General features: G+C 72.0%; 439 protein-coding genes and 4 pseudogenes (2 of these 443 only partly in view). 239 read left to right on the top strand and 204 right to left on the bottom strand.

The genetic code is table 11. The features are described from left to right. Window positions 1-428 carry the 5' portion of an FAD binding domain-containing protein gene (locus AC0VYL_RS14385; RefSeq protein WP_475480433.1) on the bottom strand. 442 nt of this gene lie to the left of the window's left edge, so only the first 428 of its 870 coding nucleotides appear in the window; the start codon lies at window positions 426-428; its stop codon lies beyond the left edge, outside the window. Window positions 429-721: 293 nt separating this feature from the next. Here AC0VYL_RS14385 and AC0VYL_RS14380 point away from each other — a divergent pair, with 293 nt between their 5' ends. Further along, window positions 722-2305: a PucR family transcriptional regulator gene (locus AC0VYL_RS14380; protein WP_475453223.1), complete on the top strand. Its 1584-nt coding sequence runs from the start codon at window positions 722-724 to the stop codon at window positions 2303-2305. 202 nt (window positions 2306-2507) lie between these two features. Then, entirely contained in the window at window positions 2508-3212 is a 705-nt protein-coding gene (locus tag AC0VYL_RS14375; protein WP_475453221.1) for a pentapeptide repeat-containing protein, read from the top strand. Between the two features lie 85 nt (window positions 3213-3297). Here the strand turns inward: AC0VYL_RS14375 and AC0VYL_RS14370 are convergent, their stop codons facing one another. After that, window positions 3298-4158, bottom strand: a complete 861-nt coding sequence (locus AC0VYL_RS14370; RefSeq protein WP_475480432.1) for an NAD(P)H-binding protein — start codon at window positions 4156-4158, stop codon at window positions 3298-3300. Next, on the bottom strand, window positions 4143-5006 hold the full coding sequence (locus tag AC0VYL_RS14365; protein WP_475480431.1) for an NAD(P)H-binding protein: 864 nt from the start codon (window positions 5004-5006) through the stop codon (window positions 4143-4145). The genes AC0VYL_RS14370 and AC0VYL_RS14365 overlap by 16 nt, the downstream gene beginning before the upstream one ends. 82 nt (window positions 5007-5088) lie before the next feature. Here AC0VYL_RS14365 and AC0VYL_RS14360 point away from each other — a divergent pair, with 82 nt between their 5' ends. Continuing rightward, window positions 5089-6096, top strand: a complete 1008-nt coding sequence (locus AC0VYL_RS14360) for an AraC family transcriptional regulator (protein WP_475480430.1) — start codon at window positions 5089-5091, stop codon at window positions 6094-6096. A 50-nt stretch (window positions 6097-6146) separates the two neighbouring features. Here AC0VYL_RS14360 and AC0VYL_RS14355 read toward each other — a convergent pair whose 3' ends face one another. From AC0VYL_RS14355 to AC0VYL_RS14345, 3 genes are all read right to left on the bottom strand, one after another. Further along, on the bottom strand, window positions 6147-7073 hold the full coding sequence (locus AC0VYL_RS14355) for an aminoglycoside phosphotransferase family protein (RefSeq protein WP_475480429.1): 927 nt from the start codon (window positions 7071-7073) through the stop codon (window positions 6147-6149). A gap of 95 nt (window positions 7074-7168) precedes the next feature. Beyond that, window positions 7169-8209, bottom strand: coding sequence for an endo-1,4-beta-xylanase (locus tag AC0VYL_RS14350; protein WP_475480428.1), 1041 nt, complete (start codon window positions 8207-8209; stop codon window positions 7169-7171). A gap of 90 nt (window positions 8210-8299) precedes the next feature. Continuing rightward, a complete protein-coding gene (locus AC0VYL_RS14345; protein ID WP_475480427.1) occupies window positions 8300-9553 on the bottom strand; it encodes a cytochrome P450 in 1254 nt (417 codons plus the stop codon). A 308-nt stretch (window positions 9554-9861) separates the two neighbouring features. Here AC0VYL_RS14345 and AC0VYL_RS14340 point away from each other — a divergent pair, with 308 nt between their 5' ends. After that, on the top strand, window positions 9862-11676 hold the full coding sequence (locus AC0VYL_RS14340) for a serine/threonine protein kinase (RefSeq protein WP_475453209.1): 1815 nt from the start codon (window positions 9862-9864) through the stop codon (window positions 11674-11676). Between the two features lie 69 nt (window positions 11677-11745). Here AC0VYL_RS14340 and AC0VYL_RS14335 read toward each other — a convergent pair whose 3' ends face one another. Genes AC0VYL_RS14335 through AC0VYL_RS14315 form a run of 5 tightly spaced genes read right to left on the bottom strand, consistent with a single transcriptional unit; the run spans window position 11746 to window position 18709 of the window. Next, the gene (locus tag AC0VYL_RS14335) at window positions 11746-13074 is read right to left on the bottom strand and encodes a transporter (protein WP_475480426.1); all 1329 of its coding nucleotides are present in this window, start codon (window positions 13072-13074) and stop codon (window positions 11746-11748) included. Then, window positions 13071-13766 (bottom strand): hypothetical protein, encoded by a 696-nt coding sequence (locus AC0VYL_RS14330; RefSeq protein ID WP_475480425.1) that lies wholly within the window; start codon window positions 13764-13766, stop codon window positions 13071-13073. The genes AC0VYL_RS14335 and AC0VYL_RS14330 overlap by 4 nt, the downstream gene beginning before the upstream one ends. Continuing rightward, complete coding sequence (locus AC0VYL_RS14325; protein WP_475480424.1) at window positions 13763-15943, bottom strand: hydantoinase/oxoprolinase family protein; 2181 nt, start codon at window positions 15941-15943, stop codon at window positions 13763-13765. The genes AC0VYL_RS14330 and AC0VYL_RS14325 overlap by 4 nt, the downstream gene beginning before the upstream one ends. Before the next feature lie 53 nt (window positions 15944-15996). Continuing rightward, window positions 15997-17619, bottom strand: a complete 1623-nt coding sequence (locus AC0VYL_RS14320) for an FAD-dependent oxidoreductase (RefSeq protein WP_475480423.1) — start codon at window positions 17617-17619, stop codon at window positions 15997-15999. 1 nt (window position 17620) lies between these two features. Then, on the bottom strand, window positions 17621-18709 hold the full coding sequence (locus AC0VYL_RS14315; protein ID WP_475480422.1) for a LacI family DNA-binding transcriptional regulator: 1089 nt from the start codon (window positions 18707-18709) through the stop codon (window positions 17621-17623). 210 nt (window positions 18710-18919) lie between these two features. Between AC0VYL_RS14315 and AC0VYL_RS14310 the strand changes: the two genes are divergently transcribed. Further along, entirely contained in the window at window positions 18920-19969 is a 1050-nt protein-coding gene (locus AC0VYL_RS14310) for a hypothetical protein (protein WP_475480421.1), read from the top strand. A 78-nt stretch (window positions 19970-20047) separates the two neighbouring features. Here AC0VYL_RS14310 and AC0VYL_RS14305 read toward each other — a convergent pair whose 3' ends face one another. After that, window positions 20048-20989 carry a sucrase ferredoxin gene (locus AC0VYL_RS14305; RefSeq protein WP_475480420.1) on the bottom strand — a complete coding sequence of 314 codons (942 nt, stop codon included), beginning with the start codon at window positions 20987-20989 and terminating at the stop codon, window positions 20048-20050. A gap of 430 nt (window positions 20990-21419) precedes the next feature. Here AC0VYL_RS14305 and AC0VYL_RS14300 point away from each other — a divergent pair, with 430 nt between their 5' ends. Genes AC0VYL_RS14300 through AC0VYL_RS14280 form a run of 5 tightly spaced genes read left to right on the top strand, consistent with a single transcriptional unit; the run spans window position 21420 to window position 26370 of the window. After that, window positions 21420-22367: an ABC transporter substrate-binding protein gene (locus tag AC0VYL_RS14300; RefSeq protein ID WP_475480419.1), complete on the top strand. Its 948-nt coding sequence runs from the start codon at window positions 21420-21422 to the stop codon at window positions 22365-22367. Further along, on the top strand, window positions 22364-23182 hold the full coding sequence (locus AC0VYL_RS14295; protein ID WP_475453191.1) for an ABC transporter permease: 819 nt from the start codon (window positions 22364-22366) through the stop codon (window positions 23180-23182). The genes AC0VYL_RS14300 and AC0VYL_RS14295 overlap by 4 nt, the downstream gene beginning before the upstream one ends. Continuing rightward, complete coding sequence (locus AC0VYL_RS14290) at window positions 23179-24057, top strand: ABC transporter permease (RefSeq protein ID WP_475480418.1); 879 nt, start codon at window positions 23179-23181, stop codon at window positions 24055-24057. Before AC0VYL_RS14295 ends, AC0VYL_RS14290 begins: the two co-directional genes overlap by 4 nt. Before the next feature lie 42 nt (window positions 24058-24099). Beyond that, window positions 24100-24885, top strand: a complete 786-nt coding sequence (locus AC0VYL_RS14285; RefSeq protein ID WP_475483513.1) for an ABC transporter ATP-binding protein — start codon at window positions 24100-24102, stop codon at window positions 24883-24885. A 24-nt stretch (window positions 24886-24909) separates the two neighbouring features. Beyond that, window positions 24910-26370, top strand: coding sequence for an aldehyde dehydrogenase family protein (locus tag AC0VYL_RS14280; protein WP_475480417.1), 1461 nt, complete (start codon window positions 24910-24912; stop codon window positions 26368-26370). Here the strand turns inward: AC0VYL_RS14280 and AC0VYL_RS14275 are convergent. Further along, the gene (locus AC0VYL_RS14275) at window positions 26367-27152 is read right to left on the bottom strand and encodes an SDR family oxidoreductase (RefSeq protein ID WP_475480416.1); all 786 of its coding nucleotides are present in this window, start codon (window positions 27150-27152) and stop codon (window positions 26367-26369) included. The genes AC0VYL_RS14280 and AC0VYL_RS14275 overlap by 4 nt on opposite strands. Before the next feature lie 71 nt (window positions 27153-27223). Further along, window positions 27224-28354, bottom strand: a complete 1131-nt coding sequence (locus AC0VYL_RS14270) for a WD40 repeat domain-containing protein (RefSeq protein WP_475480415.1) — start codon at window positions 28352-28354, stop codon at window positions 27224-27226. A gap of 138 nt (window positions 28355-28492) precedes the next feature. On the opposite strand from AC0VYL_RS14270, the gene AC0VYL_RS14265 reads away from it, so the two are divergent. Continuing rightward, complete coding sequence (locus AC0VYL_RS14265) at window positions 28493-29635, top strand: hypothetical protein (protein WP_475480414.1); 1143 nt, start codon at window positions 28493-28495, stop codon at window positions 29633-29635. Between the two features lie 16 nt (window positions 29636-29651). Here AC0VYL_RS14265 and AC0VYL_RS14260 read toward each other — a convergent pair whose 3' ends face one another. Continuing rightward, entirely contained in the window at window positions 29652-30584 is a 933-nt protein-coding gene (locus AC0VYL_RS14260; RefSeq protein ID WP_475453179.1) for a LysR family transcriptional regulator, read from the bottom strand. 69 nt (window positions 30585-30653) lie between these two features. Here AC0VYL_RS14260 and AC0VYL_RS14255 point away from each other — a divergent pair, with 69 nt between their 5' ends. Further along, complete coding sequence (locus AC0VYL_RS14255; RefSeq protein ID WP_475480413.1) at window positions 30654-31886, top strand: MFS transporter; 1233 nt, start codon at window positions 30654-30656, stop codon at window positions 31884-31886. A gap of 11 nt (window positions 31887-31897) precedes the next feature. Here AC0VYL_RS14255 and AC0VYL_RS14250 read toward each other — a convergent pair whose 3' ends face one another. Then, window positions 31898-32674 carry a thioesterase family protein gene (locus AC0VYL_RS14250; RefSeq protein ID WP_475453175.1) on the bottom strand — a complete coding sequence of 259 codons (777 nt, stop codon included), beginning with the start codon at window positions 32672-32674 and terminating at the stop codon, window positions 31898-31900. 202 nt (window positions 32675-32876) lie between these two features. Here AC0VYL_RS14250 and AC0VYL_RS14245 point away from each other — a divergent pair, with 202 nt between their 5' ends. Next, window positions 32877-33374 (top strand): hypothetical protein, encoded by a 498-nt coding sequence (locus AC0VYL_RS14245; protein WP_475480412.1) that lies wholly within the window; start codon window positions 32877-32879, stop codon window positions 33372-33374. Window positions 33375-33503: 129 nt separating this feature from the next. Here the strand turns inward: AC0VYL_RS14245 and AC0VYL_RS14240 are convergent, their stop codons facing one another. Next, window positions 33504-33707 carry a hypothetical protein gene (locus AC0VYL_RS14240; protein WP_475453171.1) on the bottom strand — a complete coding sequence of 68 codons (204 nt, stop codon included), beginning with the start codon at window positions 33705-33707 and terminating at the stop codon, window positions 33504-33506. Between the two features lie 296 nt (window positions 33708-34003). Here AC0VYL_RS14240 and AC0VYL_RS14235 point away from each other — a divergent pair, with 296 nt between their 5' ends. From AC0VYL_RS14235 to AC0VYL_RS14220, 4 genes are all read left to right on the top strand, one after another. Then, on the top strand, window positions 34004-34954 hold the full coding sequence (locus tag AC0VYL_RS14235; RefSeq protein ID WP_475453169.1) for a ring-cleaving dioxygenase: 951 nt from the start codon (window positions 34004-34006) through the stop codon (window positions 34952-34954). Then, complete coding sequence (locus tag AC0VYL_RS14230) at window positions 34951-35589, top strand: alpha/beta hydrolase (protein ID WP_475453167.1); 639 nt, start codon at window positions 34951-34953, stop codon at window positions 35587-35589. The genes AC0VYL_RS14235 and AC0VYL_RS14230 overlap by 4 nt, the downstream gene beginning before the upstream one ends. Before the next feature lie 241 nt (window positions 35590-35830). Then, window positions 35831-36598, top strand: a complete 768-nt coding sequence (locus AC0VYL_RS14225) for a sulfite exporter TauE/SafE family protein (RefSeq protein WP_475480411.1) — start codon at window positions 35831-35833, stop codon at window positions 36596-36598. Window positions 36599-36804: 206 nt separating this feature from the next. Further along, the gene (locus AC0VYL_RS14220) at window positions 36805-37866 is read left to right on the top strand and encodes a DUF6924 domain-containing protein (protein WP_475480410.1); all 1062 of its coding nucleotides are present in this window, start codon (window positions 36805-36807) and stop codon (window positions 37864-37866) included. Between the two features lie 21 nt (window positions 37867-37887). Here the strand turns inward: AC0VYL_RS14220 and AC0VYL_RS14215 are convergent, their stop codons facing one another. Beyond that, the gene (locus AC0VYL_RS14215) at window positions 37888-38892 is read right to left on the bottom strand and encodes an ABC transporter substrate-binding protein (protein ID WP_475453161.1); all 1005 of its coding nucleotides are present in this window, start codon (window positions 38890-38892) and stop codon (window positions 37888-37890) included. Window positions 38893-39052: 160 nt separating this feature from the next. On the opposite strand from AC0VYL_RS14215, the gene AC0VYL_RS14210 reads away from it, so the two are divergent. From AC0VYL_RS14210 to AC0VYL_RS14200, 3 genes are all read left to right on the top strand, one after another. Then, window positions 39053-40087 carry a FecCD family ABC transporter permease gene (locus AC0VYL_RS14210; RefSeq protein ID WP_475480409.1) on the top strand — a complete coding sequence of 345 codons (1035 nt, stop codon included), beginning with the start codon at window positions 39053-39055 and terminating at the stop codon, window positions 40085-40087. Next, window positions 40084-41175 (top strand): FecCD family ABC transporter permease, encoded by a 1092-nt coding sequence (locus tag AC0VYL_RS14205; RefSeq protein ID WP_475453157.1) that lies wholly within the window; start codon window positions 40084-40086, stop codon window positions 41173-41175. The genes AC0VYL_RS14210 and AC0VYL_RS14205 overlap by 4 nt, the downstream gene beginning before the upstream one ends. Before the next feature lie 61 nt (window positions 41176-41236). Continuing rightward, window positions 41237-42055, top strand: a complete 819-nt coding sequence (locus AC0VYL_RS14200; RefSeq protein ID WP_475480408.1) for an ABC transporter ATP-binding protein — start codon at window positions 41237-41239, stop codon at window positions 42053-42055. Window positions 42056-42128: 73 nt separating this feature from the next. On the opposite strand, the gene AC0VYL_RS14195 is transcribed toward AC0VYL_RS14200, so the two are convergent. Then, window positions 42129-43007, bottom strand: a complete 879-nt coding sequence (locus AC0VYL_RS14195; RefSeq protein WP_475480407.1) for an alpha/beta fold hydrolase — start codon at window positions 43005-43007, stop codon at window positions 42129-42131. A 163-nt stretch (window positions 43008-43170) separates the two neighbouring features. On the opposite strand from AC0VYL_RS14195, the gene AC0VYL_RS14190 reads away from it, so the two are divergent. Further along, window positions 43171-45162, top strand: coding sequence for a BTAD domain-containing putative transcriptional regulator (locus AC0VYL_RS14190; protein WP_475480406.1), 1992 nt, complete (start codon window positions 43171-43173; stop codon window positions 45160-45162). A 149-nt stretch (window positions 45163-45311) separates the two neighbouring features. Here AC0VYL_RS14190 and AC0VYL_RS14185 read toward each other — a convergent pair whose 3' ends face one another. From AC0VYL_RS14185 to AC0VYL_RS14170, 4 genes are read right to left on the bottom strand one after another with little or no spacing between them, the layout of a single operon-like run. Then, window positions 45312-45893: a GTP-binding protein gene (locus AC0VYL_RS14185; protein WP_475463067.1), complete on the bottom strand. Its 582-nt coding sequence runs from the start codon at window positions 45891-45893 to the stop codon at window positions 45312-45314. A gap of 7 nt (window positions 45894-45900) precedes the next feature. After that, entirely contained in the window at window positions 45901-46269 is a 369-nt protein-coding gene (locus AC0VYL_RS14180; RefSeq protein ID WP_475480405.1) for a DUF742 domain-containing protein, read from the bottom strand. Next, window positions 46266-46718, bottom strand: coding sequence for a roadblock/LC7 domain-containing protein (locus AC0VYL_RS14175; RefSeq protein WP_475453147.1), 453 nt, complete (start codon window positions 46716-46718; stop codon window positions 46266-46268). The genes AC0VYL_RS14180 and AC0VYL_RS14175 overlap by 4 nt, the downstream gene beginning before the upstream one ends. Beyond that, complete coding sequence (locus AC0VYL_RS14170) at window positions 46718-49117, bottom strand: sensor histidine kinase (protein ID WP_475480404.1); 2400 nt, start codon at window positions 49115-49117, stop codon at window positions 46718-46720. The genes AC0VYL_RS14175 and AC0VYL_RS14170 overlap by 1 nt, the downstream gene beginning before the upstream one ends. Before the next feature lie 633 nt (window positions 49118-49750). On the opposite strand from AC0VYL_RS14170, the gene AC0VYL_RS14165 reads away from it, so the two are divergent. Next, entirely contained in the window at window positions 49751-50059 is a 309-nt protein-coding gene (locus tag AC0VYL_RS14165; protein WP_475480403.1) for a 4a-hydroxytetrahydrobiopterin dehydratase, read from the top strand. A gap of 158 nt (window positions 50060-50217) precedes the next feature. Here the strand turns inward: AC0VYL_RS14165 and AC0VYL_RS14160 are convergent, their stop codons facing one another. Beyond that, window positions 50218-51834, bottom strand: coding sequence for an AMP-binding protein (locus AC0VYL_RS14160; protein ID WP_475480402.1), 1617 nt, complete (start codon window positions 51832-51834; stop codon window positions 50218-50220). Window positions 51835-52026: 192 nt separating this feature from the next. On the opposite strand from AC0VYL_RS14160, the gene AC0VYL_RS14155 reads away from it, so the two are divergent. Then, window positions 52027-53037: an acyltransferase domain-containing protein gene (locus AC0VYL_RS14155; RefSeq protein WP_475480401.1), complete on the top strand. Its 1011-nt coding sequence runs from the start codon at window positions 52027-52029 to the stop codon at window positions 53035-53037. 395 nt (window positions 53038-53432) lie between these two features. Here AC0VYL_RS14155 and AC0VYL_RS14150 read toward each other — a convergent pair whose 3' ends face one another. After that, window positions 53433-53966: a hypothetical protein gene (locus tag AC0VYL_RS14150; RefSeq protein WP_475453137.1), complete on the bottom strand. Its 534-nt coding sequence runs from the start codon at window positions 53964-53966 to the stop codon at window positions 53433-53435. 170 nt (window positions 53967-54136) lie between these two features. Here AC0VYL_RS14150 and AC0VYL_RS14145 point away from each other — a divergent pair, with 170 nt between their 5' ends. Beyond that, window positions 54137-55186: a hypothetical protein gene (locus AC0VYL_RS14145; protein WP_475480400.1), complete on the top strand. Its 1050-nt coding sequence runs from the start codon at window positions 54137-54139 to the stop codon at window positions 55184-55186. Window positions 55187-57086: 1900 nt separating this feature from the next. On the opposite strand, the gene AC0VYL_RS14140 is transcribed toward AC0VYL_RS14145, so the two are convergent. After that, window positions 57087-57905: a sugar nucleotide-binding protein gene (locus AC0VYL_RS14140; RefSeq protein ID WP_475480399.1), complete on the bottom strand. Its 819-nt coding sequence runs from the start codon at window positions 57903-57905 to the stop codon at window positions 57087-57089. 105 nt (window positions 57906-58010) lie between these two features. On the opposite strand from AC0VYL_RS14140, the gene AC0VYL_RS14135 reads away from it, so the two are divergent. From AC0VYL_RS14135 to AC0VYL_RS14125, 3 genes are read left to right on the top strand one after another with little or no spacing between them, the layout of a single operon-like run. After that, window positions 58011-59009 carry a tyrosine-type recombinase/integrase gene (locus AC0VYL_RS14135; protein ID WP_475480398.1) on the top strand — a complete coding sequence of 333 codons (999 nt, stop codon included), beginning with the start codon at window positions 58011-58013 and terminating at the stop codon, window positions 59007-59009. Window positions 59010-59049: 40 nt separating this feature from the next. Next, complete coding sequence (locus AC0VYL_RS14130; RefSeq protein WP_475480397.1) at window positions 59050-59871, top strand: exodeoxyribonuclease III; 822 nt, start codon at window positions 59050-59052, stop codon at window positions 59869-59871. Window positions 59872-59879: 8 nt separating this feature from the next. Continuing rightward, window positions 59880-60671: an alpha/beta fold hydrolase gene (locus AC0VYL_RS14125; protein ID WP_475453127.1), complete on the top strand. Its 792-nt coding sequence runs from the start codon at window positions 59880-59882 to the stop codon at window positions 60669-60671. 69 nt (window positions 60672-60740) lie between these two features. Here the strand turns inward: AC0VYL_RS14125 and AC0VYL_RS14120 are convergent, their stop codons facing one another. From AC0VYL_RS14120 to AC0VYL_RS14110, 3 genes are all read right to left on the bottom strand, one after another. Then, window positions 60741-61535 carry a class I SAM-dependent methyltransferase gene (locus AC0VYL_RS14120; RefSeq protein WP_475453125.1) on the bottom strand — a complete coding sequence of 265 codons (795 nt, stop codon included), beginning with the start codon at window positions 61533-61535 and terminating at the stop codon, window positions 60741-60743. Window positions 61536-61613: 78 nt separating this feature from the next. Beyond that, window positions 61614-62297 (bottom strand): response regulator, encoded by a 684-nt coding sequence (locus tag AC0VYL_RS14115; RefSeq protein WP_475480396.1) that lies wholly within the window; start codon window positions 62295-62297, stop codon window positions 61614-61616. After that, complete coding sequence (locus tag AC0VYL_RS14110) at window positions 62294-63547, bottom strand: sensor histidine kinase (RefSeq protein ID WP_475480395.1); 1254 nt, start codon at window positions 63545-63547, stop codon at window positions 62294-62296. Before AC0VYL_RS14110 ends, AC0VYL_RS14115 begins: the two co-directional genes overlap by 4 nt. 282 nt (window positions 63548-63829) lie before the next feature. Between AC0VYL_RS14110 and AC0VYL_RS14105 the strand changes: the two genes are divergently transcribed. Further along, entirely contained in the window at window positions 63830-65308 is a 1479-nt protein-coding gene (locus AC0VYL_RS14105) for an amino acid permease (RefSeq protein ID WP_475480394.1), read from the top strand. A 220-nt stretch (window positions 65309-65528) separates the two neighbouring features. Next, a complete protein-coding gene (locus AC0VYL_RS14100; RefSeq protein ID WP_475480393.1) occupies window positions 65529-66068 on the top strand; it encodes a hypothetical protein in 540 nt (179 codons plus the stop codon). Window positions 66069-66164: 96 nt separating this feature from the next. On the opposite strand, the gene AC0VYL_RS14095 is transcribed toward AC0VYL_RS14100, so the two are convergent. From AC0VYL_RS14095 to AC0VYL_RS14065, 7 genes are all read right to left on the bottom strand, one after another. Continuing rightward, entirely contained in the window at window positions 66165-67838 is a 1674-nt protein-coding gene (locus tag AC0VYL_RS14095; RefSeq protein WP_475480392.1) for a hypothetical protein, read from the bottom strand. Window positions 67839-67990: 152 nt separating this feature from the next. After that, complete coding sequence (locus tag AC0VYL_RS14090) at window positions 67991-69238, bottom strand: tyrosine-type recombinase/integrase (protein ID WP_475480391.1); 1248 nt, start codon at window positions 69236-69238, stop codon at window positions 67991-67993. A 58-nt stretch (window positions 69239-69296) separates the two neighbouring features. Further along, a complete protein-coding gene (locus AC0VYL_RS14085) occupies window positions 69297-69827 on the bottom strand; it encodes a hypothetical protein (RefSeq protein ID WP_475453111.1) in 531 nt (176 codons plus the stop codon). A gap of 10 nt (window positions 69828-69837) precedes the next feature. Further along, window positions 69838-70161 carry a hypothetical protein gene (locus AC0VYL_RS14080; RefSeq protein WP_475453109.1) on the bottom strand — a complete coding sequence of 108 codons (324 nt, stop codon included), beginning with the start codon at window positions 70159-70161 and terminating at the stop codon, window positions 69838-69840. Between the two features lie 328 nt (window positions 70162-70489). Beyond that, window positions 70490-74077 (bottom strand): TM0106 family RecB-like putative nuclease, encoded by a 3588-nt coding sequence (locus tag AC0VYL_RS14075; RefSeq protein WP_475483437.1) that lies wholly within the window; start codon window positions 74075-74077, stop codon window positions 70490-70492. A 476-nt stretch (window positions 74078-74553) separates the two neighbouring features. Next, complete coding sequence (locus AC0VYL_RS14070) at window positions 74554-75294, bottom strand: septal ring lytic transglycosylase RlpA family protein (RefSeq protein WP_475483436.1); 741 nt, start codon at window positions 75292-75294, stop codon at window positions 74554-74556. Between the two features lie 218 nt (window positions 75295-75512). Beyond that, entirely contained in the window at window positions 75513-76694 is a 1182-nt protein-coding gene (locus AC0VYL_RS14065) for a dual specificity protein phosphatase family protein (RefSeq protein ID WP_475483435.1), read from the bottom strand. Between the two features lie 181 nt (window positions 76695-76875). On the opposite strand from AC0VYL_RS14065, the gene AC0VYL_RS14060 reads away from it, so the two are divergent. Beyond that, a complete protein-coding gene (locus tag AC0VYL_RS14060) occupies window positions 76876-77769 on the top strand; it encodes an ADP-ribosylglycohydrolase family protein (protein ID WP_475453101.1) in 894 nt (297 codons plus the stop codon). 9 nt (window positions 77770-77778) lie between these two features. Here the strand turns inward: AC0VYL_RS14060 and AC0VYL_RS14055 are convergent, their stop codons facing one another. Further along, a complete protein-coding gene (locus AC0VYL_RS14055; RefSeq protein WP_475483434.1) occupies window positions 77779-78405 on the bottom strand; it encodes a hypothetical protein in 627 nt (208 codons plus the stop codon). 63 nt (window positions 78406-78468) lie between these two features. Here AC0VYL_RS14055 and AC0VYL_RS14050 point away from each other — a divergent pair, with 63 nt between their 5' ends. Together AC0VYL_RS14050 and AC0VYL_RS14045 are read left to right on the top strand one after the other, a co-directional pair. Beyond that, entirely contained in the window at window positions 78469-78609 is a 141-nt protein-coding gene (locus AC0VYL_RS14050; RefSeq protein ID WP_475453097.1) for a hypothetical protein, read from the top strand. Window positions 78610-78733: 124 nt separating this feature from the next. Beyond that, complete coding sequence (locus AC0VYL_RS14045; RefSeq protein WP_475483433.1) at window positions 78734-79210, top strand: DUF6194 family protein; 477 nt, start codon at window positions 78734-78736, stop codon at window positions 79208-79210. A gap of 33 nt (window positions 79211-79243) precedes the next feature. On the opposite strand, the gene AC0VYL_RS14040 is transcribed toward AC0VYL_RS14045, so the two are convergent. After that, window positions 79244-79639 (bottom strand): winged helix-turn-helix transcriptional regulator, encoded by a 396-nt coding sequence (locus AC0VYL_RS14040; protein ID WP_475453093.1) that lies wholly within the window; start codon window positions 79637-79639, stop codon window positions 79244-79246. Between the two features lie 88 nt (window positions 79640-79727). Here AC0VYL_RS14040 and AC0VYL_RS14035 point away from each other — a divergent pair, with 88 nt between their 5' ends. The 3 genes from AC0VYL_RS14035 (at window position 79728) to AC0VYL_RS14025 (ending at window position 81775) form a co-directional block, all read left to right on the top strand. Next, window positions 79728-79874, top strand: a complete 147-nt coding sequence (locus AC0VYL_RS14035; protein ID WP_475453091.1) for a hypothetical protein — start codon at window positions 79728-79730, stop codon at window positions 79872-79874. A gap of 11 nt (window positions 79875-79885) precedes the next feature. Then, window positions 79886-80524 carry a DsbA family oxidoreductase gene (locus AC0VYL_RS14030; protein WP_475453089.1) on the top strand — a complete coding sequence of 213 codons (639 nt, stop codon included), beginning with the start codon at window positions 79886-79888 and terminating at the stop codon, window positions 80522-80524. A 123-nt stretch (window positions 80525-80647) separates the two neighbouring features. After that, window positions 80648-81775 carry a hypothetical protein gene (locus AC0VYL_RS14025; RefSeq protein WP_475453087.1) on the top strand — a complete coding sequence of 376 codons (1128 nt, stop codon included), beginning with the start codon at window positions 80648-80650 and terminating at the stop codon, window positions 81773-81775. 64 nt (window positions 81776-81839) lie between these two features. On the opposite strand, the gene AC0VYL_RS14020 is transcribed toward AC0VYL_RS14025, so the two are convergent. The 3 genes from AC0VYL_RS14020 to AC0VYL_RS14010 all read right to left on the bottom strand — a co-directional run bounded on the left by AC0VYL_RS14020 (window position 81840) and on the right by AC0VYL_RS14010 (window position 88440). Beyond that, window positions 81840-83471 carry an OmpA family protein gene (locus AC0VYL_RS14020; RefSeq protein ID WP_475483432.1) on the bottom strand — a complete coding sequence of 544 codons (1632 nt, stop codon included), beginning with the start codon at window positions 83469-83471 and terminating at the stop codon, window positions 81840-81842. 185 nt (window positions 83472-83656) lie between these two features. Then, window positions 83657-85420 carry a S8 family serine peptidase gene (locus tag AC0VYL_RS14015; RefSeq protein ID WP_475453083.1) on the bottom strand — a complete coding sequence of 588 codons (1764 nt, stop codon included), beginning with the start codon at window positions 85418-85420 and terminating at the stop codon, window positions 83657-83659. 95 nt (window positions 85421-85515) lie between these two features. Further along, window positions 85516-88440 (bottom strand): ATP-binding protein, encoded by a 2925-nt coding sequence (locus tag AC0VYL_RS14010; RefSeq protein ID WP_475483431.1) that lies wholly within the window; start codon window positions 88438-88440, stop codon window positions 85516-85518. Between the two features lie 174 nt (window positions 88441-88614). On the opposite strand from AC0VYL_RS14010, the gene AC0VYL_RS14005 reads away from it, so the two are divergent. Both AC0VYL_RS14005 and AC0VYL_RS14000 read left to right on the top strand, forming a co-directional pair. Beyond that, window positions 88615-89103 (top strand): anthrone oxygenase family protein, encoded by a 489-nt coding sequence (locus AC0VYL_RS14005; protein WP_475453079.1) that lies wholly within the window; start codon window positions 88615-88617, stop codon window positions 89101-89103. 64 nt (window positions 89104-89167) lie between these two features. Next, window positions 89168-90157 (top strand): GNAT family N-acetyltransferase, encoded by a 990-nt coding sequence (locus AC0VYL_RS14000; protein WP_475483430.1) that lies wholly within the window; start codon window positions 89168-89170, stop codon window positions 90155-90157. A 13-nt stretch (window positions 90158-90170) separates the two neighbouring features. On the opposite strand, the gene AC0VYL_RS13995 is transcribed toward AC0VYL_RS14000, so the two are convergent. Next, window positions 90171-90626: an Lrp/AsnC family transcriptional regulator gene (locus AC0VYL_RS13995; protein WP_475483429.1), complete on the bottom strand. Its 456-nt coding sequence runs from the start codon at window positions 90624-90626 to the stop codon at window positions 90171-90173. A 110-nt stretch (window positions 90627-90736) separates the two neighbouring features. On the opposite strand from AC0VYL_RS13995, the gene AC0VYL_RS13990 reads away from it, so the two are divergent. Beyond that, the gene (locus AC0VYL_RS13990; protein ID WP_475483512.1) at window positions 90737-91147 is read left to right on the top strand and encodes a DUF2000 domain-containing protein; all 411 of its coding nucleotides are present in this window, start codon (window positions 90737-90739) and stop codon (window positions 91145-91147) included. A 52-nt stretch (window positions 91148-91199) separates the two neighbouring features. On the opposite strand, the gene AC0VYL_RS13985 is transcribed toward AC0VYL_RS13990, so the two are convergent. After that, window positions 91200-91721: a GNAT family N-acetyltransferase gene (locus AC0VYL_RS13985; RefSeq protein ID WP_475483428.1), complete on the bottom strand. Its 522-nt coding sequence runs from the start codon at window positions 91719-91721 to the stop codon at window positions 91200-91202. Between the two features lie 340 nt (window positions 91722-92061). On the opposite strand from AC0VYL_RS13985, the gene AC0VYL_RS13980 reads away from it, so the two are divergent. Both AC0VYL_RS13980 and AC0VYL_RS13975 read left to right on the top strand, forming a co-directional pair. Beyond that, window positions 92062-92547, top strand: a complete 486-nt coding sequence (locus tag AC0VYL_RS13980; RefSeq protein ID WP_475483427.1) for a hypothetical protein — start codon at window positions 92062-92064, stop codon at window positions 92545-92547. Between the two features lie 13 nt (window positions 92548-92560). Then, a complete protein-coding gene (locus AC0VYL_RS13975; protein WP_475483426.1) occupies window positions 92561-94837 on the top strand; it encodes a tetratricopeptide repeat protein in 2277 nt (758 codons plus the stop codon). Here the strand turns inward: AC0VYL_RS13975 and AC0VYL_RS13970 are convergent. Together AC0VYL_RS13970 and AC0VYL_RS13965 are read right to left on the bottom strand one after the other, a co-directional pair. Further along, window positions 94797-95495, bottom strand: a complete 699-nt coding sequence (locus AC0VYL_RS13970; RefSeq protein ID WP_475483425.1) for a GNAT family N-acetyltransferase — start codon at window positions 95493-95495, stop codon at window positions 94797-94799. The genes AC0VYL_RS13975 and AC0VYL_RS13970 overlap by 41 nt on opposite strands. A 47-nt stretch (window positions 95496-95542) precedes the next feature. After that, complete coding sequence (locus AC0VYL_RS13965; protein WP_475483424.1) at window positions 95543-96853, bottom strand: DUF2716 domain-containing protein; 1311 nt, start codon at window positions 96851-96853, stop codon at window positions 95543-95545. A 421-nt stretch (window positions 96854-97274) separates the two neighbouring features. Between AC0VYL_RS13965 and AC0VYL_RS13960 the strand changes: the two genes are divergently transcribed. Beyond that, the gene (locus AC0VYL_RS13960; protein ID WP_475483423.1) at window positions 97275-98084 is read left to right on the top strand and encodes a thioesterase family protein; all 810 of its coding nucleotides are present in this window, start codon (window positions 97275-97277) and stop codon (window positions 98082-98084) included. 218 nt (window positions 98085-98302) lie between these two features. Here the strand turns inward: AC0VYL_RS13960 and AC0VYL_RS13955 are convergent, their stop codons facing one another. The 4 genes from AC0VYL_RS13955 to AC0VYL_RS13940 form a co-directional block, all read right to left on the bottom strand. After that, window positions 98303-98725 carry a DNA-binding protein gene (locus AC0VYL_RS13955; RefSeq protein WP_475453061.1) on the bottom strand — a complete coding sequence of 141 codons (423 nt, stop codon included), beginning with the start codon at window positions 98723-98725 and terminating at the stop codon, window positions 98303-98305. A gap of 65 nt (window positions 98726-98790) precedes the next feature. Next, window positions 98791-99687: a metal ABC transporter permease gene (locus AC0VYL_RS13950; RefSeq protein ID WP_475483422.1), complete on the bottom strand. Its 897-nt coding sequence runs from the start codon at window positions 99685-99687 to the stop codon at window positions 98791-98793. Next, a complete protein-coding gene (locus AC0VYL_RS13945) occupies window positions 99675-100421 on the bottom strand; it encodes a metal ABC transporter ATP-binding protein (protein WP_475453057.1) in 747 nt (248 codons plus the stop codon). Before AC0VYL_RS13945 ends, AC0VYL_RS13950 begins: the two co-directional genes overlap by 13 nt. Window positions 100422-100434: 13 nt before the next feature. Continuing rightward, on the bottom strand, window positions 100435-101370 hold the full coding sequence (locus AC0VYL_RS13940; protein ID WP_475483421.1) for a metal ABC transporter substrate-binding protein: 936 nt from the start codon (window positions 101368-101370) through the stop codon (window positions 100435-100437). A 393-nt stretch (window positions 101371-101763) separates the two neighbouring features. Here AC0VYL_RS13940 and AC0VYL_RS13935 point away from each other — a divergent pair, with 393 nt between their 5' ends. The 5 genes and pseudogenes from AC0VYL_RS13935 to AC0VYL_RS13915 all read left to right on the top strand — a co-directional run bounded on the left by AC0VYL_RS13935 (window position 101764) and on the right by AC0VYL_RS13915 (window position 107336). Further along, entirely contained in the window at window positions 101764-102237 is a 474-nt protein-coding gene (locus tag AC0VYL_RS13935) for a GbsR/MarR family transcriptional regulator (protein WP_475483420.1), read from the top strand. Beyond that, window positions 102234-103100, top strand: coding sequence for an alpha/beta fold hydrolase (locus AC0VYL_RS13930; protein WP_475483419.1), 867 nt, complete (start codon window positions 102234-102236; stop codon window positions 103098-103100). The genes AC0VYL_RS13935 and AC0VYL_RS13930 overlap by 4 nt, the downstream gene beginning before the upstream one ends. A 130-nt stretch (window positions 103101-103230) precedes the next feature. Then, on the top strand, window positions 103231-104826 hold the full coding sequence (locus AC0VYL_RS13925) for a serine/threonine-protein kinase (protein ID WP_475483418.1): 1596 nt from the start codon (window positions 103231-103233) through the stop codon (window positions 104824-104826). A gap of 67 nt (window positions 104827-104893) precedes the next feature. Next, window positions 104894-105857: pseudogene (locus AC0VYL_RS13920) on the top strand (exonuclease domain-containing protein). Window positions 105858-106055: 198 nt separating this feature from the next. After that, window positions 106056-107336: an aspartate aminotransferase type Ic gene (locus AC0VYL_RS13915; RefSeq protein WP_475453044.1), complete on the top strand. Its 1281-nt coding sequence runs from the start codon at window positions 106056-106058 to the stop codon at window positions 107334-107336. Window positions 107337-107408: 72 nt separating this feature from the next. On the opposite strand, the gene AC0VYL_RS13910 is transcribed toward AC0VYL_RS13915, so the two are convergent. The 5 genes from AC0VYL_RS13910 to AC0VYL_RS13890 all read right to left on the bottom strand — a co-directional run bounded on the left by AC0VYL_RS13910 (window position 107409) and on the right by AC0VYL_RS13890 (window position 112151). Then, entirely contained in the window at window positions 107409-108461 is a 1053-nt protein-coding gene (locus tag AC0VYL_RS13910) for a right-handed parallel beta-helix repeat-containing protein (RefSeq protein ID WP_475483417.1), read from the bottom strand. A 113-nt stretch (window positions 108462-108574) separates the two neighbouring features. After that, window positions 108575-109219, bottom strand: coding sequence for a response regulator (locus AC0VYL_RS13905; RefSeq protein WP_475453040.1), 645 nt, complete (start codon window positions 109217-109219; stop codon window positions 108575-108577). Beyond that, the gene (locus AC0VYL_RS13900) at window positions 109207-110439 is read right to left on the bottom strand and encodes a sensor histidine kinase (protein ID WP_475483416.1); all 1233 of its coding nucleotides are present in this window, start codon (window positions 110437-110439) and stop codon (window positions 109207-109209) included. Before AC0VYL_RS13900 ends, AC0VYL_RS13905 begins: the two co-directional genes overlap by 13 nt. A gap of 9 nt (window positions 110440-110448) precedes the next feature. Next, window positions 110449-111237, bottom strand: a complete 789-nt coding sequence (locus AC0VYL_RS13895) for an ABC transporter permease (protein ID WP_475453036.1) — start codon at window positions 111235-111237, stop codon at window positions 110449-110451. After that, entirely contained in the window at window positions 111234-112151 is a 918-nt protein-coding gene (locus tag AC0VYL_RS13890; RefSeq protein WP_475483415.1) for an ATP-binding cassette domain-containing protein, read from the bottom strand. Before AC0VYL_RS13890 ends, AC0VYL_RS13895 begins: the two co-directional genes overlap by 4 nt. A 150-nt stretch (window positions 112152-112301) precedes the next feature. Here AC0VYL_RS13890 and AC0VYL_RS13885 point away from each other — a divergent pair, with 150 nt between their 5' ends. Next, entirely contained in the window at window positions 112302-112661 is a 360-nt protein-coding gene (locus AC0VYL_RS13885) for a VOC family protein (protein ID WP_475453032.1), read from the top strand. Window positions 112662-112719: 58 nt separating this feature from the next. Here the strand turns inward: AC0VYL_RS13885 and AC0VYL_RS13880 are convergent, their stop codons facing one another. Together AC0VYL_RS13880 and AC0VYL_RS13875 are read right to left on the bottom strand one after the other, a co-directional pair. Beyond that, window positions 112720-113883, bottom strand: coding sequence for a baeRF2 domain-containing protein (locus AC0VYL_RS13880; protein ID WP_475453030.1), 1164 nt, complete (start codon window positions 113881-113883; stop codon window positions 112720-112722). 166 nt (window positions 113884-114049) lie between these two features. After that, window positions 114050-115375 carry an MFS transporter gene (locus AC0VYL_RS13875; protein WP_475483414.1) on the bottom strand — a complete coding sequence of 442 codons (1326 nt, stop codon included), beginning with the start codon at window positions 115373-115375 and terminating at the stop codon, window positions 114050-114052. A 184-nt stretch (window positions 115376-115559) separates the two neighbouring features. Here AC0VYL_RS13875 and AC0VYL_RS13870 point away from each other — a divergent pair, with 184 nt between their 5' ends. After that, window positions 115560-116429, top strand: coding sequence for an AraC family transcriptional regulator (locus AC0VYL_RS13870; RefSeq protein ID WP_475483413.1), 870 nt, complete (start codon window positions 115560-115562; stop codon window positions 116427-116429). 24 nt (window positions 116430-116453) lie between these two features. Here the strand turns inward: AC0VYL_RS13870 and AC0VYL_RS13865 are convergent, their stop codons facing one another. From AC0VYL_RS13865 to AC0VYL_RS13855, 3 genes are all read right to left on the bottom strand, one after another. Continuing rightward, window positions 116454-117308 (bottom strand): alpha/beta fold hydrolase, encoded by an 855-nt coding sequence (locus AC0VYL_RS13865; protein ID WP_475453024.1) that lies wholly within the window; start codon window positions 117306-117308, stop codon window positions 116454-116456. A 266-nt stretch (window positions 117309-117574) separates the two neighbouring features. Beyond that, window positions 117575-118813, bottom strand: coding sequence for an MFS transporter (locus AC0VYL_RS13860; RefSeq protein ID WP_475483412.1), 1239 nt, complete (start codon window positions 118811-118813; stop codon window positions 117575-117577). 148 nt (window positions 118814-118961) lie between these two features. After that, window positions 118962-119600, bottom strand: a complete 639-nt coding sequence (locus AC0VYL_RS13855; protein WP_475483411.1) for a TetR/AcrR family transcriptional regulator — start codon at window positions 119598-119600, stop codon at window positions 118962-118964. Window positions 119601-119719: 119 nt separating this feature from the next. Between AC0VYL_RS13855 and AC0VYL_RS13850 the strand changes: the two genes are divergently transcribed. Together AC0VYL_RS13850 and AC0VYL_RS13845 are read left to right on the top strand one after the other, a co-directional pair. After that, window positions 119720-120670, top strand: a complete 951-nt coding sequence (locus tag AC0VYL_RS13850; protein WP_475483511.1) for an NAD(P)-dependent alcohol dehydrogenase — start codon at window positions 119720-119722, stop codon at window positions 120668-120670. Window positions 120671-121059: 389 nt separating this feature from the next. Beyond that, window positions 121060-122652: an alkaline phosphatase D family protein gene (locus AC0VYL_RS13845; RefSeq protein ID WP_475483410.1), complete on the top strand. Its 1593-nt coding sequence runs from the start codon at window positions 121060-121062 to the stop codon at window positions 122650-122652. 48 nt (window positions 122653-122700) lie between these two features. On the opposite strand, the gene AC0VYL_RS13840 is transcribed toward AC0VYL_RS13845, so the two are convergent. Together AC0VYL_RS13840 and AC0VYL_RS13835 are read right to left on the bottom strand one after the other, a co-directional pair. After that, complete coding sequence (locus AC0VYL_RS13840) at window positions 122701-123396, bottom strand: metal-dependent transcriptional regulator (RefSeq protein ID WP_475483409.1); 696 nt, start codon at window positions 123394-123396, stop codon at window positions 122701-122703. A 97-nt stretch (window positions 123397-123493) separates the two neighbouring features. Further along, on the bottom strand, window positions 123494-123700 hold the full coding sequence (locus AC0VYL_RS13835; protein WP_475453014.1) for a hypothetical protein: 207 nt from the start codon (window positions 123698-123700) through the stop codon (window positions 123494-123496). A 105-nt stretch (window positions 123701-123805) separates the two neighbouring features. Here AC0VYL_RS13835 and AC0VYL_RS13830 point away from each other — a divergent pair, with 105 nt between their 5' ends. The 3 genes from AC0VYL_RS13830 (at window position 123806) to AC0VYL_RS13820 (ending at window position 126737) form a co-directional block, all read left to right on the top strand. Further along, window positions 123806-124717 (top strand): LysR family transcriptional regulator, encoded by a 912-nt coding sequence (locus tag AC0VYL_RS13830; protein WP_475483408.1) that lies wholly within the window; start codon window positions 123806-123808, stop codon window positions 124715-124717. A 76-nt stretch (window positions 124718-124793) separates the two neighbouring features. Next, complete coding sequence (locus AC0VYL_RS13825) at window positions 124794-125549, top strand: class I SAM-dependent methyltransferase (RefSeq protein ID WP_475483407.1); 756 nt, start codon at window positions 124794-124796, stop codon at window positions 125547-125549. Between the two features lie 225 nt (window positions 125550-125774). Further along, window positions 125775-126737, top strand: a complete 963-nt coding sequence (locus AC0VYL_RS13820; RefSeq protein WP_475453008.1) for a bacteriocin fulvocin C-related protein — start codon at window positions 125775-125777, stop codon at window positions 126735-126737. A 16-nt stretch (window positions 126738-126753) separates the two neighbouring features. On the opposite strand, the gene AC0VYL_RS13815 is transcribed toward AC0VYL_RS13820, so the two are convergent. The 3 genes from AC0VYL_RS13815 to pabB form a co-directional block, all read right to left on the bottom strand. Next, complete coding sequence (locus tag AC0VYL_RS13815; RefSeq protein ID WP_475483406.1) at window positions 126754-127389, bottom strand: DUF4291 domain-containing protein; 636 nt, start codon at window positions 127387-127389, stop codon at window positions 126754-126756. Between the two features lie 67 nt (window positions 127390-127456). After that, window positions 127457-128152: a type 1 glutamine amidotransferase domain-containing protein gene (locus tag AC0VYL_RS13810; RefSeq protein ID WP_475483405.1), complete on the bottom strand. Its 696-nt coding sequence runs from the start codon at window positions 128150-128152 to the stop codon at window positions 127457-127459. Window positions 128153-128509: 357 nt separating this feature from the next. Then, a complete protein-coding gene (gene pabB, locus AC0VYL_RS13805) occupies window positions 128510-130513 on the bottom strand; it encodes an aminodeoxychorismate synthase component I (protein ID WP_475483404.1) in 2004 nt (667 codons plus the stop codon). Between the two features lie 148 nt (window positions 130514-130661). On the opposite strand from pabB, the gene AC0VYL_RS13800 reads away from it, so the two are divergent. Further along, window positions 130662-130889, top strand: a complete 228-nt coding sequence (locus AC0VYL_RS13800; protein ID WP_475453000.1) for an SHOCT domain-containing protein — start codon at window positions 130662-130664, stop codon at window positions 130887-130889. A gap of 275 nt (window positions 130890-131164) precedes the next feature. After that, window positions 131165-132832 carry an ABC-F family ATP-binding cassette domain-containing protein gene (locus AC0VYL_RS13795; protein WP_475483403.1) on the top strand — a complete coding sequence of 556 codons (1668 nt, stop codon included), beginning with the start codon at window positions 131165-131167 and terminating at the stop codon, window positions 132830-132832. 25 nt (window positions 132833-132857) lie between these two features. On the opposite strand, the gene AC0VYL_RS13790 is transcribed toward AC0VYL_RS13795, so the two are convergent. The 6 genes from AC0VYL_RS13790 to AC0VYL_RS13765 form a co-directional block, all read right to left on the bottom strand. Further along, window positions 132858-133256 carry a VOC family protein gene (locus AC0VYL_RS13790; protein ID WP_475483402.1) on the bottom strand — a complete coding sequence of 133 codons (399 nt, stop codon included), beginning with the start codon at window positions 133254-133256 and terminating at the stop codon, window positions 132858-132860. Beyond that, complete coding sequence (locus AC0VYL_RS13785; protein ID WP_475483401.1) at window positions 133249-134136, bottom strand: AraC family transcriptional regulator; 888 nt, start codon at window positions 134134-134136, stop codon at window positions 133249-133251. The genes AC0VYL_RS13790 and AC0VYL_RS13785 overlap by 8 nt, the downstream gene beginning before the upstream one ends. A gap of 9 nt (window positions 134137-134145) precedes the next feature. After that, a complete protein-coding gene (locus AC0VYL_RS13780) occupies window positions 134146-135504 on the bottom strand; it encodes a sugar porter family MFS transporter (protein WP_475463063.1) in 1359 nt (452 codons plus the stop codon). A gap of 777 nt (window positions 135505-136281) precedes the next feature. Further along, entirely contained in the window at window positions 136282-137760 is a 1479-nt protein-coding gene (locus AC0VYL_RS13775) for a VTT domain-containing protein (RefSeq protein WP_475483400.1), read from the bottom strand. Between the two features lie 76 nt (window positions 137761-137836). Further along, window positions 137837-140104, bottom strand: a complete 2268-nt coding sequence (locus AC0VYL_RS13770) for an APC family permease (protein WP_475483399.1) — start codon at window positions 140102-140104, stop codon at window positions 137837-137839. Between the two features lie 327 nt (window positions 140105-140431). Next, window positions 140432-140980 carry a M23 family metallopeptidase gene (locus AC0VYL_RS13765; RefSeq protein WP_475452988.1) on the bottom strand — a complete coding sequence of 183 codons (549 nt, stop codon included), beginning with the start codon at window positions 140978-140980 and terminating at the stop codon, window positions 140432-140434. A gap of 420 nt (window positions 140981-141400) precedes the next feature. Between AC0VYL_RS13765 and AC0VYL_RS13760 the strand changes: the two genes are divergently transcribed. Together AC0VYL_RS13760 and bioB are read left to right on the top strand one after the other, a co-directional pair. Continuing rightward, a complete protein-coding gene (locus tag AC0VYL_RS13760) occupies window positions 141401-141766 on the top strand; it encodes a GNAT family N-acetyltransferase (RefSeq protein ID WP_475483398.1) in 366 nt (121 codons plus the stop codon). 94 nt (window positions 141767-141860) lie between these two features. Then, window positions 141861-142934 (top strand): biotin synthase BioB, encoded by a 1074-nt coding sequence (gene bioB / locus AC0VYL_RS13755; RefSeq protein ID WP_475452984.1) that lies wholly within the window; start codon window positions 141861-141863, stop codon window positions 142932-142934. 60 nt (window positions 142935-142994) lie between these two features. Here bioB and AC0VYL_RS13750 read toward each other — a convergent pair whose 3' ends face one another. Continuing rightward, on the bottom strand, window positions 142995-144119 hold the full coding sequence (locus AC0VYL_RS13750) for an NAD(P)/FAD-dependent oxidoreductase (protein ID WP_475483397.1): 1125 nt from the start codon (window positions 144117-144119) through the stop codon (window positions 142995-142997). A 140-nt stretch (window positions 144120-144259) separates the two neighbouring features. Between AC0VYL_RS13750 and ddaH the strand changes: the two genes are divergently transcribed. Then, entirely contained in the window at window positions 144260-145045 is a 786-nt protein-coding gene (ddaH, locus tag AC0VYL_RS13745) for a dimethylargininase (RefSeq protein WP_475452980.1), read from the top strand. 37 nt (window positions 145046-145082) lie between these two features. On the opposite strand, the gene AC0VYL_RS13740 is transcribed toward ddaH, so the two are convergent. Further along, window positions 145083-146048 (bottom strand): helix-turn-helix domain-containing protein, encoded by a 966-nt coding sequence (locus tag AC0VYL_RS13740; protein WP_475483396.1) that lies wholly within the window; start codon window positions 146046-146048, stop codon window positions 145083-145085. Between the two features lie 70 nt (window positions 146049-146118). Between AC0VYL_RS13740 and AC0VYL_RS13735 the strand changes: the two genes are divergently transcribed. From AC0VYL_RS13735 to AC0VYL_RS13720, 4 genes are all read left to right on the top strand, one after another. Further along, window positions 146119-147171, top strand: coding sequence for a saccharopine dehydrogenase family protein (locus AC0VYL_RS13735; RefSeq protein WP_475483395.1), 1053 nt, complete (start codon window positions 146119-146121; stop codon window positions 147169-147171). A gap of 122 nt (window positions 147172-147293) precedes the next feature. After that, window positions 147294-148271, top strand: a complete 978-nt coding sequence (locus AC0VYL_RS13730; RefSeq protein ID WP_475483394.1) for a helix-turn-helix transcriptional regulator — start codon at window positions 147294-147296, stop codon at window positions 148269-148271. Window positions 148272-148342: 71 nt separating this feature from the next. After that, window positions 148343-148726 (top strand): DUF2784 domain-containing protein, encoded by a 384-nt coding sequence (locus tag AC0VYL_RS13725; RefSeq protein WP_475483393.1) that lies wholly within the window; start codon window positions 148343-148345, stop codon window positions 148724-148726. A gap of 103 nt (window positions 148727-148829) precedes the next feature. Further along, window positions 148830-149756 carry a GNAT family N-acetyltransferase gene (locus tag AC0VYL_RS13720; RefSeq protein WP_475483392.1) on the top strand — a complete coding sequence of 309 codons (927 nt, stop codon included), beginning with the start codon at window positions 148830-148832 and terminating at the stop codon, window positions 149754-149756. Here AC0VYL_RS13720 and AC0VYL_RS13715 read toward each other — a convergent pair. Then, window positions 149734-150750 (bottom strand): Gfo/Idh/MocA family protein, encoded by a 1017-nt coding sequence (locus tag AC0VYL_RS13715; RefSeq protein WP_475452971.1) that lies wholly within the window; start codon window positions 150748-150750, stop codon window positions 149734-149736. The genes AC0VYL_RS13720 and AC0VYL_RS13715 overlap by 23 nt on opposite strands. Window positions 150751-150875: 125 nt before the next feature. On the opposite strand from AC0VYL_RS13715, the gene AC0VYL_RS13710 reads away from it, so the two are divergent. Continuing rightward, on the top strand, window positions 150876-151265 hold the full coding sequence (locus tag AC0VYL_RS13710; RefSeq protein ID WP_475452969.1) for a hypothetical protein: 390 nt from the start codon (window positions 150876-150878) through the stop codon (window positions 151263-151265). On the opposite strand, the gene AC0VYL_RS13705 is transcribed toward AC0VYL_RS13710, so the two are convergent. The 3 genes from AC0VYL_RS13705 to AC0VYL_RS13695 form a co-directional block, all read right to left on the bottom strand. Further along, window positions 151262-152233 carry a DUF4097 family beta strand repeat-containing protein gene (locus AC0VYL_RS13705; RefSeq protein WP_475452967.1) on the bottom strand — a complete coding sequence of 324 codons (972 nt, stop codon included), beginning with the start codon at window positions 152231-152233 and terminating at the stop codon, window positions 151262-151264. The genes AC0VYL_RS13710 and AC0VYL_RS13705 overlap by 4 nt on opposite strands. 61 nt (window positions 152234-152294) lie before the next feature. Then, window positions 152295-153002, bottom strand: coding sequence for a response regulator (locus tag AC0VYL_RS13700; RefSeq protein ID WP_475452965.1), 708 nt, complete (start codon window positions 153000-153002; stop codon window positions 152295-152297). Continuing rightward, window positions 152990-154399: a sensor histidine kinase gene (locus tag AC0VYL_RS13695; RefSeq protein WP_475452963.1), complete on the bottom strand. Its 1410-nt coding sequence runs from the start codon at window positions 154397-154399 to the stop codon at window positions 152990-152992. The genes AC0VYL_RS13700 and AC0VYL_RS13695 overlap by 13 nt, the downstream gene beginning before the upstream one ends. 104 nt (window positions 154400-154503) lie before the next feature. Between AC0VYL_RS13695 and AC0VYL_RS13690 the strand changes: the two genes are divergently transcribed. Beyond that, window positions 154504-155262 (top strand): (2Fe-2S)-binding protein, encoded by a 759-nt coding sequence (locus tag AC0VYL_RS13690; RefSeq protein WP_475483391.1) that lies wholly within the window; start codon window positions 154504-154506, stop codon window positions 155260-155262. A gap of 48 nt (window positions 155263-155310) precedes the next feature. On the opposite strand, the gene AC0VYL_RS13685 is transcribed toward AC0VYL_RS13690, so the two are convergent. Continuing rightward, window positions 155311-155910, bottom strand: a complete 600-nt coding sequence (locus AC0VYL_RS13685; RefSeq protein ID WP_475483390.1) for a TetR/AcrR family transcriptional regulator — start codon at window positions 155908-155910, stop codon at window positions 155311-155313. Window positions 155911-156067: 157 nt separating this feature from the next. On the opposite strand from AC0VYL_RS13685, the gene AC0VYL_RS13680 reads away from it, so the two are divergent. Further along, window positions 156068-156925, top strand: a complete 858-nt coding sequence (locus AC0VYL_RS13680) for an NmrA family NAD(P)-binding protein (protein ID WP_475452957.1) — start codon at window positions 156068-156070, stop codon at window positions 156923-156925. Between the two features lie 98 nt (window positions 156926-157023). Here AC0VYL_RS13680 and AC0VYL_RS13675 read toward each other — a convergent pair whose 3' ends face one another. Continuing rightward, window positions 157024-157800, bottom strand: a complete 777-nt coding sequence (locus AC0VYL_RS13675; protein ID WP_475483389.1) for an SDR family oxidoreductase — start codon at window positions 157798-157800, stop codon at window positions 157024-157026. Window positions 157801-158000: 200 nt separating this feature from the next. On the opposite strand from AC0VYL_RS13675, the gene AC0VYL_RS13670 reads away from it, so the two are divergent. Continuing rightward, a complete protein-coding gene (locus AC0VYL_RS13670; RefSeq protein ID WP_475483388.1) occupies window positions 158001-158870 on the top strand; it encodes a helix-turn-helix transcriptional regulator in 870 nt (289 codons plus the stop codon). 215 nt (window positions 158871-159085) lie between these two features. On the opposite strand, the gene AC0VYL_RS13665 is transcribed toward AC0VYL_RS13670, so the two are convergent. Further along, window positions 159086-159568 (bottom strand): VOC family protein, encoded by a 483-nt coding sequence (locus AC0VYL_RS13665; RefSeq protein WP_475483387.1) that lies wholly within the window; start codon window positions 159566-159568, stop codon window positions 159086-159088. A gap of 150 nt (window positions 159569-159718) precedes the next feature. On the opposite strand from AC0VYL_RS13665, the gene AC0VYL_RS13660 reads away from it, so the two are divergent. From AC0VYL_RS13660 to AC0VYL_RS13645, 4 genes are all read left to right on the top strand, one after another. Next, window positions 159719-160150, top strand: a complete 432-nt coding sequence (locus AC0VYL_RS13660) for a helix-turn-helix domain-containing protein (protein WP_475452949.1) — start codon at window positions 159719-159721, stop codon at window positions 160148-160150. Further along, the gene (locus AC0VYL_RS13655; RefSeq protein ID WP_475483386.1) at window positions 160147-160542 is read left to right on the top strand and encodes a DUF4180 domain-containing protein; all 396 of its coding nucleotides are present in this window, start codon (window positions 160147-160149) and stop codon (window positions 160540-160542) included. Before AC0VYL_RS13660 ends, AC0VYL_RS13655 begins: the two co-directional genes overlap by 4 nt. A gap of 97 nt (window positions 160543-160639) precedes the next feature. Continuing rightward, window positions 160640-161443 (top strand): class I SAM-dependent methyltransferase, encoded by an 804-nt coding sequence (locus tag AC0VYL_RS13650; protein WP_475483385.1) that lies wholly within the window; start codon window positions 160640-160642, stop codon window positions 161441-161443. A gap of 249 nt (window positions 161444-161692) precedes the next feature. Next, window positions 161693-162100: a MarR family winged helix-turn-helix transcriptional regulator gene (locus tag AC0VYL_RS13645; RefSeq protein WP_475452943.1), complete on the top strand. Its 408-nt coding sequence runs from the start codon at window positions 161693-161695 to the stop codon at window positions 162098-162100. Window positions 162101-162104: 4 nt separating this feature from the next. On the opposite strand, the gene AC0VYL_RS13640 is transcribed toward AC0VYL_RS13645, so the two are convergent. Together AC0VYL_RS13640 and AC0VYL_RS13635 are read right to left on the bottom strand one after the other, a co-directional pair. Beyond that, on the bottom strand, window positions 162105-162668 hold the full coding sequence (locus tag AC0VYL_RS13640) for a GNAT family N-acetyltransferase (RefSeq protein ID WP_475463061.1): 564 nt from the start codon (window positions 162666-162668) through the stop codon (window positions 162105-162107). Window positions 162669-162805: 137 nt separating this feature from the next. After that, window positions 162806-163423 carry a TetR/AcrR family transcriptional regulator gene (locus tag AC0VYL_RS13635; protein ID WP_475452940.1) on the bottom strand — a complete coding sequence of 206 codons (618 nt, stop codon included), beginning with the start codon at window positions 163421-163423 and terminating at the stop codon, window positions 162806-162808. 69 nt (window positions 163424-163492) lie between these two features. On the opposite strand from AC0VYL_RS13635, the gene AC0VYL_RS13630 reads away from it, so the two are divergent. Further along, the gene (locus tag AC0VYL_RS13630; protein ID WP_475483384.1) at window positions 163493-164173 is read left to right on the top strand and encodes a GAP family protein; all 681 of its coding nucleotides are present in this window, start codon (window positions 163493-163495) and stop codon (window positions 164171-164173) included. Window positions 164174-164284: 111 nt separating this feature from the next. On the opposite strand, the gene AC0VYL_RS13625 is transcribed toward AC0VYL_RS13630, so the two are convergent. Beyond that, window positions 164285-165142, bottom strand: a complete 858-nt coding sequence (locus tag AC0VYL_RS13625; RefSeq protein WP_475452938.1) for a LysR family transcriptional regulator — start codon at window positions 165140-165142, stop codon at window positions 164285-164287. Window positions 165143-165210: 68 nt separating this feature from the next. On the opposite strand from AC0VYL_RS13625, the gene AC0VYL_RS13620 reads away from it, so the two are divergent. Further along, window positions 165211-166119: an EamA family transporter gene (locus AC0VYL_RS13620; protein WP_475483383.1), complete on the top strand. Its 909-nt coding sequence runs from the start codon at window positions 165211-165213 to the stop codon at window positions 166117-166119. On the opposite strand, the gene AC0VYL_RS13615 is transcribed toward AC0VYL_RS13620, so the two are convergent. Next, entirely contained in the window at window positions 166046-166915 is an 870-nt protein-coding gene (locus tag AC0VYL_RS13615) for an alpha/beta fold hydrolase (protein WP_475483382.1), read from the bottom strand. The two genes, AC0VYL_RS13620 and AC0VYL_RS13615, sit on opposite strands and share 74 nt — an antisense overlap. A 157-nt stretch (window positions 166916-167072) precedes the next feature. On the opposite strand from AC0VYL_RS13615, the gene AC0VYL_RS13610 reads away from it, so the two are divergent. Then, window positions 167073-168959: an ABC transporter ATP-binding protein gene (locus tag AC0VYL_RS13610; RefSeq protein WP_475483381.1), complete on the top strand. Its 1887-nt coding sequence runs from the start codon at window positions 167073-167075 to the stop codon at window positions 168957-168959. A gap of 286 nt (window positions 168960-169245) precedes the next feature. Here AC0VYL_RS13610 and AC0VYL_RS13605 read toward each other — a convergent pair whose 3' ends face one another. Beyond that, entirely contained in the window at window positions 169246-169587 is a 342-nt protein-coding gene (locus tag AC0VYL_RS13605; RefSeq protein WP_475483380.1) for an MmcQ/YjbR family DNA-binding protein, read from the bottom strand. Between the two features lie 29 nt (window positions 169588-169616). After that, window positions 169617-170150 carry a sugar O-acetyltransferase gene (locus AC0VYL_RS13600; RefSeq protein ID WP_475463059.1) on the bottom strand — a complete coding sequence of 178 codons (534 nt, stop codon included), beginning with the start codon at window positions 170148-170150 and terminating at the stop codon, window positions 169617-169619. 307 nt (window positions 170151-170457) lie between these two features. Here AC0VYL_RS13600 and AC0VYL_RS13595 point away from each other — a divergent pair, with 307 nt between their 5' ends. The 5 genes from AC0VYL_RS13595 to AC0VYL_RS13575 all read left to right on the top strand — a co-directional run bounded on the left by AC0VYL_RS13595 (window position 170458) and on the right by AC0VYL_RS13575 (window position 173511). Then, window positions 170458-170883 carry a fluoride efflux transporter FluC gene (locus AC0VYL_RS13595; RefSeq protein ID WP_475452928.1) on the top strand — a complete coding sequence of 142 codons (426 nt, stop codon included), beginning with the start codon at window positions 170458-170460 and terminating at the stop codon, window positions 170881-170883. Continuing rightward, entirely contained in the window at window positions 170880-171242 is a 363-nt protein-coding gene (gene crcB, locus AC0VYL_RS13590; RefSeq protein ID WP_475452926.1) for a fluoride efflux transporter CrcB, read from the top strand. Before AC0VYL_RS13595 ends, crcB begins: the two co-directional genes overlap by 4 nt. A 22-nt stretch (window positions 171243-171264) precedes the next feature. Further along, window positions 171265-171924 (top strand): class I SAM-dependent methyltransferase, encoded by a 660-nt coding sequence (locus AC0VYL_RS13585; RefSeq protein WP_475483379.1) that lies wholly within the window; start codon window positions 171265-171267, stop codon window positions 171922-171924. 108 nt (window positions 171925-172032) lie between these two features. Then, window positions 172033-172632, top strand: a complete 600-nt coding sequence (locus AC0VYL_RS13580; protein ID WP_475483378.1) for a class I SAM-dependent methyltransferase — start codon at window positions 172033-172035, stop codon at window positions 172630-172632. Between the two features lie 207 nt (window positions 172633-172839). Beyond that, window positions 172840-173511: an SRPBCC domain-containing protein gene (locus AC0VYL_RS13575; RefSeq protein ID WP_475483377.1), complete on the top strand. Its 672-nt coding sequence runs from the start codon at window positions 172840-172842 to the stop codon at window positions 173509-173511. Here the strand turns inward: AC0VYL_RS13575 and AC0VYL_RS13570 are convergent. After that, window positions 173508-174047, bottom strand: a complete 540-nt coding sequence (locus AC0VYL_RS13570; RefSeq protein ID WP_475483376.1) for an NUDIX hydrolase — start codon at window positions 174045-174047, stop codon at window positions 173508-173510. The genes AC0VYL_RS13575 and AC0VYL_RS13570 overlap by 4 nt on opposite strands. Before the next feature lie 274 nt (window positions 174048-174321). Here AC0VYL_RS13570 and AC0VYL_RS13565 point away from each other — a divergent pair, with 274 nt between their 5' ends. After that, window positions 174322-175308: a hypothetical protein gene (locus AC0VYL_RS13565; RefSeq protein ID WP_475483375.1), complete on the top strand. Its 987-nt coding sequence runs from the start codon at window positions 174322-174324 to the stop codon at window positions 175306-175308. 16 nt (window positions 175309-175324) lie between these two features. After that, a complete protein-coding gene (locus AC0VYL_RS13560; RefSeq protein WP_475452914.1) occupies window positions 175325-175579 on the top strand; it encodes a hypothetical protein in 255 nt (84 codons plus the stop codon). Between the two features lie 64 nt (window positions 175580-175643). Here the strand turns inward: AC0VYL_RS13560 and AC0VYL_RS13555 are convergent, their stop codons facing one another. Beyond that, window positions 175644-176054 carry a RidA family protein gene (locus AC0VYL_RS13555; protein ID WP_475452912.1) on the bottom strand — a complete coding sequence of 137 codons (411 nt, stop codon included), beginning with the start codon at window positions 176052-176054 and terminating at the stop codon, window positions 175644-175646. 81 nt (window positions 176055-176135) lie between these two features. Here AC0VYL_RS13555 and AC0VYL_RS13550 point away from each other — a divergent pair, with 81 nt between their 5' ends. Further along, window positions 176136-176507 carry a winged helix-turn-helix transcriptional regulator gene (locus AC0VYL_RS13550; RefSeq protein WP_475452910.1) on the top strand — a complete coding sequence of 124 codons (372 nt, stop codon included), beginning with the start codon at window positions 176136-176138 and terminating at the stop codon, window positions 176505-176507. Window positions 176508-176539: 32 nt separating this feature from the next. Here the strand turns inward: AC0VYL_RS13550 and AC0VYL_RS13545 are convergent, their stop codons facing one another. After that, on the bottom strand, window positions 176540-177202 hold the full coding sequence (locus AC0VYL_RS13545) for a helix-turn-helix domain-containing protein (RefSeq protein WP_475483374.1): 663 nt from the start codon (window positions 177200-177202) through the stop codon (window positions 176540-176542). 111 nt (window positions 177203-177313) lie between these two features. On the opposite strand from AC0VYL_RS13545, the gene AC0VYL_RS13540 reads away from it, so the two are divergent. Genes AC0VYL_RS13540 through AC0VYL_RS13530 form a run of 3 tightly spaced genes read left to right on the top strand, consistent with a single transcriptional unit; the run spans window position 177314 to window position 181107 of the window. Then, on the top strand, window positions 177314-178060 hold the full coding sequence (locus AC0VYL_RS13540; RefSeq protein WP_475483373.1) for an aspartate/glutamate racemase family protein: 747 nt from the start codon (window positions 177314-177316) through the stop codon (window positions 178058-178060). A gap of 25 nt (window positions 178061-178085) precedes the next feature. Continuing rightward, window positions 178086-179588: an NCS1 family transporter gene (locus tag AC0VYL_RS13535; protein ID WP_475483372.1), complete on the top strand. Its 1503-nt coding sequence runs from the start codon at window positions 178086-178088 to the stop codon at window positions 179586-179588. 22 nt (window positions 179589-179610) lie between these two features. Continuing rightward, on the top strand, window positions 179611-181107 hold the full coding sequence (locus AC0VYL_RS13530) for an NCS1 family nucleobase:cation symporter-1 (RefSeq protein WP_475452901.1): 1497 nt from the start codon (window positions 179611-179613) through the stop codon (window positions 181105-181107). A gap of 76 nt (window positions 181108-181183) precedes the next feature. On the opposite strand, the gene AC0VYL_RS13525 is transcribed toward AC0VYL_RS13530, so the two are convergent. Then, a complete protein-coding gene (locus tag AC0VYL_RS13525) occupies window positions 181184-183463 on the bottom strand; it encodes an ATP-binding cassette domain-containing protein (RefSeq protein WP_475483371.1) in 2280 nt (759 codons plus the stop codon). Between the two features lie 82 nt (window positions 183464-183545). Here AC0VYL_RS13525 and AC0VYL_RS13520 point away from each other — a divergent pair, with 82 nt between their 5' ends. Both AC0VYL_RS13520 and AC0VYL_RS13515 read left to right on the top strand, forming a co-directional pair. After that, entirely contained in the window at window positions 183546-184391 is an 846-nt protein-coding gene (locus AC0VYL_RS13520) for a TetR/AcrR family transcriptional regulator (protein ID WP_475452897.1), read from the top strand. Beyond that, complete coding sequence (locus AC0VYL_RS13515; RefSeq protein ID WP_475483370.1) at window positions 184388-185011, top strand: nucleotidyltransferase domain-containing protein; 624 nt, start codon at window positions 184388-184390, stop codon at window positions 185009-185011. The genes AC0VYL_RS13520 and AC0VYL_RS13515 overlap by 4 nt, the downstream gene beginning before the upstream one ends. Before the next feature lie 13 nt (window positions 185012-185024). On the opposite strand, the gene AC0VYL_RS13510 is transcribed toward AC0VYL_RS13515, so the two are convergent. Together AC0VYL_RS13510 and AC0VYL_RS13505 are read right to left on the bottom strand one after the other, a co-directional pair. Beyond that, on the bottom strand, window positions 185025-185153 hold the full coding sequence (locus tag AC0VYL_RS13510; RefSeq protein WP_475483369.1) for a hypothetical protein: 129 nt from the start codon (window positions 185151-185153) through the stop codon (window positions 185025-185027). Between the two features lie 103 nt (window positions 185154-185256). Beyond that, entirely contained in the window at window positions 185257-186021 is a 765-nt protein-coding gene (locus tag AC0VYL_RS13505; protein WP_475483368.1) for a class I SAM-dependent methyltransferase, read from the bottom strand. A 78-nt stretch (window positions 186022-186099) separates the two neighbouring features. On the opposite strand from AC0VYL_RS13505, the gene AC0VYL_RS13500 reads away from it, so the two are divergent. Both AC0VYL_RS13500 and AC0VYL_RS13495 read left to right on the top strand, forming a co-directional pair. Continuing rightward, window positions 186100-187059 (top strand): phosphotransferase, encoded by a 960-nt coding sequence (locus AC0VYL_RS13500; RefSeq protein WP_475483367.1) that lies wholly within the window; start codon window positions 186100-186102, stop codon window positions 187057-187059. A gap of 49 nt (window positions 187060-187108) precedes the next feature. Then, window positions 187109-187897 carry a phosphodiesterase gene (locus AC0VYL_RS13495; RefSeq protein ID WP_475483366.1) on the top strand — a complete coding sequence of 263 codons (789 nt, stop codon included), beginning with the start codon at window positions 187109-187111 and terminating at the stop codon, window positions 187895-187897. A 10-nt stretch (window positions 187898-187907) separates the two neighbouring features. On the opposite strand, the gene AC0VYL_RS13490 is transcribed toward AC0VYL_RS13495, so the two are convergent. Then, the gene (locus tag AC0VYL_RS13490) at window positions 187908-188102 is read right to left on the bottom strand and encodes a hypothetical protein (RefSeq protein WP_475452885.1); all 195 of its coding nucleotides are present in this window, start codon (window positions 188100-188102) and stop codon (window positions 187908-187910) included. 128 nt (window positions 188103-188230) lie between these two features. On the opposite strand from AC0VYL_RS13490, the gene AC0VYL_RS13485 reads away from it, so the two are divergent. Then, a complete protein-coding gene (locus AC0VYL_RS13485; protein WP_475483365.1) occupies window positions 188231-188674 on the top strand; it encodes a pyridoxamine 5'-phosphate oxidase family protein in 444 nt (147 codons plus the stop codon). A 45-nt stretch (window positions 188675-188719) separates the two neighbouring features. Further along, window positions 188720-189376: a CatB-related O-acetyltransferase gene (locus AC0VYL_RS13480; RefSeq protein ID WP_475483364.1), complete on the top strand. Its 657-nt coding sequence runs from the start codon at window positions 188720-188722 to the stop codon at window positions 189374-189376. 3 nt (window positions 189377-189379) lie between these two features. On the opposite strand, the gene AC0VYL_RS13475 is transcribed toward AC0VYL_RS13480, so the two are convergent. After that, on the bottom strand, window positions 189380-189886 hold the full coding sequence (locus AC0VYL_RS13475) for a DinB family protein (RefSeq protein WP_475483363.1): 507 nt from the start codon (window positions 189884-189886) through the stop codon (window positions 189380-189382). 274 nt (window positions 189887-190160) lie between these two features. Further along, on the bottom strand, window positions 190161-191372 hold the full coding sequence (locus AC0VYL_RS13470) for an FAD-dependent monooxygenase (RefSeq protein WP_475483362.1): 1212 nt from the start codon (window positions 191370-191372) through the stop codon (window positions 190161-190163). A gap of 92 nt (window positions 191373-191464) precedes the next feature. On the opposite strand from AC0VYL_RS13470, the gene AC0VYL_RS13465 reads away from it, so the two are divergent. Both AC0VYL_RS13465 and AC0VYL_RS13460 read left to right on the top strand, forming a co-directional pair. Next, window positions 191465-192058, top strand: coding sequence for a TetR/AcrR family transcriptional regulator (locus AC0VYL_RS13465; protein WP_475483361.1), 594 nt, complete (start codon window positions 191465-191467; stop codon window positions 192056-192058). 116 nt (window positions 192059-192174) lie between these two features. Then, window positions 192175-193149, top strand: coding sequence for an aldo/keto reductase (locus tag AC0VYL_RS13460; RefSeq protein WP_475452872.1), 975 nt, complete (start codon window positions 192175-192177; stop codon window positions 193147-193149). Window positions 193150-193220: 71 nt separating this feature from the next. Here the strand turns inward: AC0VYL_RS13460 and AC0VYL_RS13455 are convergent, their stop codons facing one another. Further along, a complete protein-coding gene (locus AC0VYL_RS13455) occupies window positions 193221-193829 on the bottom strand; it encodes a TetR/AcrR family transcriptional regulator (RefSeq protein WP_475452870.1) in 609 nt (202 codons plus the stop codon). Between the two features lie 112 nt (window positions 193830-193941). Between AC0VYL_RS13455 and AC0VYL_RS13450 the strand changes: the two genes are divergently transcribed. Further along, entirely contained in the window at window positions 193942-194592 is a 651-nt protein-coding gene (locus AC0VYL_RS13450; RefSeq protein ID WP_475452868.1) for a hypothetical protein, read from the top strand. 23 nt (window positions 194593-194615) lie between these two features. Next, window positions 194616-195848, top strand: a complete 1233-nt coding sequence (locus AC0VYL_RS13445) for a DUF418 domain-containing protein (RefSeq protein ID WP_475483360.1) — start codon at window positions 194616-194618, stop codon at window positions 195846-195848. A 67-nt stretch (window positions 195849-195915) separates the two neighbouring features. On the opposite strand, the gene gdhA is transcribed toward AC0VYL_RS13445, so the two are convergent. Both gdhA and AC0VYL_RS13435 read right to left on the bottom strand, forming a co-directional pair. Beyond that, window positions 195916-197286, bottom strand: a complete 1371-nt coding sequence (gdhA, locus tag AC0VYL_RS13440) for an NADP-specific glutamate dehydrogenase (RefSeq protein ID WP_475452864.1) — start codon at window positions 197284-197286, stop codon at window positions 195916-195918. Window positions 197287-197445: 159 nt separating this feature from the next. After that, window positions 197446-198141 carry a GNAT family N-acetyltransferase gene (locus AC0VYL_RS13435; RefSeq protein WP_475483359.1) on the bottom strand — a complete coding sequence of 232 codons (696 nt, stop codon included), beginning with the start codon at window positions 198139-198141 and terminating at the stop codon, window positions 197446-197448. A gap of 65 nt (window positions 198142-198206) precedes the next feature. Between AC0VYL_RS13435 and AC0VYL_RS13430 the strand changes: the two genes are divergently transcribed. Beyond that, on the top strand, window positions 198207-199286 hold the full coding sequence (locus tag AC0VYL_RS13430; protein WP_475483358.1) for a Gfo/Idh/MocA family protein: 1080 nt from the start codon (window positions 198207-198209) through the stop codon (window positions 199284-199286). Window positions 199287-199300: 14 nt separating this feature from the next. Here AC0VYL_RS13430 and AC0VYL_RS13425 read toward each other — a convergent pair whose 3' ends face one another. Next, entirely contained in the window at window positions 199301-199702 is a 402-nt protein-coding gene (locus tag AC0VYL_RS13425; RefSeq protein WP_475483357.1) for a hypothetical protein, read from the bottom strand. 122 nt (window positions 199703-199824) lie between these two features. On the opposite strand from AC0VYL_RS13425, the gene AC0VYL_RS13420 reads away from it, so the two are divergent. Beyond that, window positions 199825-200661: an aminoglycoside phosphotransferase family protein gene (locus AC0VYL_RS13420; protein ID WP_475483356.1), complete on the top strand. Its 837-nt coding sequence runs from the start codon at window positions 199825-199827 to the stop codon at window positions 200659-200661. A 4-nt stretch (window positions 200662-200665) separates the two neighbouring features. On the opposite strand, the gene AC0VYL_RS13415 is transcribed toward AC0VYL_RS13420, so the two are convergent. Continuing rightward, window positions 200666-201226, bottom strand: coding sequence for a helix-turn-helix domain-containing protein (locus AC0VYL_RS13415; RefSeq protein ID WP_475483355.1), 561 nt, complete (start codon window positions 201224-201226; stop codon window positions 200666-200668). Between the two features lie 41 nt (window positions 201227-201267). Between AC0VYL_RS13415 and AC0VYL_RS13410 the strand changes: the two genes are divergently transcribed. Then, window positions 201268-201780, top strand: a complete 513-nt coding sequence (locus tag AC0VYL_RS13410) for an N-acetyltransferase family protein (protein ID WP_475452852.1) — start codon at window positions 201268-201270, stop codon at window positions 201778-201780. 71 nt (window positions 201781-201851) lie between these two features. Continuing rightward, window positions 201852-202823 (top strand): EamA family transporter, encoded by a 972-nt coding sequence (locus tag AC0VYL_RS13405; protein ID WP_475483354.1) that lies wholly within the window; start codon window positions 201852-201854, stop codon window positions 202821-202823. A 74-nt stretch (window positions 202824-202897) separates the two neighbouring features. Here AC0VYL_RS13405 and AC0VYL_RS13400 read toward each other — a convergent pair whose 3' ends face one another. Together AC0VYL_RS13400 and AC0VYL_RS13395 are read right to left on the bottom strand one after the other, a co-directional pair. Next, entirely contained in the window at window positions 202898-203827 is a 930-nt protein-coding gene (locus tag AC0VYL_RS13400; RefSeq protein WP_475483353.1) for a ribonuclease Z, read from the bottom strand. 38 nt (window positions 203828-203865) lie between these two features. Further along, window positions 203866-204627 (bottom strand): MBL fold metallo-hydrolase, encoded by a 762-nt coding sequence (locus AC0VYL_RS13395; RefSeq protein WP_475452846.1) that lies wholly within the window; start codon window positions 204625-204627, stop codon window positions 203866-203868. Between the two features lie 158 nt (window positions 204628-204785). On the opposite strand from AC0VYL_RS13395, the gene AC0VYL_RS13390 reads away from it, so the two are divergent. From AC0VYL_RS13390 to AC0VYL_RS13380, 3 genes are all read left to right on the top strand, one after another. Further along, window positions 204786-205790, top strand: coding sequence for a pirin family protein (locus tag AC0VYL_RS13390; protein ID WP_475483352.1), 1005 nt, complete (start codon window positions 204786-204788; stop codon window positions 205788-205790). 212 nt (window positions 205791-206002) lie between these two features. Further along, window positions 206003-207625, top strand: a complete 1623-nt coding sequence (locus AC0VYL_RS13385; protein ID WP_475452842.1) for a sodium-dependent transporter — start codon at window positions 206003-206005, stop codon at window positions 207623-207625. After that, window positions 207625-207738, top strand: coding sequence for a methionine/alanine import family NSS transporter small subunit (locus AC0VYL_RS13380; protein WP_475483351.1), 114 nt, complete (start codon window positions 207625-207627; stop codon window positions 207736-207738). Before AC0VYL_RS13385 ends, AC0VYL_RS13380 begins: the two co-directional genes overlap by 1 nt. A gap of 90 nt (window positions 207739-207828) precedes the next feature. Here the strand turns inward: AC0VYL_RS13380 and AC0VYL_RS13375 are convergent, their stop codons facing one another. After that, window positions 207829-208371 (bottom strand): type 1 glutamine amidotransferase domain-containing protein, encoded by a 543-nt coding sequence (locus tag AC0VYL_RS13375; protein ID WP_475483350.1) that lies wholly within the window; start codon window positions 208369-208371, stop codon window positions 207829-207831. A gap of 235 nt (window positions 208372-208606) precedes the next feature. On the opposite strand from AC0VYL_RS13375, the gene AC0VYL_RS13370 reads away from it, so the two are divergent. After that, entirely contained in the window at window positions 208607-209218 is a 612-nt protein-coding gene (locus tag AC0VYL_RS13370) for a histidine phosphatase family protein (protein WP_475483349.1), read from the top strand. A 2-nt stretch (window positions 209219-209220) separates the two neighbouring features. On the opposite strand, the gene AC0VYL_RS13365 is transcribed toward AC0VYL_RS13370, so the two are convergent. Continuing rightward, window positions 209221-209904, bottom strand: coding sequence for a hypothetical protein (locus tag AC0VYL_RS13365; protein WP_475452835.1), 684 nt, complete (start codon window positions 209902-209904; stop codon window positions 209221-209223). Between the two features lie 47 nt (window positions 209905-209951). Further along, window positions 209952-210581 (bottom strand): helix-turn-helix domain-containing protein, encoded by a 630-nt coding sequence (locus AC0VYL_RS13360; RefSeq protein WP_475463057.1) that lies wholly within the window; start codon window positions 210579-210581, stop codon window positions 209952-209954. A 230-nt stretch (window positions 210582-210811) separates the two neighbouring features. Here AC0VYL_RS13360 and AC0VYL_RS13355 point away from each other — a divergent pair, with 230 nt between their 5' ends. The 3 genes from AC0VYL_RS13355 to AC0VYL_RS13345 all read left to right on the top strand — a co-directional run bounded on the left by AC0VYL_RS13355 (window position 210812) and on the right by AC0VYL_RS13345 (window position 213541). After that, the gene (locus AC0VYL_RS13355) at window positions 210812-212047 is read left to right on the top strand and encodes a sensor histidine kinase (protein WP_475483348.1); all 1236 of its coding nucleotides are present in this window, start codon (window positions 210812-210814) and stop codon (window positions 212045-212047) included. After that, entirely contained in the window at window positions 212044-212709 is a 666-nt protein-coding gene (locus AC0VYL_RS13350) for a response regulator (protein WP_475483347.1), read from the top strand. Before AC0VYL_RS13355 ends, AC0VYL_RS13350 begins: the two co-directional genes overlap by 4 nt. 118 nt (window positions 212710-212827) lie before the next feature. Continuing rightward, window positions 212828-213541, top strand: coding sequence for a MerR family transcriptional regulator (locus AC0VYL_RS13345; RefSeq protein ID WP_475483346.1), 714 nt, complete (start codon window positions 212828-212830; stop codon window positions 213539-213541). A gap of 91 nt (window positions 213542-213632) precedes the next feature. Here AC0VYL_RS13345 and AC0VYL_RS13340 read toward each other — a convergent pair whose 3' ends face one another. Beyond that, a complete protein-coding gene (locus tag AC0VYL_RS13340; protein WP_475483345.1) occupies window positions 213633-215024 on the bottom strand; it encodes an FAD-binding oxidoreductase in 1392 nt (463 codons plus the stop codon). 239 nt (window positions 215025-215263) lie between these two features. Between AC0VYL_RS13340 and AC0VYL_RS13335 the strand changes: the two genes are divergently transcribed. Further along, entirely contained in the window at window positions 215264-216007 is a 744-nt protein-coding gene (locus AC0VYL_RS13335; RefSeq protein ID WP_475483344.1) for an SDR family oxidoreductase, read from the top strand. 66 nt (window positions 216008-216073) lie between these two features. On the opposite strand, the gene AC0VYL_RS13330 is transcribed toward AC0VYL_RS13335, so the two are convergent. Beyond that, window positions 216074-217309: an erythromycin esterase family protein gene (locus tag AC0VYL_RS13330; protein WP_475483343.1), complete on the bottom strand. Its 1236-nt coding sequence runs from the start codon at window positions 217307-217309 to the stop codon at window positions 216074-216076. Between the two features lie 58 nt (window positions 217310-217367). On the opposite strand from AC0VYL_RS13330, the gene AC0VYL_RS13325 reads away from it, so the two are divergent. Continuing rightward, window positions 217368-218132: a TioE family transcriptional regulator gene (locus AC0VYL_RS13325; protein ID WP_475483342.1), complete on the top strand. Its 765-nt coding sequence runs from the start codon at window positions 217368-217370 to the stop codon at window positions 218130-218132. A 204-nt stretch (window positions 218133-218336) separates the two neighbouring features. Here the strand turns inward: AC0VYL_RS13325 and AC0VYL_RS13320 are convergent, their stop codons facing one another. Genes AC0VYL_RS13320 through AC0VYL_RS13310 form a run of 3 tightly spaced genes read right to left on the bottom strand, consistent with a single transcriptional unit; the run spans window position 218337 to window position 221028 of the window. Further along, window positions 218337-219212, bottom strand: a complete 876-nt coding sequence (locus AC0VYL_RS13320; protein WP_475452820.1) for an ABC transporter permease — start codon at window positions 219210-219212, stop codon at window positions 218337-218339. After that, window positions 219212-220204 carry an ATP-binding cassette domain-containing protein gene (locus AC0VYL_RS13315; RefSeq protein WP_475483341.1) on the bottom strand — a complete coding sequence of 331 codons (993 nt, stop codon included), beginning with the start codon at window positions 220202-220204 and terminating at the stop codon, window positions 219212-219214. The genes AC0VYL_RS13320 and AC0VYL_RS13315 overlap by 1 nt, the downstream gene beginning before the upstream one ends. Then, window positions 220201-221028 (bottom strand): alpha/beta hydrolase, encoded by an 828-nt coding sequence (locus AC0VYL_RS13310; protein ID WP_475483340.1) that lies wholly within the window; start codon window positions 221026-221028, stop codon window positions 220201-220203. The genes AC0VYL_RS13315 and AC0VYL_RS13310 overlap by 4 nt, the downstream gene beginning before the upstream one ends. Before the next feature lie 212 nt (window positions 221029-221240). On the opposite strand from AC0VYL_RS13310, the gene AC0VYL_RS13305 reads away from it, so the two are divergent. Next, window positions 221241-221981: a hypothetical protein gene (locus AC0VYL_RS13305; protein ID WP_475452814.1), complete on the top strand. Its 741-nt coding sequence runs from the start codon at window positions 221241-221243 to the stop codon at window positions 221979-221981. Window positions 221982-221996: 15 nt separating this feature from the next. Further along, a complete protein-coding gene (locus AC0VYL_RS13300) occupies window positions 221997-222821 on the top strand; it encodes a nucleotidyltransferase family protein (RefSeq protein WP_475483339.1) in 825 nt (274 codons plus the stop codon). A gap of 192 nt (window positions 222822-223013) precedes the next feature. On the opposite strand, the gene AC0VYL_RS13295 is transcribed toward AC0VYL_RS13300, so the two are convergent. Beyond that, a complete protein-coding gene (locus AC0VYL_RS13295) occupies window positions 223014-223862 on the bottom strand; it encodes a helix-turn-helix domain-containing protein (protein ID WP_475452810.1) in 849 nt (282 codons plus the stop codon). Between the two features lie 101 nt (window positions 223863-223963). Between AC0VYL_RS13295 and AC0VYL_RS13290 the strand changes: the two genes are divergently transcribed. Next, window positions 223964-224977 (top strand): aldo/keto reductase, encoded by a 1014-nt coding sequence (locus AC0VYL_RS13290; RefSeq protein ID WP_475452808.1) that lies wholly within the window; start codon window positions 223964-223966, stop codon window positions 224975-224977. A gap of 137 nt (window positions 224978-225114) precedes the next feature. Here AC0VYL_RS13290 and AC0VYL_RS13285 read toward each other — a convergent pair whose 3' ends face one another. The 3 genes from AC0VYL_RS13285 to AC0VYL_RS13275 all read right to left on the bottom strand — a co-directional run bounded on the left by AC0VYL_RS13285 (window position 225115) and on the right by AC0VYL_RS13275 (window position 227675). Beyond that, on the bottom strand, window positions 225115-226323 hold the full coding sequence (locus tag AC0VYL_RS13285; protein ID WP_475483338.1) for an FAD-dependent oxidoreductase: 1209 nt from the start codon (window positions 226321-226323) through the stop codon (window positions 225115-225117). Then, the gene (locus AC0VYL_RS13280) at window positions 226320-226898 is read right to left on the bottom strand and encodes a TetR/AcrR family transcriptional regulator (RefSeq protein WP_475483337.1); all 579 of its coding nucleotides are present in this window, start codon (window positions 226896-226898) and stop codon (window positions 226320-226322) included. Before AC0VYL_RS13280 ends, AC0VYL_RS13285 begins: the two co-directional genes overlap by 4 nt. Window positions 226899-227126: 228 nt before the next feature. Further along, complete coding sequence (locus AC0VYL_RS13275) at window positions 227127-227675, bottom strand: DUF1062 domain-containing protein (RefSeq protein ID WP_475483336.1); 549 nt, start codon at window positions 227673-227675, stop codon at window positions 227127-227129. Between the two features lie 208 nt (window positions 227676-227883). Here AC0VYL_RS13275 and AC0VYL_RS13270 point away from each other — a divergent pair, with 208 nt between their 5' ends. From AC0VYL_RS13270 to AC0VYL_RS13260, 3 genes and pseudogenes are all read left to right on the top strand, one after another. Then, window positions 227884-228747 (top strand): helix-turn-helix transcriptional regulator, encoded by an 864-nt coding sequence (locus tag AC0VYL_RS13270; protein ID WP_475483335.1) that lies wholly within the window; start codon window positions 227884-227886, stop codon window positions 228745-228747. A 126-nt stretch (window positions 228748-228873) separates the two neighbouring features. Continuing rightward, window positions 228874-229278 (top strand): annotated as a pseudogene (locus AC0VYL_RS13265) (dioxygenase family protein); the annotation flags it as partial. 100 nt (window positions 229279-229378) lie between these two features. Beyond that, entirely contained in the window at window positions 229379-229522 is a 144-nt protein-coding gene (locus tag AC0VYL_RS13260; protein WP_475483596.1) for a hypothetical protein, read from the top strand. A gap of 47 nt (window positions 229523-229569) precedes the next feature. Here AC0VYL_RS13260 and AC0VYL_RS13255 read toward each other — a convergent pair whose 3' ends face one another. From AC0VYL_RS13255 to AC0VYL_RS13245, 3 genes are read right to left on the bottom strand one after another with little or no spacing between them, the layout of a single operon-like run. Then, window positions 229570-230811 (bottom strand): RNA polymerase sigma factor, encoded by a 1242-nt coding sequence (locus AC0VYL_RS13255; RefSeq protein ID WP_475483334.1) that lies wholly within the window; start codon window positions 230809-230811, stop codon window positions 229570-229572. A gap of 25 nt (window positions 230812-230836) precedes the next feature. Beyond that, a complete protein-coding gene (locus AC0VYL_RS13250; protein ID WP_475483333.1) occupies window positions 230837-231208 on the bottom strand; it encodes a YciI family protein in 372 nt (123 codons plus the stop codon). A 38-nt stretch (window positions 231209-231246) separates the two neighbouring features. After that, on the bottom strand, window positions 231247-231876 hold the full coding sequence (locus tag AC0VYL_RS13245; protein ID WP_475483332.1) for a DUF998 domain-containing protein: 630 nt from the start codon (window positions 231874-231876) through the stop codon (window positions 231247-231249). Between the two features lie 159 nt (window positions 231877-232035). Between AC0VYL_RS13245 and AC0VYL_RS13240 the strand changes: the two genes are divergently transcribed. Further along, window positions 232036-232470, top strand: coding sequence for a hypothetical protein (locus AC0VYL_RS13240; protein WP_475483331.1), 435 nt, complete (start codon window positions 232036-232038; stop codon window positions 232468-232470). Window positions 232471-232511: 41 nt separating this feature from the next. Here AC0VYL_RS13240 and AC0VYL_RS13235 read toward each other — a convergent pair whose 3' ends face one another. After that, a complete protein-coding gene (locus tag AC0VYL_RS13235) occupies window positions 232512-233768 on the bottom strand; it encodes an FAD-dependent oxidoreductase (protein WP_475483330.1) in 1257 nt (418 codons plus the stop codon). 93 nt (window positions 233769-233861) lie between these two features. On the opposite strand from AC0VYL_RS13235, the gene AC0VYL_RS13230 reads away from it, so the two are divergent. Next, entirely contained in the window at window positions 233862-234857 is a 996-nt protein-coding gene (locus AC0VYL_RS13230) for a helix-turn-helix transcriptional regulator (protein ID WP_475483329.1), read from the top strand. A 129-nt stretch (window positions 234858-234986) separates the two neighbouring features. Here the strand turns inward: AC0VYL_RS13230 and AC0VYL_RS13225 are convergent, their stop codons facing one another. Further along, complete coding sequence (locus tag AC0VYL_RS13225) at window positions 234987-235619, bottom strand: TetR/AcrR family transcriptional regulator (protein WP_475483328.1); 633 nt, start codon at window positions 235617-235619, stop codon at window positions 234987-234989. 165 nt (window positions 235620-235784) lie between these two features. Here AC0VYL_RS13225 and AC0VYL_RS13220 point away from each other — a divergent pair, with 165 nt between their 5' ends. Then, complete coding sequence (locus tag AC0VYL_RS13220) at window positions 235785-236741, top strand: saccharopine dehydrogenase family protein (protein WP_475483327.1); 957 nt, start codon at window positions 235785-235787, stop codon at window positions 236739-236741. A 250-nt stretch (window positions 236742-236991) separates the two neighbouring features. Here AC0VYL_RS13220 and AC0VYL_RS13215 read toward each other — a convergent pair whose 3' ends face one another. Continuing rightward, window positions 236992-237936 (bottom strand): LysR family transcriptional regulator, encoded by a 945-nt coding sequence (locus tag AC0VYL_RS13215; RefSeq protein ID WP_475483326.1) that lies wholly within the window; start codon window positions 237934-237936, stop codon window positions 236992-236994. A gap of 102 nt (window positions 237937-238038) precedes the next feature. Between AC0VYL_RS13215 and AC0VYL_RS13210 the strand changes: the two genes are divergently transcribed. After that, a complete protein-coding gene (locus tag AC0VYL_RS13210; RefSeq protein WP_475483325.1) occupies window positions 238039-238497 on the top strand; it encodes a PACE efflux transporter in 459 nt (152 codons plus the stop codon). Here the strand turns inward: AC0VYL_RS13210 and AC0VYL_RS13205 are convergent. Further along, window positions 238407-238706 (bottom strand): nSTAND1 domain-containing NTPase, encoded by a 300-nt coding sequence (locus AC0VYL_RS13205; RefSeq protein WP_475452776.1) that lies wholly within the window; start codon window positions 238704-238706, stop codon window positions 238407-238409. The genes AC0VYL_RS13210 and AC0VYL_RS13205 overlap by 91 nt on opposite strands. 660 nt (window positions 238707-239366) lie before the next feature. Between AC0VYL_RS13205 and AC0VYL_RS13200 the strand changes: the two genes are divergently transcribed. Continuing rightward, window positions 239367-239960, top strand: a complete 594-nt coding sequence (locus tag AC0VYL_RS13200) for a hypothetical protein (protein ID WP_475483324.1) — start codon at window positions 239367-239369, stop codon at window positions 239958-239960. A 109-nt stretch (window positions 239961-240069) separates the two neighbouring features. Then, a complete protein-coding gene (locus AC0VYL_RS13195) occupies window positions 240070-241101 on the top strand; it encodes a PrsW family glutamic-type intramembrane protease (RefSeq protein ID WP_475483323.1) in 1032 nt (343 codons plus the stop codon). A gap of 510 nt (window positions 241102-241611) precedes the next feature. Here AC0VYL_RS13195 and AC0VYL_RS13190 read toward each other — a convergent pair. After that, complete coding sequence (locus AC0VYL_RS13190) at window positions 241612-242562, bottom strand: NADP-dependent oxidoreductase (RefSeq protein WP_475452770.1); 951 nt, start codon at window positions 242560-242562, stop codon at window positions 241612-241614. A gap of 127 nt (window positions 242563-242689) precedes the next feature. Here AC0VYL_RS13190 and AC0VYL_RS13185 point away from each other — a divergent pair, with 127 nt between their 5' ends. Continuing rightward, window positions 242690-243286: a TetR/AcrR family transcriptional regulator gene (locus AC0VYL_RS13185; protein WP_475483322.1), complete on the top strand. Its 597-nt coding sequence runs from the start codon at window positions 242690-242692 to the stop codon at window positions 243284-243286. 485 nt (window positions 243287-243771) lie between these two features. On the opposite strand, the gene AC0VYL_RS13180 is transcribed toward AC0VYL_RS13185, so the two are convergent. From AC0VYL_RS13180 to AC0VYL_RS13170, 3 genes are all read right to left on the bottom strand, one after another. Next, window positions 243772-244074, bottom strand: a complete 303-nt coding sequence (locus tag AC0VYL_RS13180; RefSeq protein ID WP_475452766.1) for a winged helix-turn-helix domain-containing protein — start codon at window positions 244072-244074, stop codon at window positions 243772-243774. Then, the gene (locus tag AC0VYL_RS13175; protein WP_475483321.1) at window positions 244071-244562 is read right to left on the bottom strand and encodes a hypothetical protein; all 492 of its coding nucleotides are present in this window, start codon (window positions 244560-244562) and stop codon (window positions 244071-244073) included. The genes AC0VYL_RS13180 and AC0VYL_RS13175 overlap by 4 nt, the downstream gene beginning before the upstream one ends. A 582-nt stretch (window positions 244563-245144) precedes the next feature. After that, window positions 245145-245927 carry an SDR family NAD(P)-dependent oxidoreductase gene (locus AC0VYL_RS13170; RefSeq protein ID WP_475483320.1) on the bottom strand — a complete coding sequence of 261 codons (783 nt, stop codon included), beginning with the start codon at window positions 245925-245927 and terminating at the stop codon, window positions 245145-245147. Between the two features lie 422 nt (window positions 245928-246349). On the opposite strand from AC0VYL_RS13170, the gene AC0VYL_RS13165 reads away from it, so the two are divergent. Then, window positions 246350-247135, top strand: coding sequence for a putative protein N(5)-glutamine methyltransferase (locus tag AC0VYL_RS13165; protein WP_475483319.1), 786 nt, complete (start codon window positions 246350-246352; stop codon window positions 247133-247135). 19 nt (window positions 247136-247154) lie between these two features. Here AC0VYL_RS13165 and AC0VYL_RS13160 read toward each other — a convergent pair whose 3' ends face one another. After that, on the bottom strand, window positions 247155-248117 hold the full coding sequence (locus tag AC0VYL_RS13160) for a phosphotransferase family protein (RefSeq protein WP_475483318.1): 963 nt from the start codon (window positions 248115-248117) through the stop codon (window positions 247155-247157). Between the two features lie 165 nt (window positions 248118-248282). On the opposite strand from AC0VYL_RS13160, the gene AC0VYL_RS13155 reads away from it, so the two are divergent. After that, entirely contained in the window at window positions 248283-249584 is a 1302-nt protein-coding gene (locus AC0VYL_RS13155; protein ID WP_475483317.1) for a purple acid phosphatase family protein, read from the top strand. 73 nt (window positions 249585-249657) lie between these two features. Here AC0VYL_RS13155 and AC0VYL_RS13150 read toward each other — a convergent pair whose 3' ends face one another. Further along, window positions 249658-250614: an NAD(P)/FAD-dependent oxidoreductase gene (locus tag AC0VYL_RS13150; RefSeq protein WP_475483316.1), complete on the bottom strand. Its 957-nt coding sequence runs from the start codon at window positions 250612-250614 to the stop codon at window positions 249658-249660. A gap of 136 nt (window positions 250615-250750) precedes the next feature. Between AC0VYL_RS13150 and AC0VYL_RS13145 the strand changes: the two genes are divergently transcribed. After that, window positions 250751-251773, top strand: coding sequence for an aminotransferase class V-fold PLP-dependent enzyme (locus AC0VYL_RS13145; RefSeq protein ID WP_475483315.1), 1023 nt, complete (start codon window positions 250751-250753; stop codon window positions 251771-251773). Window positions 251774-251853: 80 nt separating this feature from the next. Here the strand turns inward: AC0VYL_RS13145 and AC0VYL_RS13140 are convergent, their stop codons facing one another. Beyond that, window positions 251854-252264 (bottom strand): pyridoxamine 5'-phosphate oxidase family protein, encoded by a 411-nt coding sequence (locus tag AC0VYL_RS13140; RefSeq protein ID WP_475452750.1) that lies wholly within the window; start codon window positions 252262-252264, stop codon window positions 251854-251856. A 127-nt stretch (window positions 252265-252391) separates the two neighbouring features. Here AC0VYL_RS13140 and pip point away from each other — a divergent pair, with 127 nt between their 5' ends. Beyond that, window positions 252392-253345 (top strand): prolyl aminopeptidase, encoded by a 954-nt coding sequence (gene pip / locus AC0VYL_RS13135; RefSeq protein ID WP_475483314.1) that lies wholly within the window; start codon window positions 252392-252394, stop codon window positions 253343-253345. A 53-nt stretch (window positions 253346-253398) separates the two neighbouring features. On the opposite strand, the gene AC0VYL_RS13130 is transcribed toward pip, so the two are convergent. Further along, entirely contained in the window at window positions 253399-254514 is a 1116-nt protein-coding gene (locus AC0VYL_RS13130) for an aminotransferase class V-fold PLP-dependent enzyme (protein WP_475483313.1), read from the bottom strand. A gap of 235 nt (window positions 254515-254749) precedes the next feature. On the opposite strand from AC0VYL_RS13130, the gene AC0VYL_RS13125 reads away from it, so the two are divergent. Beyond that, the gene (locus tag AC0VYL_RS13125) at window positions 254750-255733 is read left to right on the top strand and encodes an adenosine deaminase (RefSeq protein WP_475483312.1); all 984 of its coding nucleotides are present in this window, start codon (window positions 254750-254752) and stop codon (window positions 255731-255733) included. A 64-nt stretch (window positions 255734-255797) separates the two neighbouring features. Here AC0VYL_RS13125 and AC0VYL_RS13120 read toward each other — a convergent pair whose 3' ends face one another. Next, complete coding sequence (locus AC0VYL_RS13120) at window positions 255798-256787, bottom strand: DUF2332 domain-containing protein (protein ID WP_475483311.1); 990 nt, start codon at window positions 256785-256787, stop codon at window positions 255798-255800. A gap of 291 nt (window positions 256788-257078) precedes the next feature. Here AC0VYL_RS13120 and AC0VYL_RS13115 point away from each other — a divergent pair, with 291 nt between their 5' ends. Next, window positions 257079-257756, top strand: a complete 678-nt coding sequence (locus AC0VYL_RS13115) for an ABC transporter ATP-binding protein (protein ID WP_475483310.1) — start codon at window positions 257079-257081, stop codon at window positions 257754-257756. 9 nt (window positions 257757-257765) lie between these two features. Then, a complete protein-coding gene (gene soxR, locus AC0VYL_RS13110) occupies window positions 257766-258230 on the top strand; it encodes a redox-sensitive transcriptional activator SoxR (protein ID WP_475452740.1) in 465 nt (154 codons plus the stop codon). Window positions 258231-258299: 69 nt separating this feature from the next. On the opposite strand, the gene rnhA is transcribed toward soxR, so the two are convergent. Beyond that, on the bottom strand, window positions 258300-258773 hold the full coding sequence (gene rnhA / locus AC0VYL_RS13105) for a ribonuclease HI (protein ID WP_475452738.1): 474 nt from the start codon (window positions 258771-258773) through the stop codon (window positions 258300-258302). Between the two features lie 397 nt (window positions 258774-259170). Continuing rightward, window positions 259171-259530: a MerR family transcriptional regulator gene (locus AC0VYL_RS13100; RefSeq protein WP_475483309.1), complete on the bottom strand. Its 360-nt coding sequence runs from the start codon at window positions 259528-259530 to the stop codon at window positions 259171-259173. A 33-nt stretch (window positions 259531-259563) separates the two neighbouring features. Here AC0VYL_RS13100 and AC0VYL_RS13095 point away from each other — a divergent pair. Beyond that, window positions 259564-259824, top strand: a pseudogene (locus AC0VYL_RS13095) (nitroreductase family protein); the annotation flags it as partial. 230 nt (window positions 259825-260054) lie between these two features. After that, complete coding sequence (locus tag AC0VYL_RS13090; protein ID WP_475483308.1) at window positions 260055-260369, top strand: nitroreductase family protein; 315 nt, start codon at window positions 260055-260057, stop codon at window positions 260367-260369. A gap of 115 nt (window positions 260370-260484) precedes the next feature. Here AC0VYL_RS13090 and AC0VYL_RS13085 read toward each other — a convergent pair whose 3' ends face one another. Then, a complete protein-coding gene (locus tag AC0VYL_RS13085; protein ID WP_475483510.1) occupies window positions 260485-261237 on the bottom strand; it encodes an NADPH-dependent F420 reductase in 753 nt (250 codons plus the stop codon). A 54-nt stretch (window positions 261238-261291) separates the two neighbouring features. After that, window positions 261292-261540, bottom strand: a complete 249-nt coding sequence (locus AC0VYL_RS13080; RefSeq protein ID WP_475483307.1) for a hypothetical protein — start codon at window positions 261538-261540, stop codon at window positions 261292-261294. Window positions 261541-261589: 49 nt separating this feature from the next. Here AC0VYL_RS13080 and AC0VYL_RS13075 point away from each other — a divergent pair, with 49 nt between their 5' ends. From AC0VYL_RS13075 to AC0VYL_RS13065, 3 genes are all read left to right on the top strand, one after another. After that, a complete protein-coding gene (locus AC0VYL_RS13075; protein ID WP_475483306.1) occupies window positions 261590-262771 on the top strand; it encodes a sensor histidine kinase in 1182 nt (393 codons plus the stop codon). Between the two features lie 46 nt (window positions 262772-262817). Beyond that, window positions 262818-263507, top strand: a complete 690-nt coding sequence (locus AC0VYL_RS13070) for a response regulator (RefSeq protein ID WP_475483509.1) — start codon at window positions 262818-262820, stop codon at window positions 263505-263507. Between the two features lie 576 nt (window positions 263508-264083). Next, the gene (locus tag AC0VYL_RS13065) at window positions 264084-264272 is read left to right on the top strand and encodes a hypothetical protein (protein ID WP_475483305.1); all 189 of its coding nucleotides are present in this window, start codon (window positions 264084-264086) and stop codon (window positions 264270-264272) included. Between the two features lie 183 nt (window positions 264273-264455). On the opposite strand, the gene AC0VYL_RS13060 is transcribed toward AC0VYL_RS13065, so the two are convergent. The 5 genes from AC0VYL_RS13060 to AC0VYL_RS13040 all read right to left on the bottom strand — a co-directional run bounded on the left by AC0VYL_RS13060 (window position 264456) and on the right by AC0VYL_RS13040 (window position 268499). Then, the gene (locus AC0VYL_RS13060; RefSeq protein WP_475483304.1) at window positions 264456-265205 is read right to left on the bottom strand and encodes an ABC transporter permease; all 750 of its coding nucleotides are present in this window, start codon (window positions 265203-265205) and stop codon (window positions 264456-264458) included. A 2-nt stretch (window positions 265206-265207) separates the two neighbouring features. Beyond that, on the bottom strand, window positions 265208-265951 hold the full coding sequence (locus tag AC0VYL_RS13055) for an ABC transporter permease (protein WP_475483303.1): 744 nt from the start codon (window positions 265949-265951) through the stop codon (window positions 265208-265210). Window positions 265952-265962: 11 nt separating this feature from the next. Continuing rightward, entirely contained in the window at window positions 265963-266865 is a 903-nt protein-coding gene (locus AC0VYL_RS13050) for an ABC transporter ATP-binding protein (protein WP_475483302.1), read from the bottom strand. A gap of 422 nt (window positions 266866-267287) precedes the next feature. Then, on the bottom strand, window positions 267288-267953 hold the full coding sequence (gene def / locus AC0VYL_RS13045) for a peptide deformylase (protein ID WP_475452734.1): 666 nt from the start codon (window positions 267951-267953) through the stop codon (window positions 267288-267290). 102 nt (window positions 267954-268055) lie between these two features. Beyond that, window positions 268056-268499, bottom strand: a complete 444-nt coding sequence (locus tag AC0VYL_RS13040; protein ID WP_049579761.1) for an SMI1/KNR4 family protein — start codon at window positions 268497-268499, stop codon at window positions 268056-268058. Window positions 268500-268748: 249 nt separating this feature from the next. Between AC0VYL_RS13040 and AC0VYL_RS13035 the strand changes: the two genes are divergently transcribed. The 3 genes from AC0VYL_RS13035 (at window position 268749) to AC0VYL_RS13025 (ending at window position 271726) form a co-directional block, all read left to right on the top strand. Then, complete coding sequence (locus tag AC0VYL_RS13035) at window positions 268749-269711, top strand: hypothetical protein (RefSeq protein WP_475483301.1); 963 nt, start codon at window positions 268749-268751, stop codon at window positions 269709-269711. A gap of 147 nt (window positions 269712-269858) precedes the next feature. Beyond that, window positions 269859-271127 carry a sensor histidine kinase gene (locus AC0VYL_RS13030; protein ID WP_475452730.1) on the top strand — a complete coding sequence of 423 codons (1269 nt, stop codon included), beginning with the start codon at window positions 269859-269861 and terminating at the stop codon, window positions 271125-271127. Then, window positions 271079-271726 carry a LuxR C-terminal-related transcriptional regulator gene (locus AC0VYL_RS13025; RefSeq protein ID WP_475452728.1) on the top strand — a complete coding sequence of 216 codons (648 nt, stop codon included), beginning with the start codon at window positions 271079-271081 and terminating at the stop codon, window positions 271724-271726. The genes AC0VYL_RS13030 and AC0VYL_RS13025 overlap by 49 nt, the downstream gene beginning before the upstream one ends. 50 nt (window positions 271727-271776) lie before the next feature. Here AC0VYL_RS13025 and AC0VYL_RS13020 read toward each other — a convergent pair whose 3' ends face one another. From AC0VYL_RS13020 to AC0VYL_RS13000, 5 genes are all read right to left on the bottom strand, one after another. Further along, the gene (locus AC0VYL_RS13020; protein ID WP_475483300.1) at window positions 271777-273789 is read right to left on the bottom strand and encodes an AMP-binding protein; all 2013 of its coding nucleotides are present in this window, start codon (window positions 273787-273789) and stop codon (window positions 271777-271779) included. A 142-nt stretch (window positions 273790-273931) separates the two neighbouring features. Further along, a complete protein-coding gene (locus tag AC0VYL_RS13015) occupies window positions 273932-275188 on the bottom strand; it encodes a multidrug effflux MFS transporter (protein WP_475452724.1) in 1257 nt (418 codons plus the stop codon). 206 nt (window positions 275189-275394) lie between these two features. Beyond that, window positions 275395-275823, bottom strand: a complete 429-nt coding sequence (locus AC0VYL_RS13010) for a DUF3037 domain-containing protein (protein WP_352387824.1) — start codon at window positions 275821-275823, stop codon at window positions 275395-275397. After that, window positions 275820-276587: a HipA family kinase gene (locus AC0VYL_RS13005; RefSeq protein ID WP_475452722.1), complete on the bottom strand. Its 768-nt coding sequence runs from the start codon at window positions 276585-276587 to the stop codon at window positions 275820-275822. The genes AC0VYL_RS13010 and AC0VYL_RS13005 overlap by 4 nt, the downstream gene beginning before the upstream one ends. Window positions 276588-277046: 459 nt before the next feature. After that, window positions 277047-277763 (bottom strand): hypothetical protein, encoded by a 717-nt coding sequence (locus AC0VYL_RS13000; protein ID WP_475483299.1) that lies wholly within the window; start codon window positions 277761-277763, stop codon window positions 277047-277049. A 184-nt stretch (window positions 277764-277947) separates the two neighbouring features. Between AC0VYL_RS13000 and AC0VYL_RS12995 the strand changes: the two genes are divergently transcribed. From AC0VYL_RS12995 to AC0VYL_RS12975, 5 genes are all read left to right on the top strand, one after another. Then, on the top strand, window positions 277948-279015 hold the full coding sequence (locus AC0VYL_RS12995) for an AAA family ATPase (protein WP_475452718.1): 1068 nt from the start codon (window positions 277948-277950) through the stop codon (window positions 279013-279015). A 21-nt stretch (window positions 279016-279036) separates the two neighbouring features. After that, window positions 279037-280005, top strand: coding sequence for a DUF58 domain-containing protein (locus AC0VYL_RS12990; RefSeq protein WP_475452716.1), 969 nt, complete (start codon window positions 279037-279039; stop codon window positions 280003-280005). Between the two features lie 88 nt (window positions 280006-280093). Further along, entirely contained in the window at window positions 280094-281041 is a 948-nt protein-coding gene (locus AC0VYL_RS12985; protein WP_475452714.1) for a VWA domain-containing protein, read from the top strand. Window positions 281042-281170: 129 nt separating this feature from the next. Continuing rightward, on the top strand, window positions 281171-281905 hold the full coding sequence (locus AC0VYL_RS12980) for an HAD family hydrolase (protein WP_475452712.1): 735 nt from the start codon (window positions 281171-281173) through the stop codon (window positions 281903-281905). After that, window positions 281902-282681 (top strand): NUDIX hydrolase, encoded by a 780-nt coding sequence (locus AC0VYL_RS12975; RefSeq protein WP_475452709.1) that lies wholly within the window; start codon window positions 281902-281904, stop codon window positions 282679-282681. The genes AC0VYL_RS12980 and AC0VYL_RS12975 overlap by 4 nt, the downstream gene beginning before the upstream one ends. Window positions 282682-282762: 81 nt before the next feature. On the opposite strand, the gene AC0VYL_RS12970 is transcribed toward AC0VYL_RS12975, so the two are convergent. Both AC0VYL_RS12970 and AC0VYL_RS12965 read right to left on the bottom strand, forming a co-directional pair. After that, the gene (locus AC0VYL_RS12970; protein WP_475483298.1) at window positions 282763-284025 is read right to left on the bottom strand and encodes an APC family permease; all 1263 of its coding nucleotides are present in this window, start codon (window positions 284023-284025) and stop codon (window positions 282763-282765) included. Between the two features lie 290 nt (window positions 284026-284315). Continuing rightward, a complete protein-coding gene (locus tag AC0VYL_RS12965; protein ID WP_475452705.1) occupies window positions 284316-284822 on the bottom strand; it encodes a dsRBD fold-containing protein in 507 nt (168 codons plus the stop codon). A 138-nt stretch (window positions 284823-284960) separates the two neighbouring features. Between AC0VYL_RS12965 and AC0VYL_RS12960 the strand changes: the two genes are divergently transcribed. The 4 genes from AC0VYL_RS12960 (at window position 284961) to AC0VYL_RS12945 (ending at window position 288983) form a co-directional block, all read left to right on the top strand. Next, on the top strand, window positions 284961-285608 hold the full coding sequence (locus tag AC0VYL_RS12960) for a class I SAM-dependent methyltransferase (RefSeq protein WP_475483297.1): 648 nt from the start codon (window positions 284961-284963) through the stop codon (window positions 285606-285608). 194 nt (window positions 285609-285802) lie between these two features. Further along, the gene (locus AC0VYL_RS12955) at window positions 285803-286363 is read left to right on the top strand and encodes a TrmH family RNA methyltransferase (RefSeq protein WP_475452701.1); all 561 of its coding nucleotides are present in this window, start codon (window positions 285803-285805) and stop codon (window positions 286361-286363) included. 230 nt (window positions 286364-286593) lie between these two features. Then, window positions 286594-287976 carry a hemolysin family protein gene (locus AC0VYL_RS12950; protein WP_475452699.1) on the top strand — a complete coding sequence of 461 codons (1383 nt, stop codon included), beginning with the start codon at window positions 286594-286596 and terminating at the stop codon, window positions 287974-287976. After that, window positions 287973-288983 carry a hemolysin family protein gene (locus AC0VYL_RS12945; protein WP_475452697.1) on the top strand — a complete coding sequence of 337 codons (1011 nt, stop codon included), beginning with the start codon at window positions 287973-287975 and terminating at the stop codon, window positions 288981-288983. Before AC0VYL_RS12950 ends, AC0VYL_RS12945 begins: the two co-directional genes overlap by 4 nt. A gap of 85 nt (window positions 288984-289068) precedes the next feature. Here the strand turns inward: AC0VYL_RS12945 and AC0VYL_RS12940 are convergent, their stop codons facing one another. The 3 genes from AC0VYL_RS12940 to amaB all read right to left on the bottom strand — a co-directional run bounded on the left by AC0VYL_RS12940 (window position 289069) and on the right by amaB (window position 291754). Continuing rightward, window positions 289069-289497 carry an organic hydroperoxide resistance protein gene (locus AC0VYL_RS12940; protein ID WP_475483296.1) on the bottom strand — a complete coding sequence of 143 codons (429 nt, stop codon included), beginning with the start codon at window positions 289495-289497 and terminating at the stop codon, window positions 289069-289071. Window positions 289498-289567: 70 nt separating this feature from the next. After that, window positions 289568-290053, bottom strand: coding sequence for a MarR family winged helix-turn-helix transcriptional regulator (locus tag AC0VYL_RS12935; RefSeq protein WP_475483295.1), 486 nt, complete (start codon window positions 290051-290053; stop codon window positions 289568-289570). Between the two features lie 153 nt (window positions 290054-290206). Next, the gene (gene amaB / locus AC0VYL_RS12930; RefSeq protein WP_475452691.1) at window positions 290207-291754 is read right to left on the bottom strand and encodes an L-piperidine-6-carboxylate dehydrogenase; all 1548 of its coding nucleotides are present in this window, start codon (window positions 291752-291754) and stop codon (window positions 290207-290209) included. Window positions 291755-291977: 223 nt separating this feature from the next. Here amaB and AC0VYL_RS12925 point away from each other — a divergent pair, with 223 nt between their 5' ends. From AC0VYL_RS12925 to AC0VYL_RS12915, 3 genes are all read left to right on the top strand, one after another. Continuing rightward, complete coding sequence (locus AC0VYL_RS12925) at window positions 291978-293090, top strand: pyroglutamyl peptidase (RefSeq protein ID WP_475483294.1); 1113 nt, start codon at window positions 291978-291980, stop codon at window positions 293088-293090. Window positions 293091-293268: 178 nt separating this feature from the next. Continuing rightward, window positions 293269-294882 (top strand): polysaccharide deacetylase family protein, encoded by a 1614-nt coding sequence (locus AC0VYL_RS12920; protein WP_475483293.1) that lies wholly within the window; start codon window positions 293269-293271, stop codon window positions 294880-294882. A gap of 140 nt (window positions 294883-295022) precedes the next feature. Further along, window positions 295023-295751, top strand: a complete 729-nt coding sequence (locus AC0VYL_RS12915) for a polysaccharide deacetylase family protein (RefSeq protein ID WP_475483292.1) — start codon at window positions 295023-295025, stop codon at window positions 295749-295751. 5 nt (window positions 295752-295756) lie between these two features. On the opposite strand, the gene AC0VYL_RS12910 is transcribed toward AC0VYL_RS12915, so the two are convergent. Beyond that, window positions 295757-297166 carry an aldehyde dehydrogenase family protein gene (locus tag AC0VYL_RS12910; protein WP_475483291.1) on the bottom strand — a complete coding sequence of 470 codons (1410 nt, stop codon included), beginning with the start codon at window positions 297164-297166 and terminating at the stop codon, window positions 295757-295759. A gap of 59 nt (window positions 297167-297225) precedes the next feature. Between AC0VYL_RS12910 and AC0VYL_RS12905 the strand changes: the two genes are divergently transcribed. After that, entirely contained in the window at window positions 297226-297867 is a 642-nt protein-coding gene (locus AC0VYL_RS12905) for a TetR/AcrR family transcriptional regulator (protein WP_475483290.1), read from the top strand. Here AC0VYL_RS12905 and AC0VYL_RS12900 read toward each other — a convergent pair. Beyond that, entirely contained in the window at window positions 297839-298339 is a 501-nt protein-coding gene (locus AC0VYL_RS12900; protein ID WP_475483289.1) for a DUF1801 domain-containing protein, read from the bottom strand. The genes AC0VYL_RS12905 and AC0VYL_RS12900 overlap by 29 nt on opposite strands. 200 nt (window positions 298340-298539) lie before the next feature. On the opposite strand from AC0VYL_RS12900, the gene AC0VYL_RS12895 reads away from it, so the two are divergent. From AC0VYL_RS12895 to AC0VYL_RS12885, 3 genes are all read left to right on the top strand, one after another. Further along, a complete protein-coding gene (locus AC0VYL_RS12895) occupies window positions 298540-299313 on the top strand; it encodes a VOC family protein (RefSeq protein ID WP_475483288.1) in 774 nt (257 codons plus the stop codon). 335 nt (window positions 299314-299648) lie between these two features. Next, on the top strand, window positions 299649-300920 hold the full coding sequence (glsA, locus tag AC0VYL_RS12890; RefSeq protein ID WP_475483287.1) for a glutaminase A: 1272 nt from the start codon (window positions 299649-299651) through the stop codon (window positions 300918-300920). A gap of 78 nt (window positions 300921-300998) precedes the next feature. Then, the gene (locus AC0VYL_RS12885; protein WP_475483286.1) at window positions 300999-302069 is read left to right on the top strand and encodes an Rv2578c family radical SAM protein; all 1071 of its coding nucleotides are present in this window, start codon (window positions 300999-301001) and stop codon (window positions 302067-302069) included. Window positions 302070-302108: 39 nt separating this feature from the next. Here the strand turns inward: AC0VYL_RS12885 and AC0VYL_RS12880 are convergent, their stop codons facing one another. Further along, window positions 302109-303347: an MFS transporter gene (locus AC0VYL_RS12880; protein ID WP_475483285.1), complete on the bottom strand. Its 1239-nt coding sequence runs from the start codon at window positions 303345-303347 to the stop codon at window positions 302109-302111. Window positions 303348-303471: 124 nt separating this feature from the next. On the opposite strand from AC0VYL_RS12880, the gene AC0VYL_RS12875 reads away from it, so the two are divergent. Continuing rightward, window positions 303472-304017, top strand: a complete 546-nt coding sequence (locus AC0VYL_RS12875) for a CGNR zinc finger domain-containing protein (RefSeq protein WP_475483284.1) — start codon at window positions 303472-303474, stop codon at window positions 304015-304017. 103 nt (window positions 304018-304120) lie between these two features. Here AC0VYL_RS12875 and AC0VYL_RS12870 read toward each other — a convergent pair whose 3' ends face one another. After that, on the bottom strand, window positions 304121-304777 hold the full coding sequence (locus AC0VYL_RS12870; RefSeq protein WP_475483508.1) for a DNA alkylation repair protein: 657 nt from the start codon (window positions 304775-304777) through the stop codon (window positions 304121-304123). Between the two features lie 275 nt (window positions 304778-305052). Here AC0VYL_RS12870 and AC0VYL_RS12865 point away from each other — a divergent pair, with 275 nt between their 5' ends. Together AC0VYL_RS12865 and AC0VYL_RS12860 are read left to right on the top strand one after the other, a co-directional pair. Next, window positions 305053-305877, top strand: a complete 825-nt coding sequence (locus tag AC0VYL_RS12865) for an SDR family oxidoreductase (protein WP_475483283.1) — start codon at window positions 305053-305055, stop codon at window positions 305875-305877. Window positions 305878-306070: 193 nt separating this feature from the next. Beyond that, window positions 306071-306874, top strand: a complete 804-nt coding sequence (locus AC0VYL_RS12860) for an alpha/beta fold hydrolase (RefSeq protein WP_475483282.1) — start codon at window positions 306071-306073, stop codon at window positions 306872-306874. A gap of 153 nt (window positions 306875-307027) precedes the next feature. Here the strand turns inward: AC0VYL_RS12860 and AC0VYL_RS12855 are convergent, their stop codons facing one another. Beyond that, the gene (locus tag AC0VYL_RS12855) at window positions 307028-307705 is read right to left on the bottom strand and encodes a GntR family transcriptional regulator (protein WP_475483281.1); all 678 of its coding nucleotides are present in this window, start codon (window positions 307703-307705) and stop codon (window positions 307028-307030) included. Window positions 307706-307824: 119 nt separating this feature from the next. Between AC0VYL_RS12855 and AC0VYL_RS12850 the strand changes: the two genes are divergently transcribed. The 4 genes from AC0VYL_RS12850 (at window position 307825) to madM (ending at window position 311979) form a co-directional block, all read left to right on the top strand. Beyond that, entirely contained in the window at window positions 307825-309177 is a 1353-nt protein-coding gene (locus AC0VYL_RS12850; protein ID WP_475483280.1) for a malonyl-CoA decarboxylase domain-containing protein, read from the top strand. Window positions 309178-309218: 41 nt separating this feature from the next. After that, a complete protein-coding gene (locus tag AC0VYL_RS12845; protein WP_475483279.1) occupies window positions 309219-310739 on the top strand; it encodes a malonate--CoA ligase in 1521 nt (506 codons plus the stop codon). 75 nt (window positions 310740-310814) lie between these two features. Further along, on the top strand, window positions 310815-311213 hold the full coding sequence (gene madL, locus AC0VYL_RS12840) for a malonate transporter subunit MadL (RefSeq protein WP_475452657.1): 399 nt from the start codon (window positions 310815-310817) through the stop codon (window positions 311211-311213). 1 nt (window position 311214) lies between these two features. Further along, window positions 311215-311979, top strand: a complete 765-nt coding sequence (madM, locus tag AC0VYL_RS12835) for a malonate transporter subunit MadM (RefSeq protein WP_475452655.1) — start codon at window positions 311215-311217, stop codon at window positions 311977-311979. 35 nt (window positions 311980-312014) lie between these two features. Here the strand turns inward: madM and AC0VYL_RS12830 are convergent, their stop codons facing one another. The 6 genes from AC0VYL_RS12830 to AC0VYL_RS12805 form a co-directional block, all read right to left on the bottom strand. Continuing rightward, complete coding sequence (locus tag AC0VYL_RS12830) at window positions 312015-313559, bottom strand: trypsin-like serine protease (RefSeq protein ID WP_475483278.1); 1545 nt, start codon at window positions 313557-313559, stop codon at window positions 312015-312017. 409 nt (window positions 313560-313968) lie between these two features. Further along, window positions 313969-315183: a fumarylacetoacetase gene (gene fahA, locus AC0VYL_RS12825; RefSeq protein ID WP_475483277.1), complete on the bottom strand. Its 1215-nt coding sequence runs from the start codon at window positions 315181-315183 to the stop codon at window positions 313969-313971. Between the two features lie 27 nt (window positions 315184-315210). Then, window positions 315211-316053, bottom strand: a complete 843-nt coding sequence (locus AC0VYL_RS12820) for a hypothetical protein (protein ID WP_475483276.1) — start codon at window positions 316051-316053, stop codon at window positions 315211-315213. Then, on the bottom strand, window positions 316050-317267 hold the full coding sequence (locus tag AC0VYL_RS12815; RefSeq protein ID WP_475483275.1) for a cupin domain-containing protein: 1218 nt from the start codon (window positions 317265-317267) through the stop codon (window positions 316050-316052). The genes AC0VYL_RS12820 and AC0VYL_RS12815 overlap by 4 nt, the downstream gene beginning before the upstream one ends. A gap of 41 nt (window positions 317268-317308) precedes the next feature. Beyond that, window positions 317309-318949: an FAD-dependent monooxygenase gene (locus tag AC0VYL_RS12810; RefSeq protein WP_475483274.1), complete on the bottom strand. Its 1641-nt coding sequence runs from the start codon at window positions 318947-318949 to the stop codon at window positions 317309-317311. A gap of 58 nt (window positions 318950-319007) precedes the next feature. Next, the gene (locus AC0VYL_RS12805) at window positions 319008-319970 is read right to left on the bottom strand and encodes an MBL fold metallo-hydrolase (RefSeq protein ID WP_475452643.1); all 963 of its coding nucleotides are present in this window, start codon (window positions 319968-319970) and stop codon (window positions 319008-319010) included. A 207-nt stretch (window positions 319971-320177) separates the two neighbouring features. Here AC0VYL_RS12805 and AC0VYL_RS12800 point away from each other — a divergent pair, with 207 nt between their 5' ends. From AC0VYL_RS12800 to AC0VYL_RS12790, 3 genes are read left to right on the top strand one after another with little or no spacing between them, the layout of a single operon-like run. After that, window positions 320178-320717, top strand: a complete 540-nt coding sequence (locus tag AC0VYL_RS12800) for a MarR family winged helix-turn-helix transcriptional regulator (protein WP_475452641.1) — start codon at window positions 320178-320180, stop codon at window positions 320715-320717. Window positions 320718-320727: 10 nt separating this feature from the next. After that, window positions 320728-321561, top strand: a complete 834-nt coding sequence (locus AC0VYL_RS12795; protein ID WP_475483273.1) for a phosphotransferase enzyme family protein — start codon at window positions 320728-320730, stop codon at window positions 321559-321561. Between the two features lie 23 nt (window positions 321562-321584). After that, window positions 321585-322625, top strand: coding sequence for an aminotransferase class V-fold PLP-dependent enzyme (locus tag AC0VYL_RS12790; RefSeq protein ID WP_475483272.1), 1041 nt, complete (start codon window positions 321585-321587; stop codon window positions 322623-322625). A gap of 30 nt (window positions 322626-322655) precedes the next feature. Here the strand turns inward: AC0VYL_RS12790 and AC0VYL_RS12785 are convergent, their stop codons facing one another. Together AC0VYL_RS12785 and AC0VYL_RS12780 are read right to left on the bottom strand one after the other, a co-directional pair. Then, a complete protein-coding gene (locus tag AC0VYL_RS12785; RefSeq protein ID WP_475452635.1) occupies window positions 322656-323111 on the bottom strand; it encodes a nitroreductase family deazaflavin-dependent oxidoreductase in 456 nt (151 codons plus the stop codon). A gap of 194 nt (window positions 323112-323305) precedes the next feature. Further along, window positions 323306-323932, bottom strand: coding sequence for a TetR/AcrR family transcriptional regulator (locus AC0VYL_RS12780; RefSeq protein ID WP_475483271.1), 627 nt, complete (start codon window positions 323930-323932; stop codon window positions 323306-323308). A 70-nt stretch (window positions 323933-324002) separates the two neighbouring features. Here AC0VYL_RS12780 and AC0VYL_RS12775 point away from each other — a divergent pair, with 70 nt between their 5' ends. After that, entirely contained in the window at window positions 324003-324875 is an 873-nt protein-coding gene (locus AC0VYL_RS12775; RefSeq protein WP_475483270.1) for a ketopantoate reductase family protein, read from the top strand. Window positions 324876-324966: 91 nt separating this feature from the next. Here the strand turns inward: AC0VYL_RS12775 and AC0VYL_RS12770 are convergent, their stop codons facing one another. Together AC0VYL_RS12770 and AC0VYL_RS12765 are read right to left on the bottom strand one after the other, a co-directional pair. Next, window positions 324967-325713: a metal-dependent hydrolase gene (locus AC0VYL_RS12770; protein ID WP_475483269.1), complete on the bottom strand. Its 747-nt coding sequence runs from the start codon at window positions 325711-325713 to the stop codon at window positions 324967-324969. A 91-nt stretch (window positions 325714-325804) separates the two neighbouring features. Then, window positions 325805-327088 (bottom strand): GNAT family N-acetyltransferase, encoded by a 1284-nt coding sequence (locus AC0VYL_RS12765; RefSeq protein ID WP_475452627.1) that lies wholly within the window; start codon window positions 327086-327088, stop codon window positions 325805-325807. Window positions 327089-327252: 164 nt separating this feature from the next. Here AC0VYL_RS12765 and AC0VYL_RS12760 point away from each other — a divergent pair, with 164 nt between their 5' ends. Together AC0VYL_RS12760 and AC0VYL_RS12755 are read left to right on the top strand one after the other, a co-directional pair. After that, entirely contained in the window at window positions 327253-328230 is a 978-nt protein-coding gene (locus AC0VYL_RS12760; protein ID WP_475483507.1) for an N-acetylglucosamine kinase, read from the top strand. A 72-nt stretch (window positions 328231-328302) separates the two neighbouring features. Further along, window positions 328303-329145: a siderophore-interacting protein gene (locus AC0VYL_RS12755; protein ID WP_475483268.1), complete on the top strand. Its 843-nt coding sequence runs from the start codon at window positions 328303-328305 to the stop codon at window positions 329143-329145. Between the two features lies 1 nt (window position 329146). Here the strand turns inward: AC0VYL_RS12755 and AC0VYL_RS12750 are convergent, their stop codons facing one another. Then, window positions 329147-330505 (bottom strand): dihydrolipoyl dehydrogenase family protein, encoded by a 1359-nt coding sequence (locus AC0VYL_RS12750; RefSeq protein ID WP_475483267.1) that lies wholly within the window; start codon window positions 330503-330505, stop codon window positions 329147-329149. Between the two features lie 342 nt (window positions 330506-330847). On the opposite strand from AC0VYL_RS12750, the gene AC0VYL_RS12745 reads away from it, so the two are divergent. After that, the gene (locus AC0VYL_RS12745; RefSeq protein ID WP_475483266.1) at window positions 330848-331480 is read left to right on the top strand and encodes a trimeric intracellular cation channel family protein; all 633 of its coding nucleotides are present in this window, start codon (window positions 330848-330850) and stop codon (window positions 331478-331480) included. Between the two features lie 9 nt (window positions 331481-331489). On the opposite strand, the gene AC0VYL_RS12740 is transcribed toward AC0VYL_RS12745, so the two are convergent. Both AC0VYL_RS12740 and AC0VYL_RS12735 read right to left on the bottom strand, forming a co-directional pair. Then, window positions 331490-331894 carry a VOC family protein gene (locus AC0VYL_RS12740; RefSeq protein ID WP_475483265.1) on the bottom strand — a complete coding sequence of 135 codons (405 nt, stop codon included), beginning with the start codon at window positions 331892-331894 and terminating at the stop codon, window positions 331490-331492. 117 nt (window positions 331895-332011) lie between these two features. Further along, window positions 332012-332917, bottom strand: a complete 906-nt coding sequence (locus tag AC0VYL_RS12735) for a LysR family transcriptional regulator (RefSeq protein WP_475483264.1) — start codon at window positions 332915-332917, stop codon at window positions 332012-332014. Window positions 332918-333037: 120 nt separating this feature from the next. Between AC0VYL_RS12735 and AC0VYL_RS12730 the strand changes: the two genes are divergently transcribed. Together AC0VYL_RS12730 and AC0VYL_RS12725 are read left to right on the top strand one after the other, a co-directional pair. Beyond that, a complete protein-coding gene (locus AC0VYL_RS12730; protein ID WP_475483263.1) occupies window positions 333038-333961 on the top strand; it encodes a serine/threonine dehydratase in 924 nt (307 codons plus the stop codon). 140 nt (window positions 333962-334101) lie between these two features. Beyond that, window positions 334102-334773: a lysophospholipid acyltransferase family protein gene (locus AC0VYL_RS12725; RefSeq protein ID WP_475483262.1), complete on the top strand. Its 672-nt coding sequence runs from the start codon at window positions 334102-334104 to the stop codon at window positions 334771-334773. Window positions 334774-334832: 59 nt separating this feature from the next. Here AC0VYL_RS12725 and AC0VYL_RS12720 read toward each other — a convergent pair whose 3' ends face one another. Then, window positions 334833-336089, bottom strand: coding sequence for an MFS transporter (locus tag AC0VYL_RS12720; protein ID WP_475483261.1), 1257 nt, complete (start codon window positions 336087-336089; stop codon window positions 334833-334835). Between the two features lie 75 nt (window positions 336090-336164). Between AC0VYL_RS12720 and AC0VYL_RS12715 the strand changes: the two genes are divergently transcribed. The 3 genes from AC0VYL_RS12715 (at window position 336165) to AC0VYL_RS12705 (ending at window position 337860) form a co-directional block, all read left to right on the top strand. Further along, window positions 336165-337094 (top strand): LysR family transcriptional regulator, encoded by a 930-nt coding sequence (locus tag AC0VYL_RS12715; RefSeq protein ID WP_475452609.1) that lies wholly within the window; start codon window positions 336165-336167, stop codon window positions 337092-337094. A 77-nt stretch (window positions 337095-337171) separates the two neighbouring features. Further along, a complete protein-coding gene (locus AC0VYL_RS12710; protein ID WP_475452607.1) occupies window positions 337172-337465 on the top strand; it encodes an ArsR/SmtB family transcription factor in 294 nt (97 codons plus the stop codon). After that, entirely contained in the window at window positions 337462-337860 is a 399-nt protein-coding gene (locus AC0VYL_RS12705) for a VOC family protein (RefSeq protein ID WP_475483260.1), read from the top strand. The genes AC0VYL_RS12710 and AC0VYL_RS12705 overlap by 4 nt, the downstream gene beginning before the upstream one ends. A 15-nt stretch (window positions 337861-337875) precedes the next feature. On the opposite strand, the gene AC0VYL_RS12700 is transcribed toward AC0VYL_RS12705, so the two are convergent. The 5 genes from AC0VYL_RS12700 to AC0VYL_RS12680 all read right to left on the bottom strand — a co-directional run bounded on the left by AC0VYL_RS12700 (window position 337876) and on the right by AC0VYL_RS12680 (window position 341631). Further along, window positions 337876-338406: a copper chaperone PCu(A)C gene (locus tag AC0VYL_RS12700; protein ID WP_475483259.1), complete on the bottom strand. Its 531-nt coding sequence runs from the start codon at window positions 338404-338406 to the stop codon at window positions 337876-337878. Window positions 338407-338435: 29 nt separating this feature from the next. Next, on the bottom strand, window positions 338436-339668 hold the full coding sequence (locus AC0VYL_RS12695; protein WP_475483258.1) for a Dyp-type peroxidase: 1233 nt from the start codon (window positions 339666-339668) through the stop codon (window positions 338436-338438). After that, the gene (locus AC0VYL_RS12690; RefSeq protein WP_475452599.1) at window positions 339665-340270 is read right to left on the bottom strand and encodes an SCO family protein; all 606 of its coding nucleotides are present in this window, start codon (window positions 340268-340270) and stop codon (window positions 339665-339667) included. The genes AC0VYL_RS12695 and AC0VYL_RS12690 overlap by 4 nt, the downstream gene beginning before the upstream one ends. A 62-nt stretch (window positions 340271-340332) precedes the next feature. After that, window positions 340333-340899: an RNA polymerase sigma factor gene (locus tag AC0VYL_RS12685; RefSeq protein WP_475483257.1), complete on the bottom strand. Its 567-nt coding sequence runs from the start codon at window positions 340897-340899 to the stop codon at window positions 340333-340335. A 165-nt stretch (window positions 340900-341064) separates the two neighbouring features. Beyond that, window positions 341065-341631, bottom strand: coding sequence for a hypothetical protein (locus AC0VYL_RS12680; protein WP_475452595.1), 567 nt, complete (start codon window positions 341629-341631; stop codon window positions 341065-341067). 115 nt (window positions 341632-341746) lie between these two features. Here AC0VYL_RS12680 and AC0VYL_RS12675 point away from each other — a divergent pair, with 115 nt between their 5' ends. Together AC0VYL_RS12675 and AC0VYL_RS12670 are read left to right on the top strand one after the other, a co-directional pair. Further along, window positions 341747-343114, top strand: a complete 1368-nt coding sequence (locus tag AC0VYL_RS12675) for a hypothetical protein (RefSeq protein WP_475483256.1) — start codon at window positions 341747-341749, stop codon at window positions 343112-343114. A gap of 186 nt (window positions 343115-343300) precedes the next feature. After that, window positions 343301-344266, top strand: a complete 966-nt coding sequence (locus AC0VYL_RS12670; protein WP_475483255.1) for an SDR family oxidoreductase — start codon at window positions 343301-343303, stop codon at window positions 344264-344266. Between the two features lie 13 nt (window positions 344267-344279). Here AC0VYL_RS12670 and AC0VYL_RS12665 read toward each other — a convergent pair whose 3' ends face one another. After that, complete coding sequence (locus tag AC0VYL_RS12665; RefSeq protein ID WP_475483506.1) at window positions 344280-344567, bottom strand: hypothetical protein; 288 nt, start codon at window positions 344565-344567, stop codon at window positions 344280-344282. 57 nt (window positions 344568-344624) lie between these two features. On the opposite strand from AC0VYL_RS12665, the gene AC0VYL_RS12660 reads away from it, so the two are divergent. From AC0VYL_RS12660 to AC0VYL_RS12615, 10 genes and pseudogenes are all read left to right on the top strand, one after another. Then, on the top strand, window positions 344625-345242 hold the full coding sequence (locus tag AC0VYL_RS12660) for a hypothetical protein (RefSeq protein WP_475483505.1): 618 nt from the start codon (window positions 344625-344627) through the stop codon (window positions 345240-345242). A 72-nt stretch (window positions 345243-345314) separates the two neighbouring features. Beyond that, on the top strand, window positions 345315-345956 hold the full coding sequence (locus AC0VYL_RS12655; RefSeq protein WP_475483254.1) for a GTP cyclohydrolase II: 642 nt from the start codon (window positions 345315-345317) through the stop codon (window positions 345954-345956). Beyond that, entirely contained in the window at window positions 345949-346596 is a 648-nt protein-coding gene (locus AC0VYL_RS12650; RefSeq protein ID WP_475483253.1) for a CDP-alcohol phosphatidyltransferase family protein, read from the top strand. Before AC0VYL_RS12655 ends, AC0VYL_RS12650 begins: the two co-directional genes overlap by 8 nt. 3 nt (window positions 346597-346599) lie before the next feature. Beyond that, entirely contained in the window at window positions 346600-347577 is a 978-nt protein-coding gene (locus AC0VYL_RS12645) for a zinc-dependent alcohol dehydrogenase (RefSeq protein WP_475483252.1), read from the top strand. Between the two features lie 35 nt (window positions 347578-347612). Then, window positions 347613-348011 (top strand): 6-pyruvoyl trahydropterin synthase family protein, encoded by a 399-nt coding sequence (locus AC0VYL_RS12640; protein ID WP_475452583.1) that lies wholly within the window; start codon window positions 347613-347615, stop codon window positions 348009-348011. Beyond that, the gene (locus tag AC0VYL_RS12635) at window positions 348008-349105 is read left to right on the top strand and encodes a glycosyltransferase family 4 protein (protein ID WP_475483251.1); all 1098 of its coding nucleotides are present in this window, start codon (window positions 348008-348010) and stop codon (window positions 349103-349105) included. The genes AC0VYL_RS12640 and AC0VYL_RS12635 overlap by 4 nt, the downstream gene beginning before the upstream one ends. 222 nt (window positions 349106-349327) lie before the next feature. Next, entirely contained in the window at window positions 349328-350866 is a 1539-nt protein-coding gene (locus tag AC0VYL_RS12630; RefSeq protein ID WP_475483504.1) for an MFS transporter, read from the top strand. Window positions 350867-350980: 114 nt separating this feature from the next. Further along, complete coding sequence (locus AC0VYL_RS12625) at window positions 350981-351781, top strand: SAM-dependent methyltransferase (RefSeq protein WP_475483250.1); 801 nt, start codon at window positions 350981-350983, stop codon at window positions 351779-351781. 152 nt (window positions 351782-351933) lie between these two features. Continuing rightward, window positions 351934-352797 (top strand): class I SAM-dependent methyltransferase, encoded by an 864-nt coding sequence (locus tag AC0VYL_RS12620; protein WP_475483503.1) that lies wholly within the window; start codon window positions 351934-351936, stop codon window positions 352795-352797. After that, window positions 352794-353621 (top strand): annotated as a pseudogene (locus tag AC0VYL_RS12615) (lysylphosphatidylglycerol synthase domain-containing protein); the annotation flags it as partial. The gene AC0VYL_RS12620 and the pseudogene AC0VYL_RS12615, both read left to right, overlap by 4 nt. An 18-nt stretch (window positions 353622-353639) precedes the next feature. Here the strand turns inward: AC0VYL_RS12615 and AC0VYL_RS12610 are convergent. Then, window positions 353640-354419 (bottom strand): creatininase family protein, encoded by a 780-nt coding sequence (locus AC0VYL_RS12610; protein WP_475483249.1) that lies wholly within the window; start codon window positions 354417-354419, stop codon window positions 353640-353642. A gap of 119 nt (window positions 354420-354538) precedes the next feature. Continuing rightward, window positions 354539-355411 (bottom strand): MurR/RpiR family transcriptional regulator, encoded by an 873-nt coding sequence (locus AC0VYL_RS12605; RefSeq protein ID WP_475483248.1) that lies wholly within the window; start codon window positions 355409-355411, stop codon window positions 354539-354541. Window positions 355412-355522: 111 nt separating this feature from the next. On the opposite strand from AC0VYL_RS12605, the gene AC0VYL_RS12600 reads away from it, so the two are divergent. Genes AC0VYL_RS12600 through AC0VYL_RS12575 form a run of 6 tightly spaced genes read left to right on the top strand, consistent with a single transcriptional unit; the run spans window position 355523 to window position 362027 of the window. Next, entirely contained in the window at window positions 355523-356701 is a 1179-nt protein-coding gene (locus AC0VYL_RS12600) for a C45 family autoproteolytic acyltransferase/hydolase (protein ID WP_475483247.1), read from the top strand. Window positions 356702-356740: 39 nt separating this feature from the next. Further along, window positions 356741-358375 carry an ABC transporter substrate-binding protein gene (locus AC0VYL_RS12595; protein WP_475452571.1) on the top strand — a complete coding sequence of 545 codons (1635 nt, stop codon included), beginning with the start codon at window positions 356741-356743 and terminating at the stop codon, window positions 358373-358375. Then, window positions 358372-359325, top strand: a complete 954-nt coding sequence (locus tag AC0VYL_RS12590) for an ABC transporter permease (protein ID WP_475452569.1) — start codon at window positions 358372-358374, stop codon at window positions 359323-359325. The genes AC0VYL_RS12595 and AC0VYL_RS12590 overlap by 4 nt, the downstream gene beginning before the upstream one ends. After that, complete coding sequence (locus AC0VYL_RS12585) at window positions 359322-360188, top strand: ABC transporter permease (RefSeq protein WP_475483246.1); 867 nt, start codon at window positions 359322-359324, stop codon at window positions 360186-360188. The genes AC0VYL_RS12590 and AC0VYL_RS12585 overlap by 4 nt, the downstream gene beginning before the upstream one ends. Window positions 360189-360192: 4 nt before the next feature. Beyond that, window positions 360193-361188, top strand: coding sequence for an ABC transporter ATP-binding protein (locus tag AC0VYL_RS12580; RefSeq protein WP_475483245.1), 996 nt, complete (start codon window positions 360193-360195; stop codon window positions 361186-361188). Further along, the gene (locus tag AC0VYL_RS12575) at window positions 361185-362027 is read left to right on the top strand and encodes an ABC transporter ATP-binding protein (protein WP_475483244.1); all 843 of its coding nucleotides are present in this window, start codon (window positions 361185-361187) and stop codon (window positions 362025-362027) included. The genes AC0VYL_RS12580 and AC0VYL_RS12575 overlap by 4 nt, the downstream gene beginning before the upstream one ends. Before the next feature lie 79 nt (window positions 362028-362106). Here the strand turns inward: AC0VYL_RS12575 and AC0VYL_RS12570 are convergent, their stop codons facing one another. Further along, on the bottom strand, window positions 362107-363492 hold the full coding sequence (locus AC0VYL_RS12570) for a flavin monoamine oxidase family protein (RefSeq protein ID WP_475483243.1): 1386 nt from the start codon (window positions 363490-363492) through the stop codon (window positions 362107-362109). Window positions 363493-363656: 164 nt separating this feature from the next. Between AC0VYL_RS12570 and AC0VYL_RS12565 the strand changes: the two genes are divergently transcribed. Continuing rightward, entirely contained in the window at window positions 363657-364313 is a 657-nt protein-coding gene (locus AC0VYL_RS12565; RefSeq protein ID WP_475452559.1) for a TetR/AcrR family transcriptional regulator, read from the top strand. A 13-nt stretch (window positions 364314-364326) separates the two neighbouring features. On the opposite strand, the gene AC0VYL_RS12560 is transcribed toward AC0VYL_RS12565, so the two are convergent. Further along, on the bottom strand, window positions 364327-365757 hold the full coding sequence (locus tag AC0VYL_RS12560; protein ID WP_475483242.1) for a gamma-aminobutyraldehyde dehydrogenase: 1431 nt from the start codon (window positions 365755-365757) through the stop codon (window positions 364327-364329). Between the two features lie 192 nt (window positions 365758-365949). On the opposite strand from AC0VYL_RS12560, the gene AC0VYL_RS12555 reads away from it, so the two are divergent. After that, window positions 365950-366600, top strand: coding sequence for a maleylpyruvate isomerase family mycothiol-dependent enzyme (locus tag AC0VYL_RS12555; RefSeq protein ID WP_475483241.1), 651 nt, complete (start codon window positions 365950-365952; stop codon window positions 366598-366600). 23 nt (window positions 366601-366623) lie between these two features. Here the strand turns inward: AC0VYL_RS12555 and AC0VYL_RS12550 are convergent, their stop codons facing one another. Then, the gene (locus AC0VYL_RS12550) at window positions 366624-367628 is read right to left on the bottom strand and encodes an alpha/beta hydrolase (RefSeq protein WP_475483240.1); all 1005 of its coding nucleotides are present in this window, start codon (window positions 367626-367628) and stop codon (window positions 366624-366626) included. Between the two features lie 92 nt (window positions 367629-367720). Between AC0VYL_RS12550 and AC0VYL_RS12545 the strand changes: the two genes are divergently transcribed. From AC0VYL_RS12545 to AC0VYL_RS12530, 4 genes are all read left to right on the top strand, one after another. Then, the gene (locus tag AC0VYL_RS12545; protein ID WP_475483239.1) at window positions 367721-368287 is read left to right on the top strand and encodes a TetR/AcrR family transcriptional regulator; all 567 of its coding nucleotides are present in this window, start codon (window positions 367721-367723) and stop codon (window positions 368285-368287) included. A 50-nt stretch (window positions 368288-368337) separates the two neighbouring features. Further along, complete coding sequence (locus tag AC0VYL_RS12540) at window positions 368338-369279, top strand: SDR family NAD(P)-dependent oxidoreductase (protein WP_475483238.1); 942 nt, start codon at window positions 368338-368340, stop codon at window positions 369277-369279. A gap of 234 nt (window positions 369280-369513) precedes the next feature. After that, on the top strand, window positions 369514-370980 hold the full coding sequence (locus tag AC0VYL_RS12535) for an MDR family MFS transporter (RefSeq protein ID WP_475452547.1): 1467 nt from the start codon (window positions 369514-369516) through the stop codon (window positions 370978-370980). A gap of 35 nt (window positions 370981-371015) precedes the next feature. Next, window positions 371016-371891 (top strand): aminoglycoside phosphotransferase family protein, encoded by an 876-nt coding sequence (locus AC0VYL_RS12530; protein ID WP_475483237.1) that lies wholly within the window; start codon window positions 371016-371018, stop codon window positions 371889-371891. Between the two features lie 557 nt (window positions 371892-372448). On the opposite strand, the gene AC0VYL_RS12525 is transcribed toward AC0VYL_RS12530, so the two are convergent. The 3 genes from AC0VYL_RS12525 to AC0VYL_RS12515 form a co-directional block, all read right to left on the bottom strand. After that, entirely contained in the window at window positions 372449-373741 is a 1293-nt protein-coding gene (locus AC0VYL_RS12525) for an HNH endonuclease signature motif containing protein (protein ID WP_475483236.1), read from the bottom strand. Window positions 373742-374159: 418 nt separating this feature from the next. Continuing rightward, window positions 374160-374552 carry a GNAT family N-acetyltransferase gene (locus AC0VYL_RS12520; protein WP_475452540.1) on the bottom strand — a complete coding sequence of 131 codons (393 nt, stop codon included), beginning with the start codon at window positions 374550-374552 and terminating at the stop codon, window positions 374160-374162. Between the two features lie 7 nt (window positions 374553-374559). Beyond that, window positions 374560-375363: a siderophore-interacting protein gene (locus AC0VYL_RS12515; RefSeq protein ID WP_475452538.1), complete on the bottom strand. Its 804-nt coding sequence runs from the start codon at window positions 375361-375363 to the stop codon at window positions 374560-374562. A 338-nt stretch (window positions 375364-375701) separates the two neighbouring features. Here AC0VYL_RS12515 and AC0VYL_RS12510 point away from each other — a divergent pair, with 338 nt between their 5' ends. From AC0VYL_RS12510 to AC0VYL_RS12500, 3 genes are all read left to right on the top strand, one after another. Then, window positions 375702-376070 carry a DUF3817 domain-containing protein gene (locus AC0VYL_RS12510; RefSeq protein ID WP_475483235.1) on the top strand — a complete coding sequence of 123 codons (369 nt, stop codon included), beginning with the start codon at window positions 375702-375704 and terminating at the stop codon, window positions 376068-376070. A gap of 208 nt (window positions 376071-376278) precedes the next feature. Beyond that, on the top strand, window positions 376279-377085 hold the full coding sequence (locus AC0VYL_RS12505; protein WP_475483234.1) for a peptidoglycan recognition protein family protein: 807 nt from the start codon (window positions 376279-376281) through the stop codon (window positions 377083-377085). 187 nt (window positions 377086-377272) lie between these two features. Then, window positions 377273-378094 carry an alpha/beta fold hydrolase gene (locus AC0VYL_RS12500; RefSeq protein WP_475483233.1) on the top strand — a complete coding sequence of 274 codons (822 nt, stop codon included), beginning with the start codon at window positions 377273-377275 and terminating at the stop codon, window positions 378092-378094. 10 nt (window positions 378095-378104) lie between these two features. On the opposite strand, the gene AC0VYL_RS12495 is transcribed toward AC0VYL_RS12500, so the two are convergent. Then, a complete protein-coding gene (locus tag AC0VYL_RS12495) occupies window positions 378105-379160 on the bottom strand; it encodes a medium chain dehydrogenase/reductase family protein (protein WP_475452530.1) in 1056 nt (351 codons plus the stop codon). A 266-nt stretch (window positions 379161-379426) separates the two neighbouring features. On the opposite strand from AC0VYL_RS12495, the gene AC0VYL_RS12490 reads away from it, so the two are divergent. Together AC0VYL_RS12490 and AC0VYL_RS12485 are read left to right on the top strand one after the other, a co-directional pair. Continuing rightward, complete coding sequence (locus AC0VYL_RS12490; protein ID WP_475483232.1) at window positions 379427-380512, top strand: S-(hydroxymethyl)mycothiol dehydrogenase; 1086 nt, start codon at window positions 379427-379429, stop codon at window positions 380510-380512. After that, window positions 380509-381141 (top strand): MBL fold metallo-hydrolase, encoded by a 633-nt coding sequence (locus AC0VYL_RS12485; protein WP_475483231.1) that lies wholly within the window; start codon window positions 380509-380511, stop codon window positions 381139-381141. Before AC0VYL_RS12490 ends, AC0VYL_RS12485 begins: the two co-directional genes overlap by 4 nt. A 186-nt stretch (window positions 381142-381327) precedes the next feature. Here the strand turns inward: AC0VYL_RS12485 and AC0VYL_RS12480 are convergent, their stop codons facing one another. After that, window positions 381328-381804 carry a GNAT family N-acetyltransferase gene (locus tag AC0VYL_RS12480; protein ID WP_475483230.1) on the bottom strand — a complete coding sequence of 159 codons (477 nt, stop codon included), beginning with the start codon at window positions 381802-381804 and terminating at the stop codon, window positions 381328-381330. A gap of 134 nt (window positions 381805-381938) precedes the next feature. Between AC0VYL_RS12480 and AC0VYL_RS12475 the strand changes: the two genes are divergently transcribed. Then, on the top strand, window positions 381939-382148 hold the full coding sequence (locus AC0VYL_RS12475; protein ID WP_475483229.1) for a hypothetical protein: 210 nt from the start codon (window positions 381939-381941) through the stop codon (window positions 382146-382148). Between the two features lie 141 nt (window positions 382149-382289). Here the strand turns inward: AC0VYL_RS12475 and AC0VYL_RS12470 are convergent, their stop codons facing one another. After that, complete coding sequence (locus AC0VYL_RS12470) at window positions 382290-384611, bottom strand: FdhF/YdeP family oxidoreductase (RefSeq protein WP_475483228.1); 2322 nt, start codon at window positions 384609-384611, stop codon at window positions 382290-382292. Window positions 384612-384952: 341 nt separating this feature from the next. On the opposite strand from AC0VYL_RS12470, the gene AC0VYL_RS12465 reads away from it, so the two are divergent. Beyond that, window positions 384953-385888 carry a Dyp-type peroxidase gene (locus tag AC0VYL_RS12465; RefSeq protein ID WP_475483227.1) on the top strand — a complete coding sequence of 312 codons (936 nt, stop codon included), beginning with the start codon at window positions 384953-384955 and terminating at the stop codon, window positions 385886-385888. A gap of 185 nt (window positions 385889-386073) precedes the next feature. Beyond that, window positions 386074-387330: an AI-2E family transporter gene (locus tag AC0VYL_RS12460; RefSeq protein ID WP_475452512.1), complete on the top strand. Its 1257-nt coding sequence runs from the start codon at window positions 386074-386076 to the stop codon at window positions 387328-387330. A 13-nt stretch (window positions 387331-387343) separates the two neighbouring features. Here the strand turns inward: AC0VYL_RS12460 and AC0VYL_RS12455 are convergent, their stop codons facing one another. Beyond that, a complete protein-coding gene (locus AC0VYL_RS12455) occupies window positions 387344-388570 on the bottom strand; it encodes an aromatic amino acid transaminase (RefSeq protein ID WP_475483226.1) in 1227 nt (408 codons plus the stop codon). Beyond that, window positions 388564-389526, bottom strand: a complete 963-nt coding sequence (locus AC0VYL_RS12450; protein ID WP_475452508.1) for a DMT family transporter — start codon at window positions 389524-389526, stop codon at window positions 388564-388566. Before AC0VYL_RS12450 ends, AC0VYL_RS12455 begins: the two co-directional genes overlap by 7 nt. An 82-nt stretch (window positions 389527-389608) precedes the next feature. Between AC0VYL_RS12450 and AC0VYL_RS12445 the strand changes: the two genes are divergently transcribed. From AC0VYL_RS12445 to AC0VYL_RS12415, 7 genes are all read left to right on the top strand, one after another. Further along, window positions 389609-390073, top strand: coding sequence for an Lrp/AsnC family transcriptional regulator (locus tag AC0VYL_RS12445; RefSeq protein ID WP_475452506.1), 465 nt, complete (start codon window positions 389609-389611; stop codon window positions 390071-390073). Between the two features lie 764 nt (window positions 390074-390837). Then, window positions 390838-391656: a phytanoyl-CoA dioxygenase family protein gene (locus tag AC0VYL_RS12440; RefSeq protein ID WP_475483225.1), complete on the top strand. Its 819-nt coding sequence runs from the start codon at window positions 390838-390840 to the stop codon at window positions 391654-391656. Next, window positions 391653-392189: a DUF6309 family protein gene (locus tag AC0VYL_RS12435; protein ID WP_475483224.1), complete on the top strand. Its 537-nt coding sequence runs from the start codon at window positions 391653-391655 to the stop codon at window positions 392187-392189. Before AC0VYL_RS12440 ends, AC0VYL_RS12435 begins: the two co-directional genes overlap by 4 nt. A gap of 82 nt (window positions 392190-392271) precedes the next feature. Then, on the top strand, window positions 392272-396558 hold the full coding sequence (locus AC0VYL_RS12430; protein ID WP_475483223.1) for an AMP-binding protein: 4287 nt from the start codon (window positions 392272-392274) through the stop codon (window positions 396556-396558). Window positions 396559-396587: 29 nt separating this feature from the next. Next, window positions 396588-397448 (top strand): TauD/TfdA family dioxygenase, encoded by an 861-nt coding sequence (locus AC0VYL_RS12425; protein WP_475452498.1) that lies wholly within the window; start codon window positions 396588-396590, stop codon window positions 397446-397448. After that, window positions 397445-398209 (top strand): SDR family oxidoreductase, encoded by a 765-nt coding sequence (locus AC0VYL_RS12420; RefSeq protein WP_475483222.1) that lies wholly within the window; start codon window positions 397445-397447, stop codon window positions 398207-398209. Before AC0VYL_RS12425 ends, AC0VYL_RS12420 begins: the two co-directional genes overlap by 4 nt. A gap of 4 nt (window positions 398210-398213) precedes the next feature. Then, window positions 398214-398951, top strand: a complete 738-nt coding sequence (locus AC0VYL_RS12415; RefSeq protein WP_475483221.1) for a methyltransferase domain-containing protein — start codon at window positions 398214-398216, stop codon at window positions 398949-398951. A gap of 61 nt (window positions 398952-399012) precedes the next feature. On the opposite strand, the gene AC0VYL_RS12410 is transcribed toward AC0VYL_RS12415, so the two are convergent. Beyond that, a complete protein-coding gene (locus tag AC0VYL_RS12410) occupies window positions 399013-399834 on the bottom strand; it encodes an SAM-dependent methyltransferase (protein WP_475452492.1) in 822 nt (273 codons plus the stop codon). Window positions 399835-400591: 757 nt separating this feature from the next. On the opposite strand from AC0VYL_RS12410, the gene AC0VYL_RS12405 reads away from it, so the two are divergent. The 7 genes from AC0VYL_RS12405 to AC0VYL_RS12375 all read left to right on the top strand — a co-directional run bounded on the left by AC0VYL_RS12405 (window position 400592) and on the right by AC0VYL_RS12375 (window position 408612). Then, window positions 400592-401599 (top strand): class I SAM-dependent methyltransferase, encoded by a 1008-nt coding sequence (locus AC0VYL_RS12405; RefSeq protein WP_475483220.1) that lies wholly within the window; start codon window positions 400592-400594, stop codon window positions 401597-401599. A 42-nt stretch (window positions 401600-401641) separates the two neighbouring features. Further along, window positions 401642-402574: an alpha/beta hydrolase gene (locus AC0VYL_RS12400; protein ID WP_475483219.1), complete on the top strand. Its 933-nt coding sequence runs from the start codon at window positions 401642-401644 to the stop codon at window positions 402572-402574. Between the two features lie 22 nt (window positions 402575-402596). After that, window positions 402597-403385: a class I SAM-dependent methyltransferase gene (locus tag AC0VYL_RS12395; protein WP_475483218.1), complete on the top strand. Its 789-nt coding sequence runs from the start codon at window positions 402597-402599 to the stop codon at window positions 403383-403385. Between the two features lie 41 nt (window positions 403386-403426). Continuing rightward, window positions 403427-404200, top strand: a complete 774-nt coding sequence (locus tag AC0VYL_RS12390; protein ID WP_475483217.1) for a class I SAM-dependent DNA methyltransferase — start codon at window positions 403427-403429, stop codon at window positions 404198-404200. 4 nt (window positions 404201-404204) lie between these two features. Continuing rightward, on the top strand, window positions 404205-405875 hold the full coding sequence (locus tag AC0VYL_RS12385; RefSeq protein ID WP_475483216.1) for a carbamoyltransferase N-terminal domain-containing protein: 1671 nt from the start codon (window positions 404205-404207) through the stop codon (window positions 405873-405875). 143 nt (window positions 405876-406018) lie between these two features. Then, entirely contained in the window at window positions 406019-407191 is a 1173-nt protein-coding gene (locus AC0VYL_RS12380) for a hypothetical protein (protein ID WP_475483215.1), read from the top strand. After that, a complete protein-coding gene (locus AC0VYL_RS12375; RefSeq protein WP_475483214.1) occupies window positions 407188-408612 on the top strand; it encodes a pyridoxal-dependent decarboxylase in 1425 nt (474 codons plus the stop codon). The genes AC0VYL_RS12380 and AC0VYL_RS12375 overlap by 4 nt, the downstream gene beginning before the upstream one ends. Before the next feature lie 354 nt (window positions 408613-408966). Here the strand turns inward: AC0VYL_RS12375 and AC0VYL_RS12370 are convergent, their stop codons facing one another. Both AC0VYL_RS12370 and AC0VYL_RS12365 read right to left on the bottom strand, forming a co-directional pair. After that, window positions 408967-410037, bottom strand: coding sequence for a pentapeptide repeat-containing protein (locus tag AC0VYL_RS12370; protein WP_475483213.1), 1071 nt, complete (start codon window positions 410035-410037; stop codon window positions 408967-408969). A 99-nt stretch (window positions 410038-410136) separates the two neighbouring features. Next, window positions 410137-411684 (bottom strand): fatty acyl-CoA synthetase, encoded by a 1548-nt coding sequence (locus AC0VYL_RS12365; protein ID WP_475483212.1) that lies wholly within the window; start codon window positions 411682-411684, stop codon window positions 410137-410139. 263 nt (window positions 411685-411947) lie between these two features. On the opposite strand from AC0VYL_RS12365, the gene AC0VYL_RS12360 reads away from it, so the two are divergent. From AC0VYL_RS12360 to AC0VYL_RS12330, 7 genes are all read left to right on the top strand, one after another. Then, window positions 411948-412559: a M15 family metallopeptidase gene (locus tag AC0VYL_RS12360; RefSeq protein ID WP_475483211.1), complete on the top strand. Its 612-nt coding sequence runs from the start codon at window positions 411948-411950 to the stop codon at window positions 412557-412559. Beyond that, window positions 412556-413698 (top strand): alanine racemase, encoded by a 1143-nt coding sequence (alr, locus tag AC0VYL_RS12355; protein ID WP_475483210.1) that lies wholly within the window; start codon window positions 412556-412558, stop codon window positions 413696-413698. Before AC0VYL_RS12360 ends, alr begins: the two co-directional genes overlap by 4 nt. Then, window positions 413695-414702 carry a D-alanine--D-alanine ligase family protein gene (locus AC0VYL_RS12350; protein WP_475483209.1) on the top strand — a complete coding sequence of 336 codons (1008 nt, stop codon included), beginning with the start codon at window positions 413695-413697 and terminating at the stop codon, window positions 414700-414702. The genes alr and AC0VYL_RS12350 overlap by 4 nt, the downstream gene beginning before the upstream one ends. 56 nt (window positions 414703-414758) lie before the next feature. Continuing rightward, window positions 414759-416066, top strand: a complete 1308-nt coding sequence (locus AC0VYL_RS12345) for a sensor histidine kinase (protein ID WP_475483208.1) — start codon at window positions 414759-414761, stop codon at window positions 416064-416066. Further along, window positions 416063-416737 (top strand): response regulator, encoded by a 675-nt coding sequence (locus AC0VYL_RS12340; protein ID WP_475483207.1) that lies wholly within the window; start codon window positions 416063-416065, stop codon window positions 416735-416737. The genes AC0VYL_RS12345 and AC0VYL_RS12340 overlap by 4 nt, the downstream gene beginning before the upstream one ends. 307 nt (window positions 416738-417044) lie before the next feature. Further along, on the top strand, window positions 417045-418040 hold the full coding sequence (locus tag AC0VYL_RS12335; RefSeq protein WP_475483206.1) for an NADP-dependent oxidoreductase: 996 nt from the start codon (window positions 417045-417047) through the stop codon (window positions 418038-418040). Between the two features lie 66 nt (window positions 418041-418106). Next, complete coding sequence (locus AC0VYL_RS12330; protein ID WP_475483205.1) at window positions 418107-418967, top strand: alpha/beta fold hydrolase; 861 nt, start codon at window positions 418107-418109, stop codon at window positions 418965-418967. Window positions 418968-419015: 48 nt separating this feature from the next. On the opposite strand, the gene AC0VYL_RS12325 is transcribed toward AC0VYL_RS12330, so the two are convergent. After that, window positions 419016-419729 carry an SDR family oxidoreductase gene (locus tag AC0VYL_RS12325; RefSeq protein WP_475483204.1) on the bottom strand — a complete coding sequence of 238 codons (714 nt, stop codon included), beginning with the start codon at window positions 419727-419729 and terminating at the stop codon, window positions 419016-419018. A gap of 298 nt (window positions 419730-420027) precedes the next feature. Here AC0VYL_RS12325 and AC0VYL_RS12320 point away from each other — a divergent pair, with 298 nt between their 5' ends. Together AC0VYL_RS12320 and AC0VYL_RS12315 are read left to right on the top strand one after the other, a co-directional pair. After that, a complete protein-coding gene (locus AC0VYL_RS12320; protein ID WP_475483203.1) occupies window positions 420028-420648 on the top strand; it encodes a TetR/AcrR family transcriptional regulator in 621 nt (206 codons plus the stop codon). A gap of 52 nt (window positions 420649-420700) precedes the next feature. After that, window positions 420701-421108 carry a hypothetical protein gene (locus AC0VYL_RS12315; RefSeq protein ID WP_475483202.1) on the top strand — a complete coding sequence of 136 codons (408 nt, stop codon included), beginning with the start codon at window positions 420701-420703 and terminating at the stop codon, window positions 421106-421108. A gap of 118 nt (window positions 421109-421226) precedes the next feature. Here AC0VYL_RS12315 and AC0VYL_RS12310 read toward each other — a convergent pair whose 3' ends face one another. The 4 genes from AC0VYL_RS12310 to AC0VYL_RS12295 form a co-directional block, all read right to left on the bottom strand. Next, the gene (locus AC0VYL_RS12310) at window positions 421227-422393 is read right to left on the bottom strand and encodes a calcium:cation antiporter (RefSeq protein ID WP_475483201.1); all 1167 of its coding nucleotides are present in this window, start codon (window positions 422391-422393) and stop codon (window positions 421227-421229) included. A 209-nt stretch (window positions 422394-422602) separates the two neighbouring features. Next, window positions 422603-422731, bottom strand: a complete 129-nt coding sequence (locus AC0VYL_RS12305; RefSeq protein ID WP_475462875.1) for a hypothetical protein — start codon at window positions 422729-422731, stop codon at window positions 422603-422605. Window positions 422732-422793: 62 nt separating this feature from the next. Continuing rightward, window positions 422794-423660, bottom strand: coding sequence for an LptM family lipoprotein (locus AC0VYL_RS12300; protein WP_475483200.1), 867 nt, complete (start codon window positions 423658-423660; stop codon window positions 422794-422796). 57 nt (window positions 423661-423717) lie between these two features. Beyond that, the gene (locus tag AC0VYL_RS12295) at window positions 423718-424119 is read right to left on the bottom strand and encodes a peptidase inhibitor family I36 protein (RefSeq protein ID WP_475462873.1); all 402 of its coding nucleotides are present in this window, start codon (window positions 424117-424119) and stop codon (window positions 423718-423720) included. Between the two features lie 260 nt (window positions 424120-424379). Here AC0VYL_RS12295 and AC0VYL_RS12290 point away from each other — a divergent pair, with 260 nt between their 5' ends. Further along, a complete protein-coding gene (locus tag AC0VYL_RS12290; protein WP_475483199.1) occupies window positions 424380-424592 on the top strand; it encodes an MmyB family transcriptional regulator in 213 nt (70 codons plus the stop codon). Window positions 424593-424730: 138 nt separating this feature from the next. Then, complete coding sequence (locus AC0VYL_RS12285) at window positions 424731-425606, top strand: aldo/keto reductase (protein ID WP_475483198.1); 876 nt, start codon at window positions 424731-424733, stop codon at window positions 425604-425606. A 6-nt stretch (window positions 425607-425612) separates the two neighbouring features. On the opposite strand, the gene AC0VYL_RS12280 is transcribed toward AC0VYL_RS12285, so the two are convergent. Further along, on the bottom strand, window positions 425613-426023 hold the full coding sequence (locus AC0VYL_RS12280; protein ID WP_475483197.1) for a (R)-mandelonitrile lyase: 411 nt from the start codon (window positions 426021-426023) through the stop codon (window positions 425613-425615). 118 nt (window positions 426024-426141) lie between these two features. Continuing rightward, a complete protein-coding gene (locus AC0VYL_RS12275) occupies window positions 426142-427023 on the bottom strand; it encodes a helix-turn-helix transcriptional regulator (RefSeq protein WP_475483196.1) in 882 nt (293 codons plus the stop codon). Window positions 427024-427495: 472 nt separating this feature from the next. Here AC0VYL_RS12275 and AC0VYL_RS12270 point away from each other — a divergent pair, with 472 nt between their 5' ends. Beyond that, complete coding sequence (locus AC0VYL_RS12270; protein WP_475483195.1) at window positions 427496-428416, top strand: ketopantoate reductase family protein; 921 nt, start codon at window positions 427496-427498, stop codon at window positions 428414-428416. A 40-nt stretch (window positions 428417-428456) separates the two neighbouring features. Here AC0VYL_RS12270 and AC0VYL_RS12265 read toward each other — a convergent pair whose 3' ends face one another. Genes AC0VYL_RS12265 through AC0VYL_RS12255 form a run of 3 tightly spaced genes read right to left on the bottom strand, consistent with a single transcriptional unit; the run spans window position 428457 to window position 431580 of the window. After that, window positions 428457-429326 (bottom strand): carbohydrate ABC transporter permease, encoded by an 870-nt coding sequence (locus AC0VYL_RS12265; protein WP_475483194.1) that lies wholly within the window; start codon window positions 429324-429326, stop codon window positions 428457-428459. Continuing rightward, entirely contained in the window at window positions 429323-430321 is a 999-nt protein-coding gene (locus tag AC0VYL_RS12260) for a carbohydrate ABC transporter permease (protein WP_475462866.1), read from the bottom strand. The genes AC0VYL_RS12265 and AC0VYL_RS12260 overlap by 4 nt, the downstream gene beginning before the upstream one ends. Then, window positions 430318-431580: an ABC transporter substrate-binding protein gene (locus AC0VYL_RS12255; RefSeq protein ID WP_475462865.1), complete on the bottom strand. Its 1263-nt coding sequence runs from the start codon at window positions 431578-431580 to the stop codon at window positions 430318-430320. Before AC0VYL_RS12255 ends, AC0VYL_RS12260 begins: the two co-directional genes overlap by 4 nt. Before the next feature lie 287 nt (window positions 431581-431867). On the opposite strand from AC0VYL_RS12255, the gene AC0VYL_RS12250 reads away from it, so the two are divergent. After that, entirely contained in the window at window positions 431868-432389 is a 522-nt protein-coding gene (locus tag AC0VYL_RS12250) for a hypothetical protein (RefSeq protein WP_475462864.1), read from the top strand. 4 nt (window positions 432390-432393) lie between these two features. On the opposite strand, the gene AC0VYL_RS12245 is transcribed toward AC0VYL_RS12250, so the two are convergent. The 4 genes from AC0VYL_RS12245 to AC0VYL_RS12230 all read right to left on the bottom strand — a co-directional run bounded on the left by AC0VYL_RS12245 (window position 432394) and on the right by AC0VYL_RS12230 (window position 438116). Continuing rightward, window positions 432394-433647 (bottom strand): MFS transporter, encoded by a 1254-nt coding sequence (locus AC0VYL_RS12245; protein ID WP_475483193.1) that lies wholly within the window; start codon window positions 433645-433647, stop codon window positions 432394-432396. A 62-nt stretch (window positions 433648-433709) separates the two neighbouring features. Continuing rightward, the gene (locus AC0VYL_RS12240) at window positions 433710-434393 is read right to left on the bottom strand and encodes a GntR family transcriptional regulator (RefSeq protein WP_475483192.1); all 684 of its coding nucleotides are present in this window, start codon (window positions 434391-434393) and stop codon (window positions 433710-433712) included. A gap of 169 nt (window positions 434394-434562) precedes the next feature. After that, window positions 434563-436371: an ABC transporter ATP-binding protein gene (locus tag AC0VYL_RS12235; RefSeq protein WP_475483191.1), complete on the bottom strand. Its 1809-nt coding sequence runs from the start codon at window positions 436369-436371 to the stop codon at window positions 434563-434565. Beyond that, window positions 436368-438116 (bottom strand): ABC transporter ATP-binding protein, encoded by a 1749-nt coding sequence (locus AC0VYL_RS12230; RefSeq protein ID WP_475483190.1) that lies wholly within the window; start codon window positions 438114-438116, stop codon window positions 436368-436370. The genes AC0VYL_RS12235 and AC0VYL_RS12230 overlap by 4 nt, the downstream gene beginning before the upstream one ends. A 230-nt stretch (window positions 438117-438346) precedes the next feature. On the opposite strand from AC0VYL_RS12230, the gene AC0VYL_RS12225 reads away from it, so the two are divergent. From AC0VYL_RS12225 to AC0VYL_RS12185, 9 genes are all read left to right on the top strand, one after another. Beyond that, window positions 438347-439114 carry a siderophore-interacting protein gene (locus AC0VYL_RS12225; protein ID WP_475483502.1) on the top strand — a complete coding sequence of 256 codons (768 nt, stop codon included), beginning with the start codon at window positions 438347-438349 and terminating at the stop codon, window positions 439112-439114. 130 nt (window positions 439115-439244) lie between these two features. Continuing rightward, window positions 439245-440246, top strand: coding sequence for an ABC transporter substrate-binding protein (locus tag AC0VYL_RS12220; protein WP_475483189.1), 1002 nt, complete (start codon window positions 439245-439247; stop codon window positions 440244-440246). A gap of 78 nt (window positions 440247-440324) precedes the next feature. Next, window positions 440325-441071 carry a class I SAM-dependent methyltransferase gene (locus AC0VYL_RS12215; RefSeq protein WP_475483188.1) on the top strand — a complete coding sequence of 249 codons (747 nt, stop codon included), beginning with the start codon at window positions 440325-440327 and terminating at the stop codon, window positions 441069-441071. A gap of 82 nt (window positions 441072-441153) precedes the next feature. After that, on the top strand, window positions 441154-441735 hold the full coding sequence (locus AC0VYL_RS12210) for a TetR/AcrR family transcriptional regulator (protein ID WP_475483187.1): 582 nt from the start codon (window positions 441154-441156) through the stop codon (window positions 441733-441735). Window positions 441736-441744: 9 nt separating this feature from the next. Then, on the top strand, window positions 441745-442929 hold the full coding sequence (locus AC0VYL_RS12205; RefSeq protein ID WP_475483186.1) for a GDSL-type esterase/lipase family protein: 1185 nt from the start codon (window positions 441745-441747) through the stop codon (window positions 442927-442929). A gap of 141 nt (window positions 442930-443070) precedes the next feature. Then, a complete protein-coding gene (locus tag AC0VYL_RS12200) occupies window positions 443071-443763 on the top strand; it encodes a haloacid dehalogenase type II (RefSeq protein WP_475483185.1) in 693 nt (230 codons plus the stop codon). A 171-nt stretch (window positions 443764-443934) separates the two neighbouring features. Next, the gene (locus tag AC0VYL_RS12195; protein WP_475483184.1) at window positions 443935-445053 is read left to right on the top strand and encodes a FecCD family ABC transporter permease; all 1119 of its coding nucleotides are present in this window, start codon (window positions 443935-443937) and stop codon (window positions 445051-445053) included. Next, window positions 445053-445838, top strand: a complete 786-nt coding sequence (locus tag AC0VYL_RS12190) for an ABC transporter ATP-binding protein (RefSeq protein WP_475483183.1) — start codon at window positions 445053-445055, stop codon at window positions 445836-445838. Before AC0VYL_RS12195 ends, AC0VYL_RS12190 begins: the two co-directional genes overlap by 1 nt. Further along, window positions 445835-446833, top strand: a complete 999-nt coding sequence (locus AC0VYL_RS12185; RefSeq protein WP_475462851.1) for an ABC transporter substrate-binding protein — start codon at window positions 445835-445837, stop codon at window positions 446831-446833. Before AC0VYL_RS12190 ends, AC0VYL_RS12185 begins: the two co-directional genes overlap by 4 nt. A gap of 89 nt (window positions 446834-446922) precedes the next feature. On the opposite strand, the gene AC0VYL_RS12180 is transcribed toward AC0VYL_RS12185, so the two are convergent. After that, window positions 446923-447297: a hypothetical protein gene (locus AC0VYL_RS12180; RefSeq protein ID WP_475483182.1), complete on the bottom strand. Its 375-nt coding sequence runs from the start codon at window positions 447295-447297 to the stop codon at window positions 446923-446925. Window positions 447298-447511: 214 nt separating this feature from the next. Between AC0VYL_RS12180 and AC0VYL_RS12175 the strand changes: the two genes are divergently transcribed. Beyond that, on the top strand, window positions 447512-447624 hold the 5' portion of the coding sequence (locus tag AC0VYL_RS12175) for a helix-turn-helix domain-containing protein (protein ID WP_475483181.1). The gene runs 736 nt beyond the window's last position; 113 of the gene's 849 nt are visible here — the first part of the coding sequence; the start codon lies at window positions 447512-447514; its stop codon lies off the right edge, out of view.

Below are 447624 nucleotides of genomic sequence, written 5' to 3'. Positions count from 1 at the left end.
TCGCGGGCCCGGACCCGGCGCGTGCCCCGCACCGAGGCGAGCTCGATCTCGGCGTCGGTGGCCAGCAGCGGCGGGTGCGCCTCCCCGGCGGGGGAGGCCCCGCCCAGGTTGCCGCCGACCGTGCCCCGGTTGCGGATCTGGGGGGAGGCCACCGACCGCGAGGCCTTGGCCAGCGCGGGCGCCCGGCCCGACAGGTGCTCGATGATCCGGGTGTAGGGAACCCCGGCGCCCAGACGCGTGCGGCCCCCGTCCACCCCCCACTCGGTCAGCTCGGGGACCCGGGTCAGGTCGATCAGCGCCGAGGGGCGGCGCTTGTCGAAGTTCAGCTCCACCATCACGTCGGTGCCGCCCATGATGGGCACGCCGTCGGGGTGGGCGCTCCTGGCCTCTAGGGCCTCCACCAGCGTGGATGGCCTCAGGAATTCCATGCTCGTCCTCGTCCTGCGCAGTGCGGTCCGGTCGCGTCGATTCTGCCGCGACCCCTCGTTAGTGGGCGATGCTGTGAAGTAGAGCACTCTGTTCGGACGCCCGACCAGCCGTCGATGACATGAAGAGTCCGCGGAACGAACCACCGGCGTTGGGCGTTTCCTACAAGCGGTGCCGGAGCCACGCCCCGGAACCGCCGGGGATGTCGTCGAACGCCCCGGTTCGGGGGCACACTGTCCTGATACAGGCCGCCACCCGGGGGAAGCCGCCCCACCCGACCAACAGAGGGAAGTCCATGCAGATCAGTGAGCTGCTCGCCGTCAAGCGACTGCACCTGCGGTTCCTGGCGGGCGCCGAGCACGCCCACCGCGACATCCGGTGGGCCTACACCACTGACCTGCTCGAACCCGCCCGCTACCTGCGCGGAGGGGAGTTCGTCCTCACCGGGATGATGTGGCGGACGCGCCCGGAGGACTCCGAGACCTTCGTGTCCTCCGTGGTCGGCGCCGGGGCCCTGGCCGTGGGGGCGGGCACCGCCCTGGGCGAGGTCCCCGACGACCTGGTCGCCGCCTGCACGGCCCATGACATCCCCCTCGTCGAGATCCCCCCGGAGACCTCCTTCGGCGTGGTCACCGAGGAGGTGCTGCGCTCCCTCACCCAGCGTCGCTTCACGACGATCGCGGAGACCCGGGACCGCCAGCGCCGCCTGATGGCCGAGGTGGCCTCGGGCGCGGACTTCCCCGACGCCTTCGCCTCCGCCGCACGACAGGCCGGGATCACCGCGTGGGTGGTCTCCGCCAGTGGCCGCCACGTCGCGTCCTCCGGCGAGCCGCTGACGTCCGAGGAACGCGAGGACCTCGCGGCCAGGGCCCTGACCTGGTCGGCCTTCCCGTACACCACCCGGGGCTCCGCCGGAGGGCAGGGGCGCGCGCTGACGGTCGTCCCCATCCGGACCAAGGAGTCGCACCCGCTCTCCAACTGGCTGCTCGTGTGTACCGGTGACCACGAGTCCTGGAGCGAGGAGGAGCACGAGGCGGTGGCCGAACTCGTCTCCGTCAGCGTCCTGGCGCGGAGTCGCGACGAGGAGCGTTCGCTGACGACCGCGCGCCACCTGGAGGGGTTGCCCCGGCTCCTGGCGGCCCAGCGCTTCGACGAGGTCACCGCGCTGATGCGCGGCACCGGAGAGGAGCGGGCCCCCGAGCCCGACGACCGCGTGAACGTCGTGGTCAGTGCCATGATGCTCCCTGAGCCGCGCGTGCCGGACCTGGCGCGCCGCGTGGTCGCGGAACTCGTCGCCGACCACCCGGGGGCCGTGGTCACCGGCGACAACGACGCCCTGGCCGTGATCCCCGTGGAGGGCCCCGAGGACCAGGCCCGGTCCAGGACCGAGGGCATCCGCGCCGAACTGGTCCACCGCGCCCGCGTCCTGGACGGCGGGCTGCTCGACTACCGGCTGGCGGTGGGGCTGAGCTCGGCGTCCCGGGGCGTGGCGGAGCTGCGCGGCGCCGCCGTGGAGGCCCGCCACGCGCGCCGCCTCGCGGAACTGCGCGGCGGACGCTCCCGGGTGATCGCCGGGGCCGAGATCGACTCGCACGAACTCCTGCTGGCCTCGGTGCCCGAGGAGGTGCAGACGTCCTACCGTGAACGTCTGCTGGGGCCGCTCCTGGAGTACGACCGCGACCACCGCTCCGAGCTGGTCGACACACTGGAGCAGTTCCTGGCCCACTCGGGCTCGTGGCAGCGCTGCGCCGCCGCCATGCACGTGCACGTCAACACCCTGCGCTACCGGATCGGCCGGGTCGAGGAGCTCACCGGCCGCGACCTGAGCAGCCTGGAGCACCGGGTCGACCTGTTCCTGGCGCTCAAACTGCGCGACTGATCCCCGACTGTCGGTGGTGGGCGCCAGGGCGTGTTCGGTGGATGCTGCCTGTCGCGAGCGGTGCATCCAGTGGTGCTGGCGCAAGGCCGAAGAAGGAGTCAGCCCGGGTTTGGCTGTCGACTGATGAGAACGCCGTGCGAGTGCCGCTGGGGCGACGCGCAGCAGGGTGTGTGTCCGCCGAACATGCTCTAAGGTCCGGAGCGTGAGCACCGACCTTCTCGCCAAGCCCGAGACCACCGACGCCGACCTGTCCGAGCACGACCTGCGCGAGGCCCTGGCCCAGGACCCGGGAGCCCCGCGCGTCCTGACCCGCTGCGACCTCAGCGGCGCCGACCTGCGCGACGCCCACCTGGTGGACGCCCGGTTCGTCGACTGCCGTCTGGACGGGGCCCGCCTGGACCGCGCGGTCCTGGAGGGGGCGGTGTTCACCGGGGGAGGGGCCCCGGGGGCCTCCTTCGCGCACACCGAGTGCACGGACACCCGGTTCGAGCGCACGGACCTGGCCAACACCCGCTGGCAGGGCGCGCTGCTCACCGACACGGTCTTCACCGGGTGCAGGATGACCGGCGCCGGGCTCAACTCGCTGCGGGGGATCGGCTACTCCTTCTCCCAGTGCAACCTGATGCTGGCCCGGTGCAAGGGACTGGTCCTGCGCGGCCAGACCCTGGAGGGGCTGCGCCTGGACGAGGCGGACCTGGCCTCGGCCGACCTGCGCGAGACGGTGTGGGTGGAGTCGCGGCTGCGCGGGGCCAACCTGGTCAACGCCCGGTTCACCGGGGCGGACCTGCGCGGGGTGGACCTGGGGGAGCTGGAGCTCCAGCAGGCCGGTTTCCTGCGCGGTGCCACCATCGGCCCCGTCCAGGCCGGGATGATCCTGGGGTCGCTGGGCATCACCGTCAGCGAGTAGGGCACGCGGGCGCGCCCCGCGCAGCCGTTGCTGTGCGGGGCGCGGGGCCGTGTATGAATCTACGACGTAAAGGTGCGGCTTCGTCTCACTGCTCCCACGCCCCGGAGTCCACCGCGTCCGCCACGAACTCCGTGAAGGTGCGCGGATCACGCCCGAGCGCCTCACGGACACCCGTCGAGACGTGGGCGTCCTTGCCCCGGAGGATGGGGGAGAGGGCCGAGGCCACACCGCGCGCCTCCTCCTCCGACCACCCCTGGGCCACGTGTTCGGACACGAACTCCTCGACCGTCACGGGCGCGTGGGTGACCTCGCGGCCCAGACCGCGCGAGATCTCCCGCGCCACCTCGGCCAGGTCCAGAGCCCGTGCCCCGGAGAGCTCGTAGGTGCGCCCGTGGTGCCCCTCCCCGGTGAGCGCGGCCACCGCCACGGCGGCGATGTCCTCGGCGTCGATCCAGGTGGCCGCCCCGTCCCCGGTGGGCAGCCGCATCCGGCCCGACCGCACCACCCGGCTCAGGAACCCCTCGCTGAGGTTCTGGGAGAACCACCCGGGCCGCAGGATCGTCCACCCCAGACCGCTGGCCCTGACGGCCTCCTCGCCGAGCACGTGGGTGGTGACGAGGTCCGGGTCCGTCTCGTAGACCTGGGGGAAGTAGTCCCGGTCGTCGACCCCGCGGCCGGACAGGAGCACGATCCTCTCCAGGCCGTGCGCCACCGCGCGCTCCACGAAGGGCGGGGTGAGCGGTTCGGGGTCGAACGGCGACAGGTACACCGCGCGCACCCCGTCCAGCGCCCGGTCCCAGGTCGAGCGGTCCCGCCAGTCGAAGGTCCACTCCGAGGAGCGCGAGGCCGCCCGCACCTGTACGCCCTGCTCGCGCAGGCGTCGCGCCACACGCGATCCGGTCATCCCGGTCGCGCCGAGTACCAGTACCGTCACGGCTGTCCCCATCCCTCGTGGAAGGTCCTGTTCACGTAGTCGGAGAAGTCGCGCGGCTCACGTCCCAGCGCCTCCCGGACACCGGCGGACCGCGTGGACTCCAGGCCGCGCCGGATGGCCGAGAGCGCCACGACCATCTCCCCGGCCTCCGCCTCGGACCAGCCCGCCGCCGTGAGGCCGCTCGCGTACTCCTCCTCGGACACCGGCTCGTAGCGGATGGTGCGGCCCAGCGCCTTCGCGATCTCGGCGGCCGCCTCGCCCACGGTCAGGGCCCGGGGCCCACCCAGCTCGTAGGTGCGTCCGTGGTGGCCCGGCTCGGTGAGGCCCGCCACCGCCACGGCGGCGATGTCCTCCGTGTCGACCCAGGTGGTCGCTCCGTCGGCGGTGGGGAGCCGCAGCACCCCGGCACGCACTCCGTCCACCAGCAGTCCCTCGCTGAAGTTCTGGGAGAACCACCCGGGCCGCAGGATCGTCCACTCCAGGCCGCTGGCCTTCACCGCCCGCTCTCCCAGCAGGTGCGCCGGGGCGTCGTCCCCGTGCTCGAAGTAGGCCGGTCCGTCGACGCCGCGCGCCGACAGCTGGACGATCCGCTCCACCCCGAGTGCGACCGCGCGCTCCACGAACTCCGGAGTGCGGGGGTCCAGGTCGTTCTGCACCAGATAGACCGCGCCGGCGCCGTCCAGCACCCGGTCCCAGGTGGCCGGGTCGCTCCAGTCGAAGGCCCACGCGGAGGAGCGGGAGGCCGCCCGCGCCTCCACGCCCTTCTCCCGCAGCCGGGCCAGGACTCGCCTGCCGGTCATTCCGGTCGCGCCGGTCACCAGGACCGGACGTGTCGTCGTGGTGTTCGTGTTCTCTGTCATGACCCTGATTCAACCCCACCAGTATGAGACGATCCATGGCCCAGAAGCTCAACCGGATATCCCATCGTCTACGCTTGTCGGCATGGACGCACTTTCGGACCTCCTGGACGGGGTCCGCGCCCGAGGGGCGCTCTTCAGCAGGTCGGTCATGAACCCGCCGTGGGCGGTGCGGTTCGACCACAACTCACCGTTGACCCTGGTCACCATGGTGCGCGGACACGCCTGGATCGTCCCCGAGGACGGTGAGCCCCTCACACTGGCGGCCGGGGACACCGCCATCCTGCGCGCCCCCGGGCCGCACACCGTCGCCCACCCCGCCGACGCACCCGTCACCTGCACGGTCCTGGACCGGAACACCTGTCTCGGCCCCGACGGCGGAGTCCTGACCGAGGAGGCCAGCCAGGGGCTGCGCACCTACGGGGAGTCCTCGGACTCCCCGGACCTCCTGCTGAGCGGCTACTACGACGTCTCCGGCGATCTCAGCCAGCGCCTGGTCTCGGCCCTGCCGCCCGTCCTGGTCGTCCCGGGCGACGAGTGCCAGGACTGGCTCCGCGACCTGATCACCGCGGAGATCGACTGCCCCTCCCCGGGCCAGCAACTGGTCCTGGACCGCCTCCTGGACCTGGCCCTGATCACCGTGCTGCGCGCCTGGTTCGACCGCCCCGGGGCCCGTCCACCCGCCTGGTACACCGCGATGGACGACCCGGTGGTGGGCCAGGCGCTCCGCCTGATGCACAACCGTCCGGCCGACCCCTGGACCGTGGCCGTGCTGGCCGAACGCTGCGGGGTCTCCCGCGCCACCCTGGCCCGTGACTTCCGCGCGCTGGTGGGGGTCCCGCCCATGACCTACCTGGCCGACTGGCGGGTGGGCCGGGCCGCCGACCTGCTCCGCGAGTCCGACACCACCGTGGACGCGGTCGCGCGCAGGGTCGGCTACTCCAACGCCTTCGCCCTGAGCGCCGCCTTCAAGCGGCTGCGCGGCACCACACCCACCGAACACCGCCGGGGCGCGCCGGACGCGCCCGTACGGCGGGCCGCGCCGAGGGGCGGGGAGGCCCTGGTGGGGGCCGCTCCGGGCCCGGGCGGCTGAGACGCCGCAGGGGCGGCCGCCGCGTCTCCGCGACGGCCGCCCCGAACAGGTCAGGCCTCCAGGGCGCGGGCCACGGCGCCCGCGACCCCGGCGGCGGGGTCCTCCCCGTCCTCGATCTCCCAGAGGGTGTTCTCCAGGACCCGCACCAGGGTCCAGGCGCGGGCCCGGTCCCGGTCGAGCCCCGCCGCCTCGGTGAGCAGGTCGAAGCGGCGCCGGACCTCCCGGAGCGGGTCGCCGGTGGCCTCGGCCTCCTCCCACCGGTTGCGTAGCGCGGGCAGCAGCTCGAAGCCCGTGTCGCCCACCAGCGGCTTGGGGTCGATCGCCAGCCACGGCCCCCGCTCCGTGCCGGGCGGCGGCGCCAGCACGTTCTCGTAGTGCAGGTCCCAGTGGAGCAGCCGGTCACCCGGGTCGTCCGCCATCTCACGGGCCAGGCCCGCCCACCGGTCCAGGCACTCCCGGGTCCGGTCCCGTACCCGTTCCGAGGCCACCAGCTCCCCGGCGTTCGCGGCCATGCCCAGGGCCATGCCCCCGAGGTCGCGCATCCCGGGCGGCCCGGGACGGGAGCCCAACCGGGTCAACAGGGACGCGATCACCTCCAACGCCTCGTCGAGGGGGACGGTGTCCAGCCGCCGGGTGGGGTCCAGCCTCTCCAGCAGCATCGACCCGGTGTCGGGGTCGTGCTCCAGCAGGTGTACGGCGCCGTCGCCGTCCCAGGCGCGCAGGGCCACGGGTTCGCCCTCGGTCTCCTGGTCCACGGGCTGCACCTTGAGCACGGCGGGGGAGCCGTCCGCGCGCTCCACCGGCACCACCAGTGCCACGAAGCCGTGCATCGGCGTCCCGGTGGGGCGCAGCGCCCACCGGTCGCACTGGCGGGAGGCCAGTCCGGGCAGGGACGCGGGCCATCCGGGGCCCAGGATCGTGGTCAGGTGCTCGGTGAACGCGGGCGGCACGGGGATCGGGGGAGTGGGTTCGGTCATGGTCTCGGTCTCCTTCGTCGTCGCTTCAGGGCGTGATGAAGGAGTGGGGGAGGGGCGCGTGCCTAACGCATACCGAACACCTCCTCCGTGCCGTCCTACCGTTGGGCGCGGCGGCCTCGGCTGAGCGCCTCGACCATACCGCCCAGTGCGGGCTTGGGCGCGTAGTCGTCGTCGAAGGGCAGCGCGGCCGTGTACCCGGGGAACCAGTCGGGGATCCAGGAGTGGGCGTCGGCCACGCCCCAGACGGTCACCCCCACGCAGCGGGACACCGCCAGGCAGGACTCCAGGACGTGCCGGTACTCGTCGGCCTGGGCCTCCAGGTCCTCGGTGGTGGCCGGTTCGGGGACGCGCACGTCCAGTTCGCTGATCTCCACGTCCAGGCCCAGCTCCGCGAAGCGCCGCATGTTCCCGGCCAGGTCGTCGGGCACGTCGCCGTGCACGAAGTGTCCCTGGAACCCGATCCCGTGCAGCGGCACCTCCTGGTCCAACAGGTCCGAGGCGAGCTCGTACAGGGCGTCGGCCTTCTCCCCGCTGCCCTCCACCCCGAACTCGTTGATGTACAGCCGAGCCTCGGGGTCGGCCTCGTGCGCCGTCCGCAGCGCCTCGGCGACGTAGTCCTCTCCCAGGGTCCGGTACCAGAGGTTCTCGCGCAGTCGGGGGGAGTCGTCCTCGAAGGGTTCGTTGACCACGTCCCAGGAGGTCACCCGACCCTCGTAGCGGCCCATCAGCGCGCCGAAGTGCTCACGCATGACCGACCGCAGCTCCTCGGCGTCGAAGGACCCCCGCGCCAGCCAGTCCGGCAGCTGGTTGTGCCACAGCAGTGTGTGGCCCCGCACCGACAGCCCGTGGTCCTCGGCGTGGCCCACCACCGCGTCGGGGCCGCTCCAGTCGAACGTGCCGCGCTCGGGCTGGACGTACTGCCACTTCATGGTGTTCTCCGCCGTCACCGACGTGTAGTGGTCGGTGACCAGGTCCCGGTACCGGGAGTCGTGGGTCAGGGGGTTCACCGCCACGGCCACGCCCAGCTCGATCCCGTGTGAGCGGGCCAGGGCCGGGAGTTCGCTCGACGGTTCCTCACCCGGGCCTGGAAGGACCAGCGCCAGTACCGCCACCACCAGGGACACGACCACGCACACCGCCCCCGCGGTGAGAAGGACACCCTTCCCGCGCGTGGCCGCCAGCCAGCCGTCCCGGGCGGCCCCCCGAACCCCGTCGGCCCCCACCTTCTACCGGGCCCCGGCGGACACCGGGAACGCGGACAGGGACCGCACCGTCAGCGTGCCCCGTCGGGTGGGCGCGCCGGTGGGCCGCAGCCCCGGTGCCCGCTCCGCGAGCACGCGCAGCGCGATCTCGCCCTCCAACCGGGCCAGCGGGGCGCCCAGGCAGTAGTGGGCCCCTCCGGAGAAGGACAGGTGCTCACCGGCGTCGGGCCGGGTGATGTCGAACCGGTCGGGGTCGGTGAAGTGGCCCGGGTCCCGGTTGGCCGATCCGATCAGGCACATGAGCTGCTGACCGGCCCGGACCGGGACCCCCTGGACCTGCGTGTCCGCCTGGGCCCAGCGTCCGGTGAGCTGTACCGGGGAGTCGAAGCGCAGGACCTCCTCCACGGCGCCGGTGGCCAGGGCGGGGTCGGCGGTCAGCCGTTCCCACTGTTCGCGGTGGCGCAGCAGGGCCATCACTCCGTTCCCGATCAGGTTCACCGTGGTCTCGAACCCGGCGACCAGCAGCAGGCGGCACATCGCGGTCAGTTCGGTGGCGGTCAGTTCCCCGTCGTCGGACTGCCGGACCAGGGTGGAGACCACGTCCTCTCGCGGTTCGGCGCGGCGTTCGTCCATCAGACGGGCGAACAACCGGTCCAATTCTGCCGTGGCGTCGCGGATCTCCTTCAGGTGACGCGCCGAGTTGGCGCCGTCGAGCGCGGCGCCGATCACGAAGCCGATCCGCACGAAGTCGGCGTCGTCGCGCTCGGGGACGCCCAGCAGGCGGCTGATCACGGCGATGGGCAGGGGCTGGGCGAAGTCGCGCATGAGGTCGAAGTCGTCGCGGGCCAGGGCCGCGTCCAGGAGTTCGGCGGTGATCTTCTCGATCTCCGCGCGGTACTCGGTCATGCGGCGCGGGCTGAACGCGGGACGGGCGAGTCTGCGCAGCCGGGTGTGGTCGGGCGGGTCCAGTTGGAGGAAGGACAGGTCCACGACGCGGTACTGCTCGGGGATCGCGATTCCCTCGGGCGGTTCGACTCCGAAGTCGCGTGAGCGCAGGACCTCGTCGACGGCGGCGCGGGTGGTGGCGGCCTGGAAGGGGAGCCGGCTGGAGACCACCGGCCCCTGTTCGCGCATCCTGCGGTAGGTCGGGTAGGGGTTCTGCCGCCAGGGCCAGTGCAGGAGGCGGCTGGGGTGGTCTCCGCGCTGCGCGGTGAACCACGACACGCCGTGGGCCAGGCGGAGCTGGGCGTCGGTACGGAGGGTGTCGAGTGTCCGCATGCTGGGTGGCTCCTCTCAGGGACGCCTTCGAGCCTAGGCGTCCGGGCCCTCGCACCCGGGTGGAACGCCGGAGTTGGCCGTCAGTGGCCAGGTGGGAACCGAGTCCGGGGGCCGCTCGTTCGGACCGGTTGCCCTTCCCTCCTGCCCGCTCGCGCACGGGGGTCTCCGGCCCCCTCCTGCGGGTTCGTGCGAACCCCGGGACACCGGGGCGGATCACACGTCGTGTGGGTGGTCCGGGGGGCGCGGCCAACGCCTAGACTGGGGCCCCGTTCGGTAGGAAGACGCCGCAGAGCCGGAGGTTGAGGACGTTGGGGCCGCTAGAGAACTCTGATCCGGAGCGGGTCGGTCGGTACCGGCTGATCGGGCGCCTGGGCGCCGGTGGCATGGGTCAGGTGTTCTTCGGGCGCTCGGCCGGTGGCCGCGCGGTCGCGATCAAGCGCATTCACCCGCACCTGGCCACGGATCCCTCCTTCAGGCAGAGGTTCGCCCGGGAGGTCACCGCGGCGCGCCAGGTCAGCGGGGCGTTCACCGCTCCGGTCATCGACGCGGGGCCCGACGACGAGGTGCCCTGGCTGGTCACCTCCTACGTGCCCTCGCTGCCCCTGGACGAGGCGGTGCAGGCCCACGGTCCGCTGCCCGAGGCGAGTGTGCGGGTCCTGGCGGCGGGTCTGGCCGAGGCGCTGGCCGAGATCCACCGGGTCGGTCTGATCCACCGCGACCTCAAGCCGGGCAACGTGCTCCTGGCGGAGGACGGGCCCCGGGTGATCGACTTCGGTATCGCGCGGGCCACCGACGGCACCGCCGCGACGCAGTCGGTGATCGGCACGCCGGGCTTCATGAGCCCCGAGCAGGTGCAGGGCTCCGAGCTCACGCCCGCCAGCGACCTGTTCGCCTATGGCGCGGTGCTGGCCTTCGCGGCTGCGGGGACGGGGCCGTTCGGCGAGGGCAACATGCCCACGATGGTCATGCGCATCATCAGCCGGGAACCGGACCTGTCCGCCGTCCCCGAGTCGCTGCGCCACCTCATCGCGGCCTGTCTGTCCAAGGACGTGCGGGGACGGCCGGCCCCGGGCGAGATCCTGGACTACCTGGGGGACGTGCACGCCGGGTCCTCCTGGCTCCCCCCGGCGGTGATGATGGGCGTGCAGGAGCAGGTGGCCAAGGTCAACAAGGCCCTGGCGACCTCGGCGGGCGACCCCGGTGCGACCGGCGGCCACCAGCGGACCGAGTTCCTGGGCGCGGGTGGCGCGGCGGCGCTGGGTGGTGCCGCCGGGGCGGTGGCCGGAGCCGCGGCCGCGGGCGCCTTCGGGGACGACCAGTCCACGCAGGTGGCGCCCTCGGGCGGGTACGGGACGCAGGACCCCTCGGCGGGGGCCACCTCGGTGCTGGGCGACCAGCAGGGGTCCTCCCACCAGCCCACGGCGGCCTTCCCGGGCACCCAGGCGCCGGGCCAGCCCGGCCAGGTCCCGCCCACGGCCCAGTACCAGCCGTCCCAGCACCAGTCCACGCAGCAGTACGGTCAGGGCGGCCCCGGTGCGGAGGACCCCTACGCGGACCTCTACGGCGGCCGCCGCGACCAGCGCGCCGCCCCCCGCCAGGAGCAGGAGGGCCAGTACCGCCGGGCGGAGGAACAGCGCCAGCGGCAGATGGAACAGCAGCGTCAGCAGCGCCGCGCCCAGGAACAGCAGGAGGAGCAGCGCCGTCGGCAGGAGGCCGAGCGCGCCCACCGTGACCGGCTGCGCGCCGAGCAGGACGCGGCCCGTCGGGCCCAGGCCGAGGCGCGCCGTGCCGACCAGCCGGGGCTGTGGGGCTTCGTCAAGCTGCTGCCGCTGATGATCATCCCGCTGATCCAGATCCCCCTGGGGTACGGGGCGGCGTTGGCGTGGGCGTGGTTCACGGCCGAGGCCGACATGTGGACCGGGTCGGTCTTCCAGTTCGAGCCGTGGAGCGTGGACGGGTTCGTGCACGCGATGATGCTGGGCTACTTCCTGCTCAACAACATGGTGTCCCTGGAGTACCTGGTGCGTTCGCTGCGGACGTCGTTCGTGGTGGGCGTGGTGCTGGCGCTGGCCGCCATGGCCGCCACCAACTTCCTGTTGTTCAGCTTCGGTTTCTGGGGCTGACCCGGGGTCTTCGGGTGAGGGGGTGGTGGGACCGCGCGGTCCCACCACCCCCTCACCCGTTCCGCGGGTTCAGAGCAGGTAGAGGAAGACCACCAGGACCAGTCCCGCCACGGCGATCACCCACGTGTAGGGCAGGGTGGAGAGCATGGACCGTTCGGGCCGCACCCCCGCGTACTGCGAGGCCCACACCGTCTGCGTGCTGGTGGGGTCGGAGACCCCCAGCACCTGGCCGTAGGAGGCCATGAGGCCCAGCACGGCGGGCGCGGGGTAGACGTTCCCGGTGATGAGGACCCCGGCGACCCCGGCGCCCAGGCCGAAGATGTTCATCGGTCCCCGGTACAGGCTGAGCGGCACCAGGAGGGCGAAGACGAGGACGAACAGCCAGGGGTCGCTCGGGCTGATCACGGTGACCACGGGGCTCAGCGCGGTGACGGCGCCGGGGAGCCCCACGGCGGCCAGCAGCATGCCGATGGCGATGAACAGCACGATGGGTGGCGCCGCCACGTCGAAGGCCCGGTAGAGGGTGCGCAGCGCCGCCGCGGACGCCTCCCGCCAGGGGACCGCCGTGGCGAGGGCGAAGACCACACCGGTCAGCAGCGACGGGATGATGGGCACCTCGAAGCCCAGTGCCAGCACGATCGGGACCAACGGGGTGACCAGCGCGTACCAGGGCGCGTCGCCGCGTCGGCGCCGCCGCTCGGCCGCCCTCTCCCTGCGGCTGGGCGGACGGTCGGGACCGCCGCCCGCCGGGGCGGGGACCCGCACCGACCAGGTGTGCCGGGCGCCCTTGCGGCGCATCTCCACGAGGATGTACGCCAGTCCGCCGACCAGCGCGATCGGGAACAGTCGCAGCTGGAAGTGCTGGACGGTGGAGACGGGCACGCCGATGGCGTCGGACAGGAACTGCCAGTTGATCAGTTCCAGGGGCACCCCGGCGGCGATGCCCACCAGGACGGTCCCGGCCGCGACGGTGGGGGTCACCCCGACCGCGATCATGGCGGGGATGCCGACGACGCCGGCGAGCATCGCCGCCGGTGCGGAGCCGGTGATGCTGCCGCACAGGATCGCGACGAGGAAGACCCCGACGGCCACGACGGAGGGGCGCTCTCCGCCGAACTCCACGATCTTGCGGACCAGGGTCGAGGCGATGCCGGTCTCGGACATCAGGGTGCCCAGCCAGCTGCCCAGCAGGATGGCGATCATCGTGGCCGACAGGCGCGGCGCCCCCTCCTGGAGGACGGTCCCGACCACGCTGCCCTCCTCCCCGGTGAGCGGGGCCCCGGCGATCAGCGCGATGGCCACGGAGAGCAGGACGAGGGCGAAGGCGGTGGGCAGGCGGCGGGTGAGCATGAGGCTGACGCCCACCGCCATGGCGAACAGGATGCCGAAGGCGGTCACGGGTGGTCTCCGGGAGGGGTGTCGGGTCCCGACCGGTGCGGGCCCGGGTGGGAGAGGGAGGCGGCGATGGCGGCGGTGAGCGCGATCGGGCTGCGGTTCAGGGAACAGCGGTGGTGGGCGTAGGCGTGCGCGGCGATCTCGTCGGCGCCGACCACGTGTCCGCGCAGGCGCAGCGGCCCGATCCGCAGCGCGGTGTGGTCGATCCTCCGGCGCAGGGCCCGGCTGTGCCCGCCGTGCAGCAGGCGGTGGGCCTCCTCGTGGGCGAGGGCGGCCCGGCGCACGGCGGCACGCGGGTAGTCGGCGCCCCAACCGGCGGCGCGGGCCACGCGCCGGGCGTAGTCGAGGGCGTCGTCGTAGACGACCACCAGGGACCCCGAGGAGCGGTGCAGGTACTCCGCGAGCAGGATCTGGTCGGGGCGGACCCCGCCCCGGGCCCGCTCGGCCACCCGGACCTCCGGCACGTCGCGGGGGCCGTCGCGGGAGTCGGCCATCTCCCGGCCGAAGGCCAGGGCGTGCCCGGCCCAGGTGAGCAGGTCCGCCCGCTCCCGGCCCTCGTGCGTGGGGGTGAGCGCGAGCAGGTCGGCGGCGAGTTCCGCCTCGGGGGTGCGCGCGATGCGCGCGTACCGCTCACGCAGGCCGGTTCCGGGGCGCGGCTCCGGGCCCTCGCCGGGGCCGCGGGCCGGGGCGGTCACCGGCGCCGCTCCGTCAGGACCACGACCGGTTCGTCGGGGCCGCGCCGGGCGATCTCCGTTCCGGCCAGCGCCAGCAGGTGCCCGGCGTCCATGACCCCGGACAGGTCCGCGAGCTTGGGGCCGAGCAGGAGCCACACGGCGGGCGGCACGGCGCCGCCGTCCCCGTAGACGGTGCGTTCGGTGACCAGGTCCCGTAGCGCGCCCTCGGCCTGATCGGCGACGAGGGTGTCCACCTCGGCGTCGGCGCTGTGCAGCCGTACGACCCCCTCGGCGTCGACGACGCGTACGTGGGTGCGCGGACGGGCGAAGCGGCCGAGGGGGCCGCCGGGCCGCCGGACCAGGCCCAGGACCCGGTACTGGCCGTTGGCGGCGTACTCGGTGAGTTCGTCCGGGCGGGCGTCCAGGCTGGCGGCGGCAGCGGCGCGCGCCGTCGACTCGTCCGTGGCGGCGGCGCGGTCCTTGGCGCGCAGCGCTGTGGCGCCGGTGGCCACGGCGGTGACCAGGTTGCGCCGGGGGTCGACGGTGACGTCCACCTCGACGGCGGCCGGATCGGCGCCCTGGGCGAGGACGGCGCGCTCCGCCTCGGCCCGCACGGTGAGGACGTCGGTGTGGGTGGCGTCGGGGATGATGCGCTCCACGGTCTCGCGGACCAGGGCCAGGGCCACGCCCAGGGGGCTGATCACCTCGCTGTGGGCGGCGATGCGCGCGGCCATGCCCGTGCGCTCACCCAGGTAGGGGGTGACGGTGGCGGCGCCCCCGCCGCCCCCGACCAGTGAGCACACGTCGCGGTCCAGGCGGTAGTCGTCCACGAGGGCGTCCACCACCTCGGAGACGCGGTCGGTGGCGGTGCGCAGCACTCGGCGGGCGGCGGTCACCACGTCCGTGCCCAGGGCCTGGGCCAGTGGTTCCAGGGCCAGGCGGGCCGTGGTGGCCTCAGCGCGCGCGTGGTCTCCCTCGGGGACGAGCCCGGCGGCGTTGGCCGCGCAGGTGACGGTGAGGGCGAAGCGCCGTCCACCGGCCGCCAGGACGGCGTGGTCGGCCGGGTCGTCCGCCAGCGGGCTCACCAGGGCGAGGCGGGCGCCCCGCAGTTCCTCGGGGGCGGCGAAGCAGGCGTAGGGGAGCCCGGCGATGTGGGCGCTGCGCGGGCCGACACCGGTCAGGGCCGCCCCGCCGGGGGCGGTGCCGCTGACCCGGACCAGTGACCCGCCGCCGACGCCGACCGTGCGCACGTCCAGGGCGGACAGGTACGTCTCCCGGCCGCCCAGCCGGGTGTGGCGGATCTGTACGCGGCCGCGCCGGACGACGCTGATGTCGGTGGAGGTACCGCCGGTCTCCAGGAAGACGCCCTCGCTGACCCTCTCGCCCATCAGCGCCCCGGCGACCCCGGCGGCGGGGCCGGACAACACCGTGAGCAGGGGACGGGAGCGCATCTCGGGCAGGGACATCACGCCGCCGTCGCAGCGCATCACCATCAGCGGAGCACGCACCCCCGCCCGTTGGATGCTGCGTTCGACCAGGTCGGCGGTCTGGAGCATGCGGGGCATCACCCCGGCGTTGAGGGCGGCCGTGCGGGCGCGCTTGCCCAGGCCGTAGAGCCGGGTGATCTCGTGGGTGGCGGTGGCGGGCACTCCGCGCGTGGCGGCGGCGGCCAGTACCGACCGCTCGCCGTCGGGGTCGTCCACGCTGAACGGTTCGACCGCCACGACCACCTCCGCGCCCTCGGCCAGGACGGCGTCCACGCTGGCCAGCGCGGCCGCACCGTTCTCGGGGGCGCGCAGGGCGGCGTAGCGGACCGGGAGGGTCCGGCCGGAGTCGAGCCGCAGTCTGCCGAGGGAGCGCAGGCGCCGGGTGGCGAGGGCGTCGAAGCCGCTGCCCACCCCCACGATCCCGATGGTGGCGACGTCGCCCTCCAGCAGGGCGTTGGTGGCCTGGGTGGTGCCGTGCGCGAGGAAGCCGACGTCGTCGGCGCTCGCCCCGATGTCGTCGAGCAGCCGTTCCAGCGCGGTCATGATGCCGTGGGCGACGCCGTCGGCGTGGTCGTGGCTGGTGGGGACCTTGACCTGGCCCAGGAGGGCGTAGGTGGTGGCGCTGACGGCGACGGCGTCGGTGAAGGTACCGCCGACGTCGATACCGACGCGTACGGGGTCGCGGGCCGGGGGCGGGGTCGGGTCGCTCATGGGGGGCCTGTCTGTGCGGTGGTGCCTGGGGCGGGGCCGTCCGGCCGTGGGCGTCAGTAGCCGCGGACGTTGGGCCAGCGGCGTTCGACGCCGGTGCGGTCCAGCAGCGCGGTGAAGTCCCGGAGGAGGTCGGCCTTCTCGCGCACGGCGTGCGGCGTGGTGCCGTGTTCCAGGGCGAAGGCGGCCAGACGCCCGGCGGCCTCACCGACGTTCCACTCCACGGGGTGCAACCGGAAGCAGCCGTTGGTGATGTGGGTGGTGCCGATGTTCTTCGCGGCGGGCAGGAGGTTGGTCGCCCGCTCGGGCAGGAGCGCTCCCAGGGGGATCTCGAAGGGCACGCTGGCGATGTCGACGTAGTTGTCGCCGCCCGTGGAGGGGTGCAGGTCGATGCGGTAGCTGCCCACCCCCACCGAGTCGTGGCGGTGCGCGATTCCGTGCGGGCCGCGCAGGTCCAGGGAGACGTCGTGCTCGGTGACCGTGGTGACCGCCCGGATCCGCCGGGACTCCCGCACGTAGGCCGCCTTGGCCAGTCCGTACGGGGCGCCCGTGACGTCGGGGCGCGGCCTGAGGCCGGGGAAGCCGGTGCCCCCGTCCGCTCGGGGCGCCTCGGTCTGGAGCCAGTACAGGACCGACAGCGAGAGCTGGCGGGCCTCCTCGTGGGCCCGGCGTACGGTGGCGGCGTCCACCAGCCCCTCGATCTCCAGGGCGGGAGCGAGCCAGTAGTCGTTCAGCGGCCAGTTGGCCAGGGTGATGTCGGAGTCGAAGGCGCCGGGCGTGTGCAGCCCCCGGGCCAGGATCCGGCGGAACCCCCACAGTTCCTTGTCCCCGGCGTCGGCGCTCTGGTCGGCGGCGACGGCGAGCGGATCCGTCGCGGGGTTGGGTACGAAGGTCCGCGCGACCGGTTCCAGGGTGCGCGGGTCGGGCGCGGAGAAGCCCACCAGCGGCCCGGGCCAGAAGTCCGGCCGGTAGGAGCGCCAGAAGTCGTACATGGCCGGGCGCTCGATGGTGTGGTCCTCGCCCTCGTGATGGGACACGGCGAAGCAGTAGGTGATGCCCTGAAGGTTGGCGGGGTCGGCGGTCTCGGGCGCGTGCGGTTCGTCGTGCTCGGAGCGGGCCTCGGCCCCGGTGACGTGGGCGATCCCGGCCATGGGCAGCAGGTCGCCGTCCTCGGTGGCGTCCAGGACGTAGTCGGCCGAGACGGTGTGGCGCCCGCCCGCGTGGTCCTCCAGGACCACCGCCCGCACGTGGTCGCCCTCGCTGCGGACCGCCACCGGGCGGTGCCGGGTCAGGACGGTGACGCGTCCCGCCGAGCGGTGCGGAGCCAGCATCTCCTCCAGAACGGCCAGGGCCACGCGCGGCTCGTGGCAGAGCTTGCTCACCCGGCCCGCGCCGGGGTTGAGTTCGCGTCCGGCCGCGGCCTCGGCGCGCAGGGGGTACACCCGCCGGTAGTGGTCGCGGATCCCCTCGCGCAGACGCCGGTAGGAGGCGGTGCATCCGAAGCGTTCGATCCACGGGTGCTCGTCGGGTGGCACGGCCTGCGATGTGAGCTGGCCGCCGATCCAGTCGGTGGGCTCGGTGAGCACCACGCGGCGGCCGGAGTCGGCGGCCGCCAGGGCGGCGGCGACCCCGCCCAGCCCGGCGCCGACGACGAGGATCTCGGTACTGCTCTGGGGCATGTCAGTCCTTTCGGGGGTGGTGCGTCGGGGACGGCACGGGGGCGAGGGTGCCGCCCTCGACCGGTTCGCAGGGCAGGAGCCTCCGGGTGGGTTCGGAGCGGTCGCCCTCGATCAGGCGCAGGAGCAGCCGGACCGCGTCGCGGCCCATCGCGCGCATCGGCACGACGAAACCGCCGAAGTCCGCGCCGCCGCCCGGGGCGGTTCCCCGGGTGCCGGTGGGGGCTCCCAGCAGGGCCAGGGACAGGTCCTCGGGACAGCGCAGCGCCGCCCTGTCGACGGCGGCGGCCAACCCGTCCAGGGCCGCCCCGGTGTCGGTCTGTTCGACCACGACCCCGGTGACGCCCGCCTCGCGCCACTCCCGCATCCGGGCGTCCAGGTCGCGGCCGTCGGTGCGCACCACCAGGTCGGCGGTGTCCAGACCGGCCTCCCGGGCGCCCGTCAGGACCCCCTCCTCGCGGTCCGACGACGCCGGGGCCTGGTCGTGTTCGCGCAGGTAGCGCAGTGTGCGATGGCCCAGCGCGGCGAGCCTGGCCACCACCTCCGCCGAGGCCGAGACGTAGTCCGCGCCGACGTAGGGGACGCCGGGTTCGTCCCGGCGGCCGATGTAGACGAAGGGGAAGCCGTCCTCGGCCAGCCGCCGGACGGGCTCCTCCGGAACGTGCCGCCCGAAGAACAGGCAGCCGTCGGCCACCCGGACCCGACGGACGGCGGCCGGGTCGTCGGCGCGCCCGGCGGCGCGGGCGGACCCGGTGAACAGGATCAGGTCCTGCCCCTGGGCGGCCGCCTCCTCCTCCACTCCGACCAGGATCGGGTAGTAGGAGTGCGCGACGTCCGTGGGGAAGGTGGCGCTGAAGGTGTACAGGCCGAGCATGGCGTTGGTGGCCGAGGCCAGCCGGGTGGCGACCGGGTCGGGTACGTAACCGAGTTCCTCGGCCGCGTCCATGACGCTCTGCCGGGTCCGCTTGGCCAGCGCCATCCCGGCGGGGGTGCCGCGCAGGACCAGGGAGACGGTGGCCTGGGAGACCCCCGCCAGCCGGGCGATGTCGGACTGGCGGGGTCTGCGCCGTCCGGTCGGCCTGGGATGGTTCACCTGTCACTCCTCCGAGGGGGCGGGCTAATGCGCATTAGTCCATGACTGTGAGCTGGGTCATGCCCGGTGTCAAGGGGAGGAGCGCGGATTTCCCGGTGAAGGGCGGAGTGTTTCGCTAATACGTATTAGACCCTTGACCAGCCCATCGTGGCCGGTGAGACTCGGTGCCCTGGAGTGCGTCCCCCGACCCCGCTCCGGAAGGGATCCGCCATGCCCGACGCCCGCGCGAACCCGGAGAACCAGCCCCCACCGCACCCGTCGCCCGCCGACGGCGGCGTCGACCGCCGCGCGGCGCTGCTCGGCACCGGCGCCGCCGCCCTCCTCGCCGCGGGGGCCGTCCCGGCCGCCGCCCGCGCCGCGACCGCCACCACAACGGCCGACGTGCTCCCCGCCTTCACCTACCTGCGCGAGGCGCTGGACACCTCGTCGCTGTCCTACAACCCGACCGGGGAGCTGATCTTCCCCTGCATCCGGGGGACCGGAGGGCGGCTGCCCGACGCCCCCGGCCGGTTCCTGCTCTACTACGCCCCGCACGAGGACCCCGGCGGCCTCTGCCTGGCCTACGGCGACGATCTGGAGGGCCCCTTCACCGAGCACCCGGGCAACCCGGTCGTCGCCAACGTGTGGGAGCCGCACTACCGGGTCAGCCACGTGTCCTCACCGCACGCGCTCTGGAACGCCGAACACCGGGAGATGTGGCTGTACTTCCACGGGGAGAACCACACCACCCGCCTGGCCCGTTCGCGCGACGGCGTGAACTTCACCTACGAGGGCGAGGTCCTGACCACGAGCATGGTCCCGGGCACCACCGAGGCCTCCTACGCGCGCGTCTTCGAACACCCCCTGCCCGACCGGGGCGCCCGCTACGTCATGGTGTTCATGCGCAACGGCCCCGGGGACAACCGGTCCATCGGCTGGGGGTGGTCGGCGGACGGCATCACCTTCGACTTCGACCCCGAACCGCTGGTCGACCACGCCGACGTCGGGCTGGCCAACCTGTCCGGCCCGCACCTAGTCATCAGGGGCGGCAGCACCTACGTCGTCTACCACACCGACCGGGGCGACATCCGGATGACGGAGGTGGGCCGGGACTTCGGGACGCGCCGCCACATGGGCGTGGTGCACACCCCGCTGTCCGGTCCACCGGACTCGGGGCGCTCGGCCGCGCCCTCCTACGCGGTCGACGGAGGCCGGGAGTACATGTTCTACGAGGCGGGGCACCGCCTCGGGGCGACCATCGCCATCGCGCGCTCGGGGTGAGCACCCCGGCGTGACGGGGACCGGCCCCGCGCCACGGGGCCGGCCCCCGGCTCGCGTCCCCGGCTCCCGTGTCCCGGATCAGACCGGGGCGCCGCTGCGCTCCCCGCTGATGGCGCGCACACGGTGGAAGACCGGACGCGTGGGGGAGAGCGCCGAGCACGTGCTGGGGCACTCCGTGCCCTCCTCGGTCTCCACCTCGACCGCGTACAGGCCGCCGTCGTGGCCCAGGGTGATCCGGGCCCCCGTCTCGGTCTCCTCCTCGGTGAGGTGGGTGAGCGCGTCGACGCCCACCGGCACGCCGAGCCGGGTGCGCAGCGCGGCCTCGGCGGCCTGCGCGGGGGAGGAGTCGGTGCAGCGGCCCCGGTAGTTCTCGGGCAGGACGAGCCCGCGCTCGAAGGCCGCGACCGTGTCCTGGGCCCCCTCCGGGGTCAGCCGACCGAAGTAGACACCCTGGGGCAGGGCCACGAGGTTGGCGGCGAAGCGGTCACCGCCCACGTGGGTGGTCTCCCACACCTCGGCCTCCCCACCGGCCAGGGCCGCGGCGACCGGGCGGCCCAGCATCGCGCAGCAGGGGTCCTTCTTGGCGTGGGTGCACACCAGGTAGAGGGTGTGGTCCACGGGGCGGCCGAACGAGGGCGGTTCGGGGCGTTCGGCGGCGGTGACGTCGATGTCCAGGAGCTCCGCGAGGTCGTGGAAGTCCACCCTGCGAACCCAGGGGCGGGTGCGGCTGGTGTGGACGAGGTAGGCGCGCAGGGGGCGGCCGGTACGGGCGCGGTCCCGGGCGCCGGGGCGTTTGATGAGCTGGGGGCGGACGTCGCGCCCGGCGATGCGCCGCGACAGCTCGGCGACGACCGCCCTGTCCAGGCCCTCGCTGGAGAGGGCCGGGTGGCGCCAGGGCCCGTCGTGCTCGATCAGCAGCCATCCGCCGGTACGGCCGGCGGTGCCCGCGATCTGCTCGTCTGTGTAGCGGGCCAGGGCCGAACAGCCTCGTCGGCCGTCCGGGGCGGTGGGTAGCCGCACGGGTCCACGTCCAATCGGATGGTGCTCACTGCCGCGCGCACACGGGGGCGTCGACAGGGGAGGACGCCACACCCGAGTGGCTGTTTGGTTAGGCTACCCTATCCCGCCCGGTAGGCGCGGGTCGGAGCGGGTGTCGGTGTCCGCGCGTCGGTCGGTTCGGCCTTCCCCCGGGGGTGCGCCTCCCCTTTCCCGCGCGTCCGCGCGCTCCCGGTCGAGGGCTCGCGGGGTCCGCCCGGCTCCGGGGCGGGGGCTCCTCAAGGGTCCTGACCAGGCCCGGTCGCCCGGTCCCGTGCCGTTCGTGTGTCCCAAATGTGGCCCGGGCACACCTTGACCCCGTGACGCGGATCACTTAAGTTCACTTTCAGAACACGTGTTCGCTAGGCGTACAGCCTTGGTCGGCCGCGCCCCCACCCCCCACACTGGAGTTGCGATGCGTCCCACCCTGGTCGCCCTCACCACGGGAGCGGCGCTGCTGGCCGCGACGGCCTGCGGCACACCCACCGACGACACCGACGGGACGACCACCGTCACCGCCGGGGTGATCCCCATCGTCGACGTGGCCCCCGTCCACCTCGGAGTGGAACAGGGCTTCTTCTCCGACCGGGGCATCGACCTCCAGCTGGAGTCCGGCTCCGGCGGGGCCGCCATCGTCCCCGGAGTGATCAGCGGGGAGTTCGACTTCGCCTTCAGCAACATCGTCTCGCTCATCGTCGCCCGTGAACAGGGACTGCCCCTGACCGCGCTCTCCAACGGGGTCACCAGCGCGGGGGAGCAGGGTGCCGACTTCGGCGGCGTGTTCGTGCTCTCCGACAGCGACGTCACCGGCGCCGCCGACCTGGAGGGCCGCACCGTGGCCGCCAACAACCTCAACAACATCGGTGACACCACCGTGCGCCAGTCCGTGCGCGCGGCGGGCGGCGACCCCGCCGAGGTGGACTTCGTCGAACTGCCCTTCCCGGACATGCCCGCGGCCCTGGAGACCGGACAGATCGACGCGGTCTGGGCGGTCGAACCCTTCGCCTCCACGATTCGCGAGGCGGGCCACCGCGAGATCGCCTCCAACTTCGTCGACACGCATCCGGACCTGTCCGTGGCCGCCTACTTCACCTCCGAGAACCGGATCGCCGAGGACCCCGAGCTCTTCGAGGACATCACCGCCGCGCTCCACGAGTCCCTGGCCTACGCCGAGGCCAACCCCGACGAGGTCCGCCGCATCCTGGCCGAGTACACCGAGATCGACCCCGAACTCATCGAGCGGATGGCCCTGCCCCGCTTCCCCGAGGAGATCAACGAGGAGTCCGTGCGCACCCTCGCGGACCTCATGGTCACCGACGGCCTGGTGGACGACGCCCCGGACCTGGACCCACTGATCCGATGACGACCACGCGCACGGCCCCACCCCGGGGCGGCGGCCGCCGCGCCGCGCCCCACCGGCCCCTCCTGGGGGCTCTGGGCATCGCCGGACTCCTGGCCCTGTGGGAGCTCGCGCCCCGCCTCGGCGCGGTGCCCGAACGCCACTTCCCCCCGGTCTCGGAGGTCCTGGCCACCCTGGCCCAGCGCGCCACCACCGCCCCCTTCTGGGCGGCGGTGGGCCACACCCTCCACGGGTGGGCGCTCGGCCTGGCCATCGCCCTGGCCGCCGCCGTCCTGCTCGGCCTCGCCCTGGGCTCCACCCCCCGACTGCGCGCCTTCACCACCTCCACGGTGGACTTCCTGCGCCCGATCCCCTCGGTGGCGCTCATCCCGCTGGCCGTGCTCATGTACGGCACCGACATCCGCTCCACCCTGCTCCTGGTGGTCTACGCCTGCTTCTGGCTGATCTACGTCCAGGTGCTCTACGGGGTGGCCGACGTGGACCCGGTGGCCGAACAGACCGCGCGCTCCTACGGCCTGGGGCGGCTTGCCCGCATCCGCCACGTGGTCTGGCCCACCACCCTGCCCTACCTGATGACCGGGCTGCGGCTGGCCGCCGCCGTCGGCCTCATCCTGTCCATCACCGCGCAGCTGGTCATCGGCTCCCCGGGCATCGGAGACCAGATCACCAACGCCCAACAGGGCGGCGCCGTCGCCCTCGTCTACGCCTGGATCGTCGCGACCGGCCTCCTCGGCGTGGCCATCAACACCGGCGTGCGCGCCCTGGAACGCCGCGTCCTGCGCTGGCACACGTCCGTCCGCGGGGAGGCCGCAGCATGAGCCAGCCCACCACCGCACCCGGCACCAACGGCGCGGGACACCGGCCCGACCGGCCCTCCCCGGCCCCCACCCGCCGTGCGCGCCGCCGCCACGGAGCCCCCGGTCCGGGACTGCGCCTGCTGCACGTGCTGGCGCTGCCCACCGTCATCGTGGGCGTGTACTGGGCGGTCACCGCCCAACCCGGGGCGAGCTTCTACACGCCCACCCCGCCCGCCATCGCCTCGGCCTTCGTCGAACTGTGGTTCTCCGAACGCTTCTTCGCGGACGTCCTGCCCAGCCTGGGCCGTCTCCTCGTCGGGTTCGCGCTCGCCGCGGTGCTCGGTGTGGGACTGGGGGTCCTCCTCGGCCTGGACGCGCGCGTACGCGCCACGGTCGAACCGGTCCTGGAGTTCCTGCGCGCCATCCCGCCGCCCGTCCTCGTCCCACTCATGATCATGCTCGCCGGGATCGACGACTCCATGAAGGTCACGGTGATCGTCTTCGGCTGCGTGTGGCCCGTCCTGCTCAACACCGTCGAGGGCGTGCGCGCGGTGGACCCGGTCCTGTCCGACACCGCCCGCTGCTACGGCCTCTCCGGTCCCACCCGGCTGCGCGTCCTGGTCCTGCGCTCGGCCAGTCCGCAGATCATGGCCGGTCTGCGGCTGGCGCTGGCCCTGGCCATCATCCTCATGGTGATCAGCGAGATGTTCGCCAGCTCCAGCGGCCTGGGGTTCGCCATCGTGCAGTTCCAGCGCACCTTCGCCATCCCCGAGATGTGGGCCGGGATGGTCCTGCTCGGCGTGATCGGCTTCCTGCTCTCGTCCCTGTTCGAACTCGTCGAGGGGCGCGTCCTGGGCTGGTACCGCGGCCTGCGCGCCGCCAGCCGGGGGGAGTGAGCCACCATGCACCACAGCGACCACCAGGGGGAACGACCCGCCATGCTCAAGGTCACCGGCCTACAGAAGACCTACGACGGGGGCTCCTCGGCGGTGGAGGCCGTCCGCGACCTGACCTTCGAACTCACCGAGGGCGAACTGGTCTGTCTCGTGGGCCCCTCCGGCTGCGGCAAGACCACGCTGCTCAAGTGCATCGCCGGACTCATGGCCCCCACCAGCGGCACCGTGGAACTGGCCGACCAGCCCGTGCTGGCCCCGCCGCCCGGCATGGCCGTCGTCTTCCAGGAGTACGGCCGCAGCCTGTTCGCGTGGATGAGCGTGCGCGCCAACGTCGAACTCCCCCTCAAGGAGAAGAAGCTGCCCAGGGGCCGGCGGGCCGCACTCGTCGCGGAGTCACTGGAGGCGGTCGGCCTGACCGCGTTCGCCGACGCCTACCCCTGGCAGCTCTCCGGCGGCATGCAGCAGCGCGTGGCCATCGCCCGGGCCATCGCCTACGAACCCCAGGTGCTGCTCATGGACGAGCCCTTCGCGGCCGTGGACGCCCAGACCCGTGCCGACCTGGAGGACCTGGTCCGCGACCTCTGGCGGCGCCTCGGCGTGACCGTCCTGTTCGTCACCCACGACATCGACGAGGCCGTCTACCTCGGAGAACGCGTGCTGGTGCTGTCTAACTCACCCACCGTGGTCCAGGACGACATCACCGTGGACCTGCCAGTCGAACGCGACCAGCTCACCACCCGCCAGGACGAACGCTTCACCGAACTGCGCGCCCGCGTCTACGCGCGGATCCAGCGCGCGAAACGCGGCACCGACCGGACCGCCGCCTGATCCGACACGCGTAAGGAGTCCACCGTGAGCCTGCTCGCCGCCGAGGACCACGCGTCCGCCGTCTTCACCGGGGTGTGGACCCCGGCCAGGGGCGGGGACGCCGAGGTCGTCTCACCCTCCTCCGGCACCGTCCTGGGCCGCGTCGGCATCGCCGCCGCCGAGGACGTCCGCGACGCCGCCACCCGCGCCGCCAGGGCCCAGACCGCCTGGGCCGCCACCTCCCACGAGCGTCGCGCCGCGGTGCTGCGCCGTGCCGGGGACCTCCTGGAGGAGCACGAGGAGGAGATCATCGGCTGGCTGCGCCGGGAGGGCGGGGCCGCCGCCGGAATGGCCGGGTTCCAGGTGCACGTCGCCTCCGGTGAGTGCTTCGAGGCCGCCGCCCTGGCCTCGCAGCCGCACGGCGAGATCCTGCGCACCGCCCAACCCCGACTCAGCTTCTCCCGTCAGGTCCCGGCGGGGGTGGTCGGCGTCATCGCGCCCTTCAACGTCCCGCTCATCCTGGGCATCCGCTCGGTCGCTCCGGCGCTGGCTCTGGGCAACGCCGTCATCCTCAAGCCCGACCCGCGCACCGCCGTGTGCGGCGGCGCGGTCCTGGCGGAGGTCCTCCGTCGCGCGGGTGTCCCCGAGGGTGTGTTCCAGGTCCTGCCCGGCGGGGTCGAGGCCGGGGAGGCACTGGTCGCGGACCCCCACGTGCGCGTCATCTCCTTCACCGGCTCCACCCCGGCCGGACGGAAGGTGGGCGAGGCGGCGGCCCGCCACCTCAAACGCGCCCACCTGGAGCTGGGCGGAAACTCCCCCCTGGTCGTCCTGGACGACGCCGCCGTGGAGCAGGCCGCGTCCATCGGCGCCTGGGGGTCCTTCCTGCACCAGGGCCAGATCTGCATGACCACCGGACGCCACCTGGTGCACGAGTCGATCGCGGACGCCTACGTGGAACGCCTCGCCGCCAAGGCCGACGCCCTGGTCGTGGGCAGCACCGAGGAGGACGGCGCGGCACTCGGACCGATCATCGACGCCGCCCAGCGGGACAAGATCCACCACCTGGTCACCAGCAGCGTCGAGGCCGGGGCCCGGCTGCGCGCGGGCGGCACCTACCAGGACCTGTACTACCGGCCCACCGTCCTGGACCGGGTGCGCCCGGACACCCCCGCCTACGCGGAGGAGGTGTTCGGTCCGGTCGCCCCGGTGGTGCGCTTCTCCACGGTGGACGAACTGGTGGAGCTGGCCAACTCCACCGAGTACGGCCTGTCCCTGGGGGTGGTCACCACCAACCCGATGCGCGGTATGGAGATCGCCGACCGTATCCCCAGCGGGATCGTGCACATCAACGACCAGACCGTCGACGACGAGGCCGTGGCACCCTTCGGCGGGGTCGGGTTCTCCGGCACGGGCTCACGCTTCGGGGGCACCCGCGCCAACCTGGAGGCCTTCACCGAGACCCAGTGGATCACCATGCGGGCCGATCCCGCCCGCTACCCCTTCTAGGCGGAGATCCCGCCGTCGCTGTTCAGGAGTTGGCCGTTGATCCAGCCGCCCTGCGGTGAACACAGGAAGTCGACCAGGTGCGCGGTGTCGCGCGGGGTGCCCAGGCGCCCCAGCGGGGTCTGCGCGGTGCAGTCCCCGCGCACCTCGTCGGGCATCCACCCGGTGTCCACGGGGCCCGGGTTGATCACGTTCGCGGTCACTCCCAGGTGCGCGAGTTCGCGTGCCGAGGCCAGCACGATCCGGTCCAGCGCGCCCTTGCTCGCCCCGTAGGGGAGGTTGTGCACCACGTGGTCGCTGGTCAGGGCGATGATCCGGCCGCTGCCGTGCTCACCGTGGAAGCGTCGACCGTACTCGCGTACCAGCAGCCAGGAGGCGCGGGTGTTCACCGCGAAGTGCCGGTCGAAGCTCTCCACGGTGGTGTCCAGCAGGCCCGAGTCCACCGACTCGCAGTGGCACATCACCAGGGCGCGCACGGGCCCGAGGCGCCCCTCGACCTCGTCGAAGACGCGCGTGGGCGCCCCGGGGTCGGACAGGTCGGCCTCGACCGCGACCGTGGCCGCGCCGAGCCCGGCCAGTTCGGCGCCCACCGTGTCCGTGGCGCCGTCCTCAACGCCCCAGGGCATGCGGTCGTCGTAGGGGGTCCACTGGGTGCGGGCCACGTCCCAGCCGGAGGCGGCCAACCGCCGGGCGATCCCCGCGCCGATGCCGACGGTGCGGCCCACACCGGTGACGAGGGCGACGGGGCGGGCGGGGGCCTCGGAGGGGCCCTGGTGAGCGTTCATGGTGCCCCATCCTGCTCCCCGGGCTCGGGCCCCACAAAGGGTTTTCGTCCCCGGGCCGGTGGGCGCCGTCGTCAGGAGACGGGAGTGGCGAGCCACAGCCGCACGTCGAAGGACGTGGCGTCCTCCGGGGTTCGCTCGGGGTCCTCCACGAGCCCGAAGAGGAAGGACCGGCTGCCCGGGACGGCTCGGACCGTCCACACCACGTACCCCGGGACGGTGTGCTCCCAGAGGGTGCGACCGCTCTCCACGTCCCAGACCTCCAACCCGTCGAGGGCGGTCACGGCCCTTTCCCCGTCTCCGAGGACGGTGAAGGACTCCAGGACGCCGTCGGGGTTGGTCTGTCTGTCCACGAGTGTCCGGCCCGTCGCGAGGTCGATCAGGACGGCGCGCCCGTCCTCGGTGGCGACGTTGACGAGGGCGCCCTCCGGGTCGAACACCGCTCGGTAGCAGGCGCACGTGATCGGCTCGGCGCGGTTCCCGGTCTCCAGGTCCCAGGTCTCGACGAGGCCGGTGGAGACCGCGCGGACCAGCCCGCCGCGGGTGATGACCCAGTCCTGGAAACCCGACTGGCCTCCGTCTCCCGGGGGCGGCCTGCGCAGGAGCGCGGTCTCCCCGGTCTCCACGTCCAGCACGGTGAGGTCGAAGTCGCCGGAGACGAAGTGTCGGCCGTCGGGTGACAGGGCACCCTCCCGGGCCTCGGTGGCGAAGTCGGCGGTGGAGCCGTCCGCGAGGTTCACCACCCACAGGGTGTTCTCCGTCACGCGCTCCCCGTAGCTCACGACGGCCGCCGTCCCGCCGTCCGCCGAGACCGTCACGCTGTGCGCGGACCCCGGAACCGTGGCCAGCAGCTCGTGAGTGGCCGGTTCGTCGGCCAGGTCCACGGAGTAGACGTGGGATCGGGCGTCGGCGAAGGCCGCGAACCCGTGCTCGGTCACGGCTCCCGGTGCCACACCCTCGGTGGGGGCCAGGACGACGCGTGCGTCGTCGACACCCGCGCCGACCATGGTCGTGGAACCGTCGGGGAGCAGCACCTGGGTGAGGGTGAAGTCGAGGTCACGGGGGACGGGCGCGCTCGGAGCGTCAGAGGTCGCTTCGGGGGAGGGGGAGCGGTCCGAGGACCAGTGCGCCAGACCGACGCCGACGACCATCGCGACGGCGCAGACGACGCAGAGGACCACCAGCGGGAGGCCGCGTACACGCATGCCGCCATTGTGCGGGTTGCCCCCCCGTCCACCGCGGCCGGAGGCCGATACCGGCCAACGGCCGCCGCGTCTCCGGCTCCGGAACTACCTTTGCCTCACCCGTGCCCCGTACACGACGACGTGAGGAGGACCCCGCCCATGAGTCAGCGTGAGGAGAGGGAGCACCCGGACGGCGACCGGACCGCGCCCGGCCCTCCCTCCCGGCTGTCGCCGAGACGACTGTTACCCGCGGCCCTCCGGCGGACCCGGGCCCTGCGGACGCGCCTGAGGCGGCGGGCCCGAGCACGGCCGCGGACCGACGGGCCCTCGGTCTCCGGCATCCTCCGGGAGCGCTACTTCCCCGAGGGCGGGGGAGCCCCGTGGCACGTGCGCGTGCGGGCCTGGGCGGTCTACGTCGCGCTGACCCTCCTCGCGGGCCTGGCCGGGTTCGCGGGCACCTACGCCTACGACCTGTGGTCCACGGAGGCGCGGCTCCGCGAGCAGAGGGAGGCGGAGCGGGCCCTCGACCGGGACGACGCGCCCTTCACCAGCGCCGTCACCTACGACACCACGTCGTTCGAGTCGTTCAGCGTCGTCCTGGACCGCCCGCTGACAGCCGAGGAGGGCCGCACGCTCCAGGCCACACCCGCCTCGGAGGTCTGGGACTTCCTCCGTCCCCTCGGCGGGCGGATGATCCCCATCCCCACGGGGTCCGGGTCCGCTCCCGACCGGGAGGGCTGGACGGGCGGAACGGGAGGGTACGGCACGGCGGTGTTCACGATGAACCTCATGTCCGCGCGCACCTCCCAGCTCAGCATCGTGGACATGAGCCCCGTGAACGTGTCCTGCTCGGACCCCACCGCCGTCACCGTCGTCCACCAACCACCGGCCGGGGCCGAGTCCTACCCGGGCGTGGTCGTGGACCTGAACCACCACGACCCGATGCTGTACATCACCGACGAGGGGCCGGACCAGGGCGAGCCCTTCTTCAACCGCAGGAGGATCGACCTCGGGGGCGGACTGGAACCGGGCGGACTCCGGGTGGAGGCACAGGTGACGGGAAAGTCCTGCGAGTGGGAGATCGAGGCGCGCTACCTCGACGCCCGGCAGAACGGTGGCGAGGTCATCCTCCGCGACGGCGACCGCCCTTTCCTCGTCGACGTCCCGCCGAGCCGACCGGTGCAGTACTGGCTGGCGGGCTACGCCTTCCCCGACGCGGGGGGCCGGACCTTCGTGCCGTGCCACGAGACACCGGAGGAGTTCGGCTGCGCGACCGGCCTGGGGGTCGAGGCGGCGGACTGACCGAACCGGGGCACCCTCACCCCGTGAGGTCGGGGATGACCCTCGGACCCACCCGGCGCACGTAGTCGCGGAACAACGCCACCGCCGGGGGTTCGTAACCACCGCCCGACCCCGCCTCGGGCCAGACCACCCCCACCGGACGCTCCGCCCGCCCGTCCCGGATCTCCAACTCCACCGTCCCCACCAGTGCCCCCTTGGGCCGGGCGGGCAGGACCGACACCCCCAGACCCGCCGCCACCAGGCCCCTGGCCGTCGCGATGTCGTCGGCCTCGAACGCCACCCGTGGCGTGAACCCCGCCTGGTCGCTGAGCCGGTCCGTCAGGTGCCGCACCCCGCGCCCCGGCTTGAGCAGGATGAACTCGTCGCGGACCGCGGCCAGGGACACGGCGCCCCCGCCCGCCAGCGCATGGTGCTCGGGCACCACCAACCGCAGGTACTGCGTGTGCAGCACCGCCGAGACCAGCCCCGGCCCCGACGGCAGCGGAGAGGTCAGCGCCAGGTCCGCGCCGCCCGAGGCCACCCGGCGCAACGACTCCGCCCACGCCTCCTGGGTCAGGGTGAACCGCACCCCCGGATGCTCGGCGCGGAACCCCCGCAACAGCACCGGCACCACCTCCACCCCCAACGTGGGCAGGAAGGTCAGCGCCACCCGGCCCTCCTCCGCGCCCGTGAGTTCGGCCACTCCCTGCCGAAGGTCGTCCAGGGCGCGCTCCACGTGCGGCAGGAGCAACCGGCCGGCCCGCGTCAACCGGACGCCCCGCCCCGTGCGCTCCACCAGCGCCATCCCCAGCTCCTCCTGCAAACGGGACAAGGCCCTGCTCAGCGTGGGTTGGGGCATGTCCAACGCCTCGGCCGCGTGGGTGATGTGCTCGGTCCGGGCGACCGCCGAGATCATCCGCAACCGGGGTACCAGGGTCCGGGTCAACGCCTCCACATCCGGATCATTCATACGCATCAGTATGCAACAACGTGAAACCATGCATTGGACGTATGAAAGCGGTCTTCCTAGCGTTGAAGCATGACCGTGACCAGCAGTTCCCCCACGAACCTCGACCCGCGCCCCCGCGCGGGCACGGCCGCCTACCGGCGCACGGTCATCGCCCTGGTGGCGGCCGCCGTGGCCACCTTCGCCCAGCTGTGGTCCGTCCAACCGATCCTGCCCGCCATCGCGGACGGCTTCGACACCTCCGCAGGGCAGGCCGCCCTCGCCGTCTCCCTGTCCACGGGCGGCCTGGCCGGGTTCACCCTGATCTGGAGCGGTGCCGCCGACCGCGTCGGCCGCGCCCGCGTCATCGCGCTCTCCCTGCTACTGGCCACCCTCCTGGGCGCCGCCGTGCCCTTCTCCACCGACCTCTGGACGCTCCTGCTCCTGCGCACCCTCCAGGGCGCCGCCCTCGGTGGAGTCTCGGCCGCGGCCGTGGCCTACCTGGCGGAGGAGATCCACCCCCGCGACGCACCCAAGGCCACCGGCCTGTACATCGCCGGGAACCCGCTCGGCGGTATGGGCGGCCGCCTCCTCGCCGGGTTCGCCGCCGACCTCGGCGGATGGCAGTGGGGGGTCGCCGCCAACACCCTCCTGGGCCTGCTCGCCCTCCTGGTGTTCGTCCTGGTGCTGCCCCGCCAGCAGTCCGGAGTGCGCACCCGGCCCAGCGCGACCGGTGACCGGATGGGGGCACGCCTCAAGGCGGCCATGACCACACGGGGACTCATCCCCATGTACGCCCAGGCCCTCCTGCTCATGGGCGCGTTCATGGCCGTGTACAACGTCCTCGGGTTCCGCCTCACCGACCAGCCCTTCGGCCTGTCGCAGGCGGTCGCGTCCCTGCTCTTCCTGTCCTACACGGCGGGGATGCTCGGCTCGGGCCTGGCGGGCTCGGCCACCCAGCGCTGGGGCCGGTACGGGGTCCTCACCACCGCCACACTGCTCCTGCTCGTCGGCCTGGGCGGGCTGTTCACCACCTCGGTGCTCCTGCTCCTGCTGGCCCTGCTCGTGCTGACCTTCGCCTTCTTCTGCGCCCACGCCACCGCCTCGGCCTGGGTGGGCTCCCACGCGCACCGGGGCCGCGCGCAGGCGGCTGCCGTCTACACGCTCGCCTACTACCTGGGCGCCAGCCTCTTCGGCTGGCTCGGCGGCGTCGTCTACGACGCGGTCGGCTGGAACGGCACCGTGGCCCTCGCGCTCACCCTCACCGCACTGGCGGGCCTGATCGCCCTGCGCCTGCGCCGCCTCCCCGCCCCCGACCACGCCTGAGCGGCACCGCGTCAGCCCAGGGGGCGCACCGTGAGGCACTGCTCAGCGGTCCCGACCTCACCGAGCCGGTCGTGCAGCACCGTGCTGGTCAGCCCCAGACCGGTGGGCCCGAACACCACCCGGGTGTCCAGGCCCACCCAGGGGCCCCGCGGCTGGCGGTGCAGGTGCACGGTGAGGTCCACGTTCGGGAACATCCACTCCGTGGGCGCCTGCCGCACGGCGACGCCGTTCGCGGTGTCCACCAGGGCCACGTAGGAGGCCACGGGACCGGCGTCCTCACCCTCGACGAGCTCCACCTCGGTCGTGAGCCAGGCCGTCCCACGGCCGCGCTCGGGCTCCCCGACCGGCCGGACGTCCAACGAGGCGATGTAGCCGCCCGGCCAGAGCGAGCTCATGTGCCGCCGTTCGAGGCCCTCCGGGTCCGGCAGCGGCGCGGCGGCCCCGCCCGCGACCTCCCGGGTGTCCCCCGGGGCGAGGAGCCAGGCCCGGGCCCGCACCAGCGTGCGGTCCCCGGCGTGGAGGCGGGCCTCCACCAGTTCGATGGTGCGCCCCGGCCGCAGGGTCTCCACCTCCACGCGGCACTCGACCATCGGGAGCCTGCCCAGGATGTCGAAGGAGATCCGCGAGAGCAGCAGCCCCCTCCCCGCCGAGTGCGCCTCGATCACGTGCGTGATCAGCCCGCCCAGGGGGCTGAAGTGCTGTTCTGTGGTGTTCCAGGCGCCACTGACGTGTTCGGTGGGCAGGTACCGGTCCGTGTCCACCCGAACGAAGTACGCGTTCTGGCCCAAGGTGCTCTCCTGTACGACGGGTTCGTGCCACCAGCATCATCCACCACCGCCCGGCCGCGCCCCTCCACGGAGGTGGGTTCCGGGCCATCCGAGGTGTCGGACCGTGGCCTCTGCCAAGGTGAGAACTTGGGCAAGCGCCTGCGAGCTGGGGCGTGAGTGGTTACTGTGGCCCCACTCGTCCCTGCGATCGTGAGGTAGCCCGATGGTTCACGAGTCGTTGTTCGGTCTTCCCGAACTCTCCCCGGTGCCGGTGGTGATGAGCCTCGACACCCAGGGGTACGAGCGGATGTGGAGCGGCAGAAGGACCCATGAGTTCCGGCGCCGGTTCCCCACCGGTGCGCCCGCCCAGTGGTTCGTGTACGTCACCGGGCCCGAGGCCCGGCTGTGCGCGGTGATCGACCTGGGAACCGCGATCGAGGGGTCCCCTCGGGAGATCGCGCGGATCGCGGAGCGGACGAGTCCGGGGGAGGGCGCCCTCGTGGAGGAGTACCTGGCCGGGGGCGGCCGCGAGGTGGGGTACGCGATGCCCGTCCTCCGGGTGCGGGAGTTCCCGGGCTTCACCGACGCGGACCTGGACCGGATGCTCGACGGCTTCCGGCCGCCGGAGGAGCACGTGCTGGTCGAGGGGCACGTCGGCTGGCGGGCCGTGTGCGACAAACTGCTGTCCGGCGCCGTGGTGCGCGAGACCACCGCGTACTGACGCCCTCCGGTGGGGTAGATCCTCCTGGAAACGAGGAGGATCAATGCCGACGTGCGATCACGACTGGACTCCGGGGCCGAACGACGGGACCGAGCAGTGCTCGAACTGCGGAGCCATCCGGTCCCGGAACTACTGAGTTCCCACCGCCTGGACGGCGACGCGCTCGCAGTCCGTGCAGTCGTTCCGGCACGGGGCGCCGAAGTTGTTCATGCTCATGGACTTGCAACGGGCGCACACCAGACGTCTGCCTCCCGGCGGGTCGTGGCGCCACTCGTGATGTCCGCGGCGGCAGATCCCTGAGGGGAGGATACGGGTGGGGTCGCTCGTGCTCATGAGGACACCGTAACCGTGGAGCACACGGACCGGAAGGGCAGCTCCGGAACGTCACGGAATGCGCCGCATTCGAGGGTTGGGGAGATGTGCCCCACCGGCGGTCGCGGGACGGGACCGGAGTCCGGAACCCGTCCGCGCTGGTCGGAGCGGTTCCGCGGCGGGCGTGTCCGCACGTTCCTTTGCCCCGTGATGGCGACGACCCGCCCCTTGGAGGGAAAGGGTAGGAGAGACAGCCGAGTGCAAGTAGTTTAAGATTCAACTTGTTGTGGCCAGCCGGACGAGAAAGGGTGAAGGACATGGACGTGCGCCCCTCGGGGATTCACCACGTGACCGCGATCGCGAGCGACCCCCAGGCCAACGCCGACTTCTACCTGAACGCGCTGGGCATGCGCATGGTCAAGAGGACGGTCAACTTCGACGCCCCCGAGACCTACCACTTCTACTACGGTGACCGCGCGGGCAACCCGGGCACCATCATGACCTTCTTCCCCTGGCCCGACGCGCCCAAGGGCAGGATCGGCGCGGGCCAGGCCACCACCACGACCTTCTCCGTGCCCGAGGGCTCCCTGGGCTGGTGGGCCGACCACCTGGCCGCGTTGAACGTCCCCACCTCCCGCCCCGCCGAACGCGGCGAGGAGGACGTCCTCACCCTGCGCGACCCCGACGGCCTCCTCATCGAACTGGCGGCCAGCGCCGACCACCACGACACCGACCCCTGGGACGGGGGAGCGGTCCCCGTCGACCACGCCATCCGGGGCATCCGCGCCGTCACCCTGACCGAACACGACGCCGACGCCACGGCCCTGATGCTCGGTGACCAGCTCGGCTTCCACCTGGACGGCGAGGACGGCAACCGGATGCGGTTCCGGACCAACGACACCGGCGAGGGCGTCGGCACGATCGTGGACGTCCTGGCCGACCCGAAGGCCGAGCGCGGCATGGTCGCCGCCGGAACCGTCCACCACGTGGCCTACCGCGCCCCGGACACCCCCGTGCAGGAGTCCTGGCGCCAGCGCCTGGAGGACGACGGCGTGGGGGTCACCGAGATCCGCGACCGCACGTACTTCACCTCGATCTACTTCCGAGAGCCCGGCGGCGTGCTGCTGGAGATCGCCACCGACGGTCCCGGGTTCGACTACGACGAACCGCTCCTGGAACTGGGCCGCTCGCTGAAGCTGCCGCCGTGGCTGGAGCCCAGCCACGAGCAGATCGCCGCCCGCCTGCCGCGCGTGGAGGTCGACCAGTGACCCCGACCTCGGTCGACGACTTCGTCCACGTCTTCGAGCCGGCCACCGCTCCGGACGGGCCGACCCTGTTGCTCCTGCACGGGACCGGCGCCGACGAACACGACCTGCTGCCCCTGGGCCGCGCCCTGGCGCCCGGAGCCGCGCTGCTCTCCCCGCGTGGCAAGGTCGACGAGAACGGCATGAACCGCTGGTTCCGGCGGCTGCGGGAGGGCGTCTTCGACGTCGACGACCTCATCGAGCGCACCGCCGAGCTGGCGGGGTTCGTCGAGGCCGCCACCGCCGCCTACGACCTCGACCCCGAGCGGATCGTGGTGAGCGGCTTCTCGAACGGGGCCAACACCGGTGCGGGCCTGCTGCTGCTCAACCCCGGGTTGTTCGTGGGCGCGGCGCTGTTCGCGGGCGGTGCCCCGCTCCAGGGTCGTGAACCCGGGCCGGTGGACCTGTCGGGAACGCGCGTGTTCCTGGGCAACGGCGTGGCCGACCCCATCACCACCGTCGACCAGTCCCGGCTGCTCGCCTCCCAGCTGGGGGAGCGGGGCGCCGAGGTCCTGGTCCGCGAGCACCCCGGGGGGCACCAGCTGACCCCGGAGGTGCTGGCCGAAGCCGGGGACTGGTTCGCCCGCGCGGGGTTCTGAGCCCGGGGGCCCTCGGGTCCCCGTATCGCAGCGGTGGCGCTCCCTGAACCCGGGCGTCACCGCTTCTCTTCGCCCCGGGGTGAATCCACGTCGTCAGGCTGCTGCGGCGTTTCCATGTAAGGGGACCAACGCGCCGGGTCCGTACCAAAACGGTACACACCGGTGGCTAGATTGGCTCGCGCCCCGTTCCCCGTCATGGAAGACCGCTGATGAGCCACTCCCACACTGCGCAGATCCGGTGATGGACCCCGAAATCCTCGGACTGCTGTTGCTCGCCGCCGTCGCCGCGGGCTGGATCGACGCCGTCGTCGGAGGAGGGGGCCTGCTGCTGCTCCCCGCCCTCATGGTCGCCGCCCCCAACACGCCCCTGGCCACGCTGTTGGGCACCAACAAGCTCGGCGCCGTCTTCGGCACGACCTCCGCCGCCATCGCCTACGCCCGCAAGGTGCGGATCGACCGCCGGGTCGTGGTCCCCACCGCCGGGCTCGCCCTGCTGGGTTCCGGGCTGGGCGCCGCACTGGCCACCGCGCTCACCGCCGACGTGCTCAAGCCGATCATCATGGTCGTCCTGGCCGGGGTGGCCCTGATGGTGGTCTTCCGACCCGCCATGGGCACCTCACCCGACCCGGCCCTGCGCACCCGCAACCGGATCCTGGCCGTCCTGGCCCTGGCGGGGCTCGGTGTGAGCTTCTACGACGGCATCATCGGCCCCGGCACGGGCGTGTTCCTGATCGTCGCCTTCACCGCCGTGCTCGGCCTGGACTTCCTCCAGGCCTCGGCCTCGGCCAAGATCGTCAACGTGTGCACGAACATCGGCGCCCTGGTGGTCTTCGGGCTCGGTGGCCACGTGGACTGGCTGCTCGGCCTGGGATTGGCGGTCTGCACGATCCTGGGCGCCCAGGTCGGCGCCCGCATGGCCCTGCAACGGGGGTCGGGGTTCGTCCGCGCGGTGCTGCTCGTCGTGGTGCTCGCCCTGCTCGCCCGCATGGCCTGGGACGTCTTCTCCTGAGTTCCCGCCCGGACACGCCCCGGGGCCGTTCGGCCACGGCCGCCCGGATCCTGTTCCGGGCGGCCGCCGCCATGTGGGGGTCCCCGACCCGGCGGAGCGGGAGCGGGTCCTCCTCGCCTCCCCGCGTAGCCGGGGCGGCGCCGGTGTGTCGGTGACGCCCTGTACAACGGAACGGACCGCACGCCGTGACCGTGAAGAGGCCCCCCGTGAACTTCCCCGCCCCGCCCCCGCCGCCCCACGACGAGACCGGGCGTGTGCCCGGCGCGCTGCTGATCCGTGGCGACTGCGACGACCAGGCCTGGAACGACGTGCTCGTCCGTATGGGCGAACTGCCCGGCATGGTCGCCCATGTCCCCGGGCAGCCCCTGCCCCCGGCCCAGGGGCCCATCCCCCGGCGCCTGCTCGTGGCCCAGGACCCCGCCTGGCGGGGCGTCGTCCCCGCGGAGGTGTTTCAGGCCCTGAACGGTGAGGGCGCCTGGCTTCCCGACCTGGTCCTGATCGCCGACGGCGGCACCACCCGCGATCCCGGCCTGCGCCCGCTCACGGCCTTTCTCCCCAGTGACGACGACCTCCACCGTTTCCGCGTCACGCCCCGCCAGGCGGCCATGACCTACCTGGTCACGCACCGCCCCAGCATCGAGGACACCCTGGATCACCACAGGGACCGCGGCGCCGCCGAGGCCGACCTCGAACCCGGCGAGTCCTACGAGGACTGGTCGGACGGCTCACCCCACCTGATGGGTGATGTCCTGGAGACGTCGGCCCGTCCACCCCACTACCGGCCGCCCGCCGCACCCCTGCCCGTGATCACCCAGAACAACTCGGGGCTGCTCGTGCGCACCGACTTCAGCGACGACCGCGCCTGGGCCGCGCTCGCGGCGGACGCGGACCGCCCCGACCCCCGGGTCGAGACCCCCGAGGACCACGTCCCCCACGTGCAGATCGTGGACGACCCGGCCTTCGCGGGGGCCACACCGGAACAGGTGATGGCGACCGTCCGCCAGAACGAGGACGACGAGGAGCCGGGCGAGGAGGTGGTGGTGATCGCCGACCGGGCCTCCATGGGCGGTTCCGAGCGCACCGTCCTGGTCGTCCCCCTGGAGGACAACGTCGGGTGGTCCTTCCGCCTGCCTCCGGAGGAGGTGCGGAGCATGGTCGCGAACCTCTTCGTCGGCAACAACGACCTCTCGGACTGGATGAACCAGGGCTCGCCGGACGGGCCGGCGGTCATGACGGAGAGGGAGAGGCGGTCCTGGCGGGGTTGGTGACCGAACCACCTCGTTCCCGGACTACACCGCCGGGTCCGTCCCACCGGTCAGGGCCGTGGTGACGTCCTCGATGATCCGGTGGGCGCCGTGGTAGTTGGCCGAGCCCCAGAAGTCGTGGTCCACCCGGTACAGCCGTTCTTCCTCGACCGCGTCCAGGTTGGCCCACAGGCCGTCGGAGAAGGTTCTGGGGGCGTCCGGGTACCCGGAACCGGCCATGACGAACACCGCGTCCCCGTCGGCCTGGTCGAGGTTCTCGTAGCTGTGCGGGACGAAGTCGGTGTCGCCCTCGCCCTCCAGCTGGGTGTCGGGGCGGGCGAAGCCCAGGTCCGCCACGATCTGCCCCGGGAACGACTCCGGTGTCTCCAGGCGGATCTCCGTGTCGCTCTGCAACCGCACCAGGGACAGCTCGGTACCGGCCGGGTCCACACCGGCCCCGGCCAGGTCGGCGCGGGCCCGTTCGATCGCGGTGTCGTAGGCGGCCACCGCCTCCTCGGACTCCGCCTCGGCGTCCAGGATCCGGGCGACCTGCTCCAGGTGGCCGCGCCAGGAACCGGTGCCCTCCCACTCCAGCAGTACCGTGGGCGCGATCGCCTCCAGGTTGTCCAGCATCCCGGCCTGGGTGCCGTTGGGCGTGCTCACCCCGATGATGAGGTCGGGCGCCGCCGTGGCCAGCTCCTCGATGTTGACGTCGTCCTCGACCGGTGAACTCGTGACCAGGGTCAGTTCGGCGCCGTCCACGTCATCGGGTAGGAAGGGAGCGAGTCCCTGGTCGGCCTCTCCGGGGGTGCCCATGGTGCCGACCGCGTCGTGGCCCAGCAGGGTGAGGGCCGCGAGGGTGGGGCGCCAGAGCACGGCGATCCGCTCGGGGGAGTCGGGGATCTCCACGGTGCCGTTGGCTCCCTCGACCGTCCGGGTGTCCCCGCCCCCGCCGGGGCTACCGCCGTCGGTGCCGCAGGCGGTCAGGGCCAGGGTCCCGACGAGGGCGAACACGCTCAAGGGACGTAGCGGGCGTGTGAGTTCGGGCATCTGAGGGGACCCTTCCGTGCGAACGTGAGGTAGGTAAGGCTAACCTGTCCGGGTGGGTTTTGGCCGATTCCGACCAGGACCTCCGCGACGCTCCGCCGGTTCCACCACGGGCGAGCCTCATCACCACCCACCAGCACCCAGTAAGACGAACGGGGAACCCGTGGCCCTGCGCGCGACCGCACCAACGCGCCCCACCCTCACCAGACGCGTCATTCGCCCCATCGGCCTCCTGGTCGCCCTGGGCGTCCTCGCCCTGTGCGCGCTCCTCAGCGTCACCGTCGGGGCCAAACCCATCCCCGCCGCCGACGTGTGGGCCGCCCTGACCTCCTACGACGGCTCCTACGACCACGACGTGATCCGCACCCTGCGGGTTCCCCGGACGATCATCGGGATCTTCGTCGGCGCCGCCCTCGGCCTCGCCGGGGCCCTGATGCAGGCCCTGACCCGCAACCCCCTGGCCGAACCCGGCATCCTCGGCATCAACTCCGGTGCCGCCGCGGCCGTGGTCGTGGCCGTCTTCGTGTTCGGCGCCAGCGGCTCCGCCCTGGTCTGGCCCGCCTTCCTCGGCGCGGCCCTGGCGGCGATCGCCGTCTACGCCCTGGGGTCACGCGGTCGCGCCAGCGCCACCCCCGTGCGCCTGGCCCTGGCCGGGACGGCGCTGGCCGCCGTCCTCCAGGGCATCATCTACGGCGTCATCGTCCTCAACGACTTCGTGTTCGACCGCATCCGGTTCTGGCAGGTCGGATCGCTGACCGGACGCGACCTCGACCTCTTCCTCCAGGTCGCCCCCTTCCTGGTCGTCGGCATCCTGGTCACCCTGGCCCTGGGCCCCTCGCTGAACGCCATGGCCCTGGGAGACGACCTGGCCGCCACCCTGGGTGCCAAGATCCCCCTGATCCGGGCCGGCACCGCCGTGGGCGTCATCCTGCTGTGCGGCGCCGCCACCGCCGCCGCCGGACCCATCTGGTTCGTGGGCCTGATCATCCCCCACGCCGCCCGTGTGATCACCGGCCCCGACCAGCGCTGGCTCCTGCCCTACGCGGCGGTCCTGGGCGCCATCCTGCTCACCGCCGCCGACACCGTGGGACGCGTCATCCTGCCCAGCTCCGAACTCGAGGTCGGCATCATCACCGCACTCGTCGGGGCGCCCCTGTTCATCGCCCTGGTCCGCAGCAGAAAGATGGCCCAGCTGTGAGTGACACCCTGACATCCCGACCGCAGACCGCGTCCGCGCGCCTCACCCCGCGCGGGACCCGCGCCTGGCGCTCGCGCGGCGGCCGGATCTCCCTCCTGGTGCGCCCGCGCACCCTCGTGATCAGCCTGGCGCTGATCGCCGTCACCCTGGCGACCCTGGTGGTGTCGGTCGCGGTCGGTGACTACGAGATCCCGCTCTCGGCGGTGCCCGGCGCCCTCCTGGGGTACGGTGAGCGCCTGGACGTGTTCTTCGTGCAGGGTGTGCGCCTGCCCCGGGCCCTGACCGCGATCGGTGTGGGCGCCGCCCTGGGCATCGCCGGAGCCGTCTTCCAGAGCCTGTCCCGCAACGCGCTGGGCAGCCCCGACATCATCGGGTTCACCTCCGGAGCCGCCACCGGTGCCGTGGCCGCCATCCTCATCCTGGGCGCCGGTCGGCTGGTGGTCTCCCTGGGGGCGATCGCGGGCGGGCTGATCACCGCCGGGGTGGTCTACCTGCTGGCCATGAAGAACGGGGTCCAGGGGTACCGGCTGGTCCTGGTTGGCATCGGCATCAGCGCCATGCTCGCCTCGGTGCGCGACTACCTCATGACCCGCGCCGACCTCACCGACGCCCTGGGCGCGCAGATCTGGATGATCGGCAGCCTCAACGGCCGGGGGTGGAGCGAGACGGCGGCGGTGTGGATCGGCCTGGTCGTGCTCGCCCCGATCATCTTCGCCGTCGGACAGCGCCTACGCTTCCTGGAACTGGGCGAGGACACCGCCCGGGGACTGGGCGTGAACGCGCAGTCCACCCAGATCATCGCCCTGGCCGCCGCCAGCGCCCTGACCGGCGCGGCCATCGCCGTCGCCGGACCCATCGGGTTCGTGGCCCTGGCCGCGCCCCAGCTGGCCCGGCGCCTGACCCGTACCGGCGGCACCACCCTGGTCGGGGCCGCCCTGATGGGCGCCGCGCTGCTGGTCCTGGCTGACCTCGTCGCCATGCGCCTGATGGCCCCCACCCAGTTGCCCGTGGGTGTCGTCACCGCCGTCATCGGCGGCAGCTACCTCATCTGGCTGCTCTACACCGAATGGCGCGGCGGCCGGGCCTGACCGGCCGCGCACCGCATCCTGTTCCGAGCAGCCACCGCCCAGCCCCACCCGAAAGAGAACGATGACCGACGACGCCAGCAACCGCCTCTCGGGCCAGGACCTCACCCTGTCCTACGACCAGCGCGTCATCTCCCGCGACCTGGCCGTGCGCATCCCCGACAACTCCTTCACGGTCATCGTCGGACCCAACGCGTGCGGCAAGTCCACGCTGCTGCGGGCCCTGTCGCGCACGCTCAGGCCCGCGCAGGGCAACGTGCTCCTGGACGGGCAGGTGATCAGCTCCTACCCGGCCAAGGAGGTCGCGCGCCGTCTGGGCCTGCTGCCGCAGTCGTCCATCGCCCCGGACGGTATCGGTGTGGCCGACCTCGTGGCCCGGGGCCGCTTCCCGCACCAGAGCTTCCTGCGTCAGTGGTCGGCGCAGGACGAGGCCGTGGTCACCGAGGCGATGGCCGCCACCGGGGTCGGCGCGCTGGCCGACCGGTCCGTGGACGAACTCTCCGGCGGTCAGCGCCAGCGGGTGTGGCTGGCCATGGTCCTGGCCCAGCAGACGCCGTTGCTGCTGCTGGACGAACCCACCACGTACCTGGACATCGCCCACCAGATGGACATGCTCGACCTGTGCGCCGACCTGCACGCCGAGCAGGGGCACACCCTGGTCGCGGTCCTGCACGACCTCAACCACGCCTGCCGCTACGCCACGCACCTGATCGTGATGAAGGACGGTGAGATCGTGGCCGAGGGGGATCCCGCGACGGTGGTCACCGCCGACCTGGTGGAGAAGGTGTTCGGGCTGCCGGTGCGGATCATCCCCGACCCCGAGACCCACACGCCGATGATCGTCCCGGTCGACCGCCGGGGGAAGGCCCGCGACCACCACTGAGCGGGCAGCCCGGGGGCCCTCCGCCGCCGGGTGAGGGGCCGGGACCCCTCACCCGCCCCGGGACCGCGTCCGTTCAGCGCTTCAGCAGGCTCCGCAGCTCAGCCACCACCCCGGCCGGGTCCTGTTCGGCCATGAAGTGCCCGCTGTCCACCGTCGTGTGCCGCAGGTCGTCGGCCCACGCCCCCCACAGCGCGGCGGCGTCGTACCCCAGGGCCGCGCCCCAGTCCTGCTGGAGCACCGTCACCGGCATCTCCAGGCGCCGCCCGGCGGCCCGGTCGGCCTCGTCGTGCTCGACGTCGATCCCGGCTGAGGCGCGGTAGTCGGCCACGATCGAGTCCACCGCCCCCGCGCTGGCGTCCAGGTAGGCGCGGCGCACCTCCTCGGGGACGGCCCCCGGCTCGGTGGCCCACGCGTCCAGGAAGTACCCGAAGAACTCCTCCGCGCTGGCGGCGATCATCCGCTCGGGCAGCCCCGGCGGCTGGGCCATCAGGTACAGGTGGAAGCCGACCGCGCCGCGCACCCCGTGCAGCGCCTCCCACATGTCCAGGGTCGGCAGCACGTCCAGGCTGGCCAGGTGCGTGACCGTCCCGGGGTGGTCCAGGCCCGTGCGTACGGCCACCAGCGCCCCGCGGTCGTGCCCGGCCAGCGCGAACCGCTCGTGCCCCAGGGCCCGGGCCAGCTCGACCACGTCCGCGCCCATGGTCCGCTTGGAGTACACCTCGGGCCCGGTCGCCTCGGGCTTGTCGCTGTCGCCGTAGCCGCGCAGGTCGGGGCAGATCACCGTGTGGTCGGCCGCCAGGTCGGCGGCCACGTGCCGCCACATCAGGTGGGTCTGCGGGAACCCGTGCAGCAGCACCAGGGGCGGCCCCGACCCCCCGACCGCCGCGTTCAACGACACCTCGGGGGCCACCCGCACCCGCTCGTACTCGAATCCCTCGATGACCGGAGCCATGGGTCAACCTCTCACTCGTTTTCGGGAACCCACCCAGCCTGTCGCCCACCGATGAGTAACGGATGAGTGAACGCCCCGGGCTCCGGACGGCACGGGGCCGCCGCATCGGTGACCAGGCGGTACGTTGACCTCGGACCACACGACCGACGGGGGAGGCACACCGGTGCGGGTCAGCTTCGGGGTACTCGGCCCCGTCACCGCCTGGGACGGGGCCGGAGACGAGCTCGCCCTGCGCGGACCACGTCATCGCGCGGTCCTGGCCCGGCTGATCGTCGCCCGACGACGCGTCGTACCCGTCGAACTCCTCGTCGACGACCTGTGGGAGGGCGCCCCGCCCGCCGGTGCCACCAGCGCCGTGCGCACCTTCGTCGCCGCGCTCCGCCGCTCCCTGGAACCCGACCGCCCACCACGCGCCCCCGCCGCCCTGCTGACCACCCGGGGTCCCGGCTACGCCTTGGACGCCGCCCCGGACACCGTCGACGCCTGGCTGTTCGAGGACCGCCTCCGCCGCGCCGCCACCCTCCCGCCCGAACCGGCCCTGACACTCCTCCAGCAGGCCCTGGAGCCCTGGCGCGGGCCCGCCTACGCCGACTTCCCCGAAGCCCCCTGGGCCCGCACCGAACGCGCCCGCCTGGCCGAACTGCGGCTGGGCGCCCTCGAACACCTCGCCCGGGTCCGGCTCGACCTCGGCCGGGCGGCCCAGGCCGTCCCCGACCTGGACGCCCACGTGGCCGAACACCCCTGGCGGGAGGACGCCTGGCGTCTGCTCGCCCTGGCCCTGTACCGCACCGGACGCCAGGGGGACGCCCTCGCCGTGCTCCGCCGGGCCCGCACCCTGCTGGTGGAGACTCTGGGCGTGGACCCCGGCCCCGCCCTGCGCCGTCTGGAACAGGACATCCTGCGCCAGGACGCCGTCCTCGAACCCGATCCCCCCGGAGGGCCGCACCCCGACGCGGGCTCCGCCCCCGGCGACCAGCTGTGGAACCGGGCGGCCGACGCCTACCAGCGCGTCACCCCCGGCGTGCGGGGTCGGCTCGAATCCACCGTCAACCTGCTGCGGGACCTCGCCGTCACCGGCCCCGAAGGACTCCAGAGCGCCCGAGCGCAGCGCCTGGCCGCCGTCACCGCCGCCGAGGAGCTCGGAGACCCCCTCCTGACCGCGAGGGTGATCGGCGCCTACGACGTCCCCGCCAACTGGACGCGGGTGGACGACCCCGAACAGTCCGCCCGGGTGGTCGCCGCCGCCGAACGCACCCTGGCGGCGCTGCCCGACACCGGACACGACGGCGCCCGCGCCCGACTGTCGGCCACCGTCGCGCTGGAGTCACGCGGCACCCGTGGTTCCCGCGGGCCCGAGGCGGCCGCCGAGGCCGAGCGGCTCGCCCGGGACCTGGGCGAGCCCACCCTGTTGGCCTTCGCCCTGAACGCCCGCTACATGCAGACCTTCCACCGGACCGGACTGGCACTCGAGCGCGACGCCCTGGGCGCCGAGCTCGTCACCCTGGCCACCCGGCACGACCTGGTCACCTTCCGGATCCTGGGCCACCTGATCCGGGTGCAGTCCCTCGCCGCGCTGTCCGACTGGACGGGGGCGGACCACCACGCCCACACCGCGTGGGAGCTGGGGGAGCGGCACGAACGCCCGCTGACCGGGGTCTTCGTGCGCTGGTACCGGGCGTTGCGCGCCGCCGCCGACCCCGATGTCCCCTTCGAGAGCGCGTCCGGTGCCCTGCGTGACGCCGCGTCCGCGCTGCGGGGTTCGGGCATGCCGGGCCTCGAACACGGGTGGGAACCGCTGGCTCGGTTGTGTCTGCGTCTGCGGCACGGTCTGCCCGCCCCCACGGACGCGGGTGTCGACTACGGACCCCACGCACCCTGGGTGCGCCCTCACGTGCTGCTCGCCCGTCACCGGTACGACGAGGCCGCCGCCGCGCTCGCGCGCCTGCCGGAGTCGCCGCGCGACCTCCTGCTGGAGGCCAGGTGGGCGCTGGTGGCCCGGGCCGCGGTCGCACTGGGGGACCGGCCCGCCATGCGGAGGGCCCTGAGGGCGCTCACCCCGGCCGTCGCGGAGGGGGCGGGGGCCCAGACCGGCATGCTCACCCTGGGCCCGGTCGCGGAGCACCTGGACGACCTCCGGCGCGCCCTGAACACCTGATGCGGATATTCGGTGCATTTGGGACTTCTTGGCTCCATCCCCGGGGGCTGAACACCAAAACCCTCAACCCCTGACTTGAAGATCCAAGTCGAAGGACACCGCGCGGGAGCACCACCCGGGTGGCGGGGGCCGAAGCCCCCGCCACCCGGCTAGGCCCCCGACAACTCCAGACGCAACACCAACGACACCAGCTCCACCACGACCTCCTTGACCGACTCCCGGTCACGGGCGTCACACAGCAGCACCGGAACACCGTCGGCCACGTCCAACGCCACCCGCACGTCCTCCGCGCGGTGCGTGCGCTGACCGTCGAAACAGTTCACCGCCACCACGAACGGCACCCCACGCGACTCGAAGAAGTCGATCGCGTCGAAGGAGTCGGCCAACCGGCGCGTGTCCGTCAGCACCACCGCACCCAACGCCCCCTGCGCCAACTCCTCCCACATGAACGAGAACCGCCGCTGACCCGGCGTCCCGAACAGGTACACCACCGTCGACCCGTCCAACGTGATCCGACCGAAGTCCAACGCCACCGTCGTCGTGGTCTTGCCCTCCACACCGTCCAGATCGTCCACACCCACGCTCTCGGAGGTCATCACCTCCTCGGTGTGCAACGACTCCACCTCACTCAACGCCGAGACCAGCGTCGTCTTGCCCGCCCCGAAACCACCCGCGACCACGATCTTCAACGTGTCCGGAACGGGACCACCCTGGGCCACCGAGCCCTCCATCAACACCTCACAACTCCCGGATGCGTTCCAGCACGGAACGCAACGTCCGCGCGTCCGGCCGCTGCCTCTCCCAGTCCGAGGTGTGCACCACCACCAGACCCTGATCCAACAGATCCGCCAACAGAACCCGCAACACCCCCAACGCGAACCCCGAACGCGAAGCCACCTCCGCCACCGACACCGGCCGCGCACACAGCGACAGGATCAGCTCCAACTCCGGGTCCACCTCCCGCCGCTCCACCGACGGAACCGCCACCACCTGCGAAGTCATCGAGAAGTCCGACCGCGAGGGACGCGTGCGACCCCCCGTCAACGAGTACGGGCGAATCAGACTCGACTCGGCCGACCACCCCTCCTCCGCAGGCCCCGGACTCATCCCTCACCTCCCCGCCTCCGGGGCAACGCCGACAGGTACGGCCCCACCTGCCGCACCAGACGGTTCACCTCGAAGGCCGCCTGCCCCATGTCGCACGAGGCGTCGGCCACCAACGCCAGCTGAGCCCCCTGCCCGGCGGGCAGCACGAAGAAGAACACGTTGTCCATCTCCACCACGCACTGGCGCACCTCGGCCGCGCCCACCTGCGCACGCGCGCCCCGCGCCAGGCTCGCGAACCCCGACGCGATCGCCGCCAGCCGCTCACCCTCCTCACGCCCCACACCCGCCGAACACGACAACGGCAACCCGTCCGCCGACAACAGCAGCGCCTGCCGCGCCCCCGCCACCCGCTCCACCAGGTCGCCCATCAACCAGTCCAGCCTCTGCCCCGCGGACGCCCCGTCCACGCCGTTCCGACCCTCAGCCGTGGTCCCAGCCGACACCGACATCACCCTTCCGCACTCTCACCGTGGCGCGTCCCCTGCTCGGGCGCACCCTCCGCCAACCCAGCACCGGAGGACTCCGCGCGACCGCGTTCCGTACCGGCCTGGAAGGAGCTCATCATCGACCTGATCTCCGACAGCGACCGCTGCCCCCCGGTGACCTCGGGAGCCCCGGAACCGGCCTCGTCGCCGCTCCCGACCTCGGCCACACCCGGGGCCGGGGGAGGGGCCGCCCGTCGGCGCTGACGCACGGGCAACCCCATGTAGGTCCCACCCGCGGTGGAGGAGGGGACCGGCCCACCCGCTCCCTCCCGCCCGTCCTCACCGCCGAGGCCGCCGTCGTTCCCGGGGCGCACCCGCCGGTCCAGCGCCGGAGCGCCGACGTTCGGCACCACGGAGACCGGTCCGGGGGAGGGAGGTTCCCCGTCCGCCACGGCGTCCCCACCGCTCCTCGGACCCACCAGATCCGCGCGGCGCAGGGGCCCCGTCGGGCCCTCGCGCGCCACCAGCACCCGCTCCGGGAGACGAACCTGCGCCCGCGTGCCCTGGTACGGCGAGGCCCGCAGCTCGACCACGAACCCGTGCCGCGACGCGATGGTCGCCACCACGAACAACCCCAGCTGGGAGTCCTCCCGCATCCGCGCCAGATCGAACCGGGGCGGCTCGGCCAGCAACGCGTTGGCGGACTCCAGCTGGCCGACGGTCATGCCCAACCCCTCGTCCTCGACCTCGACCAGACAGTCGCCGCCCTCCAGCGTCCGACCGCTCACGGACACCTCCGTCCCCGGGGGCGAGAACGACGCCGCGTTCTCCAACAGCTCCGCGACCAACCGCACCAGATCCGACCCCGCCTCACCGGGCAACGACACCCGGGGCAGCGCCAGCACCCGCACCCGGGCGTAGTCCTCGATCTCACCGGCCGCGGCCCGCACCGCCTCGTGCAACCCCACCGACCCGCCCCCAGGACGGGAGGGCCGGTCACCGCTGAGCAGCATCAGGTTCTCGGCGTTGCGGCGCATCTGCGTGCTGAAGTGGTCGATCCGGAACAGGGACTCCAACACCTTGGGGTCGGTCTCGGTCCGCTCCAACCGGTCCAACAGCGACAGCTGACGGTGCACCAACGACTGCGTCCGCCGCGTGATGTTCCGGAACACGTTGCGCACCCCCGCCCGGACCTGCGCCTCCTCCACCGCCGCCACCACCGCGGCCCGTTGCGCGTCGTCGAACGCCTCGGCCACCTGCCCGAGCTCGTCACGGCGCCCACCCTTCAGGCGGGGCGCCTCCGCGTCCACGTCCACGCTCTCGCCCGCGCGCAGCCGCGCGGTCACCTGTGGCAGCCGGAACCGGGCGTGGTGCAGGGTGTGCGTGCGCAGGTCCTGGAGCCTGCGCCCCAGGCGCTGCGAACCGGTCACCGCCACCACGACCGAGGCCAGGGCCACCGCCAGGGCGAGGACACTCATGAGCAGCACGCTCAGGAGCAGGTCACGGGAGTGGGCGTGGCCCGTCTCGACGATCTGCGCCATCCGTGTGCGCTCGACCGCGCGCAGGCGCTCCTCCAGGTCTCCGGCGGCGTCGCTCCAGCTATGGGGGTCGACCGGTACGCGGGCGTCGGGTCCGCCGGGGTTGCCGATGACGATGTCCTGGAGGCTGTACACGGAACGCTTCTGGGAGGAGCCGTTGAGCTCGGTGTAGTCCTGGCTGCGCTGGCTGCCGGTGGCGGGCTCCACCTGGGTCCAGGTGTGGCGCTGGGCGCCCGCGGCGGACGCGAACCGGGTGTGGGCCTGGGCGGTGAAGGAGCCGGTGGCGACGGAGTGGGTCAGGACGGCGTCCTGCTGGCTGAGGTACTCGCGTGAGCGCAGCAGGGACGTGAGGGAGCGCAGGTGGGGGGAGAGGGCGACGTCGGTCCGGTCGACCTGGGCGTCCCAGATCTCCAGTCCCGACTCGATCATGCGGTGGTAGGGCTGGGCGGCCACCTCCAGGGCGTCCACCTCGGGTTCCAGGTCGTCGACCACCTCGGTGCGGTGGCGTTCCAGGAGGTTGAGCTGGCCCTGGAGGGCGAGGACCTCGCGGGGCAGGTCACCGCGGCCGTACCGGCTCAGGGCCCGGTCGAGGTCGCGGGCGCTCCGGTCGGTGGCGTCCCGGGCGGCGTCGAGCTGGTCCAGGGCGCCGCGCGTGGGCCGGTGGGTGGTGGCCATGGTGGCGCGCCGCTCCCACTGGAGGTGGGTGACCACGTCCACGACGGGCTGGCCGACCTCGTCGATGAAGGCCGTGGTGGCGTTCAGGTCCCGGATGTCGGTGGCCAGGACGGTGCTGAGGACCGCCCACAGGGCCAGCAGGGCGGTGCTGGGGATGAGCACCAGGCTGACCATGCGGGCGCGAAGCGAGGAGCGCTTCTCGATGGGCATGGGCTCGCTTCCGGGGGGAGGGGCGCGCGTGGCTGCGGGGGTCAGCCTGTGGGGGAGAGGGGGTGGGGTTTCCCAGAGCTAACCGCTCTGAGGGGGGATTTGCAAGGTTTGCGGGGTGGCCGGATACGGATGTGACGGTAAGGACCCAGGTCATCTCGCGGGGCTACCAGAGGCGTGTCGTCACGATCTCTATAAATCTACGTCGTAAAGGTGCCGCGTCCTTTCAGGGAAAAGCAACACCAACACCACAAAGGAGCGGCTCACGCCGCACCGAACAACCCGGGGTTCGCCGTGTCCGGCGCGTCCCGGGGGAGGCCGCTCGGCGTAGGGGGCGTCCCCCGTTGGTGACGCGCGGGGGAGCGGCCGGTTCCGGCCACTCACCGATTGGCACCGAAACCGGCACCCTCGGTCAGGGATCACCCACGGAGGGGAACGGGCCGTCCGTGAACCGTGCTCGGCGCTCGAACCGCCAACGGTGAACCCGGATCGAGCCCCACGGCTCACCCGGCCCGGTCACCCGGCCCGGAACTGCCCCCTGCGCCCGTTCTGGGCGGGGCCTTCTCGTGTTGTGGGTGGGGGCAGTGTGGGTAAGGGGGCGGGGACGGAGTTCGCAGTGAGTGAGTTGGGGAAGCGATGGCTGTTCTGAGTGAGGAAGAGATCCGTGACGGGTTGGAGCGGTTGGCGGGTTGGGAGTGGGACTCCGAGGGGGCGGTGATCTGTCGTTCGGTGCGGTTGGTGGGTTTCCTGGAGGCGGTGGCGTTGGTGAACGAGGTGGCGCAGGCGGCCGAGCAGGCGGGGCACCATCCGGACATCGACGTCCGTTACGACACGGTGCGGTTGGCGTTGAGTACGCACGACGAGGGCGGTGTGACGGAGAAGGACATGGCTTTGGCGGCCCGGGTGGACGAGTTGGTGGAGGGTACGGCGTGGGTGGCCGAGTGAGGCGCGCCTCGCGCTGTCGGGCTCACCCTGGTTGACCGCGGTCGCGGGGACGCGTGTGGCCGTGTGGCCGGTGTCCTGGCCCACGGTCTCCTGCGGTGCGCCGTCGGGGAGCCCCCGGCCGTGCGGTCCCTGGGGGTCCGGGCGGGGGCGCCGGGCGTTCAGCGTAGGCGGGCTCTGCGCATCTTGCCGGAGGCGGTGCGGGGGAGCTCGTCGATGAAGTCCACGGTGTGGGGTGCGGCGTGGGGGGCGAAGCGGGCGCGGACCCATTCGCGGAGTTCCTCGGCGAGCTCGGGTGTGCCGGTGTGTCCTGGGGCGAGGACGACGCGGGCGCCGACGAGGTGCCCGGCGAGATCGTCCGGGATGGCGTAGACGCCGCTTTCGTCGACGGCGGGGTGGGTGTTGAGGACGGCTTCGACCTCGGTGGGGCCGATGCGGTAGCTGCGGGTGATGATGGCGCCGTTGTCGCGGGTGGAGAAGTGCAGGTTGCCCTGGCGGTCCATGATGCCGGTGTCGCCGGTGAGGTGGTAGGTGCGTTCGGGTGAGAAGCGAATGTCGGCGGTGTTCTCGTAGCCGAGGTAGCCGTCGAACCAGTCGAGGGGGCTGTGGGCGCGGTCGATGGCGATGCGGCCGTAGGCGCCCAGGGGGGCGGGTTCGTCGGTGATGGCTTCGAGGACCCGGATGTCCCAGCCGGGGAGGGCGGGGCCGATGGCTCCGGGGGGTGCGGTGGTGGCGGGGTCGGGGAGGTCGCCGTTGGGGAGTCCGGCGCACCAGCCGAGTTCGGTCTGGCCGTAGTGGTCGCGGACGGGGATGCCGAAGAGGTCGGTGGCCCAGTCGATGACGTCGGGGGAGAGGGGTTCTCCGGCGCTGGCGAGGCGTTGGACGACGATCTCGGGCGGGAGGGTCTTGGTGGCGGCGCGGAGGGTGCGGTAGGTGGTGGGGTCGGAGGCGAAGTTGGTGACCTGGTGGAGGCCGAGGACGTCGAGGGTGAGTTCGGGGTCGAAGAATCCGGCGCGGAGGGCGAGGGAGTTGTGTCCGGCGAGGAGGGGGGAGATGAGGCCGTGGTAGAGGCCGTAGGCGGAGCCGGGGTCGGCGGTGTTCCAGTAGACGTCGTCGTCGTGTACGCCGAGGCCGAAGTGGTGGTAGGCGTGCATGGCGGACAGGGCGCGGGCGGGGACGCGGACGCCTCGGGGTGGGCCGATGAGGTTGGAGACGTAGACGGTGGCGATGTCGCCGTTGCCGGTGGTGGTGTGGGGTGTGGTGTGTGGTGGGTGTTGGCTGAGGGTGGTGAGGGTGTGGTCGCCGTCGCGGAGTGGTTGGGGTCCGGTGGTGGCGATGGTCCAGGTGGGGTGGGTGGGTGTGTGGGGGGTGGGGTCGAGTTTGGTGCGGTATTCGTCGGCGCAGATGACGAGGCGGGTGCGGGAGTCGGTGAGGCGTTGGGTGATGGCTGAGGGGGCGAAGGAGGAGAGGAGGGGGACGAGGACCGCGCCGAGGCGCCAGGTGGCGAGGGCGGTGATGGTGAGGTCGATGCCCTTGGGGATGAGGGTGGCGATGCGGTCGCCGGGTTGGATGCCGTGGTGGGCGAGTCCGGTGGCGAGGGTTTGGGAGCGTTCGCGGAGTTGGCCGTAGGTGAGGGTGGTGGGTTCGAGGGTGGGGCCGATTTCGGTGGTGGCGATGGTGTGGGGGTCGTGGCGGTCGCAGAGGAGGTGGGCCACCGACGTGGTGGGGGTGTCGTAGGTGGCGATCCAGTCGCGCAGGAGTTGCGCTGGGTCGGACATCGGTGGTGTTCCTCGTTTTCGGTGGGTGTGGTGTTGCTTGGTGGGTTACCACAACACTATGCGCACGCGGTGGCGTGTTGTGGGTCTGGTCTCATCGGGGGTGGGTGAACCGGGGTCGGTTCGGTGGTTTTGGGGTGTTTGGGGTTGGTGTGCTTCTTCCCTTGGGGTGGGTGGGGGCGACAGGATGTGCGCATGGACAGTGCGCGTGTGGTGGAACGGTTCGGGCTCGACGTTGGTGTGCGGGAGTGGTTGGAGGCCTGCGAGGCGTTGCCGGAGCCGGAGGTGGGGTTGAGGGTTCCCTCGGGGGTTGAGGCCGCCGAGGTGTTGGACATGTTCGTCCTGGCCGACGACGACCGTGCGGAGTTGGAGGCGTCGTGGCCGGGCGAGGGGTGGCCCGAGGAGCTGTGGTATCTGGTCGGGTGCATGTACCGGCGGTTGTGGGCGGACGCGGACCTGCCGGTGGGGGTGTGGCGGCCCTGGCCGACGTTGGTGGGTGCCGAGGACGCGCGGGTGCGGGTGGCGTCGTTGTGGGCGTTCGCGGCGATGGTTCCGGAGCAGCTGCGGCGGCACGCCTCGCGGGGGATCGACCGGTCGGTGACGGTGGCGTCCCTGGCTGACGTGGGTGTGCAGGTGCGGCGGTCGCGGTGGTTGTTCGGCCGGTTGAGTCTGGAGACGGCGGCGTGGGTGGCGGCGCAGTTCCGTGGGCGGTTGTTCTGGGTGGGGGGTCTCCAGCTGGAGCCGGCGCTGTTGGGGGACCAGGGGCCGGTGCGTTGGTACTCCGAGGAGGAGGCCGCCGCGCTGGGCGCGGGGTTGGCGCCGGGTGACCCTGTGCTGCGGCTGCACATCCCCTCGGGTGGGTTGGACCCGGACGCGGTGAGTGAGGCGTTGGCGCTGGCGGGGCCGTTCGCGCGGGAGCAGTTGGGGTTGGATCCGTTGGTGGCCACGTGTACGTCGTGGTTGTTGGACCCGTGGTGGGGGCGGGTGTTGGGGGAGGAATCCAACATCGTGCGGTTCCAGCGCAGGTTCACGTTGGTCGACGAGGGTTCGCCGGGGGAGGGTGACGTGTTCCGGTTCGTGTTCGGGATGCCTCGGGTGGAGGTGGAGCGGGCGCCGCGTCGGACCCGGTTGGAGCGTGCGGCGTTGGAGCGGTTGGAGTCGGGTGCGGGGTTGAGGGTGTGCACGGGGTGGTTGCGGCTGCCGTGATCGCGTGAGTGTGGGGCCTGCCCTGTGGGGTGGGCCCCTTTTCGTGTTGGTGGAGGTGTGGATCCGTCCTGCGCGGTGTCTGGGGTGGGGGACGTCAGCACCGTTCGTGTGGATGCCGCCGGTGTCCCCTGTCGTGTCGGGCGGGCGGGGTGGTTCGTCCGCGGGTGTGCGGGATGGTGCTGCGGCTGCGGGGGGCGGTGCCCACGGGCTTCGCTGGCTCTCCGCTGACGAGGACCTCTGAGGGGGCTGAGATGCGGGAGTGGCCGATGGGGGGCGCGTGCGGTGACGCGGAGCAGGCCCGGCGGGTGGTCGACAGGGGCTGGTCCTCACCGCGACGCGGACTGTTCCGGAGGGACGACCGGGTCGGGTACGGGGGGTCGGCTGCCCCTCGGGTTTCAGTCCGGGGTGTCCCAGTCGGAACGGGCCCGCTCGAGGTCGATGTCGCGGCCCAGGGCGGGCAGGGCCCGGTAGGTGCTCACGAGGGCGGCGGTGGTGAGCAGCGCCCACAGGGTGAGGGTGTTGCTCCACGGTGGCAGGGGCGACAGGAGTGGGATGACGCAGGCCAGGAAGGTCAGGGCGGTGGGGGGAGCCCAGTCGTGGCCGGTCGGGGTTCCCTGGGCGGCTCGGGTGGTGGAGACCAGGAAGGGTGTCATGGCGATGGTGCCGGCGAGGAAGGCCGGGGCGGCGGCCAGGGGCGCGGTGAGGGCCAGGGCCCACCAGGGCAGCCAGGGGACCAGGGGCCACAGGGTGGTGGTCGTGGCGGCCAGGGCGATGGCGATGCCCAGCACGAGCAGGCGCAGTGGCAGGCCCCGGGGTGTGTCGGCGGTGTCGTGCGTGAGGGAACGCGCGGCCGTGAGGGTGCGGCGCAGTGAGAGCGTGGCGAGGTACCGGTGACCGGGTGAGGGGTGGGGGTGGTGGCTGTCGTCCATGACCTGCCAAAGCTCGTGGTGGTGCCCCGGGGGCGGGTGGGGCACGCGGGTTCTGGGGTGCGTCTTCGAGTGTAGGCGTGCGGACGCGGGCGGGGGAGTCGTCCGTGAACCTTGGGCCCGGGTGGGGCATCGGACCCAGGGACGTCCCCCAGTCGTGAGGAGAACCGCTGTTGAGTACCGATCCCGGAGACCAGGGCAACGTGCCGGACCCGGACCCCGTCGGACCCGGTGCGGTGGGTGAGGAGGCGGTGCCCGGTGAGGGCGCGCCGGAGTTGGTGGGTTTGGGGTGGGTGCTGTGGTTGGCCCCGCTGCTGTCGCTGGTGGTGCCGTTCACGGTACTGCTGGGTGCGTTCGGTGACAGCGACGACGGGCTGACCGCGTTTCTGTTCCTGGTGGGTCTGGTGTTGTCGATGGGATCGGTGTACGGGTTCGGGGCGTGGATGTGGCGCCGGGGGTCGGTGCGGCCGTGGGAGCTTCCACTGGTGGTGTGCGTGGCTGTGGTGGGAGTGCTGTGGGTGGGGTACCTGCGGTTGGAGTGGGTGGTGGCGGAGCGGTTCTCCCTGGTGGGGGTGGTGTTGGGAAGCCTGGTGTCGGCGTTGGCGGGCGCGGCGGTGGTGTGGTCGTTGCGGCCTGGGCGTGCACGGTCGGTGCTCGCTGTGGGTGTGGTGATGGCGTTGTGTTCCGTCGTGTTGGGGGTGTCCTGGGGTCAGAAGCGTGTCGAGGACGTACGTCAGAACCAGGAGCTCTCTGGTGAGGTGGCCGCGCTGGGGCATCCGGTCGCGGTGTTGGAGGCTCCGGGGTGGGAGCCGGTGTCGGTCTATGTACGGGACGACGACGAGGTTCCGGTGGAGATCGCCTACGTACCCGCGCGCGGGGTGGTGGGTGAGAAGGGGTTTCAGTTGAAGGTGCAAACCCTCGTGGAGGACGCGGGGGAGTCGGGAGTTCCGGCGCGGATGGGCTGCGCGGACGGAGAGGGGGACTCGTGTGAGCGGCACGGGTCGGTGACGGTGTACGACGGATCCGACCGCCCGGTGCCGCGGATGAGCGCGTGGGTGGAGGTCGAGGAAGGGCTCGTGGCGTACCTGGTGGCGAATGTGCCCACCGAGAAGGACGGGACTCCGAGGATGGAGATGCCCGACCTGGACATGGTGGGGTTGGCCGAGCAGGTGCGGGCGGTGGAGGGCGAGGATGCGCAGGTGTTGGTGAGGGATGTGCTGTGAGCGGTGTGGGGTGCCTCGTGGATGGGCGCGGCCGGTGTGTTGGTGTGGGGGAGTCCGGGTTCGGCCGTGCCGGGGGCTGAGGGCCGGGGCCCGGTGATGGTCGGCTGGGCGCGGGCGCTTCGTGAGGTGGTGTGTGCGGTGGGTGATGGGGCGTGGGGGTGGCTGTGCGTGGTCGGGGTGCGGTGTGGATGGGGTCGTCGTGTGCCCGGGGTGACGGTGCGTGATGTTGGTGGTGGGGTGGGAAGCGGGCGTTGGTGGCCCGTGGCGGTGTGATGGGCGGGGGCTTGGTTGGGGGCCTCGGGCGGGGTGTGGGGCGGGGTGTGGGGCGGGGTGTGGGGCGCCTGGGCGGATCTGCCCGTTTCTTAGGTGGGACGGGGGGTGTTGGTGGTTGCGGGGAGCCCTCCGAGCACTCTACTTGACATAATGTGCATTATCGGCGGTGTGGGAATGCCTGTGGGGAAGGGGTTCTCGCGCCCTGAGCGGGTTCTGGGGGTCCTGGAAGGCGCCTCCGGGCCCTGGCTGGCCGCCGGGAACCGGTGCCGAGGGTGGATCGGGCAGCCGGGAGCCTTCGGGTGCCTGGGTGCGGAGATCGCGAAGGCTCGTTGGCGGGTGCTGGGCTGTGCGGCGTCGCTGCGGCGGGACGTGTTGTCCACAGGAGGCTCGTGTGCACTGGCGGGCGTGGGCGTTCTCGGGTTAGCGTCGATTCGGGGGCGCTGTGAGCGTCCGCTGGCGGAGCCCGAAGCCCCCGAATTCGAGCGTGCTCCTCACGGGCCCGCTCTGGCAACTCCTGGGGCTGTCGCCTGTGGACAACGTCGCTCTTCGGTGCGTGGAGCGAACGTCTCGGACCGCTTCAGGTTCCTGATGTGCGTGTTCGCCCTCATGGGCGGCCGTCCGGCAGGTCGGCACGTGGGTGCGTCCGGTCGGCGTCCTCGGTGCGGCTCCGGCGAGTTCGAGCTTGCCTGGGCTGTCGCCGAGAATCCCCAGGCCAATGGTCCTGTTGCCGTGGGTGTGGTCTGCGAATCCGATCGGATCTGCTGTCCTGGCTCCTGGCAGCCCCTCATGTGCCGGTCCGAGTACGATCCCCTGCACGTGTCCGTCCAAGGGGTCGTCTGCATGACTGGGGGTGCTCACGGGTCCGTCCGCTGCCTCAGGGGTGTGCGTCTCTGACCTGCGGTTTTTGCAGGTGGGCATGGTCCGGTTTCAGGGCCCCTTCTGGGTGGCGACCTCTCCATGTTTCATGCATAAACGGTGTTATGCATCCTTTTGCGGTTGTTTGGCGACACATGACCGAAATGACTTGCGGTATGCTCCGTGTCGGTTTCTGCACCCCGCTCCCTCCGGTGGGCATCACCCTCGGCGGGGCGGACTCTCCATCGAACACCTGTTCCCCTGGTGGGGTGCGTCAGTCGACCCTTGAACGCCCGTACACATCCGCCACCACTCCCCTGTTCTGCGTCCCGGGCCTGCACCCTCCAGCGCCAAGGGCATTCCGAAGGCTGGAATCTTCGCAGGTCAGCTAGGGACAACGGGGTGCCACTCCCCCGACGTCGACGCTCTCACCCTCGTGCGGTGCGCACGTCAGGTCGTTTGGACGTACGTACACATCAGCAGAAGTGGACACCCTCCCCACCTCCGCGTGGGCGTTGGCCGCCGCCACCCACCCCGTACGCGGCCCGGCGACGACGTCCCGCCACCGGTCCTCCCCGCCCTCCCCCGCCCACCGGCCCGGCCGACGGTGTCCCACAGACGATCTCCCACGGTGGTGCGGAGGCTCCAGTCCAGGACGCCGGTGGGGCGCCCGTCGTCGGTGGCCGGGACGTTGGGCGGGCACCCGGTCCTCGTGGACGATCGCCGGGGTCGGTACAGGCACAGGCGCTGGTCCTGGAGGGTGCGGAGCCGGTCAGGTGAGGAAGTCGCGGGCGCCGCGCAGGGTGGTGGTGATGCGCCGTTGGGTGCGGGTGGAGTCCAGGCGGAGTTCGAGCGGTCCGGGTGGTCCGACCTCGGCGCGGCGTGCGCGCGGCAGGGCGGTGGGCAGGCCCCGGTGGCGTGCGATGAGGACCCCCAGTTCGTGGCGGCTCAGGGCGTCGGGGCCGGCCAGGTGGTGGATGCCGGTGTGGGTGGGGGCGGTGAGCTCCAGTAGGGCGGCGGCGAGGTCGTGGACGTGGACGGGGCAGCGGAGGTCGTCGGTGAACAGGGCGCCCGTGGCGGCGCCGGTGGCCAGGTCGCGGACGCGGTGTTCGTGGGGTGAGTCGTCGCCGAGGATCAGGGAGGTGCGGGCGATGGCGGCGGTGGGGTGCAGGGCGGTGACGGCGGTTTCGGCCGCGGCCTTGGCGGCTCCGTAGGGGGTGAGGGGGTCGGGGTGGGCGGTTTCGTCGTAGCTGGGGGCGCGGCCGGAGAAGACGGCGTCGCTGGAGACGTGGACGAGGTGGGCGCCGGTGGTGGCGGCGGCTCGGGCGAGGTGGGCGGGGCCCTGGGCCGTGGTGGGCCAGTCCTGTTGTCGGGAGGCGGTGTTGATGATGGCGGTGGGTTCGAGGGTGGTGACGAGGGTGTGGACCTGGTGGTGGGAGCGCAGGTCCAGGGGTGTCCAGTGGACGTGGGGGTGGTGGTTGGTCGGTGGGCGCCGGTGGTGGGTGGCGGTGACGGTGTGGCCGGTGCGGGTGGCCTGGGTGAGGAGTTGGGAGCCCAGGTGGCCGGTGGCGCCGACGATGAGGAGGGTCATGGGCGTACGTTACTGCGGCGTCCCCTCCCCCGCGGGGTGGTGGGCTTCGGTGGCCGGGGTGGGTCTGGGGGCGCGGTGGGGGCCGGGATCGGGAATGCTGGGGGCATGAGTGGTGATGCGGTGTCGGTGGAGCGGGCGATCGAGCGGTATCTGGTGGCGCGGCGGGCCGCCAAGCCCTCGCCGCACACGGTGGCGGCCTACCGGCGTGACCTGGTGGGGGTGCTGGGGTGTGTGGGGCGGGCGTTGGGGCGTGATCCGGGCGGGGTGGGGTTGGCCGAGTTGGAGGCGGGGGTGTTGCGGGAGGCGTTCGCGGACTTCGCTGAGGAGCGGGCGGCCTCCAGTGTGTTGCGGGCGTGGTCGACGTGGAACGGGTTCTTCGCGTTCTGGGTGTCGGAGCGGGTGGTGGCGGGGAATCCGATGTCGGCGGTCCCCCGGCCTCGGGTGAGGCCTTCGGGGCCCAAGCCGTTGATGGGTGAGGACACTCCGGAGCGGTTGTTGGAGGCGTTGGCGCGGGGGGCACGGCGTGCGCGTGATCCGTGGCCGGAGCGGGATCTGGCGGTGTTGGCGTTGGCGTTGCTGACGGGGATGCGGTCGGCGGAGATGTTGTCGTTGCGGGTGGAGTCGTTGGGTGGTCGGCCGGGTGAGCGGCGGATCCGGGTGGTGGGCAAGGGCGGTGGTGAGCGTGTGCTGCCCATCGAGGTGCCGTTGGAGGCGTTGTTGGAGGCCTACCTGGAGTCGCGTCGGGTGCGGTTCGACGCTCCGGTGCGGGGGGCTGATCCGTTGTTGGTGGACAACCGGGGTGAGGGGTTGCGTCGGGGCGGGTTGCAGTACCTGGTGAAGCAGTGTTATCGGCACGCGGGGGTGAACGATCGGGTGGCGCGGGGGACGTTGGTGCACGCGTTGCGGCACACGTTCGCGACGCGGTTGGCGGAGGACGGTGCGTCGGTCACCGAGATCATGCATCTGTTGGGGCATGCGTCGGTGACGTCGTCGCAGGCCTACATCGAGGTGACGGCGCGGGCGCAGCGTGAGGCGGCGGGGTCGAACCGGACGTATGGGGTGTTGCGGCGGTTGGCGCGGGAGGAGGTGGGTGACGCGGGTTGAGGGGCCGGTGTGGGGGGTGGGGGTGGCTACGCTGTGGGGCGTGAACCAGTCGAGTTTTGTTGTGTCCAGCGTCAACGTCAACGGGTTGCGGGCGGCCGCGAAGAAGGATCCGGGGTTCGGGTCGTGGTTGTCCGCCACGGAGGCGGACGTGGTGTGTTTGCAGGAGACCCGGGCGGAGGCCGATCAGCTTCCGGAGGGGGTGGTGGCTCCGCGGGGGTGGCATGTGGTGTTGTGCCCGGCGCAGGCCAAGGGGCGTGCGGGGGTGGCGCTGTACTCGCGTGTGGAGCCGGATGAGGTGCGGGTCGGGTTCGGGGTGGAGGAGTTCGCGGAGTCGGGTCGTTATGTGGAGGCGGACTTCGGTGCGGTGAGTGTGGCGAGTCTGTATCTGCCTTCGGGTGAGGTGGACACGCCGCGTCAGGCGGAGAAGGAGCGCTTCATGGAGGCGTTCCTGCCCTACCTGGTGGAGCGGCGTGCGCGTGTGGAGGAGCAGGGGCGCGGGTTGGTGGTGTGCGGTGACTGGAACATCGCGCACACCGAGGCGGATCTGAAGAACTGGCGGGGGAACCGGAAGAACTCGGGGTTCCTGCCGGAGGAGCGTGCGTGGATGTCGCGGGTGTTCGGGGAGGCGGGGTACGTGGACGTGGTGCGTGCCCTGTATCCGGACCAGGAGGGGCCGTACTCGTGGTGGTCCTATCGTGGTCGTGCCTTCGACAACGACACGGGGTGGCGGATCGACTACCAGGTGGCGACGCCGGGGTTGGCGGCTCGGGCACTGTCGGGGCGGGTGGAGCGTTATCCCAGCCGTGAGGAGCGGTGGTCGGACCATGCTCCGGTGACGGTGTCCTACGGGGCCGGGAAGTAGGTGCGGTGATGGGTGTTCCGATCGTGTTGGCGCACGGTTTGCGTTCGTCGTCGAGTATGTGGCGGCCTCAGGTGGAGTTCCTGCAGGCGCAGGGGCGCACGGTGGTGGCTCCTGATCTTCCGGCTCACGGGTCCCGTCGGGGTGAGGACTTCTCGGTGGGGCGTGCGGTGGACACGTTGTTGGAGGCCATCGACTCGGTGGGTGGTCGGGCCCTGTTGGTGGGGCTGAGTATGGGCGGGATGGTGTCGATCGCTGCCGCGGGGGCGGCGCCGGGGCGGATCGCGGGGTTGGTGGCGGCGAGTTGTACGGCGCAGCCGGATCAGTCGTTGGCGCAGGTGTACCGGATTCCGGCGGTGTTGATGGAGCGGTTGCCGGACAAGGGTGCGGCGGTGAACGAGCGGTTCCATCGGTTGACGTTGCGTGATGGTGCGGCTGACGCGGTGGTGGACGGTGGTCTGGCGGTGGAGTCGGCCACGGCGGTGATCGACGAGTTGGCGAAGATCGACGCGTTGTCGGCGTTGTCGGCGTATCAGGGTCCGGTGTGGTTGGTGAACGGGGCCCGGGACCATTTCCGGATTCATGAGAAGGCGTTCTTCGACGCGTGCGCGGAGGGGCGTTTGGTGAATGTTCCGCGTGCGGGGCACATGGTGAGTCTGGATCAGCCGGTGATCTTCTCGCGGATGGTGTCGGACGCCGCTGATGTGGTGTCGGTGCGGGAGGCGCGGGCCGGGGTGGACTCGGGTGCGCGTGAGGGTGTGGTGGACGCGCCGCCGTCGGAGTTGGAGGCGGACGGGACCTGAGGGTCGTGTGTGAAGGGGGCGGTGGGCCGTGGTGGCCCGCCGCCCCCTTTGTGGTGGGTGGGGTGGTGTTCAGCTGTGGGTGGGGTCATGGGTGGGGTCGTCGTTGTGGGTGCGGGGGCGGGGTGGGCTGGGGATGGCCTGGCCGGGGCGGGGGCGTTCGGGCAGGCGGAAGAAGATCATGGGGTTGTGGGGTGAGTCGCGGACGGGGGTGTCGAGGCCGAGTTCGGTTTTGAGGTCGTTGATGGCCTGGTGGTGGTGGGGTGCGCGGGCGGCGGAGGCGGTGAAGTAGTCGGTGGTGTTGTTGGCGAGCCATTTGAGGACGACGGCGCCTTCGGTGAAGGGCAGTGCGTAGCGCTGGTGGAAGACGTCGTGGACGCTGACGGGGATGTGGGCGGGCAGAGTGGGCAGGAGGTGGTGGATGTACCAGCGGGCGAACCATCCGTTGTGGGCGGCGTCGATGAAGAGGTAGTCGGTGCTGGAGGGGATGTGGGTGATCTTGGCGCGGACGTCGCCTTTGGTGAAGGTCCAGCGGTCGTCGGCGAGTGAGGGTGGGACGTGGGCGGTGGCGTGGTCGACGATGTCGAAGGAGTGGAGGTGGCCGGTGCCGTTGTCGCGGAGGGCGGAGAGGATCCAGGAGGTGGACCAGCCGTAGTAGGTGCCGATCTCGACGACGTTGGCGGGGCGGTGGTGGCGGAGGAGGAGGTAGGTGATCTCGGCTTCGAGGTCGTCGAGTTGGGGGGTCATGGCGGGTTCGGCGTTGGCGTAGTGCTGGCGTTGTTGGTCGCGTACGCGGGCGAGGTCGTCGCGGTGGGTGGTGTAGAGGGTGGTGATGAGGTCGAGGTCGATGGTTGGCGCGGTGGACATGGGTGTGCTCCCCCGGTGTGGTGTGTGTTGTGTCGGACCACCTTTGATTGCCGAAAGTAACAGTGTTGTTGCTGTGTGTTAGTGGTTTCGTGGGTGTGTCGTGGGTTTGGGCGGCGGGCCGCCGGGGCGGATGAGGCCGGAGTCGTAGGCGGCGATGACGGCCTGGGTGCGGTCGCGGACGCCGAGTTTGGTCAGGGTGTGGGATACGTGGGTCTTCACGGTCTGGATTCCCAGGTGGAGGTGGGTGGCGATCTCCGCGTTGGTGAGTCCTTGGGCGATGAGGGTGAGGGTCTGGGCCTCGCGTTGGGTGAGGGTGGCGACGGCTCGGGCGGCGGGTGTGGGATGGGCGGGTTGGGTGGCGGCCAGGGCGCGCAGGGCGGTGGGGAAGAGCAGGGTGTCGCCCCGGTGGGCCAGGCGGACGGCGGCGAGGATCTCCTCGGGCGGGGTGCGTTTGAGGAGGAAGCCGTGGGCTCCGGCGCGTAGGGCTCCCCACACGTAGTCGTCGTTGTCGAAGGTGGTGACGACGATGACGCGGGGCGGGTGGGGGCTGCGTTGGAGGGTGCGGGTGGCCTGGATGCCGTCGAGGCCGGGCATGCGCACGTCCATGAGGATGAGGTCGGGGCGGGTGCGGCGGACGAGGTCGGGGACGTCGGCGCCGTCGGCGGCCTCTCCGGTGACCTCCATGTCGGGTTCGGCGTTGATGAGGGCGGCCAGGCCGGCGCGGATGAGGGGTTCGTCGTCGACGAGGTTGACAGTGATCACGGGTGTTGGTTCCAGTTCAGGTGCAGGGCGAGGTGGAAGTGGGTGGTGGTGGGGGCGGCGGTGAGGGTGCCGCCGATGAGGTGGGCGCGTTCGCGCATGCCCTGGATGCCGTGGCCGGAGTTGCGGCGGCGGGGCAGGCGCGGGGTGGTGGGCGGCAGGGGGTTGGTGATGGTGAGGGTGAGGTCGCCGGGGGTGGTGTCCAGGGTGAGGGTGAGGGGTTGGCGGGGCGCGTGGCGTAGGGCGTTGGTGAGGGCTTCCTGGGCGATGCGGTAGGTCTCGCGGGAGAGCAGGGCGGGGACGTGGGTGGTGTCGCCGTTGATGTGGCAGGTCAGGTCGGTGCCGGTGTGGTGGGTGGCCTGGGTGAGGTGGGTGAGGTCGCCCAGGTCGGGCGGGGGTGTGCGGGGGGTGGCGGTGTCCTCGCGCAGCAGCCCCAGGGCGTGGTCGAGGTCGGCGGTGGCGGTGCGGGCGGTGTCCGCGATGTGGGTGAGGGCCTGGCGGGCGAAGCCGGGGTTGGTGTCGATGAGGCGGGCGGCGGTGGCGGCCTGGAGGGTGACCACGGACAGGGCGTGGCCGAGGGAGTCGTGGAGTTCTCGGGCCAGGCGGTTGCGTTCGGCGAGGCGGTGGGCGTGGGCGTGGGCGGCGTGGAGGCGGTCGGTGGGGGTGGGTCCGAGGAGGTGGGGTGCGGCTTTGGCGAGGAGGTGGCCGGTGAGGGCGAGGGTGTAGATCAGGGCGAGGACCCAGGCCAGGGCGAGGAGGGGTCCCCAGGCGGGGTGGGTGAGGGGGCCGTCGCTGTGGAGGGTGAGGGGGCTCTGGGAGATGGGGTGGGGTGTGGGGTTCAGGGGTGCGGCGGCCAGGAGGGCGGCTTCGGTGAGCAGGGTCATGGTGGCCAGGCTGGCGGCCATGCCGACGACGAGGTGCAGGTGGAGCCAGAGGGCGGTGCGCCAGCGGCCGGTGGTGGGGGTGTCGGGCAGTGGGGTGAGCAGGGCGCGGGCGAGGTGGAGTTGGCCGGTGCGTGTGGCGGGTACGAGGGCGGTGGCGGTGATGAGGGTGGTGCCGATAAGGAGGGTGAGGGCGAGGGTGGTGGGGGTGGGTGCGTTGGTGCGGGTGATGAGGGTGCTCAGGACCAGGGAGGCCATGAGGTAGGGCATCAGGAGTGCGCCGCCGATGACGAGGTAGGCCCAGCGTTGGTGGGTGCGGGCGCTGACCAGGGGGTGGAGTGCCCGGGTCAGGGTGGTGGTGAGGTGGCGCATGGGTGGATGGTGGCACGTCGGGGTGGGTGTGCGCTTCCCTCTGTGGTGGGAGTGTGGGGAGGATGTGAAGGGGGTGGTGGGTGGCGCGGGTGTGGGATCGGGGATGTGTGGGGTGGTCTGCCTCACATTTGTCGGTTCATGGGTTGTTTGGTGGGGTCAGTGAGAAATGTGATGAACCTTGCGTCCTAGGGTGGGGCCGTGACAGGCAGTGAGACGTCGCCCCCGGAGGCGACACAAACAGACGACGGGTCGGGACTGGCGCATTCGCTGCGCCGCCGACACATGACACTGATCGCGATCGGCGGATCGGTGGGTGCGGGGCTCTTCATCGGTTCCGGCGCGGTGATCCAGACCGCGGGTCCGGCGGCGGTGGTGTCCTACGCGCTGGCCGGGGCGCTGGTGTTCCTGACCCTGCGGGCGCTGGGCGAGATGGTCGTGTCGGTGCCGGCCGGGGGGTCGTTCTCCGACTACGCCCGGTTGGCCTTCGGTCCCCGTGCGGGGTTCGCGATCGGCTGGCTGTACTGGTGGATGTACGCGGTCCTGGTGGCCGCGGAGTCGGTGGCGGGGGCCGCGATCCTGAGCCAGTGGGTCGAGGGCGTGCCGCCCTGGGCGCTGGCCCTGATCGTGCTGCTCACCATGACGGTGGCCAACCTGATCTCGGTGCGGGTCTTCGCCGAGACCGAGTCCCTGTTCTCCCTGGTCAAGGTCGCCACGATCGTGGTGTTCCTGCTGGTGGGCGGGTTGTACGCGTTGGGGTTGTGGAGTGGTGCGCAGGGGGCGACCGTCTCCCACCTGTGGGACCTGGGCGGGTTCGCGCCCAACGGCTGGGTGGCGGTGCTCGGTGCCACGGTGGTGGTGCTGTTCGCCTTCGGCGGCGTGGAGATCATCACGATCGCCGCCGGTGAGAGCGCCGAGCCGGAGCGGGGTGTGGCCTCGGCCATCACCAACGTGCTGTGGCGTATCGGCCTGTTCTACGTGGCCTCCATCCTGGTGGTGGTGATGGTCGTGCCGTGGAACTCCACGGACCTGGACCGCAGTCCCTTCGTGGTGGTCATGGAGACGGTGGGCATCCCCGGTGCGGCGCTGATCATGGAGATCGTGGTGCTGATCGCGGTGCTGAGCGTGCTCAACGCCGCCATGTACACCTCCTCGCGGATGCTGTTCATGCTGACCCGTCAGGGGGACGCGCCCCGGGTGCTCCGGGGCACGAGCCGCCGTGGGGTGCCGGTGCGGGCGATCCTGTTGGGCACCGTGGTGGGGTACGCGGCCGTGGTCGCGGACTACCTGTTCCCGGGGCGGGTGTTCGCGTTCCTGGTGGCCTCCATCGGCGCGATCCTGCTGGTGCTGTTCCTGACCATCTGTGCCTCCCAGCTGGTGGTGGGGGCGCGGGTGCGGCGTAACGCGCCCGAGCGGATCACGTTGCGGATGTGGGGTTTCCCCTACCTGACGTGGGTGACGTTGCTGGGGTTGGTGGCGATCTTCGTGGCCATGGCGACCCTGCCCGAGCACCGTCAGGCGCTGTGGGCGACGGTGGCGGCCGTGGTGGTGACGGTGCTGGCCTACGAGGCGCGCCGCGTGTTCGGTGCCTCCCCGCCCAGCCGTCGGGTGCTGGGCGTGGACGGGCGGGCCACGCCCGAGGAGTTGGACCGGGTGGCCGGAACCGGCGCGGCGGCGGCCGCCGCTGGCGGGTCCGAGGACCGGGAGGGTGCCGGTGGCGGGGACTCCGGGCCTGAGGGTGAGGACCGCTCCCCCGGGCAGTGAGCGGACCGGTTCCGTGCCTGGTCGTCGTGGCGTCGTTCCCCGTGTGGGGGCGGCGCCGCGGCGCGTTCGGGGGTGTGGGAGGGGCGCGGTGGCGTGGGGTCGGGCGGCGGGGAACGGGACGGTGACCACTGCGTGTCCGGGTTGCCGCTCTTGGTGGTTATGGTGCTGAACTTCGTTTTTGTCGCTATGGTGCTGCGCAACCCCTGAGAGGAGCACCCCCGTGCGACATTTCGTCGGCTTCCTGTCCGGCCTGATCCTGGGCCCGGTCCTACTCCTGGTGACTGGATGGGCGTTCGCTCACCTGCGGGGCCTGAACGCGGTCCAGGCCGACGCGCTGCAGGGCACCGGTCCCGTGGCGCTGGCCGGACTGGTGGGCGTGGGCCTGCTGGTGGCCCTGGTCGCGGTCCCGCCGCGCCTGACCCCGATGCTGCCCTTCTCCGCAGCCCTGGTCCTGGGCGGTGCGACCGCCACCGCCCTGCTGCGCATGCACCTGCTGGAGCGGCTGCCGGTCCTGCCCGGTGTGGAGGGCGCCCTGACTCTGCTGCCCCTGGGCGTGTTCGTGCCCCTGACGTTGGTGTTGGCCGCTCCGGTGTTCGTGGGCGCCCGCTGGGTCCGCGACGACGAGGACGGCCCCACCAAGGAGGAGTACTTCGACGGCCTCTACGACGAGGACGACGACGACCGGCCGCGCTCCAGCGCCACCCGCTCCGAGCCGGTCCCGGCCCACCACCAGCCCCGGCACCGCCTGGAGGACGCCTGAGGGCTGAGGCCGCCCCGAACACGGTGGGGCCCGGGAGAGCGTGCTCTCCCGGGCCCCACGGCGTCGGTGTGCGGGTACGCGGTCCCGTCGGGGCCCTCAGCGCCAGGCCGGACCCCAGCCCGAGCTCTGGGAGACCCCGCGCGGCATCCGGGGCAGCCCCGTGGGGGTGGTCGCGGGGCGCGCGGGCGCGGGTTCCCGCTCCCCCGGCCCGGCCGTGTTCGGGGCCGACGGGGCCGACGGGGCGGGCTGGGCCTGCTCGTCGGGCAGGTCGGCCGTGCCCTGCCCCGCGGGGTCGGCGGCGTGCGCGTCCGGTGCCGGGACGGTGTCCCCACGCGGGTCCGGGGTGGCGCTCCCCCGCTGTTCGGGGTGGTGCGCGCCGTCCTCGTCCTCGTACGCCGGGGCGGGATCCCAGGCGGCGGAGGGCGCGGACCGGTCGGGCGGGGCGTCGACGAGGCCGGTGTCCGGGGTGGTGTCCTCGTGCCCGGTGGCGGGCAGGCCGGTCCGTGGGCCCGCGGTGTCGGTGAGTCCGGTGACGGCCTGCGGGGTGGCCGGGGTGGTCGCGGGCCCGGGGTCGGCTGCGGAGGGCTGCGCCTCCGGGTCCTCGTCCTCGGTGGTGAGCTGGGGGACGAACCCGCGTACGCGTTGGGCCTCGGAGGCGGGGGTGTGCAGGACCACGGGTTCGGGCAGGGGTGTGTGGTCCTGGGCGTCGGGGTCGGGGATGGCGGGTTCGGCCGGTGCCACCCGCTTCCACCACAGGGTGGCCTCCTCGGCGTCGAGTTCGGAGTCGACCTCGAGCCAGGCGCGTACGTGCGGGAGGCGGCGTCCGGCGTTCCAGGAGCGCGGGTAGGGCTGGTCGTCCAGGACCAGGACGTGTTCGCCGTCGATGGTGGGGATCTCGGCGGGCACGCCCTCGTTCCAGACCCAGGCGCCGTCGTGGGCGACCAGGTTCCACCAGCCCCAGACGGTCTGGGCGGCCGGATCGACGGGGCCGTCGCGGAAGGAGGCGGTCCAGCGCGGGTCGGGGGCGTCGCCGGGCAGTCCCTGGCCGTGGGGGCCGATCAGGGCGTCCGCGAGCAGGGTGTGGAGTTGGAAGTTGTCGCTGATGCCGTCGAAGCGGACGCGGAAGGCGCGGCCGGAGGCGCGGTCCATGACCAGGGCGGAGGAGGTCTCGGCCATGCGGAGCAGGGCGCGTACCTCGTCGAACTCGTCGAGCTGGTCGCTGAGCTGGTTGGCGATGGCGACGAGTTCGGCGTGTGTGGAGGGGCCGCGTCGGATGTGGGCGCGGACGCCGGGTTCGCCCAGCATGGTGCGGGCGGCCAGGCCGTGGCGGCGGATGGTCCACCAGCACATGGTGGCGGCGGGGGCGTCGGGGCCCAGGTCGGCGGCCACGCGTGCCTCGGCGTCGGCGGTGACGGCGTCGGGGTCGGGCGGGGGTCCGCCGCCGGTGCGTTCCCAGGCGCGGACGAAGACGATGGCGCCCTTGCCCATGGTGCGCAGGCGGTGGAGGATCTCGACGCCGGCGGGGCCGGGGTCGGTGCCCATCTCGACCAGGGCTCCGGCGACGACGGACAGGTCCGCGATGATGCCGGGGGCCGCGTGGTCTCCGGAGAGGAGCGGGGTGAGGGCCTCCAGGGCCAGTTCCCGTTCCGAGGCGGGGATCTGGGAGGCCAGGAGGTAGACCTTGTGGACGGCGGGTGGGAACTGTTGGGGGTCGGTGGCGACGGAGGCGTCGATCAGTTCTTGGAATGCCGCGCGAAACTCGTCGACCATGGGTCCGTCCCCTTTCTCACGCAACCAACCTAATGTCTCATCAGGGAAGGATCGCACTTTAACGGGTTGTATCAGGCGTTGCTGGTGGGTTTGTTGGTGATTCGAGATGAGCGAGTGTCCGTTGAGTCGCAGCTCACACGCCCTGGGAGGGCTCACAGGCCCAGTCGGGTGACCGCGTTGTCCTCCAGTGGGTTGGCGGTGCGGATGTAGTCGTGGACGGTCTGGGCGTTGGTCCACCGTCCCTGCCGCATGATCTCGCGGTCGTTGGCCCCGCCCAGCGCCGCCTGGGTGGCGAACCCGGCTCTGAGGGAGTGCCCGCCGAAGTCGTCGGGGTCCAGACCGGCCCGTTCCGCGTAGCGCTTGACCAGGTTGCCGACGGCCTTGGGGGTCATCGCCTTCTCCGCCAGGCGCCCGTGCCGGTCCACGGCGGGCAGCAGCGGCCGCCCGGTTCCGTCGGCCAGTTCCAGACGGGTCAGCTCCTGGCAGGAGTGGGCGGGGGCGGCCTCGGGGACCCGGGGGCGTTCGAGCCAGGTACGCACCGCCTCCGCTCCCCCGTCGCGGTGCACCACCACCAGCGCCGACCAGTCGGCCACCGCGCACACCGGGCAGGTCAGGCGGTGGCGCCCCCGGGGCAGCGCCACCCGTTGGTGGGCCCTGCCCTCCTGGTCGGTCTTGGTCGCCCACAGCGACGCCACCAGGGTGGGCGCCCCCGAGGCGGCGTCGGTGCGCAGCTCCAGGTCGTCGAAGCTCAGCCCGGCCAGCTCCGAGCGGCGCAGCGCCCCCGCGAAGCCGGTGAGCAGCAGCACCGCGTCGCGCCTGCGGGCCACGCCCCCGGGGTGTCCCTCGGGCGGGCGCACCGCCAGCATCGACTCCAGGGTGCTCAGCACCACGGGGGCCTTGCGGCGCGGACGGGCCCTGCGGGTGCGGCGGATACCGCGCAGGGTCATGCGCACCACCTCCGCGCGGGTGGGCGAGTCCAGGCCGTGGGCGCCGTGGACGGCGGCGATGGCCGCCGAGCGGCGCTCCAGGGTGGAGGGGGAGAACGCCCAGGTGGTGCCGTCCTCACCGCGCTGTTCGGCGCAGGCGGCCAGGTAGACGGCCACGTCCACGGGATCGGCGGGCAGGGAGGTGCGCTGTTCGGCCAGGCACCAGGCGCCGAAGGAGGTCCAGTCGGCGCGGTAGGCGCGCAGGGTGGCCGGGGACTGCGCGTTGGCCAGGAACCGGCCCAGGGTGTGCGCCTGCTCGGTGTCGAAGCGCTCACGGACCCGTTCCAGGGCGCGGGTGTCCACCAGGACGCCGTGGTCCAGGTGTTCCAGGCGGGCGCGCACGGTGGTGGGCAGGGCGATCTCGGCCCGGGGCTCGGGTGTCTGGGAGGGGTCGGTGGTGTCCACGGGTTCCATTGTGACCCGGGTGGGGGCCCGGAGGTGGCAGGCGGGGCGGGCGTGCGGAGGGCGGGGGTCAGCCGAGCAGGTGGGTGGTGAGCGCTCCCCACAACTCGACCGGGGAGACGGTGAGCAGGAGCAGCCCCACCGACAGGGCCAGCGCGACGGTGAAGGCGATCGCCGCCATCCTACGGCGCAGCACGGCGGCGGTGACGGCTCCCACGGCCGGGACGACCCAGGCCATGACCAGGAACCAGATCAGCGCGGTACCGATGGCGCGCACCGCCTGGGCCTCCTGTTCGGCGAGCAGGCCCGGGTCGGGCACCGCGCCCGGGTCGATCGGGTCGGCGGTCATGTCGAAGGCGTTGAGTCCGGCCAGGAGCAGGGCGAGCAGGGCCAGGGGGCTGCCCAGGGCCCACAACGACCACAGGACGACCCACAGGGCCGTCACCCTGCGGTCGGGCGGGTCGGCGACCGTGACCGGGGTGCGGCTGACGGAGCGCTTCTCCGGGGTGTGCCCGGGTTCGACGCGGCCCGTCTCGGTGGTCGGGTTCGGCTCGGACGGCCCCTGGAGGGGCTTGCGGCGGTTGCGTTTCTTGGGTGACACCTGCGGGAGCCTACCCGGCCAGCCCGGCCAGGTGGATGACCACCACGAACACCACGGGCCAGATCAGCAGCGCCATCGACCACAGGGCGGCCCTGCGGTCGCCCGCCACGGTGGCCACGGCCGCGGCGAGGAAGGGCAGCCCCACGGCCGCGCCGAAGGCCAGGGTGAACCACTCGGCGGCCGAACCGGCGTGGGAGTCGGCGTCGACGCCCATCAGGTAGCCGAAGGGGCCCAGGGCCAACGCGAGCAGGGCCAGGACGATGACGACGACGCGGATGCCGGTGGGGTGGCGGGTGTTGCGGCCACCGCCGGAGGAGGAGGGACGTTCAGACACGGGGGCCGTGGTGCCTTTCGAGAACGGTGGCGGGCCAGGGCGGCGTGGCCCACCGACGGGTGTGGGGGTGGGCTGGGTCGTGTTCACCGGTGCGGGGGCGAGGCCGGGCTGGCCGTGGCCGTGCCGCGCGACCCGGTGGGCGCGGGCTCGGAGGAGCCTGGCAAAGCATCCGCGGAACACTCCCTCGTGGCGCACGCCGTGGCCCGCGCTCGCGAGGCGACGGGCGCTCGCGGGTCGGGCGTGGTGTGCTCCCTAAAACGTACTCCACCTGGTGGGTGTCCGAAACCCTGGGGCGTCGGCGTGTGGGGTGGTTCTCATGGTGCGGGAGTCACGTGTGGGGCCAGGGTCGGGAGCTGCCGACCAGCCCGGTGAAGGCGGCCAGGAGGCGGAGTTCGTCGATGGTGCGCGGGGCGGTGGTGAGCAGGTCGGGTGAGTGCACCACCAGGGCCAGCACCTGGGCTCGGGACAGGGCGACGTTGAGCCGGTTGCGGTCCAGGACGAAGGAGGGGCCGCGGCTGGTCTCCGCGGCGTCGGAGGTGGTCATGGAGCACAGGACGGCGGCGGCCTCCTGGCCCTGGAACTTGTCGACCGTGCCCACCCGGACCCCTTCGAGCGCGGGGGTGTCCTCCTGGGCGTGGGTCAGGGCCTGGCGCAGGGTGCGCACCTGGAGGTTGTAGGGGGCCACGACGAGGATGTCGTGGCCGGTGAGGGGGCGGGGGCCCTGGTCGGGGTCGGTGGTGACCCGTTCGGTGACCAGGTGGCGGGCGGCGGCCACCACCGCCTCGACCTCCTCGGGGCTGTGGGTGGTGCGGCCGGTGTGGTGGACGGGCAGGGCGTACACGCCCGGGGTGAGTCGGCTGGGGGCGGCGGGGGTGCCCAGCGTGCGGTGGGCGGTGGAGGGGTGGGACTGCAGGCGGCCCTGGTAGGACAGGTCGGAGACGGGCGCGCACACGTGGGGGTGCATGCGGCGGGTCTGGTCGAGGAAGTAGCCCAGGGCGGGGTCGATGATGGCGTCCTCGCCCATGAGGTGTTGCAGGGCGGAGGCGTCGGCGCCCTCGGTGTGCACCCCCTGGACGACCTGGGGTAGTTGCTGGGGGTCTCCGAGCAGGACGAGGTTGTGGGCCGAGGCGGAGACCGCCAGGGTGTCGGCCAGGGCGAACTGTCCGGCCTCGTCGATGATGAGCACGTCGAGCGGGTCCGCGATGGTGTCGGCTCCGGACATGCCCCAGGCGGTGCCGCCGATGAGGACGGGCTGTCCCTGGGCGGCGCGTTTGGCGCGCCAGTTGGCCAGGACCTTCTGGCTGGAGGGCTGTTCCCAGGGGGCGTCGGGGTCCTTCTTGCCGCCGCGCGGGCGTTTGGCTGCCGCCACCTCCAGGCCCTGCTGGTCGGCGGCGCGCAGGGCGGCGGCCATGACGTTCTCCACGGCCTTGTGGCCGGTGGAGCAGACCCCGACGCTGCGGCCCTCCTTGATCAGGTGGGTGATGAGCTGGGCGGCCAGGTAGGTCTTGCCGGCGCCGGGCGGTCCCTGGACGGCCAGGTAGGAGTGGTCCAGGCGGTCCACGGCGGTGATGGCGGCGCTGATGAGGTCGCCCTGTTCGGGTGCGGGCAGCGGGCCCGGGGGGTTCAGTCGCGGGGGCAGGCGGCGCAGGACGTCCAGGCCGGGGTGGTGGGGCCACTCGGGCAGGCCCGCCACGGCGGTGTGGGCGACGCTCTCCAGGGCGCCGTCCTTGGGTTTGGGGTCCACCGGGGAGCCGGGCAGGGCCGCGACGGGGGCGCGGGAGACGGTCTCGTCGGGGTGGGCGGTCTCCACCAGGGTCAGGGAGTCGGGTTCGGCGCGGGTGACGGTGGCGGGGTGGGTGGTGGCTGCCTGGCCGGGGGCGCCGGGGTGGAGCAGGTGGACGCTCTCGCCGGTGGTGAAGGGGTTGGGGTGGGCGCGGTCCAGGCGCATGGACACCTCGCGGCGGGCCTTGGTGCGCCTGCCGGTGGGCTCCTCCCACTCCCCCACGTGCACCCGCCAGGGCACGGCGCAGTTGCTGTCGGTCTCCAGGTCCTGCAGGGGTGCGCTCTGGCGTTGGAAGTGTTCGCGCCAGGGCGGGGTGTTCTCGCGCTGGTAGTAGCCCACCAGGGCGGCCAGGGAGGCGCGGGGCTGGTCCTGGGGGGTGCGCTCCTCGGGGTCGGAGGGCACGTGTTCGAGGAGGGGTTCGGTCAGGGCGGCGTGGCGGGCGGCCTTCTCGGCGCGTTTGCGGGCGCGCTCGGCCTCCTCCTCGGTGAGTTCGAACTGGATGAGGGGCCGGTCGGTGATGCCCTGTTCGGTGCGGTGGCCCTCCAGCCAGTCGCGTAGGCGGGCGGTGGAGTGGCAGTCGTCGCGGTTGTAGGCGGCGATGTCGGCCAGGACCCTGTCCGCCTCGGCGGTGTCCCCGGCCTCCCGGGCGGCCAGGTAGGCGGCGTAGGCGTCGATGCTGGAGGCGGCCGTGGTCACGCCGCCGTCGCGGGCGGAGCCCAGGTAGAGGGGTTCGAGGTACTTGATGGAGTAGGAGCGCTGGGACACGCGCAGGCTCTTGCGGACCACGGTGAACAGGTCCACGAGCCGGTTCTCGCGCAGGAGCCGGTTGACCTCCTCCTCGCGGGTGTCGAACTCCGCGCTCAGGTGTTTGAGCCGGTCCACCTCGTAGGAGGCGTAGTGGTAGACGTGCGCGTTCTCGTCGGCGTCCACGCGGGCGGTGGCGAAGTCGACGAAGTCCTCCAGGGCCCGCTTCTCCTGGGCGCGGTCGTGGGCCCAGAAGGCGTGGAAGGTCTCGTGCCCGTCGGTGTCCTCGGTGGTGGCGCCGAACAGGTACTCCAGGCCGCGTTCGCCCTGGCGGGAGTGGTAGGGGTAGCCCTCCATGTCGAAGAAGACGTCGCCGGGGCTGGGGGCGGGCAGGGTGGCCAGGCCCTCGGGTGAGAACACCTCGGCGGTGACGGTGCCCTGGGGGTTGGCGGGGGTGCGGGTGGTGTCCTGGCGGACCTGGAGGGCGGCCTGGGCGCGCAGTTGGTCGAAGGAGCGGCGCGGCAGGGTGGTGGGGCGGGCGTCGTCGGAGGCGTGGGCCAGGGCGTCGATGGTGTCCAGGCCCGCGTCGCTGAGTTTGGTGGCCTGGTCGGTGCGCAGCCCGGCGACCAGGGACAGGTGGCGGGCGGCGGTGCGGCCCTGGGAGCACCAGGTGGTGTAGCCGCAGCCCTCGCAGGCGGGGCGGGGCTGGCCCCAGGTGGGGGCGGGCAGGGCGGGTTCGGTGGCCAGGTGGGCCAGGAGGCGTTCGGTGATGGTGGTGAGGATGGGGGTGAACTCGGCGGTGGGCAGGGTGTGGGTGTGCTGGTCGCCGGTGAGCAGGTGCATGTGCTGGGGGGTGTGTCCGTGCAGGACGGACACGGCCTGGGCGTAGGCGGCGAGCTGGACCACGGCGGCGGGCCCGGGGCGGCGGGCGAGTTTGGTGTCCCAGGGTTCGTAGGTGTGGGGGGTGGGGGCGTCGGGGCGGGGCTGTCCGGTGGTGGGGTCCAGGTCGGAGCGGATGAGGAAGTCGGCGCGTCCGTGGAAGGCGACGGTGTCGGTGAGGGGGTGGTGGAAGGACGCCTGGTAGATGACGGGGGCTCCGGCGGCCATGGCCTCGGCGGTGGCGCGGGCGGCCCGGGCCAGGGAGTGGTCGTCGGCGGTGGGGGGTTCCACGCGTACGAGGTCGTCGCCGAACAGGGTGGTGAGGCGGTCGAGTTCGGCCTTCTCGTGGAGGTCGCCGTGGTGGGCGACCAGGGCGTCGACCTCTTCGGGGCGGGGTGCGCCGGGCACGTGGGCGGCCAGCGCGCTCTTGAGGGCGCTGCGGTGGTCGCACTCCAGTGTGTCGACGAGGTCGGTGGGCGAGACGACCCAGCCGGTGGTGGTGCGGAACAACGCCCGACTCCCCTTGGTGTTGTGGTGCCTGCGGTGGTGGGGATTGTGCCATGCCGTGGCGACGTGCGGGACCCGTGTGCGCTGGTGGGCGGTGTGGGGTGGGGGTGTGGGGTGGGGGTGTGGGGTGGCCCCGGTGGTGGGAGTCTACGCGGGGTCGGGGGCGTGCGGGGGTTGATCGGGCCAGGTCAGCGGGGTGCGGAGGAGTGGAGACGGCGACGCGCCCCGCACCGGTGGGGTGCGGGGCGCGTCGGGTGTGCCGTGGGGGTGTGGGGCTAGGTCGTGTTTTTTGGATCATTCCGCGCTCGCGACCACCAGGCTGCCTCTCACTGCGCCGATGAAGCTCGGACAGCCAAACCCGGGCGGGCCCCCGCTGTGCGACACTGCGGAGCTTGCGTAGCAGCGCACAGTAGGGGCGACGGCCGCTCGCATCGATGGCGGCTCCGCCGCCACCAGCGAAAGCATCCAAAAAACACTCCCTAGCCCACGACCTCCCAGGCGACGGTGCCCACACCGGAGCCGGTGCCGATGATCTCGTCGAAGGCGGCCGTGGACAGGTCCAGGCAGCGTCCGGCGATGAAGGGTCCGCGGTCGTTGATGCGGACCGTGACCGACTTGCCGTTGTTGGGGTTGGTCACCTTCACCATGGTGTTGAACGGCAGCGTCTTGTGCGCGGCCGTCATGCCGTAGGTGTCGAAGGTCTCGCCGTTGGCGGTGGTGGCGCCGTGGAAGCCGTCTCCGTAGAAGGAGGCCTCGCAGGTGCCGCCTTCGCCGGTGCTCTCGCCGCCGCCGGAACCGGAGCCGCCGGAGTCACCGGAGGGCGCCTCGGGTTCGGTGGTCTCCTCCTCTTCGGGCTCCTCGCGGATGTCGGAGCCCGAGGCGGTCAGGGCCTGGGGCGCCGCGGCCTGGGTGCGGTCCTGGTCGTCCTCGGCCTGCGCGGTCTCCTCTGCGGTCTCCTCCACGACCAGCGTCTGGGGCTGGGCCCGCGGGATGCCCGCGGCGTTGGTGGCGGAGTCCGGGTCGGCGCCGGAGGTGAGGACGGCCGCCGCGGCGGTACCTCCCACGACCAGGGTCAGGCCGGCGGCCGAGGCCACGACCAGGGCGCGCTTGCGGCGCGAGCGTGAGCGCGCGGCGGCCTGGCGGGGTCCGACGACGGGTGCGGCCTCGGTGGCCGCCTCATGGTCGTCGGCGGGTGGGATCTGGGGCTCGTTTGTGCCCACAACACAGTCCTTCGAACGGGAACAGGGGCGTGGCGGTGACCTCCCGGCACGGCGGCCGTGGGAGGCGCGGTGCGCCAGGTGGTGCGGGCCCCGGAAGCGGGTGGAGCCGAGCACGGGAGACAGCGGGGACCGCCGGTGGCTTGGCACGGGGTCCGGGCGCAGAGCCTAGGGGTAACGCGAGAGTAACGGCACCGGAAAGGGCCGGTTTGTGGAACTTATCACCCACTGATATGGGATGTCCGCAGTTCCGGTCGACGCGGAGGCAGCCCTCCCGGAAAGAGGCTGGTCAGGGGGTTGGGGAGGTCCAGGCCGCTGAGCTCGGCCACCGCCTGGGACAGGGTGGGGTTGTCCAGATGGCCGCCCACGGTGGGGATGAGGGCGGCCATGGCCTCCAGGGGCGAGGCGCCCAGGGTGGCGACCGCGTAGCGGGCGGCCACCGCCGGGGTGCGCGAGGCGCCCGCCCAGCAGTGCAGCAGCACCCGTTTGCCCTCGGCGCGCAGCGCGGCCACGGCGGAGGCGGCCTCGTCCAGGGTGAAGTGCAGGTTCGGGTTGCGGCCCGGGGTGTCGTGCAGCCACACCCGCACCCAGTCCGGACCGGCCAGGTGGGGAGCGTCCTCGGGGTGGGTGCGGCACAGCGAGACGGCCGCGTCCACCTCCTCGGGGCGGGTGCGCAGGAAGTCCAGGTTGCCGAGCAGGACCTGGGGGTCCAGGGGGTGGGGCACGGCGAAGGGCGGCAGGCGCAGCCCGGGCCGGTCCCGGATGGGCAGCTGGGGCCAGCGGTCGGGGTGGGAGCCGTTGAGGGACACCAGGGCGGCGACGGTCAGCGCGTGCGGGTCGGTGTGTTCGCTGAGCCTGCGCACGGCCTGCAGGGGCAGGGCCGAGGTCCCCCACCGGGCCCCGGCCAGCGCGCCGGTGTACATCGCGGCCAGGTCGCCGTGCGCGTGGTAGGCCGCCCACACCGCGTCCACCAGGTGGGCGCAGGAGAACGCGCCCAGGGCGGGGCCGTCCACCGGGTGGGGGGTGCGGGTCAGGGCCCGCCAGGACGCCCCGAGGGGGTCGTCGTTGGTGGTGTGCTCCAACGAGGGTTCACCGGCGGGCGCCGCGCCGGTGAGGACCAGCGAGCGCAGCGCCCGCGTCCACGCGGTGGACACCGGGTCCCCTCCCGGGGACGACGGGGCCGAGCGCAGGGCGGCGTGGACGAGGTGGGCCAGCCCTTCGGCGCCGGTTCCGGTCGGGTCGGTCGGGTCGGCCGGAGAGGTGGCGGCGGTGGCGAAGCGCTGTGAGAGGGCCATGGGCGTGCCGACCAGGGCCGCCGCGGCCACGGCTCCCAGGAGGGAGCCGACGGCGCGGTCGTGTGAGGGTTCCTCGACGGGGCGTGCGTGGGTGGGTGCAGGCGACACGGCTGTCCTGTCCGGGGTGGGGTCGGTGGGCAGCGCCGGACCTCGGTGAGGGCGGTGCTCACCGGGGGTCTTCCCTGGAGAGGTCGCCCCCGCACACGCCTTGCCGGTTGTGGCCATGCCGGTACCCCGGCCCGGACGGGCGTGGACAGGGGGCGCTCGGATGGTCAGGATGGGAGGTGTTATGCACACCATCGACGTCGCGCGCCCGGTGCGCGCCCTGGCCTCCCTGACCGCCCTTGCCGTGGGCGACGCCTTCGGCTCCCAGTTCTTCGTCCGCGACAACCGGCCCCACCTGGTCGACCGGGAGCTGCCGCCCGGTCCGTGGCAGTGGACCGACGACACCGAGATGGCGGCGTCGGTCTACGCCGAGGTGCGGCGCGGTGGGGGGCTGGACGCCGACCGGTTGGCGTCCTCCTTCGCCCACCACCACGACTTCGACCGGGGGTACGGTCCGGCCACGGGGCGGATGCTGCGCCTGGTGCGGGAGGGCGGCGACTGGCGGTCGCTGGCCTCGGAGCTCTTCGAGGGGGCGGGGTCCTTCGGGAACGGGGCCGCGATGCGGGTGGCGCCGCTGGGCGCCTGGTACGCCGAGGACCTGGACGAGGTGGCCGCCCAGGCCGAGGTGAGCGCGCGGGTGACCCACACCCATCCCGAGGCGGTGGACGGGGCCGTGGCGGTGGCGTTGGCGGCGGCCCTGACGGCGCGGCGTGAGCCGTTGGGCGCGGGCCCCTACCTGGATCGGGTGGTGGAGCGCCTGCCCCAGGGGCGGGTGCGTGAGGCGGTGCGGGACGCCCGTGCGCTGCTGATCACCACCGACCCGATCGGGGTGGCCCGGGAGTTGGGCAACGGGTCGCGGGTCAGCGCGCTGGACACGGTGCCGTTCGCGCTGTGGGTGACGGCCCGGCACCGGTCGGGGTTGGCGTCGGCGCTGTGGGCGACGGTGGCGCCGGGCGGTGACATGGACACCACGTGCGCGATCGTGGCGGGTGTGCTCGGTGCGGGGCTGCCCGTGGGCGCTCTGCCCCGGGAGTGGGTGGAGCGCACCGAGGCGCTGCCCGCCTGGGCGTTGGGCTGAGTCCTCGGGTCAGGGCCCCTGGGTGGGCGGGTGGAGGAGTCGTTGGAGGTGGCGTGCGCGGCGCACGGCGGTGAGGACGACCAGCGCCAGCCCGCCCGAGACGCCCAGGGCGGGGAGGAGGAGCAGCGATCCCAGCGCTCCGAAGAGTCCGGTCACGAGGGTTCCGGTGCTCCGCGCTCCGGGGGCGATCCCGAAGCGGACGTCGTCGGCGGCCCGGCAGGTGAGGGTGTACTCCCCCGGTTCGGTCAGGGTGACCATGCCGATCATCGCCCAGGACCCGTCCTCGTCCTCCACCTGGTGGTTGAAGGTGGGGTAGGTGAAGGCGGGCCGGTGGCCGTCCGGGGCGGTCAGGGCGCAGGCGGTGTGGTCCACGCCCCGGGGTGAGCCGTAGAGCAGCCAGCCCTGTTCGGTGTGGTCGGGGTCCTCGACGGTGAAGGTGGCGCTCTGGGAGCCGTGGGTGCTGGCGGCGAACTCGGGCAGGGCCACGGCGCGCACGAACAGCAGGGCGAACAGGACCGCCCCCGCGACCAGGGACAGCGGGACGAGTGCTCCGCCCACCCAGTACCAGGCGCGGGAGGGGCGCAGGTCCCGGGGGTCCACGCGGGGCCGTCCGGGGCGCGGGTTCGGTGCGGCCATGCGGTGAGTGTCGCATGGCCGACTCGCGTTTCCCCAGGTGTTTGGCGGGTTCTTGGATATGTGGTGCCCGATTCGTGGGTCCAGGCGGCGGGTGCGTCCTCGGCCGAGGGGCGGTGCCTGGAGGTGGCGTGCGCCGTGGTGGCCCTGGTCTTCCTGAGGTCGGTGGGCGGCCCGGACCCGGACGGCGGTTCACCCGGGATTTGAGGGATGGGGGCCATGTCATCCCTCTGTACTCCGGTCTTCTGGGAGAAAGTCTCACAAAGCAGTTGAATGACACACTTGAAGGCGGGTGGTCGGAGGGACTGCCCGGAATCCTTGAGGGGGCGTGATGGACCACGACGAGGTCATCCGGTACGCGGCCGGGTTGGGCGAGGTGCACGTGGAGACCGCGAGCAGGGAGAGCGGGGCGCCCGAGATCGCCTGGGGCGACTCGTTCCTCCTCTACGACCCGGACGGCCGGGCCCGCGATCGCGACGGCTTCACCCCGTTCGCGACCGTGGTGACCAAGGACTACCCGGGTTTCGACACCGACTCCGACCTGGACCGGCCCGGGGTGTTCCGGGTCAACGTCGCGGTGGGGCGGGCGCTGTTCGAGGAGGTGGTGGGCCACTCCCCCGCCGCGCACGCCGAGCACCGGAGCGGGTTCGACTTCACCGAGCTGGACCGGCTCCTGCCCCATCCGGCCTACGCCGCCCAGGGGTGGGTGTCGGTACTCAACCCGGGGCCCCGCACCGGGGAGCGCACACGTGGGCTGGTGGCCCTGGCCAGGGAACGCGCCGCCGCCCGGTACCGCCCCCGGGGCTGAGGTCCGAACCCCGTCGGCCGCGGCGGGGCGGGGTCAGCCGTTCTCGCGGTCGTGGCGCTCGCGCGCGGCGCGGACGTCCTCGCGGTGTTCGTGGGCCCAGCGGTCCAGTGCGGTGATCGGTTCGAGCAGGGTGTGCCCGAGGCCGGTCAGCGCGTAGTCCACGCGCGGGGGGACACTGGCGTGCGCCGTGCGTTCCACCAGGCCGTCGCGGACCAGGGCGCGCAGGGTGAGGGTGAGCATACGCTGGCTGATCCCGTCGACGGCGCGGTGCAGCTCGCCGTAGCGGTGCGTGCGCTGGCCGAGCAGGACGATGACGAGCACGCTCCACTTGTCCCCGACCCGGTCCAGGACCTCGCGGACCGGGCAGTCCTCGGGGTTCTCGGCGAGAGCGCGCTCGGTCAGGGGCACAGGGGTGTTCGTAGCGGACATGAAAGTTCCTTCTTGAGTCCGGTCTGTCCTACCTGCATACTCACTGATCAGTAGGTTACGCACAAGAAGTATGTGAGGGGTGGTGGGTGTGAGCGAGTCGCGGAGCACGCCCGAGTCGGTGCCGGTGCCGGTGCCCGAACCGGACGCGGAGCAGGGTCCCCTGCCCGTGGTCGGTGGCCTGGTGACGTTGGGTTCCGAGGACGCGCCCGCGTGCTCGGACGGAATCTGCCTCTGAGAGGGACGTTCGTGCAGATCGAAGTGTGGTCCGACATCGTGTGCCCGTGGTGCTACATCGGCAAGCGGCGCCTGGAGCGGGCCCTGGAGGAGTTCGGGTACGCCGACGAGGTCGAGGTCGTCTGGCGCAGCTTCCAGCTCGACCCCGGCTTTCCGCGCGGGGTCAGTGAGCCGGTCCTGGACTCCCTGGCCACGAAGACGAACGCCACCCCCGACCAGGTCAGGGCGATGACCGGGCAGGTGAAGGAGGTCGCCGCCCGGGAGGGGCTGCACTACGAGTTCGACGGCGCGGTCATGGTCAACACCTTCGACGCCCACCGGCTCACCCACCTGGCGAAGGAGCGGGGTCTGGGCGGTCAGGCGCACGAGCGGCTGATGCGCGCCCAGCTGGTGGAGGCCCGCGACCTGGGCGAGGTGGACACCCTGGTGGAGCTGGCGGTGGAGATCGGCCTGGACGCCGGTGCGGCCCGCACGGTCCTGACCGGCGACGCCTACACGGCCGAGGTCGAGGACGACATCCGTACCGCGCGGGCCCTGGGCGCCACCGGGGTGCCGTTCTTCGTGCTGGACCGGGCCTTCGGGATCTCGGGGGCGCAGCCGCTGGAGGTCTTCGCCTCGGCATTGGAGAAGGCCCGCGCCCAGAGGGCCTGAGCCGGTAGGGGGCGCCTCTCCCTCCATCGGGGGAGGGTGTCTCACCCCCGTTGGGGAGGTGCTGACGGGGGTGCGGGAGGAGTGTGGTGGTGAAGGTTCGCCCCACCCCCGAAGGAGCCGGTCATGTCCGTCCCACCCACCCGTACCCACACGCATCCGCCCGGCGCGCCCTACCGGGCCGCGCTGGCCTGGTCGGCCGCCGCCCTGGGCCTGGCACTGGGCTGGCTGGCCGGTGTGGTGCCGCACGGGCTGTCCGAGGCCGGTGCGTTCGGAACACTCTTCACCACCGACAACGCCGGGGTGGCCACCGTCATGACCTGTGTGGTCGGTGCCGTGGGAGTGGCCCTGGCCCTGCTCCTGCCGCGCGGGGCCGCACCGCGCCTGGTGGAGCCGCTGACCTGGGCCCTGGTCGCCGTCCTGCTGCTGTTCTACGTCGAGTCCTCCCTGCTCGTGTGGCTGGGCTACAGCATGATCATGCCGGTGGCGGTGTGGGTGGAACCGGCCCTGGGGTCGGCGTACGTCACCTACACCCTCTCCCCCGAGCTGCTGCACGTGCTGTTCTTCGCGCTGGGCACGGGGATCTGGGTGTGGGCGGCGCTGACCCACCGCCGGGGGCGGCGGGAGGGGTGCACGAGGTGCGGCCGCGCCCCGGCGTGGACCCCGGAGATCGAACGCTCCCTGCGGGTGCGGGCCCTGCGTGTGGGCAGGATCGCGGTGGCCTGCGCGTTCGTGCTGGCCCTGCTCTACCCGGCCCTGCGCCTGCCGTGGCTGTTCGGGTACTCGATGGGGATGGACGCGGACCAGTTCGCGTCCATCTCGGCGGACCCCGGCACGGTCATGATCGGTGTGGGGCTGGGGTCGGCCGGTGTGGCGGGCGCCGTCCTCATGCTGGGCCTGGTCCAGGGGTGGGGGGTGCGCTTCCCCCGTTGGACGGTGTGGTTGTCCGGGCGACGTGTCCCGGTCTCCCTGGCCGTGGTCCCGGCGGGCCTGGTGGCGATGGCGCTGGTCGGGATGGGTCGCGGCATCCTGGTGCGGACCTGGCAGCTGGGCGGGATCGCCCCCGGGTCGGAGACGCACACGTTCGTCTTCGGGACCATGCCCCTGTGGGCCGCCGCCCTGGCGGTGGCCACCGCCGCCTACGCGGTGCGTCGACGCGCCGCGTGCGGGGTGTGCGGGCGGGGTCTGCCGGAGGCCTGGCCCGTGCCGGTCGAGGAGAGGTCGGAGTCCGACTCCGGGACGCCGGTCGGCTGAGACCCGGACGAGGCGCCGCCCCGCCCCCTTCCCGGGAGCGGGGCGGCCGCGGTGCCGGGTCGGGCTACTGGACGGGGACGCCGGGGATCTCCCCGAAGGCGCCCGCGTACAGGGTCATCTCCCGCACGTCCGGGCCCGGGGCGGGGAAGACCGCCAGGGCCAGGTACTCCTCGCCCGGGGAGAGCGTGAGGATCTCGTCGGCGAAGTCCTCGTACTCGCCCTCACCGGCGCGGATGCGGATCACGTAGCGGATCACTCCGGTGCCGGGCTCCTCCAGGCGGAAGCCGCCCATGGTGCCCTCGGTGTACTGCTGGGGGCTGCCGGGCAGGGACGCCTCGTCGCCCTCCAGGTCGGCCTCCAGGTCGGTCAGGGTGGAGTTCTGGAAGCCCACCATCTGGAACAGGTAGGCGCCGTCGCGCACCATCGGGTACACGTTCAGGTCCAGTTCCCCGTGGGCGACGGTGGTGAACGGGTCCAGTTCCTCGAAGTAGGGCGCCGGGGGGCCGACGTGGCGTTTGGCCGTGTCCAGGCCGCCGCCCTCCTCGGCGCCGTTGTCGGCCATGGGGACCTCGTAGGAGAACTCGACGCGCCGGTTGCGGGCGCGGGCCTCCTCGTCGTCGTCCCCGCCCTCCTCGGCGAGCAGCTCCTCGCTGCCCCGGCCCTCGGTGGTCAGGGTGAAGTCCGAACCCAGTTCCTCCTCCAGCAGGGTGCGCACGGCCTCGGCGCGTTCCTCGGACAGCGTCTGGTTGTAGCCGTCCGCGCCCTTGCCGTCGGTGTGGCCGACGACGGTGATCTCCACGTCCTCACCGAGGTTCTCGCGCAGGGACTGCGCGGCCTCCCTGATGGTGTCCACGGCGTCGTCGGTGGGGTCGGACTCGTCGAACTCGAACATGTTGTCCGCGTGCAGGGCGATGACCTCCCGGTCGCCCGCGCGGGTGGTGGAGGCGGTGGAGCCGTCCACGAAGCTCTCCATGGACTGGACGAACTCCGTGGTGTCCAGGCCCGGTTCCGGCGCGGTCTCCGGGTAGACGATCTCGTCCTCGGGCAGGTCTCCCTCGATCACCCAGGTCTCGGGGTCGATGTAGTCGTGGACGTCGGGTTCGGGCAGCGCGGTGAACTCGTCCACGTAGCTGACGGGGACGCCGGGCACGTGTCCGGCGGTCAGCCCGGTCAGGGTCAGGAACTCCACGTCCTCGCTGGGTGCGGGGAAGTACCGGCGGATGGGCGAGGGCAGTTGTTCGTGGATGGGGACGAGGTCGCTGCCCTCGATGAAGTAGCTGCCGTAGGGTTCGCCGTGCTCCTCGTCGGTGATGGGCAGCAGGACCTCGCCGGAGACCGGGTCGACCAGGCGCAGGGGCGCGCCCGCGTAGGAGACCTCGTCGTTGTTGATGACCTCCAGGATGTTGCGGCTGAAGTCGATCATCAGGTACTCGCCGTCGTGCTCCAGGGCCTCGACGGTGATCTCCACGGCGACGTCGTTGCCGCCCTCGACGAACATGCGCCCCTGGCGTACGAAGGGCAGTTCGACGTCCGCGGCGGTGACCTGTTCGGTCTCCTCCGTGGCGGCGGGTTCCTCGCCCTCGTCGGAGGTCAGGTCGCGGACCAGGCCGCAGGAGGTGAGGGCCAGGCTCAGGGCGATGACCGCGCCGGTCACGCCCAGGGCTCGTGGGGACGTGCCTGGGGATCGTTGGGACATGGTCGGGGGACTCCCTCGCGGTGGTGCCGTGCTCCGGCCGGGGTGCCGGGCGCGTTGGTCAGCCGGTCAGACGCGCGGCGGAGCCGTCTGGTTGCGGGAGGCCGCTGACCGGTGGGGCACGGACGGGGTGCGGTCCCGCGCCGAGGGGTGGGGCGCGGGACCGCTGGGGGTGGGGTGGTGGGTGGTTAGAGGGTGATCGTCCTGGTGAGGGAACCGGTGGCGCCGGTGGCGTCGGTGACGGTCAGGGTGACGGTGTAGGTGCCCGGGTTGGGGTAGAAGTGCCAGGCCCTGGCCCCGCTGGCGGTGCCGCCGTCGCCGAAGTCCCAGCGGTAGCTGGCGATGGGGGCGTCTCCGGCGCTGGAGCCGGTGGCGTTCATCTCGCAGAGGTGGAAGAAGGCCAGGCAGGAGCTGGTGAAGGCGGCGGTGGGCGCGACGTGGTCGGGGGCGCCGACGGACACGCTGGTGTCGGTGGAGTGCGTGCGGCCCTGGTCGTCGGTGACGGTCAGGGTGACGGTGTAGTCGCCCTCAGCGGCGTAGGTGTGCTCGGTGGAGGCGCCGGTGTCGGTGGTGCCGTCACCGAACTCCCAGGACCAGCCGGTGACCTCGCCTGCGCTGCCGGATCCGTCGAAGGTGCAGGTCAGGGTGGTGTCGTCGCAGGAGTGCGCGACGGAGGCGACCGGTCCCTCGGGCGGGGTGGCGCCGCCGTCGGCGGGGAAGACGGCGGGGTCGCCGACGTCCAGCAGGGGCTCGTGGACGCCGTCGCCGGAGGTGTCGTTCCAGTCGAGGTTGCCAGCGCCGGTGAGGGTGTCGTAGAGGGCCAGGACTCCGGCGCGGTCGGTGGGCTTGGCGTCGCCCACGGCGAGCAGGGCCAGGCCGCCCGCGGCGTGCGGGGAGGCCATGGAGGTGCCGCTCATGGTGCCGTAGCCGCCGCCGGGCATGGTGGAGGTGACGCAGGAGCCGGGTGCGGCGATGTCCACGGTGGCGCCGAAGTTGGAGAACGTGGACAGGGTGTCGTCCTGGTCGGGGCGGCAGGTGAGGGTGCCGCCGTTGCCGCCGGGCGCGCCGTCGGAGTCGGCCATGGAGGAGACGGTGAGCACGTCGGGGTGGTTGGCGGGGAAGAAGTTGGCGGCGTCGCGGGCGCTGTTGCCCGCCGCGACGGCGTAGGCCACCCCGGAGGCGACCGAGTTGGTCAGGGCCTGGCTCAGGGCCTGGTCCGCGCAGCCCTCACAGCCCAGGCTCATGTTGGCCACGCCGATCTGGGCGGCGTTGGCGGTCACGTAGTCCACCCCGGCGGCGATCCCGGAGAGGGTGCCGCTGCCTCCGGAGTTGAGGACCTGTACGTTCCACACGTCGGCGCCGGGGGCCACACCCACCACGCCGAGGTCGTTGTCGATCGCGGCGGTGCTGCCCGCCACGTGGGTGCCGTGGCCGTTGCCGTCGGTGGCGGTGTTGGCCACGCAGGTGCCGCTGGTGCAGTTGACCGAGTCGACGACGTTCAGGTCCGGGTGGGATCCGTCGACGCCGGTGTCCAGGACGGCGACGGCCACGTCGGGGACGTAGTTGGCCTGTCCGTCGATCCGGAGGTTGGGGTTGTCGGGGGCGAAGACCCGGGCGACGCCGTTGGGCACGTCCTGCTCGAAGGCCTCGACGACCTGGTCCTCCTGGAGGTAGGCGACGTCGGAGTCCTGGAGGAGTTCGGCGGCCTCGGCGGCGGTCATCTGCGCCGCGTAGCCGGTCAGGGCGTGTTCGTAGACGCCCAGGGGGTCGTCCCCGTGGCGTTCGGCGACCTCTGCGGGGTCGGCGCTCTCGTCCAGGACGACGATGTAGGTGCGTTCGACGGGGTCGCTGGTGTCGAGGAAGGAGGGCAGGTCGGGTTCTGCCGCGGCGGGCGAGACCGCGAGGATCGGCAGTAAGGCCGCGGCTGCGAGCACGGCACCGAGCTTGCGCATGTGTGCGGGGACCCTTCTGTGGCGGGGGATCGGGGAAGGGTGGCCACCCGAGAGTCATGATCCGTCGCCCGGCCGGGAGCGACCATACGTAGTGGCTACGTAGTTCTCCGGGTGCGCGGGGAGCACGTAGGGGACGACGCGGGGTCGGTGGGGTTCAGGTCGCGGCGCGAGTGCAGACCGAGCTTGGCCAGGGCGTTGGCCATGTGTGTCTCCACGGTGCGCGGTGACAGGTGCAGCAGCGCGGCGATCTCGCGGTTGGTGTGACCCCGGGCGGCGAGGGCGGTGATCTCGTTCTCCCGGGGTGAGAGGCGGCCGTCTCCCGAGCCGCCTCCCCTGGCGGGCGGCGTACTGACGCCGTGTTCGCGCAGCAGGCGGCGGACGCGGCCGGCGTCCCAGGCCGCCCCGAGTTCGGTGTAGGTGCCCAGGGCCGCCTGGAGGGAGGCGATCCCCAGGTCGGGTCCCCGGCCGTTGGCGGCGGCCAGGTGGGTGCGGGCGGAGGCCTCGCGGGCCAGCGCGGCGTCGTAGGGACGGGGCATGTCCCGGTAGGCCTCCTCCGCCTCGGTGTACAGGTGCAGGGCGCGGTCGTGGAGCCCTTGGTGGTGGGCCAGGGCTGCCTCGAAGCGGACGAGGGCGGCCCGGGCCGCCGGGGCGCTGGTGCCGCGCAGCCCGGCCCGGAACCGGGTGCCCAGTTCCCGGGCCACGGCGCCGCGTCCGCTGGCCAGCAGGGCCTCCATACCCGGGACCAGGTCGGCGGCCCACACCCAGATGCCCTTGCTGGCGACGAGGGAGACCAGGTCCTCCACCCCCTTCCATGCGGCGGCGGGGTCGCCCTGGGCCAGGGCGAGCCGGGCCAGCAGACCGGCGGCGAGGGCGCGCACGGGTACGGCGTGGTCGGGGGCGGTGAGGTCCGGTACGGGATGGTCGGGCGCGACGGAGGGCGGCCGGGGTTCGGGGCCCAGGACGCGGTCCAGGTGGGTGCGGGTGGTGGCGGGGTCCCCGTGGGCCAGGGCCAGGGCGGCGCGGACCGCGGTGAGTTCGGCGGTGACCGAGTGCAGGTGGACCAGGCGGCCCGAGCCGAGGTCGAGTTCGGCGCGTTCGGCCAGGTCGGACCAGTGCCCCCGGTTCCAGTCCAGGATCAGGCGCAGCGCCGCCGCGCTCTCGCGTACGTAGGGGTCGCAGGTGCCCGCGGTGTCGGCCAGGTGGCGGTCGGCCCGGTCGTAGTGGCCCAGGATGACGGCGGCGTCGGCCAGGTTGAGTGAGGCGCGGACGAACTCGCGGCGCCGGGCCAGCGTCCGGGGGCCGGTGCGCGGCCAGGGGTCGTCGGGGCGCGGTGGGGCCACGTCCCAGGCGGTGGGGTCCCCGATCTGGGCGAGCAGGGTGGCCTGGTTGACGCGCACGGTCTCGTCCACGGCCGGGTCCTGGCTGCGCTGGGCGGCCCGTACGGCCCGTTCCATCCACCGCCGGTGGGTGGCCACGGAGTCGGGGGTGGAGCGGGGCACGGCCAGGGCGCACATGGCGCGGGCCGCCAGGGCGGGACGGGTGGAGAGTTCGGCTGCGGCGCGGACGAGTTCGTCGCGGGCGGACCGGTTCTGGGAGGCCTGGTTGAGCAGGAGCAGCCCGAGTTCCATGCGTAACTCGCCGCGTTCGGCGGCGGACAGCCCGGGGGTGTCCAGGACGTCGCGCAGCAGGCCGATGGTGTGTTCGGCGGAGATGCCGGTCAGGGCGGCCCGGCCGAGTTTGAGGGCGAGGTCGCAGCGGCGCCGGGGCGGCAGGGTGGCGCGGGTGAGGGCGTCGCGCAGCAGGGCGACGGCGGTGGTGTCCTCCCCCTGGGACAGGGCCGTGTCGGCGGCGCGTTCGGCGTTCTCGGTCCAGGCGTCCGGGAGCCCGGCCTCGCGGGCGTGGTGGGCCATGCGGGCGTGCGGTGGTTCGGTCTGTTCACCCAGGACGCGGAGGCTGGCGCGGTGGAGGCGGCGGCGTTTGTCGCGGGGCAGCGCGGTGTAGGCGACCTGGCGCAGCAGTGGGGTGTGCGGGGTGAGGGTGGTCGGCCCCAGGGAGCGCAGCAGTCCGCGTTGGAGGGCCCTGGCCAGGGCCTTCTCGGCGCGGGCGGTGGGCAGCGCGGCCACGCGGGTGAGTTGGGTGTCGGTGGCGGGCTGGTCCAGGACGCAGGCGGCGCGGACCAGGCGCCGGGTGTCGCGGTCCACCGAGCGCAACCGGTCCAGGACCCAGTCGCGCAGGGGCGCGGGTACCGCAGGTGTGGCGGGCACCGCTGGCTGGTCCTCCGCTCCGGGCTGGTGTGCCAGGTGGTGCAGGGTCTCGGCCACGGCCAGGGGCAGTCCGCCGGTCCAGGTGTGCAGGCGGAGGGCGTCGGCGTCGGTGACCTCGGAGCGGTGGGGGTCGAGCAGGCGTGCGGCCAGGGTGCGCACGTGCTCCGGGGACAGGGGCCCCAGGGCGAGTTCGCGGTGGCGGGTGCCGGGCGGGGTGCGGGCGGCCAGTGCCGCTACGGGGAAGGAGCGCGGGAGTTCCTCGGGGCGGTGGGTCAGGACCAGGGTGAGGGTGGCGGGCAGCCGGGGAGCCAGGTAGGTGAGCAGGTCACGGGTGGCGGGGTCGATCCACTGCACGTCCTCCAGGACCAGGACGGTCGGGCCGAGGGCGCCCAGGAGCTCGGTGAGGGCGCGGTAGGTGCGGTGGTGTCCGGCGGCCGCGTCCACCGGGGGCGGTGGCGGAGGGAGCCGGTCGCCGTGCTCGGGCATGAGGGGGGTCAGGGCGCCGCACAGCGGGCTGAGTCCGGCGGGGATCGCGGCGGGGCGCAGGGCCTCGATGACGGGGGCGTAGGGGAAGGGGTCGGCGCGGGGCGGGCAGTACCCGGTCAGCACGGTGCCGCTGGTGTCGTGCAGTTCCTGGACCAGGCGGGTCTTGCCCGTTCCGGCCGCCCCGGACAACAGGACGACGCTTCCGGGAACCGCGGCCTCACGCAGCTGCCGTCGTTCCGTGTCGCGCCCGACGAGTGGGGGGAAGCACACGCGGTCACCGTATAGCGACGGAGGGCTTCGCGAAAGGGGGGCTGTGCCGGTGCGGTCCCCGTCCCAGCGACGGGGGCGGCCCCGTACTCCGTGGCGCCGAACACGCGGCGGTGCTTGGATGGGGGTGTCACGTGGCCCGTGGGTGGCCCGGACGAGGAAGGGCGGGCGCGTCCCATGCTGGAGATGGTGTTCGGGGTCGTTCCGGTGCTGGCCGCCGTGCTGACCGGACTGTTCGCGGGTCTGTTCCTGTCCTTCTCGATGGCGGTCATGCCAGGATTGGCCCGTGCCGGGGACCGGGCGATGGTCGAGGCGATGCAGGGCATCAACACGGCCATCCTCAACCCCCTGTTCGCGCTGGTCTTCGTGGGCGCGCCGGTGGCGGCGGCGGGGACGGCCGCGCTGTACGCCTCCGCCGGTTCGGTGGGCCCCCTGGTCTGGTCGGGCGCGGGAGCGGCCCTGCTCCTGGTGGCGGTGGTGGTCACGTTCGCGGTGAACGTGCCGCGCAACAACTCCCTGGACCAGGCCGGAGCGGCCGAACACCTCCAGGACCCGAAGGCGGTGCGGGCCGCGTTCGAGCCGGTGTGGGTGCGGTGGAACCACGTGCGCTCCCTGGTCTCGGTGGCGGCGCTGGTCTGCTCGGTGACGGCCCTGCTCCCGGCCTGACCCGGGCCCTCGGGTCGGCGCGTTCGCCGTCCGCACCCGCCCCCGTGTGTGAAACGGTGGTGGGGTGAGCCCGCACATTGAGTCCTTCGACCCGGCCGCGACCGAGATGACCGACCTCGCGGCCTGGAGTTCGGTGTACACCGACGGGCAGGCCGCCCTCTCGGGCGGTGCGGCACCGGCGGAGGAGCTGGCCACCCGGCTGCGCTCGGGGCGCGCGGGACACGCCTGGCGCTGGTCGGCCCGGATCACCCCCGGTGACCCCGTCCACGGGGTGGCCGAGCTGCGCCGCCAGCACCATGACGCGCGCATCGGGTTCCTGCGGCTGTTCGTGGCCGAGCACGCGCGGCGCCGGGGTATGGGCGGGCGACTCCGCGAGGCCGTGGTCGAGCGGGCCCGTGCCCAGGGCATGGACCGGCTCCAGAGCACCGTCCTGGCCGGGGAGCCCGGCGAGCACTTCGCTCGGGCCAGCCCCTACCTGCGCACCCTGCTGCGGCTGGAGCTCCAGAAGCAGTACCTGGACGAGCCCACGCTGCGGCGCTGCTGGAGTCTGGCCGCCACCCCGGCGCGCGGGTACCGGCTCACCCACTGGCAGGGGCCCGCGCCCGAACACCTGGCCGCCTCCTTCGGCCGGGTCATGGCCCACCTGCTGGACGCTCCCGGCGCGGCCCTCCAGGTGGAGGCGCGCGCCTGGGACGTGCCCCAGGTCCGTGCGTGGGAGCGCGCGATGACCGAGGACGGCTCGCGGCTCGTGGTGGGTGCCGCCCTGGACCGCACCTCCGACCAGGTGGTCGCGGCCACCGTGAGCACGGTGACCAGCGGCGCCGTCGCCGACCAGCACGACACGGCGGTGTTGCCCGCCCACCGGCGCAAGGGGCTGGCCAGCCGGGTCAAGGCGACCCAGGCGCTGCGTGTGCACGACCTGTTCCCGCACGTGGAGGCGGTGGCGGTGACCATCAACCAGGAGAACCAGGCGATGCTCGCGGTGAACCGTTCCCTGGGCTACCAGCGGGTCCACGAGCGGTTGCTGGTCGAGGAGGGCCTGGACGCGCACTGACCGCACCCCCGGGTCAGGCCAACGGGTCGCTCACGTGCTTGCGGGCGCTGTCGTAGATGATCTGGCTGCGGAAGGAGGCGACCTCGCGGCGTTCGGTGAGCCGGTCGATGAGGAAGCTGTGCAGGGAGTCCAGGTCGGGCACGGACACGTGCACCAGGAAGTCCTGCTCCCCCGCCACCACGTACACCGCGAGCACCTCGGGCAGGGCGAACATCGCCGTCTTGAACCCCTCGATCGCCCGGCGGCTGGGCGGGCGCAGCTCCACGGACACGAACGCCTCCACGCGGCGGTTGAGCGCCGCCGGGTCGACGTCCGCGTGGTAGCCGCGGATCACCCCGCGCCGGTGCAGCAGCCGCACGCGTTCCAGGCAGGTGGAGGGCGCCACACCGAGCTTGTGGGCCAGGGCGCGGTTGGTCTGCCGTGCGTCCTGCTGGAGTTCCCGCACGATCGCCGAATCAAGTTCGTCCATGACGGGAAGTCTAGGTCTGCTGCCGAATAGAGTTCGGCAAATCCCCCAAGGCCTTGTCTCTGTGGCTAGCTTCTGCGTTGTCGACACGACAGATGAACGGGGAGCAGTACATGAACATGTCCACCAAACTGGTCGTCGTCCTGCGCTCGGACCTGGAGTTCGCGGTGGCGGCCAACGCCAGCGCCGTGCTCGGGCTGGCGATGGGGGCGCGGCTGGAGAACTCGCTGGGGGCCGACGGCAAGGACGCGGGCGGCAACGTGCACGCCGGGATCAACACGCACCCGGTACCGACCCTGGCCGCCACCGGCCAGGACCTGCGCCGTATCAAGGCCCTGGCCGACGAGCGCGACCTGACGGTGGTGGGCTTCAACGAGGTGGCCCGCCGCTCACGCGCCTACACGGACTACCTGGACCGGTTGGCGGAGACCGACCCGACGGACATGGAGTACGTGGGGCTGGCGGTGTTCGGGCCCAGGAAGGACGTGAACAAGCTGACCGGGCGGCTGCCGCTGGCCACCTGAACGCACCGGCGCCCCCGCCACGGAACTCCGTGGCGGGGGCGCCGTACGCGGATCAGACGCCGAAGGCGTCCGGGTAGCGGATGGTGCCGCGCGGGGTCTCGCGCGAGGGGTCCAGTGACAGGGCCATCATGGCCTCGTCCGGGACCTCGAACGGGGCGCGCACGCCGAACCCGGAGGCCGGGGTGAACCCGAACCTGGGGTAGTAGTCGGCGTGGCCCAGGACCAGGACGAGGTTCTCGCCCAGGGCACGGGCCGACTCCAGTCCGGCGCGGATGGCTGCCGAACCGGCGCCGGTGCGCTGGAACCCGGGCAGCACCGCGCACGGGGCCAGCGCCAGGGCCGGGTGACCGTCGACGTGGCACCGGGTGAGCAGGGCGTGCCCGACCAGGGTGCCGTCAGCGGACTCGGTGACGATCGACAGACCGTCGATCCAGACGGCGGGGTCGGCGCGCAGGGCGTCGACCAGGTCGGCCTCGGCCGGGGTCTCGAACGCGGCGCTGACGATCGCGTGGATCGCGGTGGCGTCGGCGCCGGTCTCGGGTCGGGTGGACCAGGAGTGGGTGGTGTGGGACAACGTCGAGGACCTTCGTGTTCGGGGGTCCCGTCGTGTGGTCAGGCCGGGACCCGCTGGTTGGAGATGCTGAGTGCGTCGCTGCTGGCGTCGCTGGTCACGGCAGTCATCAATTCACCTCGGTGGGGTCCGCACGGCCGACTCTCGGCGTCGCGGGGACCAACGCTAGCAGGGCGCGCGGTGTTCCCCGTGGTGAGACCGCTCACGGGCCGTCGAGAGCGCGGGGAGGCCGTCCCGGACGCCGGAGCGGAACCGTCCGAGTGGCTAGGGTGTCGTATCCACAGGGCCTTGCGGTGTTGCGCCGGGCCCCGAGACCCAGACGGCGGACGGTGGGAGACGCACGGTGGAGCTGTTCGAAGAAGGCGCCAAGGTCCTGACCCAGGAGATGGTCAGGGGCGGGTGGACCGTGGTCCAGGGCTGGATCACCCGGGTGTTCGGTGGCGACGAGACCAAACGGAACCGGGCCCTGGAGGAGTTGGCGGAGACTCGCCGGGAGCTGGAGGCCGGGGACGGGGACGCGGTGTCGGCGGAGGAGGTTGAGCAGTCCTGGCGGACCCAGCTGCGCCGCCTGCTGCGTGCGGACCCGGCGGCCGCCGCGGAGCTGCGCGGGCTTCTGGACGAGGTGGCGCCGTCCGGTTCGGGGAACGTCACCAACACCGCCCACGGCGTGTACGGCGGGGTGCTCATCCAGGCGGGCACCATTCACGGCGGTGTGCACCGGAACGAGACCCGCCACGACGGCGACCACGTCGAGATGCGCGGGAACACGGCCGGGCGCGACGTGATCGGCACACAGAACAACCACGGAACCCACCGCCGCGAGGGCTAGGAGCGGGGCCCGAGTGAACAGACACGACTCCCCCGGCGGCGAGCCCGCCAACCGTGCGACCGTCCAGGGATCATGGTCCGCGCGGGACACCGTCGCCGTCCAGAACAACTACGGTGTCGCCCCCGCCCGGGGCGCCGCCCAGACGCTCCTGACCCTGCCCTCGGTGGACGCGGGGTTCACCAGTCGGAGCGGGGAGCTGGAGCGGGTCCTCGCGGTGATCGACCCCGGGGCCGAGGGCGTTCCCGGGGTGGTGGTCTCCCAGGGCATGGGCGGGGTCGGCAAGACCCAGTTGGCCCTGGCCGCCGGACACGAGGCGATCCGTCGGGGGTGGTTCGCCGGGGCGCTCTTCGTCGACCTGCACGGATACACCACCCCGGTCGACGGCGACCGGGCGGTCGAGTCCTTCCTTCACAGCCTGGAGGTGCCCACGGAACGGTGGCCCGCCGACGCGGACGCCCGGCGCGGGTTGTACCGGTCCGCGCTGGAGGAGCGGGCCCTGGAACTGGGCGGGCCGATCCTGGTGGTGGCCGACAACGCCTCCGGGGCGGGGCAGGTCGCGCCCCTGGTGCCCGGTCGGACCCGGCACCGCCTGCTCGCCACCTCGCGCGACCGGCTCACCTCGCACGGCTGGCGGCGCATCCCCATCGACCACCTCCCCGCCGACCGCGCCGTGCGGGTGCTGGTGGGGGCGCTCCGGGTGGGTGATCCGGATGATCCGCGCGTCGTGGAGGAGGAGGGCCTGGCCCGGGTGGCGAAGGCCTGCGCCGGGTTGCCGTTGGCGCTGCGCGTCTGCGCCGCCGTCCTGGGAGCGGCCCCGGACATGACCGCCGACGAGCTGGCGGACACCCTGGAGGCGTCCGAGACCCGGTTGCTCAGGCTGGGGGACGACTCCCGGAGCCTGTACACGGTCTTCGAGCAGTCCCGTGCCCGGTTGGTGCCGGAGGCAGCCGAACTGCTGGCCCTGCTGGGGTTGGCACCCGGGCCGGACATCTCGACGGCGTCAGCGGCGGTCCTGGCGGGGGTCGAGGAGGCCGAGGTCCTGGGGCGCCTGCGCGCCCTGTCGGCCGCGCACCTGGTGTCGGGGAGGGCGGGCCGGTGGCGGATGCACGACCTGACCGCCGGCTACGCGGCCTCCCTGAGTTCCGGGGACGACGCCCCGGACCGGTTCGTCCGCGCCCGGCGGCGGCTGTTCGAGCACTACTCGTCCATGGCCAACGACGCCCGCTTCAACCTGGTGGCGTTGCCGGGCCAGCGGACGCCGGACACGTTCGCGGACCGTGCCGCGGCCACACGGTGGCTGGACGCGGAACGCGCGGTCCTGATCGACACCGTGCACGTGGCCCGCAGGCTGGGTGAGACACGGACCGAGACCGACCTCCCCCGGCACATCAACACCTATCTCAAATGGCGCCGGGACCTCACCGACCTGGAGGACCTGCAGCGGATCGCGTTGAGCGCCGCCCGGCGGAGCGAGGACGAGAACCGGGAGGCCGCCACATGGAACCGCCTGGGGGCGGCGCTGCGCGTGACACGCAGGTTCGAGGAGGCCGTCGACGCCCACGGGCGTGCCCGACACCTCTACGTCAAGCTGCGGGACACCCACGGGGAGGCCGTGTCGCGCAGTGGTCTGGGGGCGGCGTTGAGCGGAGGTCGGCGGTTCGAGGAGGCCATCGACGCCCTCCGGGGGTCACAGGCCGTGTTCGCCCGGATGGACGACGTCCTTCGCGAGGCCAACGCGTGGAATCACCTGGGTGAGGCCCTGCGCGAGGTGGGCCGAACCGCGGAGGCCGTCGACGCCCATCAGCGGGCCCAGGGCTTCTTCCACCAGTTGGGAGACACCCACCGCGAGGCCAGGGTGTGGGACAACCTGGGTGCGGTGCTGAGACGGGAGGAGCGATTCGCGGAGGCGATGGAGGCCTATGAACGGGCCCGGAGCATGTTCCTGGGGTTGGGAGACACCCGTGAGGCGGTGAAGGCGGACATGGGCGTGGCCATCTGCCTTCGGGGCCTTCGACGAACGGAGGAGGCTCTGGCCGAACTCGGTGAGGTGGTCGGGTTCTTCACCGAAGAGCGGGACCTGCACCACGAGGGTCTGTCCCGGCACGAACTCGGCCTGACCTGGGCGGCCGCGGGTCAACCAGCGAAGGCGATCCCTCACCTGGAACGCGCGGTCAGGCTCCTCGGAGAGAACAACGACCCGTTCCAGAGGGACCGGGCCGCCGAAGCGCTGGCCTCGGCCCGGGAGTCCCTCAACCCAGCCGGAGACTCAGCTGGGCCCCCGTCTCCCTGAACCCCAGGCCAGCGGCCACTCCACGCGAGGCCGCTGAGCGGGCCCGCCACTGGGGCAGACGGCCCTGGGCGAAGGCGTGGCTGACGGCGGCGGACGCGACCGTCCCGGCCAACCCCCTCCCCCGGTGTTCCCGGTCAGTGAGCACGCACAGGTGGGCCACGTCCCCGGCCAGCACCCGGAAACCGGCCGCGGCCACGACCTCGGCACGCACCGCCAGGGTGAACAGGGGCGTCTCCACCTCGGAGATCCCGCTCTCCCCCGCCTCCTCCGGTCCGGTCCGCTCCAGCAGGGCCAGGACGGCGGGGTCCTCTGTGGCCCGGCGGGTCACCCCGAGCGTGGGGCGCGGACGGAGGTTCTCCCTGGTCAGGTAGGCCAGTGCGGCGGGTCCGAGGGTTTCGGTGACGGGCAGGACGGCACCCAGGGCACCCGGATCGACGTGCTCGGCGGGGTCGAGCCGGGACAGGGCCGCGCGAAGGGTGTCAGCGTCCGCTCCGGTGGGGGCGGTCGCCAGGGTGGTCCCGCCCAGGCGGACCACTCCGCACCAGGCCGGAGGACACAGGTCGGAGTCGGGGGCGGCGGCGACGGTCAGCGGACCGGTGGCACGTGTGCGCGCGAGGTGTTCCCACGCGGCCAGGGCGCGGGCGGCGGTTTCGGTCACGCACCGACCCTGGCAGGTCCCGCCGTCCGGGGCCACCCCCGGCCGGGTCAGCGGATCCGTCGGCCGTCCCTGCGTAGAGGTGCGCCCAGCAGCCGGTCGAGGTCCGTCTCCACCTCGGCCAGCAGTTCGCGGCCGAACACGCACAGGGTCCCCTGGTCGTGTTCCCAGGGGTGCCCGAAGGTCCCCAGACGCAGGTCCCCGGCGAGGTTGATGTGGTAGTCGCCGTCGGGGAACGTGTGTGCGGGGTGGCGGGGCTGTTCGTCTCCGCCGACTCTGCGGGGGTCGTACCGGCGCCCGGTGTGCTGCCACCCCAGGGAGTAGAGGTGTTCGCCCTCCGGGACGCTGGCGGCGAGTGCGCGCCGTACCACCCGGTTCAGTTCGGAGAGGTGGTCGGGGTTCCCGGCCACGGCGTGGGCGGACCAGGTCACGGAGGGGGTGGGCTCGACGATGCCGGGGAAGACCGTGGTGCTGGGGGTGAAGAAGAAGCGTTCGGTGAACCGGTCCCACAGGTCGTCGTGTTCGGGGTCGTCGTGGAGCTCGGTGACCGGCCGGGTCGGGGCGGGTGCGCCGGGCGGGACCCAGGTGTGGGTGCGTACGGTGGCGACCTCCCGGAATCCCGAGGTCAGGAGTAGTTCGTGCAGGTCGGGTTGGGCCTGGGGGTCGGCCTCGGCGGCCATGAGGCGGGCCTCGGCCTGGGTCCACACCCACCACAGGGGCAGGACGCGGCCGGAGCTCGCGTGCCGGGCCCACTCCCCCAGGAACTCGGCGCGGGGCGCCGTCATCCCCTCCAGGACCACGAAGGGGGTCCCGGTGTGCAGGGTGGCCCAGCTGGCGGCGCGTACGTGGGCCTCGTGCACCAGGGTGAGGGTCCGTTTCTCGAAGGCGCTGCCGTCCGCCTCGTGTTCGGTCAGGGAGCGCCGGTGCGGTCCGGAGGCGGCGGCCAGGCGTCGGACGGCCTGGGCGGACACCCGGTCGTTCTCCCGGAGCCGTTCCTCCTGCGGGGGCGGCGCGGAGGGGAGGTCGGTGAGCGCCGCGACCAGGACGGATCTCTCGGGGCCCGGAACGAACCCGGCCGCGTCCAGGGCACGGGTCAGGGCGGGCGGGTCGTGGGCGTGCACGGGCCAGTGGGCGGGTTCAGTGTGCGCCTCGAACCGGTTCCGCTGGCGGGCGACCAGCGCGGGCAGATCGGTTCCGCTCGGCAGGGGGCCGTGGTCGACGACGCCGTGGGTGCCGTAGTGGGTGCGGACGAGGCGTCCGCCGTCCACGTGCCGGTCCCACAGGTGCACCGCACCGGCCTGGGACGGGGAGGGCAGGTGGCCGCGCAGATGGGTGTCGTAGGCATGGCGGAGCTCGTGCAAGGTTGACAGCCAGGAGGGGTGAGGGAGCGGAGGGGGCGGCCCATTCTGCCAGTCTCGGGGTGGGGTGACCCACCGCGCGCGGCTCTGAGGTGGCCGGAAGCCGGGGCGTCGGTGTCCGTTTGTCGGAGCGGGTCCGTAACCTCGCCGGTCGTTCCCGGGCCCGGTCAGTCCCGGTCGGATCCAGCCCCCGTGTCGGGCTGTGTTGGCGGCGAACACTCGCGCGGTACCGGCTCAGGGCTCTTGCCATAGGCGTCGATGCTGGAGGCGGAGCGCCGTCCGGGAGACCTCTTCCCTGGACCGAGGGGGCGTGACGAAGGTGGGGCCCGACGTTGCGTCAGGGGCATCGAGGATCCCGGGACGGAACAGAATCCCGTTCGGTTCTACTGTGGCCTCGAGTTCTACCCACCGGTAACATTGTCGTATGAGCCTTGACCACCCCGCCGAGGATTACGAGTTCGACCAGGACACCCGGGTCGAGAAGCGTGCCGACGGCGAGTTCACAGCCACCCTCACCGACGACTGGACCACGTTCACCTCACACCCCAACGGCGGCTACGTCCTGGGGACGGCCCTCAACGCCCTGGGCCAGACCCTCACCCAACCCGACCCCCTCGTGGTCTCCGCCTTCTTCCTGCGCCCCGCCGCCCCCGGCCCGGCGGTGCTGCGCACCGAGACCGTCCGCGAGGGGCGCCGCACGGCCACCGGCGCGGTCGTCGCGGAACAGGGCGGCAAGGAGATCCTGCGCGCCACCGCCACCTACGGCGACCTCACCGCCGAGGGCCGGGAGCTGCACCTGGAGGGCCCGCCGGACCTGCCCGCCCCGGAGGACTGCTACCTGCCCCCGGAGTTCTCGGGCGCGCACGAGGGCCTGACGATCGCCCAGCGCGTCGACTACCGCTACCCCGAGCGCCCCGGGTGGCTCGACGGGAAGAAGGACGGCCGGCCCCGCACCGACTTCTGGATGCGGTTCGCCGACGGCCGCGACGCCGACGTGCACTCGCTGCCCGCCATGGTCGACTTCGCCGTCCCGGCGGTCCTGGAGATCGGTGAGTTCAGCACGATCACCGTGGAACTGACCACCCACGTGCGCGCCAGGCCCGCCCCCGGCTGGCTGGCCTGCCGGGTCTCCACCAGGCACGTCGCCAACAGCCTCCACGAGGAGGACATGGAGATCTGGGACAGCCGGGGCATCCTGGTCGCCCAGGCCCGCCAGCTCGCCATGCTCCTGTGACCTCCCGCCCCGCGACCGGCCCGGGGCCGTCGCGGGGCCGTCGCGGGGCGTGGAACCGCCGTTGGGTCACGAGCGCCCCGTCCGGCGGGAGTGGCCCGATGCCCTCCGTCGTCCAGGCCCGCAGGTCCGCTGCGCCCTCGCCCGCGCGGTGATCGTGGGCCTGAGGGTGACGTCCCTGACCACCCCGGGACGGCCGCGCGCGGCGCCCGGTCAGCCGCCTAGTCCTCCTCGGTGCGCCGGGTCAGGCGTTCCTGGCGCTGCCGGGCGGCCTGCGCCGTGCCCAGCCCCAGGCCGAAGGCGATCTCCTGCCAGGTCATGCCGCGCCCCTTGGCCATGGTGAGCAGCCCCGACTCCAGCTGGTCGAACTCGGCCCGGGCCCAGGGGACCAGGGTCAGCGCGGCGGTGAGGTCGTCCTGGTCCACGGCCGGGGCGCCCTCGTCGGGGAGGGCGCTGCCCGCGGCCAGGTCGCTGACGCGGCGGATGGCCTCGTGGGGGGACATCGGCATGTGCGACCGGGTCCAGCGGGCGCGGTCCTCTCCGGTGGAGTGCCGTTCGGTGATGCGGAAGAGGGCCTCGTGGACGCGTTTGCGCCGGGCCTGTTCCGGGTCGGGTCGGGTGAAGGCGTCGTGTGTGTTCTCCATGGGTCCACTATGTGTTGCCAACATTTGGTTGTCAACAAAGTGTTTTGAACGGATTGTTCATCGGCTCAGTCGAGGACGCGGGTCCCCCTGCCTCGCGCCCGCAGCGCACGGGCGGCACGGCCCTTCCAGACCAGCCCCTGCCGGGGGGAGAACAGGTAGGCGAGGGTGAACGCGATCGCCTGGGAGAGCACGATGCAGCCACCCGTGGACACGTTCAGGTGGAAGCTGGTGAACACCCCCGCCACGGCGGCGACGACGGCGATCCCCGCCGAGATCAGCAGCATCCGCTCGAAGCGGTCGGTGAGCAGGTAGGCGGTGGCGCCGGGGATGATCACCATGGCCACGACCAGGATGATCCCCACCGCCTGGAGCGCCACCACCACCGTCACCGACAGCAGACCCAGCAGCAGGGTCTCCAGCAGGCGCGGGTTGACGCCGATGGCGTGCGCGTGGACCGGGTCGAAGGCGTACATCGTCAGGTCGCGGTGCTTGTACCAGACCACGGCCAGCACCACGGCGGCCAGGATCAGCACCTGGAGGATGTCGGCGTCGGAGACCCCCAGCACGTTGCCGAACAGGATGTGGCTGAGGTCGGTCTGGCTGGGCACCCGCGAGATCATCACCAGCCCCAGGGCGAACATGGCGGTGAAGACCACGCCGATCACCGCGTCCTCCTTGACCCGGGAGGTGCGGTTGACCACGCCGATCAGCGCCACCGAACCCCCGCCGAAGACCAGGGCGCCCAGCGCGAAGGGCATCCCGAACATGTAGGAGAGCACCACGCCGGGCAGCACCGCGTGCGAGACCGCGTCGCCCATCAGCGACCAGCCCACCAGGGTCATCCAGCAGGAGAGCACCGCGCAGACCACGCCCGCGACCACGCTCACCAGCAGTGCGCGCTGCACGAACTCGAACCGCATCGGCACCGCGAACCATTCCACGACCGCCATCAGGACGTCCACGAGCGTCGCTCCTCACTGGGGTGGATGCCGAACGCCTCCAGGAGCACGTCCGGTCGCAGGACCTCCTCGGGCGGACCGTGGGCGATCACGCGCTGTTGGAGCAGGACGGCCTCGTCGCACAGCACCGGTACCTGGGCGAGGTCGTGGGTGGACACCAGCAGGGTGTGCCCGGTCTGGCGCAGTTGCAGGAGCAGGTCGGTGATGGTGGCCTCCGAGCGCCTGTCCACGCCCGCGAAGGGTTCGTCCAGGAGCAGCACGTCGGCCTCCTGGGCGATGGCGCGCGCGACGAAGGCGCGTTTGCGCTGGCCCCCGGAGAGCGCCCCGATCTGGCGGTCCGCCAGATCGGTGAGGTCCGTGCGCGCCAGGGCGTGGTCCACGGCCTCGCGGTCGGCGGGCCGGGCGCGGCGTCTGCGGCCCATGTGCCCGTAGCGGCCCATCATGACCACGTCGCGCACCCGCACGGGGAAGGCCCAGTCCACCTGTTCGGACTGGGGGACGTAGCCGACCAGGCCCTTGCGGCGGGCGGCGGTGCTGCCCATGCCCAGCAGGCGGACCCGGCCCTGGTCGACGGGGACCAGGCCGAGGACGGTCTTGAACAGGGTGGACTTGCCCGAGCCGTTCATGCCCAGCAGTCCGCACACCCGGCCGGGCTCCACGGACAGGTGGACGTCGTCCAGGGCGAGGACGTCGCCGTAGCGCACGGTGGCCCCGGTGACCTCGATGGCGGCGGTCACGGCGTCTCCTTCCTCACGGGCCGGTCAGTCCGGCGACGATGGCCTCCGCGTCGTGGCGGAGCAGGTCGAGGTAGGTGGGGACGGGGCCGTCGGCCTCGGAGAGCGAGTCGACGTAGAGGGTCTGCCCCATGGCGGCCCCGGTCTCGCGGATCACGGAGCGCTGGGCGCTGTCGTTGACGGTGCTCTCGCAGAACACGGTGGGCACGTCGTTGTCCCGGACGAACTCGGAGACGGCGGCGATCTGCTGGGGGGTGCCCTCGCGTTCGGCGTTGACCGGCCACAGGTAGCGCTCGGTCAGTCCGGCGTCGCGGGCCAGGTAGGAGAAGGCGCCCTCGCAGGTGACCAGGGCTCGGGAGGACTCGGGGACCTCGGAGAGCTCGGTGTCCAGGTAGGTGCCGACCTCGGAGATCTCCTCCTTGTAGGCCTCGGCGGCCTCGGCGTAGGCCGCCTCGCCCCCGGGGTCGAGTTCGGTGAGGGCGTCGCGGATGTTGTCGACGTAGACGAGGGCGTTGTCGGGGGACATCCAGGCGTGCGGGTTGGGTTCTCCCTCGTAGCCGCCAGAGGAGACGGGGATGGTGTCGATGCCCTCGCTCAGCACGGCGGTGGGGGCGTCCACGCGGTCGGTGAACTGCTGGAACCAGGCCTCCAGGCCCAGGCCGTTCTCCAGGATGAGGTCGGCGTCCTGGCCGCGCACGAGGTCGTCGGGGGTGGGTTCGTAACCGTGGATCTCCGCGCCGGGCCGGGTGAGGGAGGCGACCTCGACCCGACCGGCGGCGACGTTCTCGGCCATGTCCGCGATGACGGTGAAGGTGGTCAGGACGAGGAGGCGGCCGTCGTCGCGGTCGGTACCGGCGGTGGTGGAGCAGGCGCTGAGGGCCAGGGTGAGGGCAACCCCGGGGATCATGGTCGACCAGGCGTTTGAAGAGAACCCATCTCTAAAGTTCGGCACGCCTAACTTTTACCACAAGCGGGCCAAACCTCGCATCCGGGCGCCGAGGCCGACCTGCTGGGGGCGGGGGCGTCCGATGCACGTGGCCGTAGCCGGACGCCCCTCCCCCGCCCGTCGCGCGAAGCGTCCCGTCCGCCGCCACGGGGCCCCAGGTGACCGCCGCGACCTCCCCGGCGCACTCGCGGCCTCGGGCGGCGACACCGTGCCCGGCTGCGAGGTGTGGCGGATGCCCGGCTGCGGGACGGTCGCGCCGCACCTCGGCCGTCGCCGTGACGTTCGCGTTCTTCAGATGGACATCCTCGGCGGGAACCGGCTGGCAGCGCCCGTTCGGAGTGGACCACGCCTCCATTACAGTCATTGCAGTCATGACTGCAATGACTGTAATCTGCTCGTATGAGTGAACCTACCGAGGAGGAACTGGCCTTCGTCGACGACGTCGCCGTGTTCTTCGAAGACGAGGGCCTGCCGCTGATCTCCGGCCGGGTCATCGGCTGGCTGCTGATCAGCGATCCGCCCGAACAGAGCGCCGCGCGCCTGGCCGAGGTGCTCCAGGTCAGCCGCAGCTCCATCAGCACCGCCACCCGCATGCTCACCCCCAGCGGACTGGTCGAGGGGGTACGCAAGCGCGGCGAGCGGCAGGAGTACTTCCGGATCGCCGCCGACGGCTGGAGCCGCATGCTGGAGCGCCGCTACGCCCTGGCCACCAGCTTCCGCCGGGTCACCGAACGCGGACTGGAGACCCTGCGGGACGCCCCGCCCGAACGCCGCGAGCGCCTGGCCAACGTCCACGAGCTCTACGGGTTCCTGGAGACCGAACTCCCCGCCATGCTCCAGCGCTGGCGGGACCGACGGGAGGACCACGGATGAGCGCACCCGACTTCCACCGCGAGCACGTACGGCTGCCCGAGGGGCGCCTGAGCGTCGTCGTGGAGGGCCCCGAACACGCGCCGCCCGTGCTGCTGCTGAGCGGCGCGGGCGTGGACAGCGCCACGATGAGCTGGCGACACCTCATCCCCGACCTCGCCCGGGACCACCGCGTCATCGCCCCGGACTGGCCCAAACAGGGCCTGAGCACCCCGTGGAACGGCCGGGCCGACCACGGCGCCCTCCAACGCTGCGTGACCGCGACCCTGGACCGCTTCGGTGTCGACCGCGCCGCCGTCGTCGGCCTGTCCCAGGGCGGGGCGATGACCCTGGCCACCGCCATCGACCACCCCGACCGCGTGGAACGCCTCGTCGCCATGGCGCCCGCGGGCATCCTGTCCTTCCCGCCCGTCTACCACCAGCTCCTGTGGCTCGTCTCCCGGAGCCGCCTGCTCAACACCACCCTGCCCGGGATGATGGTCGGTGACCGGAGGAGGGTCGAGGCCTTCGTCCGCGCAGGGCTGTTCGCCGGGCCCGCCCCCGACCAGGACCAGGTCGTCGACGAGGTGATGGCCGAGATGGCGGCCCACGGCGCGGGCTCCTCCGACTGGCAGAACGCCTCCATCGGCCCGTGGCGGATGAACGTGGACCTGCGACCCCGCCTGGGCGAGATCCGCTGCCCGGCGCTCTTCGTCCAGGGGGACCAGGACCGGGGCGTGCGGCCCGCCACCACCGTCGCCGCCGCCCACGCGGTGCCCGGGGCCCGCCTGGAACTCCTCGCGGGTCAGGGGCACTGGGTCAACCGACAGTCGCCCCAGGTGGTGAACCGACTGGTCAGGGACTTCCTGGCGGAGGGCGAGGCCTGACCCGACGACCGAAGTGCGCCCCGGGGTCCGTTCCTTCCTACAATGGGCGCCCTGACGTGTGAACTCCCGCCCCGCCCCCGCGGCCAGCACGTCCCCCTCACGTTCGGCCCCGTCCCCACAGGAGTCCCTGGTGGTCCTTCCCCACCGCACACTGCGCGAGCGCTACGAACTGCACTCCGAGGTCGGGCGGGGAGGCATGGGCCGCGTGTGGCGAGCACACGACAACGGGCTCAACCGCCCCGTGGCGGTGAAGGAGATCCTCCTGGGGCCGGGCCTGGACGAGGAGGAGCGGGCCCGGGTGACCGCCCGCGCGCGCCGCGAGGCCCAGGCCACCGCCATGGGCCAGCACCCCAACATCGTGACCGTGTTCGACATCGTCGAGGACGACGGCCGACCGTGGATCGTCATGGAGCTCCTGGACGGCGACTCCCTGCTGCGCCTGGTGCGCGAGCGGGGCCCGGTCCCCCCGGAGCGGGCTGCCGCCTGGGCGCTGGGCCTGCTCGACGCGTTGGAGACCGCCCACGGTCAGGGCATCACCCACCGCGACGTCAAACCCGAGAACGTCATGGTCACCGCCTCCGGCCGGGTGGTGCTCACCGACTTCGGGATCGCCACCATCGTGGACACCGCCTCCGTCACCCAGACCTCCGGGGTGATGGGCTCCGCCGCCTACGTGGCCCCCGAACGGCTCGACTCCCAGCCCGCCACCCCCGCCAGCGACCTGTGGTCACTCGGAGCCACCCTGTACCACGCGGTCACGGGGGTGTCGCCGTTCCTGCGCGAGGGCGTCCCGGCGACCCTGCACGCCGTCCTCACCTCGGACCCGGCCGAGTCCCTGCCCGGACCGCTGGGCGAGGCGATCCGGGGGTTGCTGGTCAAGGACCCCGCCCACCGTCTGGACGGTCCCGGCTGCCGGGCGCTGCTGAGCGCCGCCGCCCGGGGCGAGAGCGGCACCTCGACCCTGACCGTGGCCCACCTTCCCCCGCCCGCCCCCGGCATGAACGAGGCCTCCGGCCCGCTGGGAGCGACCGGCCTCGTGGGCGGGACCGCTGCCCTCGCGCCGACCACCCCCGCACCAGCACCAGCACCAGCGGACCCCGCGCCCCGGAGCGCCCGGCGCCTGACCTGGCCCGTGGTGGTGCTCACCCTGGGCCTGGCCGCCCTGCTGATCGCCGCCTCCCTGGTGGTGGTCGACCGCTGGGCCGGGAGTGGCCGGGCGGACGCCGACCCCCGGGTACCCGGGGCCAGCGCCACGGTGGAGGAGCCGGGTTCGCACCCCTCCGCCGAGGGCATGACCTGGACCGAGGACCCCGACGGGTTCGCCCTGCTGGTCCCCGACGGCTGGGTGCGGCGCGCGAACGGCGCCAGCGTGTACTACGACTCCACCACCTCCAACGCCTACCTCCAGATCGACCGCACCCCCCACTCGGTCGACGACGAGTACGAGCACGTGCTGGAGCAGGAGGCCGACTCCGTCGCGGAGAACCGGCTGCCCGGTTACGAGCGGATCAGGGTGGAGGACGTCACCTCCGAGACCTCCTTCGTCTCGGCCGCCGACTGGGAGTTCAGCTGGGACCGGGGCGAGGGCGCCTGGCGCCTGCTGGCCCGCAACATCAACGCCGCCGAGGGCGAGTACTACACGTTGGCCTGGACCTCCGGCGAGGCCTTCTGGGACGAGGACGCGCCACTGCGCGAGCAGGCGATCTCCTCCTTCGACCCGTTCTGACTCCGGTGGTGCACCGGCCCCGGTACGCTCGACCCGTTCCGACGCGAGTACAAGGGAGGTAGCGGGGGTGTCCCACACCTGGACCGCGATCGACTTCGAGACCGCCAACCAGGACCGCGGCAGCGTGTGCGCCGTGGGCCTGGTCCGGGTGAGTGAGGGGCGGGTGGTCGACCGGTTCACCAGCCTCATCCGGCCGCCGGAACCGGTGTCGTTCTTCTCCCGGCACAACACCGCGGTCCACGGCATCACCGCCGCCGACGTCGCCCACGCCCCCACCTGGGAGAAGGTGCGCGACCAGGTGGTCGAGTTCGCCCAGGGCGGCGCGCTGGTGGCGCACAACGCCCCCTTCGACATGGGGGCGCTGCGCCAGGCCTGCGCCCACACCGGGCTGGCGCTGCCCGCCTTCGACTACGCCTGCACCCTGGCGCTGTCCCGGCGCACCTGGGACCTGCCCGACCACCGCCTGCCCACGGTGTCCGCGCACGTGGGCCACACCATCACCCGGCACCACCGGGCCGACGCCGACGCCGAGGCGGCCGCGCACATCATGATCGCGGCCATGCGGCGCCACGGCACCGGCACGCTGTCCGAGCTCAGCCGGGTCAGCGGGCTGCGTCTGGGCCGTCTGGAGGCCTTCGCGGCGGCACCGGTCCCGATGGCGGTCCCCACCGTGGTGGACGCGCCCGCCCGCGAGGACCGGTTCGGTCGGTGGCAGCGGGCCGCGCAGACCCCGCTCCCCGAACCCTCCCCCGACGCCGACCCGGCCGGTCCCCTCCACGGCCGCACGGTGTGCGTCTCCGGGGACCTGCGCTCCATGGACAAGCCCGAGGTGTGGAAGCGCCGCGGAGGCCGGGGGCCAGCCCGCCAAGAACGTGACCAAGAAGACCGACGTCCTGGTGGTGGCCGACAGCGACCACGGCGGCAAGACGTCCAAGCACAGGCAGGCCGAGGCCTACATCGCCAAGGGCCAGAGCATCGACATCATCACCGAGCCCGAACTCATGGTCCGCCTCGGGGTCACCGCCCCGTGAACCCTCCGGAGGGCTCCTCGCGGTCGAAGGAGACGAACCGGACCCGACCTGGCGGCCCCGCGCGCCCGCCGGACACGGGGATGACGACCTGACCGGGACGTCGCGCCCGCGATCTGGGACAATTCCTGTGCGAATCCCCGTGCGCCCCGTTCCACGACGTGCGGCGCACCGGGGGCGTCCCATTGGAAGGAACATCCCGTGACCACCGCAAGCAGCCCCACACCGCCCTCCGAGCTCCTGGAGTCGGCCCGGCGCGACCACGCCGCCCTGGTCGAGCGTGGACTCTCCCTGAACCTGACCCGGGGCAAGCCGTCCGCCCGCCAGCTGGACCTGTCCGCGGAACTGCTCGAACTGCCCCGCGGCCGTTACACCGCCGCCGACGGTACCGACTGCCGCAACTACGCGGGCGCGCCCCAGGGCCTCCTCGAACTGCGGGAGATCTTCGCGGACCTCCTCCAGGTCCCGGTCGAGCAGCTGATCGCGGGGGGCAACGCCAGCCTGGAGCTCATGCACGACAGCCTGGCCAACGCCTTCCTGGGCACGGTGCCCGGCGGGACCGGTCGCTGGGCGGACGCCGAGCGGATCGCGTTCCTGTGCCCGGTCCCCGGCTACGACCGGCACTTCGCCCTGTGCGAGCGCTTCGGCATCGAGATGATCCCCGTCCCGATGACCGACCAGGGACCCGACATGGACGTGGTCGAGCGCCTGGTGAGCGCCGACGCCGACATCAAGGGCATCTGGTGTGTGCCCAAGTACAGCAACCCCGACGGTGTCTCCTACTCCGACGAGGTCGTGCGGCGTCTGGCCGCCATGCCCACCGCCGCCCCGGACTTCCGGATCTTCTGGGACAACGCCTACGCGGTGCACCACCTCACCGACGAGGAGGTGGAGATCGCCGACGTCCTCGCCGCCTGCGCCGAGAGCGGCAACCCCGACCGCGTCCTGGTCTTCGGGTCCACCTCCAAGGTCACCTTCGCCGGTGCCGGGGTCGCGTTCCTGGGTTCCTCCCCCGCCAACGTGAGCTGGTTCCAGGGGCTCGCCGGCAAGCGGACCATCGGCCCGGACAAGGTCAACCAGCTCCGGCATGCCATGTTCCTGGGCGACGCCGACGGCGTGCGCGCCCACATGCGCCGCCACCGCGAGCTGCTGGAGCCCAAGTTCGAGACGGTGGAGCGCGTCCTCACCAAGAGCCTCGGCGGCACCGGTCTGGCGACCTGGTCCACCCCCAAGGGCGGTTACTTCGTGCGCCTGGACGTCCTGGACGGCTGCGCGCGCGAGGTCGTGCGCCGGGCGGCCGAGGCCGGGATCGCGCTCACCCCCGCCGGGGCCACCCACCCCTACGGTGACGACCCGCAGGACCGCACCATCCGCATCGCGCCCTCCTTCCCGGAGCTGGACGCGCTGGAGGAGGCCATCGAGGGTCTGGCCGTGTGCGTGCGCCTGGTCGGCGCCGAGAAGCTGGTCGCTGAGCAGGGCTGATCCCGCGGCGGTCACGGAGACCGCGAGGCGCCCCCGTCCGGGTTCGGTCGGGGGCGCCTCGCGTGCGAGGGGTCAGGGGGTGACGTCGACGTTGGTCAGCCCCCGGGTCGCGTTCGTGACGGTGTTGGAGGCGTGCACCACGTTGGGCTCGTCCGCGCAGTCGGACTGGCTCCACAGGGCGATCGCGAAGCCGCCGACCCCGCCCAGGTCGGAGTGGTTGTCACGGAACACGTTGCCGCAGCCCGCACCGTCGACCTGCTGCGTGCTGGTGTAGCCGTGCGCGAACACTCCGGGCCGCTCGAAGGTGCCGGTGTTGTGCTCGAACAGGTAGCCGTTGCCCTTGACGTCCACCCAGCTGTCCGCGAAGTTCTGGCCGGAGAGGCCGCGACCGTCGAAGGTGTTCCCGGAGACCAGGCCGTCGCGGGTGCCCTCCTTGACGTCGAGGTGCTCGCCCCGGACGTCGGGGCCGAAGTGGTTGCCGGTGACCTCGGTGCGGTCGCTGCGGTCGACCCCGTCGTCTCCCCCGTGGCAGCCCCAGTTGCTGTGGGCCGAACCCAGGTAGACCCCCTCACCGAAGCCCGGCTGGACCCGGCCGGTGTCGGAGACGCGGGAGTCGCGGACGGACCCATCCGAGCTGGAACCACGGAAGTGCACGCCCTCGTCGTCGATGCCCCGCACCTCCAGGTCGCTCAGGTGGACGTGGTCGGAGCGGTCGATCACGATCCCCTTCTTGGAGTCGGTGACGGTGATGCCCCGGACGTTCCAGTGGTCGGCCTCGTAGAGCCACAGGCCGTAGCCGCTGCTGTGGGTGTCGGGGGCGGGGCAGCCGCTGCCGGAGACGGGTTCGTCGTTGACCAGGACGGCGTCGGAGGGGCCGGTCAGGGTGATGGGGGCACCGCTGGTCCCGGAGATGGTGGCGACGAAGGAGCCGACGTACTCTCCGCTGTCCAGGGTGATGGTCTGGCCCGGCTGGGCGCCGGCGAGGGCCTCCTCCAAGGCGGGTCCGTCCGAGACCCGGACGTCGGCCGGGGCGGGACCGGCGTACGCGGGGAGCGCCGGGGCCGTCAGGGCGACCGCTCCGGCGGCGGCCAGGCAGAGGGACAGGCGGGTGCGGGGGGTGGGCACGGGGCAGACCTCCGTGTCGAGGGGCGGGGGACCTCACCGTGGGTGAGGGTGTGACCACCGACCCTAGGGCGGGTCCGTTGAGCCTTCAAGGGGGGCGCCGCCGCCCCGCGCCCTCAGGAACCGAGGAACCGCAGGACCGCCAGGACCCGGCGGCTGTACTCGGGGGTGTGCGCCAGCTCCAGCTTGTCGAAGATGGAGTTGATGTGCTTCTCCACCGCGCTCAGCGACACGAACAGCCGCTGCGCGACGGCGGTGTTGCTCAGCCCCTGCGCCATGTTCTCCAGGACGTCGCGTTCCCTCGGGGTCAGCCGGGCGAGCGGGTCGGTCCGCGTGGTCCGGGCCAGCAGCTGGCGGACCACCTCCGGGTCGAACGCGGCTCCCCCGGCGGCCACCCGGTCCAGGGCGTCCAGGAACTCGCCCACCTGCGCCACCCGGTCCTTGAGCAGGTATCCGACGCGTTCGGGGACCCCGGTGAGCAGCTCGGCGGCGTAGCGCTGCTCCACGTACTGCGAGAGCACCAGGACCGCCGTCCCGGGGTGCTCCGCGCGGATGCGCAGCGCCGCCCGAAGCCCCTCGTCGGTGTGGGTGGGCGGCATGCGCACGTCCACCACCGCGGCGTCCGGGCGGTGTTCGGAGACGGCCTCCAGCAGTCCCTCGCCGTCCTCGGCCGCCGCCAGGACCTCGTGTCCCTCCTCCTCCAACAGCCGGATCAGGCCCTCCCGGAGCAGGACCGAGTCGTCGGCGATCACCAGGCGCATGAGGGCTCCGTGTCCGTGGAAAGGGAAGAAGGAGGTCGGTCCAGCGGCAGCGCCGCGCGCACGGTCGTGGGGCCGCCCGGCGGGCTGTGCACCTCCAGTGTGCCGTCCAGTGCCCGGACCCGACGGGCCAGCCCGGTCAGACCGTCGCCCCCGGGGTCGGCGCCGCCCCGGCCGTCGTCGGACACGGTCAGCCACACCCGGGAGTCGCGTACGCCGAGGTCGACGATCACCCCGTCGGCCCGCGCGTGCTTGGCGGCGTTGGTCATGGCCTCGCGGGCCACGAAGTACACGGCGGTGGCCAGTTCCTGCGGGAGGGGCGCGGGCAGGTCGCAGCGGACCGTCACCGGGAGCGGGCCGCGCTCGGCCGCCTCGGTCAGGGCCGCCTCCAGCCCCAGGGTGTCCAGGGCCGTCGGGTAGATCCGCCAGGCGACCTCGCGCAGCTCGTCCAGCAGCACCCGTGACTCGGTGTGGGCCTGCCGCACCAGGTCGGCGGCGTGCGCGGGATCGCTGCGGCGCTGGGCCCGGCCCAACAGCATGGCCAGGGCGACCACCCGCTGCTGGACACCGTCGTGCAGGTCGCGTTCGATCCGGCGCCTCTCCTGGTCCACCGCCCGCACGATCCCGGACCGGGTCCGGGTGAGCTCCTCGATACGCCGCCGCATCAGGTCCTCCTCGGTGGGCCCGAGCAGCGTGCGTGCCAGCCAGCGGTCGACCTCGGCCAGGACGGGGACCAGCCACCATGTGACCACCAGGACCGCGAGGGCGGCGGTCAGTCCGAGGGAGATGCTGGAGACGTCCACCCCCACACCGGGCCAGTCCGCGTTCACGTGGGTCGCGGTGCCCGTGACGGCCTGGATCACCACACCGACGACCAGGATCGGGACCAGCGCGGCGACGGAGAGCAGCAGGTACAGGGAGGCCAGGTGCACGGGCAGGCGCAACAGCAGGTGGACCGCCCGGGTGGGGCCGCCCGCCCGCAGCGTGACGGTGGTACCCATCCAGCGGGAGAGCCGTGCCAGGTCCAGCTCGCACAGCCGCGTCGCCCACTCCTCGATCCGCCTCCCCGCGGCTGGCCGCACCGGGACGGCCAGCAGGACCCCCGCCGAGGCCAGCATCCACACCAGGGTCAGCGCACTCACCCGGACGCCCGCCACCAGCCCCACGAACTCACGCCCGCGTCTGCCCGCGCGCGCGGACACCCGCCGCAGTCCCACTCCCACGTCCCCTCCTCAGGCGTCCCGCCGCTGGAGGACCAGCGCCCCGACGGCCAACGCGGCCGCGACCCAGAACATGAGTACCACCAGTCCACCGGTCCAGGAGAGCGAGCGTTCCAGCCCGATGACGTGCGCGTTGTCGAGGAGGGCGATCCCTGCGGTCAGGGGAAGCCGCAGGGAGAGCTCCGATACCCACGGGTTCGGTGAGAAGAGCGTGATGACCGGCAGGCCCAGGACCAGCAGGAACATCGCCGTCAGTGCGGCCGCCGCCGAACGCAGGGCCGTGCCCGCGCCCAGCCCCATCAGTGAGAGGAGCGTCAGGAAGACCGCGCAGCGGAGCACGTCCGCGACGGCCTCCGAGGGGACCAGGGTCCCGTGCCCTCCCATCAGGGGGTGCGCCATCACCAGGTGGGCGGTGAGCGTCCCCACGACCGCGAGTCCCAGGGAGGCCGTGAAGGTCGCCACCGCCACGACGATCGCCTTAGCGGTGAACCACCGCCACCGGGAGGGCACGGCCTGGAGTGAGAGCCGGACCGATCCGTGGGCGTACTCGGACGTGACGAAGGTCAGCGCGGTGCCGACCAGCACGAACTGGACCGCCCAGACGGCGCCGTACAGCGCCATCTCCGACGCGGGCACGCTCCCCCGATCCATACCGGAGGTCGTGTTGACCGCCCCGGCGGCCGACACCAGCACCATCAGGACCAAGGCGGCGGCCAGCCCCCACCAGGTGGAGCGCACCGAACGGAACCGGACCCACTCGGCGGCGACCGCACCCGCCAACGGTCGCGCGCGACGGGTCACGTGCGGCTCCCGTCGAGGGAGCGGTACTGGACGCTGTCCGCGGTGAGCTCGCGGTAGGCCTGCTCCAGCGTGGCGTCACGGTTGCTGAGCTCGTGCAGGGCCACCCCCGACCGGTGGGCCAGCTCGCCCACCCGCTCGATCCGGGCCCCGGTGATCACGAGCTCGTTGGCGGAGGGCCGTTCGACCCGGGCTCCGTCGGTCTCCAACACGCTGACCAGGTCCTCGGGGTGCGGTGCGCGCACCCTCACCGCGGTCCAGGCGCTGTTGCCCAGAACCTCCGCCAAGGGGGCGTCGGTGATCAGCCGTCCGCGCCCGATCACCACGAGGTGGTCGGCGGTCAGCTGCATCTCGCTCATCAGGTGGCTGGAGACGAACACGGTGCGCCCCTCGTCGGCCAGTGAACGCGTGAGGTCGCGGATCCACCGCACCCCGTCGGGGTCCAGGCCGTTCACCGGCTCGTCCAGGAGGAGCAGTTCGGGATCACCGAGCAGCGCGGCGGCGATCCCCAGGCGCTGGCTCATCCCCAGGGAGAACCCTCCCGCGCGGCGGCGGGCCGCCTCGGCCAGCCCCACGGTGTCGAGCACCTCGTCCACCCGTCGCTTCGGGATGCCGTGGCTCCGGGCGAGGGCCAGCAGGTGCGCGCGGGCGCCACGGCCCGGGTGGACCGCCGCGGCGTCCAGGACCGCGCCCACGGTGTGCAGGGGCCACCGCAGTTCCCGGTAGGGGCGCCCGTTGACCAGCGCCTCCCCCGAGGTGGGACGGTCCAGGCCCAGGACCATCCTCAGGGTGGTGCTCTTGCCCGCGCCGTTCGGCCCGAGAAAGCCGGTGACGCGGCCGGGACGCACCGTGAGGTCCAGGCCGTCGACGGCCAGGGTCCCCCCGTAGCGTTTGGTCAGTCCCCGCAGGGCGATCATGGCGGTCCCGTCGTGTGGTCGGAGGTGTCGGCTCCACGCTAGGAACCGCAGCCCCGGCCGGACCATGGGGCGGACCGCCGAGACGGGGTGCGGTTGACCGCAGGGTGGTGTTCCACGGTTCTGTCGGTCCCGTCGAGGACAATGCGGGGTATGAGTGAACAGCGGCACCACGCCATCGACTACGTGGAACTCCCGGTCACCGATCTGGGGGAGGCCAAGCGGTTCTACACCGAGGCCTTCGGGTGGCGGTTCAACGACTACGGGGGCGCCTACGCGGGTATCCGCTCGCCCGACGGCACCTCCGAGGTGGGCGGGCTCAACCCGGGCGGCGAGGTACGCGGCGGCGGACCCCTCGTCCTGCTCTACTCCGAGGACCTGGACCGCACGGTGGAGGCCGTGGAACGCGCGGGCGGCCGCGTCCTCCAGGGCCCCTACGCGTTCCCCGGTGGGCGGCGCTTCCACTTCGCCGACCCCAGCGGGAACGAGCTGGGGGTGTTCGCGGACTCCTGACCGGGCACGGGTGTGCCCCGCCCCCGCGTGCGCGGGAACGGGGCACACCGACGGGACGCTACTGCTTGGGGAAACGCAGCGTGGCTCCGGCGTCCGAGTCCGGGGTCTCGCGGTCGGTGCGGGTGTCGACGCTCTGTGCGGGCACGGGTAGCTCGGTGAAACCGGCGTCGGACATCACCGCCGCGCGCAGCATGAGCGCGCTGGCCGGTGCCCGGAACCCGGCGTTCGGGTCGTCCAGGCCCTTCGGTGAGGTGTCCACCAGGACCGGCGAGTGGTACGACCCCCACAGCTGGGGCTCGTTCTCCCGGTCGGCGCCCAGCAGAAGCGTCTCCACCCGGGCCTCCGACAGCATCGGCAGGATGGAGGTCGTGCCCTTGACCGCCTGGTCGTGGGCGAGCTTGCGCTGGTAGTCGGAGTAGACCCGGGTCCGCTCCTCGTGGATGAGTTCGCGCAGGCACTCCTCCGCGTTCTCGTGCAGGCGCTCCTCGGCGTCGGTGCCGCCGCGCCCGCCCGGGACCACCTTGATCGGGATGGTGAGCTGACGGGGGCCCAGGTTGTCGCGCAGGTAGGCGATGGCCTCGTCGTCGCCACCGGCGATGATCACGGCCGCGTCCACCTTGCGTACGGCCTCGCGGACGAGGTCCGCCACCTGGGCCGCGTTGCCCCGCCACCGGTCCTGAGCGGTGCCGGTGTCGGCGCGGCGCCCCCCGGCGTCACCGCGTTGACCGGGGAAGATGCGGCTCGCCCCGTCGATGTTCTGCATGTTCTCACCCTCGTTGGCGAGCTCCATGACGGGGCCGCGCGTGGGGTGGCTGGGGTAGGCGAACACCTTGGCGTTGACCCGGTCCAGGGCCACGAGGACGTAGGGGAGGCGGCGACCGCGGTCGATCGCCAGGGGGAGCGCGTCGGGGACGGGCAGGAACGAGGCCCGGTCCTGCGAGGGCGGCACGGCGAGGGTGTGCGCCCCCAGAAGCCTGCCCTCGGAGGCGTAGAGCGCCTGTCCGTGGTCACCGAAGGCGCGGGAGTTGCCCTCCCCCACGGCCTCCTCCAGAACGTCGAGGGTGGCCGCGTCGGTGCCGAGCGCCTCCAGTTCCTCGCGCAGGTGCCGCCAGCGCAGTTCGATCTTCTTGTCGGCGTCCGTGGTGTCACGGCTGGTGTCCAGGTGCACCGAGGCCACCGGGCCGTCGCTTTCGTACAGAGGTCGCAGAAAACCAAGGTCCATAGAGTCTGCGGGGCGTGTGTACCCCGCCCCGCCCACCTCCTTCTCGGGGTCGGCCTGCGGGCCATCATGTGGGGCCATGGTGCGGGTTGGAAGGGCGCCGCGTCGATCCAGACACGGATGTTGCCCGAAGATTTCCAGGTTTTTCCCGATCCTCCCGTTCCGGGGGTCAGACTTTCCGGAAGCCGGACCCGGGCTCGCCCTGCGGTTCGGCGTCGGCCAGGGCGCGGTCGACCCTCCCCGGGGGCAGGACCACGACGGAGACCAGGGAAAGGGCCAGACCGATCAGCCCCGCCGTGACGAAGGGGGCCGCCAGCGCCCACTCACGACCCCAGGGACCCTCCAGCAAGGAGACCAGGGCCCCGCCCAGGCCCATGCCCACGGACAGCAGGCCCCAGGAGACGGTGCGGTGGGCGCTGAAGACCCGGGACCGCATGCCGTCGGGTGTCAGCCTCTGGATGAGGGAGATCAGGGTGATGTTCCACCAGGTGATGACGAACCCGGTGAGGAAGTAGCAGACCACGAAGGCCGACACGTCGCGGAGCAGCCCCACCGCCAGCGCGGTCGCGCCCAGGACCGCCAGGACCACGGCGATGGAGACGGAGGGGTGGATCCGACCCGAGAAGGAGGGGATGACGAGCGCGCCCGTGACCGCCCCGGCGGCGGTGACGGTCATCAGCAGACCGTAGCCCTGTGGGCCCACGCCCAGCACGTCCTGGGCGAAGAGCACCAGCACGGCCCCGTTCATCGCCGCCGCCAGGTTGGACGCCCCCGAGACCAGGGCGAGCGGCCGCAGGACCGGGTGCCGCCACAGCCACACCAGACCCTCGCGCAGCATCGCTCCGATCGAGGGCCGCTCATGCGGGGTCTCCCCCGCCGGGCGGAAGTCACCGCGCAGGCCGACCAGGCAGACCACCGCGAGCAGGACCAGAACGGCCTGGACGCCGAAGGCCCAGGCGGTGGACACCGCCAGCAGCGCCCCCGCCAGCGGCGCGCCCAGGAACTTGTTGAGCACGTGTTCCACGGCCTGGAGGAGCCCGTTGGCCCGCTCCAGCTGGGGGCGTGTCACCACCGAGGGCACCACCGACTGCGCGGTGTTGTCGAAGAACACCTCGCACGCGCCCACCAACAGCGCGATCAGGACCAACACGGGAATCGACCCGACTCCCAGGGCCACGACGGCGGTCAGGAGCACCAGCAGGACCGCCTTGACGGCCCCCGCGCCCACCATGAGGCGGCGCCGGTCCATCCGGTCCCCCACCACCCCGGCGACCAGGGCCAGGAACAGCCACGGCAGGCGGGTGGCCGCGCCCACCAACGCGACCAGGAAGGCGTCGTCGGTGAGCGTGGTGGCGTACCAGGGCAGCGCCACCACCGCGATCCCGTCGCCCATGTTGCCCAACCCCACCGCCCCCAGGAGTCGGTGGAACCGTCCGCCCAACGGTGCGCGGCGGCCGTCTTCGTCCGGAGGTGTGTGCTGGACGTTCTGGGACATGCGACCTTCCGAAGGGGGTGGGGGTCTCGGACTGGCACCGTAGAGGGTGGCAGGCGGTGGTGACAGACGGTTCTCCCGCCAGCAGAGGGACGCCTCGCCCGCACCTGACCGGAGGTGAACGGGAACGGTCGGGTCCGGGCGGGGCCCGCGTCCCTAACGTCGGTGGTGAAAGAGGGAGGCACACGTGCTGGACCGGTTGAACGAGGCGCTCGAACGGGTCGAGAGGGACCCCGGCGAACCCGTGGACGTGGCCGCCATGGCGCGGACCGCGCTCACTTCCGAGCACCACTTCCGGCGGATGTTCTCGGCGCTGTCCGGGATGCCGCTGTCGGAGTACGTGCGTCGGCGCCGCCTCACCCTGGCCGGAGCGGAGGTGATCGAGGGCCGGGACACCCTGCTCGACATCGCGGTCCGCTACGGCTACGGGTCCGCCGAGGCCTTCGGGCGGGCGTTCCGCGCGATGCACGGGATCGGCCCGGGCGAGGCCCGCCGCACGGGCGCGGCGCTCAACTCCCAGTCACGGCTGGCCTTCCACCTCACCATCGAAGGGAACACCACCATGCGCTACCGCATCGTCGACAAGGGCGCCTTCCGCCTGGTCGGCCCCGGAACCCGGTTTCCGCTCGTCCACGAGGGCGCCAACCAGCCCATGACCGACTTCGTCCTGGGTCTCGGGGACGACGTGTACGAGCGGTTGGCGGAGCTGTCCGACCAGGAACCGCGCGGCGGCGTCTCGGTCACCCTCACCCACGACCCCGACCGGCGTGAGGGCAGCGACGTCGACTACTACGTGGCCGCCGCGACCTCGGCGGCCGGAACCCCGGAGGGGATGCGGGCCCTGGACGTGCCCGAGGGCACCTGGGTCGTCCTCCTCTTCGAGGGGCTCGCCTTCCCGGAGGCGATCCAGCGCCTGTGGGTGTACGCCGCCGCCGAGTGGTTCCCGTCCAACCCCGCCTACCGTTACCGGCACGGCCCCGAACTGCTGAGCGTGGAGTACGACGGTGACCTCGCCTCGGGCGAACTGTGGCTCCCCGTCGAGCGGACCTCCGTGTGAACCGGGGCCCGCTCGACGGCGCGGTCAGCGGTCGCGGGGACGGGTCCGCGCCTGCTCCAGGAAGCGGCGCAGGACCTCGTTGAACCGCCTCGGGCGTTCCAGGTTCGGCAGGTGGCCGGCGCCCTCGATGATCTCCACGACCGAGTCCGCGATGCGGACGTGCATGAGCTCGGCGCCCCCGGGCGGGGTGAAGCCGTCGTGCTGGCCCACCATCAGCAGGGTGGGCGCCGAGATGTGCCGGAGAAGGAGGGTGTGGTCGGGGCGTTCGGCGCGGCCCAGCTGCGCGGCGGCCGCGCCCTCGGGCGGGGCGGCGTACATCATGGCGCGCACGTGGTCAGCGACCGCGGGCTGGTCCCGCACGTTCTCGGCGGTCATCATGCCGACCAGCATCTCGTCGGCGTAGCCGCGCATGCCCTCCTCACGCAGGCGGGCCGCCATCGCCCTGCGCTTGGCCTTGCCCGTCTCGGTCTCGGGCAGCGGGTTGGTCGCGGCCAGGGCCAACGCGTCCACGCGGTCGGGGAAGAGCCGGTACAGCTCCAGGGCGACCTGCCCGCCCATGGACAGCCCGACGACGTTGACCACGTCCAGTCCCAGGTGGTCCAGGAGGGCCGCGAGGTCGCGGGCGAGGGTGTCCAACGAGGTCACCCCGGGCACCACGGTGCTGCGTCCGTAACCGCGCAGGTCGGGGACGATCGTCCGGTATCCGCGCCCGGCCAGCGCTCTGACCTGGGGTTCCCACATGGTCTTGTCGAAGGGGTGACCGTGGACGAACAGGACGGGGCATCCTGCGCCGCGGTCGTCGTAACTGACGCTGATCCCGCGCACGGACGCGAGACGCGGGCCTTCGCTGTTCGCGGTGTCCGTCGTCTGGTGTGTCACAACAAACGATGCTATTCACGGACGCAAGGGGATGAACAGGGGGCGTGGGAAAAGCGGTCGGGCCGCAGGTGGTCCCTCGTCACCTACGGCCCGAACACCGTGACCCGCCGTCCTCGGGCACGGTGCGACGCGGCGGAACGGGTTCCGCCGCACCTGTGCCGGAGCCTCGGGGGCTCCGGCACAGGTGGAGACGCGCTTCCGAGCGGTGGGGTTCGCTCGGACCGCCGGACGGGGCGGGCGGATCTCCCGGGGGCCGCCCGCCGGGGTCAGACGGAGGCGTCGGCGGGTCGAATCCGCCCGCCGCGCGCGGTCACCACCGCCGCGAACAGGTAGGGGACGGCGAACAACGCGAAGGTCAGAGCGTGCCCCGCCACCAGGAACACCCCGGCGTACAGCAGGTAGGACGCCCCGGTCACCGTCTCCGTCCCGGCCTGGGCCAGGGAGGTGACCGTGGCCCGGCTGGTGCCGGTGATGCTGTCCTGGAGTCGGGCGTCGGCCACCACGTTCGCCATCTGGCACACGCCGAATCCGCAGCCGAGCAGGATCCACCCCGGGGTGCTCCCCAGCAGGGCGCCGGTGGCGATGGCCACGGCCGCCAGGGCCAGGAGCACGCCGACCACGCGCGGTGACAGGCGCGACGCCGGGCCCGCGAGCAGGCCGCCGCCGGTGACGCAGATCCAGACGACGAGGACCACCAGGGGCACGTCCTCGGTGGCGACCCCGGCGGAGGAGGCCAGCAGGGGCAGGTACTCGTCGAGCATCCCCCAGAACGCGGTGACGATCACGACCAGGAGGATCGCGGTGCGCACGGAGCGGCTGCCCCTGGCCTCCGCCAGACCGAGCCGCATGGTCTCCAGGTAGCCGAGCTCGGGTTCGGTCTGGCCCGAAGCCTCGTCCTCGGCCCTCCTTGACCGAGGGGGACGACTCTCGGGCAGGGCCAGGCCGGTCAGCGCGCACAGCGCGCAGGCAGCCAGACTGGCCGTTCCGATCATCGCGTAGCCGCCGTGCGCCATGACCGGCACGGCCAGCAGGGTCGCGGTTCCCACCGCCGCGACGCCCAGGGCCCGGGTCACGCCCATGACCGGCGCGTACCGGTCGGCGGCGCCCCGGTGGCCGAGCTCGGTGTGGACCAGCGCCTCCAAAGCGCCGGAGGCCAGTGCGCTGGCCGCGCCCCACAGGACGAAACCCAGCGCGAAGGACGCGTAGGACGGCAGGAGCAGCCAGCAGGCGAACCCGGCACCGGTCAGCAGTGGTGCCAGGGCGAGCAGGTGGTGGCGGGGCACGAGGTCCGCCCAGGCGCCGGTGGGGATCGCCAGGAGCACGCTGGTCAGGGACCACAGGACGAAGAGCGAACTGACCTGGACGACGGACAGCCCGGTCTCGGTGAAGAGCAGGGTGTAGAGGGGGTAGAGGAGGACGAACTCCTCAAGGAAGGCGTACGTGTAGAGCGGCCAGGTCAGCCTGGACAGACGCGTGTCGGGCACACGCGTGGACCGGTTGGTCATGGAGGTCTTTCGGTCGAACGGACTCGGGCACCGGGGGTGGTGATCCACCGGTGGTGCCCGGGGTCTCGTCTCGGACCGGCCTCGGCCGCGGCCTGGGAACTAGTGTCGTCGCTTCACGCCCCCCAGTGTAGGAGACCGCCCCTCGGCGTCAGCGCGGTTCCCGCAGCGCCGGGTGCGGGCCCAGCCTCGGCACGGGTGGCAGGGCCCGGCGGTCGGGTGCGGCCTCGAACGCCTGGATCAGGTAGGCGGCGAGCCTCTGGGAGGCGGCCACGGCGTCCTCTTCGGAGTCGGCGCTGAGGCCGCTGTTGGCCATGATCACCAGGGTGAGGTCGTCGCGGACGAAGTCGGGGCGCAGCTTCCCCGCGGCCTTGGCGCGGCGCGCGAGTTCGGCGAAGGTGTTCTCCGCCCTGATCCGTTCCTCGTCGAAGATCTCCCCGCCGACGAAGGCCGCGCGGAAGACCGCGTTGAAGCCCCGGTCGATGACCTGCATGGCGCACAGGTCCTCGACGAACGCGCGGAACCCGCGCCAGGGGTCGGGGTCGGCTGCGGCCTCGTCCAGGCGCTCCAGACAGGTGTCGAGCTTTCCCCGGAACACCTCGTTGACCAGGCTGTCCCTGTCGGGGAAGTGCCGGTAGAGCGTGGCGATGCCGAGCCCGGCACGGCGCGCGATCCGGGTCATCGACACCTCGATCCCGCTCTCCAGGAAAGCCGCCTGGGCGGCGTCGAGGATGCGGCGGCGGTTGTGCAGCGCGTCCGACCGCGGCTTCCGAGAGGGTTCGTTCGGCATGCCTCTCACTTTAGCCTCAAACGGAGTGACCCCTCCGTTTTGGTGGTTGCCTGGGGCGAGGGCGGGGCGTTCGGTCCCCTGCCCCTGGAACGCGACGGACGGAGAAGACCGTGGTGGAGATGCGTGCGGCCCGGTACGACGGGTACGGAGCCCCCGATGTGCTCTATGAGGGCCGCGTCCCCCGCCCCGTGGCGGGCCCCGACGAGATCCTGGTGCGGGTACACGCCAGCAGCGTGAACGGTGGGGAACTGATGGTGCGCTCCGGGAGGCTGGCCCTGCTGACCGGGAGGCGGTTCCCCAGGGGCATCGGCACCGACTTCGCGGGGGAGGTCGTGGAGGCGGGGGCGCGGGTGAGGGAGCCCGCCGTGGGCGACCGGGTGTGGGGGTTCCAGGGCCGAGCCGGAGGCAGCGCCACCTCCGAGTACGTGGCCGTGCGCCCCAGTCAGGTCTCCCTCGGTCCCCTCGGGCTCGACGCGGTCGAGGCGGTCTCGCTGCTGGCGGGCGGCACCACCGGGATCACCGCGCTGCGGGACAGGGCAGGGGTCGGACCGGGTGAACGCGTCCTCGTGCGCGGCGCCAGCGGTGGGGTGGGCAGCGTGGTCGTCCAGCTCGCCAGGGCCATGGGGGCGCACGTCACCGCGCTGGCCGGGGGGCGCAACCTCGACTTCGTTCGCGGCCTCGGGGCGCACGAGGCGTACGACTACGCCACCACCGGCCCCGCCGAACTGTCCCTGTTGGAGGGCTTCGACGTGATCATCGACATCGTCGCCACCGACCTGCCCGCCTACCACCGACTCCTGACCCCGGCGGGGCGCCTGGTGGCCGTGTCCGTCGGGTCGGTCTCCTCGGCGCTGCGCCTGGCGGGCGCGGCACTGCTGCGCTCCCGCAGGACCGTGTTCTTCAGCGGCAACCCGAGAACGGCGCTGTTCCGGGACCTGGCCGGGTACGTGGAACGCGGAGAGGTGCGCCCGGTCGTCGACACGGTGCACGAACTGGCTGACATCTCCGAGGCCCACCGCGCCCTGGAGACCGGCGGGGTGCGGGGCAAACACGTCATCAGTCTGGGCTGAACCGGGGTGGGGGGTGCGGCTCGGCGCGTGCGGGGTGCCGTCACGGAAGGTGATATCGAGGGCGCCGTGGCCACCCCCGGCGGGGGTACGTGTTCGAAGCCCCGCGTGGAATCGGAGGCGCTCAGCGGCGCCGACCCGCGTTCCGGATCCGCAACGCGGCTCACCGCCGTGCTTAAGGGGGGTGGGAAGGGGACAGTGGCGAACGTAGCATCCCAGAGCCGACGAAACACCCTGGTGGCGACCCTCAGTAACCTTGCCGTCACCGAAACGGAGGTAATGTTCACCGCGTAGGGGTTGGGTCGTACCTCTTTCCATGGCCGGATGGACCACGGTTGCTCCCGTCCCGGGTACTCCGGGGCGGTCCGCCGCTCGAACCCAGGAGACCGTAGATGCCAGGTACACCCACATCCCCCACATCCCCCTCCCCCACGCTCGCCGCGACACGGCGGCAGGCGTTGGTCGGCGGGGCCGTCACACTGGGCGCCGCCGCACTCGGCACCTCTCTCGGCTCCCCCTCAGCGCTCGCGGCCACCGCGGCCCCACGGAACCCGACCATCTCCGACCCCTTCACCCTGGGCGTCGCCTCCGGTGACCCCCTGCACAACGGGGTCGTGCTGTGGACCCGGCTCGCCCCCGACCCCCTGGCAGAGGACGGTCTGGGCGGGATGCCGAACAGCGCGGTCGAGGTGGAGTGGCAGGTCTCGCACGACGAGAACTTCGGGACCCTCGCCGCCTCCGGAAGCGTCGAGACCCGCCCCGAGCAGGCCCACTCGGTTCACGTGGAACTGGAGCGCCTGCGGCCCAAGGCCGACTACTTCTACCGCTTCCGGGTCGGCAACGAGATCAGCCCCGTCGGCCGCACCCGCACTGCGCCGGTCCCGGGTACCCGCCTGAACCAGTTCAACTTCGCGTTCGCCAGCTGCCAGAGCTACACCCACGGCCACTTCACCGCCCAGTCGCACCTGGCGGAGGAGGACCTGGACCTGGTCGCCTTCCTCGGCGACTACATCTACGAGACCCCCGACCAGGGCAGTATCGGCCGCGGCCACTTCCCCGAGGTGGAGGTCCGCTCCCTGGCCGAGTACCGGCTGCGGCACGCCCAGTACAAGACCGACAGCGGCCTTCAGGCCGCCCACGCCGCGTTCCCGTGGGCGGTGGTCTTCGACGACCACGAGCTGGAGAACAACTGGGCCGACGACACCTCCTACGAGGAGGACATCCCGCCGGAGGAGTTCCTGCTCCGGCGCGAACACGCGCTCAAGGCCTACTACGAGCACATGCCGCTGCGCGCCGCCCAGCGCCCGGCCGGGCCCGACCTGCACCTGTACCGCAGGCTGACCTTCGGCAACCTCGTCGACCTGCACCTGCTCGACACCCGCCAGTACCGCGACGTGCAGGTGGCGGACTCCGAGCGCGACGACCCCGACCGCACCCTGCTCGGCGCCGACCAGCGCCGGTGGCTGTCCCGGGGGCTGTCGTCCTCCAAGACCAGGTGGAACGTGCTGGCGCAGCAGGTGTTCTTCTCCCAGCGGGACTTCACCGAGGGCGATGCGAGCACCTTCAGTGACGACGCCTGGGACAACTACCAGGTCGAGCGGGACAGCGTCCGGGACGAGATCGCCGGGGTGTCCAACCCGGTCGTGCTCACCGGTGACGTGCACGCCAACTACGTCGTGGACGTCAAGGCCGACTTCGACGACCCGAGATCGAGGACGGTGGCCACCGAACTGGTGGGGACGTCCTTCACGAGCGGCCGGGACGGCGCGGAACAGAACCCGGGCGACGCGGTCCAGCTGGCCGAGAACCCGCACATCAAGTTCATCAACCGCCACCGGGGCTACGTACGCAACACGGTCACGCCCACGGAGTGGACCGCCGACTACCGGGTGGTGGACTACGTGAGCAGGCCGGGCTCGCCCATCCGCGACCGGGCGCGGTTCGTCATCCAGAACGGCCGTCCCGGGGCCCGGCCGCTGGCCTAGACGAGGTGGACCCCCGCCTGGCATCCGCGCCCGTGCGGTGCCGGGCGGCTACTCCTCGGGGCTGAGCCAGAGGGCCTCGGCGGCGACCAGCCCCAGGGCCTGTTCCCGCACCTCGTCGCCCTTCTCCGGGCAGACGGAGAGCTGGATGGAACCGGCGAAGGGCAGCCGCTCCACGACCTCCACGCGCATGCCGATGCCGATGTCGATGTCGGCCAGGTAGCGCAGGAGTTCGGGATCGGTGTCGTTGACCCGGACGATCACACCGGTCGTACCGGCCTCGGCCTCGGAGAGCAGCACGGACTCGCGCTCGACGATGGTGCCCTCGCGGGTGGGGATGGGGTCGCCGTGCGGGTCCACCACCGGGTTGCCCAGGTGGGCGGCGATGCGGTCGACGAACTTGTCCGAGACCACGTGTTCGAGGATCTCGGCCTCGTCGTGCACCTCGTCCCACGAGTAGCCCAGCTCGGCCACCAGGTAGGTCTCCAGCAGCCGGTGGCGGCGCAGGACCGCCAGCGCCGCCTTGGTGCCGGTCTCGGTGAGGCTGACGTTGCCGTACCGCTGGTGCTCCACGAAGCCCAGTTCGTTGAGCTTGCGGAGCATTCCGGACACCGACGAGTTGGACACCGACAGCCGCTCGGCCATCCCGGAGATCGTCACCGGCCCGGTTCCGCGCTCCTGGAGGTCGTAGATGACCTTCACGTAGTCCTCGGCCGAAGTAGACGGTCGCGCCGGTGTGTTCCCCATGCCCGTAACCGTATCGCGGACCTCCCCCTGACCACGATTTCCGCACCGTTCCTGTGGACGAACCCCCGTCACAGTTCCGGCGGTGCCGCGGGGTCGCTCAGGCGTTGCAGCCGGGGGTGCGCGGGGCACCGGTGGGGCGGCCGCGGGAGACGATCCGCGTGCCCGCGAGCCCGATCTCGCGGACCTGGGTCGAGCCGCACACGCAGCGCGACCACACGGTCATCCCCGCGCCGGTCCGATGCTGGGAGAGCACCGCGAAGGGCTGGTCGTCCGGCCATCCGCAGTGGGGGCAGACACTGGTCATCGAGCACCTCTTGTTCGGTGTGGTCTTCCTGCGATCCAGCATCACGCCCCAGAACCCTCGCGGTCCAGGTTGAGTTTCTGGATGGCACTGTGAAGAATTGCCTACATGATTGATCTTCGTCGGCTACGGATCCTCCGGGCCGTGGCCCACCACGGAACGGTGACCGCCGCCGCCGAGGCGCTGCACTTCACGCCTTCGGCGGCCTCACAGCAGATCCGCCAGCTCGCCAAGGAGCTGGAGGTGCCGCTGTTGGAACCCCTGGGCCGCGGTGTGCGGCTGACACCGGCCGCACGGAGTCTGTTGGAGCACGCGGACGCGATCCAGGCCCGCTGGGAGCGGGCGGAGATCGAGATGCGCGGGTTGGAGGCGGAACCGGCCGGGCCGCTGCGGGTGGCGGGTTTCCCCGTCGTGTTGACCCGCCTGCTGGCGCCCATGGCCGCCGCTCTGCGCACAGCGTACCCGCGCCTGGACGTACGGATCCTGGAATCGGAGCCAGGTGACAGTCTCGACCTTCTCTTCCGGGGTGACATCGACCTCTCCGTCGTGGAGGCCGCCCCCGGCACACCCGGGCTGGACGACACCCGCTTCGACCAGGCGTTCCTGTTCGAGGACCCCTTCGACCTCCTGGTCGCCAGCGGACACCGCCTCGCCGGACGGGCGAGCGTGCCGCTGATCGAGACCGCCCGGGAGGCGTGGGTGCTGCCGAGGCCGGGCACGACCTGCCACGCGCACGCCGTCACCGCCTGCGGGGCGGTCGGGTTCACCCCGCAGGGCCGTCACGAGGCGTTGGAGTGGAGTTCCGTGGCGGCGCTGGTCGCCCACGACCTGGGGGTGGCGCTCATCCCGAGGTCGGCGGAGCTGTCCCCCGAGTTGCCGGTCACCCGCCTGCGCCTGGAGGGTTCTCCGGCCCCGGCCCGTTCACTGCTCACCTTCACCCGTGCCGGAGCCCGGGAGCGCCCCTCGGTCGCCGCCGCCGTCACCGAACTGGAGCGCCTGGTCCCCCACATGATGGCCTGACACCTGCGACGCGGGCGTGCCCGGTGGTGGCAGGTTCGCCACGCTCCCCACCGGCTGCCCGCGTAGGGTGCCCACCATGAGCCGCCTCCCCACGCCCTCCCCCTACGACGAGGAGGGGATGTCCGAGCGCTACACCGCCCACCGGCACGCGGGTGCGTCGAGCCCCAACACGGTGATGGAGGAACCCGCCCTCCTGTCCGCGCTGGGCGGCGTGTCCGGTCGGGAGGTGCTCGACCTGGGCTGCGGCGACGCCGACCTGGGGCGGATCCTCCTGGGCGCCGAGTGCCGGAGCTACCTCGGGGTGGACTCCTCCGAGGCAATGACCGCACGCGCCCGGTCCACACTGGAAGGCACCACCGGTCGCGTCGTGCGCGCCGACGTCGCGGACTTCGCCGCCCGTCTGCGCTCCGTGGACCTGGTCGTGTCCCGGATGGCCCTGCACCACCTCGTCGCACTCCCCCAGGTTCTCTCCCGCGCGCGTACCTGGCTGCGCACTGGCGGACGCATCGTGTTCACCGTCCCCCACCCGGTGCTGACCTGCCACGACGCCTCCCATGGCTCGCCCGGTCCGCGCGGGGACCGGGTCGTGGACCGCTACTTCGAGCCCGGTCCGCGCGAGCGTGCCTGGATGGGTACCCGTGTGGTCTGGCAGCACCGCACCGTGGAGGACTACGTCACCGCCCTGATCGGGGCGGGGTTCGGGCTGACGGCGCTGCGCGAGTGCGCGCCGGACCGGGAACGGTTCGGCGGTGACGTGGACGAGTACAGGCGCCGCCTCCGGGTCCCGCTGTTCCTGCTCCTCTCCGGCGTTCCGTCCGGGGAACCCTCCTGACCTCGAAGAACCGCGCGTCGTCCCGCGTTCCCCGGCCAGGCCGATACGTGTCCCAAGTGACCACCAAAAAAGGGCCCTGACCAGCGGCGCGAGCACGGATACATCCGTGTTCGGTCCGGTATTGCCCCCGTGGACCGTGGATTGGACGTACCAACTTCCGAAAAGCCGACCCATGGCGAAGGACTCCCCTTGACACTGGGACGCGGCGGTGCGGGAAGGGAGATCATGAGGGACATTCGGGTTCGGTACGTGTTGGCCTTCGACTCCTCGTGTGACAGGTGCGCGGACATTTCCACCACGGTGGAGTCCGTGTCGGGCGGCAGGTTGGAGACGCTCCCGCTCACCCACCCCGAGGTGCGCGAGTGGCGGGTCCGGCAGTGGGGCCCCAACGCCCCCTGGGTCCCGACCCTGGTCCGGCACCGGGGCGCCGAGGTCCGGTGCTGGAGCGGGGTCTCCATGGTGCGGCCGCTCCTGCGGGGTCTGGGCGCGCAGGCCGCCCTGCGCGTGGTCGAGGCACTGGGCGAGCTCAGCCGCCAACGCCGCCGGGCCCCCTGGGAACGGCCCCGGGTCCCCTCCTCCGGAACCTCGGTACGGCCGCGACTCCAGAGGCTGCACGCCGGGTGGGTCGTCGTCATGACCCTGGCCCTGGCGGGCCGTACCCCCGCCCTTGCCCGCTCCGACCACGGTCTGGCACGCGAGTGGGTGGAGGCCAACCGCGACCGCCTGCCCAGGGACTACGACGAGTTCACCGCGCACCCCCTCATCCGCCGCCGCCTCGTCTTCGCCGAACTCCCTCCCCGCGCCCGCCGCGACCTGTGGCTGGAGCACCTGCGGCGCTACGAGCGCTCCCACCCCCACCTCAGCCCGGCGCAACGGGAGGTGGTGCACCTGGCCCGCCGCACCCTGTCCGACGCGCTGGTGTTCCGGGACGGCCTCGACGCGGTCCGGGAACGCGAGCTGCGCGGGCTGGCCGTCTCCGCGTTCGGCACGGAGGAGGCCCACGCGCTGCTGGCGACCCTGGGCCCCGACGAACCGGACCCGCACGGAGGGACCACCAGGAAGAAGGAGCGCTGCGGCGCCTGGGTGCCCTGTCTGTCCAAGGGCTGCGCAGAGGTCCCCTTCACCTGCGGCACCGCCTGGATGTACACGCGCGACGGTATGCGCGCCCGGGCCGAACCGGCCGGTTAGCGGCGGTGCTCAGGCCTCAGCGGCCAGGTGGCGCGACGGGCACGGCCTCACCGACCTGAACCGGGCGCAGATGGTCGATGACCCGGTCCGCGATCGGGTACGGGCGCTCCTGTGGCAACAGCGCGGCGGCCGTGTCCAGCTCGCCCCGGCTCACCAGAGCGTGCACCTCGTGGGCCAGCGGTGTGACGTCGGTGATCGAGACCGTCCACTCGTCCGCGTAGCGACGGGAGGCCTCGCCGGACAGGCCCAGCTGGAGGGAACGGTGCCCGAGCGGGTTCAGGCGCAGATCCCGCTCGGGGTCCCACTGCACACGGGCAGGGGCCGCGCGCAGCTCCCTCTTCCAGGCGTCCCGGTCAGCGTGTACGCCCGACTTGAAGTGCGACAGGGCAGAGCGGCACAGCGCCCACTCGAACCCCTCGCGGGCGATCTCCACCGCCAGCACCGTCTCCTGGTTCGCCTTCCGCCCCCACCCGCACCGGTACATCATCCAGAGGAACGACGGTTTGACCCAGGTCATCCGGTCGCGCTTCCACGACGCCGGGAAGCGGCCCTCGCGCGCGGCGGGGACCCCGATCGCGGGGGCGTAGGCCTGGTAGACGGTGACCGTCGTGTCGGTGTACCTGGCCCTGATCTGGAACGAGGGAATGCTCATGGGAGACCAGGGTGGCGCTGACCAGCGGGCGGAGCAACCGGTTTTCCGCTGGCCAGCGCGGTGGGCCTCATCCGAGCAGCTTGAGCATCTCCTGGGCCAGCGGGGCGGAGGACGCGGGGTTCTGTCCGGTGACCAGGGTGCGGTCCACCACGACCTTGGGGGCCCAGGGGTCGCCCTCCTGGAAGTCCACCCCCGCCTCCACCAGGCGGTCCTGGAGCAGCCACGCCGCGCGGTCGGCCAGCCCGGCCTGTTCCTCCTCGGCATTGGTGAACGCGCTGACCTGGTACCCGGCGAACGGATTCGTGCCATCCGGCCGCTCGGCGGCCAGCAGGGCGGCGGGGGCGTGGCAGACCACGCCGAGGAGCTTGCCCGTGTCGAGCGCGGTGGTGAGGAGGTCGCCGGAGACGGTGTCCACCGCCAGGTCCTCCATGGGCCCGTGACCGCCGGGGAGGTACACGGCGTCGTAGTCGCCGAGGTCGACCTCCTCCAGGCTGAGCGGAGAGTGGAGTTCGGTGAAGGAGTCCAGGACGGCGGAGATCCGGTCGGCGTTCTCCTGACCGCCGTTGACGTCCGCCTCCAGGCTGCCCCGGTCCACGGGCGGCACGACCCCGCCGGGGGTGGCGACGACGATCTCGTGTCCAGCGTCCCTGAACGCCTCGTAGGGGGCGACGGCCTCCTCAGCCCAGAAGCCGGTGGGGTGCCGTGTGCCGTCCGCCAGGGTCCAGTGGTCGGCGCCGGTCATCAGGAACAGGATCGTGGACATGCTGGATCACTCCGCAGGTGACTTCCGTGGGCCTGGATGTGCCGCTGACATTAGTTGCCTGGACAACCATGTTCCAACGGAACACCCTGTGTTCCCCCGTTTCCGAGTCGCATCGCCAGCAGGATCGTCCTCGCCTTGGGCCATGATGATTGGAAGCACTTACGCGTGCCCAGTTAGTCCTTTCGAAAGCGTGGTGTCGGAATTGTCGGCCTTCCGAGAAGTTGGAAAAAGGGCCCCTTGTCATTGGTAAGTTCGCAGGTGAAAAAGTATGCTCCCCGCGCACGCAGGGATGGTCCCGTGGCCACGTGCTCCACCGAGCCGACCCGATGATGCTCCCCGCGTTCGCGGGGATGAGGGCTACCGGCCTCGGGCGGGAACCTGGGCCTTGAGGAGCATCTCCTCGTACTCGTCCTCGGGGTCGGAGTCCAGCACGATCGCTCCTCCAGCGCCCACGGTGACCTCACCGTCTGCCTGGACGGCCGTGCGGATGACGATGCTGAGGTCCGCCTCGCCGGTGTGCGAGATGTAGCCCAGGGCCCCGGAGTACACGCCCCGGGCGGAGGACTCCAGCTGGTCGATGAGTTCCATCGTGCGCAGCTTCGGCGCCCCGGTCATCGAGCCGCCGGGGAAGCAGGCGCGGACCGCCTCCACGGTGGACACCTCCGGGCGCAGCCGTCCACGGACGGTGGACACCAGCTGGTGCACGGTCGCGTACGACTCGGTGTACATGAAGGCGGGCACCTCCACGCTGCCGACCTCGCAGACACGGCCGAGGTCGTTGCGGAGCAGGTCCACGATCATGAGGTTCTCGGCGCGGGTCTTGGCACCGGTACGCAGTTCGGAGGCGATGCGGGCGTCCGTCGCCGGGTCGGGGTGGCGGGGCGCGGTCCCCTTGATGGGGCGGCTCTCCGCGACCCCTTCGGAGTCCACGCGCAGGAAGCGTTCGGGTGAGGCGCTGAGCACCGACACCCCTCCCACGCGGAGGAAGGCGGCGTACGGGGCGGGGCTGGCGGCGCGGAGACGCCGGTAGAAGTCCAGGTCGCCGCCGTCTCCGAGGTCGGGCAGCCGGACCCGGTTGGTCAGGCAGATCTCGTAGCTCTCACCGTCGGTGAGGTGGCCCAGGCACGTCTTGACGTCGTTCACGTAGGCGTCGCGGGGCCGTTCGAGCAGTGCGGCCAGGTCGACCGGCGCCCGGGAGGCAGTGGGTTCGGGCAGTGGGGGAAGGCCGCGCAGGGCGGTGAGTGTGTCGCCGATCCAGGCGGGGTCACCGTCGGCGCAGACCACGTAGGTGCGGTCGTCATGGTGGTCGACGGCGACGAAGCGGTCGCAGCGCATCCACACGGCGTCCGGGGTGGCGGCCGTGTGTGCTCGGGCGGCACCGCAGTCGGCCTTGAGCTCGTAGCCGAAGTAGCCCACGTGGCCGCCGGTGAAGTCGAAGGGCAACCCGGTCGGGCGGTGTGTGTGGCGGGTGCGGCACTCCAGCGCCTCGAACACGTCTCCGGGTTCCAGGTGGGTTCCGTGGGCGGTGCGGACGCGCACGGCCGGGTCGCCCACGTCGTAGGTGAGGACCTCGGAGGCGTCTCCGAGGAAGGAGAACCGGGCGGGTCCCTCGGGGCGGGAGCTGTCCAGCCAGAACGCGTGGTCGGCGTGGTCGTACAGGTGGGCGAAGGCGCGTTCGGTGTCCACCGCGTAGGGCAGTGTCGCGAAGCGGATCGCGGGGCCGTCGCCCGGGGTGGCCCGTGCGTGGTGCGGAATCCTGTCCTGGTGGTGGGGCTCCCCGATGTGCTCGCGGGCCAGGGCGAGGAAGTTGGCGACGAGGTCGGCTCCGTGCTCACTGGCGACGGACTCGGGGTGGAACTGCACGCCCCAGCGCGGGAGGTCGCGGTGGCGCAACCCCATGACCACGCCGTCCTCGGCCCACGCGGTGGCCACCAGGGGCCCGGGCAGGGGTTCGGAGACGGCGAGGGAGTGGTAGCGCACGGCGGTGAAGCCCTGTGGCACCCCGGAGAAGAGCCCTGTGCCGTCGTGCCGGACGCGGCTCAGGTGCCCGTGGCGGGGCTGGGGTGCGGCGTTCACCTCGGCCCCGGCCAGATGGGCGATGGCCTGGTGACCCAGGCACACCCCCAGGACGGGGAGGTCCGTGCGGGCGAGGAGTTCGGGGACGCGTCCCAGGTCGCGGGGGTTCTGCGGCCGCCCGGGGCCGGGGGACACGACGACGGCGTCGACGGCGGCCGGGTCGAGGTCGGACCATCGCGGGTCGTCGTTGGTCAGGACCAGGGGTTCCGCGCCGAGCACGCCGGCGAGGAGCTGGAACAGGTTGTACGTGTAGGAGTCGTGGTTGTCCACGAGGAGAACGCGCATCCCGCCCTTTCCAGCCCGGCCATCGGGTCGCGATGTCCCAGGTTACGGCGTTCTGGGCGGTTCGCGAATATCCGGGTCCCTGGTGGTGGAGCCGACCAGGCGATAGACAGGGAGGGCCGCTCCGCTCACTGTCGAAGGTAGGGACGCCGTGAACGTCTTCATCGCGGGGGTCGTGATCGTGGTCGTGCTGGGCCTGGCCTTCTTCTTCGTGCTCACCGTCACCGAGGTCGGCCAGCTGCTCAGGAGGCGTCACACCGGGCCGGCGATCGAACCGGCGCGGGACGCGGCCACGCAGGAACTGCGCCTGCGCTACGCCCGAGGGGAGATCAGCCGCGAGGAGTACCTCCAGCGCAAGATCGACCTGGAGGAGTTCTGAGAGCCACCTCACAGGAGAAAGGCGATTGACGTCCGGGGCTCGGTGGGTAAAGTACTCCTCGTCCTGTTGTCTACGATCGAGGTGGACGTTGCGCATCTGAGGTTCGCGATCATCACGCGGTACGGAGCCGGTATCCGGCCTGTCCGACGCGTGCATGGAACCTCGGTGTAGGAGCCGTCCCTGTCGACCAGGACTCCCCACCCCTCCCGGCGCAACGCCGCGTGGTGCTCGCACACGAAGCCCTTTCCACACCGCTTCTGACTGCGAGAACACCCATGTCAAAGACCAGCACCACCACGAGTGCCGCCGTCGCCTGCTCCGACCTGGCCTTCCAGTGGAAGGACGGCACCGTCGTGTTCGACGGTCTGTCCCTCACCCTCGGCCGGGGACGCACCGGACTGGTCGGCACCAACGGCGCTGGCAAGTCCACCCTGCTCCGGCTCCTGGCCGGTCAGCTGCGCCCCGGACGGGGTTCGGTGACCGTCGGCGGAAGCCTCGCCTACCTGCCGCAGAACGTCACACTCGACACCGGCATGCGGGTCGACCAGGCGATGGGGATCGACACCAAGCGGGCCGCCCTGCACGCCATCGAGGCCGGGGACGCCTCCGAACGGCACTTCGAGACGGTCGGTGACGACTGGGACATCGAGGAGCGCACCCTGGCGACCCTGGGCTCACTCGGCCTGGACGGGATCGGCCTGGACCGCAGCGTCGGCCAGCTCTCCGGGGGCGAGACCGTCCTGCTGCGCCTGGCCACGGTCCTGTTGGAGCGCCCCGACGTGCTCCTGCTCGACGAACCCACCAACAACCTGGACCTCTTCGCCCGGCGCAGGCTCTACGAGACCGTGGAGACCTGGCGGTCCGGTTCCCTGGTGGTGGTCAGCCACGACCTGGAGCTCCTGGAACGGGTGGACCGGATCGCTGAGCTGCGCACCGGCTCGGTGACCGTCTACGGCGGCGGCTGGACCGCTTATCAGGAGGCACTGGCCGTACAGCAGGAGGCGGCCGAACGGACCCTGCGCGCGGCCGACGCCGACGTGCGCCGACAGAAACGGGAACTGGAGGAGACCCAGATCAAACTGGCCCGACGCCAGCGCACCGCCAAGAAGGCGGCCATCGACGGAGGGATCCCGAAGATCGTCCAGGGCGCGCTCAAGCGGGCCGCCCAGGAGTCCGCGGGCAAGCTCCGGGGTACCCACGAGGACCGCCTCGACGAGGCCCGCGAACGCCGTGAGGAGGCGGCCGACGCGGTGCGGGACGACGCCGAGATCCGGGTGGACCTGCCCCACACGGAGGTGCCCAACGGCCGTGACGTGCTGAGCCTGAGCGGGGTGCGCCCCCGGTTCGGCCGTCTGGTCTCGGGTGATCTGCTGGTGCGCGGTCCGGAGCGGATCGCGCTGGTGGGCCGCAACGGCGCGGGCAAGACCACGCTGCTGCGCGCCGTCGCCGGGCTGGACACCCCGCTGGAGGGTGAGATCGAGCTGTCCGTGCCCGTGCGGTTCCTGCCGCAGCGGTTGGACGTGCTGGACGAGTCCCTGAGCGTCGCGGAGAACGTCTCCGACGCGGCTCCGGGGGTCAGTGCGCAGCACATCCGCGCCCAGCTGGCGCGGTTCCTGTTCAAGGGGAACCGGGCCGCGCAGGTCGCGGGGACGCTGTCCGGGGGCGAGCGCTTCCGGGCGGCCCTGGCGGCGACCATGCTGGCCTCCCCGGCTCCGCAGCTGCTGATGCTGGACGAGCCCACCAACAACCTGGACCTGTCCAGTGTCCGGCAGTTGACCGGCGCCCTGGAGGCCTACCAGGGGGCGTTGCTGGTCGCCAGCCACGACCTGCGCTTCCTGGAGTCCGTCGGGATCACCCGGTGGCTGCTGCTCGACGAGGAGCTGCGGGAGACCACCGCCGAGGAGGTGCGTGAGCTGTTCACCGGCGCACCTGGGGAGCGGTGATCCCCGCCGTCCGCGCGCCCGTTCCTCAGGGAGCGGGCGCGCCCGGGTAGGTGCCGAACGACCAGAGGTTGCCCTCCGGGTCGCGTACCCCGAACTCGCGGGAACCGTAGTCGGTGTCGGAGAGCGGACGCGTGATGTCCGCGCCCCGGGCGGTCACCCGCTCGTACAGGGCGTCCGGGTCGGCGGTGACCACGTAGGTCCCCGCCGTCCCGGGCTCGCGCGACCACTCCCCTCCCGGCTTGTGGGTGCCGAGCATGAGACCGCCGCTGCCCTCGGGCCACAGCAGCTCGGCGTGGGCGACGGTGTCGCCGTCGTCGTGGCGCGCCGTGAGCACGAATCCGAAGGTCTCGACGTAGTAGTCGATCAGTCTGGGTGCGTCCACGGCCTGGAGCGTGCTCCAGACGGTGGGAGTCGTGTTACTCATGGTGTCCATTCTTCGCGGGGGTGTGCGCCGCGTCTTGGATGTTTCGGAACTCCTCGGCCACCCAGGCCCCTGGGGAGAGTCCGGTGAAGTGGACGAACTCCCTGTTCAGGTGCGCCTGGTCGCTGTATCCGGCCTCAAGGGCCACCTCCGCGAACCGGGCCGGGCCACGACGCCGGAGGTTCTCCGTGATCAGGGCGCGTGCGTGCCCGAAGCGCATGAGGGTCGCCACGGTCTTGGGCGACCGCCCGACCTCGCGGTGGAAGAGGGTGCCCAGGTGGCGCGCGCTCAGCCCGACCTCGCGTGCGAGCTCCCCCACAGGGAAGCGCCCGTGGGTGCGCGCCAGCAGCTCCCACGCGAGTGCGACCTCGCTCCTCGCGGACCCACGGTCGTGCTCCCGGTGCAGCCCCTCAAGGTAGCGGCTGACCAGTGCGAACGCCGTCTCCCAGTCGGGTGCTCCGGTCAGGCGCTCGCGCACCTCGGTGGCCGAGCGGCCCAACAGGGCGGAGCCGTCGAAGCCGTCCGAGGCGGCGACCGCCAGTTCCGATCCCGGGACGCCGAACAGGGCACGTGCGGCGAGCGGGTGCACCGAGACCTGGACCCCGGTCTGTCCCGGTTTCTGGAGTACGTGCGTCGCGCGGGTGTGGAGCCCGCCCAGGAGCACCGGGTTGGGGCGGGCGTCGGTCAACCGGTCGGGGGTGTCGGCCGCCTCGACCCCGTCGTCCAGGCTGAGGATGAGGGTCAGGGACGCCGACGGCAGGCCGAGGTGGACGGACTCGGGCACGTCGCGGTTCCGGTAGCCGACCATCGCGGTCACCCCGGGGGCGCTGTCGGGGGCCGCCACCGCGAAGTCCCAGGTGCGGCCCCGTTCCCTGCCGTCCACCTCTCCAGCCTAACCCCGCATCTCCTCCAGGGTCTTGCCCTTGGTCTCCTGCACGAACTTGAGCACGAAGAAGAAGGACAGCAGGGCGAAGCCCGCGTAGATCGAGTAGGAGCCGGGCAGGCTCCAGTCCCGCAGGCTCGGAAAGCTCACGGTGATCAGCCAGTTGGCCAGCCACTGGGTGGCGGTGGCCACGCCCATGGCGGCGGCGCGGATCCGCAGCGGGAACATCTCCCCCAGCAGCACCCAGACGACGGCACCCCAGGACAGGGCGAAGAACAGCACGAAGGAGCTGGCCGAGACCAGGGCCACCACGCCCCACATGAAGGGCAGCGTGACCTCCTCGCCGGAGCCGGTGGCGTGGCTGAACGCGAAGGCGGCCAGGCCCAACGCGACGGTCATGCCCGCGGATCCGGCCAGCAGCAGGGGCTTGCGGCCCACCCGGTCCACCAGCATGATCGCGATCACCGTGCCCACGATGTTCACCAGGGAGGTGAACAGGCTCAGCAGCAGCGAGTCGGTCTCGGCCACACCCACCGACTGCCACAGGGAGCTGGAGTAGTAGAAGATGACGTTGATGCCGACCAGCTGCTGGAAGGCGGAGACCGCCATACCGATCCAGACGATGGGCAGCAGGCCGTACCTCCCGGTCAGGTCACGCAGCCGGGGCCGCACCTCCGAGCCCAGGGCCTCCTTGATCTCCCCGATCCGCCGGTCGATCCGGGCCGCCCCGCCGCCCTCGACGTCGCTCAGGATGGTCCGGGCCCGGTCCACGCGTCCGACCCGCACCAGGTACCGGGGCGACTCCGGGATGACCAGGCTCAATCCCAGGTAGACCAGCGCGGGCAGGGCCTCCACGGCCAGCATCCACTGCCACGCCTGCACCGGCCCGAGCATGTTGTGCGCGCTGCCGTCCGCCTCCTGCGCGATCGCGTAGTTCACCAGCTGGGAACAGGCGATCCCCAGCACGATGGCGAGCTGTTGCAGGGAGGCCAGGCGGCCCCGGTAGGCGGCGGGCGAGACCTCCGCGATGTAGGTCGGCGCGATCACCGAGGCCATACCGATCGCCACGCCGCCGATGACGCGCCAGAAGGTGAGGTCCCAGATCGAGAACGGCAGGGCCGAGCCGATCGCGCTCACCGCGAACAGCACACCGGCGATCTGCATGGCCCTGATGCGGCCGAGCCGGTCCGCGAGGTTGCCCGCCGTGGCAGCGCCCACCACGCAGCCCAGCAGGGCGGAGGCGACGGTGAACCCCAGGAGTCCGGCGCCCACGTCGAACTTCTGCTGGATGGCGTCGACCGCGCCGTTGATCACCGCGCTGTCGTAGCCGAACAAGAAGCCACCCATCGCGGCCGCCGCCGCGATCATGGTCACGTGGGCCAGGTGGGCTTCTCCCGACCCCGACGACGATGCTCCGGTATCGCTCACATCTGCCTCTTCCCAGGTCACTGGCGTACATGGGTAGTGCGCCAGTGCTCCACAGTGACAGATCGGGGCGCTTCGGTCCCGGAGCGCAACGCGATCCGGGACCGCGTCGGGCCGCGCCTGATCCGCGTCAGGTGGCACCTCGCCAGGCACCGCCTCCGGAACTCTCCCATCCGATCCCGAGCCGCAGACATCCCCCGGGTGCTCTCGGAGACCAGAGCTCCTCTGGCCTGCTCATCCAACGCGAACGGAGTCGGTGTCCGGCCCAACTCGGCCGCTCCGCTCCGGCGCCGCACGACACGGGGTGGTTACTGTGAGTATCGACAAGGGTGTCGAAAGTGGTGACGCTGGCGTCCCAAGCGGGATTCCGGCAGGTCACGGAGGGGATGAGTCATGCAGGAGGACATCACTCGCGGTCAGGTTCCGCCCCGGCGTGTGGGCCGGGTACTCCTCGGAACCCTGGCGGCGACAGCGGTCGCCGTCCTCGCTACGGGATGCCCGGGATCGGGTTCGGACGGCGGTGGCGGTGGCGGGTACGGGTCAGCCAACGGGGAGGCCCACTCCGAACGGTCCGCTCCGACCGATCAGCGATGAAGGGCCCCGTCAGCTCCTGGTGAATCGTCACTCCGGCGTACGTGATCCGCACACTCGTGGGGCCGGGTCCGACATGTCGTCCGGGCGTGAGCGCACCTGGGGAGCCTCCCCTCCGGGAGAACGCGTTCAGCTCGTGGAAGCGGAGTGGGGCAGGCGTTCCCACCGGGTGGTGGAGGTGACCAGGGCCGCGGACCACAACGCTCCCAGGGCCCAGCCACCCAGGACGTCGGTGGTCCACGCCGTACCGAGGTAGGCGGCGACGGCTCCGGCCGTGCCTGCCCAGAGAACGGCCACGGTCCAGTACGTCACCGCGCGAACCCAGCTGCGCGCCCGCCCGCTCGCAAGACAGGCCAGGACACTGGCCACGGCGGTCGTGGTCGCGACCTCGAACGCGGGGAAGGAACCGCTGGTGGGCGCGGTGGCGAGGGCGTAGGCCGGTGGTGGCCCGGAACGTCCGACCAACGCGGCCACCACCAGAGCGCTGCCCGCAGCGCCGCTCCAGGCCGCCAGGGCCAGGACCAGGTTGCGGGGGCGCCCCGGCAACAGGAGTGCTCCCGCGACAGCGACGACCAGGGAGCCCCAGGCGCTCGTGAGGCTGTGAACCGGGACGACGATCGAGGTCAGGGCGTCGTCCCGGTGTGTGGCCAACCAGTGCAGGATCGGTCGGTCGCCCCGGACGGCCTCCTCACCGACGATGACGTCCTGGAGCACCGCGCCGAAGAACCATCCTCCGATCACGATGAACGCCACCCCAGCGGTCAGTTGCAGGCCCAGGACCGTGTGCGGTTGGAATCTGCGGCCCAGCCACCGGACCTGCCGGTCGTGGCGTGTGAGAACCGTTCGCACGCTGGGCCGCTCCACCTGGCGTTCGACCCAGTGACGAACGCGTTCGGGGTGTCGGGCGATCCACCGGGCGAGGAGCACCGAGAACAGGACCACCGCTCCGGCGAGCAGTACCAGGATCACGGCCGCGCCGAAGATCCGCTCCACATGCTGCCAGGAGTGGCCCGCGAGGTACCCGAGCAGGGTCACGGACGTCGCCCACACCGCACCGCCCAACGCGTTCCAGACGAGGAAACGCCTGTATCCCAGACCGCCGGCGCCCGCCAGCGCTGGCACGAGGGCACGCGCGAACCCCACCCATCGGCCGAGGAACACCGCGTGGCCGCCGTGGCGCCGCACGAACCCCTCAGCCCGTTCCCAGCGGGCGGTACCGATCATGCGGCCGAGCCTGCCGGTGGTCAGTCGCGGCCCCAGGCGACGACCGATGAGGAAACCGACGGTGTCCCCGGCCACGGCTCCGACGATTCCACAGGCAGCCACCACGAAGGGATCCGCGTGGCCCAGGCCCGCCACCGCTCCGGCGACCAGCAGCGCGGTCTCTCCGGGAACCACCAGTCCGACGAAGACCGCCGACTCGATGAACGGCAACAGGAGGGCGACCGAGTAGATCACGCCGACCGGCACGGTCAGCAGCCACTGTTCCCAGTCCCCCACCCCGCCCCCACCTTCCTCCACGACGGGCACCGGCCGCCGCCGGGCGCGGGCCCGCGACCCGGTGCCCGTGTCCGCGACCCACCGGCGTCCGGTGCGTGGCCCGATCACGCAGGACCATGTTCGTCCGCTCCCCGACCGCCTCGTCCGAGCGACACACAGCGGTCTCAGCGCGCGGAACCCGGTCTCAGACGTGGAACGGCACGGTGGTGACGACGATCTTGGGACGTTCCCGCAGGGCGTGCCTGAGCCGAAACGCCATCCGGTCGTGGAGGACCCGGTGCCACCAGCGCCGGGGCACCACCTCGGGCAGGATCACCGTGATCGTCAGGTCCGACCGCTGTTCGCGCAGCGCCTCGATGTAGTTCACCAACGGCGCGATGATCGTCCGATAGGGGCAGACCACCACTTCCAGGGGCAGATGGTCCCCCCAGTGCAGCCAGTACCCCCGCATCCTCTCCGCCTCTTCCTCGGAGGGGCTGAGGTGGACGGCGAGAACGGGTTGGCGGAGTGACGCCGCGTAGGCCAGGGCGCGGATGTTGGCCAGGTCCAGGGTCTCGACGGGAACGACCGACAGGTGGTGGATCTCCTCGGGGGTCTCCTCCGCCTCCTGGTCCCTCGGCCCCTCCGTGCGGCTCGCCTCCACTCTCGTCTCGAGGCCCGCCTCGCCCGCTGTCGTCTCCGCGCCCGGCCGGGTCGCGGGAGCGCGCGCATCGGCCGGACGACAGATCACGCTGATCGGGCCGCCCGGGGACGAGGCCGCGTGGGGTCGCAACCGAAGCGCGCGCCCGACGGTGTCGTAGTGGACGCGGATACGCAGGGCCAGGATGACGAACACGGCCACGGCCAGCAGCGCCACCCACGCTCCCGCGCTGAACTTGACGATCGCGGCGGTGACGAACACCGCCCCGCACATCAGGGCTCCGGTGGCGTTGAACGCGAGGCTCTTGCGCCAGTGCCGGGCGCGTGAGCGCCACCAGTGCACCACCATGCCTGCCTGCGAGAGCGTGAACGCCAGGAACACCCCGACCGCGTACAGCGGGATCAGGGAGGTGGTGTCGCCGCCGAAGGAGACGAAGATCAGGGCGGCCGCGACCGACAGCAGGAGGATGCCGTTGCTGTAGGCCAGGCGGTCACCCATGCGCATGAACCCGCGGGGGGCGTGGTGGTCGCGTGCCAACAGTGACAGGACCCGTGGAAAGTCGTTGTAGGCGGTGTTGGCCGCCAGGAGGAGGATGGCCGCCGTACTCGCCTGGACGAGCACGTACACGGCGCCGGTCCCGAAGGAGTGCCGGGCCAGCTGCGAGAGCACGGTCTCTCCCGGGGTCGGCACCGTACCGGTGACCAGGATGAGGGCCATCAGACCGCCGAACAGTGCCAACAGTGTGCCGATCATCCAGGTCAGCGCGGTGCGGGCGTTGCGCCACTCGACGGGCCTGAACGCGGGGACGGCGTTGGTGATGGCCTCGATGCCGGTCAGGGCGGTGGCCCCCGACGTGAAGGCCCGCAGGATGAGGAACAGAGTGACACCCGTGGTGGCGTTGACCTGGGGTGTGGGAGCCGGGGGGAAGCCACGGAGGGCCGCGTCGGCGAGACCGACGACGATCACGGCCCCGACGGAGAGGACGAAGACGTAGGTGGGGGCGGCGAAGAGGATGCCCGCCTGGCGCACGCCGCGCAGGTTTCCGGCCAGGAGCAGGGCGATGACACCCAGGCCGATGGGCACGGTCGCTCCGCTGAGCGCGGGCAGCGCGGAGGTGATCGCGGCGATGCCCGCGGCGATCGACACCGCGACGGTGAGGACGTAGTCGACGATGAGGCCGCCCGCCGCCAGGAGCCCCGGTCCCCGCCCGAGGTTGTGGCTGGCCACGATGTAGGAACCGCCGCCGTTGGGGTAGGCGCGGATGGTCTGTCGGTAGGAGAGCCCCACCGCCAGCATCATCAGCATGATCATGAGGGCGATCGGGAGGGACAGGGACAGGCCCGCCAGACCTCCGATGACGAGGATGGTGAGCATCGCCTCGGGGCCGTAGGCGACGGAGGACAGGGCGTCGGAGGACAGCACCGGGAGGGCGACGAGTTTGCGCATGCGCTCGCGGACCAGGGCGGTGCTCTTCAGCGCTGGCCCGAGGACCACACGGCGCAGCCGGTAGCCTGCGCGACCCGCGGGCGTGGACGCTTCGCCAGCGGCTTCTGAGGCCAGCGTCGTTCGTGGATCTCCGCCGAGTTCGGAGACGGTGACGAAGCGTTCGTAGCGCGGCTGACGGACCTGGTGGCGTGCCGGGTAGCTCCCCACGTTCGGCTCCACGGGGAGCGCGCGGCGCCATTCCCTCGGCTCCCCGGCCACCCGGCCCCACTCGCGTCCGATCTGGTGGAGCGCACGGAGTTGCCCGGAGGTGAGATCGGGCAGAAGATCACTCGGGGCAGGTGGTCGAGTGGAGCGGTCCTCCGTCATGCGATCCAGTGTTGTTCATCGAGGCCCCGGGGCCTCGCATTTGTGCGACGTGGTGGAGCTGATGTCTCCTGACCTGACCTGACGTGGTGTGACCCTCCACCCGTCAGCGCGGCGGTGGCCCCTTGGGGGTCTGACCGGCGAGAGCGGTACCAGCGTGTTCACAGTGACAGATCAGTACCCCGGAGCGTGCGGTCAGGCCGGGTCCGGGGCCCGCTCGATCGCGCGGCGGGCCCGGCCCGCCGCCTCGTTGTGTGGCTGGACCCGGCCACGTGAACTGACGGCGGCGCGGGCCCCGGAGGACCCGCGCCGCGCGTGAACCGGGAGGTGTCAGCAGCCCGTGCTGCTGGTGATGGTGGTGTTGCCGTAGTAGCGGATCGACACACCGTTGAGCACCGCGCGGACCACGGTGCCGTTGACGCGCTGCTCGTAGTGCAGGTGGGGGCCGGTCGAACCACCGGTGCTGCCGACCTTGCCGATGACGGTGCCGGTGCTCACCCGGGTGCCCACGGAGACCGACTGCGAGTTGAGGTGCGCGTAGAGGGTGGTGACGCCGCTGCCGTGGTCGATGACGATGTACTTGCCATAGCTGGTGTTGCCCCGGTCCGCGACCGTGGTCACGGTTCCCGCGGCGCTGGAGCGCACGTTCTGGTTCAGTGCGTTGGAACGCTGGAAGTCGACCGAGAGCTGCGGGTTGTGGTTGGTCCGGGTGTTGGCGTTCCAGACCTGGCCGCAGTCGAAGGGGGTGCGCAGATTGACCGCGGCGACGGCCTGCTCGGCCGAAACGGCGCTCACCGGAACGAGCACGGCGGTGACCAGGGCCGTGGCCAGAAGGATGCTCAGACGCCTGAACAGCGCGCCGAAACGGGGGATCTTCATGGGGGTCCTTTCCTCGCGGGAACGGGGGTGCGAGAACTACGGAGGCTCGATACCCATATGGGCGGCGGGGATCACGAAAACAGGCCACATTTCTGTCTTCCTCCGGGCTTGCCCGCTCTCCCTCTCGAAAGGTTCGCCCTTCCTTCGACGCGCGGTCATTGACGGGACCGGGTGCCCGACTTCCCGGCTCAGGAACACACGGAACACCCGGCGATCGGAATGGGGTGCGGGCCGTGAAAGGCGACTCGGGTAGCGCGCCGGGGAATTCACGGCACGGAACGCGGAACCCCTTCCATTACTCTGGGTTAATGATCGTCCGGAACGCCACCGGCCGCGACGGGCCCGCGATCAGCGACCTCATGATCCGCGCCGCGCCGCATTTCGACACGAAGATACCCGGAGCGACTCCTGCCTCCCGGGATGGTGGTCCTCGTCGCGGAGGAGGACGGCCGGGTGGTCGGCTGGCTGGAGGCCGTGCTCGACTGGGCCCACACCGGCCCCGGAGCGCCCGCTCCCCCGCCCCACGGGTACGTGCTCGCGGTCGTCGTGGACCCCGCGTGGCGCAGGCGCGGGATCGGGTGCGCCCTGCTGGACCGGTTCGTGGAGGAGGCGCGCGAGGCCGGGGTCCGGTGGGTGTTCCTCCTGCCCGAGGGCGGCGAGGGGGTCGCGGGGAGGCTGGCTTTCTTCCGCGCCGCCGGGTTCACCCCGCTCGCGGTCGCGGACGATCCCCTGCCGCCCATGGGCCGGTGGACCGGTGCCGGAGCGGTCCACGAGGCACGCCCCTGACCGGCCGTCCCGCGACGGCACACAAGACTTCGGCCGGTTTCTTGGTGGGTTCCGGCACTGTGCGGACGCGCCCCCAGCCCCCAGGATCGTGCCCGTGACGACTTTCCACGCTTGCCTCCACGCACTGTCCGAGAAGGCCCTGCGCCGTGAGACCCCCACCCGTGACGAACTCCTTGCCGTGCTGACCAGCTCCGACGACGACCTGATGGACCTGGTCGCCGCGGCCTCCCGGGTCCGCCGTCGCTACTTCGACCGCCGGGTCAAGCTCAACTACCTCGTGAACATGAAGAGCGGTCTGTGCCCGGAGGACTGCTTCTACTGTTCCCAGCGCCTGGGGTCGCGGGCCGAGATCGTCAAGTACACCTGGCTCAAGCCGGACCAGACCCGTGAGGCGGTCGCACACGGGGTGAAGGCCGGGGCCAGCCGCGTGTGCCTGGTGGCGAGCGGGCGCGGCCCCACCGACCGCGACGTGGACCGCCTCGCCCCGGCGGTCGCCGGGATCAAGGAGGAGCACCCCGGAGTGGAGGTGTGCGCCTGCCTCGGGCTGCTCTCCGAAGGCCAGGCCGACCGGCTCCGCGAGGCCGGGGTCGACGCCTACAACCACAACCTCAACACCTCGGAGGAGCGCTACTCCGACATCTGCACCACGCACGAGTTCGCTGACCGGGTCGACACGGTCGAACGGGCCAAGCACGCCGGGCTGTCCCCCTGCTCGGGGCTGATCGCGGGCATGCGGGAGAGCGACGACGACCTCGTCGACGCCCTGTTCGCCCTGCGTGACCTGGGCCCGGACTCGGTGCCGGTCAACTTCCTCATGCCGTTCGAGGGCACGCCCCTGGAGGGCACCTGGGAGCTGACCCCGCAGCGCTGCCTGCGCGTCCTGGCCGCCACCCGGTTCGTCTTCCCCGACGTGGAGGTGCGGTTGGCCGGAGGGCGCGAGATCCACCTGCGCTCACTTCAGCCCCTCGCGCTGCACATCGCCAACTCCCTCTTCCTCGGTGACTACCTCACCAGTGAGGGCCAGGCGGGAAGGGACGACCTGGAGATGATCGCGGACGCGGGTTTCGTGGTGCAGGGCGCGGGTGAGCCGACACTCCCGGGTGAGCGCCACGACCTGCTGCGGACCCGTCAGCGGGGCGCGGGGACCGACCTGCCGCCCAACGCCTGACCCGGGCCCGGTGGGGCGCCGCGGGAGGAACCCCCGGTTCCCGTGCGGTGCCCCACCGCCTCAGACCACGGTCGGGGTCTGGTCGCGGTCGGGGACGAACGCGGACAGGTCCACCCCGGGGTCCTCCCCCATCGCCAACCGGGCGGCGACCACGCCCTGGTAGGGGCCGAAGGTGAGCCCCTGCGACCCCAGCCCCGTGGCGACCAGCACGCCGGGCAGCCGTTCGACGGGGCCGAGCAGCTGTCGGCCGTCGTGGGTGACCGGCCGGAACCCCACTCGGGTCTCGACCACGCTGGCCTCGGCCAGTTCCGGAAGCAGCTCCAGGGCCGTGGACAGGTTGTGCGACAGCCCGCCGGCCGTGACCCTGTGGTCGAACCCCGCCTCCGGCTCGGTGGTGCCGCCGGTGACCACCCGGTTGGGAGCGAAGGCGCTCACGTAGTAGTCGCGCTCACCGAACCGCACCACGGGCCAGGCCCGGGTGTCCTGGCCCGGGAGCGCGAAGTGGGTCATCTGGCCCCGCACGGGGTGCACCCCCAGCTCCACCCCGGCCACCGACAGCAGCCCCGCCGACCACGCCCCGGCCGCCACGACGACCGTCGGGGCCTCCAGGTCCTCCGAGCCCACCCGCACTCCGGTGACGCGGTGGCCGTTCCACAGCAGCCGGGAGTCGCCCTTGTAGTAGCGCAGACCGCGTTCCCCGGCCGCGTTGAAGAGGGCGGACCGGACCCGTCGGCCGTCGATCCGGGCCATCCCCTCGATGTGCACGCCCGCGTAGGGTTCGGGCAGCAGAGGGAAGCGGCGCCGCGGCTCCCCCTCGGCCAGCCGCTCCACCCGCCCCATGGTGGCGAACTCGGGGCGCTCGGAGAGCGTGCGCAGGAGCTCGAAGCCCGCGTCACCGCCCTCGCGGTCCACCGACATCCCGCCGACCACCTCGTACCCGGTGACCTGCCCGTCCTCGGCCAGCTCGGCCATGAGCTCCGGGTAGTGCCCCGCGGCGCGGGCCTTGAAGTCCCACACCGGTGGTTCGTCCCACGGGAACGGCCACGGGAACACGATCCCCGATCCGGCCGCCGAGGCCTGCCCCAGGTGGGAGGCGTCCACCAACGCCGTGGACACGCCCTTCTTCGTCAGGTGGAAGGCCGCACTGGCCCCCACGATCCCGCCGCCGACAACGATCACGTCCATACGTCCAGCCTGCCCCCACCCGCGCCCGCGGACAAGCCGTTCGCCCCGCGTGCCGGTCCGCGAAACGGGGTAGGGAGTCGCGATACGCTGCGGCTTCGCTCGTCGGAGCCCGGCCCTTCCCCTTTCTCCCTGGAGGTCGTATGGACGGCTACACGTACTACGGGGTCGCCCTGATGCGCCGACCCAGCCCCCGGCTGGACGACGGCATCGTCACCCACATCGAGCGGACCCCGGTCGACCCGGTGCTGGCCGCCCGGCAGTACACCATCTACCAGGAGACGGTGGCCTCGGCCGGGTGGCGGGTGCACGAGGTGGACCCCGCCCCGGAGCACCCCGACTCGGTGTTCGTGGAGGACCCGGTGGTGGTGTGCGAGTACCTGGCGGTGCTGACCCGTTCGGGGGCGGCCGAGCGGCGGGGCGAGGTCACGGGGGTGGAGGCCACGGTCCGCGCCCTCGGGTTGGAGGTGGCGCGGATCGAGGACCCCGGGACCCTGGACGGCGGCGACGTCCTCCAGGTCGGGGGGACGGTGTACGTGGGGATCGGTGGGCGGACCAACGAGGACGGCGCCGAACAGCTGGAACGACACCTGGCACCGCTGGGCCGCAAGGTCCACCGGGTACCGCTGGGGCGGGCCCTGCACCTGAAGTCGGCCGTGACCGCGCTGCCGGACGGCACGCTGGTCGGTCTGCCCGACCTGGTCGACACCACCGGCCTGCCGCCGATCCGCCGCGCCGTGGAGGAGCCGGGCGCGCACGTGCTGCCTCTCGGCGGCCGTGACGTGCTGGTCAGCGCCGCCGCGCACGAGACCATCCACCAGCTGACCGCGGACCGCTGGCGGGTGCTGCCGGTGGACATCTCCGAGTTCGAGAAGCTGGAGGCCTGCGTGACCTGCCTGAGCGTGCTGGTTCCCGACCGTCAGGCGTAGCCGTCCGCCTGACCGGCGCGGGAGGGCTGTCCGTGATTCAGGCTCCCGGTGGACGGTCGGGGCGGGTCGCGCGGAAGGTGCGCCGGTAGGCGTCCGGCGGCACTCCGAGGGTGCGGTGGAAGTGCCTGCGCAGGGTGGCTGCGGTGCCCGTCCCGGTACGGGCGGCGATGGTCTCGACCGAGTCGTCGGTGGTCTCCAGGAGTTCCTGCGCGCGACGCACACGCTGGTCGTTCAGCCAGCGCAGCGGGGTCACGCCCGTGACCGCGACGAAACGGCGGGTGAGGTTGCGGGGGCTCGTGCTGGAACGCCGCGCGAGGTCCGCGACGGTCATTGGCTGGTCCAGCCGGGCGGCCGCCCAGTGGAGCAGTTCGGTGAGCGCGTGGCCCGGATGTCCGGCGGTCGGTGTCGCGACGAACTGGGCCTGGCCGCCCTCCCGGTGCGGTGGCACCACCAGGCGGCGTGCGAGGGAGTTGGCCACCCCCGCGCCGTGGTCGGTACGGACGATGTGCAGGCACAGGTCCATTCCGGCCGCCTTGCCGGCCGAGGTCAGTACGGTGCCCTCGTCGGTGTAGAGGACGTCCGGATCCACCCGGACCCCGGGATACCGCTTGGCCAGGGCCTCGGTGTGCATCCAGTGTGTGGTCGCGCGACGCCCGTCCAGGACTCCGGCGGCCGCCAGCACGAACGCCCCGGTGCAGAGAGACACGACCCTGGCCCCTCTGCCGTGGGCGGCTCGCACGGCGTCGACGAGGTCGGCGGGCGGATCGGCCCCGACGTCGTCGAAGGCCGGGACGATCACGGTGTCGGCGTCGGCCAGGGTGTCGTACCCGTCTGCGGCGTCGGCGCGTAACCAGGCGCCGAGACGCGTCGGGCGGGGGCAGCAGACACCGAAGTCGTACCAGGGGTCCGCCAGGTCGCGGTCGACCCCGAACACCTCCAGGGCGGCCGCGGCCTCGAACGGCATCGCGCCGTCGTAGAGCGCCAGCCTCACCGTCGAAGTCATGTCCGAAAGTGTACGCATGCAGTCGTTTCCGCCACTCGTGTTCCGCCTCGGAGACCTCGAACATAGACCCATGAACCTCCCTCACCGAGCGGTCGCCGTCTTCGGTGCCTACGGGCACACCGCCGCGTTCGTCCTCTCCGAGCTCCGTCGACGGGGGCTCCTGCCCGTCCTCGTGGGCCGTGACCCCGACCGCCTGCGAGCCCTGTCCGCCGACCACCCCGACTCCCCGGTCCGTGTGGCCTCGGTCGACGACCCGGTCTCCCTGGACCGAGCCTTGGTCGGGACCGTCGCGGTGGTCAACTGCGCCGGTCCCTTCGCCGACACCGCGTCCGTCGTGCTCGACGCCGCACTGCGGGCCCGCGTTCCCTACCTGGACGTGGGTGCGGAACAGGCCGTGACCCTGGAGGTCTTCCAGGACCGGCAGGAGTCCGCCCGCGCGGCGGAGGTGACGGTCGTCCCGTCCGTGGCCTTCTTCGGCGGGCTCGGCGACCTCTTGGTCACCACGGCGATGGGCGAAGGGTCCGAAGCCGACGCGATCGAGATCGCCTACGGCCTTGACGGTTGGGAACCAACCTCGGGAACCCGGCTGACCGGGAAGCGCAACGCCGGGCGCCACATGGTGTACTCCGGTGGTCGGTTCCACCCGCCCGCGAAGCGGCCCGAAGTGACCACCTGGGACTTCCCCGAGCCGTTGGGGGTCACGGAGGTCACCGAGTTCTCCACCGCCGACCAGGTCACCGTCTCCCGGCACGCGCGCACGCCGGAGGTGCGCTCGTACATGAACCTGGCGCCACTGCGGGACGTTGGGAACCCGGCCACGCCAGCTCCCGAGGCGGCCGACGCCAGCGGGCGCTCGGCGCAGACCTTCGTCGTGGAGGCCGTCGTGCGCAGAGGCGGGGAGCGGAGGAGGGCGAGGGCCTTCGGCCGTGACATCTACGCGGTCACCGCTCCCCTGGTCGCGGAGGCAACCATACGGGTGCTCGACGGACGGGTCCTCGCCGGGGCCGGAGTGCACGCCCCCGGAGCCCTGTTCGACGCGGGGGACCTGCTGCGGTCCCTGTCACCGGACCACCTGGGTCTGGAACTGACAGAGCCGTGGGACGCCGGGGTCGTCGGGGTCTGAACGCGTGCCGCCGTGGTCCTCGTGGCCGTGTGCCCGGCGCCAGACGCGACGGTGCCGGTCCGGACCTCCGGACCGGCAAGTGGAGGACGGAAACCGACCTCCACTCCTGGCACACTCATGGCATGAAGTCGACATCGGCCCGGCTGCTCCAGCTCCTGTCCCTCCTCCAGACCCGCAAGGACTGGCCGGGGGGCGAGCTGGCGGAGCGCCTCGAGGTCAGTCCGCGCACCGTCCGGCGCGACGTGGACCGACTCCGCGACCTGGGCTATCCCATCCAGGCGACCATGGGCACCGGCGGCGGCTACCAGCTGGGGGCGGGCGCCGCCCTGCCGCCGCTGCTCCTGGACGACGACGAGGCGGTGGCGGTCGCGGTGGGGCTGCGCACCGCCGCGCAGGGCGGGGTCTCGGGGATCGAGGAGACCTCGGTGCGGGCCCTGGCCAAGCTCCTCCAGGTACTCCCCTCCCGGCTGCGCCGCCGCGTGGACGCGCTGGGCACCTTCACCGTCCCGATGCCGGGTGAGGGTCCCACCGTCGACTCCGCGACCCTCACCCTGGTGGCGTCCGCCTGCCGCGACAGCGAACTGCTGCGTTTCGAGTACGAACGCCTCGACGGCTCCACGGGCCGCCGAACCGTGGAGCCGTACCGGCTGGTCTCCCGGGGGCGCCGCTGGTACCTGGTGGCCTGGGACCCCGCCCGGGACGACTGGCGCACCTTCCGGGTGGACCGGATGCGCCCGCTCACCCCCACCGGCCCGCGCGTGCCCCCGCGCGAGCCGCCCGAGCGGGGGGTGACCGGGTACCTGGCCGACCGGATGAACCTGCACATGTGGCCGATCAAGGCGCGTGTGCGCCTGGGCGTCTCCGCCGAGACGGCCCTCGCGGGTCCCGCCGCGCACCACGGCGTCATCGAGGCCGTGGACGAGCACTCCTGCCTGCTGCTGTGCGCCAGCGACGACCTGGTCGGCATGGCCTGCTACCTGGCCATGCTCGACATGGACATGGAGGTGGAGGAGCCCGTGGAGCTGCGCGCGGAGATGGCGCGGTTGGGAGGACGGCTCTCCCGCATGGGCGACGCCTCGGCGGCCGACCGGCGCGCATGAGTACGGGTACTCACCGCGGGTGGGTACGAACGCCGATGCCCGGGAGCCCGCTCCCGGCCTAGGTTCGCGGTATGCCCCTCCTCATCGGCCACACCGCGATGGTCCTCCACTACCTGTTCTTCGCCTACGTCGTCCTCGGCGGCTTCCTCTCCTGGAAGTGGCCGAGGATGTTCTGGCCGCACCTGGCGGTGGCCGTCTACGCGCTGGGGATCGTCGTCATCGGGTGGTCGTGCTTCCTCACCGACATCGAGAACTGGTCGCGTCTGCACACCGGTCGCGAGGTGATGGAGAACGGGTTCATCGACTTCCACATCACCGGTGTCCTCTACCCGGAGGAGCACCTGATGACCTCGCGGTTCGTCATCGCGGGCATCGTCGTCTGCGCCTACGCCGGCGTCGCGTGGAAGCGGTACCGGCGGCGGGCGTTGACCTCCCCGGAACCGGTGTCCGGGTAGTCCCGGGAACCTCCAGTTGGGTCAAGTCCGCGCGGGAACGCCACAAACCAGCTACGTTAAGGAGTCGTTTACTTTCGTAGAGTAATGAAAGTGGGGCTTCCGCGTGCCCGACCAGACCCGACACCACCCCCTGGACCTGCGCGAACTCAGTGTTCCCCCGACAGTCCGCCCGCTCCGGCCCGGCTACCGTGTCGCCCGCTGGGACGACCCCACCTCCCTGGAACCCGAGTGCCGGGAACGCCTCCACCTGACCCTGCGTGACCTGGCGGCCCGCGCCTTCGGCGCCGACCACTCCGGCTACTGGCACGCCCGGATGTCCTCCGGGTTCTTCGACCAGATCTCCTCGCTCGCGCTGATCCTGGGTCCGGACGGCGTCCCGGTCGGCTGGGGCGGCTACCACCGACGCCGCTTCGCCGCCCGCCACGCCCTCTACCTGGACGCGGCCGGGGTGGTCCCGGCCCACCGGCGCTCCGGGCTCTCCGCCGCCCTGATGCTGCACTTCCTCAACCGCGAGGTCCTGGCCCACCCCCTGTCCAGCACCTACGTCGTGCTGCGCACCCGCCACCCGGCCGTCTACGCGGGATGGCGCAAGGGGCTGGGCCGGGCGCGGGTCTTCCCGCGCCAGGACCGCCCCGTGCCCGGCCTGGTCCGCCGGATCGCCTCCGACGCCGCCGACTGGCTCGGTGACGGTCCCGGCCTGGACCCCGACTCCCTGATGGTCCGCGACGCCTACCGGATGTTCGACGGCGAGATCTACGGGGTGGCCCCCCGCAGCGGCGACCCCGAACTGGACGCCCACTTCGCCCGCGAGGTCGGCCCCAAGGACGCGGTCCTGGTCGTGGCCCGCATGGGCGCGCTGCCCCTGGCCAGGCTCGCGCTGGGCCGCGCCCTGAGCCCGCGGTCGCGCCGCTCCGCGCCCACCACCCGGGGCCGGGCCGTCCCCCGGGTGTCGGCCCGCGACGACTTCACCGTGCGCGCCACCCCCACCGGAGCGGGGGCGGGCGGGCTCATCCCCGGGGGACGCTTCTGACGTCGGACGGGCCGCTCACCAGCGCGCCCACGTCCCGGATCTGGTCCGTGACCCCGGCCAGCCGCAGGCTCTCCGCCCAGGTCATGTCGGGGCTCTGGCGTTCACCGGCCGCCAGACACCGCCCGACCTCCTCGATCTCGTACTCGTAGCCGTTGGCCCGGAAGGGCCGGTGGAACCGCTCGGGCGCACGCCCCTCCCTGTGCAGGACGACTTCGGTGGCCGCCCAGAAGCGGGGGATCTCCAGCCAACCGTCCGTCCCGGCCAGCACCGCGCGGTTGGGCAGGACGTTGCGGGAGGCACAGGTCAGGGTGGCGCTCACCCCGTTCTCCCCGTGCACCAGCACCGAGGTCTGGGTGTCCACCATCCGGTCCGGTGACAGCTGCCGGGTGGCCCCCACCACGGTGAGCCCGCCCAGGTACTGCGAGGCGAGCGCCAGCGGGTACACGCCCAGGTCCATGAAGGCACCGCCGCCGAGGTCGACGTTGAAGAGCCGGTGTTCGGGGTCGTAGGGGACGTTGATCCCGAAGTCGGCGGCGACCGTGCACAGTTCCCCGATCGCCCCGTCCGCCACCAGGTCGCGGGCGAGTCGGGAGGCGGGCAGGAAGCGCGTCCACACGGCCTCCATCAGGAAGCGGTCGTTGGCCCGGGCCGCCGCCACCATCTGCGACACCTGGAGCGCGTTCATCGCCATGGGCTTCTCCACGAGCACGTGCTTGCCCGCGTCGAGCATCTGGAGGGTGTTCGGATGGTGCCAGGGGTGCGGGGTGGCCACGTACACCACGTCCACGTCCGGGTCGGCGGCGAGCTCCGCGTAGCTGCCGTGGCGGCGGGGGACGTCCCACTCCCGGCCGAACGCCTCCGCCCGGTCCCGGGTGCGCGAGCCCACCGCCGTGACCCGGGCCGAGGGGACGGCCCGCAGCCCCTCCATGAAGGATCGCGCGATCCCGCCGGTCCCCACCACGCCCCAGCGCGGCCCACCGTTCTCTTGTGTCATGTGGGCATCCTAAAAAGACGGTCATCTCCGGGTCGAGGCGGGGAAGGTCCTCGGTTTCGGCGCACGGGAACCGTACGGTGGCCGAGGAGAGGCCGCGAACGGCGCGACACGTGAACGGAGGAGGAATGTCGGAGACACTCGCCCGGAGGTTGGGGATCGAACCCGGGGACCGGCTGCTCGTCCTCAACGCCCCAGAACGCTACCTGCGGCTGTTGGACCCCCCGCTCGACATCCACATCGACCTCGGCCCGATCGAGGGCGCCGAGTACGACGACGTGCACCTGTTCGCCCTGGACCGGGGCACCGTCGAACGGGAGGGGCCGCGCGTCCTGGAGCTCACCGGCCCGGCCACCCGCCTGTGGGTGTGCTTCCCCCAGCGGGGCGGCACGATCATCACGGACCTGGCGGCGGACAAGGGCTGGGACACCCTCGTGGACGCGGGGTGGCACAGCACCGCCCAGGTGCCGATCGACTCGGACTGGGCGGCGCTGCGCTTCGAACGCCGGAGCTCCTAGGTCCCGACCCGGACGGAGCCACTGGTGGTGTTGACGTCGATCCGACCGTCGGCGCCGTTCCCGGTGTCCACGTCGAACTCACGCTGGCCGGACACCGACGCGCCGGTGACCTCGTACTCCCCGTCCGGGACCGTGGCGACGACACCGCCGCTCACGGTCTCGACCGACAGCAGGTCGAAGGGGTCGGCGGTCCGCAGCCGGACATCGCCGGAGGTCGTGGCGGCCTCCAGCGTGGTGAACCCGCCGCCGAGCTCCAGCGAACCGCTCACCGACTCGGCCCGGACCTCGTCGGCGCTGAAGTCCTCGGTGAGGATCTCGCCCGAGGTGCTGGAGGCGTCCAGCAGGGCGCCCTCACCGGAGGCCGTGATCCGGCCGCTGACGGTGTGCGCCTCCACGGAGCCCGCGACGCCGTCGAGCACGACCTCGCCCGAGACGGTCTCCACCTCGACGGCACCGGCCTGCTCGGTCACGTCCACGGAGCCGCTGGTGGTCTCCACGCTCAGGTCGCCTTCCAGGTTCTCCACGGAGACCCGACCGCTGATGGTCTGCAACGTCACCCGGGTCCCGGCGGGGACGGTGACCTCGTAGTCCACCGAGCAGGAGCTGAAGAACGGCAGCCCCGAACACTCGGTGTCGATCTCCAGCGTGTCGCCCTCGGCCTCGATGTCCTCGTCCGGCTCCGACAGCGGGCTCCCCCGCAGCTTGCGGTCCACCGTGATCCCGTCGCCGGTTCCGCCCCGGAGCAGGACCTCGCCGCCGGTGGAGTTGTCGATCTCCAGCGCGCCCACCCCGTCGAAGGAGTCCGCGCGGTCCGACTGGTTCACGGTCATGTTCCCCAGTACGGAGAGCGCGGTGAGGACCACCAGGGCCAGCACGAGCACCCCGCCCAGGAACATCCACGGTCCCCTGCGGAAGCCCCCGCGTTCCTTGCTTGAGGAGGCGTACAGGCCTCGTGCCCTGAAAGTCATGTTCTTCCCTTCCTGGAAGGCTCGGCGCCCTCCCTCTGGTGTGTCCTGGCGTGGTCGCCGGTCAGTCCCGGTCGTTGCCGCGCAGGTAGCGCAGCACCGCCTGGACCCTGCGGTGGTCGTGGTCGTCCTGGCCGAGGTCGAGCTTGGTGAAGATCGACCTGATGTGCTTCTCCACGGCGCGGTCGGTGATGGTGAGCCGGTCGGCGATCCCGGCGTTGTTCAGGCCCTGGGCCATCACCTCCAGGACCTCGCCCTCGCGCGGAGTGAGGCTCTCCAGGGCCCGGTCCCGGTGTCTGCTCAGCAGCTGGGAGACCACCTCGGGGTCGATCGCCGCGCCGCCCCCGGCCACCCGGCGCAGCACGCTGAGGAACTCCTCGATGTCGGCCACACGGTCCTTGAGCAGGTAGCCGACCTTCTCGGCCCCGCCGCCGAGGAGGTCGGCGGCGTAGCGGCTGACCACGTGCTGTGAGAGCAGCAGCACCGCCACGTCGGGGTGGGTCCGCCGGATCCGCACGGCCGCCTGGATGCCCTCCTCGGAGTAGGTGGGCGGCATCCGGATGTCGATCAGGCACAGGTCGACGTCGGGGTGCTCGACGACGGCGGCGTTCAGCGCCTCGGCGTCGCCCACCGCCGCGACGACCTCCACCCCGGAGTCCTCCAACAGCCGGACCATGCCGCTGCGCAGCAGCACGGAGTCCTCCGCGATGATGACGCGCGGCCCCGGCCGTACGTCCTGTCTGTGGGCCGTGCTCACGGTCACGCCTTCCATGGGATGTTCGCGGTGAGGACGGTGCCCCCACCGGTCGGGCTGTGGACTGTCAGCACCCCGTCGACGGCGTCCACCCGGTCCCACAGCCCGTAGAGACCGGTGCCCGCCTCGGGGTCGGCTCCCCCGACCCCGTCGTCGGTCACGGTGACGCACAGCAGTTCGCCCCCGCGCCCCGAGGACGCGACGCGCTCGACGGACACCGCGACCTGCTCGGCGTCGGCGTGCTTGGCGATGTTGGTCAGCGCCTCGCAGACCACGTAGTAGGCCACGCCCTCGGCCCGGGCCGAGGGGCGCCCGTCCAGCTCCACGTCGAGCCGGACCGGGACCGGGGAGCGGCCCACAGCCACCGGCAGGGCCGCGCCGAGCCCGTGGTCGGTCAGGACCCTGGGGTGCAGGCCGCGCGCGACCTGGCGGAGGTCGGTCATGACCTCCCGGGACTCCGCCTGCGCCTCGGCGATCAGCTCGCGGGCGCCCTCGGGATCGTGGGCGAGCCGGGCGCGCGCCCGGGTGAGGGTCATGGTGAGCGCGAGCAGCCGCTGCTGCGCGCCGTCGTGCAGGTCGCGTTCGATCCTGCGGCGTTCGGCCTCGGCCTCGTCCACCATGCGGAGCCGACTGTCCTGGACGTGCAGGAGGCGGCGCCGCATCCGGACCTCGGGGGCCTCGAAGAGCAGCAGGCGGTGCAGGAGGACCTCGGTGGAGATCATGTGCGGGGCCAGGCGCAGTCCGACCACGGCGGCCAGCGGCCCCACCACGACCAGCACCAGCGGGGCCAGCAGGTCTCCCGGAGAGCCCTGGGCCACGATGTAGGTGACGCCGAGGAACGCGCCGATCGCTGCGGCCCCGCCGCACACCACGAAGACCACGACCAGTCCGGCGGCGAACAGGCCGTGCAGTCCGGCGGCGGTGCTGTAGACCACCATGGTCCACGCCTCGCGGCCGAAGACGAACCGCCAGGCCCGGGTCCAGGGAAGGTCGTCGGCCATGGGATCGGGCGGGTCGGTCTCCACGATCCCGAACACGTTGGCGAGCCGGTCGCGCTGGACCCGGCAGGCCAGCCGGGCCAGCAGGGTGGCGGCGACGGGCAGTGCCACGACGAACGCCGCGGAGTCCAGGGCGATCCGGGTGACGGGCAGGTCCGCGGCGGCCTCGGTCCAGGGCAGGTACAGGCCCATGCCGATCCAGGTGGCCACCGTCACCAGCAGGGACACGGGGATGAGGTAGAACAGGGCCAGGGTCAGGGAGGTCATCAGGTGCAGGACCTGGACCAGGAGCAGCCGCCATCCGGTGCCGTGCGGACCGGAGACGAAGGGAACACCGGCCAGGGCGGTCAGTCGGGCCCCGGCCCGTCCGCCGCTCCGCTCCGCGCTCCGCGCCCGTTGTTCTCGTGTGCCGCTCACAGGACCAATCTAGGATTCCCGGGGACCCGAGCACGAGGTCAGCAGCACGAGGAACGCGGGTGGTGCCAGCACTACCCGGCGGGTCGGGGCGGACGGAGGGTCGGATGACGCGGGGCGGGAGCACGGTGCTGGAACGGGTGCTGGAGGACGTCGGGGGCGTCAACACGTTCTTCGGGGTGGGGGGCGCTCCGCATGCCGGGGGCTGGGAGCAGGTCACCGCGTTGGCCGGGCGGGACCGGGCTTCCGCCGAGGTCGACCGGGTACGGGCCCAGCTCGGGGCGGTCGCGGGAGACGGCCCCGGGGAGGTGGAGTGGCGGGTGGGCGCCTCGCTCTTCCATCAGGGTCTGGCCTCCCGGCTGATCTCGCCCGTGCTGGCGGCGGGGCTGTGTCACGGGGTGGGTCTGCGCCCCGACCTGCTGCTCTTCGACCCGGGGCGCCCCGGGTCGATGGAACTGCGCACGACGCAGGCGGGGCCCGAGCCGCTGTCCCGGGAACCCCTGGAGGTCGCCGCGTGGGTGGAGGAGACCGTGGTGGAGGGCGTGCTGCTCCGCGTGGAGGAGACGCTGACCGGGATCGGCCGGATCTCCCCGGGGCTGCTGCGGGGCAACACCGGCGCGGCGCTGGCGGGGGCGGCGCGTGCCCTGGGCGGAGCCCGGCGCGGGCATCGCGCGGGCGCCGAGGAGGTGGTCCGCGTACTGACGGGGCGCCGTACCCTCGCGGGCACCGGTTCCCACACCGGGGTGGACCGCGCCGGGCTGGCCGTCTTCCGCAGGACCACCTGCTGCCTGTACTACCGGCTTCCCGGGGGCGGTCTGTGCGGCGACTGCGCACTGCGCCGTCCGTCGGGTACCCGTTCCGGTTGATCCGTGGCCCCGGGGCTCGCCGTCGACCGATGAGCGGGGCCAGGCTGGTCAGGCGCGGGACGGTCCCTGCGGACCGCGAATGCCGCTGAGGAGGAAGGCGGTGCGGCGGTCATAGGCGTCCCGGGGCGGCAGTGCGCCGTGTTTGAGGGCGAGAGCGTTGTCGACGATGAGCGCGTGCAGGTCGTCCGCCGTGAACTCGGGCCGCAGGGCCGCCGAGGCGTGCCCGGCCTCGACGAGTTCCTCGTAGATCTCGCCCGCGGCGCGGCAGATGTCCATGAGCTGCCGCGAATGGGGATAGTCCTGCAGCAGGACGTCATTGGTGGTGGGTTGGCGGTACTGGAGGTCGCGGATCGCGGTGAGGTAGTGGTCCACCCGTTCCCCGGCGTCGTCGAGGGACCGGTTGTGGTCGATGACGGCGTGGAGCTCGTCGGCGACGACCTCCTGGATGACGGCCTCGATGAGGCCGACCCGGCCGCCGAACCGGTTGAAGATCGTCGCCTTGCTCACTCCCGCCGCTCGGGCCACCTCCTCCAACGGCACGCCCAGACCCCGCCCCTGGAAGGCGGCGATCGCCGCTCGGCGTATCTGCTCCGCGTTGCGCCGAGCGTCGGCGCGCAGTCGGGGGTTCGCGGGTGTCGCACCGGTCATGGTCCCTGCCGCCTCTCGCCACCGCAGTAATTTGACTCGTTGGGTCAGTTTATCTACGGTCGTTGGCGACAGCGAAACTGACCGGGCTGGTCAACTTATCTGACCCCACCCCACCAGGCCGGACACCAGTACGGGCACACGAGGCAAGGACAGGATCATGATCGTCGTCACCGGCGCCACCGGCGTCCTCAACGGGGCCACCGTCGAGCACCTGCTCAAGCGTCTGCCAGCCGAACGGATCGGCGTCAGCGTGCGGGACACCGCCAGGGCCCGGCACTTCGCTGAACGCGGAGTGCGCGTGCGGCAGGGCTCCTACGAGGACCCGGCCGCTCTGCGCGAGTCCTTCGCCGGCGCCGACCAGGTGCTCCTGGTGTCCGGGAACGATCCGACGGCCGACATGGTGGGCCTCCACCGCAACGCGATCGAGGCGGCGGTCGCGGCCGGGGCCCGGCGGGTCCTGTACACGAGCCAACAGGGAGCCGCGTTCGGTGGGCCGTACCCACCGGCGGCCATCCACGCGGCCACCGAGGAGATCCTCGCCGGTTCGGGGGTCGCGTGGACCTCCCTGCGCTACGGCTTCTTCGGCCACGGCTTCGATGCCCTGCTCGGTCCGTGGCGGGAGACCGGGGTGATCGCGGCTCCGGCCGACGGCCCCGTCCCGTGGACGGCCCCCGCCGACCTGTCCGAGGCCACGGCTGCCGTCCTCTCCGGCGACCGCTCCTTCGACGGGCCCGTCACCCTGATCTCCGGGGAGGCCGTCACCCTCGACGACTTCGCCGGGATCGTCTCCGAACTCAGTGGACGCTCCGTCGAACGCGTCGTCGTCGACGACGAGCAGTGGGTCGCGGACCAGAAGGCGGGCGGTGTGCCGGAGCAGGCGGCCCGCTTCATGCTCACCATGTTCCGCGCGACCCGGGAGGGGTACTTCGCCGAACGGGACCCGCTGCTGGCCGAACTCCTGGGTCGCGCTCCCCTGAGCACGGCAGACCAGCTCGCGGCACACATGAGGCCCTGAGAGGACGCGGAGCACCAGCCACGGCGCCCTCGGCCCCCGGGGCCACCCTGACCCGGGCCGTCATGGCATCCGGGCCGGGGTGGACGGGCAGGGAACGGTCAGCTGGCCTGGGCGGTCGGCATGATGGTGACCTGCTGGAGGTTGACCCGCGGCGGGAGGGACGCGACGAACCCGACGCTCCGCGCGATGTCCTCGGGCGTGAGCCACTCCACGGTCTCCTTCGTGCCCTCCAGCCACGCAAGGGCACCGTCGTCGGTGACGTGGCCCTGAAGCTCGGTGCCGACGATGCCGGGCTCGATCGCCGAGACACGCACCTTCTTCGCGCCCAACTCGCCCCGCAGGTGCCGGGAGAGGTGGGTGACGTACGCCTTCGTCGCGGAGTAGACGGCGAAGTTCGGGAAGATGTTCTGCGCCGCGACCGACGACGTGTTGATCAGGTCCGCGACACCACGCTCCTCAGCGGCCTTCACCAGCTGCGGAGTGAACGCGGCGATGACGTTCATCAGACCGGTGATGTTGAGGTCGATCTGGTGCTGCCACTGGTTGGTCGCCCGCTCCTCGATCGGGGCGGGCAGCATCACGCCCGCGTTGTTGAACAACAGGTCAGCACCACCGAACTCGGCCGCGACCCGGTCCGCCGCCGCCCGTACCGCCGACGCGTCGGTCACGTCGACGGCCAGGGCCAGGGCCTGGCCGCCGTTCCTCCTGATCCGGGCCACCAGCCGCTCCAGCCGGTCCGCACGCCGGGCCAGGACCACGACACGGGCGCCGAGTCCGGCCAGGTGCTCAGCCGATGCCTCACCGATACCGCTGGAGGCACCGGTGACGACCGCGACACGGCCGGAGAGGGGACGGGCGGAAGTCTGCGTGGTCATGGGGCACACCTTTCGAAGCGGGTGGGACGAAGGTTCGGGACCGCGGCCTGTCGCCGTCGGCTCCTCCACAAGAACACCACCCGCGGTCGCCTCACGGGGCGCCGGAAGAGGCCCTGACCAGGGAGGTATCCACAAGGAAGGTACTGGCGGTACCACCCGGCCCGTCGCATGGCCCGCTCTCGCTTGCCACACTGGGGGATATGGATGACCGTGGTAGCGAGCTCGCCGACTTCCTGCGCACCCGCCGTGCCCGGGTCACCCCCGACCAGGCGGGGCTGCCCGATGACGGCCGGGCCCGACGCGTGCCCGGCCTGCGCCGCGACGAGGTCGCCAGACTGGCCGGAGTCAGTACCGAGTACTACACCCGCATCGAGCAGGGCCGGGCGCAGAACCCCTCACCCGAAGTCCTCGAAGCCCTCGCCAGCACCCTGCGGCTGGACCCCTCCGAGCGCGAGCACCTCACTGACCTCCTGGCACGGCCCACACCGGCCCGCCGCGCTCCTCACAGCCCCCAGCGCGTGCGACCCGGACTGCACCTGATGCTGCAGACCCTCGACCACGTGCCCGCGTTCATCCTCGGCCGTCGGACCGACGTCCTGGCATCCAACCGCCTGGCCCGCGAGGTCCTCACCGACTTCGAGGCGCTGCCCGCGACCCGTCGGAACCTGGCCCGCTACTACCTCCTGGACCCCGACGCCCGCGAACGGGTCGGCAGCTGGGAGCAGATCGCCGCCGAAACCGTCGCCATGCTCCGCCTGGAGGCCGGCCGAAGCCCCCAGGACCGGCAGCTCGCCGACCTCGTCGGTGAACTCACTCTGAAGTCACCGGAGTTCTCCACCTGGTGGAACGACCACCGTGTGCTGCGCCGGACGCACGGCGCCAAGCGCTACCACCACCCCCTCGTCGGTGACCTGTACTTCTCCTACGAGTCCTTCCAAGTGCCTGGTGACACGGACCAGACGCTGTGCGTCTACAACGTCGAACCCGGCTCCGACACCTCCCAGGCACTGCGGCTCCTCTCCAACTGGACGGCCCCGCAGCCGACGGGGACGCCGGAACGGGGTGCGTAGGGCACGGGCCGGTCATCGCCCGGGCGTTGGGGTTCCACGACAGGATCACCGCACCGGTCCTCACTGCGGTCGGAGGGAGTGGGAAGTCCCCACGCCTCCGGCGACCGCACGCTGTGACCGGTGGGCGAGGGGCCGTGGGGGCACACGGATCACTCGGTCAACGGCTCCTACCGGTCTCGCCCCGGTGTCCTCGGTAGCGGGTCGAGTCCGGAGTCTCAGAGGCCGTCGGCCGCCCGGCGCACCGCCTCCAGGTCGATCCGGCGCATCCTCAGCATGGCCTGGGTGGCCCGGTTGGCCCGAGCGGGGTCGGGGTCCCACACCAGGGAGTCCAACTCCTCCGGGTAGACCTGCCAGGACAGGCCGAAGCGGTCCTTGAGCCAGCCGCACTGGCTCTCCTGACCGCCGTCGGTGAGCGCGTCCCAGTAGTGGTCCGACTCCGCCTGGTCGCGGCAGATGACCTGGAAGGACACCGCCTCGTCGAAGGTGAACCCGCCTCCGCCGTTGAGCGCGGTGAAGCGTGCCCCGTCCAGCTCGAACTCGACGGTCAGCACGGTGCCCTCGGCCACGGGCATGTCGGGGCCGTAGTACGTCGTGCCGAGCACTCGCGAGTTGTCGAAGACGCGGGTGTAGAACTCCACCGCCTGCTCGGCCTGGTCGTTGAACCACAGACACGGCCTGATCTTGTGCAGGAGCGCCATGGTCTCCCCCTCTCCCCCGGTGTTTCCCTCTCCCCTCTGGTACCCGGTTCTCCCCTGCCGCACCACACTCCCCAAACTTCCCTAAAATCCTGAGAAATCGAGTAGCATGAGGGAAGTTTTCGGAAGACCGAACCATCAGCGAGGAGAACCGTGCCGCAGCAGTACTACTCCGTGGACCAGGTCGCGGACCTCCTGGGTCTGCACGTCAAGACGGTGCGCGCCTACGTCCGCGAGGGGCGCCTGGCCGCCACCCGGATCGGGAAGCAGTACCGGGTGCGCCGCCGCGACCTGGAGGAGTTCACCGGAGGTCCGCTGGCCGAGGAGGAGGGCCCCGAGGCCCCGCTCGACCTGCACGCGGAGGCCTCCACCGTCGTCCAGGTCGACGGGATCGACCGTGCCACGGTCGACCGCGTCACCACCCTGCTCTCGGTCACCGGACGCCCCGAGGACCGCGGGCGCGCGCACGTCCAGGTGGTTCACGACCCGGAGCGCGCCCGCCTGAAGGTGGTCATCGTGGGCGACCTGGCCTCCACCGCGACCCTGCTGGGCTACGTCGACTCCCTCACCGGTGACCAGCGGTGACCGCCTCGGGAAGGGACGCGGAGCCGGTGCCCGAGATCGCCCCGGAGGTCCACCGGCTGGGCGGCCACCCGGTCATGCTCTGCCCCGAGCGGGGTGCGCCCCTGCGTGAGGCCGCCGACGTGATCGGGGACGCCTTCCACCACGGCGTCACCTGGGTCGCGGTGCCCGCCGAACGCCTCGACGCCGACTTCTTCCGGCTGCGCACGGGCGTGGCGGGAGAGTTCCTCCAGAAGTTCGCCAACTACAGGCTCCGCCTGGCCGTGGTCGGGGACGTCTCCCGGTACGTGGCGGCCAGCGACGCCTTCCGGGACCTGGTCCGGGAGTGCGACCGCGGCACCCAGTGCTGGTTCGTCTCCGACCTGGAGGCCCTGGGAGGGCGACTGTCGGCCTGATCCGCCAGAATGCGTCTCACATCATGAGAAACGCATCTCACTTTCAGAGACGCGAGGGTAGGGTCGACCGGAGCCCCCGAGACGAAGGCGGAACGCGATGGCCCGGTACACCCACGGACAGCACCCGATCGTGACCACCTCCTACCTGTGGCGCGACGCCGAGAACTCCGCCGCCTACGCGCTCTCGGAGGTCCGGCCCGGCCGATCCCTGCTGGACGTGGGTTGCGGTCCGGGCAGCATCACCGTCGACCTCGCCCGCAGGGTCGCCCCCGGTCGCGTCACCGCCGTGGACGCCTCCGCCGAGGCGGTCGAGCGGGCGGGCGCCCACGCGGAGGAGGCGGGCGTGGACAACGTCGACTTCGTGGTCGGTGACGTCCACGCCCTGGACCTGCCCGACGACACCTTCGACGTCGTCCACGCCCACCAGGTCCTCCAGCACGTGGGCGACCCCGTGCGGGCGCTGGCCGAGATGGGCCGCGTCGCCCGCCCGGGCGGGGTGGTGGCCGCCTGCGACAGCGACTACTCCGCGATGCACTGGTACCCGCGTCTGCCCGAACTGGACGCGTGGATGGCGCTGTACCAGCGGGTGGCCCGCGCCAACGGCGGCGAACCCGACGCCGGTCGCCACCTGCTGGCCTGGGCGCACGCGGCCGGGTTCACCGAGGTCAGCTATGTCGCGGAGGTGTGGAACCACTCCGACCCCGATCGCCGTGCCTGGTGGGGCGGGATGTGGTCGCGCCGCATCCTGGAGTCGGCCCTGGGCCGTGACGCCGTCGCCAGGGGCATGGCGAGCCAGGACGACCTGGAGTGGATCTCCGACGGCTGGCGGCGGTGGAGCGCGCACCCCGACGGCGTGTTCGTCATCCCCAGGGGCGCGATCCTGTGCCGCGTTCCGGGGTGAGCCACCGGTCCGCGCCCGTCGCCGCCGCCGCGGTCGTTGCACACGTGGGCGATCACCTTGGGCCCGGCGGCCTGCGGGCTGGTCGCGTCACCGCGGACGAACCGCGGGCTGGAGGGAGAGTCGGACATGCGCGCAGCCTACGGGCCGGCTCCGACAACTCGCGGGACACGCACCGGCGGAGCACTGGCGACGGCGGCGACGGCCGATATAGCGTCGGTCCATCGGGACCATCGGCCTTCCGGAGGCACCATGTCCGACCTGCCCATCGGATTCTGGCTCAAGCACCTGGACCGACTCATCGAGCACGACTTCGACCGCGCCCTGGCCGAGGACTCCCTCGGTCGACGCGAGTGGCAGGTGCTCAACTCCCTGCACGACGACCCCGGCACCGTCCTCCAGCTGGACCAGCGTCTGGCGCCCTTCCTGGAGGAGGACGAACCCAGTGTCGCCCCGGTGGTGGAGGCCCTGCGCGAGCGCGGTTGGGTGAGCGGCCTGGTGTCCCTGGAGCTGACCACGGAGGGCCAGCGGGCCCACGGAGAGCTCCTCCAGCGCGTCACACGCACCCGGGAACGCCTGTGTGAGGGCGTCAGCGACCAGGAGTACCGTGACACGGTCAACGTCCTGGAGCGGATGTCGGCCAACCTCGAACCGTCCTGACCGGTCAGTCGAAGTCCAGTTCCCTGGTGAGTTCGACGAAGGCCAGGTCGTCCTGCCGGGGCAGCCCGAAGGCCGCGTCGCCGTAGGGGAAGGGCTCGGTCTTGCCGGTGTTGGTGTATCCGCGCCGCTCGTACCAGGCGATCAGCTCGGGGCGCTGTTTGAGGACCTTCATCCGGATGAGGCGGCACCCCCACTCGCGCGCCGCCGTGCGCTCGGCCTCGGCCAGCACGACCCGCCCGAGGCCCGCGCCCTGGAGGTCGGGGCGCACCGAGAACATCCCGAAGTACGCGCCGTTGACGGTCCGCTGGAGTTCGCAGCAGGTGACGATCTCGCCCTCGGACTCACCCACGAGCACCAGGGTGTTGGTGCGGCCGAACAGTTCCGCCAGGGTGTCGGCGTCCACCCGCTGACCGTCGAGGAAGTCGGCCTCGGTGGTCCAGCCGCGTCGTGAGCTGTCGCCCCGGTAGCAGGAGTTGACCAGATCGACCAGCGCGGGGACGTCCTCGACCTCCGCGCGCCTGAACTCGATCTTGGTCCGTTCGTCCGGCACACCCTCGTCGCCGCGCATGGTGGTCACGCTCTTCCCCCTCGAAATCCTTCGGAATCACCCCGAACCGCGCACCCAGTATGTCCAAGCCCGGGGAGTGGCCCGGCCACCCCCTGGTTCGGGCGGGGTACGCGCCGCCCGGGGAGGAGGCGGCAGGACTACCTCCGGCTGGCCTCCACGTGCGACAGGAAGGAGCGCAGCCGTGCCCGGCCCGCCTCGGCGGGGACCTGCGCCGGGTTGACCATCATCTGGAGCGCCAGCCCGTCGACGAAGGTGTGCAGGAACGCGGCCCAGGTCTCCAGCCAGGGGTCGGGGTGCTCGTGTTCGGGGTCCTCCAAAGGAGGCAGCCCGCCGAGCCCCCCGACCAGCTGGCGGTAGAGGCCGCGCTGGCGGGCCCAGCGCTCCTCCAGGCGGGGGTCGAGTTCCCCGAGGTGTCCGGCGGCCTCCCAGACCCGGAACTCGGCGCTGCGAACGGAGTCCAGGGGGAGCATGTGTTCGGCGAACCCGGCGGCGCGCTCGACCATGGACTCCTCGGGGTCCATGGTGAGCGACTGCTCCCGCATCCGCGCGACCACGCGGTCCTCGGACAGGTCCATGGCGAAGACCAGGAGTTCCTCGCGGGTCTGGAAGTAGTGGCGCAGCGCCCCGGCGGAGAGCCCCGCCTCGGCGGCGACGGTACGGATGGACACGGCCTGGGGGCCGGAGTGGGCGATCACCCTCCACAGGGCCTCGGCCAGCTCCCGACGGCGTACTTCGTGATCAACGATCTTGGGCACTCCCCCTTTCTAGCACAGGTGTGTTATTTTATTTAGCACAGTCGAGTTAAAACAGACATGGAGAGTCGCATGCCTCCCCTGGACGTACTCCTGCCGGTCGCCGGACTGGCACTCCTGGACACCCTGAGCCCCACGACCCTCGGCGTCACCCTGTTCGTACTGCTCAGCGGCGCGACCTCCGTGGCCCGCCCCCTCTTCGCCTACCTCGGCACGGTGGCACTGTTCTACTTCGCCCTCGGGTGCGCGCTCATGCTGGGGCTGGGGGCAGCCCTCAGCAGCCTGTCCCACCTGGCGGACAGCCCCGTCTTCGGCTGGACCCTGCTGGTCCTGGGCGGGGGCCTGTTCGCCTACTCCTGGGTGATGCCGACCAGGAGACGCGCCCCTCGCCGCCCGGCCTCGTTCCGCACCGTCAGCATGATCGGCCTCGGTCTGGCGACCGGCCTGCTGGAGGCCGGGACCGCCCTGCCCTACCTCGCCGCCATCGGCATCATGGGCGCCGCGGGACTCACCGCACCCACCTGGGTCCCCGTGCTCGCCGCCTACAACCTCGTGATGGTCCTGCCGCCGGTCCTGCTCTACCTGGGCCACCGTCTGTTCGGCGAAGGCCTGCGCCCCAGGCTGGACCGCTGGCGCGAGAAGATCGACGCGGGCTCGCGGGAGACCCTGTCCTGGATCATCGGCATCGCGGGGCTGATCCTCCTCGTGAACGGTCTCCAACAGGTGGGGATCATCGACTCCCTGAACCCCTGAGCCGTCGGCGGCCTCCTGTCCCGCGACCGTGTGGAGCTCCCCGGCGCGACTTCCCCAGGTCCGGGTACCGCGCCCCGTCCCCGGCGTGGCCCACCGGGGACGGGCGGGCGGTCAGCGCCCCTGGCGATAGAGCTCCGAGAGCAGCGCCACCGCCGCGTGCGTGGCCGGGTGCGGGTCGTGCCGCCGCCAGACCAGCCGTACCGGGATCAGCGGCGCGTCCCGCAGGGGGCGGAAGACGATCCCGTCGCGCCGGTACTGCGTGGCGGTGCTCTCCGGGGTGATGCCGACCGCTCGGCCGGTGGCGATCTCGGCCAGCCAGTCGTCGATGTCGCGGGTGGGTTCCATCTCCGGGCGCGCGCCCTCCGGCCACAGGTCCGCGGTGGTGGTCCCGGTGCGCCGGTCGAACAACAGGACCCGGTCCGTCAGCTCGTCCAGGCGCAGCGAGCGCCGCCGGGCCCAGGGGTCGTCGGAGGCCATCGCGCAGTGCCGCCGTTCGTGCCCCACCACGGCGCTGTCGAAACGCTTGCCGTCGAAGGCCGCCCTGACCACCGCCAGGTCGCACAGCCCCTCGGCCAGTCCGCCGGTGGGGGTGTTGGTGCGGATCAGGTGCAGGTCCACGCCCGGGTACAGGTCGGCCCAACGGCGCTGGAACTCGGCCGTGTGGCGGCCCACCGCCGACCACGCGTGCCCCACCCGCAGGCGGGTGTGGCCGGTGGTGGCCTCGCTCACCAGGTTGTCCGCCTCGGCCAGCAGGTGGCGGGCGCGGGCCAGCACCTGGACCCCCGCCGTGGTGGGCGTGACGTTGCGGCTGGTGCGGTGGAGCAGGCGCACGCCGAGGATGCCCTCCAGGGCGGCCAGGGTCCGGGACGCCGCCGCCTGTGAGACACCCATGTCCAGGGCGGCGTCGCTGAAGCTGCCGGTGTCCACGATCGCGACCAGGCAGCGCAGGTGACGGAGTTCGAGATCCATGACTCCAGCGTATAGATGATCCCTCGTATGCATTTTGCGTATGTGAACGGTCGGTGGATGCTCACGGTATGACGACTTCCACCGACACCCGGACGGGCGCCGAGCGCTGGCGGGGCATGGCCGTGATGCTGGTCGGCGGCGCCTCCAACCAGGTCGGCGCGGCCACCGCCGCCCTCGCCTTCCCGGTGATCGGGCCGGTCGGGGTGGTCGCGATCCGACAGTGGGTGGCGGGCACCGTGCTGATGCTCGTGGGACGCCCCAGGCTGCGCTCCTTCACCTGGCACCAGTGGTGGCCGGTAATGGCGATGGCGCTGGTGTTCGGGTCCATGAACCTGACCCTGTACCTGGCCGTCGACCGCATCGGGCTGGGGCTGGCGGTCACCCTGGAGTTCCTCGGCCCGCTGGCGGTGGCCCTCGCCGCCGCACGCCGCTGGACCGACCTGGCCTGCGCACTGGTGGCGGGCGGGGCGGTCGCGGTCCTCATGCGACCGCAGCCCTCCACCGACTACGCGGGGATCGCCCTGGCCCTGGTCGCGGCGGCCTGTTGGGCGGCCTACATCCTGCTCAACCGGACGGTGGGGCGGCGGCTCCCCGGGATCGAGGGGTCGGCGACCGCCGCCGGGATCTCCGCGCTCGTGTTCGTGCCCGTGGGGATCACCGTGCTCCTCCTGCACCCGCCCACACCGGCCGCCGTCCTCTGTGCGGCGGTGGCGGGGGTGCTCTCCTCGATGGTCCCGTTCCTGGGCGACCTGTACGCGTTGCGCCGGGTCCCGGCCCGCTTCTTCGGCCTGTTCATGAGCGTGCACCCGGTGATGGCCGCCCTCGCGGGCTGGCTGGTGCTGGGCCAGGCCCTGGGCCGGGTGGAGGGTGCGGCGATCCTCGCGATCTTGGCCGCCAACGCGGTCAGCGCCGGGACGGTCGGCCGGGGTCGGCCCCGCCTCGAAGGAACTCCAGGGCGGGCCCGGTCTGGCTCGTGAGGGCGTGGCCCACCCCCGGCAGCATCCGCACCCGGGCGTGCGGAACACACGTTCGCACGCGTCGGGCGGTCTCCTCGGAGTCGAACATCCGATCCCGGTCGCCCACGGTCACCTGGAGCGGGAGGGCCAGCGCGCGCAGCGCCTCGTCCGGGAAGACCGGCAGGGTCTCGGTGCGCGGGCGGAACCGGGTGAAGACCCCGATGATCTCGTCCAGCACCGCCTCGTCCCCGGAACGGCCGAGCCCGACCAGGTAGCGGACCGAGCGCTCCCGGGCACCCGATCCGAACAACATGAGCAGACCCGCCCCCAGGATGCTCCACCGGCGTTGGGCGCCCAGTCCGCCCGGGCAGCCCAGAGCGAGGCGGGTGACGCGGCCGGGGCGGCGGATGGCGTAGTCGAGCGCCGTCCATCCTCCCAGGGACATTCCGGCCATGGCGGTGTCGCTCAGGTCGAGCGCGGCGAACACGTCGTCCAGCCACAGCGCGCTGGCCTCGGTGGACAGGTCGGGGCGGGAGGGTGCGCTCAGTCCGGGCTCACCGACCAGGTCCACCGAGTACACCCGGAAGTGCTCCGACCACGCGGGCAGGTCCGCGAACCAGTGGCTGCCGTTGGCCCCCGAGCCGTGCAGCAGGACCAGCGGCGGGGCCTCCTCGGGGCCGCAGGCGAGTACGAAGGTCTCCCCCTCGCGGGTCGGGACGGTCAGTCGCCGGGCCGGGACCGGGGCGTCGTCGAGGGCCCGGAGGTACCGCTGCCGGAGCCACCGCCCGTCGTCCTCGGTTCGGTAGATCGTACTCATGACACACGTCCTCTCTTTTCTTCCTCAAAGTATCCTAACCTTCCCTATAGATGAGCATTGAAAGGAAGAAAAGAGAACATCTATCTCTGGTTTGACCTCAAGTATTGTTCAGGTTCTACGGTTCAGGGGTAGCCAACGACACGGACCGGTGGACCCCATGAGTATGGAAATGGCCGCGTGGAACTCGATCTACCACGCGATGCACGCCCACGAGGATCAGCGCCCCTTCTCCCGCCCGGTCCTACACAGGATCGCCTCCTTCGCCCGACCCCACGCACGCCCCCTGGCCTGGTTCCTCGGTCTCAGCGTGCTCATCGCCGCGCTGGCGGTGGCCGCGCCGCTGCTGGCCGGTGAGGTCGTCAACGAGATCGTGGCCGGATCCGCACTCGGGCCGGTCCTCCTCCTGGCCGGGCTCATCGCCCTGGTCGCGACGGCCGAGGCCGCCCTGTCCCTGGTCGTGCGCTGGCTCTCCTCCCGGGTCGGTGAGGGGCTCATCCTGGACCTGCGCACCACCGTCTACGACCACGTCCAGCGCATGCCGGTCGCCTTCTTCACCCGTACACGCACCGGAGCCCTGGTCAGCCGCCTCAACAACGACGTCATCGGTGCCCAGCGCGCCTTCAGCGACGTCCTGTCCGGGGTGATCAGCAACGTCGTCACCCTCGTGCTGGCGCTGGTCGTCATGGCGACCCTGTCCTGGCAGATCACCCTGCTCTCGCTGCTGCTCCTGCCCGTCTTCGTGCTGCCCGCCCGCCGTATGGGCGCCCGACTGGCCAGGATCGAACGCGAACGCACCATCCACAACTCGGCCATGAGCACCCAGATGACCGAGCGCTTCTCGGCGCCCGGCGCCACCCTGGTCAAGCTCTTCGGACGCCCCGACGACGAGTCCGCCGAATTCGCCCGCCGCGCCCGCCGGGTCCGCGACATCGGGGTGCGCACCGCCATGGTCCAGGAGGTCTTCTTCACCGCCCTGACCCTGGTCTCCGCGCTCGCCCTCGCCCTGGTCTACGGCCTCGGCGGCTTCTACGCGCTGCGCGGCCAGCTCGACGCCGGAACGGTCGTGGCGATGGGCATGCTGCTGACCCGCCTGTACGCTCCGCTGACCGCGCTGGCCAGCGCCCGCGTGGAGGTCATGAGCGCCCTGGTCAGCTTCAGCAGGGTGTTCGAGGTCCTGGACCTGAAGCCGCTGGTGGACGAGAGGCCGGATGCGCGCCCGGTCCCCGCCGGGCCGGTCTCCCTGGAGTTCGACGACGTCACCTTCGGCTACCCCACCGCCGACCGGGTCTCCCTCGCCTCACTGGAGGAGGTCGCCACCCTGGACCCCACCGACAACGGTCCGGTCCTGCACGGGGTGTCCTTCCGCGTCGAACCCGGCCAGACGGTGGCGCTGGTCGGCTCCTCCGGAGCGGGCAAGTCCACCATCGCCCAGCTCACCCCGCGCCTGTACGACGTGGACGAGGGCACCGTCCGCCTGGCCGGGACCGACGTCCGCGACCTGACCTTCGCGTCCGTGCGCGCCACCCTGGGCATGGTCACCCAGGACGGTCACCTGTTCCACGAGTCCATTCGCGCCAACCTCACCCTGGGCGCCCCCGACGCCACCGACGAACAGGTCTGGGACGCCCTGCGCCGCGCCCGCCTGGACACCCTCGTCGCCGGTCTCCCAGACGGGCTGGACACGGTGGTGGGCGAACGCGGCTACCGCTTCTCCGGAGGGGAGCGCCAGCGGCTCACCATCGCCCGCCTCCTCCTGACCGGGCCCGAGGTGGTCATCCTCGACGAGGCCACCTCCGCGCTGGACTCCACCTCCGAGGCGGCGGTCCAGGCCGCGCTGGCCGAGGCCCTGGAGGGACGGACCGCGCTGGTCATCGCGCACCGGCTCTCCACGATCCGCGCGGCCGACGCCATCCTGGTGGTCGAGGCCGGCCGGATCGTGGAACGCGGCACCCACACCGAGCTGCTCGCCCGGGGCGGCCGCTACGCCGAGCTGTACCGGACCCAGTTCTCCCACGGCGACCCCGAACCGGCGGCGGCCGGGTAGGCCCACGAACCCCGTCCCCCGGTGGCGCCACACCGGGGGACGGCCACGGTGACGCCCGGGATCGCGAGTGAGGATCCCGGGCGTCACACGTGTCATCGCACCGGACCCGCGCCCGCACCATGGACGGCCCTCGAAGAAGCCGAGCGAACTCGTCGAAGACGGCCCGGTCGCCGCTGTGACACCGCAGGGTGCCGGGCAGGCCCACGGGTTCACCGGAGGGCTGAGCCCGGTCGTGGAGCGACGAGGGGGCGGAACGCACGGTGCGTTCCGGTCCCGCAGTCCGCTTTCAGCCCCGCGCGTCCGGACCTGACGGGCGGCGCGGGGCGCGCACCCGCCAGGCCTCGTCCAGGAGCTCGGCCAGCTCCTCGGCGCCGACCAGGTCCAGGCGCACCAGCACACTGGCGTGCCCCCGGTAGTGGTCGGTCGTGAAGAACCGTTCCGGATCGCTCTCCCTCAGCTCCCGGCCCTGCTCCGCACTGGCCCGCCACAGCACCAGGACGCCCGGTGTGTCGTGCAGGCGGGCGAAGATCCTCCCCGAGGCGTAGAAGGCGGGGCGGCCGTAACAGGGGCGCTCGCTCACCCCGGGCAGTTCCAGCGCGATCCGCCGGACGTCGCCCTCGTCGCTCACACGCGCTCCTCCCCCACCGTTCCGGGGACTCAGATCTCCTTGATGACCCTGGCCGGGTTCCCGACCGCCACCACGTTCGCGGGCAGGTCCTTGGTGACCACCGCGCCCGCGCCCACCACGGTGTTCTCACCGATGGTCACACCAGGGCAGACGATGACCCCGCCGCCCAGCCACACGTTGTCCCCGATGGTGATGGGCTCGGCCGCCTCCCACTTGGCGCGGCGCAGCTCCGGGTCGAGGGGGTGCGTGGGGGTGAGCAGCTGGACACCGGGTCCGATCAGGACGTCCGCGCCGATCGTGATGGGGGCGACGTCGAGCATGACCGCGTCGAAGTTGACGAAGGAACGCGGCCCGATGGTGATCCGGTACCCGAGGTCCACGCGCAGCGGCGGACGGACCTCGCTGCCCTCACCGAGTTCACCGACGAGGTCGGTGAGGGCCTTGAACCGCCCCTCGGCGTCCTCTGCCGCGCTGTTGTTGAACGCCTCGGAGCGCAGCCGGGCCCGGGCCACGTCCGCGTCGATCTCGGGGTCGTCGGCGAGGTAGAGCTCACCGGCCAGCATGCGTTCCTTCTGAGTGCCCACGGGGGTGGTCCTTCCTTCGGGAGTCCTGGTCCGACCCTAACCCCGGGGGTCCGGGGATCACACGGCACTTCAGAGGATGGCCGGCCCCCGGCAGGGCCCGGACGGCGGCGGCCACGACCCAGCTCAGCGGCACCGCGAGCACCGCCATCCCGGCGAACTTCGCGAGGGCCACCGCCTCCCGCGCACCACGGGCCAGGAATCCATGGGGACGGCCCTGAGTGCCCCCTGAGGCCCCACGGAGCTCCGATGGCCCTCACACGGGGGCGGGCGGGTGGAGAATGGCCCCATGTCCACTTCCGAACGGGGGTCCCTGCTGCCCCTGGTGGCCACCGTCTCCGCCGGTGGGGCCCTGGGGGCGCTGAGTCGCCACGCGCTGGACGTGCTCTGGCCGCCCGCGGCCTCCGGTGTCTCCTGGACGATCCTGGCTGTCAACGTCACCGGCAGCCTGCTGATCGGCCTGCTCATGGAGCTGGTCGTGCACCGCTGGCCCGGGAACCGTCTCGTCCGCCCCTTCTGGGGGGTGGGGTTCCTCGGCGGCTACACCACCTTTTCCGCCTACGCCACCGACGTGGTCACCGCCGTCGAGCGGGGCGCCCCACAGGTCGCGCTGGTCTATCTCCTCCTCACCCTGGCCGGTGCGCTCACCGCGGCCTGGGCGGCCTCGTCGCTGGCCCACCGGTTCCTCACGCACGGAGGAGGGCGCAACCCGTGAGCGCGCTGATGGTCGTCCTGGGCGCGGCCGTGGGAGCCCCCGCACGCTTCCTCGTGGACCTGGAACTCAAGCGCCGGTTCGGTGAGGGCTTCCCATGGGGGACCCTGGTGGTGAACGCGGTCGGCAGCCTGCTCCTGGGGGCGCTGCTGGCGCTTCCCCTGCCCCCGGAGGTGATGTCTCTGCTGGGAGTGGGGCTGTGTGGGGCACTGACCACCTACTCCACGTTCGCCTACGAGACGGTCCAGCTCTCCCGGACCGGTTCGCGCGGCCGCGCCCTGGTGAACGTGCTGGCGCACCTGAGCCTGGGTGTGGGCTCCGCCTGGCTCGGACTGACCATGGCCGGGGCGTTGCTGGGCTGAGGCACGTCACTACTGTGTCGGTATGCCTTCCCTGACGCCGGTGACCAGCTGGCTGGACCGCCTCAACCAGCGGCATCCGTGGAGCCACAACGACCGCCTGGGCCCCTGGGTGGTGCGTCGCGTCGCGGCCAGCGGGGCGCGCGACGTCCTGGACGTGGGGTGCGGCACCGGCAACCTCCTGGCCCGCCTGAACCGGCGTGTGGACGAGGTCGTGGGGCTGGAGCCCGATCCGGCCACCGCGGCACGCGCCGGGGAGCGCTTCGCGGACGTTCCCGGCGTCACCGTCATCCGGGCGGGTTTCGCTGAGCGCGACCCTGACCGGCTCTGGGACGCGGTCACCCTGGTGGCGGTCCTGCACCACCTGCCGTTGGAGGCGACCCTGCGGGAGCTGCGTGCCTGTCTGGCCCCGGGCGGTCGTCTCGTGGTCGTGGGCTGCCACCGTGACGAGGGCTGGGCCGACCTCCTCGTCGGACTGGTCTCCGCCGCACTGAACCCGTTGGTGGGACTGGTCAGACACCCGCGCGTCGCCGCCGGACCGCCCCCGCACATGAGCGCCCCCACCAGCGAACCGGAGTGGACCCTGGACCGGATCCGCGCGGTGGCCGCCCGGGAACTGCCCGGGGCCCGCGTGCGCGGACGCCTCTTCTGGCGCCACACCCTCGTGTACGACCACCCGTCCTGAAGTTTGCCGTTCCCGCAAGAAAGCTTGCCGCACGTCTCGCGCTGGGGCACCTTGGTGGCGGAGGAGGCCAGCGGGGCCCTCCGAACCCCACCACCAAGGAGCACGAACATGGACGCGCGGTTCTGGGACGACAGGTACGGCAGCCGGGAACAGCTCTTCAGCGGCGACCCCAACGGTGTCCTCGTCACCGAACTGGCCGGCCTCCCACCCGGCCAGGCGCTCGACGTGGGCTGCGGTGAGGGCGGGGACGTCCTCTGGCTGGCCCGCAGGGGGTGGATGGTCACCGGGGTCGACATCTCGCGCGTGGCCCTCGACCGCGCGGCGGCCGCGAGCGCGGACGTCCGGGGCCGGGTCTCGTGGAAACAGGGCGACCTGACCTCCGCGCCGCCCCCGGCCGACGCCTTCGACCTGGTGACCGTGCACTACTTCCCGCTCCCGCGCGAGCCCGAGCACACCGCACTGCGCGCCCTGCTCGCCTCCGTCGCACCGGGAGGCACCCTCCTCTTCGTCGGCCACGACATCACCCCGCTGCCCGAGCGGTTGGACGACGGTCACGCTCCCGCCGACTACTACCAGCCCGCCGAGGTGGCCGAGCTCCTCGGAGCCGACTGGACCGTGACCGTCAACGAGACCCGCGCCCGGGTGGTCCCCGCTCCCACGGGATCGCACCACACCCACGACACCGTCCTGCGGGCCCACCGGGCGTGATCTGGAAAGGGTGGTGACGGAGCGTCAGCCGGGGTAACGTGGAGGGAGGCGCGGTCCCGCGCCCAACCTCCGGCCCCGGCGCCCACGCCGTCGGCACCGCGGGGGCAAAGGGGACCCTGGAGTCCTCGGGACGCCGGTCTGACGAACACAGCCCTTCCGGCGGGCGACGGGGGCGTGGGCTCCGCCGTGTGCCGCCGAGGAGCCGTCATGACCAGCCAGAAGTCCTTCAAGCAGAACGTGCGCGCCCGCATGGAGAAGACCGGCGAGAGCTACACCGCCGCCCGGTCCCACCTGATCTCCGACCCCGCGCCCTCGGGCCCCGTCCAGGGGACGGGAGCCGCCACCATCCGTGACCGCGTCTCCGGTGCCAAGGTCGCCGACGCGACCGGCCGCGACTACGACGCCTGGTTCGCACTGCTGGACGTCTGGGGCGCCACCTCCCGGACCCACACCGAGATCGCCGCGTGGCTGGTCGGGGAGCAGGACGTGCCCGGTTGGTGGGCGCAGACCGTCACCGTCGCCTACGAGCAGGAGCGCGGACTGCGCGTGCCCGGCCAGAAGAAGGACGGGTTCGCCTCCAGCGCCAGCAAGACCGTGAACGTCCCGGTCGAGCAGCTGTTCGAGGCCTTCAGCGACCCGGACCTGCGCACCCGCTGGCTCCCGGTCGAGGCGGCCGAGCGCACCTCGAAGCCGGGCAGGCGCTTCACCGCGGACCTTCCCGAGGACACCCGCATCGCCGTCACCTTCCAGTCCAAGGGCGACGGCAAGTCCTCGGTGGGGATCGAGCACACCCGCATCGCCACCGCCGAACGCGCCGCCGAGTGGAAGGCCGACTGGCGCTCCTGGCTGGCCGACCTCAAGAAGGTCCTGGAGGGCTAGACCCACACGTAGTCGTCGTCGGTGACCGCTGGCAGGGCGGCGTCGGCGACGACCGCGCGCGGGTGCGGCAAGGCCGCGAGGGCCGGGCCGATCAGCGGGAAGATCGGCAGGTCAGCGGTGCTCCGGTAGTCGACCCACTCCACGAATCCGATCTCGTGCCCGCCACCGGGCTGCTCGTCGTACTCCTCCACCGCCAGCACGTCGCGTACCTCGGGCGTGACGTGCAGGCGGTGGATCAGGTGGAGCTTGCGCGGTGGCGGCGTGGTTCCCGGGCGGCTGACGCGCTGGTCCACCACCCACAGCAGCTGCGGCGCGGTGGCCTGGTGCGGGCGCAGGTCCAGTTCCTCGGCCAGTTCGCGCCGGAGCGCGACGTCCAGGTCCTCGCCCGGCTCGACGTTCCCGCCGGGCGGTGTGTAGTGGACCGACCCGGGACGGTCGCGCCGGATGAGTGCCACCTCGTCTCCGCAGAACACCAGTGCCCCCACACGGATCTTGATGCGGGAGAACGGCACGGGACCGGAAGGTTGAGTCGTCATGCGGGCCAGTATCGCGCGGCGCCCGGGCACGGCTGGGGAACCCCGGTGTCCAACAACCCTCCCATTCGGCTGAAACCAGCTCTGAGCAGGAGGAACAGTTTCCCGACGCTGGCGTCGGGTACATGGGGCGCACACGCTCTCATCGACTCCCGCAACGGCGACCGACGGAACACTCCACACCGGAGTCCGTGACCGAGGCCGACCGTACGAAGACACCCCCGGAGGGCGTTGGGACCGCTGGGTGTGCCCAGCCGCGTGGAAGGTTGTGGGAAAGGTGGAAGACACTCCGAAGACCGGAGGAATCACACAGGAGGACAACGGGAGGACCTCGCAGGACCTCGAACCGGAGGGTGTGGGTGCGGAGGCGGTTCCTGAGCCCCGCCGCGAATCCGACGGCGGCCCGGCAGCGAGCAGCGACACGGACGTCCTCCTCGAAGTCCCGAACCTGAAGGTCGACGAGATCGACCTCGAGGTCGACAACCTGGTCGCCTCCGTTTCACTCCAGGCCGAGGTCCTGGACCTGCTCAAGTTGAAGGTGGGAGCGGACGTCGGACTCGGCCGCGTCCACCTGAACATCAAGGGCGTCGAGGCCGAGGCCCTGCTCAAGGTCAGGCTCGACAACGTTCGGGAGATCATCGCGCGGGTCCTGCACACCGTCGACACGAACCCGGAGGTCCTGGAACACGTGGCCCGTGGTGTGGAGTCCAGCCTCGAAGAGGTGGGCAGCGGCACGGGTCGGGCCGTCGGAGCCCTGGGCGAGGGTGCCGGCGGCGCCGTCAGGGACGTCGGGTCAGGTGCTGGAAGTGCGGTCGAGGACGTCGGGTCAGGCGCCCAAAGTGCGGTGGAGGACGTCGGATCGGGCGCCCAAAGTGCGGTGGGGGACGTGGGCCAGGTCGCGGGAGACACCGCGCGGGACGTCGGCTCAGGCGCTGCGAGCACGGTCGAGGACGCCCTCCCCGGGACCGGGGACACCGCACAGGACGACACGTCGGACACGGGGGCGACGGACGAACCCGACCCGGACATCGATGACGAGGCGCCCGACGATGCTCCAGGGGCTGACGACACGGACGCCCCGGCTGAGGACGCCGACTCGCTCCCCGACGACGCGGTGAGGTCCGTGGAGGCCGCCGCGAAGAGGGCGGAGGCCGCCGCGAAGAGCGCGGGGGAAGCCGCGAGGACCGCCGCGAACGTGTTGAGCAGTGCCGCGAAGTGGGCGGGAGACACGGTGCGGCGTTCCGGTGGCGAGGGCGACCGGTGAATCGGGGGTGATCACCATGGGCACCCGGAAGGAACCCGAGTACGACGTGGAGATCGGAGCGTCCGTCACCGCGAGAGAACTGACGTTCCGCGAGGTGCCGGAGGTCGAATCCCGACACCGGGGAAGCCCCCGGTCGGAGGGTGTCGCAGGCAGCGAGCGATCGGGCGTTCCCAGGCCCGTCGAGACCGGGACGGTCTACGAGGACGTTCGCGTCGACTACCGGCTCGCCAGCAGGGTTCGGCCTGTCGACGAGGCACCCGAGGAGGACTGACCGGAATCCCGTCGGGGTGCCCCCGCTCCGTGGAGCGGGGGCCACTGACCGGGGTCTGGCGGGGTCAGTCCAGGACGGCGAAGGCCTCCAGCTCGACGAGGACGTCGGGCTCCCAGAGGTAGTCCACTCCGATCAGCGACGTGGGCGGAAGCGGGGTCGGAAGGTCCAGCTCCTCGGTGACGTTCTCGATGCCCTTCATGAAGGCGTCGGCCTTCTCCGGCTTCCAGTCGACGGCGAAGAACCGCAGGCGCACGACGTCGGAGAACGTCGCCCCCGCACCGGCCAGGGCGCGAGCGGTGTGGCGCAGGACGATCTCGACCTGGCCGGTGAGGTCCCCGGTGGCCAGACGGTTCGCGTCGCCGTCGCGGGCGATCTGACCGGCCACGTGCACCTGGCGGCTGCCGGTGCCGATCGAGACGTGGTGGTACGGAACAGGCTGGAACAGGCCTTCGGGAGAGAGCAGCTGCACGGACATGGAAGGTACCTCCGGTTGGCGTTCTGCAGGTATCCCATGTCTACTAGGTGGCCAAAGGGAACCTCAACGAGACCAGGTATCATGCACGAAACCGCCACCGGCCAGCCCGCCCCCCAGATCACCGCCGAACACCGCGAGCTCCTCGACCAGACACTCGACAAGTGGTCCCTCCAGGTGCTGGACTGCCTGTGCGAACAACCCCTGCGCTTCAACGGGCTGCGCCGCGCGATCCCCGTCGTCACCCAGAAGTCCCTCACCGCGACCCTGCGCCGCCTGGAGCGCAACGGGATGGTCGACCGAGTCATCGTGAGCACGCGGCCGCTGGCCGTGGAGTACCGCATCTCCACCCTGGGCAGGACCCTCCAGGACCTCGTCGACGCGCTCCTGCGCTGGACCACCGAGACCATGCCCGACGTCGAGCGCGCCCGGGCGAGGTTCGACGCACTGCCCTGAGAACCGCGGGCGGAACGACGCGCCGCCCGGGGTCAGTCCAGGTTGAGCCAGATGGCGACGGCGTCGCTGTCGCCCTGGTTCGAGATGCGGTGCGGAGTGGTGGAGGGGTACGTGATCGAGTCGCCCGGTCGGAGTTCGTAGGTGTCGAACCCGACGTCCACGGTGAGCGCCCCGCTGACGACGTTGCCGATCTCGTGGCCCCGGTGGCGCACGTACTCGGCGTTCTGGCTGGAGTAGGAGCCGGGCGGGTACACGGACTCGAAGTAGTTCATCCCCGGGACCGGGCCCGGGGTCAGGCGGCGGTAGCGCACCCCGTGGCCGAGTTCCAGGGTGGCCGCCTCGTCCCGCCGGGTCACCGCGACGCGGCCCATGGCGGTGTCGCCGGGTTCCCAGCGCGGACCGGGCGCCTCCCCCATGGGGGTCGTGTAGGCGTCGGGCGCGGCCGGAGTGCTCTCCTCGGGGCCGAACACTGCGGCCATGGGCACGTTCAGCTCACCCATGATCTGGTAGAGCCGGGTGACCGAGGGGCGCATCTTGCCCCGTTCGATCTGGGAGAGCGCGCTCGCGCTGATCTCCAACCGTCCGGACAGCTCACGCAGGGACAGGCCGCGCGCGGTGCGCAGTTCGCGGATGCGCTCACCGATCCTGCGCTCGTCGAACCGTGGGGGCGCGGGGTTCTCGGTGAAGTCAGCCATGGCGTGTTAAGTATAGATGCCGGTCTTGTGAAGTGATGGCTTTAACGATATTGAAGTAATAGCTTCAATTGTGGGCGGGGTCACCCCCGCACGGCCTCACGAAGGGACCGCATGCGCCTCCTGATCGTCAACGTCAACACCTCGACGGCCATCACCCGCGCCCTGGCCGAACAGGCCCGCGCCGTCGCCCGGCCCGGTACGGAGGTCGAGGGGCTCACCCCGCGCTTCGGCCCCGCGTCGGTGGAGGGCAACTTCGAGAGCCACCTGGCGGCCGTGGCCGTCATGGACCGCGTCATGACCTACGACCGCCCCTACGACGCCGTCATCCAGGCGGGCTTCGGCGACCACGGCAAGGAGGGCCTCCAGGAGCTCTGCCCCACCCCGGTCATCGACATCACCGAGGCCGCGGCCCACACCGCCTGCCTGCTCGGCCACCGCTACTCCGTGGTCACCAGCCTGGACCGGACCGTCCCCATGATCCGGGACCGCCTGACCCTGGCCGGTCTCCACACCCGCTGCGCCTCGGTGCGCGCCAGCGGCCTGGGCGTCCTCGAACTGGAGAGCGACCCCACCGCCGCCGCGCGCGCCGTGGCCCACCAGGCCCGGGCCGCCGTCGAACACGACGGAGCCGAGGTGATCGTCCTCGGCTGCGGCGGCATGGCCGGGATGGAACTCACCCCCGAGGACACGGCGGGAGCGCCGGTCGTGGACGGCCTCACCAGCGCTGTCGCCCTGGCCGAGTCACTGGTGGGCCTCGGCCTCACCACCAGCCGGGTCCGCACCTTCGCCGCTCCCCGCCCCAAGGCCGTCACCCACTGGCCGCTGAGCCCCGCGCTCGAAGCACCCCATCACCCCTGACCCCCTTCCGGAGGAGCACAGGCCCATGGACACCTCCACCCCCCGTCAGAGCAGCCAGCAGCCCCACAACCACCTGCTCGAAGAGTCGATCCTGCCCACCTGGCTCAACCAGCGCCCGATCTCGCTGTTGGGCTTCGTCTGGATGTGGGTGGCCCTGGCCATCGTCATCGTCACCTTCCAGTACGGCGCCAACGGCGTCGAGGGCGGGCTCTCCCTGCCCGTGGTCATGCTCGTGGTGCTCACCGCGACCATGGCCCTCGCCGTCGTCATGACCCTCACCGCCGACATCGGCACCGAGCACGGCCTGTCCTTCGCGGTGTTCCTGCGCGCCCCCTTCGGCACCATCGGCACCCACATCCCCTCGGTCTCGCGCGGGGTGGTCGCCGCCTGCTGGTTCGGCATCCAGACCTACATCGGCGCCCTGGCCATCAACGGCCTCGTGGAGTACTGGACCGGGTTCTCCTCCTGGCCGCTCTGGTACGCCCTGTTCCTGGTCGTGCAGATCGCCAACGTCGCCCTCGGCATCAAGGCGGTCGAACGGCTGGCCTCCGTCGCCGCCCCGTGCATCCTGGCCATCTCGATCTGGATGTACTACACGCTCGACGGGGTGGCCGACCTGGAGGGCACCAACATCTGGACCTTCGCCTCCGGCGGCGACCTGTCCCTGGTGGTGTTCTTCCTGATCAACATGGTCGTGTGGGCGCCGCTGGCCGTGGACATCCCGAGCATCACCCGCTTCGTGCGCACCGCCCCCGGCGAACGCCGCTTCCTGCGCCGCAACCGCGCGGTCCTCACCGCCCACTTCGTGGCCCTGCCGATGATGCAGGCCTGGATCTCCTTCATCGGCGCGGTCTCCTTCATCGTCACCGGGGAGTGGAACCCCGTCGACGTCATCCAGGGCCAGAGCACCGGCTTCGTCCTCGGAGTCCTGCTGCTGATGATCGTCCTGGCCCAGTGGTCCACCAACACCGCCGCCAACGTCGTGCCCGCGGCGCTCAACTTCGTCAACGCGGCCGCGCCCCACCTGTCCTATCGGTCGGGGGTGGTGCTCGCCGGGGTGGTCGGCACCGCCGTGATGCCCTGGCTGCTGCTGGACAACCTCTTCACCTTCCTGAGCTACTACGGCGGCTTCATCGCGGCCATCGCCGGGATCATGATCTGCGACTACTACGTGCTGCGCCGGCGTCGCCTCAACGTGCCCGCCCTGTACGACCCCCACGGCCAGTACCGGTACGCGAGGGGGGTCAACCCGGCCGCGCTCATCGCCTGGTTCGGCGCCTCGGGCGTGTCCCTGTGGCAGCCCGACCACGCCTACGTCATCGGCTTCCCGGTCGCCTTCGTTCTCTACCTGGTCCTGATGCGCGCCTGGATCCTGCGCCGCCACCCTCAGGCCGAGATCGACGACCCCAGCGACGCCTACCTGGCCACCAGCGTGGGGCGCAGCTGGGTCCACGACGCCGACTCGGGCACCTTCCGCCGCCTGACCGTGGAGGAACTGCCGGAGAGGGGCCGTCGCGCCGACATCTGACCCCGCCCAGCCCCATCCCCCCATGAGCGACACCGCGCACCCACCGTCCACCGACTCCGCGGTCGGCCCCGACGGCACCGACCTGACCGTCCACTCCCCCGACCCCTCGCTGCACAACGACGACCTCGCCCCCGTGCCCCGGAGCAGGCGCAGCTGGGGCGCGTTCGAGATCTTCAACGTCTGGACCAACGACATCCAGAGCCTGTTCGGCTACACGCTGGCCGCCACGCTCTTCATCTCCTACGGCCTCAACGGCTGGGCGGTGTTCGCCGGGATCATCCTGGCCGGGCTCATCGTCATGTTCCTCTGCGACCTCGTCGGCCGCCCGAGCGTGCGCTACGGCATCCCCTACGCCGTCATGGCGCGCGCCAGCATGGGCGTGCACGGCACCCAGTTCCCCACACTCATCCGGGGCATCACCGCCATGTTCTGGTACGGGGCCCAGACCTACTTCGCCTCCACGGCGATGGCGCTGCTCATCACGGCCCTGTTCGGCCCGGGCCCCGACGGCACCTTCCTCGGCCTGTCCGCCGTGGGCTGGATCTCCTACGTGATCGTGGCCGTGGTCCAGCTGGCCCTGTTCAGCCGTGGGATCAGGTCGATCGGCGTGTTCCTGAACTGGGCCGGACCGGCGGTGTACGCGGTCATGATCGCCATGATGATCGCGCTGTGGGCCATGGCCGGGGGCGACCTCCTCTCCGAGCTCGGCACCGTGTTCGCCGGGGACGGCGACTACCCGGGCGGCACGATCGCGGCCTTCTCGGCCGTGGTGGGCACGATGGTCGCCTACTTCGCGGCGGTGGTCGTCAACTACGGCGACTTCGCCCGGTTCACCCGCTCCGAGCGCGCCATGCGGCGCGGCAACCTGTGGGGGCTGCCGGTCAGCCTGGCCCTGTTCTCGTTCCTCACCCTGGTCATCACCGCCGGGAGCTCGGTGCTGTACGGGGAGGCGCTCACCAACCCGGCCGACATCGTCGCGCGCGTGGACAACATCTGGCTGACCGTGGTGGCGGCGCTGACCTTCTTCGTCGCCACCGTGGGCATCAACCTGGTCGCCAACTTCATCCCGCCCGCGTACGGCCTGGCCAACCTGGCGCCCTCGGTCATCAGCGCCCGCACCGGAGGGCTCATCACCGCCTCGGTGGGCTTCGTGGTGGGCGCCCTGTGGGTGGCCTACATCGACAACATCGGCATCGCGTCGTTCGTGGACACCCTCGGCGCGGTCCTGGCCCCGCTGTACGGCATCATCGTCGCCGACCACTACCTGCTGCGACGCCAGCGGCTGAACCTGGAGGCCCTGTACTCGGCCGACCCCGGATCGGAGTACCACTTCACCCGGGGCTGGAACCTGCGCGCGCTGTCCGCCTTCTGCCTGGCCTCGGTGTTCTCGGTGACGGCGGTGTGGCTGCCCGCCCTCGCGTCCTGGTCCGGGTTCGTGTGGATCTTCGGCGCCCTGCTGGGCGGCGTCCTGCACTACGTGATCGCCCGCGCCCGCAGGGGCGCCCCCGTGGCGCCCTGACCCCGGGAGCGGGAACGTGGTCGGGCCCACCACCGGAGGTTCTCCGGCGGCGGGCCCGACCCTTCACGGTCGCCGGCTATCCCTCGCGGCCCAGGTAGGCGCGCAGGTGGCGGGCGGTGAGGGTCTCCCCCTTCTCGACCAGCTCGGCCGGGGTGCCCTCGAAGACCACCCGGCCGCCGTCGTGCCCGGCCCCCGGGCCGAGGTCGATCACGTGGTCGGCGTGGGCCATGACGGCCTGGTGGTGCTCGATCACCACCACCGTGTTGCCGTCGTCCACCAGGCGGTCCAGCAGCGCCAGCAGCCGGTCCACGTCGGCCAGGTGCAGACCGGTGGTCGGCTCGTCCAGCACGTACACCGCACCGTTCCTGGCCATGGAGATCGCCAGCTTCAGCCGCTGGCGCTCACCGCCGGACAGGGTCGTGAGCGGCTGCCCCAGGCCCAGGTACCCCAGACCGACGTCGTACATCCGGTCCAGGATGACGCGGGCGTTGCCCGAGGCGAAGAAGTCGCGCGCCTCCACCACGGACATGGCCAGCACCTGGCTGATGTCCTTGCCCCGCAGCCTGTGTTCGAGGACCTCGGCCTTGAACCGGCGCCCCTCGCACTTCTCGCACGTGGTGGCCACCCCGGCCATCATGGCCAGGTCGGTGTAGATCACCCCGGCGCCCTTGCACTCCGGGCAGGCGCCCTCGGAGTTGGCGCTGAACAGGGACGGCTTCACGCCGTTGGCGCGGGCGAAGGCGGTACGGATCGGGTCGAGCAGCCCGGTGTAGGTGGCCGGGTTGGAGCGCCGCGACCCGCGGATCGCGGACTGGTCCACGACCACGACGCCCTCGCGGCCGGGCAGCGCCCCGTGGATGAGCGAGCTCTTGCCCGAGCCCGCCACGCCGGTGACCACGGTGAGTACGCCCAGCGGGACGTCCACGGACACGTCCCGGAGGTTGTGGGTGCTGGCCCCGCGGATGGGGATGGTCCCGTTCGGGGTCCGTACCTCCTCCCGCAGCCGCGCCCGGTGGTCCAGGTGGCGCCCGGTGAGGGTGCCGGAGGCGCGCAGTCCGGCCACGTCACCGCTGTAGGTGACGGTGCCGCCGGTGGGTCCGGCACCCGGCCCCAGGTCCACGACGTGGTCCGCGATGGCGATGGTCTCGGGCTTGTGCTCGACCACCAGCACGGTGTTGCCCTTGTCACGCAGGCCGAGCAGGAGGGTGTTCATCCGCTCGATGTCGTGCGGGTGCAGGCCCACGGTGGGCTCGTCGAAGACGTAGGTGATGTCGCTGAGGCTGGAGCCCAGATGGCGGACCATCTTGACCCGCTGGGCCTCCCCTCCGGACAGGGTGCCCGACTCCCGGTCCAGGCTCAGGTACCCGAGGCCGACCTCCACCAGCGAGTCCAGGGTGTGGCCGAGGGTGTCCGCGAGCGGCTTCACCGAGGGGTCGTCGATCTCGCGTACGAACTCCGCGAGATCGCTGATCTGCATGGACGCGCACTCGGTGATGGTGCGTCCGTTGACCTTCACCTCGCGGGCCGCGGCGTTGAGCCGGGTACCCTCGCACTCGGGGCAGATCGAGAAGACCACGGCCCGGTCCACGAACGCGCGGATGCCGGTCTGCATCTTCTCCCGCTCCTTGGCCAGGTAGGTCCGCTTGATCTTGGGGACCAGGCCCTCGTAGGTCAGGTTGCTGCTCCCGACCTTCACCTTGGTGACAGGCTGGTGGAGGAGGCTGTGCCACTCCTCCTCGGTGTAGTCGCGCAGCTTCCGGTCCGGGTCCAGCAGGCCCGAGGTCGCGAAGATCTGCCAGTACCAGCTGTCCACGGCGAAACCGGGGACGGTGATGGCTCCCTCGTTCAGGGACAGGTCGCGGTCGTAGAGCTCCTCGACGTCGATCTGGTTGGTGCGGCCCAGCCCCTCGCACTCGGGGCACATGCCCTCGGAGTTGTTGAAGCTGAACACGCTCGCGGGCTCCAGGCGGGGGGTGCCCACCCGGCTGAACACGATGCGCAGCATGGCGTGGGCGTCGGTGGCGGTGCCCACCGTCGAGCGCGCGTTGGCACCCATGCGCTCCTGGTCCACGATGATCGCGGCGCTGAGGTTGCGCAGCGCGTCCACGTCCGGGCGGCCCACGCTCGGCATGAAGGACTGGAGGAAGGCGGTGTAGGTCTCGTTGATCAACCGCTGGGACTCGGCGGCGATGGTCCCGAAGACAAGAGAGGACTTCCCCGAGCCGGAGAGTCCGGTGAACACGCTCAGTCTTCGCTTGGGGATGTCGACGGAGACGTTGTCGAGGTTGTTCTCCCTGGCCCCTCGGACCTGGATGGTGTCGTGGGTGTCCGCCAGGGTGGTGGGTTCGGAAGACAAGCTGCTCCTCAGGATCCTCGGAAAGCCTTATGCGGTAAACTAACAGCCAGCGAACGTTAGTTTATTCCATAAGGAGATGCAAGTGGTTGTCTACGCCGGGCAGGGTGACCCCCGTCGCTCCATGCAGCTGCTGTGGCGCGACCACGAACCGGCCGAGCGCACCGGGCCCGGCCCCCGCGCCCAGTTGAGCGTGGACCTGGTGGTGGAGACCGCCATCGAGGTCGCTGACGCCGAGGGCATGCAGGCCCTGTCGATGCGGGCCGTGGGCGAGCGCCTGGGCCGCACCGCCATGTCCCTCTACACCTACGTGGCCAGCAAGAACGAACTCATCGACCTCATGTACGACCACTCCTTCGCCGAGCTGGTCCGTGAGTGGGAGGACACCACCGGTCCCGCACCCGCGAGCCTAGGAGGGGGTACCGACAGAACGGACTGGCGCGAGGAGGTCCTGGCCTGGTCCGGTCAGCTGTGGCGCTTCCACCTGCGCCACCCCTGGACCCTGGAGATCTCCGCCGCCCGGCCGGTCCTGGGCCCCAACGAGTACCGGCTCTTCGAGTCCCTGGCCGCCGTCCTGCACGGTGCCGGACTCCCCGCGAAGGCCGTCGGGGGCGCCTACAACAGCATCGTCAACCTGGTCCGGGGCACGGTCCGCACCGCCGCCGAGGCCCGCCAGGCCGAGGCCGTCACCGGACAGCCCGAGGACCAGTGGTGGTTCGCCCGCTCCGCGCAGCTGGAGGAGATCGTCGAGGACTTCTCCGAGCGCTTCCCCACCCTGACGGTGATGACCGAGCAGGGAGCCTTCGACAACGCCGACCCCGATGAGCCCTACCTCGAACAGGAGTCCTGGGAGAGCTTCCAGTTCGGCCTCAACGCCCTGTTGGACGGGGTGGGGAGCCAGATCGGCGCCGCCTCGGACGTGCCGACGTGAGCGACAGCGCGGACCCGGGTGCTCCCTGGGACCCGCTGTCTCCCGAGGAAGTCGCCGCGCGGTTCGCCCGGGCGGGGGTCCCGTGGTGGATCGCGGGCGGGCATGCCATCGCGCTGGCGGTCGGCCACCGGTTCCGTGAGCACGCCGACACCGACGTGCTGCTGCTCCGCCGGGACCAGCACACCGTCCAGGAGGTGCTCCCTGACTGGGAGTGGTGGGCGGCCGACCCACCCGGCACACTCCGCCCCTGGCGGGTGGGCGAGATCCTGCCCACCGGTGTCCACGACGTCTGGTGCCGCCCCGGTCCGGCCGAGCCCTGGCGGCTCCAGTTCATGCTGGACGAATCCGAGGGGGACGCGTGGGTCTCCCGCAGGGACGCCCGGATCAGACTCCCCCTCGACCAGCTGGGACGGCGCACGCCGGAGGGCCTGCCCTACCTGACCCCCGAGGTCCAACTGCTGTACAAGGCCAGGGGACTGCGGCCCAAGGACGAGGCGGACTTCGCGGCGGCGCTGGCGGTACTGGACGCCGACCAGCGGTGGTGGCTGGCGGAGGCGCTCGCACTGGTCCACGGGGCCCACCATCCGTGGCTGCCGCGCCTGGGCCGGGAGGGCCCGTGAGGGGTGGGAAGTCCTAGATCCAGCCGAGCAGGTAGAGCACCAGCAGGGTCAGCCCGGCCGAGAGCAGCAGGGAGGTCACGCAGCCCAGACGGCTGCTGTAGAAGAAGAACACGGACGCCTCCTCGTGGGGTTGCTCGACCACCAGTATCCCGCCCCGCCGAGGGCCCGGACGGGCACCCTCCGCCCCAGGCGGCCTCCACGCCGTCGAACACGGCGTTCATCGCCGCCCCGATGCCGTGGCCCGCTCAGGCGGGACGGGCGAAGGTGATGATCTCCATGCTGGCGTCGGTGAGCGGGCTCCGGTCCCAGTAGCCGTACTGCGCGGTCACCTCGAACCCGGCCTCGGCCAGGAAGCCGTTGAGGCGGTCGGCGTCCAGGAACCGCAGCGTGCTCCGGCTGACCAGCGGTTCCGGCCACCCCTCGACCCGGTAGTCGGAGGTGAAGGTGACCAGCTCGCCGTCCACCCCGCGCAGGCGGTGCGTGCAGGTCGCGTCCCGGCCCTCCGGTCCGCGTACGGTCCGCACCCGCTCGGGAACCCAGGCCTCCCAGGCCCGGAAGGCGGGGTTGCGGGTCTCGAACACGAACCGCCCGTCAGGGGTGAGCGCCCGCCGGGCGGCGGTCAGGTTGGCGCGCAGCTCCTCGTCGGTGGTGAACACCTGGAAGGCGTGCCCGGACATGAGGACCAGGTCGAACTCGTCCTCGAAGGGGCCGTCCGCCGCACCGTCGTAGGGCCCGGAGACCAGGTCGCCCAGGGTCCACTCGACGTCGTCGCGGTCCCGGCGGCCCACCTCCAGCATCGCGTCGGCCGGGTCCAGCCCCACCAGACGGCCGGTGTGCCCGCGCTCGCGCGCGACCCGTTGGATCTTCCCGGTCCCGCAACCCACATCCAGGACGGTACGGGCGTCCATCACGAGGTCGAGGTAGAAGTCGTCCTGCGGACTGCTCCGCCAGGGGTTGAAGTGGTCGTAGAGCTCGGCGAGGTCCGGGGCGGAGAAGTGTCGGTCGACCATCCCACCATTGTGGAGGGGCGGCCCCGGGCAACAAAAAGGTTTTCCAACCCGGCGCCCTGACGTGGCATGATCGGCCCCGTGACCGCATTCCTCACCCCCGAACAGCTGGCCCAACGCACCTCCGACGCCGTGAACGCGGTCGTCGGGGCCGGGCGCGACCTCGGGCTCACCGTGACCGACCCGCGCGTGCTGCACGACCTCTTCTCCGTGGTCGTCCACCTGGCGCCGGCGCCGGTCGTGGCCCGTGTCCCCACCGTCCTGCCGGACTCGGTGACCCCGGACTCCGTCAGCGCCCGCCAACGCGCGGAACTCGACGTCACCCGGTGGCTGTACGAACAGGGCACCCCGGTGCTCCGCCCCAGCCCGCTGGTGCCGTGCGCGCCCGTCCAGCGCGACGGCTTCTCGATCACGTTCTGGGAGTACGTGGAGGAGCGGCGCGGCGGCGAGCCCGACTACGTCGCCAACGCCGAGAGCGTCCCCGCGCTGCACGCCGCCCTGCGCGACTATCCGGGGGAGCTGGAGTTCCTGGGCGCGGCCGAACCGCACTCCCTCTCCGCCGCACTGGAGCGGCTGAAGGAGAGCCCCGACCTCATCTCCGCGCGCGACCTGGAGCGGGCCCGCGCCGAATGGGGGTTCCTGGAGCCGATCGCCTCCTCACGGGAGGTGTTCGAGCGGGCCTACCCCGGGGTCGGGCTCCAGCCGGTCCACGGTGACTCCCCGCCCGCGAACATCTTCTCCGCCCTGGACGGGGACCGCTACGCCGACTTCGAACTGGTCTCGCTCGGGCCGGTGGAGTGGGACCTGGCCGCGCTCGGCCCCGAGCTGGAGGCCGCCTACGACCGAGGGGCCCGCCGCGCCGGCACGCGTGAGCTCGACCGGGACGTGCTGGCCTTCGTGAACGCCGTGGGGGCCCTGCGGGTGATCGCCGCCCTCGAACTCGTCCCGAAGCTGCCCGCGCTGGCCGAGTACCTGAACCCGGCCGTCGACCAGTGGCGGGCCACACCGTTCACCGTCGCCCCGCCCGGGCTGGACGGCTGACCGCGAACCCTGTTGCCCGAGGGGCACCCGCTGGGGCACTGTGTCCGTCATGACCCCTTCCTCCGGATCCACCTCCGTCTCCGTCGCGCACCTGAGCGACCCCCACCTGGTGGCGGGCGCCGCCGAACCCGCCGCCGGTCTGCGCCGGGCCCTCGCCCAGGTACTGACCCTGGACCCGCCGCCCACCTGCGTGGTCGTCTCCGGGGACCTGGCCGACCACGGCGCCCCGGAGGAGTACGAGCTCCTCGGCGAGATCGTCGACGGCTTCCCGCTCCCCCTGTTCCTGGTGACCGGAAACCACGACGACCGCGAGAACCTGGTCGCCGCCTTCGGGGGCGGTGCCCACCTCGGCGGGGGTGCGAGCGCCCACTACGCGGTGGAGTACCCCGAGCTCACCCTCGTGGTCCTGGACTCCCTCGTCCCGGGTGCCCCCGGAGGGCTGCTGGGAGCCGAGCAGTTGGACTGGTTGGACACGGTCCTGGCCCGTCGGCCGGACGTCCCGGCCCTCGTGTGCGTCCACCACCCGCCGGTGCCCCTCGGCCTCCCGTTCCAGGACGGGATGCGGCTGGACGACGGCGCGGAGCTGGAGGCGGTGGTGGCCCACCACCCGAACGTCGCGCGGGTCATGGCCGGACACGTACACCGGCAGACCACCACCGGCTTCGGTGGGAGCGTGCTCTCCACCGCTCCCAGCACGTACCGGCAGAGCGTCCTCAAGAGGGACGGGGACGGCCCGCCGGGGTTCGAGACCGGGTCCACCGCGTTCCTGCTGCACCAGCGGACCGACCACGGATGGGTGACCCACACCGCCCAGGTCAGCCACTCCGTGACCCCCTGACCTCCCGGTGTCACTCCCAGCGGACCATGCGGCCGGTCGCGTCGTAGTCGTTGTTCAGCTCCTGCGCGGTGGTGTGTTCGTCGTGGACCACCCGGAACCGTCCGGGCAGGGCGAACTCGCAGAGCCCCCACAGCGCGTTGGCGAACTTCCGGTACCGCTGGGGGGAGTCGTCATCCCACTCGATGGTGAGTCGTCGCTTCGTCATGGAGCCAGCCTGGCACGGGTTCGGCTGGCTCCCGACGGGACGCGGGTCGGCCATGGGGCCACCGGGACTCGTCCACAACCGAACACCCGGTACTGTCGCCGGGCCGACCGGAAACCTAGTCTGGAAGCATGACCGGCACCCCTCAGCCAGAGCACCCCTTCGACGTCGACGCCTTCCTCTCCCAGCCGCTGGTGGCCCGCGTGGCCACCGTCAACGCCTCCGGAGCGCCCACCGTCCGGCCGGTCTGGTTCCTGTGGGAGGGAGGGGTCCTGTGGTGGATCACCGGGGAGTACGCGGTGATGTCCCGGCACCTGGCAAGAGACCCGCGCACAGCCGTGGTGGTGGACACCTGCGACCTGGAACGCCACGAGTTCCTCCAGGTGATCATGCGCGGCGTCGCGGAGGTGGTGCCCTTCGACCCGGCGCTGAGCAGACGCAAGCTCCGGAGGTACCTGGGCGACGACGAGGGCGGGTGGCACCCGGACTTCCGGTACTACGCCGACGACGCCCGCCTGGTCCGCTTCGTACCCGAGCGCACCGTGGTCAAGGACCTGTCCAAGTCCTTCTCCTGAGCCCCGGCCCGCCACCGAACCGACCGCCCGTGAACGAGGAGCCCCGTGCCCGCGCCCGACCCGAACCGCCTCCACCCCACGACCCGCCCGGACCTGACCAACGTCGTCTTCCTCCGGGCGCAGGTCACCTCCGACCTGATCGAGGTGGGCGAGTACACCTACTACGACGACGAGGGCGGCGGCGTGCCCTTCGAGGAGGCGTGCGTCCTGTACAACTACGGGCCGCAGCGCCTGGTGATCGGCCGGTTCAGCGCGATCGCGCCCGGGGTCACCCTGCTCATGCCCGCGGGCAACCACCCCACGGTCGGCCCATCGACGTACCCGTTCACCATGTTCGGCGGAGAGTGGGCCGAACGGACCCTGGACACCTACCTGTCGATCCCGGCACCGCCGGACACACGGATCGGCAACGACGTGTGGATCGGCCGAGGCGCCACGGTCATGCCGGGGGTGAGCATCGGTGACGGCGCGGTCGTGGCCGCGCACAGCGTGGTCACCAGGGACGTGGAGCCCTACGCGCTGGTGGGCGGGAACCCCGCGCGCCACATCCGGTCCCGCTTCCCGGAGCCGGACGTGGCGCTGCTGCTGGAGGCGCGCTGGTGGGACTGGCCGATCGAGGCCGTCACCGAACACGCCGCCCTCATCATGGGCGGCAGTCCCGCCGATCTCGCGGCGGTCTCCCGGGACGTCCTCCGAGGCTGAGGGCTACTCCCCCGTGGCCCCGTCGACGCGCTCGCGAATGAGGTCGGCGTGGCCGTTGTGGCGGGCGTACTCCTCGATCATGTGGACGAGGATCCACCGGAGCGAACAGTCCTCGCCGTGCCGCTGGCGCTTCCCGACGGAGTCGAGGGAGAGCCCGTCCGACGCCCTACGGGCGCCGTCGATCTCGGAGCGCCACACCGCGAAGGACTCCTCGACCGAGGCGGTGTCGACGTCCAGGAAGTCACCGTCCGGGTCGTCGATCTCCTTGATCGGTGAGTGGTACTCCTCCCCTTCCAGGACCACGCGGAACCACATGTGCTCCACGTAGGCCATATGCCGCACCAGTCCCAGCAGGCTCATCGGTGAGGGCGGGGTGGAACGTTCGCGCAGCTGCTCGTCGGTGAGGCCCTGGCACTTGACCGCGAGGGTCTGTCGGTGCCACTCCAGCCAGTTCTCCAGCATGGTGCGTTCGTCGGTGACGTAGGGCGGGTCAACGCGGGGATCTGTCATGAACCGCGACCCTAGGCTGGGCAGCGCCCTCCTGGCAACGTGTTTCTCCGTGGCGCCATCAGGCCCGGGTGCGGGGACCCCGTCCAGCGTTCCGGGGACCCGTGGGCGCCGACGAGGAGACCACCGTGTCCCTGGTCCGTGACCTCGTGAACCACGCCTACGAACTCGTCCTGGACTCCGTACCCGGAACCCGCCGCCCGCGAGCGGACGGGGCAGCCACCGGGAACAGTGAACGGATCGCGGTGCGCCAGCTCGAAGCCGGGTTCGTCGAGCCTCAGGCGGGGCGCAGGGGCTCGGGCGGGGACCACTCCACGGCTCCCATGGCGGAAGTGACCAGGGCACCGGCCGGGATCAGCCGGAGGGTCGCGTTGCGTAGCCCCTGCCTCCAACCGCCACCCAGGTCCGCGCCCACACGGGCGATGAGGCGGGCCTGCTTCGCGATGGCCCGGCACCGGGGGCGCCGGAGGGCGTCGAACTCGGCCAGGGCCCTCCGCAGATCCCCCTCACGGGCGGGTCCGGCCAGTCGGCCCAGGGTGGCGCCGTCCTCCATCGCGGTGGCGGCACCCTGGCCCATCGTGGGCAGGGCCCCGTGGGCGGCGTCCCCCACCAGCACCACCCGCCCGTGGTCGTAGCGTTCCGGGCCGTCCGGCAGATGGTGGACGTCGTGCCGCATGAGCTGGTCGGGTGCGGTGGCGTCGATCAGGGAGACCACCTCGGGAGCCCAGTCCGCGAAGTACTCCCGAGCCGCGGCGTGCTCGTCGTCGAAGACGGTCCGCTCGGGTTGGCGCACGTACCCGTACCAGTACACATGCTCAGCGCTGACCCGCATCACCCCGAACTCCGATCCCGGCCCCCAGTACTCGATGAGGCGGCCGTCCAACCCGGTCCCCTCCAGGGCGCTCACGGGCAGCAGGGCGCGCCAGCTGGTGCTTCCGCTGTAGCGGGGGCGCACCTCGGGTCGGAGTGCTCCCCGCACCGCGCTCCACATGCCGTCCGCGCCCACCACCAGACCGGCCTCGGTCTCGTGCTCGCCGCCGTCCCGCTGCCAGCGGACCACGGCGGGCTCACCTCCGGGCCGCCCCGCCGACACGTGCGTCACCCGGGCGCCGTCCACCGGTTCCACGTCCTCCCGGAGCGCGGCCCGGTACAGCAGGGCGTGCAGTGCCTGGCGGTGGAACCCCCAGATGGTCGTGGCCCGCCGCACCCGGGGGTCGGTGTCGGGAAGGGTCAGGATCCGGCGTCCGAGGGTGTCCACGAACCCCGTGGCCAGCGTGCGGTGGCCCGCCTGGTCGACGGCCTCCTCCTCGATTCCCAGGGCGTTCAGGGCCCCGACGCCGTTGCGCGGCAGGGCGAGCCCCGCCCCCACCTCGCCCACCGCGGGGCGGCGTTCCACCACCCGTACGCGCCACCCGGACCGGGCCAGCCCCACCGCCGAGGCCAGGCCCGCGAGTCCTCCGCCGACGACGGTCGCTGTGCGTTCACTCATCGCTCTCCCACTCCCTGCCTCGGGCGACGCGGTCGCGCCGACCTCTTTCAATACGATGGTAGTGGTATGGTCCCGAGTCCTATAATCGCCCCATGCCTCGCCCCAACCCGCACCGCCGCCGCGCCCTGGCCGACGCGGCCATCACCCTCCTGGCGGAGCAGGGGGCGCACGGGCTCACCCACCGTGCCGTCGAGTCACGAGCGGGCGTGCCCTCGGGAACGGCCACCAACTACTTCCGCAGCCGGGAGGGCCTCCTGGTCACGGCGGCCGAGCGGATCGTGGAGCTCCACCTGGACGAGGCCGCGCGCGCCACCGCCGAAGCGGGAGCGGTCGAGGCCCCGGACACCGTCCACACCCTGGTCGACCTGATCGCGGACTCCCTCTGGACCGCAGTGACCACCCTGCGCGACCGCTACCTGGCGATCCTGGAGCTCCAGCTGGAGGCGCGCCGCCGCCCCGCGCTGGCCTCCGTCCTCACCCGACTCGAGGGCTCCGCGCTGGCCGGCACCGTCCAGTTGCACGACGACCTCGGCACCCTGGCCTCGGAGAGAACGGTCTCCACGCTGATCACCCTGTACGGCGGCGCCCTGTTCACACTGACCACGCGCCCCGTCGAACTCCTCGACCGGGAATCCGTGCGCACCCTCACCGAAGCCATGGTGCTCGGTGCCCTCGCTCTGGACTGAGCCCGCGCGATACGACGCCGCAAACCGGACCCCCTGGCGGAATTCGGGTCCGACGCCGACCGACCCGGGCCCTAAGCCCCGTGTGGGAGCGATTCCACAGGACTTAGGATCACGCCATGGACACACGTGAACTCGGTACCGTCGCCCGCGTCGGCGCCGTCGGATTCGGCGCCTGGCAGATCGGCTCCGCCTGGGGCGAGGTCAGCGAGGCGGACGCCATGAGCGCCCTCAACACGGCGGTGGAGGAGGGCGTCACCTTCGTCGACACCGCGGACGTCTACGGCGACGGGCGCAGTGAACGGCTGGTCGGCCGGTTGCTCAAGGACCACCCGCAGCTGACGGTGGCCACCAAGATGGGCCGCCGCATGGCCCAGGACCCCGCCCACTACAACTCGGGCAACTTCCGCGCCTGGAACGACGACTCCCGCCGCAACCTGGGCGTGGACACCGTCGACCTGGTCCAGTTGCACTGCCCGCCCTCGACGGTGATCGACAGCGACGCCGTGTTCGACGACCTGGACGCGATGGTGGACGAGGGGCGCATGCGCGCCTACGGGGTCTCGGTGGAGACCTGTGACCAGGCCCTGGCCGCCATCGCCCGGCCGAACGTGGCCAGCGTGCAGATCATCCTCAACGCCTTCCGCCACAAGCCCCTGGAGCGCGTCCTTCCCGCCGCCAAAGAGGCCGGAGTGGGGATCATCGCGAGGGTCCCCCTGGCCAGCGGGCTGTTGTCGGGCCGGTTCACCGCCGCGAGCAGCTTCGGGGAGGACGACCACCGCAACTTCAACCGCGGGGGCGAGGCCTTCGACCGGGGCGAGACCTTCTCCGGCGTCGACTACGCGAGCGGCCTGGAGGCCGTCGAACGCCTGCGTCCCCTGGTGCCCGAGGGCGCCACCATGGCGCAGTTCGCGCTGCGTTGGATCCTCGACCAGGAGGGTGTCAGCGTGGTCATCCCCGGCGCCCGCAACGCCGACCAGGCCCGGGGCAACGCGGCCGCCGCGCAGCTGTCGCCGCTCGACGCCAAGACCCACGAGCAGGTCCGCGAGGTCTACGACGAACTCGTCCGCCCCCAGGTCCACCACCTGTGGTGACGCCGGTCGGGGCCGGGCGCTGACGAGTCCTTCCAGCGCCCGGCCCCGTCGGGCTCACGCCCCGTCCCCGCCTACACGCAGCCGCCCAGGACACCGTCGACCGCGGCGAACAGGGTGGCGGCCTCGGACTCCAGCAGGGACTCCGCGGCGGGCAACGCCCTTTCGAGCGTGACGCCGTTGACCACGGTGAGCAGGAACTTCGCGCGCCTGCTGTTGTCCCCCTCGGCGAGCGCACCCTCCTCGACGAGCACGGAGAGCCAGTGCTCGACTCGGTGCTGCATCTGCCCCTCGACCACCAGGTAGGTCCTGCGGGCCTCCTCGGTCGGTTCGGGGGCGATGAAGGTCTCGTAGGTCCTGCGCAGGGCCTCCCTCGCCTCGTTCCCGGTCCCGGCGTGCGCGAGGATCTGCCGTAGACAGCCGACCAGGCGCTCCCGCGCGGGAAGCGCCGTGTCGTGGATGGGCTCACCTGGAGCGATGTGCGCGTAGATCCCCGCGAGCACCGCGTCCATCAGGGCGCGCTGCGTGGGGAAGTGGTGCCGCAGCGAGCCGGTGCTCACTCCGGCCCTGGCCGCCACCGCCCGCACACTCGGTCGTTCCGCCGGGTTCTCGCTCACCATGGTCGCCGCCGCGATGAGGATCCTGTCGCGCGAGCTCCGCTGAGCCTCGTCTGCTTCCGTCATCAGTACCTCCTTCCCCCATCGTACTAGTACACCGTACTAGCACGGTGTGTTAGTGTCTCTCGTGTCACCAACACACCGTGTTGGACGTGGATCGGTGAGAGGCGGAGGAGACATGCTCGACCAGTGGCGCCGCCAACGCGCGGCACGCCGTGTCAAGGCCGGAGACGGCCGCCGCCTGAAGGGATTCCGCTGGTGGCAGCTGTTCAGCCGTTCCCTGTTCCACCTCCCCCTCCGCCAGGACGACGGTCGCACCGCGCTCTACTCGGTCGACGTCCGCCACTGGGGCAGGAAGGAGGACGGTGAGGTCGCGGCCGACCTGTACCTCGACGGCACACGGCGGGCCCACTCCACGATGCCCGCGCTCTTCCCCGTCCCCGGCGGACACGTCGAGGTCGCCATGAGCTCCTTCGGGCTCCGACGCTGCCACCACGTCCCCGAGGACGGCCCGGACCGACAACTCGTTCCGGACCCCCGCTCAGCCGAGGGACGCCGCGCCCGCCTCGACCGCGCACACCCGGCCCTGAGCCGCTGGATCGGCGCGGTGTCGGTGGCCCTGCTCGTGGTCGGGCTCGGCCTCAACCTGCTCCAGGCCCTCGAACCCCTCTCACAGATCCCCCCGGTCAACGACGTGACCGGAACCTTCACCTCGCCCGTTCTCCTGCCGCTCTGGCTCAACGTCACGCTCGGCGTCGGCGCCGCCCTGGGCAGCGCCGAGCGCGCCCTCCGCCTGCGCTACTCCTGGCTCGACGACGCGGGCAACTGAACCGCCCCCTCAGAAAGGACGACATGACCACCCGCACCCCTGATCATGTACCGCCCCCCGCCGGGGGTCCGATCCGCTCGACCCCGCTGTCCGAACGCTCCCTGGCGCCCGACCTCGCACGGGGAATGATGCTCCTGCTCATCGCCCTCGCGCACACCCCGTACTTCCTGTACACGGCACAGGTGGGATCCGTGGGTCTGCACCCGGTGGAGGGCGGCCTGGCCGACCGGATCGCCCAGGCGCTGACCCTCGTCGTGGTGGACGCGCGGGTCCACACGATGTTCGGCTTCCTGTTCGCCTACGGCATCGGCCAGATGTACGCGCGCCAGACGGCCAAGGGGACCGGCCCCGTCCAGGCCCGACGGCTCCTGCGACGCCGGCACCTGTGGATGCTCGCCTTCGGCGCCGTGCACGCGCTGCTGCTGTGGCAGGGCGACATCATCGGGGTCTACGGCCTGATCGGCCTCCTCATGGTGCCGCTGTTCTTCGGACGCACGGATCGCACCCTCAAGGTCTGGATCGGCGTCCTGCTGGGTCTGGGCGCCCTGATCGCCGTGGCGGGGATGCTGGTCCCGGCCGACGCGGGCACGGCCGCCGCCGACATGCAGCGCGCCAGCATCGCTGAGCAGTCCTACCTGGCCTCGGCGGCGGTCCGGTTCACCACCTGGTCGTTCCAGCTGGTCGCGGGCATCGCGACGCTCGCACTGCCCGCCGCCTTCCTCATGGGCGTGCTCGCCGCGCGGCACCGGATCCTGGACGAGCCCGGCCGACACCTCGTGCTGCTGCGACGGCTCGCCCTGTGGGGCATCGCCGCCGGGTGGACCACCGGCGCCGTCCTGGCCCTCCAGCACACCGGCGTCACCGAGTTCGCCCCGGCGTCGGCGCTGACCGGCCTGCACTTCTACGCCGGGATCTTCACCGGTGTCGGCTACGCGGCGCTGTTCGGGCTGCTGGCGCACCGCCTGAGCGGGCGCGCGGCGGCCACGTCCCGGCCGGTGCGATGGCTCGGCGCCCTGGGCCGCCGGTCGATGAGCGGGTACATGGCGCAGTCCGTGGTGTGGGGGCCGGTGATGGCCGCCTGGGGCCTGGGGCTGGGCGCGCACCTGTCGAGCTGGTCGGCCTCAGCGCTGGCCGTCCTCACCTGGGCCCTCACGGTGGTCGGCGCGGCCGCCATGGAACGCGCGGGACGGCGCGGCCCGGCGGAGGTCCTGCTGCGCGGGCTGACCTACCGCCCGGCGCGGTCCGTCGACGCCTGACCCGGGTCCCCGCCCTCCACCCCCGAACAGGGTGGAGGGCGGCCCCGTGGGTCCGCCGAACACGTCCCTAGATGAGGCCCTGGGCCAGCATCGCGTCGGCGACCATCTCGAACCCGGCGACGTTGGCGCCGAGCACGTAGTCACCCTTGGCGCCGTGCCGCACGGCCGCCTCCTCGCAGCGGTCGTGGATACCGGCCATGGTCTCGGCCAGCTCCGACTCCGCGTGCTCGAAGGACCACGAGGTGCGCCGTGCGTTCTGGCGCATCTCCAGCACGCTGGTGGCCACACCGCCGGCGTTGGCGGCCTTGCCGGGGGCGAACAGCACACCGGCCTGGCGGAACACCTTGACCGCCTCGGGGGTGGTGGGCATGTTCGCGCCCTCGGCCACCGCCAGCACGCCGTTGGCGACCAGCGCCTGGGCGGCCTTCGCGTCGAGCTCGTTCTGGGTGGCGGAGGGCAGCGCCACCTCACAGGGAACGTCCCACACGCTGCCGCCCTCGACGTACGTCGCGCCGCCGCGCCGCTCGGCGTAGGCGCTGATCCGCGCGCGCTCGACCTCCTTGATCTCCTTGAGAAGGTCGAGGTCGATGCCCTGGTCGTCCACCACGTAACCGCTGGAGTCCGAGCAGGCCACCACGGTGGCGCCTAGCTGCTGGGCCTTCTCCACCGCGTAGATCGCCACGTTGCCCGAACCGGACACCACCATGCGACGACCGGCCAGACCCTTGCCCGCGCGCTCCAGCATCCGCTCGGTGAACATCACCGCTCCGTACCCCGTGGCCTCGGTACGGACCGCCGAACCACCCCAGTCCAGGCCCTTGCCGGTGATGACCCCGGCCTCCCAGCGGTTGCTCAGCCGCCGGTACTGCCCGAACATGTAGCCGATCTCGCGGCCGCCCACACCGATGTCACCGGCGGGGATGTCGGTGTACTCGCCCAGGTGGCGGTGGAGCTCGGTCATGAACGACTGGCAGAAGCGCTCGATCTCCGCGTCGGAGCGACCCTTGGGGTCGAAGTCGCTGCCGCCCTTGCCGCCGCCGATCCCCATGCCGGTGAGCGCGTTCTTGAAGATCTGCTCGAACCCCAGGAACTTGATCACGCCCAGGTTCACGCTGGGGTGGAAGCGCAGACCGCCCTTGTACGGGCCCAGAGCGCTGTTGAACTCCACCCGGAAACCACGGTTGACGTGTACCCGACCCTGGTCGTCCCGCCACGGGACGCGGAAGATGATCTGCCGCTCGGGCTCGCACAGACGCTCCAGCACACGCTGGTCGACGTACTCGGGGTGGCTCGACAGCGCGGGAGAGAGGCTCTCCAGCACCTCCAGGACCGCCTGCTGGAACTCGGGCTCGTCCGGGTTGCGCCGGGCCACGTGCTCGAACGCCGAACGCACGCCCGGGTGGTGGTTCTCCATTTCGGAGTCGATGACGGAGGTCATGTGGGTCTTGGGTCCCTTCGGCGCTGGCGCCCCTCACGGGTCACCGCCCTGGGGGACGTCAACGCGATCAGTGATGCGGCCACGTTCGAGGCCCCCAACGACGTTACACGTCCGGTTCCGTCCCGCTTCGACCGCTCCCCGCTCTGCCCGTGTCGTTCCCTACCCCCGGGCCGCGCGCGCGACCACCACCGTCGCCCGGGGCCGCCACCCCAGCGAGGCGTACAGACGGTACCCCTGCCGAGTGGAGACCAACAGCCCCTCCCGCGCCCCGAGCTCGCGGGCACGGGAGACCAGGGTCCGCATCACCACCGACCCGAGCCCCCGTCGGCGGTGCCCGGACTCGGTCCCGATGGCGTGGGCGACCATGTCGGTGCCCACCAGCGCGCCGATCCCGCTGCCCGCCCGGACGTGCCCGGGCGCCGACAGGCTGGCTCTGAGCACCGTCTCCTGACCGGGCACCACGCACTCCTCGTCCAGGTGGACGGCGTAGGGGGCGACCGGCGGCGTGGGCGCGGGGTGCGCGGTGAGGTCGACGGTCATGAGGGTCTCGTGCCCGGTGTCCACTTCCAGCCCCGTCCCGGCCAACAGCCGAACGGTCGCCTCGGGGTCGCGGGTGGGCACCGTGAGCCAGTCCGGATCCGGTGAGGCGGCGACCCGTTCCGCCAGGGCCAGGGTCCGCTCCGGGTACCGGTCGGCGTCGAGGACGATCCGCTCCACCCATCTCCTGGGTCGCTCGAACCGCACGTGCAGGGCGCCGTCGGCCTCCGTGGCGGGGGTGAGCGCGGCGGCCAGTGCCCATCCCCGCTGCCAGCGTCGGACCAGAGGTGCCAGGGAGTCGGGGAGTGTCAGGCTCATACGGACCATCCCACCATCCCGGGACGACGATTCGTGGCCGATCTCCGGCGCCACACGCAATTCGCTTGCGGCCCCCACGACTGACCGCCATGATCGGCCCCATGCGCGTGGGAGTGGTGGGACTGGGAATGGGCTCGCATCTGGCGGCCTGGTGCGAACGGCTCGGGATCTGGGTCGAGGCGTTGTGCGACCGCGATCCGGCCGTGCTGGCCCGGGCCGGTGCGGCCCTGCCCGACGCACGAAGGGTGAGCGACTGGCGCGACCTGCTGGACACGGGCCTGGACGGAGTGATCCTGGCCAACGACTTCGACGCCCACGCGCCCCTGGCGATCGCCTTCCTGGACCGGGGCGTGCACGTGCTGTCCGAGACCGCCGCGTGCGCCGACGAGGAACAGGGTCGCCGCCTCGTCGAGGCGGCCGACCGCTCCGGCGCCACCTACTCCCTGGCCGAGAACTACGTGCTGCTGCCGCACGTGCGCCTGATCCGCGAGGCCCTGCCCGAGATCGGCCGGGTCACCCACATCGAGGCCGACTACCTGCACGGCATGTCGCCCCAGGACGTCAACGGCCTCATCGGGGACCCGGGCCACTGGCGGGGCACCATCGCCCCCACGGCCTACTGCACCCACTCCCTCTCCCCGATCCTGGCCCTGACCGGCGCGCGCCCCGTGGAGGTGACAGCCTTCACCGCCGACACCACCGCGCCCCGCCAGGCCAGTGTCATGGCGGTGCGCCTGTCCAGCGGGGCACTGGCCCTCACCCGCAACGGGTTCCTGCAAGGGGAGCCCGACAGCCACTGGAGCTGGGTGTCGGTGCGCGGTGAACGGGGTCTGGCCGAGTCGGTCCGCGCCCGGGGCGACCAGGCCTGGTCCGTGCGGGTGCGCACCGAGGGGTGGACCCAGGTCGACGGCCGGGCCCGGGAGGAGGTGCGCGTTCCCCCGGAGCTGTCCCTGGACGGTGAACCCGTGGAGCGGAGCGCGGAGGGCACGGTGCTGCTGCTCCAGGCCTTCCGCGCCACCGTCGAACAGGGCGCGCCACCGGTCACCGGGGTGCGCGAGGCGGTCGCGGCCTCCCTCGTGGGGGTGGCCGGAGCCCGTTCCCTCGAACAGGGCTCGGTCCCCGTCCCCCTGCCCGACCTGGGGTGAGCGCGCCGGACCCGTCAGCTGGCCGGGTCCCTGCGGCGCACCCGCGCGTGCACGCGCCGGACCCGCTCCAGGCGTCCGGCGTTGGCACTGTCCTCCCCCTCGGCCTCCACGCGCTCGCCCAGCTTCCCGAGCACGTACTCGGCCAGGGTCTGGTCCCGCCACTTGGACCACACGTGGCGTTCCGCGGGGGCGCGTCGCTCCACCCGCTCCTGGGCCTCGGCTCCGGACTCCGGGTCGAGACCGCCCCGCGTGACCGCCAGGGCCTCAGACGCGCGCCGTCGGGGCACCCGCACCTGTCGGCGCTTGTTGCGGGCGATGTTGCGACGGGAGCTCTTGTCGTTCTCGCCGTAGCCGTTGCGGCGGTCCTTCGCGTAGCTGAGGAGTTTCTTCTCCTGGGGTGATCGGCGGCGCGGCACGGTGCCTCACGCTCCTTCCACGATGGGCTGGGTCGAACGGTGGCACGAGACTAGGTTGGTCGTTCGGGAGACACCACCGGATTTCCCGTACACGCCACGCGTCGAGGCACGGAGGCCCGGACATGGACACCGGACACCACGAACGGGATCAGCCGTTGAGCGGCGGGATGATGAACACCGTCGTCCGTCGGGGCGACCGCGTGGTGCGCGTGGCCCCGCCCCACGTCCCCGCGCTGCACCGCTTCCTCTCCGCCCTGACAGATGGCGGGTTCACCGGGGCTCCCCGGCCGCTGGCCCTGCGCCCTGCCGAGGGAGGCGACGGTCCCGGCGCGGAGGAGCTCACCTTCGTCGAGGGCGACGTGGCCCTTCCGCCCTTCCCGGCCTGGTCCCGTACGGATCGCGTGGTGACCAGCTGCGCCCGCCTCCTACGCCGCTACCACGACGCCGCCGAGCACGTCCCGATCGACCCCGGGGCGACCTGGCCCACCGCACTGAGCGACCCCGAGGGCGGCACCCTGCTCTGCCACAACGACCCCTGCCTGGAGAACCTGGTCTTCCGCGACGGCGAGGCCGTCGCCCTGATCGACTTCGACCTCGCCGCCCCGGGCCGCCCCGTCTGGGACCTGGCCGCCCTCGCCTTCTACCTGGGCCCCGCCCTGCCACCGGAGGCCCTGGCCCGCACGGAGTTCGCCGGAACCCGCCTCCCGCACCGGCTGCGCCTGATCGCCGACGGCTACCGTCTGCCAGACGCCGACCGCAGCACCCTTCCCGAGGCCCTGGAGCAGTACGACGAAGTGTCCCGCGACTTCGTCCGGGACATGGTGGAGCAGGGCAACCCCCTCTTCGTCCGGGACGTGGAACGGGCGGGCGGCTGGTCCGCGTGGGAACGGGGGAAGGCCCGTCGCGGTCGTTGGCTGCGCGACCAGCGCCCCGTCCTCCTCGCCGCCCTGACCGACTGAGGTCCTACGCCCGGCGGGTCACGGCCACCAGGTAGCGGCAGGGACTCCCGGTCGGGTTGCGGTACTCGCAGGGCGCGGGGGCGCCGAGCTGGAGGCAGTCCCCACGTTCGAGGAGGTGTTCCGTCGATCCCTCACGGAAGGCGAGCACGCCCTCCAGGACCCAGATCTGGTGGTGGGTGAAGGTGAACACCTCCTCGGGGTAGGGCACCCGGGCGCCCGGCGGGAGTTCCACCTCGACCAGTTCGAGCGATCCCCCGGAGGTGGGCGAGACCGCGCGACGGCGGTAGCCCGTCTCCGGATCGGTCCACAGGGGCTGCTGGTCCCGGCGCGCCAGGCGGCGGTCACCCTGCTCGGCCTGGGCGATGAGTTCGGAGAGCGTCAGACCGAGCGCCCCGGAGAGGCGGCCCAGCAGAGAGGCGGTGGGCTGGGCCTCCCCGTTCTCGATCCGGCTGATCATGGCCCGGGAGACCCCGGACAGGTCCGCCAGGGCGGCGCCGCTGAGCCCCCGGTCGCGGCGGAGGGTCTGGAGGGTCACGGCGAGGGCGGGTCCGAGTTCGTCACTCATGCGTTCACCATAGTGGACGCCTTCGCTTATCATCTTCAACTATGGACGCCCTGCTCACGCACGACAGCATCCGCGACGCCACCGTCACCGACGCGGCGGCGTGCGCGGCCATCTACGCCCCCTACGTCACCGACACCTCCATCACCTTCGAACTCGACCCGCCCTCGGAGGAGGAGATGGCCCGGCGCATCACCGAGGCCCAGCGCCACCACGCGTGGATCGTCATGGAGGACGAGGAGGGCGTGCTCGGCTACGCCTACGGCGGCACCTTCCGCACCCGCGCCGCCTACCGCCGGACCTGCGAGGTCAGCGTCTACCTCGAACGCGGGCGCCGCCGCCGGGGCGCGGGACGGGCCCTGTACGCCGCGCTGATGCCGCGCCTGGCCGCACGCGGGATGCACACCGCCATCGCCTGCATGACCCTGCCCAACGACGCCAGCCTGGGCCTGCACCGGGCCATGGGCTTCGAGGACGTGGGGGTCATGCGCCGGGTGGGACACAAGCACGACGCCTGGCACGACGTCGCGTGGGCCCAGCTGGACCTCACCCCTTAGCCGGGCCGCCCCACCCCCGCACCCCTATGCTCGACGAGGTCCCCTCTCCCCGCCATCCCCTGGAGTGACCCGTGTCCGCGACCACCGCCCGCCACCGCCCCTCGGGGCTGGCCTTCGCGCTCGCCGCCGCCCTGGCCTTCGGAGGCGCGGGGGTCTTCGCCCGCCCCCTGTTGGACGCGGGCGTGGACCCGCTCCAGGTCACCTGGCTGCGGGTGGCCGGGGCCGCGCTCATCCTGCTTCCCGTGGCGCTGCGGCACTGGCGCACCGCCCGGAACAGGCCTCTGCTGGTCCTGGCGTACGGGATCTTCCCCATGGCCGGAGTGCAGGCCCTCTACTTCGCCGCCGTCGCCCGCATCCCGGTGGGGATCGCGCTGCTCGTGGAGTTCCTCGGCCCCGTCCTGGTGCTGCTGTGGGTCCGGGTGGTGCGCCGCGACCGGGTCTCCCCCGCCGCCGTGGTCGGGGTCGTCCTCGCCGTGACCGGGCTCGGCCTGCTCCTGGAGATCTGGGCGGGCCTGAGCCTGGACGCCGTCGGCGTGGGCCTGGCCCTGGGCGCGGCCGCCGCACAGGCCGCCTTCTTCCTGCTCGGGGACGCCATCGGACAGGACACCGATCCTCTGGCAGTGATCGCCTTCGGCGCGCTGATCGCCGCCGTCCTGCTGGGGGTGCTCGCCCAACCCTGGACCCTGCCGTGGGGGGTGCTCGCGGACCCGCTCCCGCTGGGGGCGCTCACCCTGCCGGGCTGGGCCCTGGTGCTGTGGCTGGGCCTGGTGTGCACCGCCGTCGCCTACTTCGCCGGGGTCTCGGCGATCCGACGCCTGTCGCCGCAGGTCGCGGGTGGTGTGGCCTACCTGGAGGTGGTCACCGCGATCGTGCTCGCCTGGGTGCTGCTGGGCGAGGCGCTCAGCCTGGTGCAGGTCGTCGGCGCGGTGGTCATCGTGACCGGGGCCTTCATCGCCCAGACCTCCGTGCCGAGCCCGCCGACGGCCGCCACGGAGGACACCCCCGCCGTCTCCGAGACGGAACCCGCCCCGGACCGGAGCTGACCGGCGGGACGCGGGTGCCCCGCCCGTACCCCGGACCCACCGTTCGGTACCGACGGGAGGCATCGCCGTTCGCGTCAGCGCCGGGAAGGCATCGCGATCCGGTCCAGGTCGGCGGCGAGCACGACCCGCCCGTCGAACTCCTCGCTCGCCTGGGCCGCGAAGAGACCCTCGTCGGTCTCCTCGTAGCGCTCCGACAGGTGGGTCAGCACCAGCAGTCGCACACCCGCCCGAGCGGCGATCCGCCCGGCCTGACGCGCCGTCAGGTGCCCGTACGCCTCGGCCAGGTGCTCCTCCGAGTCCAGATACGTGGACTCGATGACCAGCATGTCCGCCCCCTGGGCCAGCTCCACCGCCTGCTCGCACACGCCCGTGTCCATCACGAACGCGAACACCTGGCCGGGGCGGGGCACCGCGCAGTCGGACAGCTCCACCACGCGGCCGTCCGCCAGCTCCAGGGACCCCTCCCGCTGGAGCCGGGAGATGTCGGGGCCGCGCACCCTGAGGCTCCGCAGGCGGTCGGGCAGCATCCGCCACCCGTCGGGTTCGGTCAACCGGTACCCGTAGGCGGGCATCGAGTGGCGCAGAGGCAGGGCCGTGACCGTGAACGGCTCGTCCGGGCCCACCACACAGCCGCCGGAGCCGCCCACCGGCTGGGGCACCACCACCTCGGTGTCGCGGAAGGAGGTGGCGTGCCGCAGCCGCCGCCAGTACTCCTCACCGGCGCCCGGGTAGGCCACCCGCACCGTGTGCTGGACCTGGTCGCGGGCGATGCGCTGGATGACCCCGGGCAGCCCCAGACTGTGGTCGCCATGGAAGTGCGTCACGCAGATCCTGGTGATGTCGTTGGCGGCCAGCCCCGCCAGACGCATCTGCCGCTGCGTGCCCTCCCCCGGGTCGAACAGCACCCCCTGGTCACCCCAGCGCAGGAAGTAGCCGTTGTGGTTGCGCCGACGGGTGGGCACCGCGCTGGAGGTCCCCAGGACCACGAGTTCACGTACGGACATGGGCCGTATTGTCCCACCGCGAGCCGCGGGCGGCGCTCTCAGCGGACCCCGGTGGCGCGGGCACGGATCATCGCGGCACGCGGACCGTCAGTGAAGGGGGCGCCGTGTCCCGGCAGCAACACGCTCCGCTCCGGCAGCGCGGCCAGACTCTCCAACGACTCCATCGCGCGGGCGCTGTCGTGCGTGGACATCCGGCTCACGACACGGGGGCCGTCACACCCCGTACTCGGGTCCGTCGTGACCAGGGCGTCCCCGGTGAAGGCCACCCCCCGCTCCTCGAAGACCACCAGCACACTGCCGGGGGTGTGCCCCGGCGCGGGTACCACCCGGGGTCGGCCCGGCACCTCCTCCAGCACCTGGTCGTCACCGAAGACGGAGAACTCGCTCACCCGGTCCGCCGTGAACGCCCCGGCGTGCCCCAGGCGCACCAGGGCCCGCACCGTCGCCGGGTGCCGCGCCAGGTAGGGGAGCAACGGCCGCTCGGGACGGGCGTGGACCATCGCGCTGGTCGGGCCGTCCACCAGGATCGGCGCGTCGGCCTCGTGCACCCACACCCGCGCGCCCGCCTTGTCACGGGCCCGTTCGGCCAACCCCGTGTGGTCCGGATGGGCGTGGGTGAGCACCACCGCCCGCAGCCGACCCCCCACCCAGGCGACCGCGTCCAGGAACCGACCGCTGTGCGAGGGCAGACCGGCGTCCACCATCACCAGCCCCTCCCCGGTCTCCACCAGGTAGAAGTTCACGAGCGGGTCACCGATCCGGTACACACCGGGGGCGACCTCGTCGGGGACATGGGTCATGATTCCTCCCGGATGGGCATGCGTGAGAACCCGAGAACGGACCCCGTCCCCCACTCCTACCCGCGAACTCCCCTTCTAGCGCAGCAGGACTCACCCACCTCACCCGCCACACCCCCGCCCACGTGCGTCAGCACCCCGGCTGGGCTAGCGTCGACCGGGTGAGCAACGTCGAACCCCACCCCACCGAACGACAGGTCTGCGAGGCCGACCGCACCGGCCCCGAACCCGACACCGAACTCCTCGAACCACGCGAGGTCCCCCTCGGAGGACCGCGCGCCATGCTCGTCCACCGCGCCCTCCCCGGCAGGAACCGCCGCATGGTCGGTGCCTGGTGCTTCGCCGACGTCTACGGACCCGCCGACGTCAGCACCGGCCCCGGCATGCAGGTGCCGCCCCACCCCCACATCGGCCTGCAGACGGTGAGCTGGCTGGTCCAGGGCACCGTCCACCACCTGGACGGCCTCGGCTCCGACCAGCTGGTCCGCCCCGGCCAGCTCAACCTCATGACCGCCGGCAACGGCATCGCCCACTCCGAACGCACCCCCGAGCAGGCACCCGACCTCCTCCAGGGAGCACAGCTGTGGGTGGCCCTGCCTGGGCACGACCGCCAGGGCCCCGCCCACTTCGAACACCACGCCGACCTGCCCGGGTTCTCCCTGCCCGGCGCCCGGGTCACCGTGATCATGGGCGAACTCGGGGGCCACCGCTCACCCGCGCGCACCCACACACCCCTGGTCGGCGCCGAGATCGTCGTCGAGGCGGGCGGGACCGTCACCCTGCCCGTCCAGGCCGGGTTCGAACACGGCCTGCTGCCCCTGGACGCCCCCGTGCACGCCCACGGTCACCGGGTCGTCCCCGGCTCCCTCCTCTACCTGGGCCCCGGCCGGGACGGCGTCGAGTTCCACGCCACCGAGCGCACCCACGTGCTCCTCATCGGCGGCGAACCCTTCTCCGAGGACCTGGTGATGTGGTGGAACTTCGTGGGCCGCGACCACGACGAGATCGTGCGCGCCCGAGCCGACTGGGAGGAGCAGCGCGAAGGGCACGAGCCGGGTGAGGGCTTCCGGTTCGACCCGGTACGCGCCGACGACGGCGCGGCGCTGCCCGCCCCCGACCTGCCCAACGCGCGGCTGCGTCCGCGCCCACGACACCGTGACGCCTGAACCGGCGTCCCCACCCTCCGGGTGAGGGACGCTGAACGTGAAAGGTAAGCGGGACTTGCCCGGAGTCCCCGGTGCGGGAGCTGGACGATCCCGCACCAAAGGCCGACCGGACGACGACATTCAGCGCGCGGACCTGCTCCAACAATGCTCAAAGGCACAAATCCTGCTACGGTGCGGATCGCGAACTACGGGATGATTTAGGAGACCTGAACATGGGGCAACAGCCTCGCGAGCAGTGGGGGACGCGCGCGGGATTCCTGATGGCCGCGATCGGATCGGCCATCGGACTCGGCAACATCTGGCGATTCCCCTACGTCGCCTACGAAAACGGGGGCGGAGCCTTCCTCATCCCGTACCTCATCGCTCTGCTGACCGCGGGTATCCCGCTGCTCATCCTCGAGTACAGCATCGGACACCGGTACCGTTCCTCGGCTCCGCTGTCCTACCGGCGCGTCTTCCGCCCGGCCGAGGCCATCGGATGGTGGCAGGTGGCCATCTGCTTCGTCATCGCCATCTACTACGCCGTCATCGTGGCCTGGGGTGTGCGCTACACCTGGTTCTCCGTCGGACAGCAGTGGGGGGACGACCCGGACGGGTTCTTCTTCAACGACTTCCTCCAGGTCAGCGACGGCCCCGGCATGGTCTCCGGGTTCGTGGGGGGCGTCGCCTGGCCCCTGGTGGCCGTGTGGATCGTCGTCCTGACCGTGCTCGCCCTGGGCGTGCGCAAGGGCATCGAGAAGGCCAACAAGATCTTCATCCCGCTGCTGGTGGTGCTCTTCCTGCTGCTGGTCGTGCAGGCGCTCACACTGGACGGGGCGGTGGAGGGCCTCAACGCCCTGTTCACCCCGAACTGGTCCGCCATGCTGGACGGCGGTGTGTGGATCGCCGCCTACGGACAGATCTTCTTCTCCCTGTCCATCGGCTTCGCCATCATGGTCACCTACGCCTCCTACCTGAAGCGCAAGGCCAACCTGACCGGTTCCGCCATGGTCGCGGGCTTCGCCAACAGCTCCTTCGAGCTCCTGGCCGGAATCGGCGTGTTCGCCGCCCTGGGCTTCATGGCCACGGCCGCGGGCACCAACGTCGACGAGGTCGCCACCGCCGGAATCGGCCTGGCCTTCGTCGCCTTCCCGCAGATCATCTCCACGCTGCCCCTGGGCGGGGCGTTCTTCGGCGTGCTCTTCTTCGCCAGCCTGGTCATCGCGGGTATCACCTCACTGATCAGCATCGTCCAGGTGATCGTCTCGGCGGTGCAGGACCGCACCGGCCTGGGGCGCGTCCAGACCGTGCTGCTGGTCGGCGGAGCCACCGCGCTGGCCTCGATCCTGCTCTTCCCGACCCCCGAGGGCCTGTACTTCCTCGACACCTTCGACCACTTCATCAACCAGTACGGCATCGCGCTCGCCGGTCTCGTGATGGTCCTGGTGTTCGGGTGGCTGCTGCGCAAGCTGCCCATGTTCGAGCGGCACGCCAACGCCGTGTCCTCGGTCAAGCTCGACTGGTGGTGGAAGATCGCCCTGGGCGGCATCACCCCGATCCTGCTCGGCTTCATGATGTGGGACAGCCTGCGCACCGAGCTCACCTCCAACTACGAGGGCTACCCGGAAGGCTTCCTCCTGGTCGCCGGTTGGGGCGTGGCCATCGGCGCCATCGTCTTCGGCATCGTCATCTCCTGCGTCCCGTGGAAGCGCGCCGACGTGATCGCCAGCCACGACGCGGAGCGCACCGCCGCGGAGGAGGACGGCCACCCCGTCCAACTGGAGGAGCCCAACGACATCACGCCCTCCGGCGCGACCACCCCGGCCTTCGACAAGGACAAGGAAGAGGACCGCTGATGACAACCAGCGCCATCATCATGATGGTCATCTCCATCACCGTGCTCTGGGGCGGCCTCGTCGCGGCCGTCATCCACCTGCGACGCCACCCCGACGATCCCGAGGCGGAGTAGCCACACCAGCCGCAGCCCGAGGGGCCGCGAACCGCACACGCGGATCGCGGCCCCTCGGCCGTGTACGGACGGTCCCCGGACCCGGAAGGGTCAGGCGGCGAACTCCCGGACGATCCGCGCACAGAACGCGGGCAGGTCGTCCGGGTTGCGGCTGGTGGTCACACCATGGTCCGTGACCACCTCCTCCTCCACCACGGTTCCCCCGGCGTTGCGGATGTCGGTGCGGATGCTGGGGAAGGAGGTGACGGTGCGACCCCGCACCACGTCGGCCTCCACCAGCACCCAGGGCCCGTGGCAGATCGCCGCGACCGGCTTGCCCCGGGCCACGAAGTCGCGCACGAGCCGCACCGCGTCGGCGTCCGACCGCAGGTTGTCCGGATTGATCGTGCCGCCAGGAACCACGAGCGCCTCGTAGTCGTCGACACCGACCTCGGACACCACCCGGTCCACCGTGAACCGGTCGGCGGGTTCGATGTCCCCGTTCATCGCCTGGATCTGCCCTTCACGCAACGAGACCAGATCCACCTGGGCGCCAGCCTCGACCAGCGCCTGGCGCGGTTGGACCAGCTCCACCTGCTCGACCCCGTCCGCGGCGAGAATCGCCACCCGGCGTCCGGTGAGTGGGTCAGCCATCGTGTCCCCCTGTGATCCTCGGGTGCGCGGACCCGAACGGGTCCGCTGACACGTGCGGGCCTACCCGCCCAGCCCCCTCCACTCACGTACCGCCGCCGGTTCGGTCCGCGCGGCGCCCCCACGCCCCGGTGTACGGCTCTCGGAGCGGCAGCGGACGCCCCGGCACGAACCACGCGCCGCGCCGGGGCGTCCTAGGGAGGACGCCCCCAGCCCCCCCACCCGGAAAGGGCCTCCCATGGCCGCGACCCGACACCTCTACCTGGCCCGCCACGCCCAGGCCGACCCGGACACCGGAGAGCTCACCGACACCGGACGTCTCCAGGCCGACCTGCTCGGGGCCCGGCTGAGCGGCTTCGCACCCCACACGCTCCGGCACGGCCCGCTGCCGCGTGCCGCGCTCACCGCCCACCTGGTGGCCTCCCACCTGGAGGGCGTGACCCCGGAGGAGCTCCCCGAGGCCGGGGACTACGCCCCCCACCTGCCCGAACGCCGCGAACTACCCGCCATCCACGCCGACGGCGTCCTCGACTTCCTTGACCGCGTCCCACCCGCCGAGCGCTCCCCCGACCTGGGCCGAAGGGCGCTGGAGCTTCTGACCGGCCCCGCGCAGGGCGAGACGGAACGCCGCGAGGTGGTCATCACCCACGCCTACCTCGTGGCCTGGCTGGTCACGGCGGCGCTGGACGCGCCGCCCTGGCGGTGGGTGAGCGTGGGAGCCGCCAACGCCGGACTGACCGTCATCCGCTACGCCCCACACAGCCCGGCCTCGGTGGTCACCCTCAACGACCTCACCCACCTGCCCGACGAGCTGCGATGGACCGGATTCCCGCCCCACCTGCGGCCCTGAGCTCAGCTCGGTGTCCCCTCCCAGGCCTGGGAGGGGACCTTCTCCAGCAGGTCGATCAGGGTGTCGGCGGAGGACACCGCGTCCTCGGGCTCCAGGGTGCCCGTGAACCAGGTCAGGAGGTGGTCGCCGGTGAACCGGAACGGAATCCGCTGCTCGGCGCGTTCCAACAGCCACGCCCGCACCTCCGGTGCCAGCACGGCCAGGGCGAAGGCGCTGTCCTCTGTGGCGATCCAGAAGATGTTGTCGAAGGCCGGGTCGCCCGCCTGGAACTCGTGCATGCCCAACAGCTTCAGCAGGGTTTGCCCGAGGTGTGCGTTCCTGATCTCCATCACGGGGGTGCGCGGCGTGCCCACGGTCACGACACCATAGCTGTGCGCGATGGTGATCGGCTGCTGGCCGTTGTGGCTGGTCGTGGTGTACGAGTACTCGAAGGCCAGGACCCGGTGCCCCCGGTGGTCGGCCGTCAGCACGTGCCGGGCCTTGGCGTTGGAGCGCCCCGACTGGAAGGGGGTCCCGGAGAACCGGTCGACCAGCTCCGGCCGCTCCCGGTCGTACCTCCAGCCCCGCTCCCCGGCCCAGCCCTCCAGGGCCTCCGACCGCCGCCGTTCGGCGGCCGAGGACATCACCACGATCGCGATGATGATGACGACGGCGATCGCCATGATCGCCAGGGTGCCACCAGACATGGGTGATTCTTCCTCTCAGTGCGGCTCTCCACCCACTGAGACGCCGTTCACTCCTCGCCCGGTTCCCCCCTTTTTCCCGAGTCCTGCCGGGGGCGCACCCGCACGTGCGCGCGTTCACCCTGCGGCCCGAACAGGCCCAGGTACTCGACCGGGCCCGGCCCGGGGTTGGCCAGCGCATGCGGGATACGGGTGTCGAACTCCGCGACCTCCCCGGCCTCCAACACCATGTCGTGGTCGCCCAGGACCAGCCGCAACCGCCCCTCCAGGACGTACAGCCAGTCGTGCCCCTCGTGGGTGCGCTGTTCGAGCTGGTCGGCCGGAACGGTGAGCGGGGCGTTCGGCGTCGGGTTGGTGATCCGGTAGGCCTGGAGTCCGCCCGGCCTGCGGTTGAGGGGGACGTAGGTGACCCCGTGGCGGACGAACGCCCCGCGCTGGACCCGGGGGTCGCGCACCGGGGGCTGCCCCACCAGCCGGTCCAGGGGCACCTCGTACACGCGGGACAGCGGCAGCAGGAGTTCCAGGGTGGGACGCCGTTGCCCCGACTCCAGCCGGGACAGGGTGCTCACCGAGATCCCCGTCTGCTCCGACAACCCTGCCAGCGTGGTGCCCCGTTCCCTGCGCAGGGACCGCAACCGCGGCCCCACCGCCTCCAGCACCGGGGTGAGTTCGTCGTCCATACCCCGAATCTGCCACAGCTCCCCCTCTCCCTCGGACACCGCACGCCCTCAGGGTTCCCCCGGTGTCCGCCCGACCCTCCCAGTCCACCGGACCCGCCCCACGCCCACCAGCGCCGGTCGTCGGGGGACACCCCCGACCAAAGACAGTGGCGCCCCACCCACCCCCGACCTTCGTCGTGATCACCGGCCGAAGCGCGCCCTCCCCACGGCTCCCGCCCTAGGCTGAACCCATGCGACTCGGCCTGCCCACCCCCGACCGGCACACCCTGCCGGACCTGGCCGCCGTCGGGATCAGCGCCGCCATGGGGACCGCCCTGGCCCGCACGGTCCCACCCGACTCCCCCGTCCCGTCCGCAGCGGTCCTGACCGCCTGCCTCCTCCTCTCGGCCACCCTGCTGTGGCGGCGCACGCACCCCCTCGCCGCGCTGTGGGCCGCCACCGCCGCCGGACTCGCCGCCGTCACGGCCAGCCTGTGCACCGGCCCGCTCTTCGGCCCCGACACCGGCCTCGCCCTGGCCTGGTTCCCACCCACCGCGCCCTTCGCCGCCTACGCGGCGGCCCTGCACACCCCGCCCGACCGCCGGTTCTGGCTTCCCTTCGCCGCCCTGGTCCTGGTCAGCCTGCTCGCAGCCGACCCCACCACCATCAGCGGCACCGGCGTACGCACCGTGCTCTTCGTGGACCTGGCCGCCGCCCTGGCCCTCTACCTGTCCACCCACCGCCGGCTGGTCGAGGCGCTGCGGGAACGGGCCCGGCGCGCCGAGAACGAACGGCACCTGCTCGCCCGCCAGGCCCGCGCGGACGAACGCGCCCGCCTGGCCACCGAGATGCACGACGTCGTCACCCACCGGGTCAGCCTCATCGTGCTCCAGGCCGGAGCCCTGCGCGTGACCGCGCCCGACGACGCCGTGCGCACCGCCGCGGAGGAACTGCGCGCCACGGGTCACCGCGCCCTGGCCGAACTCCGCGACCTCACCGGTGTGCTCTCCACCGGACACGACCTCCCCTCCCATGACCTCGCCCCCGACCCCCACCAGCTCGTGGAGGACGCGCGCGGCGCCGGGACCACCGTGGACCTGGACACCCGAGGCGATCCCGGGCAGGCCTCACCCCTGGTCGCCGCGACCCTGCACCGTGTCGTCCAGGAGGCCCTCACCAACGTGCGCAAACACGCTCCCGGTTCCCGGGTACGGGTCCATCTCGACCACGGCCCCACCACGGTGCTGGTCCGCGTCACCAACACCGCGCCCACCGGCGCCCCCGACCCGGCCCTGGTCTCCTCCGGCTCGGCCCGGGGCCTGTCCGGGCTACGCCGCAGGGTGGAACTCCTCGGCGGGCTCCTCGACGCCGCACCCACGCCCCGGGGCGGGTTCCAGGTGCGCGCCGAACTCCCCTCCCACGTCCCCCTCACCCGCAGACCCCCCGCGCACGCGCCCCCTACGACCGACGAAGGCCAGCACCCTTGAACAGCCAGCCCACCCGACCCGTCCGCGTGCTGATCGTGGACGACGACCCGATCGTCTGCGCCCACCTGGCCACCATCCTGGGCGTGGACCCCCACATCTCCGTCGTCGCCCGGGCCCACGACGGCCGCGCCGCCCTCGACGCCGTCCGCCAGCACGAACCCGACCTCGTCCTCATGGACCTGCGCATGCCCGTCCTGGACGGCATCGGCGCCACCCAGGAGATCACCGCCCTGCCCTCGCCCCCGGTCGTGGTCGCCCTGACCACCTTCGACGCGGACGAGTACGTGCTGAAGGCCCTGAACGCGGGCGCCGCCGGATTCCTGCTCAAGTCCACCCCGCCCGAGGACCTCGCCTCCCTCGTCCGGGTGGCCGCCCTGGGGCACACCGTCATGTCCCCCGAGGCCACCCGCCGTCTGCTCGGCACCGCCCACACGGCCCGGACCGACCACCTGGACCGCGCCACCCTGGTGGCCTCCCTGACCGAACGCGAGACCGAGGTCCTGACCGGTCTGGGCGAAGGCCTGACCAACGGTCAGATCGCCAGACGCCTGTTCCTGTCCGAGGCCACCGTGAAGGGCCACGTGTCCCGCCTGCTGGAGAAGCTGGGCTGCGACAACCGCACCCAGGCCGGGCTGCTCGCCTACGAGGCGGACCTGCGTTAGAGGATCCGCCTGCTCCCCGCCGACGGCCCGGATCCTCGGGCACACGCGTGACCGCCTCCCCCACCGGACCCGGGACGGCGCCCTATCCTGATCACCCACAGCCCGGGAGGAACCCACCTTGGACGCGCCCACCGACCGCCTCCGCCCCATCGACCTCGCGCGGGCCGCCGGAATCTCCACCCAGCAGGTGCGCAACCACGCAGACGAGGGCGTCCTCCCCCCGACCGGCCGTACCGCCTCCGGCTACCGGATCCTCACCGACCTGCACCGCCGGGCCCTGCTCACCTTCCGAGCCCTGAGCGCCGGGTTCGGCGGCGCCACCGCGCGCGACGTCATGGCCGCCGTGCACGAACACGACCTGCCCGCGGCGCTGGCGCTGATCGACGCCGCCCACCACACCCTGCACGAACAGCGCACCGCACTGCACGCCACCGGCCGGGCCCTGGCGGCGGTCGCCGATCGCGCCCCCGAGGCACCCGCCGCCCCCGACGGCGATCTGCGCATCGGAGAGCTCGCCGCCCACCTGGGCGTACGCACCTCCACCCTGCGTGTGTGGGAGGACGCCGGGCTGCTCGCCCCCCGGCGCGAACACCCCACCGGGTACCGCCTGTACTCCCCCGCCGACGTGCGCGAGGCCCGCATGGTGCACCTGCTGCGCCAGGTCCGCTACCCGCTCCCGGACATCCCGCCGGTCATCCACGAACTGCGCCGCAGCGGACACAGCCGGGCCCTGCACACCGCCCTGGACCAGCGCGCGGACGAACTCACCCAGCGTTCACGGGCCATGCTCACCGCCGCCGCCCTCCTGGACGACTACGCCCGCACCGTGTGAACCAGCGTCGCCGCCCGCACACGGGTGCGGGCCGCCCGGGACACCCCGACGACCCGCACCCCCCGTTCTCACCCGGAGTCCGCTCCAGGGCTCAGGCCTCCTCCTCCAGAGCGAAGACCTTGCCCGGGTTGAAGATCCCCCGGGGGTCCAAGGCGCCCTTGACCGCCCGGTGCATCGCCAGCACGTGCGGCCCCAGTTCGTCGGCGGCGCCGCGCATCTTCAGCAGGCCCACCCCGTGCTCGCCGGTGACCGTTCCGCCCACGGCGAGGGCCTCGTCCACGATCACCTCGAACGCCTGCTTGGCCCGCCGCTTGGCCTCCTCGTCACCGGCCGGGACGATGAACAGGGGGTGCAGGTTCCCGTCACCGGCGTGCGCGATGTTGCCGATCCTGGTGTCGAACCGCTCCCCGGCCGCCTCGATCGCCTCCAGCATGTGCGGAACCCGGGCCTTGGGCACGCACACGTCCTCGGTCAGCAACGGACCCAACCGCTCCAGCGCCGGGTAGGCCAGCCGCCGAGCCTGGAAGAGCGCCTCGGCCTCCTCCTCATCGGTGGAGCGCACCGCGTAGACCGCCTTCTCCCGCTCGAAACACTCCAGGATTCGGTCGGCCTCCTCCTGCCCCGAGGCACCGGGCAGGTCGCTGCGGGCCAGCAGCAGCACCTCGCCCTCGGCGGACAGGCCCATGTTCTTCCACTCGTCCACCGCCTGGAGGCAGAACCGGTCGATGAGCTCCAGCGCCGAGGGCACGATCCCCGCGGCGGACACCGCCGCCACCGCCCGCCCGGCGTCGGTCAGCGAGTCGAAGTAGCCGACCACCGTGTGCTCCACGCCCCGGCGCAGCGGCACCAGACGCAGCGTCACCTCGGTGACCAGGCCCAGCGTGCCCTCCGAACCCACCATGAGTCCGGCCAGGTCGTACCCGGTCACCCCCTTGGCGGTGGTCCGGCCCAGCCGCACCACCTCACCGGCTCCCACCACGGCCTCCATGCCCAGCACGTAGTCCCGGGTGACCCCGTACTTCACGCAGCACAGCCCGCCGGCGTTGGTGGCCACGTTCCCGCCGATCGTCGACCACGGCGCCGAGGCCGGGTCCGGCGGGTACCACAGACCGTCCTGGGCGACCCGCGCCCGCAGGTCGTCGTTGACCACGCCCGGCTGGACCGTGGCCGTCTGCTGGACGGTGTCCACCTCCAGCACCCGGTTCATCCGCTCGAAGGAGACCACCACCCACCCCCGGCCGGAGTTGGCCGCCCCCGACAACCCGGTTCCGGCGCCGCGCCCGACCACCGCGACCCCGCCGCGCGCGCAGATCCGCACCACCTCCGCGACGTCGGAGGTGTCCCGGGGCCGGACCACCGCCGCCGGAGCACCGTAGGGCGCCCACTCGGCCTCGTCATGCGAGTAGCCCTCCATCACGGCGGGATCGGTGACCACCTGTTCGGTCCCGATCGCGGCCACCAGCTCCTCGACGACCCCCGGCATGGGACCCCTCCTTCACCCTGTGTGGCGGCGCTCACTGCGCCGACGCTGCCCAGCACTCTAACCGGACGCCCCATCCCAGGATTCACTCGCGTACCAGGATGAACAGGCACGTTCCCCCACACCATGCCTCGGCAAAGCAGCACGAAATCCCATCAAACCTCCCCAAAGGCGGACCAGTGCGGTGTTAGCTTGGACCTCCGACGCCTCGGACACACGCCAACGGCCGCGGAGGTGGGCACATGAGCACGATCCTGGTCACCGGCGCCACCGGAACCCTCGGCACACCCCTGGTGGAACGACTGCGCGAGACCGACCACCGGATCCTCACGCTCAGCCGCCACCCCGACCCCCAGGACACCAACGCCCACGCCGTCGACCTGCGCACCGGAGACGGACTCGACTCCGCCCTGACCGGCGTCGACACCGTCGTGCACTGCGCCAGCACCCCCAGCGGCGGCGACATCCCGGCCGCCACCCACCTCCTGCGCGCCGCCAGGGCCAACGGCGTCACCCACCTGGTCTACGTCTCCATCGTCGGCTGCGACCAGGTCCCCCTGGGCTACTACCGGACCAAGCACACCATCGAGGAGGCCCTGCTCGCCTCCGGCCTGGGCGTGACCGTCCTGCGCGCCACCCAGTTCCACCAGCTCGTCGCCGCGGTCTGCGCCCACGCCGCCCGCATGCCCGTGATGCCCTACCCCGACGTCGACGTCCAGCCCGTCGACCCCGCCGAGGTCGCCCTCCGTCTGGCCCGCCTGGCCCAGGAGGAACCCGCCGGACGCGTCCCCGACCTGGGCGGACCCCGGGTGGAGTCCTTCCACGACCTGGCCCGCGCCTACCTGGACGCCACCGGCACCGAGCGCCGCCTGCTTCCGCTGCGCCTGCCCGGAGCGATCTTCGCCGCCTACCGCGCCGGAGCCCACCTGACCCCGGAGCACGCCGTGGGACGCACCACCTTCGCCGAGTACCTGGCCCGCGCCTGAGCAGACGCGCACTGGGACCCGCCCACGGCCACCACGGGTAGGCGCGACCGGCACCCCGTGGCGCGCCTACCCGTCGGAAGGCTCCCCACCGCCCGCGCCCTCCGACGGGGTGACCTCCCGGACGAACACCAGACCGTCACCGCCCGCCAGGTGCGCGGGATCCAACGCGGCGTACCCGAACCACGGCGACACCCGGGGCTCGGCTCCGCCCTCACCCAGCACCCGCGCCAACCCGGCGGCGTCCACCACACACCGCTCCGAACCCAGCGCGTACAACGCCCCCTCCACACTCCCCGCAGGCGGCTCCCCGACTCCGTGGTGGCGCAGCGCGCCCAACGCGGTGGGCAGGAACGCGTAGTCACGGCCCAGTCGAGCCGCCACCAGCGCGCCCGCGCTCCACCACTCCATCAGCCCCTGCCACATCCGCATCGAACTCCGCTCCCGTTGCAGGTGGGAGTTGTGCGCGTGCACCAGCACCGGTCCGCGCTCGGCCAGGGCCAGGAGGTTGTGCGCCATCATCTGGTCCCGCACCCCCAACAGCCGGTTGACGCGCGCGGCTGAGGTGTCGGCCAGCCAGTGGTGGTAGCGCAACAACCCCACGGCGGTGCGCCCGTACAGCCCGGCCTGCTCCAGTTCCGCGCGCGAGGTCGCCTCCAGCAGGTACGGAGCCTGCGCGTCCAGCAACGCGACGAGGTCGTCGGCGATCAACCGCAGCGCACCGGCCTCGGCCGACCGCCCCACCGACCGCGCCGGGTCCATCATCGTCTCCGGGTCGGCCCACGGCCCGTCCGCGCCGAGCAGCCGGTCGAGGGTTCCGGCGGCACAGGGCAGCATCTCCTCCTCGACCTGCTCAGCGAGGTAGTCGTACAGGGCGCTCAGGGCCTGCCGGGGGCTCTCCGCCCCGGAGATCTCCAACGGACCGTCGAACCCGGCGAAGCGCAGACGGTCACCGGCGGGACGCCCCTCGTTGTACGCGCGCATCCACCGCACCAGCGCACGGTTGGCGGTGTAGGCGCCGAACCCGTGGCTGAACCCGCGCTCCATGACCTCGTCGAGTGTCCCGTGGCCCGAGGTGACGTACTCGTCCACGACCAGCCCCTTGAGGCAGTCGCTCTCCACGGCGATGGTCCGGTACCCCTCCTGTTCCACGAGTTCTCGGAACAGGTCGTTGCGCGCCCAGAGCAGTGTGCCGTCGTCATGGGTGGGCTCGCCCAGGGCGAGCACGCGCGGCCGTTCGGAGAGCAGCCCCATGACCGAGGCCGCTCCGAACTCGTGGACGGTGTCCTTCATGTGCGTAGCCATACCTTCGACGCTATCGCTGAACCACCGGTGGAGACTTTGCTGAGCTAGCATCGAGAATATGGCGGAGAAGCTTCAAACCGGGGTGCGTCTGAGACCGATCGACCTGGCACGTCGGCACGGCCTCTCCACCCAGGCGGTCAGGAACTACGAGGCGCAGGGCATCCTCCCGCCCGCCGAACGCTCCCCCCACGGATACCGGACCTACACCCCACCGCACGCCTCGGCCCTGCGCGCGTTCCTGGCCCTGCTCCCCGGCCACGGCCACCAGCGGGCGGCGGAGATCATGCGGGCGGTCAACCACGGCAGGGTGGAGGAGGCCCTGCACCAGATCGACCTGAGCCACGCCCAGCTCCTCGACGACCGCCGGACCCTCACCGCCGTCCGGAACGCGCTCCGCGACCTGGACGCCCACCGCGCCGCGGCCCCCCGACCGACCACCACGGTGCTCTCCGGGCTCACCCCCACGGCCCCCGAGCCCCGGGCCACCTTCATCGGGCCGCTCGCGGAGCGCCTCGGTATCCGACCGGCCACCCTGCGCAAGTGGGAGCGGGCCGGACTGGTCCGCCCGGGCCGCGACCCCCGGACCGGCTACCGGGTCTACGACACCGCCGCCGTACGCGACGCCCAGCTGGTCCACCAACTCCGGCGCGGCGGCCACCCGCTGGGACAGATCGCCCCGCTCATCGACCAGGTGCGCTCGGCCGGAGGCCTCCAACCCCTGGAGGAGACCCTGGGCGGATGGCACCGGCGGCTCGACGCACGAGGACGCGCGCTCCTGGCCGGGGCCGCCCAGCTGGAGGACCACCTGTCCACCCACACGTGAACCCCGTCCGCGCCACCGGCCCCTCCCCAACCGGGCCGCACGATGTCGCTCCGCCACCCCCAACGTCACGGACCGGCGTCCGGACACTCTCACTCCGACCCACATCCCGCCCTCCGGAACACCGACGCGCACCGGGTGCACCGCCAACCCCGAAGAGAAAGGGGGGTGCGCGCCCCCGCGCGCACCTCCGACACCGGAACGGGTTCAGCGGCCCAGCTTCCGGTAGCGCCGCGACGCCAACGGAACGAACACCGCCATCAACACCAGCGGCCACACCACCGCCATCAGCAACGCGTTCTGCGCCACCCACGACTCACTCACCACCGCGGTGTTCCCGAACAGCTCACGGCAGGCCAGCACCGTCGCCGACAGCGGGTTCCACTCCGCCACCGGAGCCAACCACGCCGGAATCACCTCCGTGGGCACGAACGTCTCCGCCACCATCGCCAACGGGAACACCAGCGAGAAGAACTTCATCGCCGCCTCGGGACCGCGCACCAGCAACCCCAGGTAGATCCCGATCCACGTGAACGCCAACCTCAGCAGCAACAACAACCCCAGAGCCGCCAACGCCGGTCCCAGACCGTTGTGCCACTGCCACCCGACCAGCAGCCCCATCCCCACGAGGACCGCCAGGTCCACCAGAGCCGAGACCACGTCGGCCATGCTCCGTCCCACCAACAACGCCGAGGGCGCCATCGGCAGCGTCCGGAACCGGTCCACCACGCCCCGGCCCACATCCGTGACCACCGCGATCGTCGTGTTCCCGATCCCGAACGCCATCGTCAGCGCGAACAGCCCCGGCATCAGGAAGTCGCGGTAGTCCTCACCGCCCACCCCCATGGCCGCGCCCATCGCCTCCCCGAAGACGAAACCGAACAGCAGCACCGCCAGCACCGGGATCATCAGCGTCCCGACCACCTCGTCGGGCTTGTACACCAGATGAGCCAGGTAGCGGCGCGCCACGACGGCGGCATCGGCCACCGCCCATCCCGCACGCCCCGCCCAGGCACGCGGCCCACGGGGTCCACGCTCCACCGGCACCGGATCCGCGACCCGCTCCGTACCCGTCACGGTCATCACCGCCCCTCCGCCGCTCCGCGCCCTTCCACATCTCGGACACCCGCACCGTGCTGCCCGGTCAGCCCCAGGAACACGTCGTCCAACGTCGGCCGCCGCAACGCGATGTCCTCCACGTCCAACCCGGCCTCGTCCAGAGCCCGCACCACCTTGGTCAACGCCGCACCGCCCCCGCACACCGGGGCGCTCACCCGCAACGCGTCCCGATCCACCTCCGGCGGCGCCCCGGCCATCCGGCCCAGCACCTCCACCGCCACCGGCAGCTCCTCGGCGTCGGCCACCACGACCTCCACCCGGCCGCCGCCCACCCGCGCCTTCAGCTCCTCCGGGCCGCCCTCAGCGATCACCCGTCCCCGGTCCAGCACCGACACCCGGTCAGCCAACCGGTCGGCCTCCTCCAGGTACTGGGTGGTCAGCAGCACCGTCGTACCCCCCGCCACCAGCTCCCGCACCGCCCGCCACACCTCGGCCCGGCTGCGCGGGTCCAGGCCGGTCGTGGGCTCGTCCAGGAACAGCACACGGGGATCCAGCACCAACCCCGCCGCCAGATCCAACCGGCGGCGCATCCCACCCGAGTACGTACGCACCGAACGGTCGGCCGCCCCGGTCAGGTCGAACCGCTCCAGCAGTTCCGCGGCCCGCTCGCGCGACCGCCGCCGCCCCAGGTGGTAGAGCCGACCGAACATCTCCAGGTTGCGGCGCCCGCTGAGGATCTCGTCCACCGCCGCGTACTGCCCCACGAACCCGATCCGCGAACGCACCAGCCGGGCCTGCGAGGCGACGTCGGCCCCGGCCACCCGGGCCCGGCCCCCGTCGAACCCCAGGAGGGTCGCCAGCACCCGCACCGACGTCGTCTTTCCCGCGCCGTTGGGCCCCAACAACCCGTGCACGGTGCCCGGCTCCACCGCCAGGTCCACCCCGTCCAGCGCCACCCCGCCTCCCGGGTAGAGCTTGCGCAGCCCCTCGGCCAGGATCACCGGTCCACCGTTCACGAGACCACCGCCTCGGCCACCCGCTCCTCACGCGGCCGAGGCGGCCGAGGCACCGCCACGGGCGTCACCTCCTCGTACCGGCCCACCGCGATCCGGGCGATGTTGCGCACCGACTCGCTGCCCGACCGGTAGTACGAGCAGTGCCCCGGGATGTCCCCGGTCTCGAACACGCGCGCCCCGTACCCGCGCCGCATCGGTGAGGGCCCGTGCCCCATCTCGCCCACGTGCCCCCGGGGGAAGAACCTGATCCAGTCGTTGGGGCCCCGCGCCGCCCACAGGTTCCCCGAGAAGCCCAGCTCCTCGCGCGAACGCGTCCCCATACCCGGGCTGCCCAGCGCCACGCAGTCACCGACCCGCCCCTGTCCCAGGGCCAGACCGCACACCACCGTGCCGTAACTGTGCCCCACCAGCGTCACGCGCGCAGAGCCGGGCAGGAACCGGGTCAACCGCACCAGGTCCGCCGCACCCTCGATCGCCGGGCGACGCGAGACCGCCTCCCCGAACCCGCGCGGGGTGCGGTACCCCACCCACACCACCACCGCCACACGCTCCCCCGGCGCCACCTCACGCATCGTGCGCAACAGGGTCTCCCCGTTGGCGCGCGGCCGCGTCGCACGCTTCTGGTTGAAGTAGTTGCCCAGGTAGTTGTCGTTGCCCGGCACCAGGACCGCGACGTGGTCCGCGGTGGCCGCGTCCCCCAACTCCTCCACGATCCGCCCGTCCTCGGTCCCGTCGCAGGCCAACAGACGAACCCCGTACCCCCGGGCCCGCTCGTACCGCAACGGCTCCGGGGCCGGGATGGTGGATGGGCCCGCCGCGATCATGGCTCTCCCCGAGGTTCCTCGTACACCAGGCTTTCTGACACACCCAACGCTAGAACCGTAGGTACGACGGGGACGATGACGCTGACACCCTCTTGCGGGTCCACTCCCACCCACCTCCCGCAGTGGTGCCAGCACTACCGAACCCCCGACCCACCCCCCTGACCGGCGATAATCCGCTTGCCCCACCAGCGGCGCCCTGCCACGATGCACGCATGCCGATCGTGACCCTGGCCCAGCGCCCCGACCTCGTCGAGGTCCTGGAACGCCCCGAGCTCAACCCCGGCCCGGAGGTGATGTTCCACGACACCGTCGCCCACAGGTACTGGGGCCGCCTGGCCCGGGAGTTCGCCGAGTACCAGCTCGCCCTCGTTCGCGGCGACGAGGTCATCGCCCGGGCCAACAGCGTCCCCCTGGCCTGGCACGGCACCCCCGACGAACTTCCCGACGAGGGGTTCGCCTGGGCCCTCGAACAGGCCTTCGCGGACAGGGACGCCGGACGCGCGCCCACCATCGCCTCCGCCCTGTACATCGCGGTCTCCATCCACCACCAGGGCGCCGGGGTCAGCGCCCTCATGGCCCAGGCCCTGCGCGACAACGCCGCCGAACACGGACTGACCGCCCTGGCCGCACCCCTGCGCCCCACCCTCAAACACCGGTACCCGCTGATCCCCATGGCGGAGTACGCCAGCTGGACCCGCGAGGCCGACGGGCTGGCCACGGACCCCTGGCTCCGCACCCACCAACGCCTGGGCGCGCACCTGCTCCACCCCTGCGAGAAGTCGATGCGCGTGGAGGGCACCGTCGCCCAGTGGCGCCAGTGGGCCGGGATGGACTTCCCCGGCAGCGGTCGCCACATCGTGGACGAGGCCCTGGCCCCCGTCACCATCGACCTGGCCGCCGACCGCGGCACCTACCTCGAACCCAACATGTGGGCCTGGCACCCGCTGACCTGACCCGGAGCCCCCACCGTGACACCGCCGCCCCCCGTCCGGGGGCTCCGCCCCGACGGCACCATCGCCCGCGAAGGCTCCCCGGACCGCGTTCCCGCCGCCTTCACCCCCGTGGTCGCGACCCTGCGCACCCGACTCCACGAGGTCTTCGGTGCCCGCATGCACAGCGCCTACCTGTACGGCAGCATCCCCCGGGGCACCGCCGTCCCCGGCGTCTCGGACCTGGACGCCCTGGTGGCCCTGCACGCCGCCCCCGACCCCACCGACCACGACCGGGCCCGCGCGCTCCAGGAGGAGATCGACGCCGACTTCCCCCAGGTCAACGGCGGCGGGATCCTCCTGGACGGGGTTCCCCGCCTGACCAGCGCGCTCGAACGGCACGACGCCGGGTTCTTCGTGGCCTGCCTGTGCACCCCTCTGACCGGCCCCGACCTGGGCGAACGGCTCCCCCGGTACCGACCCACCAGCCTCCTGGCCCGCGAGACCAACGGCGACCTGCACCTGACCCGGCCCCGCTGGCGCACCCGACTGGCCGAGGCCACCACCGACGACGACCTCCGCGCCCTGAGCCGGGGCGTGGCCCGCCGACTCGCCCGCACCGGACTCACCCTGGTCATGCCGTCCTGGGGCGGATGGACCAGCGACCTCACCCTGGCGGCGGACGTCTTCGGCCACTACCACCCCGACCGCCACCGGCAGATGCGCGCCGCCGCCCACACCGCCCGTAACCCCAGCGCCGACCCCGACCACCTGCGCGAGCTCATCGAGGACCTCGCCCCCTGGTTGGCCCGGGAGTACGCCGCCACCCACGGCCTCAAGGCGCCCCGGCCCCGGACTCCCTGAGACCACGGGTCCCCTCCGGCGGTGGTGAGGCGGCGCCCCGGTGCGCACGCCCCACCGGACCCGGACGAGCCCGCTCCCACCCGGGCCGCCGACGCCACCGGGCACACGCTCGGCGTCCTCGCCCAGGAGGCCCCGGATCACCGTGCGCCCGTCCGGTCGGTCGTCGTCAACGAGCTGTACGACCCTCCGGACTCACCCGCCCACCACACGCAGCGGCACGTGGTCGAGGCGGTCCAACGCCGCCGCCGACACCTCGTCGGCGGGCAGGTACACCACCAGGTACTGCCCTTCGGTGTCCCACCGCTCGTACGACAGACGCACCTCACCCGCCACCGGATGCGCCAGCCGCTCCACCCCCGTGCTCGACGGCACCGACGCCGGGGCCGCCAGCCGATCGGTGAAGGGAGCCCCACCCACGATCTCCAACTCCTCCACCAGGTGTGCCAGGTGCGGATCGTCGGGGGCGGCCTCCGCCCGCAGCTCCGCCAACCGCGCGTCGGCCACACTCTCCCAGTCCGGGTACGCCAGCCGGGCCCGGTCGTCAGCGAAGACGAACCACACCCGGTTCGCGGGCTGGTCACCCTCCACGTCCAACAACCCCAGCGGCCCCATCAGGCGCTCGTACCCCGCCGTGTACGCGAGCACCTCCCCCAACCGGTTGAACAACGCCGCCGGGGCGGGCTCCAACCGCTCCAACATCGCCCGCGTGCTCGCCCGCACCCCCCGCTCCGGCGGCATCCCGCCCGGGCACAGCGCACCCGCGCCGGAGGCCGCCTTCGACAGGTTGCGCAGGCGCACACGGGCTCCCACCGACAACCCCATCGCGTCCGCCAACGCCACCAGCACCTGCGGCGAGGGGTTGCGGTCGCGCCCCTGCTCCAGACGGGTCAGGTAGTCCACGCTCACCCCCGCAACGGTGGCCAGCTCCTCCCGGCGCAACCCCGGGGTGCGGCGGCGCCGACCCACCGGCAGACCCACCCGTCCAGGAGGGGTCGCCTCCCGGCACTCACGAAGGAACGCACCCATCTCACCGTCATCCATACGCCGAGTCTAGGAGCGCGCCCCCTCTCCGATCCTGGCCCTGCCGGGGCCAGGATCACCACGGTCTCCCTCCCGCCCCGCGCACGGCGCACACTCTTCCCATGCGCCACCAACTCCTGGGCCCCTCGGGGCTACGCGTCTCCCAGCTTCTCCTGGGCACCATGACCTTCACCGACCCCGAAGAGAGCCGCCGCACGGTCGACCTCTACCAGGACGCGGGCGGCAACCTCATCGACACCGCCTCCGCCTACGGCGACAGCGAACAGCTCCTGGGAGGACTCCTCCAGGGGCGCCGCGACCGCTTCGTGCTCTCCACCAAGTTCACCCTGCCCCGGGACCCGAGCGACGCCAACTCCGGCGGCAGTCACCGCCGCAACCTCACCCGCTCACTCGAACGGAGCCTGCGCCACCTGCGCACCGACCACGTCGACCTGCTGTGGGTGCACACCTGGGACGAGTACACCCCCCTTGAGGAGACCATGCGCGCCCTGGACGACGCCGTGCGCGCGGGCAAGGTCCTGTACACGGGCGCCTCCAACATGCCCGCCTGGGTCGTGGCCGAGGCCAACACCCTGGCCCGCCACCACGGGTGGACCCCGTTCGTGGCCCTCCAGGTGCCCTACAACCCGCTCCACCGCGACATCGAACGCGACCTGCTGCCCCTGGCCCGTGCCCACGGACTCAGCGTGGCCACCTACAACGGCCTGGCCGCCGGGGTGCTCTCGGGCCGCTACACCGACACCCCCCGTGCCGCCCCGGGTTCGGTCCGGGTCGACCCGGACACCGTCACCGAACGCCAGCACCGGGCCGCGCGCCTCCTGCGCCGCACCGCCCAGGAACTGGGCGCCACCCCCGCCCAGGTGGCCACAGCCTGGGCCCTGCACCGTTCACCGCGCATCCACCCCATCCTGGGCGCCAGCCGCACCGAACAGCTCCGGGACAGTCTCGGCGCCCTCGACCTGGGTCTGCCGCCGGAGACCATGGCGGAGCTGGACGCGCTGGCCGACCACACGCCGGGATACCCGCACGACCTCAACGCCGACACCCAGGAGTGGCTCAACGGCGACCGCCACGTCGCCGCCCCGGTGCGGGAGCGGCCCTTCGGACGACGGTGACCCGGACTCCCGCCACGGTCGGCCGGTCCCGAACCGGCCGACCGTGGCGGCTACCGCGGCCCGAGGGCCACCACGGTGACGCCACCGGCACCCCCGCGCCACGCCACCCCGGAACACCGTGGAGTCCCAGACGGCCCTCAGTCCCCCTCGGCGTCCAGCGGCACCAGGTCCTTCACCACCCGGGTGGGCTTGCCCGACAGGGAGGTCGCCACCAGCCGGTCCACGCCCGGCAGCGCGGACAGGCGCAGGAACATCCGGCGCGCACGCAGCCGCCCGGCGGTGGTCGGCAGGAACCAGGACGTCCCCGAACGGGCGGTGCGCTGGCGCTCCTCCACGACCGGACGCCAACGCCGTTCGTAGCGATCCAGCCCCTCACCGACACTGTCCGCCCGGGCCAACTCCTCCCCCAACACGTAGGACCCGCCCACCCCCATCGAGGCGCCCTGGCCCGCGAGCAACGACACCGCCTGACACGCGTCACCCACCAGCACCGTGCGCCCCCGGCTCCACCGGTCCATCTCCACCTGGGCGACGTGGTCGTAGTACACCTTCCCGGGCTCCGGGCACAGCTCCAACGCGCGCGGAACCACCCAGCCCAGCCCCGAGCACGCCGCGCGCAACGCCTCCCTGGGGTCCCGGGGCAGGCGGGTGTCCCGGCTGCGGTGCACGGTGAAGGCCGCCACCCGGTCCCCCTCCAACGCGTACAGCCCCATCTGCGCCCCCAGGCTGTCGGTGAGCCGGAAGCTCCCACGGGTCGCCGCGTGCACACGGGAGTCCTCGAAGGTGAACGCACCGGTGTGGAAGCCCAGGTGCCGCAGGTACCCCTCCTCCTCACCGAAGACCAGCCGCCGCACGGTGGAGTGGATGCCGTCCGCGCCCACCAACAGGTCCGCCTCCAGCACCTCACCGCCGGTCAGACGCACCCGCACCACCTCCCCGTCATCGGTGACCGCCTCGGGGGAGGTGGAGTGGCGCACCTCCACCCGGGAGGGCAGCGACTCCCGCAGGGCCCGTTCCAGGTCGGGGCGCATGATCGAGACCAGCTCCCCGCCCAGGGCCTCGGCGAAGCGCGCGAAGCTGACCGCGGCGCGCTGACGACCGCGCTCGTCCACGAGGGAGGCCTCGGTGAAGTGGTGGCCCAGTTCGCGCAGACGGGGCCCCAACCCCATCCGCTCGGCGGCGTCGTAGCCCGGGCCGAAGAAGTCGATCATGTACCCCTGCGGTCGCGGGCCCGGCGCCCGCTCCACCACGACCACGCGCCACCCGTGCCGGTCCAGGCGCTGGGCCAGGGCCAACCCGGCGATCCCGGCGCCCACGATGACCGCGCGCCCGCGCACGCCGTTCACGCGCCCTCCCCGGTGCTCACGGGGGCGGGGACCAACAGACGGCGCAGGACCGGGCCCACCGCCTCGGCGTCCAGGCGCGGATCCAGCGTCCGGTGCAGCATGACGCCGTCCAAGGCCGAGGCCAGTACCCGGGCGGTGGCCTCGGGGTCGGGGACCCCGCCCGCCCGCAGCCAGTCGGTGAGCGGGGCGCGGAAGCGTTCCAGGAGTGCGGTGATGCCCCGGCGCAGCTCCTCGTCACGCCCGGCGGCGAGGTAGGCCTCGACGAACAGGGCGGAGACGGGGTCGTCGCCGGGGTAGACGTCCAGCGCCGCCAACATCATCTCCAGCCCCTCATCGGGACCGGTCCCCTGTAGCCGCTCGGCGGTCCGCTCGGCCACGGCACCCATCGTGGCCAGGGCGGCCTCGTTGAGCAGGGCGTTCAACGAGGGGTAGTGGTAGTGCACCAGCCCCGGACCGACCCCGGCGCGCTCGGCCAGCGTCCGTGTGCTCACCGCGCCCCAGCCGACCTCCGCGATCAGTGCGCTGGCCGCGCCGAGCAGGCGCTCGCGCACCTGTCGGCCCCGTTTCGTACTCATCCCGACCCCTTCTTCCTCAGTGCGGGCATCCGTTTTGGACGATTGCCTTGGGCAAGTGCCCAATTCCGAGGATGCCACGAATCCCCGCCCGTGTACAGCGCACGTCACTGGCCGCCCTCGCCCACCACCGGACGGCAGGGACACGTGTCACGGGGGCCGTCGGACCGGCCAGCGAGGGCCGGGAGGGAACACCACACGGTTCCCTCCCGACGCCCCGCGGTGCGCCGGTCAGACCAGCACGAAGGAGAACCCTCGTGCGGTCCGCCGGTTCAGTGGCACGTCGGCCTCGACCCGACGCGCCACCTCGCTTCGGCTGAGGCCCAACCCGTGTGCCAGGAGCCGTTCGGGACGGACCGGCACCGGATCCTCGAAGACGACCTCGAACCGCGGGGGCCAGGGACACTCGGGTGGCTTCGGGGCGCACAGCTCCCAGCAGCCCTCCCACACCAGCGTGAACCGGTTGAGGCGGGCGAACGACGGATCCAACAGGACCGCGGCCACCAGGGCCGACGCGTTGACCGTGTACCCAGCCAGGAGTTCCGGCGCCAGCGAACGCACCGGAACACGGTCGTGGACGGTCAGTTTGCCCGTACGGTCACAGGCCACGCAGTTGACCAGCAGCCACACGTCGAGGAGCTTGCCGTTGGCGTTGACACGGAACCTGCCCGCACCCGTGGTGGCACGCGTACTCGGACAGGCCACGCACGGCAGGGCGATCAGGGGCAGGCGGGAGCGCCGCACGACCCAGGGCAGCACGTTGTGAAGATGTGAGGACATGATCTCTCTGAAGATCTGACGGAAGGCACAGGAAACAGAGCCGACGTCACCGTCGGCCAGCGATGCGCGAATGAGTCAGATCAAAGAGCGGGGGGCGTCATGTACGCACGGTCCTCACGTAGGGGAGGCACCAACCTAGCCACCCCTCCATCTCCCGGACAACCGGTTTCCGCGGAGTAGCGGCCCCGCACCCGGGTAGGGAGCGCCCATGCGCCCCGCCTCCCCCCTGGAACTCCACCGGCTGGAGGTCCCCGCCCCGCGGCACCTGCCCTTCGCCATCGGGACCTTCGACTCCATCGGCCCGCTGTCCCGAGCGGCCTTCCCCCACCGCCACACCTTCCACGAGATCGTCCACGTCACCGCCGGCACCGGCGAACACGTCATCGACCTGCGCCGATGGCCCATCACCCCACCCAACCTCGGCATCCTCACCGCCGGGCAGGTCCACCACTGGGGCCGCGCCCACGGCGTGGAGGGCCACGTCCTGCTCCTGGAGGACGCCTTCCTCCTGGACCGCCCCCAGGACCGCGAACTCCTCCGCCGCCTGGCCGCCGAACGCCCCTGGCACACCCCCACCGCCGAGACCGCCGCGCAGACCAGCGCCCTCCTCGACGAGATGCTGGACGAGTTCCGCGCCCGCCGCCCCGGCATGGCCTCCATCCTGCGCGCCTACCTGCACATCCTCCTCACCCGCACCGCCCGCGCCTACGACCGCGACCCCCGGCCCACGCTCCCCGGCACCGACGCCCTCGGGGAACGCTTCCTGCGCCTGCTCGACCGCCCCGACACCACCGCCGGGATGACCGTGGCCCAGGCCGCCACCCACCTCGGAGTGACCCCCGGCCACCTGGCCGACGCGGTCAAACACGCCACCGGACGCACCCCCGGGGAACTCCTGCGCGGCGCGCGCACCCTGGAAGCCCAACGGCTCCTGATCGGCACCGACCTCACCGTGGCCGCCATCGCCCGCACCGTCGGCTTCCACGACCCCGCCTACTTCTGCCGGTTCTTCCGCCGCGAGACCGGCACCACCCCCGGACGGTTCCGCCACGGCTCCCCCACCACCTCCTGAGAAACACACCACGCCCCCCGAGATCCGTCCATCGCCCACCCACGGAACGGACCGTAATCTCGTGCTCACCCGCAGGGAGGTGCGGCCACACCCCCGCCTCCCTTCCCCCACGAGGAGCACCCCCCCATGGTCCAGAGCGACAACCACCCCGACCAGGACGGCCCCACCCGCAAGAGCCTGCTCAGAGCCGCCCTGGTCGCGGCCCCCGCCGCCGCGCTGCTGTCCACCGCCACACCCACACTGGCGCGCGAAGCCGCCGAACACGGCCGCACCCTGGCCCCCACCCCCCAGTGCGACGACGGCGACGACCCCACACCCCCGCAGATGGAGGGCCCCTACTTCAAACCGAACTCCCCGCAGCGCACCGACCTGGTCGTGCCCGGTCACCCCGGACTCGCCCTGGCCGTGTCCGGTTACGTGTTCACCCGCGACTGCCGACCCGTCCCCGGCGCCCTGCTCGACTTCTGGCAGGCCGACGACGCCGGAGGCTACGACAACGTCGGCTACGACTACCGGGGCCACCAGTTCACCGACGCCCAGGGCGCCTTCACCCTCACCACCATCGTCCCGGGCCTCTACCCGGGCCGCACCCGCCACCTGCACGTCAAGGTCCAGGCCCCCCCACCAGCCGGTGCTCACCACCCAGCTCTACTTCCCGGGCGAACCGCGCAACGGCACCGACATGCTCTTCGACCCCCGCCTGCTGATGAACGTCACCAACGACGGCACCGGACAGCTCGCCGAGTTCGACTTCGTCCTCAATCTCACCGCCTGAGACCCCGACCGCGGGGGCCGGGCACCACGGTCGACGGTGCCCGGCCCTCACCCCAGAAGATCGGCGCGCCCCCTCAGGTACCGCTCCTCCACCCGATTGGCCCCCAGGTCAGCGGCCTCCCGGAACAGATCCGCGGCCGCCCGCACCCGACCGGTCCGCTCCAGTAGATGGGCACGCACGATCCGCTCACGCCTGGCGACCAACGGATCCCCCCGCATCCCGTGACGGCCCTCCAGGTCGTCCAACAGTGCCAACCCCCGCTCCGCCCCATAGGCACGGGAGACCGCCACCACCCGGCTCAACCGCACCGGCGCCGTCGGCATCAACCGCTCCAACCACAGGTACAGCACGGCGATCTGGACCCAGTCCGTCTCCCCCTCCGCGCCGGCCGCGGCGTGCACGGCCGCGATGGCCGCCTGCACCTGGTACGGGCCCGCCTCCCGCTGGTTCCACACCCCGTCGATCAGCGCGGTGCCCTCCGCGATCGCCTCCGCGTCCCACGAGGACCGGTCCCGTTCCTCCCACGACACCAGGGCCCCGTCGGCCCCCACCCGCGACGCACCACGCGCCCCCGTCAACAACATCAGCGCCAACAACCCCGTCACCTCGGCGTCCCCGGGCAACGACGCGTGCAACATCCGCGCCAACCGAACCGCCTCCGAGGTCAGGTCCACCCGCGAAAGCTCCTCACCGGCCGAGGCCGTGTACCCCTCGTTGAAGACCAGGTACAGCACACGCATGACCACGGCCGTGCGCGCCGCCCGGTCCTCCGCGTCCACCGGCGGGGCGAACCGCGCCCCCGCCCGCACCAACCGCTGCTTCGCCCTGCTGATCCGCGTCCCCATCGTCGCCTCACCCACCCCATGGGCGCGCGCGATCTCCGCCGTCGTCAGACCACCCACCGCACGCAGCGTCAACGCCACCTGGGACGCCGTGTTCATCGCGGGGTGAGCGCACAGCAACAACAGCGCCAGACTGTCGTCACCGCCCGGGACCGCCGCACGACGCCCCGGATCGAGCAGGTCGGCGTCGGCCGCCGAGGCCCGTTCCTCCCGCCGCGCCCGCGCCTGCTCCGACCGCAGCAGGTCGACCATCCTGCGGTAGCCGACCCGGATCAGCCAGGAGCGCGGATCCTCGGGCACCCCCTGGTCCGCCCACTTCCGGTCGGCGGCCAGCAGGGCCTCCTGCACCGCGTCCTCGGCCAGGTCGAAACGGCCGAACCGCCGCACCAGTGCGCCGAGCACCTGCGGGGCCTCCTCGCGCAGCACCCGCTCGACGTCGGGGTTCATCGTGGGGTCCACCTCCCATGGGGGCTCACGCCGCGAAGTCCGCGCCCATGATCGGGCGGACCTCGATCGGTTCCCCCAACACCTCCACGATCCGGGAGGCGATCTCCACGGCGCGTTCGTGCCCGCTCACGTCGATCACGGCGAAGCTCGCCAACACCTCCTTGAGCTCGGTGAAGGGGCCGTCGGTGGCCAGCACCCCCGTCCCGTCCCGACTGATCGTGGTGCTCACGGCCGGATGCCCCAGCCCCTCGCTGGAGACCAGCTCACCGGACCCGACGAGCTCGCGTTCGATCTCCTGGTAGGCGGCGAAGGCGGCCAACGCCTCGGGGCTGGGGGTATGGGCGCTCTCGGCGTCCCAGGAGTCACGGGGGGTGTAGCCCAACAGCAGGTACTTCACGGGGTTCCTCTCGGTCGGTGCGCAGATCCTAGACGGGTTCAGACGGAGCGGCGCAGCCACAGGGCCACCGCGCTCGTCCAGCCGAAGGCGAACAGGCCGTTCACGGCGACCTGCACACTCGTGTGCTCCGGCGACACGGGCAGCAGCAGCACCAGGGCGACCAACCCGCTCAGCACGGCCGGAACCGGAGCCCGACGACGCGCGTGGCGCAGCGCCAGCACCAGCGCGGCCACGGCCAACGCGGTGAAGGCCAGGGCGGCCGCGCCGGAGTGCACCACGCCGTGCCAGGACATCCGGGCGACCGGCCCGTCCGGGGTGCCGACCGGGAACCCGTACTCCGGGTCCATCGGAAACACCCCGGCCACGACCAACCCGAGACCGAAGACCGCCACCAGGACGGGCAGGGCACGCCGACCCCTCCCCTCGGTGAGGGTGCGCGCGATCCCCGCCGCCAGGGCCGTCACACCCAGGCCCGCCAGCACGAACGTGGCCACCTGCACCCAGCCGGCGCCGCCGGTCGCGAGCTGGCTGATCGGGTGGCGGGTGAGGTCGAAGCCCTCCCGGACGAGCATCTGCACGCCGGCCGAGACGAAGAACAACGGTCCGGCGGCGGCTCCGGCGAACAACAGGCGCGCGGTCGTCGGCGCGGTGGTGACGGTGGTGGCCATCTCTTCCTCCGTGGTCAGTGGGTGTTCACCAGCTACCTCGGAACCACGGACCCCACCTCGACGCTCTCCATATGTGACCCAGGGCACATCCACGGGTCGTCGAGACACCGGACCCGGCCACGACGTACCGGCGAACACCCACCCACGAAAGAGGACACCGTGACCGCCTACGACGACCCCACCCCACCCACCGACGACGTCCGCGCCCTGGAGCGGCTGACCGGCACCTGGACCGTCAGCGGACAGGCCCAGGGCACCGTGCGCTACGAGTGGATGCCGGGCGGGTTCTTCCTGCTCCAACACGTCCAGCTCACCCAGGACGGACACGACGTCACCGGCATGGAGGTGATCGGCAACCTGCGCCCGTTCGGCGAACCCACCGGCGGCGACGTCGCCTCCCGGTTCTACGACTCCCTCGGCAACACCTTCGACTACGTCTACGAACTCACCGGCGACCAGCTGACCATCTGGGCCGGAGCCAAGGGCAGCCCCGCCCACTTCCAGGGCACGTTCAGTGCCGACGACTCCACCGTCACCGGCGCCTGGACCTACCCCGGAGGCGGCGGCTACACCTCCACCATGACCCGCGCCTGAGCACCCGGGGTGGCGCCGGGACCGACCCGACGCCACCCCGGTCACACACCACGACGGTGCCGCAACCGGGTGGTGGCCGCCAGCAGCGGAGTGGTGACCGAGGTCGCGGCCGCCCCCAGCACCGTGTCGGCGGCCAGGACCGCGCGGACCGTGGACATTCCCCGGGCGACCACCTCAGCGCCCCGGTCCCGCATCCCCTCCTCGAACCGGCCGACCGCCCGGACCAGCGAGAGCTCCCCCGCCGCCACCGCTCCCAGCTCCTCGACCAGGCCCGCCGCGTCCCGGATGGCGGCACCGGCACCCATCCCCGAGGTGGGCGGGGTGGCGTGCACCGCGTCCCCCAGCGCCGTCACCGGACCCGCCGGCCACGGAGCGAGCTCCCGCGCCCGCGAGGACGCGGCATGGAACCGAAACGCGGCCACCGAACGGGGATCGGCGCGCTCCAGGACCTCCAACACGCGCTCACTCCACCCCCGCTCGACGAACAGACCCACCAACGCCGACCGCAGCTCCCCACCCCGCAGGCCACGCAACGCCTCGGTGGCACCGGACTCCGGGAACATCGCCCCCCACACGTAGGTGGGACCCCTGGTCACCGACGCGCACAACCCCGGCCGATCCAGAGCGGCGTTACCGACCGGATCCAGGAACCCGACGTAGAGCGCCGACCCACGCCTCCCGATCGCCAGCCCCGAACGCGCCCCCAACCGCCGCCGCTCCCCCGGCCCCAGCGACGACGCCAAGGTGCGACCGGAGAAACCGACGAGACCCGCCGGAACGTTCGTGGGTCCACCAGCCAGACACCGGGCCACCAACGAACGCGTACCGTCCGCCCCGACCACCACGTCACCGGAGACCGCGGCACCGTCCTCCAACACCACCCGGGGCGCCGCCCCCTCCTCGTCGAAACCCACCTCGGCCACGGATCGCCCCAGACACAGATCCCCACCGGCCGCCTCCGCGAGCAGCGTCCGCAGGGTGATGCGGTCGACGTCGACACTGCCGTCACCACGCAGGTCCGGTCCCCGCCCCAACAGGCGCCCCCGCCGGTCCCAGAACGCGTCACGCTCCCGCAGCCACACCCCCGAAGCCGACGCCAGCAACCGCTCGAACACCTCCGGCGCCACCAACCCCCGCAGCGCCTCCTGCGCCCTCGGATCCAACGTGATGTGGTACCCGCCCGTCGCCGCCACGTCGGTGTCCCGCTCGAACACCACCACGTCCGTCCCACGACGACGCAGCCCGGCCGCCAACGCCAACCCCCCGATCCCGCCACCGACGACAACCACCCGCACCATGCCGACCCCCGTTCACTCCGGGACCACCCCGGACACCAGGAGCATGGGCCACGTAGTGGACACCGAACGGCCACCACCGCCCATAATGATGCGGTGGCCACCACCTCACGACGAGCACTCCGGTTGCTCTCCCTGCTCATGGCACGACACCAGTGGTCCCTGAGCGAACTCGCGACCCGACTCGGCGTCAGCGAACGCACCACCCGCCGCGACATCGAGACCCTGCGCCAACTCGACTACCCGGTCATCACCGTGCGCGGACCCGACGGCGGCTACCGGCTCGGCACGGGACACACCCTCCCCCCGCTGCTGCTCGACGACGACCAGGCCCTCGCGATCGCGGTGGCCCTACAGACCGCACCCAGCACCGTGTTCGGCCTGGCCGACGACACGGCCAGGGCACTGGACACCCTCACCCAGGTCATGCCCGCCCGAACACGGGCCGCCATGGAGGACCTGCGCCTGACCCGCCTGCGGAACTACTGGGAGTTCCCCACACCCCCCATCGACCCGCGCACACTCACCACGGTCGGCGCCGCCGTACGCCACCACCACGTGCTCTCCGTCGAGACCCTGCGCCCCGACGGCTCACGCGCCCAACCCGGCGAGGCGGACTTCCACCCCGCCCGGCCCGTCGAACCCCACCACCTGGTGGTGTGGGCCGCACGCTGGTACCTGGTCGCCTACGACCCCACCGACGACCAGTGGCGCATCCACCGGGTCGACCGCCTCCGGCCCCGCCCGACCCGACGACCCTTCACCGCCCGCCCCCTGCCCGGCGGCGACGTCGCCCAGTACGTCATGACCACCCACGACCGAGGCGACGTCCCCGCCGCCTGGCCCTGTGTGGGAAGCGCGCGCCTGCGCCTGCCCGCCGACGTCGTGGCCCGCTGGGCCCCGGGCGGCTCGGTGACCGAACACATCGACGCGCACCACTGCCGACTCACGCTCGGCGCGTGGTCGTGGGCGGGCGTCGCGGGCATCCTGGCCACCTTCGACACCGAACTCACCGAGGTGACGCCCACCGAACTCGTCCGGGCCGGTCAGCGCCTGGCCGACCGGTGGTCCACCCCCACGCTCCCCCGCTGAGACACCATCCCTCGGTTCTCCCGCCCGGCCACCGCTCCCCGCCACGGCCAGCGCGTCCACCCGGCGGACGGATACCGGCGCCGGACGGCGCGAGCGCGGACGCGATCGAACCGCCTCGGGGCCCGTACGTCAGTCGGCCAGGTCAGTGAGCTGGCGCAGGACCGTGTCCGCCGCCCACGCGGTCCACCGCCCCACGGACCAGCCGCAGTGCACCGTGTACAGGGTGAACACCTCGGGGCTGAGCAGCGCCAACGCGGTGTCGGCCGCCTCCTCGACGCCCAGGCCGGAGCGCAGGACTCCACGGGCGGCCAGAGCACCCGCGAAGACCCGCTGCACCTCGCGGCGCTGATCGACGTTGGCGGCCCACAGCGCGGCGAGGTCGGGATCGGAACCGGCCGCGCCGCGCACGACCTCCGCCAAGGGTGCCACCCGCTCCATGACGGCCGCCGTCCCCGCCACCTGGAGACGAACCTGCTCACGGGCGTCCCCCGAGGCCAGGGCGGCCCGGACCCAGGGCCGGTCCAGGGTGGCGACGGGCTCGGCGTCCCCGGCCACCGCCTGGTCCAGGGCCTCCTTGAGCACCGAGGGCTTGGTCCCGAAGGTGTTGTAGACCGTCTGCGCCGCCACGCCCGCCTCCCTCGCGATGCTCTGCACGCTGGTGGAGGCGTAGCCGTGCGCGACGAACAGACGCGCGGCGGCGCTCGCCACCCGCGCTCGGGTGGCGAGGGAGCGCGCCCTGCGCCCGTCGGCGGGTGTGTCCATGACCTCGCTCCTCAAGTAGGTGGAGTACTACTCCACCCAACTTAGCGGAGAGCGTCAAGGGATTCAGCATCTCCCCAGACAGAGGGCGACGTCTGCGCCCCGACAGCATCGCATACCCTCGCTCACATATATGTAGTGTCACTCAATATTGAAGGGATCGCGGAGATGCGCGTACTCGTCCTGGGCGGCTACGGGGCCGTTGGGGCCCCGACCACCGCCGCACTGCGCCAGGCAGGCCACCGGTGCCATACCGCCGGGCGCGACCCGCGCCGGGCCGACGTCCTGGTGGACCTCGCCCACCCCGGACTCGACGACTACCGGTCGGCGGTCGCCGAGGTCGACGCGGTGGTCAACCTCTCCGGCAACGAGAATCCGCGCCTGGCGGAGGTGGCGGCCGACCACGGAGCGGCCTTCGTGGACGCCACCGCCAGCACCGACCACGTCGAACGCCTGGAGGCCCTCGAACTCCGGGTGCCGGTGCTGCTGAGCGTGGGGTTGGCGCCCGGCCTGACCAACCTGCTCGCCGCCGACCTGCACGCGTCGCACCCGGACACCGCCCCGTTGGACCTGGCGGTGGTGCTGGGGGCCGGGGAGGCACACGGCAGGGCCGCCACGGCGTGGACGTTGGGCCTGATGGGGCGTTCCTTCACTGATCCGGCCACCGGGGAGCACGTCCCCAACCTCACCCGGGGGCGCGACTTCGTCCTGCCGGGGATGGGGAGGCGACGCCTGTTCCGGGCCGACTTCAGTGACCAGCACGCCCTCACCCGTGATCTGGGCCGTCCCGTGCGCACGCACCTGGGTCTGGACTCACGTGCGCTGACCCGCGCGTTGTCCCTGATCGCCCGCCTCCCGGGGGCCGGACGTCTCCCGACCGGGGTCCACCTGCCCGGCTCGGACACCTGGACCCTGCTCGCCCGGTCGGGAGACCACCACCGGTGGGCGCGGGGCCGGGGCCAGTCGGCGGCCACCGCCGCCCTGACCGCGTGGGCGGTCGACCTGCTCCCCGACCTGGGGGCGGGCGTCCACCACCTGCACCGTGTGGCGACCCTGGGCGATCTGCCCGCCGGGATGGAGTTCACCGTCGGCGCCTCACCGGAGGCCGACCCGGAACGGCCGTGACCGGAGGTGCGGCGTTGCGTCCCGGTCCCGGGACAGAGTGTGTGGACCCGCCACCGAGGCCGCATCCGCCGCCTCCGCGGGGCATCGCCCCCAACGCCCGGCGATCCGCAGGGTGGCCGGATCGAGGAGAACCGCTTCAGGATTCAGCGCCAGACCTCCACGTGAGGTCACGACAGCCCCGAGCACAGACCCGAGGCCCGAGGGCTTCGTCGTGCCCGGATCCGTCAGCCAGAGTTGACGTACGCCCGACCTAGCAGCGGTGGGTCCCAGGAACTTCGAACTCACCGCTCCCACCCGCTGTGGTCCGGTACGGCCGGTCCGGGCCCATCCGGGCGACCAACTCCCCTGCCGCCTTCCGGAGGGGCCTGCCACGGAGCCACACCAGCTGCACGGGCACGGCCAGTCCGTTTCGGAGGTTCTCGAACTCCATCACGCGCACGGTCCCCTCGGAGACCTTCCCCCGCACCATGCGCAGCGGCAGGTTGGCCCAGCCGACCCCGCGTTCCACCAGTCCGAGCGCGGTCTCCGCCGAGTTGGTGCGCCAGTGGGCGTCCGAGACCACCAATCGCCGCTCCGTGAGTTCCTGTTCCAGGCTGGACACCGTGATCTGGCGGGCACCGGCGAGGTCCTCCAGGCGCCGCAGGTCCGCGGGCAGCCCGAAGGTCTCCACGGTCGCGGACGCCACCGCCACGAACATCTCCTCCGCCACGTTCAGGAACACCTCCTCCCGGTCGTTCCGGGTCTTGGCGAACATCAGCGCCAGGTCCACGGCCCCGGTGTGCAGCATCTCGCGGACGTCGTCCTGCTGAGCGTCGGCGATCTCGACGGGGAGCAGGGGGTGGCGTTCCGCGATCTCCGCCACCGCGCCCAGAAGGGGGCCCCGGTCGACTCCCGCAGCCACTCCCACGGTGAGCGTGCTCTCCAGGTCGTCGGAGAGCTCCATCGCGTGCGCCTGGAGGAGGCGCAGCCTGCTGGCGATCTGCCGGGCGTGCGGGATGAGGGCGTGCGCCTGCGCGGTGGGTGCGGGCTCGCGTCTGGAGCGGTCGAACAGCGGGTAGCCGAGTTCGGCCTCGATGTTGGCGATCCCCATGCTGACCGCCGAGGGGACCCGGTTCAGCGCGCGTGCGGCGGCCGAGAAGGAGCCGTGGTCGACCACGGCGAGGAACAGGTCGATGTTGTCGCTGGACAGGCCCATCAGGGATATCAACCCAACTGAAAGAAGCTGACTTTTTCCATCACCCTAGCTGACGCTAACGTCGGCCCCTGCTGCATCCGAAAACGCTGGAAAGAGTGCGAAGTGCAAGGTCTGAAGCGCAAGCTGGTCTATGTGAGCGGTTACGAGGTCATCGGATTCCTGGTCGGTACCGCGGTGATGACGGCCCTGACCGGCAGCGGCCCGGCGACGACGGCCCCGCTCGCGATCATGATCGCCACGGTGGCGTCGCTGTGGAACGTGGCCTTCAACTACTTGTTCGAGGCGTGGGAGAGACGGCAGGCCAGCCGCGAGCGCACTGTGGGGAGACGGGTCCTGCACGCGGTCTCGTTCCAGCTGACGCTGGTGTGCTTCCTGATCCCGCTCATCGCGTGGTGGCTGGAGATCACGCTGCTTCAGGCGCTGCTGCTGGACCTGGTGTTCATCGTCTACATCCCGTTCTACACGTTCGGCTACAACTGGGCCTTCGACAAGGTCTTCGGCTTGCCGTCCTCCGCCATCGCGGACCCGGACCCCGAGGCTGGAGTCAGGGCCGGGCGGTAGCGATGAGGGCGAGCAGTCCGTCCAGGACGGACCAGGGGGCAGCCAGTGCTTTGAGCCCGGCAAGAGGAGCCGTCCGTGAGGGCGGGTAGCGGTCCGCCCTGGATCAGGGACGACGTGCCGCTGCCCGGCGGGCCGAGCAGCAGGACCAGCCGTTGGCGCCGCAACTCGGCCAGCACACGGTCCGCTGCGGCTTCTCGCCGTGGAACCACGCGGTGTCCTCGCGGGTAGGGGTTCGGCCCTGGCTACGGGGACGTTTCCTGGGCATCGGGGCCTCGCCTTCGACGGGGGACCGGGAGCGCGTCGAGGTTCACTTGGGGGTATCCGCCGGGGTGCGGGTTCGCGTGCGTGCTCGTGGCCCCTGTGGACCCCTTCTTTATTTCGTTTCGTTGGTAACGTTATTTATGAAACGTTACGTAGTTTTCGTGACGAAACAGATCCCGGAACCATGGAAATCCTGACTTCCGATAAGTCAACCTTCTAGGAAGTCAGCGCCCTGGGGGTGCCCCGACCCCCTCCAGGGCCCCGATCCGGGCCGCCAACGTTATTGAGGACACCCCGCGACCCGCGAAAACGCGGTGGATACACCCCAGGCTGTACTGTCCCCTGAGGGTTCCTCGACCTCCGGGGAGGACCGGTCCGAGTTGTGGCGGCACGCCGACCCCTCGCCGCGCCAGGGTCGGACGGGCGTCCGCCGGTGACAGGCTCGTGTTCCACGTCTTCGCACGCACGCCGATGTTCCCCAACCCCCACCCCCGACCAAGCGACTCTCAGAACCGTTCAAATCACAACAAAGTCCCTTGTGTCCTCTTTGTCGTTCTTGCGGTGCCGGGTCTGCTGGCAAGCACACGCTCGGAGGAGGAGGTTCCACGGTGACGGAACAGGAGACGGCCGCAGGGCGGGCCGGACCGGGATGGATCGCGGTCGGTGTCGCGCTCGCGATGATCGTCCTGGTGACGGCCGGGTGGTCACTCGTCAACACAGTGATTCCCGGCAGGACCCCGGTGGCGGCCGGGCAGGAACTGGCTTTGGGCGGAGACGGCACGACCCGCGCCGCACTCGTGGTGCCCGAGGACGGCTGGGAGATGGACGTGGCCGCCTCGCACCCGGGGCAGTCCTACCGCCTCGAACACGGCTCCCTGGTACTTGATGTCGGTCGGCCGGGGGAATCGGAGGCCGACCCCGGCACGGACCGGCGCTGGGAGGGAACACGCAAGGTCCTGCGCTCGCAGGCCCCCTCCGCCGAGATCGGAGCGCCCGCGACGGTCGTCTCCGCCGACGGCACGGAGGGGCTCGCGGCGGACGTGAGCCGCTCCCAGGGGTCGGGGTCCGTCGTGCTGTTCCCGGCCCCCGGCGACAGCTACGCGGTCCGGATGGTCCTGCGGGGCACGGACGGCGACCCCGGCCCCTCGCCGGAGGACCTCGCACACATGATCACTTTCTCCGGGGAGGCCGAACATGGTTAAGGCCGGACACGAATCCGGGGCCACCGGCCGCGCGGCGAGCGGGGTCCCGGCCCCCAGAGGCGGTCCGGGGGTCCGAACCGCCCTGTCCCGCCCGGGAAGAGGGCGCCCGGTGAGACCGCTGCAGGCCGCACGCCTGCTGATCGCCCTGGTGTGCCTGGTCTCCCTCGGGTCCCTGGCGTACCGCATGTTCGGCGTCGCCGTGGCCTTCCCCGCGGTGTGGGCGGGCGCGTTCCTCCTGGGCGCGCTCACCCTGGTGTTCGGGTACTGGCTGTTGCGCCGTCTCCGGCCCGTGCGTGCTCCCGGGACGGCCGTGTCACTGGCGGCGGTTGCCTGGGGGCTGTTCGCCGTGACCGCGCTGGCCCTGGCCGCCAACGAGTCTCTCGACGCGGTCCTGGCCAAGACGATGGGTCCACAGGCGGCGGACACGTGGGGTGCGGCGGTCTCGGGGCCCATCGACGAGGAGCTGCTCAAGCTCGCCGGGGTCGTCCTGATCGCCGTCGCGTTCCCCAACGCGGTCAGGGGGCCGGTGGACGGGTTCGTCATCGGGGCGCTCACGGGGCTGGGGTTCCAGGTGACGGAGAACTTCTTCATGGCCGTGCAGGAGGTGACCACGAGTGGCGGACTGGGCGGGGTCGACCTGGTGGTGCAGTCCTCGGCCATGCGCGTGCTGCTCACGGGGATGGGCACGCACTGGGCTCTGTCCGCGGTCGCGGGCACCGCGGTGGGGCTGCTGGTGGCCGCTGGGCGGCGGCCGCCGCCCAGCACCCTTGCGGCGGCCCTCTCTCTGGTGGTGCTCGCCATGGGGATGCACGCGTCCATCAACCTGCCCTTCCTCCAAGGGCCGGCGGTCGTGATCAAGGCGCTGGTGAATTTCGCGCTCGTGATGGCTCTCTACTTCGTGCTGCGCCGAGCCCACCTGCGGCGGTTGCGCGGCGCGCTGGAGGAGGTGGGTGCCGAGCAGGGGTGGGAGCGTGAGGCCTCTCTCGCGCTGGCTACCCGTCGGGGACGGCGCAAGGCCCGGCGGGAGGTCGCCGCAGTCGACCGGACGGCCCTGCGTGGTGAGCAGGACCGACTGGTGACAGCGGCGGAATCTCGGGCCTTGGGCAGGGGCACCCGGGAGGCCGTGCCGGGCGCGGCGTGACCACTCGGGCCAGAAAGGCGTGGGGGCAGCACCTGGAACCGAGCAGAGGGCTCCGCGCTCATCGCGCTTGAGCCGACTGCACCCTGCCAGCGTGCTGCCCAGCCCGAGTTCACCAACCCCGAGCTCGTGGGTCACGTCCGTGAAGTCACGTGCTCTACCGCACCCACCCTCTGGGACAGGCTGGTGCCGCATCTGGCCAGTTCGTGAGTCCGGGGCCCGCAGGGTGTCACAGCAGGCCTTGACAAGGTCCGGCCCGTTTCCACCCACCGGTGGAGCCGGGCGCAGGAAACTACTCGCGGGCTACTTGTCCTGTTTGTCGGGCGCTCGGGAGAACCACCTCCCCCGGGGCAGCGGACCCCAGCCCACCGGAGACCCTGGTCCCGGCGATCGAGTGGGCCGGTGCGGACCGTCAGCGTGACCGTGCCCCGCCGCCTGGCGGCGGGGCACGATGCTGTCAGAGGCCCACCCCAAACACTCAGCGAGGACCCGTGCGCCGCGCCCGCCAGCAGGTCAGGGCGTCACGACGATCTTGCCCCGCACCCCGCCGCGTTCGAGCCTGCGGTGCGCCTCGGAGATGTCGTCCATCGCGAGCACGGCACTGACCACCGGCGTGACCGTGCCCTTCTCGACCAGAGCGGAGAGCTCCTCCAGTTCCTCCGGGGAGGGATCGTTGCTGAACGCGCCCAGGCGCGTGCGCCGGTCCAGGCTGCCCGCGGCCACCCACAGGGCCGCCCGGATCGGACGGCTCGGATCCAAAGCCAGCGGGAACAGCGTGCCACCCCGGACGAGCCTGCCCCGAACCTCAGCCATGTGCGTCCCGACCAGATCGACGATCACGTCGAAACGGCCCAGCTCCTCCACCCGTGTCTCACGGTGGTCCAAGGCCTCGGAGGCACCCAACCCACGCAACCAGGAAAGGTGGGCGGCTCCCGCCAGCGCGGTCACCTGCGCACCGAGCGCGGCGCCGAGTTGCACCGCGACCACCCCCACGCCCCCGGCCGCCCCGCGCACCAACAGCCGTTGCCCCGAACGCAGCCGCACCCGCCGGGTCAGGGCGTGCAACGCCGTCGTGCCCGAGGCCGGCAACGCGGCGGCCTCGGTGGCCGTGACCGAACGCGGAGCGGCGGCGACGCGCTCCTGGGGCACGACCACCGACTCGGCGGCCGAACCGAAGGTCCCGTGCGGCATCACCCCCCACACCACGTCACCGACCCTGGCGCGTGTGACGGCCGAGCCCGTCTGGGCGACGGTCCCCACGAAGTCGACACCCGTCCCGGCGGGCAGGCTCTGGCGCAGCACGCGGCGCAGCCGCCCCGCGCGAATGGGGATCTCACCACCGCCGACGGCCGCCGCCGACACCTCGACCCGCACGTCGGTCGCGCCCACCGGGGGTGTGGTGAGCCCGTCGACGACGGCCAGGACCTCGGGCCCCCCGTAGCGGTCGTAGCGGACTGCGCGCATGGTTCCTCCTCGGGCGGGGAAGCCCCCGCCGTGTTCGTGGGTTCTCACCGGTGATGACCCGGTGCCACTGTGGGCAACCCACCCCCCACCGGCCACCCATCCCGACGACGAAGAAGTGAGACAACCCATGGCCCAGGACACGCAGATCCTCCCCGGATCCGAGCCACGGGAGTTGCGGCAGGACGCACGGCGCAACCGACTCAGCGTGCTGCGGGCCGCTCGGACGGTCTTCCGTGATCGCGGTCTGGAGGCGACCACGCAGAGCGTGGCCCACCACGCCGGAGTCTCGGCTGCCACCGTCCACCGGCGCTTCCCCGGCCGGGACGCGCTCGTGGCCGACCTGGCCGAGCACGCCGCCGAGGAACTGGTGGAGTGCTTCCGGAACCTGGCCCGGACGGTCCCGCCCGATCTGGCGTTGGAACGCGCCCTGCGGATCGTCGCCGCCGAGACGGTCGCCACGCGCGCGTGCGCACCGGAACACCGCGAGCGCTTCGCCGACCGGGCGCACGACCTCGACGAACGCGTCCACCAGGAACTGCACCGGCTCCTGGTGAGTGCGCAGGAGGGCGGTCGGATCGCGGCGACGGTCACCGCCCAGGACCTGCGGTTGGTCAGGACCGCCGTCACGGCGGCCGTGGGGGCCGAATCGGACACCGAAGGCGCAGCTCGGGCGGCCCAGCGCATGGTGACGCACTTCGTCCGGTCGTTCCGCGGTACGGACTGACCCGGTCTCGCGCACGCCGGGCCCCTCCGCGCGGGTCGGGGTTTCCCTCCCGCGTCATGGCCTTCAGGTGACCTTGTGGGAAGCCGGAGGCTCGGGGGAGTCGGGAACGTTCTGTGTGACCTCGGTGCTGGCCTCGGAGGCGTTTTCTCTGGCCAGGCGCTCGGTCTCAGCGTCGTGGGCCTGGGCGGCCGCCCTGCGTGCCCGCTGGTGACCAGCGGACAGAACCAGCGCGACCAGGACCCACGTCCACGCCCGCCTGTCCCGAGGAGATGCCGATGTGGACCACCGTCGAGGTGACCCTCAGGGCACCCAGGGTGCCCATGAGCACCTGGGTGCGTGGTCGCGTCCCGCTGGTGTCGAGGGCTTCGTCCCGCCCTCGACCGCCGCTCTGCTCCGAACCTGGTGTCCGGGAGTCGCGGGACCGGCGAGAGCCCCCGCCATCGTCCGGGAGTGTCCCGGGTGGTGGCGGGGGCGCGTGCTCGGGTTCAGGGTTCCTCGTCGGTGGTGGTCGATCCCAGCTCGTTCAGCCAGGCCAGGTGACTCGCCAGGGCCGCACGTCCCTGGGGGGTCAGGCGGAACCAGGTCTTGGGGCGGCGCCCGACGGCTCCCTTGCGGACCTCCAGGTATCCGGCGGCCTCCAGGGTACGGCTGTGTTTGGAGACCATCGGGTCGCTGATGCCGACCAGGTCGCGCACGGTGGCGAAGTCGATCCACTTGGCGCCCTGGAGGAGTGCGCACATCGCCAGGCGGGGGCCGGTCTCCAGTTCCGTGTGGCGTTGGGCGTTCACGCCCGTACCCGGCCGTCCTCGATGTCGCGGCGCATGGCCGCCTGCACCCAGAGGTAGCCGCACAGCGAGGACAGCGCCACCGGACCCAGCACGGCCAGGGCCAGGCCCTCCTGCCCCCGTCCGACCAGGGTGTGGATGGCGATCAGGCCGAGGACCGTGACGATCATGACGACCACGCGCGGGCGCCGGGCGCTGGGGTAGGCGCTGGCCCAGCGGGGCAGGGTGACGCCGGTGCGCCGACGGCGAACCCAGCTGAGTCCGGCCGCCGCCACGGCCACCACGACCAGGATCCACTGGAGGTAGCGGCCGTCGAGGGAGAGCAGGGACGTCCAGATCGGCAGTCCGGCGACCAACGTGCAGCCGACCGCCTGGATGGCCCAGAAGGAGGCGGGCGGTGCGGTGTGGGCGGCGAGCCTGCGACGTGCCTCGGCGGCCTGGTCGAGCGGGGGTGTGGGGTCGGCGTCCATGTCCATCTCCTGTCCGTTCATCAATTACTTTCTAAAAGGAAAGTAGATTCCATGGCGAGGGTTGTCAACCCCCGGGAACCGCGAGACCCGGCACGTCCCGGACCCCGGAGCCGCTGAACCCCACCTCACGCCGCACGTGGGGGCACCGACAGGCAGATCCGATCGGAGGGCCCTGACCATCCGGGCGGCCGGGCCGTTGGCTCTGGCGCGGAGGCGGGCCCGAACCCTCGACCGGGACGCGGCGGCGGCCGACCCGACGGAGTCGACGTCCGTCACGGGACGGACACCGGCACGCGCTCTTCCCCATCACGCGGACGAGTCGGCCCCCACCATCCGCGCCTCGACCCACACGCAGAGGACCAGGCGGTGGTCGCCGACGCCCAGGCCACGCGCGCCGACGTCGGCCCGGACGCCCCCGGGGTGGCGCCGCGCGATACCGCGGCGACGGGGTCCGGTCTCCTCCCATCACGGGGGAGGAACAGGCGGACACGGACCCGCGCCGCTCAGGTGAGCGCCCCCCGCGTCAGCGAGCGGCCGTCACGGCGCGGGTCCGCCCGCCCCGAGGCCGAACGGACCCACACGACCCGCCTCCCACCGCCAGGGTCACAGCGCGTGGCCGCCCGCGACCTGCACCACCTGACCGGTCACCCACCGGGCCTGGTCGGAGGCGAGGAACACCACCGCGTCAGCGATGTCCCGCGGCTCACCCACCCGGCCCATGGGCACGATCCCCTCGACCTCGGCCACCAGCTCCTCGTCCATCCATCCCGTCTGCACCGGACCCGGCGCGACGGCGTTCACCCGCACTCCGTCCCCGGCCAGGTCCAACGCGGTGGAACGGGTCAACGCCTCCAAGGCCGCCTTCGACGTCCCGTAGCCGGTCTGGCCAGGGAAGGCCCGCGCGGCGTCGGTGGTGATGTTGACGACGCACAACGGCTCCCGACCCCGGCGGCGCCCCACCACCCTGGAGGTCAGGACCGCCGGGGCGATCGCGTTCACCCGGTAGTGGCGCTCCAGCGAGGCGTACGTCAGCGCGTCCACGGTGTCCGGGGTCTCGCAGTGCGCGGCGTTGTTGACCAGGACGTGGACCGCCCCGGCCCGCTCGACGACCTCGTCCACCAACCGGGACGCCCCCTCGGGGGCGGACAGGTCGGCGCCGACCGCGAAGGAGCCGTGCCCCAGCTCGCGCGCCAACCGGTGCGCCTCCCCCGGCGCGGGGGTCACGTGCCCCCACACGGCGCCCTCCGGCACGGGGGCGTCCCAGGGCAGGTGGTGGACGGCCACACGCGCCCCCTGCGCGGCGAACGCGCGACTGATCGCCGCGCCGATGTTGCCGGATCCGCCCGTGACCAGGACGGTGCGTCCAGCCAGGCCAGTGTCGATCATCAGGTCTCCTTCGTGGGTGTTGGCTCAACGTGGACTCACCCGGACAGGGGGACCACGGGGCAGCGCCCACCAACGAAGGGGAACCACGGGAGAGGGGAGGAAGACGAACACGGACGTCCCGAAGCTGAGCAGGGTTCACCCCGCGGGGCTGGACGCCACGCACACGGGGACCGACGGCTCTCAGGAACGCATGGCCGCATGCTACCCACCACAGGGCCGACCCGACGACCCGTTTTCCCGCCAGACCCCCGAGGTGTCAGGAAGCGGCGGCCCTCCCGGCTCCCTGGTGGACTAGCCTGGGCACGCACATCACGACCGAGGAGGTGGGACCGATCACCGCAGCAGCAGGACGGGCACCCCGCGCTCCGCACGTCACCAAGGTGTAGGTCCGGGAGTGCCCGCAGGCACCCCGAAAGGCTCCCTTGTCACACCAGCCCTGCCCGCCTTCTCCCTCTCTCGTCGCCCAGCTGCGCCAGGCCGGATGCGTGTTCGCCGAAGAGGAAGCGGCACTGATCGCCGCCACCGCGCGCACCCCCCGCGAACTGGCCCGCATGGCGCACCGGCGCAGCACCGGAACGCCGCTCGAACACGTCCTTGGCTGGGCACGCTTCCACGACCTGCGCGTGCGTGTGGACCCCGGTGTGTTCGTCCCCCGCCCCCGTACCGAGTTCCTCGCCACCCAGGCACTGACCCGCACCCGCCCCAGGGCCCTGGTCGTGGACCTGTGCTGCGGCACCGGTGCCCTGGGCGCCGTCCTGGCCACCCACCGGCAGGGGGTACGCCTGCACGCCACCGACATCGACGCCGCCAGCGTGCGCTGCGCCCAACACAACATCACCCACCTGGGCGGACGGGCCCACCACGGCGACCTGTTCTCCCCGCTGCCCACCGCACTGCACGGACACGTGGACGTCGTGGTCGTCAACACCCCCTACGTCCCCACCGGACAGATCGCCCTCCTGCCCACCGAGGTACGCGACCACGAACCCCTCCGTTCCCTGGACGGCGGCCCCGACGGACTGGACGTGGTGCGCCGCGTCTGCGCCCGGGCCCGCCCCTGGTTGGCGCCCGGCGGCCACCTACTGATTCAGGCCCACCCCGGGCAGAAGGGGCCAGCCATGGCCGCCCTGACCCGAGGAGGACTCCAGGCCACGTCGGTGACCTGCGACGACACCGACACCGCCGTGGTCGTCGGCCACCGCCCCTGACCGAACCCCGTGCTCGCCCTCACCCCCGGACGAGGGCGAGCACCCGCCCCAGGTGGTGCTCCGCGATCCCCACCATCTCCGCAGGGTCGGGGAAGTCCCCGTCCAACAACCGCAGCGGCCCCGCCACCAACGACAGGTGCTCCGCCCACGCGTACAACTCCGTACGCGCCGGATCCAACCCCGGACGCTCCAGGTGCCGGTACAGGTCACCGAACCGCAACCGCAGGAACGCGTGCTCCCACTCGGCGTCGAAGAACATCAGCCCCTCCACGTCGATCAACACCGGCTCACCCGAGGGCGTCACCAGCACGTGGTCGGGCCCCAGCTCACCGTGCACCAATCCGTGTTCGAACCGGGGACCCACCCGTTCGAACAACCCGCCCAACCGCACCTCCACGGCACCGGCGACCTCCGCCAGCTCCGGCCTGCGCCGCGCCCCCTCGGCCAGATCCACCAACGCCCGCTCCACCACCAGCTCCGCACAGGAACGATCCCGCACCAGCGGCCGCGACACCTTGCCCACCCCCGACTCCGACCGGGCGCCCATCACGGCCAACGCCTCACCCAACCGGCCCAGCACACCCTCCACGAAGACCGGGTCGCCGTGGGCGATGTGCTCCTCCAGCGTGGGCCCCCGCACGTCCTCCACCAGGGCCACGTCCGCGCCGAGTTCACGGTGGTCGCGCTCCATCCACAGCACGCGCGGGGTACGCACCCCCAACGGCTCCAGCGCCTCGACAGCGCCCACGAACAGGTCCACACCGTCGGCGTGGGAGAAGGGCCCCTCCTCGGCGGGGGCCGCGGGCCAGTAGTTCTCCGCCGCACTCCACACGTAGGCGACCACGCTGGAGTCGTCGGCCGCGACCAGCCGGTACACGCCCTTCTTCGTGCCGCCGCGCAACCGCTCCACCCCCACGACCCGAACACCCAGGGCACGACGGGCCAACTCCTTCAACGAACCGGTGGGGGTCAGGGCACGCACGGAACACTCCCAAGGGGGCTGGGGGGCGGGACCGCCCCAACCTAGACGGCCCGATCGGGGTTGTCGACCCCGCGCAGGCTCTCCGTCCCCCCACGTTCACACTCCGTTACACACCCGCCGCTAACCTCACCAGCGTCCCGCCCCCCGCACGAAAGCGAACCCCCCATGACCGCGTCCCCCCGCTCCGCGGCACGCCGCCCGCTGCGCATCCGTCACGCCCTGGCCCTGCTCGGCGTCGGCGCCATGACCCTGGCCCCCACCGTCGCCCTGCCCGCCACCGCCTCCGCGCAGCAGGCCCCCGAGCGGCTCACCCTCTCCCCCACCGCCGACCCCGCCACCTCCCAGACCGTGACCTGGCGCGCCGACCACGGCCGGACCGCCGTCCTGGAGATCGCCCCCACCACCGACCCCGACCAGGTCACCCGGGTCCAGGGGCAGGTCACCGGCGACGCGGGCGGCACCCACTACGCGGCCACCGCCACCGGCCTGACCCCCGACACCACCTACCGGTACCGCGTGGGCGACGGCGACCAGACCGCGGGCGAGTGGCACACCTTCACCACCGCCTCCCACGAAGCCGACCCCTTCAGCTTCCTGTACTTCGGTGACATCCAGAACGACATCACCTCCGGCGCCGCCCCGGTCGTGCGCGCCGCCCTGGCCGCCGAACCCGACGCCGAACTGGCCGTGCACGCCGGCGACCTCATCGACCACGCCAACAGCGACTCCCAGTGGGGCGAGTGGTACGACGCCTTCGGCGCCGACACCACCGGCGGCGTCAACCACGTGACCGCCCCCGGCAACCACGAGTACTCGGGCACCGACCTGAGCGACCACTGGGCCCTGCAGTTCCCCGGCGCGGGCAACGGCCCCACCGACGGCGCCGACCTGAACGAGACCGTCTACCACACCGACTACCAGGGGGTGCGGTTCGTGGTCCTGAACTCCAACTACCGCAACACCACCCCGCTGCGCCCCGGAGCGTGGCTGGACACCCAGCGCGACTGGCTCGAGTCGGTGCTGGAGGACAACCCGAACCCGTGGACCGTGGTCACCTTCCACCACCCGGTCTTCTCCAACAGCCCCGGCCGCGACAACGGCCCCCTGCGCGAGTCCTGGCTGCGGACCCTGGAGGACCACGACGTCGACCTCGTCCTCCAGGGCCACGACCACTCCTACAGCCGCGGCAATCTGACCGCGAACCGCACCGAGGACCCCGACACCCACACCGGCCCCGTGTACGCGGTCACCGTCACCGGCCCCAAGATGTACGACGCCCGGGACGACAACTGGACCGACCACGGCGCCGAGGCCCGCGTCCAGCTCACCGACACCCAGACCTACCAGGCCGTGCAGGTGGACGGCCCGACCCTGGAGTACGTGGCCCGCACCGCCGACGGCCGGGTCGTGGACTCCTTCACCATCGTCAAGGACGACCAGGGCAAGCGTGTGACCACCACGTCCTGACCTTCGAGCCCTTCCCCTGGGGGCGCCCGGAGCCGCGTGCGGGCGGCCCGGGCGCCCCACCTTGGCCCCAGCCCTACCGGGCCTGGTCCAGGGCGTGCTGGGCCTCGGCCATGACCAGGTCCGCGTTGATCGCCGCCCCCGCCCGGTTGCCCGCGGCCGCCGAACCGACCACCTGCTCGCTGGGCGAGGCGACGTTGCCCGCCGCCCACACCCCCGGCACCGACGTCGCACCCATCGCGTCGACCTCCACGTGGGTGCCCATGACGTGATCACCCATGCGCAGCTCACTCACCGCGACCCCCAGGTCGGCCAGCAACCGTGAGCGCGCCCGCATGAACGTGGGCACCACCACCGCGCGCACCGGCACGACCGCGCCGTCACGGGTACGCACACCGCTCACCCCCTCGGCGTCGGACTCCACCGCCTCCACCGAGGTCTCGACCACGGTGACCCCGCGCGCCACCAGCTTCTCCCGCCCCTGCGGCCCCAGGTCCCGGGCGGGGTCGGTGAACACCGTCACCCGATCGGTCCACTGCCGCCACAGCAGTCCGGCGTGCACGGCCACCGGCCCGTCGGCCACCACCGCCACCGGTTGGTCACGCACCTCCCACCCGTGGCAGTAGGGACAGTGCAGCACCCCCGAACCCCAGTGCTCGGCCAACCCGTCGATGTCGGGCAGCTCGTCCACCAACCCGGTGGTCACCAACAACCGCCGCGCCCCCACCACGGAGCCGTCCGCGAGTTCCACGGCGAAGCCGTCCCCGGTCCGCTCCACGGCCACCACCCGGCCCGACTCGACCGCACCCCCGTAGGAGACGACCTCCGCGCGCCCGCGCTCGACCAGCTCACCGGGGGCGACGCCCTCCATCCCCAGCAGGCCGTGCACACCCTCGGCCGGGGCGTTACGCGGCCGCCCCTCGTCCACCACCAGCACCGACCGGCGCGCCCGGGCCAGGGACAGCGCCCCCGCCAACCCGGCGACACCGCCACCGACCACCACGACCTCGACCTCACGTACGGGTTCGTTCATCATCGCTCTCCTTCGCTCCGGCCCCCATCCTCACCCCCACCCCACCAACTGACAACACCCATTGCCAGAACAGCAAAAGACCTGGTGGGAAGCTCCCCCACCACGCAACCCCACCCATGCCCTAGGCTCCCCACCCATGAACCACCCCTGGAACACCGACACCATCTGGCTCAACACCGCCCAGTACGGCATCCCACCCACCACCGCCCACCAAGCCCTCACCCACGCCACCCACACCTGGCACACCGCCACCGCCGACCCCCACCACTGGAACCAGGCCACCGAAACCACCCGCGCCCGCTTCGCCCAACTCCTCCACGCCCCCACCGACGACATCACCCTGGGCGCCAGCACCGCCCAACTCGTCGGCACCATCGCCGCCTCCCTCCCCGACGGCGCCCACATCCTCGTCCCCGAAGGCGAATTCACCTCCACCACCTTCCCCTTCCACACCCACGCCGACCGGGGCATCACCGTGCACACCGCACCCCTGCACGCCCTGGCCGACCACATCACCCCCACCACCCACCTCGTCGCCTACAGCCCCGTCCAATCAGCCACCGGAACCCTGGCCCCCACCGACGACATCCTCACCGCCGCCCGCACCCACCACACCCTCGTCCTGGCCGACGCCACCCAGGCCGCCGGATGGCTCCCCCTGGACGCCACCCGCTTCGACGCCCTCGTCTGCTCCGCCTACAAATGGCTCATGGCACCCCGCGGCCTCGCCATGGCCTACCTCTCCCCCCACCTACGCACCCGACTCCGCCCCACCAACGCCGGACCCATGGCCGACGCCGACCCCACCACCGCCTTCTACCGCGACCACTTCACCCCCTCACCCACCGCCCGCGCCTTCGACCTCTCCCCCAACTGGCTCGCCGCCGTCGCCGCCGCACCCGCCCTGGACACCCTCCTCCACCACGGAATCGACCACGTCCACACCCACAACACCCAGCTCACCGACCGCTTCCGCGCCCACCTGAACCAACCCCCCGCCCACTCCGCCATCACCACCGTCGACCACCCCGGCGCCCTGGCCACCCTGCGCGAAGCCGGCATCATCGCCACCGAACGCGGCGGCCACACCCGCCTGGCCTTCCACCTGTACAACACCGAAGCCGACGCCGACCTGGCCGCCAAGGTCCTCACCACCTGAACGCCCACACACACCGAAGGGGGCCGGCACACCCACACGGCGCACCAGCCCCCTCCGACGTCCCACCACCCCACCACCGGTCAGGGAACGATCCCCGACCGCTCAGGCCGCACGTTCCCCATCACCCGCTTCACCGCGATCTCGATCACCGCCCGATCCGCACTCGCCCGCGGCTCCCGATACCGCAACGCGTACCGACGCACCGCCTCAGCCACCGCCTCCGGATCACGACTCACCCACGCCTCACCCTCCAACGTCGACCACCGACGCCCCTCCACCTGACACACCGACACCCGCGCCCCCGGCCGCTCCACCAGGTTGCGCACCTTGAAACTGGACGCCGAGGAGATCACCCGCGCCAGATGCCGCTCCGGGTCATAGGTCACCCCCACCGGCACCTGGTGCAGACTCCCGTCCGGACGCGGCGACGCCAACGTGCACAGACGCCGCTCACCCCAGAACACCAGGAACGGATCCGTCTCCTCCAGCACGGACTCCCCCTCCACACCACGCACACCCGACTCCCCCACCACAGGCCCCCTCCACGCTCGAACAACTCCCCCCACCATCCCAGCCCCACCGCCACCCCCCACACCAACCCACACGAAAGGAACCCCCATGTACACCGCCACCACCCCCCACACCAGCGGCCACCTCACCCGCCCCGACGGCCACCGCCTCTTCTGGCAGGAATGCGGCAACCCCCACGGCACACCCCTGCTCGCCGTCCACGGCGGCCCCGGCTCCGGCTCCCACCCCCACTGGTCCGCCCTCACCAACCCCGACCACTACCGCATGATCCTCCTCGACCAACGCGGCACCGGCGCCAGCACACCCGACATCGCCCACCCCACCGCCGACCTCACCACCAACACCACCCCCCACCTCATCGACGACTTCGAAGCCCTACGCACCCACCTCGGCATCACCCGCTGGCACGTCCTGGGCGCCTCCTGGGGCTCCTGCCTCGGCCTGGCCTACGCCCAAGCCCACCCCGACCACGTCATCTCCCTCACCCTGTTCGCCGTCACCACCGGCACCCGCGCCGAAATCACCTGGATCACCCACGACATGCGCCGCGTCTTCCCCGAACAGTGGGAACGCTTCCGCGCCGCCGCCGGACCCGACGCCGACCCACGCGCCCTCCCCGCCGCCTACGCCCACCTCCTCGACGACCCCGACCCCCAGGTCCGCCACGACGCCGCCCTCGCCTGGTGCACATGGGAGGACACCCACGTGGCCACCGTCCCCGGATTCACCCCCAACCCCCGCTACACCGACCCCGCCTTCCGCCTCACCTTCGCCCGCGCCGTCACCCACTACTGGGCCAACGACTGCTTCCTCACCCCCCACCAACTCCTGGACGACCTCCACCGCGTCACCCACATCCCCGCCACCCTCATCAACGGCCGCCTCGACATCAGCGGCCCCGTCGACACCGCCCACGACCTCGCCCACAACTGGCCCCACGCCCGACTCGTCATCGTCGACGACGCCGCCCACACCTCCAGCACCACCGGCATCGGCGCCGCCGTCGTCGCCGCCACCGACCGCCACGCCCACCTGGACTGACCCACAAAAAAAGGGGGGACCAGCCCCCCGCCGGTCCCCCCACACACAACCCCCTACGCCAACTCCCGCACCAACCCCACCGTGCGCTCCAACTCCTCCTCGGAGTTGTAGTAGTGCACCGACGCCCGCACCACCGCGTGCCCCGGCCCCGCCGACCACCGCTGATCCAAGGGACGCGCCACACTCGTGCGCACCCCCCGCTCCCGCAACGCCCCCACCACCCACTCCGCCTCACGTCCAGCCACCGAGAACGTCACGATCCCCGACAACTCCCGCCCCCGGTCATGCACCTCGACCCCCGGCACCCCACCCAACGCCGCACGCAACCACCCCGCCAACCCACCGATCCGCTCCCGCGCCCACCCCATCCCCACACGACGCGCGTACGCGGCCGCCACCCCCAACCCGACCTGCGCCGCCACCGCGTGTTCGAACACCTCGAACCCCGCCGCCCCCGGCAACACCCGGTACTCCTGCGGACCACTCCACCGCCCACCCACATGGTTGACCGCCAACGGCTCCCCCAACCGCGCCCCCGCACGCACATACAGAAACCCCGTCCCCCGAGGCGCACGCAGGAACTTACGACCGGTCCCCGACAGCAGATCACACCCGATCCGCTCCACATCGACCTCCCACTGCCCCACCGACTGACAGGCGTCCAACAGGTACGTCACCCCGAACCGCCGACACAACGCCCCCACCGCCTCCGCCGGATTCACCAACCCGCTGTGCGTGGGCATGTGGTTGATCGCCACCAACCCCACGTCCCCCCGCCCCAACTCCCCCTCCAACACCGCCACGTCCACCACCCCGTCGGCGTCATCGGGCACCACCTCCACCCGCACCCCACGCAACGCCGCCAACCGCAACAACCCCACCCCGTTACCCGAGTACTCACTGGTCGTGGTCAACACCCGCTGCCCCGGCTCCAACACCACCGCACCCAACGCCGACGACCACGCCTGCGACGCCCCCTCGAAGAACACCACCTCCCCCGGCGACGCCCCGATCAACCCCGCCACCTGCTCGGTACACCCCTCCACCGCCCCCGCCGCACGCTCCCGCGCCTCGTACCCACCCACCCGCGACTCCAACTCCAGATGCCCCACCACCGCCTCGTGCACCACCGACGGCACCAACGACGACCCCGCGTTGTCCAGGAACACCAAACCCGCACACCCCGGCGTCTGCGCCCGCAACTCCGCCACGTCCACCACGCACCCACTCCTCACCCTCGACGACGACCCACACACGCACCCTGCCCCACCCCCACCCGACCCACCACCCCCGCACCCGACCCGATGTGTCCCACACCGCCCCCACCACAGGCCAACCCACCCCCCGCCATCAGCCACAATGGCCAACAACCCACACCACCCGAAGAAAGGGCGCCCGGCTGCCATGGCCATCCCCAAAGCCGAACTCCACCTCCACATCGAAGGCACCCTGGAGCCCGAACTCGCCTTCCACCTCGCCGACCGCAACGGCATCACCCTGCCCCACACCGACATCCAGGCCCTCCGCGACGCCTACTCCTTCACCGACCTCCAGTCCTTCCTGAACCTCTACTACGAACTCATGGACGTCCTGCGCACCGAAGCCGACTTCCACGACCTCGCGGAGGCCTACCTCACCCGCGCCGCCGCCCAGGGCGTCCGCCACGCCGAGATCTTCTTCGACCCCCAGGCCCACACCAACCGCGGCGTCCCCCTGGCCACCGTCATCAACGGCCTGGCCTCCGCCCTGGACACCAGCCTCCAACGCCACAACATCTCCACCAGCCTCATCCTGTGCTTCCTGCGCGACCTCCCCGCCAACGAAGCCATGGACACCCTCAACGCCGCCCGCCCCCACCTGCACCACATCAACGCCGTCGGCCTCGACTCCGCCGAGGTCGGCAACCCGCCCGAGAAGTTCACCGAGGTCTTCCAGGCCGCCGCCGACCTCGGCCTCCACCGCGTCGCCCACGCCGGAGAGGAAGGCCCCGCCGACTACATCTGGCAGGCCCTCAACCTCCTGGGCGCCGAACGCATCGACCACGGCATCCGCTGCCTCGACGACCCCACCCTCGTCACCCACCTGGCCACCACCCAGACCCCCCTCACCGTCTGCCCCTTCTCCAACGTCCGCCTGCGCGCCGTCGACACCCTCGCCGACCACCCCCTGCCCGCCCTCATGGACGCCGGCCTGCTCGTCACCGTCAACTCCGACGACCCCTCCTACTTCGGCGGCTACGTCCACGACAACTACCTCGCCCTCCAGGAACACCTCGGCCTGGACCACGACCACCTGCGCACCCTGGCCCGCAACTCCTTCACCGCCTCCTTCCTGCCCGAGGACCGCCGCCAGGCCCTCCTCGCCGAAGTCGACGCCTACACCTTCTGACCCCGCACACCACAAACAAGAAGGGGGCCCGCGCACCACACGCGAGGCCCCCTCCTTCCACCACTCACCGCCACGTCAACGACTGACCGTGCTCCCCCGTGTAACCCACCACCCGACCATCCACCGCCAACGTGAAGTCACCCTCCACCCCGGGGCGCGCCCCCTCCCACCCCGGAAAGACCCGCCACCCCTCGTTCGACACCCAGTGCCCCGGCAACCCACCCATCAACCCCTCCAGGTCCGCCCGCTCACCCTCGGACAGATACGCCGCCACCGCACTGTGGAACACCACCAACGTCGCCCCCGACGGCGCCCGCGCCGCCAGCTCCGGCAGCGCCTCCAACAGATTCCCCGCCACCATCACCGGCGGATCGGCCGCCGCCACCGACGCCGCCGCACGCAACCGCCCCACCCGCCCGGCCCACTGCTCCCCCGGCCAGACCAGCGACTCCAACCACCGCACGTCGTCCCCGTCCGAGGCGTCCAACGGGTTCAGGTCCAGCCCCGCCCGCCACACCACCCGCGGCACCCGATCCGGCACCGGCACCCCACCACGGGTACGGCACTCCAACAACACCGGACTCCCCTGCGGCCCCAACGGAGCACCCCCGTCATAGGAGTACCGGTACCGGTCCGGGTACAGACACAACCCCGCCGACGCCCCCACCTCCACCAGCGCCAACGGCCCCTCCATCCGAGCCAGGACCGGCAGCAGCGTGGCGCACCGGCGCACCTCGTTGGTCTGGGTCATCCGCGCCGCCACCACCCGGCGCACCCGCTCCCCGTGCTCCACCACCCACTCCCGGAACCCCTCCCAGGAGTCGGTCGGCCCACCCAGGTACCGCACCGCCCCCAACAACAGGTTCGGCTGGCGCTTGTTCCCCTCGGGCAACGACATCACCAGGTCCAGCACCCGCTCGTCCCCGGCCACCCCCAGGGCGACGCGCTCGTACTCGGCCGACCCCCCGCGCGCACAACCGGCCGCGAACCACCGGTACCGCTCCGCGACCCGTGCGCGTTCCCGCTCCACCACAGCGTCCGCACCCACCGTCACACCCTCCTCCGCGAAGACATCAGGTGCGCGGCAACCTACCTCCCCCACCCCCGCGCCCCGAGCGCCGCCCCACCACCGAGCACCCCCTCAGCGACACCACGACAACCCCACACACCCCACCACAACACCTGAAGAACAACCCAACCCCCAGACCCCGCCAAGCTGATGTCCACCTCACCCGCCCGCCCCTACGCTGAACAACGAGACCAAGGACACGAACACATAACGAGAACTCTCACACGCCAGGGACGATCCCAGGCAGGAGACAACCACCCACACGAACGGACACCCGTGAGGCTCTCCACCCGCCACCACCTACGGCGCACCACCCACCACACCACCAACACACCCCTGCTCACCCTCCACGACGTGTCCCTCACCCACCCCACCGGAACCACCCTCCTCCACCACCTCGACCTCACCATCAACCCCGGCCAACACATCGCCCTCATCGGCCTCACCACCACCGCCACCCAAGCCCTCACCCACCTCCTCACCCACCACACCACCCCCACCACCGGCCGCATCACCACCCACACACCCATCCACACCACCCACCCCAACCCCACCCTCGCCCAAACCATCACCGGCCACACCCACCCCAACCCCCACGACCCCCGCCTCACCGACACCCTCACCACCACCCACCTCGACCCCCGCCACCTCAACACCCCCACCGCCGACCTCGACCCCACCCTCACCACCCACATCCACCACGCCCGCACCCTCTACGCCCACCACACCGGCGCCCGACTCCTCCTCATCAACCAACCCACCACCCCCACACCCCGCCCCACACCCACCACCGCCCACCTCACCCTCACCAACCACCCCTCCCTCGCCCGCACCGCCGACCGCATCCACCTCCTCCACCACGGACACACCACCGAAACCGGCACCCACCACCAACTCCTCATGCGCGGCGGCGCCTACGCACGCCTGTACGCACTCCAGAGCACCCCCACCTAAACTGACCCCGTGCCACCCATCACCAAGGAACTCACCGTCGGCCAGGTCGCCGAACGCGCCGGAGTCGCCGTCTCCGCCCTGCACTTCTACGAACGCCAGGGCCTCATCCACAGCCGCCGCACCACCGGCAACCAACGCCGCTACCGCCGCGACACCCTCCGCCGCGTCTCCTTCATCCGCATCTCCCAACGCGTGGGCATCCCCCTGGCACGCATCCGCGAAGCCCTCGACCAACTCCCCGAGAACCGCACCCCCACCCGCTCCGACTGGGCCGCCGTCTCCGCACAGTGGCGCGAGGAACTCGACGCCCGCATCACCCAGCTCATCCGCCTCCGCGACGACCTCACCGGATGCATCGGCTGCGGCTGCCTGTCCCTGGACACCTGCGTACTCTCCAACCCCGACGACGAACTCGCCTCCACCGGCCCCGGCCCCCGCCGCCTCATGGTCGACCCCTTCAAGGACGAGGACTAGAACACCCCGGGCCACACACGACGAAGCGGCGGCACCCCCAGGGCACCGCCGCCACACACACCACCGCCGCTACAGACCAGCGGCCGCGTCCCGCCCGCGCCGGGCCAGCTCGTCGGCGCGTTCGTTGCCCTCGTCTCCGTTGTGCCCGCGCACCCACTTCCACTCCACGTCGTAGCGCGAGGCCACCTCGTCCAGGCGCTGCCACAGGTCCACGTTCTTCACCGGCTTCTTGTCGGCCGTCTTCCAGCCGCGCTTCTTCCACCCGTGCACCCACGAGGTGATGCCGTTGCTGACGTAGGAGGAGTCGGTGTGCAACAGCACCGGCACGTCGCGCTTGAGGCTCTCCAGTGCCTGGATGGCCGCCATGAGCTCCATGCGGTTGTTGGTGGTCTGCGCGTCACTGCCGAACAGCTCGCGCTCGTGTTCCCCGTAGCGCAGCCACACCCCCCAGCCGCCCGGGCCGGGGTTGCCGCTGCACGCCCCGTCGGTGTAGATGACCACGCGTTCCGTCGACTCCTGGTCGACCTCGTCCCCGTTGTGCATGCCGGGAAATCTACCGCCCTCGCGGGTCACGAAAAGGCCACAACCCCCATGCCAAGAGCCACTTTTAGGGCCAATCGGTACCAATGGAACTTCTAAACCAGCCATTACGGACGATCACCCTGACCAAAGGCGCCCCCGACCCCACACAGCACCAACCACCCGCTCACCAGCAGGAGAGCGCCGAGAAGGAACACCACAGGACCTGACGGTGCGGCCATGATCCGGACGACGGTCCGGAGACCCCGTCGCCGACCAGCACGTTCCCAAGACGCCGTACCAGCTCCGGTTCCTGCACAACGAGGACCCCACCGTGGAAGGCCCGCGACCCGCACGAGTGATCCGCCGGGGGTGACACCGGGGCACGCTGGTCAACGGGCAGGCGTGGCTCAGGCGGTGTTCACTCGCCGCACATGGCTTCCTGGGTGGTTCTGACCATGTCATCCAGAATCCGGCGTGCGCGGGCCAGCTCCTCCGCTTGGGCATCGATGCGCTCCAGCTCGGAGACGAGCTGGCGGAGGACCTGCGGCGGGCAGCGCTCCCCGTTGGTCTTGATGAACGGCAGGAGCGAGGCGATGGTCGTGCTGTTCATCCCCACAGCGAAGAACTGCCGGATCAACATCACACGGCTCACGGCGTCCTCACCGTAGTGGCGCTGCCCGCTGGCGCTGCGTTCGCTGGAAAGCATGCCCTGCTTCTCGTAGTAGCGCAGGGAACGCACGCTGGCCCCGGTCCGCTCGGCCAGCTCTCCGATCCGCACGAGCGCCCTCCCTCCGATTTGCCCCTGACACCGATGTCAGGTCCTAGTGTAACGACACGCGCCCCACGAACCACCAGAACATGGCCGTGCGGTGCGCGTATGAGCCACCCCCACGTGGAAGGAACCCTTGTGCCCCACAGCCCGCGCTCCTTCACCGACATCGTGCGCTCTCGGCGCTCGGTCCGGGGCTTCCTCCCCGACCCGGTCCCCGCGACCAACATCCGCGCGGTGTTGGAGGACGCCCAGAAAGCCCCCTCCAACTGCAACACCCAGCCCTGGCAGGTACACGTCGTCTCGGGTGCGCACCGCGACGCCCTGAGCGCCGCGCTGCTGCAAGCTGACAGGGACGGCCACCACTCCTCCGACTTCAGCTTCGACTACGCCGACTTCGGCGACGGCCTCTACCTCCAGCGCGCCCAGGAACAGGGCGCGGCCTACTACCGGTCCCTGGGCGTGGAGCGCTCCGACACACGAAGACGCCACGAGGCCGCCCTACGCAACCTGGAGTTCTTCGACGCCCCCACGTGGCACTGCTGTTCATGCCCCAGTTCGGCGACGGGGTGCGTGTGGCCGGCGACATCGGCATGTACGCGCAGACCTTCCTACTCGCACTGGAGGCACGCGGACTGGCGGGCATCCCGCAGACCATGCTGGGGTCCTACGCCGACGTCGTGCGCGAGTCTTTGGGGGTCAAGCCGGAGATGAAGCTGTTGTTCGGCATCTCGTTCGGTCTGGCCGACTCCCAGGGGCCTTCGAGCGAGTTCCGTATGGGGCGCGCACCGCTGGCCGAGAGCGTCGTGCTGCACGACACCCCCGGAGTCCTGGACGGTGCGCACTAGGGACCAACGAGGAGAACCGCACCCTTCGGCCGCCGTCGGCGCCCCGCCGCAACACCCCTGGCACAGAAAGGAGCCTCCGCCGACTCTCGTCGGCGGAGGCATCCGCCACACGAGGTCAGAAGGTGCGCTCGGCCACCTTCACCCGTCGGCTCCCCTCCAGGGCGGCGCGCAGCTCCTCGGCCGAGACCGGAGCGGCCGGGGCCTGCATCATCCGCTCGACCGGCACGTCCCCATCGGCCAGGTAGATCCGGGTGTAGGCACCGGACTCGGGCTCGAAACGCCAACTCTGGGCCGGGTCGCCGGCGTCGACGGTGTCGAAACCGAGCCGGTCGATCAACCCCGCGGCCTGCTCCTTGGCGTGAGAGTCCGCACCGGCGATGGGCAGGGCACTGCGGTCACTGGCCCCGGTGGGACGGGCCAGCTGCGGGATGTGGTGGGCCATGATGTTGTTGAAGGCCTTGACCAGCAGGGCGCCGGGCAGGAACCGCCCGGCGAGCTCGGTCGTGGTCATCTCCTCGGAGTCGAGTTCGGTGATGCGCCCATCACGGAAGGGGTAGTAGTTGCCGGTGTCCAGTACCGTCCGCCCGCGCAGCAGCCCCTCAGGCAGGGAGCCGTAGGCGGTCAGCGGAATGCTGAGCACGGTCGCCTCACCGGCACGGGCGGCCTCCTCCACGGTGGCCGCGGTGGCACGCGGTCCCAGCTCTTCGACCAGGCCGGCCAGACCCCGCGGGCCCCGCGAGTTGGCGATCACCACGTCGATGTCCGCCGCGACCGCCAGCCGCGCGATCGCGGTTCCGATGTTCCCGCTTCCGATGATCCCCAGAGTCGACATCGCCCGTTCCTCTTCCTGGTGGTAACCGTCCGGTATCCGTGCGCACGGTGGCGCACGGATCTCTGGCCACGTTAGGACCTGACACCAGTGTCAGGGGCAAATCGCGACACGCCAGGCGGCTTCGACGAAGGTCTCCACGGCGGCCAGGCGGTTGTTCGCGGTGGCCGCACCCAGGCGGCTACCCGAGCGGGTGCGGGTGCTTTTCAGGGTGCGCCACCAGCCGCGCACCGCCCAGTCCCGGGGTTCCGGATCGGCCAGGCGTTCCCGCTCCACTGGATCGACGCCCACGCAACCGGCTGCTCCGTAGTCGAAACGCAGCAGGCCACCCCCGCCTTCCACCCTTGCCTTTCCGAATTCCCCGACGAATCCGGAAACCTATACTGAGCGGATGTTCAGCAGGGTGCAACGTTGGCTGCGGCGACACGAGATGCTTGTCGACACAATCAGCGTCGCTCCCTTCCTGCTGCTGTGTGCGGGCACGATCCTCAGCTACGCCGCCGACCGTCCCAGCCACACACCCCTGCCCTTGCACCTCGCCATCACGTTCGCGCTCCTCCTGCCACTCGCACTGCGGCGCACCTTCCCGGCAGCCGTGTTCACGGTCGTCGCCGTCGTGGCCGCGGTGCAATCGGCGCTGGGTCTGGGCTTGATCCTCGCCGACGTCGCCGTCATCATCGCCATGTACACCGTCGCGGCGCACTGCCGATGGACGTGGGCGCTCACCGCGCTGGGAGTCGTCGAGACTGGCCTGGCGCTGACCATCGTGCAGTCTCCCTACGCCAATTGGGACGACTGGGACACCTTTGCCACCTACACCTTCCTCATCCTGCTGTTCTGGGTCACCGGGCTCTACATGAAGGTCCGCCGACGCTACTTCCTCGGTTTGGAAGAGCGTGCGCACTGGCTGGAACGCGCACACGACGCCCACGCACAAGCTGCGGTTGCCGAAGAGCGGGCGCGCATCGCCCGCGAGATGCACGACGTGGTGGCTCACAACCTGAGCGTGATGGTGATCCAGGCCGACGGTGCGACCTATGCGATCGACCGTGACCCGGCCCGTGCCAAGGAGGCCCTGGAAACCGTCACGGCGACCGGCAGGGCGGCGCTGGCTGAGGTGCGCGGGATACTCGGAGTCCACCGTGAGGACAGGGAGGAGTACGCACCGCAGCCCGGGATCGGGCAGTTGGACCAGGTGATCAGTCAGGTACGCGGAGCGGGGTTACCGGTGGAGTTCACCATCGAAGGGCAGCGACACCGACTTTCGGCGGGGGTGGAACTCGCCGCGTACCGCGTGGTCCAGGAGGCGCTGACCAACACGCTCAAGCATGCCGGTCCTGGAGTGAGCCGTGTCAGGGTGCGTGTGCGCTACGGTGCGGACGCTCTGGAACTACGGATCCTCGACGATGGGTGGGGTGCCGTCCCTGAGGACGCGGACAACGGCCGGGGGCGTGGCCTGATCGGCATGCGGGAGCGGGTGTCGGTGTACGGCGGCTCCGTGCAGGCGGGGCCTCGCGCAGGCGGAGGCTTTGAGGTGGTGGCATCACTGCCGCAGAGCCCCGGCACAGGGTGAAGTGAAAAGGAGAGCTGTGGATTCACCGGGCGATCAGTCGGAGGAGATGATCCGCGTCATCCTTGTGGATGACCAGGAGCTGGTGCGGTCCGGTTTTCAGATGGTCCTGGACTCCCAACCCGACATGCGGGTCGTCGGTGAGGCCGGGGACGGGATCAAAGCGCTGGAGCTGCTGGAACGTGTGGAGACCGACGTTGTTGTTATCGACGTGCGCATGCCACGGATGGATGGTGTGGAGGCCGCACGTCGTATTCGCTCCATGAACAGCCATCTGCGGGTGCTGATTCTGACTACTTTCGATCTCGATGAGTACGTCTATGCGGCATTGAGGGCTGGGGCCAGTGGTTTTCTTCTCAAGGACGCACCGCCGAGCGCATTGTTGTCGGCGATCCGCTCTGTCCATTCCGGTGATGCCGTCGTTGCCCCCAGCGCCACCCGCAGACTTCTCGACCGGTTCGCCGACCGTCTGCCTGCGGGAGATGACAGCCCGGTGTACCACGAGTCTCTTGATGTACTGACGCCGCGCGAGCGCGAGGTCCTGGTACTGGTGGCCCGCGGATCGTCGAACACGGAGATCGCCGACCGGCTGTACGTGTCCGAGACGACGGTCAAGACGCACGTACGGCGGATTCTGACCAAACTCGACCTGCGCGGCCGCGTGCAGGCCGTGGTCCTGGCCTATGAGACCGGCCTGGTCAGAACCCGCGGAGACGGGCAGGACGCCCCCACGCCGTAGGCCTGTGGGGCCTACGGGGGGCGAAGCAAGTGAGCCCGAAAGGGGCCATGGCCAGGTCGTCGGGTAGCAGAGCTACTGCGGCTCGAGGTCGTTCTCCGCTGCTTTGACCTCGCCGTCCACGACGGACAGGCTGCTGAGCGACCTCAAGGTTCTCTTCCACGACAGCGGAGTACGGCGAGACGCTCTTCAGTGAGAACGACGTTGGGAACTTCAACGTCGCGAGCTACACGGACGGCACGCTGGTGAACAGCGAGGACACGGACGCGTCCTGCATGACCGGTACCCAGCTGCAGCGGGAGATCGTCAGCGTCACAGCCAGTTCTGCGGGCACGGCTGAGATGGAGGCGGCCACTAATACGGCAGGCTGCGTCGCCGCGGTCCTTGGTATCAGTGGCGCCACCGCGGCGCTCATCGCAAGTGCCTGCGTCGGGTCGTGCGCGATTCCCGGAGTGGGTACAGCAGTCTGTGTGGCGTGCATCGGCGCCTACGCAACTGTCGGCGGAGCCTCGGTCACCGCCGTCGTTAACTGCTTTAAGAACTGCTTCAAATGAGTGCGGGATGATGAATAAGACTTGGATGTTCGTGGTCAGTTTGATCGGGATGGCCCTGTCGGCCGCCGCGCTGGTCCTGCTTGTCCCGTCGCTGTTCGGCTCGGGTGAGCAGGGCAGCGTCTGGGCCGCCGGGGTGCTTGCGTGCCTGGTCGTGGTCTTCGCAGTGGGTACGCGATACTGGCGCCCCGCAAGGCCGGCCTTGGACGGCAACTAGTCCGTCACGGCTTGCAGGGCCGTGACGGACACCAGGAAGCCCCGAGTCCCCGCTGCTTCTGGACCTCCAGAGCAGCGGGGACTTTTGTGCGTCAGAACGCTCAATCCCGGAGGAACCTGTGGGGAACAGCCCGAACGCTCAGGATCCATTCCTACTTGGTCTACCCCCTGCGGCGCCGTCTCGTCAGCGGATGTCGAGTCGGTCCAAGAGGACCGTCGTTGCGGCGACCACTGCTGTGCTGAGGCCCAGGGCCGCGATCAAGAGGACGGCCACGGCTGTGGGGGTGATCGTCCCGCTGTCTGCGAAAGTCCCGGTTCCTAACTGGGTTGCCTGGCTGACCAGGCCGTAGGGCAGGATCATCGACAGGGCGTCGAGTCGCACCATCAGCAGGAATGCTCCGGTGGTCGCTCCCAGCAGGGCGACGGCGACGGGGGCCGCGAACGATCTCATGAGCATCGAGAGACCGGATTGCAGGGCTGCCACCGGCAGGCAGGCCACAATGATCACGATGCTGACCAGGAAGTACCGGGGCGGCAGGATCCCGGGCAGGTCGAACACCAGTTTTCCGGCGGCGATCACGCCGCCCACCATCACTGCCTGCATGGCCGCCGCCAGGGCTGCCAGGACCGCCGTCTTGGCGGCCACCACGCCGAGACTGGATACTTTGCTCCCCATCAGCGCGTTCCAGTTGCCGCCCCGGTGTTCGACCCGCCACACCAGTGAGGCCAGTACAGCTATGCCGACGGCCAGCGGGAACAGGCCGTAGAAGACGACGACCCGCATCCACAGGGTGTGCCAGCCATCGCCCAACTGCTGGCCGGAGGCGAGAGTGTTGGCTGCTCCGGTGATGATGGCCATCAGTGGTAGTAGGACCACCACGGCCCAGCTCAGGGAGCGCTTCAGTTTGAGGAACTCGGCTCGGACCGCTCCCATGGTCAGGCCTCCTGACGGTCGAACATGCGGGTGGCGGCCAGGAACACGGCTCCGCCCAGGACTCCGAGGACGAGCACGCTCAGGTGGGGCGGGTCGAGGGCGGCCACGCCTCCTGCTCCCGTGTCGACGGGCGTGGCCAACGCGTAGTACCCCCACGGGAGGAGCACATGGTTGAGCCACGGGGGCATTCCCGTACTGGACAGGGCCACGAACACGCCCAGAACGCCGATGCCCAGGCCTACGAGCTGGTTGGGGATGCGTGCCGACAGCAGGAGGTGGAGGGCGAAGAGCACCAGATTCACCACCACGATCGAGGCGGTGTAGCCCAGCCATTGTCCCGTGGGGAAGTCGGTCGTGATGCCGACCAGCATTCCCAGGGCGACGACTAGTGTGCTCTGGACAAGGGTGGCCAAGGCAACGAGTGAGCCGGTGGCAGCGAACTTGATCCGGCACAGGTGGCCGGGAGTGATCCCGGAGGTCTGGGAGAAGAGCCACCCGTTGCCCTGGTGCTCGATGTCGACCTGTCGGCTGGCCAATACCGCCAGCAGGATGGGCGAGACCAGCGGTACGGCGAGCGCCAGGCCCGCGAGAAGCCACTGCCAGGGTTGCGCGGCGGGGTCGTCGACCGAGTCCATGAAGCCGGGAGTGGTGAAGGTGATGCATGACAGTGCGACCACGCCGATGACCATGATGACGGCGATGGGCACCACACGAAGGCGGCGCATTTTGGCGAACTCGTTCACCACGGCGCGAACCATCACAGGCCCCGTCCCCCGGTCAGGTCCATGAACACGTCCTCGAGTGACTGGTCCTCACGGCGCACGCCGTGGATGGAGACGCGTTTGTCGACGAGGAAGGCCACCAGGTGAGCGGTCGCGGCGTGGTCCAGTCCAGGGATCCGCACGCTGTCCCCGTCACGGACCGCGTGCGACTGGGCGGTCAGAGTGGACACCCGGTCAGGATCCGGGGTGTCGATGAGTACGTCGGGGACCGACTGGGCGAACAGTTGCTCCCGTGTGCCTTGGAAGAGCATGCGGCCGTTGCTGAGGATGCCCAGGACGGTGGCCGTTCGGTCGATCTCGCCCAGCAGGTGGCTGGAGACCATCACGGTGATCCCGCGGTCGGCCAGCTGTTTGAGTAGGCGTCTCATCTCCTCGATTCCAGCGGGGTCAAGGCCATTGGTGGGCTCGTCGAGGATCAGGATCCGCGGCTCCCGGGCCAGAGCCATCGCGATTCCCAGACGTTGCTCCATTCCCAGGGAGTAGTTGCGCACCGGCTTGTCGAGATGGTTCTGCAGGCGTACGGTCTGCACGGCCCGGTTGACCTGATCATCGTCGAGGTCCAAAAGCCGCTGTACCAAACGCATGTTCTCGCGACCGGTGAGGTGGCCGTAGGCCGGCGGTGCCTCGATGAGTGAACCTATGTCGCTCAGCAGGCCGCGGCGCGTCGATCGCTGCATGCGGCGGCCCAGGATGTGGACCTCGCCGGAGGTGGGTCGCACCAACGACAGCAGCATTTTCATGGTGGTTGATTTCCCTGAACCGTTGGGGCCCAGAAATCCGTAGACGCACCCTTCTGGAACACGCAGATCCAGGTTCTGGACAACTGCCTGGTTCCTGTAGGTCTTGCCCAGGCCATGGGTAGTGATCGCTTCAGACACACGGTCACTGTGTCCCAAAGCTCTGCCTGAAAGCATCGACCCCAGGGATGACGTCCCTGGTACTCCCTGAGAAGGACTCAAGCAGCGAATCCGACTTCAAGTAGTAGGCCCAGCACTCCCGAAGCCACGGCGAGGGGCAACGCAACCGGTGAGTAGCTACAGAGGGCCCTGTCGCCTCAACGAGGAGAGTCTCGGCAAAGGCCATGGCCCGGTGTCATGTCGCGGTGCGCACCGCGGCCGAGAGTCGGGTGCCCCGGCAGACCACGACCTCGTCGGTTCATCAACCCCCGGCGCCCCCTCCCGAAGGGCCGGGCGTTCGCGAACACGCGGGGGAGAGGACCTGCGGTGGGGGTCAGGACCGCCACATGACAGTGGGGGCGTACCAGGCAGACCCGGTACGCCCCCACTCTCGACTGAGGGAGTCACTCCGCCAGTTCGTGCTCCAGTTCCCGGGCGCGCTCCTCCCGGCGGGCGAACACGTTGTCGGCCATCTCGTTCATCTTCTTCAGCACCCGCTTGCGCTCACGCAGCGAGAGCCGGTCGACGTAGAGCTTGCCGTAGGTGTGGTCGGTCTCGTGCTGGAGGCACCGCGCGAAGTAGCCGCTGCCGCTGAGCACGACCTCGTTGCCGTCCCTGTCCAGCCCGCGCACCGTGGCGTGCTCGGCCCGGCCCAGGTCCGCGTGCGGCCCGGGCACCGACAGGCACCCCTCGCTCTCCACCACCACGGGGTCGTCCAGGTCGCGCTCGTCCAGGACCGGGTTGATCACGTGTCCCACGTGCCGCACCCCGTCGTCGTCGGGGCAGTCGTAGACGAACAGGCGCAGGTCCACCCCGACCTGGTTCCCCGCCAGCCCCACGCCCTCGGCGGCGTACATCGTGACGAACATGTCGTCGATCAGCCGCGCCAGTTCGGCGCCGCCCAGCATGGAGGCGGGGACGTCGGCGTTGGCCCGGTGCAGGACCTCCTCACCGGTGACCGTGACCCTCAGGACACGGCCCCGGGCGGCCTCGGGGGCCAGCTCGGGAAAGTCCGAAACCTCCCGGCCCTGGACAACGGTTACGGGCACGGGCATGGACTGCTCCGACATGGTCCTTCTCTCAAGGCGGGCTCAAGGGGATACGGCGGTCACGACACCGCCAACCACGAAAAATAGCACGAACCGTAAGGTCACGCCGGTGGTGGAGCTCCGTCAGCGGAACCACGCGTTGCCCTGGATGAAGCACCGCGCCAGGTAGTCACGCAACGAGACGACCACCAGCCGCCTGCGGTCGCTCTCATGATCCCACACCACGATCCCCGGACCGTAGTCCGTGTGCACGTAGGCGAACTGCGGGCCCATGTCGGAGTCGCCGAAGAAGATCATCTCGTCGAAGGGCGCGTACAACTCCAGGTAGTCGGGCTCCTGGCGCATCGCCAGGTTGTCCTCCACCAGTCGGCGGGCACTCCACACCACCGCGTCCCCGTACTCGTTGGTCACCCCGTCGGTCTCCCTGAGCAGGGAGGCCAGTTCGAACGGCAGGGGCAGCATCAGGTGCTTCTCGACCTCGGCCAGGGTCACCTCGTCGGCCGGATCGCTCAGATCGGCCTCGGGATACATCTCCAGGATCAGTTCACGCCACACACCCACGATCATCACAGGTCGTGGCAAGACACGGGAAATCGTGGGCGGCGAGTTGCGCCGAAAATCCACCGAATCCCCACCCACACCCGCCACAAAACACCTCTCATCCCCCAAACCACCCACCCCGGAACCAGCAGGTCAACGCCTCGCGAGGCCCTGAACGAAACATCCAGCCGCGCGACCTATGTCCCAAATGCCGATAAACGCCATGGATGTCACTAAGCGTGCTCACACCGACACCAAACGCACATAATGAGGGTCATGAAACACACCACGCCACGGCTCCTCGCCACCCTCGCCCTCACCGCCACCGCCCTCCAGTCCCCCACACCCGCACTCGCCGCCGAACACCCCGGCCAGGCCCCCACCTACCCCGGCCACACCACCAGCCAGTACGTCCCCCTCACCAACGCCACCACCCACCACGCCCACCAGTCCGGCTGCACCGAAGCCAAGACCAAGACCCCCGGAGTCCGCGTCCTCTTCTTCGGCACCCAGGAGAAGAACAACCAACTCCGCGAACCCGGCACCAGCGCCGCCACCACCACACCCCGCACCCACACCGACAAGGCCCTCGAATACGCCCAACACTGGGCCCGCGGCTACGCCGAGTGCAACACCACCAACACCCCCACCCACCTCGCCCTCGGCATCAACAACAAGGACGACGGCGGCATCAACGGCACCAGCGCCGGACGCCAGTGGGCCACCCTCGTCGACACCGCCCGCAAGGCCACCACACCCCACGTCACCCTCACCGCCGCCATCGACGCCGAACCCTCCTGGTCCACCCCCGCCTGGGCCCGCGACTGGATCAAGGCCTACACCGACGCCACCAGGACCCCCCTCTACGCCGCCAACTCCGCCGACGGCTGCCCCTCCACCACCGACGGAGCATGCAGCAACGGATGGACCCTCAAGGACGTCCACCTCGCCGCCGGAGGCAACCAACCCACCGTCGCCGTCATCCCCCAGATCTACCGAACCGACGGCATCCAGGCCCGCCAATGGGCCAACATCAGCCACTGGGGCCACACCAACACCGGCGACCCCCTCCGCTTCGCCGCCGCCATGTCCCAGAACACCGCCTGCGAACAGCGCACCTGCAACAACACCGACAACACCCCCCAACAAGCCTGGACCCAACTCAAGGACTCCCTCGACACCCGCGCCCACACCCGCGTCACCAACCTCGGCCCCGCCACCGACATGCGCTGGCCCTGACCACCCCACACACGACGACGGCCCGGGTTCACACGAACCCGGGCCGCACCCAACCCCACAGGGGAGCCACCACCCCCGCAACCACACCCACCCACACCCCAGAATAGAAACGGAAGGCGCCCACCACCCACCACCGGAGACACCACCATGGCCACCACCAGCCCCAGAACCGGGCCCCTCACCAACCTGGCCTACACACTCCTCCTCGTCTCCCACAACACCGCCGCCTTCCTCCTCACCCCCCTCGTCCTCGCCTCCTCCCTCCTCACCCTCATCTGGATCGGCCTCCCCTTCACCATCCTCACCGCCACCACCCTCCGCACCATCGCCAACGCACAACGCACCACCCTCACCCACCTCAACCCCCACCAACCCGTCCCCGCCACCTACCGCCCCATGCCCCCCACCGGAGTCCACGCCCGCGTCCGCGTCATCCTCACCGACCCCGCCACCTGGCGCGACATCCTCTGGCTCGCCTCAGCCCCCCTCCTCACCCTCCTCGCACTCCTCAGCTACACCCTCTACGCCCACGCCCTCTACCAAACCCTCTACGCCCTCATCCTCTGGCGCCACACCCCCGACATCTACGGCTTCATCACCCCCCACACCCCCACCGAAGCCCTCCTCATCCTCATCCCCGCCACACTCACCCTCCTCCTCGCCCACTTCCTCCACCCCCTCACCACCACCGCCCACCACAAACTCGCCCGCATCATCCTCGCCCCCTCCGAAAAAGCCCGACTCACCGCACGCGTCGCCCACCTCGCCACCAGCCGCGCCGACACCATCGACACCCAGGCCGCCGAGATCCGCCGCATCGAACGCGACCTCCACGACGGAGCCCAAGCCCGCCTCGTCGCCCTCGGCATGAACCTCGCCATGGCCGAACAGATCGTCGACACCAACCCCCACACCGCCAAACACATGCTCGCCGAAGCCCGCGAAACCACCCGACAGGCCCTCACCGAACTCCGCGACCTCGTCCGCGGCATCCACCCACCCGTCCTCGTCGAACGCGGACTCGACGGAGCAGTCCACGCCCTCGCCCTCACCCACCACCTCCCCATCACCGTCACCACCAACCTCCGCGGCCGCCCCGCCGACCCCGTCGAATCCGCCGCCTACTTCGCCATCGCCGAACTCCTCACCAACACCGCCAAACACGCCCACGCCACCCACGCCTGGGTCCACATCAACCACGGCCGCCAACGACTCGTCACCACCATCACCGACAACGGACAAGGAGGCGCCCAACCCACCCCCGAAAGCGGCCTCACCGGCATCGCGCACCGCCTCGACTCCTTCGATGGCACGATGAACATCACCAGCCCCCCCGGCGGCCCCACCATCGTCACCCTGGAGATCCCATGCGCGTTGTCATCGCAGAAGACCTTGCCCTCCTCCGCGACGGCCTGATCCGACTCCTCGAAGCCCACACCTTCACCGTCGTCGCCGCCGTCGACAACGGCCCCGACCTCCACACCGCCCTCATCGACCACAAACCCGACGTCGCCGTCGTCGACGTCCGCCTACCCCCCACCTTCACCGACGAAGGCCTCCAGGCCGCCATCTCCGCCCGCACACAGATCCCCGGCCTGCCCATCCTCGTCCTCTCCCAACACGTCGAACAGCTCTACGCCCGCGAACTCCTCTCCGACGACGGAGGCGGCGTCGGCTACCTCCTCAAGGACCGCGTCTTCGACATCAACCAGTTCATCGAGGCCATCCGCCGCGTCGCCGACGGCGGCACCGCCATGGACCCCGCCGTCATCTCCCAACTCCTCGCCCGCCAGGACCAGAGCGGCCCCCTCGCCCAACTCACCCCCCGCGAACGCGAAGTCCTCGCGGAAATGGCCGAAGGCCGCTCCAACTCCGCCATCGCCGGACGCCTCTACATCACCGAAAAAGCCATCAGCAAACACATCAACAACATCTTCACCAAACTCGACCTACCCCCCTCCTCCGACGACAGCCGCCGCGTCCTCGCCGTCCTCGCCTACCTCAACGGCCAATGAAAAAGGCCGCGGCCCCCACAGGGACCACGGCCACACACCCACCTCAACCACTACTCACGACGCACCCGGTACAACCCGTCGATCTCCTCCGAGAACGCACGCAACACGGCCTCACGCCGCAACTCCCCCGAAGGACGCACCAACCCCGACTGCACCGTGAACTCCTCAGCCAACACATGGAACGACCGCACCGCCAGATGCCGCGGCACACTCCGGTTGGCCTCATACACCAACCCCTGCACCTCCCGCAGCAGATCACGATCCCCCGCGATCTCCTCCGGCGCCATCGACAACGGCCGCCCGTTCACCAACCGCCAGTACTCCAACTGATCACGCACCAACGTCACCAGCGCACTCGCGAACGGCCGCCCCTCCACGATCACCAACACCTGACTGATCAACGGATGCGACCGCAACCGAGCCTCGAAACCCGCCACCACCTCGGCGTCCCGCGACCCGTCACCCACCGCCGCGAACTCACCCGTCCCAGAACCCGCCGACTCCACCCGAGCCCCCGGCTCCGCACCCCCCGAAGCCACCTCCAACTCACGCGTCGGCGCCTCCACCACCGGAAGCGAAGCCGTGGCCACCACCCCCGGCGCCACCACCTCCTCCTCCGGACCGGCCACCACCTCGATCACGTTCGCCCGAGGCACGAACCGCCCCGGAACCTCCGCCATCGACGCCTGCGGACGCGAACGACCCCGCACCCGGACGAACCCCTCACCGTCCTCCTCGGCCAGCACCCCCGTGGCCAACCAGCCCTCCCGGAACGCCGCCCGCGAACCCTCACCGTCCGCCCAGTACCCCAGGAAGACCGCACCACCGCGCACGAACAACTCACCCTCGCGCGACACCCACACCTCACGCCCCGGCATCGCCTGCCCCACCGTGCCCGTGACCCGCTCACCCGGCGCGTTCGCCACGAACACCCCGGCCGTCTCCGGCACACCGAAGACCTGCATCACCGGCACACCCACACCGTTGAAGTAGCTGTCCAACCGATCCGACAACCCACCGCCCCAGCACACAGCCAGATGCACCCGGCCACCCAGCAGGTCCCGGATCTTCGAGAACGACCAGTCGTACATCGACCGCGACAACCGGCGCCAGGCACCCTTCTTCGGCGACTGGTCGAACGACACCGCCGCGTCCATCGCCGCGTTGAACGTCCCCACCGAGTCCCAGTCCGTGGAGTGCGCCGACGCACGCTCCGAACCGTGCACCCGCTCGAACAGGTCCGGTCGGCACACCAGCACCGTCGGCCGGAACCGCTCCAGCTCACGCCGCAACCGCCCCGGAGGCACCAGCCCCACCCGGACCCGGCCCACCACACACGCCACCAACGACGCCAACCCCGGCAGCTGCGACAGCGGCAGATCCAGCACCGCGCTCGCCCGCCCCGGAGCCAGCTCCGACAACCGTGGCCACATCCGGTCAACCAGGTCCGCCGCCGCCGACAGCAGCGCCCCATGGGAGAGCACCACACCCCGCGTCCGCAGCGACACCGTGCTCATCGGGTACAACACCACGGCGGCGTCGTCAGCGACCACCTCGTCGCGACGGAACCGCACCGCCGAGGCGTCCATGTACGTCCCCAGGCCCGCCACCACCGGCAGGCCCTCCTCGTACCGCCACACCCGGCCCAGGTCGGGCAGCTCGCGCTGCAACCGCACCGCCGTCCGGTACTGGCGCTCACCCTGGACCACCATGGCCGCCGGACGCGTCTCACGCACCACGTGCGTCACACGCTCGGCGGACGCCGTCGTCGGCAGCGGCACCAACACCGCCCGCACCGACCACACGGCGAACGCGAAACGCGCCCAGTCCAGGTGCGAGTCGACCACCAACAGCACCCGGTCGCCCTCCGCGATACCGGCCGCCACCAGCCCCTTCGCCAGAGCCGTCACCTCGGTGGCGAACTCCCCGGCCGTCCGCCGCTCCCACTCCCAACCCTCCAGCACGGAGAACACGTGCGCGTGCGCGTCCGTGGTCGCCACCTCGTAGATCAGGTCACTCAAGCCGGAGTGTTCTCGAGCCAACGAACCGGGGGTCTCGCCCATACCCACTCATCCTCTGTCGCGTCAGTAGGCGGGCCCGACACGATCCCCACCCGCCTCAGTCGGGGAATTGTGCCCTACTGTGCCCATTTCCCCACCGAACGGCAACCTCGACGTCCGTCCGCAAATCACCCGAGACCTGGGCTCATCGGACCTTCACGCGCGCGGCCCAGACGTACGCCAACAACGACAGCACCGCCACGGAGGCCATCACCACGGCCATGCTGACCAACGAGGCCTCACCCGAAGGCGTCATCCCCGCCATCGCCGCGATCGCACCGCCCAGGGCGAACTGCATCGAACCCATCAGCGCGGAGGCCGTCCCGGCCACCGCCACCGGCTGCCCGTCCAGAGCCGTCACCGTCGCGTTCGGCATGATGAAACCGACGCTGAACATCATCAGCGCCAACAGCCCCGACACCATCCACAGCTCGGCCGCACCGGCCAACGCCAGCACCAACAGCGTCAGCACCGCCCCCAGGGCCAGCAACAGACCCATCAGCAACCGCCGGGCCGTGTCCACACGACCCACCAGCAGACCGTTGCCCTGGGTGCCCGCCATCGACGCCAACGCGTTCACCGCGAACAACCACCCGTAGGTCTGCGGCGAGATCCCGAACTCGTTCTGCGACACGAATGAGAACGCCGACACGTAGGTGAACAGCATCCCGAAGCTCAGCCCCAGCGTCAGCACCGGACTCACGAACCGGGGGTTGCGCACCAACCCCCACACCGTCGTGGCCAGCTGACGCGGCCCCTGCGACCGCCGGGCCTCCGGCGGCAGACTCTCCGGCAGCCACAGCAGCACCAGCACGAAGCTCAGCGTCGACATCGCCGCCAGCACCCAGAAGCTCAGCTGCCACGGGCCCACCAACAACAGCTGCGCACCCACCAGCGGAGCGAGCAGCGGGGCCAGCATCATCACCAATGCCAGCCGGGAGAAGAACCGCACCGCGTCGTCACCCTGGAACATGTCACGCACGATGGCCCGGGCCACCACGGCCCCGGCCGCCCCCGCCACGCCCTGGAGGAAGCGCAGCGCGATGAACACCGTCACGTTCGGCACGAACACACACAGCACCGACGTCACCGTGAACAGCGCGACACCCACCAGCAGCGGACCGCGTCGGCCCCAGGCGTCGCTCATCGGCCCGATGACCAGCTGACCCACGGCCATACCGATCATGATCGCCGTCAGGGTCAGCCCGATCTGCCCCTCCGTCGCCCCCAGTTCCCGGGTGATCTGCGGGAAGGCCGGAAGATACATGTCGGTCGCCAGCGGGCCGGTGGCGGTGAGCACACCGAGGACCAGCACCAGCAGCGCGATCGACTTGCGCGACCGCGGCGGACGGAGGGCGACCCCCTGTTCGGGGGCGGTGGAGGGGGACGTTGGGGACTGCACAGGCACTCCAGTTCGCAGACGGGCCGATCCGCGCACGGGCAGACGGCACCGCGACGGACCAGGGGTGGTTGGGAGCGTGTCCACAGGAATGGACCACTCCATACCAACACCGAAGGGGAGGATTTCTCTCCCCACCCAACCACCCCGAGGCCTGTGATGTCCCTTACGTCGGCGTTACGGTCATCTGCACCCCCCGCCGACCCGGGTCACCGCACCAACCGGTCCAGCAGCCTCTCCACCTCGGCCTCCGGGTCCTCCGTGAGTCCGCCGTGGATCGGCCCCGGCTGCACGATGGTGCTCCTGGGCGCGGTCAGCCACCGAAACCGCTGCCCCGGCCGCTCACGACCGGCCAGCCCCGCCTCGGCCCCGCCCCGGCACATCACCTCCACCGCCGCGAGGGCCCGCCGCACACCGGCGACGTCCACACCCGCGTCCACGGCCAGCAGACGGGCCTCGTCCAGGTCCGAACGCGACGCCAGGAACGCCCGCTCCTGCGAGTACAGGATGACTCCGGCGTTCACGCACTCACCGCGGTCCAGACGCGGGATCACCCGCAGCAGCGCGTACTCGAACACCGCGCGTTCACGTTCCACACCCACCTGTCCGGTGGTCACCGTGGTGTACCGCTCGCTCACGAGGACACCTCCGGCAGCCAGGAACGGTCCGCCACACGGGCCACCAGGTGCTTCACGTACGCCTCTCGTACTTCCTCCGGCGAGCCGAACCCCGGCTCGTCCTCCAGCCATTCGTCGGGCACCAGGCCCACCACGCCGCGCAGCAGGTCCTCGTCCACGAGCGGGGCCAGGGCCGCGTCGGCCGCGGCGAGGTCGGGGGCGGCCCCCGACAGCACGTGGTCGGAGGCGTCGTAGGCCCGGCCGACGAACCGGTCGGCGTTGGCCCAGCTGTGGTGGAAGATCAGCGTCGCCCCGTGGTCGATCAGGTACGGCCGACCGTGCCACACCAGCATGTTCGGGTTGCGCCAGGACCGGTCCACGTTCCCGGTGAGGGCGTCGAACCACAGCACCCGTCCGGCGAACCCCGGATCGACCTCGAAGGTCAGCGGGTCGAAGCCCAGGGAACCGGGGAGGAAGTCCATCCCCAGGTTCAGCCCGCCGCTCGCCTTGAGGAGTTCCTGGACCTCCGGGTCGGGTTCACCGCGGGCGATGACCGCGTCGAACTCCACCTCGGCCAACTCCGGGACCGGCAGCCCCAGGGCCCGGCCGAGTTCGCCGGTGATGACCTCGGCCACGAGCGTCTTGCGCCCCTGACCGGCACCGATGAACTTGACCACGTACATTCCCAGGTCGTCGGCCTCGACCAACCCCGGGAGCGAACCTCCTTCGCGCAGCGGCAGCACGTACCGCGTCGCGATCACCTTTTTCAGCACGCTGGCCAGCATAGGCACCGGACCCGGCGAACGTGTTCACCGCGGGCCTCCCGGCACCGCCTCGGTCGGAGCGCTCAACCGGACGCAGTCGCGACCTTCGAGCGGACCCCCCGGACACCGACCGACCCTCTCGGAAGCTCCCCTAAACAGGGCTGAACACGTTCTAGATACCGGCCCGTGGGCCCTCGACACGCCGCACCCCTCAGGAACGGGGAGTTGGGAGGCGGGCGGCGTAGCCGCGCGAATTCGGTTTTTCGTAGGGCGGTTCGACAGAACAGCCGCGCCACCTTTACGACGTAGATTTATACTAGGAACACCAGAGCCGCGCACCCCTCCCAGGAATCTCCACCGTCGGATCCTCCCGGCGCACCACCCCCGCGGACACGGAGCGGGTGGCGGGGCGCTCGGCCCCACCACCCGCTCCCCTCCCCGCCACCGGGACCGCCTCGGACCCGCGCTCCCCCGGCCGCGTCAGAGGTTGTCCTCGGGCTCCTCCCCCCAGTCACCCTCGCCCTCGTCCCCCGGTGCGGGGATGGTCGGCACCGGACTGGCCGGGTCCCCCTCCCCCTCCTCCGGGCCCGGCTCCGAACCGGGCTCCTCCGCCGGTTCGGACTGCTCCGCCTCGGGCTCGCTCGGGCCCGGCATCTCGGGTGGGGGGAACTGCATCATCCACAGGTACAGGGCGAAGACCAGCACCAGGAGCAACAGCAGCAGGGCGCCCAGGCCGCCGATCAACCACCAGTTGGACTCGCCACGCGCCACCGGGCTGTCCCGGTGCCCCGCCCAGGGGGCCCAGCGCACCGCGGACCCGCCCCGCTCCCCCGCCCAGTGCGGCATCACCACCGGACCGCGCAGTACCAGGGGGCCGCCGCGCCCCGCCTCCTCCAGGAACCGGCCCGCCCCGGCGCCGCCCTCCACGTACGGGACCGCCACCCACAGGGCCGACCTCCCGCTCGTGCGGGCCGCCGCCACCCCCTCGCCGTCCCGCACCGCGCGCGCGAACCTCTCCCGGGTGGGTTCGTCGATCCCCGCCGCGTCGTTGAGCATCGCCACGCTCATGCGCTCGCCGGAGGCGTCGCGCCCCAGGTAGACCACGCCCAGACGTGACTCCTGCAGCCGCCCCAACAGCCGGTACCCGCCCAGCTGGCGCGGGTCGACGTCGTTCAGGCCCCTCGTGGGCGCCGTCATGTCACTTCCCCTCTCCGACACGTCGCGGTACGTCACCCTTCGTCCCGCCGTCCGTCCCGGTCCCAGTGTCGCGTTGTCTACCGGCTCGGGAGCACCTAAACAGGTAGTGTCGCCACAGGTGATCCACAACCTACTCCTTACCGGCGTCCACGCACGGGGGCGCCGAGTCCGGGAAGGACGGGACATGGCAGAAACCTCACCCGGGAACGGCCCCGCGTCCACGCCGGGGCCGGAGAGCGCTCCGGGCGAGCCGACCCGCCTGCTGCGCGCGGCGCTGCACGAGGTGTCCACGGTGATCGTGGGCCAGGAGCGGATGGTGGAGCGCTCCCTCATCGCGCTGGTCGCCCAGGGACACTGCCTCATCGAGGGGGTCCCCGGCATCGCCAAGACACTGGCCGTGTCCACGCTGGCCAAGGTCACCGGCGGCTCGTTCTCCCGCATCCAGTTCACCCCGGACCTGGTGCCCTCGGACATCGTCGGCACACGCATCTACCACCCGTCCACCGAGCGGTTCGACGTCGAGCTGGGGCCGGTCTTCGCCAACTTCGTGCTCGCGGACGAGATCAACCGCGCCCCGGCCAAGGTGCAGTCGGCGCTGCTGGAGGTCATGGCCGAGCGGCAGGTGTCCATCGGCGGCACCACCCATCCGCTGCCCGCCCCCTTCATCGTCATCGCCACGCAGAACCCGGTGGAGTCGGAGGGGGTCTATCCGCTGCCCGAGGCGCAGCGCGACCGCTTCCTGATGAAGGTCAACGTCCACCACCCCAAGGCGCACGAGGAGATGGAGATCCTGCGCCGGATGAGTTCGGCGCCGCCCACCGCCCACCAGGTGCTGGACCCGGTCACCCTGGGCGAGCTCCAGGCCGACGCCGAGCGCGTCCACGTGCACCAGCTGATCGCCGACTACGTCGTGCGCCTGGTCATGGCCACCCGGGAGCCGGAGAACCACCAGATGCCCGACCTGCGCCAGGCGCTGGAGGTGGGGGCGAGCCCGCGCGCGACCCTGGGGCTGGTCGCCGCGGCGCGGGCACTGGCCCTGCTGCGGGGGCGCGACTACGTGCTGCCGGACGACGTGCGGGTCCTGGCCCACGACGTCATCGCGCACCGTCTGGTGCTGACCTTCGACGCCCTGGCCGACGGGGTCACCCCCGACCAGGTGGTCGACCGCATCCTGTCCACCGTTCCCGCGCCGCGGGTGATCTGGGACGAACCGCCCTCGGGTGAGACCGCCTCCTTCGCCACGCAGCGGTAGGAAGGGACCAGAGGTGATCGTGTGAACACTCCCGCCATCGGTTCCGACCCCCGGCTCAGGGCGGCGCTGCGCCGACTGGACCTGCGCATCGTGCAGCGGCTGGACGGTCTCCTGCACGGCGAGCACCTGGGACTGCGGCTGGGGCCGGGGTCCGAGGCGGCCGAGGCCCGGCTCTACCAGCCGGGCGAGGACGACGTGCGGCACATGGACTGGGCGGTGACCGCGCGGACGGACACCCCGCACGTGCGTGACGTGGTCGCGGACCGTGAGCTGGAGAGCTGGACGCTGCTGGACCTGTCTCCGAGCATGGACTTCGGTACCGGGTTGCGGTCCAAGCGCGACGTCGCGGTGGGCGCCCTGGTGGCGACCAACCTGCTCACGCAGCGGGTGGGTGACCGGTTCGGGGCGCACTTCCTGCACCAGGGGCGGATACGGCGCTGGCCCGCGAGGTCGGGCAAGGAGGCGCTGCTGTCGCTGTTGGCGACGGTCGCCGCCGCTCCGCAGGGGGACGTGCGCACGCCGGAGGAGGACCGGGCCACCCTGGCCGACGCCGTCACCGACCTGGTGCGGGCCCGGCGCAGGCGGGGCCTGCGCGTGGTGATCTCCGACTTCCTGGACACCCCGGCCTTCGGCGGGGAGGTGCCCTGGGAGCGGCCGCTGCGGCAGCTGGGTTCGCGGCACCAGGTACTGGTGGTGGAGGTGCTGGACCCCCGGGAGCTGGACGTGCCCGAGGTGGGGGACGTGGCCCTGCGTGATCCGACCACCGGACGGGTACGTGACGTGCGTCTGACCCGTGCCGTCCGTGAGCGCTACCATCGGGCCGCCATGGCGCAGCGGGAGGCGGTGCGCGGGGCGCTGCGCCGGTGCGGGGTGCACCACCTCGTGTTGCGCACGGACCGGGACTGGGTACTGGACACCGCGCGGTTCGTGATCCACCAGCGCCGGACCGCGCACCACATGGCCCGGCACACGCCGGGGGTGCCCAGGTGAGCGGCTCCGGCGGAGGCCGGTCCGGGCGCGGTGGCGTGGGCGCGGGAGGTTCCCGTGCCCGTACGGGCAGGGGGGACGTGGGGCGGTCATGACCTTTCTGGAGCCGCAGCGGCTGTGGTGGCTGCTGGTCCTGGTGCTGCTCGTGGGCGCGTACGTGTTCACCCAGCGCCAGCGTCGTGAGTACACGGTGCGCTTCACCAACCTGGAGCTGTTGGACCAGGTGGCGCCGCACCGGCCGGACGTGCGCAGGCACGTGCCCGCCGCGCTGTTCACGCTGGCGCTGGGGGTGCTGATCGCCGCGATGGCGGTGCCCGCGATGCCGGTGGAGGCCCCTCGGGAGCGGGCGACGATCATGGTGGCGGTGGACGTGTCGTTGTCGATGGCCGCCAACGACATCGAGCCGGACCGGTTGCACGCGGCCAAGGAGTCGGCCCGGGGCTTCGTGGAGACGCTGCCGGACCGCTTCAACGTGGGGTTGGTGTCGTTCTCCTCCACGGCGACGGTGGTGACGGCTCCCACGCAGGACCATGAGTCGGTGACGTCGTCGATCGAGAGCCTGCGGCTGGGACCGGGGACGGCGATCGGTGAGGGGGTGTTCGCCTCCCTGGAGGCGATCCGGACCTTCGACGAGGACGCTGAGGAGGACCCGCCGCCCGCGGCGATCGTCCTGCTCTCGGACGGTGAGAACACGAGTGGGCGCGACATCCTCCAGGCGTCGGCGGAGGCGGCCGAGGGGGAGGTGCCGGTGTCGACGATCGCCTTCGGCAGCGGGGCCGCGATGATCGAGATCGACGGGTACCAGGTGCCCGCCGACATCGACAAGGAGGCGCTCCAGGGGCTGGCCGAGGACACCGGGGGGCACTTCTACGAGGCCGAGAGCGAGACGGAGCTGGACGAGGTGTACGAGGACATCGGCTCGTCGCTCGGCACGGAGATGGTGCATGAGGAGATCGTCACTCGGTTCGTCATGGTGGCGATCGTCCTGGCGTTCGCGACGGCATTGACCTCGTTGCTGTGGTTCCAACGACTTCCCTGATCGGTGGCACCCCAATCTCGACTCCCAGTGTTGTTGGTCACATCCCTTTAGGTGGGGTTTATACCTTTTCCTGTTCGGCTACGGGTTAGCGTTGGCATGTTTTGTCATGACCACCCACTTCGAGGAACGATGCCGAACACACCCGCTCTCCCGGCCGCGATCTGTTTCGACCTGGATGACACACTCATCGACGACGTCGCCGCCTCGTCCGCGGGTCTGCGCACGGTCATGGAACGACTCGGCCACCCGGACTTCGGTTCGGCCCGCGCCCTGTGGGACATCCAGACCGAGATCTCCTTCGGCGCCTACCTGCGCGGCGACCTGAGCCTCGACGAGCAGCGCCGCGAGCGCGTCCGCGCCCTCGCCCTCCAGGCCGGCCACTCCGACCTCGCGGACCAGCACTGCGACGAGCTCTACCGCATGTACCTGGACGGCCACCGCAGCGGCTGGCAGGTCTTCCCCGACACCTACGCGGTGCTGAACGCCCTGGGCTCCGCCGGCTACCGGCTGGCCGTGGTCACCAACGGCGTCGAGTCCCTCCAGCACGCCAAGCTCCAGGCCCTGGAACTCACCCCCTACTTCCACGCCGTGGTCTGCGCCGACACCGTGGGCGCGGGCAAGCCCGACCCCCGGATCTTCCACGCGGCCGCCCAGCGCCTGGGCGTGGAGCCCGGCTCCTGCTGGCACGTGGGCGACCAGATCCAGGCCGACGCCGTGGGCGCCGTCGCCTCGGGCATGCGCCCGGTCGTCGTGGACCGCCAGGCCCGCCAGCCCGTCGAGGGCGTCACCACCCTCCACGACCTGGACGGCCTCCTGCGCATGGTGGGGCTGCCCAGCAGCATGGTCGCGACGGGTCTCCTGTGACCTCGATCGACGACTGGATGGCCCGCCGGGTCACCGTCCACCTCATCACGTCCGGTCCCACGGGACCGGTCCTGGTCGGAGCACGTGTGCTCTTCGGTCAGGACCCCGAGGACGTGGCGCGCGGGCTGGCCGGCCTGCCCGAGCAGGCGCCGCTGGTGGCGCTGGACGTGCTCACCGAGACCGTGAGCCTGCCTCGGGGACGCGCCCTGCACGTGGACCGGATCGTCTTCTCCGAGCCCGACCTCGTCTCGGCCTGGCCCTCGGTCGTGCCCACCGAGGGGCTGACTCCCCCGGCGCCCGCGCTGGCCCCCGAGGAGGACCCCGCCCCGGAGGGATCGCTCCCCCGGATGCGCCGGTTCGCCTCCTACGGGATCGTCACCGACCCGGCCGGACGTGTCCTGCTCAGTCTGATCGCCGACGGCTTCCCCGCCGCCGGGACCTGGCACCTGCCGGGCGGCGGTGTGGACACCGGCGAGGACGTGCGCGCCGCGCTGCGGCGCGAGGTGCTCGAGGAGACCGGTCAGGCCGGTGTGGTGGGTGAGCTGATCACCGTGGCCAGCCATCGCCGGACGCGGAGCGCCGGGACCGACATCTACGCGGTCTGGGTGTTCTCGCACGTGCACGTGGCCGAGCCGACCGTGCCCCGGGTGGTCGAGGTGGAGGGTTCCACCGCCGACTGCGCCTGGTTCACCCCGACCGAGCTGACGGAGCTGCCGCTGTCCACCACGGCGCGGCGCGGCATGGAGTTCCTGGTCCGGCACCGTCGTCGCGGCTGACCGGAACCGTGCGGGCCGGGCCGGTGGCGGCCCGGCGCCCGCCGGGATCAGCCGGACGGCGTCCGGCGGGTCCGCTCCCTACTAGACGAGGACGTGGTGGCGCACCCACCACAGTCCCGCACCGAGCCCCAGGACCAGGACCCCGGTGCCGACCACCGGCAGGGGCAGGCTGGTCGCCAGGACCACGCACCCCACCAGGCCTCCGACCGGGGCGATCAGCGGCGGGCGGTTCTCGTCCGGGCCCAGACGCAGCGCCGAGGCGTTGGTGATGGCGTAGTAGACCAGCACGCCGAAGGCGGAGAAGGCGATCGCGCCGCTCAGGTCGGCCACGAGGATCAGGACGATCACCACGGCGGCCACCACGGCCTCGGCTCTGCGGGGCACCCCGTGGCGTTCGCTCACGGCGGCCAGAGAGCGCGGCAGGTGACCGTCCGAGGCCATCGCGGCGGTCGTGTGCGAGATCCCCATCAGCAGGGGGAGCAGGGCACCCAGGCTGGCCACGGCCGCACCGGCCACCACGAACGGTACGAGGATCGGGAACCCGGCGACCTGGACCGCGTCGGCCATGGGCGCGTGGCTGGTGGTGAGCTTCTCCCGGCCCAACACGATGAGCAGGCCGGTGCCGATCACCAGGTAGACGACCAGGACCGTGCCCAGGGAGAGCGAGATCGCCCGGGGGATGGTGGTGCGGGGGTCGCGGACCTGTCCGCCCAGGGTGGCGATGCGCGCGTACCCGGCGAAGGCGAAGAAGATCATCCCGGCCGCGCCCAGGACGCCGAAGGACCCGGGCCAGGGTCCGAGCCCGTCCACCTCCGCGACGGCGGCCAGGCGTCCGCTCATGAGCATCGCGACGAACACGGCCGCCAGGACGCCCAGCACGAGCAGGAGCAGCACCTTGATGACCAGGGTGGAGCGGCGCAAGCCCCGGAGGTTCACCGCCGCCAGGACGACCACGGCGGCCACCGCGACCGGCTTCTGCCACTCGGGCAGTGTGTACGCGGCGAAGGTCATGGCCATGGCCGCGCAGGAGGCGATCTTGCCGACCACGAACGACCAGCCCGCCAGGTAGCCCCAGAGGTCGCCCAGGCGCTCGCGACCGTAGACGTAGGTGCCGCCGTTCTGGGGGTGCCGGGCGGCCAGGCGCGCGGAGGAGACCGCGTTGCAGTAGGCGACCAGCCCCGCGATGAGGATGGCGACGGGCAGCCAGGCCCCGGCGCCCAGCGCGGCGGGGGCGAACACCGTGAACACTCCGGCGCCGAGCATCGCGGCGGCGCCGATGGCGGCCGCGTCGACGGTTCCCAGCGTCCGGGCGGGTCTGGCCTGCGGTCCGGAAGAGGTGGCCAACGGGGTCTCCTTGGGTGGGTGTCTCCGGTCGTCGACCGGCGGACGCGCCCTGTCGGTGGAGGTCACGGCCCGGGGGCCGGGTCCTCTGGAAGCGGGACAAAGGTCGTGTCCGACTTCCGAGTGTGCCCGATACCGGTGACCGACGAGCGCGAACCCCCGGCACGGGGGTGGCCGGTTCCGGACCCCCGTGCCCTCTCACCCGGAGGAGGCGCTGGCGCGGGTCGGGGTCCCCGACCGTGGTCGGGGACCCCTGTGCGGCTGGGTTTCCTCGTCGTTACGGGCGGCCCCGGTCAGGTGGGACGCCAGGGCGAACCCGCGTTGTCGTTGATGTCCTCGGCCGCGACCTGCCTCAGCTGACGTGAGAGGTCTGACAGTGCCCGGGAGACGGCGAGCTCCTCCCCGATCTCCGGCACGTCCAGGTCGGTCGGGTGCTTGCGGGCCATCCCGTGGCCGCGCAGCGCAGTGCCGTCGTCAGCGACCAGGCCGACCTCGGCCCAGGTGCGCGCCGCCGCGCCCTCGCTCTCCTCGGCGACGACCACGTCGACGTTCCAGCGCTTCATCGTCTGCATGGCATTCGCTCCCTCTCCCCCGTCGGCGCCCGGGCCGGGCGGGTGTTCGATGTGGGCGTCGGGTCCCGGGTGGACCAGGGCCTGGTGCCCCGGTTCGGCACCGCTCCAGTGCACCTGGTAGGGCGGTGTCCCCTCCGAGCCCCGGACCCGTGTGACCACCCCCGTGCGACGGTGGGTGTCGGCGTTCGGGCTCTCGATGACCAGTCGGTCTCCTACCTCTGCTCGCATGGGTTCCCCCACAAACCTCGCTTGTCTCCATCATCGGTGCTGTTTCGGCTCTCAGCGGAGGGTTGGTTCTTTCGTTCCCGGTGGTATGCGAGGTTTTTGCCGTCCCGTCACCCGCTCCGTGCCTGGTAGCGTCACGGCGTGGCCCAGCACTACTTCGACTCCGATCCCGGCACCGCCAGTCGGCCCTCCACCGCCGACCTGGTCCTGCCCGATCTCCACCTGCGCCTGCGCACCGACCGCGGCGTCTTCTCACCCGACAAGGTCGACCTCGGCACCCGGGTGCTGTTGGAGAGCGTGCCGCCGCCGCCCGCCGAGGGCCGTCTGCTCGACCTGGGCTGCGGGTACGGCCCCATCTCCCTGACGATGGCCTCGCGCGCCCCCGGGGCGCGGGTGCTGGGGGTGGACGTCAACTCCAGGGCCGTGGGTCTGGCCCGGCGCAACGCCGACGACCACGGGCTCGGCAACGCCTGGTTCGGCGTGGTCGCCCCCGAGTGCGGTCTGGCCGTGGAGCAGGGCGAGGGCCGCTCCCCCGCCGCCGAGGACCTGCTCGGCCCCTTCGACGCGATCTGGTCCAACCCGCCGATCCGCGTGGGCAAGGACGTGCTGCACGCGATGCTGCGCACCTGGCTGAACCGGCTCACCCCCGAGGGCGTCGCGCACCTGGTGGTCCAGCGCCACCTGGGTTCGGACTCCCTCCAGAAGTGGCTGGACGCCCAGGGGCTGCCCGCCGAGCGCGTGGCCTCCCGGGCCGGTTTCCGCGTCCTGGCCGTACGCCGCGCCGTGTAGCCCCGGCCCCGCCGTTCGGGCCGGAACCCCGTGGGCACCTACGGTCACGGACCCGGAACACGCCCGAAGTGCACTCTCTTTTCCGAACTTACCGGCATGTGTCCCAGGTCACGCGTGCGCGCGCGACCCCCGACCGGTAACCTGTACCGACCACGCCGGACCGCCCGGCCCACACCGCGAGGAACACACCGCAGTTGAGCACGCAGTTGCGTCCCACGGACGTCAAACGCCTGAACCGCCAGTGGCGCAGGCGCACCGAGGGGCGTCTGGCCCTTCTCGTCGAGTCGGTCACCCAGCCCTACAACCTGGGTTCGATCCTGCGCACCTGCGCGACCTTCGGCGTGGACCAGCTCTGGCTCACCGGTAACAGCGCGGACCCCGACGACCCCAAGGTCGGCAAGACCGCCCTGGGTACCGGCGCGAAGGTCCCGCACACCCGCCTGTCCGGCACGGCCGAGGCGCTGGCGGCCGCCCGCGCCGACGGTTACAAGGTCGTCGCCGTGGAGCTGGCCAAGGGCGCCGTGCCCCTGCACGCCGCGCCGTTGGAGCCCGACGTGTGCCTGGCCGTGGGCGCCGAGGACCACGGCTGCTCCCCCGCCCTGCTCTCGGGCGCGGACGCCGTCACCTACATCCCGCAGATCGGCCGGGTCGGATCGCTGAACGTGGCCGTGGCCACGGCGATCGCCCTGGCGGAGGCGCGACGCCGCGAGTGGGCCACCTTCGACGACGAGGCCAACGCGCCCGTCGGAAGCTGAGCCCCGGGGAATCTTTCCTCCCCGCTGGACGTCCCTCCTGTGAAACACAGACCACTCCATTCACACCCGACGCGCAAAGGCGCAGAGAGAGGAACAGTGGACCCGTCCCGAAGTACCAGCAGCATCCCCAAGGGATGCTGTGACCCAGACTCCGACGAGCCCCCTTCTGTGAAGGGCGCGCACCTTCGCAGGACCCCTGCCCACGGGCGGACCCAGGCGGTGTGTGCCCGATGATCAGCACCGTTCTCAGCATCGCCTTCGGTGCCCTGGTGGTCTTCCTGATCACCGTGGCGACGGGTTACTTCGTCGCCCAGGAGTTCGGTTACATGGCCGTGGACCGTTCGCGACTCAAGTCGCGGGCCGCGGCCGGTGACGCCGGCGCGAAACGCGCCCTGGCCATCACCAACCGAACGTCGTTCATGCTCTCCGGTGCCCAGCTGGGCATCACCGTCACCACCCTTCTGGTCGGCTACGTCGCCGAACCGATGATCGGACAGGGTGTCGGGGAGCTTCTCGGTGGCGCGGGCGTGCCGGTCGGTACCGGCCTCGCGATCGGCCTCGTCCTGGCCCTGTTGTTCTCCACCGTCGTCCAGATGGTGTTCGGTGAGCTCTTCGCCAAGAACCTGGCCATCGCCCATCCCGAACCGGTGGCCCGCTGGCTGGCCCTGTCCACGGGGATCTACCTGAAGATCTTCGGACCGGTGATCTGGCTGTTCGACCAGGCGGCGATCTGGTTGCTCAAGCTGGTGAACATCACCCCGGTGGAGGACGTCCAGCACGCGGCGACCCCGCGCGACCTGGAACGCATCATCGCCGAGTCCCGTGAGACCGGCGACCTCCCGGCCGAGGTGTCCACCCTGTTGGACCGCACCCTCGACTTCCACGACCGCACCGCCGGGCACGCGATGATCCCGCGTCCCGAGGTGACCACCGTGGAGGAGGGCGACCCGGTCAGCCGGGTCGTGGAGCTGATGGCCTCCGACCACTCCCGTTTCCCGGTCCTGGGTGAGGGTGTGGACGACATCGTGGGCGTGATCTGCCTGCGCGACGTGCTCGCGCTGGGAGACCGCGACCTGTCCGGTGTCCGGGTCAGCGAGGTGGCGCGGGCGACCGTCATGGTCCCCGCCTCGCTTCCGCTGCCGGGCGTGCTGGACCAGCTGCGCGAGGCGGGCGAGGAGTTCGCCTGCGTGGTGGACGAGTACGGCGGCCTGGCCGGGGTGATCACCACCGAGGACCTGGCCGAGGAGCTGGTCGGTGAGATCGCCGACGAGCACACCCCGGAGGAGGAGGCCCCGGCCCACCTCGACGGGGAGAACGGCTACATCGTTCCGGGCGCGCTGCACATCGACGAGGTCGAGCGGCTGATCGGACACGACCTGCCCGAGGGTGACTACGAGACCATAGGCGGTCTGGTCATCCACGAACTCCACCGGCTGCCGCAGGTCGGCGACCGGGTGGAGCTGCCGCTGCCCCGGCCCTCCAGCGCCCATGACGGCGATCCCGACATGGCGCTGACGCTGACCGTGAACGCGGTCCAGCGGCACGTTCCCAACACGGTGGAGCTGAGACTGCGTGAGGTCGTCGAGGACGGCGCACGGGAGGTGCGGGCATGAGTGACATGAACGTGTGGTGGGCCATGGCGCTGACCGTGGTGTTCATCGCGCTGAGCGGCTTCTTCGTGGCGATCGAGTTCGCCCTGGTGGCGGCGCGCCGCTACCGGCTGGAGGAGGCCGCGCACACCAGCGCCTCGGCGCGCGCGGCGCTCAAGAGCGCCCGCGACCTGTCGTTGCTGCTGGCCGGTTCGCAGCTGGGGATCACCCTGGCCACCCTGGCCCTGGGCGCGATCTCCAAGCCCGCGTTCCACCACATGCTGGAGCCGTTGTTCGACGGCCTGCCGGACTCGGTGGGATACGTGCTCTCGTTCACGTTCTCGCTGATCATCGTGACGTTCCTGCACCTGGTGATCGGTGAGATGGCGCCGAAGTCCTGGGCGATCTCGCACCCGGAGAAGTCCGCGACGATGCTGGCGATCCCGATGCGGGCGTTCATGTGGCTGACCCGCCCGCTGATCGTGATGCTCAACGGCATGGCCAACTGGGTGCTGCACCGTTTCGGTGTGCAGGCGGTGGACGAGCTGGTGAGCGGGCACAACCCGGAGGACGTGCGCGAGCTGGTGGAGCACTCCGCCAAGGCGGGTGCCCTGGACTCCGAGCGCCGGGACCAGCTGGCCACGGCCCTGGAGGTCAACTCCCAGCCGTTGGACGAGCACTTCACCCCGCGCGAGGACATCGCCTGGGTGGCGCCGGACGCCGGTGTGGAGGAGGTCAAGCGGGTCTCCCGCGAGTCCACGCACCTGCGGCTGGTGGTGATGGAGTCGGGCGAACCGGTCGGTGTGCTGCACGTGCGTGAGGCGCTGACCAGTCCGGCCGGGACCACCGCCGCCGACCTCATGCGCCCGGTGCTGACGTTGTCGGTGGGCACGCCGATGTACGCGGCGATGGGCATCATGCGGGACAGCCGCAGCCACCTGGCGCTCGTCGAGGACGAGGGTGAGCTGGTGGGTCTGGTGACCCTCCAGGACATCCTGGACCGGTTGCTGCTGCTGGACACGGCGGCCTAGGCCGGGAACGGCGGCGAACACGGCGGGGGCCGGTCACGTACGTGACCGGCCCCCGCTTCGTGTGACTCCTGAGTCCCTACGGGTCTCAGGCGGTCTTCGTGGTCAGCGTGACCTCGATGTTGCCGCGCGTGGCGCGGGAGTAGGGGCACATCTGGTGGGCGGCCTCGACCAGCTTCTCGGCCTCGGTCTGCTCCAGGCCGGGGATGGTGACGACGAGCTCGACCGCGATGTCCAGGCCCTCGTCGGACTTGCCGAGGCTCACCTTGGAGTCGACGGTGGAGCCGTCGACCTTGGCCTTGGCCTGGCGGGCGACGTTCTTCAGGGCGCCGTGGAAGCAGGCGGCGTAGCCGATGGCGAAGAGCTGCTCGGGGTTGGTGCCGAGGCCGTCGTCGCCGCCCAGGCCCGCGGGCACGGAGAGGTCGACGCCCAGACGGCCGTCGTCGGTCTTGCCGGTGCCCTTGCGGCCCTCTCCGGTGACACTGGCGTTGGCGGTGTAGAGAACGTTGTAGGCCATGTTCGATCCCTCTCTGTGGTCCGGTCGCACCGGACCCGCGTGTGTCGTTCTGGGGTGGTTCGGGTGCGTCTCAGGTGTCCGGGTCGGGGTCGGACGCGGGCGTGCGGCCCGTGCTCCCGGCCACCGAACGCGTGACGTGGTCGAGCAGGCCCCGGAGCTCCTCGATCCTGGCCACCGGGAGGCCTGTGGCGCGTAGGACCCGGTCGGGGACGCCCTCGGCCCGCTCTCGCAGGCGGCCGCCCTCGTCGGTGACGCTGACGTGCACGATCCGTTCGTCCTCGGGTCCGCGCCTGCGGGTGAGGAGACCGGCGCCCTCCATCCTGCGCAGCAGGGGCGAGAGCGTACCCGAGTCCAGGCTCAGCGCGGTGCCGAGGTCCTTGACCGGCAGGGTGCCGCGTTCCCACAGCACGAGCATGACCAGGTACTGCGGGTAGGTCAGCCCCAGGTCGGCCAGGATCTCCCGGTAGAGCCCGGTCAGGGCCCGGGAGGCCGTGTAGAGGGAGAAGCACAGCTGCCGGTCCAGGGCGAGGGGGTCGCCCCCGTCGGTTCCCGCCATGTTCGCTCCTCCCCTCGTCGTCCCGATCACCGTAACAGGAAATGGTTGTGCACAACAGTGTTGCCCACAACTGTTTTGGAGACGGTGCCCCGACGCGCCACAGGTGCGGGGCCCGGGTCCGCGGACCCGGGCCCTGCACCGACCACCGCGCTCCTACAGGAAGCGCACGCCCTGGGCCAGCGGCAGCTCACCGCCGTAGTTCACCGTGTTGGTGGCCCGGCGCATGTACGCCTTCCAGGAGTCCGAACCCGACTCCCGGCCCCCGCCGGTGTCCTTCTCCCCTCCGAAGGCCCCACCGATCTCCGCGCCCGAGGTGCCGATGTTGACGTTGACGATGCCGCAGTCGGACCCGGCCGCAGACAGGAAGCGCTCCGCCTCGGCCTGGTCCTGCGTGAAGATGGCCGACGACAGACCCTGCGGAACCCCGTTGTGCAGCTCCACCGCCTCCTCCAGAGAGCGGTAGGTGAGCACGTACAGGATCGGCGCGAAGGTCTCCGTACGCACGACCTCGGTCTGCGCGGGCATGCGCACCACCGCGGGCTCGACGTAGTAGGCGTCCCCGGCGTCCTTCTCCAGGCGCCGCTCACCGCCGACCAGCACGTCGCCGCCGTCGGCCCGCGCCTGCTCCAGCGCCTCGCGCATGGCCGTGTGCCCGCGCTCCCCCACCAGCGGCCCGACCAGGGTCGCGTCGTCGTAGGGGTCACCGATCCGCTCGCGCAGCTGCTGGTAGCCGTCCACCACGCGTTCGACGACCTGGTCGACCACGTCCTCGTGCACGATCAGGCGGCGCAGCGTGGTGCAGCGCTGCCCGGCGGTCCCGGCCGCCGCGAACACGCTGCCGCGCACCACCAGGTCCAGGTCGGCCGAGGGCGCCACGACGGCGGCGTTGTTGCCGCCCAGCTCCAGCAGGTACCGACCCATCCGGGCCGCCACCTTGGGCGCGACCGTCCGGCCCATGGCGGTCGAGCCGGTCGCGGACACCAGCGCCACCCGCTCGTCGTTGACCAGCACGTCCCCGACCTCGGCCCCGCCCAGGACCACGCGGTGGACGTCGGCGGGCGCGCCGACGTCGGCGGCCGCGCGCATGAGCAGGCCGTGACAGCCCAGCGCGGTCAGCGGGGTGAGCTCGGAGGGCTTCCACACGACGGTGTCACCGCACACCAGGGCCACGCAGGTGTTCCAGGACCACACGGCGACGGGGAAGTTGAAGGCGGTGATGACGCCGACCACGCCCAGCGGGTGCCAGGTCTCCATCAGCCGGTGGCCGGGCCGCTCCGAGGGCATGGTCCGTCCGTAGAGCTGGCGCGACAGGCCCACGGCGAAGTCGCAGACGTCGATCATCTCCTGGACCTCGCCCAGGGCTTCGGAACGGATCTTGCCCGCCTCGATGGTGACCAGCTCAGCGAGGTCCGCCTTGTGCTCGCGCAACAGCTCACCGAGCCGGTGGACGAGCTGACCACGCACCGGGGCGGGGGTGTCCCGCCAGGCGGAGGTGAAGGAGCCGTGGACCTCGGCCACCGCGCGCTCGGCGGAGGCGGGGGTGTCGAACTCGACGGGGAACAGCGTCCCGCCGGTGATCGGAGTGCGGGCCTGACCGGGCGCCCCGAGGGATTCGGGCAGGCGGGTCACGCCGCACCGTTCCAGGGCGGTCCGCGCGCGTCCGGCGAGGACCTCGGTGTCGGGGAGGGCACCAGTGTGCATGTGTGTTCTCTCTCCGTTGAGAGGGGAGGCGGTCATCACACACCTTGCCAACTCCGGGCCCGGCGGTCCACCCCCGGCGCCCGGTCCGCCGGGTGTCGCGCCGGGGACCGGACCCGGCCCTTGGACGGGGACCAGGGCGGGTTCCGATCCCGTACGGAGTGTCATGGGGGACCGTTAGAATCGCGGAGCCGCTCCCCCCGTCCCCGACCCAGACAGCTGGCCCGTGCACCACGACACCACCCCCGAAGAGGCCCGCGCCGACCTTCCGGAGGCGCGCCAGATCCTGGCCCGCTCCGGTTTCGGCGCCGCCGACCCCCTGTTCGCCGCGGACCTGCGCGCGAGCACCGACCTGGGACAGGCCCGGGAGGTGGTCTCCTCCCACGCCTCCCGGTTGTGGACGGAGTCCACCCGCACCGGACCCGACCCGGTCGACGACCGCCCCCTGTACTGGGCGCGGCTGGTCCTGCGTTCCCGCCTGCGCGCCTGGGAGCCCTCCTTCCCCCTGACCGGGGCGGAACGGGGCGCACTGCTCCACCTGTTCGAGACCGCCTCCCGGGGCATCACCGACCTCGACTTCCCGCCGGGCGACCGGTGGGTGCGCGTGGTGGTCACCGGTTTCGACCCCTTCCACCTGGACACGGACCCGGCGTGCTCCAACCCCTCCGGGGCGGCCGCCCTGGACCTGCACGGGTGGACGTTCCCGGTGGGTGAGCGCACCGCCGTGGTGCGCTCCGCCGTGTTCCCGGTGCGCTGGGGCGACTTCGACGCCGGGATCGTGGAGGAGGCGCTGGCCGACCAGTACGGGGTGGCCGACGCGGTGATCACGCTGAGCCGGGGCCGCGACCGGTTCGACCTGGAGGTCTGGAACGGGGTGTGGCGCGGCGGCGGCGAGGACAACCTGGGGGTCTCCCGGACCGGGCGCGCCCCGGTGGCCCCCGAGGCCCCGGAGTGGACCCGCACCTCGCTGCCCGTGGAGCGGATCGTCGCCGACACGACCGGGCCGGACGCGATGGTCGTCAACACCGAGGTCACCGAGGTGCCCGAGGGCGGCGACACTCCGGTGACACGCCCGGGCGGGCCCACCGCGGGGTCGGCGGCCCGAAAAGGAGGCGGTGGCGACTACCTGTCCAACGAGATCGCCTACCGCAACACCCTGCTGAGGGACCGGGCGGACTCGGTCGTGGCGGCCGGCCACGTCCACCTGCCCAGGACCGAACGCCCCGAGGAGCACACCGGCACCCTGGCCCGTACCCGGGCCCTCGTGGCGGTTGTGGCGACGGAGGCCCTGGTGGCCCCGGCTCCCGAGCCCGGTTCGGAGGACCCACGGGACGCCTGAGACGCGACGGGACCCGGTGGTTCCGGGGTGGCCGAAAGGGCCGTGGTGACACGCCCGAGCGCGGGTCGAGTCGGCAAAACGCCCTTTCCGGCCACACAGGGGCATTTGGTCACTCTGTGAGCACGTATCGTCGCTCCATGATCTCCTGGCGTACGTGTGGCTTCGATAAGGTCCCCACGTGGCTGACACCTCACTGCGACGAAAACTCACTGTCAGTGCCGCTCTGGGCCTGCTACTGGTCCCGGGCTGCCACTCCGCGGAACAGAACCTGCCCTACGCCGAGGCGATCCAGTTCTCTCCGGACACTCTGGAGAAGCTGGCCACGCGCACGGTGTCGGTGCGGGTCGACCACAGCACCGTGAGCTACCGCTATCCGATCCTGGGCGAGTCCCATCCACTGACGACGGAGATCCGTACCGGGATGGCCGAACGCCAGACCGCGTTCCTGGAGGAGCTGCCGGACCACGGCAGCCCCGAGCTGGTCCAGGACGTGGAGCTGCTGGCCGCCTCCGAGGACGTGATCGGGGCCAGGACCACCGCCGTGACCTCGGGGGTCCGTGGCGACGGCACCGAGACCTCGACGCTCTGGTACGACTCCGGCACCGGCGAGGTCCTGCCCTGGACCTCGCTCTTCAGGGACGAGGGTTCCCTGGAGGCGGCGCACCTGGCCGTGGCCCAGGTGCTCCAGGACGGCTACCAGATGTCCGTCGACCAACTGCCCGGGCTCCTGGGCGAGATCGCCATGCGAGCGGAGGCCGACCCGGACTCGGTCTCGGCGGCGGCCTCCGAACCGGCCGGGGCACCCGAGGCGGACCCCGGATCCGAGGACCCGGAAACCGGTGGCGCCGAGGAGCCCGGCGGCACGGACGGGGAGGCGCCCACGGCCGGGGCCGCCGACCTGAGCGATCCGGAACAGGCCTGGGAGGCCGCCGAACGCTGGGCCGCCTCCCCGCTGGCCGACCTGGCCTTCAGCACGGCGGGCGGGCTGGCCGTGCGCCTGGACCCGGCGGACGTCCCGAACGCGGGCCGGGTGAGTGAGGTCCTGCTGCCGGTGGAGGCGGAGGAGACCGAGGAGGTCCTCTCCGAGCTGGGCTACCACGCGCGCAGCGCGGCGGTGGCCGCCAACGCCGATCCCGAGGACTTCCCGCTCGACGGCACACTGACCGCCGAGGGCACCAGCCTGAACTGCGAGCGCCTCAAGTGCGTGGCGCTGACCTTCGACGACGGGCCGGGCGAGTACACCGACGAGCTCCTGGACCACCTGGGCGAGTACGACGCCAGGGCCACCTTCTACGTGATGGGCTCCCTCGTGAGCGAGTTCCCGGACGTCGTGGAGCGTACCCACGCCGAGGGCCACGAGATGGGCAACCACACCTGGAAGCACGACGACCTCACCACACTCTCCGCCGAGGGGGTGGCCGAGGACCTGAAGCGCACGGACGAGGCGATCCAGGAGGTGACCGGGGTGGCACCGCCCACCCTGCGCCCGCCCTACGGTGCGATGAACGGCACCGTGAGCGATGCCACCGAGCATCCCATCATCCTGTGGGACGTGGACACGATGGACTGGCAGAACCGGGACACCGGCGCGGTGGCCAAGCACGCGCTCGACGAGTCCAAGCCGGGCAGCGTGGTCCTGTTCCACGACATCCACAAGTCCACTGTCGACGCCATCCCGGACGTGCTGGAGGGCATGCACGCCGAGGGGTTCCACTTCGTGACCGTGAGCGAGATCTTCGGTGAGGACGGCCTGAAGCCGGGCCAGCCCCACACGGACGCCCGGGTCGACTGACCCACCGGTCCCGCACGGGCCCCGGACGCCGCGCTGGCGACCGGGGCCCTCTGACGTGTCGGGGAGCGTCCGTCCTCACCCCGGACTCGGAGACGCCCTGAAAGTTGCCCGAAATGCCCGTTTAGTCTAAATTTCGACGCGTGAACGTTACCTCTCTGATACCCAAGGCCGCCGTGGGTGCCGCCGGAGGAATACTGCTCACCTCCGGCCTGCTGATCGGCGCCGCCGCCCCGGTGACGGCCACCCCCGCCGAGGAGGCACCGGACTGCGCCCAGGTGCGGTGTGTGGCCCTGACCTTCGACGACGGCCCAGGCGAGTACACCGACGAGCTCCTGGACACCCTGGCCGAGCACGACGCCAGGGCCACCTTCTACCTGCTCGGCTCACAGGTGGGCGGCCATCGGGAGGAGGTGCGGCGCATGGCCGAGGAGGGGCACGGGATCGGGAACCACACCTGGGCACACGACGACCTCACCACGCTCTCCGCCGACCGGATCAGGGACGACCTCGCCCGCACCGACCGCGCGGTGGCCGAGGTCACCGGCGAACGGCCCCGGAGCATGCGCCCGCCCTACGGCGCCCTCGACGACACCGCCCGCGAGGCGATCCCCCACCCCATGGTGCTGTGGGACGTGGACACCCTGGACTGGCAGCACCGCGACGGCGACCGGATGCGCGAGATCGCCCTCGACGGGGTCCGGGACGGCAGCGTGATCCTGTTCCACGACATCCACGAGACCACCGTGGAGGCCGTCCCCGAACTCCTGGACGACCTGGCCGGCCAGGGCTACCACTTCGTGACCGTCAGCGAGCTGTTCGGGGACGGCCTCGAACCGGGCACCGCGTACACCGACGCCCGGTCCGAGTAGTCCACTCAGAGCATCCGGCGCAGGATGCGCTCCTTGACCTGGCTGATCGGCGCGTAGGCCACCCGCATGGTGTCCATGAGCAGCGACTTGTCGAGCACCGCCTTGGTGTGCGAGAACGTGTCGACGGAGGCCGCCGAGTGGTAGGCGCCCATCCCGCTCTCCCCCACCCCGCCGAAGGGCAGGTCCGGCACGGCCAGGTGCGCGATCGGCAGGCCGAAGCCCAGGCCGCCCGAGGAGGTCTCGGTGGTCAGGCGTCGCTTGGTGGTCTCGGATTCGGTGAACCCGTACAGCGCCAGCGGCTTGTCGCGTTCGTTGACGAACCGGATCGCCGCGTCGAGGTCGGGCACCCTCAGGACCGGCAGGATCGGGCCGAAGATCTCCTCGGCCATGATCGGCGAGTCCGGACTCACGTCGCCCAGCACGGTGGGGGCGATGTAGAGGTCGTCGCGGTCGGCGTCACCGCCCGCGACGACCTTGCCGCTCTCCAGCAGGGCGCTGAGCCGGTCGAAGTGGCGTTCGTTGACGATGCGACCGTAGTCCGCGCTCCGCGCCGGGTCGGAGCCGAACATCTCGGTGATGGCGGCGGCCAGCTCCTTCTGGAGCCGGTCCGCGGTGTCACCGATGGCCAGCACGTAGTCCGGGGCCACGCAGGTCTGCCCCGCGTTGGTGAACTTCCCCCAGGCCAGGCGGCGTGCCGTGGTGGCCAGATCCACACCGGGCTCGACCACAGCCGGGCTCTTGCCGCCCAGCTCCAGGGTGACCGGGGTCAGGTGTCTGACCGCCGCCGCCATGACGATCCGGGCCACGGCCGCGTTGCCCGTGTAGAAGATGTGGTCGAAGCGCTGCTCCAGGAGGGCGGTGCTCTCGGCGACGCCGCCCTCGACCACGGCGACGGCCTCGCTGTCCAGGTAGCGCGGGATGAGGTCGGCCAGCGCGGCGGAGGTGGCCGGGGAGAGCTCGGACGGCTTGAGCACGGCCGCGTTGCCCGCGGCGATCGCCCCGACCAGCGGGGCCAGGGCCAGGTTGACGGGGTAGTTCCAGGGGCTGATGATCAGGACCGCGCCCAGGGGTTCACGGACGCGGCGGGCCCTGGCGGGGGCCAGGGCCATCGGAACCGACACCCGCTGGGGCCGCAGCCACGAGGCCAGGTGTCTCAGGGTGTGGTCGATCTCGTTGACCACGAAACCGATCTCGGTGGTGTGCGCCTCCACGGGAGGTTTGCCCAGGTCGGAGCGGAGCGCCTTCTCCAGGGTGGCGCGCTCCTCGGTGAGCAGTCGACGCATCGCGCGCAGCTGGGCGCGACGCCAGGAGAGCGGCTTGGTGCGTCCGCTGTCGAAGGTGGCACGCAGCCGGGCCACGATCTGGGGGATCTCGGTGATGAGCGTGAGCGGTTCGGAGGCGTTGGTGTGAGACATGGCCCCAGAGTAAACGAAAACGTTTCGTTTCCAAGAGCCATCTGGCATACGATTCGGGTATGACGACGGACCATCTGCCGGAGACGTCCGCCGGGACCGCCCCCAGGGGCCGCCCCCGCGACGCCACCCGGGACCGCGCGCTGATGGACGCCACCCTCACCGAGCTCCGACTGCACGGTTACAGCGGACTGACCACCGCCGCCGTGGCACGTCGGGCGGGGGTCTCCACCGCCACCCTGTACCGCCGCTGGCGTTCCAAGGAGGACCTGGTGGTGGGCGCCGCCCAGGCCTGGGCGGAGAACCTGGGCCCCGACCACGACCACGGGAGCCTCCCCGCCGACCTCGGCGTGTTGCTCAGGGACAAGGCCGCCGCGCTGGAGGGCAGCTCCGGCCTCCTGCTGCGCGCCGTCCTGGGCGAGGCCGCCCACAACCGGGCCCTGGCCGACGTGCTCTTCGACGCCTTCGTGATCCCGCTCCAGGGCAGGGTGCTCGCCCTGCTCCACCGGGCGGTGGAGCGAGGGGAGATCCCCGAGGTGGAGGACCCCCTGGTGGTCGCGGAGCTGGTCATCGGCCCGATGGTCAGCCACACCTTCCTGGTCCCGCCGGAGGTGGGCGGCGCGTCCGCCGCCACCCCCGGCTCGGACATCGCCGGGCGCCTGCTCCCCTACCTGCTCAGGGCCCTGGGGGCACGCCCCGAGTGACCGCCCGGTGGCCGGGTCGGCCCACGGCCCTGCGCACGAGGTCGGCGATGGTCCGCTCCGCCCGTTCGTCCAGCCCGGTGACGGCGTAGGCCGTGGGCCACAGGCCTCCCTCGTCATCGAGGTGGGCCTCGGTGGTGAACCCCAGGCTGGAGTAGCGCTCCTTGTCCACCTGCCCGCTGCGGAAGAAGCACACCACCCTGCCCTTCCTCGCGTAGGCGGGCTGCCCGTACCAGAGCCGGGGTGACAGCTCCGGGGCGTGGGCGGTGACGATCGCGTGGACGCGCTCGGCCACCGCACGGTCGGCTGGCTCCATCTCCTCGATCCTCGCCAGCACGTCGAGCTCGGCCGTGGCCGCCTTCGCGCCGCGGCCGCGCTCGGCCTCCTTCCTCAGCTCGGCGGCGCGCTGCCTCATGGCGGCGCGTTCCTGTTCGGAGAAGCCTCCCGACCCCTCGGTGCCGGTGTCCTCAGCCATGCGCGTCTCCTCTGGTACTGGTGCTTCTCGGTGCCCCTGACGCTAGTCAGGCCCGGTTCCGGGGCGCTTCTCGATTCCTGACCGACAGGCGGCTCGACCGGTCGGTCAGGAATCGAGAAGCGCCGGTCCGGGCACGCGGCCTAGCGTGACCGGGGTCGGGGCCCGGAGGCCACCGACCCACCGAACGAAGGGACCGCGCGATGGCGCTCTCACTGGACACCGTCACCGTCGAGGCAGCACGGGCGGAGGACGCGCACGCCTTCCACACGTCCGTGTTCACCGCCGGTGTACCGTCCGGGGACGCCCCCACCCGTTCCCTCGGCGTGGACCTCAACGGCACCGGCCGGTTCTCCTTCGAGCGGACCGACGCGGTCGGCACGGGGTTCCGGGGCTGTGTTCTGAGCGCGATCGTCGATCGCCCCGCCGAGGTCAGGGCCCTGGTGTCGGCGGCCGCCGCCCACGGCGCCGAGGTGGTCAAGCCACCGAGGAAGGAGCTCTTCGGTGAGTACACCGCCGTCTTCCGGGCACCGGACGGGACGCTCTGGAAACTCGCCGCAGCCACGAGGAAGGACCGGGGCCCCGTCCCCGACCCTCCGGAACCCGTCGAGACCGCCGTCTACCTCGGCGTCGCCAGCCCGAAGGCCTCCAGGATCTTCTACGAGGCCCTGGGGATGGACACCCGCCACGACTACGGGGACACGTTCGTGGACTTCGCCGCGGCGAGCGGCACGTCCCGTCTGGGCCTGCTGCGACGGGCCGCGCTGGCCAAGGACGTCGGTGTCGACGCGCGCGGAGCGGGCCCGACCGGACTGGTCCTCACCCACGCCGCGGCCTCTCGCGCGGAGCTCGACGCGGTCCTCTCCCGCGCGCACGCGGCGGGCGCTCACGTCACCGCCCCCGAACCGGGGGATGCGCACACCGGCGGCTTCACCGACCCCGACGGACACCGCTGGCGGATCACCGCCACGGCGTGAGGACGCCGGGGCCGGGGGCGCCCCTGGCGGCGCGTCACCCGGCGGACCAGCCGGTTGCCGAAGGGTGCGTTCGCGCCGCGGGGACGCGAATCCGAGTGGAGGAATGGCGATTCCCGGACCATAGGAGAATCACTCGGAACGGAAACCGAAAACGCGGAAACACCCCGCCATCAAACCAATGATCGTCCACTGTCGACGACCATTCCACGGAATGCGCGAAACCGCGTTCACGTTCGGCTCCCAGCGGGAGTACGAGGGTTGTGGCGGGTGTGACCCGGGGAGGATCGGGAGGCGACTCACATCGCGACACCGGCCGAAAGACGGGGGAATCCTTGTTGCGCTCACCGATCCTCGACTACCTCGACGCCATCGTCGACAGCACCGACCACGTGGTTTCCGGCGCCCGGGCCGACTACATCCCGGAACTGGCCACCGCCGATCCCGACCGGGTGGCGGTCGCGCTGTGCACAGTGAACGGAACCGTCTACGCGAGCGGGGACGCCGACCACGAATTCAGTATCCAGTCGATGTCCAAGCCCTTCGCCTACGCGCTGGCGATCGAGGACCACGGCCTGGAGTTCGTCCTCGACCGCGTCGGGGTGGAACCCAGCGGCGAGGCCTTCAACGAACTCTCCCTGGACCCGGAGACCGGCAGACCCCGCAACCCGATGATCAACGCGGGGGCGATCGCCACCCACACCCTCGTCCGCGACGACCGGCGCCCCGCCGTGGACCGTGTCCTGGGTCTCTTCTCCGACCTCGCGCAGCGGCCGGTGGAGATCGACGAGGGGCTGGCCGCCTCCGAACTGGCGACCGGGGACCGCAACCTCGGGCTCGCCTACCTCCTGCACGCCTCCGGGCGCCTGGGCCAGGATCCCGCCGCCGCCGTGGCCGGGTACGTGCGGCAGTGCTCGGCCAACGTCACCGTGCGCGACCTCGCGCTCATGGCCTGCACCCTCGCCAACGGCGGCGTGCAGCCCAACACCGGCCAGCGGCTGTTCAGCAGGCGCACCACCCGGCACCTGTTGAGCGTGATGACCTCCTGCGGCATGTACGACGCGGCCGGGGACTGGCTCACCAGCGTGGGCATCCCCGCCAAGAGCGGCGTGGCGGGGGGCATCCTCGGTGTGCTGCCCGGCCAGGTGGGGGTGGCGGTCTTCTCCCCGCGCCTGGACGCGCACGGCAACAGCGCGCGCGGCGTGGTCATGATGGAGAAGCTGTCAGAGGACCTGGGCCTGCACCTGATGGAGTCGGGACGGCCCGCCCGCTCGTCCCTGCGCGAGACCCGCAAGGAGGTGGTCGACGGCGAACCGGCGACGGTCTACGTGCTCCAGGGCGACATGGTGCTGAGCAGCATCGAGGCCCTGGTGCACGAACTGGTCGGGAACACTCCCTCGACGCACCTGGTGGTGTTCGACATGAGCCGGGTCGACGAGGTGCTGCCGGTGGCCCGCCGCACGTCCGCCGCGATGGCCGCCAAGCTCATCGACACCGGCCACCGGATCATCCTGGTGGACCCGGAGGAGACCGTCCCCGACTTCCAGGACACCCGGGGTCGCGAGGTGGAGCGCTGGAGCCCCGAGCGCCTCGCCCGGAGCCAGCTCTGACCCGGGGGCGCGCGAGCGGGATCCACAGCCACGCCGCACCACTGGACAGACATTCGAAAACATGTTCGAATTGACCTCATGCGCTGGGAGAACCTCCGAGAGGGAACCAAGGACACCGGGCAGCAGTCACTGTTCGAGCCCGCCACACAGCCGCCCACGCGCGGCACCGGACGGGCCGGTCTGGGCGCGCCCGCACCCGGGCCGGTCCTGGCGGGCCAGGACGGTGAGGCGGTCGCCATCGAGATCCAGGCCCGCAGCATCATCAACCGCGTGCCCGGCGACGACCCGATGTTCCGGTGGACCATCAACCCCTACCGGGGCTGCTCGCACGCGTGCGTGTACTGCTTCGCCAGGCGCACCCACGAGTACCTCGACCTCGACAGCGGCCGCGACTTCGACACCCGCATCCTGGTCAAGGTCAACGCCGCCGAACGGCTGCGCGCCGAACTGGCCCGGCCCTCCTGGCGCGGCGAGCACATCGCGATGGGCACCAACACCGACCCCTACCAGAGGGCCGAGGGTCGTTACCGGCTGATGCCGGAGATCATCGCGGCGCTCCGCGACACCGCCAACCCCTTCTCGATCCTCACCAAGGGAACCCTGGTCCTGCGCGACCTCCCCCTCCTGGAGCAGGCCGCACGGGTCACCCGGGTCGGGATGGCGGTCTCGGTCGGCTCCGTGGACACCGGTGTCTGGCGCACCGTGGAACCGGGAACCCCGAGCCCCCGCGCCCGCCTGGGCGTGGTCCGCGCGCTGGGCGAGCGCGGACTGGAGTGCTCGGTGCTCATGGCCCCGATCCTGCCGGGGCTGACCGACTCCGCCGAGCAGATCGAGGAGACCGTCGCCGCCATCGCGGAGGCCGGGGCCACCCGCGTCTCCCCGATCGTCCTGCACCTGCGCCCGGGCGCGCGGGAGTGGTACCGGGCGTGGTTGGAACGGGAGCATCCACGCCTGCTGCCGCTCTACCGCGAACTCTACGGTCGGGGTTCCTACGCCTCCGACTCCTACCAGCGGATCGTCACCACGGCGGTGCGTGAGATCGCGGCCAGGTACGGCCTGAACAGACCCGGGTCGCCCCGGGACGCGGGCCGCGAGACGCCCGCGGAGGACGAGCAGCTGCGTATCGATCTGCCCGTGGCCCAGGGCTGAACGCGGGGGCGACCGCGGCGCCCCGCAACCACCGCGGTATCAGTGACGGGGCACGGCGGCCAGGGCGGCGGGGGTGACCACGCGCAGGAAGGGGACGACCGCCAGCAGGACCGCCACGGCGAAGACCCCGAAGGCCACCCGCACCCCGACCACCTCCGCGAGCACACCCACCAGCGCCGCGCCCAACGGCATCGCACCCCAGCCGAACAGGCGGAACACGGAGCTGAACCGGCCCAGCATCGCACCGGGAACCATCCGCTGGGTGATGGTGCGGGTGTTGACGGTCCACAGGGTCCCTCCCATGCCGCCGAGGAACGCGGCCGCGCCCACCACCCACACGTTCGAGCTCAGCACGGGGGCGGCCATCATCGCGGCGGTGCCCAGCAGGTCCGCGAACATCGCCCAGCGCCGCCCCAGCAGCCGGTTCACCCAGCCCACGGTGAGCGCGCCGACGATGCCGCCGGCACCGAGGGCGCTCATCAGAGCACCGTACTCGGCGGCGCTCAGGTCCAGCAGGTCCGTCGCCACCAGAGGCATGAGGGCCAACCAGGCGCCCCAGCAGGCGCACAGCACGGTGAGCAGCAGGGCCATGCCGCGCAGCATGGGCTGCCGCCACAGGTGGGCCAGCCCCTCACCGATGCGCCCGTGCACCGAGCCGACCGGCCGCTCTCCCCCCGGGTTCGGGGCGAAGCGTCCCACCAGGAACAGCAGCACCAGCATGCCGACCACGTACGCGGCTCCGGTGACCCCCAGGGCCAGCCCGGCGCCCACCGCCACCAGCACTCCGCCGACGAAGGGGCCGGTGAACTCCCCGCACGCGGTCTCGGCTCCGGCCATCCACGCGTTGGCCCGCTCGCGCCCGGGGGGCGTCACGGCCGAGGGGACCAGGGCGACCGACGCGGTGGTCGCCACGACCTCGGCCACCCCCATCAGCGCCGCGGCGGCGTAGAGCAGGGGAAGCGAGAGAGCGCCCGTGAGCAGGGCGGCGACCGCTCCGACCATCGTGGCCACCCGCACGAGGTTGGCCGCCAGCAGCAGCGCGCGCCGGTCGAAGCGGTCCACCAGCACGCCCACGTGCAGCGAGGTGAGCAGCCAGGGCAGCGTGAGCACGGTCGCGACCGCCGCGATCAGCCCGGGCGAGGTGGTCAGGGTGGTGGCGACCAGGGGCAGGGCCACCTTGAGCACACCGTCAGCGAGGTTGGTGAGCGCGGTGAAGACGACCAGCACGCCGGTGTTGCGCGCGTCGGTCCGGGGGCGCACAGTGAGGAGCCGCGTCATAACTAACCACCTTAAGCTGTTTGGTGGATAGTAGCCTGGAATGAACGTCCGCGACAGAGAGGTTGGAGGAGAAGGAAGTAACCAACCGCTAACCTTGGCGCACCAGTTACCCACGGGAGGGGCCATGGAACGACCACCCGCCGCTGAGCGCGTCGAGCTGTTCACCAACACCTTCGACCTGGAGAGCGGCCGTGACGAGCTGTCCACCCCCGAGGAGCTGACGCACTGGCTCCGCGATCAGGGGCTGGTCGGCGGCGGAACCCGCGCCGACGAGGCCGACCACCGGGCGTTCCTGGACCTGCGCGCCGGGCTGCGCGCGGCGCTGGACGGGCTCGACGGGGATCCGCACGCGCTCGCCCGGGCCGACACACTCCTCGCCGAACTGCCGCTCCTGGCCAGCCTCTCCCCCGGCCGACGGGAACTCGTTCCGGACCCGCACCTCGGACCGGTGCGCGCGGCGTGCGCCGCGCTGGCCCTGGACTGGGTGCGACTGGTGACGACCGGGGACGTGGCACGGCTCAAGAGGTGCGCCGAGCACACCTGCCTGTGGGTGTTCTGGGACGGGTCCCGGAACCAGAGCCGCCGCTGGTGCTCGATGCGGGTGTGCGGGAACCGGACCAAGTCGCGGCGCCACTCCGAGAAGGAGCGCCGAGCGCGCGAAGAGGCCTGACGGAGCGCTCCTTCGTTCGGTGCCTCTGCTTGGTCGTGGGTGTTTGGCCGTGAACCGGACCGGCATCTTTACGTTGTAGATTTACATCGCCCACCGCGAGGCGTCACGCCCCCGAGTTCGCCCCCTCGGCGCGGCGCACCATCTCCTCGATCCACACCGGTGCGTACGGGGTCAGGCAGCCCGGCGGGGTCGGATAGTCCCTGAGCACCTCCAGACGCTCCCCGATCCCCACGGCCCGCTCCCGGTACTCCGCGTGGTCGATGCCGATCCGCGCCAGGCAGTTGTTCATCTCCCACTGCAGGCGGTCCGGGGCGGAGGCCATCTCCCCCTCGATGGTGTCCAGCAACCCCGACAGATCCAGGCCCTCGGGTCGCTTCCCCACCCGTTCGGTGGTCAGGGCCCATCCCGCGCTCGCGACCACCGGATCCGGGTCGTCGAACCAGGCCAGGCGCAGCCCCTCGGCGTGCGGGCCCTTCTTGACCACGTAGTTCACGAGCCAGTCGTGCACCTTGGGGGTGCGCGCCTCGCGGAGCATCGTGTCCAGCTGGTCGCGGCCGAACAGCTTCGGTCGGCTGATGAGGATCGCCAGCAGCCGCGCCGCGCCGTCCCCGGTCCGCCAGAGCTCCACCGCGAGGTCCTGCTGCTTCCCGAGCCGTTTGGCCACGGCGCGCAGCTTGCCCAGGTTCACCCCGTGGTCGTCGCCGTGCCTCTCGTTGACCGCACGGACCCGGGCGTCCTCCAGCCCGGCCAGCTCGGTCATCACGTCGGTCACCGTCGTTTCGGCCACTTCGGCCTCCCCTCCCCCACTCGACGCGTCCAATCTACGCCGCAGGTCAGACCACTCCTGGCGCCTCCCCGAGCAAGGACCGGGGATCGAACGCGCGCGAGCGAGCGCGTTCCACGGACCCCGCTCCGGGCGCGGGGACGGGCCCCGAACCGGGCCCCGAAACGTGGATGGTACGAAGGTGGTCACAGAACCGGCGAACGCCGTGTCGCAGTGGGCGCCGTCCACAGCGCGCGGAAGAGGAGGGCGGCATGGCCGACGACGTGACCGTGGTCATCGGAGCGGGCGGCATGGGCGAGGCGATCGCCACGAGGATCGGGGCGGGGACGCGCCTACTGCTCGCCGACCGCGACGAGGAGCTCCTGTCAGCGGTCACTGACCGGCTGGCGGGCCAGGGGTACGACGTGACGGGGTGTCCGGTCGACGTCGCCGACCGGGACTCCGTCGCCGGGCTGGCGCGCGCCGCCGCCGCGGCGGGCCCGGTGCGCAAGGTCGTGCACACCGCCGGGGTCTCCCCGGTCCAGGCCCCCGTGCCGGTGATCCTGGCGGTGGACCTGCTCGGCGTGGCCCTCGTACTGGAGGAGTTCGCCGAGGTCGTCGCCCCGGGCGGAGCGGGCCTGGTCATCTCCAGCATGGCCTCCTACGGTCCGGTGGAGGTGTCACCGCGGGAGGCCGTCCAGCTGGCCTCCGCACCGGCCGACCACCTGCTGTCCCTTCCCGTCACCGCGCAGGACCGCTTCCCCGACTCCGGGCGCGCCTACGGGTTCGCCAAGCGCGCCAACCGGCTGCGGGTGCAGGGCGCCAGCGTCGTCTGGGGCACCCGGGGGGCGCGGGTCAACAGCATCAGCCCCGGGTTGGTCTCCACGCCCATGGGCCGCAGTGAGCTGGACGGCGAGCACGGGCGGAGCATTCGGGCGATGGTGGAGGCCTCCAACGCCGGTCGCGTGGGCACCCCCGCCGACATCGCGGCCGCGGCGGAGTTCCTGCTCGGTCCGTCCGCCGGGTTCGTCTCCGGCGCCGACCTGCTGGTGGACGGCGGTGTGATCGCCTCCTCCCTCGGCGGGACCCCCGGCTGACGGGCCGGAGGACTCCGGACCGCCGGTGGACGGCGGGCAGGCTTCCGAGGCGGAGGACGGCGCCCGGCACGGTCCTTGTACCGTGGGGTGCACGGGTCGCCACCGGTTCCCGCCCTCCCCGCCGCGGAGCCCCTCACCGGGTGCGTTCCCACGACGCCGCCCGCGCTCCCGACCCGAGGAACCCGTCGACCCCATGTTCGCCCAGACCCCCGTCACGCTGCGCGGACGCGCCTTCAGCTATCTCGACTTCGGCGGGGGCGGTGTCCCGCTGGTCGCCCTGCACGGGACGTTCGGCCGCGCCGTCTCCTTCGCCGGTCTCGCACCGCACCTGGCCCCGGACTTCCGGCTCATCGCCCTCGACCAGCGCGGCCACGGGCTCTCCGAACACGGCGGCGGCCTCGGCCGCGACGCCTTCGTCGGGGACGTGGCCGCGTTCCTGGAGCACCTCGACCTCGGCCCGGCGTTCGTCCTCGGCCACTCCCTCGGCGGGGTGAACGCCTACCAGCTGGCGGCACGCCGTCCCGGGCTGGTGCGCGCCCTGGTCGTCGAGGACACCGGAGCGGTCACCGACTCCTCCGAGATCGATCCCCCGGTCTTCGACGTCACCGGCTGGCCCCCCACCTTCCCGAGCCGGGAGGCTCTGGCCGCGTTCCTCGTAGGCGAGGGCGTCCCCTCGCTCGGGTACTTCATGGACAGCGCCCACGAACGGGACGGGGTGTGGCGCATGCGGTTCGACCACCGGGACATGATGGCGGCGCAGCACGGCAACGTCGGGAACTTCTGGGCCGACTGGTTGGGCTCCGCCCATCCGGCCCTGCTCCTGCGCGGCGGGCTCAGCCCGCTGCTGTCCGAGCGGCAGGCCGGGGAGATGGCCGAACGACGGCCCGGCACACGACTGCGCGTGCTGCCGGGCTGCGGTCACTGGGTGCACCGCGACGACCCGTCGGGCCACGCCCTGGCCGTGCGGGACTTCCTGCGCTCGGTCCCTTCCGCCTGACCCGGAGCGGCCCGCGCAGACCTCCAGTGATCGCCCGGTTGGCCGGGGTGGGGGGGAGGCCACGGCGCTCGGCCGCCGCCGAGCGAAAGCCTGTGGGCGTCGGCGGGTGCTGCCGAGCGGTGTCGGCGTCCGGGGCGGCCGACCGCCCGGCCCTCACCGGTCGCCGCGCGCCGCATCGGTGAGGTGCCGCCAGGTCCGTACGAGCTGGCTGAACTCCTTGACCTGCACGAGCACGTGGTCGCGGGCGGCGTTCTCCGCGGCCTCGGCGTCCCCGGCGACGACGGCGTCGGCGATCGCTCGGTGCTCGGCCAGGGAGCGCCGCATGCGGTCCGGCACCCGGAGCTGGAGCCGTCGGTACGGCTGGAGGGCCCGTTTGAGCGCGTGGGCCTGCTGTCGCAGGTATTCGTTGCCGCACGCCTCGTAGACGACGCCGTGGAAATCGGCGTTGGCGTAGTAGTACCCGTCGGCGTCGCCCGCCGTGGCGTACCGCTCGCACGCGCGCAGGGTGTGCTCGAGCCGGTCCATCGACTCCCGCTCGATGCGGCGTGCGGAGAGCCGTGCCGCCATCCCCTCGAGCTCGGCCATGACCTCGAAGCGCTCGGCCAGTTCGGAGACGCCGAGCTCGGTGACGTACGTGCCCTGCTTGGGGCGGATCTGCACCAGCCCGGAGCGCTCCAGGGCCTGGAGCGCCTCTCGGATCGGTGTGCGCGAGCACCCGAACTCGCGTTCGAGCTGCCCCGGGTCCAGGCGCTCACCCGGCCGGTACCGGCCCTCGACGACGGCGTTCTCCAGCGCGTCCCGTACGCGTTGGGATTCCGGAACCCGAGCCATCGACACCTCCGCGCCCAGATTAGCCGACCGGCTGCGGGGGTTGCGCTCCCCTGTTCCATACCCTACGTTCCCTGTTATATATATCACCCCAAGTGATGTATGTTACTTAAGGAGCGGAGATGCGGCCCGACGGAGCGCGCGAGACCGGTCCGGTCCGACCGGCGAAAGAGGGGCACGGCGGTGGCCCCCAGGCGGCCGACACGTCGGGGCCGCCCGCCCTGGACCGCCTGATCACCGCCTGCGAGGTCCTCATGGGCGACGTGGGCGAGGCCTCCGTCCGCGCGGTCGCGGCGCGGGCCCTGGCCGCCTACGGCGAGCTCGACGACTCCGGCAGGACGGCCTTCTTCACCCACGTCATTAAGGACCACGGCGTCGACCCCGACCGGGTCCGCGCCGCCTTCCACCGCTGGGACGAGGCCAGGAACAGCGGATCCGGGGGCGATGAGGAGCTGATCGGGCTCTTCGACGCGGTCGAGCCGACGCGCCAGCAACTGTTCCGCCGGATGAACCACGCGCCCGACGCCACGCTCGCCCTGGTCGGGATGCGCGCGGACCTGCGCCGGCTGATGCGCCGCCATCCGGAGCTGCGGCCCCTGGACCATGACCTCCACCACCTGCTCGCCTCCTGGTTCAACCGCGGTTTCCTCCGCCTGGCGGAGGTCACCCCGGACTCGCCCCGGCGTCTGCACGACCACCTGCTGCGCTACGAGAGGGTCCACCCGATGGCGGACCGCGCCGAACTCCGCCGCCGCCTGGAGCCCGCGGACCGCCGCATCCACGCCTTCTTCCACCCGGCCACCGGCGACGTGCCGCTGATCTTCGTGGAGGTCGCCCTGGTGCGGGGGACGCCGGGCGACATCACCCCCCTGCTGGAGCCCGGCCCCGCCCTGGACCCCCGGGAGGCCGACACGGCGGCGCTCTACTCGATCAACAACGCGCTGGACGGCCTGACCGGGATCTCCTTCGGCAGCCTCCTCATCAAGCAGGTCATCGAGCAGGTGCGCGACCGACTGCCGCACCTGGCGCACTTCGTCACGCTCTCACCGATCCCGGGGTTCCGGCGCTGGCTCGACGAGCGGGCCGGGAGCGAGGCCGACCTGCGGGAACTCGTCCGGGACCTGGGCGCCGCGGACGGCCCGACCGACCTTGACCCCGCGGACACCGCGCGGATCCGCTCCCGGCTCCTGCCCCTCCTGGCCCGGTACATCGCCGCCGAGACGCGCGACGACGGGCGGCCCCTCGACCCGGTCGCCCGCTTCCACCTGGGCAACGGGGCCGCCGCGTGGAGGCTCAACTGGCCGGCGAACACCTCGGCGCAGGCCTGGAGGCAGTCCTACGGAGCGATGGTCAACTACCGCTACGAGCCGGAGAAGCTCGAACGCCGCCACGAGGACTTCGTCCGCCGCCGCACCGTGGCGCTCGACGGCCCCCTACGGGACGCGCTCCCCTACGCCCCCGGCTCCGACTCGTGAGACATCTCCACCGCACCGAACGAGAAAGAGGAACACCACCGATGGCGCCATTCACGGCCATTCACCGATCCTTCGCCGAGCAGGCGCGGCGGCGACCGGACCGGACCCTGTTCGAGCTGCCCGGCGGCGGGAGCATCACCTACGGGCAGACCGAGGAGACCGTGCGGCGGATCGCCGCACGCCTCCTCGCCGACGGCGTCACCCCCGGCGACCGGGTCGCGATGCAGGTGGAGAAGTCCCCCGAGGCCGTCGCGCTGTACCTGGCGACCCTGCGCGTCGGCGGGGTCTTCCTCCCGCTCAACACCGCCTACACCGATGCGGAGATGACGTACTTCCTCGGCGACGCCCGGCCCCGTGTGCTCGTCTGCTCACCCGGCCGCCGGGGCGAGCACACCGGTCGCGAAGCCGGGGGGCTCGTCGTCGAGACCCTGGGCACCTCCGGCGACGGCACCCTCCTGGAGGGGGACGGCCGCCACGACGCGGACCACGACGCCTCGGCCGGGGACCCGGCGGCCATCCTGTACACCTCCGGCACCACCGGGCGGTCCAAGGGGGCCGTGCTCACCCACGGCAACCTCGCCTCCAACTGCGAGGCGCTGCTCCGGGCCTGGCGGTTCACCTCCGAGGACCGGCTGATCCACGCCCTGCCGATCTTCCACGTCCACGGGCTCTTCGTCGCGGTCAACATGACGCTGGTGGCGGGCGCCTCCATGCACTACCTGTCCGGGTTCGACGCCGACGCGGTCATCGACCTGCTGCCCCGCGCCACCGTGCTCATGGGCGTCCCCACCTTCTACACCCGCCTGCTGAGGAGCGACCGGCTGACCCCGGAGGCCTGCGCCCCGATGCGGCTGTTCGTCTCCGGCTCGGCCCCGCTGCTCGCGAGCGACGCCGAGGCCTTCCGGGCCCGCACCGGCCACGCCATCCTCGAGCGCTACGGGATGACCGAGACCGGGATGAACACCACCAACCCCTACGAGGGGCCGCGCAGGCCCGGCACGGTCGGGCGGCCGCTCCCCGGCGTCGAGATCCGGGTGGCGGACCGGGAGACCGGACGGGAGCTCCCCGACGGAGAGGTCGGCATCATCGAGGTCCGCGGCCCCAACGTCTTCTCCGGCTACTGGCGGATGCCGGAGAGGACCGCCACCGAGTTCCGCGCGGACGGCTTCTTCGTCACCGGCGACCTGGGCCGCGTCGACGAGGACGGCCACCTGTGCATCGTCGGCCGGGACAAGGACCTCGTGATCTCCGGCGGCTACAACATCTACCCCAAGGAGGTCGAGGAGCTCCTCGACGCGCACCCGGGGGTTCTGGAGTCCGCCGTGATCGGCGTCCCCCACCCGGACCTGGGGGAGGCCGTGGCGGCCGTCGTCGTCCCCCGGCCGGGGCAGGAGCTCCAGGCCGGGGAGCTGCTGGAATCGATCGCCGGAGACCTCGCCCGGTTCAAGCGGCCGCGCGCGGTGCGCGTCGTCGCGGCACTGCCCCGCAACGTCATGGGGAAGGTGCAGAAGGCCGAACTGCGCGAGCGCTACGCGGACCTGTTCACCGGCGCGGACGCCTGACCGCCGGTCGCTCCCGAACCCCCAGCGGCAATCCCGGCGCTCCCGCCGGACACCCCCCGAAGCAAGGAGAAATCGATGGTCCTCTACGGAGTGGCAGCCCTGGCGGTGTGCCTGCTCGCGGGCGCGCTCGTGGGCGAACTCCTCGGTGCCGCGGTCGGCGTCGACGCCAATATCGGCGGCGTCGGCTTCGCCATGATCATGCTGGTGCTCGTCTCCGACCGGCTGCGCAGGAACGGGAAACTCCCCGAGGCCACCGAGCAGGGCGTGCTCTTCTGGAGCGCGATGTACATCCCGGTCGTCATCGCCATGGCCTCCACCCAGAACGTGGTCAAGGCGATCGCGGGCGGCCCGATGGCGATCACCGCGGGCCTGGGAGCGCTCGCGGCGGGGGCCGCCCTGGTGCCCGTCCTGTCGCGGATCGGCGAACCCGCGGAACCGCTGCCGCCGCTGGTCGAGGAAGGGCGGGAGGTCTGAGATGGACCGGATCATCGGTGTCTTCGAGAGCAATGACCTGCTCGTGGCCTTCGTGGTGGTCGGCGGGCTGATGGCGGTCTCCGGATGGCTGTCCAAGAAGCTCACCCGCGGCTGGCTGCACGGCTCGGCCATCGCCATCATCCTCGGCCTGGCGCTGGCGTACTGGGGCGGATGGGTCTCCGGCGGCGAGCAGGGACTGGCCGACATCGCGGTCTTCTCCGGGCTGGGCCTCATGGGCGGCGCGATGCTGAGGGACTTCGCGATCGTCTCCACCGCCTACGGCGTGGACCTGCGGGAGATCAAACGCGCCGGACTGGTCGGCGTGCTGTCGATCGTGCTGGGCGTGCTGGTCTCGTTCGCCGTCGGGGCGGCGATCGCCGCCGCCTTCGGCTACACGGACGCCGCGTCGATGGCGACCATCGGCGCCGGCGCGGCCACCTACATCGTCGGTCCGGTGACCGGGACCGCGGTGGGCGCGAGCTCGGAGGTGATCGCGCTGTCCGTGGCCGCCGGGCTCGTCAAGTCCGTGGTGGTGATGGTGGGGACACCGCTGATCGCCCCGCTGATCGGACTGAACAACCCCAAAACCGCGATGGCCTACGGCGGCCTGATGGGCACCACCTCCGGTGTCGCGGGCGGGCTGGCGGCCACCGACAAGCGCCTGGTGCCCTACGGCGCCATGACCGCCACCTTCTACACGGGCGTGGGCTGCCTGCTCGGACCGTCGCTGCTGTACGTGGTACTCAGGGCCCTCGTCGGCGGGTGAGGCGGGGGCGGGTGCGCTTGATCCGGCCGGGTGGTTCAGGAGCGCGCGGCCCCGGTGAGGGTGCAGTCCGGCTGTGCCAGGTCCAGTTCGGACCCGGCGGTCAGGCAGTTCGTGATCATGTGGACCTGCTGGCCGTAGGCGCGACCCTGCTCGAAGGTGAGGTCGCCGTCCCCGTCCACCTCACAGGGGTTGTTGTCGGTGCACTCCCCGCCGTCCCGGTTGTGGGTGTTGTGGACCCCCACCACCGTGGAGCCGTCGGGGGCCAGTAGCGCCGAACCGGACATGCCCGGCTGGACAGCGCAGGCCTCGTCCGAGGCATAGCGGATCGCGTCGTCCTGCTCGTAGCCGCCCTCGCGCAGGTGCGGGACCACGGCTTCGGCGGAGCACTCCAGGCGGGTGTGGGGGACGAGCATGGTGAGCGGTTCGCCCGCGCGCACGGGCTCGGAGGCCAGGTCGAGGACCCTGGCCCCCTCCGACTCCAGCTGTCCGTAGGTCGTGTCCAGGCGGTAGAGCGCCACGTCGGTACCGGTCATCGTCGCGTACACCAGGCGCTCCAGACCGGCGGTGGCCCGGGGGTAGCCCTGGGGGCCGCCGACGTGCACCTCGCCGTCGGCCGGGCGGTCGACCAGCGCGCTTCCCGGGGCGGGGCGCTCCTCCTGCACGCAGTGGCCGTTGGTCAGCAGGAGCGCGGGGTCCTCCGTGCCCGAGGACGCGGTCCGCACCACCGAGCCCGCGCAGCCGCCCAGGCGCGCCGCCCCCTCCACGTTCGGGATCTTGTCGTCGGCGGGCACGTCGGTGCCGTCGATGATGCCCTCGATCCACTCGGTGTGCAGGGAGGCGTCGGTGAACCAGACCGGCGCGTCGTTCCCGCTCGGACCGCTGACCACGCCAGCCACGGCCCACTCCCCGTCCTCGTGGACCAGAGCGGGCCCACCCGAGTCCATGTTGGCCGCGTTGACGCTGCCGTCGCGGCTGCCGATGCACAGCTCGTCGGTGGGGCCCGCGGACCCGCACGCGGAGACCGGCTGGACCACAGTGTCGGCCTCGTGCAACCGTTCGGGATAGCACGCCGGATCGCCGCTGTCGTCGCAGGTCATGCCCCATCCCAGGAGCCGGGCCGGTGAGCCCTCCGCCGGGGTGCTGCGGGCGATGCGCACGGGTTCGGCCTCGACCGGGTCCGCCAGGTGCATCAGGGCGAGGTCCCTGCCCCAGAAGCCGCCCTCGTCGTTGTTGGTCGCCAGCCGGTAGTAGTGGTCGACCTCGGCCACCTCGCCCCCGGAGGTGCTGTCCAGCGACCCGATCCGGACCTTCCAGCCCTCGGGGACCCCCACCTTCGCGTTGGTCGGGTTCTTGCCGGCGCAGTGGCTGGCGGTCAGCACCCACTGGGGGGCCAGGAGCAGGACGCCGCAGCCGTGGCCGTCCTCGCGCGGGGGCGCCGGGTAGGAGGGCTGGAACGAACCCATGAAGGAGTAGGCACCGGTGGACTCGGTACCGCCCACGATCGCCTGCGCCGGGACCGCGGAGAACAGGGGTGCGGTGAGCGCGCACGCGGCACCGAGCAGGAGGAGTTGTCTACGCATGCGCCGGAACCTAGTCGGCCCCGTGTTGCGTAAATGTGTGGTGCCGCGCCGCAGCGGAGGCGTCCGCCGGGGCGCCCTCCGGCCGCCGCCCCGAACGCGTCCTGGGCCAGGTGGTAGCGCAAGAGGTCGGTGGGCTGCGTCTCCGGAATCGTCCGCACCCGCACTCCGTTCTCCACGGTTCGTCCTGGACGGCTTGGACACGTTCGTGCTCGGCCCGGCGGAGAACTCGGCCGCGCAGGTGGAACTGTTCGGTGCGCGCGGCCCGGTCCTGACGCCGAGGTCCGTTCCCCCCGTTCCGGGCGGCCACCCGGAACGGGGAAGGCGGACAAAAGTGGGCCGCACGGTGGCCGGTACGAGGAGAAGGGGCGGCGGGCCCCTTCGGACCCGCCGCCCCTCGTCCCGCGCCGTGCTACCTCGCCGGGAGGATACGGCCGGTGACCTCACCGAAGTCGATCCTCGTGCCGTCCGGGCCGGGCGCGGTGGCGGAGATGGTGACCTCGTCGCCGTCCTCCAGGAAGGCGCGTTCGGTGCCGTCGGGCAGCCGCAGCGGCTCCTTCCCCAACCACGTGAGTTCCAGGAGGCTGCCGCGCTGGGCCGCCTCGGGGCCGCTCACGGTCCCGGAGGCGTAGACGTCACCGGTCCGCAGGGACGCGCCGTTGACGGTCATGTGCGCGAGCTGCTGCGCGGCGGTCCAGTACATCTGCGAGAAGGGCGGCGTGGAGACCAGGTGACCGTTGAGCCGCACCTCCAGGCGCAGGTCCAGCCCCCAGGGCTGGGAGCCCTTCAGATAGGGCAGGGGCTCGGGGTCCTGGGCGGGCTGCTCGACCCGGGCCGACTCCAGCGCGGCGACGGGCACCACCCACGGGGAGACCGACGTGGCGAACGACTTGCCGAGGAACGGGCCGAGCGGCACGTACTCCCAGGCCTGGAGGTCGCGGGAGGACCAGTCGTTGAGCAGGAACACCCCGAACACGTGGTCCGCGAAGTCGTCCACCGCCACGCGCCCACCCATGGGGCTGGGCGCGCCCACGACGAAGCCCACCTCGGCCTCGATGTCCAACCGCGTCGACGGCCCGAACACCGGGGAGGGCTCGGTCGGGGGCTTGCGCTGGCCGGTGGGGCGGACGACGTCGGTGCCCGAGACCACGACGGTGCCCGAACGCCCGTGGTAGCCGATGGGCAGGTGCTTCCAGTTGGGGGTGAGCGGCTCCTGTCCCGGTCGGAAGATGCGGCCCACGTTGGTGGCGTGGTGCTCCGAGGCGTAGAAGTCCACGTAGTCACCGACCGTGAACGGCAGGTGCAGGGTCACCGAGGCGCGGTCCACCAGGTGCGGGCGCACCGCGGTCTCGTGGGCGGGGTCGGTGATCCACGAGGTGAGCGCGGCGCGGACCTGGTCCCACACGGGACGCCCTGCGGCCAGGAGCGCGTCCAGGTCGGGCCCGGAGACGGCGGCGGCGAAGGGGGCGTCGAGGGCGCGGGCGGCGGCACCGAGGTCCAGGACGTGCCCGCCGACGGCCACACCCACGCGGGTGGTGGGGTCGTCCGCCGTGGAGAACACGCCGTAGGGCAGGGTGGCCGGGCCGAACTGCGTGTCCGGGGCGATGTCGAGCCAGCTGTCGGGCATGGAGGAGCTTTCTGCGAGTGGGTGTGGTCAGGCGTGGAGCGCCCCGAGGACGACGAGGTCCTCCAGGGGGTCGCTGATGCTGCACGTGCCGAAGGAACGGAAGTGCGACCGGACCAGGGCGGCCTCGTCGGGGGTGAGCTGTCCGGCGCGTGCGGCCAGGGAGGGCCCGTCCCGGTCGGCGAGGACCTTGGCGGTCTCGGCTTCGCCCCCTCCGGTGAGCAGGGTGTGGGTGGCCAGCAGCACGTTGAGGAAGCCGTGCTGTTCGAAGCCCTCCACGGTGGTGTGGCGGACCGCGTGGTGGAGTCCGGCGGTGCACTTGAAGGGCACCCCGGCGGTGACGGCGGCGCCCAGCAGGGCGGCGAGTTCGACCTCGTCGGGGTGGGCCTCGGGGGTGAGTCCCCCGGTGCGGAACTTGGCGTGGGCACCGGTTCCGGCGAGGGCCGCGATGTCGTCGGCGGCGCCCGGGCCCCGGGCGACCTCCACGTAGCCGTCGGTCCCGGGCCCCAGTGCCCCGGCCACCGCGTCGGCGGTGGTGGCCGCCCGCCCGGGAGCGGACGCCACCTCGACCCCGGCCAGGTTCAGCGCCGGGTCGGAGCGTACGGCGTCGACCGCAGCCGCGACGCCGTCGGCCCCACCGGGGACGGTGACCACCAGCGCGAGCGGAGCGTGGTCGCCGTCGTCCCGGGAGAGCACCGTGCGCAGCTCGGCCAGGCGGGCGTCCGCCACCAGGAACGGCCCCACGTAGGGCGCCCTGCGGGAGTCCCGGTGCGCCCGGTGGGCGGGGATCGCCTCACCCATGGGCGCGTTGCCGGGCGGGAACAGCGCGGCGTCGTCGAACAGGGCCCGGTAGAGGCTCCGGTTGTCGCTCATGCCTGCTCCCGCCGTGCGCGCTGGCCCTTGGCCCAGGTCCAGGCGTAGCTGCCGTCGTCGACGGCGGCGCCGCCCTCACCCAGGTCCAGCGGACGGAAGGTGTCGACCATGACCGCGAGCTCGTCGAAGGCCTCCGCGCCCACGCTGCGCTCGTAGGCGCCGGGCTGCGGGCCGTGGGAGTGGCCACCGGGGTGCAGGGAGATGGAGCCCTGACCGATCCCGGAGCCCTTACGGGCCTCGTAGTCGCCGCCGCAGTAGAACATGACCTCGTCGGAGTCCACGTTGGAGTGGTAGTACGGCACCGGGATGGCGCCCGGGTGGTAGTCCACCTTGCGCGGCACGAAGTTGCAGATGACGAAGTTGTGGCCCTCGAACACCTGGTGGACGGGCGGCGGCTGGTGGACGCGGCCGGTGATGGGCTGGAAGTCGTCGACGTTGAACACGTACGGGTAGAGGCAGCCGTCCCAGCCGACCACGTCGAAGGGGTGGGTGGGGTAGGTGTAGCGGGTGCCGGAGATCCCGCCCGGGCCGTCGCCCCGGTGCTTGATGAGCACGTCCACGTTCTCGCCCTCGACCAGCAGGGGCCCGTCGGGGCCGCGCAGGTCGCGCTCGCAGTACGGGGCGTGTTCGAGCAGCTGGCCGTAGCGGGACAGGTAGCGCCGGGGCGGGGCGATGTGGCTGTTGGCCTCGACCACGTAGGCGCGCAGCGGCTCGTCGCCGGTGGGCACCCAGCGGTGCGTGGTCGCGCGCGGCAGGATGACGTAGTCGCCCCGGCCGACCTCCAGCAGGCCGAAGACCGTCTCCACCCGGGCGGTGCCGGACTCGACGTACACGCACTCGTCACCGATGCCGTTGCGGTACAGCTCCGAAGGGACTCCGGCGACGACGTAGGAGATGCGCACGTCACCGTTGCCCAGCACGAGGCGGCGGGACTCGACGACGTCGTCGGTGCGCCACTCCTCGTCCTGGAACAGGTCGTGGAGTTTGAGGTGGCGCGGCACCATCGGGGCGTTGCGGCGCAGGGACTGGTCGGGGACCTCCCACTCGGCGGCGTCGACGATCGCCGAGGGGATGGCCCGGTGGTACAGCAGCGAGGAGTCGGCGGAGAAGCCCTCCTCCCCCATCAGCTCCTCGTAGTACAGCCCGCCGTCCGGGTTGTGGTGCTGGGTGTGGCGGGTGCGGGGCACCTCACCGACCTTGCGGTAGTACGCCATGTCCGGTCTTCCTCCTTGGTTGGGTGGTCGGGGAACCGCGTCTACGCGGGGACGGTGTCGGTGGCCGGGTGTCCGAGGGCCGTGCGGACCGCAGCCCGCACGGCGTCGGTGTCGTCACCGGGGACGACGGCGGCGACGTGGGCGTCGGGCCGCACGAGCCAAACCTGTCCGGGCAGGGGTTCCAGGGCGCGGCGCAGGGCTCCGGTGGTGTCGATCTCGTCGATGAGCAGCGTGGTGACGGGTGCCCGGGTGGCGCCGGTCGCGGTGGCGTGCACGGCGGAGCGCGCCGCGCCCTCACCGAGCAGCAGTGTGAGCCCCTCCCGCAGGAGGGGGCGCAGGCGGGTGAGTTCGGGGCGGCCGGGCACGGTCACGGGGGCGTCGGGCAGGATCACGCCGGGGCAGGGTGCGGGGGCCAGCCCGCGCGGCGGACGGCCTCCGAAGGGGCGCTCGGGACACGCGGTGGTCAGCGCTGAGTCGGTGTACCAGAAGGGTTCGGCGAGGCGCCCCGAGTCCACGTTCGGGTGGGCCCCGGGGTCGGTGACCGCGCGTTCGAGGACGCTGACGCGCCGCTCGTGCTCGGCGTCGTCCTGGGGGACGAGGAAGCGCATGGTGGCACTGGTGACGTCGGCGTTCTCCAGGGCGGCCGCGTGGCGTTCGGTGTGGTAGCTCTCCAGGAGGTCCTCCCCCGCCCAGCCGTCGCGGACGTAGGCGAGCTTCCAGGCGGCGTTCTCGGCGTCCTGGACCCCGGAGTTGAGGCCGCGCGCGCCGAAGGGCGCGACCAGGTGGGCGTTGTCCCCGGCCAGCAGGACGCGTCCGGAGCGCATGCGGTCGGTGACCCGGGTGTGGAAGCGGTAGACCGAGTGCCACACGATCTCGTAGGGGGTGTCCCCGATGATCTGCCGGATGCGGGCGTCGAGGCGCCCGCTGGACTCCTCGGCCGACAGGTCGAAGTCGGAGGGCACCTGCCAGTCGATGCGGAAGACCGAGCCGGGGCACGGGTGGATGAGGACCTGGCGGCCGGGGTTCCACTCGGGGTCGAAGTAGAAGCGGCGTTCGCGGGCCCAGTCACCGAGGTCGGCGCGGATGTCGCAGATGAGGAAGCGGTCGTCGAAGCTGGTGCCGGAGAAGTCCAGCCCCAGGTCGTGGCGGACCACACCGCCGTGGGCCCCCAGGCAGGACAGGGCGTGGGTGCCGCGCAGGCGTACCGGCCCCCTCGGGGTGGCGCACTCGACGGTGACCCCGTCGGCGTCCTGGTCGATCCCGGTGACCTCGTGGCCCCAGCTGACCGCCACCCCCGCCTCCGCCAGGAGCTCGTCGAGGACCTCCTCGGTACGGGACTGGGAGATGTTGACGAAGGAGGGCAGGGAGGAGGCGCCGGGGTCGGGCAGGCGCACGCTGAACAGCTCGTGCCGACGGTAGAAGGTACGGGCCGTGTCCCAGGTCAGGCCCTCCTCGATGATCCGTCCGCCGCCGAGCCAGTCCCAGACGTCGAGGACGTCGCGTTGCTGGCAGATGGCCTTGGAACCGACGGCGTCGCGCTCGGGGCGGGCGTCGACGACCCGTACGGGGACCCCACGGCGGGCCAGCAGCAGGGCCGCGGTCTGTCCGACCGGCCCCGCGCCGAGCACCAGCACGGGGTCGGTGCCGGTGTCGGCCGGGGTGCGGGGCGCAGGGGGGCGCATGGTGGGCTCCGTTCGTGGGGCGCCCCGTACGGGCGCGTGGGGAGGGAGGGGTTCGGGGTCAGCCCTGGAGCTGGGCCCAGACCTCGCGGTCGCGCTCGGCGGTCCAGATGACGGGGCGCTCGACGCCGGAGAACTCGTCCCACAGGCGCGAGACGTCGAAGGGCAGGCAGTGCTCGAAGATCGGCCAGTGGCCGTAGTCGTCGACCAGGGCCGCGTGGGTGGCGGTGAAGGCCTCCTTGAGGGTGCCGCCGCGCTCGTGGACGGCGCCGACCTCGCGGATCATCACGTCGAGGAAGGTGCGGGTCTGCTCGATGGCGGCGTCGACCTCCTCGCGGCCGCGGCTGACGGCGCCGCGCCCGCCCACGAGCATCTCGGCGCCGAGGGCCTTGACCCGGTCGAGGGTGGTCCCGGCCCAGTCCCTGTGGAAGGCGTCGCCGGTGTACAGGGCGGCCTGGGCCTCGACGAGGTCTCCGGCGAAGAGGATCTTCTGCTTGGGCAGCCAGGCGACGATGTCGCCCTCGGTGTGGCCCCGGCCGAAGTACTCCAGGACCAGTTCGCCCCGGTCGCCGCCGAGGTCGATGGTGGTGCGGTCGGCGAAGGTCTGGGTGGGCCAGGTCAGGCCGGGGACGGAGTCGGCGTCCTTGGCCAGGCGGGGCATGCGGCCGAACTCGCTGGCCCAGTCCTCCTTGCCGCGCTCGCGGATGAGCTCGTGGGTCAGTTCGTGGGTGAGGATGACGGTGGCGTCGAAGGCGCTGGCGCCCAGGACGCGGACCGCGTGGTAGTGCGAGAGCACCAGGTAGCGGATGGGCTTGTCGGTGTGCTCGCGGAGTTGGGTGAGCCACTCCCTGGCGGCGGTGGGGGTGGCCAGTGCCTCGAAGGCCACCACGAAGTCCTCGCCCTCGATGGCGCCCACGTTGGGGTCCCCCTCGGCGGTGAGGGCGTAGACGCCGTCGGCCAGGACCTCCAGGGTCTGCTCCTTGGCCTCGGTGTCGGCGGATGAGGCGAACGGCTTGGCTGCCATGGTCGAAGGGCCCTTCACTCGTCGCGGGCGACTGCCGCCCAAATGATCAAACATTTGATGAAACAGACCCTAACGTGCTCCACGCCACAGGACCAAGAGGCCCACGACCACCACTCCAGTGATGCAGATCACGCCCCCAGGCTACCCACCGTGCTCCCCCTGTCACGGACGACGGGACCGAACCCGCCCCGTACTAGGCTGGTCGGCGTGACTCACGACACGGCACCCCCCGACGAGCTCACCTTCTGGTCGTTCGTGGACTACGCGGTGCACAAGGCCGAACGCGAGCTTCCCTCGGTCAACTCCGAGGCCATGCGCATGGTGCTGACCCTCAACCGGGCGACGAGCATGGTCGTCTACGACCTGGAGTCCTCCGTCCACCGCCCCCGGGGATGGACCTGGCCGGGGTTCCGCGTGCTCTTCGCCCTGTGGCTGGCGGGGCCCATGGAGGCCAAGACCACCGCCGAGATCTCCGGTATGAGTCGCGCCGCGCTGTCCGCCCTGCTCAACACCCTCGAACGCGACGGCCTCCTGAGCCGCGAACGTGCCACGCACGACCGCCGCGCCCTCCAGCTCAGCCTCACCGACGACGGATACGGGGCGATCCTGGGCGTCTTCCGCGCCCACAACCGCCGGGAGAGCGCGTGGGCCGAGGCGCTCGAACCCGAGGAGCGCCACGAGCTGGTCCGGCTGCTCAACAAACTGATGGCCGGGTCCACCGACGCCCAGGCCAAGTTCCGCAACTGAGAGGGGCCCGATGCGGGAGCTCCAACGCGCCGTGGCCTCGGCCACCGCCGTCGCCACGTCCCTCGGTCTGAGGACCGACGACGCGGTCGTCCTCCACCGCTCGAACCGGCTCACCCTGCGCCTGTTGCCCTGCGACGTCCTGGCCCGGGTGGCTCCCGAGGGCCACGGAGTCGCGCGGTTCGAGGTCGACCTCGCCCTCGTGCTCTCCGCCACCGCGAGCCCCGTGGCCGCGCTCGACCCCCGCGTGGCCCCGGACGTCCACCGACACGACGGGTTCGAGGTCACGCTGTGGACCCACCACGCGGGCCCACCGGAGGTCCCCGCGCCCGACTACGCCGACGCGCTCGCCCGGCTGCACCTCGGCATGCGCGCGGTCGACCACCCCACACCGCACTTCACGGACCGCGTGGACCAGGCCCGACAGCTCGTGTCCGACCCCGACCGCAGCCCGGAACTGACCGCCCCGGACCGGACGCTGCTCGCGGACACACTGGACGAGCTCGAACGAGGGATCGTCGGCCGCGCCCCGGACCAGCTCCTGCACGGTGAGCCGCACCCCGGCAACCTGCTCGCCACCGCGCGGGGACCACTCTTCGTCGACCTGGAGACCTGCTGCCGGGGGCCGGTGGAGTTCGACCTCGCGCACGCCCCCGACGAGGTCGCCGCGCACTACCCGGGCGCCGACCCGGACCTTCTGCGCGACTGCCGGCTCCTCGTGCTGGCGATGATCACGGCCTGGCGCTGGGACCGGGACGACCGGTTCCCCGACGGGCGCCGGGTGGGTACCGCGTGGCTGGATCGTCTGCGGACCGAAAGGGTCCAATCCCAGCGAAATGGCCCTTGAACGAGCCCACCGCGCCTGTGAGCATGCGACCCATGACCGCAACCCGCCTCAAGCAGGCCCAGAGCCAGTTCTCGCCCGAGGGCACCTACCTCAACACCGCCACCCACGGCCTGTTGACCCGCCGGGCACGGCTGGACCTGGAACAGAACCTCCGGGAGGTGAGTGCCGGACGGTTCTCCCCCGGTTCCGTCGACGGCGTCGTGGACGCCGCCCGCGCCACCTACGCACGGCTGACCGGTGTCGACACCGACCGGGTCGCGGTGGGTACCCACACCTCGCAGTTCGTCGGAACGGTCGCCGCGAGCCTGCCGCCCGGCTCCGAGGTCCTGCTCGCTGAGGGAGAGTTCACCTCGGTGGCCTTCCCCCTGATGGCCCGGGACCTCCGCGTCCGCGAGGTGCCCCTGGACCGCCTGCCCGACGAGGTCGGCCCGGGCACCGCGCTGGTGGCGGTCGCCGCCGTGCAGTCGGCCACCGGGCGGATCGCCCCGTTCGAGGCCCTGCGCGCCGCGTGCACCGACCACGGCGCCCGCCTGCTGCTCGACACCAGCCAGTCAGCGGGATGGCTGCCGACCCCGCTCGCGGACTACGTCGTGTGCAGCACCTACAAGTGGCTCCTGGGCCCGCGCGGCGCGGCCTTCCTGACCGGAACCGACGAAGCCCTGGCCGAGCTCTCCCCGCTCGCCCCCGGCTGGTACGCGGGTGCCGAACCGTGGAACTCCCTCTACGGCGGACCGCTGCGACTGGCCGAGGGGGCGCGCCGCCTGGACCTGGCCCCGGTGTGGCCCGCGTGGATCGGCCTGGCCCGAGGCCTCGAACTGCTCGAACAGGTCGGGCTGGAGACGGTCCACGCGCACGACGTGGCCCTGGCCGACAGGTTCCGGAACGCGCTGGGACTCGAAGCCACGGGCTCGGCGATCGTCTCCCTCGCCGTTCCGGACGGAACCGCCGAACGCCTCCATGAGGCGGGGATCCTCGCGGCGCTCCGCGACGGACGGCTGAGGGTGGGTTTCCACCTCTACAACACCGAAGAGGACGTGGACCGTCTGGTCACGGCGCTGACCTAGGCCGGTCCCCCAGGGGGACCGGCCGCGCGCTCAGGTGCGTTCCACCACGAACACGGGGATGAGCCGGTCCGTCTTCTCCTGGTAGTCCGCGTAGGGCGGGTAGGCCTCCACGGCACGGTCCCACCACCGCTGACGCTCCTCGCCCCGGACCTCCCGGGCGCGGGCGGCGAAGGGAGTGGGGCCGTCCTGGAGCGCGACCTCGTCGGGGGCGGCGCGGAGGTTGCCCACCCACGCGGGGTCCTCGGGTGCTCCGCCCTGGGAGCCGATCACCGCGTAGGCGCCGTCGTGCTCCACGCGCATGAGGGCGGACTTGCGGACCTTGCCGCTGCTGTGCCCGCGTGTGGTCAGGATGATCACCGGCATGCCGGTGTCCATGAGCGTGTTGCCCTCCCGGCCCCCGGTGCGTTCGTACAGCTCCACCTGATCTCGGACGAACTTCGACGGACTCGGCTCGTACTCGCCCTGGAGTACGCCACTGGCGGTCATCGCTCTCCCCGGTGTTCGGCTACGGAATCCACCCCGATCGTGCCATGGCGGCCCGGCGCGGCGGAGCCCGACTCGCCTTGCCGCTCGCCAGCCCCCGTCAGAAGCTCTGGTCGCGGAAGGGGGCCCCGGGGCGGAAGAGGGGCCGTGCCCAGGTCGGACACCGCCTCACCGCCAGCGTCTGTCCCGGGTCGTCGTCAGATCCGGGTCGGAGGAGCGCTCATCGCCGCCGCGAGGAACGTGATCGCCCACCGCCGGGCCGCTTCGCCCGGTCCTGGGGAGCCGCAGCCAGGCGTGGGCTGCTGGTGGACCTCCAGGCGATCGACGGCCGTCACGGCGAGGCTCCCCCGCATCCGGAACCACAGTTCCTCCGGGGGGAGGCCGGGCAGTGCGCGCGTGAAGGCGGCGAGGTAGCGCTCGCGGACCGAGTCCTCGGCCGGGCCGGTCCAGCTGCGTACCTCCTCGGCGGGGTCGCTGAGGATCGTCACGATCAGCCGGGACGTCCGGGCGCCCTCGTCACCGGCCCGCATCCCGTCGAACATCGGCCCCACGAACGCCTCCACCAGTGCGGCGACCGACGGGTCGGGGGTCCGGGCGAGCAGTCGGTCGAGCCCGGCGTACTGGGCGGCGTTGATGGGCTCGATCACGCGGCGGGCGACCGCCGCCATCAGCTCCGCCTTCGAGCCGAAGTGGTAGCCGACGGCGGCCAGGTTGGCTCCCGCGAGTGTGGTGATCGCGCGCACTGAGGTGCCGCGGTATCCGTGCTCAGCGAAGAGGTGCTCGGCCGCGTCGAGGATCTGGGTCCGGGTGTCTGGGGTCGCCACACAAGCGACTATACATATGTATGATTCAAACAAACGTTTGATTCAAACGATCGTGTGAAAGAGGACTGCCATGAAACTGCTCGTGTACGGCGCCGGGGTGTGCGGCAGCCTGTTCGCCGCCCACATGCATGAGGCCGGCCACGATGTCTCGCTCCTCGCCCGGGGCGAGCGTCTGACAGCTCTGCGCCGACACGGCGTGCGGCTCGCCGAGGAGGACGGCCCCGTGGTCAAGCGGGTGCCGGTGCCGGTGGTCGAGCGCCCGGAGGGCGGGTACGACCTGATCACCGTCTTCGTCCGCGCCCACCAGGCGGACACGGTGCTGGAACCACTCGCCGGTGTCCGGGGGGACGTGCTCTTCATGCTCAACTGGGCGGGCGGACCGGAGGCGCTGAGCGCGGGGATCGGCCACGAGCGGCTGCTGCTCGGTTTCCCCACGACCGGCGGCACGATGGACGGGGACGTGGTCCGCTACCGCAGGAGCAACGTCGTCACCCGCCGGGTCGCGATTCCGATCGGCGAACCCGACGGCCGCACCACCCCGCGGCTGGAACGGATCGTGGAGACGTTCCGCACCGCCGGGCTCAACGCCAGGGCCGAGCCGCGGATGGATGCCTGGCTCAGGACGCACGCGGCGTTCTCGGTACCGCTCGGGCAGGCGGCGTACGAGGCGGGCGGCCCGGTGGCGCTGGCCGACGACCCGGACGCGGTCCGCGGCGTGGTGCACGTCATGCGGCAGAACCTCGCCGGGTTGGAGACACCGCCTGTGCCTCGCGCGTTCGCGGTGTTGGGGACGCTGCCGGAGGGGCTCCTCGTGGCCGTGTTCCGACGGTTCCTGAGGAGCCCGACGGCCGTGCACAGCGGACTCGACGACTCCTCGTCCGCCACGGCGGCCGAACTCGACCGGCTGGCCGAACAGCTCCGTGGCCCCGCGGGAGCCCGCTGAGCGGCCACCACGCGGCGTTGCCTTCCCTGAAAGATCCACCGTGGTCAGCCCCGCGCACGTGGGGACGGGCCGACGTGTGGCCCGTGTGTCCCTAGCCTGCGGGGGCGGCGGGGACCGCAACGAGCAGCATCAGTGGGGCGGCGAGGAGCGACGCCCATCTGATCCCGACCTCCACCGGCGACCTACCGGTGTGGAACGCGAGCGGCGACCTGAACATCCACCACCTCTTCCCCCTGACCCTGAGCGGCCACGCCAGCGGCACCCCCGACCGGGTCATCCAGTCCCCCAGGACGTGCGTCAACGCCCCCACGGCCACCGTCAGGCCGATCAGCCACGGGGCCCCGCCCGGGGCGTACACCGCCGTCGTCGCGCACACCAACGCGAGGATCGCCACCGCGACCCCCCGCTCCCGTCCGGGCCCCCTCAGCGACCGGGCGACCGTGCCCGTTCCCAGGGCGGCCATCGCGAACACCACCACCCCGGTCCCCAGGGGCGCGACGGCGGCCACCAGATATCCGAGCAGGCCGAACACCACCACTGCGGGCAGCGTGTGGGTGAGGTGGCGGTGCCCGCCGTCCTTGCCCGCCTCCAGCTCGTAGCGGGTGCCCGTCGCGGTGTACACGCGCCGTGACAGCGCCCGCAGGCCCGTCGACGTCTTCTCCGACAGCAGTCCCAGGGACCGGCCCACGGACGATCCCGGCTCGTCGAGATCGGGGAGGAGGGCGGCACCCGCGCCGACAGCGGCGCACACGAGGACGTCGGTGACCTCCGAGCCGGCGAGGGCGCCGACCGCCGCACCGGCGAGCACACCGGTCGCGGCGTGCGAAGAACCCATCATGGAAGACCTCCGGGGGTAGGGGGAACTCTCACCCGAAAGCTTCCCAGGACCTCCGGTGGGCGGGTGCCCCGGCGGGGCACCCGCTCGCGGTCTAGAAGATGACCCCGCAGAAGGGCGCGTCGACGCGGTGCAGGGCCGCGTCCAGACGGGCCACGGTGCCCGGGGTGTGCTCGGTGATCAGACCCGCGCGCTGGAAGCCGGTGAGCGTGGTCTGGCCCAGGTGGGCGGCGCCGAGGTGGGACACGTCCAGGGACAGGTCGGGGGCCGCGTCGGTGAGCTCCACCCGGGCGCCGTCCGTGTCGGCCTTGATCCGCCACCGTCCGGCGTTCCACGGCGCGTGGCGGTCGGTGACGGCCACGACCCCCTCGAAGGGGGCGGCGTAGGGGCGCTCGGTGAGGGCACCGGCCACGTCGACCAGGCGCACCCACAGGGAGGGGAAGTGCCTGGCCACCGCGCGGCCCCGGTCCGGGAGGAGGTGGTGGAGCGGGCAGTCGGCGGGCAGGAACGGGAAGAAGACCTTGGCGACCAGGTCCCGGCTGAACAGGTGGTCGAACAGGGCGGCCCAGGCGGCGGGGGTGGTGGCGGTGATCTCCTGGACGTGCGCCTCACCCTGGGCGCCGTCGTCCTCCCACTTGGCCTTGACCCGGTACAGGGCGTAGCCGAGGGGGCCGTCCGCGTTGCCCACGACGGCCGCCACCAGCGGTCCCTTGTCGCCGCGCCGGGAGGGGGCGTCGAACAGCGCCCGGTCCCACCAGGGCTTCGTGCGGCGGAACTGGCCGACCTGGACCGCGCAGACGGCCTCGTGCACGGTTTCGAGGTCGGTGCGGACCCGCTCCGGTTCGCGCAGGACCACGCGCAGGTCCGGGTCGCGGGGCGCGTCGGCGCGCAGCGCGCCGTGGGGGCGGCTGAGGATCGTGTCCAGTTCCGTACAGGCGTTGCCGTAGCCGAAGCGCTCGTAGATGGAGCCCTCGGAGGCCCACAGGGCGGCGTAGCGCACGCCCGCGGCGTGGACGTCCGCGAGCTGGCGGCGCATGAGGGAGCTGAGCACGCCCCGGCGGCGGTGGGTGGGCCACACTCCGACACCGGTCACCCCGGCCACGGGCACGCGCCCGGAGGGCATCGTCATCTCGAAGGGGAAGTGGTTGGCGGTGCCGATGACCTCGCCCTCGGCCTCGTCCACGGCGACCAGGGCCCGCTCGTAGCCGACCTCGTCGTGCAGCGGTCTCATCCGCTCCAACAGGCCGTCGACGTCCTCGGGGAACAGCAGGCTCTGTCCGAACACTCTGGCCGCCTGCGCGAATTCGTCCGCGTCGGTGTGGCGCACGGTCCAGCCCTGCTTCGGCGGGTTGAAGTCCGCCTTCTTGATGTCGGTCATACGGTCAGGCTTACCAGTGACGACGAAGCGGCGGCCAGTGGTTTTGGGCGTGCTCTGGGCCTCCCTTCGGGCAGGCCGCGTGAGTAAGGCGGGCCGGGGTGGGGCACGCTCTGGTCGTGACGACACGACGAATCCCCTCCCTCTCCCCCACGCTGGTCGTCGGGGTGGACGCGGGAGGCACCACCACCCGTGCCCTGGTGACCACACTGACCGGCGAACGGCGGGGAGAGGCCAGGTCCGGGGGTGCCAACCCCAACACACACGGCCCCGAGGTCGCCGCGGAGCGGCTGACCGAGGCGATCGGCGCGGCGCTGGACCGGGCGGGGCCCGGGGCGCGCGACGCCGTGGCCGCCACGGTGGTCGGGCTGGCCGGGTACTCCGGGCTGCGCGACGCGGGTGTGCGCGCCCGGCTGGACAAGGCGCTGGCCAAGGCCGGGTTGAGCCCCACGGGCGAGGAGTTCTCCGGCGACGACACGGTCGCCTTCGCCTCGGGGACCTCCGAGCGCGACGGCACGGTCCTCATCGCGGGGACCGGGGCGATCGCCACCCGGATCGAGGGCCGTGAGCGGGGACGGTCGGCGGACGGCATGGGCTGGTTGATCGGGGACGAGGGCTCGGCGTTCTGGATCGGCCACCAGGCGGCCCGGGAGACCGCGCGCCAGTTGAGCCGGGGCGGCGATCTCAGCCCCCTGGCCCGGACGGTGGCCAAGCGGGTCATCCCCGGTCAGCGGCCCAGCGGCCCTGAGCGGTGGCCCGAGGAGCACGCCCGCAACTTCGCGCGCACCCTGACCTCCGCCCCGCCGATCCGTCTCGCGGCCCTGGCTCCGCTGGTCTCGGAAGCGTACGAGCACGACCCTGCGGCCGTGGTGATCGTGAACGCCGCCGCGGGCCACCTGGCGCAGTCGGTGCACCAGGTGCGGGTGCCCGGGGAGCACCTGCCGGTGGTCCTGTCCGGCGGGGTGCTCACCGGGTCCGCTCCGGTCCGGGAGGCGCTCACCCACAAGCTCACCATGGGGACCGGCGCGCCGGTACTCATGGCCGGGAGCACGTCGGGCGGCGCGGCCTGGCTGGCGGCCCTGCGCGCGGGTGCGGACGAGCGCGACGTGGACCTGCACGGCGTCTTCACGGAGGGCGTCTCCTGAGGCGCCCCGGTTTGCCCGGCGCGACCACGGCCCCCTAGTGTTAGGTTTACCTAACCTAATGGAGGGGGAGTCGTGACGGAGCGGCAGCAGCGTCCGAAGAGGACCGTGCACACCGGCCGGGTCGAGCGCGTGGAGCGCCTGACCCCGCACATGGTCCGGGTGGTCCTGGGCGGCGAGGGGTTGTCCGACTTCGCCACGGACGGCTCGACCGACAGCTACGTGAAGCTGCTGTTCCCGCCCCCGGCGCACGACGACCCCGAGGACTTCGACCTCGACGCGGTCCGCGCCGAGCGGCCCCGTTCGGAGTGGCCGGTCACCCGCACCTTCACCGTGCGTTCCTGGGACGCGGGCGAGCTGACCATCGACTTCGTGTACCACGGCGAGGTCGGCCTGGCCGGGGTCTGGGCCGCGGCGGCCCGGCCCGGTGACCGGCTGCGCCTCCTCGGCCCCGGCGGCGGTTTCGCGCCGGACGCCGAGGCCGACTGGCACCTGTTGGCCGGAGACGAGAGCGCGCTGCCCGCCATCGCCGCGAGTGTCGAGGCCCTTCCCGAGGGCCGCCCGGCGCACGTGTTCGTCGAGGTCGACGGCGCGGCCGAGGAGCAGCACCTCACCGATCGCCCGGACGTCCACGTGACCTGGCTGCACCGCGACGGCGGCGTCCCGGGGTCCCGGCTGGTCCCGGCCGTGCGTTCGCTGGAGTTCCCGTCCGGCGAGGTGCGGGCCTTCGTGCACGGTGAGGCCAACTTCGTCCGCGACCTGCGCCGCCTGCTGCGCGTCGAGCTCGCCCTGCCCAAGGAGCACCTGTCGGTCTCCGGGTACTGGCGGCTGGGCCGCGACGAGGACGGCTGGCAGGCCTCCAAGCCGGAGTGGAACCGGAGCGTGGAGGCCGAGGAGGCCGCCGCCCTCGCCTCCTGACTCACAGGTCCAGGGCGTCCAGCGCGATCAGGTAGCCCTCGTTGAAGGTCGGGAACTGGGGCACGGAGTCGCGCAGGTCGGTGATCGGCAGACCCAGGCGGATCGCCAGGGCCGCGGTGTGGATCCACTCCGAGGCCTGCGCCCCGAAGGCCCAGGCCCCCACCAGCACCCCTCGGTCGCGGTCGGCCACCAGCCCCAGCGTTCCGCGCGGGTCGGTCTCCATGGTCCAGGGGCGGGCCAGCACCGAGGTCAGGTCGGTCTCGGAGGTGGCCGTGTCCAGACCCTGCTCCCGGGCCTGCTCCGAGGTCAGCCCCACGGCGGCGATCTCCGGGTGGGAGAACACCACCCGGGGGACCCCGGTGTAGTCGGCCGTCTGGTCGCCGCCGAGGATGTTCGCGCTGACCACCCTCCCCTGGTACTTGGCCACGTGGGTGAACATCGCCCGGGCGGTGACGTCCCCGACGGCCCACAGGCCGGGGGCGACCCGGCAGTGGTCGTCCACCGGCAGGGCCCCGCGGTCCGGTTCGACTCCGAGCTCGGCCAGGCCGAGCCGGTCACCCCGTGGCACCCGCCCGGTGGCCAGGACCATCACGTCGGCCCGGACGCGTTCACCGCCGGACAGCACGGCGAGGACACCGTCACCGTCCCTGGTCACCGAGTTCACCTGGCTGCTCAGGTGGACGGTGGTCCCGTCCCGGTCGAACTGGTCGCTGATCAGCTCGCACAGCCGGGGCTCCTCGCGGTCCAGCAGCCGGGGCCCGCGCTGGACGACGGTGACCCGGGTGCCCGCGCGCGCCAGGAACTGGCCCAGCTCGACGCCGACCGCGCTCCCCCCGACCACCAGCGCGGTCCGGGGGATCTCCGTGAGCGTGGTGGCCTCACGGTTGGTCCACAGCACGTCCGGGCCCAGCTCCTCCAGTCCCTCGATCGGCGGGACCAGCACGCTGGCGCCCGTGGCGACCACCACGTGGTCGGCGGTGTACTCGGTGGTGCCGACCGCCACCCGCCACGGGTCACGGCCCACCACCCGCGCGTCGCCGCGCAGGACCAGGGCACCGCGTTCCCGGTAGCCCTCGGCCTGTCGGGAGTCGTCCAGGTGCCGGATCATCTGGTCCCGGTAGGCACGCAGCGCGGGCCACTCCAGGGCGGCCTCACCGACCCCGGCGGCCCCGGCGGCCTCGGCGCGCACCTCGGGCGCACGCAGCAGGGTCTTGGTGGGGACACAGGCCCAGTAGGCGCACTCACCACCGACGAGGTCGCGTTCGACCACCGCCACCCGCCGCCCGGCGGTCAGCAGACGGTCCGCGACCGTCTCACCGCCCGGCCCCATGCCGATCACGATCGCGTCCAGGTGTTCCATGTGCCTCGCTCCGCCCGTGGTCCGGTGGTTCACCCCCGATGGTGTCCGGCGTCGGCGGGACACCGGGGAACCGACACGCGTGACGGTTCCCCGGCTGGCGCCGTCTCACGCCCGGTCGCACCGCCGGATCCGCGAGGTCCCCTCCTTGGCCAGGTCACGCCCGCGCGGCGAACGCGCGACGGGCTCCGTCCGCGCGTGTGGAGAAGCCGCGACCCGCTGACCCGGACGACCGGGGGCCGACACGGGCGACCGTGTCGGCCCCCGGTCGTCCGGGGCGTGATGGAATGGCCGGTCAGTGGACCCCTCCACACTCGTCGCTGCGCACAAGGGACCCCCACGGCCATGTCCACGCTCGACCTGCTCCTCCTCCTGGACCTCCTCGGCATCCTGGCGTTCTCGCTGGACGGGGCACTGACCGCCATCCGCACCGCGCGGGTGGACCTCGTCGGTGTCATGGTGCTGGGGATGGTGACCGCCCTGGGCGGCGGCATCCTCCGCGACGTCCTGCTGGGCCAGACCCCGGCCACCTTCCAGGACTGGCGGTACCTGGCCACGGCGCTGGCCGGGGGGACCCTGGCGTTCTTCCTCAGCCGTCAGCTCACCCACCTGACCCGGCCCATCCTGGTGTTCGACGCCGCCGGGCTCAGCCTGTTCGCCGTGATCGGGGCGACCAAGGCGCTGGAGTTCGGCTTCGGGCCGCTCCAGGCGGTGCTGCTGGGCGTCATCACGGGTGTGGGCGGCGGCACCATCAGGGACGTGCTGCTCAGCCGGGTGCCGACGGTGCTCAGCGCCAACTCGCACCTGTACGCCGTCCCCGCGATGATCGGGGCGCTGTTCGTGGTGGTCGTGGACCTGACCGGTTTCGGTCCGGGCTGGATCGCGGTGATCGGCTCGCTGCTGTGCTTCACCCTGCGCGTCCTGGCCCTGCGCTACCGCTGGAACGCCCCGAACCCGCCCGGGGCACCGCCCCTGTAGGGGTTCCGGTCAGGGCTGGACGGTGATCTGCCACAGGTGGCCGTCGGGGTCGGCACACGTTCCCGAGTAGCCCCAGGGCTGCCGCTCGGCCGCGCCGACCACCTCTCCCCCGGCCTCCCGGACCCGTCCCAGGAGCTCGTCGACGGCCGCCTCGGTGGAGAACGTCCTGGTCAGCAGGCACTCGCTGGTGCCGGGCGGAGCGAGTCGGCGGGTCTCACCCAGGACCCAGGCGAGTCCGTCGGCGGGAACGAGCGTCAGCACGGCGTGGTCGTTGACCCGCAGCCGCAGCGGTTCGGGCACGCCGTCCTCGGCGGGCTCGCCCAGGGCCTCGAACCCGAAGGCGTCCCGGTAGAAGACCATCGCGCGCCACCGGTCGGCGATGGGGAGGGCGATCTCGAAGGGGGCCTCGGTCATGGTGGTCCTTTCGTCCGGGCTCGGCGCCGTGGGACACGGCGCTCCGTTCGTCCGTACCGACCTCCGGGGTCGGCGGAACTCATCGGTCCCGGACCCTCCGAACGGATCGGCGCCGGTTCAGGTCCGGAGGCTGCGGGCCGCGGTGCGGCGCAGGGTGGCGACCATGTCGGGGACCGGCTCCGGCGGTCGGAGCCGGTGCACGGTGTAGATCTCCCTGGCCAGCCGGGTGCCGCGCAGGGGTCGGCTGACCCACCCCCCGCCGTGCGAGGCGTCGAGGATGCTCTGGGGGATGAGGGCGATCCCCACCCCGGCGGTGATGAGCGCCAGGGCGACCTCGTAGTCGCGCGTCTCGTAGGCGACGCTCAGGCGCACCCCGGCGGCCGCGGCGGCGGTGTCCAGGCTGATCCGGTTGTGGATGCCGGGGGCGCCGCAGATCCACTCCTCGTCGGCCAGGTCCACCAGGGAGAGTTCGGTGTCGCTGATGGAATGGCCGGTGGGCGCCACCACCAGGAGCGGGTCCACCAGGAGGCGTTCGCGGTGCAGGCCGCCAGCGCGGGGCAGCGGCACCCCCGGGTAGCGGTGGGTGATGAGCAGGTCGAGGTCGCCGGAGGTGACCAGGCCGAGGCCGCCGGGCGGTTCGATGTCGGACAGCGACAGCCGCACATGGGGGTGTTCGTGGCCGAAGGCGGCGAGCGCCCCGGGGAGCAGGACCTTGCCCGCGCTGGCGAAGGCGCCCAGGGACAGGCGGTCGGCGCGGTCTCCCGCGAAGGCGCGGACGGCGGACTCGGCGTCGCGGAGTTCGCCCAGGACCCGTTCGCCGTGTTCGAGCAGGACCTCCCCGGCCCTGGTCAGGGTCGCCCCGGTGCGGCCGCGTTCCACCAGGCGGCAGCCGACCTCGCGTTCCAGTTTGGTGAGCTGCTGGGACAGGGCGGGCGGGGTGAAGGAGAGGCGGTCGGCGGCGGCCGCGATCGATCCGGCGTGCGCGATCTCCACGAGCACGCGCAGACGGTTGGCGTCGAGCACACGATCACCCCTTCCTGGCACGACACGGTCCTTTAGGACAAAGCATGACACAAAGTTCTTCTTAACATTCTTTAGCAGACCCAACTTTAAGTTAATGGTCAGTAGCGGCAGAGTGGGACCATGAGCACCACGACCGCGCCCGCCGTGCCCACGGCCACCGACGTCCGCGCCGCAGCCGAGCGCATCGCACCGTACGCCCGCCGGACCCCGGTCATGCGTGCCGAGATCGACGGGCGCCCCCTCACCCTGAAGCTGGAGCACCTCCAGCGCACGGGCGCGTTCAAGCTCCGCGGCGCCCTCAACGCCCTGCTCGGCGGCGAGCCCACCGACCGGGTGATCACCGCCTCCGGGGGCAACCACGGCCTCGGCGTGGCCACCGCCGCGGGCATGCTGGGGGTGCACGCCACGGTGTACGTGCCCGAGACGGTGCCAGAGGCCAAGGCCGCTCCCCTGGCGGCCACCGGCGCGGAGATCGTCCGGGTCGGTGAGGAGTTCGCGGTGGCGGCCGAGGCGGCGCTGGCCCGCGCGGAGTCCGAGGGCGTCCGCTACCTGCACGCCTACGACGACGCGCTGGTGGTCGCGGGCCAGGGCACCCTCGGCCTGGAGATCGCCGCCGACGCGCCCGAGTGCGACTCGATCGTGGTCGCGGTGGGCGGTGGCGGTCTGGTCGCCGGGGTACGCCTGGGCGCCGAGGGGCGTCAGGTGGTCGGAGTCGAGCCCGAGGGCTGCCGGAGCCTGGGCGCCGCGCTGGAGGCCGGTCACCCGGTCCGCACCCCGGTGGACTCGGTCGCCTCGTCCGCGCTGGGCGCGTCCACCTTCGGCCGGGTGCCCTTCGAGGTCCTGCGCGCGAACCCGGTGACGACGGTGCTGGTCAGCGACGCCGAGATCATCAGCGCGCAGACCCGCCTGTGGCAGGAGTTCCGCATCGCCGCCGAGCCCGCCGCCGCCGTTCCCTTCGCCGCCTGGCTGGCCGGGCGCGTGCCGGGCGACAACCCGTGCCTGGTGGTGTGCGGGGCCAACGCCGACTGGCGCCCGCACAGCTGACCTCCCCCGCTCCGACGGGCCCGACCTCCCTGTTTCCGCCGGTACGTGACGTGCGGCACTCTGTGTGCGGCAGGTCATCATTACCGGTGAGTCACCCTTACATTGAGGTCGGCTCCGTCCGACAACACAAGGGAGAACACGTGCTCTACGGTGCGTTGCGGCATACCGCGGCGGTCCTCGCCCGGACCCTGTGCCGACCGACCATCGAGGGCCGTGAGAACGTCCCCGCCACGGGTGCGGTCCTGCTCGCCAGCAACCACCTGTCGTTCGTGGACAGCGTCGTCATCCCCCTGTCGGTCACCCAGCGCCCCGTGCGGTTCCTCGCCAAGTCGGACTACTTCGAGGGCACCGGGATCAGGGGGCGCGTCACCAAGACGGTGTTCGGCTCCCTGGGCGCCATGCCGGTCCAGCGCGGCAACGCCCGCGACGCCATGGTGTCGCTGGAGATGATGCTGGACCGCCTGAACGAGGGTGAGGCCTGCGTGGTCTACCCCGAAGGCACCCGTTCCCGTGACGGCCGCCTGTACCGGGGCCGCACCGGCGTCGCCCACCTGGCCCTGGAGTCCAAGGCGCCCATCGTGCCGGTCGCGGTCTCGGGCACCCAGCAGGTGCAGCCCATCGGCGCCGGCATGCCGCGCCCCCGCCCCTTCACCGTGCGTTTCGGCGAGCCGATGGACTTCTCGACCGGCTTCGACGGCATGGCCCCCGGCAAGGCCCGCAGGGTGATCACCGACGAGGTCATGGACGCCATCCACGCGCTGTCCGGCCAGGAGCGGGCCGACGAGTACAACAGCTTCGGCGGCGACGAGTAGGACGGGCGCGTGCGGGGCGGGCCCCGTTCGGGACCCGCCCCGCATCCACGTCGGCGGACTCAGCCGCGTCGCGGCTCCTCGTCGCGCTCGGCTCCGCGCGGGTGGGGGCCCGGACCCAGGAGACCGACGGCCAGGGCGGCCCAGGCCAGGGCCGCGGCGCCCCACAGCAGCCAGGTGACGCCCGCGAGCTCCACCACCCCGCCGCCGACCAGCGCGCCCAGGGCGATCGAGGCGGTGAAGGCGCCCACGTAGAGTCCGGTGACGTGCTCGACGCGGTCCGGTGCGGCACGGGTCATCCAGATCTGCCCGGCCACCGACACCCCTCCGTAGGCCACACCCCACAGGGCGATCCCGGCACCGGCGGCCAGGGGGACCGTGCCGAGCAGGGCCAGCACGGCGACGGCGGTGCCGACACCGGCCGCCAGCCCCAGGACGGTGGCCCTGGTGCGGTGGGCGGCCACCGCCCCGGCGGCGAAGTTCCCCACCAGGCCGAACACCCCGTACACCAGCAGGAGCAGGGCGATGGCCGAGGGATCCAGACCGGCGCGTTCCTCCAGGACCGGACGTACGTAGGTGTAGGCGGCGAAGTGCGCGGTGACCAGCAGGACCACGACGCCCAGCCCGACCAGGACCGGTGGGGTGAACAGGGTCGGCGCGGGGCCCGCCGCGGGGTGCGCGGCGGTGGGACGGGGCAGGCGGGGCAGGAACAGCGGCAGGGCGACCGCCAGGACCACGGCGGCCACCGCCAGGGCGGCGAAGGCGGCCCGCCAGCCGAGGGCGTTCCCGATCACGGTGCCCAGCGGCACTCCGACCACCGAGGCGGCGGCGACCCCGCTGACCGCGAAGGACACCGCCAGCGCCGCCCTCGCCGGGGTGACGAGGCGGATCGCCACCGCCGCCGCCAGCCCCCAGACAGCGCCCATACCGACCCCGAGGATCACGCGGGCCGCGACGAGCACGGCGAAGCCCGGGGCGAGGGTGGTCAGGACGTTGCCGAGGGCGAGCACCACCATGGCGGCGGCCAGCACCGCGCGCCGGTCGAGGGCGCCGAGCAGGCGCGGGACCAGCGCGGCGGTGACGGCCGCGACCAGGCCGGTGACGGTGAGGCTGGATCCGGCCGCCCCGGCCGTGATGCCCAGTCCCTCCGCCATGGGAGTCAGGACGCCGACCGGCAGCATCTCGGAGGTGACGACCACGAAGGTGCTCAGGGACAGCACGGCGACCGCCGTCCACTGCCGGAGCGCGGTGCGGCCCGCCCCGGGTGGTTCGGCGGGTGTACGGGTGGGGGTCGTCGGGGACGACGCGGTGGGACTCATGGATCCAGCCAAGCGGCCGCGAGGGCGGCGAACAACAGCGATCCGCTCAGCGATCGTTGAGCTAGGCTCAACGATATGGCGAGCACGAGCGCACCCGTGGACGGCGCGTTGAACCAGGTCCACGTCCAGCAGATCGAGTGCCTGATCGTGCTGGCGGAGGAGCTGCACTTCGGCCGCACCGCCGAACGGTTGGGGTTCTCCCCCAGCCGGGCCAGTCAACTCGTCTCCGCGCTCGAACGCCGCGTCGGGGCGCGCCTGGTGGAGCGCACCAGCAGGCGGGTGTCGCTCACCCGGTTCGGATCGCAGTTCGTGGAGGAGGTGCGGCCCGCCTACGAGAACCTGGCCGCCACGTTCCTGCGCGCCCGCGACAGGGCGATGCGCGGATCGTTGCGGGAGCTGCGGATCGGCTTCAACGGGAGTGTCCACGTGCAGGTGGCCGAGGCGTTCCGGCTGCTGCGGGGCGAGCACGGGGTGACGGTCGCGCTGAGCGAGATCCCCCTGGGGTCCCCGTTCTCGGACGTGGTGGCGGGCCGACTGGACGCGGCTCTGGTGGAACTCCCCGTCCACGAGGGTGAACTGACCGTGGGCTTCCGGTTCCCACCGCAGGACCGCCTCCTGGCGGTGTCCGCCGACCATCCGCTGGCGGACGGGGGTCGGCTGCACGTGGAGGAGCTGACCCGGTTCGACCTGCTGCGCCCGGCCGGTGAGGCACCGGACTACTGGATGGCGGCGCGGGTGCCGCCCACCACCCCGGCGGGCGCGCCCCTCCGTTCCGGGACGAGCGTGCACACCATGCAGGAGGGGCTGGCCCTGGTGGCCGCCGGGGCGCACGCCATGCTGGTGTGCCGCCCCCTGGCCGAGGAGATCACCCGGGCCGACCTGCGGTGCCTGGCGGTGGAGGGGCTGACCGAGCCGTCCCAGCTGGGCCTGGTCTGGCGCACCGACCGCGCCACCCCGCAACTGACCGCCCTGGCGGACCTCCTGGCCGGGGTCTACGGAAGCTAGGGTTCCGTGGTTCAAGTCATCGCAAAACACCAGCTCACGGCTTGATAGGCAAGTGATGACTTGCCTATAGTGGTCGGGTGTCCGACGAACTGTTCAAGGCCCTGGCCGACCCGACCCGCCGCGTCATCCTGGACGAGCTCCGCGAACGGTCCGGGCAGACCCTGTTCGAACTCTGCGCCCGGCTGGCGACCAGGCACCAGCTCGGCATCTCGCGCCAGGCGGTCTCCCAGCACCTCGCGGTCCTGGAGAAGGCGGGCCTGGTCGAGAGCAGGCGCGAGGGACGCTACAAGTTCCACGACATGAACCCGGAGCCGCTCGGACACATCGTCGAGCGGTGGCTGGGACCGAACCCGCGGGAGAGCGACTCATGAGAATCCACATCAACAGCGTCTTCGTCGACAGCCAGGTCAAGGCCCTGGACTTCTACACGAACGTGTTGGGCTTCGTGAAGAAGCACGACGTGCCCATCGGTGAGCCCGAGGGTGAGAACCGCTGGCTGACCGTGGTCTCCCCGGAGGACCCGGAGGGGGCCGAGCTGCTGCTGGAGCCCTCAGGGCACCCCGCCGTGGCCCCCTACCGCGCGGCGCTGAACGACGACGGCATCCCGGCGACCCAGTTCCAGGTGGACGACGTCCACGCCGAGTACGAGCGGCTGCGCGCCCTCGGGGTCACCTTCACCCAGGCCCCGCTGACCATGGGCCCGGTCACCACCGCCGTGCTGGACGACACCTGCGGCAACCTCATCCAGATCGTCACCCCCGTCTAGTCCCGGGCGGATCGCTCAGTGGTGGGCGCCGTGGTCCGCCTCGTCCGGGGTCGGGCCGGTCATCTCCTGCACGGGGACGTCCAGTGCGATCTCGGTTCCGCTGGCGAAGCCCAGGGTGACAGCCACGGAGTCACCGACGGCGAGGGGTTCGGGGATGTCGTTGACCATGACGTGGTAGCCGCCGTCGACGAAGGTGGTGGTGCCACCCGCGGGGACGGGGATCTCGTCGAGGGTCGTCATGACGGCCGCGCCCGACTCCGTGGTCTCGGTGGTGCACAGCTCGGCCTCGGGCGACGCGTCGGTGCGCACCTCGACCACGGCGTCGGCGGCGGAGGCGTCGGTGTTGGTGATCGCGAGGTAGACCACGCCCACCTCGGGGTTGGCCGGTTCGGGGATCCAGGCGTCCTCGACGATGATCGCGTCGGCCTCGGCGCCGCCCCGTGCAGGGTCCTCCACGGCGGCCTCCTGGACGGGGGCGTCGGACGAACAGCCCGTGGCAAGCAGGGCCAGGGCCAGCAGTGTCGCGGTAGCGGTGTGTGTCTTCATGTTCGTGTCCTGTGGGTCGGTCGGCCCGGTCACCAGAGGGTGTGGGCCGGATGGGGATCGAGCGCGGGGGGCACCGCGAAGACGGCGCTCCCCTCATGGCGGACGAAGGTGTTGAGGGCGTCGCCGCCCCGGTCGAGCTCCCGCTGCACGGCGGTGAATCCGGCGCGGGGGTCGGCCTGCCAGGCGGTGAACAGCAGCCCGGCCTCGCGGTGGCCGTCCTTCCAGCCGAGGTCGTAGTTGAACCCGCGCCGCAGCATGCGGGCGCCGAGGGTGCGTTCCGGGCTGGCCAGGCGGATGTGGGCGTCGTCGGGGACCACGGGCCCTCCGTCGGCGTCCCTGGCCGCGAGGTCGGGGAGGTCGTCCTCACGGTCCCCGCCCAACGGCGCGCCGTCCGACAGACGGCGGCCGATCACCCGTTCCCGGTCCTCGGGCGCCAGGTCGAACCAGTCGTCCAGCAGCATGCGGATGCGCCGCACCACCACGTAGGTGCCGCCGTCCATCCAGGCCGTGCCGGGCTCGGGGTGCGCGGCCAGGACCTGCGGGCCGAACCGCGCCTCCGCGGGTGCGGGGTTGACCGTGCCGTCGACCTGTCCCATGAGGTTGCGTGGGGTGGCCGAGGCGTCCTCGGCCGTGGCGGCGGCGCGCTGGAACCCGGGCAGGGACCAGCGCACGCTGGCCTGTTCCCGGACCAGGCCGAGCAGGTGCTCCACGGCGGCGCTGACCACGAGGGGGTCCTCGGCGCCCACGTGGAGCATCAGGTCGCCCCCGCACAGCGCGGGGTCGAGCCGGTCCGCGGCGAAGTCCGGCAGGTCCTCCAGGGGCGCGGGGCGACGGTCGCCCAGCCCGGCCCGGTCCAGGAGGGCGCCGCCCAGGCCGAGGGTGATCCCCAGGGAGGCCGGGCGCAGTCCCTCGGTGGGCGCACCGGGCGCGAGCGCGGCCAGTCCGCTCTCGTGGAGTTCCCGGGCCCGCTCGCCCCAGACGGCCAGGACCTCGCGGGCCCGGGCGGAGACCTCCGCCGGTTCGTCCGCCCGCAGGTCCACCGCGACCACGTGGACGTGGGCCGGGGTGGGTGTGAGCAGCGCGGGCGGACGCCCCTCCTCGGGGCCGCTCCGGGACAGCGTCAGGTCCCGGGCGGGGTCCTCCCCTCCGGGCACGCGCGCCGCCCCCGCGCCCAGCAGTCCCCCGGTGGTCAGGCCCACCGCCCCGGCGGCTCCCACCCCCGCGAACAGGCCGCGCCGGGAGACCCCGGTCCCGGAGCTCACAGCAGTTCCGACCGCAGCACCGGCAGGAGCGGGGCGATGTCGTCGGCGCCCACGCCCTCGTCGAACATGCCAGCGGCCTCACCGTCGGGGGTGAGCACCAGGATGCGGCCGCCGTGCGAGACCAGGTACTCGCCCTCGGTGACCTCGGGCGCCTCGATCGGGACGCCGTAGTCCAGGGCGGCCTGGACGGTGTCGTCCACGTCCCCGCGCACACCCTGGAAGTCCGGGTCGAACCGGTCCAGCCAGGAGCGCAGCTGTTCGTCGGTGTCCCGCTCGGGGTCGCTGCTCACCATCACCACGTCGAACCCGTCCGCGTCCTCTCCGGCCTGGTCCAGGGCGAGGTTGATCTCGGCCATGGTCATGGGGCACACGTCCGGACAGCTCGTGTAGCCGAAGAACAGCAGGGTGAGCCGGTCGTCGGCCACGTCGGTGAACCCCCAGGGCTCTCCGTCGACGGTGGCGAGCTCGATCTCCGAGGCGGCCATGGGCTGGTCGGAGAGGTCGAGGTAGTGCTCGGCCTCGGCCAGGTCGGGCCCCCCGCAGGCGGTGACGGCCAGCAGCGCGGCGGCGGCGACAGCCAGGGAGCGGATCGGATGTCTCATCGGGTGCTTCCTCACGGGACGGTGTTTCCAGGGGTGACTCGGGGGGTGCGCGGGCGGGGCGTTCACGCCGCCTCCCGCACCAGGCGGGCGAGGTCGCGGCGGCACCGGGCCACACGCGAGCGGACCGTGCCGATCGGGACACCGGTCAGCGCGGCGGCCTCGGCGTAGGGCACGCGGTGGACCTGGGTGAGGACGAAGGCGGTGCGCCGGTCCTCGGGCAGGTCCTCCAGAAGGGAGGTCAGGGCCAGGTACTCGTCGAACCGCCCCGGCTCCGCCGCACCGGGGCCGAGCGCGCGCTCCCAGTCCTCGACCGGTTCCGTACGCGGTGAGCGCGCACGGCTGCGGTAGCGGTCGGCGACGGTGTGGCGGGCCACGGACAGCAGCCAGGCCCGTACCGGGGACCGTCCCGCGTACCCGGGCAGGCCGCGCATGGCGCGGTGGAAGGTCTCCTGGGTGAGGTCCTCGACCCACGAGGGTTCGACCCGGCGGGCGATGTAGCGGGCCACGTCGGCTCGGGTCAGGGTGAACAGGGCGTCCATCGCCCCGGGGACGCCGGCCCCGGCGCGCTGGGCCAGTCGGGCCAGGTCGGACTGTGTGTGGGCCGCACCGGACCCATCACTCCATGTCATGCGGATCGTGCTTTCTGTCACCGCCCGCGCGGCCACCCCGCCACCTGCGGGCGGTGGGGGACCACGGGGTGTCCTGGGCAGGCGGTGCCGACGGGGCGGCACCACGGGGACACGGGAGGGCGGCCTGACGACGCGGGGGATGCCCCGGTGCGGAGAGGACTCCGGTCAGGCGGCCGGGACGGGCGGTGGGCCGCGCAGCACACGCGAGTGGCGCAGATAGGGCGGCCGCGTGCGGGAGTGCTGGTCGGTGGCGGCGAACCGGGCGGAGACCGCGGCCCGGGCCGTCGGGACGGCGCCGACCACCAGCAGGAGGGGGATCAGCGAGAGCGCCATGAACCGCAGGAAGGCGAACAGGGCGTTCTCACCGAGGTGCAACCACCACGCGCTGACCAGCGCCATCGCCACGTGCATCGAGATCATCGCCCACGCGGGCACCGGGTCCTGGGCCAGCACCGCGCCGGTGTGGTCCGTGTGAGGGGCGCCCTGGGCGTAGGAGAAGGTCACGTGCAGGGCGAGCTGGCCCCACAGCATCCACGCGGTGAGCATCCCGGGGCCGTACCTGCGGCCCGCCAGCGCCCACGCGACGGCGAAGACCACGGCGACGCCCAGCAGGAGGCCGACCAGGGGGACGTCGTGCCCGGAGCTCACGGAGTGGCCGATCGCGGACAGGCTCGCGCACACCAGGGTGAACACCCCGGCGCGCAGCGGTCGGCACTGTTCGCTCTCGGTCATGGTGTTCACATCGTCGCACCCCCCGCCGCGTGTCCGCCACGGGGGTATCGCGGGGACCCGCCGCCGCGCTCCGTTATGCTCGCTTACGTCCCCGGTGTGAGAACAGAGGTCGCCCGTGTCCGTCTCCCCGCTCGCCCTGCTGCACGAGTGGAACGCCCGTACCGACGGTGCTCCGCTACGCGAGTTCCTGCTGGTGGGGACGGTGATGGATCTCTCCGCCCTGGAGGACGGCCTGGTCCCCGTCGCCCAGGGCCTGGGCGCGGCCGTCACCGTGCTCGGCACCGCGTCCGAGGAGGCCTCCGTGGGGCGCCCGGACCGCACGTACGCGCTGATCGACCGCTCCGTCCCGGACCTGGCCCTGCTGCTGGGTGACGAACACGTCGTGGCCGCCTTCGGCTCCGGTTCCCCCACCGCCGAGGACCGGGTCTGGACGGTGGTGCGCGGCGGCCCCGACGGGGTCCCGTGGGCGCTCGCGGAACTGGGCGCGTGGCTCTCCTCCTGCGCGACCGGGATCACGCTGCCCGCGTCCCTGGCCGAGCGGCTGTCCTCCCTGGCCGACCGGTTGGAGGACCTCCTGCTGACCAACCCGACGGAGTCGGCCGCCCGAGTGGTGCACAACCTGGACGCGCCGCTCCTCGCCCACCTGCCCGAGGGACCGGTCAGCGAACTCACCCTGCACGCTCCCCTGCGCGGGTACGACGCTCCGGCGCTGGCCGCCCTCACCCGGCGGCTGTCCCCCGCCCACGTGCGCCTGGGCGTCCCCGGATCGTGGCCGGAACAGGACCGCGAGGACGCCGCCCGAGCCCTGGCCGAGGCGGGGGTGGAGGCCTCCGTACACCCCGTCGCGGCGGGGTTCCCCGAGCACGGCGGTCTCGTCGAGTGGCAGCGGGGCGACCAGCGTTCCGCCCTGACCTGCGGCGCGAACCTTGCGGCGCTCACCGGCGCCGCCGCCACCGGGGCGGGCCTGGAACTGGGCCTGATCCTCCCGGCCACCCCCTCCCCCGAACCGGCCGAGGCGGCCCCTCCCGAGGACGACGACCGCCTCGCCCGGGTGGCCGCCGAGCTGGAGGCCTCGGGGTGGAGTCTGGAGTACGACTCCGGCACACACCGGGTCCGTGGCGCGTTCACCAACCCCGTCCCGGTCGCCGCGCAGGTGGTCGAACTGCTGGAGGGGCACGCGGATCCCGTCATCGTGCACGCCGAGGGCCCCAAGGGCTGGGCGCTGATCGTGTGGAAGCGGCCCACACTCCTGCTGGCCTCCGCTCCCCGGGGCAGCGCCTGGCGGCTGTACCGGGTGGACCCGCCCGCCACCCCGGCCTCCCGGCTGGGCGGCGGTGAGGGCCTGTCCCGCGTCGGCCTGTCACGGACCAGCGCCCCGCTGCACAGGGTTCCGCACCGGGACGTGATCGCCTTCCTGGAGTCCCTGGGCACGGACCACATCTCCCTGCTGGAGTCCGTCGGCCACCTCACCAGGCCGCTCTGACCGACCGTCCGGCCCGGGTCCGTTCCGCTGGGAAGGGATTTGGGGTCATCCGAGAAGGAACCTCCGGAATCGTCGCCCCGATGGGCCGCATCCCCACTGTGGCGTCGGTCCTGGCCCACCGGTCGCCCCGTTCGACGCCGTGACGGTGCTCGAAGCTGGTGGGAACGGGCGCTAGGCTCTGGGCTCATGCGGATTCTCGTGTTGGGCGGTACCTCGTTCGTCGGCCGGGCGATCGTCGACGACGCGCTGCGGCGCGGACACGAGGTCACGCTCTTCAACCGGGGGCGGACCGCGCGGGGCCTCTTCCCCCGGGCCGGGCTCCTGGTGGGGGACCGCGAGGAGGGCGACCACTCCGCCCTGGCCGAGGGCTCCTGGGACACGGTCGTCGACGTCAGCGGGTTCGTGCCCAGGCACGTGCGGCAGTCCCATGAGGCGCTGGGCGACCGCGTGGGCCGGTACCTGTTCGTGTCCAGCAACGCCGTCTACGCTCCCGGCTCCGGCCCCGGAGCGGACGAGTCGGCGCCCCTCCACACTCCCGAGTGGGACACCGAGGAGGTCGGCCGGGACACCTACGGTCCGCTCAAGGTCGCCTGCGAGCGGGAACTGCACTCCCGGTACGGCGAGCGCGCCACCGTGGTGCGGCCCGGGATGCTCGCCGGACCGCACGACAACGTCAACCAGTTCACGTACTGGGTGCGCCGGGCCGCGCGCGGCGGCAAGGTCGTCCTGCCCGCGGACCCCGGGCAGCCGGTGCAGCTCCTCGACGTGCGGGACCTGGCCCGACTCGTCGTGCTGTTGGCTGAGGACGACCGCGGGGGCGTGTTCAACGCCATGGGACCGGCCGAACCGCTCACCCTGATGGAGATGCTGCGCACCTGCGCCCGCGCGGCCGGGAGCGAGGTCGAACCGGTCCTGGTGCCGCCGGAGACGATCAAGGCCCGCTTCCCGCTGGTACGGCCCGACCCGGTGTGGGAACAGACCTTCCAGCGTGACTTCGGCCGGGCGCGGGAGGCCGGGCTGCCCTCGACCCCGCTGGCCACCACCGCCGCCGACGTGCTGGCCTGGGACCGTGAACGGGGCGAGCCGCCGCTGGGAGTGGGCCCCTCGGAGGAGGTCGAACGCATCCTGCTCTCCTACGTGCAGGGCGCCTGACCGGAGTCAGCGCCTACCCCCGACGCGCCTCGCGGTCGCGGTGGCCGGTTGTGGCCACCGGCCGGAGGCTCCGGAGCCGGGTCCGGAGCCGGGACAGTCCCGCGCGCACCGCGCCGAGCGGGCCGCGCGACGGCGCGGACACGGGCTCGGAGTCGCCCACGGGGCCGCGAGCAGCGCGGTCGACCTCCGCCACGCGCTCGCGCAGTCGGTCCCTGACCTGCTCGGGGGTGTAGGCGCGGCGCTCCCGTTCGGCCCGCGCGATCGCCACTCCGGTGGCCGCCACACCCACGAAGGCGGCCACTCCCAAGGCCTTCCACCACTTCATGCTCATAGGCTAGTGCCTGTGGCAGAGACGAGCATGGACCTGGACACGGCGGTCGATCTGACCAGAACCGGTGACGTGTGGGTGTTCCGGGGCACGAGCGTGCCGGACCGGGCCATCCAGCTCACCACCAACAGCCCGGTCAACCACGTCGGCATGGCCGTCGTGGTGGACGACCTGCCCCCGTTGATGTGGCACGCGGAGCTGGGCAGGTCCCTGGTGGACATGTGGACCGGCACCCACCAGCGCGGCGTCCAGTTGCACGACCTGCGTGACGCCGTCCTGGTGTGGGGGCACCGCTACGGACAGCGGGCCTGGCTGCGCCAGCTGGACCCGCTGGCCGACCGCGCGATGGAGGACGCCGCGCTGCGGATGGTCGCCCGGCTCGACGGCACCCCCTTCCCCTCGACCGCCCAACTGGCCGGGCGGTGGGCGCTGGGCCGGATGCCGTTCCGGGGCAGGGCGCGCGAACGCCGGTTGGAGACCGCCTACTGCGCGGAGGTCATGGCGCTGACCTACGTGGAGATGGGGCTGCTGGCCCCGGGCAGGCGGCCCGGCTACTACGATCCGGGGCGGTTCTGGAGCGGGGACTCCCTGGAGCTGGAGGGCGGCTTCGCCCTGGGCGACGAGATCCGGGTGGACCTGCCGGAATAGTCGTCCGACCCGTGTATCCGACCGGTGGGATGGGCACGCACCTGGTCAGGTCGCATCCGCATCGGAGGACACATGACGGAGCACTCTCTTGACGGCGCGGAGGTCGCCGAGTCGGACCTGGTGGTGCGCAGGGGCACGTTCCGCTGTGTGGCCTTCCGGGACCCGGTCGACGGCCAGGAGCACATGGCCCTGGTCCTGGGCGCGCTGGGTGACGGCGAGGAGGTCCTGGTCCGGGTGCACTCCGAGTGCGTCACCGGGGACGTGTTCGGCGCGCTGCGCTGCGAGTGCGGCGACCAGCTCGACGCCGCCCTGGACACGATCCTGACCGAGGGCCGCGGCGTACTGGTGTACCTGCGCGGCCACGAGGGGCGCGGGATCGGGCTCGTGAACAAGGTCCGCACCCAGGTGCTCCAGGACGAGCGCGGGCTGGACACCGTGGACTCCGCGACGCACCTGGGCCTGCCGGTGGACGTGCGCGACTACGGCCCTGCGGCGCGGGTACTGCGGTACCGGGGCGTGCGTTCGGTGCGGCTGCTCTCCAACAACCCGGACAAGGTGCTGGCGCTGGAGGGCTACGGGGTCAAGGTGGCCGCCCGGGTTCCGCTGCTGGTGCCCCCGCACGAGAACAACTCCCGCTACCTGGTCGCCAAACGGGACCGCCTGGGCCACGACCTGCCGCACCTGAACGGCGACCCGGGGCTGGCGGGTGGCTGACCCGGCCTCCTGGCTCGGTATCCGGGGCTGGGTCGCCGCGCCGCTGTACGCCGTGCTGGTGACGCTGGCGCTGGTGGTGGCGATCCGCCGCTACGAGCGGTGGCCGCTGGGCCCGGCCGATCTGGTGACCCTGGTGCGCGTCGTTCTGATCGGCGTGGTGACGGCGCTGGTCGCCGAGGGCGGCCCCGCCGGGCCGTTGGTGGCGGTGGCGGCCGTGGCCCTGGTCCTGGACTGGGTGGACGGGCTGGTGGCCCGCGGTACGCGCACGGAGTCGGACTTCGGCGCCCGGTTCGACATGGAGGCCGACGCGTTCCTGATCCTGGCCCTGAGTGTGTATGTCTCCGGGGTGCTGGGACCCTGGGTCCTGGCGATCGGCGCGATGCGGTACCTCTTCTGGGTCGCCGCCCGCGCGGCACCGTGGCTCAGGGGCCCGTTGCCGCCGAGCGTGGCGCGCAAGGCCGTGGCCGCCGCCCAGGGGATCGTGTTGACGGTGGCCGCCTCTGGGGTCCTCCCCCGGCCGGTGGGTGACGTGGTGGTGGGACTGGCGCTGGTCGCCCTGCTGTGGTCGTTCGGACGTGACGTGGTGGGACTGTGGCGGGCGCGTGCCCTCGGGCCCGGTCCCGTGGAGAGGAAGAGGTGAGGGATGGCGAGGACGGCTCGGGCGTTCTGGGTGCGCTCCCCCGGCGTGGGTGAGGTCCGGGAGGTGGAGATGCCCGAACCAGGCCCCGGTGAGGTGGTGGTGCGCGCCCTGAACTCGGGGATCAGCCGGGGCACGGAGACCCTGGTGTTCGGCGGCGGGGTGCCGCCCAACCAGTACGGGGTGATGCGCGCCCCCTTCCAGGAGGGCGACTTCCCCGGCCCGCTGAAGTACGGGTACCTGAACGTGGGCGTGGTCGAGGAGGGCCCCGGGGAGCTGGTGGGGCGGACGGTGTTCAGCCTGTTCCCGCACCAGACCCGGTTCGTGGTGCCCGCCTCGGCGGTGTCGGTGGTCCCCGAGGGCGTTCCTGCCTCCCGCGCGGTCCTGGCCGGCACGGTGGAGACCGCGATCAACGCCTTGTGGGACGCCGCCCCGATGGTGGGCGACCGGGTGACGGTGGTGGGCGCGGGCATGGTGGGCTGCTGCGTGGCGCGCCTGCTGTCCCAGATACCGGGGGCGCGGGTCCAGCTGGTGGACGTGGATCCCGGGCGCGCCGCGATCGCCGACCGCCTCGGGGTGGACTTCGCCCCTCCCGAGCGGGCCGAGGGCGACCGCGACCTGGTCTTCCACACCAGCGCCACCGAGGCGGGGCTGGTCTCCTCGCTGCGGCTGCTGCACGTGGAGGGCGAGGTCGTGGAGCTCAGCTGGTACGGGGACCGGCGGGTGATCCTGCCGCTGGGCGAGGACTTCCACTCCCACCGGCTGACGGTGCGTGCCAGCCAGGTCGGCATGATCTCCCCGGCCCGCCGTTCGCGCTACGACCACGCCGAGCGCCTCGCACTGGCGCTGCGCCTGCTGGAGGACCCCGCCTTCGACGCCCTGCTCACCGGGGAGAGCCCGTTCGAGGAGCTGCCCTCGGTACTGCCGAGGCTGGCCGGCGGCGAGCTGTCGGCCCTGTGCCATCGCGTCGTGTACGAGACCTGACCGCACCGACCGCACCCGACACCCTGGGAGTCCGCATGTTCAGTGTCACCGTCCGGGACCACCTGATGGTCGCGCACAGCTTCCGGGGGGAGGTCTTCGGCCCCGCCCAGGCCCTGCACGGGGCGACGTTCGTGGTGGACGCCACCCTGCGCCGACCGGAGCTGGACCCCGACGGCATCGTGGTGGACATCGGCGCGGCCACCCGGGAGCTGGGCGCGGTGGTGGCCGAACTCAACTACCGCAACCTGGACGAGGTCCCCGAGTTCGCGGGGGTGAACACCTCCACCGAGTTCCTGGCCCGGGTGGTCGCGGACCGGCTGGCCGGGCGGGTCGCGGCCGGGGCCCTGGGACCGCACGCCGACGGTCTGGCCTCGATCGCGGTGACCCTGCACGAGTCCCACGTGGCCTGGGCCTCCTACGAACGCGAGCTGTGACCGGGGCCGTGCGGACGCCGACGCTGTTCGTCGTTCCGGAGGCGTCGGTGCCCAGCGGCGGGCACACCTACGACCGGCGGATCGCGGACGCGCTGGGCGGGCTGGGAGCGCCGGACACACCGAGCGGTCCCGCCGGGCCGCTGCGGCCGGTGCGGACGGTGGCGGTTCCCGGCTCGTGGCCGCGTCCGGGGCGGGTCGGGACCGAGGCGCTCTCCTCGGTGCTGGCCGGTGCGCCCGACGGCGCCTCCGTGCTGGTGGACGGGCTGGTGGCCTGCGGAGTCCCCGAGGTGGTCGTGCCGCACGCGCGGCGGCTCCGGCTCCACGTGCTGGTGCACCTGCCGCTGGCCGACGAGTCGGGGCTGTCGGAAGCGGAGGCCCGGGACCTGGACGACCGTGAACGGACCGTGCTGCGGTGCGGGGTGTCGGTGGTGGCGACCAGCGCGTGGGCGGCGCGGCGGCTGGCCGGGCACCACGGTCTGACGGAGGCGGGCGTACCCGTGGCCGCGGTGCGGCCGGGGGTGGACGCGGCGCCGCTGGCGCGCGGGAGCGGCTTCGAGGAGGAGGTGGGCCGGGTGCCCCGGCTGGTGTGCGTGGCCTCCCTGACCCCGCGCAAGGGCCACGACCTGCTGCTGGGCGCCCTCCGTGGCCTGGTCGGGCTGCCCTGGGAGTGCGTGTGCGCGGGTCCGGGCACCCCTCCCCCGCTCGCGGACGCGTTGGCGAGCCGGGTGCGGTTCACCGGACCGCTGGTCGGCGCGAAGCTGGAGGGTGTGTACGACTCCGCCGACCTGGTGGTGCTGGCCTCCCGCGCGGAGACGTACGGGATGGTCGTGACCGAGGCCCTGGCCCGGGGGGTTCCCGTGGTGGCGTCCGAGGTGGGCGGGGTCCCCGAGGCGTTGGGCCGGGCCTCCGACGGGCGCGTGCCCGGGTTGCTGGTGCCCCCCGGTGACGCGGCGGCGCTGGAGCGGGCGCTGCGGGACTGGCTGACCGACCCGGGACTGCGGGAGACGCTGCGCGGGGCGGCGCGGCGGCGCCGCGAGGAGCTGGACGGATGGTCCGGGGCGGCCCGCGAGATGGCGCGCGCGCTCGGCATCTGAGCGCTCCGTGAACGGCCCGGTCGCATGTGACGGGGTTCTCCGAGGCGCGCATGTCCCGGCACCGGGGCCGGTGGTATCGTGCATAGGGTGCAAAAATTCTTAGTATGCATTTTTGCCGCCTCAGCAGACCTCCTCCACCTGCGCGCCTTCACCCGTTTCTCTCTTCACCAGAGGCCAGCCTTGAGTACTCCTCAGTCCCAGGGCACCGCACGTACACCGATCATGCGCACCCTGAGCGGGCTGCTGATCGTCCTCGGCGTGACGATGCTCAGCGGCACGATCGTCTCGGTCGCCCTGCCCCAGATCCTCGGATCCCTCCAAGGAACCCAGTCCCAGTACACCTGGGTGGTGACCGCGACGCTGCTGGCGTCCACGGCCTCCACCCCCGTCTGGGGCAAGCTCGCCGACCTCTTCCCGAAGAAGCGGCTGCTCCAGATCTCGATCGTGCTGTTCATCGTGGCCTCGCTGCTCAGCGGGTTCGCCCAGAACACCGAACAGCTCATCGCCTTCCGCGCCCTCCAGGGACTCGGCATGGGCGCCTCCCAGGTCCTGGTCCAGGCCACCATCGCCGCCCTGGTCAGCCCCAAGGAACGCGGCCGCTTCAACGGGATCATCGGCGCCATCATGGCCGTGGCCACCGTCGGCGGCCCGCTGATCGGCGGGGCGCTCACGGACGCCTCCTGGCTGGGCTGGCGCTGGTGCTTCTTCATTGGCGTGCCGTTCATGCTGGTCGCGCTGGTGGTGCTCACCCGCACGCTGCACCTCGTCGAGGAGCACCGCACCGACGTACGCGTGGACTACGTCGGCGCCACGCTCATCGCCGCCGGTGTCAGCACCATCCTGCTGTGGGTGACCTTCGTCGGCGGCAGCTTCGCGTGGATCTCCTGGCAGACCGGCGCCATGGTCACCGGAGGCCTCGCGCTGCTGGCCGTGGCCGTGTGGGTGGAGAACCGGGTCGCCGAGCCGGTCATCCCGCTGCACCTGGTGCTTCGCCGCGAACCCCTGATCGCGATCGTCGCCAGCGTCGCGGTCGGCATGGCGATGTTCGGCGGGGCGGTCTTCCTCGGCCAGTACTTCCAGCTGGCCCGGGGCTACTCACCGACCGCCGCCGGTCTGCTCACCACCCCGCTGATGCTCGGCATGATGCTCTCCTCCACCGTGTCCGGGTGGCTGGTCTCCCGCTCCGGCCGGGTCAAGGCCTACGTCGTCACCGGTCTGGTGTTCCTCTCCCTCGGATTCCTGCTGCTGTCCACCATCGACGCGACCACCTCCCTGTACGTGGTGTCCCTGGGCATGCTGGGGGTCGGTGTGGGCGTGGGCATGTCCATGCAGAACCTCGTGCTGGTCGTGCAGAACTCGGTCCCGCTGCGCGAGCTCGGGGCGGCCAGCGGAGCGATCACGTTCTTCCGGTCGCTCGGCGGCACCATCGGCGTGTCCGTGCTCGGGGCGATCCTCGCCAACCGGGTGAGCACGAACGTCACCGACGGCCTGGCGGCCTCGGGTGTGGAGGTCCCCGCGGGGGGCGCCGACGGCACCACCCTGGACCTGGCGGGTATGCCGCCGTTCCTCCGCGAGATCGTCGAGGGAGCCTACGGCTCCTCCACCGGCGACATCTTCCTGGTCGCCACCGGTATCGCCGTGGTCGGCCTGGTCGTGGCGCTCTTCCTCCCCCGGGTCCAGCTGCGGGACACCGTGGACATGAAGCGGCCCGACGAGGAGGCGCGGCCCGGGCCCGAGGAACCGGCGGCGCTGTCCTCCTGAACCGCGAAGCCCTGGGGCACAGGGCTTCGCGGCTTGCGCCCGGGCGGATCGGGGAAGGAGACTGCGGGGGTGGTTCCCCCGAGCCCCCCGAGACCCACAGGAACGCGAGGCCCCATGCCGGACACCCCGATCGACAGCACCGTCGCCCACACCGCGCGCGTGTGGAACTACTGGTTGGGCGGGAAGGACAACTACCCCGTCGACCGCGAGGTCGGTGACCGCGTCCGGGCCCTGTTCCCCGCGGTCGCGGAGGCGGCGCAGGGAGACCGGCTCTTCCTGCGCCGCGCCGTCGGCCACCTGGTCGAGGAGGAGGGCCTCACCCAGTTCCTCGACATCGGCACCGGGCTGCCCACCGCCGACAACACCCACGAGGTGGCCCAGGCGCTCGACCCCTCGGCCCGGGTGGTCTACGTGGACAACGACCCCCTCGTCCTGGCCCACGCCCGCGCGCTCCTCGTGGGCACCGACGCGGGCAGGACCCAGTACGTGGACCAGGACCTGCGCGATGTGGAGAAGGTCCTGGAGGCGGCCGGACGGACACTGGACCTGGAGCGGCCCGTCGGGCTCACCCTGATGGGCACCATGGGCCACTTCGAGACCGAGGAGGCGGTCCGTCTCGTGCGCGCCTACGTCGACCGTCTGGCCCCCGGCAGCTTCTTCGCGGTGTGCGACGGCGTGCTGGCCCACATGGAGGTCGAGGACACCGAACGCGCCGCCGAGGGCATGCGCGTCTGGGAGCGGCACGTCGCCCAGAAGTACCACATGCGCACCGTGGAGGAGTTCCACAGCTTCTTCGACGGTTACGAGCTCGTGGAGCCGGGCGTGGTCCCGGTGTTCCACTGGCGCCCCGGACCCACCGAGGTGGGCACCGTCCGCCCCGTCCCCCAGTACGCGGGTCTGGCCCGGAAGGTCTGACCGGTCCGGGTCCGACCGGGGGCACCCGGGAGACAGATCCGGGCAAAGGCTTCCTGGAACGGACCTCCCGGACGCGCCTGAGCTGGCACTCTGGGAGGAGGCTGCCGTCCGCTGGCGGTCGCACTCCACCGGGAGGGGTCCCGTTGAGCTCTGTGTCCGAGAACCCGCCGCCCGCCTTCGATCCGGGCTGGTTGGCCCTGCGGGAGGGTGCCGACTCCGAGGCCCGTGCCACGGCGACGCTCCCACCGCTCCGGGCCTTCCTCCGTGGGCGCGGCGGCGGATCCCGCGAGCGCCCGGTCCGGATCGCCGACCTCGGATGCGGGTCCGGTTCCCAGGGTCGCTGGCTGGCGCCCCGGCTGGCCGGGGTCCAGCGCTGGACGCTCTACGACGTGGATCCCGGCCTGCTGTCGATGGCCGGGGCGTACCTGCCCGCCGCCTCGGAGGACGGCTCACCGGTGAGTGCTCGGATGTGTCTGCGGGACGTGGGTACGATCACCGCGCGGGACCTGTCCGGGGTCGACCTGGTCACCGGGTCCGCTCTGCTCGACCTGCTCACGCGGACGGAGCTGGAGCGCATCGTCCGGGCGGTGGCCGGTGCGGGCTGCGCGGCCCTGTTCACGCTGTCGGTCGTGGGCCGGGTGGAGCTCTTCCCGGGTGACCGGGACGACCCGGCGCTGACGGAGGCGTTCAACGCCCACCAGCGCCGGGGCGGGCGTCGCGGGCCGGAGGCCGCCGACGAGGCCGAGGGGGCGTTCGGTGCGCTGGGGTACCGGACCCTGTCCCACCCGAGTCCCTGGCGGCTGGGTCCGGAGCGCGTTCCGCTCGTCCGCTCCTGGCTGCGGGGATGGGCGGAGGCCGCCTTCGAGGAGGACCCGGGGGCGGCGGTCGGCGGGTACCTGGAACGACGGCTCGGCCAGTGTGAGCGGGGGGAGTTGGGCGTGCTGGTACACCACACCGACCTGCTGGCGCTGCCCGGCGAGCCGCCGCCACCCGGTGAGGGCGTGCCGCTCCCATGAACGGCACCGAAGGACGGTGGACCAGGATCGCGCGCCCGCTGGTCGGGGTCGCGATCCTGGCCGGGGTGGTGTGGTGGTTCCCGTTGGGGGCCTTCACCGCCGCGTTCGGAGCGGTCGACCCGGCGACGGTGACGACGGCACTGGGGATCGGTCTGGTCACGACCCTGCTGTGCGCGGGCCGATGGGTCCTGGTGGCGCGCGGGGTGGGGCTGCGTCTGCCCTGGGTGCGCGCGGTGGCCGACTACTACCGGGCCCTGTTCCTGAACGCCGTGCTGCCCGCCGGAGTGCTGGGGGACGTGCACCGGGCGGTCAGCCACGGCCGCTACGCCGGTGACGTGGCCCGGGGTGTGCGCGCCGTGCTGCTGGAGCGCATGGCCGGGCAGGTGGTGCTCGCCGCGACCTGCGCGGTGCTGCTGTTCACCCTGCCCGCCGCGCTCCTGGGTCCGGGGCTGCTGGCGGTGGCCGCCTCCCTGGCCGTGTTCGCGCTGCTGGCGCTGGTGGTGGCGCTCGGCTGGGTGCTCGGGCGCCGACGGGGTTCGGCCTGGTGGCGGGCCTTGTCCGCGACGGTCGCGGACACCCGGGCCGGTCTGTTCACGGTGACGACCGGCCCGGGCGTGGTGCTGCTGTCGGCGGCCGCGCTGGCCGGGCACCTCACGCTGTTCCTGGTCGCGGCGCGGGCGGTCGGGGTCGCCGTGCCCGCACCGGCCCTGCTCCCGCTGCTGGTGCTGGCCCTGGTGGCCATGAGTGTCCCGGCCAACCTCGGCGGCTGGGGTCCGCGTGAGGCGGTGACGGCCCTGGCCTTCGGGGCGGCCGGGCTGGGGGCTGACCTGGGGCTGACGGTGTCAGTGGCGTACGGGCTCCTGGCCCTGGTCGCCTCCCTTCCCGGCGGGCTGGTGCTGCTGTGGCGGCTGCTGCGGGTCGAGCACGTTGAGGTACCCGGTGAACACCTTCACCAGGTGCGCCAGAAGATCACGGCCCTCGGTGGCCGTGGCGCGTGAGGGCTGTCCCACCACCCCGGAGCGGGTGTAGCGGGACAACCCGGTGGTGAGCATGTGGTCGCGCCGGTCCGCGAGGTGGTCGGCCTCCTGGTAGCCGGGGCGGACCAGGTCGGGGCGCACGTGGAGCAGGACCGAGGTCTCCAGCTCCCCCGCGTGCATGTCGCGGTCGTTGGTGGTGCTCATCCTCGCCGCCCTGCGTGCCGCCTCCCAGTCGTCCGGGCCGGGGAAGAGGGCCATGTCGCCGCGCGAGGCCTGCACGAGGTTGGCGAGCACGTGGTTGCCGCCGTGCCCGTTGACCAGGACCAGCTTGGGGGTGCCCGCCGCACGGAGGGACGCGGCGATGTCGGAGGCCATGGCGTACAGGGTGGGCGCGGTGACGCTGACGGTCCCGGGCCAGGCGTCGTGTTCGTGGGAGCAGCCGAAGCTGAGGGGAGGCAGGAGCCGCAGCCCGGGGTGGGCGTCGGCCAGGCTCCGCGCCAGGGCGCAGGCGATGACGGTGTCCGTGGTCAGCGGCAGGTGGGAGCCGTGCTGTTCGAGGCTGCCCACGGGCAGCAGCGCCACCCGGGCGCCGCGCGTGCGCTCGTCCTCGCTGGTGTCACCGGGTAGGGGGTCGGAGAAGTCCATGGGCCCATCCTCCCCTGCCGTGAGGACGGATCGCGGCTCCCCCTCGGCCTCCGGGCGCGCCGGGCCCAGGGAGGGGGTGAGGGGGCCGCCGGGGACGGGGACGGGGACGGCCCCGGCGGTCAGTGGCCCAGGCGTCCGCGCCAGGCGGTGAGTTCGTGGGAGGTGCGCACGGCGCGATCCGGGTGGACGGTGGCCACGGCCTGCACGAGGGCGTCGGAGACGATGATCCCGGTCAGGGCCTCCGCGGTCATGCCCGTGGGGGTGTGGGGGGCGGACAGGACGATGTCGACGCTGTCACGCAGTTCCTCGCTGAGTTCGTCGGTCACCAGGACGGAGTGGGCGCCCACCGCGCGGGCGCGTTCGAGCAGCACCTCCACCTCGGGCAGGACGCGCCCGGGGGCGAAGACCACGACGGCGTCCCCTCGGTCGATGCCGAGGAGGTCGTCGGCCAGCCGGAAGCCGTCGGTGTCGACGGAGCGCGCGCGGGCGCCGATGCGGTTGAGTTTGAGGGCCAGGTGTTCGGCGGCGATGTTGGAGGAGCCGACGCCGTAGGTGACGGTCCGCCCCGCCTCGGCCAGGACCTCCACGGCGCGGGTGAGCTCGTCCGGCGAGGTGGCCGTGCGGACGTGTTCGACGCGGTCGCGCGCCTCGTCCACGACCCGGCCCCAGAGCGAGGTGAAGTCGCGTCCCATGCGGTCGATGCGCTCGCGCAGACGGACGTCCGGCGCGACCTCGGAGGTGAAGGGCGCGGCGATCTCCTGTTTGAGGGCGGGGAGCCCGGAGTAGCCGAGGCGGCGCAGGGTGCGGATGACGCTGGCGTTGCTGGTGCCGCTGGCGGTACCGAGCTCCTGGGCGTTGGAGTAGAGGATCTGCTCCACCGGCGAGGCCGTGAGCAGGCGGCACACCGATCGTTCCGCCGGGGAGAGGCTTTCCCAGTGAGTGCGCACCAGGGTGTGGAGGCGTTCCAGTCCCGGATTCGAAGAACTATTCATTACAGCTCTTGACTGTGGCGTAGCACTCATTACACTCCTGAGGAAACAGTCGTTTCAACTATGCGCGTCTTCGTAATGGATGTTACATGACGTGTTCGGGGGACCACCATCATGACCACCACCGCACCGCGAACGCCCTCGGGCCTGCCGCTCATCGAGATCAGCGGCGGTCCGCGTGAACGCGGTGTCGCCTACGGAGAGGCCGCCCGGGACCAGATCGCCGCGGCCATGGGCTTCTACGAACGCGCCTTCACCCAGCAGACCGGCCTGAGCTGGGGCGGCGTCCTCGACCGCGCCCGAGGCTGGCTCGACACCTGCCGCGCCTTCGACGCCGACATGGTGACCGAGATGGAGGGCATCGCCGAGGGCGCGGGGGTCGACCTGCTCGACGTCCTCGCCCTCAACGTGCGCGGGGAGATCATCTACGACTCCTCCTTCCGCTCCATGCCCGCCGCCACCGAGTCCGACGACCGCGACGCCTCGGACGGCTGCACCTCGTTCGCCCTCGCCGAGGGCGCGACCGGCGACGGCCGCGTCTACGCCGGACAGAACTGGGACTGGCGGCACGGCACCGCCGGCACCGTCCTCATGCTCCGCGTGGTCCAGCCGCCCCGCCCCACGCTCATCATGCAGGTCGAGGCGGGCCAGATCGGGCGGCACGGCGCCAACTCCGCCGGTGTCGCGCTCAACGCCAACGGCCTCGGCGGGCGCTTCGGATCCGCCGTCGGCGTCCCGCAGACCCTCGTCCGCCGCCGGGTCCTGGACTCCTCCAGGCTCACCGACGCCCTGAACGCGCTGGTCAAGACGCGGGCGCACATCGCCAGCAACGCGCTGCTGACCCACCGCTCCGGTTTCGCGATCGACGTCGAGACCACCCCGGGACCGTGCCAGTGGATGTACCCCGACGACGAGGGCCTGCTCGTCCACGGCAACCACTACCAGGCCGGGATCCCGCCCCAACTGGCCGAGTCCTACCGCCCGCTCGCCACCGACTCGCTCATCCGTGTTCCCCGTGCCCGGCGCGGACTCGCCGCCGTCCGCACCAGCGACACCCCCGAGAAGGTCCGTGCCGCCGTCCACGAGGCCATGTCCGACCACCTCGGCCACCCCGAGTCCCTGTGCACGCACCCCGACCCCGCCGCGCCCGAGGTGCGCCGCTGGTCCACGCTGCTCTCCAGCCTCGTCGACCTCACCAGCGGCGAGTACCGCGTCGCCGCCGGAAACCCCTGCGAGCACGACTACGAGCTCATGCCCTGGAACCTCTACGACGGCCCGGGCGCCCAGAGCTGACCCACCGTCCGCGTCCCCCTTTCCCTGGAGTAGACCGTTGTGAAGGACAGACCACCACGCCGCGCCGCAGCGGTGATCCCCGCCGCCGTCCTGGCCCTCGCCGTGACCGCGTGCACGGCCCCGCCCGCGGGACCGGAGCTCGAACTGACCGCCACCACCGCCCCGGCCTCGGGTGAGCTGGACTCGGTGACCTGGATGCTGCCGTCCGAGCCCACCTCACTCGACCTGGACGCCAACGGCGGCACCGCGCAGAACACCGTCCTCGCCAACGTCTGTGAGCGGCTCATGCGGGTCGCTCCCGACCTCGGCATCGGGCCCGGACTGGCCGAGTACGCCGAGTGGGAGGACGACTCCACCGTCGTCTTCCGCCTCGCCCCGGGGGCCGCCTTCCGCGACGGCGCCCCGATCACCGCCGACGACGTCGTGTGGAGCATGGAACGGCACGCGGCCGAGGGCGCCGAGGAGTCCGACGAGTACGCGAACGTGGAGCGGATCGAGGCCACCGGAGACCGCGAGGTCACCGTCCACATGGAGCAGCGCGACGCCGTGTTCGTACCCGCCATGGCCGGGAACGGCGGCATCGTCTACGACCGCCGCGTCCTGGAGGCCGACGGCGACGCCTACGGGACCCCGCAGGGCTCGGACGCCTGCACGGGCCCCTACCGGCTCACCGAGTGGAGCTCCGGCAGCCGGGTCGTGCTGGAGCGCGACGACGCCTACTGGAACACCGACCGCGCCGCGCACGTGCGCCGGGTCGAGTTCCGCTGGGCCGTCGAGAACGCCGTGGTCAACACCCTGAACACCGGTGAGTCCGACGGCGCCTACCTCGACACCGCGTCGGCCGCCGTCCCGCTGCTGCGCGACGAGACCGTGCAGGTGTACCAGGGGCCCTCCACCAACGTGTGGTCCCTCATCACCACCGAACGCGGCGGGCTGTCCGACCCCCGGCTGCGCCGGGCCCTGTCCCTGGCGCTGGAGCGGGACGGCATCTCCAGGTCGGCCTTCGGCGGACTGGCCGAACCGTGGTCCGCTCCCCTGGGCCCGGGCGGCTGGGGGTACGAACGCGAACGCTTCGAGGAGGCGTACGCGGCGCTCGACGCCGCCCCCGCCGACCCCGGCGAACCGGAGCTGGAGCTGGCCCGCGCCCTGGTCGAGGAGGCCGGAGCCCCCGAGGAACCGCTCGTCATCGCCAACGACGGGGAACCCGCCCGCACCATCATCGCCAACGCCGTTGTGGACGCGGCCGCGAAGATCGGGCTGGAGGCGCGGATCGCCACCGTGCCCCGGCAGCAGTTCGGCAGCTACTACGTGGACCCCGAACTGCGTTCCCAGGTCGACCTCTTCTCCGACGAGTACTGGATCTCGAAGAACGACCCCGTGGGCTTCTACAAGAACGGCGCCTCCGACGCCGGGGTGAACTACTCCGGCTTCGCCGACGAGGAGTACGACGACCTCGTCAGGGAGGCCCAGGCCGCGACCGACGACGCCGAACGGGCCGAGCTCGCCGTGGAGCTCCAGGACCGCTGGACCGAGGCCATGCCGTGGATCCCCGTCGTCCAGGTCCCCACGACCCTCGCCATGGGACCCGGAGTCACGGGGGCGCCCGCCTCCTCCGCGTTCCTCTTCTACCCGTGGGCCGCCGACCTCGGCGCCCGAGAGGACGAAGGACGATGACCACGCACGTGCTGCGCCGCCTCGGCGGCATGCTGCTCACCCTGGCCGTCAGCTCGGCGCTGATCTTCGGGGCCATGTACGCCGCGCCGGGAGACCCGGTGTCGTTCCTGGTGGGCGACCCCGAGAACGTCACCCCCGAGCGCATCGCCGCGGTCCGCGCCGAGTACCACCTGGACCAGCCGCTGCTGGTGCAGTACTGGCTGTGGCTCGGTGGTGCCGTCACCGGAGACCTCGGGACGTCGTTCCAGTACAACGCGGCGGTGAGCGACCTCATCCTCACCCGCCTGCCCACCACCGTGTCCCTGGTGGCCTACGCGGCGGTGCTCTTCACCGTCCTGGGCATCGCCCTGGGCGCCCTGTCCGCCGTGCGTCGCGGGCGCCGGACCGACGCCGCCGTCACGGCGGGCACCACGCTGGCCGCCTCGGTGCCGTCGTTCGTCCTGGCCATCGCGCTGATCTCCCTGTTCGGGGTCCGGCTGGGCTGGTTCCCGGTGACCGGCCTGGGCGAGGGCTTCCTCAGCCGGGTCCACCACCTCACGCTGCCCGCGATCGCCCTGGCCACCGGAGCCCTGGCCATCATCTCCCGGGTCACCCGGCAGACGATGGTGGAGCAGTTCGACCTGGAGCACGTCGCGGCGTCGCGGGCGTCGGGGATCGCGGAACGGCACGTGGTCCGCCGCCACGTGCTGCGCAACTCCCTGGGCCCCGTCGTGACGATGTGCGGCCTCGTCACCGCCAGCATGCTCAGCGGGACCGTGGTGATCGAGTCGGCGTTCGGCCTCAGCGGGATCGGCGCGCTGCTGGTGGACGCGATCAACAACCTCGACTTCCCGGTCGTACAGGCCGTCCTGCTGTGCATGGTGGTCGCCTACATGGGGGTCACGACCCTGATCGACCTCGTCCACCCGCTCCTGGACCCGCGGGTCCGTATCGAAAGGAACAGGGTATGACCGCCCAGACGCCCACCACGGCCGTCACCGTGAGCACCTCGCGCGCGGGCGCGCGGGGGTCCGGAGGAGTGGTCCTCTGGGTCAGCGCGGGGTTCCTCGTCACGGTGGTCCTGGCCGCCCTGTTCGCTCCGCTGGTCGCCCCCGCCGACCCGAACTCCATCGACTTCGGCAACATCTGGGCGCCGCCCGGCGCCGACCACTGGCTGGGCACCGACCAGATGGGACGCGACCTGCTGTCCCGGGTCGTCCACGGCGCGCGCGAGAGCCTGCTGGGCCCGCTGGCCCTGCTCCTGCTCGCCTCCGTGCTGGGCGTGGCGATGGGAACCCTGGCCGCCTGGCGACGCGGCTGGGTGGACGTCCTCCTGGCCCGCGTCACCGACGTCATGTACGCCTTCCCCGGGCTGCTGTTCGTGGTCCTCGTCATCGCGGTGTTCGGCAGCGGCATGACCACGGCCGTCGTGGCCCTGGGGCTGGCGTTCACACCGATCATCGCCAAGTTCACCCGCAGCGTCGCGCTGGCGGAGTGCGCCAAGCCCTACATCGACGCCTACCGGGTGCAGGGAGTGAGCGGCCTGGTCATCTGCCTGCGCTACCTCGTCCCCAACATGGCGCCCGCCCTGCTCGGATACCTGGTGGTGCTCTTCGGGGAGGGCCTGATGAGCCTGGCCACGCTCAGCTTCCTCGGGTTCGGCGCGCAGCCGCCCAGCTCCGAGTGGGGCCTGATGGTCCAGGAGGGGCAGTCCGCGCTGATCCAGGGCGTGCTGTGGCCCGCGCTGGTCCCCGGTGCGGCGATCGCCCTGGTCGTGGTCGCGTTCAACATCGTCGGGGTGCGCGTCGCCGACCGGCTGAACTCACGGAGGTAGGCCCATGCTGCTCGACATCGACAACCTCAGCGTCACCCTGCCGGGCGCCGAGACGCGCCGCCCCGTCCTGGACGAGGTCAGTCTCACCGTGCAACCCGGCGAGGTCGTCGGCCTGGTCGGTGAGTCCGGTTCGGGGAAGTCCACCACGGCCCGCGCGGTCCTGCGGCTCCTCCCCGAGGGCTCCGCCGTCAGCGGCCGGGCCAGCGTCGGCGGGACCGACGTGCTCGGCGCCGCTCCGGCGGAGCTCACCGAACTCCGCTCCCGCCGGGTGTCCATGGTCTTCCAGGACCCGCGCTCGGTGCTCAACCCGGTCCGGCGCGTGGGCGACTTCCTCACCGAACGCCTGGTCCTGGCCCTGGGCACGCCCAGGGTCGAGGCCCGCGCCAGGGCCCTGGACCTCATGGCGGAGGTGGGCCTGAACCGGCCCGAGGAGCGCTTCCACCAGTTCCCGCACGAGATGTCCGGGGGCATGCTGCAACGGGTCGTGCTCGCCGCGGCGCTGGCCACCGAGCCCGAGCTCCTGCTCGCGGACGAGGCGACCTCCGCCCTGGACGCCACCACGCAGGCGGAGGTGCTGTCGGTCCTGCGCGACCTGCGCGAACGCCGGGGCATGGGCGTCCTGTTCATCACGCACGACCTGCACCTGGCCGCCGCCTACTGCCACCGGGTCCACGTCATGTACGCGGGCCGCGTGGTCGAGTCGCGCGAGGCGTCGGCGCTCTTCGCGGACCCGCGCCACCCCTACACGCGCGGCCTGATCGCGTGCAACCCGGGGCTGGACTCCGACCTGGCCCCCGAGCCCATCCCCGGAGCCCCGCCCTCGCTGTCCACCGCCTTCACCGGCTGCCCCTTCGCGCCCCGGTGCGCCGACGCGACTGAGGCGTGTACGACCTGGCGTCCGGAGACGTTCCCGCTCGACGACGGCGGGGTCGCCTGTGTACGGGCGGAGACGGCGGACCACGGAGCGGGCGCGTCCCGTCCAGAGGAGGAGAACCGATGACCCCGAACGAACCGGCGCTGTCCGTGAGCGGACTGCGCAGGGCCTTCTCCATGGGCCGGGGCGTGCCGGAGCTGGTGGCCGTGGACGACGTCTCCTTCGAGCTCGCGCCCGGTGGTTCCCTGGGCGTGGTCGGTGAGTCCGGGTCCGGCAAGAGCACCGTGGCCCGGATGCTGGTGGGTCTGGAGCGGGCCGACGCCGGGGAGATCCGGGTGGCGGGCCGGGCCCGGGGCGTGCGTGAGCGCGGGCGCGCCGCGCGCCTGCGCCGGGCGCGCGAGGTGCAGCTGGTCTTCCAGAACCCGCTGGAGTCCCTCGACCGCCGCCTCACCGCCGCCCAGTGCCTGTGCCACGTCCTGCGCCTGCACGGCGCCGACCGGGCCACGGCGGACCGGCGCGCCCTGGAACTCCTCGAACAGGTGGGGCTCGGCGCGAGGGAGGCGGAGGCGAGGCCGCACCGGCTCAGCGGGGGACAGCGGCAGCGCCTGGCCATCGCCCGCGCGCTGGCGGCGGATCCGTCCGTGCTCGTGCTCGACGAGGCGGTCTCCGCGCTGGACGTGTCGGTGCAGGCCCAGATCCTGCGGTTGCTCTCCCGTATCCGCGAGGAGTCGGGGGTGTCCCTGGTGTTCGTCTCGCACGACCTGGCCGTGGTCGGGCAGGTCACCGACGAGGTCCTGGTCATGTACCGGGGCCGGGCCGTCGAGCACGGCCCCACCCGGCGCGTGCTGCGTGAGCCCGAGCACCCCTACACGCGCATGCTGGCCTCCAGCGTGCCGGGGCCGGGCTGGGACCCGGCCGAGGTGGTCCGGCTGCGCGCGGAGTTCGATGCCGCGTCGGGATCGTGACCGGCCGTCCCTGAGACGAGGGGGAGCCCGGACCGCGCACACGAGCGGGTCCGGGCTCCCCCTCGTCGTGGGCGCCGGTTCAGCCGATGTCCGCCAGGGCCTCCTCGGCGGCGCGGCGGCCCTGGCACAGCGCCCCGTCCACGTGCTGGTAGCCCTCGGCCGCCAGGTCCGAGCAGGCCCAGCCGACGGGCCCCACCGGGTCGCGCTGGTCGGCCCCGTAGCGGTGCAGTCCGCCGAGGTCGTAGCTGGCCGCGTAGGCGCCCCGGGTCCACTCCTCGGAGGCGAAGTCCGACTCGAAGTAGACCAGCGGCTCCAGCGCCTCGTCCCCCAGGTAGTGGGAGAGGGAGCGCAGGATCGCGTCCCGGCGCTCCTCGGCGGGGCGGCGCAGGAGGTCGTCCGCGAGCTCGTCGGAGACGAAGGCGACCAGGGTGCCGCGCTCGTCCCCGTGGTTGGTGTTGTCGTAGACCTCCTGGCAGAGCTCCTTGGCCCCGAAGCCGGTGCCGGAGAGTCCCCGGCCCCGCCAGAAGGGGCGCTCGTAGACCGCGTGGACCTTGATGACCAGGCCCATCGACGTGTGCTGGTGCATCTGCTGCTGGAGCCAGGGCAGGGCGGGCTCGAAGGAGATCCGCGAGTAGAGGGTGGGCGGCACGGCCACGATCACACGGCGGGCGCGCACGGTCACGCGTTCGGAGACGACCGTGGCCCCCTCTTCACTCCAGCGGACGGCCCGTACCGGGCTCTCCAGGTGGACGGTGCCCTCCTCCAGGGCGGCGGCCATGGTCTGCGAGACCGACTGCATGCCCCCGACCACCCGGCGGTCCAGGATGAAGTCCTCGTCCACGAGGTGGGAGAAGGACCCGGCGGAGGCCGCCATGAGGACGGCCTGGAGCGCGGAGAAGGCGTGGGCGGGCTTGGTGAGCATACCTCCGGCCATGAAGATGCCGATGTTCTCGCGGGCGGCCTCGTCGTCGGTCTGCCGCCGCAGCCACTCGGTGAACGTGACGGTGTCCAGTTCGCGGGCGAGCGGGTGGCCCCAGGGGCGTTCGACGCCGATCTCCTCGACCAGGCCGTCCAGGGTCGCGATGACCCGTGCCATCTCCGTCTCGGTCCGCTCCCCCGCCGGGAACATGTCGCCGGTGTACTCGTGCCGGGTGCCGTCGGGCGCGAGGTAGACGTTGGCGCCCTCACGGTGGCGCGGGTAGGTGCTCATCCCGAGCTCGTCCAGCAGGCCGAGCAGCTCGGTCTGGTCGGGCGAGACCCACTGGCCCCCGACCTCCAGGAAGGCCCCGTCGACCACCCGGGACCAGGTGCGGCCGCCGACGCGGTCGCGCGCCTCCAGGACGGCGACGGTGCGCCCGGCGGCCTGGAGGGTGCGTGCGGCCATCAGCCCGGCCGGGCCGGCGCCCACCACGACGACGTCGCGATAGAGGACCTCGTCGCTGCCGATGACGTGTGTGCCTCGCATGGGTGCGCTCCTTCGAACCATTAAATGAATACCATTCATTAACGGGCACGGATCCCCCGATGTCAAGCGGGACACTCTCACGAGCAGCGCCGATACGGACGCGGGCGCGCCGCTCCTAGACTGGTGGTGACCGCGACCACGCCTCGATCAGGAAGCAGGCACCAGTGAGCCAGGGAACGCGCAGTGGGCGGGGCCGGGGCAGACCCTCCTCGCCGGTGCTCTCACGTGAACGCGTCACCCTGGCCGCGATCCGGATCGTCACCGAACAGGGCTACCGGCACCTCACCATGGCCGCCCTGGCCCGGGAGCTCGGGGTGGCGGCCTCCGCGCTGTACAACCACGTCGCCTCCAAGCGCGACGTGCTGATCCTGTTGCAGGAGCGCGTGAACGAGCGGATCGACGACTCCGGGTTCGGCACCGAGCCGTGGGACCGGGCTCTGCGGCGGTGGGCGCACTCCTACCGGCGGTGCTTCATGGAGCACACGGCGCTCATCCCGGTCATGGCGGTGCTGCCCGTCGCCGACTCCCCCAGGACGCTGCGCATGTACGAGCGCGTCACCCGTGCCCTGGAGGAGGCCGGGATCGTCGGCGCGGACGCGGTGGACATCATCGTGGGCGTCGAGGCGCTGGTCTTCGGCGCCGCCTACGACGCCTCCGCCCCCGAGGGGATCTTCGACCCGGGCGGCCTGGAGGACCTGGCCCCCACCTTCACCCGGTTCGCGGCCCAGAGGTCGGCGGACCCCCGCGAGGCCGCCGACCGGGCCTTCGAGCTCGCACTCGACGCCCTGGTCAGCGGCCTGCGCCAGAGGTACACGGACTGAGACCCGGTTCCGGTCAGCCCTCCAGCGCGTGCATCACGTGCTTGACGCGGGTGTACTCCTCGACCGAGTACAGGGACAGGTCCTTGCCGTAGCCCGAGGACTTGAAGCCGCCGTGCGGCATCTCCGCCGTGAGCAGCACGTGGGTGTTCACCCAGACGCAGCCGAAGTCCAGGTCCCGGGTGAGACGCATCGCGGCGCCGTGGTCCGAGGTCCAGACGCTGGAGGCCAGGGCGTAGTCGACGTCGTTGGCGAGCTCCACCGCCTCCGCCTCCGAGGCGAAGGTCTGGACGGTGAGGATCGGGCCGAAGGTCTCCTCCTGGACCAGTTCGTCGTCCTGACGGACGCCGGTGACCACGGTCGGCTCCACGAAGTAGCCGTCGCCCTCGACCGCCCGACCGCCGGTGACCACCGTGGCGTGTGCGGGCAGGCGCCCGAGCTTGTCGGTGACCGACGCGAAGTGCCGGGCGTTGTTGAGCGGCCCGTAGTCGTTCTGGGACTCGTCGGCGTTCCCGGTGCGGGTGCCGCGCGCCGCCTCGGCCAACAGCTCCACGAAGCGGTCGTGGGCGCTCTCCTCGACCAGGACCCGGGTGACGGCGGTGCAGTCCTGGCCGGCGTTGAACGTGCCGAACTCGACCAGGGCCCTGGCGGTCGCGGGCAGGTCGGCGTCGGCGAAGACCACCGCCGGGGCCTTGCCGCCCAGCTCCAGGTGGCCGCGCTTGAGCCCCTTGGCGGCCGAGGCCGCGACCTGTCGGCCCGCACGGACCGAACCGGTGATGGAGACCATGGCGGGTTCGGGGTGCTCCACCAGGAGCTGGCCGGTCCCCGCGTCGCCCAGGACCACGTTGAACACGCCCGCCGGGAGGATCTCCCCCATCAGCCGGGCCAGGACCAGGGTGGACTCGGGGGTGGTGTCCGAGGGCTTGAGCACGACGCAGTTGCCCGCCGCCAGGGCGGGGCCGATCTTCCACACCGCCATGAGCAGCGGGTAGTTCCACGGGGTGACCTGGGCGACGACCCCGATCGGCTCGCGGCGGACGTAGGAGGTGTGGCCCTCCATGTACTCGGCCGCGGCGCGGCCCTCCAGGGTGCGGGCGGCACCGGCGAAGAAGCGCAGGTGGTCCACGCCCATGGCGATCTCCTCCTGGGAGATCATCCACCGGGGCTGGCCGGTGTTGCGGTGCTGGGCCTCGACGATCTCGTCCGCGTTGGCCTCCACCGCGTCCGCGATCCTGAGCAGCAGCCGCTGCCGCTCCCCGGGGGTGACGCGCCTCCAGGTGGCGAAGGCGGCCCGCGCGGCGTCGAAGGCGGCGTCGACGTCGACCTGGTCGGAGACGGGCGAGACCGCGACGGTGGTCGCGTCGGTGGGGTTGACGACGTCGATCCGGCCCTGGCCGTGGGCGTCGACGAAGGCTCCGTTGACGAAGTTCCGGAGGGCACTGCTCATGGGGTCTCCTGGGGCGCCGAGTTAATGATCATCGTTCATTTTAGAGGTGCGGAGAGTGAGCGGCAACACAAACCTCGGATTCTCGAAGTGAAGACGACCGGCGCCTGTACGACGTAGATTCACAGCGGGCGAGGGCGGGTGTCGGAGGCCGCCCTTCCGGAAAACGTCGGAACCGGTCCGTAGAGTGCGCGTATGGAGACCTCCGGCACCAAGGGACTACTCGCCGCCGAACACGCCGCCCTCGTGGCCGACCTGCGGGAACTCACCCCCGAACAGTGGGACCGGGCCTCACTGTGCTCCGAGTGGAACGTGCACGACGTGGTCGCGCACCTGGGCGCGGGCATGACCATCGGCCGGTTCGGTTGGATCGTCTCCATCCTGCGCTCGGGCCTGCGCCCCGCGGTCCACAACCAGCGGCAGATCGCCCGTTTCGCACGGCCCGAACCGACCGCGACACTGGCCAGGTTCGCCGCTCTGGGAACCGAGGACGGCGAACCCGTGCGACTGCCCACCGGCGACCCCTCCCCCTGGCTGGGTGAACTGGTCGTGCACGGCCAGGACGTGCGCCGCCCGCTCGGCGTCGAACGGGAACCGGCACCCGAGGCGGTGGCCGAGGTCGCCCGGTTCCTCGCCTCCCGCGACTTCGCGGTCAACAGCAGGTCCCAGGTCAAGGGGCTGCACCTGCGGGCCACCGACGCGGACTTCACCACGAACGACCCCGGCCTCCCCACCGTGGAGGGACCCCTGCTCGCGCTGGTCATGCTCATGGCCGGTCGCCCCGCCTACCTGGACCGGGTGAGCGGATCCGGCCTGCCGGAACTGCGCCGCAGACTGGAGGGCTGACCGCGGGGGGCTCACCGTCGTGTTCAGCCGTCGTGCTCGGCCCAGTAGGCGGGCAGCTCCGAGCCCAGTTCCTCGGCGGCCTGCATGGGCAGCGAGTGGGTGGTGCGCGGCCAGACGGTGACCGGCCCCTTGCCCAGCTCCCGGGCCCGGTCCCCGGCCTCTCCGCCACCGGCCAGGGAGCCGTCGCTGGCCAGGTCGATCCGGATCGGCATCGTCATGGACCACCACTCCTCGTCGGAGAGGGTGCGCGGCACGAGGGTGACCGAGTCGTAGTGCCGCGACCCCTCGTCGACCATCACCGACATCGGGGTGCGCTCGCGCACCTCCTCGACGGTGACACCGCCGATCTCCGCCATGCCCCGGTCCTTCCACGACTGCGGTACCGGAAGCAGCAGCAGCGAGGACCACAGGTAGGTGGAGGCGGGCAGCCCGCGTAGGACCATCACCGGTTCGAGCAGGGTCAGGGAGGCCACCCGGCCCGGGTGTTCGAGCGCGTGGACGGCGGCGATGGCACCCCCGAAGGAGTGCCCCACCATGTGGACGCGCTCCAGATCCAGCCCGGTGAGCACCTGCTCCACCCAGGCGGCCTGGTCGTCGAAGGAGGAGAAGGGCGTCGACTGCGTGGACATCCCGGCGTCACCGATCGCGTCCATCGCGTAGAGGGTGCGCTGGCCGACCCAGTGGGTGATGTTGTCACCCCACATCGGCGCGCCGGAGCGGATACCGGGCAACAGCACCACCGGCGGAGCGTCCTCCGCCTCCTCGGCGGCGGCCCACTCGTACACGCGCACGGACCCGTACTCGGTGGGGACGTCGTGGGTGCGGGTCGGCTCGGGCAGGGTCGCCATCACGTCCTCGTAGGCCTGGCGGTAGGAGGCGTACCCCTCCGCGCCGCGCCAGTGCCCCACGGTGGGTTCGGGCGCGACGATCGCGGCCGCCTTGTCGATGACCAGCCAGGCCACCGCCAGCACGGCCAGGACCTGGAGCGCTCGGCGCGTTCGGGGACGGTGTTTCTTCTGGTCGGACATGACCCCTCCCGGGAAAATACGATCGTATTGACCGTTCTCCGAGTGTACACCCATCTCAATACGATCGTATTGACGAAGGGTAGGATGGGGCTATGAGCAACCCGGAGCCCGACCAGAGACGGACCGAGATCTTCCACGCGGTGTGGCGGGTGATCGCCGAGAACGGCATGGGGGCGGTGTCCATGCGCAACGTCGCCACGGCCGCCGGGGTCTCGGTCGGGCGCATCCAGTACTGGTTCCGCAGCAAGGACGAACTCCTCCAGGCCAGCCTGGAGGCGATGCTGTCGGGCGCCGAACGGCTCCACGACGACGCCACCCGTGGAGCAGACGACATCGCGGTGCTCTGGGAACTGGTCGCGCACCCCATCCCCCGGGCGGAGACGGCCCGCGTCGGAGTGTCCGTCTTCCACCAGTACGTGGCCGCCGGGTTCCACCACCCGGCCCTCGCCCGCCTGCTGGCCGAGGCCAAGGACGGCGAGGAGGCGGAGGCCGCGCGGCTCCTCACCCGCATCGCGCCCGGCCTCACCGATCCCCGCTCGGCCGCACGGGGACTCATGGCCACCGCCGACGGCCTGTCCATGCGCGTCCTGATCGGCGGCCTGTCCGCGACGGAGGCCGAACGGACCCTGCGCGGGCAACTCGACCGGCTCCTGACGTGACCCCTAGGCTGCCGGGACCCGAGGACCATCCACAGAGGGGAACGGAGCACATGGGCTGGCAGGCGCCGAACCTGGACGGACGCACGATCGCGGTGACGGGCGCGAGCTCGGGGATCGGGCTGTGGATCACCCTGTTCCTGGCCCGGGCCGGAGCCGACGTCGTACTGCTGTGCCGCGACACCCGACGCGGCGAGCGGATCGCCGCGGCCCTGCGCGAGGAGGTCGAGGGGGCCCACACCCGGGTGGTGCGGATCGACACCTCGGACCTGGCCAACGCCAGGGCGGCCGGAGCCGAACTCACCCGGCTCCCCCGACTGGACGCCCTGGTCAACAACGCCGGACTCGTGGGCGGTCCGGTCCGGCGCGAACTCAGCGCGGACGGGCACGAACTCACCCTGGCCACCAACGCGCTCGGCCACCTCGTGCTGACCCACGAGGTACTGGAGTCGTTGGAGCGGACCTCCGGTCGCGTCGTCTGGATGGGGTCGATGAGCGCCAAACTGGTGCGCCCCTCCCCCGACGACCTCGAACTGGAACGCGGATACTCACCCTGGCGCGCCTACGCGCAGTCCAAGCTGGTCACCCACGCGCTCGGGTTCGAACTGCACCGGAGGCTGGTCGAACGGGGATCAAGGGCGCGGAGCCTGGTCGCGCACCCCGGCTACGCGCTGCCCGTGCTCTCACCGGGCGTCGGATCGCTCTTCACCCCGCCCCGGCCCACGGCCCTGGACCGGCTCCAGTACCCGTGGGCCCAGGGAACCGACCGGGGCGCGCTGCCCGCCGTGTTCGCGGCCACCTCCCCCTCGGCCCTGGGCGGCCAGTTCTACGGGCCCCGTGGCGGTCTGCGCGGCGAACCGGCCCTGTCCGGCGGGGTCGCCGGGGTGGAGGGCGCGGGTTCGCGCGGCACCGGCGGCCCGGGACGCAGGAGCGTCGACCCGTTGGTGGGGGCGGCCGTGTGGTCGTTCGCGACACGGGCCTGCGGGCTGACCTGAGCGACGTGGGGAAGGGCACACGACTGGGGCGGAAAGGTGGTTGCACAGCGCGCAAAAATGGGGCGAGACGGCACGTTCCGTCGCCTACCCTGGAAGCCACAGTGGCGTTCGAGGCGGAATATCCCTTCCGCCCCGGAATACTCCCGTGACCAGCGGGGTTGACCGTTCGACGGAACAGCCCGCACCCCCGCTCATCCCCCGGATCCAGGCCATCCCAAGCGCGCAAGGAAGTACGTGACCAGGCAACCCGACGTGACAAACTCCGACGAGGTCGCGGACCAGCGAGCGACCCGACTCGTCATCCCACTCCTCCTGGTCTCGGCGTTCGTCGTCATCCTCAACGAGACGATCATGGGCGTGGCCCTGCCCGCGCTCAACCGCGACCTCGGCATCTCGGTCTCCACCGGGCAGTGGCTGACCTCGGCCTTCATGCTCGTGATGGCCGTGATCATCCCCGTGACCGGGTTCCTGCTGCAGAGGTTCCACCTGCGGCAGGTGTTCATCGCGGCGATGACCCTGTTCAGTCTCGGCACCCTGATCTGCTTCCTCGCCCCGAACTTCACGGTCCTCCTGCTCGGCCGGATCGTGCAGGCCAGCGGAACCGCGATCATGATGCCGCTGCTCATGACGACCATCCTCAACACGGTCCCGTCCGACCGCCGGGGACGCGTGATGGGCAACATCTCCATCGTCATGGCGGTGGCGCCCGCCGTCGGTCCGACCCTGTCCGGGCTCATCCTGAGCATGCTGGACTGGCGCTGGCTGTTCGGGCTCGTGCTGCCGATCGCGCTGCTCGCGCTCGGCCTGGGAGCGGCCTTCATCCGCAACGTCACCGAGCCCCGCGCCGCCCGGATCGACGTGCTCTCGGTGATCGTCTCCGCCCTCGCCTTCGGTGGTCTGGTCTACGGCTTCTCCAGCCTGGGCAAGGCGGCCGACGCCGACGCGCCCGTTCCGCCGTGGGTGGCGCTCTGCGTGGGTGCCGTGGCGCTCGTGCTGTTCGTGTGGCGCCAGATCGGACTCCAGAGGGAGGACCGGGCCCTGCTCGACCTGCGGGTGTTCCAGTCCCGCCAGTTCTCGATCTCGATCGCGCTGGTCCTCGTCAGCTTCATGGCGCTGTTCGGCACGATCATCCTGCTGCCGCTCTACATGCAGAACGTGCTCGGCCACGACACGCTCGCGACCGGCCTCACCCTGCTGCCCGGCGGCCTGGTGATGGGTCTGCTGGCCCCGTTCGTGGGTCGGCTCTACGACCGCTTCGGCCCCCGCCCCCTGGTCACCCCGGGTGCGGGCGTGGTCGCCCTGGTGATGTGGAGCATGACCTTCTTCGGCACCGAGACCCCGCTCGGCTACGTCGTCGCCGCGCACATGGCGCTCAGTGTCGGACTCGGCCTCATGTTCACCCCGCTGCTCACCGGTGCGCTCGGCTCCCTGCGGCCCTCGCTGTACTCCTACGGCAGCGCCGTGGTCGGCACCGTGCAGCAGGTGGCGGGCGCCGCCGGCACCGCGACGTTCATCGCCGTGATGTCGGCCGTCGCCGCCAGCCAGCTGAGCGACGGTGCGGACGCCGTCACCGCCGAGGCGGGCGGGATCCACACGGCGTTCATGCTGGGCGCGGTCATCGCCACCCTGGCGTTCTTCGCGACCTTCCTGGTGCGCCGGTCGGAGGCCGGTCAGGAACCCGAGAGCCTGCCCGTCCACTGATCCCGTGAGGGGGCGGCGGCTCGCCGCCCCCTACAGTGGGCTCCGTGAACGAGTCGCTCGTACGATCCCTCCTCGAAGAGCAGCACCCGGATCTCGCCAGCCGGGAGCTGCGCCCCGTCGAGGGCGGTTGGGGCAACCAGATGTGGCGCCTGGGCGAGGACCTCGCGGTCCGGATGCCCCGCCAGCCGGACGCGCCCGATCTCCTGCGCAAGGAGCACCGGTGGGTGCCCGCCCTGGCCCCGCGCCTCCCCCTGCCCGTTCCGGTCCCGGTGCGCCTCGGCGCCCCCTCCGAACGCTTCCCGCACACCTGGACGATCACCACCTGGGTCACCGGGGAGCCCGCCGACCTGGCTCCCGTCACCCGAGGGACCCGGGTACTGGCCGACTTCCTCACCGAGCTCCATCACCCCGCTCCCGACGACGCCCCGGTCAACCCCTGGCGCGGCGCGCACCCGCGCGAGGCCGTCGAGGACTTCGAGGGGTATGCCCGCGAGATCGCGGACCCCGCGCACGTGGACGCGATCCTGGAGGCCTGGCGGGCGGTGGCGGACGCACCCGCCTGGGACCGGCCCCCGGTGTGGGTGCACGCGGACCTGCACCCGGCCAACGCCGTCACCCGGGACGGGGCCCTCGCCGGGGTCCTGGACTTCGGTGAGATCTGCGCTGGAGACCCGGCCACCGACCTCGCCGCCGCGTGGGTCCTGCTCCCCGACGGCTCGGCCGACGCGTTCTTCACCGCGTACTCAGCCGACGAGGCCACCCTTCTGCGCGCCCGGGGCTGGGCCCTCATCCGAAGCCTCGTCCTCATCCAGATCGGCCGCTCCGGCGACCAGGGCCTCCCCGGCGGCAAACCCTCCTGGCGGCCCGCCGGCGAGAAGGCTCTGACCCGAGTACTCGCGTCATTTTCCTAACCGACCCACCAACCCGTCGTGCGCGGGGAGCAGGACTGGAAACGGCTCTCGTTCGACGATCTCCAGGGTCCATCCCCGCGTGCGCGGGGAGCAGACTTTTTCACCTGGGAACTTACCAGTGGCAAGGGCCGATTTTTGCAACTTGTTGAGAAACAGACAAATCCGGCACCACTTATCACTGTTGCTGTCTCATGGGTGAGCTTATGTCGAGAGCGACGGGATCCTCCACGCCTGCACTGACCGGGATTCGTGTCGCGGCCGGTCACGCGTGCCAGCGCAACAGCGGCAGCGAAGGAGGGTGGGGCCCCAGGCCTGTGGTGATCGGGGTGCGTGTCGCGGCTGGTCACGCGTGCCAGCGGAACGACGGCGGCGAGGGCGGGTGGGGTGCTGGAGTGGGCGGTCTGTACGGGGTGGGTGGGGGTGGAGGCCGACCACGTTCCAGCGGCGGCAGTGACAGGGCCAGCGAGAGCTTCTGCGGTGGTGGGGTGGGGGTGGTTCATGGTCGACCTCCTTCGTGTGGGTGGAGTGTGGGCATGCGGGGATAGGGCCTTGGCCCTTCATTCGCGGGCAGGTGGGGGTGGTTCCGGTTTCGGGGGCGGGTCCGGGGGTCGGTGGGCTGGTCGGCCCTTCCAGGAGGCGCGGTGGGGGTTGTTCTCGCGACGCCATTTGAGCCGGTTGTGAGTGGAGCACAGCGGCTGGATGTTCCCAGCGCTGGTGTGGCCGCCCTTGGAGTAGCTGGTGATGTGGTCGGCCTCGGTGGCGCTGATCGGAACGTCGCAACCCTGGGGCCAGGCGCAGGTGGTGCGCCCGTGGTGGGCGACGGTGCGGATCTGCTCGGGGGCGTTGCGCATCCCCCGCCCCACGTCCAAGGGCTTGCCGGTGGCGGGGTCGGTGATCACGCGGCGGAGGACACTGCCCGGGGACAGGGAGCGGACGGCCTCCATGCCCAGCACCATCCCGTCCTGAGTCGAAGCACCACCCGTGTTACCGCTGTCACCGGGCTGAACAGGGGCGAGGTTGGTGCGTTGGCCGGTGTAAACGTCCAGAGGGACGGTCACGTTGATCATCGCCAACGGTCCCGGAGGTTTGGTGCACCCCTGGTGCCCCAGTGCGGTCTTGACCATGTGCATGAACGCGTCGTAGGAGCGTTCGGCCTTGGACTGCTCCGGCTGCCCAGGGTTGCGGGGAGCGGTGAACGCCCCCACCGCTTTCTCCAGCAGTTCGGCGTCCACCTCGGGGCCCCAGGCCTGGAGGTAGAAGGAGCCCTCGAAACTACGCACCACGTCCAGACGGCGGGCGTCGAAGGCCTTCTTGTACTCATCCTCGACCAGGGCGGGGTGGAGTTGGGTGGAGATGCGCCGCCCCAGTTGGGCGAACTGGGCGGCGGACAGTGCGGGGTTGTTGGCTTTGGCGGCCATGAGTCCGGAATCCATCAACGCCCGGAACTCGTCCGCATCGGGGAACTCGGTTTTGTTCCGGGCCGTGGTGGCCGCTTCCACTGCTTTCACTGCCGCAGCGGCTTCGCCCAGGGAAAGCACACCCGCATCCAGGGCCTTGCGGGTTTCGGGGAGCTTTTCGTTGAAGAGGGCTTCGGCCAGGCAGGCCAGGGAGCGGGCTTCTGCCGGGTGCGTTCCGAGGGCCTGGGTGATCCATCCGGCCAGGGTGCGCTGTCCACCCACTTCGAGGAGGTTGCCGGTGGCCTGGATCTGGGCCAAACGCAGCAGGATACGCAGTTTGGCCTGGTCCATGTCCTGCCACAGGTGACAGATGTCGTCCAGCACCCCCGCTACCGCACCGGCCGGAGGGGTGTCGGCCAGGGCGTGGGTGACCTGTTCCCTCGCGTGGCGCATCGCGGTAATGGCGGGAGAGTGCCCCGCCATTACCATGCCACACGCAGAGGAGAAGGTCATGCTTCCATTGTATGCGCGAATAAGAAGAAAGGGAATGGAGGGCAAGAGGAAATGCGACCTGGAATACCAGGTTTCTTCCCCTTAACAAGGAGTTGTGGATAACCCTCGAAAGTCGACCGGGTGTGTTATGCAATACGTCCCAGACAGTGACCGGCCGCGACACGGGCCCCGATGGGCGCGGGCCTGGGGTGCTGTCCTCGCTGCCGCTTTTCGTTCGTGGCATCGACCAGCCGCGACACGAAGGACGGTCGGCGCAGAGCCAGGCGAGCGCGGCCCAGCTGACCACCCCGCCTCCACCCCAGGGGCGAAAACCCTACCTCTCCTCTCCTGACTACCGCGAAGAGCACCAGCCAGCGCCTCACTCCGAGAGCCGGAGCAGCCCGGCTCGGGTGCGGCGGAACCCGCAGGCCCCGTAGAAGCCCTCAAGGCGGGGTTCGTGGTCGACGTGCAGCCACTCGACGCCCAGCTCCCGAAGATCGTCGACGAGTGCGGTGACGACACGGGTGCCGATGCCGTGGCGCTGGTGGCCGGGGGCGACGGCGGTGTCGAGAAGGAAGGCGTGCGCTCCCCCGTCCCACACCGCGTGGACGAAACCCACGAGCCGCCCCTCGTCGAAGGCCCCGACCCAGGAGCGGCTGTGGCGTTCCAGCCGTTCGGACCAGGGGACCAGGGCGGGCGCGTGCCCGAAGGCCTCGGCGTGCAGCCGGGAGAGCTCCTCGTCGTCCACGGGGAAGCGCACCTCGATACGCACGTGTTCGCTACTCGTCGTCCTCGTGGTGGTCGAGGTTGGAGGTACCGCGACGCCAGTAGCCGTCGACCTCGCAGGTCTCGTTGCGCACGAAGCCGCGCTCCTTCAGGAGCCTGCGGATGGGCTTGAGGGTCCCCGCCTCGCCCGCCGCGTAGACGAAGCCGTCCCCCTCGGGGAGTTCCAGGGCCTCGAAGGCCCGGAACAGCAGGTCGGTGCTGCCGGGCTCGGCGTCGCCCCGGTGGAGCCAGGTGATCTCGGCGTCCTCGGGGGTACGGATCTCCTGTTCCTCGTCGGCGTCGACGACCTCGAAGAAGGCACGGACCCTGGCGTCCCCGGGCAGCTCCTCGATGTAGCGGGCGGCAGCGGGCAGCGCGGTCTCGTCGACGAGGAGCACGTGGTAGTCGAACTCGCCCGTGATGTGGGCGCTTCCCCGGGGGCCGAGCACACCGAGCCGGTCGCCCTTCTCCGCCCTGGTCGCCCAGCGCCCGGCGGGTCCGTGGTCGTGGGCGACGAAGTCGATGCTCAGACGCCGTGCGTCGTGGTCGAGGTGGCGCACGGTGTAGTCGCGGAAGACGACTCCCTCCGCGCGGAAGTTCAGGCAGCGGTCGTCCTCGACGACCGGGAGCACATGGTCGCCGTCCTCGTTGGGGAACCAGAGCTTCACGTGGTCCGCGAAGCCGTCGCTGCGCAGCCCCTCGAAGTCGGGACCCTCCAGGTGGACGCGGATCATTCGGGGCGTCACCCGCTCGACCTCCGCCACCTCCAGCACACGGCTCTTGAGCGGGTACATCTCGATGCGGCGTTCGTGGCTCACTGCGTCTCCTGCTGCGGTTCGGGGCTGCTGCTCGGACTCCGGTGGCGCGGGTCCGAGGTCAGGTGGGGGCGAGCGCCGCGCCTCCATGGAGCACGGGCATGGATAAGGCTAGCCTTGCCTAAGCCAGATCGGAAATCCGGGGCGGCACCGGCGGTCCCGTCCGTCCGTCACTCTGCCCCGCCCCGCCCGGCAGGGTTCGCGGCAAGTCTCAGGGCGTCCGGGACGGGGTGTCAACGGGTGGGGGCGGAACCGGGTCCCGTCAGGGGTGACCTAGCCTGGTGGCGGCCCGGGAGTCCCCCGGGACCCTCCCCGCACAGCGACGAGCCCGAGGAACCCCGTTGAGCATCACGACCCTGACCGCCCGAACCTTCCGCGTGGTGGCCGTCTTCGAGGCCTTCACCTGGGCCGGACTCCTCGTCGGCATGTACTTCAAGTACCTCGGCAACGGCAGCGAGCTGGGTGTGCAGATCTTCGGCCCGGTGCACGGCGGCGCGTTCATGGTCTACGTGGCGGTGGCCCTGTTCGCCGCCTACCGCCTGCGCTGGGGCGTGTGGCCGACCCTGGTGGCGCTGGCCGCGTCCATCCCTCCCCTGGGCACGCTTCCCGCCGACTGGTGGCTGCACCGGACCGGTCGTCTGACCGATCCGGCCGAGCGCGGCGACGGGGTGCGGGACACCGGCACCGAGGAGCCCGCGAAGGTCGCCTGACCGGCGGCCCCGGCCCCACGCGACACACCAGCGATCAGGCTCACCCCTTACCCCGGGGTTCTCTTTCTGAACAGAGGGGTAAGGGGTTTACATTTTGTCCGAAATCGGACAGAGAAATCTGGGAAGTGCCCCCTTGGCGCACGGCGAGCCGTCCATGTTCAGTTGTGAACTGGCAAGTAACCGGCTCCCACGCAGAAGGGTTTCCCCCATGCCACAGCGACACGGACCCGACAGGCGCGCGGTCCTACGAGGCGCGGCCGTCGCCTCCGGCGCGGCGTTGGCCGGAGGCGCGTTCGGCGTCTCCACCGCGTACGCCGACACATCCTCGGCCGCCGCCGAACCGGCGATGTACTTCCGCGCCGACTGGGGCGCCCGCCCCCCGTCGAGCCCCGTCCAGGTCCTGGCCACCCCGCCCAGCTTCGTGGTCGTGCACCACACCGCGACCCCCAACAGCGCCGACCACTCCGAGGCGCACGCGCTGGCCCTGTCCCGGTCCATCCAGAACTTCCACATGGACAGCAACGGCTGGTCCGACGCGGGCCAGCAGTTCACCATCAGCCGCGGCGGCCACATCATGGAGGGCCGCGACCGCGCCGTCCCGGCCGTACGCGAGGGCCAGCACTGTGTGGGCGCGCACGTCGCCAACAACAACAGCACGTGCGTGGGTATCGAGAACGAGGGCACCTACATGGACGAGGGCCCCACCCAGGCCCTGACCGACTCCCTGGTGGCCGCGCTGGCCTGGCTGTGCGGCGCCTACGGTCTCAACCCGCAGGAGGCGATCCTCGGGCACCGGGACTTCAACGCGACCGCCTGCCCCGGTGACGTGCTGTACGCGATGCTGCCCGACCTGCGGAACGCGGTCACCGGCGTCATGTCGTCCCAGGGCCTGGAGATCGGCACTCGCACGGTGCCCGCCCAGGACCGCCCCACCTACCCGCCGGTGCCCGGGGACGAGCCCCTGCGCGAGTTCGACCACGGCCCCGGCCGAGGAGCGGACGACTTCACCCGCTGACCCACCCGTGAGGACGTCTCCCCGTTCGGCGTCACTCAGGAGCAGTCAGCCAGGGGCGGCTCCCGGCCTCCGCCGGGTGCCGCCCCTCCCTCGTGCGCCGGTCACGGCATCCCGGACCGTCCGACCCCCCGGATAGGATCGCGGGCGGCTTCGACCGAGGCCCCGGGATCACGACGGAGGGACCACCATGGGCGACCAGACGACGCCGGAGACGTACGCGTCGAGCGCGGGCACGGTGCGCTGGGGCGCCGTCGGCTCGGGCGATCCGGTGGTCCTGCTGCACGGGACGCCGTTCTCGTCATACGTGTGGCGGGACGTGGCCGCCGCGCTGGCCCCCCGCCACCGGGTGTACTTCTGGGACATGCCCGGGTACGGGACCTCCGAGATGCGGACGGGCCAGAGCGTGTCCCTGGCCACCCAGGGGCGGGTGTTCACCGAACTCCTCGCGCACTGGGGCCTGGAGTCCCCGAGCGTGGTGGCGCACGACTTCGGCGGCGCGGTGGCGCTGCGGGCGCACCTGCTGCACGGCGCCTCCTACGCGCGGTTGGCCCTGGTCTCGCCGGTGGCGACGGCTCCGTGGGGTTCGCCGTTCTTCCGGCTGGTGGGCGAGCACACCGAGGTGTTCGAACAGCTGCCACCGGCGCTGCACCGGGCCCTGGTGGCGGAGTACGTGGGTTCGGCCAGTGCGACGGGACTGCTGCCCCCGGTCCTGGACCGGCTGGTGGAGCCGTGGACCGGTGAGGAGGGGCAGGCGGCGTTCTACCGCCAGATCCAGCAGGCCGACCAGGTGTACACCGACGAGGTCCAGGGCCTGTATCCGAGTATCGACCTCCCGGTCCTGCTGGCCTGGGGTGAGCGGGACACCTGGATTCCCCCGGAGCGGAACCGCGCCCTGGCCGCGCTGGTCCCCGGCCTGGCCACCTGCCCGATCGAGGGCGCGGGGCACCTCGTCCAGCTGGACGCCCCCGCTCAGCTGACCGCCGCCCTGGTGCCCTTCCTCCAGGGGTGAGCACGCCCGGTCAGGGCTGGTCGGGGACCAGGAGGACCTTGCCGACCACGGTGCCCGACTCGGCGAGTGCCAGCGCCGAGGCCGCCTCGGAGAGGGGCACACGGGCGGCGACGGGCGGGTCGAGGACTCCCTCGGCGTGCAGGGAGAGGACCTCTCCCAGGTCACGGGCGAACCTCCTGCGGAAGTCGGCCGCCCTGCGGTGACCGCTCCAGAGGTTGAAGAAGTGCGCGCCGCGCCCGTTGGGCAGGGCGTTCCACCACAGGAGCCGGGCGAACAGCAGCAACACGGGGAGCATCGCGTTGCCGTCCACGTCCCGGGTGGCGGCGGTGCCGTAGGAGACGAGGGTGCCCCCGCGGGCGAGGAGCCGGAAGGAGTCGACCAGCCCGGAGCCTCCGACGTGGTCGAAGACCGCGTTCACCCCGCCCGGGGCCAGGGCCCGGACCCGGCCGGGGAGATCCGGTGCGCGGTAGTCGAGCGGAAGGGCGCCGAGCGCGCGGACGGCGTCGGCGTTGCGGGCCGAGGCGGTGCCGATGACGGTGGCTCCGGTGTGGCGGGCCAGTTGCACGAGCAGTGAACCCACCCCGCCGTTGGCGCCGTGGACCAGGACCGTGTCACCGGGGCGGACGCGGGCGAGCCGGTGGAGCATGCGGTGGGCGGTCACCCCGTTGACCACCAGGGCCTCGGCCGCCCCGGGGTCGATCCCCTCGGGAACGGGGACGAGGTCGGCGGCGGGCAGGTCGACGTGGCTGCTCCAGGCGCCCACCTTGGTGAGGGCGGCGTGGCGGCGGCCCACCGTGGCGGGGTCCACCCCGGGGCCGACCCGCGTGACGGTGCCGACGAGGTCGTAGCCGGGCACGAACGGGAACGGCGGCTGGTCGAAGTACTTGCCCCGGCGCATCTGCTGTTCCGCGAAGGAGACTCCGGTGGCCTCCATCCGCAGGGTGACCCGGCCGGGCCCGGGCGCGGCGAGGCCGCGGCGGCGGACCACCAGGCCTTCGGGGGCGACGGGACCGGGGAGCCGGATCTCGGTGACCTCCTGGACGGCTGACTCATGGGGCTGACGCATGACCCACTCCTCAATTTTGTGAGCACTCACTTACACTTCCGACCCCAAGAAGACCCGCCCACCCCGAAGAACACCCCCTACGAGTGCTATTCGAGGCGCTCGGGAACATCCCTGCGGCCTATGTTTGTGAGTACACACTCACATGTCTCCCGTTGTCAACCCCGGAGCCGCGCCCGGATGATGGACACGCGTCCGGACGGTGCGGCAGGGTGACCTGTGACGGTGCCCACCGGCACCGGCGGCCACGAGGTTCAGGGAGTCTTCTCATGTCCCAACAGGTCCAGGGTGTGATCTCGCGTGCGAAGGGCGCACCCGTGGAACTCACCACCATCGTCGTTCCGGACCCCGGCCCCGGTGAGGCCGTGGTCCGGGTCCAGGCGTGCGGGGTCTGCCACACGGACCTGCACTACCGCGAGGGCGGGATCAACGACGAGTACCCCTTCCTGCTCGGCCACGAGGCAGCGGGCGTGGTCGAGTCCGTCGGCGCGAACGTCACCCACCTCGAACCGGGCGACTACGTGATCCTCAACTGGCGGGCGGTGTGCGGTGCCTGCCGCGCGTGTCGGCGGGGGCGGCCCCAGTACTGTTTCGACACCCACAACGCCGACCAGAGGATGACCCTGGAGGACGGCACCGAGCTCTCCCCCGCGCTGGGCATCGGAGCGTTCGCCGAGAAGACGCTGGTCGCAGCGGGACAGTGCACGAAGGTCGACCCGGCCGCCTCACCCGCCGCCGCGGGGCTGCTCGGGTGCGGGATCATGGCCGGGATCGGCGCCGCCATCAACACCGGCGGGGTGACCCGGGGCGACTCCGTCGCGGTGATCGGCTGCGGCGGGGTGGGCAGCGCCGCCGTCGCCGGGGCCCGGCTGGCCGGGGCCGGTCGGATCATCGCCGTGGACCTGGAGGACCGCAAGCTGGAGTGGGCCCGGGGGTTCGGCGCCACACACACCGTGAACGCCCGGGAGGCCGACACGGTGGAGGCGATCCGGGCGCTCACCGACGGCTTCGGCGCCGACGTGGTGATCGACGCGGTGGGGCTCCCCCAGACCTACGAACAGGCCTTCTACGCCCGCGACCTGGCGGGCACCGTGGTTCTGGTGGGTGTGCCCACCCCCGACATGCGCCTCGAACTGCCCCTGCTGGACGTGTTCGGCCGGGGCGGGGCCCTGAAGTCCAGCTGGTACGGGGACTGCCTGCCCTCGCGGGACTTCCCGATGCTCGTCGACCTGTACACCCAGGGCAGGCTGGACCTGGACGGGTTCGTCACCGAGGAGATCGGGCTCGGTGACGTCGAGGAGGCGTTCGCCCGCATGGAGCGCGGCGAGGTTCTGCGATCGGTGGTGCGACTGTGAGTGAAGCGCGAGTGGAACGCCTGACCACGTCCGGGGTCTTCGCCCTGGACGGCGGTTCCTGGGAGGTGGACAACAACGTCTGGCTGGTGGGTGACGACGACGAGGTCGTGGTCGTCGACGCCCCGCACGACGCCGAGGCGATCCTCGCGGCGGTGGACGGGCGCCGGGTCGTGGCGGTGCTGTGCACACACGGCCACAACGACCACGTGAACGCCGCCCCCGCGGTGGCCGACGCGACCGGGGCGCCGATCCTGCTGCACCCCGAGGACCGGGTGCTGTGGGACATGACCCACCCGGACCGGGCCCCGGACGGAGAGCTGGCCGACGGGGAGTCCATCGAGGTCGGCGGCACCGAACTCACGGTGTTGCACACCCCGGGTCACGCGCCGGGGGCGGTGTGCCTGTACGCCCCGGAGCTGGGTGTGCTGTTCAGCGGCGACACCCTGTTCCAGGGCGGCCCGGGCGCGACCGGGAGGTCGTTCTCGGACTTCCCGACCATCGTGGAGTCGATCCGCACGCGCCTCCTGGCACTCCCCGGGGGGACCGTGGTCAACACCGGGCACGGCGACTCCACGACCATCGGAGCGGAGGCCCCGCACCTCCAGGAGTGGCTGGACCGGGGCCACTAGTCGCGTCCCGACAAAGACGACCCAGGGCATCCGCCAGCACGCTCACGATCGGTCGCCGTACGCGCGCCCGGACTCCATCCGGACGCGCGTACGGCGTCAACGCACGGAGCGCGGCCTGGGCCACGCACTCGCGGATGCTCCGTGACCCGTGTCCGGTTCCCTCGGGGGAACCCCCGTGACTCCGGGTCAGTCGAGCTCGATGGCGGCGACGATCTCCCCGTCCTCCACCCGTCCGGTCGGGCGGAAGCCCAGGCGGAGGTAGAAGCCCTCCGGGCTCCCCTCTCCCGGCACCCAGGAGACGGTGACCCGGGAGAATCCGCGCCGCCGGGCCTCGTCGAGTACGCCCTCCACCGCGAGGCGACCGTACCCCTTCCCCTGCTGTTCCGCTCCGACGTTGAGGCGCCAGACGTCGGCCCGGCAGTCGGGGTCCTCGTCCTCGGGGGCGAAGGTCGCCATGACGAAGCCGACCGCCTCGTCGCCGTCCATGAGCAGACGGGGCCAGGCGGTGTCGCGGTTGGTGTACGCCTGCGCCAGGGAGTACAGGACGGGGGCGACGAACTGCTCCTGCGCCTCGCTCACCTTGATCCGGGTGGCGGCGTCGAAGTTGTCGTCGGTGATCTCCACCAGGCGCGTGGTGGTGGGGGATGTGCGTGTGTCGGTCATGGGTGGGAACCCTACTGAGCCGGACACGGCGTCGCCACGGGTTTTCCGGCGGGTTCGGGACCCGGGTCCGGTGGGGCGGGCGCTCGTGCGGGTACGACGTGAGGAGTCACCGGCCCCACCCCCTGGAGGCAGCGATGCGCACCAGCTCCACGTTCTCGGTACTCGTCCTCGTCTGGCTCGCCATCGGCGTGGCCGCGGCCGTGCAACGCGGGTACCTCAGCACCTCGGAGGTGTCCTGTTCCTCCCTGGGCAGTGTCGCGGTCACCGTCTTCGTCGGCCCCCTGAACTACGTCGGCGTCAACCCGACCATCGAGTGCCCGGACCTGCCCGAACCCTCGGAGTAGCCACGACGCCCACCGTCACACTCCCTCACCCTGAGCACGCGTGCCCTCCCCCGCCCCAGGAGCTCGGATTCGCCTCATCCGACGAAACAGGGGTGGGCATGCGCGCATCGTAGCGAGTGCCCGTTCCGCCCGTTCGGCGGCCTAGTGGGACCGGGTCCCCTCGGTCTCCTCCTCGCGACCGGTCCCGTCTCCGGTGTCCGTGGACAGCACCACCCGGACCAGGACGTTCTTCATCAGCGGCTGGTCGCTCTGGGTGCTGTAGTCGGCGGAGCCGACGAGGACGTTCATCTCCGGCATGTACCCGGCGGCGCTGCCGCGCGGCATGTCGTAGGCGAGCGCCCGGTAGCGGCTCAGGCGGCGGCGGGTGCCGTCCCGGGAGGTCGACTCCACGTCCACCAGGTCCCCCTCGGCGATCCCCCGGTCCCGCATGTCCCCGGCGTTCATGAGGACGAGGGTGCGCAGGTTGCGCACCCCTCGGTAGCGGTCGTCGTCCGAGTAGACGGTGGTGTTCCACTGGTCGTGGGAACGCATGGTCTGGAGGACCAGCACGTCGTCGTCGGCGGGCACCACGTCGGGCAGCTCGGCCAGGGAGAACTCCGCGCGCCCGGAAGGGGTGAGGAAGACCAGTTCGCGGGCGGGCTGGACCAGCCGGAAGCCCAGGGGCAGGCGCACCCGGCGGTTGAAGTCCTCGAACCCGGTCAGGGCCCGGGCCATGGTGTCGCGGACCCGGTCGTAGTCCTCCACGTAGCGCTCCCACGGGGTGGGGCTGTCGGGCAGCGTGGCCCGGGCGATTCCCGCGATGATCGCCGGTTCGGAGAGCAGGTGCGGTGAGGCGGGGCGCTTCATGCCCACGGAGAGGTGCACCATGCTCATGGAGTCCTCGACCGAGGTGGACTGCACCCCGCCGCGCTGGTGGTCCTTCTCCGTGCGGCCCAGGCAGGGCAGGATGAGCGCGGCTCTGCCGTGTTCCAGGTGACTGTGGTTGAGCTTGGTGCTGACGTGCACCGTGAGGTCGCAGTTACGCAGCCCGGCCGCCGTGTACGGGGTGTCCGGCGCGGCCTTGGCGAAGTTCCCGCCCATGCCGACGAACACCTTCACGGTGCCCTCGTTCATGGCGCGGACGGTCGCCACGGTGTCCAGACCGGGCTCGCGCGGCGGGTCGATCCCGCACGCCTCGGCCAGGCGGTCCAGGAACTCCGGAGTGGGACGGTGGTCGATCCCGCAGGTCCGGTTGCCCTGTACGTTGCTGTGTCCGCGCACCGGGGAGGGTCCCGCGCCCTCCCGGCCGAGGTTGCCGCGCAGGAGCAGCACGTTGACGATCTCGCGGACGGTGTCCACGCCGTGTTCGTGCTGGGTGATCCCCAGGCACCAGCTGATCAGGGTGCGGTCGGAGAGCGCGTAGACCTGCGCCGCGTCCATGATCCGTTCACGGGCCAGGCCGGACTGCCGTTCCAGTTCCTCCCAGGTGGTGGCCGCGCACAGCGCCCGGTACTCCTCGAACCCGGTGGTGTGCCGCTCGACGAACTCGGGGTCCAGGGCCCGGGGGTCGTGCTCGGCCTTCTCCAGCAGCACCTTGGCGATGCCGCGCATGAGCGCCATGTCGCCGCCGGGGCGGACCTGGAGGTTGAGGTCGCTGGTGCGGGTGGAGCGCATCAGCCCCATGTCGAGGAAGTCGTGCGGGACGATGGTCCTGGTGGCGGCGGCCTCCACCAGCGGGTTGACGTGGACGATGCGCGTTCCGCGCCGGTGCGCGGCGGCCAGGGCGGTGAGCATGCGGGGGGCGTTGGAGGCGGCGTTGACCCCCATGACGAAGATGGCGTCGGCGGCCTCCCAGTCCTTGAGGTCGGCGGTCCCCTTTCCGGTCCCCAGGGAGGCCTTCAGCGCGCGGCCCGACGCCTCGTGGCACATGTTGGAGCAGTCGGGCAGGTTGTTGGTGCCGTACTCACGCGCCATGAGCTGGTAGAGGAAGGTGGCCTCGTTGCCGAGTCGGCCGGAGGTGTAGAAGGCCGCCCGGTGGGGCGAGTCCAGGGCGCGCAGGTGCGATCCGACCAGGTCGAACGCCTCCTGCCAGGTGATGGGCGTGTACCGGTCGGTCCCGGGGTCGTAGACCATGGGTTCGGTGAGCCGCCCCTGGTCCTCCAGCTCGAACGCGCTCCACCCGCGCAGCTCGCTGACGGTGTGCCGGGCGAAGAAGTCGCGGTCCACCCGTTTGCGGGTCATCTCCCAGGTGACGTGCTTGATCCCGTTCTCACAGATGTCGAGTCTGAGACCCTTGAGGTCGTCCGGCCAGGCGCAGCCGGGGCAGTCGAAACCGCCGTTCTCGTGGTTCATCCGGAGGATCGCGCGGCTGCCCTCGACCCACTCGCCCTCTCCCGCGATGACTCCCAGCACCGACCTGGCCGCACCCCACCCGGCCGCGGGGTGGTGGTAGTCGCGCTGTGACCACTTCTTCTCGTCCGACACGCCGCCGTCCCCCTCACCGGTTCACACTGTTCCCCGGTGATGAGAACGGAACCGGGCCGTGGGTGGCGCGCCGCCGTTCCGGACTTTGCCAAAGGGTTCCCTTGGACGAGGAGCGGACCGGCGGCCGACGTCCTCGCGTACCACCAGGTCAAGCGCCCGGAAAGGGGACCGGGCGACCGGCGGGGAACGGTGGTTTCGCACCGCTGTGAACGGTGGGTCGAATGTTAGCGTTGCCCGCCTACGGGCCGTCCGGAACCGCAGGGACGCGGGCGGAGATCCCACCGGAACAGCGGACGGAAGTGATGCGCGTGGTCCACCGGAGCACACCGCAGAGGGTCGTCGTGACGTCCCCGAGGGCGGCGGTCTTCCTGGTCGTGACGGTCCGTGACGGCGGCGAGGGCCCGGTGTTGGACCTGCTGTCCGACATCGCCGGGCTGCGACGCGCCGTGGGGTTCCGCTCCCCCCGGGACGACCTCAGCTGCGCGGTGGGGATCGGCTCGCACCTGTGGGACCGCCTGTACGAGGGTGCGCGACCGGTGGGGCTGCACCCGTTCCGCGAACTGAACGGCGCCCGGCACAAGGCCGTCTCCACCCCGGGTGACCTGCTGTTCCATCTGCGTTCCGAGCGCGCCGACCTGTGCTTCGAACTGGCCCGGCAGATCATGGTGCGTCTGGAGGGGCACGTCGACATCGCCGACGAGGTGCACGGCTTCCGCTACTTCGACGAACGGGACCTGCTGGGGTTCGTCGATGGAACCGAGAATCCCGAGGGCGCGCTGGCGACCTCCTCGGTCCTGGTGGGGGACGAGGACCCGGGTTTCGCCGGTGGCAGCTACGTGATCGTGCAGAAGTACCTGCACGACCTGGCCTCCTGGAACGCGCTGACGGTCGAGGAGCAGGAGACGGCGATGGGCCGCCACAAGCTCAGCGACGTGGAGATCCCCGACGACGACAAGGCCGCCGACTCCCACCTGGCGCTGAACACCATCACCGACGCGAACGGCGTCGAGCTCAAGATCGTGCGGGAGAACATGGCCTTCGGCTCCGTCGCCAGCGGCGAGTCGGGCACCTACTTCGTCGGGTACTCCGCGACCCCCGACGTCACCGAGCGGATGCTGCGGAACATGTTCATCGGTGACCCTCCGGGCAACCACGACCGCGTCCTGGACTTCTCCACTGCGGTGACGGGCGGCCTGTTCCACGTGCCCACGGAGGAGTTCCTGGAGGACCCGCCGCACGCGCGCGTGTTCGGGGACGGGGCCGACAGCGGCGGGTGAGTGGGGCACTCCGGGCGACACGCCCATCCGGTGATCCGGCACGCGCCTCCCCGCCCGTGGCGCGTGCGGACGCCAGACTCGTTCCCACCCCGCGTCACATCGCACTCACGGCTGGTTCGGAGGGCTGGTCGACGCGGTTCGTGGCGCGTGACGACGGTCCGCGCCGACCGGAGAACGGAGCGCATGTGCAAGCCCAGTGGCCGGGTGTCGGGGCCCTCGTGAACAAGTGGAACGCCACCCGCAGGGCCCGTGTCGAGCGGGAACGGGAGCGAGTCGAGGTCGAGGACGCGGGTTCCGGCGCACCGGACCCGGACGACGGCAGGCGCGCCGGCGACCTCCTGCGGGTGGCCGCCGACGCCTCCTGGCGCATCCTGGTGATCGGTGTGCTGGCGGGGCTGTTGGTCTACGCGCTCACCCGCCTGTCGGTGGTCACGCTCCCGTTGATCATCGCGGTGTTCCTCACCGCGCTGCTGATGCCTTTGGCGAACTGGCTGCGCCGCCCCAACCTGGTCAAACGGCGGGGGTTCGGCCGGGGGGCGTCCACGGCGATCACCATGCTGATCGCGTTCGCGGTCTACAGCGGCGTCGTCACCCTGATCGTGACCCCCGCCGTCGCGAGCTTCGACGACCTCGTGGCCAGCGTCAACAGCGCCGTCGTCCAGCTCCAGAACGTTCCCCTGCCCTTCGGTCTGGACCCGGGGCTGCTCAGGGAGGCGATCGACAACGCCTGGGTACAGGTCCAGTCCCTGATCACCGAGAACAGCAACCAGGTCCTGAGCGGCGCGTGGACGGCGACCACCGCCGTCACGCGGGTCGTGCTGGGGATCGTGCTGATCATCGTCCTGACCATCTACTTCGTGCACTCGGGCGACAAGCTCATGGACTGGATCGCCAGCCTGCTGCCGGTCGGGTCCCGCCCGGTCCTGCGCCACTCGTCCCGGGTCTCCTACGAGGTGATGGGGAACTACGTGCGCGGGGTGGCGCTGGTGGGCGTGATAGACGCGATCGGCATCGGCATCGCGCTGCTCCTGCTCATCGACACGAGTCTGGCCATCCCGCTGATCGTGCTCACCTTCGTGGGCGCCTTCCTGCCGATCATCGGCGCCTTCCTGAGCGGGCTGCTGGCGGTCCTCGTGGCCCTGGTGACCGAGAACTGGGTGGTGGCGCTGATCGTGCTCGGCGCGGTGATCCTCGTGCAGCAGCTGGAGAGCAACGTGTTCGCGCCGCGCATCTACGGCCGCGCCCTGGAGCTGCCCTCCGCCGTGGTCCTGATCGTCGTCACGGTCGGCGGCATCCTCGGCGGGGTCGCGGGCCTGTTCCTGGCCACCCCGATCGCGGCGGTCCTCGCGGCGCTGCTGCGTAACCGGGCGGCCTCCCCCGAGCCCTCGGTGGAGGAGGAGCCCGCGGACGACGGTTCCGAGAAGGCCGGAACCACCGACTGACCCCCGGCGGGGCTCACCCCCGGGCGACCAGGCCTTCCGGCCGAACCGCCCCGGTCCCGCCGTGGACCCGGGCGATCGCGTCCGCGACACGGTCGAGCAGGTGGACGGGGACCCCGGCCAGGTTGATCCGCCCCGAGGGGAGGCCGTGGATCGCGTGCTCGTCGCGGAGCCGCCCCATCTGGTCGGCGGTGAGGGGCAGCCGCAGGAACATGCCCCGCTGCTCCCGCAGCGCCTCGAACTCCGTGGCGGGGGTGCGCGCGGCCAGGGCGTCGGTGAGTCCGTCACGCAGGCGGCCCAGGCGCCGACGCATGGAGTCGAGCTCGTCCGTCCAGCGCGTGCGCAGCTCGGGCCGGGTGAGGATCTCGTGGACGATCCTGGCTCCGTGGTCCGGCGGCTGCGAGTACCCGGCGCGGGCGGTGGTCTCCAGGACGCCGTAGGCGAGGGCGCGGCGGGCGGGGTCGTCGGAGACCACGATCGCGCATCCGGTGCGTTCGTTGTACAGGCCCCAGGCCTTGGAGGCGCTGACCGCGACCACGGCTTCGGGGAGGACGTCCAGCATGCGGCGCACGCCCTCCAGGTCCGCGTCGAGCCCGTCCCCCAGACCGAAGTAGGCGTGGTCGACGAAGGGCACCACACCCCGCACGGACATCGCGTGGGCGAGCTCGTCCCAGTTCCGCGTGGGCATCGCGGCGCCGGTGGGGTTGTGGCAGCACCCCTGGATCAGGAGCACGTCTCCGGGTGCGGCGGTGGCGACGGCCGCGAGGGCGGCGTCCGGGTCCGGGCGGCCGTCGGGAAGCAGCATCGGGTACTCGCGCACGCGCAGTCCCGCGGTGGTGAGGATGGTGCGGTGGTTGAGGTAGGCGGGGGTGCCCAGGTGCACGGTCCGGTCGGGTCCGGTGACGGCCAGGAGTTCGGCCAGGAGCCGCAGCGCCCCGGTCCCCGCGACCGACTGCACCGCCAGGGTGCGGGAGCGGACGTCCTCCGAGGGGAACAGCATGCGGGTGAGCGCGTCAGTGAAGTCGCGGTTCCCGGCGGGGCCCAGGTACTCCTTGGAGGGCGAGCGCGCGGCGAGGTTCCGTTCGGCCTCGGCCACGGCGCCGAGGACCGGCGAGGAACCGGTGTCGTCACGGTAGACGCCGACGAGGAGGTCGAGGCGGTCGGGGCGGGGGTCGGTGTCGCAGGCGGCGGTGAGCCGCCAGAGGGGGTCGGTGCGCGGCGGGAGCATGGTCGGCATCAGCATGAGGTCTCCAGTTCGGGGCGGCGGTCCACGGCTCGGGCGGGGCTCGGGGCGGCGGGCCGGGGCCGCCGGGCACCGAGGAGGTTGAAGGCGACCACGCCGGTCAGGACCAGCAGCAGGGTGACTGTGGTCGCGGGGGTGACGGGTTCGCCGAACAGCGGGACCGCCACGACCAGCGTGACGACGGGGCTGAGCGCGCCCAGGGTGGCGGCGACCGGGCCGCCGAGTCCGCGGATGGCGGTGGCGTAGCACAGGGCGGCGAGCACGCCCACGCCGACGCCCTGGACGGCGACGTAGACCAGGACGTCGCGCGGCGCGGCGCCCCCGAACAGCGCGGAGGGGGCCAGGCCGAGCAGGAGGGGCACCCCGGCCAGCAGGGCCGAGGGGGCGCAGAGCACGATCGCGGCGCTGACCGGGTCGAGCGTGGTCTCCCGGAGCGCCAGGGTGTACACCGACCACACCAGTCCCGCGCAGAGCAGGACCGCGACCCCGGTGGCGTGGTCCGGTGTGACGGCGGCGGCCACGGGCACCGCCGCGCCCAGGACGATCAGCACGAGCGCGCCGAGCTGCGCGGGGCGGGCCCGGGTGCGCCACAGCGCGAACGCGAGCGCGGTGACGAACAGCGGCACGGTCCCGGGGATCACGATCCCCACGAGGGCGGCGCTGGTCAGGGAGCCGCCCCAGGCGGCGAGGAGGAAGTAGGGGAGCCCGGCGCCGACGCAGAGCGCCAGCAGGACGCCGGGGCGCTCGTGCCGCACGCGCCGGACGGCCCGGGGGATCCACGGGGCCAGCACCACCAGCGGGGTGAGGAACCGGAGGAGGGCGGCGTCCAGGGCGGTGAGGTCGGAGGCGCCGATCCCTCGGATGCTCAGGGCGAACCCGGCCCACAGCACCACGGTCGCGGCCATCGCGGCCAGTCCGACGGTGAGCGAGGGGGTCGCACCGGTGGGTCTGCTCATGGGAGTGAAGGTACGGGGAGCGGCGGGACTGGCGATTGCTCATTATTGCCCAAACAGGGGAGGTTTTGGCAGGATCTGCCCCATGCATCGTTTGGACGAGATCGATCTGCGGATTCTGCACGAGCTCCAGAGCGACGGGCGGATCAGCAACCAGGACCTGGCCGACCGCGTGGGGCTGTCCCCCTCCCCCTGTCTGCGCAGGGTGCGCAGACTGGAGGAGTCCGGCGTGGTCGCCGGGTACACGGCGGTGGTCGACCCGGCCTCGGTGGGGCTGGACATCACGGCGTTCGTGCGGCTGCGCCTGGACTCCCACGGCACGGGCGTGGTGGAGCGGGTGGAGGAGGCCATCCGGGGGATCCCGGAGGTGACCGAGGCCTTCCTCCTGGCGGGTGACCACGACTACCTGCTCAAGGTGGCCGCCCGCTCCTTCCCCGCCTACGAGGAGCTGATGCGCGCCAAGCTGCGCGCCATCCCGGCCGTCTCCTCGATCGAGACGACCTTCGCCATCAGCGTCACCAAGCCCAGTGCGCCCCTGCCCATCGACTGAGGACGGCGGGGCCGGGGCGTGGGGGACCCGGGCACCCCGTGGCAGGCCCGTGCCGCAGGGCGGACGCGTTCGCGAAACGTGTCGCGTGGGACACCGCCCTAAAGCGGGTTTCTCGATATCACGAAGGAACCCCCGGGGTCAGCACCCGATCGGGCCATTCCGGCGTCCGGAATCGGCCACCCTCCGAAACGGTAAAACGATCCCCTGACCGACCACAGGGAGACGGGGTCCCATTTCTGTGACCGCATTCATCGTTCGCCCCAAATGCCCGAATCGACCTGGGAAAAGCGGGACGCCGCCCTCCAGGAGACCGCCGGGCCGAAGGACCGGCGGCGCGCCCCGCCTTCGGGTACACGGAGGGAACCCAGGTGGCACATGCGGCCTGAGCTGGCAGAACACGGATCACCCCGGAAGCGCGTGACCGCCGCACCCTCCCTTACCCCTCCCCCGCCGAATTCATACTCCTTACTTGCCATGAATTCCCCGATCCCGCTCCGAAGACGTCGAAGTTCCAGGCCAGCATCGTGTTCTCCCGATTCTCTTGACAACGATCCGGACAAAGTGAAACTAATACTGTCGACCCTCCGGGCACTCCACCACACAGGGCCACGGACAGCCACACCAATGGCCCCTCACCTCCTGTCCAGGCGCACTGCCCACCGCACCCGGGCCCACCGCCTTTCCCACGATGGATTCCTCCGGGAGGGAATCCGTCGCGCCCCGGAGTAACGACCGACACCCGAGCACGAACAAGGGGCGAAGACTTGACCCACACGATTCCCCCGGAACTCGACGACGCCACCGAGCGGCGGAGACAGTTCACGGAGTCCGGCTACCTCGTCCTCCCCGGTTTCCTGCCCGCGTCCCTCGTCGGCCGCCTCCTGCCCGAGGTGGACCGGTGGGTGGACGAGGGGCTGCGCGAGCGTTCCATCGCCGCCTGCCTCGACCCGGAGACCCACGGCACGCCCCCGGTCCTGGAGCTGGAGCTGCCCGCACACGGCGAGCTCCTCACCCACGAACCGGTGATGGGGGTGGTCTCCGAACTCATGGGGCCCTCCTTCGTCTTCCACCACCTGCACAGCGACCGGCACGGCGAGGCGACCGGCGGCAAGGCCTGGCACCACGACCACGAGCCCAACGACCGCGAGGACCCGAGCCTCCTCATGGTCCACGCGTTGCACTACCTCGGCGGCCTCGATCCGAGCGTCGGCCACCTCGCCGTCCTGCCCGGATCCCACCTGGAGCACGCCTCCAAGCAGGCCCGCGCCCACCTGGGCACCAAGGAGCTCCCGGGCGAGGCCGTCATCGACCGGCTCCCCCCGGGCTCGACCGTCCTGATGAACTCCGCCCTGTTCCACGCGCGCAGGCCCGCCCCCGAGGGGGAGGGCGCCCCGGGCCCCCGCTACTTCGTGGACGCCTCGTACTGCCAGACCAGCGCCCGCTGGCACCCGGTGAAGCCGTACTGGCGGCATATGCTCTCCCGGGCGCGCGAGCTCGACCTCGGCGGCGGACGCTGGCCCGAGCTGTTCGCGGAACGGCACTTCACCGAGTACACGACGACGGGACGGGGCTCCACCACATGAAACTGATCGGCACGGTGCCGTTCTCACGGGTCCTGGAGGTCTACCGGGCCGATCACCCCGTCGACCGCCCCCACGAGTCCAACACCAACCAGGACGGTGAGGACGTCCTGCACATGGCCGACGACCTCCTCGGCGTCTGGCACCGTGTCCTGTTGTCCAGGGAGGAGGTCCTCGGCGTCGTCCTGCCCTGGCACCTCAGCGAGGGGGGCGGGCGCGAGCTCGTCCCCCGGTCCGGTCGGACCGTGGGCGAGGCCGCGGACCTGGTCCGCTCCGGCGGCGCGGAGATGGCCGAGGCCAACCCGGTCTGCGCGAAGAAGCTGGACCTGTTCCGGGAGGCGCCCCTGACCCCCGTCTACCTGAGCACCGTCCCGGTGCCCCACTCCGACTACTCGGACCTGAGGGTGCGGACCGGCCTCATCCACCTGGACGGCCTGCACCGGACCGTCGCCTGGGCCCTGTCCGGGCGCCTCTCCCCCGACGAGGGGACCGAGGCGTTCATGGCGGGCACCCCGGACACCGCACCGGCCGGGTGAGACGGGTCCTGTCCCCCGGCTCCAGGGGGACAGGTGCCGGGCCGTCCCAAGCAGACACCGCCTGAACTGGAGACCCACCCCCTTGACAGGTACGACGATCCCGGACCTCTCACTCTCCGACCTGTTGGCGCGCGGGGCGCGCTCCCACCCGGACCGACCGGCGCTCACCGACGGGGTCCGCTCCCTCGACTACGCCGGACTGCTCGCCGCCTCCGACCGGGTGGCGGCCCGTCTCGGCGCAGTCGGTGTGGGCCGGGGTGACCGGGTCGCGGTCCTGGGCCCGCGCGACATCCGCGTGTGCGCCCTGTTGTACGGGGTGCTGCGCTCGGGCGCGGCCGCCGTGGTCGTCGACCCCGCCTGGAGCGGGCCCGACGTCCACAGGCGCCTGGACGCGATCGCCGTGCGGCACGTGCTCAGCTCCGACCCCGACCACGCCGCGCCCGGGGACCGCCGGACCGAGGTCGTGGACCCGACCGCGTCGGTCGCGGATCCCCTCCCGCCCGGCGCGGTTCCGCCTCGGGTACACGCCACGGACCCCGCCTACCTCTCCTTCACCTCCGGGTCGAGCGGGGAACCGAAGGCGGTCACCGTCACCCACGCCAACACCGTGCACTACGCCCTCTCCCTGCGCGACCGCCTCGGCCTCACCCGCGACGACGCCCCGTGCGTCGCGCACGTCACCACGCTCGCCGCCGACCTGGGCCACACCTCCTGGCTGCTCGCGCTCGCGACGGGCGGGTCGGTCCACGTGGTGCCCGACGAGCGGACCCGCGACCCCGAGGCCTTCTGGTCCGGCCTGGCCGCGGCGGGGGTGTCGGTGCTCAAGACCACGCCCTCCCATCTGACCGCGCTGCTGGAGGGGCGGCCGGTCCGGGCCCCGAGGCTGCACACCCTGCTGTTGGGCGGTGAGGCACTGCCCCGTTCCCTGGCCGCCGGACTCCTCGACGACGGTGTGGCCGGTCGGGTGGTCAACCACTACGGCCCGACCGAGGCCACCATCGGCGCGAGCTGCTTCGTGGCCTCCTCCCCCGCCGACCTGCCCGAGGACGAGGCCACGGTGCCCATCGGTACGGCGATCGGCCGCAACTCCCTCCACCTGGTCGACGCGGAGGGGGCGCCGGTGCCGGACGGTACGGACGGCGAGCTGCTCATCGGCGGCCCCGGTGTGGCGGTCGGGTACTTCGGGCGCCCCGAGGAGACCGCGCGCCGCTTCCTCCCGCACGACGACGGGCCGAGGTACCGGACCGGCGACCGGTGCCGCCGCCGACCGGACGGCGCCCTCGTCTTCGCGGGGCGGACCGACCGACAGGTCAAGATCCGGGGCTACCGGGTCGACCCGGACGACGTGGAACGCGTGATGGACGACTTCCCCGGGGTGGCGCGTTCCTCGGTCGTCGTACGGCACAACCCGGCGGGCGCCCAGCTCCTGGCGGCGGTCCGACCGGCCGACGGCGACCCCGACGAGGCCGCCCTGCTCACCTCCCTGCGCTCGTACCTGCTGGACCGGCTCCCCGCGTACTCGGTGCCGCAACCGGTGGTCGTGGTGCCGGAGTTCCCGACCGGCCCGAACGGCAAGCTCGACCGGGAGGGCCTGTCCGTCCTGGTGGACCGGGTCCTGGAAGACGGCGGCAGCCGCCCCGGAGGTGACGCCGCCGCACCCCCCGACACGGGCGACGACCGGACCGGGGACCCGCTCGTGAGGACCGTCGCGGACCTGTGGGCGGGCGCTCTGGGCCTACCCCTGGTCGCCCCGCACGCCGACGTGCTGGAGCTGGGCGGCGACTCGATCCTGGCGATGCGCACGGTGACGGCGCTGCGCCGCTCCGGGTACCGGGTCACGTTCGAGGACTTCTACCTGAACCCCACACCCGCGCTGCTGGCGGCGGCAGCCGCCCCGGTGACGGAGGAGACCGCCGACCCGGTCCACAGCGGGGACGCGGACACCGCCGGGACCGGGAGGCTGGCACCGGCCCAGCGCTGGCTGTTCCGGCAGCGGGTGCGGGACCCCCGGCACTGGAACCAGTCGGCGGTCCTGCGGTGCGGGGTTCCGGTGGACCCGGCCGCCCTCTCCTCCGCCGTCGTGGGGGTGCTGCACCGCCACACCGCGCTGCGCCAGCCGGTGGCGGCGGGCGGTCCGGGCGTCCCGCGCCCCTCCGGGGAGGTGGGCGCCGTGACCTTCTCCCGGCTCCCCGACGACCCCGGCTCGGTGGCGGAGGCGATCGAGGCCACCTGCTCGGAGCTGCACCGGGCGCTGGACCCCGAGTCCGGCCGTCTGGTCCGCGTCCACCTGTTCTCCGGCTGCGCCGGGACCGGCGACCGGCTCGCCGTGATCGTGCACCACCTGGCCATCGACGGCCTCTCCTGGCGGGTCCTGTTCGACGACCTCGCCCACGCCTACCGGGCGGCGCTCACGGGGAGCCCGGGCCCCATGCCCGTGACCGCCGACTTCTACCGGTGGGCGGCGACCGCCGCGCCCCCGGCGCCGGAACGGCCGACTCCGCTCCCCACGTGGACACCGACCGACCCCGCCGTGGAACCGGCCGCCCTGGCCTGGGCCCTGGACGAGGACGCCACCGCACGACTGGTCCGCCGCCACGGTCGCTCCCAACGGCTGGAGGCGTTCCTGCTGTCGGCCTTCACCGAGGCCGTCCTGGGCTGGAACGGTCGGCCCCGGCTCACCGTCGAGGTGGAGACCCACGGTCGCGACACCACGAGCCGCGGCGACGCGTACATGGACACCATCGGCTGGTTCACGGCGGTCAAACACGTCACCGTGGCGGCCCCCGGCACCGACACGGCGTCCGTCACCGACTCCGGAGGCTCCGTGGACGTGCGGACCGTGGTCCGCTCCGCCTCCGCCGAGACCACGGCGCGGATCGAGCGCCTGGTGCGGGAGGCCCCGCAGCTGCCCATGGACGCCGACCTGCCGCGTCCCGAGGCCGGGTTCAACTTCCTGGGCACCTTCGAGCTCCCGGACGAGCCGACGCTGGCCTGGTCGGTCGCCCCCGAGACCGGCGGAGCGGCGCGCTGCCCCAGCGCCGACCCGCACCACCCCCTGCGGCTCACCACCCGCATCGTCGAGGGCAGGCTGGTGGCCGACCTCGTCCACGCCCGGCCGTGGGTGTCCCACGAGGACGCCGACGCGGTCGTCTCCGCCTTCGGCGGGGCGGTGGCCGCCGAGGTCGGGGGCACGCCCCCACCTCCGCGCAGGAGCGCCGTCTCCACCTCGGGCCAGCTCCTACTCACCGGCACGGCGGCGCCCCGGACCTCCCGCCTGAGCGTCCGGGAGCCGGTCCGTGTGCTGCTCACCGGCGCCACCGGCTACCTGGGCCGACACCTGCTGACCGCCCTGCTGGAACGCGACGCGCGGGTCACCTGCCTGGTACGGGGTGACGACGACGCCCACGCGGCCCAGCGGCTCGTCTCCGCGACCGACGGCCCGGACCCTCGGGTCGGCGGGTTCGACGTGGTCGCCGGTGACATCAACGGCGCGGGCCTGGGGCTGACCCCGGAGGGTCTGGAGCGGGTCAGGGACACCCACGCGGTGGTCCACGCGGCGGCGGACGTGCGGCTGGTCGCACCCCCCTCCGACCTGGAACGCACCAACGTCGAGGGGGTCCGCCGCCTGCTCGCGTGGATCGACGCGGAGGTGCCCGGCGCCCGCCTGCACCACCTGTCGACGCTCGCGGTCGCGGGGGGCGTCGACGGTGTCCCGCGCCGGTTCAGCGAGGCCGACCTGCGGATCGGACAGCGGTTCCGCACCCCCTACGAGCGGACGAAGTTCACGGCGGAGGAGGAGGTCCGCGCCTGGGCCGCCTCGGGCCGCCAGTGCTACGTCCACCGCAGCGGCCACGTCGCGGCGCACAGTCGGACGGGTGCCTTCCAGCGCAACGTGGAGGACAACCGGATCTACCAGCTGGTGCGCGGCTACGTACTGGCCGGGGCGGCGCCGAGCCGCCCCTCGGAGTCGTTCGCGTTCTCCCACGTGGACACGGTGGCGGCCGGGATCGCGGCGATGGTGACGCACGCCCACGCGGCGCCGGGCGTGTACCACGTGGAGTCCCCCTACACGGTGCCGCACGACGAGCTGGTGGCCTGGCTGGTGGCCCTCGGCCACCCGGTCGAACTCACCGACGACCACGCGTTCGGCGCGGCGCTGTCCCGGGTGGAGCGGACCCATCCGACCGCCGCCCGGCTGGCCTCCGCCTGGTCCCAGTTGGGATCCCGCAACGTGGTGGTCGACAGCTCGCACACGACGTCCGCGCTCGACCGCGTCGGTGTGCGCTTCGCGCCGCCGACCCGCGAGTGGTGGTCGGCGGCCATGGCCTGGGCCACGGACGTCGGGTTCCTCCCCGAACCGCCCCAGTGAATCCCACGACGAAGGGAACGGACCACGAGATGACCGAGAACACCACGACCGAGATCGGTTGGGGAAGCACGACCCTGGACACCCGTCGCGACCTGTGGTCGATGCCGATCACCGACCAGGAGCGCGGGCTGTTGTGGCGGGACGCCCGGGCCGAGCGGTGGGAGGCGGCCTCCCCGGTGCGCGAGCGGCTGCGCTCGTTCAGCGCGGAGAGCATCCGGTCGGTGGGTTTCGCCCACGTGCCGAACCTGATCGACCCGGCGGCGGACGAGGACGACATCATCGCCGCCCTCTCCTTCGTGCTGCGGGACTTCGGTGAGATCATCCCCCAGAACGCCGAGGGCGCCCTGTGGCGGGTGCTCCGGGACCAGGACGGTGACGGCAACACCGAGCTCGGGTTCCACTGCGACACCTGTGACCTCCTGGTGCTGCTGTGCCTTCAGCCGGCCGTCCGGGGCGGCGGGTACACCAAGCTCGCCAGCGCCCGCCACGTGCGGAGCATCATCGGCCAGGAGCGTCCGGACGTGCTCGCCACGCTGGAGGAGGACTGGACCTTCGACCGCACCGGCCGGGCCGGACAGCAGGTGATCGTCTCCCCGATCCTGTTCACCCAGGAGGACGGGACCGTGGGCTGCTACTACCAGACCCGCACCGTGCGCACCTCGCCGGAACGGGGCGGGCCGCCGCTCAGCGAGCGCCAGTGGGAGGCCCTGGACGTCCTCGACGAGGTCCTGTACCGGCCGGAGATCGCCTTCCAGCTCCTGCTCGACGCCGGTGACCTGCTGGTCATCCGCAACTCGCGGGTCCTGCACGGGCGGTCGCCCTACGTGGACGTGTCCGGCCCCGGGAGCCGCCGCGTGCTGCGGGCCTGGATGAGCGCGGGTGCGCGATGAGCGGGACCGCCCCGGAACGCGGGGTCGCCGTGGTCACCGGCGGCGGCAGCGGGCTGGGCCGCGCGGCGGCGCTCGCCCTGCTGTCGGACGGCTGGTCCGTGGCGATCGCCGGGCGCCGCAAGGAGGCGCTGGAGGAGACGGTCTCCCTCGCGGGCGGGGACGGTCACCGGATGCTGACCGTCCCGACCGACATCGGGCGCCCCGAGGAGGTGGCGGCGCTGTTCGCCGCCGTGCGGGAGCGGTTCGGCCGGGTGGACCTGCTGTTCAACAACGCGGGGGCGGCGGTCCCCCGGGTACCGGTGCAGGACATCCGGTTCGAGGACTGGACCCGGATCATGGACACCACGGTGACCGGTACGTTCCTGTGCGCCCAGGAGGCGTTCCGCGCGATGCGGGAGCAGTCGCCCCGGGGCGGGCGCATCATCAACAACGGAGCGCCCTCCGCCCACGCGCCCAGGCCCAACGCCGTCGCCTACACCACGGCCAAGCACGCGGTCCTCGGTCTGACGAAGGCGCTGTCCCTGGACGGACGCGAGCACGACATCGCCTGCGGACAGATCGACGTCGGCAACGTGGAACCCTCGGACGGAAGAGCGCAGCCCCCGGCCAGACAGGCCGACGGAAGGACAGCCGTGGAACAGACGATCCCCCTGGACCGCTTCGTGGAGGCGGTGCTCTTCATGGCGTCGATGCCGCCGGGAACGAACGTGCAGTACCTGACGGTGCTGCCCACGTCGATGCCCTTCGTCGGGCGGGGGTGAGCGGATGTTCGTCAGCGCGCGGAACTTCGCGGAGTACCGGTCCATGTTCACGCTCTCGGACCACGACCTGTCGTTGCGGATCCTCGACTGTCCGGGCGGTGCCGCGAGCTTCACCGCCGAGGCCCGCGCCCGGGGCGCGGACGTCACGGCGGTGGACCCCGAGTACGGCGTCGACCGGGGCAAACTGGCCGAGCTGGCCCTGTTGGAGAACGAGCACAAACACGCCGACCTCCTCGAACACGAGTCGGACTTCGTGTGGACGTGGTTCGAGGACCCCGAGCAGTACACGCGGCTGCGCTCGGAGTCGGCGCGCCGGTTCGGCGCGGACGTCACCGCGCACCCCGAGCGCTACGTCGAGGGTTCCCTGCCCGATCTGCCCTTCCCCGACAGTTCCTTCGACCTGGTGCTCAGCTCACACCTGCTGTTCTCCTACGGAAGGCAGCTGGACGAGGAGTTCCACCGGGAGGCGCTGCTGGAGCTGGTGCGCCTGTCCCGCTGGGAGGTGCGGCTGTACCCGCTGTTCCAGCACGCCGACTTCACGCGCTACCCGCAGCTGGACCGGACGCGGGAGTTCCTGGCCGAGTGCGGGGTGCCCTCGCGGGTGGAACGGGTGGAGTACGCGTTCGACCCCGGGGACGAGGAGATGCTGGTCCTGGAGTGCGCCGACCGCGGGGACCTGCCCCGGAGCGCCGACCTCCGTGACCAGCGCGACCCGGTCCGCTGGCGGCACCTGACCCCCTGACCCCCGGGGCGCCCCTCCCCGGGGCGCCTCCGGGCGGGCCGTCACCGGCACCGCCCCGTCCTCAGGGCTTGCGGGCCACGCCGCCGTACTGGTCCAGGCCGCGCCGGGCGCTGAGCTCCCCCGCCAGCGGACGCCACCTGGGGCACGGGACCACACCGGGCTCCAGCAGGTCCAGCCCGTCGAAGCGGGCGGCGAGCGCCTCCGGGCTGCGCAGGAGGTAGGGGTCGTCTCCGTGCTTGTTGCCCGCCTCGATGGCCTCGTTGTAGGCCTCGCTGGTGTTGGTGCCGTCGTAACTGGCCAGGTAGCTGCCGGAGGGCAGCGCGTCCACCAGCGTCCGGACGATCGGCTGGAGGTCCTCGTCCGGGATGTGGCCGAGCACGCCCATCAGCATGAGCGCGACGGGCTGGTCGAAGTCCAGGGTCGCGGCGGCCCGCTCCAGGATCGCCCCGGGGTCGCGCAGGTCGGCGTCGACGTAGTCGGTGACGCCCTCGGGGGTCCCCACGAGAAGGGCGCGCGCGTGCGCGAGCACGAGCGGGTCGTTGTCCACGTAGACGACGCGGCACTCGGGAGCGATCCCCTGGGCGACCTCGTGGGTGTTGTTGGCGGTGGGCATGCCGGTCCCGATGTCGAGGAACTGGCGGATCCCCGCCTCCCGCGTCAGGTGGGTGACGACGCGGTTGAGGAACTCCCGGCTGGTGCGGGCCAGGTCGACGATCTCGGGGAAGGACTCCGCCACCTGGTCGCCCGCGACGCGGTCGATCGGGTAGTGGTCCTTGCCTCCCATCCAGTAGTTCCAGATCCGGGCCGAGTGGGTCCGGGTGGTGTCGATGGGGGAAGGCCGGCCGAAGCCGTCGGAGGTGGGCTGGGTGGGGGCGTCGGACATGGGAGCATCTACCTCTACACGCAGGGGGTCGCGCCGTGCGGCCGGGCGGTCTCCGCACGTCTCGGACGGCGATCGCTCCCAGCCAGAAGCCGTTCGCCCCAACCATAGGGGAAATCGCCCCTTAGGGGGGTATGCGCGGTGTGCGCCCCGGGCCGCGTCGCGCTCCCAGCTCACACCTGGACTCACCGACACCACCGGGCGGACTCCGTCACATACGCACCATGTTTCCCACGGGCCGTCGTCCACCTCATCTCCCGCGTGCGAAACAGAACCGCACCCAAACAAACTCCGACTCTTTCTTTATCCCAAGAAACATGGGATCACAGGATGACTAGAGACTCGCAGCATAATTCCACTGGTAGGCGCCCCTTTAATCCGCCGCCCCGCCTTGACCACTTGAATCAAATCCGCCAATCCCGACCCCATTGACGCGTTCAACTGGCACTTTCCGTGAGCATCTTGACACCCGCTGAGTTCTTGGTTTAACTGAAGTCCACTCACTCGAGTGTCACACCGCGCACAGTGGGAGTTCACGTTCGGCGAAAGTCGGCCATGAACACCCCTCCCCTCGCGAGTGCTAATGAATGACCCCCTGGGGGGGCACATCCCCCTCGGATGATTTCAACAAAGGACACTCAGCGAGTTTTATACTCCGGGCCACGGGAAGGCCCACGGAGCTGCGCAATGAGTTCGTCCCCGTCACCCCCACGCGGGACGGGCTGGTGTTTGTTGCTGTCGATTTCAGGAGAACCTTGTGGTGACGAGTGCGACGCAGCGCCTTTACGAAGACTTCCCTTTCCCCTCACCGGGCGCGGACCGGCCGCTGATCAGCGTCGTCGCGGACGAGCTCCCCCTCGTGGTCGAGGGCGGACTGCGGGACGGGTGGAGCGTCCTCGACGCCGGCTGCGGCACGGGGCACACCCTCGTCGGGCTCGCCAAGGCCCACCCGAAGGTCCGCTTCGTCGGGCTGGAGCCCTCCGGAGCCTCCCGCGCCATCGCCCGGCGCCTGGCCGACGACCACGGCGTCACCAACCTCGACATCGTCGACGGGGCCATGCCCCACACCGCGCTCGACCAGCGCTTCGACCTCATCTACAGCTACGGCGTCGTCCACCACCTGCCGGACCCGCGCGCGGGCCTGGAGTGGCTGTGCCGCCACCTCTCCGAGGACGGCCTGCTGCACCTGTGGTTGTACAACGACGTCGGTGAGGCCCAGCGCATGCGGGACCGCGAGCTCGTCCAGCTCCTCTCCCCCGCCGACGACGGGGCCGCCCGGGGACTGGGTGTGGTGCGCGCCCTGGGCCTCTCGCTGTCCCTCGACGCCTACGGCATGCCGGGGGCGTGGGCGGGATCGGCCCTGGACCCCGAGGAACAGGACGTCTTCGACGCGGACGCCTATCTCAATCCGGTCGTGCACACCCTGCGTTTCGGAGACCTTCCGGGACTTCTTGACGGACTCGGTATGGAATGGGTGGCCGCCGATCGTGTTTACGGTCCGCGCGGAGCACCGTACCTGGACCTCGACGGCACGGACGATATCCCCGCCGGTCAGGTCGAGACGGTACGACCCGAGGAACTCTTCGACGACCCAGAACTGCGCAGGAGAATCGTCGACCTCCCTGTGGCGGAGCGGGCGCGCGCCGTGGAACTGTCTTTGCAGCCCACCGGATTCCGGATCCTGGCGGGACGCGGAAACAGTTGGGAGAAACCCACTCGGCGCGTACGCGGCAACCTCCTGACGCGCTTTCCGCGTGCGCCCAGGTAACGCCCGGGTGAATTCTTCCCCCCAAAGAAGAAAGAGTGATCGGTGGCGCTCGACCCACAGGTGAAGCAGTTCTTTCTCGATCCCGTCAACGACTCCCCGTCACCCGACGACCTCACCCTGGCGGAGTTCCGCGCCGCGGTGGAGGCGATGACCTCGTTCTGCGCACCCGCCGCTCGGGACGTCCACACGCGGGACGGCGCGGTCCCCTCGCCCTGGGGCCCGGTGCCCTTCCGCGTCTACCACCCGGAACCCGGGATCCCCCTGCCGCTGGTGGTGTACTTCCACGGAGGCGGCTGGATGTCGGGCGGCATCGACTACATGGAGCCCCCGCTGCGCTCCCTCGCCGCCGAGGCGGGTGTCGTGGTGGCGAACGTGGGCTACCGCCTCGCCCCGGAGCACCCCTACCCCGCCGCCCGGCGCGACGCCGAGGCCGTGACCGCCTGGATGTACGAGAACGCCGGGGAGCTGGACGCGGACCCGGAACGGCTCGTGGTCGCGGGCGACAGCGCGGGGGCCAACCTCGCGGCGGTCGTCGCCCTGACCTTCCGGGGCTCCGGCACACGCGTCGGGCACCAGCTGCTGATCAACCCGGCGATCGACCCCCGGATGGACAGCGCGTCCTACCGGGAGTTCGCGGAGGGCCACCAGAACACCGCCTCGATGATGGAGCGGTGCTGGCGCACCTACCTCGACCGGCCGGAGGGCCCGCTGCACGAGGTGCCCTGGCAGGCCGCCCCCGCGTTCGTCGACGACCTGACCGGGGCCCCGCCGACCACCGTCATCACCGTCGAGTACGACCCGCTGCGGGACGAGGGCGAACACTTCGCGGCGCGCACGGCCGCGGCGGGGGTGCCGACCACCCTCGTCCGCTGTCCGGGCCTCATCCACTGCGCCATGCACCTCGACGGAATCGCTCCACGCGCCGCTGACCTGCGGGGCCACGCCGTTCGTGCGCTCCGGGCGGCCTTCGCCTGAGCACGCAGAGAGGACACAACGCATGACTCCACCACACGACTACGCGCCCATGTACGGGTCCATCGCCGACATCTACGACCGCCTGGACGACTGGATCGTCGACAACTGGCACGAGAAACCGGTCCCCGAACGGGTGGCCTTCCTCCGGGACTGGTGGGCGAAGCAGGGCGGGGAGGTCCGGCACGTCCTGGACCTCTGCTGCGGAACCGGCAGCGTCCTCGCGGAACTCGCCCGCGCGGGCCACACCGTGACCGGGCTCGACCAGTCCCCCGAGATGCTCGGCTACGCGCGCCAGCGGCTGGCGGACGAACCCCAGCTGGTGCGGGCCGCGCTGCCGGAGATCCCGCTGCGGCCCGCCAGCGTGGACGCGGTCTGCTCCACGGGAGCGGCCCTGAACTACACGGCCAGCGAGGAGGACCTGAGCGCCGTCTTCGCGGGGGTCCACCGGGTCCTGCGCCCGGGCGGCACCTTCGTCTTCGACATCCTCTCCCGGCACATGCTGACCGAACACGCCGGGCGGCAGGTCTGGGCGGAGGACCAGGACGACTTCGCCTTCGTCTGGGAGTTCACCAACCCCACCGACGAGTACAGCGACGCCTACTACACCCAGTTCCTCCGCCAGGGCGGCCCCGGGTCCGACACGTACGTGCGCACCCGGGAGAGGCACCGTCTCTACGTGCTCGACCCGGCGGTGATCCGCCGCAGCGCCCAACGGGCGGGCCTCACGCACACGGGCACGCTGGACAACTACACCAACGCGCCCGCGCACGAGCGGACTCTGTACGAGACGTGGGCCTTCCTCCGCGACTGACCGGACACCAGGGGAGTTTTGTGATGCAGGGACAACCGCAAGTGGACCTTCCGGAACCGTACGCGGCGACGGCCGACGTGTACGACCGCCTCGTGGACTACGCCATCACCCAGTGGGGCGAGTCACCCAGGCAGCAGATGGCCGACTTCATCGAGGACGTGTGGGTCGAGCGCGCGCAGAGGGTGCGCCGGGTCCTGGAGCTGTGCTGCGGCACGGGGCTCATGACGCGGCAGCTCGTCGAGCGCGGCTACGAGGTGACCGCCGTGGACCGGTCCGAGACGATGCTGGCCCTGGCCAAGGCGCGTCTGGGCGACCGGGCCGACTTCCGGCAGATCGAACTGCCGGACGCGCTGCCCGAGGGCGCCGACGCGGTGGTGTGCACCGCCGCGGCCTTCAACTACCAGCCCGACCCGGCGACGCTGGGCGCGACCTTCCGCGCCGTGGCGGCGGTCCTGCCGCCGGGCGGGGTCTTCGTCTTCGACATCGAGACCGCGGCCCTGCTCAAGGGGCACTGGGGCAACCGCATGTGGGCCGGAGACCAGGGCGACCTGGCGTTCATCTGGGACTTCACCAGCGAACCCGACACCACCTACTGCGACCTGCACTACTCGCAGTTCACCCGTGAGGGCGACGGCTCCTACACGGGGACCCGCGAGGTGCACCGGCTCTACGCGATCGAGGACGACGACATCCGCGCCCAGGCCCACGCCGCCGGGTTCCCCGACGCCCGGGTCTACGAGAACTACTCGCCCCGGCCGGTCAACGAGTCCACCCGCTACGCGACCTGGGTGCTCACCCGCGCGGGAGAGGAGTGATCGGATGCTCGTCTGCGGACTGAAACTCACCCACGACGGCGGTCTGGCGCTGATCGAGGACGGCAGGCTCGTCACGTCGGTGGAGGCCGAGAAGCTGGACAACAACCGGCGCTTCCAGCCGCTGGACCGGTTGGAGACGGTGGCGGACGTCCTCGCGGAGGAGGGCGTGGCCGTCGCGGACGTCGACCGGTTCGTCGTCGACGGCTGGTTCGCCCCGCTGGGCCAGGACCAGGGCGCCCCCGTCCTGGAGCACGTGACCGACGGCGGCCGCGCCCTGCGGCTGCCCGTCGCCCCCTACATCGAGGGGCCCGACACGCACGTGCTCGACGTCCACCGCTTCCGTGGCCTGCCCCTGGGCGGGCGGGAGTACGAGTACACCAGCTACCACCACTCGGCGCAGCACCTCATGGGCGCCTACGCCGCGAGCCCCTTCCCCGGCCGGGGCGAGGACTCCCTGGTGCTGGTCTGGGACGGCGGCATGACCCCGGTGCTCTACCACGTGGAGCCCGAGCCCCTGCGCGTGACCCGTCTGGGCGAGCTGTTCCCGCTCTACGGTTCCGCGTTCGCGGACTTCTGCGCCGCCCTGCCGCCGTTCCACTCACCCGACGACCGGACCGACGCGGCACGGCACGCCATGCCCCGCAACCTGGACGTGGCCGGGAAGGCCATGGCCTACGCCGCCCTGGGCACCGACGAATCCCGGTACGACGACGTGCTGGACCGGATCCTCGGCGGACTCGACCTGTCCTTCACCAACGGGGACGACCTCGCCCGGGCCCTCACGGAGGAGGGCGGCGCGCGCTGGAGCGGCGCGAGCGACGCCGACCTGATCGCCACCTTCCAGGGCTACCTCGGACGCCGGCTCCGTGGGGCGCTCGCCGCCCGGATGGACGGGGCCGGCCTGCCGCCGCGCCTCGTCCTGGCGGGAGGGTGCGCGCTGAACATCAAGTGGAACAGCCTGTTGCGCTCCTGCGGCCTGTTCGAGCACGTGTGGGTCCCGCCCTTCCCCAACGACTCGGGTGCGGCCCTGGGGGCCGCGAGCGTGGAGTGGGCGCTGCACAGCGGACGCCCGGCCCTGGAGTGGGGCGTCTACCAGGGGCCGCGGGTGCGGCCCGCGGAGGCGGACCCCCCGGGCTACGTCTCCCGTCCCTGCGACGTCGACGAGCTCGCCCGGATCCTGCACGAACACGGTGAGCCGGTGATCGTGCTCAGCGGCCGGGCCGAACTGGGCCCCCGGGCCCTGGGGCACCGCAGCATCCTCGCGCCCGCCACGGACGCCTCGATGAAGAAGGTGCTCAACCGGGTCAAGGACCGTGAGGACTACCGCCCCGTCGCCCCCGTCTGCCTGGAGCACCGGGCGCCGGAGATCTTCTCGCCCGGGACACCGGACCCCTACATGATCTTCGACCACGGCACCCGCCCCGGCTGGGCGGACAAGGTCCCCGCGATCGTGCACCTGGACGGCACCGCCCGCCTCCAGACCGTCAACGAGGAGCAGTCCCCCCTGGTGCACCGGTTGCTGACCGCCTACGAGCGCCTGTCGGGCATCCCCCTGCTCTGCAACACCAGCGCCAACCACAAGGGGCGGGGCTTCTTCCCCGACGTGGCCTCGGCCGCCGCGTGGGGCGGTGTCGCGACCCTCTGGTCCGACGGTCGCCTCTACCAACCGGAGTGAGCGGCGACAGTACCGGGACCAGGCGGACACGCCGAAGCCAGTACGTGGCGGGGCGTGTGGCTCCGCCACGGTTTCCGACCACGTGATCGGGTGCGGACCCCGGAGGAGCCGGGGCCGCACCCCGTCTGGAGAGATCCCCAACCATGACCACCGTCAGTGAGAGCGCGCGGCGCGCCCTGGAGACCTGGGTTCTCCGGGGCCGCCCGTCCGCGTCGTACGAGTTCCCCCACCGGGCCGTCGTCGAGGCGGTCCGCGCACACGGGATCAACCAACTCCCCCACGCACTGAACGACCTGCTGGTCCACGCCTGGGAACAGGGACGCAAGAGGGACCCCGCGCCGGGAGGCCCGGAGTGGGTGACCACCCTGTGGTTGGAGTGCCTGACCAGCCGTGCGCGCGGCGCACCCTCCTACGGCGCCTACACGATGACGACCCTGCTGGAGCGGTGGTGCCGACTGGGCGACCTCCCCGACCGCCTGACCCGGATCTCCGCGCTGCTGGCCGCCGACATGATCCGTCACGAACTCCGGCGCGGCCTGCGCGAGGGCGACGACGGCCGACGGCGCTCGCTCCTGGTCGCCGCGGCGAGGTTCGCACAGGGCCTGACCCCCGCGCCCGGCTGGACCGGGGCCCACGACAGTGTGCACCTGGAGTCGCCTCCGGAGGCCGTGCGGCGGTGCAACCGGCTGCTGTCGGGAGGCGGCGCGGGGCTGCCCCCGACGCTCGCCCTCCTGGTGGAGGGCACCGTGCCGGTGGCGACCCGGGAGCCGGACGAGCCGCTGTTCATCCGCTCCGTGCAGGTCATGGAACTGCTCGCCGTCCTGGCGGCCGAGTACGCCGACGCGGCCCACGAGGCCGCACGGGCCAACGAGACGTCCTCCCTGGAGACGCCGCTGGCGGGGATCACCGACGCCCTCGCCCACGCCCGTCGCTGCTTCCGCCTCGTCGCGCTGATCGACCCGGGCCAGTTCGCGACCATCCGCGCGGCCACCGCCGGTACCGGCGCGTTGCAGTCGGAGGGTTTCGCCCGGCTGGAGCGCCGCTGCCGGGGCACGGCCGGGGTGCGCCCGGAGACCGTCGGAGCCGTCGGTCTCGACGCGGTCCCCGCACCGGCCCCCTCCCTGGGGGACACGCTCCGCAAGACCGTGACCGACGAACGACACCTGCGGGGTGTCGAGGCCGTGAACGAGCAGTGGGCGCGGTGGAAGCACACCCACTACGGCGTCGCGAAGAGGATCATCGGTGACGTGCCCGGCACGGGAGGCACCGACGGGGTGCGCTACCTGGCCCGCCATCTCAAGGAGCCGCTGCTGTGAACGACCCGCACATGAGCCCGCAGGAGTTCCGCGAGCACGGGTACCGGACGATCGACTGGATCGCCGACTACTGGGAGAGCCTGGAGAGCCGACCGGTCGCCGCTCCGGTGGAGCCCGGCTCCGTGCGGGAGCGGCTCCCCCAGGACCCGCCCGAGTCGGGTGAGCCCTTCGACCGCTTCCTCCGCGACATGGAGGACGTGGTCGCACCGGCGCTCCTGCACTGGCAGCACCCGCGGTTCTTTGGCTACTTCCCGGCCAACGCCTCCGGCCCCGCCGTCCTGGGGGACCTCCTCGCCTCTGGTCTCGGCGTGCAGGGCATGAACTGGAACACCAGTCCGGCGTGCACCGAGGTCGAACAGCACATGCTGGAGTGGATGCGGCGGACCCTCGGACTGCCGGAACGGTTCCGCGACGGGGGCGTCATCCAGGACACCGCCTCCAGCGCCGTGCTGGTGGCGGTCCTGGCCGCGTTGCAGCGGGCCACCGGGGGTCGCAGCCGTGAGGTCGGGACCGGCGGTCAGCGCTACGCGGTGTACCTCACGAGCGAGACCCACTCCGCCGCGACGAAGGCCGCCGTCATCGCGGGCCTGGGCCTGGGGTCGGTGCGCACCGTCGCCACCGGTGCGGACGGCGCCATGCTCCCGGAGGAGCTGCGCGCTCGGATCGAGGCGGACCTGGGCAACGGGGTCACACCGCTGATGGCCGTGGCCACACGCGGTACGACCTCCGCCCTGGCCTTCGACCCGCTGGAGGAGGTCGGGGCCGTCTGCCGGAACCACGACGTGTGGCTGCACGTCGACGCCGCGTACGCCGGGGTGGCCGGGGTGTGCGAGGACCTGCGCTGGGTCAACGCCGGGGTCGAGTACGCGGACTCGTACTGCACGAACCCGCACAAGTGGCTGCTGACCAACTTCGACTGCGACCTGTTCTGGGTGGCCGACCACGACGCCCTCACCGGCGCGCTCAGCGTGCTGCCGGAGTACCTGCGCAACACCGCGTCGGACTCCGGACGGGTGACCGACTTCCGGCACTGGCAGATCCCGCTCGGGCGGCGCTTCCGCGCCCTGAAGCTGTGGTCGGTGCTGCGCTGGTACGGCGTCGAGGGCCTCCGGGGTCACGTGCGCGTCGGCGTCGAACACGCCCGGATGTTCGCGGACCTGGTCCGCGCCGACGACCGGTTCGAGCTGACCCGGGACCCGTGTCTGGGGCTCGTGTGCTTCCGCCTGACGGCGGACGGCGCGACCAACGAGGCACAGCACCGGCTCATGGAGACCGTCAACACCGAGGGGACGACGTTCCTGACCCACTCCGAACGGGACGGGCAGGTGTTCCTCCGCTTCGCCACGGGAGGGACGTTCACCCGCGACCACCACGTGGTCGAGGCGTGGAAGGCCCTCCAGGGAGCGGTCACGGAGGGGTGACCGAAGGGCCGTGGGAACCAGGCACCGTCCGCCCGGTCCCACGGCCCCGAAGCACGCCGGGAGGATCCCTGCCACACCACGCGGAACCGCTGCGCCCCTCCCCCGGCTGGCCACGCGTGGAGTGGTGAACACCGCTCTCAAGGTGGCGAGTTGGACGCACCAACGCGCTCCGCCGATTCGACGCACTGGCGGATGAAGGCCCTGAACCCGGTCGCCGTCCAGCTGGTCCCCGCCTCAGCGTCCGCCGTCGTGATGTGGGAACGGCTCGGCGGTCGCGGTACGGCGACCGCCCGCGCCCCTCCCTTCGGGCGAGGAGCGGGCCGGTGCCCCGACTGGATCGCGGACCGCGTCCGATCAGCCCTGGCGGGACGGCCCGACCAGCCCGCCCTCCTGGTCGAACCACCCCGCTGACCGGCGGGGGCGCGGACGTCCCCCTCCCTCCGGGAGGTCCACCTCTTCGTCCATGGGCAGGATGTACCCCGCACCTTGGTGTTCCCGCAGGGCCCATCCCAGGGGAACCCGGTGGTGCGGGTACGCGGGCAGCGTGGCCTGGGAGAAGCAGAACCCCCTGGATCCGTCCACTCCGGTGAAGTCGGCCAGATCATGGAAGACCGCTCGCTCGAACGAGATCTCCGATCGGAAGTCCACGTTCGCGAAGACCGCCTCAAGCCTGAACTCGGCCGTCTCGAACTGGGCGTCCCGGTGGAAGACCGCACGGGTGAAGCGTGCGTCCCCCGCAAAGGACGCGGACAGGAAGGACGCCTTCGCCCGGAAAACCGCCCCTTCGAAGTCCGCTGCGCACTCGAACGTGGACTTGTGAAACAACAGCACATCCTCGAAGGTCGCCCGCGTGAAGGTGACCGTCTGTCGAAAGCTCGAATTACGCAAGCTCACGAACCCCTGGAAGACGGCACCATCGAACCGGGCGTGGTTCCAGACCCGCATCCCCAACATCGTCGTGTCCCCGTGGAACTCGACCTCGCTGAAGTCGGCCTGGTCGAGCTCGGCGTCCATGAAGGAGAAGTCCCGAAGCAGCGCACCCCTCAGGTCGAGTCGCACGTCCCGCCACAGTTCCAGTTCGTCGCGCGAACACCGCCCCTGGTGGAAGTCATGTGCGGACAGCCTCCGGCTCAGGATCTCCTGGGCCTTCCCGCATGCCTGCCCAGCGTCCGTCCTCGACCAGTCACGCAGGAACGCGCACAGGGCGTCCACGACCGCCTGCCTGAGATCAGGGAAACCGCATCCCAAGGCCTCAAGCTCGTCGAGGGCTCCGGTCCGGAGTACCGACGGGCCGTCGAACAGTTGCAGCACGACCTCCGCCAGCCTCCTACGGGCCTGGTGCACCTCGTTGTTCGCCATGTCCAGGCGGACGTTCTGAGCCTGAATGAGGTAGCCGCTGTTGTCTCCGGAAAAGGAGTTACGCACTCCTTCACCCATTGCCGATCCTTCCCTTCTGCCTGGAAGACCGGGGCGGTGTGTGCGGCTCGCCGTCTGTCCATCGCACGAATTTCACCAGGGAGGTGATCACCGGTGCTGGGCCGTCGAGGCCGGGCGGTCGCGGAGTTCGCGCTTGAGGATCTTGCCCGAGGCGTTGCGGGGCAGCTCGCTGACCAACCGCACCGTCTTGGGCACCTTGAACGGCGCCAGGTGCTGGCGCACGTGCTTCACCAGGAGCTCCGGCAGCGCCTCGGTGTCGGCGTCCGCCGCGGGCACCACGTAGGCCGTCACCGCCTCGATCCACTTCTCGTCGGCCGTCCCGACCACCGCGGCCTCGGCCACCCCGGGGTGCGCGAACAACACGTCCTCGATCTCCCGCGAGGCCACCAGCACCCCGCCGGTGTTGATGACGTCCTTGATCCGGTCGACCACCTCGATGTACCCCTCGGCGTCGGCGCGCACCAGGTCACCGGAGTGGAACCACCCGTCCCGGAACGCCTCCTCGGTCTCCTCGGGCTTGTCCCAGTACCCGAGGCACAGCTGCGGCGACCGGTAGACCACCTCACCGAGCTCGCCCGGCGCGACCTCCGCGCCGTGCTCGTCCACCACGCGCAGCTCCACGAACAGGGTGGAGCGTCCGGCCGAGGCGGGCCGGTCGGCGTGGTCCTCGGGGCGCAGCACCGTGGCCAGCGGGCCGATCTCACTCTGCCCGAAGCAGTTGTAGAAGCCCAGGTCGGGCAGGGCGGAGCGGAGCCGGTCCAGGACCGGCCCGGGCATGATGGAGGCCCCGTAGTAGGCCTTGCGCAGGCTGGACAGGTCGCGGTCGTCGAACGAGGGGTGGTTGGCCATCGCCACCCACAGTGTGGGGGCGGCGAAGAAGGCCCCGTGCCCGTCGGCCTCGATCCGGTTCAGCAGGTCCGCGGGGTCGGGCGCCTCCACCAGGGTGTTGCGGGCGCCCACCGCCAGCCACGGCATCAGGAACACGTGCAGCTGTGCCGAATGGTAGAGGGGCATGGCGTGCAGGGGGTTGTCCCCGGCGTCGAGGTCCAGCCCCACCAGGCACGACAGGTACTCATGTACCAGGGCGCGGTGGGTCATCATGGCGCCCTTGGGTCTGGACGTGGTGCCGGAGGTGTACAGGAGCTGGACGAGGTCGGTGTCGGCCACCTCCGCGTCCAGTTCGGGCACCGGCCCCGCCGAGGCCTCCTCCAGCAGTGAGCCGGGGGCGTCGCGCAGCTCCAGCACCTGCTCCACCCCGGTCTCGGTGCGCAGGGCGTCCACCGCCGCCCGTAGCGAGGGGTCCACCAGGGCCACCGTGCTGCCGGACTGCTCCAGCAGGTAGGCCAGCTCCACGCCCTGGAGGGCGAAGTTGATGGGCACGTGCACCAGGCCGGCCCGCGCGCAGGCCAGGAACCCGATCAGGTAAGCGTCGGAGTTCCTTCCGTAGGCCGCGACGCGGTCGCCCTTGACCGCGCCCGTCGCCAGCAGGCGCGCGGCGGCCCGGGTGACCGCGTCGTCGAGCCCGGCGTAGGTCCACTCACGGTCGGCGAAGACCAGGGCGGTGTTCGCGGGGGTTCTGGCCGCGCTCCGCCGGAGGATGTCGTCCACGCGGCTGGAGGTCGTCAATGCGGTCATGGCACCTGTCTCTTCCCGTTGGTACGGCCCGGTGGGAGCCGGGCCGCGCACACAGGGACCCATCCTCGGGCCCCGCGAGGCGGCCCGGCAAGTCCGCACGGGCCGGGAACTCCCGCCGCCTCGGGACACCACCCCCTGATCACCGGGGAGGCGGAGCGGGTGTCGTCGAACGTCCGGGGTCTGACCGCTCCGGTACCTGAGGCGGTTCGACCGGTACCTCAGGGGGAGGTCCGGCCGCACCGCGCGTTCCTAGTGTCGTGGCCATGACGATTCTTCTCTCCGATCCCCGAGTCGCGGGCGTCCCGGTGCGCGACGACGGCAGCGACCTGGTCGCGGTCGAATTCGCACCCCTGGTCCTGGTGAGGCGTCCCCTGGCCGAGCGGCTCGTGCGGGCCCGCCGGAACCTGCCTGCGGGTGTCGACCTGAAGCTGGTCGAGGGCCACCGCAGCCTCGCCGACCAGCAGGAGATCATCGACAGGCACACCACGCAGGTGCGCGAGAGCCATCCGGACGCGGACGAGGCCGAGGTGCGCCGACTGTCGAGCCGCTTCGTGTCCCCGATCGGGGTCGCTCCGCACGTGGCCGGGGCCGCTGTCGATCTCACACTCGTCGACGCGCACGACCGCGAACTGCCCCTGGGGTCGCCGGTCGACGCCACACCTGAGGAGAGCGCGGGCGCCTGCTGGTTCGACGCGGACGTCGACGAACGGGCTCGGGCCAACCGGTCCCTGCTCGCCGCCGTCCTGGGCCGGGAAGGGCTGGTGAACTACCCGACCGAGTGGTGGCACTGGTCCTACGGCGACCGCTACTGGGCGTTGACGACCGGGGCACCGCACGCTCTGTTCGGGCCGGTCGAGCGCCCGGTGGCCGCGTGACCGCCGCGACGGTCCCGCGCACCGCCGCGGTTTCGGGCACCGTGACGCGTCCGCACCTCGAGACCGGCACCGACGCCGTGGCGGCCAACACCAGGCTCTTCTCCGAGCGCACGAACGCGGACCTCATGGCGGTGGTGAAGGCCGACGGCTTCGGCCACGGTTCGGTCGCGGTGGCTCGCACCGCGCTCGCCCATGGCGCCCGGTGGCTGGGGGTGACCTCGCTGGACGAGGCCCTGGTGCTGCGTCGTGCCGGGATCAGCGCGCCGGTCCTGAGCTGGCTCAACCCCGTGGACCTCGACGCCTCCGCGGCCGCCCGGCACAGCGTCGACCTGGGGGTCGCGAGTCGCGAGCACCTGAACCGCGTGGTGTCCGGCGCCACCCGGGCCGGTCGGCGGGTGCGTGTCCACCTGCACCTGGACACCGGGATGGCGCGCGACGGAGCCGCACCGGGCGACTGGCCGGAGCTCTGCGCCCGGGCCCGTGACGCGGAACGCGCCGGGCTGATCGAGGTCCTGGCGGTCATGGGGCACCTGCCGTGCGCCGACCGGCCCGGTGATCCGACCACGCTGTCGGGGCGCCGCGCCCTGCTCCACGGCCTGGACGTCGCCCGGGCCGCCGGGTTGCGTCCGGTACTGCGGCACCTGGCGTCGACCGCCGCCGCTCTGACCGACGCGACCACCCACCTGGACCTCGTGCGGGTGGGCGCCGGTCTGGTCGGGATCGATCCTTCGGGAACCACGGACCTGAACCCCGCGCTGCGGCTGACCGCCCCGGTGGTCCAGGTCCGCCGGGTCCCGGCCGGAGCCGGCATCGGTTACGGGCACTCCGACGTCACCGACCGACCCACCCACCTCGGGCTGATCCCGATCGGCTACGCCGACGGCCTGCCCCGTGTCGCCAGCGGGCGGGCCGAGGTCCTGGTCGGGGGGCGCCGCCGCAGACTGCGCGGACGGATCTCCATGGACCAGGCGGTCGTCGACCTCGGTGACGACCCGGTGCGGCCGGGCACGGGCGCCGTGGTCTTCGGTCCCGGCCGCGAAGGAGAGCCCACCGTCGAGGACTGGGCCCGTTGGAGCGACACCATCCCCCACGAAATCGTCACCGGCCTGGGGCCGCGACTGCTGAGGAGCACACTGTGAACTCTCCCGTGAACACCCCGCTCAGGGTCGCCGTGATCGGCGGCGGCCGCAACAGCGAACACGAGGTCTCCCTGGCCTCCGCCGCCTCCGTCGCCTCCGCCCTGGACGACGGGGACCGGTACGAGGTGGTCCCGCTGACCATCCGCCGGGACGGTCTCTGGTCCGGCCCGGGCGGCGCCGAGCTGGGCACGTCGGTCGCCCGGAGCCTGGCCGGGGCGGTGGGGATCCTGGCCGACTGCGACGTCGTCCTGCCGGTCGTGCACGGCCCCCGCGGCGAGGACGGTGCCCTGGCCGCGCTCTGTGACCTCGCCGGGGTCCCGTACGCGGGCTCACCGCTGCGCGCCGGTGCCCTGGGGATGGACAAGTGGGCGACCAAGCTCGTCGCCGAGGCCGTCGGTGTCGCGACCGCTCCGGGCCGGCTGGTCACGCGCGCCGACCCGGACGCCCCGGTCTTCGACCGCCCGGTGGTGGTCAAGCCGGTCGCCGCCGGTTCGAGCCACGGCGTGTCCCTGGCACGCGACGCCGCCGGGCTCCGTACGGCGCTGGAGCAGGCCCTGGAACTGGACGACCGCGCCTTGGTCGAGGACGTCGTCACCGGCCGCGAGATCGACCTGGCCGTCGCCGAACTCCCGGGTGGCGACCTGCGGATCAGCCCGCCGTTGGAGATCCTCCTCGACCACGGGCTCTTCGACACGACCACCAAGTACGACGGGTCCGCCCGGTTCGTGGTCTCCCCCGCGATGAAGGACGACGAGCACGCGGCGTTGCGGGAGGCCGCCGAACGGCTCTACCGGGCCCTGGGCTGCCGGGGCCTGGCCCGGGTGGACTTCTTCCTCACCGAGGACGGCCCCGTGCTGAACGAGGTGAACACCATGCCCGGGATGACCGACCAGTCGCAGGTGCCGAAGATGTTCGGGGCCGAGGGCTGGGGATACCGCGCTCTGTTGGAGACGTGGATCGACGCCGCACTGGGCGGGGTGGCCGTCCGCGACACGTTTGTGTGACCACCGACCGGGCGATGAACTCGCCATCGCCTACCGGAACGAGCACCATGATCGGTGTGAAACGTATTCGCCGCTACGCGCCCGACCTGGCGCTGGCCCTGCCCGTCCTCGCTGCCGCGGCCCTGGAGCTCGTCGCGCGTCTTCAGGGTGCGCCGACGCTGCTGGAGATGATCGTGTACTCGGGGGTGGGCGTCCCCCTCCGCAGCATCCCCCTGGATCCGGGCACGTACCAGCAGTACGCGCGGGTGTCGATGGTCACCGCGGCGGCCGTCATCGCGGCGGGTTCGGCACTGGCGTGCGCGTTGGCGCGCCACCAGGGCGCCTCCGCGCTGGTGGTCGTCTGGTTGACGGGCCTGGCACAGCTGTGGCTGGGCGGCGACATCCTGGCCGCCCAGCTCTCCGTCGTCTACGTGGCGTTCGCCCTCGCCCGCTGGGGCAGCCGGTCCGTGCTCTGGGCGAGCCTGGCCTCGATCCCGATCGGTACCGTGCTCGTGACCAACCACGTGCTCGACCAGCTGGGGCTGGTCTCTCTGAACGGGCGGGGTGCCCTGTCCGTGGTGGTCGCGAACTACCTCTTCGTCGCTCCGGTCGCCGCTCTGCTCCTGGGTGTGCCCTGGCTGACCGGGCTGGCCGTACGCACCACGCGCTCGGCGCGGGCCTCACAACGGGCGCGTGTGGAGGCGGAGAGGGAGACCGCCCGTTCCGACGAGATCGCCAGGCTGCGTTCCGAGCAGACCAGGCTCGCCCGGGACGTGCACGACGTGGTGGGCCACTCCCTCGCGGTGATCCTGGCCCAGGCCGAATCGGCCCAGTTCCGCGATCTCAAGGACGAGCGGATGATCCAGGAGACGCTCGCCAACATCGCCGCCACCTCACGCCGTTCCCTGAACGACGTGCGCTCGGTGCTCAGCTCGACCAGTGACGGTTCGGGAGCCGAGGAGCCGGGGAGCACCGACCTCAACGACCTGATCGAGGGGGTCCGGAGCGCGGGCAACGACATCGAGTCCTCCGTCAGCGGAGCCCCCCGTCCGCTGCCGCCGGAGATCCACGTGGTCGCCTACCGCGCACTCCAGGAGATGCTCACCAACGCCCTGAAACACGGCCGACGCGGAACCCGGGTGCGGGTCGGGCAGTGCTGGGACGACGGCCTGCACCTGGAGGTCGAGAACGCGGTCGGCACGGCGGCCCCGGACGCCCGGGACGCCCCGGACGGCCCCGGCGGCCCCGGACTGGGACAACAAGGTATGGTCCGACGATTGGAGTCCGTGGGCGGTCGACTGAGCTTCGGCCGGGCGACCGTCGACGGAGAGGAACGCTATGTCGCCCGGGCGTGGCTCCCCGTCCGAGCTGTGAGGAAGAGTTGAACGAGTCCGCACCGCCCATCCGGGTCCTGATCGTCGACGACCAGGACCTGTTCCGCACCGGCGTGGCGGTCATCATCGACTCCCAGCCCGACCTCGACGTGGTCGGACAGGCCGCGGACGGCCGCGAGGCGGTGCTGGCCGTCGACCGGCTCCAGCCGGACATCGTCCTGATGGACCTGCGGATGCCCGAACTCGACGGTGTCTCCGCGACCCGGGAGATCTTCGCCCCGGCGCGGGTGGCGCGCCGCCAGCACCCGGTACGGGTCGTGGTGCTCACCACCTTCGACCTCGACGAACGCGCCACCGCGGCGATCCGCTACGGAGCGAGCGGTTTCCTGCTCAAGGGCACCACCCCGGCGATGCTCTGCGACGCGATCCGTACGGTCCACCGTGGGAACGCCGTGCTGGCACCCAACGACCTCGCGACCCTCCTCGACGGTGACTACCGGGCCCGCACACCTCTGCCCAAGGAGTTCGAACAGCTCACGGAGAAGGAACGCGAGGTTCTCGACGCGGTCGCACGCGGTCTGAGCAACGCGGAGATCTCCGCTCGCGTCCACTCCAGCGAGTCCACGATCAAGACCCACGTGGGCTCGATCCTGCGCAAGCTCCGGCTGCGCGACCGGGTGCAGATCGCCGTCTTCGCCCACGAACACGACCTCGTCCGCTGACACCGCTGGTCACGACCGGCCGTGACCAGGCTGGTCGTGGTGGTGGCCCTGACCTGACCATAAAATGAGTACACTCATTATTGATAACACTCATTAAGGTGGCGTGGGTCAGGGGCCGGGAGAGACCGGCTCGTTGCGCACCGCACGGCTACGGAACTCGCGACCGCAACCGCCCCGACCTACACGGCGTCCGTGCTGACGAGACGCCACTCCACTCCGAACCTCACGGGTTCCATGCGGCGGGACGGACCTCTCGCAGGGTGCGCGGAGATTCGCGCCACCACGTCACGGAGAAGGGGCGACACCGATGAAGGCTTTCGTCATCACCAGGTACAAGGACAAGCTGCGGGAGGCCGAGGTCCCCGAACCGGTGGTGGGGGATCACGACGTGCTCGTGCGGGTGGAGGCCGCCGGGGTGAACCAGCTGGATGAGAAGATCCGCGCCGGTGAGTTCAAGCAGATCCTGCCCTACGGGTTCCCGTTGATCCTGGGCAACGACGTCGCCGGGACGGTCGTCGGCGTCGGAGCCGACGTCCGGGGCTTCACAACCGGCGACCGGGTGTACGCCCGGCCCGGCAAGGACCGGATCGGCACCTTCGCCGAACGCATCGCCGTCGCCGAGACCGACCTGGCCCCCGCACCCTCGTCGCTGTCCTTCGTGGAGGCGGGGTCACTACCTCTGGTCGCGCTCACCGCCTGGCAGGCACTCGTCGAACGCGGCGACGTGGGGCCGGGGCAGAGGGTCCTCATCCACGCGGGCGCCGGCGGTGTCGGGTCGATCGCCGTCCAGCTCGCCAAACACCTCGGCGCGCACGTGGCGACGACCGCCAGCGCCGCCAACGCCGACTTCGTCCGGGAGCTGGGCGCGGACACCGTCATCGACTACCGCAGCCAGGACTTCGAGCAGGTGCTGAACGGCTACGACCTTGTCCTGGACAGCCTGGGCGGCAGGAACCTGGAGAGGTCGCTGCGTGTGCTCCGTCCCGGGGGGAGGGCGATCGGGATCTCCGGACCACCCGACCCTGACTTCGCCCGCGAGATCGGTCTGAACCCACTGCTGCGCCTGGCGATCACCGGTCTGAGCGCGAGGATCCGCCGCCAGGCGAGGAAACTCGGTGTGACGTACGAGTTCCTGTTCATGCGCGCCGACGGTGACCAGCTGCGCCGGATCAGCGCCCTCGTCGACGCCGGAGAGCTGCGCCCCGTCGTGGGGAGGGTGTTCCCCTTCGAAAGGACCCCCCAGGCCCTCCAGGAGCTGGCCGAGGGAGGAGTCCGGGGCAAGGCGGTGATCAGCCGCACCTGACCCTCCCTTCCACAACGTCGTCCACCTCGTCGAGAACCGCGTGCCCGTACACCATCAGGGGTCATCATGAGCAGCACCAGCAACGAGCCGGTCAACACCTCGTACGCGAAGGCACCGACCCGCACGGTCACCGCGAGCGGGGTGACCTACGCCTACCGGGAGCTCGGGCCGAGAGGGGGCGTCCCCGTCGTGTTCTTCGTGCACCTGGCCGCGACCCTGGACAACTGGGACCCGCGCGTCGTCGATCCCATCGCCGGGGAACGACACGTCATCGCCTTCGACAACCGTGGCGTCGGGGCCTCGACCGGTGAGGGCCCCGACACCGTGGAGGCGATGGCCGCCGACGCGGCCACCTTCGTCGAGGCCCTCGGGTTCGAGGAGATCGACGTCTTCTCCTTCTCCCTCGGCGGCATGATCGCCCAGGCCCTGGTGGTCGAGCGCCCCGGACTGGTCCGCAGGCTGATCCTCACCGGTACCGGTCCCGCCGGGGGAAAGGGCATCGACAAGGTCGCCGGGACCACCTACTACGACATGGCACGGGCCGCCCTGACCCGGTCGGACCCGAAGGAGTACCTGTTCTTCAACCGGAACGCCACCGGCAGGAAGGCGGGGAAGGCGTTCGTGGAGCGGCTCGGGGAACGCACCTCGGATCGCGACGCGCCCATCAGGGTCAGGGCCTTCCAGAAGCAGTTGAAGGCGATCAAGCGGTGGGGACGCTCGGCACCCGCCGACCTCTCGGTGATCACCCAGCCCACCCTGATCGCCAACGGGGACAACGACCGCATGGTGCCCTCTGTGCTCTCCGAGGACCTGCACCACCGCATCCCCGGCTCCGAACTGGTCATCTACCCGGATTCGGGCCACGGGGGCATCTTCCAGTACCACCGGGAGTTCTCCCCCGTCGCCGTGGAGTTCCTCACCCGTTGACGCCGGGCGCCGCGGCCGTGTGGCACACGGCCGCGGCACCCGGTCGGCTCAGTCGCTCGTGGCGCCGAGCTGCGGGTAGACCACCTCGACCGGAGCGCTGAGACCGGCCTTGGCCTGGACCGAGCTCTCGTCGGCGAGGACTTCGTACTGCCCGGCCTCGGTGGCGTCGAACACGGTGCGCACCAGGTCGGCGGGGTCGGTCTTCGGATCGGTGGTGTGAGCGGCCATCGGGGTGTCGACGTAGCCCACGTGTACTCCGAGGACGTGTACCCCCTGAGGTGCGAGCTCCAGGCGCAGGGAGTTGGTCGCCGACCACAGGGCGGCCTTGGTGGCACTGTAGATTCCGGCCACGGCGTACCAGCTCAGCGCCGAGTGGAGGTCGATGAGGGCCGACGCCTCCTTCGCTGACAGGACGGGGGCGAAGGCACGGGCGAGGAAGAGCGGGCCCAGGAAGTTGGTCTCGACGTTGGCGCGGATCTCCTCGTCGGTGTGGGTGAGGATGCCCGGGCTGGACACCGAGGTCCCGGCGTTGTTGACCAGTACGGTCACGTCTCCGGCGGCTTCGACGGCCTCCTGGATGGAGGTCGGGTCGGTGACGTCGAGGCGCAGGGGGACGATGCGCTCGTCATCCCAGGTTCGGGGCCTGCGTGCGGTGGCGTAGACCTTGGTGGCGCCGCGCGCCAGTGCCTCGTGGACGAACTGCGTACCGATTCCGCCGTTGGCTCCGGTGACCAGGACGACGGATCCATCGATTCCGGGCATGTTCTGTCTCCTCGACTGTTCGCTGTGTGGGATCCGGGTGGGCTGGCGGGGTCCGTCAGCGTGGCCGGGGTGGGGTGGGTGTCGGTGCGGAGGTTCCACCCGTCCGGGGGTGAAGGGCGGTCGGAGCGAGGAACTGCTCATGGGCCGTCTGCTCCGTGGATCGGTCGATCGTGCACGCCGCCTGGAAGGAGCGCTCCACGCCCGCGTGGAAGAATGAACCCGGACATATCCGAGCCCACACATTACTGACTATGCTCATAACTGAGCACGGTCGGATTCCATTCCCGAGGAGGGCACGATGCCATCCGCCTCCCGGCCGCAGGGGCGACGCGAGCGCAACAAGCAGGAGAAGCTCGAACGCATCACCGCCGCGGCGAGTGAACTCTTCACCGAGCACGGGGCCGACGAGGTCACGACCCAGCAGATCGCGGACCGTGCCGACATCGGCGCCGGCACGCTGTTCCTCTATGCCAGGAGCAAGGGCGAACTCCTCCTGCTGGTGCAGAACTCCCACTACTCCGAGTCGCTGGAGCGGGGGATCAGGGACGCCGAGGGCGTCGCCGACGTACTGGATGCCGTGATGGCCATCGTGCGCGCGGTCGTGGAGTGCAACCGTGCGCAGGTCGAGAACGGGCGCACCTACCTGCGCGAGATGGTGTTCGGTGACCCCGAGGAACCCCGCCATCGGGACGCACTCGCGATCACGGCCCGGACCGAGGCGGCCATCGCCGCCGTGCTCGTCCGCCGCGCTGGGATCGGTGAACACGAGGCCGCGACACTCGCGCACATCGTGTCGGCCGTCATGTTCCTCAGCATGGCGGCGTCGGTGAATGTCACGGCGAGCGTGGAGGAGATCGTCCGGGACATCCGCAGCCAGATCGCCGTCATGCTCCCCCGCCGGGCCGGTGACCGCGCCTGAGCGCCCTCCCCGAAGCGGCCAGTCACAGGAAGCCGACCTTGAAGGAGAGGACATGCCGTCTCTACAGGTGGACGCACCCGTCGAGCTCGCAGGGACCACCAAACGCGAGTTGGCGCGCAGGCTGGGTGCCGCCTACAGCCGGATCATGGACACCGTTCCCGACATCGTCACCGTGGTGGTCAACGGTCACGGGTCCGAGAGTGTGTGGCGTTGCACCAGCGAAGAACCCGTCGTGGCCGGACTCGTCATGGCCGATGTCCGCTCGGGTCGTGACCGTGCCGTACGTGAGCGGGTCGCCCGCGCGATGATCGGGATCTGCGCGGATCTGACAGGAGTCGGGCCGGAGCGCTGGAAGGTCGAATTCACACAGCACACCGGTGACGAGATGTTCCATGGCCACCTCGGTGGCTTCAACACCGACTGGAGCCCCGGAGAGAGCCGCGGTCCGGACCCGTCGTGAGGCCACGCGGACCAGGAGGGGCGGCCCGGCAAGGCGGAGGTGCCGTGATTCCGGGCGCGTGGCCCCGGAGCGGAGCGGGTGCGTGGCCTCGCGACGGTCGCCGCGAGGCCACACCGGGTCAGGCGAACACGGTCATGCCGTAGAGCACGAAGACCATGAGGTGTGCGGCTCCGTGCAGGGCCGTCACCCGTTTGCCGGAGAAGGTCGTCATGGTCAGCAGCAGGGTGACCCCGAGTAGCAGCAGGTTGGTCGGGTCCTCCGCGAGGATGACGGTCTGTCCGGTGAGCAGCCCGATGATGAGCACCGCGGGGATCGTGAGTCCGACAGTGGAGACGAGCGCCCCGTGGCAGAGGTTGCTCACCCGCTGGATCTCGCCGCCAAGGGCGGCGCGGATCGCGGTCAGGGTCTCGGGCAGGAACACGATCATCGCGATGAGGATGCCCGACAGCGCGATCGGAGCGCCCGCGCGGTCGAGACCGTCGTCGAGGAGGCTGGCCATGTCGTGGGACAGCAGCACGATCGGGATGACGGTCAGCACGAGCACGAGCGCGCGGGCGACCACCTCGGACCGGTGTTCGGAGATGACGGCGAGGACCGAGGAACGCTCCTGCTCCACGTCCTGGGATCCCGCTTCCGTGGCCAGCGGGGTGCCCGCCACGGAGACGACCTCCTTGAAGTCGTCGCGCTGGGCCCCCATCTGCCGCGTGAGGAAGGCGACGTAGAGGATCACCGTGAGGATGATGATCGGGATCTCCTGCCCGGCCGTGTAGGCACCGCCCTCACCGATGAGGCCGGGCAGCGCGAACGCGACGGTGCCGAGGACCACGAGCAGCGACAGGTAGGTGGACACGCCGGTGCTGTTGGCGCGGATGTCCCTGTGGCGCAGCCCGCCGATGAGCAGGGACGCGCCGATCACGAGGTTGAGGATGATCATCGTCACGGCCATGACGGAGTCACGGGCGATCGTGGCGTGTTCGCCGGGACCGAGCATGACCGCGGAGATGAGGATGACCTCGATCAGCACGATCGAGAGTGTGAGGATGAGCGTGCCGTAGGGGTCACCGAGGCGGTGTGCCAGGTGTTCGGCCTCGACGACGACGCCGAAGGCACACACGATGATGACGGCGACGATGGCGCCCAGGACCGCGACCAGGGCCGGGGTCGGCAGGTGCGCGGCCAGGAACGGCTGGGCGACGAGGGCCACGATGAACGCGCCCCAGCCCAGGACCAGTCGGATGATCACCGCAGGGGTCAGGACGCTGCGGAGCATGTGCTGAGTTCGCACGGGTGGGTACCCGTTTCTGCTGGGCCGTCCCTGCTCGTGTGCTCGTCCGACGGGCCGTCCCGTCGGGATCCTTCGTCCCGTATTTTACCGTTCCGGATGAGCGGTTCGCCTGGATGCGCCCCTGAGCGACGGGACTCACCCGGCGTGGGAACGCTCGACGGCGGCACGGAGCAGCGCGACGGCGGGGTGCGGGCGTTCGGGATGGGTGTCTAGGTGCGGGGCGACCAGGAGGCGACCGGCGGGGCGACACCGTGTTCCCGGCCCTCCCGGGCGTCGGGGAGGGTCGCCGCCGCCGTCGCGCACGTCGGGGACCCGGAGCGATCGGTTGGTTCAGTCATGCCGTCGACTATTCCACGTTCCGTGCCCGTGGTGTCGCTCTGCGCGACGGTCGGCGGGCCCGCTAGCCTCCGAGGCGTTCGAGCACCGTGCGCGCCGTCTCCAGTCTGACCTCTTTCACCTGGGCGAAGAGCGCGAAGTCCTCGGGGTGTTCCTGGATCAGCTCCTCCTGCTCCGCCGCCTCGGCGTCGCGCCAGACCCGGACCACCGAGGCGTGCTCCTTGCAGGCCACGTCCGCCGTCGCCACCTCGGCCTCCTCGGTTGACGGGCCTTCCTCCCCGCCCGTCCAACGCGCGTCGTCCGACGCCTCGGACGGTGTGGGGTAGTCGAAGCCCCGGTCCGTCATGCACGCGCTCCAGGCGGAGAAGGCGTCGGCCACCGCGGGCGCGTTCCGGGAGGCCTCGAAGCCGGCGTGGATGTAGGAGTTCAGCAGGCCGTGGTCCATGTCCGGGACACCCGCCATGGCGTCCCCGCCCGCCTCCTCGAGGCACCCCGCTCCACTCTCGCTCCCGTAGGCCGCCCGGTGCTCGGTGGCCAGGAGGGTGAGCCGGTCCTCCCGCGTCTCCTCCACGAGGACCTCGTCCGCCGACCCGGGCGGCGCGCCGTAACCGTACCGCTCGGCCACCTCCGCCTCGATCACGCCGTAGCGCCGTCGGTGCGCGGGGTCCGTTCCCTCCTCCTCCGGGGCGGGAAGCACCCGCCAGTCCATACCGCGTCCCCGCATGCAGTCGCGCACGAGCAGGTCCTCGGCGTAGTCGAGCGTTCTCATCTCGAAGGGGGAGAGCGTGTACGCGTCGAAGGGCAGGGTCAGCGACCGCACATTCTCCCCCGCGGGAAGATAGCGGTCTCCGTCGGCCTCGTCCTGGACGCCGCAGGCGGCGAGACCAACGGCGAAGCACAGCGCTCCGGCCACCGTGAGAATTCGTTTCATCGGTTCTCCAGCGGAAGGGTGCCGGGAAGGCCGCGCACGGCTTTCCCGGCACACCGGTCACCAGACCCGGATCGAGCTGATCTTGTTGTCGAATCCGTTGTTGGTCAGGTCCTTGTCGGACGAGTTCCTCTGCGCGTAGTAGGAGGGCCCCTTGTACTCCGCGTGCTCGTGGAAGGAGGCGTCGCTGGACTTCTGGTTCTTCATCGAACTGGCGTTGTCGTTGACGATACGGCAGCCCGATCCGCTCCAACAGTTGCCGGAGAGGTTGCGGTCACTCCCGGAGGTCCGCCAGGACCCGCCCTTGTAGTCGTCGTGTTCGTAGAGGTAGATGTAGGTGGCCTGCGCCTCGACCAGGGGGACGCTCGCGGCCGAGGCCGTCGCGGCCGTGCCGAGCACACCGGCGACGGCGACGGCGGCCACCGTCGCGGCGGCGGCGAACAATCGCTTCTTGGCAGACATGGATTCCCTCATTCGATTGGGGACACCGGTTACCACCACGACCGGAATGGATCGGTCGCGCGTCACCGCGTCCACCCACGACGTTAGGCGAGGAGGTCGGGCAGGAAAAGGAAATTTCCTGGCCACATCAGGCCGCCCCTGCTCGAACATTCCATGAATTAAAGCCCATAGTGGGGCAATTACCGATATACATTGATACGCCCCACTGCAATACCGAATTCGTTGGTTGCTCATATCCGACAGGGAGCTCAGGGACGGGTGTGGCCTCCGTTCACCCGATCCGGCGTCACGCGCTCCACCACCCCGCCGTCGGGGACCTGGAGCTCACCCACGAGGCGCTGGACCTGCCCGCGAACCCGGACTGGTTCGTGTTCGCCTTCGCCGCCGAGCCCGGCGGCCCGTCCGAGGAACGCCTGGGGCTGCCCGGGAGCCTCGCGGCCTCCCCCGCGCAGAACCGGGCGAGCGGACACTGACCCGGCGACACACCGACCCCCGACCGCTCGGGCGGATCCCCGCGTTCCTTCGACATCATGAACGGGCACCGGCCATCACGGAGAGTGTCGAGGCGTGCACCGAACTTCCCTGATCCGACGACCCAAGGAAGCACGAACATGAACCTGACCCTGAACAACGGCGTGGAGATGCCCGCGCTGGGCTTCGGTGTCTTCCAGAACCCGCCCGAGGCCACCGCCGAGTCCGTCGCCGAGGCCCTCCGCGTCGGGTACCGGCTCATCGACACCGCCGCCGCGTACTTCAACGAGCGCGAGGTCGGTGAGGGCATCCGTCGTTCGGGGCTGGACCGGTCCGAGGTGTTCATCGAGACGAAGGTCTGGATCAGTGACTACGGCTACGACCAGACCCTGCACGCCTTCGAGAAGAGCGCGGGCAAGCTCGGTGTGGAGCAGATCGACCTCCTCCTGCTCCACCAGCCCGTTCCGACGCGTTTCGACCTGACCGTCGAGGCGTACAAGGCGCTGGAGACCCTGCTGGACGACGGACGCGTCCGGGCGGTCGGCGTCAGCAACTTCATGCCCGGGCCCCTGGCCGACCTGCTGGAGCGGACCGACGTCGTTCCTGCGGTGAACCAGATCGAGGTGCACCCCTACTTCACCCAGACCGACGCCCAGGCGGCCGACGCCGATCAGGACGTCCTGACCCAGGCCTGGTCACCGATGGGCGGCATCACCAGCTACCGGGGTCACGGTGAGCGGTCCACCTTCGACGACCCGGTGATCCGGGAGATCGCGGCGGCCCACGAACGGACGCCCGCCCAGGTCATGCTCCGCTGGCACCTGCAGGAGGGCCGCTCCGCGATCCCGAAGTCGGTCCGACCCGAACGGATCGCCGCGAACTTCGACGTCTTCGACTTCGAGCTCACCATCGACCAGCTCACCGCGATCGACGCGCTCGACACCGGTGTCCGGGGAGGTCCCGACCCCGAGTCGGTCACCCCCGAGGCCTTCGGCCGTGACATCCCCGAGGCCTGAGGGCGGTCAGCGGCCGGAGGCCAGGGCCTCGGCGTACTGCCCGTCCGTGACCGGCTCCAGCCAGGTGGTGCCGTCCCCGCCGCCGTCCCCGACGACCAGGGCGAGGTGGGACATGAACGCAGCGTCGGTGGCGCCGTGCCAGTGCTCCTCACCGGGCGGGCACCGGACGGTCTGCCCCGCGGCGGCCCGCACGACGGTGCCGTCGCGGGTGCCCACGAGCGCGACCCCGTCGGTGACGTGCAGAACCTGGCCCAGGGCGTGGGAGTGCCAGTTCGTGCGCGCGCCGGGCGTGAAGCGCACCAGCGCGGCGGCCAGGCGGGCGGGTTCGGCGGGCGCCTCGATCATGGTGAGGTAGACGTCGCCGGTGAAGCGTTCGGCGGGACCCCTGAGGGTCGCGGTGTCGGTGACGAGTTCCATGGCGGTCCTCCCGTGCGGTGGTGTCGTGCCCATGATGGCTCCGGCGCCTCCCGGGACCCTTCGCGAGGCGCCGGGGTTGTCCGCGTCCTGGCCCCGGTTTTACCCCCGGCGCCGGTCCTCACGGTGAGTCGCTGACAGCCCGCTCCGCGTCGTACTCACCGGCTCCCCAGGAGGCGAGCAGGCTCATCCGCTCAGAGGAGGGCGATCCGGGCTCGGCGGTGTAGACGGTGAGTGTCAGCCCCGGCTCGGCGGCCAGTTCCAAACCCTCGTAGGCCAGGGTCATCTCACCGACGACGGGGTGGTCGAAGGTCTTGAACCCGGTGCCGTGGTGACGGACGTCGTGCGCGCCCCAGAGGTGGCGGAACTCGTCGCTGCGGGTGCAGAGTTCACCGATCAGGTCGTGCAGCTCCTTGTTGTGCGGGTCCCGACCCGCCTCCGTGCGCAGGATCGCGACCGTGACCTCCGCGAACAGGTCCCAGTCGGGGAAGAAGGTCCGGGAGCGGTCGTCGAGGAAGGTGAACCGGGCGACGTTGGGCGGCTGTCCCGGCATGGCGTACACGTCCTTGTAGAACGCCCGCGCCAGCGCGTTGACCGCCAGCAGGTCCATGCGCCCGTTGCGGACGAACGCGGGCCCGGCGGTGATCGCGTCGAGCGTCCACTGAAGGCTGTCGTGCGGGGTCCAGGTCCTCGCGCTCCGCCGTTTGGGCGGTCGGGCCACCGGGCTCGACGCGTGCGCGAGGTCGAACAGGTGCGCCCGCTCGGCGTCGTCCAGCCGCAGGGCCCTGGCGAGGCTGTTGAGCACCTCCGGGGACGCGCCGCTGATCGCGCCGCGTTCCATCCGGGTGTAGTACTCCACGCTCACACCGGCCAGGGTCGCGACCTCGCTGCGGCGCAGGCCCTGCACCCGACGCTTCACACCGGTTGGCAGGCCGACCTCCTCGGGCGTGATCCGGGCGCGCCGCGACATGAGGAACGCACGCACTTCGGCTCGCTTGTCCATGCCACCCAGGGTAGATCGGAGCTCGGCCGCCAGGGAGGCCCTGGCAGTACCCCCACCAGCCAGGACCTCCGGGAAGAGGTGAGCCCGGCGCCGCGCACCGGGCTCGGAACGGGAACAAGGGAAACAACTGTTGCTTTCATTCCATGCGTGGTTCCCGTCTGCCTCCCCTGTGGCTCCTCCCCCTCGTGCTGGCCGCCTTCACGGTCCAGACCGACGACTTCCTCTCATCGGTGTGCTCCCGGCGATCCCCTCGGCGGCGTCCGACGTGGATCGGAGCCCTGTGGAACTGGAAGGCCGCCTCCGTGTTCCGCGGGCTCCTGGACCTGGCCGCGCTGGCCCTGGCCGTCCGTACCCCGCCCTCGTCATCCGGGCGCCGGACCGGGTTGTCCACAGGCGCCAGGGGCGCCCCTTGCGGTGCCGTGTCCCACCGTCATACGTTTTGCCTGATCCATCGGGCTGAACCAGGAGAGACATGAAGATCCTTGTCGTGGGTGCGGGAGCGGTCGGCGGCTACTTCGGCGGGCGGCTCGTCCAGGCAGGTCGCGACGTCGACATCCTGGTCCGGCCCGCGCGCGCCGAGCTCCTGCGGGAGCACGGCCTCAACATCCACTCCCTGGACGGCCGCACCGAGAACATCCCCGTCCGGCCGGTGACCCGGGACGAGCTCACCGACGACTACGACCTGGTCCTGCTCTCGGTCAAGTCCTACGGCCTCGAGGGAGCCGTCGAGGACCTCGCCCCGGCGGTGGGCCCCGGGACGGTGGTGGTCCCCTTCCTCAACGGCATGCGGCACCTGGACGTCCTGGTGGAGCGGTTCGGCCGGGACCGGGTGTACGGCGGGGTGTGCATGGTGATGACCCGCCTGGACGAGGACGGCGGCATCGTGGAGGTGGGCCGGATGGGAGAGCTGGTCTACGGCCCGCTCTCCGACTCCCCCGTGGTGGACCTGGACCGGGTCCACGGCGCCCTGGAGGAGGCCGGGTTCACCGCCCGCCCCACCAAGGACATCCGGCAGGAGATGTGGGACAAGTGGGTCTTCCTGGCCAGTCTGGGCGCCGTCACCTGCCTCATGCGCGCCCCCATCGGCAGGGTCAACCGCGCCCCGGGCGGTTCCGAGTTCAGCGCGGGGATGTTCGCCGAGGCGATCGCCGTGGCCACCGCCGCCGGGTACCCGCCCAGCGACCGGATCCGGGGGTTCGCCGACCGGGTCATCTCCGACACCGAGCGCGACACGTCCACGTCCATGTACTGGGACCTGACCCACGACAACCCGGTGGAGGGCGACCACATCGTCGGGGACCTGGTCGCCAGAGGCCGCGAGCTCGGGGTGCCCACCCCGCTGTTCTCCCTGGCCCACACACACCTGAGCGTGTACTCGGCGGCCCGGGGCTGACGGGTGCGGCCGTCGGGGCGCACCCCGGCGGCCGCGGAGATCAGCCCTTGAGGGCACCCGCCATGAGGCCCCGCATGAAGTACCGCCCCAGCACCAGGTAGATGAGGAGCGTCGGCAGCGAGGCCAGCACCGCCGCCGCCATCTGCTGGTTGTAGGGCACCACCATGGACCCGGCCACGTTGTTCAGCTGCACCGTCACCGGCCAGCTGTTGGGCCCGGTCAGGAACACCGCGAAGAGGAAGTCGTTCCACGCGGAGGTGAACTGCCAGATCAGCGTGACCGCGAACGCCGGTGCCGACACCGGCAGCACCACGTGGGCGTACGTGCGCAGCAGACCGGCGCCGTCCACCCGCGCCGCCTCGATGAGGGACCCCGGGATGCTCGCGTAGTAGTTGCGGAAGATGAGCGTGCAGATCGGGATGCCGTACACCGTGTGCGCCAGGATGAGCGGGAACAGCCCGCCCATGAGGTCGGCGCCCACCAGCATCTGTTGGAGGGGGATCATCACCGCCTGGTAGGGGATGAACATCCCGAACAGGAACAGCGTGAACACCGTGTCCGCGCCGGGGAAGCGCCAGCGCGCCAGCACGTAGCCGTTCATGGAGCCGAGCACGGCGGAGATGACCGCGCTCGGCACGGCCATGCGCACGCTGTTCCACAGCCCGGGGGCCAGCGCCGACCAGGCCGTGGACCACCCCTCCAGGCTCCACTCGCGCGGCAGGAGCCACGCCCGTGCCGCGGTGGCCTCCGAGAAGGGCTTGAACCCGGTCACCGCCAGCACGTACATGGGCAGCAGGAACAGCGCCGCCAGGACCAGCAGGACGGTGAACCGGACCGCCCGTCCGCGCGGACTGCTTCCGGCGCCCACGCCCGTGGGGGCGCTCACGCGCCCGGGTGCGCTCTGGGTCATCGGCCCTCGCTCCGTTCCTTGCGCACGGTCCAGACCAGGTAGGGGATCACGAACACCGCCACGGCGAGCAGCAGGTAGGACGCGATGGTGGCCCCCTTGGCCGGGTCCCGGACCTCGAAGACCATCGCCCACATGTACACGGCGGGGACGTCCGCGACGATCTGCTGCCCCGCCACCGCGATGATCAGGTCGAACACCTTCAGGGACATGTGGCCCAGGATGATGACGGCGCTCAGGGTGACCGGGCGCAGCTGCGGCATGACCACCCGCCAGTACACGCCCCACTCCGAGCAACCGTCCACCCGGGCCGCCTCGCGCAGTTCCTCGGGAACCCCGCGGAACCCGGCCAGGAACAGTGCCATGACGTACCCGGCCAGCTGCCACACGGCGGGCAGCGCCATCGCCGCCATGCCGAGGTCGGGCGCGGTCCACCAGTCGTTGACCAGGAAGTCCAGATTGAAGTGGACGAACAGGGCGTTGAGTCCGGTGGCGCGCTCGGCCGGCGCCGGGTTCATCAGCCAACGCCACACGACACCGGTGGCGATGAAGGACACGGCCATCGGGGCGAGGAAGAGGGTCCGGAACACCGCCTCGCCCCGGATGCCCTTGTCCAGCAGCAGGCCCAGGAGCCAGCCGAGGAACAGCGCTCCGCCGACGAACACCACGGTGAACACCACCGCGTTGGTCACGGCGGCGGGCCAGCGGGCCTCCTGCCACAGCTGGACGAAGTTGGTCAGCCCCACGAAGGAGCCGTCCTGGATCGGGGCGTGTTTGTCGCTCAGCGCCAGCTGGGTGTTCCAGCCGATCATGCCGTAGACGAACACGCCGATGAGCAGGATCGACGGGGAGACCAGCAGCAGGCCCGGGAGCCACGTGCGGGACCTGGTCAGTGCCCGGCGGAGCCGGGTCGGGCGCGCGCGGGGTCCCGTGGCGGGACGCTTCGGATGGCCGGGGCCGCCGTGCGCGGCGGCCCCGGGCTCGGTGGACGTGCTCATTCGGACTGGGCGGCCTCGTGCAGGGCCGCGTTGAGCGCTTCCAGGTCCTCGTTCTGGAGGTAGAGGCCGACCGCGGTGTCGATGTCGTTCTTCCACCGGTTGCCCACGGTCACGCCGTGCCAGAACGAGCCCGCCAGCTGCGGTCCGGCCTGCCACTCGGCCAGGGCGGACTCCAGGTAGGGGCTGTCCGCGTACTTGGCCGGGTCCGCGTCGGAGCGGGCCGGGATGGAGCCCTTGAGGGGGTTGAACAGGTCCTGGCCCTCCTGGCTGGCGACCAGTTCGAGCCAGGCGCGGGCGTTCTCCTCGTTGGGGGCGCCCGCCGGGAGGGTGAAGCTGTCCGACAGCCACATGTACGTGCCGTCCGTGCCGGGTGAGGGCGCCCAGTCGTAGTCCTCCTGGGGGAGCGCTCCCAGTTCGTCGAAGTACCCGGCGGCCCAGTCACCCATGATGTTGAAGGCGGCCTCGCCCTCGGACACCCGGCGGGAGGCCTCCTGCCAGTCCTCGGCGGCGGATTCCTCCTGTGTGTGGGACATGATGGTCTCGAAGGTCTCCAGCGCCTCGGCCACCTCCGGGGTGTCCCAGTCGGCGCCCGGCTCCCACAGGGAGTTGTAGGCGTCGGTGCCGAGTGAGCCCAGCAGCACCGACTCCAGCAGGTGGTCGACGGTCCACTGGGCGCCCACCGCCATGGGGATGGCGTCGGTCTCGGCGGCCACGGCCTCCAAGGCCTCGACCAGCTCGTCCAGGGTCTCCGGTGGCCCGTCCACCCCGGCCTCCTCCAGCAGCGAGGGGTTGAACCACATCACGTTGGACCGGTGGATGTTCACCGGGACCGAGTAGACGCTGTCCTCGTAGGAGATCTGCTCGACCAGCTGGTCGGGGTAGGCCTCGCGCAGTCCCTGCTCGTCGAAGAAGTCGTCCAGGGGAGCCAGGTAGCCCGCCTCCACGTAGTCCTGGAGGGAGGCCCCCGCGTGCCCCTGGAAGGAGTCGGGTGGATCCTGGCTCTGGAGACGCCCCTCCAGCACGGCCTGGGCGTTGGTGCCCGATCCCCCTGCCACGGCGGCGTTGACGAACTCGATCCCCTCGTTCTGCTCCTCGAAGCGTTCGATGAGGGCGTTCAGCCCGGCCTCCTCGCCGCCGCCGGTCCACCAGGAGAACACCTCCACCTGGTCTGCGGCACCGCCTCCGCCGCCCCCGCACGCCGTGGCCATGAGCGTCAGCCCCAGTCCCGCGGCCGCGATCGACCACCGCCGTGAACGCATACGCATACCTCTCCGGGCGGCCGACCCGTCGCGCGGTGACGTACCGCCCCATGTGTCACATGTCACCGAAAACCGACGTCGCCATCCTTCGCAACCCCGGAGACCTAGGTCAAGGGCGGGGCGTGTCACGAATCGGAGACGCACCCACGCCGACGGGACACGCCGAAGCGGCACGGCGCGCGGTATTTCCCGGAGGCCTGACGTGACCTGTGGTGATCCCGTGCACCCGCTCCCGGACCCGCCGCACACGCCGCACGGCACGCGACAGAGGTTGGCACAATCGCGGCATGTCAGTCCTCGACCGCGCCACCCTGCGACACCTGGCGCTCCTCCCCCCGGCCTGTCTGCTCCTGTCCGCCTGCGCGCCCGACGGCGGGGCGGTGGGCGCCGTCGCCACCGGACACTTCTCCGCGCGCCACCAGTTCCCCGTGGTCCTGGTGACCTGGTGCGGTGAGAGCCCGCCCGCGCGGATCGACCTGGCCTCGGAGGAGCACGGGTGGCGGCTGAACGCCACCCGTGAGTTCGAGGGCGACCGGATCGAGGTGGACCTGGCCGCCCCCGGGGAGGACTGGACCATCACCGACATGGACGGCGCCCCGGCCTACCGGGTGGTGCCCGCCTCCCCGGAGACCGAGTACACCCTGGGGGTGACCTCCGCCGCCGGGTTGGCGGACGACGCAGAGCACGACATCGCCACGCTGGGCTTCGACACCGAGCTCCTCGCCGCCGACGACGGCGTGTACCTGGGTACGCACACCAGCGGCGAGGGGGCCCTGGTGGGCACCGACGAGTTCCCGCCGGAGTGCTGAGGGGTCAGCGTGCGGGCAGGTGGCGGCGCCAGGACAGGGTGACGGCCAGGACGCACAGCAGCGCGAGTCCGGTTCCGACCGCGAACATGGTCGGGTAGCCGAACCAACCGGTCAGCGCCGCGAGGGTCGCGGGGACGAAGAACCCCAGGTAGGCCAGCGAGTAGTAGACGGCGGTCAGCCCGGCCAGGCGGTCGGGTCCCGCGATGCGCTGGACCTCCTGGAGACCGGACACCAGCAACAGGCCGTAGGCGGCGCCCAGCACCGCGGCCGCCACCAGTGCGGCCGGGATCGTGAGGACGGCCGAGGCCCACACCGCCAGGGCCATGCCGACGGCGGCGGTGGCCAGCGCCGCCACGACGGCGCGTGCGGAGTGCGGGCTGTCCACGCGCTTGGCCACCTGCTGGCTGAGGACACCGCTGGCCAGCGCCACCATGCACAGCAGCCCGGAGAAACCGACCTCGTAGCCGGGGACCTCGGGTGCGAGCAGGTTGGGCAGGATCGCGTAGGCGCTGGCGGACGTCCCGAAGATCCACGGCGCCATGGGCACGACCACGAGCAGGAACCGGCGGTGCAGCGCGGCCGGTACCCGCAGGTCGTCCAGGAGCCTGCCGGGAACCGTCCCCCGCGCGTGGGTCTCGGGGACCCGCAGCAGGGCCACCGCCAGCAGCACGGTGATCACGATGTTGACCGCGTAGGGCAGGACGGCGGACATCGGCGCGAACTGGGCGATGGTGGCCGCGACCACCGCGCCCAGGAGGAAGCCGAGGGTGAGCGCGAGCGAGGCGCGCGCCGCCCCGGACCCCGCTGTGGCACGGAGGTCGTGGGGTGGCTGGGACAGCTCCTTGACCCAGCTGGTGCCCACCGCCATCACGAGGCCGAGCGCCATTCCGGAGAACACGCGCCCGGCGAACAGCAGGGCGACCGAGTCCGCCCCCAGGGCCAGCAGACCGCTGCCGATCACGCACAGCACCGGCGCGGGGAACATGAGGGGGCGGCGCCCGTGGCGGTCGGAGAGCGGACCGCCCACGAGCAGCGCGGGCACGATGCCCAGCACGTAGGCGCCGAGCAGGATGTTGACGACCTGCACGCTCATGCCGCTGTCCAGGCGGTACATGACCAGCAGCGGGGTGAACTCGTTGCCGCCCCACGCGACGGCGAAGAGGGTGCCGCAGACGGCGAGCCAACCGGGCAGGGCCCGGCGGCGCCCGCTCCTGGACGGTGCGTCCCCGCGTGGTCTGTGGGCCTCGATGGTGGCCATGGGTCGGGCTTCCTTCTCAGGTTCGGGGTCAGGGAAGGGGGGCGCGGGGGGCGGGTGGGGTGTCAGACGGTGAAGCCGTGGATGTCGTTGAGGTGCTCGGCGATGGCCCGGGCGAAGCCCTCGGCGTCACCCTCCTCGATGAGCCGGGCCAGCCCGGAGTGCTGGTCGAGCACGAGCTGGGCCCGGGTGGTGTCGTCGCTGACCGACTGGGTGGTCATGCGGCGGTGGCGGTCCTGGAGGAGCTGGTGGAAGCCCTGGAGGATGGAGTTGCCGCCCGCGGCGACCACCTCCCGGTGGAACTCGACGTCGGCCAGGGTGAAGGCGGCGAGGTCGTCCTCCTCCCAGGCGCGCCGCTGGTCCTCGGTCACCTCACGCAGGCGGCGCACCAGCCGCTCGGAGCCGCCGCGGGAGGCGCACACGGTGCGCACCGCCGCGGACTCGATGATCTGGCGGGCCTGGAGGACCTCACGGAACTCGTGCGGCGGGACCGGACGCACCATCGCGCCGCGTTTGGGGTACAGGCGCATCCACCCCTCCGCCTGGAGTTGGAGGAAGGCCTCGCGTACCGGGGTGCGGCTCATGCCGAGCTCGGTGGCGATCCGGCCCTCGCTGAGCATGCTGCCGTCCTCGAACTCACCGTCCAGGATCCGGTTCCGCACGACGGTGTAGGCACGTCCCGCCGCCGACTCCGGCTCCGTGGCGGCCGCGACCACCGGTTCCCGCCCGCCGACGCCACTCGCGCTCACTCGACCTCCCACGTTGGATACGACATAGATACTAGTTGCACACATGGGACGAATCGGCCGATATCCCCTGTTCGGCGCATCACACGGAGCACCGCACGGGACACCGTCCGGCAACAGGAGGGGGCGCCCACGCGCGTGGACGCCCCCTCCCTCCCGACCCGGGAGCGGGTCAGCCCTGCCAGCTGTGCCAGAGCCTCGCGTAGCGGCCGCCGTCCGCGACGAGCCGGTCGTGGGTGCCCTCCTCCACGATCCGGCCCTGGTCCATGACGACGACGCGGTCGGCCGTCTGCGCCTGGGTGAGGCGGTGCGCGACCACCAGGGTGGTGCGGCCCTTCGTGGCGGCGACCGCCGCGTTCTCCAGACGGCGCGCGCCCGAGCTCCCCGCCTCGGCGGTGGCCTCGTCGAGCACCGCCAGGTCCGGGTCGGCCAGGACCAGGCGGGCCAGGGCCAGGTGCTGGGCCTGCTCGGCGGTGAGCGCGTGCCCGCCCTCACCGACGACCGTCTCCAGACCCTCGGGCAGGGCGCGCACCCAGTCGAGGGCGCCCACGGTCTCCAGAGCGCTCTCCACCTCGCTGGGGTCGGCCTCGGCGCGCGCCAGGCGCAGGTCGTCCAGGAGGGTCCCCGCGAACACGTGGGTCTCCTGGCTGACCAGGAAGACGTGCTCGCGGACGCGCTGTTCACCGAGCTCGTCCAGCGGGACCCCACCCAGGAGCACCGTTCCGGAGGTGGGGGCGCGCAGGCCGCTGACCACGGCGGCCAGGGTGGTCTTGCCCGCCCCGCTGGCGCCCACGAGCGCGACCCGCTCACCGGCGGCGACCCTGAGGGTGACGCCGTCCAGCGCTTTGGGCGCCCGCGGCGCGTAGGCGTGGCTGACGGCCTCCACCTGCAGGGAGGAGCCGGCGGGGCCCTCCTCGGCGCGCGGGTCCTCGGCCACGGGCAGGTCGATGACCCCGGCCAGCCGGGCCAGGCTCGCCCCGGCCTGCTGGACGTCGTTGAAGTTCATCACCAGGAACCCGATGGGGCCGAAGAGCCGGTGGAAGAACAGGGCGGCGGCGGTGACCATGCCGACGGTGGCGAGTTCGCCACGCACCAGGAAGAAGCCCACGACCAGGACGGCGCCCAGCCCGACGAACTCCGAACCGTTCATCCGCGCACCGAGCCGCGTGAAGAGGTAGAACACGTCGATGGTGAGCCGCATCGCGGTGCGGGAGCGGTCCGCGATGACCTCTTCGTGCTCCTCCTCCAGGCGGTAGGCACGGACGGTGCCCCGGCCGCGCAGGGCGCCCATGAGCGCGTGCGAGCGCTCCCCCATGGCGATCCGTTCGCGCGCGTAGTAGGGGCCCGAGCGGGGCATGTACCACCGCACCGCCCACACGTAGAAGGGCAGGGCCGCGAGTCCGGCCAGGCCCAGGCGCCAGTCCAGGGCGGCCATCCCGGCGGTGGTGAGCACGACCATGGCCAGGGCGGTGACGACCTCCGGGCCGTTGCGCGCGATGGCGTTGGTGACCACGGCGACGTCGTCACCGACCCGGGAGAGCAGGTCACCGATGCGGACCCGCTCCAGCCGGGCGGCGGGCATGTGCAGGACGCGTTCCATCACGCGTTCGCGCAGCCGGGCGAGGACGGTCTCCCCGACCCGGCTGACCTGCCAGGCGCCGAGCCCCGCCAGGACTCCCCCGACCACGGCGGCCCCGGCGATGAGCCCGGCCGATCGCAGGATCGCGTCCAGGCCCGCCCCCGCGGAGATGTCGTCGACCATCGAACCGAGCACCCAGGGGGCGACCAGCCCGGCGGTGCTGCCCCCGAGGACGGTGAGCAGGGCCAGGGCGGTCGCCCAGGGGATGGACCTGAGGCCGTCACCGAGGACGGCCCAGGTGCGCCCGGCGTCGGCGGTGGGCAGGAGTTCGGGGCCGGGCGCCGCCGGGGCCTGGGGTTCGGCCTCCGGGGGCTCGGTCCTGGTGATCGGTTCCGTGCTCAACGCAGCACCGCCTCGCGGTAGTGGGGGTCGTCCTCGGCCAGTCGTGCGTGGGTGCCCTCGGCGTGCACCCGGCCCTCCCGCAGGACCACCACGCGGTCGGCGCGGGCCAGCAGCGCGGGGCTGCTGGCGATGACCAGGGTGGCGCCGCCGGGGGCCCTGCGGGCGCGCAGGTCGGCGGTGCCCTGGGCGATGGCGGCCTCCGTGACGGCGTCGACCGCCGTGGTGGGGTCGTGCAGGACCAGTACGGGCGGGTCCGCGACGAGGGCGCGGGCCAGGGCGACGCGTTGGCGCTGGCCACCGGAGAGGTTGGCGGCGCGGTCGGTGACGGGCCGGTCGAGGCCGTCGGGGTGGCCGGTCACCAGGTCCTCTGCGGCGGCCGCCGTCAGCGCGGCGGACAGGGCGGGTTCGTCGGCGCGGCCGACGGCGAGGTTGGAGCGGAGCGTGCCCTCGAACAGGACGCTGCCGTGCTCCTCGACCAGGACGGTGCGGCGCAGTGAGGTGAGGTCGAGTTCGGGGACCGGCACGCCTCCCACGAGGGCGGTGCCCCCGGCCCCGTCGGCCCGTCCGGCCAGGAGGTCCACGAGGGCCTCGGCGTCGCGGGGGTCCGTGGTGAGCACGGCGACCAGTTCGCCCTGGGCCAGGGTCAGGTCGACCCCGTCGAGCGTGCGGTGGGTGACGTCCCGGAGCTCCACCGCGTGGGGGACCTCGGGGAGCGTGTGCGGCAGGATCCGGTCGCCGGGGCTGACGGCGTCGGGCGCGTTCAGGAGGCGGACCATGCGCTGGGCGGAGGCACGGGCGACGGCGAACATCTGGCCGACCAGGCCGAGGGCCTGGACGGGTTCGGCGAGGAACTGGGCGAGGCCGACCACGATGACGAGTTCACCGATGGTGAGGTGCCCCTGGAGCGCCATCCATCCGGCGGTTCCCGCGACACAGGCGAGGAAGACCGCCCCGGTGGCGGTGACCAGGCCCTTGTAGAGGCCGTTGGTGGCGGCGGCGCCCACGGAGGCGGTCAGGGCGGTGTCGCTGACCCCGTGGTAGCGCAGGGAGGCGTTGTGCCGGGCGCCGATGCCCATGAGCACGCGCAGGCCGCCGACGAGGTCGGTGGCCATCGCGGTGGCGCGGGCGGCGGTGGCCTGTTTGGCCTCGGTGCGGCGGGTGATGCGGGCTGCGGGGATCCGCAGCAGGAGGAGCATCAGCGGGACGCCGAGGAGCACGCCGAGGCCGAGGGGGAGGTTGATGGTGAGCAGGACCACGGTGGTGACGGCGATCGCGGTGACCTGGGCGATGCCCACGGACCACGCGCGTACGTAGGAGGCGGCCTGTTCGGCGTCGGAGGTGGCCACGGCCAGGACCTCTCCGGAGCGCAGGCCGCTGCGCTCGCCCCGGGGGTGCAGCACGCGGCGGGCGGACTCCAGGCGCAGCAGGTGGGCCTCGCGTTCGACGGAGCTCAGGGTGAGGCGGGCGCCGGAGCGGTAGGCGAGGGCCAGGCAGGTGAAGAGCAGGGCCAGGCCGCCCACGCACCACAGCAGCGCGGTGAGGTCGCCGGTGGAGACGGCGAGGTCGATGGTGAGGCCGATCGCGACCGGGACGAGGACCTCGCAGACCTGGTGGAGGGAGAGCAGGAGGACGCCGAGGGTCACCCGGCCCCGGTGGCGGCGCAGGGTGCGTGAGCGCAGTTCCTTCGCGGTGGTGGGGACCGGTTCGGCGGCGGCCGGGGTGGCGTTGGCGGGGGCCGCGGTCACGGGGCGACTCCGTTCGGGCTGGGGACGTGGAGGTGAGGGGACCGAGGGTCGTCTCGACTGGCCCAGCGTAGTCACCGCTCGCACGACCTCCGACCAAGGGATGACCCCTTTGTCGCTGATGCGGGCATTGCCGAGTGGCCATGATATTGGTTAGCCTAACCTCACCACCCGCCCACTCTCCTCCGCGAAGGGTCACCCGCTTGCGTATCCAGCCCCCGCGTCACCGCCAGATGATCCGCGCCCGGGTCGTACGCGCCGAGCGGACCACCGACCACTTCATCACCGTCACCGTCAGCGGTCCGGAGCTGGCGAGGTTCGAGTTCCTCGGCCGCGACCAGTGCGTGCGGGTCTTCCTCCGCCGCCCCGGGCAGGAGCGACTGGTCCTGCCGGACGCCGACGACGACGGCTGGTACCCGCAGTACCGCGACATGGGTGACGACACCCGCCCCTACGTCCGCAACTACACCATCCGCCGGTTCGACCCCGAGGCCCTGGAGCTCGACATCGAGTTCGTGGCGCACGGGGACGGCGGCCCCGCCTCGACCTGGGCGATCTCCGCCAGCGAGGGCGACGAGGTGGGCCTGTTCCCCGAGGGCATCTACTACCTGCCCCCGGCCGAGGCCGACTGGCACCTGCTCGTCGGCGACGAGAGCGCCGTGCCCGCCCTGCTGTCGATCGTCGAACAGGCCCCGCGCGACCTGCGCGCCAAGGTCTACCTGGAGGTTCCCTCCCCCCGGGACGTCCGGCCGCTGAACGCCCCGCCCGGGGTGGAGGTGCACTGGCTGCCGCGCGAGGACGCCCACGCCACCCCCGGGCGTCTGGCCCTGGAGACGGTGAGCGCGGCGGACCTGCCCGAGGGCCGCCCCTACTGCTGGGTCGCCGGAGAGAACGCGCTGCCCACCGGGCTGCGGCGCGCCCTGGTACGCGACCGCGCGGTGTCCAAGGACGACATCACGTTCGTGGGCTACTGGCGCGCGGGCGTGGCCGGGGTCGACTGAGGACGCCCGGGCCGCCGGAGCACGTGTTTCACACCACTCCCACCCCACTGATCACACCATCCCCAAGCCGCGCTAACCTGGATAAATCCGGCTTAGGCAAGGCTAAGCTCATCTTCGCCAGCGAGGTCCCATGAACCCCGGTCCGTCCGCCCGTCTCGGCCTGGTCGCCGCCGGTGCCGCGTCCGCCGTCCTGCTCTCCGCGTGCGGTGGCCCCGGCACCTCCTCCGAGCCCTCGGGCGAGGCCGCCGAGGGCTACCCCGTCACCGTCGAGACGCTCTTCGGTGACGTGGAGATCGAGGACCGTCCCCAGAACGTGGCCGCGCTCGGCTGGTCCGACGCCGAGACCGCCCTCGCCCTGGGCGTGCAGCCGGTGGGCGTGGCCGACTGGCAGGACTACGGCGGCACCGGTGTGGGCCCCTGGGCCGCGGACCTGTTCGACTCCGAGCCCACCCAGCTGGGCACCATGGAGCCCAACATCGAGGCGATCGCCTCCCTGGAGCCCGACGTCATCCTGGACACGCGCTCGGACAACTCCCAGGAGCGCCACGACCTCCTCTCCCCGGTCGCGCCCGTCGTGGGTCCGCCGCCGGGGGTCGAGGTCACCTACGGCACCACCTGGCAGCAGCAGACCCGCCAGGTCGCCCAGGTGGTGGGCGAGGAGGAGCGCGGCGAGGAGCTGGTCACCGAGCTGGAGACCCGCTTCGAGGAGCTGCGCGGGGACAACCCCGAGTTCGCCGACCTCACCATCGCGGTGGGCGCCTACTTCGACGGCCAGTACGGGGCCTACGTTCCCGGTGACACCCGGGTGGACGTCCTCACCGAGCTGGGCTTCGAGTACGAGCCGGACCTGGTCGAGAGGGCGGACGGCGCCTTCTACACGGACCTGAGCTCCGAGCTCGTGGAGGAGCTGGACGCCGACCTCACCATCGTCTTCCCGATCGGTGACGCCGACACCGCCGCGTTCCTGAACGAGGACCCGGTCCTCCAGGGCATCCCCTCGGCCGAGGCCGGACGGCTGATCGTCCTGGACGACCCGGAACTGGCCAACGCCTTCTCCAGCGGCTCCACCCTGGGCATCCACCACGCGCTGGACGAGATCGTCCCGATCATCCAGGACACCCTCGAGGGCTAGCCCACGGGCCGGGGCCGCCGGGCTACGGTGGCCGTCTCTCCCTCGTCGGACACGGAGTCCGACGGAAAGGCGGCCACCATGGACCTCCCCCGCATCTTCACCATCCGCGAGAGCGGCCACCGCATCCACAACCCGCTGACGCCGCACAAGTTCGCCGTACTGGGCGAGGCGCTCCGTCTGCCTCCCGGAACACGGGTGCTCGACCTGGCCAGCGGCTCGGGCGAGATGCTGTGCACCTGGGCGCGCGACCTGGGGTTCACGGGCACGGGCGTGGACGTCAGCACCGTCTTCACCGAGCAGGCCCGGGCCCGCGCCGTCGAGCTCGGCGTCGAGGACCGGGTGGAGTTCGTCCACGGCGACGCCACCGGGTACGTCGCGGACACCCCCGTCGACCTCGCCGCCTGCGTCGGCGCCACCTGGATCGGGGACGGCGTCGCCGGAACGGCCGCGCTGCTCGGCCGGAGCCTCCGCCCCGGAGGCCTGATGCTCATCGGTGAGCCCTACTGGCGCCGGACCCCGCCGGACCAGGAGACCGCCGAGGGGTGCCACGCCACCGGCCCGTCCGACTTCCTGTCACTCCCCGAGCTGATCGAACAGTTCGGCGGCCTCGGGTACGACGTCGTCGAGATGGTGCTGGCCGACCAGGACAGCTGGGACCGGTACCGGGCGGCGCAGTGGCTCAGCCTCCGCCGCTGGCTCGACCGGAACCCGCAGGACGAGCTGGCGCCCGAGGTACGGGCCGAGCTCTCCGCCGAGCCCGCGCGCTACGCGCGCTACATGCGTGAGTACCTCGGCTGGGGCGTCTTCGCGCTGATGCGACGCTGACCCCCCTCCCTCAAAGGAGCCCTCGTTTGCCTAAACCCTTTAGGCAAACATAGGGTGTGCTTCGGAAACGAGGAGGATCCTGATGGCACGAGCCGGACTGACCCCGGAACGCCTCACCCGGGAGGGCGCGGCGCTGGCCGACGAGGTCGGCTTCGACCAGGTGACCGTCTCGGCCCTGGCCCGGCGCTTCGACGTGCGGGTCGCGAGCCTGTACTCACACGTGCGCAACTCCCGGGACCTCAGGACCAGGATCGCGCTGCTCGCTCTGGAGGAGATGGCCGACCGGGCCGCCGACGCCCTCGCGGGCCGGTCCGGGAAGGACGCCCTGGTCGCCCTCGCCAACGTGTACCGCGACTACGCCCGCGCACACCCCGGCCGCTACGCCGCCGCCCAGCTCCGGCTCGACCCGGAGACGGCGGCGGCCAGCGCCGGGGTCCGGCACGCGCGGATGACGCGGGCGCTCCTGCGCGGCTACAACCTCGACGAACCCGACCAGACCCACGCGGTACGCCTCCTGGGCAGCACCTTCCACGGCTACGTCACGACGGAGTCCGGTGGCGGGTTCGACCACAGCGAGCCCGGTTCCCAGGAGAGCTGGTCGCGGACGCTGGACGCCCTCGACCACCTGCTGCGGACCTGGCCCGCCCCGACCGAGACGCCCTAGGGGGCTACCGTGCGCACCGAACACCACTGGACCACCACACCCCTGGCCCCGGACCTCCTGCTCGGGGCGGTGGAGTGGGAGGACACGGAGCGGGGCCTGCTGCCGCACCGACTGCCCGCGCGGGCCCGCGCCCAGAACAACGACCCGCTGCTGGCCATGGCCGAGACCCAGCCCTCGGGGGTCCGGCTGCTCCTGCGCACCCGCGCGACCGCGATCGAGTTGGACACGTTGCCCACCAAGCGGGTCTACACGGGGCTCCCCCAGCGCCCGCACGGGGTGTACGACCTGCTCGTGGACGGTCGGCTGACCGCCCAGACCACCGTCGTCGGCGGCGACACCCTGACCTTCGACACGGCCACCGGCGCCGTGGAGCACCAGGAGGGGCCGGTGGGCACCGCCCGCTTCACCGGACTGCCCGACCGGACCAAGGACGTGGAGATCTGGCTGCCGCACGACGAGGCCACACGGCTCGTCTCCCTGCGCGCCGACGCCCCCGTCGAACCCGCCCCCGAGCGAGGACGCCGGGTGTGGCTGCACCACGGCAGCTCCGTCAGCCACGGTTCCGACGCCACGAGTCCCACCGCGACCTGGCCCGCCGTCGCGGCCGCGCACGAGCCCGTCGACCTTGTCAACCTGGGGCTGAGCGGCAGCGCCGTGCTCGACCCGTTCACCGCCCGGGCCATGCGGGACGCCCCGGCCGACCTCATCAGCGTGAAGATCGGCATCAACCTGGTCAACGGGGACCTGATGCGGATGCGCGCCCTGACACCGGCGGTGCACGGCTTCCTGGACACCATCCGCGAGGGCCACCCGGACACCCCGCTGCTGGTCGTCTCCCCGATCCTGTGTCCCATCCAGGAGGACACCCCCGGTCCCGCCGCCTTCGACACCGAAGCCCTGCGCGCGGGTCGGAAGCTGTTCCGGGCCACCGGCGACCCGCGGGAACGCGCCGCCGGAAAGCTCACCCTCACGTCCATCAGGGAGGAGCTGTCCCGGATCGTGCGGGAGCGCGCGGCCGAGGACCCGCACCTGTCCCACCTGGACGGCCGTGAGCTCTACGGCGAGGCGGACCACGCCGAGCTGCCGCTGCCCGACCGCCTCCACCCGGACACGGCGGCGCACCACCGCATCGGCACCCGGTTCGCCGCGTTCGCCTTCGGCCCCGACGGCCCCTTCGCCACGGCCGCCCGCTGAGACCGGAACCGGCCGCAGGGGAGGCGGACCCGGCGGGCTATGCTCGCTGGGCCCGGCGGACACACGGTCGTCCGACCCCGTCTCCGAGAACCCGGCCCGCGCGGTCCGGGCGGCGCGGCCGCTGACACCAGGAGTCGCCACGTGACCTCAGCCCCCGACATCGACGTGATCTTCTTCGACGTCCTCGGAACCATGGTCGACGAGCCCGGCGGGATCGGGCGGGGCATCCGCGCGCTGCTGCCCGGGGCCGACGACGCCAGGGTGGCGGAACTCCTCCGGACGTGGTCCGGGCACGTCGAGGAGCGCCAGCGCGCGATCCTCGACGACGGGCTCCCCTATGCCAGCAGCACCGAGCTCGACCTCGAGGCCGCGACGCGCGTGGCGGCCGAGGCCGGGATCGACGACGAGGAGGCGGTCCTCGAATTGGCGGACGCCGCGCGGCGCCTGGAGCCGTGGACCGACTCCGTGCGGGCGCTGGACCGGATCGCCTCCCGCTACCCGGTGGTCGGCCTGTCCAACGCCAGCGGCCCCGCGCTCACCCGGATCAGCGCGCACGCCGGACTGCGCTGGCACCAGGCGCTGTCCGCCGAGGACGCGCGTGCGTACAAGCCCCACCCGGACGTCTACCGGCTGGCGCTCGCCCACGCGGGCCTCGCGCCGGAGCGCCTGCTGATGGTCGCCGCGCACGCCTGGGACCTGCGTGGCGCGCAGGCGCTCGGGATGCGGACCGCGTACGTGGAACGTCCCGTCGGGGACCCGCCCGGTGCGGCGGACTCCTTCGACCTCACCGCGAGGAGCCTCGACGCCCTGGCGATCCAGCTCAACGCCGTCTGACCACTGCTTCCAGGACTGACCAGCCCGTCGGTGGCCCCGTTCGCGCGGACCGCCGGCGGGCTCCTTCGTGTGCCCTTCTCCGAAAGTGGACGCGAGTGGCCAAGTCTGCGCTTAGAATGAAAACCGTTTTCATATCCACTCGTATCTCGTCCTCACAGGAAGGGAGGCCGGATGCGGCACGCCCCCGCTCCCCCCGCTCCCCTCACCGCTCCCCCGGACCCCGGCCGCGAACCCGCCCCCCGGGTCCGCTGGCTGACCACCCCGGCGGGGACCGCGACCGCTGCCCTGGCCCTCACCCTGGTGCTGGTCGTCTCCACGGTCCTGGCGATCGGCCTCGGCTCGGCGGTCATCCCCCCGAAGGAGACCGTCCGCTACCTGTGGGCCGCTCTCAGCGGCGGCGTGATCCAGGCCGACGAGCTCACGCAGTACCAGGTCATCTGGCAGATCCGCACCCCGCGCGTCCTGCTCGCCGCCGTCGTGGGCGCCGGGCTCGGCACGGTCGGCGTCGCCGTCCAGGCGATGGTGCGCAACCCCCTCGCGGACCCCTACATCCTCGGGGTCTCCTCCGGGGCCTCCGTGGGCGCGGTCCTGGTCGGCGTCCTGGGCGTCTCGGCCCTCGGTGTCCACGCCGTCTCGGCCGGGGCCTTCGCCGGGGCCCTCGTCGCGACCGTGCTGGTCTACGCCGTCTCGTACTCGCGGATGGGCGTCACTCCGCTCCGGTTGGTCCTGACCGGCGTGGCGCTGTCCTTCGGCTTCCAGGCGGTCATGAGCGTGATCGTCTACCTGGCCCCCAGCAACGAGGCCACCAGCACCGTCCTGTTCTGGACCATGGGGAGCTTCGGCGCCGCCACCTGGGCCTCCCTGCCCGTGGTCGCGGCCGCCGTGCTGCTCGGCGCGCTCCTGCTGCGTTCCCGGGCCCGCTCCCTCGACGTGACGGCGCTGGGCGACGAGACCGCCGCCAGCCTGGGCGTGGACGCGGACCGCCTGCGCCGCTGGCTGTTCGTCCTGACCGCCGTGATGACCGGCGCGATGGTGGCGGTCAGCGGCGCGATCGGGTTCGTCGGGCTGGTCGTGCCGCACGTCGTGCGCATCCTCGTGGGCGCCGACCACCGCCGGGTGCTCACCGTGGCGCCCCTGGCGGGCGCGGTGCTCATGGTCTGGGTGGACCTGGTCTCCCGGGTGGTCGTGGCCCCGCGCGAACTCCCCCTCGGGGTGATCACGGCGCTGATCGGCGTCCCGGTGTTCATCGTGCTGATGCGCCGCCGCGGCTACCTGTTCGGAGGACGCTGATGGACCTGCGACTCGACGACCTCTCGGTGGACCTGGGCGGCGCGCGGATCGTCCGGCGACTCACCCTGGACGTCCCGGACGGGCAGGTGGTCGGCCTCGTCGGCCCGAACGGCTCCGGCAAGTCCACGGCCCTGCGCTGCGTGTACCGGGCCCTGGGCCCCAGCGCGGGGCGCGTCCTGCTCGACGGCGAGGACCTGACCTCGATGAGCCCGCGTTCGAGCGCCCAGCGCGTCGCGGCCCTCACGCAGGAGAACGGGAGCGACCTCGACTTCACGGTCGAGGAGCTGGTCGCGCTGGGGCGCACACCCCACCTGCGCGGGAACCAGCCGCTGAGCGCCAGGGAGCGCGCTCTGTGCCGGAGTTCGATGGAGCTGCTGGACGTGGCGCACCTGGCCGGTCGCGGCGTGCTCGAACTCTCCGGCGGTGAACGCCAGCGGGTCCTCGTGGCCCGCGCCCTGGTACAGGAGCCGCGTGTGCTGGTGCTGGACGAGCCCACCAACCACCTGGATGTGCGCCACCAGCTGGACCTGCTCTCGCTGCTGCGGGACGTGGGCGTGACGGTGCTGGTGGTCCTGCACGACCTCAACCTGGCCGCCTCGGCCTGCGACGTGGTCGGTGTGCTCTCCGAGGGCGCGTTGGTGGACGCGGGAACCCCCGAGAAGGTGCTCACCCCCGCCCTGCTCCGGGAGGTCTTCGGTGTGGAGGCCACCGTGGTGCCCCACCCCCTCACCGGCGGCCCCCAGCTGCTGTACCGGCTCCCACCCTCAAGGAAGGATCCCCGATGAATCCCCGAATCCCGCTCCGTCCCCTCTCCCTGGTCCCCCTTGTGGCGGTCTCGGTCCTGCTCGCCGGTTGCGGCGCACGGGTCGAGGGCGTCTCCGAGGCCGGGGCCGGACCGGTCACCGTCCAGCGCTGTGGTGAGGAGGTGGAGTACACGACGCCTCAGCGGGTGGTCGCCTACGAGGGCGGCAGCGCGGACAAGCTGTTCGCGCTCGGGCTGGTCGACCACGTGCACGGCTACGTGATGCCCCCGGCCAACCCGCCGGTGGAGGAGTCCCCGTGGGCCGAGGACTACGCGGCGGTGGAGTTCCTCAGCGACGACCTGCTCAACCGGGAGCTGGTGGTGGACGCGGAGGCGGACCTGGTGGTCGCGGGCTGGAACTCGGGCTTCAGCGACCAGCGGGGCATCACCCCGGAGATCCTCGACGGCATCGGCGTCCAGAGCTTCATGCACGCCGAGTCCTGCTTCAACTACCCCGGGCACCCCGAGCGGGTGACGCCGTTCGAGGGGCTGTACACGGACCTGGAGCGCATGGGGCGGATCTTCGGCGTGGAGGAGCGTGCCACCGAGCTGGTCGAGGACTACCGGGAACGGGTCGCGGCGGTGGAGGAGCAGGTGCCCGAGGGTGACCCGGCCTCCGTCTTCCTCTACGACTCCGGCACCGACCAGCCCTTCACGGCGGGCAACCAGGTCCCGCCGCACGACATCATCGAGCACGCCGGGGGCGCCAACATCTTCGGTGACCTGGAGCAGCGCTGGACCCAGGTGGGCTGGGAGTCCGTGGTGGAGGCGGAGCCGGAGGTGATCATCATCCTGGACTACGGCGACCAGCCCGCCCAGGAGAAGATCGACTTCCTCACCTCCTCCCCCGCGATGGCCGGGGTCCCGGCCGTGACCGAGGAGAACTTCTTCGTGCTGGACTACAACGAGGGCATCTCGGGCCCGAGGAACATCGACGGCCTGGAGAAGTTCGCGGAGTACCTGCGCGAACTGGACTGAGGACCCGACGGGGCCGCCCGGAGGAGTCCGGAGCGGCCCCCTCAGTCAGGTTCCGGAGGAGGAGACGGCGGGGTGACGCGGCTCCGAGGTCAGAGGCTTGCGGTGCTCTCGTCGCGGAACCTCCGCCCCAGCTCGAAGAGACGGATGAGGTGGCTGGCGAACTGCACGGTGGTGAACGCCTCCGCCATGTCCTCGCTGAGGGTGATCTCGACGTTCGCCAGACGATCGGGGCTCAAGCGGACCCGCATTCCCAGTTCCTCGTCGTCGATCACCAGGAATTCGGGGGTCTCCCGGTCGAAGTCCTGAACCGGCAGGCCAGCGGCACGCAACAGGTCCCGGATGGTGGCGCAGTAGCGGGCGTACTGCCCCGAGGACAGAAGCTGGGGCTCCTCGTTGTCGACGGAGGTGTCGATCTTGTCCCACTCCTGGGCAACAATGGGGGTGGGGATGTGGACGTCGTTCATCGGCGTTCCCTCCTTGAAGGCCGCCCGAGGTGGGGCGAAGAGGCTGCAATCTCAGTACCCCACCCCGGGCGGCTGTCTTTGTGTAAGCAGGCGGCCCACATCCGGCGCGATCGCACCGAGTGAGACCCGCCTCACTTATAGCTAGACTGAGGCAGGTACAATCACAAGTCAAGTTGTAGGTACAATTTTCCTAGACATCTTCAAGGAGACACACATGCCGAAGCGAAGGCCGACGCTGCGGGCGCAGTGGTTGGGAAAGATGCTGAAGGAGCTGCGCGAGCAGAACGGGCTCAAACTCACAGACACTGCCGAGTACCTGCAACGCAG

Source organism: Nocardiopsis sp. iso_238 (assembly GCF_056173325.1).
This window is presented reverse-complemented; position numbering and strand designations above follow the sequence as displayed.

Excerpts from the sequence above, each read along its gene's own strand:
- AC0VYL_RS14380 (WP_475453223.1), top strand. The coding sequence starts at position 722 with ATGCAGATCAGTGAGCTGCTCGCCGTCAAGCGACTGCACCTGCGGTTC.
- AC0VYL_RS14370 (WP_475480432.1), bottom strand. The coding sequence starts at position 4,158 with ATGGGGACAGCCGTGACGGTACTGGTACTCGGCGCGACCGGGATGACC.
- AC0VYL_RS14365 (WP_475480431.1), bottom strand. The coding sequence starts at position 5,006 with ATGACAGAGAACACGAACACCACGACGACACGTCCGGTCCTGGTGACC.
- AC0VYL_RS14360 (WP_475480430.1), top strand. The coding sequence starts at position 5,089 with ATGGACGCACTTTCGGACCTCCTGGACGGGGTCCGCGCCCGAGGGGCG.
- AC0VYL_RS14355 (WP_475480429.1), bottom strand. The coding sequence starts at position 7,073 with ATGACCGAACCCACTCCCCCGATCCCCGTGCCGCCCGCGTTCACCGAG.
- AC0VYL_RS14345 (WP_475480427.1), bottom strand. The coding sequence starts at position 9,553 with ATGCGGACACTCGACACCCTCCGTACCGACGCCCAGCTCCGCCTGGCC.
- AC0VYL_RS14325 (WP_475480424.1), bottom strand. The coding sequence starts at position 15,943 with ATGAGCGACCCGACCCCGCCCCCGGCCCGCGACCCCGTACGCGTCGGT.
- AC0VYL_RS14320 (WP_475480423.1), bottom strand. The coding sequence starts at position 17,619 with ATGCCCCAGAGCAGTACCGAGATCCTCGTCGTCGGCGCCGGGCTGGGC.
- AC0VYL_RS14310 (WP_475480421.1), top strand. The coding sequence starts at position 18,920 with ATGCCCGACGCCCGCGCGAACCCGGAGAACCAGCCCCCACCGCACCCG.
- AC0VYL_RS14300 (WP_475480419.1), top strand. The coding sequence starts at position 21,420 with ATGCGTCCCACCCTGGTCGCCCTCACCACGGGAGCGGCGCTGCTGGCC.
- AC0VYL_RS14295 (WP_475453191.1), top strand. The coding sequence starts at position 22,364 with ATGACGACCACGCGCACGGCCCCACCCCGGGGCGGCGGCCGCCGCGCC.
- AC0VYL_RS14290 (WP_475480418.1), top strand. The coding sequence starts at position 23,179 with ATGAGCCAGCCCACCACCGCACCCGGCACCAACGGCGCGGGACACCGG.
- AC0VYL_RS14285 (WP_475483513.1), top strand. The coding sequence starts at position 24,100 with ATGCTCAAGGTCACCGGCCTACAGAAGACCTACGACGGGGGCTCCTCG.
- AC0VYL_RS14275 (WP_475480416.1), bottom strand. The coding sequence starts at position 27,152 with ATGAACGCTCACCAGGGCCCCTCCGAGGCCCCCGCCCGCCCCGTCGCC.
- AC0VYL_RS14270 (WP_475480415.1), bottom strand. The coding sequence starts at position 28,354 with ATGCGTGTACGCGGCCTCCCGCTGGTGGTCCTCTGCGTCGTCTGCGCC.
- AC0VYL_RS14265 (WP_475480414.1), top strand. The coding sequence starts at position 28,493 with ATGAGTCAGCGTGAGGAGAGGGAGCACCCGGACGGCGACCGGACCGCG.
- AC0VYL_RS14260 (WP_475453179.1), bottom strand. The coding sequence starts at position 30,584 with ATGAATGATCCGGATGTGGAGGCGTTGACCCGGACCCTGGTACCCCGG.
- AC0VYL_RS14255 (WP_475480413.1), top strand. The coding sequence starts at position 30,654 with ATGACCGTGACCAGCAGTTCCCCCACGAACCTCGACCCGCGCCCCCGC.
- AC0VYL_RS14245 (WP_475480412.1), top strand. The coding sequence starts at position 32,877 with ATGGTTCACGAGTCGTTGTTCGGTCTTCCCGAACTCTCCCCGGTGCCG.
- AC0VYL_RS14240 (WP_475453171.1), bottom strand. The coding sequence starts at position 33,707 with ATGAGCACGAGCGACCCCACCCGTATCCTCCCCTCAGGGATCTGCCGC.
- AC0VYL_RS14235 (WP_475453169.1), top strand. The coding sequence starts at position 34,004 with ATGGACGTGCGCCCCTCGGGGATTCACCACGTGACCGCGATCGCGAGC.
- AC0VYL_RS14225 (WP_475480411.1), top strand. The coding sequence starts at position 35,831 with ATGGACCCCGAAATCCTCGGACTGCTGTTGCTCGCCGCCGTCGCCGCG.
- AC0VYL_RS14215 (WP_475453161.1), bottom strand. The coding sequence starts at position 38,892 with ATGCCCGAACTCACACGCCCGCTACGTCCCTTGAGCGTGTTCGCCCTC.
- AC0VYL_RS14200 (WP_475480408.1), top strand. The coding sequence starts at position 41,237 with ATGACCGACGACGCCAGCAACCGCCTCTCGGGCCAGGACCTCACCCTG.
- AC0VYL_RS14195 (WP_475480407.1), bottom strand. The coding sequence starts at position 43,007 with ATGGCTCCGGTCATCGAGGGATTCGAGTACGAGCGGGTGCGGGTGGCC.
- AC0VYL_RS14185 (WP_475463067.1), bottom strand. The coding sequence starts at position 45,893 with ATGGAGGGCTCGGTGGCCCAGGGTGGTCCCGTTCCGGACACGTTGAAG.
- AC0VYL_RS14180 (WP_475480405.1), bottom strand. The coding sequence starts at position 46,269 with ATGAGTCCGGGGCCTGCGGAGGAGGGGTGGTCGGCCGAGTCGAGTCTG.
- AC0VYL_RS14175 (WP_475453147.1), bottom strand. The coding sequence starts at position 46,718 with ATGTCGGTGTCGGCTGGGACCACGGCTGAGGGTCGGAACGGCGTGGAC.
- AC0VYL_RS14170 (WP_475480404.1), bottom strand. The coding sequence starts at position 49,117 with ATGCCCATCGAGAAGCGCTCCTCGCTTCGCGCCCGCATGGTCAGCCTG.
- AC0VYL_RS14165 (WP_475480403.1), top strand. The coding sequence starts at position 49,751 with ATGGCTGTTCTGAGTGAGGAAGAGATCCGTGACGGGTTGGAGCGGTTG.
- AC0VYL_RS14160 (WP_475480402.1), bottom strand. The coding sequence starts at position 51,834 with ATGTCCGACCCAGCGCAACTCCTGCGCGACTGGATCGCCACCTACGAC.
- AC0VYL_RS14155 (WP_475480401.1), top strand. The coding sequence starts at position 52,027 with ATGGACAGTGCGCGTGTGGTGGAACGGTTCGGGCTCGACGTTGGTGTG.
- AC0VYL_RS14150 (WP_475453137.1), bottom strand. The coding sequence starts at position 53,966 with ATGGACGACAGCCACCACCCCCACCCCTCACCCGGTCACCGGTACCTC.
- AC0VYL_RS14140 (WP_475480399.1), bottom strand. The coding sequence starts at position 57,905 with ATGACCCTCCTCATCGTCGGCGCCACCGGCCACCTGGGCTCCCAACTC.
- AC0VYL_RS14135 (WP_475480398.1), top strand. The coding sequence starts at position 58,011 with ATGAGTGGTGATGCGGTGTCGGTGGAGCGGGCGATCGAGCGGTATCTG.
- AC0VYL_RS14125 (WP_475453127.1), top strand. The coding sequence starts at position 59,880 with ATGGGTGTTCCGATCGTGTTGGCGCACGGTTTGCGTTCGTCGTCGAGT.
- AC0VYL_RS14120 (WP_475453125.1), bottom strand. The coding sequence starts at position 61,535 with ATGTCCACCGCGCCAACCATCGACCTCGACCTCATCACCACCCTCTAC.
- AC0VYL_RS14110 (WP_475480395.1), bottom strand. The coding sequence starts at position 63,547 with ATGCGCCACCTCACCACCACCCTGACCCGGGCACTCCACCCCCTGGTC.
- AC0VYL_RS14105 (WP_475480394.1), top strand. The coding sequence starts at position 63,830 with ATGACACTGATCGCGATCGGCGGATCGGTGGGTGCGGGGCTCTTCATC.
- AC0VYL_RS14095 (WP_475480392.1), bottom strand. The coding sequence starts at position 67,838 with ATGGTCGACGAGTTTCGCGCGGCATTCCAAGAACTGATCGACGCCTCC.
- AC0VYL_RS14090 (WP_475480391.1), bottom strand. The coding sequence starts at position 69,238 with ATGGAACCCGTGGACACCACCGACCCCTCCCAGACACCCGAGCCCCGG.
- AC0VYL_RS14060 (WP_475453101.1), top strand. The coding sequence starts at position 76,876 with ATGCACACCATCGACGTCGCGCGCCCGGTGCGCGCCCTGGCCTCCCTG.
- AC0VYL_RS14055 (WP_475483434.1), bottom strand. The coding sequence starts at position 78,405 with ATGGCCGCACCGAACCCGCGCCCCGGACGGCCCCGCGTGGACCCCCGG.
- AC0VYL_RS14045 (WP_475483433.1), top strand. The coding sequence starts at position 78,734 with ATGGACCACGACGAGGTCATCCGGTACGCGGCCGGGTTGGGCGAGGTG.
- AC0VYL_RS14040 (WP_475453093.1), bottom strand. The coding sequence starts at position 79,639 with ATGTCCGCTACGAACACCCCTGTGCCCCTGACCGAGCGCGCTCTCGCC.
- AC0VYL_RS14025 (WP_475453087.1), top strand. The coding sequence starts at position 80,648 with ATGTCCGTCCCACCCACCCGTACCCACACGCATCCGCCCGGCGCGCCC.
- AC0VYL_RS14020 (WP_475483432.1), bottom strand. The coding sequence starts at position 83,471 with ATGTCCCAACGATCCCCAGGCACGTCCCCACGAGCCCTGGGCGTGACC.
- AC0VYL_RS14015 (WP_475453083.1), bottom strand. The coding sequence starts at position 85,420 with ATGCGCAAGCTCGGTGCCGTGCTCGCAGCCGCGGCCTTACTGCCGATC.
- AC0VYL_RS14005 (WP_475453079.1), top strand. The coding sequence starts at position 88,615 with ATGCTGGAGATGGTGTTCGGGGTCGTTCCGGTGCTGGCCGCCGTGCTG.
- AC0VYL_RS13995 (WP_475483429.1), bottom strand. The coding sequence starts at position 90,626 with ATGGACGAACTTGATTCGGCGATCGTGCGGGAACTCCAGCAGGACGCA.
- AC0VYL_RS13990 (WP_475483512.1), top strand. The coding sequence starts at position 90,737 with ATGAACATGTCCACCAAACTGGTCGTCGTCCTGCGCTCGGACCTGGAG.
- AC0VYL_RS13960 (WP_475483423.1), top strand. The coding sequence starts at position 97,275 with ATGAGCCTTGACCACCCCGCCGAGGATTACGAGTTCGACCAGGACACC.
- AC0VYL_RS13955 (WP_475453061.1), bottom strand. The coding sequence starts at position 98,725 with ATGGAGAACACACACGACGCCTTCACCCGACCCGACCCGGAACAGGCC.
- AC0VYL_RS13935 (WP_475483420.1), top strand. The coding sequence starts at position 101,764 with ATGAGTGAACCTACCGAGGAGGAACTGGCCTTCGTCGACGACGTCGCC.
- AC0VYL_RS13930 (WP_475483419.1), top strand. The coding sequence starts at position 102,234 with ATGAGCGCACCCGACTTCCACCGCGAGCACGTACGGCTGCCCGAGGGG.
- AC0VYL_RS13905 (WP_475453040.1), bottom strand. The coding sequence starts at position 109,219 with ATGCGCCTGGTGATCGCCGACGACTCGGTCCTGCTCCGGGAGGGCCTG.
- AC0VYL_RS13890 (WP_475483415.1), bottom strand. The coding sequence starts at position 112,151 with ATGATCGCCCTGCGGGGACTGACCAAACGCTACGGGGGGACCCTGGCC.
- AC0VYL_RS13885 (WP_475453032.1), top strand. The coding sequence starts at position 112,302 with ATGAGTGAACAGCGGCACCACGCCATCGACTACGTGGAACTCCCGGTC.
- AC0VYL_RS13880 (WP_475453030.1), bottom strand. The coding sequence starts at position 113,883 with ATGGACCTTGGTTTTCTGCGACCTCTGTACGAAAGCGACGGCCCGGTG.
- AC0VYL_RS13875 (WP_475483414.1), bottom strand. The coding sequence starts at position 115,375 with ATGTCCCAGAACGTCCAGCACACACCTCCGGACGAAGACGGCCGCCGC.
- AC0VYL_RS13860 (WP_475483412.1), bottom strand. The coding sequence starts at position 118,813 with ATGACCAACCGGTCCACGCGTGTGCCCGACACGCGTCTGTCCAGGCTG.
- AC0VYL_RS13855 (WP_475483411.1), bottom strand. The coding sequence starts at position 119,600 with ATGCCGAACGAACCCTCTCGGAAGCCGCGGTCGGACGCGCTGCACAAC.
- AC0VYL_RS13850 (WP_475483511.1), top strand. The coding sequence starts at position 119,720 with ATGCGTGCGGCCCGGTACGACGGGTACGGAGCCCCCGATGTGCTCTAT.
- AC0VYL_RS13845 (WP_475483410.1), top strand. The coding sequence starts at position 121,060 with ATGCCAGGTACACCCACATCCCCCACATCCCCCTCCCCCACGCTCGCC.
- AC0VYL_RS13840 (WP_475483409.1), bottom strand. The coding sequence starts at position 123,396 with ATGGGGAACACACCGGCGCGACCGTCTACTTCGGCCGAGGACTACGTG.
- AC0VYL_RS13835 (WP_475453014.1), bottom strand. The coding sequence starts at position 123,700 with ATGACCAGTGTCTGCCCCCACTGCGGATGGCCGGACGACCAGCCCTTC.
- AC0VYL_RS13830 (WP_475483408.1), top strand. The coding sequence starts at position 123,806 with ATGATTGATCTTCGTCGGCTACGGATCCTCCGGGCCGTGGCCCACCAC.
- AC0VYL_RS13825 (WP_475483407.1), top strand. The coding sequence starts at position 124,794 with ATGAGCCGCCTCCCCACGCCCTCCCCCTACGACGAGGAGGGGATGTCC.
- AC0VYL_RS13820 (WP_475453008.1), top strand. The coding sequence starts at position 125,775 with ATGAGGGACATTCGGGTTCGGTACGTGTTGGCCTTCGACTCCTCGTGT.
- AC0VYL_RS13815 (WP_475483406.1), bottom strand. The coding sequence starts at position 127,389 with ATGAGCATTCCCTCGTTCCAGATCAGGGCCAGGTACACCGACACGACG.
- AC0VYL_RS13810 (WP_475483405.1), bottom strand. The coding sequence starts at position 128,152 with ATGTCCACGATCCTGTTCCTGATGACCGGCGCCGACCACTGGACCCTG.
- pabB (WP_475483404.1), bottom strand. The coding sequence starts at position 130,513 with ATGCGCGTTCTCCTCGTGGACAACCACGACTCCTACACGTACAACCTG.
- AC0VYL_RS13795 (WP_475483403.1), top strand. The coding sequence starts at position 131,165 with ATGTCAAAGACCAGCACCACCACGAGTGCCGCCGTCGCCTGCTCCGAC.
- AC0VYL_RS13790 (WP_475483402.1), bottom strand. The coding sequence starts at position 133,256 with ATGAGTAACACGACTCCCACCGTCTGGAGCACGCTCCAGGCCGTGGAC.
- AC0VYL_RS13780 (WP_475463063.1), bottom strand. The coding sequence starts at position 135,504 with ATGATCGCGGCGGCGGCCGCGATGGGTGGCTTCTTGTTCGGCTACGAC.
- AC0VYL_RS13770 (WP_475483399.1), bottom strand. The coding sequence starts at position 140,104 with ATGACGGAGGACCGCTCCACTCGACCACCTGCCCCGAGTGATCTTCTG.
- AC0VYL_RS13765 (WP_475452988.1), bottom strand. The coding sequence starts at position 140,980 with ATGAAGATCCCCCGTTTCGGCGCGCTGTTCAGGCGTCTGAGCATCCTT.
- AC0VYL_RS13760 (WP_475483398.1), top strand. The coding sequence starts at position 141,401 with ATGGTGGTCCTCGTCGCGGAGGAGGACGGCCGGGTGGTCGGCTGGCTG.
- AC0VYL_RS13750 (WP_475483397.1), bottom strand. The coding sequence starts at position 144,119 with ATGGACGTGATCGTTGTCGGCGGCGGGATCGTGGGGGCCAGTGCGGCC.
- ddaH (WP_475452980.1), top strand. The coding sequence starts at position 144,260 with ATGGACGGCTACACGTACTACGGGGTCGCCCTGATGCGCCGACCCAGC.
- AC0VYL_RS13740 (WP_475483396.1), bottom strand. The coding sequence starts at position 146,048 with ATGACTTCGACGGTGAGGCTGGCGCTCTACGACGGCGCGATGCCGTTC.
- AC0VYL_RS13735 (WP_475483395.1), top strand. The coding sequence starts at position 146,119 with ATGAACCTCCCTCACCGAGCGGTCGCCGTCTTCGGTGCCTACGGGCAC.
- AC0VYL_RS13730 (WP_475483394.1), top strand. The coding sequence starts at position 147,294 with ATGAAGTCGACATCGGCCCGGCTGCTCCAGCTCCTGTCCCTCCTCCAG.
- AC0VYL_RS13725 (WP_475483393.1), top strand. The coding sequence starts at position 148,343 with ATGCCCCTCCTCATCGGCCACACCGCGATGGTCCTCCACTACCTGTTC.
- AC0VYL_RS13715 (WP_475452971.1), bottom strand. The coding sequence starts at position 150,750 with ATGACACAAGAGAACGGTGGGCCGCGCTGGGGCGTGGTGGGGACCGGC.
- AC0VYL_RS13710 (WP_475452969.1), top strand. The coding sequence starts at position 150,876 with ATGTCGGAGACACTCGCCCGGAGGTTGGGGATCGAACCCGGGGACCGG.
- AC0VYL_RS13705 (WP_475452967.1), bottom strand. The coding sequence starts at position 152,233 with ATGACTTTCAGGGCACGAGGCCTGTACGCCTCCTCAAGCAAGGAACGC.
- AC0VYL_RS13700 (WP_475452965.1), bottom strand. The coding sequence starts at position 153,002 with ATGGAAGGCGTGACCGTGAGCACGGCCCACAGACAGGACGTACGGCCG.
- AC0VYL_RS13690 (WP_475483391.1), top strand. The coding sequence starts at position 154,504 with ATGACGCGGGGCGGGAGCACGGTGCTGGAACGGGTGCTGGAGGACGTC.
- AC0VYL_RS13685 (WP_475483390.1), bottom strand. The coding sequence starts at position 155,910 with ATGACCGGTGCGACACCCGCGAACCCCCGACTGCGCGCCGACGCTCGG.
- AC0VYL_RS13680 (WP_475452957.1), top strand. The coding sequence starts at position 156,068 with ATGATCGTCGTCACCGGCGCCACCGGCGTCCTCAACGGGGCCACCGTC.
- AC0VYL_RS13675 (WP_475483389.1), bottom strand. The coding sequence starts at position 157,800 with ATGACCACGCAGACTTCCGCCCGTCCCCTCTCCGGCCGTGTCGCGGTC.
- AC0VYL_RS13670 (WP_475483388.1), top strand. The coding sequence starts at position 158,001 with ATGGATGACCGTGGTAGCGAGCTCGCCGACTTCCTGCGCACCCGCCGT.
- AC0VYL_RS13665 (WP_475483387.1), bottom strand. The coding sequence starts at position 159,568 with ATGGCGCTCCTGCACAAGATCAGGCCGTGTCTGTGGTTCAACGACCAG.
- AC0VYL_RS13650 (WP_475483385.1), top strand. The coding sequence starts at position 160,640 with ATGGCCCGGTACACCCACGGACAGCACCCGATCGTGACCACCTCCTAC.
- AC0VYL_RS13645 (WP_475452943.1), top strand. The coding sequence starts at position 161,693 with ATGTCCGACCTGCCCATCGGATTCTGGCTCAAGCACCTGGACCGACTC.
- AC0VYL_RS13640 (WP_475463061.1), bottom strand. The coding sequence starts at position 162,668 with ATGCGCGGCGACGAGGGTGTGCCGGACGAACGGACCAAGATCGAGTTC.
- AC0VYL_RS13630 (WP_475483384.1), top strand. The coding sequence starts at position 163,493 with ATGCCTCCCCTGGACGTACTCCTGCCGGTCGCCGGACTGGCACTCCTG.
- AC0VYL_RS13625 (WP_475452938.1), bottom strand. The coding sequence starts at position 165,142 with ATGGATCTCGAACTCCGTCACCTGCGCTGCCTGGTCGCGATCGTGGAC.
- AC0VYL_RS13620 (WP_475483383.1), top strand. The coding sequence starts at position 165,211 with ATGACGACTTCCACCGACACCCGGACGGGCGCCGAGCGCTGGCGGGGC.
- AC0VYL_RS13615 (WP_475483382.1), bottom strand. The coding sequence starts at position 166,915 with ATGAGTACGATCTACCGAACCGAGGACGACGGGCGGTGGCTCCGGCAG.
- AC0VYL_RS13610 (WP_475483381.1), top strand. The coding sequence starts at position 167,073 with ATGAGTATGGAAATGGCCGCGTGGAACTCGATCTACCACGCGATGCAC.
- AC0VYL_RS13600 (WP_475463059.1), bottom strand. The coding sequence starts at position 170,150 with ATGCTGGCCGGTGAGCTCTACCTCGCCGACGACCCCGAGATCGACGCG.
- AC0VYL_RS13595 (WP_475452928.1), top strand. The coding sequence starts at position 170,458 with ATGTCCACTTCCGAACGGGGGTCCCTGCTGCCCCTGGTGGCCACCGTC.
- AC0VYL_RS13585 (WP_475483379.1), top strand. The coding sequence starts at position 171,265 with ATGCCTTCCCTGACGCCGGTGACCAGCTGGCTGGACCGCCTCAACCAG.
- AC0VYL_RS13580 (WP_475483378.1), top strand. The coding sequence starts at position 172,033 with ATGGACGCGCGGTTCTGGGACGACAGGTACGGCAGCCGGGAACAGCTC.
- AC0VYL_RS13575 (WP_475483377.1), top strand. The coding sequence starts at position 172,840 with ATGACCAGCCAGAAGTCCTTCAAGCAGAACGTGCGCGCCCGCATGGAG.
- AC0VYL_RS13570 (WP_475483376.1), bottom strand. The coding sequence starts at position 174,047 with ATGACGACTCAACCTTCCGGTCCCGTGCCGTTCTCCCGCATCAAGATC.
- AC0VYL_RS13560 (WP_475452914.1), top strand. The coding sequence starts at position 175,325 with ATGGGCACCCGGAAGGAACCCGAGTACGACGTGGAGATCGGAGCGTCC.
- AC0VYL_RS13555 (WP_475452912.1), bottom strand. The coding sequence starts at position 176,054 with ATGTCCGTGCAGCTGCTCTCTCCCGAAGGCCTGTTCCAGCCTGTTCCG.
- AC0VYL_RS13550 (WP_475452910.1), top strand. The coding sequence starts at position 176,136 with ATGCACGAAACCGCCACCGGCCAGCCCGCCCCCCAGATCACCGCCGAA.
- AC0VYL_RS13545 (WP_475483374.1), bottom strand. The coding sequence starts at position 177,202 with ATGGCTGACTTCACCGAGAACCCCGCGCCCCCACGGTTCGACGAGCGC.
- AC0VYL_RS13540 (WP_475483373.1), top strand. The coding sequence starts at position 177,314 with ATGCGCCTCCTGATCGTCAACGTCAACACCTCGACGGCCATCACCCGC.
- AC0VYL_RS13535 (WP_475483372.1), top strand. The coding sequence starts at position 178,086 with ATGGACACCTCCACCCCCCGTCAGAGCAGCCAGCAGCCCCACAACCAC.
- AC0VYL_RS13530 (WP_475452901.1), top strand. The coding sequence starts at position 179,611 with ATGAGCGACACCGCGCACCCACCGTCCACCGACTCCGCGGTCGGCCCC.
- AC0VYL_RS13505 (WP_475483368.1), bottom strand. The coding sequence starts at position 186,021 with ATGGTCGACCGACACTTCTCCGCCCCGGACCTCGCCGAGCTCTACGAC.
- AC0VYL_RS13495 (WP_475483366.1), top strand. The coding sequence starts at position 187,109 with ATGACCCCTTCCTCCGGATCCACCTCCGTCTCCGTCGCGCACCTGAGC.
- AC0VYL_RS13490 (WP_475452885.1), bottom strand. The coding sequence starts at position 188,102 with ATGACGAAGCGACGACTCACCATCGAGTGGGATGACGACTCCCCCCAG.
- AC0VYL_RS13485 (WP_475483365.1), top strand. The coding sequence starts at position 188,231 with ATGACCGGCACCCCTCAGCCAGAGCACCCCTTCGACGTCGACGCCTTC.
- AC0VYL_RS13475 (WP_475483363.1), bottom strand. The coding sequence starts at position 189,886 with ATGACAGATCCCCGCGTTGACCCGCCCTACGTCACCGACGAACGCACC.
- AC0VYL_RS13470 (WP_475483362.1), bottom strand. The coding sequence starts at position 191,372 with ATGAGTGAACGCACAGCGACCGTCGTCGGCGGAGGACTCGCGGGCCTG.
- AC0VYL_RS13465 (WP_475483361.1), top strand. The coding sequence starts at position 191,465 with ATGCCTCGCCCCAACCCGCACCGCCGCCGCGCCCTGGCCGACGCGGCC.
- AC0VYL_RS13460 (WP_475452872.1), top strand. The coding sequence starts at position 192,175 with ATGGACACACGTGAACTCGGTACCGTCGCCCGCGTCGGCGCCGTCGGA.
- AC0VYL_RS13455 (WP_475452870.1), bottom strand. The coding sequence starts at position 193,829 with ATGACGGAAGCAGACGAGGCTCAGCGGAGCTCGCGCGACAGGATCCTC.
- AC0VYL_RS13450 (WP_475452868.1), top strand. The coding sequence starts at position 193,942 with ATGCTCGACCAGTGGCGCCGCCAACGCGCGGCACGCCGTGTCAAGGCC.
- AC0VYL_RS13445 (WP_475483360.1), top strand. The coding sequence starts at position 194,616 with ATGACCACCCGCACCCCTGATCATGTACCGCCCCCCGCCGGGGGTCCG.
- gdhA (WP_475452864.1), bottom strand. The coding sequence starts at position 197,286 with ATGACCTCCGTCATCGACTCCGAAATGGAGAACCACCACCCGGGCGTG.
- AC0VYL_RS13435 (WP_475483359.1), bottom strand. The coding sequence starts at position 198,141 with ATGAGCCTGACACTCCCCGACTCCCTGGCACCTCTGGTCCGACGCTGG.
- AC0VYL_RS13420 (WP_475483356.1), top strand. The coding sequence starts at position 199,825 with ATGGACACCGGACACCACGAACGGGATCAGCCGTTGAGCGGCGGGATG.
- AC0VYL_RS13415 (WP_475483355.1), bottom strand. The coding sequence starts at position 201,226 with ATGAGTGACGAACTCGGACCCGCCCTCGCCGTGACCCTCCAGACCCTC.
- AC0VYL_RS13410 (WP_475452852.1), top strand. The coding sequence starts at position 201,268 with ATGGACGCCCTGCTCACGCACGACAGCATCCGCGACGCCACCGTCACC.
- AC0VYL_RS13400 (WP_475483353.1), bottom strand. The coding sequence starts at position 203,827 with ATGTCCGTACGTGAACTCGTGGTCCTGGGGACCTCCAGCGCGGTGCCC.
- AC0VYL_RS13395 (WP_475452846.1), bottom strand. The coding sequence starts at position 204,627 with ATGACCCATGTCCCCGACGAGGTCGCCCCCGGTGTGTACCGGATCGGT.
- AC0VYL_RS13385 (WP_475452842.1), top strand. The coding sequence starts at position 206,003 with ATGGGGCAACAGCCTCGCGAGCAGTGGGGGACGCGCGCGGGATTCCTG.
- AC0VYL_RS13380 (WP_475483351.1), top strand. The coding sequence starts at position 207,625 with ATGACAACCAGCGCCATCATCATGATGGTCATCTCCATCACCGTGCTC.
- AC0VYL_RS13375 (WP_475483350.1), bottom strand. The coding sequence starts at position 208,371 with ATGGCTGACCCACTCACCGGACGCCGGGTGGCGATTCTCGCCGCGGAC.
- AC0VYL_RS13370 (WP_475483349.1), top strand. The coding sequence starts at position 208,607 with ATGGCCGCGACCCGACACCTCTACCTGGCCCGCCACGCCCAGGCCGAC.
- AC0VYL_RS13365 (WP_475452835.1), bottom strand. The coding sequence starts at position 209,904 with ATGTCTGGTGGCACCCTGGCGATCATGGCGATCGCCGTCGTCATCATC.
- AC0VYL_RS13360 (WP_475463057.1), bottom strand. The coding sequence starts at position 210,581 with ATGGACGACGAACTCACCCCGGTGCTGGAGGCGGTGGGGCCGCGGTTG.
- AC0VYL_RS13355 (WP_475483348.1), top strand. The coding sequence starts at position 210,812 with ATGCGACTCGGCCTGCCCACCCCCGACCGGCACACCCTGCCGGACCTG.
- AC0VYL_RS13340 (WP_475483345.1), bottom strand. The coding sequence starts at position 215,024 with ATGCCGGGGGTCGTCGAGGAGCTGGTGGCCGCGATCGGGACCGAACAG.
- AC0VYL_RS13335 (WP_475483344.1), top strand. The coding sequence starts at position 215,264 with ATGAGCACGATCCTGGTCACCGGCGCCACCGGAACCCTCGGCACACCC.
- AC0VYL_RS13330 (WP_475483343.1), bottom strand. The coding sequence starts at position 217,309 with ATGGCTACGCACATGAAGGACACCGTCCACGAGTTCGGAGCGGCCTCG.
- AC0VYL_RS13325 (WP_475483342.1), top strand. The coding sequence starts at position 217,368 with ATGGCGGAGAAGCTTCAAACCGGGGTGCGTCTGAGACCGATCGACCTG.
- AC0VYL_RS13320 (WP_475452820.1), bottom strand. The coding sequence starts at position 219,212 with ATGACCGTGACGGGTACGGAGCGGGTCGCGGATCCGGTGCCGGTGGAG.
- AC0VYL_RS13310 (WP_475483340.1), bottom strand. The coding sequence starts at position 221,028 with ATGATCGCGGCGGGCCCATCCACCATCCCGGCCCCGGAGCCGTTGCGG.
- AC0VYL_RS13305 (WP_475452814.1), top strand. The coding sequence starts at position 221,241 with ATGCCGATCGTGACCCTGGCCCAGCGCCCCGACCTCGTCGAGGTCCTG.
- AC0VYL_RS13295 (WP_475452810.1), bottom strand. The coding sequence starts at position 223,862 with ATGGATGACGGTGAGATGGGTGCGTTCCTTCGTGAGTGCCGGGAGGCG.
- AC0VYL_RS13290 (WP_475452808.1), top strand. The coding sequence starts at position 223,964 with ATGCGCCACCAACTCCTGGGCCCCTCGGGGCTACGCGTCTCCCAGCTT.
- AC0VYL_RS13280 (WP_475483337.1), bottom strand. The coding sequence starts at position 226,898 with ATGAGTACGAAACGGGGCCGACAGGTGCGCGAGCGCCTGCTCGGCGCG.
- AC0VYL_RS13275 (WP_475483336.1), bottom strand. The coding sequence starts at position 227,675 with ATGTCCTCACATCTTCACAACGTGCTGCCCTGGGTCGTGCGGCGCTCC.
- AC0VYL_RS13270 (WP_475483335.1), top strand. The coding sequence starts at position 227,884 with ATGCGCCCCGCCTCCCCCCTGGAACTCCACCGGCTGGAGGTCCCCGCC.
- AC0VYL_RS13255 (WP_475483334.1), bottom strand. The coding sequence starts at position 230,811 with ATGAACCCCGACGTCGAGCGGGTGCTGCGCGAGGAGGCCCCGCAGGTG.
- AC0VYL_RS13245 (WP_475483332.1), bottom strand. The coding sequence starts at position 231,876 with ATGGCCACCACCGTCACCACCGCGCCGACGACCGCGCGCCTGTTGTTC.
- AC0VYL_RS13235 (WP_475483330.1), bottom strand. The coding sequence starts at position 233,768 with ATGGTGCGGGTGGTTGTCGTCGGTGGCGGGATCGGGGGGTTGGCGTTG.
- AC0VYL_RS13225 (WP_475483328.1), bottom strand. The coding sequence starts at position 235,619 with ATGGACACACCCGCCGACGGGCGCAGGGCGCGCTCCCTCGCCACCCGA.
- AC0VYL_RS13220 (WP_475483327.1), top strand. The coding sequence starts at position 235,785 with ATGCGCGTACTCGTCCTGGGCGGCTACGGGGCCGTTGGGGCCCCGACC.
- AC0VYL_RS13215 (WP_475483326.1), bottom strand. The coding sequence starts at position 237,936 with ATGGGCCTGTCCAGCGACAACATCGACCTGTTCCTCGCCGTGGTCGAC.
- AC0VYL_RS13190 (WP_475452770.1), bottom strand. The coding sequence starts at position 242,562 with ATGCGCGCAGTCCGCTACGACCGCTACGGGGGGCCCGAGGTCCTGGCC.
- AC0VYL_RS13185 (WP_475483322.1), top strand. The coding sequence starts at position 242,690 with ATGGCCCAGGACACGCAGATCCTCCCCGGATCCGAGCCACGGGAGTTG.
- AC0VYL_RS13175 (WP_475483321.1), bottom strand. The coding sequence starts at position 244,562 with ATGAACGGACAGGAGATGGACATGGACGCCGACCCCACACCCCCGCTC.
- AC0VYL_RS13170 (WP_475483320.1), bottom strand. The coding sequence starts at position 245,927 with ATGATCGACACTGGCCTGGCTGGACGCACCGTCCTGGTCACGGGCGGA.
- AC0VYL_RS13155 (WP_475483317.1), top strand. The coding sequence starts at position 248,283 with ATGACCGCGTCCCCCCGCTCCGCGGCACGCCGCCCGCTGCGCATCCGT.
- AC0VYL_RS13150 (WP_475483316.1), bottom strand. The coding sequence starts at position 250,614 with ATGAACGAACCCGTACGTGAGGTCGAGGTCGTGGTGGTCGGTGGCGGT.
- AC0VYL_RS13145 (WP_475483315.1), top strand. The coding sequence starts at position 250,751 with ATGAACCACCCCTGGAACACCGACACCATCTGGCTCAACACCGCCCAG.
- pip (WP_475483314.1), top strand. The coding sequence starts at position 252,392 with ATGTACACCGCCACCACCCCCCACACCAGCGGCCACCTCACCCGCCCC.
- AC0VYL_RS13125 (WP_475483312.1), top strand. The coding sequence starts at position 254,750 with ATGGCCATCCCCAAAGCCGAACTCCACCTCCACATCGAAGGCACCCTG.
- rnhA (WP_475452738.1), bottom strand. The coding sequence starts at position 258,773 with ATGCACAACGGGGACGAGGTCGACCAGGAGTCGACGGAACGCGTGGTC.
- AC0VYL_RS13075 (WP_475483306.1), top strand. The coding sequence starts at position 261,590 with ATGTTCAGCAGGGTGCAACGTTGGCTGCGGCGACACGAGATGCTTGTC.
- AC0VYL_RS13070 (WP_475483509.1), top strand. The coding sequence starts at position 262,818 with ATGATCCGCGTCATCCTTGTGGATGACCAGGAGCTGGTGCGGTCCGGT.
- AC0VYL_RS13065 (WP_475483305.1), top strand. The coding sequence starts at position 264,084 with ATGTTCGTGGTCAGTTTGATCGGGATGGCCCTGTCGGCCGCCGCGCTG.
- AC0VYL_RS13060 (WP_475483304.1), bottom strand. The coding sequence starts at position 265,205 with ATGGGAGCGGTCCGAGCCGAGTTCCTCAAACTGAAGCGCTCCCTGAGC.
- def (WP_475452734.1), bottom strand. The coding sequence starts at position 267,953 with ATGTCGGAGCAGTCCATGCCCGTGCCCGTAACCGTTGTCCAGGGCCGG.
- AC0VYL_RS13040 (WP_049579761.1), bottom strand. The coding sequence starts at position 268,499 with ATGATCGTGGGTGTGTGGCGTGAACTGATCCTGGAGATGTATCCCGAG.
- AC0VYL_RS13035 (WP_475483301.1), top strand. The coding sequence starts at position 268,749 with ATGAAACACACCACGCCACGGCTCCTCGCCACCCTCGCCCTCACCGCC.
- AC0VYL_RS13030 (WP_475452730.1), top strand. The coding sequence starts at position 269,859 with ATGGCCACCACCAGCCCCAGAACCGGGCCCCTCACCAACCTGGCCTAC.
- AC0VYL_RS13025 (WP_475452728.1), top strand. The coding sequence starts at position 271,079 with ATGCGCGTTGTCATCGCAGAAGACCTTGCCCTCCTCCGCGACGGCCTG.
- AC0VYL_RS13020 (WP_475483300.1), bottom strand. The coding sequence starts at position 273,789 with ATGGGCGAGACCCCCGGTTCGTTGGCTCGAGAACACTCCGGCTTGAGT.
- AC0VYL_RS13005 (WP_475452722.1), bottom strand. The coding sequence starts at position 276,587 with ATGCTGGCCAGCGTGCTGAAAAAGGTGATCGCGACGCGGTACGTGCTG.
- AC0VYL_RS13000 (WP_475483299.1), bottom strand. The coding sequence starts at position 277,763 with ATGACGGCGCCCACGAGGGGCCTGAACGACGTCGACCCGCGCCAGCTG.
- AC0VYL_RS12995 (WP_475452718.1), top strand. The coding sequence starts at position 277,948 with ATGGCAGAAACCTCACCCGGGAACGGCCCCGCGTCCACGCCGGGGCCG.
- AC0VYL_RS12985 (WP_475452714.1), top strand. The coding sequence starts at position 280,094 with ATGACCTTTCTGGAGCCGCAGCGGCTGTGGTGGCTGCTGGTCCTGGTG.
- AC0VYL_RS12980 (WP_475452712.1), top strand. The coding sequence starts at position 281,171 with ATGCCGAACACACCCGCTCTCCCGGCCGCGATCTGTTTCGACCTGGAT.
- AC0VYL_RS12965 (WP_475452705.1), bottom strand. The coding sequence starts at position 284,822 with ATGCGAGCAGAGGTAGGAGACCGACTGGTCATCGAGAGCCCGAACGCC.
- AC0VYL_RS12950 (WP_475452699.1), top strand. The coding sequence starts at position 286,594 with ATGATCAGCACCGTTCTCAGCATCGCCTTCGGTGCCCTGGTGGTCTTC.
- AC0VYL_RS12945 (WP_475452697.1), top strand. The coding sequence starts at position 287,973 with ATGAGTGACATGAACGTGTGGTGGGCCATGGCGCTGACCGTGGTGTTC.
- AC0VYL_RS12940 (WP_475483296.1), bottom strand. The coding sequence starts at position 289,497 with ATGGCCTACAACGTTCTCTACACCGCCAACGCCAGTGTCACCGGAGAG.
- AC0VYL_RS12935 (WP_475483295.1), bottom strand. The coding sequence starts at position 290,053 with ATGGCGGGAACCGACGGGGGCGACCCCCTCGCCCTGGACCGGCAGCTG.
- amaB (WP_475452691.1), bottom strand. The coding sequence starts at position 291,754 with ATGCACACTGGTGCCCTCCCCGACACCGAGGTCCTCGCCGGACGCGCG.
- AC0VYL_RS12910 (WP_475483291.1), bottom strand. The coding sequence starts at position 297,166 with ATGTCTCACACCAACGCCTCCGAACCGCTCACGCTCATCACCGAGATC.
- AC0VYL_RS12905 (WP_475483290.1), top strand. The coding sequence starts at position 297,226 with ATGACGACGGACCATCTGCCGGAGACGTCCGCCGGGACCGCCCCCAGG.
- AC0VYL_RS12900 (WP_475483289.1), bottom strand. The coding sequence starts at position 298,339 with ATGGCTGAGGACACCGGCACCGAGGGGTCGGGAGGCTTCTCCGAACAG.
- AC0VYL_RS12895 (WP_475483288.1), top strand. The coding sequence starts at position 298,540 with ATGGCGCTCTCACTGGACACCGTCACCGTCGAGGCAGCACGGGCGGAG.
- AC0VYL_RS12885 (WP_475483286.1), top strand. The coding sequence starts at position 300,999 with ATGCGCTGGGAGAACCTCCGAGAGGGAACCAAGGACACCGGGCAGCAG.
- AC0VYL_RS12880 (WP_475483285.1), bottom strand. The coding sequence starts at position 303,347 with ATGACGCGGCTCCTCACTGTGCGCCCCCGGACCGACGCGCGCAACACC.
- AC0VYL_RS12875 (WP_475483284.1), top strand. The coding sequence starts at position 303,472 with ATGGAACGACCACCCGCCGCTGAGCGCGTCGAGCTGTTCACCAACACC.
- AC0VYL_RS12870 (WP_475483508.1), bottom strand. The coding sequence starts at position 304,777 with ATGACCGAGCTGGCCGGGCTGGAGGACGCCCGGGTCCGTGCGGTCAAC.
- AC0VYL_RS12865 (WP_475483283.1), top strand. The coding sequence starts at position 305,053 with ATGGCCGACGACGTGACCGTGGTCATCGGAGCGGGCGGCATGGGCGAG.
- AC0VYL_RS12860 (WP_475483282.1), top strand. The coding sequence starts at position 306,071 with ATGTTCGCCCAGACCCCCGTCACGCTGCGCGGACGCGCCTTCAGCTAT.
- AC0VYL_RS12855 (WP_475483281.1), bottom strand. The coding sequence starts at position 307,705 with ATGGCTCGGGTTCCGGAATCCCAACGCGTACGGGACGCGCTGGAGAAC.
- AC0VYL_RS12850 (WP_475483280.1), top strand. The coding sequence starts at position 307,825 with ATGCGGCCCGACGGAGCGCGCGAGACCGGTCCGGTCCGACCGGCGAAA.
- AC0VYL_RS12845 (WP_475483279.1), top strand. The coding sequence starts at position 309,219 with ATGGCGCCATTCACGGCCATTCACCGATCCTTCGCCGAGCAGGCGCGG.
- madL (WP_475452657.1), top strand. The coding sequence starts at position 310,815 with ATGGTCCTCTACGGAGTGGCAGCCCTGGCGGTGTGCCTGCTCGCGGGC.
- madM (WP_475452655.1), top strand. The coding sequence starts at position 311,215 with ATGGACCGGATCATCGGTGTCTTCGAGAGCAATGACCTGCTCGTGGCC.
- AC0VYL_RS12830 (WP_475483278.1), bottom strand. The coding sequence starts at position 313,559 with ATGCGTAGACAACTCCTCCTGCTCGGTGCCGCGTGCGCGCTCACCGCA.
- fahA (WP_475483277.1), bottom strand. The coding sequence starts at position 315,183 with ATGCCCGACAGCTGGCTCGACATCGCCCCGGACACGCAGTTCGGCCCG.
- AC0VYL_RS12820 (WP_475483276.1), bottom strand. The coding sequence starts at position 316,053 with ATGAGCGACAACCGGAGCCTCTACCGGGCCCTGTTCGACGACGCCGCG.
- AC0VYL_RS12815 (WP_475483275.1), bottom strand. The coding sequence starts at position 317,267 with ATGGCGTACTACCGCAAGGTCGGTGAGGTGCCCCGCACCCGCCACACC.
- AC0VYL_RS12810 (WP_475483274.1), bottom strand. The coding sequence starts at position 318,949 with ATGCGCCCCCCTGCGCCCCGCACCCCGGCCGACACCGGCACCGACCCC.
- AC0VYL_RS12805 (WP_475452643.1), bottom strand. The coding sequence starts at position 319,970 with ATGGCAGCCAAGCCGTTCGCCTCATCCGCCGACACCGAGGCCAAGGAG.
- AC0VYL_RS12795 (WP_475483273.1), top strand. The coding sequence starts at position 320,728 with ATGCGGGAGCTCCAACGCGCCGTGGCCTCGGCCACCGCCGTCGCCACG.
- AC0VYL_RS12790 (WP_475483272.1), top strand. The coding sequence starts at position 321,585 with ATGCGACCCATGACCGCAACCCGCCTCAAGCAGGCCCAGAGCCAGTTC.
- AC0VYL_RS12785 (WP_475452635.1), bottom strand. The coding sequence starts at position 323,111 with ATGACCGCCAGTGGCGTACTCCAGGGCGAGTACGAGCCGAGTCCGTCG.
- AC0VYL_RS12775 (WP_475483270.1), top strand. The coding sequence starts at position 324,003 with ATGAAACTGCTCGTGTACGGCGCCGGGGTGTGCGGCAGCCTGTTCGCC.
- AC0VYL_RS12770 (WP_475483269.1), bottom strand. The coding sequence starts at position 325,713 with ATGATGGGTTCTTCGCACGCCGCGACCGGTGTGCTCGCCGGTGCGGCG.
- AC0VYL_RS12765 (WP_475452627.1), bottom strand. The coding sequence starts at position 327,088 with ATGACCGACATCAAGAAGGCGGACTTCAACCCGCCGAAGCAGGGCTGG.
- AC0VYL_RS12750 (WP_475483267.1), bottom strand. The coding sequence starts at position 330,505 with ATGGAACACCTGGACGCGATCGTGATCGGCATGGGGCCGGGCGGTGAG.
- AC0VYL_RS12745 (WP_475483266.1), top strand. The coding sequence starts at position 330,848 with ATGTCCACGCTCGACCTGCTCCTCCTCCTGGACCTCCTCGGCATCCTG.
- AC0VYL_RS12740 (WP_475483265.1), bottom strand. The coding sequence starts at position 331,894 with ATGACCGAGGCCCCCTTCGAGATCGCCCTCCCCATCGCCGACCGGTGG.
- AC0VYL_RS12730 (WP_475483263.1), top strand. The coding sequence starts at position 333,038 with ATGAGCACCACGACCGCGCCCGCCGTGCCCACGGCCACCGACGTCCGC.
- AC0VYL_RS12720 (WP_475483261.1), bottom strand. The coding sequence starts at position 336,089 with ATGAGTCCCACCGCGTCGTCCCCGACGACCCCCACCCGTACACCCGCC.
- AC0VYL_RS12715 (WP_475452609.1), top strand. The coding sequence starts at position 336,165 with ATGGCGAGCACGAGCGCACCCGTGGACGGCGCGTTGAACCAGGTCCAC.
- AC0VYL_RS12705 (WP_475483260.1), top strand. The coding sequence starts at position 337,462 with ATGAGAATCCACATCAACAGCGTCTTCGTCGACAGCCAGGTCAAGGCC.
- AC0VYL_RS12700 (WP_475483259.1), bottom strand. The coding sequence starts at position 338,406 with ATGAAGACACACACCGCTACCGCGACACTGCTGGCCCTGGCCCTGCTT.
- AC0VYL_RS12690 (WP_475452599.1), bottom strand. The coding sequence starts at position 340,270 with ATGAGACATCCGATCCGCTCCCTGGCTGTCGCCGCCGCCGCGCTGCTG.
- AC0VYL_RS12685 (WP_475483257.1), bottom strand. The coding sequence starts at position 340,899 with ATGACATGGAGTGATGGGTCCGGTGCGGCCCACACACAGTCCGACCTG.
- AC0VYL_RS12680 (WP_475452595.1), bottom strand. The coding sequence starts at position 341,631 with ATGACCGAGAGCGAACAGTGCCGACCGCTGCGCGCCGGGGTGTTCACC.
- AC0VYL_RS12670 (WP_475483255.1), top strand. The coding sequence starts at position 343,301 with ATGCGGATTCTCGTGTTGGGCGGTACCTCGTTCGTCGGCCGGGCGATC.
- AC0VYL_RS12660 (WP_475483505.1), top strand. The coding sequence starts at position 344,625 with ATGGACCTGGACACGGCGGTCGATCTGACCAGAACCGGTGACGTGTGG.
- AC0VYL_RS12655 (WP_475483254.1), top strand. The coding sequence starts at position 345,315 with ATGACGGAGCACTCTCTTGACGGCGCGGAGGTCGCCGAGTCGGACCTG.
- AC0VYL_RS12645 (WP_475483252.1), top strand. The coding sequence starts at position 346,600 with ATGGCGAGGACGGCTCGGGCGTTCTGGGTGCGCTCCCCCGGCGTGGGT.
- AC0VYL_RS12640 (WP_475452583.1), top strand. The coding sequence starts at position 347,613 with ATGTTCAGTGTCACCGTCCGGGACCACCTGATGGTCGCGCACAGCTTC.
- AC0VYL_RS12630 (WP_475483504.1), top strand. The coding sequence starts at position 349,328 with ATGCGCACCCTGAGCGGGCTGCTGATCGTCCTCGGCGTGACGATGCTC.
- AC0VYL_RS12625 (WP_475483250.1), top strand. The coding sequence starts at position 350,981 with ATGCCGGACACCCCGATCGACAGCACCGTCGCCCACACCGCGCGCGTG.
- AC0VYL_RS12610 (WP_475483249.1), bottom strand. The coding sequence starts at position 354,419 with ATGGACTTCTCCGACCCCCTACCCGGTGACACCAGCGAGGACGAGCGC.
- AC0VYL_RS12605 (WP_475483248.1), bottom strand. The coding sequence starts at position 355,411 with ATGAATAGTTCTTCGAATCCGGGACTGGAACGCCTCCACACCCTGGTG.
- AC0VYL_RS12600 (WP_475483247.1), top strand. The coding sequence starts at position 355,523 with ATGACCACCACCGCACCGCGAACGCCCTCGGGCCTGCCGCTCATCGAG.
- AC0VYL_RS12590 (WP_475452569.1), top strand. The coding sequence starts at position 358,372 with ATGACCACGCACGTGCTGCGCCGCCTCGGCGGCATGCTGCTCACCCTG.
- AC0VYL_RS12585 (WP_475483246.1), top strand. The coding sequence starts at position 359,322 with ATGACCGCCCAGACGCCCACCACGGCCGTCACCGTGAGCACCTCGCGC.
- AC0VYL_RS12580 (WP_475483245.1), top strand. The coding sequence starts at position 360,193 with ATGCTGCTCGACATCGACAACCTCAGCGTCACCCTGCCGGGCGCCGAG.
- AC0VYL_RS12575 (WP_475483244.1), top strand. The coding sequence starts at position 361,185 with ATGACCCCGAACGAACCGGCGCTGTCCGTGAGCGGACTGCGCAGGGCC.
- AC0VYL_RS12570 (WP_475483243.1), bottom strand. The coding sequence starts at position 363,492 with ATGCGAGGCACACACGTCATCGGCAGCGACGAGGTCCTCTATCGCGAC.
- AC0VYL_RS12560 (WP_475483242.1), bottom strand. The coding sequence starts at position 365,757 with ATGAGCAGTGCCCTCCGGAACTTCGTCAACGGAGCCTTCGTCGACGCC.
- AC0VYL_RS12555 (WP_475483241.1), top strand. The coding sequence starts at position 365,950 with ATGGAGACCTCCGGCACCAAGGGACTACTCGCCGCCGAACACGCCGCC.
- AC0VYL_RS12550 (WP_475483240.1), bottom strand. The coding sequence starts at position 367,628 with ATGTCCGACCAGAAGAAACACCGTCCCCGAACGCGCCGAGCGCTCCAG.
- AC0VYL_RS12545 (WP_475483239.1), top strand. The coding sequence starts at position 367,721 with ATGAGCAACCCGGAGCCCGACCAGAGACGGACCGAGATCTTCCACGCG.
- AC0VYL_RS12540 (WP_475483238.1), top strand. The coding sequence starts at position 368,338 with ATGGGCTGGCAGGCGCCGAACCTGGACGGACGCACGATCGCGGTGACG.
- AC0VYL_RS12525 (WP_475483236.1), bottom strand. The coding sequence starts at position 373,741 with ATGCGCCACGCGAGGGAACAGGTCACCCACGCCCTGGCCGACACCCCT.
- AC0VYL_RS12505 (WP_475483234.1), top strand. The coding sequence starts at position 376,279 with ATGCCACAGCGACACGGACCCGACAGGCGCGCGGTCCTACGAGGCGCG.
- AC0VYL_RS12500 (WP_475483233.1), top strand. The coding sequence starts at position 377,273 with ATGGGCGACCAGACGACGCCGGAGACGTACGCGTCGAGCGCGGGCACG.
- AC0VYL_RS12495 (WP_475452530.1), bottom strand. The coding sequence starts at position 379,160 with ATGCGTCAGCCCCATGAGTCAGCCGTCCAGGAGGTCACCGAGATCCGG.
- AC0VYL_RS12490 (WP_475483232.1), top strand. The coding sequence starts at position 379,427 with ATGTCCCAACAGGTCCAGGGTGTGATCTCGCGTGCGAAGGGCGCACCC.
- AC0VYL_RS12480 (WP_475483230.1), bottom strand. The coding sequence starts at position 381,804 with ATGACCGACACACGCACATCCCCCACCACCACGCGCCTGGTGGAGATC.
- AC0VYL_RS12475 (WP_475483229.1), top strand. The coding sequence starts at position 381,939 with ATGCGCACCAGCTCCACGTTCTCGGTACTCGTCCTCGTCTGGCTCGCC.
- AC0VYL_RS12455 (WP_475483226.1), bottom strand. The coding sequence starts at position 388,570 with ATGCTGATGCCGACCATGCTCCCGCCGCGCACCGACCCCCTCTGGCGG.
- AC0VYL_RS12450 (WP_475452508.1), bottom strand. The coding sequence starts at position 389,526 with ATGAGCAGACCCACCGGTGCGACCCCCTCGCTCACCGTCGGACTGGCC.
- AC0VYL_RS12445 (WP_475452506.1), top strand. The coding sequence starts at position 389,609 with ATGCATCGTTTGGACGAGATCGATCTGCGGATTCTGCACGAGCTCCAG.
- AC0VYL_RS12435 (WP_475483224.1), top strand. The coding sequence starts at position 391,653 with ATGAAACTGATCGGCACGGTGCCGTTCTCACGGGTCCTGGAGGTCTAC.
- AC0VYL_RS12425 (WP_475452498.1), top strand. The coding sequence starts at position 396,588 with ATGACCGAGAACACCACGACCGAGATCGGTTGGGGAAGCACGACCCTG.
- AC0VYL_RS12420 (WP_475483222.1), top strand. The coding sequence starts at position 397,445 with ATGAGCGGGACCGCCCCGGAACGCGGGGTCGCCGTGGTCACCGGCGGC.
- AC0VYL_RS12415 (WP_475483221.1), top strand. The coding sequence starts at position 398,214 with ATGTTCGTCAGCGCGCGGAACTTCGCGGAGTACCGGTCCATGTTCACG.
- AC0VYL_RS12410 (WP_475452492.1), bottom strand. The coding sequence starts at position 399,834 with ATGTCCGACGCCCCCACCCAGCCCACCTCCGACGGCTTCGGCCGGCCT.
- AC0VYL_RS12395 (WP_475483218.1), top strand. The coding sequence starts at position 402,597 with ATGACTCCACCACACGACTACGCGCCCATGTACGGGTCCATCGCCGAC.
- AC0VYL_RS12385 (WP_475483216.1), top strand. The coding sequence starts at position 404,205 with ATGCTCGTCTGCGGACTGAAACTCACCCACGACGGCGGTCTGGCGCTG.
- AC0VYL_RS12380 (WP_475483215.1), top strand. The coding sequence starts at position 406,019 with ATGACCACCGTCAGTGAGAGCGCGCGGCGCGCCCTGGAGACCTGGGTT.
- AC0VYL_RS12365 (WP_475483212.1), bottom strand. The coding sequence starts at position 411,684 with ATGACCGCATTGACGACCTCCAGCCGCGTGGACGACATCCTCCGGCGG.
- AC0VYL_RS12360 (WP_475483211.1), top strand. The coding sequence starts at position 411,948 with ATGACGATTCTTCTCTCCGATCCCCGAGTCGCGGGCGTCCCGGTGCGC.
- AC0VYL_RS12335 (WP_475483206.1), top strand. The coding sequence starts at position 417,045 with ATGAAGGCTTTCGTCATCACCAGGTACAAGGACAAGCTGCGGGAGGCC.
- AC0VYL_RS12330 (WP_475483205.1), top strand. The coding sequence starts at position 418,107 with ATGAGCAGCACCAGCAACGAGCCGGTCAACACCTCGTACGCGAAGGCA.
- AC0VYL_RS12325 (WP_475483204.1), bottom strand. The coding sequence starts at position 419,729 with ATGCCCGGAATCGATGGATCCGTCGTCCTGGTCACCGGAGCCAACGGC.
- AC0VYL_RS12320 (WP_475483203.1), top strand. The coding sequence starts at position 420,028 with ATGCCATCCGCCTCCCGGCCGCAGGGGCGACGCGAGCGCAACAAGCAG.
- AC0VYL_RS12315 (WP_475483202.1), top strand. The coding sequence starts at position 420,701 with ATGCCGTCTCTACAGGTGGACGCACCCGTCGAGCTCGCAGGGACCACC.
- AC0VYL_RS12305 (WP_475462875.1), bottom strand. The coding sequence starts at position 422,731 with ATGACTGAACCAACCGATCGCTCCGGGTCCCCGACGTGCGCGACGGCG.
- AC0VYL_RS12300 (WP_475483200.1), bottom strand. The coding sequence starts at position 423,660 with ATGAAACGAATTCTCACGGTGGCCGGAGCGCTGTGCTTCGCCGTTGGT.
- AC0VYL_RS12295 (WP_475462873.1), bottom strand. The coding sequence starts at position 424,119 with ATGTCTGCCAAGAAGCGATTGTTCGCCGCCGCCGCGACGGTGGCCGCC.
- AC0VYL_RS12285 (WP_475483198.1), top strand. The coding sequence starts at position 424,731 with ATGAACCTGACCCTGAACAACGGCGTGGAGATGCCCGCGCTGGGCTTC.
- AC0VYL_RS12280 (WP_475483197.1), bottom strand. The coding sequence starts at position 426,023 with ATGGAACTCGTCACCGACACCGCGACCCTCAGGGGTCCCGCCGAACGC.
- AC0VYL_RS12275 (WP_475483196.1), bottom strand. The coding sequence starts at position 427,023 with ATGGACAAGCGAGCCGAAGTGCGTGCGTTCCTCATGTCGCGGCGCGCC.
- AC0VYL_RS12270 (WP_475483195.1), top strand. The coding sequence starts at position 427,496 with ATGAAGATCCTTGTCGTGGGTGCGGGAGCGGTCGGCGGCTACTTCGGC.
- AC0VYL_RS12265 (WP_475483194.1), bottom strand. The coding sequence starts at position 429,326 with ATGACCCAGAGCGCACCCGGGCGCGTGAGCGCCCCCACGGGCGTGGGC.
- AC0VYL_RS12260 (WP_475462866.1), bottom strand. The coding sequence starts at position 430,321 with ATGAGCACGTCCACCGAGCCCGGGGCCGCCGCGCACGGCGGCCCCGGC.
- AC0VYL_RS12255 (WP_475462865.1), bottom strand. The coding sequence starts at position 431,580 with ATGCGTTCACGGCGGTGGTCGATCGCGGCCGCGGGACTGGGGCTGACG.
- AC0VYL_RS12250 (WP_475462864.1), top strand. The coding sequence starts at position 431,868 with ATGTCAGTCCTCGACCGCGCCACCCTGCGACACCTGGCGCTCCTCCCC.
- AC0VYL_RS12245 (WP_475483193.1), bottom strand. The coding sequence starts at position 433,647 with ATGGCCACCATCGAGGCCCACAGACCACGCGGGGACGCACCGTCCAGG.
- AC0VYL_RS12225 (WP_475483502.1), top strand. The coding sequence starts at position 438,347 with ATGATCCGCGCCCGGGTCGTACGCGCCGAGCGGACCACCGACCACTTC.
- AC0VYL_RS12220 (WP_475483189.1), top strand. The coding sequence starts at position 439,245 with ATGAACCCCGGTCCGTCCGCCCGTCTCGGCCTGGTCGCCGCCGGTGCC.
- AC0VYL_RS12215 (WP_475483188.1), top strand. The coding sequence starts at position 440,325 with ATGGACCTCCCCCGCATCTTCACCATCCGCGAGAGCGGCCACCGCATC.
- AC0VYL_RS12210 (WP_475483187.1), top strand. The coding sequence starts at position 441,154 with ATGGCACGAGCCGGACTGACCCCGGAACGCCTCACCCGGGAGGGCGCG.
- AC0VYL_RS12195 (WP_475483184.1), top strand. The coding sequence starts at position 443,935 with ATGCGGCACGCCCCCGCTCCCCCCGCTCCCCTCACCGCTCCCCCGGAC.
- AC0VYL_RS12190 (WP_475483183.1), top strand. The coding sequence starts at position 445,053 with ATGGACCTGCGACTCGACGACCTCTCGGTGGACCTGGGCGGCGCGCGG.
- AC0VYL_RS12185 (WP_475462851.1), top strand. The coding sequence starts at position 445,835 with ATGAATCCCCGAATCCCGCTCCGTCCCCTCTCCCTGGTCCCCCTTGTG.
- AC0VYL_RS12180 (WP_475483182.1), bottom strand. The coding sequence starts at position 447,297 with ATGAACGACGTCCACATCCCCACCCCCATTGTTGCCCAGGAGTGGGAC.